Source organism: Faecalibacterium prausnitzii, from assembly GCF_003287495.1.
GTDB lineage: Bacteria > Bacillota > Clostridia > Oscillospirales > Ruminococcaceae > Faecalibacterium > Faecalibacterium prausnitzii_I.
The window spans coordinates 112,314-499,564 of record NZ_PRLE01000002.1; the positions used below are offsets into that span (position 1 = coordinate 112,314).

The following is a 387,251-nucleotide window of genomic DNA, read 5'->3' on the forward strand; positions in this document are numbered from 1 at the left end:
AACAAGCTGATATACTTTATGACAGTGATTTTTTCAAAAGCAGGGAGGATGAACGAGACGTGGAAACCGCACCGCACGGTCTGAAAAAGAGGCTGGCAGCCCTTGTGCTGTCGCTGTTGTTACTGGTGACCTGTCTGCCGGGGGCGCTGGCCGTTGACCTGAACGTTGACGCCGGGTTCTACTTCAAGCAGAGCAGGGGCGGCACCTGCACACTGGCTTCGGCCGCGATGATGCTCCGCCGCCGTGCCTATCTGGACGGCCTGACCGACTGGATCGATGTGACCGAAAACAGCGTGAAGAGCTCTGCCTGGGCAGGCGGACTCTCCCACAGCTTCAACTATAAGGCCATGCAGGTTGGCTACGCCACCCTCCCCTCCAGCAACGCCGGGAAGACACAGGTGCTCATCGAGCTGCTGGCCCAGCACCCCGAGGGAATCGTCCTCTATGATCGCCGCCAGCCCCACGCGGTCCTCCTGACCGACTACACCGACGGTGTGTTCTACTGCTCCGACCCGGCCGGCAGCGTCTCCTCCGGCCGTGTGCCCATCTCCAGCGCGAGCATTTCCATTGCAGGAGCTTCCTGCTATTGGTACATAACCTCCGACCAGAACAGCATCAATACCCAGCCGGACAGCCTCCGGCTGGAGGGCGTCCGGTATCCGGTCAATCTCCGCACGGGCAGCGGCATGAGCGTCAGCGGCACCGTGGCAAGTGCTTCGAACAGCGTGCTGACCGAGGTGGAAGTTGCCATCCTGGATGCCGCGGATCAGACCGTACAGAGCGCGGAGGCCGCTCCCAACGTCTCCAGCTGGTCGCTGAAGAATCTGGACAGCCAGATCAAATTTGGTGAGCTGCCAGAGGGTGCATACACATACATGGTGTTCCTGACCGACTCCAACGGCCAGACCATCTGCTTTATGAGCGATTTCACCGTGTCCAGCGCTGCCACCAGCACCGCTACCTATTGGACGGTGCAGGATCCCTCGGGCTCCAAACTGGGGGAGAATGTGCAGAAAGCGGTCGAGTCGGTCAGTGAGACTGCCTCGGCAGTGGAACAGTCGGCCTGGAGCTGGCTGGGTAACCTGTTTGGCGAATAAGAGAATGGACAAAGCCGCTGATGAAAACCAGCGGCTTTGTTTTTACCCACAGAGTGTAGTGCCCGGGAAATAGTGGGCCAGGATGGCGTCATAGGAGAGGCCCTGCTCCGCAAGTGCTTTGGCACCCCACTGGCTGAGGCCGACTCCGTGGCCGTAGCCGTGGGTCGTTATGTAGAATTGACCGTTTTCATAACGGATGGTAAAATCAGCGCTTCGCAGGCCCAGCGCTCTGCGGAGGAATGTCCCGGACCGTTCCACACCGCAGACAGACAGCCGCGCGACATAGCCGGAGGCCGTGCGGGTGGGGGAGCTGAACCACTGTTCCGGCGCGGCAGCATCCGGGGTGAGCCCCTGGGCTGCCAGTGCGGCCTGTACTTGCGCGGAGGAGAGGGTCAGGGTGACCTCATAATGATCCGCCTGGAAATCTGTGCTGCTGTCCACGGCGACCAGATAGGGGAGGGAGGCACCCCAGACATTCTCGCTGGCCTCGGTGCGACCGTTGGAGATGGCAAAGTAGCTCGTCCCAGCCGGGGCACCCTCATAGCAGAGCACCTGGGTCAGGACGCTGTCCACAAGGGCGGAGAGACGGACGTAGTTGGCATCGTAACGGGTGCCCCAGTAGCTGTGGAGGACGGCGTCTGTCAGGTAGCCCTGCCGCCGTGCGGGGTCGGCGGAGAGCCAGGCTCCGTTGGCGGCTGTGGCGTGGTCGCGGCAGTAGAGAACATAGCTGTGGGCCGCAACGGCCTGCGCCTTAAGGGCATCGTCCGGCCAGCTGAGAGGCATTTCCGCTGCCACCGCGCCGATGAGATAATCCCGCCGCGGCACCTGCTGGACCTCCCCGGTGCTCTGGTCCTCGATGAGGAAGATCTCGGCGTCTCCGGTGAACGCGGCGGTCTCTGGAGAGCCTGTGTCCGTGCCGGGCAGGCTCCCGCCCGGTGCGGACAGCGCAGAGGAGGCCGGGACTTCCGATGAGGCAGCAGCCTCTCCCAATACCGCCTTTGCCAGCCGGTAGCCGGCCAGCGGCAGAAGACTGCCCAGCACCAACAGCAGGGTGCAGAGCAGCAAAAACGCTTTTTTCATCCCGGAACCTCCCCCTGATACCTTTTATAAAGAGAGTGTACCTGCTCCGGGCAGCAAAAAAGCGCAGAAGCAGGCGGCGCAAGCTTGCTTTTCCGCTGCAAATGCGATATGATGAATACATTGCAAAAACTTCCGTTTCCGGGGATGAATGCCGGAAAACGGTCCGAAATCAAAGGAAGAAACCCGATGAATCTGTTGATTTTGACTTCAATAATCCTGAGCGTAATTCTTGGCGTGGGCCGCATGGTCGATCTGGCCCTGCTTACAGACGCTGAAACCGGGCTGTGTGTGGTGGGCTCCGTCTGGCTGCGGTATGCCGCGCTGGCGGTGGCCATCCTGCTGGCGGTTGCGGCGGGCCGCGCCACAAAGCCGGAGGCCAGAAAGTTGTGCAGCCCCTGTAAGCCCTCCGGTGTGATGGCCATTTTGGGGGCTGTCTGGATCGTGTTGGCAGGCGTTGCAAAGATTTTTTTAGGCAGCGCACCGCTGGCAAAAGGCATCTGGGGTGCGCTGGCGATCTGCTGCGGTGGGTGGCTGTGCACACTGGGGCGCGGCTGGCTGCAGAAAAACTGGAAGCGGCCTGCTGACAGCTTAACAGAGGTCGTTTTGGGCAGTGCCCTCTTTTACTGGTGTGTGCTGGCACGCTTTATGGAAAACAGCTCCAGCTGGCACCGGGTGGCCCCCACGGTGGTGGTCTGGCAGATGCTGGCCGCGCTGGTCTTCCTCTCGGTGCTGGGGCGGGCGCTTTCCCTGCCGGACACGGCGGACAGCCGGACGCTTTGCGCCAGCGGCCTGACGGTCTGGGCGCTCTGCCTGTGCTGGGAGTTTCCCCAGCTGCTGGATACTTTGCTGCGGGGCGGTGTACTGGCCCGGCTGCCGGACTTTTTCTTTGGACTGGGGCTGTGCTGCATCGGTGTGCTGGGGGGGATCTGCGCGGTGCGCGCTACCCGGACCGAGTCCGGACGGAAGAGTGCTCGGCACTCCGTTGGGTGAAGTGCTGAAAAGATGCCCACACAAACTAGAAAAATCGTACAAAAGTAAAAAAGTGAAAAATCAAGTTGTTAATTTTTTGGCAGGCACTTGAAAGTTGGGCCGTTTTGGTCTAAAATAAAGATACCGTGAATTATCCGATCAAAGGGTAAGAACAATTAGGAGGTACGATTAACATGGCTAATGTTAGAGTTGCTATCAATGGTTTTGGTCGTATTGGCCGTCTGGCTTTCCGTCAGATGTTCGATGCTGAGGGCTATGAGGTTGTTGCAATCAACGATCTGACCAGCCCCAAGATGCTGGCTCACCTGCTGAAGTACGATACTGCTCAGGGTTCTTTCTGCGGCAAGATCGGCGAGGGCAAGCACACCGTCGAGGCTACCGAGGACTCCATCATCGTTGACGGCAAGGAGATCAAGATCTACGCCGTTAAGGACGCAAAGGATGCTCCCTGGGGCGAGCTGGACGTCGATGTCGTTCTGGAGTGCACCGGCTTCTACACCAGCAAGGAGAAGAGCATGGCTCACATCCAGGCTGGCGCTAAGAAGGTCGTTATCTCTGCTCCCGCAGGCAACGATCTGAAGACCATCGTCTACTCCGTCAACGAGAAGACCCTGACCAAGGACGACCAGGTCATTTCCGCTGCTTCCTGCACCACCAACTGCCTGGCTCCCATGGCTGACACCCTGAACAAGACCTATCCCATCGTTTCCGGTATCATGACCACTGTTCATGCTTACACCGGCGACCAGATGATCCTGGATGGTCCTCAGCGCAAGGGCGATCTGCGCCGTGCTCGTGCTGGCGCACAGAACATCGTCCCCAACAGCACCGGTGCTGCTAAGGCGATCGGCCTGGTCATCCCCGAGCTGAACGGCAAGCTGATCGGCTCTGCTCAGCGTGTGCCTGTCCCCACCGGTTCTACCACCATCCTGGTTGCCGTTGTCAAGGGCAAGGACGTCACCAAGGAGTCCATCAACGCTGCCATGAAGGCTGCTACCTCTGAGTCCTTTGGCTACAACGAGGATCAGATCGTTTCTTCCGACGTCATCGGTATGCGTTACGGCTCTCTGTTCGACGCTACCCAGACCATGGTCGCTAAGATCGACGACGACACCTATCAGGTTCAGGTCGTGTCTTGGTACGACAACGAGAACTCCTACACCTCTCAGATGGTCCGTACCATTAAGTACTTCGCTGAGAACTGCTAATCGCGTTCTTGCGCTCAAAAGTGCTTGAACTGTAACGCTGATAAAAGCGTTGCAGGGAGATCAGTGAACATTGGCACCCCGTCTTCTGCATTTTATGCGGGAGACGGGGTGCTTTTTATCGTTCTCCCTGTCAAAATCACCACATTTCAAAGAATGTACCAGAAAAGTTTGTTAATAAATTATCCATCTCCTGTCCTTGCAATGCACATGGTTTTTGTTTATAATAGTAGCGTAGGGTCAATGACCCTGAGAGCGAGCAAAAGAAAATTCGATTCCGAAATGAAAAGAATTTGAGAGGAGTTTGTTACCATGGGTTTAGGTAAGAAGACGATCGACGATGAGAATTACTGCGGCAAGAAAGTGCTTGTCCGCTGCGATTTCAACGTTCCGATGAAAGATGGTGTCATCACCAACGAGAACCGCATCAACGCGGCTCTGCCCACCATCCAGAAGCTGATCAACGATGGCGCAAAGGTCATCCTGTGCAGCCACCTGGGCAAACCCAAGAATGGCCCCGAGGCAAAGTTCAGCCTGGCACCCGTTGCTGTGGCTCTGAGCGCAAAGCTGGGCAAGAACGTTGTGTTTGCTGACGACGACACCGTCGTGGGCGAGAACGCAAAGGCTGCTGTGGCTGCCATGAACAACGGCGATGTTGTCCTGCTGCAGAACACCCGTTTCCGCAAGGAAGAGACCAAGAACATGCCCGAGTTCAGCCAGGATCTGGCTTCTCTGGCCGATGCGTATGTGGACGACGCGTTCGGCAGCTGCCACCGTGCACACTGCTCCACCGCAGGTGTCACGGAGTATGTCAAGGATACCGCTGTCGGCTACCTGATGGAGAAAGAGATCAAGTATCTGGGCAACGCGGTCAACGATCCCGAGCGCCCCTTTACCGCGATTCTGGGCGGCGCAAAGGTTGCTGATAAGCTGAACGTCATCTCCAACCTGCTGGAGAAAGTGGACACCCTGATCATCGGCGGCGGCATGGCCTATACCTTTATCAAGGCACAGGGCTATGAGGTCGGCAAGAGCCTGTGCGATGACTCCAAGCTGGACTACTGCAAGGAGATGATGGCAAAGGCAAAGGCCAAGGGCGTCAAGCTGCTGCTGCCCGTGGATGCAGCCTGCATCAAGGACTTCCCCGATCCCATCGACGCACCCGTCGAGGTCACCATTGTTCCTGTCACCGCCATCCCGGCTGACATGGAGGGCTGCGACGTCGGCCCCGAGACCATGAAGATCTTCGCAGAGGCTGTCAAGGCTTCCAAGACCGTCGTCTGGAACGGCCCCATGGGCGTGTTCGAGAACCCGACTCTGGCTGCCGGCACTCTGGCCGTTGCCAAGGCGATGGCTGAGAGCGACGCTACCACCGTCATTGGCGGCGGCGACAGCGCGGCAGCTGTCCAGCAGATGGGCCTGGGCGACAAGATGACCCACATCTCCACCGGCGGCGGCGCTTCTCTGGAGTACCTGGAGGGCAAGGAGCTGCCCGGCATCGCTGTGATCCAGAACGCCTGATCGCAGAGAACGTAACAGCATCATGAGAGGTGCGGCGGCCGTGCGCCGCCGCGCCTTTTTATTTGGGTAAAGAAGAAAAAGTAAATATAAGGAGATAGAACCATGGATAAGGCAAAGCGTAAGGCAATCATTGCAGGCAACTGGAAGATGAACAAGACCGCCACCGAGGCTGCCAAGCTGGTGGATGAGCTGATCCCCGCCGTCAAGGACGCTAGCTGCGAGGTCGTCATCTGCACTCCGTACACCGATCTGGTCACGGCTGTGGAGAAGACCAAGGGCACCAACATCCATGTGGGCGCGGAGAACGTTCACTTTGAGAAGTCCGGCGCGTTCACCGGCGAGATCAGCGCGGACATGCTGCTGGATCTGGGCGTGGAGTACGTCATCGTGGGCCACTCTGAGCGCCGCCAGTACTTTGCAGAGACGGACCAGACCGTCAACAAGCGCGCGCTGGCTGCTCTGAACGCCGGCCTCAAGGTCATCCTCTGCGTGGGCGAGAGCCTGGAGCAGCGGGAAGAGGGCGTTACCGAGGAGCTGGTTCGGATGCAGACCAAGATCGCTCTGCTGGGTGTCACCGCCGAGCAGATGGCAAATGTCGTCATCGCTTACGAGCCTGTCTGGGCTATCGGCACCGGCAAGACCGCTACCGCGGACCAGGCGGAGGAAGTCTGCGCTCAGATCCGCAAGGTGGTGGGCGAGCTGTATGGCGAGGCGGTCGCCGAGGCTACTACCGTCCAGTACGGCGGCAGCATGAACGCCAAGAACTGCGAGGAGCTGCTGAGCAAGAAAGATGTTGACGGCGGCCTGATTGGCGGCGCGTCCCTCAAGGCTCCGGACTTTGCCGTGATCGTCAACGCAGCCACCAAGGGCTAAGTGCTGACTTTCGCAACCAAAGTTTTTCCAGCGCCCGGCCGCGCCGCGTTTCCAGCGCTGTGCCGGGCGCTTTTTCAGTAAACACAACAAGGAGATAAAACATATGTCCAAGAAACCTGTCCTGCTTTGCATTATGGATGGCTTTGGCTGGACCCCCAACGAGACCTATGGCAACGCCGTGGTCGCAGCCAAAAAGCCCTACCTCGATGCACTGATGGCAAAGTACCCCATGACCACCATTGAAGCTTCCGGCATGGCTGTTGGCCTGCCCGATGGTCAGATGGGCAACTCGGAAGTCGGCCACACCAACATGGGTGCAGGCCGCATCGTGTACCAGCAGCTCACCCTCATCACCAAATCCATCCGGGAGGGCGAGATGCTCAAGAACCCGGTCCTGGTCAAGAACATGAAAGCTGCCATTGACGCAGGCAAGGCCATCCACCTGATGGGCCTGGTGGGCACCGGTGGCGTCCACAGCCACGCAGACCACTGGTTCGGCGTGCTGGAAATGGCCAAGCACATGGGTGCCAAGGAGGTCTACCTCCACTGCATCACCGATGGCCGTGACACGGACCCCCACTCTGGCAAGGGCTTCCTGGCCGACCTGCAGGCTAAGCTGGATGAGCTGGGCATCGGCAAGATCGCCAGCGTTTCCGGCCGTTACTACGCCATGGATCGTGACAACAACTGGGACCGCGAAGAAAAGGCTTATGCCGCGTTCGTTTATGGCGAGGGCAACCACGCTGCCAACGCACAGGAGGCCATTGAGGCATCCTATGCCGCGGACAAGACGGATGAGTTCGTTCTGCCCTGCGTCACCTGCGAGGGCGGCCGTGTGCAGGATGGCGACACTGTCATTTTCATGAACTTCCGTCCCGACCGTGCCCGCCAGATGACCCGCATCTTCTGCGACGACGCGTTCACGGGCTTTGAGCGCCGCGGCGGCCGCAAGCAGGTCCACTATGTCTGCATGGCCGAGTATGACGCCACCATGCCCAACTGCGAAGTGGCATATCCTCCCGTGGAGCTCAAGAACGTTCTGGGCGAGTACCTCTCTGCTCATGGCAAGACCCAGCTCCGCATCGCTGAGACGGAGAAGTACGCCCACGTCACCTTCTTCTTCAACGGCGGCGTCGAGGCTCCCTACGAGGGCGAGGACCGCTGTGTCATCCCCAGCCCGAAAGTGGCTACCTACGACCTGAAGCCCGAGATGAGCGCTCCGGAAGTGGCTGCTGAGTGCAAGAAGCGGATCGAGAGCGGCAAGTACGATGTCATCATCCTCAACTTCGCCAACTGCGATATGGTCGGTCACACCGGCGTGTTTGACGCGGCAGTCAAGGCTGTGGAAGCCGTCGATGCTGCTGTCAAGGAAGTTGTTGAAGCTGTCCTGGCTGCCGGCGGCTGCGCGTTCCTGACCGCGGACCATGGCAATGCCGAGAAGATGATGAACCCGGACGGCACTCCGTTCACCGCCCACACCACCAATGTCGTGCCCTTTGTGGCCATCGGCTGCGGCGATGTGAAGCTGCGTGAGGGCGGCTGCCTGGCCGACATCGCACCCACCATGCTGCCCTATATCGGCCTGCCGGTCCCTGCTGAGATGACGGGCAAGAGCATCATCGTGGAGTAAGCTTCCTCTGCAAAACCATAAAAACGCAAACGCCCCGCAGGGCGGTGAGAAGTTTCACCAGCCCTGCGGGGCGTTTTGTTGTAGGAAACTGTGTTTTACTTTTCGGCCCAGATGCAGAGCCGCGCGGGAGTGGTGATCTCCCCCAGGAGCTTGACATCCATGTCCAGATTGCAGGTTACGGCCAGCGCTTTTCCGGCGTCACTTCCGGTCAGGACGGAAGCGGGCAGGTTTTTGATGGTGAGCAGTGCAGTGTCATCGTCAAAGCTGCCGCTCAGGGTGCCGTCATAGGTCACATCGCCGATGGTCAGCCCGGACAGCCGTCCGGTGATGTTGATGCGGGAAAGCTTTTTCAGAGGGAGCTCCAGCGTATAGGTGCCATTGGCCTGCCGGGTAAGAGTGGCGGCACGGTCCGTGTCGATGCCATCGTTGGCCAGCGAGGTCTGTTCGCCTTTGCTGTCTTTCCAGAACGCCACGCCGACCTCCACAGGGCCCACGGCACTGGCGCTCAGGGCCAGCAGGCAGAGCAGCAGCCACGAGACCAGCACCGCCCCGGTGCGTTTCCAAGCTGTTTTCATGTTATCAACCTTTCTTCCTGCCGCAGCGCGGCACGGGCTGTCACACACGCGGGAAATGGTGCAGAAATGGGTCAGACAGCCCTTTTATACCGCAAAAATAGCATAATCAAGCAAAAAAGTCAATCTGCTTTGGCAGTGTTTCACAAAACTGTTGCACTTTCGACATAGAAAATAAGAAATGTGGAAAACGTGGCAGCAAAAAAAGCCGCCTCCCGGCAAACGGGAGGCGGCAGAAAGGCAGGTGCTTAGACCTCGAAGTTGGGATCGTCTTTCAGCATGTGGATGTTGCTCATGAACGGGCTCTCCTCGGGGTCCGCAAACGGAGCTTCCTTGACATATTTGTTCAGCAGGATGGCAGTCTTGGCAGGGTCCGCAATGGTGCCGGCACCGCCGATGCAGCCGCCGGGGCAGCCCATGCCTTCCAGAAGATAGCCGTTGTACTTGCCGGCCTTGGCCAGCATCAGCAGCTTCTTGCACTCGGCCAGGCCCTGAGCCGACGCGATCTTGACTTCCATGTCGGGGTGCCATTCCTTGATCTTGTCGGCAACGGCCTTGGCAACGCCGCCGGACTGAGCAAAGCCGCGGCCGGCACCGGAAGCGTGGACCAGATCGATCTCGCTGGGATCAACTTCCAGTGCAGCCGGGTCGATATCCTTGGCCTCAATGATGCCGGCCAGCTCCTCAAAGGTCAGCACGAAGTCCACGTCGGAGCGGATGGTGCGGCGGGAAGCTTCCAGCTTCTTGGCGGCGCAGGGTCCGATGAAGCACATACGGGCTTCGGGGTCGGCCTGCTTCATCATGCGGGCGGTGAAGACCATGGGGGTCATGGTCATGGAGATGTTTTTGGCCAGGTCGGGGAATGCGGTCTTTGCCATCATGCTCCAGGCCGGGCAGCAGGAGGTTGCCATAAAGTTCAGCTTGCCGGGCACTTCTTCCAGGAAGTCGTGGGCCTCGTCCACCGTGCACAGGTCAGCACCAATGGCGACCTCGACCACGTCGTGGAAGCCGACGGCTTTCAGGGCAGCTTTCAGCTTGCCGGTGGAAGCCAGGCCGGGGAACTGGTTGACGAACGCGGGGGCAACCAGCGCATAGATGCGGTCACCGCGGTTGAAGCCCTGGATCAGCTGGTAGATCTGGCCCTTATCGGCAATGGCGCCAAACGGGCAGTTGACCAGGCACTGGCCGCAGGAAACACACTTGCTGTAATCAATTTCCGCGCGGCCCAGCTCGTCGGAGTGGATGGCACCCATGCCGCAGGCAGCGGCACAGGGGCGCTCGGTCTTGACGATGGCGTTGTAGGGGCAGACGCCAACGCAGCGGCCGCACTTGATGCACTTCTCCTGATCAATGATAGAACGGCCGCTCTCCCAGGTGATGGCTTTCTTGGGGCAGACCTCCATGCAAGGGTGAGCCAGGCAGCCCTGGCACAGGTCGGAGACCTTGACCAGCTTCTCGGGGCAGCGGTTGCAGGCAAACTTGATCACGTTTACCAGCGGGGGATCATAATACTTATCGGCAATGGAAGCGTCCTCCAGACCGGAAACGACGCTGTTGTGCTCGTCCATGCGGCGGGTGGGCAGGCCCATGGCCAGGCGGACGCGCTCCTCAACGATGGCGCGCTCCAGGAAGATGTCCTTGCGCAGCTTGCCTTCCTCACCGGGGATGATGGTGTAAGGGATCTTACGCATCAGGTGGTTGGCGGCTTCGCCCTTGACGTTGGCGTAGGCCATCCGTGCAACCTCGGTAAACACCTGGCGGCGAATCTGGATGACCGTCGTGTTGATTCCTCTAAAACTCATTCCAATCTCTCCTTGTTTTACATACAGCAGATCACAGACCCTTTTCGCGGATGGAGAAGTGACGCGCCGCGGCTCTCTGGTACAGAGGCTGGGCACAAAAACGACCGCCATTCTGGTACGGAAAAAACAGCCTGTCTCCGGGTGCATTGGCACGCCCGCCGCTGCAATCGGCAGGCTGCCCCGGAATATCCACTTTTATTGTAGCATAAACGAATTTGGATGAAAAGACCAAAACTCAAAATTCGTTATGATTTTCACGACTGGTAAGGTTTGCACAAAGAACCGGTAAAATTTCTTTGCAATCTGCCAAACTTCAGCCGGAGCGGAAACCGCCGCTTAGACCAGCGCGGCCCGCACCCGTTCTCCGTCGTAAGCGCCCAGTCTGACCCGGACGATCTCGCCGCTGGCATGGCCCGGAGCGGAGACTACCACCGGCACATACAGCCGGGTATAGCCGGTAAAGAGCGTTTCGGAGAGAGGGGTCTCCAGCAGCACGTCATCCTCCATGCCCTCATAGCCCGCCAGCACCTCTTTGCGGATGGCCTCGGCGGCGGCGTTCATGGTGCGGCTGCGCTCCTGTTTGTCCCGCTCATGGATCTGGCCCGGGAAATCGTAGGCCGGGGTGCCGCTGCGGCGGGAGTAGGGGAAGACATGTACTTTCAAAAATCCGATCTTTTTCAGGAACGCGCGGCTCTCCTCAAAGTCGGCCTCGGTCTCCCCGGGGAAGCCGCAGATGCAGTCGGTGGTAAAGCTGACGGGACGGTCGCCGTAGGCAGAGCGGATATTTTCCACCACTTCCGCGTACTGCTCCGCGGTGTACACCCGGCGCATCCGGCGCAGGGTGGCGGTGCAGCCGCTCTGGAGGCTCAGGTGGAACTGCGGGCAGAGCTTGTCCACCGCGGCCAGCCGGGCGATGTACTCCGACGTGAGCATGTCGGGGTCCAGGCTGCCCAGACGGATGCGCTCGATGCCCTCCACCTGGGCGCAGTGCTCCACCAGCTCCACCAGGTTCGTCCCGGTGTCCAGGCCGTAGCTGGGCAGGGAGATGGCACTGAGCACCACCTCGCGGTATCCGGCTGCGGCCAGCTGGTGCAGCTCGTTCAGGATGCTCTCCTCGGCACGGCTGCGCACCGGGCCACGGGCACGGGGAATGACGCAGTAGGCGCACTGGCGGTTGCAGCCGTCCTCCACCTTGATAAAGGCGCGGGTGTGGGTCTCAAACCGCTCCACGGGCAGCTCCTCGAACCGCTCGCCCCGGGCGTGGGGCGCAATGGCCACGATCCGCTCATGGCCATCCAGCAGCTTCATGACATTTTCAAGGATGGCTTTCCGGTCGCCGTTGCCGCAGACCAGATCGGCCTCCAGAAACCGGGCGGCCTCCTCGGGGAACGCCTGGGGGTAGCAGCCGGTCAGCACGGTGACGGCACCGGGGTTCTCCCGCTTGGCCCGGCGGAGCCACTTGCGGCTCTTCTGGTCGCCAAAGTTGGTCACGGTGCAGCTGTTGACCACAAACACATCGGCCTCTTCCCCCTCCGGGACGATGGTGAACCCGGCGGAGCGGAACATCTGTTCCAGCGCCCCGGTCTCGTTCAGATTGACTTTGCAGCCAAGGGTATAAAAACAAACTCTCATGCGAGGTATCCTTTCAACAGAAAAACAAAATAAACCATCCTATTATAGCAGATTTTTCCCGGCGGGGAAAGAGCATTTGCTGCTCTTTTTTTGCATAGAATGCAATCAGAGCAATGGAAACAGACCGCGGGGGAGGTACGAGAATGGAACGGAGAAATTTTGCGGCGCTGTGCGCGGCGGTGCTCTGCTTCTGGCTGTTTGCGCTGGCCTTTGGCACGGCACAGGGGATGGGGCTGCATCTTGTGGCCCGGCGGGAGGCAAAAACGGCCTCCGCGCAGGCCGTGTGGGTGGAACCTGCCCTCCCGGCGGCAGCGGCTCCGGCACTCTCCCTCAACTGCCGCGCCGCCATCCTGATCGAGCAGGACAGCGGCCGGGTGCTGTACGAGAAAAATGCCGAGGAGAAAATGCCCATCGCGTCGATTACAAAGGTAATGACCCTGCTGCTGACCTTTGAGGCCATCCATGACGGCAGGCTGACGCTGGATACCCTTGTGCCGGTGAGCGAACACGCCTACCACATGGGCGGCAGCCAGATCTGGCTGGAGCCGGGGGAGCAGTTTACGCTGGATGAGATGCTCCGGGCCATCTGCGTTTCCTCCGCCAATGACGCCGCCGTGGCGGTGGCCGAGCTGGTGGGCGGCAGCGAGCCCGCTTTTGTGGAGCAGATGAACGCCCGGGCGGCCCAGCTGGGGATGGAGCAGACCACGTTCCGCAACGCCTGCGGGCTGGATACGGAGGGCCACCTCTCCACCGCCCGGGATGTGGCCATCATGAGCCGGGAGATTTTGACCCACTGCCCGGAGGTGCTGCATTACTCCGGCATCTGGACGGACAGCCTCCGCAACGGGCAGACCCAGCTCGTCAACACCAACAAGCTGCTCAAGCGGTACAGCGGCATCACCGGGCTCAAGACCGGCACCACCAGCGGGGCAGGGGTCTGCATCTCGGCCAGCGCCACCCGGGATGGGCTCAAGCTCATCGCCGTTATTTTGGGGGCACCCAGCAGCGCCGACCGCTTCAACGCCGCCACGACGCTTCTGGACTACGGTTTTGGGGCCTATGAGGCCGCGCCGCTGCCCGCACTGCCCAGCCAGCCGCTGCAGCTGGCGGTCAAAGGCAGCGCCGAGGGGAGCGTCCCGCTGGATTACAGCGCCCTGCCCGAGACGATCTTATTGGAAAAAGGGGCCGGGGCCGCCCTCCGCGAGGAGCTGACCCTGCCCGAGACCCTGGAAGCCCCGGTGGAACGGGGGCAGGCCGTGGGCAAAGTAAGCGTTTATCAGGGCGAAAACCTGTTGAGTGAGTATGAAGTCCGCGCCGCCGTCGATGCCGCAAAACTGACCCTGCCGGACGCGCTGCACCTGCTGTGGGAGAGCCTGACCGGCGTGTCCTGACCAAAACGGACACAGGACCGCCCAAAAGCGGTTTGTTCACGCAACAAAAGCCTTGTCCGCCTGAACAAAAGATGTAAGAGCATACAAAACAACACTATTAAAATTGTATGAAATCCAAGGATTTTGGCCTTGACTTTGCCCGATGGGAACGGTACACTTATACCAAGAAAAACCCTCGCAGGGCAAGTGCCCCAAAAATGTCTGGAGGTTTTGATAAAATATGAGTCTCGCACTGAACACGAAACACCTTTCCTCCTTTATTAAGGAAGAAGAGTATCAGGCCATCTACCCGCAGGTGGAAGCCGCCCACAAGATGCTGGAAGCCAAGAACGGCCCCGGCAACGATTTCCTGGGCTGGATGTATCTGCCCCGTGAGTACGATAAGGACGAGTTCGTCCGCATCAAGGAAGCAGCTGCCAAGATCCGTGAGGATTCCGACGTGCTGGTCGTCGCCGGCATCGGCGGCAGCTATCTGGGTGCCCGCGCTGTGGTCGAAGCCGTCAAGGGCCAGTTCCACAATGAGCTGGACAGCGGCCTCAAGATCTACTTCTGCGGCAACAGCATCAGCCCCACGTATCTGAATGATATCATCGCGCTGTGCAAGGGCAAGCGTTTCTCCATCAATGTCATTTCCAAGTCCGGCACCACCACCGAGACCAGCCTGGCATTCCGCGTGCTGCGCAAGCTGCTGGAAGATGAGATGGGCGTGGAAGAGGCCAACAAGCGCATTTATGCGACCACTGACCGTGCCAAGGGCACCCTCAAGCAGCTGGCCGACGCGCAGGGCTGGCCCACGTTCGTGGTCCCCGATGATGTCGGCGGCCGCTACTCCGTCCTCTCCGCGGTCGGCCTGCTGCCCATCGCGGCTGCCGGGATCAGCATCGACGACCTGATGAAAGGCGCTGCCGATGCCATGGAGCGCTTCTCCGTCCTGAGCCCGGACAACGACGCTTACAAGTATGCTGCCATCCGCAACATCCTGTACCGCAAGGGCAAGAGCGTGGAGATCCTCGAGTGCTACGAGCCCAACTTCGCCCTGATGAACGAGTGGTATAAGCAGCTGTTCGGCGAGAGCGAGGGCAAGGACAACAAGGGCCTGTTCCCTGCAAGCTGCATCTTCTCCACCGACCTGCACTCCATGGGCCAGTTCATCCAGGAAGGCTCCCGCACCATGTTTGAGACCATCGTGGATGTCAAAAAGCCTGCACAGGATCTGTTCATCGACGAGCTGAAGGGCAACTTCGACGGCCTGAACTTCCTGGCCAACCAGAACATGAGCGTGGTCAACCGCAAGGCCATGGAGGGCACCATCCTGGCTCACACCGACGGCGGCGTGCCCGAGGTCGTAATCGAGGTGGATGACCTCAGCGCCTACAATGTCGGCTATATGATCTACTTCTTCTGGCGTGCATGTGCCTGCAGCGGCTACCTGCTCAGCGTCAACCCGTTCAACCAGCCGGGCGTTGAGAGCTACAAGAAGAACATGTTTGCACTGCTGGGCAAACCCGGTTACGAGAACCTGACCGCTGAGCTGGAAGCAAAGCTCAAGTAAAGGCAAAGGATTAAAAAATGATCTCCCGCCGCAAGGCGTGGAAAATACAGGAGGACAGAACTATGATTAAACTGATTGTTGGCGCTAAGGGCTCCGGTAAGACCAAGGCTATGATCGACCAGATCAATGATTCGGTCAAGACCTCCAAGGGCAACGTCGTCGTCGTGGAAAAAGGCATGAAGCTGACCTACGACATCGCTCCCGCTGCTCGTCTGATCGACCTGGACGAGTACAAGGTCTCCGGCGGCGAGATGCTGTACGGCTTTGTGGCCGGCCTGCTGGCAAGCAACTATGACATCACCGACCTGTACATCGACGGCATCCTCAAGGTGCTCAACCACGATATCAACCGTCTGGGCGTTGTGCTGGACGAGATGGCAGCCATTGCCGGCAATACCGTCAAGGTCACTGTCACCGTCAGCGCGGACGAGGCAGCTCTGCCGCACGACGTCAAGAAGTACCTGTAAGGCTTCTGGCATTCTGATTCTGAACTGATCCAATCGGGCAGGAAACCGGAGAAATAAAATTTTTTCGGTTTTCTGCCTGTTTTGGTGTTGACAAAGGTTTACTTTGGCGCTATACTAACAAAGCAGCCTTTTATGAGGTGTACTATGCAATTTGACCTGAGAAAGTTTATCGCAACCGGCGCAAGACCCTACCATGCGGAGTTTCCCTGTGATTTGTCTGCAAAGGATTTTGCCGGTGCAAGGATCAGCCAACCGGTCACGGCGTGTTTTGACGCTGAGACGGATGGAGAAGAGGTCCGGATGACACTGCGGGCAAAAGCATTGGTGCACGGCGAGTGCGCCCGCTGTCTGGACCCTGTTGAGAGGGAAGAGACAGTTGAAGCGGAGTGGACGGTAAAGGAGCGGGATCTGGACGACCCGGATTTCGATCTGCCGCTCAATGAAAAAGGTCATCTGGATGTGGATGAGTGGCTTTGCCAGGAGTTCCTGTTCCAGATCCCAACGGTGCTGCTCTGCAGCCCCGACTGCCCGGGATTGTGTCCCCGGTGCGGGAAAAAGATGGCGGAATGTACCTGCCCCCCGGCAGAAGATGAAGCCGCTCCCGCAGACGCAAGGCTAGCGATCCTCAAATCACTGCTGAACTGAGAAACCCATCAAGGAGGTGCAAAAATATGGCAGTACCTAAGAGACATCTTTCCAAGGCCCGCCGCGACAAGCGTCGCAGCAATGTTTGGAAGCTGGAGGCCCCTGCACTGGTCAAGTGCAGCAACTGTGGCTCTCTGAAGCTCCCCCACCAGGCATGTGGCAACTGCGGTTACTACAAGGGCGAGGAAGTCATCAAGAAGGGCTAATTTGCGCAGAATTGGTGGCACATTGGTGTTATGTACAGAAGGGGAGGGCGCAACGCCTTCCCCTTCTTGCTGTTTCTGGGAGGTGAGAGCATGGCAATCAAGATCGAGCGTGTGGAAGCGGGCAGCGAAGCCGAAGCACTGGGCCTTTTGCCCGGCGACGAGCTGCTGGCCGTGGATCAGAACGAGCTGAACGACACGCTGGACTATGATTTTTATACCGACAGCAAAAGCTTTCACCTGAAAGCAAGGGTGGCGGACGGCATCCGGGAGTGGGACGTCCAGCGCGCCGAGCGCGGCCCTTTTGGCTGCGATTTTTCCACCTATCTGGGCGACCAGAAGCATTCCTGCTCCAACCACTGCATGTTCTGCTTCATCGACCAGCTCCCTCCGGGAATGCGGGAGAGCCTTTATTTTAAGGATGATGATGAGCGCCTTTCGTTCCTGTTTGGCAACTACATCACCATGACCAACATGCAGGACCATGAGATCGACCGCATCATCAAGATGCACATTTCGCCCATCAACATCTCGGTCCACACCACCAACCCCCAGCTCCGGGTGCGGATGCTGGCCAATAAGCGGGGCGGAGAGGTGCTCAAGTACCTGCCCCGGCTGGTGGAGGGCGGCATCGCGGTCAACTGCCAGCTGGTGCTCTGCCGTGGCATCAACGATGGCGACGAGCTGCGCCGCACCCTGGCCGACCTGCTGGAGCTGACCCCCATGGTGCAGAGCATTGCGGCGGTGCCCTGCGGCATTACCGATTACCGCCAGAACCTCTTCAAGCAGACCCCCTACGATGCGGCCAGCAGCGCCGAGGTCATCGATATCATGGAAGAGTTTGGCGATGAGTGCAAGCGCCGCCACGGCAAGCGGATCATCTACCCCAGCGACGAGTGGTACCTGAAAGCGGGCCGCCGCATCCCGCCCACCGAGTTCTATGAGGACTTTGACCAGCTGGAAAACGGTGTGGGCATGATGCGCCTGTTTGAAGATGAATTTATGGCCGAGCTGGACAAGCCCCACCGCGTTTACGGTACCAAACAGCTGGATGTGGTCACGGGCACCATGGCGGCCCCCCTCATCCAGCGGATGATGGCCGAGCTGCACCGCCAGTACCCCATGATCGAGGTCACGGTGCACCCGATCCAGAACAAATTCTTCGGCGGCAACGTGGGTGTGGCAGGTCTTGTCACGGCCACGGATATCATCAACCAGTGTGAGGGCAAGCTGACCAGCGGGACGCTGGGCGTGCCCGCCGTGATGCTGCGGGAAGAAAAAGATACGTTCCTCGACGATGTGACCGTTGCGCAGCTCGCTCAGCGGATGGGCGTCAAGGTAGAAGTGCTGCCCACGTCCGGCGGCGAGGAGGCCAAAGCTCTGCTGCGCAGCGGCCTGCATATTTCGAGAAGAAGAAAAGGAGGAACCACATGAGCAAACCGATCGTAGCGGTGGTGGGCCGCCCCAACGTGGGCAAGTCTACCTTGTTCAACAAACTCTGCGGCCAGCGCCTGGCCATCGTGGAGGATACCCCGGGCATTACCCGCGACCGCATTTTTGCCAACTGCGAGTGGAACGGCCACGAGTTCATGCTGGTGGACACGGGCGGTATTGAGCCCAAGGCCACCGAGGGCATCCTGGCCCACATGCGGGAGCAGGCCCAGATCGCCATTGACACCGCCGACTGCATCATCATGGTGGTGGATGTCCGCAACGGCCTGACCGCGGCGGACGAGGATGTGGCCCACATGCTGCGCCGCAGCCATAAGCCGGTCATTCTGGCGGTCAACAAGTGCGACAACGTGGGCGAGGCCCCCATGGAGCTGTACGAGTTCTATAACCTGGGCTTTGACGAGGTCATGCCCATTTCGTCGGTGCACGGTCACGGCACGGGCGACCTGCTGGACGCCGTCTGCGCCCACCTGGATTTCAGTGAGACGGTCATTGAAGAGGACCGCATCCCGGTGGCCATCATCGGCCGCCCCAACGTGGGCAAATCCAGCCTGACCAACCGCATCCTGGGTGAGAACCGGATGATCGTGGCCAACGAGGCCGGCACCACCCGCGACGCCATTGATACCCCGGTGGACAACGCCTACGGCAAGTTCATCTTCACCGATACCGCAGGCCTGCGCAAGCGCAGCAATATCACCGATGGTCTGGAGCGGTACATGGTCGTCCGCGCTCTGGCCGCTGTGGAGCGGAGCCGTGTGGCCCTGATCCTGGTGGATGCCACCGTCGGCTTCACCGAGCAGGACAGCAAGGTGGCAGGCTATGCCCACGATCAGGGCAAGGCCTGCATCATCGTTGTCAACAAGTGGGACGCCGTGGAGGGCAAGGAGACCAACACCATGGAGCTCCAGCGCAAGGGTTACGCCGAGTGCTTCAGCTTTATGGGCTATGCTCCCATCATCTTTATCTCGGCACAGACGGGTTATAACGTCAATAAGCTGATGCAGCTCATCCGGGATGTGGACGCCCAGAACGGCGCCCGCGTGCCCACCGGTGTGCTGAACGAGATGCTGGCCCGGGCTACCGCCCGGATGCAGCCCCCCAGCGACAAGGGCCGCCGCCTGAAGATCTTCTACCTGACCCAGGCCTCCACCCGTCCCCCGACGTTTGTGGCTTTCGTCAACGCAAAGTACCTCTTCCACTTCAGCTATCAGCGGTACCTCATCAACCAGATCCGTGAAAGCTTTGGCCTGGACCACACGCCCATCCGGCTGGTGATCCGGGAACGCGGTGCGGGCGAAGTCCGCGCCAAGGATGTATAAACAGGGAGGGACTGTCTGATGATGACGCTTCTGATCGTTCTGGCAACGGCCGCCGAGGCCTACCTGCTGGGCAGCATTGACACGGGCATTCTGGTCAGCAAATACCTCTATCATGACGATGTCCGCAACTACGGCAGCGGTGCCGCCGGCATGACCAACATGCTGCGCACCTTTGGCAAAAAGGCAGCGGCCCTCACCGCCTTTGGCGATGTGCTCAAGGGTGCGCTGGCCGTCTGCATCGGCCGCTGGCTGTTCGGGTATCTCCCGGCAGGCGGGGCGGTCTCGCCCTACCTGGGCGTTTACCTGGCGGCCATCCTGGCTACCATTGGCCATCTGAAGCCGCTGTATTTCGGCTTCAAGGGCGGCAAGGGCGTGCTGGTGGCAGGTGGTGCCATTCTGGCCATCCAACCCATCCTCATCCCGTTCCTGTTCCTGATCTTCCTGGCCTGCCTGCTCCCCACGGGGATGGTCTCGCTGGGCAGCATCACCATGGCAGCGCTCTACCCGGTGCTGACCCTCATTTACAGCTGCTACCGGGGCCTGGCTGCGGGGGATATGGCGGTCTGCTTTGTGGGTGCCCTCATCATGAGTATTCTGGTCATCTACATGCACCGCTCCAACATCAAGCGTATCCGGGAAGGCAAAGAATACCGCTTTGGCAAAAAGCATCAGAAATAAATCTCAGTATAAAATGAAACACCCCCGCAGGCAGCGTTTGCAATGCCTGCGGGGGTGTTTTTGGGTCTTGATTCAGGGTTCAGGTGGATTCCGGCAGGAGCTCGTCCTCTTCAGCGGCATCGACAAAATCGTCCTCTTCGGTCTCGGGGACAACATCCTCGGCGTGGAGGCGCTTGCGCAGCCGCTCTTTGAACTCTGAAGCCGGGATGCCGCTCTGGTTGGGGGAAAGGTCGGGGGCCGGGTGGCCGTCGGGCAGGTGGGCACCAAAGGCCGGTACAAAGAAGAACTTGCGCACGACGAAGATCAGGGCGATGGCAGCCACGCTCAGCAGGTTTTCAAAGGCGGATTCGTGGCCGATGACCATATGGCGGGCGATGGCGTACAGCAGCACCTCCAGGCTGGAGCCGGGGCTGTGCTTAGCCAGCATCTTGATGAACTCGATGCCGATGACGATGTCGAGTGCACGCTCCAGAAAGGTGCGGATCTCTACATCGTTGCCGTCGATGAACAGGCCGGGCATCCACTGGATGAGGGGCACGATGCTGATGAGCAGGCCGATGAGCACCAGGCCGGAGAGGGAGATTTCGAGCAGGGTGGAGGACTGGATGATGAAATTGCGCAGCTCCGCGCGGCTTCGGCTTTCGACATGGGTGGTGTTGTGGAAATCGTTGGACATGGCAGGGACCTCTCTTTCGGATTTGGATTCAAGTGCAGTGGACAAAATCGGGGAAAAATGTCAACTTTATTTTCTATATTTTAGCAAAGAATGTGAACTGCGTCAATTCGTTGAGGAAAATTCCAGCGATGAAAATGTGCTATGGAACACAAAAAGCTCCCCCCGCGGGGGAGCTTGAAAGGGAGTGGAGGGAAAATTTCAATCCTGCACGGCCACATAGCCCGATTTCTCGATGCAGGCACGGCCCGCGTCGGTGGAGAGCCAGTCGTAGACTTTGCGTTCCGGCGTGTCCGCACCGGAATCCTGCCGGACCGCGGCATAGAACTCATTGCAGAGCGGGTAGCTCTGGTCGGCGATGGTCTCGTTGGAGGGGGTCACGCCGTCCACAGCCAGCAGCCGCAGGCCGGGTTTGGAGTACATCTGGTCGATGTAATAATATACCGAGAAGCCAATGGCGTTGGCGGTGTTGTTGTATTCGGCAATGCTGTCCACCAGCCCGCCCATCTCCGTGGGGGCCAGCTCGGTGGGGGCGTCCATCAGCTCCCCGCCCTGGATGAGCAGCTTCTGGAACAGGGTCTGGCTGCCGGAATCTTCCCGCCGCTGGAATGCCACGATGGGCAGGTCCGCGCCGCCGACGTCTTTCCAGTTGGTGATCTTCCCGGCATAGATGTCCCGGAGCTGCTGCTGGGAGAGGCTCTGGACGGGATTTTCTTCGTTGACGATGAACACCAGTGCATCCCGGCCAATGGCTTTCTGGTCCAGCGGGCCGCCCTCCGCGGCCATTTCCTCCTTGACGGATTCCGGGGCCTCGTAGGCGATGATGAGCTTGGTGGAATCGCCCTCATTGCCGCCGTAAAGGCTCAGGTTCCGCCAGGCCCAGGCCGTGGTGTTGGTGCTCACGCAGCTCTGGGCCGTTTCCAGATCCATGCCCGTGGTGTCCGCCATGATCTGCGCAATGAGGGGGATGCAGGCCGTGCTGCCGTCGGTCATGGGAAACTCGTCGGCTGTCAGGATGGGCTCACGGGTCACTTCACTGGAAGCATCCGGGCTGGCAGCGGGCTCCCTCTCGGGCTGAGAGGGAGTGGGCCCGGAGTTGACGGGGGCATTCGTGTTGCAGGCCGAGAGCAGGGCGGCTGAGGAAACCGCGCCCAGCCCCAGCAGAAAAGCGCGGCGGGAAAGAGCAGTTTGTTTCATGGTCAAAACCTCCTGTGTTCAGATCAGATCGCCATAGCCGTGTTCGTCCGTGCTGGAAGCAAAGATGCTGCGGCAGTAGAGCCACTGGCCGTCTGGGGTCATCCAGCCGTAATAGAAGCCCTTTCGGGCCATGAAAGCGCCTGCGGGCAGGTCATTGAGGCCGTTGCCGCCATAATAGCTGTAGCAGAGGGCCAGCCCTTTGAGGACGGCGTTCCCGTTCTCGTCCAGTACGTCATAGAGGGTTTTGCCGTTGGGGCCTGCATAGCCGTAGCGGAAATAGGCGTGGCCGTCTGTGGTGGTGAGGGGCGCAAAATAGTAATAGCCATCCGGCGTGGAGGCGGAAATAGTAAGCTGCCGTACAAGGCCCTGTGCGTCATAGAGCCGGATGGTGGGCTTGCTATGGTCTCCTGCCGGATAGAGCATCACCAGCGCGTAGTCCTCCCCCACAGCCCACACCCGGGCCGAATCCTGATTCTCGACCGAGTCCACGTTCACATCGGTGAGGATGGCGCCGGTGGTGCGGTCGTAGACCCGGAGCGTCCCGTCGGTGGCGTAGACGGCCAGGGTCTTGTCGTCGGCGTCCACGTTATAAACGGGTTTCATCTCCCCGGTGGTCAGGTCGTGGAACTGGTAGCGGTAGTCGTTGCCAGCATTCCAGCAGACCACTGCCCCGGGAGCATGGTAGAGGACGGAGCGGTCAAAGGTGGCAAGGACTTCGCTCTGTTCGGTGCTGGCCAGGTCGATGAGCTGGTACTGGCCGTCTTCCGTCCGGAAGCTGGCGGTGCCGTTGCCGCACACCCGGTCAAAGCCGTCCAGCTCTTCCCCCGTTACCGTGTTGGAAAGGGTGGAGGACTGGGAGAGGTAACCATCCATGTAGAAATCCAGTAAGATCCAGTCGCTGGGGATGCCGCTGGTATTGTTCTGGTTGGAAAGGCTGGTGGCCGTGCAGCGGTCTTCCTCCCGCAGGGGATTGCCCTCCCGGTCCTGCAGCACCATCCGCACATGCTGGTACATGTCCTCGTCGTACTCGCCGTCGGCCAGCGTCTCGGGCCGTTCATAGCAGGTAAAGGCGAACAGATCGTTGGAGACGACGCACTGGTAGGCGGTGTCCGGAGACGGGATCTCCTGCCGGGTGGTCAGGTCGATGACCCGGCAGTCCCCTGGCTGGACAGCATGATCGCAGGAAAATTCCAGTGCGTCGGTCTGGTTGAGCACCAGATAATTCCCGGAGAGGGTGACGCTGTGATCCTGTTCAAAGGTGAGCACTTCGGCTCCGGTCTTATCGTAGAGGGCGCTGCGGCGGCCGGAGGGGGAGCTGTTGTCGGACCAGGCCACCCAGTAATAGGGGATATCGCTCTCCGCAGGGTCGTACACCAGTGCGACGGTCTCATCGCCCCGGCCCTCATGGAGGACTTTGCTGCCGCAGAGGACGGTGGAGCCGTTGGAATCATACAGGATCCGCAGCTTGCCGTCGTCGAGAGCGGCGGAAGCGTCGCTGGGCTGTTCTACGGGAATCGGGTCTTTCCGGGGGGATGCCGCCGGCAGCAGGGAACAGCCGGTGAGCAGGGCAACCGCCAGCGTCAGGCAGGCGGCGGTGCGGCCAAAGCGAAACAGCGTGGTCTTCATGGGCGATTCCTCCTAAAATTTGACTTTCCCATTTGATTATAATACGAAAGACCCGGCCGTTCAATTGCATTGGAACGTCCGGGTCTGGTTACAGTTTGGTGACAACGGGGAGCTCAGGCTTCTTCCATCCGGTTCAGCTTGTGGAGGAACGGCAGCAGGAACGGCACCGAGATGAAAAAGGTGAGCATGTCGGCAATGGGCTGGCACATCTCAATGCCCGGCAGGCCCAGCAGGTGGGGCAGGGTGAGGATGAGCGGGATGAAACAGACACCCTGCCGGCAGCAGGCCAGGAACGTGGCCCGGCCGGATTTGCCGATGCTCTGGAACAGCATGTTGGCCACCACGATGACGGGCTGTAAAAACATGGCCAGACACTGGTAACGGAACGCGGGCAGGGCCACGGCCAGCACCTCCGGGTCATCGCGGAAGAGGTGGATCAGGGTCTCGCTGTTACACCAGCAGACCACATTGAGCACGCAGACAAAGCAGAACGCCGCAAAGATCGTGAAAATGGCGGCCTGCCGTACCCGGCGGTACTTTTTGGCACCATAGTTGAACGCGGCCACGGGCTGCAGGCCCTGGCCCACGCCGATGGCGACGGACAGGATGAACAGGAAGATGCGGGAGATGATGCTCATGCCCGCCACGGCGGCGTCGCCGTACTCGCGGGCGGCAATGTTCAGCAGCATACCGCCAATGCTGTTCAGGCCCTGACGGCCAAAGCTGGGGGCACCGTTGGTAAAGATGAGCAGGTAGTCGCGAGGCGTGCGGGTGATCTCCGTGACGCGGAACTGGCTGACCGTTTTGCCCCGCAGGAACATGGAGAGCAGGATGCAGAAGCTGATGCACTGGCTCAGTGCCGTGGCGAGGCCCGCGCCGCCGGTGCCCATCTTGAACACAAAGATGAAGAGCGGGTCCAGCACGATGTTGAGCACGCCGCCCGTCACAAGGCCGATCATGGCAAAGCTGGCCTTGCCCTCATACCGCAGGATGTTGTTCATCACAAGGCTGGACATCATCAGCGGGGCCGCAAACAGGATGGGCCGGGCGTAGGCACTGGCGTGGGGCAGGATGGTGTCCGTGCTGCCCAGCAGCATCATAAAGCGGGGCAGGGTGGCAAGGCCGCCCACGGCCAGCACGGCACCCACCGCCATGGCCGTGAAAAAGCTGGTGGAGGCAAATTTGGTGGCCGCGTGGGTATCCTGGTTGCCCAGGCTGCGGCTGATGATGCCGCCGGCCCCGTGGCCGAACATGAAGCCCAGCGCCTGGATAATGGCCATCAGGCTGGAAACGATGCCCACCGCGCCCGAAGCGCTGGTGGAAAGCTGGCCGACAAAAAACGTATCGGCCAGGTTGTAGATGCTGGTGATGAGCATACTCAGGATGGTGGGGGCGGCAAGGCTCAGGATCAGTCCGGGGATGGGCGTCTCGGTCATTTTATGGTACTGCTGCTGACTGAGATCGTTGGCGGGCATGGGCAAAACTCCTTTCGGTGCAAACTGCCATTCCGGCATGGAAAAGCCGCTCTTGCAATGCCAAAGAGCGGCAGAAATCGAATCTACTCCTAGTATAGCGCGGAAAAGAAAAATTGTCGAGGGCGAAAACCATAGCGGACTGGAATGGTGGGGGGAGAGAAAATTTTGAGGAAAAACGGACGGAAAGTTCTCTATTGGGATGTCAAAATTCGCAAAAAACGGACACATTTTGTTAAAACTGCTAAACAAATGGCGAATTGCTTGTGAAAAATCACGGCTGGTGGTATAATTTAACAAAGAAGAACCAAGGAATTTGGACAAAATGAATACCTTACGGAGGGAATTACAATGAAATCTGTTGCACAGACCGTCATTGAGGCGGATCGTTTTTATACCATTGCTGCCAAGACTGGCAGCGTGATTCAGGCTGTGGAGAACGCAAAGGACGGCGGTGACATCCGCCTGGGCAAGTATGACCACAAGCCCGAGCAGGAGTGGGCATTCATCCGGGTGGGGGACGGCGTTTACCGTATCCGCAACCGTGCCAACGGCAAGCTCATGGACCTGATGATGACCGGCACCGCCAACGGCACCTGGCTGCACCTGTGGGAAGATGTGGGCGGCACCTCCCAGATGTGGACCATGGAGCACACCCCGCAGGGCACCGTCCGTCTCCGCTCCTCCTGGGCCGGCGGCAAGTGCATTGATACTGTGGGCATGGGCACTGCCGATGGCGCTGTCCTGCAGATCTGGCAGGAGACCGCGGGCGAGGACCAGCTGTGGACCATTGAAGAGGTCAAGGACCGTGCAAAGCGCGCCGTGAAGAAAGCAGAGCCCGCCGTGGAGGCTGCTCCCGCTGCCGAGCCGGTGAAGACCGAGACTGCTCCTGTGGGAGAGGAAAAGGCTGCTGAGCCCGTGGCCGCTCCCGCTGCGGAGGAGAAGCCCGAGGTCAAGGAGGAGGCCAAGACCGAGGAGAAGCCCGCTGAGGCTGAGGGGAAAGCAGAGCCCGCCGCGGAGGCTCCCAAGGCAGAGGAAAAGCCTGCTGCTCCTGCGGCCAAGGCACCCGCCAAGAAGCCCGCGGCCAAGAAGACCAGCCGCGCTGCCCGCAAGGCTGCTTCCGCCAAAAAGGCTTCCGCAAAGAAGAAGTAATTTGAATCTTCCATAAAACAAAGCCCGCTGTGTGAAATTTCACAGCGGGCTTTGTCTATTCTGTGGAAAGTTTCCCGGTCTGCCAAGGGCTCCCCTGATAGGGGAGCTGTCGCCGCAGGCGACTGAGAGGTTTTACATGTGCATCATGCTGCGCTGCTCCGCAGAGCGGTACTTGAGGGCTGCGGCAATGAATGCCTTGAACAGGGGATGCGCGCGGTTGGGACGGCTCTTGAACTCGGGGTGGAACTGAGCACCCAGATGGAAGTTACGGCCGGGCAGCTCCACGGTCTCCACCAGGCGGCCGTCCGGGCTGGTGCCGGAAATGACCAGACCCTTGGCCTGCATCTCCTCCCGGAAGTCGTTGTTGAACTCATAGCGGTGACGGTGGCGCTCCCAGATCTCGCTCTCGCCGTAGCACTCAGCCATCTTGGTGCCGGGCAGGACCTTGCAGGGGTACTTGCCCAGACGCATGGTGCCGCCCTTGGGAATGTTGCCTTTCTGATCGGCCATCAGGGCAATGACATTGTGGGCACCATCGGGGGTGAACTCGCTGGAATTGGCGTCGGCATAGCCCAGCACATGGCGGGCAAACTCCATCACCATGATCTGCATACCCAGGCAAATGCCAAAGTAGGGCACGTTGTTCTCCCGGGCATACTGGGCGGCCTGGATCATGCCCTCGATGCCGCGGTCGCCAAAGCCGCCGGGCACGATGATGCCGTCCACGTCGGCAAAGGCTTCCTTGCAGGCAGCCTGGTCGGTCAGGTCCTCACTCTCCACCCAGCGGATCTCCACCTGGCTGTCGTTCTCAAAGCCGGCGTGGTAGAGGCTTTCCATCACGGAGAGGTAAGCGTCGTGCAGTTTGACGTACTTGCCCACCAGTGCGATGGTACAGGTCTTGCTGCGGGTGGCAATGCGGGAGACCACCTGCTTCCACTCGGTCAGGTCGGCAGGGGGAACATCCAGCTTGAGCTTGTCCACCACCACGTCGTCCAGGCCGTTGGTGTGGAGCATCAGCGGGCACTGGTACAGGCTGGGCATCGTCAGGTTCTCGATGACGCACTCAGGCTTGACGTTGCAGAACGTGCTGATCTTGCGGCGGATCTCGCCGCCCACGTTGCCATCGGCCCGCAGGATGATGATGTCCGGGTTGACGCCCATGCCCTGCAGCTCCTTGACGGAGTGCTGGGCCGGCTTGGATTTGTACTCATCGGAGCCGGAGATATAGGGCACCAGCACCACATGGATGTAGCAGCAGTTGTCCCGGCCCTGCTCCAGGCCTACCTGGCGGATGGCCTCCAGGAACGGCTGGCTCTCGATATCGCCGGTGGTACCGCCGATCTCGGTAATGACCACATCGGCCTCGGTGGAAGAAGCCAGATTGTAGATGTAGCTCTTGATCTCGTTGGTGATGTGGGGGATGATCTGGACAGTCTGGCCCAGGTAGGCACCCTGGCGCTCCTTGTTCAGCACGTTCCAGTACACCTTGCCGGTGGTCAGGTTGGAGTATTTGTTCAGGTTCTCGTCAATGAAGCGCTCGTAGTGGCCCAGATCCAGGTCGGTCTCGGTGCCGTCATCGGTGACGAAGACTTCGCCGTGCTGCAGGGGGCTCATGGTGCCCGGGTCCACGTTGACATAGGGGTCCAGCTTCTGGCTGGCCACTTTCAGGCCGCGGCACTTGAGCAGGCGGCCCAGCGAAGCGGCCGTAATGCCCTTGCCAAGGCCGGAGACGACGCCGCCGGTGACAAAAATAAACTTGGTCTGTTTTTCTGCCATAAAATATCCTCCTCTAATGGACGTTTGATATGGTTTACTTTCCCGGTGGAGGGGTGCGCGTTGCGTAAAGCCCGCACCCACTCAAAAACATACAACACAGAATTATACACCCGATGGGTCATAGGAATCAAGGATTTCCTGCGCGATCTCGGCCCGGTCCCGCCGGGTATCCATGGCATTCTTTTCAATGTAGCGGTGTGCCTCGGCCTCGCTCATTCCACGCTCCGCGATGAGGCAGCACTTGGCCCGGCTGACCAGACGCACCTGCTGCAGCTTTTCCTGCATCCGGGCATTCTCCTGCCGCAGCACCTGCAGCCGGTGGTTGCTGGCCGCGGCCATGTGGATGGCCTGCAGAAACAGGGTGTTGGAAAACGGTTTGCACACCAGCAGCACGCCCTGCTCGCTCATGGGGGTCAGCAGCTGCTCGGCAGCCGCCGCTTTGACGAGGAATACCACGCCTGCGTCGGTCTTTTCCACCGCGGTGGCGCACAGGTCGTGGCCAAACTCATCGGGCAGGGGCGCGTTGACGACGATCAGCTCAAAGTCCGATTCCAGCATCCGCCGTCGAGCTTCCGCCCCGCTGGGCACGATGAGGGGCCGGGTATATCCCAACTCCGTCAGGCGGGCGCACAGATACTCGTTGGAGCTTGCGCCGGCGCTGACGATCAGAGCACGTCCCATCCTGCTTGCTCCTTTCTTACACGCTTGTGCATGGTATTATATCGCGTTGAAGTAGTGGATGCGTTCGTATTCCGCCGGGTCGGCCGCGTTTTTCAGGGCAGCGCAGCGCTTGAGCGACTCTGCATAATACCGCTTGGCCAGCTCTTCCGGCAGGAACTTGTGCAGGAACTCGCTGTTCTTTGCCACTTCCACGGCCTCTTCCAGAGAGGTGGGCAGGGTCTCCAGCCCAAGGCCCACGGCCTCGGAGGGGATGAACAGGTTTTTATTGACAGGGGGGCGCAGCTCCATCCGGTTCTCAATGCCATCCAGGCCGGCGGCCAGGATCAGGCCGATGGAAAGGTAGGGGTTGCAGGCGGGGTCCGGGCTGCGCAGCTCCATGCGGCAGTTGTCGCCCCGCACCTGGGGGATGCGCACCAGCTGACTGCGGTTCTGGCGGCTCCAGCTCACATAGCGGGGAGCCTCGTCGCAGCCAAAGCGGAGGTAGCTGTTGGGCAGGGGGTTGGTAAAGGCGGTCAGCTCCCGGCTGTGGGCCAGCACGCCCGCCATAAAGCTGCCCGGGATACTGTCCGGGGCAATGTCGCCCTCAAACAGGTTGTGGCCGTCCATGGAGAGGGAAAGGTTGATGTGCAGGCCGCTGCCCGCCTGGTCCGGCAGGGGCTTGGGCAGGAAACTGGCGTGCAGGCCGTTGCTGGCGGCCACCGCCCGGACGATCTGCTTGAACATCATCACGTTATCGGCGGTCTTGAGGGGGCCTGCGTAGTGGCAGTCGATCTCGTTCTGGCCGTTGCCGTTCTCGTGGTGGCTGTGCTGGGGGGCCATGCCCATCTGCTCCATGGTCAGGCAGATGTCCCGGCGCAGGTTTTCACCGGCGTCCAGCGGGGCTACATCAAAGTAGCCGCCAAAATCAATGGGCACCCGGGTGGGGCGGCCATGGTCGTCGTTTTCAAACAGGTAAAACTCACATTCGGCACCCACGTTGCAGGTCAGGCCCAGCCGTTTGAAGCGGCGGTTTATGTCCCGCAGAAAGCCGCGGCAGTTGCCGCCAAAGGGGGCGCTGTCCGGCTTTTCCACATCGCAGAAAAACTGCATCACCCGGCCCTCGGTAGAACGCCAGGGCAGGATGCACATGGTGGACAGGTCCGGGCGGAGGACAAGGTCGCTCTCCTCCACATGCATAAAACCGGCAATGGCACTGCCGTCAAAGCAGACGCCGTCCTCCAGGGCCTTGGTCAGGTCGCTGGCCAGCACGGCAATGTTTTTCTGGTTGCCAAAGATATCACAGAACGCAAAGCGGACGAATTTGACGTTGTTGTCCTCCACAAAATCAAGCACGTCCTGCTGAGTCGTATAGCTCATAACACACCTCCGCGCTGCAGAGAACCACGCCCCGCAGCGGATCATCATGGTATTTGCTGACGAAATTGGAAAAGGCTGAAACTTCCCACAAAAACGCCTAAAGGCCTGCTTCGATCAGGAAGCAGGTCTTTAGGCTGGTGTAAGAAATAGGAAAAGGAGAATGGCAGATTATTTACAGCCTCACCGATGCAGGATTACCGAAACAATCAGACGTAATAGAGCATCTTGCTGTAGCTGGGCAGGGGCCAGTAGTCCTCGCCGCAGATGGTCTCGGCATCGTCTGCCGCGGCACGCAGGGCGTCCATGGCGGGGATGACGTCAGAGTGGAAAGCAACGGCTTTCTCGGTCTCAGTGGGCAGAGCCTTGGCTGCATCCACGGCAGCCTGCAGGGTGTCGATGGCGTCACTCATGGCGTCGGCGTCGGCGGAGAGCTTCTGCAGGGTCTTGGTCTCGCTGCGGACGCTGATGGCCTCGCTGACGGCCAGCTTGGAGGCAGCCGTGTTGGCAACCTCGCTCGTGTAGGAGTTGACAGCGGGCAGCAGCTGCTTGCGGGCCATCTCCAGCATGGTCAGGGCTTCGATGTTGATGATCTTGGAGTAGTGCTCCATCTCAACTTCGTAACGGCTTTCCATCTCCACCTTGGTCAGGACGCCAAAGTCTTCCATGAGCTGGATGTTCTTCGGCTCGATGAGGGCGGGCAGGGCAGCCGGGGTGTTCTTCTTGTTGGGCAGACCGCGCTTTTCCGCCTCGGCTTCCCACTCGGCGGTGTAACCGTTGCCGTTGAAGATGACGCGGCGGTGGTCGCGGATGGTGCGCTTGATCAGAGCGATGGCAGCGCTGGTAAAGTCCTCGGCCCCCTCCAGCTCGTCGGCGTAGCCTTTCAGCTCCTTGGCGACAGCGGTGTTCAGGATGGTGTTGCAGTCGCTCAGGTTCTCGGCAGAGCCGGGCATACGGAACTCAAACTTGTTGCCGGTGAAAGCGAACGGAGAAGTACGGTTGCGGTCCGTGGTATCCTTGCTGAACTTGGGCAGGACGTCCACGCCCAGGTCCATCTTCATCTTGACAGGGCCGGCGTAGGGAGAATCGGAAGCGATGGCGTCGATGACAGCTTCCAGTTCCTCGCCCACGAAGATGGAAATGATGGCCGGAGGTGCCTCGTTGGCACCCAGACGGTGATCGTTGCCCGGGGTAGCCACGGAGGTGCGGAGCAGGTCGGCATACTCGTCCACGGCCTTGATGACAGCAGCCAGGAAGACCAGGAACTGCAGGTTCTCCATGGGGGTGTCACCGGGATCCAGCAGGTTCTCGGCGGGGGTGCTCATGGACCAGTTGTTGTGCTTGCCGGAGCCGTTGACCCCCTCAAAGGGCTTCTCGTGCTGCAGGCAGACCAGACCATACTTGGGAGCGATCTTCTTCATCATCTCCATGGTCAGCAGGTTGTGGTCGATGGCAACATTGGTGGTGTCAAAGATGGGGGCCAGCTCATGCTGGCAGGGAGCAACCTCGTTGTGCTTGGTCTTGGCGGGAACGCCCAGCTTCCACAGCTCTTCGTCCAGCTCTTTCATGAACGCGGAGACCTCGGGGCGGATGACGCCGAAGTAATGCTCTTCCAGCTCTTGGCCTTTGGCGGAGGGAGCACCAAACAGGGTACGGCCGGTCAGGATCAGGTCCTGGCGTGCCTCGTAGTCCTCTTTTTTAATAAGGAAGTATTCCTGCTCGGGGCCGACAGTGGTGGAAACGTAATCCACGTCCTTGCCAAAGAGCTTCAGGATGCGGATGGCCTGATTGGACAGCGCGTTCATGGAGCGGAGCAGAGGGGTCTTCTTATCCAGAGCCTCGCCGGTGTAGCTGACGAACGCGGTGGGGATGCAGAGCACATCGTCCTTGACGAACGCGTAGCTGGTGGGGTCCCATGCGGTGTAGCCGCGGGCCTCACAGGTGGCACGCAGGCCGCCGGAAGGGAACGAAGAAGCATCGGGCTCGCCGCGCACCAGCTCCTTGCCGGAGAACTCCATGATGGCGGTGCCGTCGCCCACGGGGCTGACGAAACCATCGTGCTTCTCACTGGTGATGCCGGTCAGCGGCTGGAACCAGTGGGTGTAGTGGGTGGCGCCCAGCTCCATGGCCCAGCGCTTCATCACGCTGGCCACAACGTTGGCCACCTCAATGTCCAGCGGGGCACCCTTGTGCAGAGTCTTTTCCAGACTCTTATAGGTGGCGCTGGGCAGGCGTTCTTTCATAACGTGCTCGTTAAAGACCTTGCTGCCGTAGATTTCCATAACATTTGCTGCCATAAATCCTACTCCTTACTTGATCTTAATTTCCATTCAAATACCGCAAAAACTTTCTCAGGAACGAGAAAATGAGAGCAGTGTTCTGCTGAAACGAAACGGCGCTGCGAGTCAGGAGGTGACTCACAGCGCCGTTGCTGTCTATGCGATGATTATAGCCCACCGGGGGCTAAAACGCAATTGACAAAACTGACGATTTTGCCCAAACCCAAAATTGGTTTTTTGGAGCAAACGCTTTGATTTTGCGAAGTGAGACGCGATTCTATTTAATAAGTATTACTTAAATAACCTGGAACAGGAAGAATTTTAAGTAGTTGGTCTCGGGTACGCCCCAGAGGATGGGGTGGTCGGGTGCCTGCTGCCGGACTTCGATCTGGCGCAGCTGACGGTGCGCGTCTTTCGCGGCGGCGCGCAGCATCTTGATAAACAGCTCCTCGGTGGCAAAGTGGGAGCAGCTGGCCGTGGCCAGGTAGCCGCCGCGGGGCAGCAGCTTCATGGCACGGTAATTGATCTCCTTATAGCCCCGCATGGCGTTTTCCACCGTGCGGCGGGCTTTGGTGAACGCGGGCGGGTCCAGGATGATAAAATCGTAGGGGTGGCCCTCTTTTTCCAGCCGGGGCAGCAGCTCAAAGGTATCCTCACAGAGAAAATCCATGTTGGTCAGGCCATTGCGCTGGGCGTTCCGCTGGGCCATGGCAATGGCCTCCGCGCTGATGTCGGCGGCAGTGACCCGGGCCGCCCCGCCCATGGCGGCGTTCAGCGCAAAGCTGCCGGTGTGGGTAAAGCAGTCCAGCACGGTGTGCCCGGCGGCAATGCGGGCCACGGCCCGGCGGTTATATTTCTGGTCCAGGAAGAAGCCGGTCTTCTGGCCGTTTTCAAAATCGACGTGGTAATACACGCCGTTCTCGCGGATCTCTGTCTGGGTGGAGTCGGGGTGGGTCTCACCGGACAGCTCGAACCAGCCCTTGTTCTGCTCCAGCCCCTCCTTGGCGCGGAGGGCTTCGTCATTCCGCTCATAGATGCCGTCAATGGTCTGGCCGTCGGCCCGCAGGACTTCCGCCAGGATGGGGAAGAGAACGGGCTTGAGCTTTTCCATCCCCGCGCTCAGGGTCTGGGTGACGAGGATCTTGTTGAAGCGGTCTACCGTCAGGCCCGGAAACTGGTCGGCCTCACCAAAGATGACCCGGCAGGCGGAAAGATCGGCGGGCTCCAGCACGGTCTTGCGGTAGGCCCAGGCGTACTCCACCCGGCGGCGCCAGAAGCTGGCGTCAAAGGTATCGTTGGCGTTGCGGGAGATGAGCCGCACCCGGATCTTGCTGTGGTGGGAGACAAAGCCCGTGCCGAGGTAAGCACCCTTGGGGCTGACCACATCGGCCAGGGTACCGTTTTCCGGGAGCGTCTCCGGCGCGGCGGTAATATCGTTTTCGTACACCCAGGGGTGGCCGCCCACCAGCAGGCCCTCGGCGTGTTTGTTGACTTGGTAGACGGGATAAGCGCGTTCTTTCATTCGATCGACCTCTTCATAATCCTGAAAAATTGTGCTAGAATAAGCAAAAACGAAATGGGGGAAACCACAATGGAAATTGAACGGAAATGGATGGTAAACGGCTGGCCGGAGCAGCCGCTGCCCTTAAAAGAAGAATTTGCCATGCGGCAGGGCTATATCAGCGTCCGGCCCACGGTCCGCATCCGGGAGGAAGCCCTGACCGGCGGCGAGACGAAGTATATCCTCTGCTTCAAGTCCGGCAGCGGGCTGGCCCGGGAGGAGATCGAGCGGGAGATCGACAAAGAGCTCTTCACCCGGCTCGAAGAGAAGATCATCGGCAAACCGCTCATCCCCAAGCTCCGCCGCAGCTATCAGCTGCCGGACGGCATGGTGCTGGAAGTGAACCATGTGGATGAGGGCCAGCCTACCGAGTTCTGGTATGCCGAGGTGGAATACCCCACCGTGGAGGCCGCCCGTTCCTGGCGGCCGGAGGCGGTGGGCCTGGCCGCTTACCTCAACGATGACGTGACGGACCAGCCCGGCCAGAGCATGGGGGCCTACTGGGAGCAGACCCGAACATAAAAATCAGAAGCTGGGCGGCGTTACCGCAAAGATGACCCGGACCATCTCGTCGCCAGGATTGAACCAGCGGTGGAGCGTCCCGGCGGGGATCCGGACGGCATCGCCAGCATGGAGGCGGAATTTCTCACCGTTGAGCCAGATGTCCACATCACCATATTCGACATAAGAAGTCTCTTCCCCCGTGTGGTGGTGTTCTTTGTCCGCCGTAAAGGTCTGGGGCGGGATCTCCATCAGCACAAATTCGATGCTGCCCCGGGTGTCCGCTGTAAGCAGGTTGTAGGCGACCTCGCTGTTTCGGTTGCCGATGGAGCGGTATTCGCCCTTGCGGACGATGAGCTCCTGTTCCGGGTCGTTTTCTTCCTGAAACAGGACGTAGAGCGGGAAGTCCAGCGTCTCGGCCAGGGTCTTCAGGGTGTTGATGGACGGGTTGACGGAATTGTTCTCGATCTGGCTGATCATGGAAGCGGTGATGCCCGTTTTCTCGGCCAGGCCGCGGAGGCTCAGGCCCCGCTGGTTCCGATATCTCTGGATCTTTTGTCCGATATTTAAATTGACCATAACATGTTCCTTATCTTAAAATTCGAGGCGGCAGCCCGAATCAAAATAGAATGTGGGCACACTCCTCAATAATATCATTATAGCATGTTTGGCGGGCAAGACCAAGGGCAAACCCATGATAAATTAGAATCAAACAGAAAAAACCGGCAGACAGGGAGAGGTATAGCCCTGTCTGCCGGTTTTGTTTAGAAGAAAGCTCTCATTACAGAGTGCTTAGTGCAGGAAGATCAGGCTCAGGACGAAGACGACGACCAGAGCGGTGAGAGATTGCAGCACGCTGATGATGGGGATGGTCTTGTAAGCAACGGAGGTATCCATCTTGGAGGTGGTGGTAGTGACCCAGAAGAAGTCATCGTTGCCATGGAAGACCATCATGCCGCCGGCAGCGCAGGCCAGCATGGCGATGACGCGGCCCATGGGGCTGGAGAAGCCCAGCACGTCGATGAGCGGGGTGATCATGGTAGCTGCCGTGACCATGGCGATGGTAGCGGAACCAACGCAGGTACGGAAGATGAAGCCGATGAGGAACGGAGCCAGGATGCCGATGGTCAGGCCGGAGAATGCATTGGTCAGGACGGACTGCATGGCGGAAGCTTTCAGCACGCCGCCGAACGCGCCGCCCGCGCCAACGATCAGGACGATCTGGCCAGCGGTCCTCAGAGAGTCGGCCACCAGGCCGTCAAAGCTCCAGGCCAGCTTGTCTTCGGGGTGGATGTTGTGGTAGGTGTAAGCAGCGAGCAGCATACCGATCAGCAGAGCGACGGCAGGGGTGCCGATGACGTTCAGGATGGAGAGCAGGATGTTCTCGGAAGCGACCATGTCGCCCACGGTCTTGAGGAGCATGAGCAGGATGGGGACCAGGATGGGCATAAACGAAGCCAGCGCGCTGGGCAGCTTGGCGTTCTCGTCCTCTTCCTCGGTCACGTCGCTGTCATCCTCGGGGATGTAGTAGTATCTTTTGCCTGCGGTCAGGGAAGCAAAGTAGCCCACCAGCATGACAGGGATGGAGACCAATGCACCAAACAGGATGACCATGCCCAAGTCCGCGTTCAGGATGCCGGCCACAGCCAGAGGGCCCGGCGTGGGAGGCACGAACATGTGGGTGGCGTGCAGGCCCATTGCCAGCGAGATGGCCATGGTGGTCATGGAGATCTTGGTGTCCTTGGACAGGCGGCGGGCGATGGGGCTCAGCAGAACGAATGCGGAATCACAGAAGACGGGGATCGAGACGAAGTAGCCGGTGATGGCCAGGCCAAGAGCAGCGTGCTTTTTGCCCGTGATCTTGAGGATGGTCTTGGCCATGGTCTCGGCAGCGCCGGATTTCTCCAGCAGGGTACCGGTAACGGTGCCCAGTGCGATGACCAGGCCGATATCAGCGATGGTGCCGCCCATGCCGCCGGTAAAGGCGCTGAGCATGTCCTGCATGTTCATGCCGGCCACGATGGCAAAGGTGGCGGAGGTGGCGATCAGTGCGAAGAACGGGTGGATCTTCAGTTTAACGGTGAAGAGGACCAACACCAGAACGGCCAATACCAGGCCGAGGATCACAGATACAGTAGAGCCCATAAACAAACCTCCTCTTACTTGACGACCTTGACGAGGTACTCTTTCCAGACCTCATCGGGAACCAGACGGCCGCCGGTTGCCCAGCAGATCTGGGTGGCGTTCTTCATCACGTCGGCGGTCAGGCCCTGCTTTGCCAGGTAGCCCTTGCCAGCCTCGGTGCTCTCCAGATGGACAGGGCCGATGAACGCGGCGCAGCTGGAGGGCTCAATGAGGACGTCCTCGGTCTTGTGGAGCAGACGCATAAAGTCGTACAGCTTTGCATCCTCGATGGTGAAATCACCGGAGATGAGGTTGGAGTCAATGCGGGTGACAAAGCCGGAGGGGCTTGCGCAGGCCAGGCCGTCGGCCTCGGTCAGGCCGTCGATGCCAAAGTCATGCACATTGACGTTCTCGTACCGGTTGGTGGCAAAGCCCAGCAGGACAGAGGGGCAGAGGGTGGGCTCCGCAAAGAAGCAATGGACAGCGTTCTTGTACACCCGCTTCAGGCCATAAGCCACGCCGCCGGGAGCACCGCCCACACCGGTGGGAATGTAAACGATCAGCGGGTGCTGCTCGTCCACCACAACGCCCTGCTCCTCCAGCTGCTTCTTCAGGCGGGAAGCGGCCACGGCATAGCCCAGGAACAGGTTGACGGATTTCTCGTCGTCCACAAAGTAGCTCATGGGGTCAGCGTCAGAGAGCTTGCGGCCCTCGGCCACGGCCTTGGAGTAGTCGTCGGCATACTCAATGACTTCAACGCCCTTGCTGCGCAGCAGGTCTTTCTTCCACTGGCGGGCGTCGGCGGACATGTGCACCTTGACCTTGAAGCCGATGGCGGCGCTGCTGATGCCGATGGACAGGCCCAGGTTGCCGGTGGAGCCCACCTGCACGGTGTACTGGTTGAAGAATGCGCGCATCTCGTCGCTGCACAGCTTCTCGTAGTTGTCCGTCACTTTCAGCTTGCCGGCTGCAATGGCCAGATCCTCGGCGTGTTTCAGCACCTCATAGATGCCGCCGCGGGCCTTGACGGAGCCTGCCACCGCCAGATGGCTGTCCATCTTGAGGAACAGATTGCCGGAGATGGGGCTGCCCGTTGCTTCGATCAGGCCTTTCTGCATCTCGGGGATGGGCTTCAGCGGGGACTCGATGATGCCATTGGTGCACTCGGTCTCCGGGAAGCACTTGCGGATGAACGGGGCAAACCGCTCCAGACGCGCCTCTGCATCTGCAATGTCTGCGTCCGAGACGACCAGCTGGCACACAGCGTCGGTCATTTCAAAGGGCAGGAACTTGGGGTTGACCCACAGAGTCTCTTTCTGCTCCGCGATCTCCTTTAAAGTAGCGTCCTGCTCGATCAGCTTTGCTGCATACTCTTTGATTGCCATGGAAAAACTTCTCCTTTCACATTTGCACGGCGCAGCACCGGGCCGGGGCACTGTTTGAAGCCGTGCATCATACCTACCGTTAAGCGACGCTTATTCTGTGTTTAATTATACTGCATATTCGTTCAATTACAATGCACGTTGTAAACAAATGATGAACAGATATGTTGTGCAAAGTGCTAAAACAATGTGGTGTAAGTGAAAATTTTCAGGCCGAATATAACAGATGCTTCCCGAAAATACAATTCTTATCCCAGAAAAAGACAAAAATGGATGTTTAATTTTACTGAACATGGAGCGTGGCTGTACAGCAGAGCGGAACGCCCGGCAGAGAAACCCGTGGAAAACCTACCCGGAGTGTGCTACAATAAATCTGTTAAGACCAAATTGAAGGGCCTGCGGCAGCGCTGTGGGCTGCGAAAGGATGAAACGCTTACGAAAAAGCCAAAATTTACGCTGCAGCTGCAATACAACTCCCCGGTCATCCTCACGTTTTTTCTGCTCTCGCTGGGGGTGCTGTTCCTGGGGCAGTGGACCGGCGGCTGGACAACGACCCATCTGTTCTGTGTCTACCGCTCTTCTTTGAAAGATCCGCTGTTCTATGTCCGGCTGTTCGGCCATGTGCTGGGCCACGGCAGCTGGGACCATTTTTTGAACAACATGCTCCTGCTGCTGGTCATCGGCCCGCCCATGGAGGAAAAATACGGCAGCATCCCGCTGCTGAGGGGCATCCTGCTCACGGCCCTCATCTCGGGCATTCTGCAGTGCGCGCTCTTCCCCCACTCGGCCCTGCTGGGGGCGTCGGGCATCGTGTTCATGCTCATCATGCTGGCGTCCCTGTCCGGTTTCTCGGGTGGCATTCCGGTTACCATGCTGCTGGTGGCGGTGCTCTACCTGGGCCAGCAGGTGTATGATGTCATCTTTGTGCGGGACAACGTCGCCAACTTTATGCACATCGTGGGCGGCGTGTGCGGTACGGTGTTCGGCTACACCTATGCCGCGTTCCCCCGGCGGAAAAAGCCCCGCCGCAAATAAGCGCAAGCAAAAAAAGCGTCTGCTCCTGCCATCGGACCGTGATGGGTACCCGGTTTTCGGAACCGGAGAAATCTGTTATCCTGGCAGTCAGAACAAAATCGTCAAAACAGTGGGGAGGAAGCAGTATGAAACTCGAAAAAGTGGCCGTTCTGGGCGCGGGAGCCGTGGGGGCCTATGTCCTCTGGGGGATGTCTGAGAAACCGGGCATCCGTCTGGGCGTGGTGGCCGAGGGCGAGCGTGCCCGGCGGCTGCAAAACGGCATCGGCATCAACGGCAAGGTGTATCACCCGGAGGTCTGGACCCCGGAAGAGGCCCACGGGGCCGATCTGCTCATTGTGGCCCTGAAATACGGTGCCCTGCCCGGGGCGCTGGACAGCATCCGGCAGGTGGTGGGGGAACACACCATCGTCATGAGCCTGATGAACGGCGTGGACAGCGAGGAGATCATTGCGGCCGAGGTAGGAGCGGATCACCTGCTCTACTCGCTCATCAAGGTGGCCTCCCACAAGGAAGCGGACGGCTTCCGCTTTGACCCGGACACCACACTGGGCATCATTTACGGCGAGCTGGCCGCACCCTTTGAAAGTGAGCGGGTACAGGCCGTCGCGGCCCTGTTTGAGGGCACGGGCGTTCGTTTCCGCGCCACCGAGCACATCCGGGAGGAGATGTGGAGCAAATTCCGGCTCAACGTCTGCAACAACCTGCCCCAGGCCATTCTGGGAGCCGGTGTGGGCTGCTACCGCGACAGCGTCCACATGAAAGCCATCAGTGACGGTCTCCGCAAAGAGCTGATGGCCATTGCCGCCGCCAAGGGCATCGACCTCTCCATTGTGGACAAAAACTCCGGCCGGGGCAGTGCGGTGCCGCCGGACGCCCGGTACTCCACCCTGCAGGACATTGACGCGGGCCGCCATACGGAGATCGACATGTTCTCCGGGGCACTGATGCGGATGGGCAAAGAGCTGGGCATCCCTACCCCCTACAACGAGTACACCTACCACATGATCAAGGCGCTGGAGGAGAAAAACGACGGCCTGTTTGATTACTCCGGCAAAGATCAGGAACCCACCTGGGCAAAATAACCCAAAAGCTGCACATCCGCCGCTTTTCCCGCATACATCAGCGGGAAGAGGAGGAATGCGGTGTGGAAAAAATCATCTTTACAGCGGGCATTCTGCTGCTGCCTGCCGTGTGCACCACGGTAGGGGCGGCAGGTGCCTTTTTGTTTCGGCGCGCGCAGGAGCCCCGCACCCAGCGGATGACCTCCGGCATGGCGGCAGGCATCATGCTGGCGGCCAGTGTGTGGAGCCTGCTGCTGCCCGCCATTGAGCGGGCGGAGCGGGGCGTCTGGCCCGGGTGGTTCCCGCCCACGGCGGGGCTTGTTGTGGGGGCCGTGGGGCTGCTGCGGCTGGAAGCGCTGGCCGGGCGCTGGTTTGCGGCCGGGCCGGGGCACTGCGGGCACATGGTGCTGGCTGTCACCCTGCACAACCTGCCGGAGGGGATGGTAGTGGGCCTTGCCGCCGCGCTGGCGCTGGAGGGCAGCCCGGAAGCCGTAAGCGGGGCACTGGCCCTTGCCCTTGGCATCGGGTTACAGAACATCCCGGAGGGCGCGGCGGTGAGCCTGCCGCTGCTGAGATCTGGTCAGAGCCGGGGCAGGGCCTTTCTGGCCGGGGCAGCCTCCGGGCTGGTGGAGCCGCTGGGCGGGCTGCTGGCCCTTGCGGTGGCAGGCTGGGTGAGCGCGGCTCTGCCCTGGCTGATGAGCGCGGCCGCCGGGTGCATGGTCTGCGTAACGGCGCAGGAGATGATCCCGCAGGCCGTTGAACCGGATGAATCGGCGGGGGTCATCAGCATTGTGTTAGGGTTTGCTTTGATGATGGCGCTGGATGTGGCGTTGTAAACAAAAAAGCTCCTCCGCACGGAGGAGCAAAGAATTATTTGGAGAGATAGACGGTGGTGGAGGGAAATGCGAAGTCCACATTGTTTTTCTGCATCACGTCCATGACATTCAGGTTCAGGTCGTTCTGCATCTGGAGGAACGTTCCGGCCTGATTGGTGAGCAGGTAGGCGGAGACGAGGAGATTGATGCTGGAATCGCCAAAGCTGGTGAGCCGGACAAGGGCAGAGCCCTTTTCCACAGAAGGGCTGGCTTCCAGCATGGCGGTCAGGTCGGCCATCAGCTGCTCAAGCTTGGCACGGGAGGTATTGTAAGTGACGCCCAGCGTGAACTTATAAGGCCGGGTGGAGCGCATGGCGCAGTTGACGATGGTGGAGCTGCACACCTTGCTGTTGGTGATGACGCTCACGGTCTTATCCAGGGAGCGGATCTTGATGGAGCGGAAGTTGATGTCGATGACCTCGCCCTCCACATCGCCCACAAGGATCCAGTCGCCCACGGCAAAGGGTTTGTCAATGAGGATGATGATGCCGCTGAAGATGTTGCTGGCCGTCTCCTGGGCAGCCAGGGAGATGGTCAGGCCGATGAGGCCGGCACCGGCAACGATGCTGCCGATGGGGAAGCCGCTCTCCTGCGCGATGGTCGCCACGCCCAGAATGACCACCAGCACCTTATAGGTGGTGTCCAGCAGGGAGAGCAGCGTCTTGTTGGAGCGGATCTCCTCGCCGCAGGATTTCAGCAGCAGGGTGGCGACATCCGAGGCGTGGTACAGGCCTTTGCAGATGCAGAGGGTCATGGCCATCTGGTAGACGACGAGCAGGAATTTGGGCACGGGGGCAATGGCCCAGGGCAGGCTGGCCAGGGCAAAGTAAATGCCCGTGAGCCAGACCATCCGCTCGGCGGGCAGCGCAAAGCTGCGGAGCAGGATGCCGGTGGCCTCAAAGTGCCAGCTGTGGGCCAGCAGCTTCGGGAAGATCTTTTTGCGGAGCAGGGCACGGGCCACAGCGCCCAGTGCCAGCAGCACCAGAGCGCAGACGCACCGGGCCGCAAAGGCCAGCCAGCCCTCCAGCAAAAAGCCGCCAATGGCAAAGCCCAGGTTTTGGATGGTGAAGATCATACAGAAATGGTTCCTTTCGGGTGAATTGTGTCCAACACATTGGTCTCAGTATAGCATACTCCGGCAGAGAGTTCAAATTTTCTTTGCCGCAGTGCAGGGGCAGTCGTCCAGAAGCAAACGTCACACTTGTGAAAAAGAAAACAAACTTTTGCGGATAAGGGTTGACAACAGCAGGCTGCCGCGCTATACTGTGTGCCAGAAAGTTCGTTTCAGGGCGGGGTGCAATTCCCCACCGGCGGTATAGCCCGCGACCACCCCTAGGGGGTGCTGACTCGGTGAGACTCCGAGGCCGACGGTATAGTCCGGATGCAAGAAACGGCAGACAAATTGCTTGTCTACGCGCCCTGTTGCAGTGTTTTTGCAGCAGGGCGCTTTTGGTTTGTCTTCCCGGTTCCCATCGGTGCGAAAAGGGCTTTCCACAGTTTATTTTGAGTGGGGCCAGCCGCCCCGGGAGGAAAAATCATGAAAAAAGACACGACCCACAACCTGACCGTTGCCGCTATGCTCAGCGCGGTGGCATTCATCCTCATGTTCATCGAGTTTCCCATCCCGATGCTGATTCCGGCATTTATCAAGATGGACTTCTCGGACCTGCCCGCCCTGCTGGGCGCGTTTGCCCTGGGCCCGGTGTATGGTGTGATCATCAGCTTTATGAAGAACCTGCTCCACATCGTCATCAAGGGCACCTCCACGGCCTGTGTGGGTGAGCTCTCCAACTTTATCCTGGGTGCCATCTTCTCTGCCGTGGCCGGCTATCTTTACAAGCACCACAAGAGCCGCAAGACGGCCATCATCGGTGCCGTGGCAGGCGCCGTGGCCATGGGTGTGTTGAGCGTGCCCTCCAACTACTTCGTCGTTTACCCGGCCTATGTGCAGTTCTACCACATGCCGCTGGAAGCCATCCTGGGCATGTATCAGGCGATCCTGCCCTCGGCAGACAGCCTCATCAAGTGCCTCATCCTCTTCAACCTGCCGTTCACGCTGGTCAAGGGCCTGCTGGACGCTGTGCTCTGTATGTTGATCTATAAGCCGCTGTCGCCCATCCTGCATGGCCGCCGCTGATTCCACTCGATCAGAAAGAAAAATACTCCTGTGCATCCGCACAGGAGTATTTTTTATATCGCTTATGCCAGCGCGCCTCTCTCCAGCCACTTGCCCCGGGCAAGGCGGAGCAGAAACAGCACACCCCGGGTGCACAGCTCCACGCACATGGCCGTCCAGACACCGGCCAGCCCGAAGCGGGGAGCCAGCAGGAATGCCAGCGTCAGCCGGACGCCCCACATGCTGAACAGGTTGAGTACAAAGCAGGCGGTGCTGTCGCCAGCCCCCTGCATGGCACCGCTGGCCACGATGGAGGCCCCGAACATGGGCTCGGCAAACGCCTCAATGCGGAGCATTTGGGCCCCGAGTGCAATGACAGCCGCGTCGGCCGTAAAAATGCTCATCAGTGCCGGGGCAAACAGCCACATCAAGACGCCGGAAAGAGCCATGATGCCCATGCCCATCCCGGTGCAGAGCCAGGCAAACCGCTTGGACATGTCCCGGCGGTGGGCACCCACGGCCTGCCCTACCAGTGCGATGGAAGCATCCTGGATGCCGTAGCCCGCCATGTAGCACAGGCCCTCGGCGCTTACGGCCAGGCTGTTGGCCGCAATGGCCACAGTGCCCAGCTGGGACACGATGCGGACGAGAAGCACCTGAGCCGAGGAGAGGGCGGCGCGCTCTGCCGCCAGCGGCACACCCACCCGCCACAGGTTGATCAGGCAGGAGCGGGTGATCTTCCAGCTGCCGGGGTAGCGGATGGCCAGTGGGCTCTCCCGCAGCAGGAGCACCGCCAGTGCGGCCAGCCCGCCGATCATGGTGGCAAGGGCCGTGCCCAGCGCCGCGCCCGGCACACCCCAGCCAAAACCGAACATCGTGACGGTCTGGCCAAACAGCTCCATCTCCCGGGTGGGATTGATGAGGAAAAAGTTGAAGAAGATGTCCAGCACGCAGACCAGCACGCTGATGAGGCTGGGCGTCAGGGCGTCACCCGTGGCCCGCAGCATGGCGGAATACATCCCCATGGCCATGCTGAACGGCAGGGCTGCGGACCAGATGCCAAAGTAGGCCGAAGCATTGCCCTGCAAAGACGGGTCCGCACCCAGCCACCCGGGCAGGAACCGGCAGATGCCGATGCCCAGCGCCGCCATGCCGCAGCCGAGGAGGATGTTGAAGATCATGGACTGCCGCAGCACGCCCCGGGCATCCTCCTGGCGGTCGGCCCCGAGATACTGCGCGATCTGGATGGCAAAAGACGTGAACAGCCCCACCAGAATGCCGTGGAGCAGCCAGGTGCTGGAGCTGACGATGCCGATGGCCGCCGTGGCCTCGGCCCCGATGTGGCCCACCATGGCCGCGTCAATGTACTCCATCGCCGTGACCACCAGCTGCTGCAGGATGGCGGGCACACTCAGGGCAACGGCAACGCGGGCCGTGTCGCCCAGCGGGATGCTCTCGCCCTGCCGCATCCGGGCCGCGAGAATATCAAGTGAAAGTGTCATGATGTCTCCTCTGCAAATACAAAATGGAAAAGCCGATACCTATTATAATAAGAGGGAAGAGGATTGTCAATCAAGGGCGATTTTGCGGCAGGGCAATTGATTTTTACTGTTCCGCGTGATACACTCTCACCATGGGAAGAATACTATGAAAGAGGAATTGAATCTTATGATCGAAATGCTTTCTGATACCATCGGCACCCGTGCCGTGGACGCGCTGGGCTTTCTGCTGGCGTTTGCATTGACCGCCCTGATGGACTCCATGTTCCGGGAGCGGCTGCCCCATGACCATGGCCGCGCGTTCGCTGTCAACGGCGAGCTGTCCAAGGGCAAGGCCCGTGGTTCCGGCCTCATCTTTGTGCTCTGCATCGCGCTGGTGACGCTGGCTGTCATCCCGTTCCGGGTGGAGTACCTGATCTATACCGTCCTCCTCATCGCCTCCATGCTCTCGGGCTATTTTGACGATGCGGCGGATACGGCCTGGAACGAATACAAAAAGGGCCTCATTGATTTTGTCATCGCGGTGGTGGCAGGTGTCACCTACCTCAACTTCAACGGCACCGGCGTGCAGCTGCTGAACTGGGCGTTCAGCATCCCGTACCCGGTCTACCTGCTGCTCATCGTCGTGCTCATCTGGGCCAGCATCAATGTGGTCAACTGTACCGACGGTGTGGACGGCCTCTCGGCCAGCCTGGCAGTGGTGTCCATCGGCACGTTCCTGCTGGCCTATTGGGAGGAGCTGGGCGAGTATGCCACGGCAGGCGTCATCTTCATCGGTGCTCTGCTGGCCTACCTGTGGTCCAATGCCAAACCCTCCACCCTGTTGATGGGGGACGCCGGCAGCCGCGCCATGGGCTTCTTCCTGGCCATCCTGGCCCTCAAGAGCAATCACCCGTTCGCATTCCTGCTGGCGGCACTGGTCTTTATCGTGGACGGCAGTCTGGGCATCCTCAAAATCAGCTTCAAGCGGTTTTTGCACATCAGCATCCTGAAAAAAACGCTGACCCCGCTGCACGACCATGTGCGCAAGCGGATGGGCTGGAGCGATGAGCAGGTGGTGGCCCGCTGGCTGATCCTGCAGGCGGTGGCATCGGCACTTTTGCTGCTGCTGGCCCGCTGAATGAATGATTTTAAGTATGATGTTTGTCTAACTTTCCAAAATGCATAAAAGTGCACGTGGTAAATTGTTGCACTTTACTTATTGAAAGTTTGACGAAAAACAGGTATACTTCTATTAACGAAAGCAAAGGCGCTTGAGTGAAGCTTATTCACTCTGCGCCTTTTTTCTTTTCATGTTAAAAGACATCCCCCGGGCGCACTGGTCTGTGGTGCATGTGCACAGGCAAAAAGAGAATAGGGAAAGGCGGAATACTTCATGATCAAACTGGAACATGTGGATAAATACTTCGGGGACCTGCACGTTCTGAAAGACGTGAACCTGGAAGTGGCTGAGGGCGAGAAGCTGGTCATCATCGGACCCTCGGGCAGCGGCAAATCGACCACCGTCCGCTGCATGAATTTTTTGGAGGAGCCTACCAGCGGCCATGTTTATATCAACGGGGAGGAGCTTACCAACAAAAACAAGACCCGTGTCGTGCGGGAGAACATCAGCATGGTGTTCCAGCAGTTCAACCTCTACCCGCACATGACCGTGCTCAAGAACCTGACGCTGGCCCCTATGAAGCTCCACCACAAAACAAAGGCCGAGGCGGAGGAGCTTGCATATCATTATCTTGAGGTAGTCGGCCTGCGGGATAAGGCGGATGTTTATCCGCCCCAGCTCTCCGGCGGCCAGCAGCAGCGCATCGCCATTGCGCGGGCCCTCTGTGCACAGACCAAGATCATCCTGTTCGATGAGCCCACCAGTGCACTGGACCCCGAGACCATTCAGGAAGTGCTGGACGTCATGGTCCGGCTGGCACACGAGAAAAACATCACGATGGTGGTCGTCACCCACGAGATGGGCTTTGCCCGCTCGGTGGCAGACCGGGTCGTCTTTATGGCGGACGGACAGATCCTTGAAGAGGGCACGCCGGAGCACTTCTTCACCAACCCCAAGAGCGAGCGTGTCCGCCAGTTCCTGAGCAAGATCGTCCGGTAACATCTTATTTTGGTTGACACGGCCGAGTGCACAAGTTGTGGTGCGCCGCCGTTGTTGATAAAACGCAGCCGGTTTCGGGGCGGGCAGGGAAAGCCGCCCAGGCTGCAAAAAACATAGAGGAGTGTATGATTATGAAAAAGATCTCTCGTCGCAGCTTCGTCAAGGCCGCTGGCTCGGCCGCTGTCCTTTCCATGCTGGCCGCCTGCGGCGGCTCTTCCAGCAGCACCGCTGCTTCCACCGCTTCCACTGCCGCCAGCACCGCCGGTGCTTCCAGCGCGGCAGCCGCCAGCTTTGGCCCGGATACCCAGGCCATCGTGGATCGCGGCGTCCTCAAGGTCGGCGTCAAGAACGCCGTGCAGGGCTTCAGCTTCCAGGACACCCTGACGGGTGAGTACAAAGGCCTGGAGGACAGCCTGGCTGAGATGATCGCCGAGCATCTGGGTGTGGATGTTGAGTTCACCACCGTCACCGCTGCTACCCGCGGCGAGCTGCTGGACTCCGGCGACATCGACGCCGTTCTGGCAACGTTCACCATCACCGAGGAGCGCAAGAAGAGCTGGGATTTCACCACTCCCTACTACACCGATTATGTTTCCGTTCTGGTCGAGGACTCCAACGGCATCAAGGATCTGGCAGGCCTGAAAGACAAGGTCGTGGGCGTGTCCTCCGGTTCTACTTCTGCCCGTGCTCTGGTCAAGGCCATGATCGACGCGGGCGTGCTGGATGGTGCAAACTTTGACGCCGACACGTTTAACGCTGATACCTGGAAAGAGGGCATCTCGTTCCGTCAGTACGACGATTATCCCGCCATCAGCACCGCGTTGAGCGCAAACGAGATCCAGGGCTTCTGCGTGGATAAGTCCATTCTGGCCATCTACAAGACCGATGGCCGCAGCTACGTGGATGCGGAGTTCAGCCCGCAGGAGTACGGCATCGCCACCAAGAAAGACAGCGATTTCTCCACCCTGTGCGATGAGCTGGTGCAGGGCTGGCTGGCCGATGGTACGGTCGAGAGCCTGATCAAGGAGAACGGCCTGAGCTAAAAGACCACTTTTGCAATTGAGGGATAGAAAGGGAAAGGAGCGTTTGCCATGTCTGGTTTATTTTCGATGGACGCTTGGAGTACGGTTTGGAACCATAAAGAGAGCTTTCTGCTGGGTCTGGGCAATACCTTACAGACCGCTGTCTGCGCGCTGGCGCTGGCCTTTGCCATTGGCGCTCTGCTGGGCCTGATGGCCACCAGCGGCAATCAGATCTTGAAGTTTGTGGCCCGCGTGTATGTGGAGTTCATCCAGAACACCCCGCTGCTGCTCCAGCTCTGCTTTTTGTACTACGCGCTGGCCTTTGCGGGCCTGAGCCTCGGCGTCATCCGCACCGGCATCATTGCACTGGGCGTTTACACCGGTGCCTACATGGGCGAGGTGGTCCGCGCGGCCATTGAGTCGGTGCCCAAGGGCCAGTTTGAGGCCGCACAGGCACAGGGCTTCAACTATCTGCAGCGGATGGGTTACATCATCCTGCCCCAGAGCATCCCCGTGATGCTGCCTCCCATGGTCAACCAGGTGGTCAACCTCTTTAAAAACACCTCCTGCCTCTACATCGTGGGTGGTGCGGACCTCATCAGTGTGACCTACAGCTTTGTCACCGGTGCTTCCACCGGCGGCGCTTACGCTCCCGCTTACATCGTCTGCGGCCTCATCTTCTTTGTGGTCTGCTTCCCGCTGTCCACGCTGGCGACCCGTTGGGAGGCTTCCCTCAAGGCACGCAAGGGCCGCGTGAACACCGCTCTCAAGACCGCCGCCAAGGTGGAACTCAAGGAGGCTGCTTAACATGAAAACACTTGCTGCAAGCCTTTCCATCCTCACCCAGCAGGGTGTGATGCTCTACCTGCTGCGCGGCGTGGCCTTTACCTGCATCATCTCGGTGCTGGGCGTTATTCTGGGCCTCATCGTCGGCAGCCTGCTGGCACTGGCCCGCACCTACTGCAAGCATGGCCCGGCCCGCGTCCTGGGCTGGCTGAGCGCCGCTTACATCGAGCTGTTCCGCAACACGCCCTACCTGCTGTGGATCTTCGTTTGCGTGGTCTTCTGCCCCTGCCCGGCGTTCTTTGCCCGGAAAATGTTCGGCCTGACCAGCGTGGAGATGAAGCTCCTGTTCAAGGCAGCGCTGGCTCTGATCCTGTTCAACTCCTCCGTCATTGCGGAGATCGTCCGCGGCGGCCTGAACGGTGTGGCCAAGGGCCAGTTTGAGGCCGGTTACGCACAGGGCTTCAACACCGCCGAGGTGCTGCTCTACATCGTGCTGCCCCAGGCATACCGCAACATCGTGCCCACCCTGCTGAGCCAGGTCATCACCACCATCAAGGATTCGTCTTATCTGGCAAATGTGGCCACCATCGAGCTGATGGCCCGCATCCGCCAGCTGCTGAGTGCCGCGGGCACCTACAACGGTCTGGGCACCGTGAATGTTTCCGACGTCATGGTCCTGTTCGGTGCCGCCTGCGTTATCTACTTCATCATCAACTTCACGCTCAGCTGCATCGTCCGTTCGATGCAGAACAAGCGGAAAAAAGCGCTGGTCTTTGCCCCGGCAAAGAACGCCGCGTAACATCTGACATTATCTTTTTCCTATTTTCCTATTTTCTTTTCTACCTCCCGGCACAACCCTAGAGCGCAAAACGCGCCCGGCGGTTCCTCACCGCCCGGGCGCGTTTTGCGTTTTGTGCTTCGTTTTGTGCTTTATGATTGAAAATTAAAGAGATGAAACTTTTATAAAAGCGTCTTCTCCGCTGCTTCCACCACATGGCCCACCAGCACGGAGGTGGTCACGGTGCCCACACCGCCCGGCACGGGGGTGATGGCTTCCACCACGGGCTCGGCCTCGGCAAAGCGGACGTCCCCGCAGAGCTTGCCGTCATCGCCCACATGGATGCCCACATCCACAACGGTCTGGCCCTCCCGCAGGCAGTCGGCTCCGATGAAGCCGCGCTTGCCCATGGCCACCACGACCACATCAGCCTCTTTGCAGAGGGCGGGCAGGTTCTGGGTGCGGGAGTTGCAGATCGTGACCGTAGCGTTTTCGCGGTCCAGCATCATGGCGGCAGGCTTGCCCACCACAAGGCTTCGGCCCACCACCACGGCCCGCTTGCCGGAGAGGGGGATATCGTAATACTTCAGAATTTCCAGGCAGGCCTGGGCGGTGCAGGGCGGGTAGCCCAGCGCCGTGTTGGTAAACACGCCGGCCAGCGAGCCGTCCGTGATGCCGTCAATGTCCTTTTCCGGGGCCAGTGCCGCGCGGATGGTGCGGTCATCGAACTGCCTGGGCAGCGGGCGGAAGAGCAGACAGCCGTGAATGGACTTGTCCGCGTTGATTTTTTCAATGACTTCCAGCAGGGCGTCCTGAGTGGCATCGGCGGGCAGCAAAAACTGCCGGACGGCTACGCCCACCTTGCCGCAGCGGGTCATGACGCCCCGCTCATAGGAGAGGTCGTCCTCCCGCTCGCCCACCCGGACCACGGCCAGGGTAGGGGTGATGCCTTTGGCGACCAATGCCGCACAGCGGGCGGCGTTTGCCTCGTTCATGGCCGCCACCACGGGCGCGCCTTTTAAGATCGTTGCCATTTAAACTTCCCCTCTCAATTGTGTTGCCATTTTTTCGTAGAGCGTATCGGCCAGCGGGACGTACTGTGCCAGCAGTGCGTCTGCCCTGGCGTTCAGGGCCTCGGCGTGGGCGCGGTCCGCCATCAGTTTGGTATTGATGGAGACATTCAGGCCCGAAGCCTGTAAGGCAGCTTTGCAGAACAGCGCCGCACACCCGGCGTCGGAGACGGCCAGCGCGCTGCCCTTGGCGGCGTACTCCTGCGCCAGCGCAATGCCCTCACAGCAGGCTTCCATGATCTCCAGAGGCACGGCACAGGCCCCGTCCAGTGCCTGCTCCAGCACCGCGGCCTTATGGGCCTGCTGTTCCGGCGTCTCTTTGGGCAGGCCGTAGGCGGCAGCCAGCGGCAGAAACGCCTCCGCGTCGGCCTGTACCAGCGCTTCCAGCCGCCTGCGCAGGGCTTCCGCCCGGGCATTCAGGGTTCGGAGATCCGCCTCCACCGCCGCGTACTTCTTTTTGCCCACGGTCAGGCTGCCCACCATATTGCCCAGGGCCACGCCGGCCGCGCCCACAAGGGCCGCTGCACCGCCGCCGCCCGGGGCCGGGGCTTTGCTGGCAAGGCTCTCCAAAAAGCCCTCACAGCTCGATTTTGTCAGTTCCACGATAGATTCCTCCCTCAGTGATGAACGCGTCCAGCCGCTGGTCGTGTTCGTCCAGAGCGGCGTGGGGGACGCGCTGTGCTTCAAACGCAATGCCCAGCTTCACCGCACGGGTGCAGCGGGGCAGGTAGCGGTCGTAGTAGCCTTTGCCCATCCCCACCCGGCCGCAGGCGGCGTCAAAGGCGGTGCAGGGCACTAAAATCAGATCCAGTGCCTCCGGCGGCAGGATCTCTGCCCGGCTCAGGATGGGGGTGCGGATGCCGTAGGCCCCTGCCTCCCAGCCATCCTCGCCGGGCACAGCCGCGGTCAGGCTGAAATTTTCCCCGCAGACGGGATAGGCCAGCGTTTTGCCCAGGCCCCGGGCCGTCTCGGCCAGGGTGGCCAGATCGGCCTCGCCGCCAAAGGCTGCGTAAAGCAGGATGGTCCGGGCCTGCCGGAAGCAGGGGAGCGCCGCCAGCCGGGCGCAGAGAGCTGCATTGGCAGCGGCACGGGTTTCCGGTGCCAGTGCCCGGCGGGCCGCAATGCCCGCTTTGCGCTGAACCTGTTTCTCTTCCGCAAGGGTCATGCGGCTTCCTCCGTTCTTCCGGGCGGTGCCCATGCAGACGATCTGCACAAAAACCACCAAGCATTTTTATAGGAATATAATAAGCAATGCGGGCTCAAAAAGCAAGCGTTTTTGTCGAAATTGAGGTTGAGGAAAGGCTGGCGGATTTTTATGCCGTGTTTTTTGTGCGTTCTTCACGAACTTTTGTGGGCGGCTTTGTGCAGAACCCAATAAAACAGGCGCAAATCTGTGATTTGTGTCCATTTGGACACTTGCGCGGACACGGGCATTTCTGGTAAAATATTTCTGATGAAAAAGAACCGGCTGTGAGCTTTTCCTCCATGCTGTTTCCTGCACGGCAGAGAGGGGCACAAAAACGGGAAACCGGCGGGAAATGGCCGCGGAAACGCGACATCTGTCCGGGAACGCGGAAAATGACGGAAAATGCCATAAAAATTCCCACCTCGATTTTGCGATCCGGGCTTGACAAGGCACCAGTTCCGATTCATAATTGTTCCAAGGGAGAGCGCTGGAAAACCGCCCGGCGGCTGGGTGGAACGTGCCGCTCCCGGAACACCGGAAAGCGCCCGGGGAAATACGCTTGGAAAGAGAGGACGCGGTCTATGAAGCAGCTTTGGAAAAAGCTCGTGCTCTGCGTACTGACGCTGGCACTGTGCTGCAACCTGGTGCCCATGGCGTTTGCGGCGGACGCAAGCTATTACAACGTCTACTTGGAAGCACAGGGCGGTACATGTGATGTCATGCAGCTGTATGCCTACAAGTACGGCTCCAATTACCGGCTGACCAGTACGCCCACCCCCACCATGGAGGGCTATAAGTTTGATGGCTGGTACGACGATGTGGTGGGCGGCACCAAGATCACCACGCGGTACAACTTCAAGGACGATACCACCATCTACGCGCACTGGACGCCGACGGCCAAAAAGAACACAGCCACAGCCACTGCAGCCAAGACAACGACGACAGCACCGGCAGCCGCAGACACAGAGAAGAGCTGGAAGCTGAAAGACAACCTCGGCACGGTGTTGGTGGTCACAACGGTGGTCGCTGTCGTGGTTACCGTGGTCGCCGCACAGGGTTCCTGATGAATTTGCTTTTCTATTGAGTTTACTGAAGAAAGGAAAATTACTATGACGAACTATGAACTCAAAATGCCCGCCAATTACGCAGCCATTGATGCAGAGGAGATGACCTATCTGGTTGGCGGTGAAACCACCGGCTGGCAGATGTTCAAGGATATCGGCACCCTGTTCAATTACATTGCCCGTGTCTTCTCCGCCGGCAGCTCCATCATCAATAACGTGGTCACCATCGTGGACACCGTCAAGAAGATCAATAGCTTCGTCCCCGATATGGGAAGCACCAAGAAGTAAATAAAACGCGCGGTTCAACACTGTGTAATCAAAGAGCACTCCGGGTTTCCTGCCCTGGGGTGCTCTTTTGTTGTAAAAATACAAAAAGATGTTTTGCAAAAGGAATAAATCATGAAAAGCAGGAACCGTGGCAAAGAATCTTAGGAAAATTGATTGAAAACAGGAAATATTGGTGCTATACTGTTATTGATAACACTTATCTTTATAACGTTTTTTTCGTGGAAAAAGAACGAAAATGTTTTCGTGGATTGTGCCGCGCTTTGCAGAGGACGGCGATTGAGATAAATTGGGAATGGAATGAAAGACAAAGCCTTACAGAAGACTTTGCGGAGGAATTATGTCAGAGCGGAAATTGCGGCGGATGAGCCGCACGGAGCTGATCGACGTCATCGACACGCTCCGGCAGGATGAAACGCCGCAGGAAACCGAGGCTTTGCGGCGGGTGGATGCGGAACGGGAGCGCCTGACCGAGCGGCGGCGTTTATGGCGGGTGCTGCGCGGTACGGTGAGCACCCTGATCGTGGTGGCGGCCATTGCGGTGCTGCTGGCCACGCTGCTGCTGCCTGTGCTGCAGGTGTCGGGCGACAGCATGAACCCCACCTTGCAGGACCGGGACGTGATCCTGCTGGTAAAAACGGACGATTGGAAGACGGGCGACTTGTGCGGCTTTTACTGGCAGAACAAGCTGCTGCTCAAGCGCATCATCGGCGGGCCGGGCGATGTCATCTCCATCGACACCAAAGGTGTCGTGAGCGTCAATGGAGAGGTGCTCGACGAGCCCTATGTGGATGAGCTGGCGCTGGGCGAGTGCGACATCGAGTTTCCCTATCAGGTGCCGGAGAGCCGCTATTTTGTGATGGGCGACCACCGCGTTACCTCCATCGACAGCCGGAGTACGGTGATCGGCTGTGTCGAAAAAAGTCAAATCGTGGGCAAGGTCTTTTTACGCGTCTGGCCCTTGTCCGGTTTTTCGTTGATTCACTGAGGAAAGGAATCCATTATGGGAATGAAGAATCGCTTCCAGGAAGCCATTCAGAACGTCCAGCGGCAGCGTCATCTGGCCCGGCGTTCGGTGGCAATGGTTCTGGTGCTGGCGATGCTGACCGCCATGAGCGTCAGCTGGCGGCTGCATCAGGATGGCATCGCGCTTGCCGCCGATGACACGCGCTATTACTGCGGGAAAGAAGAACACAAGCATACCGACGATTGCTACATCGAGGGCACCGAGCCTATCTGCGGCTATGAAGAGGGCGAAATCGTCGAAGAAACGATGGATTTGGCTGATGACGCGGGGGACGGTGACTCCAGCGCTGCGGACTGGGACGAAACCGGGAGCGGGCCGGAAAGTGAGCCCGCCACGCAGGAAGAGCCGGAGCCGGAAGTGGTGCTGCACCACCACACCTCGGATTGCTACGAGGAAGAAGAGGTGCTGACCTGCGGCATCGAGAGCGACCACGTCCATCAGGATTATTGCTACGACCAGGAGACCGGCGAACTGCTCTGCACCGAGCATGAGCACACCGACGACTGCTATACCCTCGAAGAGGTTCTGGTCTGCGGCCAGGAAGAGGGCGAGCCGGAGAAAACGGATGACGGCGCCGCTCTGTATGACATGGACGAAAACAGCGCGGAGGAGAGCGATTCTGCCGAGGAACCGGAGGCAGTCGCCGACCCGGAACCCGAAAAAGAAGCCACCAAGCCCGAAACGGACGCCGAGATCGACACGGGCTATACCGTCCACCACCACACCGACGAGTGCTATGGCAAGGTGCTGATCTGCGGCAAGGAAGAGCACGAGCATACGGCCGACTGCCTCGTCAACCCCAACGCCAAGATCGACGCGGAGTACGACGCCAAGACCCCAGACCGCACCAGCGTGGATTGGGCCCAGGACATGGTGCTCGTGGCCCGGAGCCAGCTCGGCTATACCGAGAGCAAGGCCGACGTGGACGAGGACGGCAACGGCTACACCATGTATGCCGACCAGTATTATAAGGACAAGCCCATGGTGTATGCCGACTGGGACAGCACCTTTGTGGCCTACTGCCTGTACCACGCGGGCGTGCCGCAGGATATCATCCCCCAGTACGCCAGCATCAGCGCCCTGCGTGGCGAGCTTGCCCGCATGAACTCTGAATATTATACCGATGACCCGCAGGAGTTTGCCTCCATCCTGCCGGGTGATATCGTCATGTACAAAAATGCCGAGGGCCGCGAGACCATTGGCGTGGTGTCCGACGCGGCGGTGGACGAGGAGACCGATCTGACCACGGCCCTCACCGTCATTTCCGGCGATGTCGCCACCGGCTGCGAGTCCGACGGCGAGACCACCATCGACCAGGTGGCCGAGGTGAGTGTTGCCCTGAACGATGTCACCAGCTTTGTGTCCGTCAATGCCGCGGAGGGGTATGGTATCAGCGATTTGATGGAGGAGGACGATGCTGCGCTGGTAGCGGAGGCAAAAAATCTGACGAATTGCATTACAAACGTAACCGCAACGGAAACATCTTATAAATCAGACGGAAAAGAGGGCTATAAGAGCAACCTCAAAATGGATTTTAAAATCCCCAAAGAGGGACTTGTTGCAGATGAGTATCAATATCTGTTTGAGCTGCCGGATGGTGTGGCTCTTGACTCCAGTGTGGCGGATAAGCTTTTGGGACAAGAGCTTGAGATCGCGGGAGAGGGCAGTGTAAAAGAGGGATATTTTAAATTTGTTAAAAAGGAAGATGGAACTTATGCGATCCTCCTGAAATTTAACAAAGAATATCTCGATCATACGACGACTGTCAGCGGCTATATCAATTTCTGGAGCGAATTTGGCGTTGGATATGAAACCAAAACGGGTACGGTAGAAATTCCGTTTAATGAGGAAACGAAGCTCGAAATTCCATCAAAGGAAATTAAGCATCCGGATAATGAAACGAATATCTACGATATTGGTGTAACCAAAAAAGGCTCTTATACAGAAGATGGCAAGCTGACCTATACGGTGAATATCGTCTCGAAGAAAGGCACGCCGGGCAAAGTCAACTATGAGGATGCCATCACAAATCTGGACGGCTTGACCCTTGGAGAACCGACCATTGTAGTGAAAGAGCGTACGGTTACAGAGACCCGCGCCAGTAAAGAAGACGAGTGGGGCAATAGTGTTCCATCAGTCTGGGCGGCTACAACCGGCGATAAGCTGGATGGCACTGCAGACGGCAAGATCAGCGGTACACTCCCGAAGATGGAAACAGTGGTTTCAGACGATGGTTTGGTGCGTACCTATACAGAGTATCAAGTTACTTATACCTATGATGTAAAGAATCTGGGCGATAAGGATTATACTCTGAAAAATAAAGTATCGACGTCTTCTAGGAATGATAACGGCGTTGAAATCAAGAAAGATGCAGATAAAACTGTAGAAATCAACAATCAGTATACCCTCAAGAAGACGGCAAGCTACGAAGATGGTAAGATCAAGTGGACCATCACGTTCAATGAAAATAACCGTGACATCGCCGGTGCAGTCCTGAGCGACAGCATGACGGTAAACGGTACGAAGATTTCTGACGTGTTTGCTACGGCTGAGGACATTAAGATTGAGCCCAAAACAGGTTGGGAATATATCAAAGATGCAGGTGGCCAAATCACCGGTATCAAGTTTACTGCAGAAGACGGAAAAACAAACACCGAAAAATATAAGATCACCTATACCACGAAGCATGATCAGGCTGGTTCGGATTACAAAGTAAACAATACGGCTCATGCAGAGTTGCCCGATAAAGGAAGCGTTGATGCGAACAAGGACGTAACAGTCCCTAAGTACAACGTTGGAAAGTTTGCGGATGAGTCGAGTGTTACGGAAGAAAACAATAGCCTGACCATTCCGTGGAAAATGTCAATCGACTTTACCAATACGGCATCCATTGCCCGAGGAACTGCTTTCTGCGATAACGCTAAGATACGGAATACTCATTGGCTGACCAAAGCGCAGGCAGAGAAATTGGTAGAAAGCCTGCGATGGTCCGATACAGCATACACAAGTGGAAACCTGAGCGAGAGTGCCTCAGATACGAATGTGGATAAGGATGCTTTCCGGGTGGAGTTCTATACCAATGCCAGTTCGGTCAGTAGTGACTTAAGCGGTAAAAAGTCTGGTGAAAAACTATCTGAGCTTGCGGACGATGCCAAAATTTACGGATTCCGGATCATCGCGGCCAAGGATGTCACGCCGCCGGATGGCAAAAAGGTGCTGAAGATCAACTACAGTACAACGGCTGATATTTCGGATGTGAAAGATAAAGCTGATTACCGAAATATCTTTGAAAATATCCCGTACAGCTACAATTATAGCAAATCGACCATCACCAAAACGGACGGTGAGGGCAAAACGGGGACGACAACGGTTGTCAGCGAGGATAATTCGATCACCTGGAAGATCAAAGTCAAGACCAACTCGGTCGGCCTCCATGAAAAACTCACGGTCAAGGATGTGCTGCCCGTAGGTGTTAAGCTCAAATCCATCCAGGTCAGCTTGCCCTATAACGGAAGTATTGGCCCGCTGGAATTTAGTGCAGATAAAACGACGGTCACGAAAAATCATAATAGAGATAAACTAACAGGTACTTATGATCCGGAAACGAATGTCTTGACCATGGTGCTGGAAAACCCTGATGGAAAGCTGAAGCAAGGCTTTACCTATGAGTTTACCGTCCGGTGCGAAGTCGTCTCCGACAAAGAGGGCGGCACAATTGTTCCAGGCGAGGCGTACGAGTTTGAAAACAAAGCTTCCGGCTGGTTTGATGCCCAGAATGATGCCCCGATTGGGGAAGTTTCTCAGACGCAGAACTGGTCTCAAAAAGAAAACAAGACAGAAGTGGAGCCCCTGAGCAAGAGCGCACAATCGGCGGGTGACCAGTACGGCGGCCGAAAAATGAATTATACCGTGGCAATCAACCCGGATGGAGTGAACCTCCTGCAGGGAGAGAACAGCTCTACGCTTACCGTAACGGATATACTCTCCGTGCAAGTGCACCCGGATTATATCTGGTTGAGAGATGGAAAAACGACAACGGGTGAAAAAGTAACTGTAAATGCGTCACTGGATGAAAAGAACATCAAGCTGTGCTATGCGAGCAAAGATGCAAATGGAAATCTGGTAGCGGGAAGTGCTGTCCAGGGCTATGGGCTGGAGATCAAAACCTACACAGACCCGCAAAATAGCAGCAGAATGCTGTATAAGATCACGCTGAGTGATTTGCCAGACGGCTATGCCATGCTCCTCAGCTATACCTATGAGCTCGAAAGCAATATTGACACGGTATATCCAAACTGGTGGAGCTATGGATATTTGAACGGTGTTGTAACCAATACGGCAAGCTTGGAAGGTACTTCTTATAAGAGTGCGGAGTATCGAGACAAGCATGAGTATAGTAACGCCGGTGCCGGTGGTGGTGTGTACAGAGACCATGCCCTGACCATCAAAAAAGTGGAAAGCGGCAAATACTACAATGTATTGCCGGGTGCAGAGTTTAAGCTGCAACAATACGATGGTACGCAGTTCGTGGACGTAGAGGGTAAAACCTATACGACAAACGAGAAAGGCCAGTTTACTATAGAAAAGTCCGGAGCGGGTTACCTTACGAATACGCTATACCGTCTGGTAGAAATTACTCCGCCGAACGGTTATGCGTTGCCGGAAAATCCGGAAGAGGAAGCCGTTTACTTCTACTTTGAAGATGATTCGGATACAACGCATATTCTGCCAGAGAATATCCCGGCGTCTGCAGTGGATTTGAACAGCGAGTCCAAGCTGGTCTATGTGGAAAACGAGCCAAACCTGACCTCTGTAACCGTGGAAAAGAAGTGGAATAATTCCGATGGTACGCCGCTTGCTTCTCCGCCGGATTCAATTGATTTTCAGTTGGTAATGTATTCCAGTAAGGAGAAGCCTGTCAGCGGAAAGTCTGCTACTGTAATAGGCCAAATTGTCAACACGGCGAACAACAAGGTAAGGATGACTTTTGCGGGAGATACGCTGTATACAGAAGATACGGTCATGACGCTTAAGGTTACTTATCCACAGAGAGGTGAGATTCAGTATAATGGAGGTATCGTCCCGGTCATATACTGGAACAACCAGACGATCAGCCCTGTTAAAACAGAAGAACCTGAAAATGAATCGGGCATTACCTGGGTTTATGAATGTAAACTGAAAGCGGGCGAAAACCAGATTTATGGTAAGCTTGTGCATAATGGCGATAGCCACAACATTGAGGCAACTTATCAATCGCCGACGCAGCCAACTAATACAGAGGTAAAACGTATACCCTATACGCTCTCTTCCAGTGACAAGTGGCGTATGACGATTCCTAATCTGCCGCGTTCTGACAAAGATGAGGCAGGGAGTACGGTCTACTACAGCTACAAAGTGGAAGAAATCAACACCAGCGCGGATTATCAGGTCAGCTACAGCACCACCAACGGTGTGACCAGCGGCCTGATCACGATGGTCAACACCAAAACCCCGGAGCAGGAAGAGCCCGTCTACGAGCTCCCCTCCACCGGCTCCCCGGGCGGCACGGTTCCTTACACGGCAGGCGGCGCGGCCATTGCGCTGGCCGCGGTGCTGTGTGGATATAACTCCAGGCGCAAGCGGAAAAGGGGGGAAGAGTGACTCCTGCAGCTCTGACCCCGGCAACAAACCGAACGTAGGAAAATAAATCCCCTCTCTGGCGTCTCAGAGAGGGAACGTAAGAAAGGTAGTAAAGAAATATGAAAAGAGTAAAACGCGTGTTGGCGCTGCTTGCAGCGTTTGCGTTGGTGCTGGCCATGGCCGTCCCGGCGTTTGCGGATGGAGCAAATCAGTATACAATTTCTGTCCCGGCGGGAAGTAGTCATACATACAAGGTTTACCAGATTTTTACGGGTGATTATAGCAAGGAGGGTACAACCAACAAGCTGTCCAATGTGAAATGGGGCCAGAACAGTAAGAACCGTGACGAGGGTGTCGATGCCGGCGGTAAAGTTAGCGAGAACGTGTTAAATCGACTGGCTGCTGTTGTGAGTGGTTCGGATGCAGAAAAACTTGCGGTGATTGAAGAATACGCTGACCTAAACAGCAAGGAGGTTGCGACTGTCACTCACAGTAATTCTGCCAAGGTTGCTCCTGGTTATTATCTATTTAAAGATACAACTGCAACCGCAGAGAATGAAGTTTACATTACGGAAGTGGTTGGTGATGTTATAATCAAAGCCAAAAATTCCAATGTCCCGGGTTTTGAGAAAAAACTGAAAGATAAGAACGACACCACGGATAATGATTTCGGCGATTGGCAGGATGTTGCAGACCATGATATTGGCGATGCAATCCCGTTCAAGCTGGAGGGTACGGTTCCGGCTGACTATACAGAGTATACCAGTTACTACTTTGCATTCCACGATGAGGAAGAAGCTGGCCTGACATTCAACAGCAATTCTGTCAAGGTTTATGTTGATGATACGGAAATCAAGACTGGATTTGAGGTTAAAACTTCTAATTTTGCGCAGGGTGAAGATTGCACCTTTGAAGTCATTTTTAATGACCTGAAGCAGATTTCTGAGGTCCATGCAGGCAGTGTGATCCGTGTGGAGTATACTTCTACTCTGAATCCTAACGCTGTGATTGGTGGCAACGGCAACCTCAATAAGGCACAACTCGAGTATTCTAACAACCCCAGAGATACGAGTTCTAAAGATAAGACGGTTTGGGATAACGTTGTTGTCTTTACCTATCAGGTCGTTGTCAACAAGTATGCAAACTCTGTTGGAGAGAACAATAAGCTGAAAGGTGCAGAATTTACTCTGACCAAAAAGTTGAAAGATGGCACAACGAAGGACATTACTGTTGCGAAGTCTCAGGATGGCGTACGGTTTACTTTTAAAGGTCTGGATGACGGTGAATATACGCTGACTGAGATTGTGACCCCGGAGGGCTACAATACCATTGACCCGATTACCTTTACGGTTACCGCTACGCATGGAACTGAATGGGATGGTAAGGGCGTCCGCGGCGATCTTATCACTGCTTTCACTGGCAACGCTGCATCCGGAGAGATTACATTCACTCCGGATAAGGGTACTGGCGCACTGACGACGAATGTTATCAATAAGTCCGGCACCACCCTGCCCTCCACCGGCGGCATGGGCACCACGGTCTTCTACGTCGTTGGCGGCGGCCTGATGGCTGTGGCCGTGGTCCTGCTGGTGACCAAGAAGCGGATGGAGAACAAGCGCTAAACCAAACCCCAAAGCAAAAAATATCCTGATAACATTAGGGAGTAGCCCATGAAAAAGAACCGCAGTACCATAATTTTAATCCTGATCTTTCTCGTGGGTCTATCCGTGATGTTATATCCCACCGTCAGCGATTATGTCAACCAGCGCCACCAGTCCCGCGCGCTGGCCAGCTATGACGAGACGGTCAACGAGATGTCGGATGCGGACTATACCGCCTATTTTGAGGCGGCGGACGCCTACAACCAACGGCTGGCGGCCACGCCCAATTCGTTTTTCACGCCGGAGCAGGTCTCCGGCTATGACGAGACGCTGGACGTCTCCGGCACGGGCATTATGGGGTATATCACCATCCCCAGGATCGGCGTGGAGCTGCCCGTCTACCACGGCACCAGCGATGGTGTTTTGCAGGTGGCGGCAGGCCATCTGGAGGGCAGCAGCCTCCCCGTGGGCGGGGCGGGCACCCATGCGGTCATCTCGGCCCACCGCGGCCTGCCCAGCGCCAAGCTGTTCACCAATCTGGACGAGCTGGAAGCGGGCGACACGTTCACCATCACGGTGCTGGACCGGGTGCTGACCTATGAGGTGGACCGGATCTCCATTGTCCTCCCCACCGAGACGGATCTATTACAGCCCGTAGAGGGGCAGGACTACGTTACCCTGATGACCTGCACGCCCTACGGCATCAATACCCACCGCCTGCTGGTGCGCGGCCACCGTGTCAACACGCGGGAGGGCCAGAAACATGTCCGTGTCACGGCGGACGCGACACGGATCGACCCCATCATCACGGCGCCTGTCATTGCCCTGCCCATGCTGGCAGTGCTGCTGATCTGGCTGCTGGTGACCACACGGAAGCGTCCGAAAGCAGGCAAACATGAGAAAACGACGAGAGGTGACCCCCATGAAACAAATTCGTAAACAGCTGGCGGCGCTGTTGCTGGCTGTCGCACTGGTGGCAGCGTGCGCGGCCCCGGCTTTTGCCGCCGCCACGGCCGCCAGCATTGAGCTCACCCGGAAAGGCAGCATCACCGTGACCCTCCGGGATTCCGAGAGCGGGAGCGCTGTCTCGGGCGGCAGGCTGACTCTGTATCAGGTGGCCTCCATCAGCCGCAAAAATGGAAATTTAAGCTACGATTATACAAATGGTTTTGAAAATTGCGGCGTTTCCCTCGGCGATCTCTCGGAGAGCGACCTGGCCCGGACCCTGGACGACAAGCGCCCGGCCGACAGCAAAGGGGAGACGCTCACCGTGGACACCGATGGCAAGGCCGTCTTCTCACGGCTGCCGCTGGGCCTGTATCTCGTCGTCCAGAGCACCGCTTCCACCGGGTATGAGAAGATCAACCCGTTCCTGGTGTCGGTGCCGCTGGTGGAGGAGGACACGTACCTCTACGATGTGGACGCCCTGCCCAAGGTGGGCACGCTGACGCCCACCACCCCGCCGGACGTGCCGGAAGAACCCGACAAGCCGGAGGAACCGGACAAACCCACGGAACCCGAGAAGCCCACCGAGCCGGAAAAGCCGACCACGCCGGAAAACCCGGACAAACCGGAGACTCCGGATCTCCCCGAGGAACCGGGCAAGAACACCCCTCCGGGTGCCGACAACCCCGATGACTGGGTGCTGAACGGCCGCCCGGATAAGAACAAGGCTCCCAATCCGGGCAACCCGGACGATTGGGTGCTGAATGGCCGCCCGACCCTGCCCCAGACCGGCCAGCTGAACTGGCCCATCCCGGTGCTGACGGCGGCAGGCACCTGCCTCATTGCAGCGGGCATCCTGCTCCGCAAAAAACACTGAGCTATGCAGAAAAGACGACTTGGAACCATCCTCATCCTGCTGGGAGCGCTGCTGCTGGCCGGGGCGCTGGGCCTGCTGGGCTACAACCAGTGGGACAATGGCCGCGCCCAGAAAGCGGCGGCACAGGTGCTGGATCAGCTGGAAACGACGCTGGACGAGCAGGAGAACCATTTGCAGCTTCTGGTGCCCACCCAGGTGGACGACACCGCCCGGGAGATGACCGTTACCGCCATTGATGGTTGGGATTACATCGGGTATCTCTCCATCCCGTCCATCGGGCTGGCCCTGCCCGTGATGAGCGAGTGGAGCTATCCGGGCCTCAAAATTGCCCCGGGGCGGTACGCGGGCTCGGTCTTCACGGACGATCTGGTCATCTGCGGCCACAACTATGCCCGGCATTTCAGTCCTGTCAAGCGGCTGGCGATAGGCACCACGGTGCAGTTTGTGGATATGGACGGCCGGGAGTGGGACTACACCGTCTCCAAAGTGGAGACCCTGCAGCCCACCCAGATCGAAGAGATGGTGGGCAAGGCGGACGGCGATGACTGGGATCTGACCCTCTTCACCTGTACCACCGGCGGCAGTGCCCGCTGCGCGGTGCGCTGTACCCGGGTGGAGACGGCTTCCTGAAGATTCCAAATCGGAATAATTTATACAGATATTACAAAAAGGCACGCTCTCTTTGGGAGAACGTGCCTTTTCCGCATCTTATGTTAGGTTCCGGGGAGATCAGTAGTGCAGCTGGTCAGCGGTCAGAGCTTCCAACACGGGCAGCATGGCGGCTGCTTCCGCCTTGGCCTTGGGCAGGTCCATATCGCGGTAGTTGCCGCACTCCACCTCACTGGCACCGGGGACGGCACCCTCAAAAGCGGCCATGAAGCGGAACGAGTCCACGGTCAGGGCCAGCGCCTCGGCGGGGGTCAGGCCCCGGGTGAGCAGGTAAAAGCCGGTGCGGCAGCCCATGGGGCCGACGTAGATGACGCCGTCCTTGTAGGCGCTGTTCCGCGCGTAGGTGGCAAACAGGTGCTCCAGCGTGTGGGCCGCGCCGGTGGTCAGGTAATCGCCCTGATTGGGCTTTTTCATCCGGATGTCCCAGGTCAGCACATCGCCGTCCTGGCGGCTCAGGTACATGCCGCGGCCCAGTTTGGTGTGGTCCACGCAAAAGCTTGCGATCCGTTCCATTGCTACTTCCTCCCAATCTTTCGGGTAAAATCAGGCCTGCAGGCGCTGCACGCTGCCGTGCGCGCAGTCCACGGCCACCATCAGGCCATCACGGATGTGGCTGGTAGCACCGGCGGCACCCACGATGGTGGGCTTGAGCAGAGCCTTGCCGGCAATGGCAGCGTGGCTGTTCAGGCCCGGCTCCTCGACCACGAGGGCGGCGGCGTCACGGACGTAGCTCAGCATCTCGTTGGAGGTGGAGGGCACCACCAGGACCATGCCGGGCTTGAACTTGGCCCGCAGCTCGTCCAGGTTGTGGCAGACACAGGCCTTGCCGGTGGCGTTGGCCAGGGCAGAGCCCTCAGGGCCAATGCCCACGCCGGTAGCCAGGCAGTTGCCGATCATGTGGATCTTGATCATGTTGGTGGTGCCGGACACGCCCACGGGGACGCCGGCGGTGACAACAGCCAGCTCGCCGTCGTGCAGGTAGCCGTTCTCCTTGGCCAGGCTGGTGGACATCTCGATCAGCTCATCGGTGCTGTGGGCCAGAGCCATCATCAGCGGGGTGATGCCCCAGGAGATGGCCAGCTGACGCTGCACCTGCTCGTTCATGACGCAGGCAATGATGGGCTGTGCGGGGCGGTACTTGCTCAGCAGGCGGGCGGTGTTGCCGGACTCGGACACCGTGACGATGGCGGAAGCGTTGACGTCCTTGGCGGTCAGGCAGGCAGCGTGCGCGGTTGCATCGCTGACGCTGATCTGGCCGTTGCCGGCATCCACCAGACGGTTGTCGCGGTAGTGCACCTCGTTCTCGGTGCGCTCGGCAATGGCGGACATGGTCTTGAGGGCCTCCACGGGGTAAGCGCCTGCAGCGGTCTCACCGGAAAGCATGATGGCAGAGGTGCCGTCGTAGATGGCGTTTGCCACGTCAGAGATCTCGGCACGGGTGGGCCGGGGGTTGACCATCATGCTGTCCAGCATCTGGGTAGCCGTGACAATGGGCTTGCCAAAGGAGAACGAGCGGTCGATGACGCTCTTCTGGATGCCGGGCAGCTCGGTGAAGTCGATCTCAACGCCCAGGTCGCCACGGGCAACCATGACGGCGTCGGCGGCGGCCAGGATGCTGTCGATGTTGTTCACGCCCTCGCGGTTCTCGATCTTGGCGATGATGCGGATGTTGGAGTCGTACTCGTTCAGCAGGTTGCGGATGTCGTACACGTCCTGTGCGGTGCGCACAAAGGAAGCGGCGATGAAATCAAAGCCCTGCTGCACGCCGAAGATGATGTCGTCGCGGTCGCGCTGGCTCAGGTACGGCATGGAGAGGTGGACGCCGGGCACGTTGACGCCCTTTTTGTTTTTGATCTTGCCGCTGTTCAGCACCTCGCAGGTGATGTCGGTGTCGGTCACGTTGGTGATGCGCAGCTTGATGAGGCCGTCGTCCAGCATGATGGTGCCGCCCTCGTGCACATCCTGGGGCAGGTCCTTGTAGGTGATGGAGCAGATCTCCTTGGTGCCCTCCACCTCACGGGTGGTCAGGGTAAAGGTCTGGCCTGCTTCCAGCATCTCCACGCCGTTCTTGAACTCTTTCAGGCGGATCTCGGGGCCCTTGGTGTCCAGCAGAGCAGCCACGGGTTTGCCCAGCTCGGCACGGATGGCTTTCAGGTTGTCCAGGCGGCCCTTGTGCTCCTCATAGGAGCCGTGGGAAAAGTTGAAACGGGCCACGTTCATGCCGTTGGCGACCAGCTCGCGCAGCACGCCGTCCTTATCGGTGGACGGGCCCAGGGTGCAAATGATCTTTGTTTTTCTCATATAAAGTACCTCCAACTACGTCTCTTCAAATTTCACTCTATCACACAGCGGAAACTACATCCTCCCGCTGCTTCTGGCAGAGCCAAACTGCCAGGGAAAACGCTTGATGGTTTGTTTGTTCAAAACTCCACCGTCTTATATTATAAACACTTGGATACAATAGAGCAAGAAAAATATTTGCTAAGAAACCCTTAAGATTTTATACCAACCGCCAAAATTGGTTGAGCAGTCGGTTTTGGCCCCTTAAATTTGCTGAAACCATGTCCGAGGGCACGATACTGCAACAAAAGGCTTGCACAAACAGCCAACTGCGCCTATAATAGAGCTAAGAAAAAGTCTCACTTTTTGGGGTGCATGGTGCCCCGGGAGCAGGGACCCGAATTTTGAAAAAACGGAGGAACCACTGCAAATGGAAAAGCGTGTTTTTCTGATCGTTCTCGACAGCTTTGGCATTGGCGCGGAGCCGGACGCCCCCGCCTTTGGCGACGCGGGCACCAACACCCTGGGCGCGATTGCCAAGCACCCCAACTTCCACTGCCCCAACCTGCAAAAGCTGGGCCTGTTCAACATTGACGGCGTGACGGCAGGGGAGAAGAGCTCCGCCCCCGAGGGTGCCTTTGCCCGCCTGCAGGAGCAGAGCATGGGCAAGGACACCACCATCGGCCACTGGGAGATCGCCGGTGTGGTCAGCCCCAAGCCGCTGCCCACGTTCCCGGAGGGCTTCCCCGATGCCCTCATCCAGGAGTTTGAGGAGAAGACCGGCCACAAAGTGCTCTGCAACAAGCCCTATTCCGGCACCCAGGTGCTGAAAGATTACGGCGAACAGGCCATGAAAGAGAATGCCCTCATCGTGTACACCAGTGCCGACAGTGTGTTCCAGGTGGCCGCCAACGAGGAGCTGGTGCCGGTGCACGAGCTCTACCGTTACTGCGAGATCGCCCGTGAGATGCTGAAAGGGGAATACGGCGTGGGCCGTGTCATCGCCCGGCCGTTCCTGGGCCACACGGCCGATACGTTCTACCGCACCACCAACCGCCACGACCTGAGCCTCAAGCCGCCCCGCAAGACCATGCTCGACCTGCTGAAAGACGCCGGCAAGGACGTCATCGCGGTGGGCAAGATCTTTGATATCTTTGATGGCGAGGGCGTCACCGAGAAGATCAAGACCACGGGCAACACCAACGGCATTGCCTTTACCAAGGCCCTGCAGACCCGTGATTTCGAGGGCCTGGCGTTCGTCAACCTGGTGGACTTTGATATGCTCTACGGCCACCGCCGCGACGTGGCGGGTTACGCTGCCGCCGCCACCGAGTTTGACCACTTCCTGGCCGACTTCATCCCCGGGATGCGGGAGGGCGACCTCCTGATGGTCACCGCCGACCACGGCTGCGACCCCTCTTACACCAAGACCACCGACCACACCCGCGAGTATGTGCCCTACCTCATCTGCGGCAAGGGCGTCAAGCCCGGCGTGGATCTGGGCACCAAGCTCTGCTTTGGCACCATCGCCCACACCATCTGCGATTACCTCGGTGTGGACGCTTCCAGCCTGGACGGCCAGAGCGTGCTGCCGGAGATTTTGAAGTAAGCGGATTCGAGAAAAGCAAGACCCCCGTTCCGATGGAACGGGGGTCTTGTGATATCCGGGTTTATGCAGCGTCGCTGGCAGCGTTGGGATCCGTGGCCTCCGAAGAGCTGGAGGAGCCAAACAGAGCATCCAGCACCGTGGAAGCGGCCTGATGCAGGGAGGAGGCCGCCTGCTCCAGCTGTTCCTGACTGGGCATGGAGATGGCGGGGCTTTCGCCGCCCGTCTCGCCGCCCTGCGCAGGCTGGGCCTCGGATTCTGCCGGTGCTTCCGTGGAAGCGCTCTGCTCCCCATCGGCGGGGGTCTCCGGGGTGGTTTCCCCATCGGCGGGGGTCTCTTCCGGGACACTCTCGGCGGGTTCTTCGACGATCACGCTGTCCGGGGCCTCCTCCGGCACGGAGACCGCCGCGTTGGGGTCTGCCGTCGGGGTGTGGACGTCGGTCTTCTCCGGGGTCTGGCTGGTGCTGGTCAGCTTGTCTTCCCCGCCCAGCACAGCTGCGACAAGGGCTTTTGCCTCGTTGACGGAGTTTTCATCCGGTTTCATGACATAGAGGCTCTGGCCCTTGGCGGAGTAGCACTTGGTGCTCTTGGCACCGGTACCGGTCACGCTGTAGCTCTGGATATCCCAGCTGGACAGGTCGCTCAGCTGCATCCGGACCAGGGCCGAGATCTGCTCCTGGGACAGGCTGGTCACAAAGCAGTCCGCCATTGCATCCATCAGCTTGGAAAAGCTCATGAGCAGGGCCGGGGACTTGAGTTTTTCCACCATGGCGTCAATGACTTTCATCTGGTTGATGCCGCGCTGGATATCGCCGGTCTTAAAGGCGTGGCGCTCCCGGGCAAAGGCCAGGGCGGATTTGCCGTCCAGATGGTTCCAGCCCTCGGCAAAGGTGGTGGGGTCGTAGTAGCCGGGGCTGCCCACCGAGGTGAACGCCTGGTCGGAGTAGACATCCACGCCGCCGATCGCGTCGATGATGCTGATGAAGCCTGCAAAGTTGATGCGGATGTAGTGTTCCACATTTACACCGTAGAGGTTGCCCAGCGTCGCCATGCTGGTCTCCACGCCGTACAGGCCGGCATGGGTCAGCTTATCCTTGCTGTCGGTGCCCGCCAGGTCTACATAGTAGTCACGCGGGGTGTTGATGAGGGCCACCTGCTTGGTCTCCGGGTTGACCACCGCCAGAATGTTCACGTCGCTGCGGGCCTTTTCGGTCAGCTCACCGCGGTTGTCCACGCCGCTGAGGTAGACCACGAACGGCTCTTTGGTGATCTTATTGGCTTCCGCGCCGGTGATGAGGCCGGAGGTGACGTTATCCAGTGCGGCAAGGCCCTGCTGTGCCCAGACACAGCCCACGGCCAGCCCGGCGCAGAGGAAGAGGGAGAACACCCGGGACACAGCGCCCGGGGTCTTGTACTCCTGGCAGCGCTTGACCAGCAGCCAGAGCAGCACCAGCAGTGCCGTGATGAGGATGAGATACAGCGCGGGCAGCATCTGGGTGCGCCACAGCTGCACCAGAGCGCCGACACTTAAAATTGCCTGTAATACCAGCAAAATAACGCCTCGTTTCGGGGTCGATTCGCCCGGAATGGTCATCTTGTGCTCCCGGGGAGGCTCCGGTGCCTTGTGGGAGGGGGGATTGTTCCGGGGCGGTTTGGGCGGCGGAGACTGGGGCTGGGGCACCTCCGGCGCAAAGAACGCCGAGCTGTCCACCTCAATGGTCTTGTCGTCCTCGTGCCGCGCGCCCCGGCGGATGTGCCGGGAAGTATCGTCCGGGTGGGAGGAACGGTCATTTTCATCGAACATGAGAATACTCTCCTTTGACAGTGTGCCTGGCCATGGGTCAGGACACGGGAACAATGGTCAGCACGGCGCGGGCCGGCAGACAGGTCGCGGTCTGGTCTTCTTCCCGCAGCCAGCCGTAATGCTCACAGATGTGGTCCGGGCAGGGGGAGTCCACAAAGCGGGCGGCTCCGTCCTGCACCTGAATGTGCACGGTCAGGTAGCCGGTGTCCACATCGTAGGTGGCATCCTTGGTCAGCGGGAGATCCAGCACCGTGTTGGCGTCGCCGTAGGTCAGGGCAGCGGCTAAGGCCGCTGCACCCGTGCGGTGGGCGGCCCGCCAGGCAAACCACCCGCCTGCGATTCCAAGAACCACGACGGCAAAGATCAGATTGATGAGAAGCTGTTTGTGTTTCATGAACTGTTATCCAATGTTGTCGTTGAGCGGGATCTGCTCCAGTTCGGCCAGCCAGAGGGCAGCTGCCGCGTCGCTGGGCATCCGCCAGTCGCCGCGAGGCGAGAGGGTCACGCTGCCCACCTTGGGGCCGTCCGGCAGGCAGCTGCGCTTGAACTGCTGGACAAAGAACCGCCAGTAGAAGTTGCGCAGCCACTTGTACAGCACGCTGTCCGGGTACTCGGCACGGCCTGCAAAGGCGGCCTTTGCCAGCCGGAAAATCTTGGCCGGGCCAAAGCCGAAGCGGAGCACATGGTAGAGGTAGAAATCATGGAGCTCATAGGGGCCAACCAGATCTTCCGTCTTCTGCGCGATCTCGCCGTTGTCCTTGGCGGGGAGCAGCTCCGGGGAGACCGGCGTGTCCAGAATGTCCAGCAGCACGGTCTTGAGCGCTTCGGAGGCGGCAATGTCAGCCTCGTACTGCACCAGATGGCGCACCAGCGTTTTGGGCACGCCCGCGTTGACGCCGTACATGCTCATGTGGTCGCCGTTGTAGGTGGCCCAGCCCAGGGCCAGCTCTGAGAGGTCGCCGGTGCCCACCACGAGGCCGCCGGTACGGTTGGCAAGGTCCATCAGCTCCAGAGTGCGAACGCGGGCCTGACCGTTTTCAAAGGTCACGTCCAGCACGCTCTCATCCTGCCCGATGTCGGCAAAATGGCTGTGGACGGTATTGGCAATGTCGATCTCCTGGAACGAGACGTTCAGCTCGTCGCACAGAATCTCGGCATTGCTGCGGGTGCGGTGAGTGGTGCCGAAGCAGGGCATGGTTACGGCCCGCACGTCGGTGGTGGGGCGGCCCAGCTGCTTCATGGCACGCACGGCCACCAGCAGGGCCAGGCAGCTGTCCAACCCGCCCGAAATGCCGATGACGGCGGTCTTGGCGTGGGCATGATCCAGCCGCTTGGCAAGGCCGTCAGCCTGCATTTTCAAAATCAGCTCACAGCGCTCGGCCCGCAGCTGCTGGTTGTGGGGCACGAACGGGGTGGGGTCCACCCAGCGGGTCAGCACCGTCTCAGTGAGGGGCAGGCTGAACTCCACCGTGGTGTAGCCGTCTGCAGCGGGCTCAAAGCTGGTGTTGCGGGCCCGCTCACTCTCCATCCGCTGGCAGTCCAGCTCGGTCTCGGCGTAACCGCCCGCAAAAGGCTTCGTTTCAGAGAGGAGAGTGCCGTTCTCGGCAATGAGGTCATGGCCGGCAAACACCATGTCCTGGGTGCTCTCACCGTGGCCGGCAGAGGCGTAGAGGTAGCCGCAGAGCAGGCGGGCGGACTGGTTGGACACCAGTGCCCGGCGGTACTCGGCTTTGCCCACCGTCTCATCGCTGGCCGAAAGGTTGGCGATGACGGTGGCCCCGGCCAGCGCGTGGAACGTGGAGGGCGGCAGAGCGCTCCACAGATCCTCACAGATCTCCACGCCCAGCACAAAGCTGGGCATCTCGCGGCAGCGGAAGAGCAGGGAGGTGCCAAAGGGCACCTGCTGGCCGCAGACGGCAATCATTTCCACCTCGGTGCTGCCCGGGGTGAACTGGCGCTTTTCGTAAAATTCGCCGTAGTTGGGCAGGTAGGTCTTGGGCACCAGGCCCAGCAGCTGGCCCTTGCAGAGGACAGCGGCGCAGTTGTACAGTTTGCCCCGTACCAGCAGCGGCAGGCCCACCAGAGCCACCATGTCCAGCTCTTTGCTGGCGTCCAGAACGCTCTGCAGTCCGGTCAGCGCTCCCTGCTGGAGGGTGCGCTGCAAAAACAGGTCGCCGCAGGTGTAGCCCGTGAGGCAGAACTCAGGGAAGACCGCCAGCTTGACGCCCCGGCCCGCGGCCTCGCGCAGCTGGGCGATGATCTGCTGGGTGTTATACACGCAGTCCGCCACCCGCAGGGCGGGGGAAAGGGCTGCGGCTTTCAAAAAACCATCTTTCATCGGAGGATTTCACATCCTGTCTGTTTTGATCAAAAAACCAGGAGCAGGGCCCCGGGTTCGTGCTCATAGTATACCACAATCTGCCCCAAACGAAAAGTGACAGTTGGGAAACAGGCGGAAAAACTTGCAAAAACAAAAAGAGCCGCCGCGTTGCCGCGGCAGCCCCCAAAGCCATAAAAGTGGAAAACGAGATAGACCGTAAGCCGGGTTCTGTATTAAACGACGATCTGTCTAGACCTGCCATTGCTGACAGGTTCGTGCCGCCTTCGGGACACGCGAGCAGCGCTATCCGTCCCATATAGGCGTTGCTTCCGGTAGGGTTTACAAAGCCGCATGGTCACCCATGCGCTGGTGAGCTCTTACCTCGCCGTTTCATCCTTACCGCATTGCTGCGGCGGTTTGTTTTCTGTTGCACTTTCCCTAAGGTCACCCTCGGCTGCCGTTAGCAGTTACCGTGCTCTGTGAGGCCCGGACTTTCCTCAGAGCGGTCAAAGCCGCCCCGCCGCCGTATGTTCCACTCGTTTTCCGCTCCCTATAGTACCATAAAAAAACAAGATTTGCAAGCGATGCGGAATTTTGGTATACTATCTTTATCTTTGAGCTTGGAAAGGGGCGGGCAGGATGAAACTGTATTTCCCGGTGCCGCCGCAGGCGGATGGCGTGCTGCTGCGCAATTTTCTGCGCCGCTGTGCCGTTTCCACCGAGCTGGCCCGGGCCGTGAAATTCCACGGCAGCGGCTTTTTTGCCGATGGCCAGCCCATCCTGGCAAACCGCCGCCTCGCCGCCGGGCAGATGCTCTCGTTTGAACTGCCTGCCGACGGTGAGGGTGTGGCCCCGCAGCCGGAGATCCCGGTACAGGTCGTCCACGAGGACGCTTTTGCCCTCCTGCTGGAAAAGCCGCCCCGCCTGGCCGTGCATCCCACCCTGAACTACCCGCTGGACACGCTGGCCAACGGCTATGCGGCCTGGGCGGCGGCACAGGGGAGGAGCACGGTCTTCCGGCCCGTCAACCGCATTGATAAGGACACCAGCGGCCTGGTGCTGGCGGCGCGGAACAGCTACGCCGCCCCGCTGCTGGCCCAGGGCGTGGAAAAGCTCTACTATGCCATTGTGGAGGGGGAACTGCCTCTCGGCCCCGGCGTTATCGACGCCCCCATCGGGCGGCAGGGCGACAGCATCATCGGGCGGTGCGTGACCCCCGAGGGCAAGCCCAGCCGCACGGAGTATACCATATTAAAAGCAAAGAATGGCCTCAGCCTGGCGGCCTGTGTCCCGGTAACGGGGCGGACCCATCAGATCCGGGTCCACTTTGCCTCTCTTGGCCACCCGCTGGCCGGGGATGACCTCTACGGCGGCCACCGAGAGCGCGTCGGGCGGCAGGCGCTCCACTGTGCAAAACAGACATACACGATCCCGGCCTATACACCGATGCCGGACGGGATCGTGATCGACTGGGAAGCACCCCGACAGCGGATCACGGTGGAAAGCCCGCTCCCGGCGGATCTACAGGCCCTTTTGACGGATTGAGACGCGAGAATTTGTATATTTCGTGAAAAGTCCGTGAAAGCTCCCGCCAAATTCTGTGATAATGCTTGTTTCGGTGCGGGCGGAGTGTATAATAAAAGAAAGATAAACTGATGTACTGTGCCGTTTTGAAACTTTGCGGCGCGGTTTTACTGACTGGAAAGAAACTGGAATCCGGAAGGAGCATCCTTTTTTGCTGGACGAAAAAACAACAGAACCGCAGCAGGAGATGCCGTCGGCCCCCAAACCGACGGCCCCGCGCGGGGAGAAGCTGCGCTCGCTCTGGGCGCGGCTGCAGTGTGTGCATCTGCTGCGGAGACATCGGTTCCGCCGAAAAACGCAGCACCATATGAACAATGTTTCCCAGAAAATGCGGGCCACCCCCATGGTGCAGACCGTGGGCGAGGGCCTGTACGCTCTGGGCTTTTCGACGGAATATGCCGTCGTCCGCGCCGGGCGGCGGGTCCGCGCGGCAGCCCTGTGGGTGGCGGCCTGGTTTGCAGCGCTGGCCCATGACCTGATGGTCACGGCGTTCCCCGGTGCAGCACAGGTGCTCAAGGACCTGTTTGGCCCCATCGTCCTCTTTGTGCGGGGCTGCGGGGCGCTGCTGGTTCATGCCCACCGGATTCATCAGGAAAAAGGCCTTGGCGCGGCCCTGCAGGCCAGTGTACATTTCTTCACAAACGGCATCCGGCGCAATGTGAAGCTGCTGCCCCGCATGGCCATGTACATCCTGCCGCTCTGCGCGCTGGCTGTCTGGGTGGCCGTGTTCAACCACATGGTGTATCAGCCTTATGCGCTGGCGGTGCAGGTCAACGGCCAGACCGTGGGCTATGTGGCCAACGAGACGGTCTTTAACCTGGCCCGCGAGGACGTGCAGCAGCGGATCAATTACTCCGGTACGGAGAAAAAAGAGTGGACCATTGAGCCGACCTACACCATCTCGGTGGGACACACGGTGATGGATGAAAACGAGATGGCCAACGCCATCCTCAGCAGCGCCAGCGATGAGATCAGCACAGGCACGGCCCTGTATCTGGACGGCGAGCTGACCGCCGTCTGCGCCGACGGCAGCAGCCTGCGCGGCTACATCAGCAGCCTGCTGGAGCCCTACGAGGATCAGGAAAACTCCAACGTGACCGTCGGGTTCAACAAGTCCGTCGATCTGGAAGAGGGCATCTACTTCAACGAGAGCTTCATGGATTTTCAGGACGTCGTGAACAAGCTGTCCGGTGTCCAGCAGGCGGAGAAAATCTACAAAGTCCAGGCAGGCGATACTCTGTGGGCCATTGCCCAGAAGAACGACCTGACCTTTAAAGAGCTCTGCGCCCTGAACACGAATTTCAAGGGCGCGCCCCTGACGGAGACCTCCAATATCCAAGAGGGAGACGAGCTCATCGTCACCAAAGAGGAGGCGACTCTCGAAGTCCGGATCACCAAGGTCGAGACCCGGCAGGAGGAGATCCCCTACAGCACCGAGACCACCGAGTCCAAAGACCTGAACAAGGGCGTGACCCGGACGACCCAGGAGGGTGAGAACGGCCTGCGGAACGTGACGATGCGGAATGTCTACGACACCAACGGCGCCCTGCTGGAACAGACGATCCTTTCCACCGAGACCATCAAGGAGCCGGTGAACAAGAAAGTGGTGGTGGGCACCAAGAAAGCTTCCACCGGCGGTGCCAAGTACATTACGGGCAGCGGCAGGTTCCTCTGGCCTGTCCCCAACTATAAATACTGTTCCCGCTGGTACAGCAGCGGCCACAAGGGCGTGGATATCTGCGCGGCAGCAGGCACGCCCATCTATGCCACGGCTTCCGGCACGGTCACCAAGGCGGGTTATGAGCGCGCCGGCGCGGGCAGGGGCTACGGCTACTCGGTCATCATTAGCCACGGCAGCGGGTACACCTCGGTGTATGCACACTGCCTGTCCCTGACCGTCCACGCGGGCCAGAGCGTCAAGCAGGGCCAGCTCATCGGCTATGTGGGCAGCACGGGCCGCTCCAGCGGCAACCACTGCCACTTTGAGATCCGGCTCAATGGTTCGTATATTCCTCCCCAGAGTATCTTCCCGGGGAAAAAATAACCTCTCAGTCAATGCTTCGCATTGCCAGCCACTCCCCTTTCGGCACTTTCGTGCCACCTCCCCCGGCCGGGGGAGTCTTTCCTAATAGGGGAGCCCTTGGCATATCGGTCAATTTACAGCTGGTCGCCTGCGGCTCCAAAGCGGCCGGGCCCTGCTGCGAAACGATAACATTATAAAAAGGAGAATGCACTATGTCTACCCCGCACATCAATGCCGAGAAAGGCGATTTTGCAAAAACCGTCCTGATGCCCGGCGATCCCCTGCGCGCCAAGTTCATTGCCGACACGTTCCTGAAAGATGTCCGGCAGGTGACCGGGGTCCGTGGGATGCTGGGCTTTACGGGCACCTATGAGGGCCGCCCCATCAGCGTGATGGGCAGCGGCATGGGAATGCCCTCCATCGGCATCTATTCCTATGAGCTGTTCAAGTTCTACGATGTGGAAAACATCATCCGCATCGGCTCCGCAGGCAGCTATACCGAGAAAGCCAAGCTGTTTGATACCGTGCTGGCCACCGGTGCCGTGAGCGAGTCCAACTACGCCCGGGTCCAGAGCGGCTTTGAGGGCGACATCACCCAGCCCAGCCAGAGCCTGAACGACAAGCTCCGCGCTTCGGCTGCCAAGCAGGGCATCCCCCTCATCGAGGGCAACATCCACTCCTCGGATGTGTTCTACCGCCAGCCCTCCGACGCAAAGCCCACCTACTGGGAAAAGCTGCGGGATGAGCGCGGCTGCCTCTGCGTGGAGATGGAAAGCTTTGCCCTGTTTGCCAACGCGCAGGTGTTGGGCAAAAACGCCGCCTGCCTGCTGACCATCTCGGACAGCTTCGTCTCGCCGGAGATCACCACCGCCGAGCAGCGCCAGAAGAGTTTTACCGATATGATGAAAGTGGCTCTGGGCGCGGAGTATTGATTTCACCATAATGCATAATACAAAAAGACTGCTGTCGGCCGACAGCAGTCTTTTTGCTTCTCAGGTATCCGTGTAATGACCGTAACAGGACGCAATGATGATGTTTCCATCCTGCTCCCGGTAGACGATGCGGTGAGTGTCGTCGATACGCCGACTCCACCATCCGCTCAAATCTCCCTTCAAAGGCTCGGGCTTGCCGATGCCCTCATAGGTGTTCCGCTGAATGTCTTTTATGAGGGAGTTGATTCGCTTCAGCAGCTTTTTGTCCCGCGTCTGCCAAAGACAATAATCTTCCCACGCTTCCTCTTCCCACAGCAGCCTCATCAGTCCACCTCGATCAGTTCATGTTCGGTGAGTTTGGCTTTGCCGGTGTCAATATCATGGACGATTTGACGGAGATGGTTGATGTTGCTTTCGGAATAGAAAGGGTCGGCGGAGACTTCAAAGGGAATCCGATGCTCGCGCGACACTTTCTTTGCAAAAATCGTGAAAGCTGTCGTCATCGAAAGCCCCATCTCGGCGCAGACCTCCTCCATGCTCCGCTTGAGGTCGGGGTCCATCCGAAAATTCACGTTGACTGCATTTGCCATTCTGATGCGCCTCCTTTGTAATTCTATTATATTCATTTGTAATGACAAATGCAAGAGCTGTCATTGCATAATGCTGCGTAATGATCGCCGCTTGCACTTCTTAAAAGAATGATTTATACTTAAATACACGACACAGAAAGGAATGAGGCCGATGAACAGAGAAACGGTGAACATGGTGCGCAGTCCGATTTCTGTGGAGGGGAACATCCGGCTTGTTCCGTATTATCCGGCCTACGATACAGCACTTGCGTGGTATCAGGATGCACAGCTCTGCAAACAGGTAGATAACAGGGACTTCGTTTATGATTTGCCACTGCTGAAGCGGATGTATCATTATCTGGACACACACGGGGAACTGTTTTATATCGAGTATCGGGGTGTGCTTTGTGGTGACGTCAGCCTGCGGACGACCGGCGAGCTGGCCATCGTCATCTGCAAGGAGTACCAGAATAAACACATCGGGCGGAGGGTCATCGAAAAAATGCTGGAGCTGGCTCGGGAAAGGGGCTTGGCGGAGTGCTTCGCGCACATCTATTCCTTTAATACCCAGTCGCAGAAAATGTTTGAATCCATTGGCTTTGTCCCACAGGACGAAGAACGCTATATCTACAAATTGCAAAAAGGAGAACCGACTATGACGAAACTGACTCTCGAAGAAAAGCAGGAGCTCATCCGGATGGCCCTCAAGGCCCGGGAGAGGGCTTACGTGCCTTACAGCGACTTTATGGTGGGCGCTGCCCTGCGGGCCGAGGATGGCCGTGTCTTTACCGGCTGCAATGTGGAGAATGCCGCCTTTACCCCCACCAGCTGCGCCGAGCGCACCGCGCTGTTCAAAGCCGTGAGCGAGGGCGTGACCAAATTTACGGACATCGCCGTGGTAGGCTCCCGCCGGGGCGAGATCAACAAGCAGATCACCTCGCCCTGCGGCGTCTGCCGTCAGGCACTGTTTGAGTTTGGCGGCCCGGAGCTGAACGTCATCATGGCCAAAACGCCGGATGATTTCATGGAGCGCAGCATGGACGAGCTGCTGCCCTTTGGGTTCGGTCCCTCCAATGTGGCGGGCAATCAGGCCGTAGAGGACGAAAAAGAAGACTGAAATGCCGCGAAAGGAAAAGAAAAGTGGTACTGTTGCATGAATTTTGCAAAAATATTGTAAAGGTTTTGTAATCGGAAATCGCTTGCATCTGTCATCACTTCCCGCTATACTTGAGCCGGTAAATGTGCAAGTGTGCGCATTTCGCAAACAAAACGCAGAATTGAATTCAAAATAAAAGGAGAGTTTTCATTATGATGATTTCTCGTCGTAACTTCCTGGCAGTGGCTGGCGCAGCCGCAGCCGCAGCTGCTTTGACCGCTTGTGGTGGTTCTTCCTCCACCAGCACCGCTTCCTCCACCGCTGCCGCTTCTTCCACCGCGGCTTCTTCCGCTGCTGAGGGCGGCGACAACAAGATCGTCAAGGTCGCTCTGACCTGCGATACCGGCACGATCGATGACGAGAGCTTCAACCAGGCTTGCTGGACTGCTGTTTCCAGCTACATGGGCGATGACTGCCAGTACTACATCCCCGAGGCTGACGCTTCCGATGAGGTCCGTGAGACCAAGATCCGTCAGGCTGTCAACGACGGCGCTGATGTGATCGTCTGCGTCGGCTACCTGTACGGCGCTTCTCTGGCATGGGCTGCTGACCAGTATCCCGATGTCAAGTTCATCGCCATCGATGTGACTCAGGGCGATATCGGCACCGACGCCATCCCCGCCAACTGCTACTGCATCACCTTCAAGGAGGAGCAGGCAGGCTATCTGGCAGGCTACGCCATTGCAAAGGACGGCAAGACCAAGCTGGGCTTCCTGGGCGGCATGGCTGTTCCCGCTGTTATCCGTTACGGCTACGGCTTCGTGCAGGGCGCTGACGCTGCTGCTCAGGAGCTGGGCACCAACATCGACATCAACTACTTCTACGGCGGCCAGTTCTACGGCGATGCAAACATCACCTCCCGTATGGAGGGCTGGTACTCCAACGGCACTCAGGTCGTCTTTGCCTGCGGCGGCGGCATCTACACCTCTGCTGTGGAGGCTGCTCTGAAGAACAACGGCTACGTCATCGGCGTTGACGTTGACCAGAACTACATCGGTGCAAAGGGCGTTGCAGATGGCACCTACGCTTATAACCCGTTCATCACCTCCGCTATGAAGGGTCTGACCGAGGCTGTCAACACTGCTCTGGCTGATATCGATGCTGGCGAGTGGGGCGACATCGCAGGTTCCAATGGCAACTTCGGTCTGGAGGACGGCGATTACATCGGTCTGCCCACCGATGAGGACAGCTGGAACTTCGAGACCTTTACCACCGATGAGTACGAGGCAGTCAAGGAGAAGATCAAGAGCGGCGAGATCGTGGTCGATAACAACTCCGACGACGCTACCAAGCCCACCGTCAGCGAGTTCACCACGGTCAACTACATCCAGTAATTGCAAAACGCGGCATAGGCTGCATTTTAAGAGCAGGACGCTTCCCAAAGAGCGCCCTGCTCTTTTTGTGTATAATGTACAAAAGTAACACTTATATTGCAACATTCCGATAAAAATTCAAAAAGAAGTGTGCAAAATGAGAGAAATAAGGTATAATGGATGCTAGAATAGTATCGGTGTCGCTATGGCACGAAAGGAGAGTGAGCAGATTGGCAGAGGACTTTGTGATCGAGATGCTCCATATTACCAAGGAATTCCCTGGCATTAAGGCAAACGATGATATCACCCTGCAGCTGCGTAAAGGTGAGGTACACGCCCTGCTTGGCGAGAACGGTGCAGGCAAGAGCACGCTGATGAGCGTGTTGTTCGGCCTGTATCAGCCGGAACAGGGCAAGATCCTCAAAAATGGCAAGGAGGTCGCCATCCGGAACCCCAACGACGCGAACGCGCTGGGCATCGGCATGGTGCACCAGCACTTCAAGCTGGTGGAGTGCTTCAGCGTGCTGGACAACATCATCCTGGGCGTGGAGCCCAACAAGATGGGCTTTTTGCAGAAAGCCGAGGCCCGCAAAAAGGTCATGGCCCTGAGCGAGAAGTACGGCCTGCGGGTGGACCCGGACGCCCTCATCAGCGACATTTCCGTTGGCATGCAGCAGCGCGTGGAGATCTTGAAAATGCTCTACCGCGACAATGAGATCCTGATCTTCGACGAGCCCACGGCTGTTCTGACGCCGCAGGAGATCGACGAGCTCATGGAGATCATGCGCGGGTTCAAGAAAGAGGGCAAATCCATCCTCTTCATCACCCACAAGCTCAACGAGATCATGGCGGTGGCAGACCGCTGCACTGTCCTGCGCAAGGGCAAGTATATGGGCACGGTGGAGATCAAGGACACCACCAAGGAAGAGCTTTCCCGCATGATGGTGGGCCGTGATGTCCAGCTTCAGGTCGAGAAAAAGCCTGCCAACCCCGGCAAGGCGGTGCTGGACGTGAAGAACGTGACCATGCACAACAGCCAGAGCAAGAAAGACTCCGTTAAGAACGTTTCGTTCCAGGTGCACGGCGGCGAGATCGTCTGCCTGGCGGGCATTGAGGGCAATGGCCAGACCGAGTTCATCTACGGCCTGACCGGCCTGGAAAAACTGTCCAGCGGCACCATTACGCTGGACGGAAAGGACATCACCCGTGAATCCATCCGCCAGCGCTCCAAGGACGGCATGAGCCATATCCCCGAAGACCGCCACAAGCACGGTCTGGTGCTGGATTACAGCCTGGAGAACAATATGGTGCTCCAGCGTTACTGGCAGCCGGAGTTCCAGAAAGGCGGCTTCATCCAAAAAGAGAAAGTGCGGGAGTACTCCGATAAACTGATCGCGCAGTACGATGTCCGCAGCGGCCAGGGCAGCTCCACCATCGTGCGCAGCATGTCCGGCGGCAACCAGCAGAAAGCCATCATCGCCCGCGAGATCGACAAAGACCCCAAGCTGCTGGTGGCAGTGCAGCCCACCCGCGGCCTGGACGTCGGCGCCATTGAATACATCCACCGGCAGATCGTGGCCGAGCGCGATAAGGGCAAGGCCGTGCTGCTGGTCAGCCTGGAGCTGGACGAAGTGATGAACCTCTCCGACCGCATCCTTGTCATGTACGAGGGTGAGATCGTAGGCGAATTTGATCCCAAGACCACCACTGTCCAGGAGCTGGGCCTGTATATGGCTGGTGCCCGCAAGCAGGGGAAAGGGGAGTAAACAGGAATGAACAAGAAAAAACTTTCCCACAGCGGGCTGCAGAGCTCTGTCACGAGCGTCATGGCGGCTCTGCTGTGCATCGTCATTGGTATGGCAGTCGGCTTCCTCGTGCTGCTGGCCATCAACCCGGCCCACGCGTGGGGCGACGGCTTTGTCCGCATCATCAAGGGCGGCTTCCATGATGCCCCTTATGGCGTCGGCAAGGAGCTGGCCAACGCGGCGCCTCTGGTCATGACCGGCCTTTCCGTCGGCTTCGCCTTTAAGACGGGCCTGTTCAACATCGGTGCTTCCGGCCAGTACACGCTGGGTGCCTTTGGTGCCCTGTACTGCGCCATCATGCTCAAGCTGCCCTGGTTTGTCTGCCTGCTGGTGGCTACCATCCTGGGCGGCATCTGGGGTGCGATCCCGGGCTTCTTCAAGGCCTACTTCAACATCAACGAGGTCATCACCTCCATCATGTTCAACTGGATCGGCCTTTACCTCGTCAATGAGCTCATCTACCAGAACGGCACCGGCCCCATGTACGATGTGCGCAACACCCGTACCCTGAACCTGGGCAAGAGCGCGGAGCTGTCCAAGGCATTGATCCCGGACTTTGGCCTGAACAAGATGTTCCAGACCAACAGCACCACCATTGCCATCTTCCTGGCGGCAGCCGTGGCGGTCCTGATCTGGGTCATCCTGAACAAGACCACCTTTGGCTATGAGCTCAAGGCGGTCGGCCTGAACAAGAGCGCGGCCCGCTACGCCGGTATCAACGAGAAGAAGAACATCATCCTCTCCATGGCCATTGCAGGTGCGCTGGCCGGTTTCGGCGCAGGCCTGTATTACCTCTCCAACGTGTCCCAGTGGAACCCGCTGAACTCCACCAGCCTCCCGGCCATGGGCTTCAACGGCATTTCCGTTGCCCTGCTGGCAAGTTCCAACCCCATCGGTACCATTTTCTCTGCCCTGTTCATCTCCCACATCTCGGTCGGCGGCTCGTTCCTTTCCACCAAGTATTACCCCACCGAGATCTCGGATCTCATCAGCGGCATCATCATCTATCTGTGCGCATTCTCCATGCTGTTCCGCGGCAAGATCCACGCCCTGCTGTTCAAGAACGCGGATAAGACCAACGTGAACGCAGAGCCTGCCCCTGCAGAAAACAAAAAGGAGGGCAAGTGATATGCTGCTTCTGATCAAATATACCCTGCTGTATGGCATCGTGCTGATGCTGGTCGCTCTGGGCGGCATGTTCAGTGAGCACTCCGGCATCATCAACATCGCGCTGGAAGGCATCATGGTCATCGGCGGTGTGGCGGGTGTCCTCACCCTGACCATGCTCCCGGCGAGCCTGCCCTCCTGGCTCATCGTGGTCATCGCCGTGGTGGTGGCCGCGCTGGCAGGCGTGATCTACAGCCTGCTGCTGGCCTTTGCTTCCATCAACCTGAAAGCGGACCAGACCATCGGCGGCACGGCCCTGAACCTGCTGGCTACCGCCGTGGCCGTCGTCATTGCCAAAAACTTCAGCGACAGCGGCAGCGCCAAGCTGAACTACTCCAACAAGCCGTTCCTGTTCAGCATCGGCAAGCTGGAACTGAGCATCTTTGTGCCGCTGGGCATCATCCTGCTCATCATCAGCTATATCGTGCTGTACAAGACCCGCTTCGGCCTGCGTTTGCGTGCCTGCGGCGAGCATCCTCAGGCTGCGGATTCCGTGGGCATCAACGTGTATAAGATGCGCTATGCAGGTGTCATGATCTCCGGTGCACTGGGTGCCATCGGCGGCCTGGCCTATATCGTGCCCCCGGTGCAGACCTGGAACTTTGAGGTCGGTGTGGCGGGTGCAGGCTTCCTGGCCATGGCCGTTATGATCTTCGGCCAGTGGAAGCCGTTCAACATCTGTGGGGCTGCCATGTTCTTTGCCGTGTTCAAGAGTCTGGCAAACATTGCGGACTCCACGTTCCTGGCACAGTTCCACTGGTCCAGCAACATCTACAACATGATGCCGTTCATCGCCTCGATGATCATTCTGGCATTTACCTCCAAGAACAGCATGGCCCCCAAGGCCGAGGGTATCCCTTACGACAAGGGTTCCCGCTGAGAGGAGCGTGACCTACGATGCGTATTTATGATCTGATCGCAAAGAAGCGGGATGGCGGCACCCACACCCGGGAAGAGCTGGAAGCCATCGTCAACGGCTTTGTCAGCGGCGAGGTAGCCGATTACCAGATGGCGGCCTGGATGATGGCCGTCTACCTGCGCGGCATGACCGATGAAGAAACGGCAGAGCTGACCGATGTGATGGCCCACAGCGGCGTCATGGTCGATCTTTCGCCCATCCCCGGCATCAAGGTGGACAAGCACTCCACCGGCGGCGTGGGCGATAAGACCACCTTGGTCATTGCGCCCATCGTGGCGGCCTGCGGCGTCAAGATCGCCAAAATGAGCGGCCGTGGTCTGGGCCATACCGGCGGCACCATTGATAAGATGGAGAGCGTGCCCGGCACCCGGACAGCCCTGACCCAGGAGGAATTCTTTGCGCAGGTGAACAAGATCGGCCTCTCGGTCATCGGCCAGAGCGAGGGCATCGCCGTGGCGGATAAAAAGATGTACGCCCTGCGGGACGTGACCGCCACCGTCAGCTGCATTCCCCTCATCGCCTCCAGCATCATGTCCAAAAAGCTGGCCTCCGGCTCGGATGCCATCCTGCTGGATGTCACCACCGGCACAGGCGCGTTCATGAAGACCGTGGACCAGAGCATCGAGCTGGCCAAGCTGATGGTCTCCATTGGCACCCACCATGGCCGCCATGTGGCCGCCATGATCACCGATATGGACACCCCGCTGGGCCATAACATCGGCAACAGCCTGGAAGTGATGGAGAGCATGGACGTGCTCAAGGGCAAGGGCCCGGCCGACCTGACCGAGGTCTGCCTCCAGCTGGCCACCAATATGCTGGTGCTGGCTGATAGGGGCACCCCGGCGGAATGCCGCGCCATGGCTGAGGCTGTCATCGCGGACGGCTCCGCCTTTGAAAAGTGCAAGCAGATGTTCGCAGCCCAGGGCGGCGACACCCGCGTGCTGGACGATTACAGCCTGTTTGCAAAGCCCGCCGCCAGCTATGAGCTGCTGGCCGAGCAGGACGGCTACATCATCCAGAATGACGCCGAGAAGATCGGTTCTGCCAGCGTGCTGCTGGGCGCGGGTCGCCAGAAGAAAGGCGACCCGCTGGACTTTGCCGCCGGCATCGTCCTGCACAAAAAGCGCGGCGCTACCGTCCACAAGGGCGAGAGCCTGGCCACGTTCTATGGCGCGCCGGACAAGTTTGCCGCCGCCGCGGAAGAATACCGCAGCGGCCTGGTCTACGGCGACACCCAACCCGAGGAAGCCCCGCTGGTCTACGCCCTCGTCACCAAGGACGGCGTGGAGCGGTACGACCAGTAAGCGGTTTCGTTCAAGATGCGAGCAGGAGCCTGAGATGTTTCGGGCTCCTGCTTTTTGCGTGTTGGGTGCGGAAATTTTAAATCTGCCTAAGATTCCTCTCCAAAACCCCTGCATTCGTTGGAGAACGCCCGCATTTGGTGGAACTTTCTGCCCGGATGTGCTATACTAAGATTTGATATTCCCGGGCAAGGGCAGAGCACCCGCCTGTGAGGAAAGAAAGGATTTTGGTATGAAGATCGTTTTGGTAGGCGGCGGCAAGGTCGGTGCGGCATTGGCACGCCAGCTGAGTGAGGAAGGCCATAACGTGACGGTGGTGGACACCAATAAGGCCCGTGTGGAGCACATTGGCGAGAGCTACGACGTCATGAGCATCCTGGGCAATGGTTCTTCCATCACCACCCTGTCGGAAGCGGGCGTGGAGGACGCGGACGTCTTTATTGCGGTCACGGGCTCGGACGAGCTGAACCTGCTGTGCTGTATGTTCGCCAAAAAGGCGGGCCATTGCCACGCCATTGCCCGTGTGCGCAACCCGTCTTACAGCCATGAGCTGGACTTTATCAAAAAGCAGATCGGCATTTCGGCCATCATCAACCCGGAAATGGCAGCGGCCAAGGAAATTTCCCACCTGCTCCGCTTCCCGGGGGCCAGCAAAATCGATACCTTTGCGGGCGGCCGTGTCCGCCTCATTAAATTTGCGCTGACCGAACAGCAGGGGCTGGACGGCGTAGCCATCCATGAGATCCCCACCCGGCTCAAGAGCGACATTCTGGTCTGCGCCGTGGAGCGGGACGGCGGGGTCATCATCCCCAACGGCAACTTTGTGCTCCAGAACGGCGATCAGGTCACGTTCCTTGCCACGCAGGAAAAGGCCCACGAGTTCTTCCAGCGCATCCACCTGCCGGTGCGCCCGGTGCGCAACGCCCTCATCGTGGGCGGCGGCGCCATCGCGTACTACCTGAGCCAGGAGCTGCTGGAAAATCATGTCCGTGTCCGGATCGTGGAGCGGGACCCGGCCCGCTGCAATGAGCTGGCAGAGTCCCTGCCCGGGGCTCAGATCCTGAACGAGGATGGTTCCAATCGCGAGTTCCTCCTCTCCGAGGGGCTGGAATCCACCGAGGCGTTCGTGGCGCTGACCAACATCGACGAGGAAAACGTTTTGCTGACTCTGTTTGCCAAAAAGCATTCCCAGGGCAAGCTGGTCACCAAGATCAACCGGCTGGAGTTTGACGACATTCTGGCCGGGCTGGATCTGGGCAGCATCGTCTACCCCAAGTACATGACCTGCGATTACATCGTGCAGTATGTCCGTGCCCTGCAGAACGAGGCGGGCAACAACATCAAGACCCTCTACCGCATTCTGGACGACCGCGTGGAAGCACTGGAATTTACCGTCCATGAGGAGAGCAAGGCCACGGGCGTGCCCCTGAGCCAGCTCCACCTCAAGAAAAACCTGCTGCTCTGCTGCATTACCCGCGGCAATGAGATCCGCATCCCCCGCGGCGGCGACCAGATCCGGGTGGGCGACAATGTCATCGTTGTCACGCTGGAGCACGGCCTGCACGACCTGCGGGACATTGTGGAAGACTGACGGAGGACATGACGTATGAATTATGCGATCGTGTTCCGGCTGCTGAGCTATATTCTGTTTTGTGAGGCGGCGCTGCTGCTGCTGCCCGCCATCGCCAGCCTGTGCTATGGGGAGTGGAGCGTGCTGGGCGTCTTTGTGCTTACGGCGGCACTCTGCCTGGTGCTGGGGTTGCTGCTGCGGCGGATCAAGCCTTCCAGCAAGGTGTTCTACATGCGGGAAGGTTTTGCCACCACGGCCCTGAGCTGGGTCGTCATCAGTATCATGGGGGCCATCCCCTTTGTGCTCACGGGCTGCATCCCCAACCCGGTGGATGCCATGTTTGAGACGGTGTCTGGCTTTACCACCACGGGTGCCAGCATCCTGCCCGCCGTGGAGGGGCTGCCCAAGGGAGTTCTGTTCTGGCGCAGCTTCACCCACTGGATCGGCGGCATGGGTGTTCTGGTCTTCCTGCTCTCGCTGCTGCCCCTGACTGGCGGCTCCCATGTCAACCTGATGAAAGCCGAGAGCCCCGGCCCCCAGGTGGATAAGCTGGTGCCAAAAGTACAGTCCACGGCCAAAATTCTGTACGGAATCTATTTTGCACTGACCGTGCTGGAATTTCTCTTCCTGCTGGTGGGGCGGATGCCGGTGTTTGACGCCATGCTGACGGCGTTCGGCACGGCGGGTACCGGCGGCTTCGGATTCAAGAACGACAGTTTCGGCAGTCTTTCGCCCTATATTCAGTGGGTCGTGACCATCTTCATGATCCTGTTTGGTGTCAACTTCAACACCTATTTCCTGCTGCTGCTGCGCCGGTTCCGGCGGGCAGCCGCCAGCGAAGAAGTGCGCGGCTACTTCCTCATCATTCTGGTGGCAATCGGCATCATCACCCTGAATATCCATGGGATGTACGACAGCCTGGGTGTGGCGCTCCGCCATGCGGCGTTCCAGGTGGGCTCCATCATCACCACCACCGGCTTTTCCAGCTGTGATTTTGACCTCTGGCCCACCCTCTCCAAGGAAGTGCTGGTCATGCTGATGTTCGTGGGTGCCTGCGCGGGCAGCACGGGCGGCGGCATCAAGGTGAGCCGCATCCTCATCCTGGGCAAGACGCTGGGCAAGGAGCTCAAGCAGGCCCTTCATCCCCAGGTGGTGGCCCCGGCCCGGATGGACGGCAAGCTCATCAACCATGAGACCATCCGCGCCACCAATGTTTTCCTTGCGGCCTACATCTTTATTTTTGCCGCGTCGCTGTTCTTGATCAGTCTGGATGGCTTTGATATGGTGACCAACTTTACCGCCATTGCCGCCACCCTGAACAACATCGGCCCCGGCCTCAATCAGGTAGGCCCCATGATGAACTTTGGCGGCTTCTCCAACCCTGCCAAGCTCGTCATGATCTTTGACATGCTGGCCGGCCGCCTGGAAATCTTCCCCATGCTGGTACTCTTCCTGCCGGACACCTGGCGGAAATTCTGAAAATCTTACCGCAAACAAAAAAGGCTTCCCGTTTTATCAGCGGGGAGCCTTTTCTGATGTTGGAAATCGGTTATAGCTCTACTTTTTCCTGCGCGCGATATTGCAGCGCTTCCAGCAGGGAATCTTCGTCTAACAATTGCTTTCCTGCCAGGTCGGCCACGGTGCGGGCTACCCGGAGGATGCGGTCATGGGCGCGGGCGGAGAGGCCCAGCGTCTCATACGAGGCGCGGAGGAGCCGCTCGGCAGCGGGGGTCATCCGGCAGACGCGGCGTACTTGCCCGGCGGTGAGCCGGGCGTTGCAGTGCACGCCCTCAAAGCCGGGGGCAGCGTACCGCTTTGCCTGAACCTGTCGGGCAAACAGTACCTGCCTGCGCAGGTCGGCGCTGCTCTCAGCGGAGGCGGTGCCGTGCAGCTCGTCAAAGGCAACGGGGTCCATCTCCACGCAGAGGTCGATGCGATCCAGCAGCGGACCGGACACCCGGCTGCGGTATTGCCGCACCGCGCTCAGGGAGCAGGTGCATGGCCGGGTTGGGTGGCCGTAGTAACCGCACTTGCAGGGGTTCATAGCGGCGACCAGCTGAAAATGGCTGGGGTATGTGGCACTGCCCGCGGCCCGGCTGACGGTGATCTGACCGTCTTCCAGCGGCTGACGGAGCACTTCGAGGCTTTCGCGGGAGAACTCCGGCAGTTCATCCAGGAACAGCACGCCGCAGTTGGCCAGACTGCACTCGCCGGGGCGGAACTGTGCTCCGCCGCCGGCCAGCGAGACAGCGCTGGCCGAGTGGTGCGGGCTGCGGAACGGCCTGGCCGTGACAAGGCCCCGGCCCTTGGGCATCTGCCCGGCGATGGAATAGATTTTGGTCGTCTCCACGGCTTCCTCCCGGGTGAGCGGAGGAAGGATCCCGGGCAGGCGCTTGGCCAGCATGGATTTGCCGGTGCCCGGAGCCCCGATGAGGAGCACATTGTGTCCGCCGGCAGCCGCCAGCACCATGGCCCGGCGGGCCAGCGGCTGACCCATTACGTCCGCAAAATCCGGGGCGGCGTTCCAGGCGTCGGTGGGGTCAAAGGGAGCGCAGCGGATGGGGGAGATGGGCCGGATGCCCCGCAGGGCGTCCACCACTTCCAGCGCCGTGTGGGCAGGGTAGACCAGCATGGTGTCTCCGCAGGCCTCGGCTGCTTCGGCCGCGTTCTCCGCAGGGACATACAGGGCCTGCACCCCGCTGGCGGCAGCCGTCAGGGCCATGGGCAGCACGCCGGACACCGGGCGGAGGCTGCCATCCAGCGCCAGCTCCCCCAGAAAGGCGGCTTCTTCCGGCGGGGGCTCGATCTGCCCGGCCGAGGAGAGGACGGCCAGCAGCAGGGGCAAGTCGTACACGGGGCCGGTCTTGCGGACATCGGCCGGGGCCAGGTTGACCGTGATGCGGCGGTCCGGCCACTTGAACCCCAGGTTGCGGGCGGCGGCGTGGACACGGTCGCCGCTTTCCCGCACGGCGGAATCGGGCAGGCCGACAATGGAGAGGGCGGGCATCCCGCCCGAGACGTCGGCTTCCACTGCGACAGCAAAGCCGTTGAGACCATTGAGACCAAAGCTTCTGATAACGGAATACATGGCGCTCCTTTTGCCCGGAGGGCGGTCAAGAGAGAGAACGGTTAAGAAATGGTAAAGAATGGTATTGAACGTCAAACTTCGACAGCAAAGATTCCTAAAATAAATTATAGTAAAGGGCGTGAACGTTGTCAATGCGTCAAAAAAAAGAGGAGGTTTTTTATGAATACGCGAGAGTATTGCTGCTACACCCGCCCTTATTCGGAAATCGAAGGCTTACAGCTGGCACACACATTGCTTTACAGTGCCAGTGCACAGCCGGAGGGCATTGTACTGGAGCTGCGTGTCCAGCAGGGCGGCGGGAACTACACCAGCCGGGTGGTCTGCCCGGACGGCAGTTTTGCCCGCGTGATGCGGCTGATGCGGTACTTATGCGAGAACGGGATCGGCCCCGGGCAGTGGCTGGATGTATTGGATGACCTGCACCAGCCCTACCGCCCGCTGGCCACGGTGGAGGACGAGCCCGGGGAAGAGGATTCCCGGGAATTTGTACCATTTGCCGGTTTTAATACGGAAAACTTGTTGCATAATACAGAATTGACACAAAGCGTGTAAAAGCTTATATTATAATTAGGCTGATTAAACTACCATTTTCCCGGCAAAAAACAATAAAGGTAAGGTGTGCAACATGTATCAGGAAGAGTATAAGCGCTGGCTGGCAGCGGATCTTGAGGACGCTGACCTGAAGCCCGAGCTGGCAAAGATTGAGGGAAACGACGATGAGATCAAAGACCGCTTTGCGGTTGCACTGAAATTTGGCACCGCCGGTCTGCGCGGCGTTCTGGGCGCCGGCACCAACCGGATGAACATTTATGTGGTCCGTCAGGCCACGCAGGGCCTGGCAAACTGGGTCAAGACCCAGGGCGGCACCCAGACGGTGGCCATCAGCTATGACAGCCGCCTTAAGAGCGATATCTTTGCCAAGACCGCTGCCGGTGTTCTGGCAGCCAACGGCATCAAGGTGCGCATTTATGATGCTCTGATGCCGGTTCCGGCCCTGAGCTTTGCCACCCGTTACTACAACTGCAACGCGGGCATCATGGTCACGGCTTCCCACAACCCGGCCAAGTACAACGGCTACAAGGCCTACGGCCCGGATGGCTGCCAGATGACCGATGACGCCGCTGCCATCGTGTACGATGAGATCCAGAAGACCGATGTGCTGACCGGTGCCAAGTACATCTCGTTTGCACAGGGCGTGGAGGATGGCCTCATCCGCTTTGTGGGCGATGACTGCAAGGATGCCCTGTACGCTGCCATCGAGGCACGCCAGGTCCGCCCGGGCCTGTGCAAGACCGCCGGCCTCAAGCTGGTCTACAGCCCGCTGAACGGCTCTGGCCTCGTCCCGGTCACCCACGTGCTGAACGACATGGGCATCACCGACATCACCATCGTGCCCGAGCAGGAGTACCCCAACGGCTACTTCACCACCTGCTCCTACCCCAATCCCGAGATCTTCGAGGCCCTGAAGCTGGGCCTGAACCTGGCCACCGAGACCGGCGCCGACCTGATGCTGGCTACCGATCCCGATGCAGACCGCGTGGGCATCGCCATGAAGTGCCCGGATGGCAGCTATGAGCTGGTGTCCGGCAACGAGATGGGTGCCCTGCTGCTGGATTACATCTGCGCCGGCCGCATTGAGAAAGGCACCATGCCCAAGAACCCCGTGGCCGTCAAGTCCATCGTTTCCACCCCGCTGGCCGATGCCATCGCCGCCCACTACGGTGTCGAGATGCGCAACGTGCTGACCGGCTTCAAGTGGATCGGCGACCAGATCGCCAATCTGGAGGCTGCCGGGGAAGTCGATCGCTTCATCTTCGGCTTTGAGGAGAGCTACGGCTACCTGGCTGGCCCCTATGTCCGCGATAAGGACGCCGTCATCGGCTCCATGCTCATCTGCGAGATGGCCGCTTACTACCGCAGCATCGGTTCTTCCATCAAGCAGCGCCTGGAGGAGATCTACAAGGAGTATGGCCGCTACCTGAACAAGGTGGACAGCTTTGAGTTCCCCGGCCTGACCGGCATGGAGAAGATGGCTTCCATCATGCAGAAGCTGCGCGACAACCCGCCCACCGAGCTGGCTGGCCACAAGGTGGTCAAGGTGACCGACTACAAGAAGCCGGAGGAGACGGGCCTGCCCGCCGCCAATGTCCTGATCTACAGCCTGGAGAACGGTGCTACCGTTGTGGTGCGCCCCTCCGGTACCGAGCCCAAGATCAAGACCTACTTCACCACCCTGGGCAAGGATCTGGCCGATGCACAGGCCCAGAAAGACGCTCTGGCCGCTGCCATTGAGCCCATCCTGAAGTAAAAAATAATTTCCGGAACATTTCGCCCCCATGCAGCGTGCAAAAGCCCTGCATGGGGGCCTTTTTGATGGGTGCGGGCGGGTTGCAGTTTGTAAGGGATTACGCTATAATATTCAATGTATCGTTATCCCCCTGTGCCACGGTGCACAGGCAGTGCAAAAACAGGGCAGGTGTAAAAAATTTGGAAAAGCATGTATCGGCTGTTCTGGTGGCGGCAGGCTCCTCCACCCGGATGGGATTTGACAAGCTCAGTTTTGATCTGGGCGGGGAGACCGTGCTGGGCCGGAGCATCCGCGCGTTTGAGGAGAGCCCTCTGGTGAGCGAGATCGTTCTGGTGGCGGGCAAGAACCGCGAATACGTTGAGGCGCAGGCCGCTGCCTGCACAAAGCCCGTGCAGGTGGTGCAGGGCGGTGCCACCCGGGCCGAGAGCGCCAAAAACGGTGTGCTGGCCGCCCATGGAGAGCTGGTGGCTGTCCACGATGCAGCGCGCCCCTTTGTGAGCGAGGCGGTCATTGAGGCCGTGGTGGAAGCCGCTGCAAAATGCGGGGCCGCTGCCCCGGCGGTGCCCGTGAAAGACACCATCAAGCAGGCCACCCGGGGCGATGGCAAAAAGGTCCCGGCGAAATGTGTGGTGGAAACGACCCCGGACCGCAGTACCCTGTATGCGGTGCAGACGCCCCAGTGCTTTGACCGTGCCGCCTACCTGGCCGCGCTGGAAGAACTGGACGAGGAAAAAGCCCGCCTTGTTACGGACGATTGCAGCCTGTTTGAGCTGACGGACCGTACCGTGCAGCTGACACAGGGAGATTACGCCAATTTGAAGATCACGACGCGGGAGGATCTGCCCCGCGCGAAACAGAAAGAAGGAACTGCAATGCGTATTGGTCATGGTTATGATGTTCACCGTCTGGTGGAAGGCCGCAAACTGATCCTGGGCGGTGTGGAAGTGCCCTATGAGAAAGGCCTGCTGGGCCACTCCGATGCCGATGTGCTGGCACACGCCGTCATGGACGCCGTGCTGGGCGCTGCCGCTCTGGGCGATATCGGCCAGCATTTCCCGGACACCGCCAAGGAGTACGAGGGGGCCGACAGCCTGGCGCTGGCCCGCCGTGTGGCCGAGATCCTCAAGGAGCATGGCTACCGGATCGAGAACATTGATTCCACCATCCTCTGTCAGCGGCCCAAGCTGGCCTCCTACATCCCCGCCATGCGCCAGAAGCTGGCCGATGCCTTTGGGATGCCGGTGGATGCCGTGAGCGTTAAGGCCACCACCGAGGAGCATCTGGGCTTTACGGGCGAGGGGCTGGGCATTGCGGCCCACGCCGTTGCCCTCATTGAAAAGCTGTAAGAAAGCAGGAACAAAAACGGGAGTGTTACGTCGATGACTCTGAACTCGATCATAGCCAATTTCCAGACCTTTAAGCTGGTGGATCTGCTGGATATCCTGGTGATCGCATTCCTCATCTACCAGCTGCTGGGCATCGTCAACCGTACCCGCGCGGGTCAGCTGGCCAAGGGCGCGCTGCTGGTGCTGGTGGTTTATCTGGTGGCCAATATCCTGAATATGCGCACGGTGACCTGGCTGCTCAACTCGCTGCTGCAGGTCGGCCTGCTGACGCTGGTGGTGCTGTTCCAGCCGGAGATCCGGCGCGCTTTGGAGCGGATGGGCCAGACCGACCAGTGGGCGGGCAAACTTTTCAATATGAAAGGCCGCTACAACGACCCAAGCCTCAAAGGAGCCTGGCGCAGCGCCATCATTGCCATCTGCGATGCGGCAGAGCGTTTTTCAGAGACCAAGACAGGTGCCCTCATCGTGCTGGAGCGGCACACCAACCTCTCGGAGATCGTCCGCACCGGTACGCCGGTGAACAGTGCCGTCAACCTGGAGGTGCTGGGCACCATCTTCTACGAGGGTACCCCCCTGCATGACGGCGCGGCCATCATTGAAAACGGCCGTATCAAGGCGGCGGGCTGCGTGCTGCCCCTTTCCAACAACCTGGACCTCGGCAAGGACATGGGCACCCGCCACCGCGCCTGCCTGGGCATTGCCGAGAACTCGGATGCCATTGCCATCGTCGTCAGCGAGGAGACGGGCATCATCTCCATGGCCAAAAACGGCGTGCTGATCCGCCATTTTGACCGCCAGACCCTCTACACCCGCCTCATCGACGAGATGATCCCCAAGGAGACCACCAGCGAAAAGACCGACACCAGCAGCTGGAAATACCGCGCCAAGCAGCTGTTGAACTGGGTCAACCAGAAGGAGGATGAGCAGCAATGAGCACCGCGCCCAAAAAGCCCGACGGCACCAAGCCCGCCATCAAGCCCGCAGGCGGTATGCTCAATGACCGCCGCATCCGCCTGCTGCTGGCCATCATCGGTGCCATCATTGCCTGGATGGCGGTTACCATCGTCGTCCAGCCCGGCACCACCAAGACCATCTCCAATGTCCCGGTGGATTTCACCTATGATTCCTCTGCCTATACTTCCCGCGGCCTGAGTATCGTCAGCGCCCCGGAAAAGTTCGTCAACCTGAAGCTCTCCGGCGACGGCTACACCATCGGCAGCCTGCAGGCCTCCGATTTTGTGGTCTATCCGGACTGGTCCAGCGTGCGGGACAGCGGCGAGAAGAACCTGCGTTTGCAGGTGCGGAGCCAGAGCACCCTGCTCACCGGCGTGTCCGTCTCCATTGAGGGCGGCGACAACACCGTGGATGTGGTGTTCGACGTGGTGGAGGAAAAGACCCTGCCCATCACCGTGACCACCAATTACCTGACCATCGCGGATGGGTATATCCTGTACGGCACGGACGTCTCAAAAGAGACCGTTACCCTCTCCGGCCCCAGCACCGAGCTGAGCCAGGTGGAGACCTGCACCGCCGAAGTCGCCCACAAAGGCGACCTGACCGAGCCGGTCACCCTGACCACCGCCCTGCGTTTCTACACCCGCAGTGGCAGCGAGGTCAAGTTTGAGTACACCACCCTTGAAGAAGAGAGCGTGGACGTGACCTTGCAGGTGTACAAGGTGGCTACCCTCCCGGTGGAGGTCAGCTTCATCAACGCCCCGCGGGACTTTGATTCTTCGGTGCTGGCCTATACCCTGAGCAAGAAGACGCTTAACGTGGCCGGTCCGGAGTCCCAGATCGACCGCCTCTCGGCGCTGTCCGTGGGCACCATCGACCTCTCCACCTTTGCGCTGGACAAGGTCTACGAGATGCCCATTGAGCTGCCCACCGGCATCCACCTGCTGGATAACCTCTCCAGCATCACGGTCAGCTTTGACAGCTCCAAGCTGGAGACCAAGACCCTGAACCTGCCCTCCAGCTGCGTGCAGGTCGTCAATCTGCCCTCCAGCTACCAGCTGACGGTGGAGACCGAGCGGCTGATGAACGTGACCCTCTGCGGCCCGGCTGGTTCGCTGGAAACGCTGACGCCGGAACAGGTGGTCATTGAGATCGACGCCGATGATTTCTCGGTGGCCATTGGCCAGCAGAACATTGCCTGCCGCCTGTATGTGCCCGCCAACGGCAAAATTTTTGCGCTGGGCAGCTATATGGTGCAGTGCAAGATCGAAAGTAATTGAGGCGGCTAGCCCTCTCAGGCCGCCTATTGGCGTCCAGCTGTTCCCCTTTTTGGCTTTGCCATTTTCCCCCGACCGGGGGAAATCTTTCCCAAAGGGGGAGCCCTTGGCAAAACCGGAAACATTGCGGGGACTGCCAAGGCCTCTCACTTTGGGAGAGGTGGCATTGCGGAGCAATGACGGAGAGGGCAAGGATGCTGAAAATAAAGCGAGAAACTTGGAGTAAGAATTTACAAAACATGATATTAGTGCGAGACATCCGCCTGCCCCTCTCCGCCGGGGAGCCGCAGGCCTTTGAAAAAGCGCTGCATCTGGCACGCGTCCCCCGCGCAAAAGTGGGGCACCTGGGGGTGGCAAAACTCTCTGTGGACGCGCGCCACGGGCAGCCCAAACTGGTGTACACGGTAGCGGTCACGCTCAAGGACGAGGGTGAGGAATCTGCTTATGCAGGGGCCTCGCCCTGCGTCGCTTTGCACCAAAAGGTGGATTTTTCCGTCCAGAACGGCACCCGGCCGCTTGCCCACCGCCCGGTGGTCTGCGGCCTGGGGCCTGCGGGCCTGTTTGCAGCCCTGCTGCTGGCCCGGCAGGGCTACCGCCCCATTGTGCTGGAGCGGGGCCCGGCGCTGGACGAGCGCGTCAAGGCCGTGGAGCATTTCTCGGCCACCGGCGAGCTGGACGAAAACGCCAACATCCAGTTTGGCGAGGGCGGCGCGGGCACGTTTTCGGACGGCAAGCTGACCACCCGCATCGGGGATGAGCTCTGCGGCTTTGTCACCGAGGTGTTTTTGCAGCACGGTGCCCCGGCGGAGATCGCCTGGAAGCAGAAGCCCCATGTGGGCACCGACCTGCTGCGGGGCGTCATCACCTCCATCCGGAAAGAGATCGAGTCTCTGGGCGGCGAGGTGCATTTCAACACGGCCCTCACCGGTTTTGAGCGGAAGAATGGCGCGCTGACGGGTATTTTGACCACGGCAGGTTCGTTCCCCTGCGAGGCGCTGGTGTTTGCGGTGGGCCACTCGGCCCGGGACACGTTCGGGATGCTGCTGGACAGCGGCCTGGTGCTGGAGTGCAAGCCGTTCAGCGTCGGTTTCCGGGCGGAGCATCTCCAGAGCGAAATTGAAAAGAGCCTTTACCACGAGGCAGCCGGCCACCCGGCCCTGCCCCGGGGCGAGTATCAGCTCTCCCAGCATGTGGGGGAGCGGTGCGTCTATACGTTCTGCATGTGCCCGGGCGGCCAGGTGGTGGCCTCGGCCAGCGAGAAAGGCCGTGTGGTCACCAATGGCATGAGCTACCATGCCCGCAGCGGCAAAAACGCCAACGCGGCTGTGGTGGTCAGCGTGGGCGGAGCCGATTTTGCAAACGATCCCCGCCAGGCCATCGCGTTCCAGCGGGAGCTGGAAGCCAGAGCATACGCCGCTGGACGCCCGGCAGGGGAGTACGCGGCCCCGGCGGAGAACATCCAGAGCTTTCTCGAGGGCAGGGGTCAGCTGAAGATCAGCCGGGTCCAGCCCACCTATGACCGTGGCGTCTGCCCGGCAGACCTGGGGGCCCTGCTGCCCGGGGAGCTGGCCGATACCCTGCGGGCAGGCCTGCGCGCTTACGAGCGCAAAATCGCGGGCTACACCGCGCCCGAGGCCATCCTCACCGGCCTCGAGACCCGCACCAGCAGCCCGGTGCGGCTGAAACGGGAAGAGAATTTTGAGTGCGCCCAGCTGGCAGGTTTGTACCCCTGCGGCGAGGGTGCCGGATATGCGGGCGGCATTATGAGCGCCGCCGTGGATGGCCTGCGGGTAGCCCGGGCCATCATCAGCCGGTACAGCCCGGCAGAGGGATGAGTAAAAACATGAACGAAAACCAACGTGATACAGAACACCGCCCCGACGAGGGAAAACAGGTGCAGCAGGAGCTGGAGCGCCAGCTGCGGGAGTTTGGCGATACCATGTCCGACGCGTTCCGCCACGGCTTTGAGGGCCGGGGCATGGACATCGGCGACCGGGCCTTTGATGTAGGCAAGGCCGCTGTTCATGCGGCCAATTACGGCATCAACGCGGCGGGCCGCGCCGTGCGGGAGGGCCAGCAGGCCTGCCAGCGGCAGGCCGAAAAAGCCGCGCGGGCGGCAGGCGGCAGCGGCTCGGCCTGGGCCCGGCAGTTCTTTGCCCGGAAACCGGAGCCGACCCCTGTGGAGAACATCCGCGCCAGCGCCAAAAAGCGCCACAATGCGGGTGTGGCCCTGCTGGCGGTGGGCATTACGTTTGCGGTCATCTTTGGCATTTCGGCCATCAGCTGTTTTGGTGCTGCCGCCATGTTTGCCCCCAGCACCCTGCTGGGGGACGCCGTTGCCACCGAGGGGGATGCGATCACCCAGGTGTTCGTAGCCGGGGGCGAGGCGATTGGCAGCTTTGCCATGGGCGCGATCCGGGTCAGCGGCTGGGCATTCACAGCCATCACCGCATTGTTCGGCTGGATGACGGCAGCCGGTGCTTCCCGGATGCGTGCTGGCAAAAAGCTGAACCTTTACGCCGACATGGCCGAAGAGTTTGATTATCAAAAGGGCCTCTCACTGGAGATGCTGGCCGACCTGACCCACCAGAAAAAGCAGAAAGCCCTCAAGGCCCTGCGCGGATACATCCACAGGGGCTGGCTCTCGGCCTGGCTGGATGAAAAAGACGAGAAGCTCTACCTGACAGCGGAGGACTACCGTGCCGCCCAGGAGGCCCGCAAGGCCGCCGAACAGGCCCCGCGGCCGGAGCCCCAGCCGGAGGAGGCGGAAAACACCGTGCCTCTCAACCTGGAAGTGGCCCGGAGCTTTGCCCAGGTGCTGAAAAAAGAAAAAGCCCTCATGCAGGACGAGCGTGCCGTGGAGGAGCTGGATCACATGCAGAAGACCACCCAGGCCATCTGCGACTGGCTGGAAGCCCACCCGGAGAGCCTGCCCAAGGCCCGCCGTTTTGCAGAGTATTATATCCCCACCACCCTCAAGCTCCTGCACACTTATAACGATGTGCAGGGCCAGCAGGGGGAGAACGCCGAGGCCATCCGCCGGGATATCGCCGGCATCCTGCATACGCTCAACCAGGCCTATGATAACCTCTACGATAAGCTTTTGAGCGATGTGGCGCTGGATGTTTCCAGCGAAATTGCCGCCCTGCAGGGGATGCTGGCGAATGACGGACTGACCGGGGAGGGGATGCTATGACCTACCGGGCCTGGAACCTGAAGACGCTGGATCGCGCGGCGGTGCGGGAGCTGACCCACGCCATCGCGGAACAGAATACCGAAGAACTGGAATATCACAGCCAGAGCGAGGAGCCCTGGACGGAAGCGCAATACAATGCCACCCTGGCCGCCCAGCAGAAAGAAACCGCCCTGCTGGCGGGCATTCTGGCGGCCCGTGGCATCACCGATCCGACGGAGGCGCTGACCCTGCTGGCGGGCGAGGAAGAGCTGACCGACCCCATGCTCCTGACCGACATGGACAAAGCCTGTGCCCGCATTTTGCAGGCCATTGACAACGAAGAGACCATCGTGGTCTTTGGCGACTACGATGTGGACGGCGTGACTGCCACGGCCCTGCTCTACCAGCACCTGAAAGGGATGGGAGCCAACGTCAAATGTATGCTGCCCAGCCGGGAGGGCGATGGCTACGGCCTCTCCAAAAACGCCATCCAGTCCATCCACGACAAGGGCTGCCAGCTCATCGTCACGGTGGACAACGGCATTGCCGCCATTGAGGAAGCCGAGTTTGCAGCCTCCCTGGGGGTAGACCTCATCGTCACCGACCACCATCTGCCCCACGAGGTGCTGCCCAAGGCTGTGGCCGTGGTGGATCCCCGCCGGGCCGACGACACCAGCCCCTTTAAGGGCCTGTGCGGCGCGGGCGTGGCATTCAAGCTCTGCGCGGCGCTGGACGGCTGCCCGCCGGAGGAGATGCTGGATTACTGCGGCGACCTGGCCGCCGTGGGCACGGTGGCTGACGTGATGCCCCTGACGGGGGAGAACCGAACCCTGGTCAAAGCGGGCCTGCGACAGCTGCAGCAGACCGACCGCCCTGGCTTGATGGCTCTGCTGGAAGAAGTAGGCCTTGCGGGCAAGCCCGTCACGGCAGAGAACGTCAGCTACGCCATTGCCCCCCGCATCAATGCGGCGGGCCGGATGGACAGTGCCGTCACCGCCCTGCAGCTTGTCCTCTGTGAGGACGAGGACCGGGCCGCGGAGCTGGCCCACCGGCTGACGGAGATCAATGTTTCCCGGCAGGAGACGGAACAGGAGATCGTCAAGGCAGCGCAGGAGCTGCTGGATCGGGAGCCTGGCCTTTTGGAAGACCGGGTCATCCTGCTCTGGGGGCAGAACTGGCACCCCGGCGTCATCGGCATCGTGGCCTCCCGTCTGGTGGAAAAGACCGGGCGGCCCGTCATTGTCGTCTCCATTGATGAGAACGGTGAGGGCAAGGGCAGCGGCCGCAGTGTGCAGGGCTTCAACCTGCACGAGTGCATCGCTTCCTGCGCCGACCTGCTTCTCCGTTTTGGCGGCCATGCCATGGCGGCGGGCCTCTCGGTGCGGGCGGAGAATCTGCCTGCCCTCCGCCGCCGGATGAACGATTGGGCGGCCCGGGAGTGTCCGGTGCTGTATACCCCGCCGCTGGAGTGCGACCTCTCCATCCGGCTGGACCGGGTCACGGTGGAAAGCGTAGCCCGGCTGGATCAGCTGGCCCCCTATGGAGCCGAGAACCCCACCCCGGTGTTCCTGCTGGAAAAAGCCGTGGTGGAGGGCATCTACCCGGTCTCGGAGGGAAAGCACTGCCGCCTGCGCCTGCGGCAGGGGAATGCCAGCATTTACGCGGTCTGGTTCGGGATGCACCCGGAGCAGCTGCCCTACGCCATGGGCGATGTCGTGGATGCCGCCCTCAACCTCTCGGTGTATGAATCGGCCCGGGGCCCGCAGCTCTCCGGCCGCGTCATCGAGCTGCACCCGGCGGGGCTGGGCCATGCCGTGGCCGAGCAGACCGCGCTGGTGCAGGCCCTGCGCCGGGGCACCCCGCTGCAGGACGAACAGAAAAAGCTTATCGCTCCCGTGCGCGGTGAGATCATCACGGTGTACCGGGAGCTTCAGACCCGCCGCTGGCACGCGGAAGACCTGCAGCCTCTGTTTGCCAAGCTTGGCGAGCAGCAGACGGGAAAAACTCTGGTAGCGCTCACGGCGCTGGAACAGGTGGGCCTGATTGCCGCGGTAGAACACGGCGGGGCAAAGTTCTGGGAGCTTGTGCCCACGGCTGGGAAGAAAAACCTGGCCGATGCGCCCATCCTGAAATGTTTGGAGGGAGAGTAAAATGCCTGACGAAAAAGTAAAAACGGGGTCGGCCGGGGAGGATTCCTACTCGGCCAAGACCCACCTGCACCAGCCTGTGGTGGCACCGGAGACGGCCACCGTGGCCGCCACGGCCCTGCCGGCCAATGCGCCGGAGGGCGCTCTGCCCTCGGAAGTGCGGCCGGAGATCGTGACCTATGAAAAGCTTGTGGAGGCCATCAAGGCCAGCGGCAAGGCTTACAACATGGAGATGATCGATAAGGCCTACAACATGGCCAACGACGCCCACAAGGGCGTCTGCCGCCGCAGCGGCGAGCCCTATATCTGCCACCCGCTGGCTGTGGCCCGGCTGGTGCTGGACCTGGGCATGGACACCGAAAGTATTGCCGCTGCCCTGCTGCACGACGTGGTGGAGGATACCCCCACCACCATCGAGCAGATCAAATCCTCGTTCGGCGAGGAAGTGGCCCTGCTGGTGGACGGCGTCACCAAGCTGACGAAAATTCAGTTCTCCAACATCGAGGAGCTGCAGGCCGAGAACCTGCGCAAGATGCTGCTGGCCATGAGCCGGGATGTCCGGGTCATGATCATCAAGCTCTGCGACCGGCTGCATAATATGCGCACCGGCGACGCCTGGCCCGAGCAGAAGCGCCGGGATAAAGCCCGGGAGACCATGGAGGTGTATGCCCCCATCGCCAACCGTCTGGGCATCCTGAATGTGAAAGAGGAGCTGGAAGACCGCAGCCTCCATTACCTCGACCCTGTGGGCTATGAGGAGATCAACAAGATGCTCAGCGAGCGGGCTGGCGAGGAATTCCTGGCGGGCGTGTCCAGCGTCATCGAAAAGCGGCTGGAAGAGAGCGGCATCGAGGGTGCCACCATCAAGCGCCGGGTCAAGAGCATTTACGGCATCTACCGCAAGACCATCATGCAGAACAAGTCTTTTGACGAGATCTATGATATCTATGCGGTCCGCATCATTCTGGATACCCTGGCCGAGTGCTACAGCACCCTGGGCCTCATCCACGATATGTACCACCCGCTGCCCAACCGCTTCAAAGATTATATTTCTACCCCCAAGCCCAACGGCTACCAGAGCCTGCACACCACGGTCATCGGCCACGAGGGCGTCCCCTTTGAGGTGCAGATCCGCACCCGCAAGATGGACGAGATGGCCGAGTACGGCGTTGCAGCCCACTGGAAGTATAAAGAGGGCCTGGATGGCCACGATAAGCTGGACGAGCGTCTGGCATGGGTGAGTCAGCTGTTGGAAAACCAGCGCGTCAGCGAGGACTCCGGGAACCTGCTCCATGATTTGAAGAGCGACCTGCTCCCCGAGGAGGTCTTTGCCTTTACCCCCAAGGGCGATGTCATCAACCTGCCCACGGGCGCCACCTGCATCGACTTTGCGTACGCCATCCACTCCGCCGTCGGCAACCGGATGGTGGGCTGCAAGGTCAACAACCGGATGGTCCCCATTGACCACATCGTCTCCACCGGCGAGATCATCGAGGTCATCCTCGGCCCGGCGGACAAGGGCCCCAGCCGCGACTGGCTCAAGATCGTGCGCACCAGCGAGGCCAAGAGCAAGATCCGCAACTGGTTCAAGAAGATGCGCCGGGAGGAGAACATCCAGGAGGGCCGTGACACGCTGGCCCGGGAGCTGCGCCGGGAGATGATCTTCATCCCGGACGACGAGCTGGATGAGTTCATCGGCAGCTGCTGCCGCCGCCTGCGCCAGAACAACGCCGAAGAACTGTACGCCGCCATCGGCTACGGCGGCATCACCATCGCCAACTGCCTGCCCAAGCTGAAAGAAGAGTGGCAGAAGCGGAAGAGCGAGGAAGATAAGAACGAGCAGCTGGCCAAGGTGGACCTGAGCAAGGTCCATGCCACCGATGGCGTGGTGGTGGAAGGCTTTGATAACACCCCCATCAAGTTTGCCAAGTGCTGTTCGCCCCTGCCCGGGGACCCCATCGTGGGCTTTATCACCCGCGGCTTTGGCGTCTCCATCCACAAGCAGAGCTGTGTCAACGCCATTGCCAGCATGAAAGACCCCACCAACGCTCCCCGCTGGGTCAAGGCCTACTGGGCCGACAGCGTCAAGGACAGCTACAAAGCCGGCCTTGAAATCATTGCGCTGGACCGCAACGAGCTGCTGCGGGACGTGCTGGCGGCTCTGGCGGATATCCGGGTGCCCATCTACACCATGAACGCCCGCCAGGTGGAAAACAACTGCGCCGTGGTCAGCCTGACCATCGGCATCAACAATACCGAGCACCTCAACCGGGTGGTGGCCCGCCTTTCCAAGATCAAGGATGTGCTCAAGGTGACAAGGAGTTAACAACATGCGTGCTGTCATTCAGGCCGTCTCCTCCGCCAGTGTGCGGGTCAACGGCGGGGAGCCCCGGCCCATCGGCCCCGGCCTCGTCATCCTGCTGGGCGTCAAAGATACCGATACGCTGGACATCGTGCCCAAGCTGGCGGAAAAATGCGCGGGACTGCGCATTTTCAAGGACGAAAACGACAAGCTCAACCTCAGCGCAAAGGATCTCGGGTACTCGGCGCTGGTGGTGAGCCAGTTTACCCTCTACGGCGACACCCGCAAGGGGTTCCGTCCCAGCTTCATCAAGGCGGCAAAGCCCCCGCTGGCCGTGGATGCCTATGAGCTGTTCCTTGCCGAGATGAATCGGCAGGGCCTCAAGGAGGTCCAGCACGGCGAGTTCGGAGCCGACATGCAGGTCTCCCTCGTCAACGAGGGACCCTGCACCATCGTCATTGATACCGACGAGTGGAAGCATAAAGAGTAAGAGCGCCCTCTCAGGCGCTTTGCGCCAGCTCGGCCTCCCTTTGTCGCTTACGCGACATCTCCCTCCGGCCGGAGGGAGTCTTTCAGAGGGCGAGCCAAGATATTTGTGAAGGAGAACACGATGCAGGCATTTCATCTTCTCGGCCCCGCGCCGTTTTACACCAATAGCTTCCTGCTCATCTCGGACGCGGGCCATGCGGTCATCATTGACCCGGCCGCCGAGGTGCAGGAGTACGATAAAATTCTAAAAGAGCACAACGCGCAGCTCACCACCATCCTCTGCACCCACGGCCACTATGACCATGTGGGCAGTGCAGGCACCCTCCGCCGGGAGCATAAGGCCAAGCTCTACTGTGAGCCGGTTGACTGCCGCGGCACCCAGCTGCTTCCCCTGAAAGCAGCCGATGTGGACAGCGGCTATGAGGAGGGGGAGACCATCGCCGTGGATGAGCTCAAGTTCACGGTCTGGCACACCCCCGGCCACACGGAGGGCGGCGTGGTGCTGCTCTGCGGCGAGTACCTCTTTGCCGGGGACACGGTCTTTCAGGGCAGCATGGGCCGCACCGACCTGGAGGGCGGCGATGACCGCAAGATGGAGCAGAGCCTGCGCAAGTTTGCAAAGCTGCCCATCCCCCGCGGGACGCAGCTGCTGCCCGGCCACGGGGATTTTTCCACCATGGGGCAGGAGCTGGACAATAACTTCTATATCCGGCAGGCGCTCCGGAACGCAAAGGCGGAATAAAGCATGAAAATATATATCACAGGCCTGCCCTCCGGCTACGAGGTGGAGCATCTGGTCCGGCTGTTTTACCCCATGGCACCCCTGACCCTTACCGCCCCGGAGGACGGCGAAGACTGCGTCTGGGCCGAAAAAAAGCCGGACGGCCTCTGGGCCATGGTGCGGGAGCAGGGAAAGAGCAAAACGGCGCAGGCCCTCCTGCCCGATATCGAGACGCCGGAGTTTGCGCTTGCCAGCCTGACGTATGACCTGCTGCGGGCATGGACGGGCATCCGCCCGCCCTGGGGCAAGATGACGGGCGTCCGCCCGGTGCGCCTCATCCACGATAAGCGGGCCGCTGGCTGGAGCGAGGAGGACATCGACCAGTTTTTCCTGGGCCGGTTCGACTGCTCCCGGCAGAAATACCAGATGGCCAAGGCCATTGCCGATCTGCAGGAGCCTATTTTAAAGGCGGGCAGCGTGCCCAAGACCTACAGCCTCTATATCGGCATCCCGTTCTGCCCCTCCCGGTGCAGCTATTGCAGCTTTGTCAGCTGCAACCTGGACCGGGACCGCAAGATGGTGCAGCCCTATGTGGACTGCCTCTGTCGGGAAGTTGAGGAGATCAAAGCACAGGCTGACAAAGCGGGCCTGACCCTCTGCAGCATCTACATTGGCGGCGGCACCCCCACCAGCCTCTCGGCGGATCAGCTGCGCCAGCTGATGGGCACCGTGCGGGAGAATTTTAACCTCTCTCAGGTGATGGAGTACACCGTGGAGGCGGGCCGCCCGGACTGCACCGACGCCGAAAAGCTGGCGGTCATCAAGGAGTACGGGGCCACCCGCATCTCCATCAACCCCCAGACATTCTCGGACGAGGTGCTGGCCGGCATTGGCCGCAAGCACTCGGCACAGGACATTCTGGACTGCTACGCCGACGCCCGGAAAGCAGGCCACGAGGACATCAACATGGACCTCATCGCGGGCCTGCCGGGGGACACGGTGGAGGGCTTTGAGCATAGTCTGCGGCAGGCCATCGCGCTGGACCCGGAGAATATCACCGTCCACACCCTGACCCTCAAGCGGGCCTCCCGCATCGTGATGGAGGACCAGAAAGAGAACGACTACGCCGATGTAGCCGCCATGCTGGAAAAATGCCATCTGCTGGCCGAGGCGGGCTACCGCCCGTATTACCTCTACCGCCAGAAGAATACCTTGCAAAATCTGGAAAATGTGGGCTGGTGCAAGCCGGGCCACGAGGGATATTATAATATCTATATCATGGAGGAAGTCCAGACCATCCTCTCCGCCGGCGCGGGCGGCAGCACCAAGCTGGTGGCCGACGGCGGAAAACGGATGCAGCGCATCTTCAATTTCAAGTATCCGAATGAGTATATCCAGCGCTTTGCGGAGGTACTGGAACGGAAAAAAGGAGTGGCTGATTTTTATGATCACGATTTGGGTCCCGAAACGGTTGGTTGAAGTCGGGCTGTACAACGTTGCAGCCCGCAGCCCGGCGGAGCTTGCCTCCCTGAGCGAGCAGAGCTACCGGGAGCGGGTGCGCTATGCCGCCGAGAAAGTGCGCTTTTCCGGCACGAAGATCGTCATGCTGACCGGCCCCTCGGCCAGCGGCAAGACCACCTCGGCTCATAAGCTGGCCGAGGAGCTGGAGCGCCAGGGCACCCCGGCCAGGGTGGTCAGCCTGGACAACTTCTTCCGGGGGGCCCAGTATTACCCCCGCCTGCCGGACGGCACGCTGGACTATGAGAACCCCGACACGCTGGATCTGCCCCTCATCCGCCAGTGCCTCAAGGAGCTGAACGAGACGGGCAAGACCATGCTGCCCGTCTACGATTTTTCCAAGGAGGCACGCTCCAGTGAGACGGAAGAGATCGACCTGAAAGGCGGCGTCTGCATTGTGGAGGGCATCCACGCCCTCAACCCGGAGCTGACGAGCCTTGTTCCTGGCGACCAGATCTACCGCGTCTATGCGGGCCTGCGGGAGGAATACTGCATCGACGGCCGTCGCACCATCAACACCCAGGATATCCGCCTGTGCCGCCGCACCCTGCGCGACGCCGCCACCCGCGGCCGCAGCCCGGCCAAAACGCTGGCCATGTGGGACCGTGTGCTGGACGGCGAGACCCGGTATATCAAGGGGTTCAAGACCACGGCGGATTTCCTGCTGGATACCTCGTTCACCTATGAGCTGGGCCTGATCGCAAAGCTGCTGCAAAAGGTGCGCCAGCAGTTCACGCTGGAGGGCCATAACGCGGAGCTCTGGGACGAGACCGCCCGCCGCTTTGAGCATGTGGCCCCGGTGGCGCTGGACCTGCTGCCCGCCGACAGTATGCTGCGGGAATTCTATGCCGGCGAGATCGGCGGCAAAACCGCGCAGTGACGCGCTCTTTTGTGCAAATGCGAAAAAATTGTTGCCAAACCTGCACCAAACTGTAAAAGTTGCGGTGGATTCGTTGCAATCCCCTTTTGAGTGCGCTATAATGAAACCACCATCTGGAAGCACGGGCAGGACGCCTGTGCCGTTGGCAGAAACCCGGAAAAACTGCCGGGTACAAACAAGAGAGGTGCCTTTTATGGATTTCAATAAGCTCAAGGAAATGGGTCTGGAATACGCCGAGAAAGGCAAGAATGCCGCTATGGATCTGGCCGAGAGAGGCAAGACCCAGGCAAAAATCGTGAGCGAGCAGGCAAAGCTGGCCAAGGCACAGCGTCAGCTGGGCGCGCTGGTCTACAGCCTGGCCAAGGGCAATGAGGAAAACCAGCCCCTCGTGGACAAATACATCGAGATGATCGATTCCATTGAGCAGGAGCTGGCGTCCCTCAAGGAGGCGCTTGGCCCCGCCGCGGTGGAGATCACCCGTGATCTGGAGGAAGAGCCTGTTGCAGCGGATGCCGCTCCCACGGAAGAACCGGCAGCAGAAACGCCCGCCGCCGCGGAGGATGCCCCCAAGGCCTGCCCCCAGTGCGGTGCTCCGGTCTCGGACGATGCACTGTTCTGCAACAAGTGCGGCGCGCAGCTGTAAGTACAGCCAAAATTCCGCTGGGGCGGTGTCCTGCTGGGGTACCGCCCCTTTGTATGTGAAAAATGTGCGAGAAATTGGCCGCAAAAGCCGGAAAATGCGCTTGAACCCTTGCAAAAGGGCGAAAGCTGCGGTACAATTAAAATCCAGTTTTTGAGCACAGGAGGGATGCGCCATGCAGGACTGGCCGGATCGTGAGCACTATACGGCCGAGGATCTTGTCCAGATCATCCGCATCCTGCGGGACCCGGAAACGGGCTGTCCGTGGGACAAGGTGCAGACCCACGCCTCCATCCGGAAAAACTTCCTGGAGGAGACCTGTGAGGCGCTGGAGGCCATTGACGCCGACGATGCCGACATGCTCCGGGAGGAGCTGGGCGATGTGCTGATGCAGGTGGCGTTCCATGTGGTGCTGGAGGAAGAGCGCGGGCGGCTCAACTTTGAGCAGATCTGCCGGGAGGTGTGCGAGAAGCTGGTCTTCCGCCACCCGAACATCTTTGCTTCCTCCGCGGCCCGGAATGCTGGTATAAACAGCTGGGACGCGCTCAAAAATAAGGAAAAGGGCCGCCGGACCCTGGCCGATGAGCTGGATACCGTGCCGGCCACCCTGCCTGCGCTGATGCGTGCCCAGAAGCTGCAGAAGCGGGCGGCAGGCCATGGCGTGGGCAGCCAGACGCCCCGGCAGGCAGAGAATGTCCTGCACGCGGCGGAGGCGGCCTGGGATGCCAGAACACCGGAAAACGCCCCGCAGGCGGCTGGTGAGCTGCTGTTTGCCGCCGTGGACGCCCTGCGGCAGGAGGGCATTGACGCCGAGGAGGCGCTGACCTTTGCCGCCAAACGCTTTGCGCGGGAAGCAAAGCACCAATCAAACGGGTAACAGGCAGAGAGACTGCCTGCTCGAATAACAAAACGAAGAAGAGAAACATTTGTGGAGGTTTTCGATTATGACCAAGACGGATCTGATCGCACAGGTTGCGGCAAATACCGAGATGAGCAAGAAGAGCGCGGAGATGGCAGTCAACGCTGCTTTTGAGGCACTGGGCAAGGCAATGGCTGAGGGTGAGAAGATCTCCATCTCCGGCTTTGGCACCTTTGAGGTGCGTGAGCGCGCCGAGCGTCAGGGCATCAACCCCCGCACCCGCGAGCCCATCACCATCGCTGCTTCCAAGAGCATCGTCTTCAAGCCCGGCAAGGCTCTGAAAGACACCCTGTAAAAACTGCTTTTTGCCGCCGGAACCTCCCACCGAGGCCCGGCGGTTTTTGTTGTGGAAACCTCTCAGTCATCGCTTCGCGATGCCAGCCACTCCCCTTTCGGCACTTTCGTGCCACCTCCCCCGACCGGGGGAGTCTTTCCTGAGCAGGGGAGCCCTTGGCAGGCCGGGCAGGTCTGAGCAGGACGCATGGGCTTTCCCTGTTGTCAAAGGGCGGGCCCTGCTGTCTAGATTGGAGTCTTTATGAGATTGGACAAATATCTGAAAGTTTCGCGGCTCATCAAGCGCCGCACCGTAGCCAATGAGGTGGCTGATGCAGGCCGGATCCTCATCAACGGCAAGATCGCCAAGGCCAGCCAGGCCGTCAAGGCCGGGGACATCATTGAGGTGACGTTCGGCAACCGGCCCATCAAGGTCAAGGTGCTCTCCGATGTGGAGCCCCGCACCAAGGACGTGGCCCGGGAGATGTACGAGATCATCAGCGAATAACCCCGCCGGCCTCCTCATACTCTGTAAAAAGGGGAGGGGAGACGGATGACAAAGGCGGAAGCACAAAATAATAACGCCCTGCCCCATGACCTGATCCTGGAGGGGCGGGGGAAGCTGACCGTGACCGGCGTGCGGCGGATGCTGCGGTGTGACCCCGACAGCGCCGCCATGGAGACCACCAAGGGCACCCTCACGCTGGCCGGGGCCCAGCTCAGCGTCACCAGCCTCGATCTCGACAAAGGCGAGGTGAAGCTCACCGGGCGGGTGGATGTGCTGGAGTATACGGCTCAGCGGACGGCGGGCGGGTTTCTGCACCGCCTGTTCCGCTGATGGGCCCGGCGCTTTCCCCCGGGCAGGTGGGGCAGGAGGCTGCCGCCTGCGCCGTGCTGGGGGCCTGCCTCGGGGCAGGCCGGGCATTTTTCCCGGTGCGGGGGCGGGGGGCGCTTCTGCCGGACGTGCTGCTGATGGGCGGCCTTTTGCTGGGCACCCAGAGCTACGCGGCCTCCCTCAGCGCCGGGGGTGTGCCGCGCTGGTACATGCTGGCGGCAGCCATTGCAGGCATTGCGCTGGCAGAGCACCTGTTGGGGGTTCCGCTGCGGGCCGTGGGCCGGGTGCTGCGCAGGCCGCTGGATGGGCTGGCAAAATACGCCGCGGCCCATGCCCAGGCCCGTGCCGCCCGCAAAAAGGCGGCCAAAGAACGCCGGAACGAAAAAAGACTTGCAAAAAAACCGAAAAAGAACTTGCCAAGTGAGCGGCGCGTGTTGTATAATTCAAACGTATCAAAGTAAGAGTACAGGCGCAAAAAGCCTGCTGTATGTACGGGGGCTTACACTATGACGAATCCGGGCCGCAAGCGGCGGAAACGCAAAACCGTGCTGGGAGTGTTTTTCCGGCTGTTTTTTGTATTGCTGCTGCTCAGTATGCTGGCAGCGTATATCTCCAACCAGGTAGCCATCAGCTCCAAACGCGCGGAGCTGCAGACTCTGCAGGAGCAGATCAGCCAGCAGCAGACAAAAAATGAAGAGATGCAGCGCATCCTCAGTGGTGATTCGGACGAGGTGACCGAGTGGGTCGCGCGGGACTCTTATAATTACGCAGCTGCCAATGAGCGCATCTTTGTGGATGTGACGGGCAACTGAAGCCGCACCCCCGGTCCCCCTGCGGCAGACCGGATACTATCAGGAGAAGAACAGGAGTATTGAGCTTTGGCAATTGAGGTAGGAAACATTTTCGAGGGTCGTGTCACAGGCGTGAAGCCGTTTGGCGCGTTTGTCGCGCTGCCGGAGGGCCGCGTGGGCATGGTCCATATTTCCGAGGTGTCCAATGAGTTTGTGCAGGACATTGCAGCCGTCCTGCACGATGGCGATACGGTCAAAGTCCAGGTCATCAACGTGGCCCCGGACGGAAAGATCGCGCTTTCCATCAAGCGGCTGCTGCCCCAGGAACCCCGTGCTCCCCGCGCGCCGCGGGAGGATCGCGGGCCACGGCCTTATGGCAATGGCCCCCGGGAGGGTGGTCATGGCGGCAATCGCGGCGGCCGGTTTGGCGGCGGTCAGGGCGGTGGACGCCCGCCCCGTGAGGGGGGCCGTCCGGCCCGGGAGGCTGCTCCCCGTGTGTGGCAGCCCAAGGCACCCGCCCGCAGCGACAACCTGAGCTTTGAGGACATGATGAGCCGCTTCAAGAGCCAGAGCGAAGAGAAAATGGCGGATCTCGACCACGAGACCAACAACCGCCGCGGCGGTGGCTACGCCCCCCGTGGCCGTGGCGGACGCCGCTGATACAAGTACCACCAACGGGCCTGCCCCCAGCGGGGCGGGCCTGTTTTGCCCATGCACGGCGGCAGCCGGAACAAGCGGCCCCGTACAGAACCAGGAAAGGAAACCAAAATGCCCGCAAAATTTGAACTCATCGCTCCCTGCTTTTTCGGGTGCGAGTCCACGGCCAACTTTGAGCTGCGCCGCATCGGTGCCGAGGACATCCGTGTCAGCGACGGCCGCCTGACCTTTAAGGGCGGGGCCGATATGATCGCAGCCGCCAACCTCAACCTGCGCACGGTGGAGCGTGTGATGCTCCTGCTCAACACTTACCCCGCCACCACGTTTGACGAGCTGTTCGATGGCGTGTATTCCATCCCCTGGGAGGAGCTGCTCCCCGCCGATGCCGCATTCCCGGTGTCGGGCTCGTCCCTCAACAGCCAGCTCTCCAGCGTGCCTGCCTGCCAGAGCATCATCAAAAAGGCTGTGGTCAAGCGGCTGATGCAGTTCCATCACACCTCCGTGCTGCCCGAGACGGGCGCGGAGTACAAGATCCGCTTCATGCTCCGCAAGAACGTCTGTGAGATCATGCTGGACACCACGGGCGAGGGCCTGCACAAGCGCGGCTACCGCCGCAACGCCATGGAGGCCCCCATCCGCGAGACGCTGGCCGCTACCATCGCCGACCTGGGCCGTGTCCGCCGTGACAGCCTGGTGGAAGACCCGTTCTGCGGCAGCGGCACCCTGCTCATCGAGGCCGCCCAGAAAGCCATGAACATTGCGCCGGGCCTCAAGCGCCGCTTTGCCGCTGAGCGGTATAGCTTTGTGCCTGCCGCCGTCTGGGCAGAGCAGCGCCAGAAAGCCCTGGTCGATTCCAAGCTGGATGTCGGCTTTGAGGCCTTTGGCTATGATATCGACCCCGCCGCGGTGGCCCTGGCCAACGCCAACGCCAAGCTGGCCGGTGTGGAAAAGCGCTGCCACTTTGAAGTGGCCGATGTGGCTGACTTTGCGGCAAAGAGCGAGGCGATCGTCCTGACCAACCCGCCGTATGGTGAGCGGATGAGCACCATTGAGGGCGCTGCCAAGCTGGCAAAGACTCTGGGCCAGCAGATGGAGGCCCACCCCTGCGCGGGCGTCTACGCCATCACCGCCGATATGGATTTTGAGCACCACTATGGCAAGCGGGCAAACAAGCGCCGCAAGATGTACAACGGCATGATCCCCTGCCAGCTGTACATGTACTACAGCGCCCCCAAGTTTGAGAACCGGCCCGCCAAGCCCATGCCCAAGAGCGGTTTTGACGGCAAGCGCGTCACGGCTCCCAAGCATTTCGAGAAAAAGTGATACTTTTTTTAAACGCACCGGATGCACAACGTCCGGTGCGTTTTTTGATGAAAGATTTCACAAAGCATCCATTGAATGAAAGGTCGAAAAGGATTATACTTACACTATTGGACAAAGCACCTGTCGAAACGGAGGGCAAGCAAAAGACATGAGCCAGATGAACGGGCGGATGCGGCCTTATCTCCCGGAACTGACCATCCGGGATTATAATACCTATCAGTGGTACCTGCGGGGCGTGCGCCGCCAGCTGTATACCACTTATGGGCTTTTTTCGTGCTGCTGCCTGCGGTACAATGGCGTGCTGTTTGCCATTTTGGACGACAGCCTGGCGGGCCGCCCGGCTACCTGCAAAAAAATGCGGGTGCCCGGCACGCTGGTCTGGAAAGAGATGATGTGCCAGACCCAGGGCATCCGGCTGGCGGCTCAGGTAGAGGTGCTGCTGGGCTGGCACCGTTTGCAGGACGCCCAGTGGGGAGACCTGCCTCTCTATAAAAAAGCGCGCCGCGTCAGGGACTGGCTCTTCCTCCGCCGGGCCTATGAGAAAGCCGCCGCCGAAAACCCGGCTCTGGAGCGCATTTTTGCGCAGGAACGGGACCAGGCCAATGTGCAGATGACCCTGAACTCCGAGAACTATACCCTGGCCTCAGAGCCCAAGAGCAACCTGTATGGAGCCCTTTATTCCGTACTGGCCACGGATGATCCCAGCCAGCGCAAGAGCATGCACTATATCGGCTGCTGCATTGGCCGCGCGGCCTACCTGATGGACAAAGCCGAGAGTTTTTTGCGGGACAAGCTGCGCAAGCGGTATAACGTGTTCCTGGCCAATGGGATCACCAATCGGGAAGCCGCCGTGGAGAGTGCCCGGCGGCAGGCGCTGGCCGCCGCCAACGATCTGGTGCGGGCGTATAACCTGCTGGATATCAAGCTCAACCGCACCCTGCTGGACAACATCATGATCCTGGGCCTCCGCCACGCGGTGGATCCGTTCCAGGAAAACCAGCCTGTGAGCTGGGAACTGCCGTGAAAGGCCGCAAGAGCTGGGCCATGGCCTACTGCGGCATGGCAGCGGCCCTGAGCATCGCGTTCATGCTGCTGGGGGCGGTCATCCCGATCTTTATGTATATCGCGCCCGCCATTGCCAGCTTTCTGGTGGCGACGGTCTGCGTGGAGTGCGGCAAGACCCTGGCCTGGACAGCCTATGGGGCCGTCAGCCTGCTGAGCCTGCTGTTTGTGCCGGACAAAGAGGTGGCGCTGACATTCGTTTTTTTGCTGGGGTATTACCCGCTGGTCAAGCCGAAATTCGAGCACATCCGGCCTGCTCTGCTGCGGGGACTGTGCAAACTGCTGCTCTGCAACGGCGGCATCCTGCTCATGTACGGGCTGGTGCTGCTGCTCATCCCCGGCGGCAGCATCTCGCAGGAGATGCGCACCACGGCGCTGGCTGTCTCGCTGACCACCCTTGCCATGGGCAATGTGGCGTTTCTGCTCTATGACCGTGCCCTGCACAACATGCTGCAGGCGTACCGCATCCTGTGGCAGCCCCGGCTGCACAAGATGCTGGGAAGATAATTGGAACGCATTGAAAGAAGGAATGTGCACACACAGTTGACGCAAAGCGCCGGGCCACGCGGGTGACAGCCGCGAGGGTGACGAGGAGAGAAATCATCGAAAAATTCGGCGGATGTTTCTCCGGCTGAAGCAGGCCAGGCGGCCTGCGGGGCTATACCAGCCGCAGAGAGGGGCAAAAAACGGCAGCAATACCGTAACAGATCCCCTCAAAGGAAGCCATACAAAAACATAAACTGATACAGGAAGCTGACAGTTGTGCTGTGCGCTGGTTGCGCCGGGCTGTCGGTATGGAGGTGTTTTGTATGTGCGGCATCGTAGGTTATGTTGGAAAGCGCAGCGCACAGGATGTGCTGCTGGATGGTTTGGAGAAACTGGAGTACCGCGGGTATGATTCGGCGGGTGTGGCACTGGCCCAGGAGGGCGGCATCCGCGTTGTCAAGAGCAAGGGTAGGCTGGATGTCCTGCGCCAGAAACTGGCCGTACAGGCCCTCGCGGAGAGCTCCTGCGGCATCGGGCACACCCGGTGGGCGACCCACGGGGAACCCAGCGATGTGAACAGCCACCCGCACTCTACCCCGCGGGTGAGCATCGTCCACAATGGCATCATTGAAAATTACGGTGCTCTCAAGGAGCGGCTGGCCGCCCGGGGGTACACGTTTGAGAGTGAGACGGACACCGAGGTACTGGTCAAACTCATTGACAGCTGCTACCATGGCGAGCCGCTGCAGGCCCTGCACGAGGCGCTGGGCATGGTGCGGGGCAGCTATGCGCTGGCCGTGCTGTTCAAGGATTTCCCGGATACCATCTTCGCCGTGAAAAAAGAGAGCCCCCTCATCGTGGGCTGGGGCGAGGGCGAAAACTTTGTGGCTTCGGATATCCCGGCCCTGCTCAAGTACACCCGGGATTACAGCGTGCTGGAAGAAGGCGACCTGGCTGTCGTGACGGCCCAGGGCATCCGGTTCTACAACGCCTTTGGGGAGCCCGTGGAGCGCCAGCGCCTGACCGCGGACTGGGACCAGGAAGCGGCCGAAAAGGGCGGCTATCCCCACTTCATGCTCAAGGAGATCAATGAGCAGCCCGCGGCCATCACGGCGACGGTCAGCCCTCGCGTGGAGGATGGCATGCCCGACCTGCGCATCCCGGAGCTGACGGATGAGCGGCTCCGCAGCATTAGGACGGTGCATCTGGTGGCCTGCGGCACGGCCATGCACGCGGGCATGGTGGGCAAAGCCGCCATTGAAACGCTGGCCCGAGTCCCCGCCGAGGTGGACATTGCCAGCGAGTTCCGTTACCGGGACCCCATCCTGAACAAGGACGACCTCGTTATTATTATCAGCCAGTCGGGCGAGACCAGCGACACGCTGGCGGCCCTCAAGCTGGCCAAGAGCCGGGGCGTGCCGGTGCTGGCCATCGTCAACGTGGTGGGCAGCTCCATTGCCCGGGCGGCGGATTACATCCTCTACACCTACGCGGGGCCGGAGATCGCCGTGGCGTCCACCAAGGCCTATGTGGTCCAGATGTGTGTGCTCTACCTGTTTGCGCTCCGGCTGGCCTATGCCCGGGGCGAACTGGAAAAAGCTGAAACTAAGCGATTGACCGCCGAACTGCTCCGGGCAGGGGAGGTCATCAAGCCCCGGCTGGATGACTGCGAGCAGATCAAGTACCTCGCCAGCCGCTTTGTCAACACCCAGAGCTGCTTCTTTATCGGGCGCGGGTTTGATTATGCCCTCTCACTGGAGGGCAGCCTCAAGCTGAAAGAGATCAGCTATGTCCACTCGGATGCCTATGCGGCCGGCGAGCTCAAGCACGGCACCATCAGCCTCATCACCGATGGGGTGCCCGTCATTGCACTGGCCACTCAGAAGAAGGTGTATGAGAAGACCATCTCCAACGCCAAGGAGACCAAGAGCCGCGGGGCCCGGGTCATTCTGTTCACCACGAAAGACGCTGTAGTGCCTGAGGGCGTGGCGGATTATATCGTCCGGCTGGACGAGTACGAAGACCTGCTGATGCCGCTGCAGCTCATCGTGCCCTTGCAGCTGTTCGCCTACTATATGGCTGTCCTGCGCGGCTGTGACGTCGATAAGCCCCGTAATCTGGCCAAGAGCGTGACCGTCGAGTAAACTTCCATCAAAACAAGCACCCCGTTTCCTGGGCCTCGGAGCCGCTGGAAACGGGGTGCTTTTGTGTATCACAGGATCAGAACAGGCAAAGCAAAAGCTCCTGCACAGCCTCAGAGCCACGCAGGAGCCATTTTACGAATCAGAACAGGGGAGAATGCTTACCAGAACCAGTAGCGCTTCTTGACGACGATATAGGCCACAACAATGCCGACCATCACAAAGCCGCCCGCAATGAAGAATGTCCAGTCCATCTCAGCAAAGCGGAGGTTCTCCGTGGTGAGCAGATACTCGCCCGCCGTGTCCGCGCCCAGGGTGTTATCTTTGAACGCGTTCAGGAACTGCCACTTGGAGGCGACGGTGTTATAGAGGTAAATGCGGCTGTAGGCAGCATAATCACCGGTAAAGGTGATCTCCACCGTGCCGGGCAGTGCCTCGCCGTTGTTCAGGACGAAGTTAACGCCGTGCTCCGAGGGGGTAAAGGTGAGGGCCGTGTCCACCGGGGCAGAGGTGTTTTTGATGCTGCTGCCCACAAAGCGGAGGCTGTAGCCGTCGCCGTTGACCACCAGCGTCTTGTTGTTGGCGCGCAGGGCGTTCAGGGCATCCGAAGAGACCACAGGAGCTTCCTGCTGGGAGAGGGCCACCGTATCGGAAGCCGCATTCTCAATGGCGGCGACGACAGGATCCGTGGGAGTCTCGTCGGCCGGGGTGCCGTCACCGGAGTTGTCACTGTCGCTGGAAGCGGAGGCCGTGCGGTTGACGATGACCGTCACCGAGGAGGAGACCGTGCCATTGGAGACAATGACCGAGGTGGCACCCGTGCTTACGCCGGTGATGACGCCGCTGCCGTTGACGGTAGCGATCTTGGAGTCGTTGGATTTGAAGGTCAGGCTCTGGGAGGCCGTGGAGGGGGCTACGCTGCCCGTGATGGTCTTGCTGGAACCCGGCTTGAGCACTACATAGTTGGTGTTCAGAGAGAGAGACTGGGGAACGACCGAGCCGCTGGCGACGACCTTGATGGTAGCCGAGGCGCTCACGCTGCCGCTGGTGGCGGTAATGGTGGCGGTACCGGGGGCAATGCCGGTGATCTTGCCAAAGCTGTTCACGGTAGCCACGCCCTCGTTGGAGGAGCTGAGGCTTACGTCCGCATAGTTGGCGGCGCTGGTGGGCAGCACGGCCAGCGAGAGGGAAGTGGTGTCACCCACCGCGATGGTGTTGGACGCCAGCGTGATGTCCATTTCCGTCACCACCATGGAGGCGTCCGGCTCGGTGGTAATGGTGTACAGGCAGCTCTGGTCGCTGACCGTGGCGGCAACGTGAGCGGTGCCAAGGCCAACGGCCTGGGCCACGCCGTCCGACGTGACCGACACGATGTTGGGGTTATCGGAAACAAAGCTGACATTGGCACGCTTGGCGGCCTTTTCCGGCAGGATGTCCGGCGAAAGCTGCTGGGCGGTGCCCACCGTCATGGTGGCGGCATAGTCACCGGGGGCAATGCTCTCCACGGCCACCGTGGTCCAGGGCATGGTAATGGCCGCTGCAGCACTCAGGGGACTGGCAGCCGTGGCGGGCAGGGCCGCGCCAGCGGCCAGCAGGCCCAGCAGCACGGCACTTGCGGCCAGCTGTTTGGGGAAAGATCTCATGTTTTGTACCTCTTTGGGCGTTCAGTTTGGATGGGGAGGGGCTTAGCGGAACAGGACGCCCAAAGCTTCCATCGCGTATTCAAAGTAAGTCAGCTGGTCGTACTCGACGCGGGCGGTGACACTCATACCGTTGGAGAGGTCCACCTTATCGCCGCTGTTGCTGACAACGTAGGTGCTGTCCGGGGTAATGGTCATTTTGTAGTAGGAGCCGGAGGAGCTGGCGGTCACGTCGCTGTCAATGGAGGTGACGGTGCCCGTCAGGCTGCCGTAGGAATACTCCGAAAGGCCGGTAATGGCGATCTTGCAGGGGTCGCCCACATGGATGAGCGGACGGTCGCTGACGGTAGCGTAGGCCACCACTTCCAGGTCGCTGTTCTCGCTGGCGACGGTAGCCAGGGGCGAGCCGGCGCTCAGCACCATGCCCACCTTATAGGGGGTGTCCATGTGGATGACGCCGGAGGTGGGGGCATAGATGTAATAATCGTTCGCGCCCGTGTTCAGGGCATCCAGCTGGGACTGGATGGAGTCAATATTGCTCTGGATGGAGGTCAGGTTGGCAGAAATGCTCTGCAGGGTGGAGTAGTACAGGTTCTCAACGGTGCTCTGGTTCTGCTCCATCAGGGTCTTGATCTGCTCGTCCGAGTAACCGGCCGCCTGGTAGGGGGCCGCGTCGAACGCGTTCTGTGCCACCTGGCTCTTGTAGGTCTCGTACTGGTAGTAGTAGGGCTGGTCGTCAATGTCCGTCTCGCTGAAGTAGTTCTTGTCGTCCTGGATGGACTTGACCAGCTTCTCGTACTGGCTCTTCTGCTTTTTGTAGAGGGCCAGCTGGTTCTCGTAGCTCTCGGTCTGAATGTCCAGGTCGGTGCTCTTGATGTGGGCAATGAGGTCGCCCTCGTTGACATAGCTGCCCTCGGAGACGTTCAGCTCGGTGATGGCGCCGGAGTAGCTGGACATGATGTAGGTCTTGTTGGCAGCCTGCACCGTGCCGGTGGACTGGCTGACATAAGTGCGGTAGTTCTTGGTGCTCCACAGCAGCAGGTACACCATGAGGAAGCCCGTCAGGATGATGAGCGCGTAGCCGTAGGGCGGCAGCTTCTTGTCCATCATGATGCGGCGGTCCTGCAGCTCGTCGAGATTATAGATGTGGGTGGTGTTCGTCATATTACTTGGTCTCCATAAAAACGTCAACAACCGCGTCATCGTCGTCCTGGTTGACAAAGATGGTGTAGACATTGCCGTTGAGCTCCAGCTCGTTTTCAAAGGCAAAGATGTTCAGCTTCTGGCTGGCGAGGCCACTCTGGCTCATGGGGCCGGTGTAGTGGGCGTACAGGCAGCCGCGCACGCGGAGAACAGCGTCCTGGGTGTAGCCCGGCTCCATGCGGGGGATGAGCTGGGTGGTCTGCTGCATCATGTAGACTTCCGGCTGGGGGTTGGGGCCGCCGGGGATCTTGACGCACTGGATCATGGGGCCAATGGGCTGGGCGTTGTTGCTCTTCATAAAGTTCTGCATCTGGGTCAGAACGATCTGGAGGTTGGCAAACTCTTCCGCCTCGATCTTGCGGGCCAGCACATTGGTCAGCTTGAGGGTCTTGTTTTGTGCAATTTGAATCTCTCTCATGATATTGTCCACCTGTTCTGTTAGATTTTGCCCTCCGGCAGGGGAGGGGTGTAATAGGCAATCGTAATAAGAAAACCTCTGTTAGTCATCATCATCAGCCGGCAGCGCACAGCGTTCCTGAATGATGTTGTGAATCTGCGCACAGACACTGTCAAAGCTGCGGTCAACATCCCGGTTGGAAAAACGCAGGACTTTTAAACCATAAGCCCGTAAAATCTGGCTGCGTTCCTCATCGTAACACTTGCCTTGCTCAGTATAATGCTGTGAGCCGTCAATTTCAATTACAAGCCGTGCATCGGCACAATAAAAATCGACAATAAAGGATTCAATAATGCGCTGCTTGTAGATTTTGACCGGGTAACTGCGCAAAAACCGATACCAGAGCTTCGTTTCCTGTGGGGTCATTTCACGCCGCAATTTCCGCGCGGTTTCCAGCATTCTGAAATTTTTAACGACAGTCGTCTTTTTCATAGTGTTGATGAACGCATAGCGTTTTGCAGAAACCTTGCGGCCTGCCAAGGCCTCTCCCTTTGGGAGAGGTGTCACCGCAGGTGACGGAGAGGGCAAGGACGCAAACGGAAGAACCGGAAGCATAACGATATGCAGGCTTTTGGTGAAAGTTATCGTATCGCAGGCAAGGTGATATTTGTCCACGGGCTTGCCCTCTCAGGCGCTTATGCGCCAGCTCTCCCAAAGGGAGAGCCCTTGGCAAAGAGGGGAGGTACAGAGGTTTTCCCTTTACGATCACCTATTACTTGTTGCAGTAATAAGTGATGTTCTCTATCTGTCCACATTCTGCTCGCAGAATGTACACAAATAGAAAGTGTGCCAGAAGGCTCACGCCTCCTGGCACACCATAGCGAGGCATTATCATCTACCTCGCCCTAACGAGTAGGGCGGTGCAAATGCAATACACTTCCTATTTAGTTTATGAGACTAATTAGAAGCTGCCGTTGCCGAAGACATCATAACGGCCCTCAGCGACGTTGCTCTTGGTGGTGCTGGTGCCCAGAGTGTAGACAGCAGCCAGAGCGCCGATACCCTGCATGAACTTGTTGAAGCCATTGGTCTCCTTATCGCCGTTGGGATCCAGGGCATTCCACAGAGCCTTGTTCTTGCCGAAGATGGTGATCTTCTTATCCTTATCGTAGCCCCATGCCTCTGCAACATCATCGTCCTTGGTGCCCCAAGCGCCGCTGAACATAACGCCCAGAGTAGCGCCCAGAACCTTGGAGACATAAGAGTTGCCGATGATGGTGATCAGGTTGGTGTTGAAAGTCTTGACGTTAGCAGCACCCCAGACAGGAGCGGTAACAGAGCCGATAGCCTCCAGCAGGCCGCCACCGACAACATAGGTCATTTCGTTCTCTGCGATAGCAGAATAGTTTGCAGGCATCATCATAATGAATTACTCCCTTCAAATGATTGAATCAAATTTACACGGCCTTTTTCCGGATGCGCATCCTTTCAAAAGCCAATTTATGTAACTGAGTGCGCACTCAGTTGCAACTTAATAAGTCATGGCGTCCTCGCCATCGTCGTCTTCTTCCACAACGGCGGCAGGAGCCGGGGCGGGTGCTTCTTTCTTGCGGCGGAAGATCCCCTGCTGCAGGTTCCAGAGCTCGTAATACTTGCCCTGCTTTGCCAGCAGCTCGTCGTGGGTGCCGCGCTCCACGATCTCGCCATGATCCATGACCAGGATCAGGTCACAATCACGGACGGTGGAAAGGCGGTGGGCCACGATCAACATGGAACGATCAGCCAGCTGATTGTAGATCATATCGAAGATGGTGTTTTCAGTACCAAAATCGAGGCTGCTGGTCGCTTCATCAAAGATATAGAGGTTGGAATCTTTCAGGAACGCACGAGCCATCGCAATGCGCTGCTTCTCACCACCGGAGAGGCCGTTGCCGGCTTCTTCCAGATAAGTGTTGTACTGCAGCGGCAGCTTGCGGATAAACTCGTGGGCGTCTGCCTTTTTGGCAGCAGCCTTGACCTCGTCGATGGTCGCGTCCGGCTTGGAGATCCGAATGTTATCATAGAGGGTCTTGCTGAAAAGCTCCACGTTCTGGGGCACGTAGGCGATCGCGCGGCGGACGGACTGATTGCTGTACTCGTCCAGATTGACGCCATTGACGTCGATCTCACCGCTTTCCGGCTCATAATACTTGAGCAGGAGTTTGGTGATCGTGGATTTGCCGCTGCCGCTCTGGCCAACCAGCGCCACTTTCTTTCCTTTCGGGATCGTAAAGGACACATGATTCAGGGCAGGGGAACGGCTGCCGTACCGGAACGTGACATCTTTGAACTCGATGTCACCATCTATCTGCTCCATCTCGGTGTATTCCCGATCGTCTTTCTGCTCGGATTCATAGTCCATGATCTCCGTCAGACGCTTCATGGAAATCTGTGCTTCCTGAATCGACATCTGCATGCTGATCAGGTCGCTCACCGGAGAGGTGAAGTAGCTGGAAAGGGTGCTGAACGCCATATAGCTGCCCAGCGTCATGTTGCCATTCAACACCTGCATGATACCCACGTAAGAGGTGACCATGCCGAGAATGGTGGAGATCAAAGCAGAGAACAGAGACTGTCCGGTGCTGATCTTACTGGAACGAATGCTGATCTTCATACTCTTGATGTATTCACGCTCAAGAGTTTCCAGCTCGCGGTCCTCATTGGCATTGCACTTGACGGTCTCGATGCCGCGGAGGCTCTCGATCATCTGGCTGTTGAGGACGGCCGACTGCTGCATCGTCTCTTCATTGATCCGCTTGTAGGGCTGCTTATAAATAATGACAAGCAGCAAACTCAGCAGAAGAGTGAAGACCGAGATGGAGAAGAGGGTCGCGTTCATCCGGAACAGGACGATGCCGGTGGCTACCGCCATCACGATATCCATGACCACACTCAGCGCAATGCTGGTGAAGACGGACTTGATGGTGGACGCGTCCGAATAACGGGTGGTGATCTCACCGGTCTTTCGGGTGGCGAAGAACTTCATGGGCAGTTTGTACACATGCCCGAAGTACCCCAGCATCAGTGGGATGTCGATCTTGATGGACAGGTGGATCAGAATCCACTGGCGCACTGTACTGATCAGTGTGCTCGTGATGCTCACAATGCTGAACACCAGGATCATCGAAACAAGTAAGCTCTTTAACCCATACGGCAGGATCTCATCCATCAATATTTTATTAAACATCGAGGATGCGATGCCCAGCACCGTGAGGATGACCGAGCTGACGATGGCATAGATAAAAAGTTTTTTCTGGGGCAGCAGCAGGTTGATGTACCGCTTGAACATGCTGCCCTGTTTTTCCTTGCCGCCCTTGAACTCCGAGGTGGGGTTCATCAGGAGCAAAACACCCGTAAAGTTTTTGTAGAACTCATCCAGCGAGATCTTTTTCAGCTCGTTGGCAGGGTCGCCGATGACGACGTAATCCTTGCACTTGTACTTTTTGCTCTCGTCGGCTTTCCGCTCTTCTTCTTTGCGGACATGCTTGCGGCGGGCATCATCGTCCTTGATGGTCGTCTTTTTAAAGATGACCACAAAGTGGGCCAGGCCCTGGTCGGTGATGACCTGCGCAATGGCAGGAAGAGTAAAATCGCTTAAGAAGTTTTCGCGGTCTACGCGTACCGCCGCTGTGTCAAACCCCAGCTCGTTGGCGGCTTTCTGCAGACCCGTGAGGTTTGTGCCTTTCAGGTCAGTGCCCATCATGTCGCGCAAGCGGGTGATGGTGATCTCTTTTTTGTAGTGGAGGCACACCATGGCGAGACTGGCAGCTGCACAGTCCGTCGTGTCGTGCTGCCGGACGTAGGTATAACGCATAGATGCTTCCTATTCTTTGGAATCTATTTCAAAACAACAGTCCTATTCTACCATGATATTCCTGCTTTCGCAAGTAGGAATTTTCAATGGTGCAATAAACTGACCCTCCCTGCCAAGGCCTCTCACTTTGGGAGAGGTGTCACCGTAGGTGACGGAGAGGGCAAGGATGCTGACAAGATAACACTTGCACTGCGATACGACATCCCTTTGGAAAAGGCATCTTATCGCAATGTGCAATATCTATTCTGACGGGCTTGCCCTCTCAGGCGCTTGCGCGCCAGCTCTCCCAAAGGGAGAGCTCTTGACAATGAGATACAGTTTATTGTTTACAAGGAACCGCTGGTTTTGACACACGAACAAAGGCTTCTTTCGCTTCCCTATAAAGCAGCGCATAGCCCCCTGCTTTGCTCTGCCCTGATGCGGAAACAGAGCAAAGCAGAGGCCAAGCTGCTTATCAAAAGAAGGGAGCGCCTACCCTTTGATCAAGTCATTGCTCTAGGGATTTTTGCTCAAATCTCCTAAAGCTTGGGTGTAGTATAACACAATATGGCGCTTTCTTCAAGAGGACATTTTTTAAGAAACCATTAATTTTTGAAAAAAATGTGAAAAAGGTTCCAAAATCGTAACAGAAAATGCAAACAAAAAGGCGACAAGCCTTTCGACTTGCCGCCTTTTTGTTTAAAGCACAATCAGATCTTGCCGGTAGTGCCGAGGAACTTGACTTCCTTGACATACTTCTTGGTCTCGTTGGTGCCCAGCTGATAAACAGCAGCGCCCAGACCAACAACCTGCATAAACTTATTGAAGCCGTTCAGCTCCTTGGAGCCGCCAGCGATGCCATACTTCACGATGCCGGACAGGCTGCCGTTATCGCCGAAGAAAGAAGACATCGGGCCGTCGCCGCCCCAGTTGCCACCGAACATGACACCCAGAGTTGCGCCAACCAGCTTGGAGACATAAGAGTTACCAATGATGGTCACCAGGTTGGTGTTGAAAGTCTTGACATTAGCAGCGGTCCAGATCGGAGCGGTAACAGAACCGATAGCCTCGATCACGCCGCCGCCGACGACATAAGTCATCTCGTTCTCTGCAACAACAGAGAAGTTTGCAGGCATCATCATAATGAATTACTCCCTTCAAATGAATGAATCGTATTAAAACGGCCCCTCCGTGGATGCGCATCTCACAGCGGACCTATGTAACCGAGTGCGCACTCGGCTCCATCAAACTTAAAAATTATATCAGGCACTGCAAATGGGCAGAACCCACCATTGACCGGATATAACAGCTTTATAGTACCACACAATTCCAGCTTCCACAAGGGGAAAACGGAAAAACATGACAAAAAACCTTTAAAGCTTGGTAGTAGTGTAACACAATATGGCAGTTTCTTCAAGAGGACATTTTTTAAGAAACCATTAATTTTTGAAAAAACTGTGAAAAAAGCAACAAAACTGTTACACACGCAACGCAAAAAACAAGCGGTGAACCGTAAAGCTCACCGCTGCGATGGCGCCTCTTGCCTGACTCGAACAGGCGACACCCTGATTAACAGTCAGGTGCTCTAACCGACTGAGCTAAAGAGGCAAATTTTCAATTTGGTGCCGTCCACTGACTGCAAGTGGTATTATATCGCATGTCGGGCAGGAATGCAAGCGTTTTTTGCAGAAAACTTTACGGTCTGCCAAAGCCTCTCCCTTTGGGAGAGGTGTCACCGTAGGTGACGGAGAGGGCAAGGATGTTACCAAGAACAAACAAACGCAGCGATACGAAGACTTCTGGTTAGAGTCATCGTATCGCAGGCAAAGAGGTATTTGTCCACGGACTTGCCCTCTCAGGCGCTTACGCGCCAGCTCTCCCAAGGGGAGAGCCCTTGGCAAAACGGAAAACATCCACTCCGACACCTTTCCCGCTCTTACCGTGGTACGATATCTCAAAAGGGGGCGGGTGTATCAAAACAGTCATCTATCTGGATGTGCTCCTGCTGACCAATTTTGTGCTGGGAACGCTGTTTCTGCTGGCGGCGGGACTGGTCAGCGGCCAGCGGTGCAGCGGCGGGCGGGCTCTCTGCGGGGCGGCGGTGGCTGCGGCTTCCTCGCTGGCGCTGCTGGCCCCCACAGCGCCGTGGAGCGTCGGGCTGCTCTACAAGGGCGGCACCGGGGCGCTGGCCGTGGCCGCGGCCTATGGCTGGCCGGGGTGGCGGGCTTTTGTGCGGCTGCTGGCGTGGTTCTGGCTGCTCAACCTGATGCTCACCGGGGCGGTGCTGCTGCCCGGGGCCCGGATGGAGGTGAACAACCTCAGCGTCTATCTGCCGCTTTCGCCGGAGGTGCTGCTGGTGAGCGCCGGCTGTGTGTACGGCGGGCTGACGTTGGCCCTCCACCTGCTGGGGGACGGGAAAAAAGCCTGTTTTCCGGCAGAGCTGGAGATAGCGGGCGTGGTGCTCCCTGTCCGGGCGTTCCACGATACCGGGTTTGGGGTGCGGGAGCCGCTCTCCGGCTGCGGGGTGGTGCTGGTACGCTTTGCGGCCGTGGAAGCCCGGCTGCCGCCTGCCTTACGTACTTATTTAAAAGAAACGTTTTCCGGGAGCGGCATCCTGCCCCCGCCGGAGCTGGGGGTGCGGCTCGTCCCCTGCGATACAGTGGCGGGGCACTGCCTGCTGCCTGCCGTCCCGGCGCAGGCGCTGCGTTGGACGGCCCGGGGACGGCAGCAGACACGGCATGGCCTGTATGCCGCCTTTTGCGATACGCCGCCCCCGCCCCCGGGCTGGACGCTGCTGGTGGGGTCGGATGTGATGGAGGGATCATGATGCTTCAAAGATTGAAACTGCTGTTTGATCGGCTGTGGGCTGCCCTGGCCTGCCCGGGCGGGGTACACTATGTCTCCGGGGCGCAGAGTCTTCCGCCGCCCCTGACGCCGGAGGAGGAAAAGCAGCTCCTTGCCCGGATGATGGCAGGCGACGCTGCCGCCCGGGATGAGCTCATCACCCACAACCTGCGGCTGGTGGTCTACCTGGCCAAAAAGTACGAGAGCAGCGGGGTGCCGCAGGAGGATGTGATCTCCATTGGCACCATCGGGCTCATCAAGGCCGTGAATACGTTCACGCCCGAGCGGAACATCAAGCTGGCAACGTATGCTAGCCGCTGCATCGGGAACGAAATTTTGATGTACCTGCGCAAAAGCTCCAACCGGCGGCAGGAGGCCAGCATTGACGAGCCCCTCAACATTGACGGCGACGGCAACGAGCTGCTGCTTTCGGATGTGCTGGGCAGCGACGAGAACCAGGTGGGCCTCCGGCTGGAGCAGGACGCCGAGCGGGCCACCCTGCGGCGCTCCGTGGAGCGGCTGAACCCCCGGGAGCGGCAGATCATGGAGCTGCGCTTTGGACTCGTGGACGGTGTGGAGCGCACCCAGAAAGAGGCCGCCGACGCCATCGGCATCAGCCAGAGCTACATTTCCCGGCTGGAAAAGCGCATCATCCGAGACTTGCGCAAACAGTTAGAAGAAACCTGAAAATATTCCCATGAATGGGATACACCCTCCCCGCCCATACTTCCGGTGAAGTCCAAACGAAACCGGAGGGCGGGGGATGTACAACAAAGTCGAACTGTGCGGCGTCAATACCGCGGAACTGCCGGTGCTGTCAGAGCAGGAAAAGCGCCAGCTGCTGACCCGGGCGCGGGCAGGGGACCAGAGCGCCCGCCAGAGCATGATCGAGGGCAACCTGCGGCTGGTGCTCAGTGTGGTGCAGCGGTTTGCCCAGCGGGGCGAGAACCTGGACGACCTGTTTCAAGTGGGCTGCATCGGGCTCATCAAGGCCATCGACAACTTTGACCCGGCGCAGGAGGTGCGGTTCTCCACCTACGGGGTGCCCATGATCATCGGCGAGATCCGGCGCTTTCTGCGGGACAACAACGCCCTGCGGGTGAGCCGCAGCCTGCGGGATACGGCCTACCGGGCCATGCAGAGCCGGGAGCAGCTGGAAAAGAAACTGGGCCGGGAGCCGACCGTGGAGGAGATCGCCCGGCAGGCCGGGATGTCCCGCCGGGAAGTGGCGGCGGCTCTGGAATCGGTGGTGGAGCCCATCAGCCTCGAGGAGCCGGTCTATACCGATGGCGGGGACGCCATGTATGTTATTGACCAGGTGCGGGACCCGGACGGTGAGGACAGCTGGATCAGCGGGCTGCAGTTCCGGCAGACGGTGGCCGGGTTGACCCCGCGGGAGAAGAAGATCATGGAGCTGCGCTACCTCAAGGGCAAGACCCAGATGGAGGTGGCAAAGGAGATCGGCATCAGTCAGGCACAGGTCAGCCGGCTGGAAAAGGCCGCGCTGGGGCAGTTCCGAACCGGGGAAAAATAACAAAACCGGCGTGCAGAGCCCGGAAAGGGCGGACCGCGCGCCGGTTTACTGTGATATTTTCAGGGAGAGTGTTGATATTTACGGCGGGTAGCCGCTCCGCCCCGCAGATGGCGTTCTGCTTTGTTGCGGGCCAGCACAGCCTGCACCTGAGCGAACAACCCTGGACTGACCGCCCGCAGGCGGGTGGAGACGTCTTTGTGGACGGTGGATTTGCTGCATCCAAAGGCCTGCGCGGCGCCCCGCACCGTGGCGTGGTGCGCGACGATGTATTCGCCCAGCTGGACTGCCCGCTGTTCCGGATCTCCTTTCATGGCCAACGCCTCCCACCCTGAATTGCTTACTAGAAAATATGCGGCCCGGGGCGGCAATATGTCTGCCGGGGCTTGACATTTGCCCTGCAGCGGATATACTGGAACTGGACATAAAAACAGGGGCGCCGAAAGGCTGAGATCTGCACGTGGCAGAGTACCCTCGAACCTGATCCGGGTAATGCCGGCGTAGGTAGTTTGCGGAAAGTCCGGATTTTTCACAAACAGCCCATGCGCCTGCGGAATGCGGGCGCGTTTTTGTTTTTGTGTACTACTTATAAGAGAAGAGGAATCTCTATGTCGAAAACCTACTCCAAGACCCGTATCCTGGTGGAGTGCGCTCTGATGATCGCCATTGGTACGGTGCTGTCCAACATCAAGATCTTTACCATGCCCAACGGTGGCTCTGTTACCCTGCTGAGTATGCTGCCGTTCGTGCTGGTGTCGTTCCGTCACGGCGTCAAGTGGGGCCTGTTTACAGGCCTGGTCAATGGTTGCCTGCAGATGCTGCTGGGCTTCTGGGCACCTCCGACCCCGACGTTCATCTATTTCCTGGGCGAAGTGCTGCTGGACTATCTGGTGGCCTTTATGGCACTGGGCATGGCAGAGCTGTTTGCCCGTCCGTTCAAGAACCGGATGGTCGGTGTGGCCGTGGGTACCGCTGTGGCAGGCTTCCTGCGGTTTATGTGCAGCTTCCTGTCCGGTGTCCTTGTCTGGGGCAACCTGAGCGACGGCCTGAGTGCCTGGACTTACAGCCTGGTGTATAACGCCAGCTACATGCTGCCCGAAACGCTCATCACCGTGGTGGGCGCTGTGCTGCTGATCCGTGTTGCACCACAGATCTTTGACCGCCAGTACGCCAAGGCCTGATGGCATAGGAAACGGAATGAACCATAAAAATCTCCGCCGGAGCTGTAGATGTGCCCTGGCGGAGATTTTTTGTACAGAAAGTTTGTAAAAACCGTTGACAAGTCTGACTTTGCCTGCTATAATTACTAGCGTCGTCACGGACGACAACAAACATCTGGGGGTTTAGCTCAGCTGGGAGAGCGCTTGCATGGCATGCAAGAGGTCACCGGTTCGATCCCGGTAATCTCCACCAAAAAAAGCACTGTACTTCGTAGGAAGTATGGTGCTTTTCTTTTTTCTGATGCCGCTGCAGCCGTTGATTTTTTGATACCAAAAAAGACACCCTCGCTTTTGATAGGAATCTCATGCAGGAATGTCCATATCTCAACGCGAAGGTGTCTTATCGCAATTTTCAAAAATAGTGCCTATCGAAACGGCATATTTGCGATATGCAGTTTGCGGATGTTGCTTGTGCATTAAAAACGCAAACTGCTATAATAACGAGGGTCATCTCATCACGGCTACGATCTCTTTTATGATGTTTAGCAGCCGATGAAATTGTTCTGGGAAAAGATCACGGGTAATCTGAGAGAAATACTGCAATGCAGCAGTATTCATATCAACCATTGCGCTTTTTTGCGGGCAATCATCAGATGCCACGGAACGTAAAGGTGAACTCCACAGGCTTGGTCACATCAGGAATATACTCCGGGTGGACATTGGCACCCCAGCTGTCATCGCCGCCAACGCCCATCTGCTCGCCCATAGCACGGATGACCGTGTAATGGACCGGGGGCAGCTCGTAGGGATGCTTGGCACTCTCCATTTCATGGGGAGTGTAGGGCAGCGCAGAGAAGAACATGGGCTTTGCGGCATCTGCGGTAAACAGCAGCCCGCGACCCTTGCGGTCCACCACCTTTGCCCAGCGCACAGCGGTCTTTGCACCGCACTCCTGCGGCACAAGGTACTGCGCCATGTTGTCTGCAACCTTGTTCTGGTAAATGCCCAGCTTGGCACCATGCTGACGATCCCAGTAGGTCTCCGCAGGGCCGTTTCCGTACCACTCCACCGTGTCGTAGTCAGCGTCGATCTTGAACAGTACGCCGAACTCCGGCATTGCTGCAAGTCCTTCCACCGGGTCATAGTGCAGGGTGGTCTGGATGCGGCCATCACCGAACACACGGTACTGCAGGCTGCACTCTGCTGCGGGGCTGGTCTGGAGGTTATAGAGATAGGTCACGACCACGCTGTCGGCTTCCACCTCGCAGGTGGGGTTCTGGAGGATGGTGCCGCCATGAACAGACGGAATCTCCTTGCCGATGCCCTTGGCGGTAGCGTACAGGCTTGCCAGCTTCCACTGACCGCGAACGCCACCCATGTTGTTGCCGCAGTCGTTGTCGGTGGGAGCGCGCCAGAAGTTGGGACGGGGGATCTCCTGAATCATCTCCTTGCCAGCATAGCGGTAGGAAGTCAGACCGCCGTTCAGATCGGAGAACAAAACATCGAAATTCTCACCCCGGACACCGATGTTGTGTGTACCGTGCGTAACGGTAAACGGCGTGACCTTCTTGCTGGGAATGGAACGGACCACAGCGATCACACCCTGTCCAAAGGCGACTTCATGGCCCTTCTTTGCCCAGCTGGTGTCCTCTTTCAAACGGAAGCTGATGGTCACTGCATATTCACCGGGGAGCGCAGAAACCATAAACGGCAGCGGGAAGCTGGAACGCTCTTCGGGAGCAACATCAATATTGGCTAGTTTCTGCTGCTGATACAGCTTTCCATCACGGTGCAGCAGTGCAACGCAGTCGAAAGCACCCGTAGAGGTGAACAGGTTCTTATTCCAGACTTCAAAGCCAGAGTTGTCGATGGAAATGGCGATGTTCTGATAGCAGAACTTGACCTCCTGCATCTTGGGAGAAGGAGCACGGTCACCACCGTAGGCAATGCCGTTTCCGCTGAAATTATAGTCGGTAGGACGCTCACCGAAGTCGCCGCCGTAGGCTTGGAACCACTTGCCGTAGCGGTCTTTTTTCCAGATGGACTGGTCGATGTAATCCCAGATGAAGCCGCCCTGATAGCCGCAGTCCTTCTGGTCGGCAAGTTCCGTGTACTTGTATAAAGCACCGTTGGAGTTGCCCATAGCATGAGAATATTCGCACTCGATATAAGGCCGCTGATCGCCCTGTGCCAGATACTCTTTAATGTCCTTGACCGTGCTGTACATGTGGCTCTCGATATCGGTGGTTTCGAGGAAGCGGGGATCATTGACCACACCTTCGTAATGCACCAGACGGGTGTCATCAAAGCGGCGGACCATCTCTGCCATCTGGAGCAGGGTCTCACCACCAAACGATTCGTTGCCCAGAGACCAAATCAGAACAGCAGGATGGTTTTTGTCACGCTGGTAAGTGGAATTCATGCGGTCAAACAAGACAGCTTTCCACTCCGGCTTATCATTGGGCAAAACGCCCTCGATGCCGCGAATGCCCGCCTGATGAATGTCCCATGTGCCATGGGATTCCAGATTGTTCTCTGCGATCAGATACAGACCATACTCGTCGCACAGGTCGTACAGTGCATCCTGATTCTGGTAATGGCTGGTGCGGATGGCATTGATGTTGTTCTGCTTCATGGTGATGATATCCCGAAGCAGTTCCTCATGGGTGTGTACGCCCACAGCACGACCCGTAATGGAGCTGAACTCATGACGGTTGGCACCCTTGAACACGATGCGCTTGCCGTTGAGCAGCATCCGATTGTTCTTCAACTCGAACTTGCGGAAACCGACTTTCTGCCCGGTCACCTCTACCAGATGGCCTGCATCGTCCAGCAGCTCGATTTCCAATTCATACAGAGCCGGGTCCTCTGCACTCCACAGGTGGGGGCTCTCCACCGCATGGCTGAACAACGCAGAGCCGCCGTTCAGTGCGATTTTTTCGGAGAACACTTCCAGCTCACTGCGGCGCAGGGTCAGACGGGCTGCGCCCTTGCCCTCCACCTGCAATGCAACTTCCAGCGTGGAATGAGCGAAATCATCCCCGGCAAACAGCGTTTTGACGGATACATCTTCCAGATGCACGGCGGGGATGGCGTACAGCCACACGCTGCGGAAGATGCCGGAGAAGCGGAAGAAGTCCTGATCTTCGCACCAGCTGGAGGAAGTCCACTTGAACACCTGCACAGCAAGTTTGTTCACGCCCGGCTGGAGATAGGGAGTCAGATCGAATGCGTGTGCGGAGAAGCTGTCCTCGGTGTAACCCACATAAGACCCGTTCAGCCAAAGAGCCATGCCGCTTTCCACACCCTCGAACTCGATGTGGACGGGCTTGCCCTGCATGGATTCCGGCAGCTCGAAGTATTTTACATAGCTTGCCACCGGATTGAACCGCTGCGGGATCTCGCCCGGCTGTACTTCTTCACGGCCATCCCACGGATACTGAACATTCGCGTACTGGGGAATGTCGTAGCCCTCCATCTGGATGTGTGCCGGAACATGAATGTCATCCCAGCCGCTGCAATCGTAATCCGTCTTTTCAAAGCCGGGGATGGCACTGGTGTAGTTCTTTGCATAGGCGAATTTCCAGATACCGTCCAGCTTCAGCGCCAAAGAAGAGGAGCCTGTCCGATATTCTTCGCGGGAAGCGTAAGTACGGAAATTTGCATGAGCATTCAGCACGTTTTCCTTGAAAAAGGTGGGGTCTTTTACTTTTGCAAAATCAAATGCAGCCATAGTATTTCCTCATTTACCTTTTATAATTTTATAATATTTCTCCAGCCTCCCCGGAGGAATCGCTGGATTCCTCCGGGGAACAGCAGATGAAGGAGAAATGATAATGGCTTCTTATCAGGCTGCTGCACGCAGCTTTTCATTTGCTTCTTCGACTTTCAGACGAGACAGAATGAAGGTGATGATGGCATCCAGAGCGAAGGGAATCACAAGATACATGATCTTCAGCATCGAGATGCAGGATTCGGGCTGGACAGCCAGCGCACGATCGAAATGGCTTGCAGCCAGCAGCCAGCCGGTGAAGGCGGTACCCAGACCGCCGCCAAGTTTTACGCCCAGAGAAGTGCAGGAGTACATCGTGCCATCCACGCGCTTATGCTTCGTCAGCCAAGTATATTCCGAGCAAGCAGCAATCGCAGCGTTCATATCGCCCTGCCAAGGACCCTGACCAAGAGCAGCGATTGCGGTAAAGAGCAGCATCAGGGGAACATTACCGCTGCCCATATAACCTGCCACAGCGACCAGTGCACGGGCAATGGTTGCCAGAGTATAGCTCATGACGTTCAGCTTGTACATTCCGCTCCATTTGGCAACCAGCGTCGGGGTGAATACCAGAGCGATGATCAGAGGAATATTGACTGCCCAAGAGAACACGCCAAACAGATTCTGGTTGCCAAGGATGTAGGTTGCATAGTAGGTGCCCATGCTGATCATGGCACCGTAGATCTGCTGCAAAATGTAGGTGACGCAAATCATCATATAATATTTGTTCCCAGCAAGCAGCTTTGCAGCCTGAACCAGATTGTACTTTTCGTCCTGTTCGATTTCCTTTTTGTCGGTGGTATCCTCCAATTCGCCTTCCGGCAGTTCCTTCACGGAGAAAACGGAGAGGGTGTTGACAAGCAGACCGATGATGGCGTAGATGATTGCAACCGTGCGCCAACCGGCAGCACCACCGCCCAATGCCGTAACAGCACCCAGCGTGATGGACTGGATGAGCAGGCTGGTGGCAAAGGCGAACATGAAACGCCAAGAACCCATCTCGACCTGTTCGGCACTGTTCTTCGTAACGAGAGCAGTCAGTGCAGAGTAAGCAATGTTGTTGGCAGTGTAGAATACAGCGTTCAGCAGAGTATATGCGATCAGGAACCATGCGTACTGTGCAAACTGTCCCAGATTGGTCGGGATGGCGAAAATTGCCACCAGCGTAATGGCACAGCCAATGTAGCCGTACAGCATCCAAGGACGGGCTTTGCCCATCTTAGAATGCGTTTTGTCAATCAGAGAGCCAAAGAAAATGTCCGTCACACCGTCCAGCAGTTTGGAAACTGCAATCAGAGTGCCGACAATACCGGGGTTCAGGCCAACGGTGTTGGTCAGATAGATCATGACGAAGGAGGACAGGAATGCATACACCACGTTGCCCGCAATATCGCCTGAACCATAGCCGACTTTATTATACCACTTTAGATAACGCTTCTCAGTCATTGTGCTTTCTCCCATCTTGCTTGTTTTGTGTGGGCGCGACCAATCTGCTGCGCACTTCAGACTGGAATTCTCATTACGCAGGTTGCCCAAATCTCTTGCGTTTCGTCTGAAAATATTATAAAATCTAATGGAGCGAAAAGATATAGACAAGATGGAACAAAATATGCACAAAATCAAAGAGTTTGTAATTCTTGATAGAACATTTCCCAGATCACTGTAAAATCTCTGAAGATGAGGAGGATGCAGGGATGTATTTCAACTCAGGATATTTGAACAACTCCCGTTTGGATTTCAAAGACTACTCAAAGCCGCTGGTCGTAGGCAGCTGCGGCACTTATCGCTTGAAAAAACGCCCTAAGCTCCCTACTTTTTGGGCAAAGGGTCGCAGAGACTATCAAATTCTCTATGTGGCATCTGGGAAAGCACACTTCTGGTTCGATGGTGTTGAGGAAGTGGTGACTTCTGGACACATGGTGCTTTATCAGCCGAAAGAAATCCAGAAGTATGTCTACTATGTAGAAGATCATCCAGAGGTGTTCTGGATTCACTTTACAGGATATGATGTCAAAAACGTCCTGAACTATCACGGAATCCCCTTGGACAAGCACGTTTTTTACAGCGGCACACTGCCGGATTACAAAATGCTGTTCCGAAAGATCATCCGGGAACTGCAACAATGTGAATATGGCTATGAAGACTATATTGCTTCTCTCTTCAACATCATTCTGCTTTTAGTAAGCAGGCAACAGCAGGAAAGCGAGAAAACAACTACAAGCATCCCCGAAGAAATCGAAACCGCCGTTGCCTACTTTAACGAGAATTATAATACAAAGGTCAGTGTGGACGATTACGCAGAATCGCTGCATATCAGTACGAACTGGTTTATCCGTAATTTTAAGCAGTACATGAAAATAAGCCCTGCACAATACATCCTGTCCCTTCGGATGGTAAACGCACAAAGCTTATTGGAGAACACCGAATACAATATTGGAGAAATTGCAGAGATCGTAGGGTATGATAACCCACTCTATTTTAGCCGGGTATTCAAGAAAGAGTATGGTGTCAGTCCGGCACAGTACCGAAAGAATCTGGAAGAATCTACTGAAAAATGAGAAGAATTCCTTATAAATAAGGAGAGTAGAACCATGCCGATAAAAAATGCGATCCACAGCCAACAAGTCTACGACCCAACGGATGAATCCATCATGGCAGAAACGTAGTGGCGGTAGGAAACCCGTGCCGTGTACTGTGCTCCATCAGCGAACACGACAAAGAGTATTTTGATCGGGATCGAAAAATCAACTGGGAAACATGATAACATCAGAGAGCCAACGGCTCCAAAGGAGAAGCTATGAGTTACGCAATCGTATACAGCAGCAAAACAGGCAACACAAAATTATTGGCAGACACGCTGCACAACTGCCTGCCGCAGGAGGACTGCTGCTATTTCGGCATCCCGAACCCTGCCGCCATGGAAGCGGACACCCTTTATGTGGGCTTCTGGACGGACAAGGGAAAAGCGGATGAAAGCTCTTCGGACTTTTTGAAGCAGCTGCGGGGAAAGCAGGTGTTTTTGTTTGGCACCGCTGGTTTTGGCGGCAGCGAAGAATATTTTAACAAGATCCTGAAAGCCGTGCAGAAAGATCTGCACAGCAGCAACACGGTGATCGGCAGCTTCATGTGTCAGGGAAAGATGCCGATGTCGGTACGCCAGCGATATGAGAACATGAAAAAACAGCCGCTTCATCTGCCCAATCTGGACGCCATGATCGAGAATTTCGACAAGGCTCTTTCTCACCCGGATGCGGATGATCTGGAGCGGCTGAAACAGGCTGTGAAGTGATTTTGATTTTATGGATGCGTTCATCGGTTTGAACTTTGATACACTCCGTATCCCTATAAGAGACATCTCTAAAATAACGGTACATCGAAAATCGAATACGGCACGATAGACGGCAGCGTTCTCATTTTCGCTTTTGCAAAATCAGAACGCCGCTTTTTTGTTCCATCATTTGTGTTATCACCAGAAAAGCGGAAAGTTCCTGTTCCGCAGCATTTTCTGGCTGTGGCACACCATATGTCTATGCCAACTTCGGGTTGACCTGCGTGGATGATCCCCATATCCACATCGGGGAGCACACCATGATTGGCCCAAACTGTGTCTTTGCAACCGCAAACCACCCGGTCCTGCCAGAACTGCGGGAGAAAGCATCAACACGCTGTCATAAGCCCGAAGTTCCCCTGCGAACCAAACATTCCGATATAAAAAAGGACGCTGCCGCCTCTGGGTAAGAGGTTGCAGCGTCTTTTTGGTATCAGAGGGCGAATGATCTGTCAGACTAAACGGCTCCCAACGAATGCGATGCTTTTAGCTTGCGTCTTTCTGTTCGTCAAGAATGCGCCAGCCGTCCATCAGGTCTGAATTTTCCATAATAAAGGTGTGGGCAGTATCCTGTCCCCACGAGTTGTCGTATTTCAGCATCAGATAATCGCTCAACTCGGTTCGATTTTTGAACTTCAACAAGCGATACGGCTCCTGAAAAGCAACCTTTTCGACAAAATATACCGCATCCGATGTGGGAAGCATAACGCCGACATGACCAATCATAAGAGAATTGTCCGTTTCAGAGAATTGGTCGTGCAGGACTACGGAGACAAGACGAATCTTATCATCTTCCGCGAAAGAGAGGCCGCGTTTCTTCCATTCCTGCTGAATCGTTTTCAAATGGGTAGAAATATTGGTCGTATTGGTGGTTTTAACCGGAGCGAACAGTGCATCAAACTTTTGTCTTTCATCGCCGCAAAGGGATTCTGGGTCAGAATCCAGTGTTTCATAGTCCATAAACAGGGTGTCCTCGGCTGAGTCAAGGTCTGCCTTGCCCGTGACAGTGATAAAATCACCGAACAGCCCACAAGCAGTGATCCGACAGTTCCAGCCGGGGAAGGTATCGTATTTTTCTGTCCATGCGTCCTGCATGGAGTAGGGATCGTATTTCAGATCCAAAGGCTTGGCATTTTCAAACCCTGTGGTGAGCCATGCCGGGTCCACAGCATTGTTGAACTTTTGCACATGATCAAAGAAAGTCTGTATCCGCAGGTCGGATACGCCGGCATCCTGCAAAAGTTTGGAAAGAAGATCCTGTGTATCCGAATCTGCCAAATTGGAGTATTCGATCTGCTGAAGGACAGGCAGAGAAGTTTTTGGAGTGCAGCCCCCTGCCAGAAACACACCGCAAAAAAGTGCAGCGGTGCAGACAAGAAAAGTTCGACGTTTCAAAAATGGTCACCTCGTTGCGTTTTTCGGAAAATTTCTTTGAGTGCCGGAGTCTCCACCATAGGCGAAGATAGCAATGGTGGAGGTCTCGTAACGAATGGTATCACAGATAAACAAAAAAAATCAATGACTTCTGTCGTATTTGACCATATATAATGTTGCAGTATCCATATCCCATACGGCTAACGCCCATTGGGGGGAAAGACAATGCAGCAGTTTTCTGAACGATTTTCTTCATGTCGGACACAACAGGAGTATACCCAAGTTGGAATAAGAATTTTCCGTTTTTTTCCGAATGGAAGGTTCAAATCGCTTTCCAGATAGACGGAGGATACCAACTTACGAAGCGCGGAACGGCAATCCCATAGATTTCCCCATGCTGCAGTGGGAGTTTGAAGAAAAGCCTCGTCCACATTATAATAGGCCGTAATCGTGATGTGCGTGATGCTTTCCTTTGTATAAGATTTTTAGAGCCAGGAAGATCCATATGGCATCTTTTCCAGACCGATTTCACAGAGATAATGCTGCTCCTCAGAGATGGGTTTCTTCTTTTTCGTACATTTCCTCGCTTGTATAACGGCAGGCAGATGTTCTTCGGCGGGGCTTCTTCCAAGAAAAATCACTCGTGAAGATTGAAACGGGAGTTTTACGGTACGCAGTGCCAGCAAACAATGCAGACGTATATACATCTGCTTATTTTGCGTTGCAAAATACTTGTTGGGAACACCCAAACCCTTGAACTACATCCCGTGGATGCAGGCTGTTTTAAGCAAATAAAAAGGGAAAACTGTTTTACTTCTTGCGGAATTCTCCATATAGCCACTCTGCCAATGCCGACATAATAGCCTTATACTTGCTGGTGTCCTCAAACAGGGAAGAGAAGGTGTCCTGCGCTTCAAGATAGCTGTCCTGTGCGGCAGTGTCAAAGGCTTTGGGGAAGATGCTCTCGGTAAAGATCTGCGGGTCGGAGCTGCGCGCCAGCTTTGCCAGCTTCGGGTCGGCCAGCAGACGGTCATGCAGGGCGGTAAGTAGCACCCGGTCGGCATTGGTGAACTCACCCTTGAACTTCTCGTTGATCTTCAAAATGATCTCGTCCAGCGGCTCCTTGGGGTCGTGGCCGAGAGCGCCTTTCTGGGTGACCGGCTCGTAGACGCCTTTGGCGTGTTCCAGCTCGATGGCACCGGCAAAGGTCTTTTGCAGCTTGTAATACTCCAGCTGCAATTTGCCCTCCAGATCCAGCGGAGAGACCTCGTCCGGCGGCAGCAGCTTGAGCAGGTAAGCGCAGAATACGTTCTCCTTGTGCAGCTCTTCATCGAACATCCGCGCCACCTGTGAAACGTAGCCGTACCACTTGACAAGGCTGCGCAGCAGGCGGCGGAACTGGTACCGCTCGGCCTGCGTTTTCTGGTTGTAGCGGTCTGCCACCGGCTTCAAGACGCTGCTCATGCGGCCCACGGCGTTTTTATCCTGCTTGGTGCTGCGGAAATACTCCTTGGCAAAGGCTTCCACGTCTGCATCGGAATAGACCGCAAAGCTCCGCAGCTCCTTCTGGGTCTTGTAAATGAGGTCAGTGTTGGCCTCCTGCTCCAGAAAGGTCTCCTGATAAAACGGCTGGAAGGCCTCCCGGATGTCCTCTGCCTTGTTCACAAAATCCAGCACAAAGGTGTCGGTTTTGCCGGGACAGGTACGGTTCAGGCGGGAGAGGGTCTGCACCGCCTTGACGCCCTTTAACTTTTTGTCCACGATCATGGTGTGGAGCAGCGGTTCGTCAAAACCGGTCTGGTATTTTTCTGCTACGATGAGCACATTGAAGTTGTTGTGGAACTCCTTTTTGGTCTGGCTCTCCGCAATGTGGCTGCCGTCGGCGCGGACATTCAGGGACTGCTCCGTGTACTCCACGCCGCCGTCCGGTACGGCACCGGAAAATGCCGCTAAGATCTGCACATCGTTATAGCCCTGCTCCGCAATGTAGCGCTTGACCTCGTGGAAGTACCGCACCGCCGCCAGCCGGGAGGAGGTGACCACCATCATCTTGCCCCGTCCGCCGATCTTGTGGCTGGTGGTCTCCCGGAAGGTCTCTACAATGATCTTTGCCTTCTGGCTGATGTTGTAGGGGTGCAGCTCTTCATACTTGCGGATGAGCTTCGCCGCTCGGCTGGCGGGCAGGTCGGGGTTGTCCGGGATGGTCTTGGCGATCTTGAAGCAGGTGGAATAGGTCATGTAGTTTTGCAGCACATCCAGAATGAACCCTTCTTCAATGGCCTGCCGCATACTGTAAATGTGGAAAGGGTGGTGGCTGCCGTCCGGGTACTCGGTGCCGAACAGTTCCAGCGTGGCGGCTTTTGGGGTGGCGGTAAAGGCAAAGAAGGACAGGTTCTTGTGCCGTCCGTGGGAGGTCAACTCCTTCACCAGTGCATCCTCCGGGTCGATCTCGTCCTCCGCTTTGCCTTCCAGCTCGGCATATTCCCGCAGTGCGTCCTCGGTATCGGCAAGGGCGGCTTTCAGCTTCAAAGCAGAGGTGCCGGTCTGAGAGGAGTGCGCTTCGTCGATGATGACGGCATAGTTCTTCCCGGCGGTCTTGTTCACCTCGGTGTAGATGACCGGGAACTTTTGCAGCGTGGTGATGATGATGCGTGCGCCGTTGTTGATGGCATCCCGCAGGTCGCCGGAATTTTTGTCCTCGCCGATGGCCTCCACCGCACCCAGCGTATGGTCAAAGCCGGAGATGGTCTCCTGCAGCTGTGCGTCCAGCACGGTGCGGTCAGTCACCACGATGACACTGGCAAACACCGGCTTGTTCTCGGTGTTGAACAGGGAAGCCAGCCGGTACGCCGTCCATGCAATGGAGTTGGACTTGCCCGACCCGGCGCTGTGCTGGATGAGATAGTGCTGCCCGGCACCTTTCTGCCGCACATCTGCCACCAGCTTGCGCACCACGTCCAGCTGGTGATACCGGGGAAAGATCAGGGTCTTGCCGTCCTGCAGGCTCATAAACTTTTGCAGGATGTCCATCATGCTGTCTTTCTGGAACACTTCTTCCCAGAGGTAGGCGGTAAGGTAGCCGTTGGGGTTGGGCGGGTTGCCAGCGCCGCCGTCCCGCCCGGCACCGTTGGAACCCTGATTGAAGGGCAGAAAGCGGGTGTCCTTGCCTGCCAGCCGGGTGGCCATCCACACCTCGGTCAGGTCTACGCAAAAGTAGCCCAGAATGCGCTTATTGAACTGGAAACACACCTCCCGCGGGTCCCGGTCGTGCATCCACTGCTGCTTGGCGTTCTCCACGGTCTGCCCGGTGAACTGGTTCTTCAGCTCAAAAGCGAACACCGGGATGCCGTTTACTGCCAGCACCATGTCCACCGAGTTGTGGGTGGTGTCGGAGTAGAACCACTGCCGGTTGCAGGTAATCTCGTTTTGGGCGTAGCGCTGGGCGTCCTTCTGGTTCAGCGCGGACTCCGGCTGAAAATAGCACACCCGGAACCGCCGTCCCCGGTGCTTGAACCCATACCGCAGCACCGAGAGCAGTCCGTCCGCATCGCAGGCATTGTTAAAGGCCGTGCAGAACTTCCGCACCGGGTTTACCGGGTTCTGCTTTTCAAAAAATGCCCACTCGTTGGGCTGGGTCTTTTGCACAAAGCGGATCAGGGTATCCACAAACAGCCCCAGCTTGGGGTCGTAGCAATCCCCGTTGCGGGTGTAGCCCCCGGCAGGGGAGAGCAGCGCCGCTGCAATGTCCGATTCAAACTGCTTTTCGGTGGTGTTGAGGGGCATGGTTAGACCTCCTTTTGAATTATGAAAACATATCAGAAATTCTTTTGACGTCAGCTATGGCGGTGTTTTGTATCTGTTTGGATAAGTCAGAATCTAGGATGGAATTGGAGTAATCTTGATATATGAAATCAAGACACGGGGAAGAATGAATCTTTTGATAATATGTTTTAAAATCCACTTTATTGGCGATGGTTTCGCTGTCGTATAAATGATAAAAAAGCGATGCATATAGAGATTTTACAAATAAATTTTTGAAAAAAGGTGACTGTTCAAAATAAGGAGAGAAAAATGTTACATAATTTCGCACAACGCGACTACGAATATAAGGAACAAGGTTATATGTGACTGCAATCAGAGAAATATGTAGGGCCTGTAAAGTGTCTTGAAGAAGAGCGAAAACAGCTTTTTGGGCTAAGGGCGTATTGCTTCCGTCTAACGGACTGCCGTAATGATTGAAGTAATTAGTGACTTTTGTTTCGAATGAGTCAGATGGATTGTCGTTATCAGAAAACACGATGAAACGTTTCGCTTCATCGTGTATCATGGCATCAAGCTCAGAAAAATTTTTGACAGAAAAAAGTTGGTCAGCTGTAATACTGTCTTTGAAAAAGGATAAGAGGGCCTTTTCACCTGATTCTTTTGGAATAGGCTGTTCTAGACCAAAACATGTAATAGGAAGTAAAATGAACTCCGAGGAAAAATTCTCTAGAATGTTTAAATCATCATAGTAAGAAGAAAGAATTTCTTTTTTCAATAGATTGTAAACTGAATCTGAAATAGAATTCTTTATTGTTTCAGAGAATTTGGCTAGAGGATCATCAACAATATGAATACTTCCTAAAGTTGAAAAGGGATAGTGCTCGTTATAATCTATATCTAAATATGTGCCTCCGGCTAAGAAGTAAGCATTAGAGCCGGTAGGAATATATTGAAGAAATAATTTTACATAGTTTCGTTTTCTGTACCAGAAAAGACCTATTTCATCCATTACATACTGAAAATCATTGGAATGAACAATATCTTTTAATCCTTGCAAAAGTTCTTTGTATTCTAATTGAACTTCATGCATTTTGTCAGATAGATATTCGTTACTCAAACTTTTTCACCTCACTTAGTAACTGAGTGGGAATAGAAAGCTCATTATTAAGTAACATCAGTATTTTATTCATGGTACGAACGCAGTCCTTCCAAACAGAGGGAAGTTTTTGCTCATTATCGCTATCTAGAACGAGATGAAACTGATGTGCTGGATTATCACACTTTAGCAATGAACTTTCCCGGATAGCACCCCATAGTCCATGTTCAAAGGAAGAATCATAGTCATAGAATAGACCGTATAGTTCCTCTTCTCCAACGTCTTTAGCTTTTAGACGGATGTTTTGTTTGTCAAAGTAAGATGTATCCATATCAATGAATTCTTCATCACAGTATTCATTGACAAGGCACTGCAATAACACATAATTGACGTGACCATCTTTAAAGGAGCAAGGATTAGAGCGTTCACGCTCCATGACAAGTTTATACAGCCCAATGCCGTAATATTGGTATTCGTCCCAAATAGTTGGCTTTTCTTTTTCATGCTTTAGAAGATACTTCATTATAATGTAATCTTCGATGATGTTTCTAATAATACTCCGGCCAGAGATTTCGTTATATAATTGATGCTCAATGAGTTCAGAGATGCGTTTATATGCATAAGTGGCAATTCCACACAAGACTATATTTCGAGTGTTTAAAGGCTCTAAGGTGGATGTGATTTGGTCTAGGTATTCAAAAATTTCATGAAGATAATTTAAATATACTTCTGGGTTTTTTGCTAAGGGGCTAGAGATATAATAGGGTCAACCAAGAAAAATCACGATAACTAAAGGGTTTTAACGGCTCGACTCGTTCAACAAAAGTATTTATTTGCTGACAGGCTGCGGAGATGCTAAAATCCAGAAGTTATAGGTGGGAGGTTTTGGCGCAGCTCTGTTTTGACCCACAAAATGAGCAGCAAGTAAAAAATCAAGGAGAACGAATCGAGCCTACGGTGGATTGCCATTGAGTGATCCGCCGTGGGCTTGTTTGCTGTTAAAAGAAAATTGAAAAAAACATTCTAAAGTTAGATGAGTAGATAAAGGGGTACTGGGAGGAAGCAAACCTATGGCGGAGAAAAAGAAAATACTGTACATAGTCGAAGCTATGGGCGGAGGCGTATTTACTTACATTGTAGATTTAGCAAATGAACTGGTAAATAAATATGATATGTACATTGCGTATGCAGTAAGAAAGCAGACACCGAAAAATTATAAGGACTATTTTGACAAAAGAATTCATCTGATTGAAGTAAAGAATTTTGGAAGAGCAATCAATCCAACAAAGGATATTGCTGCGTTCTTTGAGGTAAAGAAAATTGCGGCAGAGGTAAAACCAGATGTGATTCATCTACACAGCAGCAAAGCAGGGGCGATTGGTCGAGTTGCATTTGATGGAAAAATTCCGATGTTCTATACGCCGCATGGATATAGCTTTTTAATGGAGAATTGTAATCCTACAAAACGCAGAGTTTTTAAGTTGATTGAGTCAGTTTGTGCCAAAAGAAACTGTACTACAATTAGCTGCAGTGTAGGTGAGCATCAGGAAACCTTAAAGCTTACCAAGAATGCTGCTTATGTGAATAATGGCATCAATATGAAAGAACTTCAAGAGATTGTTAACCAGACAGAAAAAGTAGCGCATCCGTTTACCGTTTTTACCCTCGGAAGAATTTGCTACCAGAAAAATCCAACATTATTCAACACGATTGCAGAATTGTTGCCGGATGTCAGATTTGTCTGGATTGGAGATGGTGAGCTGCGGGAGGAACTGAAAAATAAAAATATCGAAATTTCAGGATGGGTGGATAGGACAACTGCGATTAAGTATGCAGTCAATGCAGATGTATTTCTTCTCCCAAGCAGATGGGAGGGACTTCCAATTTCGTTGTTGGAGTCTATGTATATGAGAAAAGTCTGTGTTGTCAGCAACGTAATTGGCAACAGAGATGTGATTCATAATGGCGAAAATGGTTTTGTATGCTCGAAAATCGAAGATTATATAAGTGCAATTAAGGGCGCACAGAATGAGCAGGGGTATTTGAAAGAGCGAGCATATCAAGATATTGTTGGAGTGTATAATACGAAAGTTATGGCAAAGCAGTATAGTAGTATCTATCAAAATGCAATGCTTAATAAATAATGGGGGAAAACGTGTGAATAGATATTTGATTGTGCCTGGATGCTCCGATTTGAATCGAGGAGATCAAGCATTGGTATGGGAAACAAAGAGGATTGCAGAGGAATGTGGTTTTACAGGGAAATTTTATCTTACATCTGAACAGAATGAACCTGTAATTCAAAGCGAGACCAAAGGACTTGAAATAGTATATCCTATACTGGAGCATCCATCTAGAAAATTCAAAAGCAAAGAGAATATTAAGTATACAAGAACATTGAAGATTAAATGGGGGCTTGTTGCACTTTTTGATTTGCTGAATAGTTTTCTGATTCTAGCCAATCCAACAAGAAAAATAGTAAAAAAGTTTTCAAGTGAAGAAAAAACAAGGGCAATTGAAATCATGGAACAGACGGATGCTGTTTTTATGAAAGGTGGTGGACTGTTACAAACATACGGAGGATTGGCATCGACATATAGTATGTATTTTTGGGTGTATCCATTGCTGCTTGCTCACAAACTCGGAAAACCTGTCTATATTATGCCAAATTCTTTTGGACCATTTGAAGGGCCGTTTGTAAAGGAAATAGCAAAATTAGCATTAAGAAAGTGCAAGGTAGTTACAACGAGAGAAACCTTCTCGCAAAAAATGCTTGAAGATCAATTGGGAATATCGGTAGAAAATCATGCTGATTTGGCATTTGAACTACCTAAATCAAATATTGATAGAAATGCGCTCTACAGGAAATTTGATTTGCCAGATGATAGAAAAATTGTCGCATTAACAATGCGTCCATATCGTTTTCCACATTCGCCCAACCCGGAAAAGGCTTACTTGAATTTTAAACACGAAATGGCAGAATTCATAGATTGGATATATGAAAATGGCTACATGCCTGTTATTGTGGAACATACACTTGCAGTAAATGCACATGAAAATGATGGTGCATGTATTCGAGATGTTGTGGCGATGCTCGACAAAAATAGGTATCGAATTATTTCGGATTCAACATATAACTGCGAAGATCTAAAATGTATCTATAGCTTTTTTCAGTATATTGTAGGAACGCGATTTCACTCAATGATTTTTTCGTTTGGTTCTAATGTTCCAGGCATTGCAATTTCGTATACGGGAAATAAATCAACGGGAATTATGCATGATATGGAACTGGATGATTATGTCATGGATATTAACGATGTAACGGCAGAAAGCCTGAAAAGAAAGTTTACAATGCTAGTAAAAAATGAAAAAGATGTAAGGCAAAAAATACTCAATTATAGAAAATTTGCAGTAGAGTCACGTGTTGAGCTAAAAGAAAAAATGAAGAGTGAGAAAGGAATTTTATGAAATTGGTGTTTGCACACGACCACAAATTGCGGTTGATTGATGGAAAGTATTATACGGTGGGGGGACTTAGAGATTCTATAACAGATCGTTATATGGAATACTTTGATTCTTTGACGATTTTTTGTAGAGCAATTGAAAAGCAACCATATGATACGCAACTTTTTGAATTGAAAAATCCCAAAATTAAAGTGAAACCAGTATCAAACGGCTCTTTAATATTGTCTCAAAGTGCTTTGAGAATGATGGAAGAGGAAATAAAAAATGCAGATGCTTTGATAGTGAAATTACATAGTAAAATTGCAGAATATGCAATAAAGTATGCTAGAAAATATAAAATTCCATATCTTGTAGAAGTTGTAGGCTGTCCGTGGGATGCATATTGGAATCATAGCATAAAGGGAAAAATCGTTGCACCAATGATGACTCTTTCTACAAAAAAAGAAGTGAAAAGGGCACCATATGCTGTTTATGTAACGAAAGAATTTTTGGAAAAAAGGTATCCTTGTGATGGAAAATGGATAGATTGTTCGGATGTTGAACTGCAAAGCGTGGATGAGACAGTTCTTTCAAGAAGATTGGAAAAAATTCAAAGAATGGGGGAACAATTGACCCTTGGAACATTGGCACAAGTTGATGTTAGATATAAGGGGCAAGAATATGTAATACATGCAATTGCAGAACTGAAAAAAAGGGGGAAAATTGTTAAATATAAATTGGCTGGAAGCGGCAGTAATCAATACCTTCATGATATAGCGAAGAAATATGGAGTAGATAACCAAGTGGAATTTTGCGGCGTTTTGTCGCACGATCAAGTTTTTGGCTGGCTAGATGACATAGACTTTTATATACAGCCTAGCAAACAGGAAGGACTTCCGCGCTCGATGGTAGAGGCAATAAGTAGGGCTTGTCCCTCAGCTGGTTCAACGGCTGGTGGAATGCGCGAACTGGTTAGCAGTGATTACATTTTCCATAAAGCAAATGTCAATGAGATAGTGAATCTTATTGATGGCCTGACAAAAGAGAAATTAACTCAAGAAGCGTGTAGAAATTTTAAGACAGCTCAAAATTATAAAAAAGAAGTATTAGATGCTAAACGTAGAACTTTCTATAAAAATTTTGCGGAAAGATGTTGGCAGCATAAGCAGGGAGAGGTTTAAGGATGGCTACGGTTACAGTACTAATGTCAACATATAATGGTGAAAAGTATTTAGAAGAACAGATTGATAGCATAGTAAAGCAAGAAGGAGTAAATGTTAAGATACTCGTTCGAGATGATGGGTCAACAGATGGAACACAAAAAATGCTTGACCAATTTCAAGAAAAAGGAATTCTTCATTGGTATACAGGACATAATTTAAGAAGTGCAAAAAGTTTTTTAGACTTAGTATCATGCGCACCGATGTCAGACTATTACGCGTTTTGTGATCAAGATGATGTGTGGAACTCAGACAAACTTTATCGTGCAATAAGTAAACTTGAATGTCTAAAGGATGACTCCAAACCTAGATTATATTGCAGTAACTACCAGTTGGTCGATGCTAAGCTGGAAAACCTGCCAGATAATGGTCATATAAGCACCGTAACATTTAATGCAGCACTTGTTTCAAGCTGTTGTACAGGATGTACAGTAGTGTTTGATAGAAAACTGCTGGAGATTTTAAAAATTGGTTCACCTAAAGTGGTGGTAATGCATGATGACTGGGTTCATAAAGTATGTTTGGCTGTTGGTGGAACAGTGATATATGATGATTATAAAAGTCTTAAATATCGGCAACATGGAGCTAATGTGGATGGTGGAGTGCATAACGTAAGAAGCAAATTCCAAAATATTTTTAACAGGATTCGTAGTAAAGATAGAGTACGAAGTCGGCAAATTGGGGAAATTCTAAGGATATATAGAAGTGTGATGCCACATAATTATGTGATTCTTGCGGATAAAATTGCGACATATGCTGACAAAAATATATTTTGCCGTATTCAGTTAGCATATGACCATGAAATTCGAACACCTTACAAAAGGCTGAATAAAGGGTACAGAGCTGCAATAATTTTAAGATATTATTAAGCCTTGTATGACATAGGAGAATATATAAGTGAAAATTAAAGTAAGAAAAAAAGAGATGGAAGTTATTCCTCTTTTGTTCTTTGCGATATTTTACACACTAACAAGAGCTTGGTGCGCAACCAAATTGGGAGCAATATCTTATATAGCATTTATAGGGATAATATGCACTTTTATAGTTGGATATATAATTACATATAAAAAGCAGAGCGTTAAAATATGTAAAAATTCCTTTTGGATATGTTATGTATTATATTTGGCCTATATTCTGCTCAATATGTTAGCGGAAGCCGATGCAAGTTCATATGCGATATTTGAATATGTGTTTTATATGATGTTTTTATTTGCGATGTGCTATGTTATGGATAATATTGCATTTGAAACAGTCTTGTCAGTGTATGAAATTATTGGTGTAATTATTGCAATAGAAGCAATTTGGGAGTTTTTTTCAGGAAATATTTTATTTCGGTTAAATTCGGAAATCCAAGTGATTCGAAGAGCCTATGGTTTGATCGGATCGCCACTTACGCTTGGTATGACGCTTGCCTGTATTGCGTTGATTTCGATGTACAGAGGAATGATTTCCGATAAGAAGCATTACTTAATTGGATTACTTTCAATTATAGGGTTATTCTGTACACAGTCACGGGGACCATTAGTAGGATTTACTGTTGGTTTTGCAATCATGGTTTTCATACATAATTATTCTATGAATAGAAATGCAAGATTGCCATTTTTGGAGGGAGGCTTAAAAGCTGTTGCTGCTTTATGCGCTTTGTACATTTTAATCAAATGGTTGAGTAGCTACAATGGAATTGCTAATACGATTTATCAACGTATTCAAACAATACTGGTTTGGAATTCCACTGAGAGTGCGAACTACCAACGAATGTCAAAATGGCAGGAAGCATTTGATTTATTTAAGATGAATCCAATATTTGGAATTGGTGTTAGTTCAACAGGATCAAGAGCCACGACTGGTATTGTTCTAGAAAGTGGAGTGCTAAAAAAACTTGTCGAGACAGGTATAATGGGGTTTGCGTTATATTACTATATGATGATTGGTGAGTCCTTAAAAAATATAAGACGGGCTGCGAAACATCATACTAAATATTGCGCATTAGCTGCAGGCGTGATGAGTTCAATTTTTGTTGAAAATTTTATCATGCAGATTGTAGAATCGGCGGGAGTATTTATGATTTTTATGTGGTTCTTTACATATTTGATTGTTGTTAATCGGGGGGGGGATGGAATAGAATAATACAGAAAATTATTAGTACTATAGATAAAAAACTCGCCTTCATTGGATGCAGTGGTTTGTATTCCATATCAAGATCAATGGAGGTGAGTCACTTATGTCGTTGCTAGTATTTTTTGTTTTGACAATTGTTTTATTGTATATTACCTTTGAAGTAAGCAATAAAGATATATTATCACCAGGGGTATTGTTACTACTAGGATATTTGGTCGCTACGATATTTGGAATATATAACATTGAAAGATGGAAAACGAATATTTCTGATTTTATGCTAATTGTAGTTTCATTGGGCATTGTGTTCTTTGTTATCGGAGATGCGCTTGGTAGAAAAATTAGAATTCGTCCATCAAGAACAAAGAATAATATTTCTTCGATGCAGTTGAAGAATCTTGAAGGAAAACAGGGCCTAATAAAATTAGCATTTGTCAGTTTGTTTTGCCTGCTATTTACATACTTAGTATGGAAAGAGATGGTTCGAATAGCATATGCCGATTTTAAGTCGTGGGGAAATATAGTTTATAACTATAAAATAAATAAGGCAAACTATGCTATGTCTGGACTGGGAAAATGGGCCGGAAAATTGACAAAAGCAAGTGCTTATGTTTATTTGCTTGTCTTTGCAAATAATATAACTCAAAGCGAAAAGCTTAAGCTAAAAAGCATGAAAAAGAATATAATATATTTGATTCCGGGAGTTTTTTATTGTGTACAGCAATGGATTTTGGGTGCAAGAATTGGTGTTATTGGATTCATGGTTTCTATAGCATTTTCGATAGGAATCTGCCGATGGATAAAATATAGAAAAGTTTATAAAATCAATATAAACACATTGATTAAGGGCTTTGTTGGCGCAATGGTGATTTGCGTGTGTTTCTTTAAAATCAAGGAACTTGTGGGACGACAGCAAGAAAGTCTAGGAGTGTTAGATTATGTGGCAACCTATCTGGGGGGATCGTTTGATTTGTTTAGCCAATATATGAGAGAGACTAGAGGAGCATTTAAAGGATATGAAAGTTTTTCGGGCGTTGTGGACAATTTGCAGTCGTATTTTGGGGTATTGAAAAATGTGACAATAGTTACATCGCATGAATTTAGAAATGCGGCTACAGGAGTTACAATTGGAAACACTTATACGGGCTTTAGAAATTATTACAATGACTATGGAATTTTTGGAGTTTGTATTTTGTCGAATATGCTAGCAGTGATTTTTTCGAGTACATATACTAGGATAAAGAGATTAAATAGAGTGAAACAAGGAGATTTGGTTCTCATTGTTTTTTATTCGACACAGATTTTCTGTATGCCATTTCACTTCTTTACAGATTACTTTTTTCCTAGAATATCGTTGAATATGGTAATTGACTTCATGCTCATTGTAATTCTTACATGTTTTGTGTTTAACAAAAAAGATTTAATATTAAAGGCAGAGGAAATAGAAAAAATATGAAAATACTTGTATTACATGCACACACAGCAAATCGTGGAGATGAGGCTGCAGTAAAAGCAATGGTGGATGAAATTCTTGAAGCAAAACCGAATGCCAATATAACGATTTGTATCAATGGAAATACTTTTTATCCCAATATGCCTGAGCAAGTCAAACAGATAGGACGTATGCCTAAGTTGCATTCAAAAATGGCATTGCTGGAGTTCTATTTGTTTTATCTGACGGGTACAAAATTTGCTATATCGAAAGAATGCAAAGAATTTAGGACGGAATTACTTGAAGCTGATTTGGTATTGCATGCACCGGGAGGCCCTTCAATTGGCGATATTTATTCGAAGGTTGAAAAGCTATACTTATATCGGCTCAATCTTGCGAGACAGCTGAAAATTCCTTATATGTTCTATGCGCCTTCTATGGGGCCGTTTAATAGTGGAAAAAACGATGATCTTAGAAAAAAAGTAATCTCAGGCGCGGATAAAGTTGTTGTACGAGATCCGATTTCAAAGCAGTATCTTAACCAATACCTTCCAAACGTTCAAGTGGAGCAACATTTGGATTCTGCGCTGCAGCATGATGTTGAAATTCAGAAGTATGATGATATTTATAACAGTTATGCAGCACTAAAGGAATTTATTCGGATTCATCCTAAGTGCCTTGGAATTACTGTTACGGATTTGGCATGGCATCCTACACATGGAAAAACAAAGTTACAGACTCTGATTCCTGAGGTTTTTCAGAAATTTGTAGATGAAAAGATAGCAGAGGGTTATGGAATTGTCTACATTCCGCAACTGTATGGCGCAAATGATGATACAACATTGATGAATCAATTTATGCGGCAGAAACACACGTTTATGGTAGAAGCAAATAAGCCTGAATACGATGCATACTTTCAACAATATGTTATTGGAAAGTTGTACGCAGTTGTTGGAATGCGCTATCACAGTAATATTTTTTCTGCAAAAATGGGAACGCCCTTTGTGTCTGTCTCCTATGAGCAAAAAATGAAAGGATTTATGGAAAAGATTGGGCTGGACGAATACTGCATTCCAATTGACGAATTGACGTTAGAATGTTTGGAAGATACTTTCAATAAGATGTGCAATAATTATCCGGCATATAAAGAAAAACTAAAAGAAAAACATCTTCAGATGAAAAAGGATTCTCATAGAACAACAGAAGATGCACTTGCTATACTGGAGAAAAAACATGTTAAGAAAAATAAAAAACAATCTAAAAATTGCATTGAACCGAGCAGGAATGTTCCTTGAATTTTATCAGGACTATAAAAACTATAAAAGGTGGAATTATAATAATCCTGCAGTAAAGACGCGCGCAGCACAAGAATCAAAGATGCTTCGACAGACCCACATGATTGAAAAGGGAATGTCACTATCTGCTCCGCGAAAGGGGTTCGGCCAGCAGAAAATTAAAGAACTCTTTGAAATGATGGATCAGTATTTGAAATTGGGTTATCCTTCTGATGGTATGCCTTTTCAAGATGCAATCATAGTACTGAATGCTTATGTTCAGATGCAAAGAAAGCTTGGCTATGAAAATGCTGATATGATAGAAAAGCTGAAAAGCTATGATAAATATCGAATTGACGGTCTTACAGCAGGTATAAAACATGATACGAGAGAAAATTTGTTAAGTAATGCTGACAAGCCGTTCCCGGAGTTCTTTTACAGTCGGCATTCAATGCGTCAATTTGATGGTAGAACTATCAATGTTGAGGATATAAAAAAGGCTATTAAAATTGCCCAGAAAGCACCGACAGCGTGTAATCGTCAGGCCAGTAAGGTTTATATGTATACAGACAAGGAGACAAATGTAGCTTTGGGGGAACTGATTGCCGGAAACACAGGGTTCCAGCAAGAAGTTCAAAATTATTTGGTTGTTACTGCGGATGTTTCGGCATTTTATGATACCTTTGAACGAAATCAAGTGTATGTGGAAGCGGGCCTGTTTTCGATGGCACTTGTTGAAGCATTGCATTATTATGGGATTGGAAGTTGTATTCTTCAAAATGGAGAATATCATAAAAAGAATAGAAAATTTAAGGATATTTGTAAAAATATCCCCGAAAATGAGCGAATTATCTTGTTTGTTGCAATCGGATATTATAAGGACGAGTTCTCCTATGCAGTATCTTTGCGGAAGAATGTTGAAGATGTATTCGTTGTAAAATAATAAAGGAATATTTATCGAGATGGTAGATAGAAATAAAGAACTAGCTGTAAATACAGTTATACTTGGAATTGGCCAATTGATTCCTAAATTTTTAGCGATACTTTTACTTCCACTATTGACATCATATCTTACAACAGATGAATACGGAAATTACGATCTGATTTTAAGTATTGCAAGTTTACTGATTCCTATTGTGACAATGCAAATACAGCAGGCCGTATTTAGATATTTACTTGCATCAAAAAGTGTAGAAGATAAAACTTTCTATGTGACGAGTTCACTTGTATATATCGGTGCTTCATCTATTGTATGCTATCCAGTTGTTTATTTAATCTTGAGATTATTAAAGATTGATTCGTTTTCAGCATTACTAATCTGCATCCTGTTTTTAAGTGAGGCCCTTTATTCGTTATTGGGACAAATTGTACGTGGGTTAGGGTATAATGCTAGATATTCTGTAAGTGTTGTTGTTTATTCTGCGGTGAATCTTGTGGCAACAGCGGTGATGTTAATGGGATTTCACTTGGGGTTGCAGGGTGTCATTATCTCTCTAACAATAGGCTATTTAGGCGCAGATACATATATGGTGATTGCGTCGGGAATGATTAGCTACTTTGAGTTAGACAAATTTTCATCGGTGTCTTTGAAGGAACTATTGAATTTTTCAATGCCGATTATTCCGAGTTCAATTGCATTGTGGGTGGTAAATTTATCGGATCGACTAATTATTATCCACTTCATGGGTGCAGCAGCAAATGGAATATATGCAGTTGCAAATAAGATACCCTCGTTGTACAGTACGGCATATGGTATTTTTAATTTAGCATGGACAGAAACGGCAGCTAAGGTTTCTGATGATGGAGACCCGGCAGAATATTATACAAAGCTCTTTTCTGGATTATTTAAATTTTTGATTGGAGTTATGCTAGCCTTGATAGCAGTAACACCGATTATCTTTAGAGTGCTTGTCAAGGGAGACTATGGCACAGCTTTTTTTCAAGTTCCGATATTGTATTTTGGAATATTCTTTAATAGCATTGTTAATTTCTATAGTGGTATTTATATTGCGCTTAAGAGAACAAAACAAGTGGGATACTCATCGGTTGCAGGAGCGATAATTAACGCAGCAATCAATGTGCTATTGATTGGGGAAATTGGACTCTATGCAGCATCAATTTCAACTGCAGTATCTTTTTTGGTGATTGCTATTTATAGAGCTGTTGACCTTAATAAAGTGATAGAGATAAAATATAATATGAAAGAAATCGCAATTGGGATGGGGATGTTTTTGGTATCCACAATTTGCTTGAACAGCAATCAAATGTGGATGATAATTTTGTGCTGGTGCTTTGCAGGAATCTATAATATTACTCAAAATATGCAAATTGCAAAAAGAATTATGGGAAAATTCTTAAAAAAGTGATTGTCATGTAAGGGAGGTTACATTATATGATTGGGAAACATGCGTATCTGATAATGGCGCATAATCAGCCAGAACATTTAAGGAAACTCTTGGACGTGCTTGACAACGAAAGAAATGATATTTTTATTCATCTAGATAAAAAATCCAGTATTGATCCCCAATCGCTCTCGGATATTTGCCAGAAAAGTAAAATGTACTTCACGAATCGACTAAATGTTTATTGGGGGGGGTACACAGATTGAGGCTGAATTGATTTTACTGGAAGCAGCTGTTTCCAAAGGACAATATCAGTATTATCATTTGTTGACAGGAGTAGATTTTCCATTAAAAAAGCAATCAGAAATTTTACGTTTTTTCGATGAGCATTATGGGGAAAATTTTATCAGCATCAATGAGGTAAAAAACACTAAATATTTAGCGAGAGTGAAGTATTACTATCCTTTGCAAGACCATAAGCAAAATCTGTTGATTAAAATTTGCAGAAAAGTGCTGATAATATGTCAACGCATGTTTAGTGTGGATAGAACAAAGAGGTATTCGCAAATAAAAAAGTGGGCAATTGGGTCAGCATACTTTGACATAACCGATGATGTTGCTAGATATTTGGTTGGAAAAAAGAACGAGATAAAAAGTGTGTTTGGAAGCACATTTTGTGCAGATGAAATGTTTTTGCAAACATTAGTTTTAAATTCGGAAATGTATAGAAATTTAAAGCTTTATAAATCTAGTAAGAATAATCCATATATTCAAAATACTTATATGGATGTCCTTCGCGCGATAGATTGGACAAGAGGAAAACCGTATGTGTGGAAAAAAGGGGATTATGGTATTTTAATTGGTTCTAATTGTCTCTTTGCAAGAAAATTTGATTTTACAAATAACCCGGAAATTGTAGAGATGCTATATGAGAAAATCAAGGAATGATACATAATTGGAACTTTTCTTTGCAGATATTAGGTGTGAAGAAATAGAGTATTGCTTTAAGATTTCTACAGTGATATACTTAATATATATAAAGAGGAAAAGAGGTCTGTATATTATGCCCCGTCTTAAAGGTAGCAAGAATAAGCTCAAAACTGTGACCGCCGATTTTGCAACACAGATTGCAGAAAAGCAGTCCGCAAAGGAAGCACTCACAGCGGAAATCGCGTCCATCACCGCCAACATTGACACTTTAAAGGCTGACCTGAAAGAGAAGAAGACTGCTCTGAAGAAGGCCGAAAAAGAAGTAGCAACGCTGGAAGCAAAAAAGGCAAAGGCAGACGCCAAAGCTGCGGAAGAAACAAAAAAAGCAGAAGCAGAGTCCGTTCTGAAAAAACTGCTTGCCGAAGGCATGAGTGCCGATGAAATTCTCGCAAAACTGAAATAACACGAAAAACCCGTGATGGACAGGCATAACGCACTGTTCATCACGGGTTTTAGGGTTATAAGAGTATACAGTTACCCAACGGCAACATCAAACTGAAAATGTGCCGGAAGGTTGAACTGCTTGATAAACGCATGGTGCTGGGCGTGATAGTGCCGTAGATCATATCCTAGATGATGCAGTTCCAGCAGCTTCACCAGCACCAGATTGAGGTGGATTCCCTTGGCGGCAGCAATCTGGGCAGCATCCAGTCCGTGCCGCGTCATTTGATAGACTTCATTACTGTCCAGCATCAGATGGGATGTGAAAGCGTTATGCTCATAAAGAAGGATGTGCTTGTCCTTAATGGTCAAAAACTTGTTCAGAGTATGCAAGTCCATAAGCAGCTGATGCTCCAGATAATGTCCGAGTGCATAGCCGCACACCATCTGCTTCGTCTGTTTGTCCAGCTGGCGATTGATAAGGATCAATGGCTTATCAAAATAGAGCGAAAGTAAACCCAGCATATCTTTAATGCGAGATGTTTCACTGATGTCCAGGCTGCAACTGCGCGCAATCTGTTTGATGTTGCGAGTTCCGACATTTTGGACAAGTTCATTAGCAGCTTGGTGAATAAATGCAGAATCCATAATGTAATCTCCTTTCGGGGATGGCATAGTGAATAGAACAGTGATTTACAGGTTCATGATTCGTTCCTTTTCTCGTTTTTGTTCTCGATACTTAAAATAGGCTTTGTGCATTTCATACATAATGCCGTCCATATCCTGCGGGGTCAACTCTCCGCTGGCAAATAGTTCAGTAAGCTCAAATGCGAGATGCTGGGCTTCTATTTTGCCCTTTTTTCCGTAGGCTTCGGCGGCACGTTCGATAAATAAAGACTGATCCGGCTGTAAATAGGTCAAAGGTACATGGAATATATCAGCCATCTTTTCGAGCATTTCAACACTGCGAGGATAGCGGCCATCACGCTCCCATCCGATGATCGTTCGTTTGTTGATACCCAGGCATTGCGCCAATTCGTCTTGTGTTAAAGAATGTTTCTTTCGTAGATCGCGAACTTTCTCCCCAAATTTCATGTTTGCAACCTTTCTATGGAGTAGTTATCGTGCTGTAACAATGTGCAATGGAATTTGTAAATATTCAATCAGTAAGATGCAATAAATTTTCACATTTTCCTCTTGACACGGCGATATGACTTGCTTATAATATATGCTATATTCTATCATCTTTTGGATTATTATACCGTAAAAATCGTAAATATGCAAGATGAAAAAGGTGAAAAAAGAGCGGAAGTTCAAAAGGTGAAGTTGAATAGAAGATAAGAAGAAACTTAAACCAACACAAAGGAGGCCGTGAGAAGATGAGCAACGGAGAACATGAAATCCGCACCCCAAAGGGGCTGCGGATCGGGAATCGCAGTGTCGTTGATGGAAAGAATATGCTTCAGATCAAGCGTGGTGGCTGTGAAGATTATATTTCTGCTGAATCTCTGGTGGAGTGTATTCACGGCCTTCCCGTGAAGAGTATCGAATTTTTTACAGTAGAGAACCATCGGAAAGAAGCCTGAAGCAGAGTGCTTCATCGGACACTGAAAGCGCAGAGGTGGAATCTTAGGCGGCACTTGGTTAGCCGACCAGCTCCATCAGACGTTCTTTTGGGTCTACAATATAATATCTGTTTGTTTAGAGCGATACCGTAGCAATATGTGATATAGGCCGGAACAGAATGAGCGAATGCAGCGCAGTAGTGCGCCTGTGAGTAACTCATCCTGTTCCGGTTTTTTTAATTTTTTTTTCAAAAACACCTTGCGAAATGCCCTTCCAGCAATTCTATATATGAGAGACTAAACATCACACCTTAAAAGTGAATCATGAAATAGCGATGCAGTAGGAGAAGTCTTAGACTTCCCGTTCAAAAAAAACGGGTAAGTCTGGGACAACTTTTGCTGCATTTTTTGTTTCAGACCGCCCGCAGCCAAAAGGCAGAAAGGTGGACATTATGATGACATTCAAGGATCTGAAAAAGCTTGTTGAACTCCCTTCGTACAAGGAACAGCGTGTTCCAACCGTGAAGGCACTTGAGGTATCTGGTGTGCCAGTGGTTACCGAAAAGGTCTTGGAAAATCATGGCAGCATCAATGTCTACCAGAACGGTTATGTGATCTACCGGGCGCACAAGAGGGTGACAGTTTTTTCTCTCCGCGACTGTGTACATTATAAATATGATGCAGCAGAAGGGGCGGGACATCACATTGAGGAAGCAGAGTTTGACGACTACGAGTGGCACATCCGGCTTGTTCTGGAAGGCGAGGATCGGATTTTTATGAACTATGAGATCATCCAAGGAAAGTGGATGCCATCCCGTGAGGACAGGGAGTATAAAGAAGAAATCCTGGAGGGAGTCGATGAAGCAGTCAGCACACTGGAAAGAATGATAAGTGAAGAAAGAGTGGAAGAATTGCTCTCTACTTTGACTGATTTGCAGAGAAAGGTCGTTCACATCCACCTGTTCCATGGTCTGTCTTTCACAGAGGCGGCAAAACACCTTGGCATGACTCGCCAGAATCTTACCGGAATTTATAACGCAGCAATTTACAAGATACAGAAAAAGCATTTCCGGGCATTGTGCAGCTGCTAACAGATACATAATTAAAAGATGAGCCGTCCAATCAGAAAACACGCTGAATTGGGCGGCTCAAAAATTTTTTGAACTTTTTTCAAAACACCTTGCGAAATAGCCCTTTTCCGATTCTAGGAGTGAGAGGACACAAAAATTCTCCACCCCAATCGGAAGGTTCACAAAATGTTCAAAAAGTTTTTTGAAAACACCTTGCGAAATGACCTTTCTCCGATTCTAAGGATGAGAGGACAATACAAAACCTCTCACCGGAACCTTGAAAATTGAATAAGCCATCCCAGAGAGATACTTCTGATACTGAATGTGCATCCTGCGTGTCTTGTCAGAGAAAACGCCGCTGAAATATGGGGCAGGAACGGGCTGGGGCAGAATGGCAAAGCTCAAATAACAGCAGATACAATGCGGCGGAGTGTCGCAAGATGCTCCGTCGTAGGAATGTACTGTTATTTATAATAGTGCAAATCCAGCAGGAGGGGAGGTGATGAATCTACATGAAGTACCCGTATTTCAGAGGTCTGGAAGCAGACCGATACAGTTTCTACCGTGTGCCGAAAGCACTCATCAAGGTAGACCTGTTTGAAAAGATGTCTGGCGATGCAAAGCTGCTTTATGCAGTCTTGCTGGATCGGATGAATCTCTCGCTTAAAAATGGCTGGCAGGACGAGAATGGAAATGCCTACATCATCTGTACGATAGATGAAATCATGGATTCGATTCGATGTGCCAGACAAAAAGCGGTCAAACTGCTGGACGAGCTGGAACACGAATATCAGCTTATTGAGCGGCGCAGGCAGGGCTTGGGAAAGCCGAACCTGCTCTATGTGAAAGACCTTTATGCGGGGCTTTCGCAATCGAACTACTGGAAGTATGAAAATCATACTTCCGGTGGTATGAAAAACGAACTTCCGGGAGTTCCAAAATCAAACGGAAGTAATACTGAGAAGATAAATAAGACAGATAATAGTGAAACTGATCTTATCTATCCGGCTGAATTACAGGAAGAAGAACAGTATCGCCGCTATTTCAAGGAAGCTCTGGAACTGGAAATTCTGGAACAGGGCTATCCGGCAGATAAAGCGGTTCTGTATGAAATTCTGGAACTGCTGGTGGAAACCGTCACCAGCAGAAAGAAATTCCTGCGCATCTGTGGCGAGGATAAGCCGAAGGAGGTGGTGAAAAGCCGCCTCATGAAGCTGGATTCTTCCCATATCCAGTACATATTGGAGTGCTTAAAAGAAAACAGCACTCAGATTCGGAACATCAAGCAATACCTGCTGGCAACGCTCTATAATGCGCCTGTGACCGTGGATAGCTATTATTCCGCACAGGTTCGGCATGAATTTGGGTGGGGCGGCAGGGTAGATAAAAATTAAGGAGGACAACCCCATGAACATCGTATTCATGAGTATGGACACGCTGCCCTCTACGCTGTGGGCGCGTGATCTGTACGACCAGATGCACATTCGCAGTGATTTCCGCAAGTGGTTTCCGCGTATGTGCCAGTATGGTTTCATCGAGGGTCGCGACTACGAGTATATGCCTCGTGTCCGGCTGCAGGATGAGGGCGGGCGCACGGTCCAGCGGTATGTAAAAGACTACCGTATCACGCGGGACATGGCAAAGAAGCTCTGCAAGCTGCACCACACGGCGGTCGGTGCGGCGTACCATCCGCAACCGTTTGACTGGGATGCGCTGCTTGGCCTGCTGCATAAGAAGCCGCCGCGCCGGAGCGGCTACGAAGCGCAGTTGAGCGATTCAGATTCGCTGGTTACGACTACGCAGATCGCCAAAGAGTACGGCTGTGGAGCCAAGGTATTCAATCGGCTGCTGCATCTGCACGGCATCCAGTACCGGGCCAACGGCCAGTGGGTGCTGTATTCGGAACACCACGGCAAGGGTTATACGTCCAGCCTGGCGTTTCGGCTCCAGCGCAGCGATGGCTCCGAAGTGGAAAAGCTGCACACTGCATGGACGCAGAAAGGCCGGAAGTTCCTTTATCACACTTTGAAGCGGCGTGGAGTGCTGCCGCTGGCTGAACAGGGAGGTTAAGCCTATGAATTTTACCGACAATCCGTTTGAACGCATGATGCGCCAGCGTCCGGGAACGGACAGCGGCCATCCCTGCAAGCACTGCCGGCACAAATGGGAGTGCGGCTATCTGCTGCACCAGTGCCGTAAGAAGTTCCGCTCGGTGCTGGGCGATACCGCGCCGCCTGCGGCCGGGGCAGTCCGCCCCTGATGCAGCGGTGATAGATGGGAGGTGAGCAACCATGCAGGAAGAAGTCAACGAGAAAACCATTTCGCTGTGCATCAAAGGAGGAAAAATCACCGCACAGATTTTGAAAGCGGCTTTGATAAAGCTGCTGGCAGAGATGGACAAGAAAAAGCAGCGGGGGAAAGGAGAAAAAAGCCAATGTAAGAAAACGGGTCGGCAGAGCATCAAGAGCCTGCAGAAGAGCGGCGCGCAGATCACGAACATCGTTGTCACAGACAATAATATCAAGTCCTTCGACCGGGTAGCCCGGAAATATGGCATTGATTATAGTCTGAAAAAGGTGGAACAGGAGGGAAAAAGCGAATATCTGGTCTTTTTCAAGGCCAAGGACGTGGATGTTATGACCGCCGCCTTTAAGGAGTACACCAGCGAAACGCTGAAAAAACAGAAGCGTGAATCGGTACGCAAGAAGCTGGAAAAGGTGAAAGAGGAACTTTCCAATCACCGTCAGCTCAAGAAAGAAAAGAAGAGGGAGCAGGAACCGATACGATGAAAAATCAGAAAACACCTGCCCGCCTGCCGCGCAAAGCACCGTCCAACCAGACGGGTGGGACGGCATGGGGCAAAAAAATGGCTGCGGAAATCAGCCGGATGGCGCAGGCAGCAGATATGAAAAGGCTGATCCTGTTGAATTTTCCGTACATCATCGCCTTTTACATGGTGGAGAAAGCCGCATGGCTCTACCGCCATTGCAATGGCGATTCCGTGGTGGACAGGCTGATGGTTCTTTTTATGAACTTTGGCCTGGCCTACAAAAGTGTCTTGCCCAGCTTTCACCCATTCGACCTGATGGTGGGGCTGGTCGGCGCAGCTGCACTGAAAGCAGTGATCTACTTCAAAGGGAAGAACGCGAAGAAGTATCGGCAAGGCGAGGAATATGGCTCTGCCCGGTGGGGCAACCAGAAGGACATCGAACCTTTTATTGACCCGGTATTCGAGAACAACGTCATCCTCACACAGACCGAACGGCTGATGATGAGTGGTAGACCAAAGCATCCGAAGTACGCCCGCAATAAGAACGTCATTGTGATCGGCGGCAGTGGAAGCGGTAAGACCCGATTCTACGTCAAGCCGAATTTGATGCAGATGCCCCAAAAGGTAAGCTATGTCATAACTGACCCCAAGGGTACGATCATTATCGAGTGTGGAAAGATGCTCTCGGATGCCGGGTATAAAATCAAAGTCCTGAACACCATCAACTTCAAAAAATCCATGCGGTACAATCCGTTCCATTACATCCGCAGTGAGAAGGATATTCTGAAACTGGTCAATACCATCATCGCCAATACAAAGGGCGATGGAGAAAAATCCGGCGAAGATTTCTGGATCAAAGCCGAACGCCTGCTCTACTGCGCACTGATCGGCTACATCTGGTATGAAGCCCCGGAGGAGGAGCAGAACTTTTCCACGCTGCTGGAGTTCATCAACGCCAGCGAAGCCCGCGAGGATGACGAAGAGTTTAAGAATCCTGTGGATGAACTGTTTGAGGAATTGGAACAGAAGAAACCGGAGCACTTTGCAGTCCGTCAGTATAAGAAGTATAAGCTGGCGGCCGGTGTTGTATGCTCTAAAAGACTTCTTAATCAAGCGGTTGGGAAGTCTCTTAGAACACACAACCTAAAACCGAAGAAAGGAGCGCAAGTTATGAGAAAAAATGAGAAAATCACAGCTCTGTACGAACGACTGAGCCGTGATGACTTTGGCAAAGATGATGACCAACAGCGTGAGAGCAATTCCATATCCAATCAAAAGGCAATGTTGGAGGAGTTCGCCGCACGGCAGGGCTTTACAAACATTGTCCATTTCACGGACGATGGCATTAGTGGTACTTGCTTTGACCGTCCCGGATTTTTAGCAATGATGAAAGAAGTGGAAGCCGGGAATGTGGAGTATTTGTGCATCAAGGACATGAGCCGCATGGGTCGTGACTATCTGAAAGTCGGTCAGATTATGGAAATCCTGCGTCAGCGTGGCGTTCGCCTTATCGCCATCAATGACGGCGTGGACAGTGCCAGAGGGGACGATGATTTTACCCCTTTCCGCAACATTATGAACGAATACTACGCCAGAGACACCAGCCGTAAAATCCGTTCCACTTTCCAGTCCAAAGGCAAGTCCGGCAAGCACCTCACAGGCACGGTCATTTACGGCTATCTTTGGAACGAAGCCAGAGACCAATGGTTGGTTGACCCCGAAGCCGCCGAGGTGGTCAAGCGCATCTTTGCCATGACGATTGACGGCTACGGTCCGTATCAGATCGCCAGCAAGCTGAAAGAAGAAAAAGTCCTCATTCCGTCCGCTTACCTTGCCCGGCACGGCGAGGGCGTGAACAAAAATAAGACCTTCAAAGATGTGTACGGCTGGGGTTCTTCCACCATCTGCAACATTCTTGAAAAGCGTGAATATCTGGGACACACCATCAACTTCAAGACCCGAAAGCACTTCAAGGACAAGAAAAGTCATTATGTCCCGGAGGACGAATGGACAATTTTCGAGAATACCCATGAAGCTATCATTGACCAGCAGACCTTTGACCTTGTGCAGAAAATCCGTGGGAATGTCAGACGCTACCCGGACGGCTGGGGCGAAGCAGCTCCCCTCACAGGCTTGCTTTATTGTGCCGATTGCGGCGGCAAGATGTATGTCCACCGTACCAACAACGGCAAGCGTATTTCTCAATATACCTGTTCCCAATACAGCAAAGTCCCAGTTGGAAAGCTCTGCACGACACAGCACCGTATCAATGAAGATGTGGTACTGTCCCTTGTTTCCGAAATGCTCAAAGCTATTGCCGAGTATGCGAAGCATGACAGAGCCGAGTTTGTCCGAGTGGTGCAGGAAGCGCAGTCCAGCCAGCAGACGGCAGAGGTCAAGAAACAGCGGACACGCCTTGCCACCGCAAAGCAGAGAGTTTCCGAGCTGGAAGTCCTGCTCTGCAAAATCTATGAGGACAACATTTTAGGAAAGCTGTCTGACAGCAGATATGCCACTCTGGACGCTCAATATGAAAAGGAGCAGACCGAGCTTACCGCTGAAATCTCTGTTCTGGAAAAGGCTATCAAGAGCTACGAGAAGCACGAAAAGGACGCTGACCGTTTTATCGCTCTGATTGACAAGTATGAGAACTTCGACAAGCTGACGATTGCCATGCTCAATGAGTTTATTGAGAAAATCCTTGTGCATGAGCGTGACCGCAAGGGCAGTATTCAGACCACACAGGAGGTCGAGATTTACTTCAATTTCGTGGGTCGTTTCGTTCCCCCTGCGTTTGGCGAAGTGGAGCTTACCCCGGAGGAATTAGAGGAAATCCGCAAGCGTGAGGAACGCAAGGACAGGCTCCACCAGAACTACTTGAAGCGGAAAGCCAATGGTAAACAGAAAGAGTATGAGGAGCGCACGAAAGCCAAGAAAAAAGCGGAGATTGAAGCCAGAAAACAGGCAATCCGCACCGAGGATATTGCCAGAGGGGTATTTATCCCGGTGAGCAGTTTGCCGCAGCTGGGACCGAGAAAGGGAGCGTGATTTTATGAAAGAGTTGAAACCGAGAATCCATGAGAACGGTATGGACTATGTGTTGGTGGGCGACTACTATGTGCCGGACTTGAAGCTGCCGGAGGAACGCCGACCTATTGGGCATTGGGGACGCTTGCACCAGTCCTATCTGAAATTGCACCGTCCCATGCTTTACAACGAGCTAATTTTGTCCGGCAGGCTCCACACCGTCGTTGCCGATCTGAACGAGCAGGCGGCAGACAGGCTGGACTTGATTATCCGGCAGATGATGAAAGCCGAGGGCGTGACCGAAGCCATGAAAGCGGAAAATCAGATGTTATGGGTGCAGTCAATGAACTCCATCCGCTGCCGGGCAGAGGAAATCATCAAGACGGAACTAATCTACTGTTGAGAGAGGTAAAGCTATGATTTTGGAAGCCATGTATAATGGGGAGTTTTATCCCTGCGAGACAGTTGTACCTACATCACCGGAATACCGAAAGGCAGTCATAGCCTGTGAAAAGCTCATGGAGCAGTTGTCCCAGCGGCTCAGCAAAGAGGACTATGAGCTGGTGCAGGAACTCCGGGCGCAGACAGCAATCGCCCAATGTGAAGAAAGTGAAAGTCACTTCAAGTATGGCTTTTCCGCTGGGCTGATGTTCAGCAGGAAGCCCATGAACAAGTGCAGCAGAAGAAAGAAAAATAGATGAAGAAAGCCGCCTGAGCAGAAAGAAACTGTTCGGGCGGTTTCAGCATTCGCCAGTAGATTTATTCACACTCTTGTGATAAAATTTACTACAATAAAGAGCGTGATAGCACTAATTTTATGGGGGGATGCTTAATGAATAGAATTTTGAAAAAATTTTTACAGCGGGGTGTCGATTTAAGTCCTGTGGGAGTTGAACTCCGTGAGGATAATACAAATTATTTTTGTACCCCAAAAGGGGCATCGGTTTTTGGATGGGCAGGGATAGATGGTATCCACTTCTGTTTCATTCGTGGATTTGGAGAGATGGTTTTCTCTGTCAGCCCCATGAATACTTCTCCTGATTATGTTCATCCAGTAGCTGAAAATTTTACCGACTTTCTGCGGCTTATACTGGCTTGTGGTGATGTGGCGGCAGTGGAACAAGCGTGGATGTGGAACGAAGCACAGTTTGAAGCCTTTCTCAATGAAAACCCTACAACCCAGGAACAACAGCAAACTTTATCGGAAATTTCAGAGAAGATGAATTTGTTGCCTATGGAACAACCGTGGACATATATCAAAAACCTGCAATCTTCCTTTGATTACAGTCAGATTAAATACACAGAAGATTATTACGATAATGATATGACTTCAGAGGCAGAATTGGTTGCCCCTGAATGGAAGGTCTACTTTGATGGAGATTTCTGGGGACATCGAGGTAAAGACCGTGCCGGAAAAGAGATCAAGCTGGATAAACAATTCGATTGGGCTGGATATCATTGGGTAATTCCGGCAGCTTATTCATGTAGCAAAGGACTTGTCGTTGATTTTTGTATGCGAGTTGATTCAGAAAGCATCCGTGACTTCATGAAAAAATGGAATCTGGACTGGGAAAATGACTCATGTGAAAATTTTACCCGTGAGCAACAGATGCAGATGGAATGGGAAAACCCACTTTGTTTTAACTTCAAACCTTGCTTGAAGTTAAACGAGAAAATATTACAGACAACCCATGGCTGCGCTGTGAGCTTTAATCCTTGTCTGCCAGATGGCGTTATCAATGAGTTGGAAGCAAAATGGGCAATCGACCATTATGGGCTGGATAGTACTTATGGCTGGGTCATATGCAGAGACGTATTTCCTTGGGGAACCAAGCATCACCCTGAAATCAATAAACTTTTTCTTACAATGGAGCAGCAACCAGGACAAGTTCCAGGCTCACATTTCAAAGTTCACGCACCCGGAGATTCATTTATGTTTTCCCATCCTGTTAGCGGAATAACCCATACACTGACCGTGCAGGAAATAGAACAGCAGACAGTTCCTCAAAATAGTTTTGGTTCTGATCGCTGGATTTATCCGACACATTATATTGCCATGAGTTATACACTTACCCCTGAACCGATGGAGAACATTTCGGTTTTTGACTGTGATGAAGGCGATAGACCGATAGAAGTTACACCAGACGATCATTCGTTCCGTCCAGTTGGCAGTAGTTCCTGTTTTGTTGTTGGTGTTATTGGTGGTGCAGATGGTCCGACAGCAGTTATATATGGAACAAATTCACAAGAAAAACTTCATGCTGCTTGTTCTGCTCTGCACTTTGAACCGGTTGGTGATGATGTCGAGTGGCGTATCGTGTTCAATGTTACGCAGTTTGACAAAGAAACATTCCCAATTATCTAAAAATACCCTTAGAACTCTAAGGGCGCACTTCTATACTCTCTATCGAGAGTAGTGCGTCCTGCGGAGCTTCATTCCCGGTCAGCAGAAGAAAACTGCTTGACCGAGAATGTTGCGTCACTTCGTTCCGTCAAGGTGGCTACACCCCCTTGCGCCGCTAAAGCGGCTATCCCTTGTGGACTTGCCGTCCGCAAACAGCATAAAATGCTGTTCGCCGCCAGCAAGTTTGAAAAACTGAATACCGAAAAACTGACCGTTGACTGGTCGCACTATGCGAAAAGTTGACGGTCTTTTTTTATCCCCAAAATCAAAAAAGGAGGTCAATCCCAATGACAAAACCGAAAACCCTCGACCAGCTCCGAGCTGAAAAGGAACGAGCTGAGACGCAGCTTGCGCAGGAACAGCACAAGCTGGAGCGTCTGGAGAACCGAAAGAAGTATCTGGAGAAAGGCGAACGCACCAAGCGCACCCACCGCCTTTGCAATCTGGGCGGCACGGTTGAGAGCCTTGCCCCGGAGGTCAAAGATCTCACACGCACCGAAATGACAGGGCTGATGGAACAAATCTTTTCTTTGTCCGAAGTCCAGCGAGCCGTCCGTCACATGACGATTACCCACATCAGCCAAGCAAACAGAGAAAAGGAGTTGAAAGCCGATGGCACTATTTCATCTGAGCGTCACGCAGACTAAGCGAAGCGCAGGACAGTCCGCTATCGCTTCTGCTGCCTACCGAGCCGGGGAGCGATTGTATAGCGAGTATTACGGCGAATACAGCGACTACACCCGCAAGGGCGGCGTGATCTGCTCTGACATTCTCTTGCCGTCCCATGCACCGCCAGAATACGCAGACCGCCAAACCCTATGGAACGCCGTGGAAAAAGCCGAGCGTGGAAAGAACGCCCAGCTTGCATACAGCTTTGACATTGCCTTGCAGAATGAATTTTCCCTTGAGGAAAACATCGCTCTTGCAAGGCAATTTTTATTGGAGAACTTTGTGAGCCGGGGCATGGTGGTTGACTTCGCCGTACACCAGCCAGACCGGGAGGACGGCGGCATACCCAATCCACATTTTCATGTGCTTTGCCCTATCCGCCCCATCGAGCAGAACGGCAAATGGGGGCTAAAGCAACGCCGGGTGTATGAGCTGGACGAGGACGGCAACCGTATCCGGGACCAGAACGGCGAGTTTGTTTTCAACGCCGTTCCCACTACCGACTGGGGCAGTCCCGAAACGCTGGAATACTGGCGGCAGACATGGGCGGAGCTATGTAACGCCAAGTTTGCGGAAAAGGGGCTTGACGTTCGTATCGACCACCGAAGCTATGAGCGTCAGGGCGTGGAGCTTCTTCCCACCGTCCACGAGGGCGCAACCGTCCGGGCAATGGAGAAGAAAGGCATACGCACCGAGAAGGGCGAGTTCAACCGCTGGATCAAGGCAACCAATGCCGTTATCCGGGACATCAAGAAGAAAATCGCTCTCCTGTTCGATTGGATTGCCGAAGCAAAAGCAGAGCTTGCCAAGCCGCAGGCACCCGACCTTGTTTCTCTGCTGAACGCCTATTACACCCAGCGCAGAGCCGGGGCGTATTCGCAGAAAGGCAAGGTCAGCAATCTAAAGGAGATGAACGAGACTTTCAATTATCTCCGGGCAAACGGCATTTATTCCCTTGAAGATTTGGAACACCGTGTCAGCGAACACAGTGCTACCACAGAGAGCTTGAAGAAAACGCTGGACGAACAGACCGCCCGAATGAAAGCAATTAAGCAGCTCTATGACAGCTCCGCTGCTTTCCAGAGCTTGAAGCCTGTCTATGACGGCTTGCAGAAAATCAAGTTTGAGAAGCCCAGAGCCAAGTACAAGGCAGAGCATGAAACGGAACTGAAACAGTTCTACGCCGCCAGACGCAAGCTGACCGGAGAGTTCCCGGACGGCAAGGTGGATATGAAAAAGCTGACCGAAGAGTATGACGAGCTGGAACAGGCGCACAACACCACCTATGGCGAGTTTAAGACCGTCAGAGACGATTTACACCGTCTTTGGAAGGTCAAGTCATGCGTAGATACTGCCGCCCGATTTAACGAGCGTACAGAGGAACAAAAGCTCCAAAATCGACCCAAAACACGACACAAAAAGGAGGATATGACACGATGAAAAAATACGACTGGAAGAACGAGTACAACCCCATCCGCAGAACGGCAAAACGCCTTTTGAGCGGAGAAGCTTTGACCGATGGCAGACCGCTTTCCGACCTGATCGAGCTGGACGAACACACCCGGAAATGCCTTGCCTTTGAAGCCACCCTCACCGACCGCCAGATTGATATGTTGCAGGAGCTGGGCTATCTGCCTGTTATCATGAGACAGTACGGCGAGGAATGTGCGAACTGCCCCTACACGCTGGACGAGCGTGAGCATGGCATTTGCAGACGATGCGCTGTTTTCAAGAAGTAAGGAGGACGCCCATGCAGTACACCCAAGCACAGATCGACAGGGCAAACGCCGTCAGTCTGGAAGATTTTCTCCGCACACAGGGAGAGACGCTTATCAAAAGCGGACGGGAATACCGCTGGAAAGAACATGACAGCCTGACCGTCCGGGGAAACAAGTGGTTTCGCCACAGCCAGAGCAAGGGCGGCTATCCCATTGATTTTGTCATGGAGTTTTACGGCAAGTCCTTTCCCGAAGCTGTCCAGCTCTTAACCGGCGAAAGCGGTGAGGGACAGAGCAAAGCCAGCACAGCACCGCCCACAGCGTTTCACTTGCCCTTGCACAACAGGACAGCCGACAGAGCAATCCAATATCTCACAGAAAGCCGAGGTCTCAACAAAACGCTTGTTGAGGCTTTTCTTCTTTCCGGGGATATTTACGAGGACGTAAAACGGCACAATGTTGTGTTTGTCGGCAGAGACCGAAGCGGTACGCCGAGATACGCCCATGTGCGAGGAACGGCAGACCCATTCAGGCAGGACATTGCCGGGTCTGACAAGTCCTATCCATTCCGCTATGAGGGGAACGGCAATCAGCTCTTTGTCTTTGAAGCGCCGATTGACCTGTTATCGTTCATCTGCCTTTATCCGCAAGACTGGCAGACAAGGAGCTATATTGCCCTGGGCGGCGTTTCAGGCAAAGCCCTTGACCGTTTTCTTTCTGAACGCAAGGACACCCAAAAAGTATTCCTCTGCCTTGACAGTGACACCGCAGGAAGTGAAGCCTGCTCCCGACTGGCACAGTCCATTCCCGGCGAGATCGCCGTCATTCGCCTTGTTCCGGCAAGGAAAGATTGGAACGATGTTCTCCGTCAGCAAGGGGACATTCCCAGCCGCAAATTCATAGCCGAGACAATCACGCTGCGAGAGCTGCCCACTGCCCAGCCTGTTCCCATGCTCCGCATGGCAGATGTGGAGCTTACGAGCGTGGAATGGCTATGGTTTCCGTATATCCCCTTTGGAAAGCTGACGATCATACAGGGCAACCCCGGCGAGGGCAAGACCTACTTTGCCATGCGTCTTGCGGCGGCTTGCACCAACCGAAAGCCCTTACCCGGTATGGAGACACTTGAGCCTTTCAATATCATCTATCAGACCGCTGAGGACGGTCTGGGCGATACCGTTAAGCCCCGGCTGATGGAAGCTGACGCAGACCTTGAACGAGTGCTTGTTATTGACGATAGAGACACGCCGCTGACCCTTGCTGATGAGCGCATCGCAAGAGCAATCCGAGAGAACAACGCAAGGCTGGTTATCATTGACCCGATGCAGGCGTTTCTGGGCGCAGATGTGGACATGAACCGGGCAAATGAAGTCCGTCCCATCTTCCGTAGTCTGGGAGACATTGCACAGGCTACCGGATGCGCTATCGTGCTGATCGGACATCTGAACAAAGCCGCAGGAACGCAAAGCACCTATCGGGGATTAGGGTCTATCGACATTACGGCGGCAGTCCGCAGTCTGCTCTTTATCGGCAAGCTGAAGGACAGCCCCACAACGAGGGTGCTTATCCATGAGAAAAGCTCCCTTGCGCCGCCCGGACAGTCCCTTGCCTTTTCTCTGGGAGACGAGAAAGGCTTTGAATGGATAGGAGCTTATGACATTACCGCTGACGAGCTTCTTGCCGGGACAGACACCGCCAAGACCGAGAGCAAGACCGCACAAGCGCAAATGCACATTCTGGAACTGCTGGCAGATGGAAAGCGTATGCCAAGTGCAGAGCTGGAAAAGACGGTCAATGAGCGTGGGATTTCCTCACGCACCATGAGAACGGCAAAGAGCCGTATCGGGGACAGGCTTGTGACCGAGAAAGACGGCACAGCATGGGTCTGCTATCTCCGAGACTGACAACAGGAACACGGCAAGCGTGGCAAAGACGGCAAGGTTTTTATAGATACCTTAATGTTGCCGCCTTGCCTTGTTCCCTCATACCGACATCGCCCGATGATGAACAGTCACCGGGCATTTTTCATTTACAGGAGGATTTTGAATGAACAATACCGCAACCAACACCGCCCCTTGCCCGACTGTCAGAAAGCAGATCGGAAAGACAACCTATATCGTCCGTGTGCATTTCAGCCAGACCGCAAAAGAGACGATGGAGGACAAAATCAAGCGTCTGCTCCGTGAGGAAGTCCGCAAAATGTGACTTCTTTGTGAATTTGATGAAAAAGTCCTTGACTTTTCGTCTCTGGCAAAACGGCAAAATCCATCCTCATTTCCTGCGGTGCCAGACTAGCCCCATTTGATATTGCGGAGCTGCGTGACCTTATGGCCTATGATGAAATGGAACTGGATTTTCTGGGGGATCGCCGCACGGCCTTGTTCGTTATCATTTCCGACACGGACGATACCTTCAATTTCGTGGTGTCCATCATGTACACCCAGCTTTTCAATCTGCTTTGTGACCGTGCAGATGATCAATGCGGAGGTCAGCTAAAGTATCATGTGCGGCTGCTACTTGATGAGTTTGCGAACATCGGTCTGATCCCGAAGTTTGATAAGCTGATCGCCATCATCCGCAGCCGCGAGATTTCGGCATCCATCATCCTGCAGTCTCAGAGCCAACTTAAAACCATCTACAAGGATGCCGCAGAAACCATCATCGGCAACTGCGATACCATGCTGTTCCTCGGCGGCAAGGAAAGTTCGACGCTCAAAGAAATTTCCGAAACGCTGGGAAAAGAAACAATCGACCTATATAACACATCCGACACACGCGGTCAAAGCCCATCCTTTGGTACAACCTACCAAAAGACCGGAAAGGAGCTTATGAGCCGGGACGAACTTTCTGTCATGGATGGCAGCAAGTGTATCCTGCAGCTGCGCGGTGTCCGGCCATTCCTCAGCGACAAATTCGACATTACCAAGCATAAGCGGTACAAAGAACTGTCGGACTTTGATAAGAAGAACGCTTTCGATGTGGAACGCTACCTGAAGCACGAACTAAGGCTGCGGATGGATGAAGAATTTGATTGCTACGAGGTGGATGTGTCCGAAGAAAGCACAGCATAGGAAGGAGGTCATTATCCGAAGTAAATTCGCCCGTCCGCCTGTCCGGGCAGGCCCCGTGGCAGGAAATTCACCCGACTGATCTCTACATTTTGCGATTCCAAAAGGCTGATTTTTGTGAAAATGAAAGGAGAAGCCAGAATTGCAGGAAGCAGGCAGCACCGAAGATGTGCCAGCCTGTTTTTCTTTTGGAATCGTACTTTTTATCAATGCTGCAATCTGGCGAAAAACGACTATGGAATTCTTCAATCAGGCTATTACCGTTCTGCAGACTCTCGTTGTTGCCATCGGCGCGGGCCTTGGTGTTTGGGGCGTTGTGAACCTCATGGAAGGGTACGGAAACGACAACCGTGCGATGCGTTCCTGACTGAAAAGGTCAGGCACAAGTTGAAGGACTAAAGAAGTCCAGAATCTTGGAGAACTGATATTTCGATGGATGAAATGAGGGAGTAACGCCCCGAAGCGTCCACACTGATACTCCGACTGGCATAGGCGCGCAACCGCCGATTGTCAGAAGCTCGGTGAAGTCGGCAGAAAGATGTCGTAGTTCTGGCCGCAAGGTCAGAGCCGAAAGCTGTCCAGAGGTGGACGGTGCATCGGATATGCCGGGTGTCAGCCGCCCATGGTTAGTATGTATGGAAATACTGACGAACTTCTGAATGTACAAGTCTAAACGTTGATACCATCGAAATGGTGGTACTCCTTATATGGAGGTATTCGTGGATGAGTAAGAATGGTTGTTATGAAAGTCCATGTGCCGTTACAGGCGGCACGATTCGGAAAGAATTGAATACAGGCTTAGAGGAAGAACCTAAAGGTGGCCCATGATAGAAATATCGGAACGCAGGAAGCTGAAAACATTTAGCCTGTTGCAAGGCTGTGAGATGGTGGATGGGAATACCTTCGTGAGAGGGCAATAACCATTCTTTGTTTCAGTGAAAGTAGTGGCGTAGTACCTGTGAAACCGTGAAAAAGTAAGCGGTGGAGGGAAGGCCACAAGTCGAATTCAGTGAAAGTAACATCAAGATACAACAAACACAGCTTCGAGTAAGACTAAGAAAATCCAACCCGAAAGGAGAGGATGCCTGTGTTGACTTCGGAGCGGCGAGAAAAGAAGCAAGGAAAAATCCGAAACTCGGAATACTACGGCATGGAATTCATCTTTGATACGTTGTATGCAGAAAGCAGGAATGGCAAAACATTCAATCACCTCATGGAAATCATTGAGAGTGAAGAAAACATTAAACTGGCATACCGAACTATCAAAAGGAACCATGGAAGTAAAACGCCGGGTGTAGATAAAAAGACAATACGAAATCTCGCAAAACTAAGCGAGGATGAGTATGTCCGCCTTGTAAAGAAGAAATTCAGTAATTACCATCCTCGCCCAGTAAGGCGTGAGGAAATACCAAAGGGTAATGGAAAAACCAGACCACTGGGGATTCCGGCGATCTCAGACCGTATCGTGCAGCAATGTATATTACAAGTCATGGAGCCAATCTGCGAAGCGAAGTTCAGTGAAAATTCTAACGGATTCCGCCCAAATCGTTCCGCAGAAACAGCCATTGCACAGTGTTGCAGGTTGATACAGGTACAACACCTGTACCATGTAGTAGACCTTGATATTAAAGGCTTCTTCGACAATATCAATCACACAAAGCTGATACGGCAAATATGGTCACTTGGTATTCGGGATAAGAAACTGCTGTGCATTATAAAACAGATGCTAAAAGCCCCTGTTATCCTGCCGAATGGTGAAAAGATTTACCCCACCAAAGGTACGCCGCAGGGCGGAATCCTTTCACCACTACTTGCTAATATCGTGCTGAACGAACTGGACTGGTGGATTGCATCCCAGTGGGAAAATATGCCGACCAGAACGGAATTCACGATACGGCATAATCGTGCAGGTGCAGAAATAAAAAGCCACGTCTATCGGGCATTGCGGCGCAGTAATCTGAAAGAAATGCACTCGGTTCGGTATGCGGACGATTTCAAGATTTTTTGCTCATCCCATGCGGATGCAGTAAAGGCATATCATGCAACAGCCAAATGGTTGAAAGACCGGTTGGGGCTGGATGTTAGCCCGGAAAAGTCGAGAATTGTCAATCTGAAACGGCAGTATTCAGAATTCCTTGGTTTTAAGCTGAAAGTGCAAAAGCGCAGCAATAAGTACGTTGTAAAATCGCATTTGTGCGACAAAGCGTACAAGAAGGTTCAAAAGAAGCTCACGGAAGAAGTGAAAAAGCTGGAACACTCGGCAGATGATAAGGCTCAGTTCATGCAACTGATGACCTATAATGCTGTGGTGGCAGGAATACACCAGTATTACTGCATTGCAACGGCTGTTTCTGAGGACTTTGGAAAGCTGGCTTATGGGGTCAAAAAGCAGATGCACAATCGTCTGCGGAATGACCTGACACGCAAAGGTGAACTGAAAAAGGGCTATATCAAAGAAAAGTACGGAAAAAGCAGTCAACTGCGATTTCTGCATGGACGGCCAGTAGTTCCTATTGGATATGTTCAGAGCAGAAATGCCCAGCACAAAAGGAAATCGGTCAACAAGTATACGCCAGAAGGTCGGGAACTGATTCACAAGAATCTGAACATCGACACTAAGACGATGCTTTGGCTGATGCGAAACCCTGTGCAGGGTAGGTCGATAGAATACGCAGATAATCGCATATCTCTGTATGCAGCGCAGCATGGAAAATGTGCAGTGACAGGTTCAATCATGGAAGCCCATGAAATCCACTGTCACCACAGGAAACCTATTGCGAAAGGCGGCACAGATGAATACGGAAACCTCGTTCTTATATCGGCTCCAGTCCACAAACTTATCCATGCTTCTGACATGGCTACCATAAAGTTTTACCTGAATCTTCTCAATCTCGATAGTACGCAAATTTTAAAGCTGAATAAGTTTCGTGAGATGGCAGAAATGCCTTTGATTGATTAAAAATCTTTTCTTGTTCAAGCTACGAAGTGTGTAAGTTGTATTGCAAGCCCTGTGCAACTGAATTCGATGGAACGCCGTGTGCGGTGAAAGCTGCACGCACGGTGTGGAGCCGGGGAAAAGTTGGAGATTATATCAAAGACTTACCTATGGCTATCTGGCGCAAAGTCGCAGGGCATGAAGCAGCTCATGTCCGGCGGCGGTGTCATCCTCATCGGCACCCAGCTGATCCCGCTGCTCTCCGGTCTGTTCGGCTGATCAACAAGCGATAGGAGGAAAACCCGCCATTGTTCGATAATATTTTCGCAGCAATCGAAAAATGGATGAGGGAACTTCTTTCCGGCATGGTGGAGTCCAACCTGAGTACGATGTTCACGGCGGTCAACCAACAGACCAGTGAGATCGCTGCTCAGGTCGGGCAGACACCGCAAGGGTGGAACAGCAGTATTTTCAGCATGATCCGTAACATTTCGGATTCGGTGGTGATTCCCATTGCAGGAATCATCATTACGCTGATCCTCTGCTACGAACTGATATCGATGCTGACGGAACGAAACAATTTGCACGATGTGGACACATGGATGTTCTTCAAGTATTTCGTGAAGATGTGGATCGCGGTCTATCTCGTCAGTCATACGTTCGATATTGCAATGGCGGTATTTGACATTGGACAGTCGGTGGTAAATTCTTCCTCCGGCATTATCCGTGGCAATACCGCCATTGATATTAGTTCCCTTTCCATGCAGATGCAGGCGGCAATGGCAACGATGGCGATTGGCGAACTGGTGACGCTGGCATTGGAAACCCTTGTTGTAAGCTGGTGTCTGAAAATTCTGTCGGTGGTTATCACGGTAATTATGTACGGCAGAATGATAGAAATATACCTCTACACTTCGCTTGCTCCGATTCCATTTGCAACTATGAGTAACCGTGAATGGGGTCATGTGGGTACGAACTACTTCCGAGGTCTGTTCGCGCTGGCATTCCAGGCGTTCCTGATGATGGTCTGCGTGGCAATCTATGCAGCCCTCATCGGCAGCATCCGGGTATCTTCGGATATTCACTCGGCTTTGTTCGGCACGATGGCCTACACGGTGATTCTTTGCTTCTCGCTGCTCAAAACGGGAAGTCTGTCCAAACAGATCTTTGGCAGTCACTAAATCCGGGAAAATCCAATGAAAGGAAAAGACAGCAGACAACGCCGTTTCCCGGCGGCGGTCTGGCTGTTCTGGTGATAAATGGCCTATGTGACGATTCCCAAAGACCTTTCCAAAGTGAAGAACAAGGTCTTTCTGAACCTGACAAAGCGCCAGCTTGTGTGCATGGGTTTCGCAGCAGGCATCGGCGTTCCGTTTTATTTTCTCATGCGCGATACGCTGGGGACCAGCAATGCAGCGGCAGGCATGGTGCTTCTGATGCTGCCGGAATTTTTCTTTGCACTGTACGAGAAAAACGGGATGCACCTTGAAACCATCCTGACGAACTTCATCAGCGTCCGATTCAAACGCCCTGCGGTACGCCGTTATGAGGTCGAAAACCTGTATGAGCGGGAACTGGAAACCGCAGCACCGATCCAGAAGAAAGGAGGCATCTTTGGTAAAAAGTGAACCGAAGAAGAAACCGCAGCCGGGCGGCTTCTTCCAGAAGTTCTTTCATAAACCCGAAAAGAACCAGAAGGAACAGCGGCTCACCGTGCAGCGTTCCATTCCATATCTGGAAATGGGGCGCGACGGTATCTGCAGGGTGGAGGAACATCTGTATTCCAAAACCGTCCGATTCTACGACATCAACTACCAGTTGGCGCAGAATGAGGACAAAAACACCATCTTTGAAAGCTGGTGCGACTTCCTCAACTATTTCGATGCCAGTATCCGCTTCCAGTTGTCGTTCATAAACCATAAAAGTGACATGAGCGAGTACAACAAGGTCATTCAAATCGAGCCGCAGCACGACGCGTTTGACGATGTGCGTATGGAATATGCACAGATGCTGAAACAGCAGCTTGCCAAGGGCAATAACGGTCTGGTTCGGACGAAGTACATCACGTTCAGCATCGAAGCAAAGAGCGTCCGGGAAGCAAAGCCCCGGCTGGAGCGTATCGAAACCGATATTCTCAATAATTTCAAGGTGCTGGGCGTGAAAGCCTATCCGCTGAACGGTGTGGAACGGCTTCAGATTATGTACGAAACCTTTCATCAGGAGGAACAGCAGAAGTTCGATTTCAGTTATGACCGCATCCTGCAGAGCGGCATGACGACCAAGGACTTCATTGCTCCGACCAACTTCCTGTTCAAGAGTGGCAAGGACTTTATGATGGGCGACACCTACGGTGCAGCATCCTATCTGAACATCCTTGCCCCGGAACTGACGGATAAGGTGCTGGCCGAGTTTCTGGACATGGACAAAAATCTGGTGGTCAGTATCCATGTGCAGTCGGTAGACCAGTTGAAAGCCATCAAACTGATCAAGGGTAAAATCACCGACCTTGATCGTATGAAGATTGAGGAGCAGAAGAAAGCTGTGAGGTCTGGTTATGATATGGAAATTATTCCGAGCGACCTTGCAACTTATGGCGGCGAGGCCAAGAAGATTCTGGATGATCTGCAAAGCCGCAATGAGCGTATGTTCCTTGTTACGGTGCTGTTCCTCAATACGGCTAAGACCAAGCAGGATCTGGATAGTGCTGTGTTTCAGACTGCTGGTATCGCTCAGAAGTTCAACTGCACACTGAATCGTCTGGATTATTTGCAGGAGCAGGGCCTTATGAGCAGCCTGCCGCTGGCAAATAATCTCGTTCCCATCAAGCGCGCACTGACGACCACTTCCACTGCGATTTTTGTTCCGTTTACGACGCAGGAGCTTTTCATGGAGGGCGATTCTCTCTATTACGGTCTGAATGCGGTATCCAACAACATGATTATGGCAGACCGTAAGCAGCTTAAAAATCCCAATGGTTTGATCCTCGGTACACCGGGCAGCGGTAAGTCGTTTAGTGCAAAGCGTGAAATCACGAACGTGTTCTTCACCACAACGGACGATATTATCGTTGCAGACCCGGAGGGAGAGTATTATCCGCTGGTAGAAGCGTTGGGTGGTCAGGTTATCCATATCTCGTCCACCAGTAAGGATTATATCAATCCGATGGACATTAACCTGAACTACGCGGACGATGATAACCCGCTGGGCATGAAATCGGACTTTATTCTTTCCCTGTGCGAACTTATCATGGGCGCACGGGATGGCATGGAGCCGGAAGAAAAGTCGGTCATTGACCGCTGCCTGCCGCTGGTCTACCAGAAATATCTGAATGACCCGAAGTCCGAAAATATGCCCACGCTCGGTGATTTGTACGACTGTCTGCGGGAGCAGAAAGAACGGCAGGCGCAGCGTATTGCAACGGCACTGGAAATCTACGTCAATGGTTCGCTGCGAGTGTTCAACCACCAGACGAATGTGGAACTGGATAACCGCATTATCTGTTTCGACATCAAAGAATTGGGCAAACAGCTCAAAAAGCTGGGTATGCTTATCGTTCAGGATCAGGTCTGGAACCGTGTCACCATCAACCGCAACGCAAAGAAAAATACGCGATACTATGTCGATGAATTCCATTTGCTCTTAAAGGAAGAGCAGACCGCAGCATACAGCGTCGAAATCTGGAAGCGGTTCCGAAAATGGGGCGGTGTACCGACAGGAATTACACAGAACATCAAGGATTTGTTGGCTAGCCGGGAAATCGAGAATATCTTCGAGAACAGTGATTTTATCTATATGCTGAACCAGGCATCCGGCGACCGACAAATCCTTGCGAAGCAGCTGAATATTTCACCGTTCCAGCTGTCGTATGTAACGAACAGCAACGAGGGCGAGGGGTTGCTGTTCTACGGCAACACGATTATCCCGTTCAAGGATAAGTTCGATACTTCGCTGAAACTGTACAGCCTGATGACCACGAAGCCCAATGAGATGGGAAAATACAAGGAGAAGAAAGAAGCATGAACACACCGAACATTTTTGACCGACTGAGCCGCAAGATTCATCATCACTCTGACATGGAGCCGCACGAAAGCGATTCCGGCCCGCCTTTTGATGAGGTGGAGCCGCTCAACTTCCACGATGAAGAATCGGTGGTACATACGGTGCTGGAAGATTTCTATGCGGTTGGCACACTGGCCGATGAACTGACTGACAGCTTTCACATGGAAGCCTACGGTTATCTTGACCGTGAGGAAGTGAACGCCCGCCTGATCGCCTTTGCCCGGAAGCTGGAACAGGTGCTTGACAAGTGGGAAACTCACGCAGCCCTGATCGCATGACGGTTCCAGCCGGAAGGAGGTGATTTTCATAGCAGACAAAAAGTTTCGGGGCAGAGATAAAATCGTCCAGAAAATGACCAAGGATGGTCTGGTGGATGAAAACCTCCGCACCGGGGAACAGAAGTCCGCGACCGCAGCAGAAAAGCCGGAGCAGGAAGATTCGGCAAAAGAAACTGCGGAAAAGGAAACAGATGAAGAACCTATCGTGGAAGAAGAACGGTGCATGGATGCCGGGGACGGGGAGGAGGATGCACCCCGGCATCACAGCACCGCCAAGCAGAGCGCGGACTATTACAAAGCCCATCAGGAGGAGGGCAAGCCGAAGGATGCGCCTGCGGAATCGGATGCAGAACCGCAGACCAAGAAAGGACGACTTTCCTTTGAGGATGAAAAAGGCGGCATTGTCCGTGGCGTAGGAATGGGCGTTAAGAAGGTGGCCAAGAAAGGAGTGGATACCGCCACCGGGTTTGCCCATCAGAAAGTACATCAGGTGGAAAAGGACAATTCCGGTGTGGAAGCTGCCCATAAGTCGGAAGAAGCCGCCGAACGCCTGCACCATTTTGTCAAAGGCAGGAAAAAGCCCAAAGATAAATCTGCCAGAGCGGAGAAAAGAGGTGGGGAGGATCAGAAATCCAGCCGCCTGAAATTTTCCGAGAGCGAGGGCGGCACTGCAGAAAATGCAGCAGAACCGTCGCTGAAAAAGAAACAGCCCCAGTCACCACCGACTGCCGCAGGAGGTGAAACAAAAACAGTCGGCGCGAAGTTTTACCAGAAAAAGCAGTATAAGGATGCCTATGCAGCCGCCAAGCGCGGTCAGAAAGCCGGAACTGCCGCCAGCAAGCAGGCGGCAGCGGCAACCAATACCATTACGGAGAAAGCAAAAGCGGCGGTGCAGGAGATCGTCGCGCAGAATAAAACCCTGTGGGTCAGTATTGGTGTGGGCATCCTGTTGGTGATGGTCATGCTGGGAGCCTTTTCAAGCTGCGGTGCGGCGATTCAGGGGACCGGCAGTACCTTTGTAGGAACGACCTACCCCAGCAAGGATGCCGATATGAAAGGTGCAGAAGAAGATTATCTGAAACTGGAAAAGGAACTGGATAAGCAGATTCGGCAGATGGAATCCACACATCCGGGCTATGATGAATACCGCTATCAGCTGGATGAGATCGGGCATGACCCGTATCAGCTGATTTCTCACCTGACGGCGGTTTATGAGCAGTTCACCAGAGGACAGGTCAAGCCTGTTATCAAGGAACTGTTCAAGCAGCAGTATCTCCTGGAAGTGTGGGAAACCATTGAGATTCGCACTCGTATGGAAACCAGAGTAGGGGTTCGGCCAACGATTGATGCTTTTGGGAATGTCAGCATGGAAACCTATACCTATCAGGAAGAAGTGGAATATGAGTACAAAATCCTCAATGTCCTGCTGAAAAATAAGGGCTTCGATACCATCGCGCGGAAGAACATGAACCAGAAGCAGACCGGGCGGTACGATGCCTATAACCTGACCTACGGAAACCGCCCCGAACTGTTCGGCGCAGGATCACCGACTTACAGCGGCGGCACAACGGGCAGTATTGGCACAGGCGGTGGTACTGGTGGTTCTGGCGGTGGTTTCAAATATGATATTCCATCGGAAGCTCTGTCGGATGAAAAGTTTGCAAGGATGATTGAGGAAGCTGAAAAATATCTCGGTATGCCGTATGTGTGGGGCGGAAGTTCCCCAAGCACCAGTTTTGACTGCTCTGGCTTCGTCTGCTGGGTCATCAATAACTGCGGCAATGGGTGGAGCGTTGGGCGTACAACGGCCAACGGTCTGCGCGGGAAGTGCAGCTATGTTTCTCCTGCGGATGCACAGCCCGGCGACCTGATCTTCTTTGAGAAAACCTATAACACCGTTGGCGCGTCGCACGTTGGAATCTATGTCGGCAATGGCATGATGATCCACTGCGGCGACCCCATTTCCTATACCAGTATCAATTCGACCTACTGGCAAAGCCACTTTTTAGGCTTTGGCCGCATCAACTGAAAGGAGAGCCGATGGGCAAAAAATTACAGAAATATCTGGATGAAGCCGAAAAGACGGAACAGCAGATCGCGGAACTGGAAGAACGGCTGAGAACCATCCGGGCAGCACAGAAAAAGGAAGAGGACAGCGAGATCATTCGTGCCATCCGCAGCACCAAGATGGGCGGGCGCGAACTGCTGGCTCTGCTGGACAACATTCAGGCGGGCAATGTGACGTTCCTGACCGCTGTAAACAAGGCTTCGGAAGAAGCAGAAACGGAGGAAGCGATTGAAAAAGATGCTTAAACGGCTGGGTGTTGTTATTCCCAGCACAATTCTGACCCTGATGATGGCGGTGGGCTTTTCGACCCCGGCCTTTGCCTATGTGGATACCACTGAGGTGGCAGAGGAACCTGTGCAGGTAATCGAGGAAGCAGAGCCGACCGAGGAAGAAAAGATCCCATTCACCATCGCGGGCAACGGTGAGGTGGAGGACAACATGGTGGATGACCCCAGTAAGGAGTTCTTCACGGTCAAGACCAAGGGCGGCAACACATTCTTTCTGGTGATCGACCGGGCGCGAAACAGTGAGAACGTCTATATGCTCTCGATGATCGACGAGTACGATTTGCAGGAGTTTCTGGACGATGAAGATCGGAACGGCAAACAGGAAGAAGAAACACCTGCGGTAGTCCTGCCCGAAACCAAACCCGAAACCACCCCGGACGTAGAAATCGAAGAACCGAAAGAGGAATCAAGCGGCGGCATGAATAAGATTCTGCTGCTGGTATTCGTGGCTGCGCTGGGCGGTGCAGGTGTTTTCTTCTATTTCTACATTTATAAGCCGAAGCCGAAAGAAGAAACGCCGCAGAGTGAAAATCTGGAAACCGACCAGAGCCTTGCGACTGTGAACGAGGATAATCAGTCCAGCAACGAAAATGGCACATAAGAAAACCGTAACATAAGGATGCAGGGGTAGTCGAAAGGCTATCCCTGCTTTTTTCAAAAAGGAGAAAGCGTTGAAATATCTGGTGATTGCAGAAAAGCCGAATGTATCCAGAGCCATAGCCAAGGTGATCGGTGCATATCGGCAGGAGGACGGGTATCTGGAGGGTGGGGATTGCGTGGTAAGCTGGTGTCTGGGGCATCTGGCAGAGTATGCAGCCCCGGAACATTACGATGAACGCTATGAGAACTGGCGTTTTGAGGATTTGCCGATTCTCCCTGTTGAGTGGAAACTGCTGGTACACAATACCAAGAAGCCGCAGTTCAATGTTCTGCGCAAACTGCTCCGCAGCAAGAAATTTGATTATGTGGTGAACGCCTGCGACGCAGGGCGCGAGGGTGAAGCAATTTTCCGTCGTGTGTATGCCCTTGCCGGAAGTAAACTCCCCATCAAGCGGCTGTGGATCAGCAGCATGGAGGATGCCGCCATCCAGCAGGGCTTTGAAAACCTGAAAGATGGTGCGGCCTATGATAACCTGTTTGCAGCGTCCGAGTGCAGAGCAAAAGCAGACTGGCTGATCGGCATGAACGGAACCCGCGCTTTTACGAAAAAGTACGGCAGAAAGCAGACCATTGGTCGTGTGCAGACCCCGACGCTGGCGATGCTGACCGAACGGCAGGCCAAAATCCAGAACTTTGTAAAAGAACCCTATTATAAAGTGGAACTGTCCGGCGCGGGTGTTGTGGCGGCATCGGAACAGATGGCGCAGGAGCAGGATGCCGATACCATGCAGGCTGCTTGCGATGGACAGTGCGCCGTGGTTGGCAGCATCGAGCGCAAGAGGGCAGAAAAGAAGCCCCCGAAGCTGTATGACCTGACAACTTTGCAGAGAGAAGCAAACCGCTATTACGGCCTGACCGCCAGCCAGACCTTGCAGGCGGCGCAAGAATTGTACGAAGAAAAGCTGGTGACATACCCCAGAACGGACAGCCAGTTTGTGACCGAGGATATGCGCAAGACGGTGGAATCTCTGGTGCTGGCCTTAGATGGCGCGGCGGCAGACGTAAGCTGCGTTATCAACAACAGCAAGGTCACAGACCATCATGCGCTCCTGCCGACAATGCAGGGCGCAAAGTGTAATAAGGCAAAGCTGTCCGAAACCAAACAGAAGATTCTTTCGCTTATTATCTGGAAGCTGGTGCAGGCTGTGCAGCCGCCGTTCATCTACGAAGATGTTCTGGTGACGGTATGCTGCCAGGGCAGGAACTTCACGGCAAAATATAAGGACATTTTGCAGCCCGGATACACGGCAAAGCCCGTTCCGTTTGTGGAGCCGGAAAAGGACAAGGATGTACCACTTCCCAAAAAGATGGAGCAGGGAATGGTTCTTCCTGTGGTACGGGCAGAGAAAAAGCAGGGCTTTACTTCGCCGCCGAAAATCTACACCGAAGATACTCTGCTGTCGGCCATGGAAACGGCAGGCAACAAAGAATTCGATAAGGACACCGAGAAGAAAGGTCTGGGAACACCGGCAACCCGTGCTGCGATTCTGGAAAAGCTGGTATCCTCCGGCTATGTACAGCGTAAAGGCAAACAGATGATTCCCACGGAGGACGGTGTAGCCGCAATTCGCAATATCCCGGACTACCTGAAATCCGCCAGCATGACAGCTGAATGGGAAAATGACCTGCTGCGGATGGAACGCGGCGAGATCAAGCCCCATGATTTTATGCAGGGCATCCACGGACTGCTCGATAAGATGCTGGCTGACCTGCGGCAGATTCCTACCGTCGCGGCAACTCCCAATTATAATAAGGTAAGCGTGGGAAACTGTCCGGTCTGCGGAAACCCTGTGCATGAAAGCAAACTCAGCTTTTGTTGTGCAGACCGTAGCTGCAAATTTGCACTCTGGAAAGAAAGCAGATACTTGTCCAACATGAGAAAGACGCTGGACAGGAGGATGGCAGTAGACCTTTTGAAGAAAGGTCGCACCCATGTAAAAGACTTTTATTCCGTGAAAAAAGATAAGACATTCGCTGCTGACCTTGTGATGCGCGTCGAAGATGGCCGCGCACAGTACAGTTTGGAATTTCCCAAAACACCGATGAAAAAGAAAACGTAAAGGAGGTTTGACCCTTGCCACAGATTAACGATATTCGAGAATTGGCGCAGCAGAACGCCCGGTATGTCAGTAACTCGCCACAGGACTGGATGAGTTATCTGGATGTGGCGGCGCGGCTGTACCGCTATTCGTTCACCGATGCGCTCCTGATCCACGCACAGCGGCCCGATGCGACCGCCTGTGCAGAACTGGAACTCTGGAATCAGAAAATGAGCCGATGGGTCAACCGTGGTGCAAAAGGCATCGCGCTTCTGGATGATACCGGACCGCGTACCAGACTGCGGTATGTGTTCGATATTGCTGACACCCATCTGGTGCGCGGCGGAAAAACACCGCTCTTATGGAATCTGGACAGCCACGAGCATGAGCAGGCTATCTTAGACCATCTGGCAGATACCTACGGTTTATCCCAGACGGACAGCATGAACGCTGCTCTGCTGGAACTGGCACAGCAGCTGACCGCCGACAATCTGGATGAAGCGATGGACGGTCTGGCCTATGAGGTGAAAGACACTTTTCTGGAAGAACTGGACGAAGATAACATCCGTGTCCGCTTCCGGGAACTGATGACCAACAGTATCTTCTATACGCTTTCCCGGCGTTGCGGGCAGGAGCCTATGGATGTGCTGGACGATGATGACTTTATCCGCATCGTGGATTTCAACAAGCTGCAGGTGCTGTCGTTCCTTGGCAACGCGGTTTCCGAACAGTGCGAAGCGGTTCTTTTTGACATTGGCCGTGAGATGCGGAAAATTTACAAAAAAGAAATCACGCAGCAGCTTGAAAAAACTGTTGACAGCTTGTATAATACCAATACAGACTTTAGTGTATTAAAGCGTGAAACTGAAGAAGCCACGACCAAAGGAGGACAAGAAAATGGAGTTGACGTATTACCGCAAGGGAGATTATCTGTTCCCGAATCTGGCCGTGCAGGACGAGCCGCAGACCATCGGGAAGTACGGGATGCTGCGCAGGACGTATCTGAAAGAGAACCGCAAGAACTGGTATCAGAGTATGCTGATGAGCGGCAGGCTGAACCAGCATCTGGCGCAGATCGAGGAAGAAGCGGAAAGCAGGGTGGAAACGCTGCTGGACAGCCTGAACGAGAAGTTCCCGGCACCGAGCAAGGAGCAGGACCCGCTGGCATGGGCGGCGCACCAGAACAACCTGACAGCGATGGCCGAGGAGATCGTCTTGAAGGAATTGGTGTACAATTAACTGAATCGACAACGGAACAGGATTTGAGCGAAGCAGAGGAAGAAATTGCCTCTGCTTTTTCTTTTCCTGATCTGCCGACCGTGGAACAGCAGATCCGCGCCATTGAAGCACCGATCCAGGCGCGGTATGCGGATGAAATTGCACTTGATTCCGAGGTGGTTGATGAAGTTCTGCGCACGGGCAGCAACCGCAGTAAAGGTCAGCTTCGTCTGATCTACAATTTCATGGTTGAGAAAACCCCGGAAGAGTACACGGAGTTCGTGAAAAACGAATATGGTACGGGCGGCAAAGGCTTTGAAATTGACGGTTCAAAGTATGCAGTCTGGTTCGATGATCTGGGGCTTCGCATTGCAGCAGGTGACACGGCCAAGGGCGGCACGCTTGTCAATGCGTTTTTGTCGTGGGAGGATGTGAGCAACCGTATCTATGAACTGCTCCGGCAGGGTGAGTATGCGCCGCAGGCGGTTCTGGATGCTGCACGGCAGAATGCTTTGCAGGAACACGCGCAGACATTGGCTTATATGGAGCGCGACTTGGCCGATGGCGTTGCCGAAGCAGTGTTTCAGGATACAGAAATCTTCAGGGGCGGTTTCCCGGAACTGACGGACAGACTGGCGGGCCTGCTGGACGATGCAGCTTTTCTGACCGATCTCAATGAAAGATTGTCCGCGCTGGGAGAAGCCTATGCCGAAGATAAAGACCTGATGCGGATGCACTTTTATAAGCCGGATAAGGTTGCGGCGCTGTTCCAGCAGTTTGCAAAGCCTTATCAGAACTACTCGGCGCGGGATGGCTTTCACTGGAATGAGTACAAACGATTCATCACGGAAGATGAAATCAATGGATATTTTACACGGGGCAGCAATTACTCGGACAGTCGGCTGGCAATCTATTCATTCTTTCTGAACCACGAGGACAAAAAAGAGCGGGCAGACTTCCTGAAAGACCATTACGGAATCGGCGGCAGCAGCCATGCGCTCTGCGGGGCAGACGATTCCCACGAAGATCACGATGGCAGGGGCATTGCTTTGGAGCGTGGCCCATACGGGAACCCGTATGCCAGCGTTCATTTGAACTGGAATCAGGCTGCAGGCCGAATAGAGCGGCTCATCCACGACAGTGAATATCTGAAACCTGCGGACTACTCCCGGATGCCTGTCTATGAGCGCGAGCGGATGGCAATGCGGGTGATGGGATTCTATCACCATCTGCCGAACGAGGTAGAACGTCCTTATCCGCAAGACCTTTACCATGAAGAAGGCCGAAAAGCTCTTGTTGAAAAGCTGACAGACTCCGAACAGTCGGCAAAACTTCTGGAGCAGATGGACAATGCACTGCTGTCTGTGCCGCTGGATTCGGAAGAATATGAGCGCAAGGCAGAATTCCTCTCTATCCTGCACCAGTATGTCGAGGGAACGTACACGATTTTCCCGGAAAAGAAAAGGGCTGTTGAGATTGCGGTTCCTGAACAGGGGCAGATGTCTATGTTCGACTTTATGGAGCAGGAGCCGCAATCGAAAGAGCAGTCAACCGCCGCAGCGGTTGAGGAACCTCGAAAGGCAAAAGTCGTTGCACGGTATCAGTCAACGGTGATGATGCAGGCGGGATATATCGAGGATATTGCAATTCTGCAATATTCCGATGGCAAATTCTATAACCATTACAACTATGACGAAGAAACGGGAACAGGTACAGCAGAAACAGGGCCGTTTAACAGTCTGAATGATGCAAAGGCGGTTATTTGTCAAACGAGAGAAGATGCAAAAGCAGTAGAATCGTTTGAAAATCAGCCTAAGCAAATGTACAGCAGAGAAAACGGCAGTTTTCTGTATTTGGACAATAACCATCTGTACCGCATTGAGCGTTCCAATGCGCATGACGTTTATCTGAAAGATATGGAAAATTCGGCGGTGGCTGGCCGGGTCATTCCGTTACCGTCATATAGCGAAACGCTGGCGAAGAATCCGCTGAACGATTTCCTGAAACTGGATGCAGACCATACCCAGAAAGACAGCCGCAGCATCTATAAAGAATGTCTGTACACGCTGCTGGAAAAGGTAGAGCGCAGCGAAATCTATCCGCTGCTGCGTGATCGCGATACCACCGAGGAAGAAGCGGAAAATCTGATCCGTGAGAAAATCGAGGATTTGTTTGCTTCCGGCGAGGTGGAAAATGCTGCTTACTCCGAGGCTATCGACACATGGGCGCACTTCGGAGAGTGGATTCAGGAAGATATTTTCCAGCGCACCTATCAGGACGTTATTACGGACAGGCGGGATGCCGTTGCACTGTATCAGGATAGCAAGGACGCACCGCAATGGGTGCGCGGCATGATGGTTCCGTATGCAGCGGAAGAGAAGGCCGTTGAGCCGACCTTGCAGCCCCTGCCGCTGGATGCCGCCAACGAGTATAACGCGCTGAAAGAACGTCACCCGGATGCTCTGGTCGGCTACGAGCAGTACGGAAACTTTGAGTTCTACGGCGGAGATGCAAAGCGCGTTTCCGAACTGCTTGGAACAAAAATTCTGGAAAAGGAAACCGCGTTCGACAAAGTTGAGGTATCTGGTTTTCCGCGTGAACAGTGGGCTTCACAGGCAATGAGGCTCTGGAAGCAAGGGGAGAACGTCTATCTGTCCGGCCAGCAGGAAGATGGAACCCATGCCCAAACGAAATACTTCCGCAGAGAGGAATATCTGCCTGTTAATACCATCATCGAACTGGACGATAGAGAGTTCCGCGTGGATTCTGTCAACTTTGAGCAGGGAACGGTCAGCTTGCAGGACATGACCCTTGCGAAAGAAGCTCGGTATCCGATCTTCCGAACGGAACCGCTGGATTACATTCGGCACCTGTATGAGCAGGCAGATGTGCCGATGGAAGAAGCAGTGGAAATCACGGTCTTTACGGCTCTGCACAACGCTGGCGTTGCATACGAGGATTTTTCCCCGGAGCAGATGGATGTGATCTATTCGGTGGCAGAATCAGGCGGCGAACTGGAAGAACTGCTCAACCCTGACTTTCCGCCGGAACAGATGCAGCTGATCGCAGATGTGCAGAACCGAACGGATGCCATCAGCCGTGCAGCGGCAGAGGAAGCCCTTGAACCACTGACCCAGCAGCCTATGACCACGGCAGAGGTCAACCATGCAAGGCGGCAGCACAATCTTCCGCTGGACAGTGGAGCAGAAACGGAACTGCCTGCGCAGTCCAAACAGGAGTCTATGAACTTCCGTATTACGGACGATGATCTCGGTGCAGGAGGGCCGAAAGCAAAGTATAAAGCCAATGTGGAGGCCATTCGGGTGCTGCAAACGCTGGATGCAGAGCAACGGCAGGCTACCGCAGAAGAGCAGGAGATGCTTTCCCGGTATGTGGGCTGGGGCGGCATTCCGCAGGCGTTCGACGAAAACAATGCGGACTGGACAAAGGAACACGCTGAATTGGAATCGCTGCTCACGGCAGATGAGTATAAGGAAGCCCGTGCCAGTACGCTGAATGCGTTTTACACTTCTCCTACGGTCATCAAGGCGATGTACGAAGCCCTGGGCAATATGGGATTGTCCAAAGGCAACGTGCTGGAACCGTCCTGTGGTGTCGGCAATTTCATGGGTCTGGTGCCGGAGAGCATGGAGAAGATTCGGATGTACGGCGTGGAGCTGGACGGCATTTCGGGCCGCATTGCACAGCAGTTGTACCAGAAAAACAAGATTGCGGTGCAGGGCTTTGAAACCATGCAGTTCCCGGACAGCTTTTTCGACTGTGTTGTGGGCAATGTGCCGTTTGGCAATTATAAGGTGCCGGATAAGCGGTATGATCGCCACAATTTCCTCATCCACGATTATTTTATCGCCAAGAGCCTTGACCTTGTGCGTCCGGGCGGTGTGGTGGCGGTGGTAACGTCCAGCGGTACGATGGATAAGAAGGATTCTTCTGTCCGTGAGTACCTTGCCAACCGCGCCGATCTGGTCGGCGCAATTCGTCTGCCGAACAACGCGTTCCAGCGTAATGCCAACACGAGCGTAGTTGCGGACATTCTGTTCCTGCAGAAGCGTGACCGTGCGGCAGTGGAGAGGGCTGACTGGGTGGATCTCTCTGAAACACCGGAAGGCTACTCCATCAACCAATATTTCGCGCAGCATCCTGAGATGGTGCTGGGGGAGATCACCACCGAAAGCACTCAGTATGGCAAGCAGGAAACTACGGTCAAACCCATCGAAGGCGCAGACCTTGCCAAGCAGTTAAAAGAGGCGGTCGGCAACATCCATGCCACCATCACGGAGCCGGAAATCTCCGACGATGAACTAGATGTGCAGGAAGAACCCATTCCGGCAGACCTAAGTGTGAAGAATTTCAGCTTCACGAATGTGGACGGACAGATTTACTACCGTGAAAACTCCTTTATGAACAAGGTGGAACTGCCTGCCGTAACTGCAGAGCGAGTGCTGGGCATGATCGCTCTGCGGGAAACCACCCGGAAGCTGTTGGACTGCCAGCTGCATGATGGTTCGGATGCGGAAGTACAGCTTTTGCAGAATGAACTGAAACAGCAGTACACCGCATTTAAGGCGCAGTATGGTCTTATCAACAGCACTGCCAACAAGCGAGCGTTCCGACAGGACAGCAGCTATTGTCTGCTGGCATCGCTGGAAATCCTAGATGAAGAGAAGAATCTCAAACGGCTTGCCGATATTTTTACAAAGCGCACCATCCGTAAGCCGGAGCCTGTTACCTCAGTGGATACGCCAAGCGAAGCCCTGGCACTTTCCATTGGAGAAAAAGCAAAGGTGGATGTGCCGTTTATGGTGCAGCTCTGCGGTAAACCGGAACAGGAGATCACGGATGAACTGGCAGGTGCGATTTTCCGAAACCCTGTGACACAGCAGTGGGAAACCTCGGATGAATACCTGTCAGGCAATGTTCGTGAAAAACTGGCCACAGCAGAAACCTTTGCGGCAAACCATGCAGAATATCAGATCAATGTGGACTACCTGAAACGGGTACAGCCCAAGGATTTGGATGCTTCAGAAATTGAAGTACGGCTGGGTGCGAACTGGGTGAAGCCGGAGTACATCACGCAGTTTATGAAGGAAGTGTTCAAAACACCGAACTACTATGCTGGTATTGACATTAAAGCAACCTATTCCGAAATTTCAGGTGCATGGAACATTTCGGGCAAGTCGCTGGATCGCGGCAATCCGCTTGTTACCAATACCTACGGAACCCTGCGCGTCAATGCTTATAAGCTGTTGGAAGATGCCCTGAACCTCCGGGATACCAAGATCTACGATACGATTCACGATGCGGATGGCGACCACCGTGTACTGAATAAGCAGGAAACCATGCTTGCACAGCAGGCACAGGAATCCATTCGGGAAGCGTTCAAGCAGTGGATTTTCAAGGATTTAGACCGCCGCGAGGATTTGTGTGCGACCTATAACCGGATTTTCAATGCGATTCGTCCTCGTGAGTACGATGGCAGTCATATTCGTTTTGAGGGCATGACCCCGGAAATCTCCCTGATGCCGCACCAGAAAAATGCCGTAGCGCATATTCTCTACGGCAACAATACGCTGTTAGCGCATTGCGTGGGCGCAGGAAAGACCTTCCAGATGATCGCTGCCGGCATGGAAAGCCGCAGGCTGGGCCTATCGCAGAAAAACCTCTATGTGGTGCCGAACCACCTCACAGAGCAGTGGGGCGCAGACTTCCTGCGGCTCTATCCCAATGCCAATGTGCTGGTGGCAACGAAAAAGGACTTTGAACCCAGCAATCGAAAGCAGTTCTGCTCCCGTATCGCAACCGGCGATTACGATGCCATCGTGATCGGTCATTCGCAGTTTGAGCGAGTGCCGCTTTCCCCGGAACGACAGAAAGCCATTGTGGAGCGTCAGATCGACGATATTACACTGGCTTTGGCAGATGCCCGGAGTGAGGATAGCCGCAGTTTTACGGTCAAGCAGATGGAAAAAACAAAGAAAACACTGGAAGCAAAGCTGCAAAAGCTGAACGACCAGACAAGAAAGGATGATGTGGTTACATTTGAGGAACTGGGTGTTGACCGTCTGTTTGTGGACGAGTCACATTTCTATAAAAATATGTTCCTCTACACAAAAATGCGAAATATCGCAGGTATTGCCCAGACCGATGCGCAGAAGTCCAGTGATATGTTTGCAAAGTGTCAGTATCTGGACGAACTGACAGGCGGCAAGGGAGTGACCTTTGCAACGGGAACCCCGGTCAGCAACTCGATGGTGGAGCTGTACACCATTATGCGTTATCTCCAGTATGACACCCTGCAGAAGATGGGACTGAGCCACTTCGATGATTGGGCGGCATCCTTTGGCGAAACTGTCACGGCAATCGAGCTTTCCCCGGAAGGAACCGGCTACCGTGCGAAAACACGTTTTGCCCGGTTCTTCAATCTGCCGGAGCTGATTTCTCTGTTCAAGGAATCGGCAGATGTACAGACGGCGGATATGCTGAACCTGCCCGTGCCGAAAGCGGAGTACATTAACGAAGTGCTGAAACCCAGCGAGATACAGGAAGAAATGGTAAGTTCCTTTGCAGACCGTGCCGAAGCTGTACGCAACGGTAATGTGAATCCCAGATTCGATAATATGCTCAAGATCACCAACGATGGCAGAAAACTGGCACTCGACCAGCGGCTTATGAATGATATGCTGCCGGATGAGCCGGAGAGTAAGGTGAATCGCTGTGTGGACAATGCGTTCAAGGTCTGGGAAGAATCTGCGCCGGACAAGGGAACACAGTTGATTTTCTGCGATTTATCGACACCAAAGGCAGATGGTACATTCAATGTTTATGATGATGTGCGGGAAAAGCTGGTGGCGAAAGGTGTTCCTCGTGAAGAAGTGGCGTTCATTCACGAGTATAACACGGAAACCAAAAAGGCTGACCTGTTTGCAAAGGTGCGCGCTGGTCAGGTGCGTATTCTGATGGGGTCTACGCCGAAACTTGGCGCAGGAACCAATATTCAGGATCGGCTGATTGCCCTGCATCATCTGGATTGTCCGTGGAAGCCCTCTGACCTGGAACAGCAGGAGGGGCGTATTCTCCGGCAGGGAAATCGGAATAAGCAGGTAAAAATCTATCGTTACATCACTGAAAATACGTTTGATTCGTATATGTGGCAGATTCTGGAAAATAAGCAGAAGTTCATCTCGCAGATCATGACTTCCAAATCGCCTGTCCGTGCCTGCGATGATGTGGACGATACCGCGCTGTCCTATGCCGAAATCAAGGCACTGGCAACGGGCAATCCCTACATCAAGGAAAAGATGGATCTGGATATTCAGGTCAGTAAGCTGAAGCTGCTGAAAGCCAACCACACCAGCCAGATTTATAGTTTGGAATCGGATATTGCGCGCCGCTATCCGCGAGAAATCGCTGCGGCAAAGGGTCAGATCGAAGCCCTGAAAAACGATATGGAAGCGGCAAAACCGCTTCTGGCGCAGGATAAAGACCACTTCGCTATGGAGATCAGCGGTAAGGTGTACAGCGAACGCAAGGAAGCGGGTGCGGTCATCATTGAGGCTTGCAAGGCTCTGAAAGCAGCAGGCACCGAGGGCAGAATCGGCAGCTACGGTGCGTTTGAACTGCATTCCCGGTTTGACAACTTCGATAAGGTGTTCCGCCTGTCCATCAAGGGCGCATGGAACTATTCGATGGAAGTCGGCAAAGACCCGCTGGGTAATATCCTGCGCGTTACCAATGCACTGGCAGGTATCGAAAGAGCATTGCCGCAGGTGGAACGCAGACTGGAGACCTTGGAACAGCAGTTGGCGCAGGCAAAGGAAGAAGCCAAACGTCCTTTCGCGCAGGAAGCAGAATTGGCCGAAAAATCTGCGCGCCTTGCGGAGCTGAACTCTCTGCTCAACATGGACGAAAAGGGCGGTGAGGATGCGCTGGGAGTGGATGAGGATGCAGCCGAAACCGAGGTTGCAGATAAGCCACGTCAGCCTGTGAACTATGCGGGCCGCGTTGCAGAGCGCACTGCGGACAATGTGCGGAAACCCTCTGTGCTGGCACAGCTTCATGCAAAGCAGGCAGGGCGCAGCGCAGAACCGCAGAAATCCCAGAAGCGAAAAAGTCACGAAATGGAACTATAAATAGGATAACCCCGTTAGATCTCTGCAAGGAATCTAACGGGATATTTTTGAAAAAGGAGGGCATTTGCTGACATTAACACCGATCAATCTGAAAACGGCAAACGCGTTTGTGCAGCAGTATCACCGCCACCATAAACCGACGCGAGGACATAAGTTCTCCATTGGCGTATCGGACAATGGCGCATTGGTGGGGGTTGCTATCTGCGGCAGACCCGTGGCACGGCGGCTGGACGATGGCTATACGCTGGAAGTCAACCGTCTATGTACGAATGGAACGCCGAATGCTTGCAGTATTTTGTATGCGGCGGCATACCGTGCAGCACGGGCCATGGGCTACAACAAAGTTGTTACCTACATTCTGGACACGGAGAATGGCAGCTCCCTGAAAGCTGCCGGCTACACCTGTGAGGGCAGAGCCGGAGGCTTGGAATGGAACGGCGCGAAGGCACCGAAACAGGCTGACCAATATCCGCGCCAGATGAAAACACGATGGGTCAAGAAAAAGGAGGGCTTGCATGGCAGTTGACCGCAAACAGCAGATGAAAGAAATCACGGAACGGCTGGAGCAGGGCGTAAAGGACATTTTTACATCGGAAATGTACACGACGTACCTGCGCACGATGGCAAAATTCCATAATTACAGCTTCAACAATACGCTGCTGATCGCTATGCAGCGGCCTGATGCCACACTGGTGGCAGGGTTTAACGCATGGAAGAATAAGTTCAACCGCTACGTCAAAAAAGGCGAAAAGGGCATCCAGATCATTGCTCCGGCTCCCATCAAGGAAGTGGAAGAACGTGAGAAAATCGACAAGGATACGGGTCTGGCTGTGCTAAACGAAAACGGTGAACCAGAAATGGAACGTGTGGAGTATGTGGTTCCGCGTTTCCGCGTGACGACAGTCTTCGATGTTTCACAGACGGATGGGGAACCGATTCCGTCGCTGGAAGTGAACGAACTGACGGCCAGTGTCAAAGACTATGCGCTGCTTACGGCGGCAATCGAGCAGGTATCACCGGTGCCGATGCGGTTCGATGAAATCGAAGGGGAAGCTAAAGGATATTACAGTGATGCTGACAAAGAAATCTGCATTCAGGTCGGCATGGGCAAGAGCCAGACCATAAAGACGATGATCCACGAGGTTGCTCATGCGATGCTGCATAACAGCGATTTCATGAAGCAGAACGGCGAGGAAAAAGATCGGCTCACAAAAGAAACCGAAGCCGAAAGCATTGCATTTACGGTTTGCTCGGCTCTGGGCATTGATACATCCGACTATTCTTTCCCGTATGTGGCAAGCTGGGCCAGCGGCAAGGAGATGAAAGAATTGAAAGATTCGATGGATACGATTCGATTGACCGCTGCCGACTTTCTGGAAAAGCTGGAAACGGCGATGGCAGAAAGGAGTGCAGAGCGCATGACCGCGATGCAGTATGCGGAAAAGCTGATTGCCAATAGGGAGCAGGAAAAAACGATTTTCGATGATGAACAGCGAAACCTTATCGTGAATTTTGCTTTCAAGCTGGATGACCGGGCAGCAACGGAAGAACTGGTAAACGGTCTGGCGGCTGCACTGGCCGAGGATGACAAAGAAGAAGTCAACCGTCTGATGTACGATGCGCAGGAGAAAATCGAAAATCTCCCGGATGGGATGATTGGCCTTTCGGAAATGCACGACTACGGTTATCTGAACGATGATGTGCTGCCGCTGACGAAAGAGGGCGCACGGGAGTGGCATCGGCTGGGTGAGAGGATTTATCCGCTGTTCCGGGATGGGACGGCAGGTGATTATGTAAGCCAAGAGGGAATCGAGCAGCACGATGGCATTTTCGGCATTAAGGCAGACGCATGGGATGCGATCCTGCTGGAGCAGCGGGAAGATTATGCAGAGGACGAGTATGCACGCCCGGATTTTCCGCTGACAGTGATAAACCGTGAACAGGCTTTACGACTGTATGACGAGGGGAAGCAGATTTATCTTGTCCGCATCAGTCCGTGGCCGATTCTTGTCACGGCACGAGAGGAAATCGAGCGCGGAAGTGATACCTTCCAGATTGCAATAGCAGATTTGGAGCAGGAGCGGAACATGACAGAACAGGAAAATGTGCTGCTGTATGGCAGCGAAAAGCAGTTCGGTATTTATCAGATTACAGAGCGTGACCCGGAACATAACTATCGTTTCATGGGGCTGGACTATGTGCAGAAGAAAGGCATGACGGTTTCCCGTGCAGATTATGACCTGATCTATGCCGCACCGCTTACGGACAAGGATACGCTGGATGGCATTTATGAACGGTTCAATATCCAGCGGCCGGCAGACTTTACAGGGCATTCGCTGTCGGTCAGTGATGTGGTGGTACTCAATGATGGCAGTACGGTCAAAGCCTACTATGTGGACAGTATCGGTTTTGCGGAACTGCCGGATTTTTTCAAGGAAAGGAATATGGATTTGCAGAAAGAGAACCTTTTGAACGAAAAATTGCAGGAAATCGAAATCTTTGATAAGCCTGGTCTTTTTAGCAATGGCCGACTGCGGGATGAAGATGTGCCGGAGGGCTTATATCGCTATGATCTGCGCGGCTCGGACTACGACCCAGGCCAGCCCATTACAGTGGAGAAAACTGTGGTGGTGAACCATGCGGCATCTGTTCTGATGGTCGAAGAACTTGACCTTGGCGCAGAGGGGCGGTTGGAACTGGGCGAGGAAGGACTGAACTTCACAGGCGCAGAGTTGACTGTGCGAGAGTTCATGGAGGAACAGCAGCAGAAAAGAAATGGACTGATCCACGGTGATTCCGACCACATCGCAGTCGAAGGGCATATCGGCACATGGTACGCCATTGATGAAACAGAAGTCGGCGGCGAAAAGTTCTTCCTGCTGGAGCATGAGGAACACGGCGATATGGCGGCCTGTGTTGCAGTCAATGAGCAGGGCAAGCTGGTGGCAGAGGATTTGTGGAACGGCTTCGATGAGGATTTTCAGGAGGCCGTGCAGAAATACTTCTCTGAAAAATGGAATATGCCGAAAAAAGAAGATGTGGTATCGGAGATCATTGAAAAGGCTGCGCCTGTGCCGGACAACAGCGCACAGGACTATTCGGATGTGCCTGTCTACTATGAGCCGTTCAGCTATGCCAAAGAAAATGACGAGGTGGATTTATACCGTACATCCTATCGGCTGAACAGCGAGTGCAAGCAGGCAATCCATGAAGCGATTGCGGACAATTATGATGGAATGTACCTTGGCGATGGTGTAGTCGATCAGGTGGTGCGGCAGTACGGCATGGAACGTGTGGGCTACATCCTGGCAAACACCTTGCACCACAAAAGTTATGATGGCCGCTTTTCTCACAGCAACAAGGAATGGGCAGAGCAGGTCAGCACCCCGGAGCATAACGTAGAGCGTATGACGTTCCGCACGGATTGGGTGGTTGACAGTCATCCGGCTGTTTTGGATGGCTTTGTGACGATGTACCGGGATGAACTGGAAGCGCAGAAAAAGCTGGAACAGGAACAGCCTTTCATAAAGCAGTTCTATGTGGTCGAAAATTTGCAGGCCGCGCCTTTGAAAATTGAGCGGTTCGGCAATCTGGACGATGCAATGTCGCAGTATCAGGCGCTTCCGAACCATTGCATGAAAGCCTTGGGTGTGGAGAAAAATCCTGATCCGCTGCCGGGGTCGCTGGATATTTTGCAATGCAAGAACGGCATTGACACCATCGTAGAGGACTACAAAACGGTTCCGGGCTGGGATAACCCGTATATCCAGAATCATGTTTTCCAGCCGTTACAGGGGGCCTTAGCCGTGCAGGATGTGGAACTGGCCTACGAATTGCCGGATGCCTATTTCCATATCCAGACTTGTGAGGATGGTTTCGACTATACCTTATATAATAAGGACTTCACGGAACGGGATGGCGGCATTCTCGAAACGGATGGAGATAAGCCTGTGCGGGAGGCTATGACGGAACTGCTTGCAGAGTTTGGCTGCGATGCGGCAGAGGGTAAAGTCATGGACGCGGCAGAACTGCGGGAACAGGCCAATACGGTGGCTGAACAGCAGGCAGAAGTTTTGAAAGAAAAACTCGCCGCAGAAAGACCTGCGCCTGAAGAAACGCTCAGCTTTTATGTTGCGGAGTGTTTGGAGTTTACGTTTGCGGGAGAGTTCCACGACCATCTGACGATGGAAGAAGCTTTGGAAGCCTATGACAAGATTCCGTCCGAACGGATGAACGCCGACAAGTGCATTGGATTCTGCATCGAGGAAGATGGCGGCTTTGTTGGAATGTATGAGTTGGTCGTGAACGATAAAGTACAGCGCGAGAACATCAATTCCATCAACTATTTCAGGGATGATAAGCTGGTGCAGCAGGCGATCTCCGATATGGAAAAACTGATGGCGGCACGGCAGCAGAGTAAAGAACAGGAACACAGCAACACGAAAAAGTCTGTTCTGGATGCCCTGCGCAGTCTGAAAGCTAAAAAGCAGGAGCAGCCTGCACAGGAACAGGATAAGCCGAAGAAAGCGAAAAAGAAAGGGATGGAGTTATGAGTAATGTGCGTTTTGATGAACTGGAATTGATGCTGATGGCGATATTTGAACAGCCGACACTCAAAGATACGATTCAGGTGTTGACGGAGGTCCAGCCGCTTGTGGCAGAGGAGGCGGAGATGGCTGCGCTGGTTCAGCAGACCATCCCGAAGATGCAGCAGTTGAATGAGCAGCAGTTCAAGGGGCTGGAACTGGAATGGCATAGGCCGGAGGAGCCGGAAAAGGAGAAAACGTAAAATGATAAACCAGTATAGAGTTTTCCAAATCAAAGAGGTGCATCATCAGCATTGGGCAAAATCCTATGCACAGCAGGTAGAGGACGGCTTTTTGATTCATCATCAGAATTACCAGAGTGCATATAAAGGAAAGCCTGCCCCCAGCGATACGCCGATGACAGCCCGGAAGCGGCTGGAAGAAAAGCGACCAAACACATTTGTTGGACGGTCGTTTGGTGTTGGCGATGTGATCGTATGGGATGAAGAAAAGGGTCGGAAGTTTTTCTACGTCGATAAAGAAGAACTGGTAGAGTTCGGTGGCTTTATGGATGCTGATGCAGCCGGAAACACTGTCGTCTACATGGTTCCCAATTATCAGATTGATGGAAAGACTGGAACGTGGCTTCCGTATGACAGCGAAGTTGTAGAGGGTGTTTGCTTTTTTATGATGCGCAATGAGCAGCGCAAAGATGCTGTTTCTCCAGTCGTGGTAGACAGTAAAGGCGTATTTGTGACGGATGCTCCGAACGGCTTTGAAAATGTTCGCTCCATACTTACAGAGTATGTTCATCGTGCTGAAAAGAAGCAGCAGGATATGACCGAGCATGAAAAATGCTTGACGAACGGAACGTATGAACGTGCGCGGGAATCCGGCACAGAGCAGAATTACGACATGATAGATGGTTGCGTGAATAATGTGCCGAAAAAGCCACGGCGCATTGGTGGCAGATGGTCGGTGCTGGATCGGCTGCATATCAAGCAGGCACAGCGGAAACAGAAAGACCAGACCCAGCAACAACAGCAGCAGGAGAGAAGCCGTAAAAACTAAAAATCCGTTATGACGCAGAGTGGTGGTTCCTATAACAAGGAGCCGCCACTCTTTTTTGTGTGGAAAACAAAGATGTCTTGATATTTTTGAAAATCACGAGTATAATAATAACAGAACAGAAAATAAAAAACACGAAACTGTGAATGGAGGGCAGTATGGAAACATTATATGAGTATCTTCTGAAAAATTACAAACCGAATGAGCCAATTTTCCTTGCTGATCTTCAAATCGAAGGCATGAGCCGCGCCAACCTTCGACAGCAGATAAAAAAACTTACCGATGCTGGAAAGGTAAAGCGGTTTGATAGTGGGGTTTACTTCTTGCCGAAAAAAACGATTTTCAAATCAGGGTCACAGCTTCCACCAGAAAAAGTGTTGGAATGTAAATATCTGAGAGATAAGGATAAGCGATGCGGCTATGTGAGTGGTTTGATGTTCTTTAACCAGATGGGGCTAACGACACAGGTTCCTATGCTGTATGAAGTTGTATCGAATAAAGCAACGAACGAATACAGGGAAACATCTCTGGCAAAGTCGCGGGTGATTGTTCGTAAGCCGAAAGTGCCAGTGACAGAATCCAATTATAAGGTGCTGCAATTCCTTGATTTGCTGAAAGATGTAGATGTGTATTCGGAAGTTACGGGAAAGCCTTTGCAGGAGCGATTATATCAATATATGAGCGATGCAAGTTTGAGCCTTTCAGAAATGGAACCGTATTTTTCTTATTACCCGGATAAGCTGTACAAAAATCTGGTAGAAACAAGGGTGATTTATAATGGCATACTTGCACAGTGATAGAGAACAATTCCGGGATGCGATTGACTTGGCCTATGAGCAGACTGGTGTTATGGTACAGGCAATCGAAAAAGATTATTATGTTACGATGTTACTGCGGCTTTTGGCTCAGAAGATGCCGTATATCGTTTTTAAGGGTGGCACATCATTGAGCAAGTGCCATAAAGTGATTCGCCGCTTTTCTGAAGATATTGATATTACGATTGATACGCTGCTATCACAAGGACAGAAGAAAAAGATAAAGCAGGCAATCGTGGATTCGGCACAAGAACTTGGAATGACGATTGAAAATCTGGACGAAACCAGAAGCCGCCGTGACTATAATCGCTATGTGATCGCATACGATTCAGTCATTCCGATGGCAAGCGATGCGCTGAAAGCGGCGGTTTTGTTGGAGACATCTTATACGGCAGTATCCTTTCCAACTGTTTTACTGCCTGTCCATAGCTACATTGGCGACATGATGGAGCAGGAAGCCCCAGATGCGATTGAAGAATATAATCTAAATCCGTTTGAAATGAAAGTGCAGGGAATTGACCGAACACTGGCGGACAAGGTTTTTGCAATTTGCGATTATTACTTGCAAGGAAAAGTTGCAAAACATTCTCGCCACCTCTATGATATTTATAAGCTGCTGCCGCTTGTGCCGCAGGATGAGAATTTTAGAGAACTTGTAAAAGAGGTACGAGCAGTTCGCGCACAATCGGTCATTTGCCCCTCTGCATTGCCGGAAGCCGATGTTCCAGAATTACTTGAAAAAATCATAAGAGAAAAAGCATATAAACAGGACTATGATAGCCTGACAACGCAGCTATTGGAAGAAAACGTGCCGTATGATACGGTGATAGCCGCATTGAAGAAGGTTGCAGAAAGCAGCCTTTTTGAAAACAACTGAAAAATTGAGATGCCAGCCACAGGACTTTCAGAGTGAAGTCTTGTGGCTGGCTTTTTCATGCCATCGCTTAGAGTGATGGTTCGTGACTGCGCTTGGGCTGGGTACGGCTGTGCTGCTGCGTGTGTTCCGTTTCAAGAATCATATCAACATTCCTGCAAGCGGTTTGCAGTTCGTGGTAGTAATCTTTGAAATAGGTATAGCTTTCATATTGTGCGGTTCGAGCAGAAAGCAACTTTTCCTTTTCTGCTCGTAAATCTTTCATCGTGGGAATTGTGCCATCCGTGGAATTGCGTTTCAAGAATTGAACGGCTTCTTCGTATCTGGCAATTTCATCCTGATGTGCAGAACGGTACATCTTCTTGTTGCCCGCCTGCAAAAATTCTTTGTATGTAGCCTTTGTGGAAAGATACTGCCCCAGATAGTGAATCTTCTCGTTCAGCCGCTTTAAGTCGGCATCGGTAGATTTGGCGGTGTTGCGGGCATCGGACATTTTGACGGACAGCTCATCGCGCGCTTTTTTCAAATCTTCATAGCTATCATAACCATGCTGCTGTACATAGACGATGGTATTTGCCATCTGCTGCAAATTGGAAATTTTGACTTTTTGAGCATAGGCGCGACTTTGCTGGGCTTTTACGCAGTCCTGCAAATTCACTACCAGACGAAGATTGGACTTGATATAGAGAACGGCAATGGGGTCAGCAACACCCCATTGTTGTTTTTCTTTTGCAGCGGTGATCGCGTTACTTTCAAAAAGCGTCAGAAGATGTTCACGGTCAAAACTGGTTCCCAGCGTTCTGGCAGAGATGTATTTTTCTCTGTCCGGGAGAAGGTAACTAAATCGACCACGGTGGTCTTTTACCAAAATGCTGGATTCGGTTTGGAGCAGGCGGCAGAATTCTTCAAAAGATTTTGCTTTCTTCGCCGCAGCAGTAATGGCATCGCGCAGCTTATCTTTTTCTGTTTGAAATTTGGTCTTCATGGGAGTGAGACCCTCTGCAACAAGTTCAGCGTTCAACTTGTCCAGATTGATCTGCCCGCGCTGTTTAGCATAATACTCCTGCTGCGTGATTTTGTTGACGGACGGGGAAAGCAAATCCACCTGATTGAGATTTTCCCTCATGCAGATATTCATAAGAGATTGCTGTAAATGCTTTAGGTAATCTTTCGTCAGATGGTGTTTGTAGCCCGCCTTACAGTCGATGGGACGTTCCATAAAGGGCTGCTGCGGAACATCCAGCTTTCGCAGACTGTTGATTACGATATGCACATGGATATTGCCGCTGCCGTTGTGACCGTCCATGTGGGTGCAGACCAACGCCTGATGCCCCGGAAAGTTGGCTTTTACATATTCCATGCCGATGGCCTGCGCCTGTTCACCTGTCAGTCCACACTCGTCTTTGTCGGCAGGATCGAAGCTGATGAGGTAGTGGTGCGTCTTGATTTCGTCGTAATTCTGATTCTTGTGGTACTGCGCATTAAGCATTTCGCACTCCACATCAAAAAGTTCTGGCTCACAGTTTATGCCCTCCAGAAGAATATCTCGGCGGAGTACCCAGTTCCCGTTTGCATCCAGCAGGGGTTTCTTCAGAACTTCGTCATGCTCATATTTCAAATAGTCGAGTGCCGCGCCATAGTCTGCACTTTTACCCGCGACGTGTTTTAAGATTGCCACGATAATCACCTGCCAGTCCTGCAATTTCTTTCCGCATAGCGCGGAGGTCGGTCATGCAACGATTGATTTCTTCCAACATGGCACGAGATTGGATGCCGCCGCTGTTGAAAAAAGCTGCAATTTGGTTCAGGTTATTTCCGATATGGGAAAGTTGTCTTGCAAAATCTCGCAGTTCTGCAATGTCGGCAACGATGTTGTAATGAACGTGAAGTTTTTCGGTTATGGCCTGTTTCCTCACATAAACGGCAACGGGATAGCCAGCCTGTTCAGCAGAACACGAAACCAGTGCGTACTCCACATCGGTAAAACGAACCATTACATTATTAGTCCGTCTGATACTTTCGTCCTTTTTGGGTCGAGCCATAGTGTGATCCTCCTGCATTTTATAGTTGCGAAGCAATTCCCGATAAGCCGCAGGCGTTCGGCTGCGAACACATTCATGTGGAGCCAGATAGCCAAAATCTGAGATTTTGTGCGTACCGTGGGAATGGGGAACGGAATCCCCATCAAGATTGCCGGGAATGAAAAATCACGAAAGTGAGTTTTGAGTTACCATAGGCGAATCTTGCTCTACTTACGGTGAAGCCGTTGCCTTACGCATTTTTCGGGTTCTTCTATCTTTAGAATCGGGCAGAGCGTGTTTCGCAAGGTGTTTTTGAAAAAAGACAAAAAATTTTTTGAAATACCTTGCGAAATGGCCTTTCTCCAATTCTATAAGTGAAAGAGGCTGACAGACCACCCCAAAAACAGAAAGGAATGAGTGAATGACCGAAACAACTGCACGAACCTATCACACCATGGAAAGCCTGCGCCAGATGGCACAGACCGATCTCCGTAATGTGAACCGCAAGGAACTGGTGGACATCAACGATGTGGAAATCAAGAAAGACCTGTCGCAGCGAGAACGGATGGTTGATTTTGTTTCACAAATCAAGAACCCCTACTGCTATCTTGACCGGGGAATGGTCGTAAAGATCAGTTTTGCCGGAGAGAACCGATTGGAGGACACGCTGAAAAAATGCGCAAGGACACATCGGAAATAAAAAAAGAAGAAAGTAGAAGAAAATTTGCACTTTAGCGCATTAAAGCGTTGACATGAACCACGAAATATGAGATAATGGCTTTGGGTCAAAACAGAATATGCTGATAAAGCCGATAATTTCTTGGTTTATTGTCTGAACGACAAATAGATTAGGAGGTTATCGGCTTTTTATGTTTTTTCAGGGAAATGAAAAATACAACTGTGCCACATATCTTCGATTGTCGCGTTCGGATGGCGACCAGCAGGAGAGCAACAGCATAAAAAATCAAAGAGCGTTGCTGAACGATTACATGGGTAAGCACCCGGAATTGCACAAGTTCGACGAGTATGTGGACGATGGTTACAGCGGCACAAATTTTGAACGCCCGGATTTTAAGCGGATGATGCAGGACATTGAGAAAAGGAACGTCAACTGCATCATCGTCAAGGATTTATCTCGCTTCGGCAGAAACTACATTGAAACGGGCCGTTATCTGGAAAGAATCTTTCCGTTCATGGGTGTGCGCTTTATCGCCATCAACGATCATTATGACAGTGCAGAGGAAAACGATGATAAGGGCCGTATTCTGATTCCGTTCAACAATCTTATCAATGACACCTACTGCCGGGATATTTCGCTGCGCGTCCGCAGTCACCTGGATGTGAAACGAAAAGAAGGCCAGTTCATTGGCAGTTTCGCAGGGTATGGGTATCGCAAAGACCCCAAAGACAAAAATCATCTGATTATAGATGAATACGCTGCAGGCATCGTGCAGGAAATATTCAAACAGAAATTGAACGGAATGAGTTCACAGCGCATTGCCAGCCACTTGAACGAACTGGGTGTCCTGCCGCCGAACGAGTATAAGAGGGCCAATGGATTCAACTATACCTGTGGTTTTCAAGCTGGGCTGAATCAGAAGTGGACAGTGGTTTCCGTTAATCGTATTCTGAAAAATGAATCCTATACGGGAACATTGATTCAGGGTAAACGCAGGAAAATCAATTACAAAGTAAAAAAGAGCCATGATGTTGGAAGTGAAAACTGGATTCGGGTGGAAGATGCGCATGATGCCATTATCAGTAAAGGCGAGTTCCAGCAAGTACAACAGTTGTTGGAACTGGACACTCGTACCGCACCATCGCAGACAACAGTTTATCCATTATCAGGTTTTCTGCGCTGTGCAGACTGCGGGCAGAATATGATTCGCCGCACGGTGACGAAAAACGGAAAGAAGTATCAATACTATCACTGCTCTACCTATAAGAATGGCGGCGGCTGTACACCGCACATGATAAACAGTGAGAAGCTGACGGAAAGTGTTCTGGCTGCGATTCGGCATCAGGTGACACTACTTGTAGAAGCGGAAAAGGTACTCTCCCATGCAGAGTTGGCAAGCGGAGAACAGATTGGAATAAAGATTCTGGACAGTCAGATCACTGCGCTGGAAGCTGAATTGGAACGGTACAGTAATTTGAAAATCCGTTTGTATCAGGACTTATGCGATGATGTTGTCAGCCGGGAAGAGTACGGAGAAATGAACACTCGTTTTGCGCAGAAGATAAAAGAGGCGCAGGATAAGATTCAGGAAATCCGCGAAAAGAAGCAGGAAGCGTTAAAGCACGATACGCTGCTTCCCACTTGGCTGGAAGAATTTAAGCAGTACGAACATATCAAAACGCTCGAACGCAGGGTCGTGGTGGAACTGATCGACCACATAGATGTTCATAGTAAAACAGAGATTGAAATTCATTTTTGCTTCGAGGATGAACTGCACAGTACCACAGAAAAATTTATGGAATATCAAGCACATCATGGAAATGAGGTGGCAGAGAAATGAAATGGGTCAGCTATACAAGGTCGATTTCCAGCAGGATCGGAGAAGAAAATCCGTCCAATACGATTGCGGAACAGAATGAGCGAATTGCACAGTATCTAAAAAAGCGTGGGTGCAGCGTATCCGAAAAGTATAGTGACCGCAAGAGAACAGCAGAAGCCGCAGAAGGATTTGACAGATTGGTGCAGGATGGGATGGCCCGGAAATTTGATGCGGTTGCTGTGGATTCTATCTTCCGCTGTGGAAGAACCCTTCCGTTTGCCATTGAAGCATTGCAGAGGACATTCTATCCGCTTGGTATCCAATTTGCAGTTGTGGAAGATGACTTTTGCAGTGCAGACAAAACTGCCGAAGAAGTTGCAGAGTATTTCAATGGAAAGGCCATTGATAAGATTCGTTCGGAATTTATTACCAATCGCCAGAATCACTTTGAAGAAGGTACACTGACCCATCGGCAGATTAAATATGGATATGCACTGTCTGAGGATTCCAGAGGTTTTGTTCTGGATTCGGAAAGTTCGTATGTTGTAAAGCTGATTTTTCAGATGTATCTGGAAGATATGAAAATCCAGGAAATCGCAAGAGCATTGGATGCACAGGGCGTTCCATCACCGCAAGTCCAGATGGCACAGAAGAAAAGGCTGGGTGTAAAAACCGAATGGCCAGTTTCGACAATTCGCGCTATTTTGCAGAATCCTCTTTATATAGGAAAATGCACTTTGAAGCTGGCAAAGGCCAAGCGGGAAATAGAAGTTCCTCCGATTGTTTCAGAAAGTGAGTTTCAAGAAGTTCAGGAAAAAATAAAGTGCACCAAAATTCCTTCACGGAAAAAGCCCCGTAAAAAACCAAACCTGCTTTTCAAAAAAATCTATGATAAGAAAAGCGGGAAAAGGCTGTTGTGCAGAACATCGGAGGATGAAAGCCAGCAAGTCTATTCGTTTGACAAGGGGTATAGATGCTTCTCTGGAAAAGCCCCTTTCATCGAAAGCGAGAAAATCTTTAGAGAGATTCTTTCAGCTTTGGAAAAAGAAAAAATGCGAGCTGCGCATATTGACAGGGTACTGGACTTGAATCCTGAGAAAGTCAAGCAGTGCATGGATGCTGGACTGTTGCAGTACAGAAAAAAAGCAAATGAGATCGTTGCGCACTTAATGGCCAAGGACGATGAACGAGCAGCGGTTTATCGGGAATACGAGCAGGGATCAATTTCGCTAGAACAGGTAGAGGAGTATGAACATCAGTATCAGGTGGCAGTCCAGAAGCAGGAAGCGGCCTTTAAAAAGGTAATGCTGGCTGTTAATGATATAGAAAAAGCATTTGGCCATGGGAATCCCTGGTTGATGAAATTCCGTGCTATTTCAATTCCAAATAAGCTGGAACGTGTACATATTAAAAAGTGGGTTGACAGCGTGTGGGTCAAAGAATTTGAACAGGTTGAAGTGATTCTCAAAGAAAGCCAGTGGAAGCGATTTTTCCCGGAAGAATGGCTGAACAGCAGAGAGGAAGATTGTAATGGCAAGAAAGAGTAGAAAAAATATGATGCCGCAGGCCGCTGTGCAGGAGGCCGTACAGCAAAACGAAAAAGAACTTCTGCGCACGGCGGCGTATGCGCGGCTGTCGGTTGAGAACGGCGGGCATGAAACAGAAGATTCCCTGCGCACACAGATTTTGCAAATTCATAATTATATCAGGGAAAACCCGGAACTGACGCTGACCGATACCTATGCAGACAACGGTTTTACAGGAACACGTTTTGACCGACCAGAATTTGAGCGTATGATGCAGGATGTGCGGACAGGCAAAATTCAGTGCATCGTAGTGAAGGACTTATCTCGATTTGGTCGTGACTATATCGAAACGGGAAGCTATCTGGAAACTATTTTCCCGATGCTCCATGTTCGCTTTATCGCCATCAACGATGATTTTGACAACATCCGGCAGTCGGATGTGGATAGTCTTGCGGTTCCCATCAAGAACATGGTAAACAGCTTGTACGCTAAGGACATTTCAAAGAAAATCAGCCTTAGTTACCAGATGCGCCGCGAAAAAGGAATCCCTACATCGTGGTGTACACCGTATGGCTATCAGTTGAACCAGCAAGGAAATAAGTTTGAAGCGACTGAGGATGCAAAGTGGGTCAAACTAATCTATCAATGGTATCTTGCAGGGGTGAGCACAAACGAAATTGCCCGCAGGTTGGAATTTTTAGAAGTTGCAAGGCCGAATGAACGGCTGAATCGCAAATTACATGAGGGAGATGACCCTACCTATAATAAATGGCACCCCAGTACGGTTCTTCGTATTTTAAACAGCAGTGCCTATATTGGAGAATTGGTATCTGGGAAAACGCAAACTGCATCATACAAAGGGATTGGCCTCCATCCAGTGGAAAAGAAGGAATGGCATATTGTTGAAAACGCTCATGAAGCAATCATTCTGAAATCGGATTTTGAAAAAGTGCAGGCACGGCGAGAGCAGAATAAGGAAAAACGGGAAAGGGCGATGGCTCGTTCCAAGGAAACCAGAGAAAAGTGTTATAACCATCTCTCAGGAATGGTTTACTGTGGCTGCTGCAGACGCAACATGACGTTTGAACGGCGAGTGCATGGCACGGTGAAAGAAACGCACTATGGAGTGTTTATTTGCAAAAGAAAGAAGAACACGACTCCCTGTGCCTATCATGCGGTGCCGGAGAAAATGCTGATGATGGTGGCGATGGATCAGATTCATCATCTGGTGTCTACCATGTGTGAAGAAGAAAAGATGGTAAAAGACATGATGCGCGGCAGCAATCTGGATTCTGCCCGTTCCATCAAGATGAAAGAAAATTCAATCCTGTTTCGGATTCAGGAAGCCGAAGAACGGCGGTTGCGCTTATATGAGGACTATAAGGCTGAAATTCTGGACGAAGATGAATACAGTCAGCTAAAGGAACATTACATAGCAGAAAAGCAGCGGTTGGAACATGAACTGCAAAAGCAGCGTCAGCGCGCATTGGAACTGGAAAAGAGAATCAAAATCTGCGATGCGCAGATGGAGCGGATGCGCGGGATTCTGAATCAAAATGAATTTGATGAAGAGCTGGTGCATGAACTTATCAAGAAAATCTATGTAGGAATGGACAATTCTGTGGAGGTCGAATTTAAGTGCAGTGACCCCTATCAGGAAGTGCTTGCAATCATGTCGGAGGTTCAGAATGAATGATAAAATTGCAATCTATCTCCGCTTATCATTGGCAGACGGAGATTTGAAAAAGGGCAGCAAGGATGAAAGTAACAGCATTGAGAACCAACGGATGCTGCTCCACGATTACATTGGGAAGCAGGAAGATTTATTTGGCGAGATTGTAGAATATGTAGATGATGGCTACACGGGAACAAATTTTAATCGTCCGGCTTTTCAGAAAATGGTTGTGGATTTGAAGCAGGGCGATATAAAAGTCATCATGGTAAAGGATTTATCCCGCCTTGGTCGTGACTATATCGGTGTTGGCGATTACATTGAGCAGATTTTTCCATTGATGGGAGTTCGGTTTATTGCTGTGAATAATTCCTTTGACAGCATGAAACTGAACAACGGAACGCCGGGAATCGAAGTGGCAGTCAGCAATCTGGTGAATAATATGTATAGCCGGGATATTGCGAAAAAGATTCGGGCTGCTCTGGAAACGAACTGGAAGAATGGGAAAGCCACCTGCACGAATGTCCCTTTTGGATATGTGTGGAACAAGAAAGGTGGGCAGCGGTGGGAGATTGACCCTGAGGCCGCACCCTGCGTGAAAAAAGTATTTGAATTAGCATTGTCCGGTCGCAATACAACGCAGATCGCCTATGGCATGAACGAATTAAATCTTCCTACGCCGGGATTGTATGCGAAACGAAAGAATCTGCTGATGGGCAGCAATCCTATTATTGCCCCGGATAGTGAAATGTTATGGAACGCAGCAATCGTGTGGAGAATCCTTAGACGGTATGAATACACTGGTGCGCTGGTTATGGGGAGAAGAAAGAAAATTGATGTGAATACTACCTCTGTTCGGACGCTCCCAGAGGATAAGTGGATCATCGCAGAAAACGCTCATGCGGCCATCGTGACAAAAGATGAATACTACCAGGCACAGAAAGCAATCCGTAACGTGACTCCAATTCAGTATAAGGTGGGTGATGATTTTGCGTTAAAAGGAAAAATCTGCTGCGGAAACTGTAATCGACAGCTTCGCCACGAAAGGCAATATGGGGAAATGGTTTTCTATTGCGGCTATAAACGGTCAGCCGGAAAGTTCTCTAAATGCTACGGCGGCTATTACAGAGAATATTCGGTGAACGCAAAAGTGGCTCGTGCGATAAAAACTGTGTTCTATGCGTTGGATGTGGTAAATCAGGGGATGCAGGAAAAGCAGTCTATCACAGTGCGCTGTATGGACATTGAGGACTTGGAAAAGCAAGCGGAAGCCATTCGGGTAGAGCAAATCAAACTATATGAATCGTATGCGGACGGTGTGCTGCGGCGAGATGCTTACATAGAAAAGAAAAAGGCTCTTTCGGAAAAACTGGCTGCATTGCAGGATAGCATACGGACAGAAAAGGAAGAACAGGAGTGTGCCGATGAACTGGATAAAGAAATCCGTGCTCTGACAAAACAGGCCAGCGAGAAAACGTACATCGGTGGGCTGACAAAAGAATGTGTGGAAGCCTTTGTGAGCATGGTCTATCTGTATGACGACCAAACGATGAAAATAGAGTTCAACTGTGAGGATGTGATTCGGAGAGCGTTGGAAAAGTATGGCGCATAATTGGATAGAAGAAGTGGCATAAGAAAAAGAATACCCGTCTGGGTGAGAGGATTCGGAAAATCTTCTCGACCAGGCGGGTATTTCATTCCGCAGGAATGGGAAAAATCAGGGAATGATGTAGGAATTAAATGTTGCCGTAACTTCGATACCTTCGGGATGATACCCTTCTGCGACAGCGGCAATATCGGATAGATTTCCAATTTCAATAGGATTGCTTAAAAGGTCTAAGATTGTGGGGTCATCGGTGTCGATAACGATTCGTAATTCGTTCTGATATTCAAAATCCTGTTTAGATTTGACAAAAAGTTCTTTGGGAGGAGTACAGTTTAAGTCTACCCAGCTATCATCCGTACTATAAGGCGTAAAGTCAAAATATTGAACAGGGCTGACAAGGATACATTCATCGGGAACACCTATCGAATTTAATTTTGCCTTTAATCTGCGAACAAACTCGGCCCAATCCTTTATTACAGCGATTGCGGGCTGCTTCTTGGGAGGCAATGCTGCTATTTCAGCAGGGGAAGCATTATCCGCAAAATCTCGAAAATATTTAGCATCAATATAGGTTGAAATTCTGTTTCTTCCTTCATTTTGAGGTGGGGGAAAGGCATCCGTTTTTAGCCCATAAAAACAGATGCAGGGAAGTTGCATATCTCTTCTGTTTTTAATTAAAATTCGATTTGGTAATTCATAAGTACAGGTGTTGGAATATTTTGCAATAAGCTTTTCATATTGAGAAGGATAGAACTTGCTAGAGTAAGCAAGAGTTCCTTCATAAATATCGCCACGTCCCTGCTTTCCATACTGCTCCCATGATTTAGGAGTACTGAACTTGATTTGTCCAAGGTTGACTAGGTCTTTAGCAAATTCAAGTGTTGTACATCTTAGAACAAGAATAAGATCATTAGGATTTTTCCAAGAGGAATTACACATATAAACACATCCTTAATTCAGTAATTTAAGCTTTCTACCCATGCGGACAAATCTGTTTTGCTGGAGTAGGAATTGAAAACCTTACCGTGCAGGAGCTTGGCACCGGGGCAGCTTGGCGCAAGTTTTTCATTGGTTTTACCCATACTGCTGCCGCCGGAGGTGGCAAAGGGAATGATTGTTTTACCTTTTAGATTATAACTTTCCAGAAATGTATTGATGATCGTCGGAGCAATATACCACCAGATAGGGAATCCGACAAAGATGGTGTCGTATTCGTCCATGTTATTGCGCTTGACGGCGATGGCAGGGCGAGAGGTAGGATCGCTCATTTCGATGGTGCTGCGGGATTTCTTGTCCATCCAGTTCAGATCGGCTTTTGTGTAAGGGACTTCGGGACGGATTTCAAAAATGTCTGCACCGATGGCATTTGCTAAATCTTCGGCAACTTTTGCGGTAATGCCGCTGGCAGAAAAATAGGCAACAAGCTTTTTGCTCATAACAATGCACTCCCTCAATATTTGATTTGATAATAGTATAGCACGGTAAGGGAGGGGTATCAAGAAGTGAAATGAAAGCAAAATTGTTTGGAAAATATTGGTGTTTCAATAGCTGGATTTGGATAATCATAACTTTTATATTGTATCTTAACTTAAAATGAGTTATAATACAGAAAAAGAGTTGTGAATGGAGGCGATAGAGTGGAATACCTTAAGCGAGTTTTAGGAATTGAAGTGCTATATGAAAATAAAGCTTTAGAGCATTTGCCAAACTTCATCAGTACAAGGTATGATTCACAGAAAGTATCTCTGAGTGGTCAAAAAGCTGTTTTTTTGTATCCTAAAACCGAATTGGAGCAGGTGGAAACATTAAAAAAGCATCTGGAACGTGTGAAAAAGGTTGCGGATTGTCCGGTGATTTTAGTATTGGAACAGATCACTGCACGGCAGAAAGAGTATTTGCTTCGAGAGAAAATAGCATTTATTGTGGATGGAAAGCAAATTTATCTGCCCTTTATGGCAGCATATTTGCAGGAACGCTGTGATGCAGAAAAGAGTGACAGAGAAGAAATCTTGCCATCGGCGCAGATGCTGTTGCTTTACTATATTTATGAGGGAGCAAAGGAGCTGTCTACAAGTCAAGCTGCAAAAGATTTGGATTTGACACCAACGTCTATTTCCAGAGCTTCTAAACAACTTGAAGGAATGGGATTTCTGCGATCAAGAAAAAATGGAGTGCAGAAGATACTGCTTTCGGAAAACTCTGCCAAAGAGTTATTTTACAAAGCAGAGAAAGTTCTGCTCAATCCTGTGAAAAGGACGGTCTATGTTCCATGCGAGGAAGTAAAGAGTGAATTGTTGGAGAGCGGATATTTCGCATTGGCGGAGTATTCGATGCTCAATGCGCCTAGTGTTCGGTGCTATGCTTCAGAAAAAATATCTCAGTGGAATGACTGTATGACCAAGGATTTACAGGACTCAAATTCACAGGTGGCTGTTGAAATGTGGAGATATGACCCACGAAAATTATCGAAGGGAAAAATGGTCGATGGACTTTCTCTGGCATTATCGCTCAGGGAAGATGCAGATGAACGGGTAGAAGAAGCAGTAGAAGAAATGTTAAATAATCTGTGGAGGAAGATAGATGGTAACAGGGATTGAAAGCTTTAAGGAATGGTTCAAGGGTAACGAAAGCCAGTATGCAATTATCGGTGGAACTGCGTGTGATATCTTGATGACAGAAGAAGGCTTAGACTTCCGTGCAACAAAAGACATTGACCTTGTTCTAATTATTGAAGCTGTGGATGCGGCTTTTGGAAGAAAATTCTGGGACTATGTAAAACAGGCTGGATACGAACATCGTAATAAAAGCTCTGGTGTGCCGCAGTTTTATCGGTTCAGTCACCCGACTTCAAACCGTTATCCAGCAATGATCGAACTGTTCACTAGAAAACTGGATGCAATTCAACTTCCAGATGATGCAGTATTGACACCGCTACCAATGGATGAGGATATATCGAGCTTGTCTGCAATCCTTTTGGATGATGATTACTATGAGTTCTTGAAGCAGGGGAAAGTGACTGTTGATGGAGTAACGGTTTTGGACGCTGCATATTTGATTCCGTTCAAGGCGAAAGCATGGATGGATTTGACGGATCGCAAAGCAGCCGGAGAACACGTTGATAGTAAAAACATTAAGAAACATAAAAATGATGTTTTTCGTTTGACTGAACTGCTTGATCCTACGGTTGAGATTGTCACTCCTAGTGGCGTGTATGAGGATATGCAGAAGTTTGTTGATCGAATGGAAAATGAAACGGTTGATGTTAAACAGTTGGGGCTTGTGGGACGAACGAAAGAACAGATTCTTCAGGAATTAGTAGAATTATATGCGCTACAATAATTGATGGGTTATGGAATGAACCACTAGCTTGTAAGGAAGTGATATAACATGGAAAAGAAATACCAGATTTTTATTTCGTCAACGTATAAAGATTTGATAGAAGCCCGTAGCAAAGTAAGGGATGCCATCCTATCGATGATGCATTTCCCAGTTGGTATGGAGATGTTTAACGCTGCTGACGAAGAACAGTGGGAAATCATACAAGAGACGATTGATAGTTCGGATTATTATGTTTTGATTTTGGGACAGCGATATGGCTCTGTAATAGAATCTGGATCGGATGCTGGAATTAGCTATACGGAAAAGGAATTTCGCTATGCGAGAGAGAAGAAAATTCCTGTTCTGGTATTCATAATTGATGATGATGTGGCAATTAAGCCGGAATTTATAGAAAAAGATCCAGAAAGTATAAAAAAGCTGGCTGATTTCAAGACAGAAGCTAAAAAAGGACGAACGGTACAGTGGTGGACTAATATTGACGAACTTGCTAGAGAGGTTTCAGAATCTTTACATCAGCAAATGGATCGAAAAAAGCGTCCAGGGTGGATAAGAGGAGATGCCTTTGATATTGAAGCAAGTCATGCAGAAATTCTCAGTTTGAATAAAAAGATAAGAGAACTTGAGCAGGAAAATGCTGAGTTGAAATCACAGATTGTAAAGCGGGTTCCTGAGTTGATGGCCGCAGTTGTGCTGGATCAACAGGATGATGAAGAAGTGGACGGAAAAGGTCTTAAAACACATGGAAAATTGCTTATTGATAGCTCAGATAATGCAATCAAGATCCAGTTATATCATAATGATGGAGAATGCTACAAAAACAAGTATGAACCGCTTGATTTAGGTTGCGTTGAATCACATTTAAAAAAGTATGTAAAAGAAAAGGACTTGCAGGCTTACAATGCAGCACTACCGTCTGAAGAAGAAATAAATGATTATGCACACAAGATGAGCGTATATAAGACAATAACAAACGGTGGTGTTGCGCTCAAGCTAAGAGTGCTTAATAAGGGAACAGCGAAAGCAACCGACATTAGAATCTCAATCGTATTTCCAAAAGATATTTTTGTATATGACATTGATGATATCGAAAAAATGAAGGAGCCGAAAGCACCAAAACTTCCAACGAATCCTATTGAAAAGGCAGAGGAACGTTTTATGAGCGACTTAAATCCAGTATATGGCTTGTTGAAAAATAGTATGGACGGAATGCAGCCATTCTACTCAGCTCGAAGCTTGCCGATTATAGACCCGGCAATTTTTAACAACTCCAATTCTTCTGTGTTTGAATCAATATCTATACGAGATAACTCAATATTTGCTGAATGCAATCAGTTGCCACATAAAGATGATACCGAGTTTGATGGGATATATATTGTTCCGGCTAGAAAAGGAAAATTCAAAGTAAGCGTTTCAATGATGTGTTCGGAATATATTGAACCGAAAGTTCATGATATTGAATTTGAAATTGTCTAATAATTAAAATAAGTACGAATAAGCCGCATAGGGCTTCCCAATGGTTTTAACCCAATGGGAAACTTTATACGGCTTATTTTTTTTTGCTTTTTTTGAAAAAATTGTTGTCCCTATCTTGACATCAGGGGGCCTCATAGTTTATAGTATACAGCTCACAATCGCTCATTTCACTCACCATCTTCCAAAAAAGAGTTAAATTACTTTTGTCGGTTTCACTATCTGATATATTCCCTCTAGCAATTTCCATGCTACGAATTAAAGGGCGAATAGAACGCATTTGTTCATCACTATGTTCAAGAGAGGGATATTTGCAGATTTCGTCAAGAATGTCTTTAGGAGCGTGAGTTCTTCCCTGCATTAACTCAAAGTAAAGAACAACAAAACGGATATCTGTTGCGAACTCTGTTTGGTGATAATATGCATCTTTTAATACGGATTCGATTGAAGCAATCTGCTCCTTATAAGCTAAGCTGGTTTGAAAGATCTTGTTAAAGATAGGATAATTTCGATATGTGTAAATAAGGGTAAGTGGTGACAATGATTCTTGTCCTGAAACATGCTCAACAAATTCCCAAAAGAGTTGCTGGTTAACATCTTCTAATGTGAAAATATTCGAAATCGTGGGGAAATTGATATTTGGAAGTGCGTCGTGAAGTTTTTTTAAAATCCAATAGCATTTTTGGAGTCCCTTTGAGCGACCGTGTTTCTTTAGAATTAAGCCGATCCAAAGGTACTCTGGAAGTCTTTCGCTGCCCCACGAACTAAGCTGGAGTTTGTCACCGAAAGCGTCGTTAAACGGTGTTGTGAATTTTCCTCTTTTGAATTTGTGCTGCTCAAGCGTACTATGTGCGAACATCATGTTTTACACCTCCCTCTTTCCCGTTACAACCTCATAAATCAAACTTTTCTTATAGCTTTCCAGCTCTTTTATCAGCTGCTCTTTCTTTGCAATCAGCTTGTCAATCTCGGCACACTTGGAACGGATATAGGTTGCAATCTCTTGTTGCTCTTCAAGATCGGGGAGTGGAACCCAAATGTTTTGTAGTTTTTCTTGACTGAGTTTAGGCTGTGCGGAGCCGGTAATATAAGGGTTGATATCTAACTCTTCAAGAGCATAGAACAAATAATAGAAATCCACTTGTTCGGTTGGTTTGAGAATGTGTGCATGATTGTTGATCCATGCTTTACCATTGACTTCGTACATTAACGGCAAATTACGCATTCGTAGATTTGCACCATCTTCACCGATCAACATGACATGATCGTCAATCGTGTAATCATCAATTTTATCGATGGCACCGGATGCTCCATAATAATCATAGAGAACGGAACCAGATTGACTGCGCTTATCAGCAGAAATAGGCTTTCGGTATTGGTCTAGGATAGAACAGATGTATTTTAGTTTAATGAGGGAAAATCTATGATTGATTTCCCCAATCCACTCAACTCCGCTATCCTTCATCTCCCGCTCACCACGCACACCTTTGGTAACACAGCCCTCCTTATGGAACAGCTCTGCCAGCCCGGCGGAGATATCCTGTTCCAGTGCGGTGATGCGTGCCACGATATCTTCCACGGCTTCCGGTGCCTGATACTCGTAGAAATAGCGGGTCATGGGGATCTCGTAGCCCACCTTGGTCTTGCTGTGGTCGATCCATGCGTCGGGGGCGTAGGGCAGAACTTCCCGGGCAAAGTAGGCGTCAATATCCTGCACCAGCGGTACGTTTTCGGTGTCCCGCAGACTGGTGTCCGGCACAGGCTTGCCACGCTTCAGGATAACGTTGCCCGCCTCGTCCCGCTGGGGGCGCTCCACCACGATCTTGTTGTAGCCGAACTCCACGCTCTCGAACACCTTACTCTCGCAGTAGATGCCGTTTTTGTCGCCGTACACCTTGCCGTTGGCAAACTCGCCGTAGGCGGTGACGATCAGCTCCCGGCAGGCATCGGTGATGTCGTTGCGCTTGGTGCCGATGCTCTTGCGGCGTGGCTCGAAGCAGTGGCTGGCGTCAATAAGCTGCACCTTGCCCGCACGGTGGGCGGGCTTATCCTTGCTGAGCACCCAGATGTAGGTGGAGATGCCGGTGTTCATGAACATATCGGTGGAAAGCTGGATGATGCAGTCCAGCCAGTCGTTTTCCAGAATATACTGCCGGATGTTGCTGGGTCCGCTGCCGGCATCGCCGCTGAACAGGGGAGAGCCGTTCTGGATAATGGCCATTTTGCCTTTGTTTGCCAGCTTGGCAAGACCGTTCAGCACAAAAAGCTGCTGCCCATCGCTGATCTTGGGCAGACCGGGGGCAAAACGCCCCATCTCGCCCCGGGCGGCTTCGGCTTCCACCGCCTTCTGCTCCCGCTTCCAGTCAATGCCGAAGGGAGGGTTGGAGATGATGTACTGGAAGGTGAATCCGGGGAACTGATCCTCCGACAAAGTATCACCGAACCGCATATTGTTGGGGTCTCCGCCGCGGATCATCATGTCCGCCTTGGCGATGGCAAAGGTGGAGGGGTTGAACTCCTGCCCAAAGCAGGTCACCTCAATGTCGCTGTTCAGCTCGTGGATGCGCTCTTCCATGCAGCTGAGCATCTGGCTGGTGCCCATGGCCATATCGTAAACGGTCATGCTGCTGGTATCGAGGTCGGCTTCAGACAGCAGCAGGTCGGTCATCAGGTAGATGATATCCCGACTGGTGAAGTGAGCTCCGGCTTCCTCGCCAAAGCTCTCGGAGAACCGTCGCACCAAGTCCTCGAAGATGTAGCCGCAATCCACGGCGCTGATCTTGTCCGGGCCAAGATAGCCCTTCTCGGAGCCGAACTCCTTGATAACGAGGTAGAGGGTGTTGCTCTCCACCATCCGCTTGATGATGTTGTCAAAGTCGAACTTTGCCAGCACATCCTGTGCGTTGGCAGAAAAGCCGGACAGGTAATCCCGGAAGTTGGACTCAATGTTGTCCGGGTCTGCCAGTAGGGTCTCGAAGGTGAAGCGGCTGATGTTATAGAACTGGTAGCCGGAGGCTTTCTGCAAAAAGCCGTCGATGACCTGCAGCTTTTTCACCTTTTCGTAGGTATCCAGCACTGCCTGATGGGTGGGCAGCAGGCAGTCGTGGAACCGCTTCACCACGGTCATGGGCAGAATGACCAGACCATACTCGTGGGGCTTGAACGGCCCCCGCAGCATATCGGCTACGTTCCAGATCATGGCGGCTTTTTCGGCAATATTGGCACCTACGGCGGTGATCTTATCGTTTGGCATACGTTGCTCCTTGTTTTTGTGATAGGTGGACATCCTGATTTTATAACAATGGGTGTCCTATAAATCGGATGGCAGGACGTTTTTCCTGAAAAATGATTCTTGCATCTATTGTACCACGGATTTTGAGGAATGACTATATTTTGCCAAAAAGAAATGCCCGCCTGAAAACCAGACGGGCATACTGTAAATCAAACCATTTGAAAATGCTTCAATGCTTCCACAATTGCATCTTCTTTCTCCTTCGGACACTGAGGCTGCTTTGTATTTTCGGACTTTGCCTTGTGGTGGTTCTCCCGTACCTCCAGACCGCATTTCTGCTTGACCTGCGAGATATACAGGGAAGAAACCTTCAGCCCAGTCTGTTCCAACACACGGGCCTTGATTTCAGGATAGGTCGCACCCTTTTGCAATCCTGAAGTGTCCATGCCCTCCAAGGAAAACTCTACACGGACTTTTTTGAAGTCGATCTCACCCTTGGAAAGTGCGATGACACATTCGCAATGCTTCGTCCTCGGGAACAAATCCACAGGCTGCACCTTTTCCGTGCGGTACCCCTGTGTCTCCAGCCACTTGGCGTCCCGGGCGGCGGTGGCCGGGTTGCAGCTGACATAGACCACCCGCTGGGGATTCATCTTGACAACAGCAGAAAGGGTGGCTTCATCGCAGCCTTTGCGGGGCGGGTCGAGGACGATGACGTCCGGGCGCAGGCCCTCAGCCGCGAGGCGGGTGGCGGCAGCGCCGGCGTCGGCGCAGAAAAAGCGGCTCTTGGTGGCGATGGCGTCGCCCATCCGAGCGGCATTTGCCTTAGCGCTTTCAATCGCTTCTGGTACGATCTCCACACCCACCAGCTCCCGGCAGTGGTCTACCATCGAAAGGCCGATGGTGCCCATGCCGCAGTAGAGGTCCAGCAGCAGGTCGTCCGGGGTGAGCTGGGCATATTGGGCCGCGATGCCGTAGAGTTGCTCAGCGGCCAGTGTGTTGACCTGATAGAACGACAGGGGGCCCAGCCGGACGGGGACGCCGCAGAGGGTGTCTTCGAGGTAGCCAGGGCCATACAGGGGGTGGGTCTCGCTGCCCAGAATGACATTGGTATTTTTTGCGTTGACATTCAGTAAGATGGTGGCAATGGCCGAAAACTGCTCCCGCAGATGGGCCACCAGCTCCTCACTGTGGGGGAGCTTTGCCCGGGTGCAGACGAGGCAGACCATGATTTGGCCGCTGTGTGCCCCCCGCCGCAGGAAGATGTGGCGGACAAGGCCCTTGCTGCTTTCCTCGTCGTAGGGCTGGATGCCATGGGCGGCGAAGAATGCGCAGAGCGCGTTGCCGATCTCATTGAGCACGCCGGGCTGCAGCTTACAGTCCGGGCAGGGGACGATGCGATGGGTGCGGCCAGCATAAAAACCAATGCAGGGCTGGCCGTTTTTGTCCCGCCCGACCGGGAATTGCACTTTATTGCGGTAGCGGTCCACCTCGGGGGAGGGGACTGTGGGCAGCACAGGGACATCCAGCCCGCCAATGCGGCGGAACGCGTCTGTTACGTTCTCGTGTTTGGCCTGCAGCTCTGCCTTATAGCTGAGATGACGCAGGCTGCAGCCGCCGCAGGGACCGGCGGCCGGGCAGTCTACCTCCACGCGGTCGGGCGAGGGGGTGAGCAGTTGGTCCAGAATGCCAAACGCGTAGCGGCCGCAGTCTTTGACGATCTTGATCCGCGCTTCATCGCCGGGGGCAGTGTTGGGTACAAAAACGGCCTCGCCGTCTGCGGAGTGGGCCACGCCGCTGCCGTCGCTGGAAAGGCGCTCAATGCGGAGGGTCAGGAGTTGATTTTTCTGTAAAGGCATGTTGGAACGGTCTCCTTATGGTTTTTCCTGCGGCGCGGCGGCAGGATCGGTCTGGGTGGCCATGTATTTGCTGGGCGGCACGCCCTTGGCGCGCTTGAACACCCGCGAAAAATAGAACTGATCAAAGAAGCCTACCGAGATGGCCACCTCTGCAATGGACAGGTTGCCTGCCCGCAGCAGCTTGCAGGCCTCGTTGATGCGGTATTCGGTCAGGTAATCAATGGGGCTCTGGCCCACGTTGAGCATGAACACCCGGTACAGATGGCTGCGGGAAACTCCCACGCTCTTGGCCACATCGTCGATGGAAATGTCGTGGGAGTAGTTGAACTGGATGTACTTGATGGCGTTGAGCACATACTGGCTGGAGGAAGAAGTGCTGTGGGGCTTGGACTCGCTGGTCTCCCGCATGAGGGCGGAGATGAACAGGTAGAGATAGCCCACCATGGCAGCCTCGTCCTGAGGCTGCAGCCCGCGGGAGGAGTAGATGTTGGTCAGGGCTGCCCGCATCCCCTCCGGGTCCTGCGTGTGGTGGACAGGTGCTTCATCGGTAAAGGGGAGCTGAGCGGCCAGCTTATGGGCGCAGGCACCGTTGAAGCCGACCCAGCTGTACTCCCAGGGCTGTTGCTCATCCGCCGTATACCGGATGAGCTGGCTGGGCTTGGCAAAGAACAGATCGCCCGGCGCGACCGCAAAGGTCTTGCCGCCCACCTCAAATACGCCCCGGCCGGAGACGACCAGGTGGATGAGGTAATGGTCGCGGATGCCGGGCCCCCAGGTCTGGCCGGGGGCGCAGCGCTCCAAACCACAGTTGAAGATGGAAAGTTCAATATTATTGGTGTCGCTCTGCTTGAACGACTGTTTATAAACGTCTGCCATTGTGGCTCCCTCCCGCCTGTCAGATTTCTGGTGCCAGTATACCACAATTGCCCTTGCAAATTCAACAAAAGTACATCTTATTCTTTGGGCTGGACACCAAAAAAATGCTTTTTTCGGCAATCGAATTGAAAATCGGGCGTCGATGCATTAAAATAGTTGTATCAAACCAGCATGGAGGAATTTTGCGGGGAGGTTCTGCGATGGCAACGAGTGCACAGGTCCGGGACGAAATTCTGGCGGGTAAATGGGACGAGACACTGGGGGCGCTGTACGGCGGCGGCGCGGCAGAGCTGAGGCGGCAGCGGGCACGCTATGCGGCGGCACTGGAACAGTTTGAGCTCTACTTTGGGCCGGGGCGGCAGGTGCGGCTGTACTCGGCCCCGGGCCGGACCGAGCTGGGCGGCAACCACACCGACCACCAGCACGGTTATGGGCTGGCGGCGGCGGTGACACTGGATCTGATCGCGGTGGCGTCCCCCAGCGATGACGGGTTCATCCGGGTCAAATCCCGGGGGTTCAACAAGCTGGACGTCATTGACCTGAGCGAGCCGGAGCCCCAACAGGGGGAGAGCACCCATTCCGCCAGCCTGATCCGGGGCATTGCGGAGGGATTCCGGGCGCTGGGGAAAGAGACCGGCGGCTTTGATGCCTACACCGCCAGCGATGTTCTGCGGGGGTCCGGCCTTTCCAGCTCGGCGGCGTTTGAGATGGGAATGGCTGTCGTCCTCAACGGGGAGTATGGCTGCGGCCTCTCGGGGCCGGAGATGGCAAAGATCTGTCAGTATGCGGAGAATACTTATTTCGGCAAGCCCTGCGGCCTGCTGGACCAGCTGACCAGTGCCGTGGGCGGCGTCATCTTTGCAAATTTTGCTGACCCCTGTGCCCCTGAAATTGAAAAAATCCACGCAGCGGGCTTGCTGCCGGAGGGGGTTACTCTTTGCGTGACCGATACTCAGGCCAGTCACAGCGAGCTGACCGGGGAATTCGCGGCCATTCGCCGGGAAATGGAGGCTGTGGCGGCCTGTCTGGGCCAGAATGTGCTGGGGCAGGTGCTGGAAACGGCATTCTGGCAGGCGCTGCCCCGGCTGCGCACTCAATGCGGGGATCGAGCTGTCCTGCGGGCCATTCATTATTATCAGGAAAACGCCCGGGCACTGGCCCAGAAGAATGCCCTGCAACGAGGAGACTTTGCGGAGTTTCTGCATCTCATCCGGGCAAATGGCCATTCCTCGTTTGAGTACTGTCAGAACGTCTACTGCGCCTCCGACCCGCGGCATCAGGGGCTGAGCATCGCGCTGGCGCTGAGCCAGAGCATCCTTGAAGCGGGCGGCGGAGCCTGGCGGATGCAGGGCGGCGGTTTTGCGGGGACGATCCAGGCCTTTGTGCCCGCCCCGCTGCTGGAAGCTTACTGCGCGGCCATCGAGGGCGTGTTTGGCCCGGGCAGCTGTTACCGCCTGAAACTGCGGGAGCAGGGAGCCGTTCAAATAGGGAGCGAGATGTAAATGCGATTTCAGGATGGAGTGGGAGAGACTACCTGCCTGAGCCAGAAAGAAGAATGCAACGGGATGTACACCCTGCATTGCGATTCTCCGCTGGGCGGCATCCTGCTGGCGGCGGATGAAGCGGGCCTGACCGGCCTCTGGTTTGAGGGAGAAAAATATTTCGCCAATATCCTTGGCCCGGAACAGCAGGAGCGGGAGACGCCTGCCTTACAAAGGACAAAGCGCTGGCTGGATGTTTATTTCAGCGGCCGGGAGCCGGATTTTACCCCGCCGCTCCACCCCGTTGGGTCGCCGTTCCGGCGGGCCGTGTGGGAGCTGCTGCTCCAGATCCCTTACGGGCAGACCACGACCTACGGCGCGCTGGCACAGCAGCTGGCTGCAAAACAGGGCAAGACCCGGATGTCGGCACAGGCAGTCGGCGGGGCGGTAGGCCACAATGAAATTTCCATCATCATCCCCTGCCACCGGGTGGTGGGCACCAGCGGCAGCCTGACAGGATATGCCGGGGGCATTGAGAAAAAAGTGCGCCTGCTGCAGCTGGAGCATGTGGACATGAGCCGCTTTTTTGTGCCGACAAAAGGCACGGCAATCTAAAAGTTGTATGAGGAAATCCATCGATCATGAGAAGGTTTTTGCAATGCAATACACCAAACTGGGAAACTCCGACCTCAATGTCTCTAAGGTCTGCATCGGCTGCAAGATGAGCCAGATCGCGCTGGATGTGACTCTGACGCCGGAAGAGGTGGAGTATCTGGAAGAGCTCTATGTGCCGCACCCGCTCACCAGTGTGGTTCGCCCGTCGGTAGAGGCAAAGAAATAAAATAAGCGATAAAACAGCATAAAATGAAGGAAACGCCGGGGCCTCTGCGTGAACAGAAGCTCCGGCGTTTATAGTTATTTGGGTTGATTCAGAAATCAGAGATAAGCTTCAAAGAAATGCTGAGCCGCCTGCACCCGCTCCTTCTCGCCGCCCTCATGGGCAAAGCCGGGAAGGATGGTCAACTCGGTGTGCACCCCGTGGTCTTGCAGGTTCTTTTGCAGGCTCTTCATGCGGGCCACGCGGTTGTCGCCGTAAGGCGAATCGCCGATGAACTTGGTGTCGTTTTCGCCGACGATGACCAGAACGGGGACTTTCTGGACCGCTGCAAGGTCAACGTCATGCCCGAAGTAGTTCTTGAAATCCCGGGTGCCCCAGAAATAATCCTCGTCCGGGTTCAGGAAGGTGGGACGGCCCGGTGCACCGATGGCGCAGGCACGCAGTTTTTCGGGATGTGCGAAGAGAAAGCGGTTGACGAACTGGCCGCCGCCCGAGTGGCCGAACAGGAAGAACTTGTCTGTCTCCACACCGGGATAACGCTTGGCCATGTCGTCGATCATGTCCAGCAGGATCTGGTCATAGCGGACGCCGTCGCAGGAAAGAAGCTTATAGCTGTTGAAATCATCCCGCTGGATGAGGCCGCCGGGAAAGAGGGGAGCCAGAACCGCCACATGGTCTCGATCGGCCAGCTCTTTGGCGTGGCGGACGTAATCTTCCACCGCGCAGCCGGTGCCGTGGATGATGACCAGCAGCTTATAGTGCGGGTCTTTTTCATCATAATAACAGTCCGGCAGATGGACCCAGTAGGGAAAGCGCTGGTCGGTGGGACAGTGCCAGAGCATATTCAGGTAGGCGTTGCCAAACAGATTTTTCTGCTGTTCCAACGTCAGGTTGGAAGCAAGGGGATTTTCTTTTGCCATAATAGTTGTACCTCACAATTCGATTTACAGGAATTTGCCGAAGAAGAAGCTTGCCACCACCAGCATGATGGCGCCGCCGATACGGGAAGAGATCTGTGCATAGGACATCAGCTCCATGCGGTGTGCGGCGCCAAGGCACTGGACGTCGCCGGAACCGCCGCCATTGGCCATGCACAGGCCGGCGGTCAGCATACCCTCGACGGGATAGAAGCCAAACAGCTTGCCCATCAGGAAAGTGCCGATCATGGCGCCGATGACAGTGGCTGCAATGATGAGAATGTAGGCAGGGTTGGTGAAGACCTTGGCGTAGTCCGACAGGTTGGTGCCGATGCCGACGGTGATCATCAGGGGGAAGGACATATACTTAACGAAGAACTGCTGCATCCCCTTGGCACCAGCCTTGACATTCTCCGGCAGGATGTTGGAGATGTTGAGGATAGCAATCAGGATGACCATGAAGGCGAAGGTGTGGATGGAGAAGCCAAGGTCCAGATGGTTGTTGATGATGGAAATATGCTTGGAATAGAGGTTGGCAACGTTATAGCAGACAACGCCGAGGGCCAGACCCGTGGCGTAATCGGCCACAGTGGGCTTGTATTCTTCGGCAGTGGAAGCCTTTGCATTTTCCATGCCCTTCATGAGCTGCCCGTTGCCGGTGAGAGAGGGATGAGCATTGCCCAGCTTATTGAGCAGTGCACTCATGATGACGGCCACGAGGTTTCCGATGCTGATGATGGCGAAGGCAGACGCATACCAGGTGGAAGCATCGCCGCCGGTGGCAGCCGCCCACATCTTGCTCATGGGCTGGATGCCTGCGCCGTTGCCGCCGCCCATGACGGGGATGGCATAGCCGGTGATGGCCTCGATGGCGCCCACGCCGGTCACAGCGCCCACAACACCGGCCAACGCCAGCGCGCCGACGATACCGGCAAGGATGGTGGGAATATAACCCACAAAGGATTTGAGAAGCATTTTACGGTCCACCGAGAGCACAGAGCCGGTAATCAGGATCAGAATGTACAGGTCCAGAAAACCAGTAGTGCCGTTGAAGGTGTTCAGGGCTTCCTTGGAGCCCTCACCGATGAGATTGAAGGTATTGAAGGCACCGGCCACAAGGCAGGCGAAGAGCATGCCGCCGCCGAACCAGGTCTTCCAGACGGGGATGTGATCGCCCACCCAGCCCAGCAGGGTGCCGACGACCATAGCGAAGGCCAGTGCACCGACCATGTTGGTCAGCATCCAGTCGTTGGCCGCCATCACCATCATCAGAGCCGCCAGAATCAGGAACATCCAAAGGGGAAAACCAAGGATCTTGGTTTCTTTTAACGTTTTCACTTTGCGTCCTCCATTTCATTTCTTTCAGGTTGTCCGATTTATTTGCTAGCAAATCTAACAATTGCATTATACGACGTGGAGAATGAATTATGCAATACTTCCTCGATTCCGCGTTTTCGCCGGGCCGATAACCATTTGGAATCGCGCGAAAAAGCGAGAACGCTTTCAAACGAAACGAACCGGGCCGGAAAGACGTCGGCTCGGTTCGGGCAATGCGGGATGGTTATGGAGTGGATTCCAAATGGTGATTGGCTTCCAGCCGCTGGTTCACCATAAAACGCCAGACGGCTTCTGCATCGGGGGAGAGGGTGCGGCCCTTTTTCCGGGCAATGATGATGTAGCGGTATAAAGCGTCACCTTTCGGGATGCCATAAAGCGGCGGTTGGCTGTTGCCATGAGAGTGCTGGATGACCGTGGTGTGCGGGAACAATGCGATGCCGCAACCGCTCTGCACGACCGAGTAGCGGGTATCGACGTATTCCACCCGGAGAGGGTCCAGTGGAGTGACACGATATTTTTTGAAGAAAGCATTCTCCGCGTAATACAGCCCCTGCCCGGGGGTGGCAAGAATGTACCGCAGCGAGGGGTCGCGGAAGCGCCGGGACTCGATCTCCACGGGGTGCTCCAAAGAATTGCCGGAGAGGTCCAGCCCAGCCAGAAGGGGAGAGCTTTGCGGGATAACGAAGACCAGAGGGTCCTCTTCCAAAGGCATATATTCAAGTTTGCTGGAGAGGATGGGGTCGGTGTAAATGGCAAGGTCTACCTGCTCTTCTTCCAGCAGTTCCTCGCATTTACGGGCGCTCGTGTCCAGATATTCCAGGCAGATGTTGGGGTAAGCGGCCATAAAGGCGGCGGTGTGGATGCCGGCGTATCCGCCGCCCCGGTGGGTGGTGGCAATGCGGACCGGGACCGCCGGGGTATGGCGGCTGAGAGCGATGTCGTTTTGAAAGTCCTGCTCCAGCTCCTGATACCGCCGGGCAAAATCCAGAAAAAGCTCCCCCTGCGGCGTGGTGGTGATGGGCGTGTGGGCGCGGTCAAACAGCTGGAAGCCCAGCTCTTTTTCCAGCTTGCTCAACTGCTTGGTGAGGGCAGGCTGGGAGATGAACAGGTGCTTTGCCGCCAACGTGATGTTTTTGCATTTGTCTACTTCCAGCACATATCGGAAAACGTTGGTGTCCACAACAAAGCCTCCTCCGAAAGAAATTGCGTTACTTTTTCAGCGTGGTCTCAGTCAGGTCCAGCACCGGGCCAAAGGGGTCAAACACCAGTCCCTGGATGCCGTCCGCGATGAGCAGCCGCTTCTGCTGGCTGAACAGCGGTACCACGGCACAGTCACTCAGCAGCTGGCGCTCACAGTCGGCCAGCAGGGAACACCGGGCGCTGCCCGTGGCGGTGCTGCTGGCGGCAAGCTGGGTGGCGTAAAGGGAGTTGGCGTAGCCCGTCAGCCCGCCGCCCTGGGCGGTGAACTGGGCCAGCACGTTGTATACGCTGCCGCTCTCGGCGCTGATGGGGGCCAGCGCAATGGTGTAATTGCCCTCGGCAAGCCGCTTTTCAAATTCCTCCGGCTCCACTTCTTCCAGCGAGAAGAAGAGGGAAAACTGTTTCTGCCACTCGCCGTTGATCTCCTCGGCTGCCTGAGTCAGGCCGCTGCCGGCGGGCAGCAGGAGGGTGACATTGTTGAAATCAGAGTTGGACATTCCCTGCCGGGCCTCGCGGTAGAGGCGGACGGCATCGACCGGGGCAGGGGTGGGGTCGCCTGCGGCGTCGCGGTAATCGATGCCGTCCACGGTCAGCCCGTCCGGGATGAGCCCCGTGGCCGGTGCGAACAGCCCGGAGTCCGGGGTACTGGCGGCGGTGCGGGCCACCTCGGCCAGCGCCTGCCGCAACGGGGTAGAGCCAAACACGGAATTGCAGTTGAAGAGCAGGCTCCAGGTAGTATCCGAGTAGGAGAGGCTCTGCAGGCTGGTGGCCTCGCCGGTTTCGTCCAGAGCCGCGGAGCATTTTTCATTGGCAATGAGCTGGGCTGCCGACTGGCCGGAGGCACCGGTATTCTGTACCAGCCGCAGGCTGTCGATGCGGTTCCCGCTGGGTTCCCGGCGGAGGAACAGGCCGCTGGCGGTCCAGTTATAAAGGTAAAAGCTGCCGCTGGAAAGGGTGGAGGCGGCGCTCAGGCCATAAGTACCCCGGGTGCTGTTGAAAAAGTCCTCGTCGCAGGGCATGGCGCCGGGCAGGGTGAGCTTGGAGAGAAAATTCTCGTCCGGCTCGCTCAGGCAGAACACAAGGGTGGCATCACCACGCGCCTGAACGCCGAGGGCTGTCTCGGGCAGCTGGCCTGCCAGCACGGCGGCGCTGTTCTCAATGGCGGAAAATTCCACCGCATAGGGAGAAGCAGTATCGGCCCGGAACATCCGCCGGAACGCGAACACGAAATCCTCGGCTGTGATGGCGTAATCGGTGGCTGCGCCCTTGGTGGCGGTATAGGTCAGGCCGCTCTTTAACGTAAAGGTGTAGGTGCGGCGGTCCGAGGAGACTTCCCAGTGTTCCGCAAGGGCGGGGACGAGCTTGCCGCTGGCGTCCTTACGGACAAGGCCGCTGTAAAGGTTCTCGCAGGCGATGACGTCCGAAGCCGTGGAGGCTACCTGCGGGTCGAGGTTTGACGGGATGGTATCCACGAACCAGGTAAAACTGGCCGAGCCCGAGCCGCACCCGGCCAGACTGAGCACAAGCACGGCAGCGAGGAGGGCACAGAGCACCCGGCGCGGGCCGTGGGAAAGATTTTGTTTGGTAGATCGTTTCAAAGGGAAAGTTCCTTTCAGGGCTCTAGGCCCCCGTTTTGCGTGTGCCGGGCGCTGCAGGGCACGGGCCGGAATAACCCGTTGATGCAGCGTCGAAAAAAGGCGCACTGTAAGTGTAGCAGAAAGCAGGGGAAAAGACAATTGCCTTTTTGTGAATTTCTCAGGGGATTTTGTTGCTCCGTTTGGCGGTTTTCCGTTGCCAAGCAGACCGAAAAGGTGTAAAATGATTAACGGCCTAGCCCTCTCAGGCCGCCTTTTCGGCGTCCAGCTCCCCCAAAGGGGGAGCCCTTGGCAAAGAGGTGCTCTTTGCATGGACTGCCAAGGCCTCTCACTTTGGGAGAGGTGGCATCGCGTAAGCGATGACGGAGAGGGCGAGCCGCGTAAAAAATCACGCAGTAGTTTACGATATCTATATAATTTGGGAGGAACCTGATTTATGCAGAAAGAACAGCAGCAGCTTGCCGCACTGATCAAGGGCAAAAAGGTTGCATTCATTGGTGCCGGCGTCAGCCATAAGGCACTCATCAAGGAGTTTGTGGAGCTGGGCGCTCATGTGACCCTCTGCGACCAGAAGAAGTCCGTGGACGATTTTGGCGATTACGCTGCCACCATCCGGGAGCTGGGCATTGACCTGAGCCTGGGCGAAAACTACCTCGAAGGCTTCAAAGGCCAGGACATCATCATGCGTACCCCCGGCTTTGTGGGCTATTTTGAAAAGCCTCTGCAGGACGCTATGGCGGCGGGTACCATGGTCACCAGCGAGGTGGAGCTTTTCTTTGATTTCTGCCCCTGTGAGATCGTGGGCGTGACCGGCTCCGACGGCAAGACCACCACCACCACCCTTATCTCCAAGTTCTATGAAGCCGCTGGCCGCAAGGTGCACCTGGGTGGCAACATCGGTGCCGCTCTGCTGCCCATGCTGCCCGAGGTGGCTCCGGAGGATGTGGCGGTTGTGGAGCTGTCCAGCTTCCAGCTGATCAGTATGCACAAGAGCCCGAAGATCGCGGTGGTCACCAACGTTACCCCCAACCATCTGGACCACCACAAGGATATGCAGGAGTACATCGACGCCAAGCGGAACATCCTCATCCATCAGGTGCCGCCCTGCCGCGAGGTGCTGGGCTATGAGAACGAGATCACCCGTGGGATGCAGGCCGACTGCAAGGGCAAGCAGGTCTGGTTCACCCGCCTGCACGAGACCGACAATGGCGCTTTCCTGCGGGATGACGGAATGCTCTGCATGGCCGAGGACGGCGTTGTGACACCGTTCCTGGCCCAGAAAGACGTCAAGCTGCGGGGCCTGCACAACATCGAGAATCTGCTGGCAGCTGCCGCTGCCGTCTGGGGCGAGGTGCCGGTAGAAGCCATCCAGAAAGTGGGCAGCACCTTTACGGGTGTGGAGCACCGCATTGAGCCGGTCCGTGTGCTGGACGGCGTTACTTATTATAATGACTCCATCGGCACCAGCCCCACCCGTACCATCGCGGGCCTGCGCAGCTTCAACCAGAAGCTCATCCTCATCGCGGGCGGCTATGACAAGCACATCCCCTATGAGCCTCTGGCACCGGAGGTCATCCGGCACGTCAAGACTCTGATCCTCATGGGCGCTACCGGCCCCCGCATTGAAAAAGTGGTGCGGGAGCATCCGGATTTTGCCGCCAGCGGCCTCGTCATCGAGCACGCGGATAACATGCAGCATGCTGTGGAGCTGGCCCGAGCCGCCGCTCACCCTGGCGATGAGATCATTCTCTCGCCCGCCAGCGCCTCCTTTGACCTCTACCCCAACTTTGAGGTGCGCGGCCGCGAGTTCAAGAAGATCGTCAACGAGCTCAAGTGATCGCACAGGTAAACACGCCCCGCCAGCGTCAGCGCTTTTTGAACGCCTGCCGGGGGAAGCTCTGCTGCGGGGCCACCCTGCCGCTGGCGCTGCAGCTGCTGGGCAAAGCCCAGCCGGGCCGTTTTTTTGCCGGGCCGACGCTGGCGCTGGACATCGGTGGCCGCACGGCTTGGGCGGCAGGCCACGCCAACCCCGAGGAGCTGGCCAGTTTTCTGAATTTCTGCGGCTGCAGGGCCGTCATTCTGGATGAGGCCGAGTGCCCGCCCCCTGTGGGCTGGCAAAAGACGTGTGACCACACCATCTTCGGCCTTGCGGCGGGGGAACAGCTGCCCCTGCCAGCCCAGACCGAGGCGCAGAAAGCCCTCTGGGACAGCCTGACCTTTGTGGAAGATCCGGCTTCCGGCCCGGTGGCGGAAAATCTGTTCCCGGACCGGCCTGCCCGGCGGGATGATTTTTACTCGGAGCTCTGCACCAAGCGCAGCCGGGGCAAGGCACTGGTCTGGACCTTGGAGCAGGGCGGGAACATCGTCTGCACGGTGGGAGCCTACGCCCTTTGCAACGGGCAGGCCTACATGGCCTGCGGCCAGACCGCCGAAGCTCTCCGGGGCCAGCGGGTCGGCGGGCGGCTCATCGTCCAGATGGCCAACGCCCTCTCCGCGCAGGGGGATCAGCCCGTTTTCCTCTGCAGCCCCGAGCGGGTGCATTTTTACACACAACTCGGCTTCCACCCGCTTGGCACCCTTGCGCGTTACGAAAGCCCGATTGGAAAGGATTAAAATTTTTAAACATGTCAATGCTGAACCATTTCTTTGATTATAAACCCGAGGTGCTCGCCCTGGACGAAAAGGCCATGGAGCTCTGCCAGCCCTATTTCCACCACATGGAGGAGATCCGGGATTTCAACCAGCTCAAGATGCTCAAGGCTTTTGGGGATACCCAGATGTCTTCTACCGATATGCTTGGCACCACGGGCTATGGCCTGTGGGATTCCGGCCGCGCCAAACTCGAGCAGATTTTTGCCCAGGTGATGGGCGCGGAAGACGCCCTTGTGCGCAGCCAGTTCCAGAGCGGCACCCATACTCTGGCCGTGGCCCTGTTTGGTCTGCTGCGGGCAGGGGATACCCTGCTGGCCGCCACCGGCCGTCCCTACGATACGCTGGAGGGCGTCATTGGTCTGGATGGCAAGGGCAAGGGCACCGGCACCCTGATGGACTACGGCGTAAAGTACGACGAAGCTCCCCTCAAGCCCGATTTTACCCCGGATTATGAGCTGATTGCCCAGAAAGCCCCGGGGGCTAAGGTCTGCCACATCCAGCGCAGCCGTGGCTACCTGCAACGCAACGCTTTTGACCTCGAGACCATCCGCAAGATCGCCGAGACGGCCCGCAGGGCAAACCCGGACATCATCATCTTTGTGGACAACTGCTACGGCGAGTTCACCCAGACGCAGGAGCCCTGCCAGGTGGGCGCGGACCTCGTGGTGGGCAGTCTCATCAAGAACCCCGGCGGCGGCATTGCCCCCACGGGCGGCTACATCGCAGGCCGGAAAGATCTGGTGGAGCTGTGCGCCTACCGTCTGAACGCCCCCGGCCTGGGCAAGGATCTGGGCTGCACGCTGGAAACGCCCCGTGATATGTACCTGGGCTTCTACTATGCCCCCGGCGTGGTCTGCGAGGCCATCAAGACCGCCATCTATGCGCAGTGCCTGCTGGAGCTGCTGGGCAAGAACCCCATCCCGCGCTACTGCGACGACCACAACGACATCGTGACCTGCTTTGATGCCGGCACGGCGGATGCCCTTGTGGGCTTCTGCCGCGGTGTGCAGGCCGCCAGCCCGGTGGACAGCTACGCGGCCCCGGAACCCTGCCCGGAACCGGGTTACACCGATGAGGTGATCATGGCCAGCGGCAGCTTTACTCAGGGCAGCACCATTGAGCTCTCCTGCGACGGTCCCCTCCGCGCTCCCTACACCTGCTACCTGCAGGGCGGCCTGAACTTTGCCGCCAGCCGTGCCGGTGTGCTGCTGGCCGTGCAGAACGCTTACTTTAAAAACTAAAAAAACTAAGACAACCTCTCCGCCACAGCTGACGCGGACGCGCCGGAGAGGGCAAGGACGTTATTCCAAAATTGGCAGCTTCAGCGTAAAGCGGCTGCCCTTGCCCACCTCGCTTTGCAGGGTGATCTCCCCGTGGTGGAGATGAGCCAGCTCCTGCGCGATGGTCAGCCCAAGGCCGGTGGAATCGTGCTTGGTGTTGGCCGTGGTGTGAAAATAGCGGTCGAACACGGCTGTCTGATCTTCCGGCGCAATGCCGCACCCGGTGTCCTGCACCGTCACCCGGGCGGTTCCGCCCTCCCGCGCGCAGGTCACTGTGACCACACCGCCCGCAGGAGTATAGTGGATGGCGTTGGTAACGAGGTTCTGCACCACCTGCTGTAAGCGCACGTTATCGCCCCAGACGGGCAGGAAGCAGTCCGTCTCCGCCCGGAGGGTGACCCCTTTCTGGGCGGCTTCGCTCTGGCAGGCGGCGCAGACGGCGGCGGTGGCTTCGTTCAGGGCCACCCGGTCCTCATTGAGCAGCACCTGCTTCTGCTCGAGCTTGGCCGCCAGAAAGAGGTCTTCCGTCAGACTGCGGACAAAAGCCACCCGCTGCAGCAGGGCCGGCAGCAGGGCCGGCAGGGCGTCGGGAGCCTCGGCCAGGGTATCCAGCCCGTTGCTCACGGCAAACAGCGGGCTGCGCAGGTCGTGAAAGATGTTCAGCATCATGCTCTTGCGGGCTTCGGTCTCCTCGGTCAGGGCCCGGGTCCGCTCGATGACCCTGGTATCCAGCTCCTGGGCCAGCTGCTCGGTACGGTCAAACTGCAAAGCAAAGCGGCGGCAGACGTAAGTCATGCAGCCCAGCGCAAACGGGATATCGAACACCCGGGCGCACCGCAGCAGATAGAACGGGTAGCACTCTACATAAAAGGGGAGAATGGGCAGCAGGACCCACACCCGGAACCCTGTTGTGATGGCGCAGGGAAAGAGCAGCAGCCCGGCGGCTTCGTACCCGCGCAGGTAGGCTGAAAGCAGCAGGTAGAGGCAGAGGCACATGCCGGCCGTCAGCGTGCCGAACCGCAGGATGGGCAAGCGGACTTGCCCCAGCAGCAGAAAGACTGCCGAGGCGGGCACCACCCATTTGGCGGGCAGAGGCAGGGCCAGCAGCGCTGCGGAGAGCAGGGCCGACGCCAGGATCGTGATGGCAAAAAACAGCCGCATGAACCGCTGGAGCAGCCCCTGAAACCCGGCAGGAAAAAAGGCTACCAGGGTGCCCCAGAAAAAGAGAACTGCCAGATAGAGGAGAAAATAGCGCAGCTCCGGCTGCTTTTTGTAGTGGTAAAGGGCCAGGATGGCAGCGGCCAGCGTGGCAAAGACGATGAGCGCCACCAGCTGCAGATGGCTGCGGACCAGGTCGCCCAGGGGGCTTTGCATCTCTGTCCGTGAGATGCCCCCGGAAAGAACGAGAAAATGCTGATTGAGCAGGACGCCCGCCAGTGCGATGCCCAGTGCCAGCAGCACCGCCGCCGCGGCACAGAGCTGTTTTTTCCATTTCATGTTGGATTCCTCCCCCAGAAACCAGTTGAGAATTTGAACCGGATACGGTATACTGTTAATAGTATAACAAAGAATAGCCAAAAAGGGGAGAGCAAATAGGGATGATCCGCGTTTTAATGGTGGAAGATGACCCGGTGATCCGTGACACCACCCGGTATTTTCTGCAGAGCCAGCAGAATTTTGAGGTGGTGTGCGCTGAGACGGGCGGCGATGCACTGAGCCACGCCCGGGAAAAATTTGATGTCATCCTCATGGACATCCTGCTGCCGGATACCAACGGCGTGGACCTGTGCCAGCGGCTGCGCAGCTGGCACCACTGCCCCATCATCTTTACCTCCTGCCTGGACGATACCGACACGGTGGTGCGGGCGCTGGAGATGGGCGGTGACGATTTCCTCACAAAGCCCTATCATAATAAAGTGCTGCTGGCCCGCATCATGGCCAACATCCGCCGGGTGCAGATGGACGCGGCCGAGCCCAATGTCAATGGCTATCACTGCGCGGCTTTTACGCTGGACGCCAACCGCCACAGTGTGGAGCACGACGGCCAGAGCATCCACCTGGCCGATATGGAGTACCGCATCCTCTCGCTGTTTGTCCGGTACCCCAACACGTTCTTTACCGCCAACGAGCTCTACCAGAAGATCTGGGGCAAGGATAGCCTGGGGGATGTGCGCACCGTGCAGGTGCACATCCACAACCTGCGCGGCAAGATCGAGCCGGACCCCGCCAAGCCCGTTTACCTGAAAAATGTCTGGGGCAAAGGCTATATCTTCCAGCCGGAGGGCCGTGGTGCGGACTGAAAATTTAAGATTGCTTAGGGAATGAGCGCCCGCTTCTTAAGGAAACTTAAGCAGCGGGCGCTTTGTTTTGAAAAAGATAAGCAAAAAAATAACAAAACAGCCCTGCCCGTGTAAAATCGACGGGAAATCGGGCTGGGAAGCGGCAAAGAAGCTTAAAAATTCTTAAAGGACAGGGCTGGGGATTTGTGTTAAATTATTGTCGAACGAAGTCGCCCTTTCCCGTCAAAGGGCAGATAAGATGGTAAAATCACGAAGCAAGGAAAGGATCAAACCTCCATGAACAAGATTTCCCGCAAAGGCTTTCTGAAAATCGCAGCCGCTGCTGCCATGTCTGGCGTGACCGCCGGTGCCCTGGCTGCCTGCAACGCTGCCAAGGATTCCGCTGCCGCTTCCAGCGCGGTTTCTGCCCCTGCCGGCAGCTACATCCCCGGTACCTATGAGGGCACCGCGGAGGGCATCTCTTCCACCGTCAAGGTCACCATGACGTTCTCGGACAGTGCGGTCACCGATGTGGTGGTGGATACCTCCGGTGAGACCGCTTCCTACGGCGCTGCCGCTGCCGACCAGCTCAAGGAGCAGCTGCTCTCTTCCGCCAACGGCGAGATCGACGGTGTTTCCGGCTCCACCATCACCTCCGACGCCGTGATGAAAGCGGCCAAGAGCTGCTTTGCACAGGCCAAGGGCGAAGCGACCATCAGCTCTGTCCAGCTGCCCACCGGCGATGAGACCGACTGGCTGGGCAAGGAGCCTGACATCGACGAGGCTGCCATCACCGAGACCATCGACACCGACATCGTCATTGTCGGTGCTGGCAACGGCGGCATGTTTGCCGCTGCTTATGCGGCTGCCAACGGCCTGAACTTCCGCGTCATTGAGCAGAACAGCGCCGTGCAGGACACCCGCCACTGGTATGGTGCCATTGATTCTGCCGCTGCCAAAGAGGCGGGTGTCCCCGCTACCGATAAGGCAAAGCTGCTGAGCGAGATCTCCCGCTACGCATCCGGCAAGTGCGACCAGCGCGTCGTCAAGACCTGGATCAACGAGTCTGCCGCCATGCACGACTTCATGCGCGGCATTCTGGAGGATCAGTTCGGCTGGACCTGCGAGTTCACTTCCGGTGCGGAGGCAGCCTGGCCCGCGGAGAACGCGGAGCACAACACCGATTACCTGTATCCCGTGCAGGAGCACAACTACCGCCAGAGCGAGAGTGAGTCCGGCCTGCAGCGCAACGAAGCGCTCCAGCAGTACATTGAAGAGCTGGGCTACAGCATCGACTTCAAGACCAGCCTGGCCAAGCTGGAGAAAGACGCCGATGGCCGCGTCACCGGCATCATCGCCCAGAGCACCGAGGATGACCACTTCATCCGCTACAACGCCAACGACGGCGTTCTGCTGGCCTGCGGCGGCTTCCCCGGCAACCCCTACATGATGGAGCAGCTGGACCCGCTGGGCACCTCTGTCACCACGGCCTGCTCTTACTCTCCCTCTGATAAGGGCTATGGCATCCGTGCCGCTGTCTGGGCTGGTGCAAACCTGGATAAGGAAGCTGCTCCCATGCTGTTTGACCGCGGCATTGTGGCTCCTGGTGTGGACGCTGGCTATGTGGAGAGCGAGAACTCTTTTGGCGGCAAGGCTTTCCCCGGCGAGATCAAGCAGTATAACCCCGGCACCCAGCCGTTCCTGAAAGTGAACCGCAACGGGGAACGCTTTGCCAACGAGAGCAGCCCCTACAATGATATCGTCTATGCTGCCGCTCACCAGCCGGGCCGTGTTTACGCTCAGATCTGCGACGCCAATATTCTGGAAGACGTAAAGCGCTTCCACACCATCGGCTGCTCCGCGCAGACCCGTAATGCAGGCGCGGAGTATCTTCAGAAACAGATGGACAATGCAGAGGAGAAAGGCTGCTTCTTCAAGGCCGATACCATTGAGGAACTGGCGGATAAGCTTGGCTTCACCGGTGAGGCCAAGGACACGTTCCTGGCAACCGTGGACCGCTACAACGAGCTGTATGACCAGCAGAACGATGAGGACTTCGGCAAGCCCGCTTACCGCCTGAGCGCGATCCGCAAGGCCCCGTTCTATGGCTGCTGGCTGGGTGCCTCTCTGCTGTGCACCGAGCAGGGCATTGCCATCAACGAAAAAGGCCAGGCTCTGGATAACGACAACAAGCCCATGCCCGGCCTGTATGTCACCGGCGATATGTCCGGCAGTTTCTTTGCCAACAACTATCCCTGCCTGATGGCCGGTGTGGCCATGGGCCGCACCCTGACCTTTGCCATGAAAGCCATCAAACAGATGGCTGGCCTGGAAAAGTAAGGGCTGAACCAGACAAAATCCAAAGCGCGGGGCAGGCCGTTCCCACCGTGAGCTCCGTAATAGAAAAAACAGCGCCGCAGAGTTTTGGTACGCTCTGCGGCGCTGTTTTTATACCCTCTATACACAAACAGATCAAACGGCCAAAGCCGGAGCTTTTCAGCACACGGCACAGTGGACGGAAATGGGCTCCAGAATTTCCGGGTGCATCCCGTCGCGGTAGTCCAGGTCGCCCTGGTCCAGGCCGCGCAGCAGCACCTCGGCAGTAGCAATGTTGGTGGCAATGGGCACACTGTGCATATCGCACAGGCGGAGCAGGTTCTGCTCGCTGGAATTGCCGGTGTCCGCCTTGAGCGGGTCGCGGAAGAAGAGCACCAGATCCACTTCATCGCAGGCGACCCGGGAAGAAATCTGCTGGATGCCGCCCAGCTTGCCGGAGAGATAACAGTGCACGGGCAGGCCGGTGGCCTGGGCCAGCATCCGCCCGGTGGTACCGGTGGCGATGACTGTGTTGCGGGAAAGGATCCCGCTGTATGCGGTACAGAATTGAAGTGCAAGTTCCTTGCGGGAATCGTGTGCAAGAATGGCAATCGTCATAGCGCTCTCTCCTTCATTCTCAGTATAGTGTTGTGGGTGGCGAATGATGCAGGGTGGCTTTTTTACAAATACACTTTTTTTCCATTCGGCATAAACCTACTAGAATCATTCTCAAACTTTCCACTATTGTTTTACCGCAGAAAACAGGGCTTTGTCAAGCGCTTTGTTGTGATTTTAGCAAGAAAACAAGCAAAAGTATGACTTAATAATTGTTAAGAATGGGGAACATTTGGATACAAGTGAAAAATCCTTTCAAAACTCTTGACAAGCACTTTGCAAAATGTGTTTGCGCTGAAAAAACAGTCCATATGGATAAAACAAAAATACAGGCCTGTGCGGCTTGGACACGGGCCTGTACGAAATAGCGTGAAATGGAACAAATGAAACAGGATGAATTTCACCGGGAATTACCGGGAACGTGAAAATTTTTTACTTCCGCCTGAATGTAAAACTTGTGCAAAATCAGCGGATCTGGCCGTTGCCGTGGATGATGTACTTGTAGCTGCACAGCTCGGCCAGCCCCATGGGGCCCCGGGCGTGGAGCTTCTGGGTGGAAATGCCCATCTCACAGCCAAGGCCAAACTCGCCGCCATCCGTAAAGCGGGTAGAGCAGTTGACATAGACCGCGGCGCTGTCCACCGCGGCGGTAAACTGAGCGGCATGGGCATTGTCCTGGGTCAGAATGGCCTCGCTGTGGCCGGTGGAGTGGGCGGCGATATGTGCAATGGCTTCCTCTACGCTGTCCACGATTTTAACGGCCAGAATGTAATCAAGGAACTCGGTGTCAAAATCCTGCGGCCCGGCGGGCACACCGATGCCGGGCAGGAGGGCGGCGGCACGCTCGTCCAGCCGGAGCTCCACGGGGTGGAGCCCTCTGGCCGCGCGGTCCGGGCCCAGCCGCTGGGCAAGTTTGGGCAGGAACTCTGCCGCAATGCCGCTGTGCACCAGGCAGACTTCCTCCGCGTTGCAGACGCTGGGGCGGCTGGCTTTGGCGTTCTCAATGATCTCCAGTGCCTTGGGCTGGTCGGCACTGTCATCCACAAAGATGTGGCAGATGCCGGTGCCGGTCTGGATGCAGGGGACCTTGGCGTTTTCCACGCAGGCCCGGATGAGCCCGGCCCCGCCCCGGGGAATGAGCAGGTCTACATAGCCCACGGCTGTCATCAGGGCGTTGGCGGAGGCGTGGGTGGTGTCCTCAATGAGAGAGACGGCGGCTTCGGGCAGGCCGTTCTCCCGCAGGCCCCGGCGCAGTGCAGTGACGATGGCGCTGGCGCTCCGCCAGGCCTCCTTGCCGCAGCGCAGGATGCAGGCGTTGCCGCTCTTGATGGCAAGGGCGGCGGCGTCACTGGTCACGTTGGGGCGGCTCTCGTAGATGATGGCAATGACGCCCATGGGCACGGCGGTCTTTTCGATCACCAGCCCGTTGGGGCGCTCCACCCGGTTCAGGACCGCGCCCACCGGGTCGGGCAGGGCGGCCACCTCTAAAATGCCCTTTGCCATGGCACCGATCCGCTCCGGCGTCAAAGCCAGGCGGTCCAGCATCACATCGCTGATGTGCCCTTTGGCGGCAGCCATGTCCTCCGCGTTGGCGGCCAGAATGGCTTCCACGCTGTCCGGGGCGCAGAGGGCGTCTGCCATCCGCTCCAGGACGCTTTGCCGGGTGCGGCAGCTGGCCAGCGCCACGGCCTGCTTGGCCGCGCGGGCAGCTTCGAGAATTTCCTGTGTCGTCATGGGTCAGCCCTCCTGTCTGTGTGCGGCAAAGCGGGTGCCTGCCGGTTTGCCCTCGGCAATGTCATAGAGCAGCTCCGGGTGCGCACCGTTGGCAATGACCATGTCGGCCCCGCTGGCGGTCACCATCCGGGCGGCGCGGAGCTTGGTGGACATGCCGCCGGTGCCCAGTGCCGAGCCGGCCCCGTCGGCCAGCGCCATCACGTCCGGGGTAATCTCTTCCACCAGCGGGATGAGCGCTGCTTCCGGGTGGGTGTGGGGGTTGGCGGTGTACAGGCCGTCGATGTCGCTCAGCAGCACCAGCAAATCGGCCTTGGCGCAGCAGCAGACGATGGCGGCCAGCGTATCGTTATCCCCAATGGAGGTGATCTCATCGGTGGCCACGGTGTCGTTCTCATTGATGATGGGCAGGGCATCCAGTTCCAGCAGGCGGGAGAGGGTGTTCTGGAAATTCTGCCGCCGCTCGGTGTGCTCAATGTCCACGCCCGTGAGCAGGATCTGGGCCACGGTGTGGCTGTAGGCCGTAAACAGGCGGTCGTAGGTGTACATCAGCTCACACTGGCCCACGGCCGCACAGGCCTGCTTGGTGGACATATCGGTGGGGCGTGCCGGGAGCGAGAGCTTGCCCACGCCCATCCCGATGGCACCGGAGGAGACGAGGATGACCTCGTGCCCGGCGTTTTTCAAGTCGCTCAGCACCTTGACCAGCTCTTCCACATGGCGGATGTTCAGCCGCCCGGTGGAGTGAGCCAGGGTGGAGGTGCCTACTTTGATCACGATGCGCATAACGCGTTAACCCTTTCCCATCTCTTTGGTCTTATCGTAAGCGGCCAGCACGGCGTCGATGACAGCGCCCCGCAGGCCCTTTTCTTCCAGTACCCGGACGCCCTGGATGGTGCTGCCGCCGGGGCTGCACACGGCGTCCTTGAGGGCACCGGGGTGCTGGCCGCTTTCCAGCACCATCTTGGCACTGCCCAACACCATCTGGGCGGCGTACTCCTGCGCCTTGGCCCGAGGCAGGCCGCAGGCCACGCCGCCGTCGGCCAGTGCCTCAAGAAACTGGTACACCCAGGCCGGGCCGCAGCCGGACACGCAGCTGGCCGCGTCGATGAGGGATTCCGGCACGGCATCCAGCCGGCCGGCCGGGGCCATCAGCTTCAAAAACTCGGCCTCTTCCTCAGCGGTCACGTTGGAGGAGCAGTACTGGATCATGCCGGCACCCACCATGGCGGGGGTGTTGGGCATGATGCGGATGACGGGGTAATCTTCGCCTGCCATCTCCTGGATGCGGGTAATGGAAAGGCCTGCCGCCATGCTGCAGAGGATGAAGCGGCCGGGCCGCTCGTTCAGGCTGAACTTGAGCGGGGCCAGCAGGGATTCCATCATCTGAGGCTTGACACCCAGGAAGATCAGGTCGCACCGGGCCGCCACCTCCGCGTTGGTGGTGGTATTGCAGCCCAGCTCCCCGGCCAGTTTTTCGGCTTTGGAGGCCGTCCGGTTGGCCAGATAGACGTTCTGCGGGTCGGCGGCCTTGCACACCGCCCGGGCGATGGCACCGCCCATGTTGCCGCAGCCTAAAAATCCAATGGTTTTGATCATCGCAAAAACCTCTTTCCCAATACAAAGCGCGCTTCGCTTTCTCCGTGGCGAACCTGTTTCGCCATGTGATTCCATTGTAAGCGGGGAGGGGGGAGAAATCAAGAGGAGGGCGGAATTTTTTGCCGGGTGTTATGGAAGAAAGAAAAAATGTGCCATTTACGCTTGTCAAGAGGAAAACCGACGAAAGTCTGGAAAAGATTCTTTGCAGCTTGCTGAAAACACAGAATATTCATGGAAAAGACGGAAAATCTACTTGCAAACCGTTCCTGCTTTGCGGTATGCTTATCCTATGGAAGCGGTTGCTTCCCAGTGAAACAGGCCGTGCCCGCGCGGAGCACAGCCGGGAAAGGATGGGTCTTGTGGCACAGACGACAAAACGGGCGCTGGAAGCTTCGCTCAAAAAGCTGCTGGTTCAAAAGCCGCTCAATAAAATCACGATCAACGATATCACCGAGGACTGCGGTGTCAACCGGATGACGTTTTACTACCATTTTAAGGATATCTATGATCTGGTGGACTGGATCATGGTGGAGGATGCCCGGCAGGCGATGGAGGGCCGGAAAGACATCGACGACTGGGATAAAGCGTTCCTGGACGTTCTGCTCAAAATTCAGGAGAATAAGCTGCTGGTTCTCAATGTTTACCGTTCCATCAGCCAGGAGCAGGTGGAACAGTACCTCTATAAAATAGTGGACCCGCTGCTCCACGAATTTGTGGATAAGGAAACGCAGGACATCTCCATTCAGGATGAGGACAAACAGTTCGTCATTGATTTCTTCAAGTATGCGCTGGTGGGCATGGTGCTGGAATGGATCCGCAAGGATATGAAGACCGACCCCGTACTGTTGACCCAGCGGCTCAACAAGCTGCTGCACGGCGGCATCCGCCGCACGCTGCTCAAGTTTCAGGCCGGCGGCGGTACGGGTGCCCTGCCAAAAGATTAACAAAGTTCCATCAAAACAGGCGCCGTGATGGGTTTTCCATCACGGCGCTTTGTCTGTTTATGGCCTGCCAACGCGGAGAATGCTACACTTTGGGCAAAGAGAAATTCCCAGGCGCCCCACACCGCCCGGGAGAGAACACGTAGGAGGAAACAGGTTATGAGCAACACGACATTTGATTCCCTGACCCATAAGATGGAGCGCGCCGCAGCGGGAAAGCTGATCGATGTAGCGCTTTCCCATGTCAATCAAGACCGCCAGAAAGCCATGGTTCAGATGGTCGATTTTGCAAAGCAGTTCTATGGCGACAGCTTCAGCGAGGAGACCTATGACCATGCCCGCCTGGTGCTGGGCAACCCGGACAGCAAGTGGTCCAAGCTCATCAACTGCGTGCTGGACCAGACCAACCCCAACGTGGCCCGCACCACGACTCTCAACCTGGGGTACGAGGCGTTTTTCCGGGGCACCAAGACCATCCGGGAGAACCGCGTCAAGTACCAGTGCAACATCCCCTGGCTGATCCTGTTTGACCCCACCTCGGCCTGCAACATGCACTGCGTGGGCTGCTGGGCCGGGGAGTACGGCCACAAGAACAACCTCAGCTTTGCAGATATGGATAAGATCATCACCCAGGGCAAGGAGCTGGGCGTCTACCTCTATATGCTGACGGGCGGCGAGCCGCTGGTCCGCAAGGCGGATATCCTCAAGCTGGCCGAGAAGCACAACGATGTGCAGTTTGCCATCTACACCAACTCCACCCTCATTGATGAGCCGTTCTGCAAAGAGGTGGTCCGTCTGGGCAACATTGCGTTCATGCTGTCCATTGAGGGCACTCCCTCCACCAACGACGCCCGCCGCGGCGAAGGCCACTATGACGCTGTCATGCACGCCATGGACCTGCTCAAGGAGTACGGCATTCTGTTTGGCACTTCCATCTGCTACACCAGTGCCAACCTCGAGGCCGTGACCAGTGACCACTTTATGCGGATGCTCTGCGAGAAAGGCGCCCACTTCGGGTTCTATTTCCACTATATGCCGGTGGGCAACGATGCCGCCCCGGAGCTGATGCCCAGCCCTGCCCAGCGCAAATATATGATCGACCGCATCCGCTACCTGCGCTCTGAGAAGAGCGATATCCCGTTCTACCCCATGGACTTCCAGAACGACGGCGAGTTTGTGGGCGGCTGCATCGCCGGCGGACGCAACTACTTCCATATCAACTCGGCGGGCGACGCGGAGCCCTGTGTCTTTATCCACTACTCCAACGCCAACATCCACGACAGCAGCATTCTGGAGATCTTGCACAGCCCGCTGTTTATGGCGTACCACAACGGCCAGCCGTTCAACAAGAACCACCTGCGCCCCTGCCCGATGCTGGAAAACCCCGAGCTGCTGCGCCAGATGGTGCACGAGACGGGGGCCCACAACACGGATATGCAGTCGCCGGAGACGGTGGACCACCTGTGTGATAAGTGCAAGGCTTACGCGGAGAGCTGGCAGCCCATGGCGGATGAGATCTGGTCCCACACCGAAATCAAAGAGAGCCGCTACGAGAACTATAAGGATTGGAAACCCGTTGTCTGACCCGCTCAGTCAGACCCTGTCAGGTTTGCCAGCTCCCCCAAAGGGGAAAGACTTGCCTCTCCCTTTGGGAGACGGAGAGGGTTTTACTCCTTGAATGAATGATGCCAAAGGCCCTGCCTCTTTGATGGAGGCGGGGCCTTTGTGCATACCGGGGGAAATTCGATTTTGGAATGGCTCTGCCGGTGGAAACACGGCCTGCACTATGCTATACTAAAAGCCAAGGCCCGGCGGTTCTGGCCGGGAACAAGAGAATTTTTGAGGAGAAACAGACGATGAAACTGACCATGTTGGGCACAGGCAATGCACTGGTAACGGAGTGCTACAATACCTGTTTTGTTCTGAGCGATGGCAATGACCACTTTATGGTGGATGGCGGCGGCGGAATGACCGTGCTGCATCAGCTCAAGTACGCCGGGCTGGACTGGCGGCAGATGCGCACCATCTTTGTCACCCACAAGCACATCGACCACTTGCTGGGCATCATCTGGATGATGCGGATGATCTGCCAGCACATGCGGGAAGGTACCTACGAGGGCGAGGCGACCATCTACGCCCACGATGAGGTCATTGCCCTGCTGCGGGACCTGGCGGGCAAGCTGCTGCAGAAAAAGGAGCTGCCGTTCCTGGACAGCCGCCTGCACCTCATTGCGGTGGCCGACGGGGAAGAGAAGACCATCCTGGGCCGGAAGACCACGTTTTTTGATATCGGCTCCACCAAGGCCAAGCAGTATGGTTTCTGCATGGAGCTGGGCGGCGGCGAAAAGCTGACCTGCTGCGGTGACGAGCCCTACAACGAGTGCGAGAAGCAGTACGCCGAGCACAGCACCTGGCTGCTGCATGAGGCGTTCTGCCTCCACGGGCAGGCGGATCTCTTCCACCCCTATGAGAAACACCACTCCACCGTGAAAGACGCGGCAGAGCTGGCCGAGAGCCTGGGCGTGAAGAACCTGCTGCTCTACCACACGGAGGATAAGAACATCGCCCGCCGCAAGGAGCTGTACACCGCCGAGGGCAGGCAGTATTTCCACGGCAATCTGTTTGTGCCGGAAGACCTGGAGGTCATCGAGCTGTAATAAAACGCAAAAAGGAGCTGCCGCGTGAGGGATAAAACCCTTGCGCGGCAGCTCTTTTGTACGGTCCGGGAAATTATTCTTCGTTCTGGGCGGGGGCCTCCGGCGCGGCGGGGATGTCCTCCTCCGGGTCGCCAAAGGCCTCGTGGTAGGTGCCCAGCATCTCCAGCTCATCGTTGCGGCACAGGCCGTGGATGACCAGCTTTTTGACCACGTCGTAGATGACGGCAAAGAGCGGCACACCAATGATCATGCCCACAAAGCCCCACAGGCCGCCGAACAGCAGAATGGCGAACAGCACCCAGAAGCTGGACAGACCCGTGGAGTTGCCCAGGATCTTGGGTCCGATGATGTTGCCGTCGAGCTGCTGCAAGATCAGGATGAAGAGCACGAACCAGAGGGCCTTGATGGGGTTCTGGATCAGGATGAGCAGGGTGGCGGGCACAGCACCGATGAACGGCCCGAAGAACGGGATGACGTTGGTGACACCGATGATGACCGACACCAGCAGCGCGCTGGGGAACTTGACGATGGCACAGACGATGTAGCACAGCACGCCGATGATGGCGGAGTCCATGATCTTGCCATTGATAAAGCCGCCGAACATCTTATCGGCATAGAGCACCTCGCTGAGCACCGCGTCGGCCCAGCGGGGCTTCAGGATGCTGTAGAGGATGAGCTTGGCCTGCTGGGCAAACTTTTTGCGGCTGGCCAGCAGGTAGATGGCCACGATGATGCCGATGATGAGGTTCTTGAAGACGGTGACCACATTCAGCACGCCGATGCCCACGCCGCTGACGATGTTCTGCATGGAGGGCATCAGGGTGTTTTTGATCCAGCTGTCCAGATCCACCGAGATGGCGTTGTAGGCCTTATTGACGTAGTCCATAATGACCTCGTTGTCGGCCACGAACTCCAGATTGTTGACCCAGCGGATGAAGTTGCTCAGGTTGGCGCGGGCCGTGTAGTACAAGGTGGTAACGCTGGTGACCAGCTGGGGAATGATCATCATAAACAGGGCATAGATCACCAGCAGACCGAACAGAAGGGTGGCCGCGACGGACAGCGCACTGACCAGCCCTTTCATCTTTTCCGGGAAGAGGCGGTGGAGGAAGTTTTCCACCGTGTTGCACACCGGCTTGAGCAGGTAGGCGATGACCGCACCGTAGATGAACGGCATCAGGATGCTGGTCAGTTTGGAGACAGCGTCGCCAAAACCCTCAAAGCGGTAGATGAAAAAGAAGAAAATGATGCTCAGGCTGATGGCCCCGAACCCTGCGAGCATCCCGTAGAGGTAGGGCTTGATGTGTGGTTTTTTGTCCATCATGGCAGACTCCATTCCCGCCGCAGACAGCAGGAATCCCTGCGGCGATGCTTAGCGCTTGTTGCTCCTGCGCCAGATATGCATTTTATCGGCCTCGGCGATCAGCTGCTCACGGAAATCCGGGTGCGCCACGCTGATGAGGGCTTCGGCTTTCTCCCAGCTGGTCAGGCCCTTGAGGTTGACACAGCCGTACTCGGTGCACAGATAGTGGAGGTTGGCACGGGTATCCGTGATGATGCTGCCGTTCTCCAGCGTGGGGCGGATGCGGCTCTCCAGCTTGCCGGTCTTCTTATTCATAAAGGTAGAGGACAGGCAGATGAAGCTCTTGCCGCCCTTGGAAAGGTAAGCACCCAGCACGAAGTCCAGCTGGCCGCCGGCACCCGAGATGTGTTTGATACCGGCGCTCTCCGCATTCACCTGGCCAAACAGGTCGATATCCACCGCGTTGTTGATGGAGATGAAGTTGTCCAGAGCCGAGATGCTGCGGATATCGTTGGTGTAATCCACGGGAGCGGACATGCACTCGGGGTTGTTATCGAGGTAGTCGTACATCTTTTTGGTGCCGGCACCGAACGCGTAGACCTGACGGCCCTTGTCCAGCTGCTTGTGGGCACCCGTGATCTTGCCGGCCTTGGCGATATCGACGAACGCGTCAACATACATCTCGGTGTGGACGCCCAGGTCTTTCAGGTCGCTCTGTGCGATCAGGCTGCCAATGGCGTTGGGCATACCGCCGATGCCCAGCTGCAGGCAGGCACCGTTGGGGATGAGGGGTACCACCAGGTTTGCCACCTTGAGGTCCACCTCGGAGGCGGGGCCGGCGGCAGCCATCTGGCCGATGGGCGGGTTGCTGCCCTCCACGATGCCGCTTACCTTGGAAATATGCACGCAGTTCTCCATGCCGCCCAGGCACCGGGGCATGTTGGTGTTGACTTCCACGATGATCTTCTTGGCTTTCTCACACACGGCACCCAGATGGCTTGCACTGGGGCCAAAGTTGAAATAGCCGTGCTCGTCCATAGGAGTCACCTGGAAAATGGCAACATCCAGCGGGTCCGGGCTCTCGCGGTAGTAGCGGGGCAGCTCCGAGTAGCGGATGGGGGAGTAGAACGAGAAGCCCTGTGCAATGGCCTTGCGCTCAATGCCGCCCATGTGCCAGCTGTTCCAGGTCATGTGGGCAGCCGGGTCATCGATCTGGAAGATCTCGGGCACCCACATCAGGATACCGCCGCGGAAGTTGACGTTCTCCAACTCGGGCAGGCGCTTGGCCAGCGCCGCGTCCACAGCCACAGGCGTGTTGACCGCCCAGCCGTAATCGACCCAGTCACCGCTCTTGACCTGAGCGGCAGCCTGCTCGGCAGTCATCTTTTTCTGCGCGTACAGTTCCATAAAATCCATTATAAACCATCCTCTCCGATAATAACATAAAGAAATTGTAAATTCTTACAATTCCCTGCGGAACGATATAACCTTACAGTTCCCTGCGGAACGATATAAAATGTACAGAGTATTTACCAAATGGATGCAATCTGTACACATGACTTTCACAGGTGAGTGATATCCTGATGCCATGCAACTTAGTTATAACATTAACAAATTGCAGAATCAATACCCTGTTGCGAAAAAATCGGAGCTGATGGCAAATTAACTAAAAATCTTAGCATTTTGTGACGATAGTTTGGTACGGCAAAAACAAATTTTTCGGAAAATGGTCTTGATAAAATTTTGACAATATGGTTTACTAGTATCGTAGCAAGTGTGCGCGCGGATGTGCACCGTTAATTGTTTAAAAATTAACGATATGACGAGGCGCTGCTTGCCCCGGAGACTGGAAAGTGCTATCATGGCAGAACCAAAACGCGCTTTTCACCCAAGCGCACAAGGAGGACACCATGGTAACGGCAATTTATCCCGGCTCATTCGACCCTGTCACCCGGGGTCATCTCGATATCATCAAGCGCGCGGCAAAGATCAACGACAAACTGATCGTGGCTGTGCTCATCAACAGCGCGAAAGACCCTCTGTTCACCATTGAGGAGCGGGTAGAGCTGCTGAAAGAGTGCTGCAAGGACATCCCGAATGTCACCGTGGAGAGCTTCGACGGCCTGACTGTGGATTTTGCCAAAAAGAAGCACGCTTCGGTGATGGTGCGGGGCCTGCGGGCCGTGACGGATTTTGAAAACGAGATCCAGCTGGCCCAGACGAACCACGCGCTGATGCCTGGCATTGAAACAATGTTCCTTGCCACCAGCATCAAATGGAGCTACCTCTCCTCGACCATCGTCAAGGAGGCCGCCCACTACGGCAGCAACATCTCCAAGTTCGTTACTCCCAACGTGGAGGCGGCGGTCGAACGGAAGATGAACGCCCTGCGGGAAGCCGGAAAGCTCTGAATCCCATGCAAAAGCGCCCACGGGCGTTTTGAATAACAAAGGCTCTAAAATCACCCAACATAAATTCAGGAGGCTTTTAACATGAAGAAAATTGTTATTGCATCTGCATGCCGTACCGCCATTGGCAAGTTCGGCGGCACCCTGGCAAACGTCCCCGCTGCGGAGCTGGGCTCCATCGTTATCAAGGAGGCTCTGAACCGCGCTAACGTGGCTCCCGAGCAGGTCGATCATGTTTACATGGGCTGCGTCATCCAGGCTGGCCTGGGCCAGAATGTTGCCCGTCAGGCTGCCCTGAAAGCCGGTCTGCCCATCGAGACCCCCGCCGTCACCGTCAACGTGGTCTGCGGCTCTGGCCTGAACTGCGTCAACATGGCTGCTCAGATGATCGAGGCTGGCGATGCTGACATCGTGGTCGCCGGTGGTATGGAGAACATGGACATGGCTCCGTTCGCAATGATGAAGGGCCGCTACGGCTACCGCATGGGCGCTCCCATGGGCAAGAGCGAGCTGGTGGACACCATGGTCAATGATGCTCTGTGGGATGCATGTGGCTTCAACAAGCACATGGGCATGACCGCTGAGAATGTCTGCACCAACGAGACCTACCAGAAGAAGTACGGCTACAGCCCCATCACCCGTCAGCAGCTGGATGAGTTCTCCTACAACAGCCAGGTCAAGGCTGACAAGGCCATTAAGGACGGCGCGTTCAAGGATGAGATCGTTCCTGTTGTCATCAAGGGCAAGAAGGGCGACACCGTGTTCGATACCGATGAAGGCCCCCGTCTGACCCCTGTTGAGAAGCTGGGCACCCTGAAGCCTGCTTTCACTAAGGACGGCATCGTGACCGCCGGCAACTCTTCCGCTATCAACGACGGTGCTGCTGCTCTGGTCGTGATGAGCGAGGAGAAGGCCAAGGAGCTGGGCGTGAAGCCTCTGGCTACCTGGGTCGCAGGCGCTCTGGCTGGCGTTGAGCCCGAAGTCATGGGTCTGGGCCCCATCGCTGCTACCAAGAAAGTCATGGCAAAGACCGGCCTGACCGTTGCTGATATGGATCTGATCGAGGCTAACGAGGCATTCGCAGCACAGTCCATCGCTGTCGGTGAGGCTCTGGGCTTTGATCAGGAGAAGCTGAACGTCAACGGCGGCGCAATTGCTCTGGGCCACCCGGTCGGCGCTTCCGGCGCTCGTATCCTGGTCACCCTGCTGTACGCGATGAAGCATCGCGGCGCTAAGAAGGGCCTGGCTACCCTGTGCATCGGCGGCGGCATGGGCTGCGCTACCATCGTTGAGATGGACTAAGTTCTCCACGGGAAACAAAGAAGTTAGAATAACAGTCCCGGGCAGGGGAGTGGCCCCTGCCCGGGGACTGCTTTGAAAAATGAATGGAGGTTTTCACAATGGCATTTGTAAAAACCGAGGTGCAGGGCGCGGTTGAGATCATCACCATCGATCGTCCCAAGGCACTGAACGCACTGAACCCCGAAGTTCTGGCTGACCTGAAAGCAGCTTTTGAGGCTGTGGATCAGAACACCATCCGCTGCATCGTCCTGACGGGCGAGGGCGACAAGAGCTTTGTGGCCGGCGCGGATATCGGCTCCATGAGCACCATGACCAAGGCAGAGGGCGAGGCTTTTGGTAAGCTGGGCAACGATGTCTTCCTCATGATCGAGAGCTTCCCCGTCCCCGTCATTGCAGCGGTCAACGGCTTTGCACTGGGCGGCGGCAACGAGCTGGCAATGAGCTGTGACATCCGCATCTGCTCCGACAACGCTGTCTTCGGCCAGCCGGAAGTCGGTCTGGGCATCACCCCGGGCTTCGGCGGCACCCAGCGGCTGGCTCGTCTGGTCGGCATGGGCATGGCAAAGCAGCTGGTCTACTCGGCCCTGAACATCAAGGCTGACGAGGCTCTGCGCATTGGCCTGGTCAACGCCGTGTATCCGCAGGCTGAGCTGATGGAGAATGTCCTGAAGCTGGCTGGCAAGATCGCCAAGAACGCTCCCATTGCAGTGCGCAACTGCAAGAAAGCCATCAATGACGGCATCAGCCTCCCCATTGAAAAGGCTGTGGAAGTGGAAGAAAAGCTGTTTGGCGACTGCTTCGAGACCCACGATCAGGTCGAGGGTATGGCATGCTTCCTCTCTCGTGAGAAGCCGAAGCCCAAGGCAGTGTTCACCAACAACTAAAACATTCCGGTTTCAAGCTTTCCCCGGGAGAGGGGAGAGCATAAGAAAAGATTACTTAACATCAAATATTTAAAGGAGAGATATCCTATGAAGATCGGTGTTATTGGCGCTGGCACTATGGGCCAGGGCATCGCAAAGGCATTTGCACAGGTTGAGGGCAACACCGTTGCTCTGTGTGACATCAAGCAGGAGTGGGCCGAGAATGGTCTGGCAAAGATCAAAAAGGGCTACGAGAAGCTGATCGCTAAGGGCAAGATGACCCAGGAGAAAGTGGACGCCATCGTTGGCGCTATCACCCCGGGCCTGAAAGAGGACCTGTGCGCGGACTGCGACCTGATCGTTGAGGCTGCCTTTGAGGACATGAAAGTCAAGCAGACCACCTTTGGCGAGCTGGATAAGATCTGCAAGCCCGAGTGCATCTTTGCTTCCAACACTTCCTCCCTGTCCATCACTGAGATCGGCAAGGGCCTGAGCCGCCCCATGATCGGTATGCACTTCTTCAACCCCGCAGACCGCATGAAGCTGATCGAGGTCATCGCAGGCTGCAACACTCCCGCTGAGACCGTTGAGAAGATCAAGGAGATCTCCGTTGCCATTGGCAAGAACCCCGTGCAGGTCAACGAGGCTGCCGGCTTCGTCGTCAACCGCATCCTGATCCCCATGATCAATGAGGCTGCATTCATCAAGATGGAGGGCGTCTCCAACATTGCTGGCATCGACACCGCTATGAAGCTGGGTGCAAACCACCCCATGGGACCCCTGGAGCTGGGCGACTTCATCGGCCTGGACATCTGCCTGGCCATCATGGACGTTCTGTACAAGGAGACCGGCGACAGCAAGTATCGTGCTTGCCCGCTGATCCGTAAGATGGTCCGCGGCGGCAACCTGGGCTGCAAGACCGGCAAGGGCTTCTACGTTTACAACGCAGACCGCACCAAGACCCCTGTTGATGAGCTGTAATTTCTGAAAAACGTTTCTCCCGGCCGCGGGAAAGCGGTCGGGAGGAATTTGTTTGCACTGAGCGGACAAGCACTGCTCAGGAACTGAAAAAATACCCGTTAGGAGGATATAGCGATGGATTTTACTCTGTCCAAGCAGCAGCAGATGGTACAGAAGATGTACCGCGAGTTTGCTGAAAACGAAGTCAAGCCCCTGGCTAAGAAAGTTGACGCCGAAGAGTACTTCCCCAAAGAGACCGTCGAGAAGATGGGCAAGCTGGGTATGATGGGCATTTATTTCCCCACTTCCGTGGGTGGCGCAGGCGGCGATGTCCTGTCCTACGTCATGGCAGTTGAGGAGCTGAGCAAGGTCTGCGGCACCACCGGTGTCATCGTCTCTGCTCATACCAGCCTGTGCGCTGCTCCTATTTATGAGAATGGCACCCCTGAGCAGAAAGCAAAGTACCTGCCCAAGCTGTGCAGTGGCGAGTGGCTGGGCGCTTTCGGCCTGACCGAGCCGGGCGCTGGCACCGATGCACAGGGCCAGCAGACCATTGCTAAGGAAGATGGCGATTACTGGGTGCTGAACGGCTCCAAGATCTTCATCACCAACGCTGGCTTTGCTGATGTGTTCATCGTCATCGCCGTTACCGATAACGTGCTGGATAAGCGCGGTCGTCCCACGAAGCTCTGCTCTGCCTTCATCGTGGAGCGTACCGACCCGGGCTTCTCCGTCGGCAAGGCTGAGGACAAGATGGGCATTCGCGGTTCTTCTACCTGCGAGCTGATCTTTGAGGACTGCCGCATCCCGAAAGACCGTATGCTGGGCGTGCGCGGCAAGGGCTTCCAGCTGGCTATGGCTACCCTGGACGGCGGCCGTATCGGCATCGCTTCCCAGGCTCTGGGCATTGCCGAGGGCGCTCTGGAAGAGACCGTTGCATACGTCAAAGAGCGTAAGCAGTTCGGCCGCAGCATTTCCGCTTTCCAGAACACCCAGTTCGAGCTGGCTGAGATGAAAGCCCGCGTGGAAGCTGCCAAGTACCTGGTCTATGCAGCTGCTCTGAAGAAGCAGCAGGCTATGGACGGTGCAAAGGTCCGCTATAGTGTTGAGGCCGCTCAGGCCAAGCTGATCGCAGCCCGCACCGCCAGCGACGTGACCCGCCGCTGCCTGCAGCTGTTCGGCGGCTACGGCTACACTCGTGACTATCCCATCGAGCGCATGATGCGCGATGCCAAGATCACTGAGATCTATGAGGGCACCAGCGAAGTGCAGATGATGGTCATTTCCGGCGCTCTGCTGAAGTAAGGGAGGCAAGATTTACAATGAAAGCAATTGTTTGTGTAAAGCAGGTTCCTGATACCTCCGGTAAGGTGGCCGTCAAGGCGGACGGTACGCTGGACCGTGCCTCCATGGCAACCATCACCAACCCCGATGACCTGAACGCTCTGGAGGCTGCCCTGAAGCTCAAGGACGCCACCGGCTGCGAGGTCGTTGTTGTCACCATGGGTCCCCCGCCGGCAGAGGGTATGCTGCGTGAGCTGCTGGCCCGCGGCGCTGACAAGGCGGTTCTGGTTTCCGGCCGTGAGTTCGGCGGTTCTGATACCTTTGCAACCAGCCAGATCCTGGCTGCTGCTGTCAATAAGATCGGCGTTGGCCCCGAGGACGTTGTCTTCTGCGGCCGTCAGGCAATCGATGGCGATACCGCTCAGGTTGGCCCGCAGATCGCAGAGAAGCTGCACCTGCCTCAGGTGACCTACGTTGCCGACATCCAGAAAGACGGCAACACCCTGACCGTGAAGCGTATGCTGGAAGACGGCTACATGATGGTCAAGGTTCAGACTCCCTGCCTGCTGACCTGCATCAAGGAGCTGAACGAGCCCCGCTACATGAGCGTCAATGGCATCTTCACCTGCTACGACAAGCCGATGGAAGTGTTCGATTACAACGCTCTGAAGGACGATCCGCTGATCGAGGTCGATACCATCGGTCTGAAGGGTTCTCCGACGAACGTCTTTAAGTCCTTCACTCCTCCGCAGAAGGGCGCAGGTACCATGCTGAAGGGCGACGATGTCGCTGCTCAGCTGGCTGGTATCCTGGCCAAGAAGCACCTGATCTGATGAAAGGAGCATAGGATTACAATGGCTGATTTTAACGAGTACAAGGGCGTATGGGTCTTCTGTGAGCAGCGCCAGGGCAAACTGATGCCCACCGATTTCGAGCTGGTCAGCGAGGCCCGTAAGCTGGCTGACGAGCTGAACTGCGAGGTCACCGGCCTGCTGCTGGGCGACAACGTGGAAGGCATTGCCAAGGAGCTGGGCGGCTATGGTGCCGATAAGGTCATGGTCTGCGAGAGCCCGCTGCTGAAAGACTACACCACCGACGCTTACACCAAGGTCCTCTGCGACATGGTCAACGAGTACAAGCCCGAGGCCCTGCTGATCGGCGCGACCAATATTGGCCGCGATCTGGGCCCCCGCTGCGCAGCCCGTCTGCACACCGGCCTGACCGCTGATGCCACCCACCTGGATGTGGATACCGCAAAGTATGTCGAGTTTCTGAAAGAGAGCTCTACCATCGACCTCTCCAAGCAGAAGTTCGATTATGAGGATCGCAACCTGAAGATGACCCGTCCCGCATTCGGCGGCCATCTGATGGCTACCATCATCTGCCCCCGCTTCCGTCCCCAGATGTCCACTGTCCGTCCCGGCGTTATGAAGAAGGCTCCGTTCGATCAGGCTAAGGCTGATGCCTGCCAGATTGTGAAGCCCGCATTCAGCCTGACCGCTGACGACATCAAGACCGAAGTGCTGAGCGTTGAGAAGGCCGCTGAGAAGCTGGTCGATCTGATCGGCGCGGACGTGATCGTCTCTGTGGGCCGCGGCATCAGCAAGGATGTCAACAAGGGCATCGAGCTGGCTGAGCAGCTGGCGGCAGCCCTGGGCGGCGGCGTGGTCGGCGCTTCCCGTGCCGTGACCGATGCAGGCTGGATGACTGCTGACCATCAGGTCGGTCAGACCGGCAAGACCGTGCACCCCAAGATCTATGTGGCTCTGGGTATTTCCGGTGCCATCCAGCACACCGCAGGTATGCAGGATTCTGAGTGCATCATCGCTGTCAACAAGAATGAGGGCGCACCCATCTTTGGTGTGGCCGATTACGGCATCGTGGGCGATCTGTTCAAGGTCGTGCCCGAGCTGGTCAAGCAGATCGAGGCAGCCAAGGCTGCTCAGTGATCTGAGAAGTTTTGAACATTGAGAGAGGGCGGTACCGGAGAGCCGCCCTCTCTTTTTTGTTTGCAAAAGGCAGGGGGAGACGGATCACGACAGGATGTGAAAAAAATTTGCAATTTCTGACGGTTTACGGTTGACAGGGGTGACAGGCCGTGCTATACTACAGCTGTGGAAAGCAGAGTGCTGAAAAGCAGAATACTTTCCCCTGAGGATAAGTTTCCGGAAGGCTCCTGAAAAGGAGACTGCGAATTGAATATTTAGCAAAATGACCGAAAGGTTATGACGCAAAGCTATAGGGCCTGTAAAATGGCAGCCAGTTGCACATTACTTGTATGAGTGTTGTTTTGCTATCTGTTGCAATTCAATGCTCTTTTTCTTTTGCCTGAAAAGAAACGCAGTCTTCGGAGTTCGTTGAAGAGATTGTAAATTTTCATAAACCGGCAAAGCAGTCGAAAGGCTGTGACGCAAAGCTATAGGGCCTGTAAAATGGCAGCCAGTTGCACCTTGAAAGAGTATTGTATCCGCTCTTGGTGCGTTTACAATGCTCTTTTTTTGCAACATCGTCAACGAGGAGTCTTGAATATGCGTAAGAACAATGTTCTGAAAATGATGCTCTGCATTGTTATGCTGTGCGTCGTATCCGCTTTTGCAGCATCTGCTTCCGCTGCTTCCAGCAGCGAGAGCGAGCAGTTCCTGCAGCTGATCAACATGGAGCGTGCAAAGGCTGGCGTTTCTGCCGTGACCATCGGCAGCCAGAACCTGAACGACGCCGCTCAGGCTCGTGCACAGGAGCTCACCTCCCGTTATTCTTATGTCCGTCCCAATGGCCAGCGCGAGTTCACCATCCTCAGCGAGTATGGCGTGACCGATGCTTCCGTGGGCGAAGCTTACTGGGCAGGCACCGAGACTCCGGAAGAGACCGTTGCAGCCTGGATGAGCAATGATTACTTCCGCGCCTGCCTGCTGGATGGCAATGTCAAGAACATTGGCGTCGGCCACTATCATGGCGGTGAGTACGGCGATTACTGGGTGGTCATCTGCACCTACCCCGTGAACGCTGACGAGTTCTCTCAGCAGGTTATGACACTGGTCAACAAAGAGCGCACCAGCCGCGGCCTGAACGCCCTGGTTCTGGGCGGTGCAAACCTGAACGCCGCTACCGAGCTCCGCGCTCGTGAGCTGGCAGAGGTCAACTCCCACACCCGTCCCGATGGTACCAGCTGCTTCACCGTGCTGAACACCTTTAACGTGAAAGATCAGGCCGTTGGCGAAGTTGCTGCCTGGGGCAGCCGCAGCCCGGAAGAGGTCGTCAATTCCTGGATGAATTCCGATGGCCACCGTGCCATCCTCCTCGATCCAGAAGCCCGCAAGATGTGCGTTTCTTGCTACTATGACACCAACAGCGATTACGGTACCAACTGGGCAATGCTGGTCACCGAGTGATCCACAATCAAATACATAAGCCATTACCGTGGCCCGACAGATGCGCAGGAACATTTGTCGGGCTTTTTTTGTATTCTTTTTTATGTTATACTTATTTTGATAAGAAACCTCTCAAACCGCGCTTTGGCGCGGTCAGCCGTCCTCCCTCTGTCGCTGACGCGGCATCTCCCTCCGGCCGGAGGGAGTCTGTCCTGCCAGGGGAGCCGGAGAGAGGATAGGGAGGAAGACTGTGGAGGATTATCGCACCATACGGGGCACGGCCATTGGCGAGTACGAAGAAAAAAAGAGCCGCTTTATTGCGCAGCTCTCCTTTGCGGACAGCGAGGAGGCCGCTGTGGCATTTCTGGAAAAAGTGCGGGCGGAAAACCGCACCGCCCGCCACAACGTCTATGCCTACCGCCTGAGGGAGGGTAACCGGGAGCGCTACTCCGACGACGGCGAACCGGCGAAGACGGCGGGCACCCCGGCACTGGAAGTGCTGCAGCACAGCGGCCTGACCGACCTCATCGTGGTGGTGACCCGGTACTTTGGCGGGGTGCTGCTGGGCACGGGCGGCCTGGTACGGGCTTACACCACGGCTACGGCCCGGGCACTGGAAAATGCGGAGGTCGTCACGGTGCGCAGCGTCATTGAATTGAGCGTGACTGTGGATTACTCCCTCTATGAGCGGGCAAGCCTCCTGATCCAGGGGGCAGGGGCCAAGCTGGCCGAACCGGAATTCACGGATCGGGTGGCTCTGCGCTGGCAGATGCCGGAGGGCACCGAGGGCCCGCTGCTGGAGCAGCTGCGGGAACTGACCCGGGGCGGGGCAAATGTGAGCGTTTCCAAGCCGTTTTACGCCCCGTTCTGAACGGCTTGGATGGCAGAAAGAGAAAATTTGGATGACAGGCAGAGGGCCTGCCATCCAAAATAAACTTTTATTTTTAGAATAGACAGGCATCTTCCCCCTTCGACAGCACAAATGCGGTACAATACTGTCAAGGCGCGGCGTTTGGGATCCGCTGCGTGCTGAGAAAGGGGAGAGCAGGACAACAGAACAGAAAGCGAGGGACTGTGGATGAATGTGCGGGAACGTACCGAAGAGATCGAGCGGCTGACCCTTGCCCCCTGGGCGACGTTCAGCGATGCGAGCCGGGGAAAGCAGCGGCAGGAAGAGCCGGACGACATCCGGCCCGTGTTCCAGCGGGACAGGGACCGCGTCATCCACTGCAAGGCGTTCCGCCGCCTCAAACAGAAGACACAGGTCTTCCTCTCGCCGGAGGGCGACCTTTACCGCACTCGCCTGACCCATACGCTGGAAGTGACCCAGGTGGCCCGGACCATTGCCCGGGCGCTGCGGCTCAACGAGGACCTGACCGAGGCCATCGGCCTGGCACACGACCTGGGCCACACGCCGTTTGGCCACGCGGGCGAAGCTGCCCTGAACAAGCTCTGCCCCGATGGCTTCAAGCACTATATGCAGAGCCTGCGGGTGGTGGACAAGCTGGAAAAAGAGGGCCTGGGCTTGAACCTGACCTGGGAGGTGCGGAACGGCATTGTGACCCACACCAAGGGTACCTGGGCGGCCACGCCGGAGGGGCGCATCGTCCGGATGGCGGATCAGATCGCGTTCGTCAACCACGATATCGAGGACGCCGTCCGGGCCGGTGTGCTGGACCCGGACATCCTGCCCAAGGAGTGCACGGCGGTGCTGGGCAATACCAAATCCGAACGCATCACCACCATGATCCGCAGCATCCTTGCCCACAGCGACGGAGACGTTGGCGTGGGAGCCGAGGAGCACGAAGCGTTTCTGGCCCTGAAAGATTTCATGTACGCCAACGTGTATGTGGACCGCACCGCCAAGCGGGAAGAGCAGAAAGTGGAAAAAGTGCTCACGGAGCTTTACGAATATTACCTGACCCACATTGATCAGATGTCCAACTTCTATTTGCAGCTGGCCTATCAGGAGGGGCGGGAGCGTGCGGTGACGGACTACATCAGCGGCATGAGCGATGAGTTTGCCATCCGGACGTTCGAAGATGTTTTTGTGCCCCGCAAATGGCACGTTCTTTAAAAAGGAGCAGCAAAAGAGACCATGATCCCACACGAATACATTGAAGAGCTGACCCGCCGGACGGACATCACCGAGCTCATTGGCAGCTATGTCCAGCTCAAGCGCAAGGGGCGGCTGTACGGCGGGCTCTGCCCGTTCCACAGCGAAAAATCTCCCTCGTTCTATGTTTACCCGGACACCCAGAGTTTTTATTGCTTTGGCTGCGGCGCGGGCGGCGATGCCATTACTTTTACCAAGAAGATCAACAGCATTGATTACCCGGAGGCGGTCAAGCTGCTGGCGGCCCGGGCCGGAATGCCGGAGCCCGAAGAGGACGATAAGACCGGGCGGATGCGCAGCCGGATCCTCTCCATGAACAAGGAGGCCGCGCGGTTCTTCCATGCCTGCCTCAATTCTACCGTGGAGGAGGCCCGGCAGGCCCGGGCTTACTGGCGGCGGCGCGGGCTGGACGATAAGACCATTGTCCGGTTCGGGCTGGGGTATGCCCCCAACGACGGGCAGGCTCTCTACCAGTTTTTGCGGGATAAGGGCTACAACCAGCAGGAGCTGGACGCCAGCGGTCTGTTCAAGCGCAGCCAGTCCGGCCGCATTTACTGCCTGTTCTGGAAGCGGGTGATGACCCCTATTTTTGACCTGCGGGGCAACATCATCGCCTTCGGCGGGCGCGTGCTGGACGACTCCAAGCCCAAGTATGTCAACAGCCCGGAAACGCTGGTGTATCACAAGTCGGATACGGTGTTCGCACTGCAGATCGCCAAGAAGAGTGCCTCCCGCCGCTTTGTCCTCTGCGAGGGCTATATGGATGTCATCAGTATGCAGCAGGCGGGCATTGACACGGCGGTCTGCGCCTGCGGCACGGCCCTGACGCCGGATCAGGTCAAGCTCATCAGCCAGTATGCAGAGGAAGTCATCCTCAGCTACGACTCGGACGAGGCGGGCCAGAAAGCCACCCTCCGCTCGCTGGAGCTGTTCCGGAACAGTCCGGTCAAGGTGGGCGTTTTGCAGATCCCCGGGGCAAAGGACCCGGACGAGTACATCAAGAAATATGGGGCAGAGCGGTTCAAGGCTCTGCTGGACGGCGTGGGCAACGCGCTGGATTTCCGCCTCAAGCGGCTGCGGGACAAATACGACCTGAGCCAGGACGGCCAGCGGCTGGAATACATCAAAGAAGCCGTGGACATGCTGGCCGAGCGCTCCAACCCCACGGAACAGGAAGTTTACGTCGGGCGGCTGGCCGAGGAGACCAATGTTTCCAAGACGGCCATTCTGACCCAGCTGGAAACGGCGGTCAAACGGGCAGGCTACAAGCGCCGGCAGGAGCGGAGCCGTGCCCGGCTCAAAGAGGGCGAGATGAACCAGATCAACGTGCCCTACAGCATGGGCGGGGCCGAGGCGCTGGGTGTGGCCAGTGCGCAGCAGCGGCTGCTGGCCGCCATCCTGCGGGAGCCCGGCTATCTGGACATGGTGCGCAGACAGCTCCCGGCGGAAAAGTTCCTGCTGCCCCAGCAGCGGGAGCTGTATCAGGCCATGATCCAGTGCCGGGAACAGGGGATCGAGCTGAGTCTGGCCACCCTGCGTGCCTACGTCAGCGAAGAAGCGCTGAATGAATTGAGCGCCCTTGCGGCAAAATACAGCGATGTGAATTGTACGCCGGACGATATCCGGCTCTACCTGGACCGCATTGCCCGGGGCACCCCGGTAGCAAAAAAGGCGGCCGAAATGTCCAACGATCAATTAGAGCAGTATCTCCAGTCGATGCGGGAGAAAAAACAGGGGAATCTTCCCCCGGAAGAATAACAGGGCATGGCCCTCCTCCACCCGGCTGGAGCCGGAAGGAGAAGGAATCATGCAGAAAATGTCACAAACAGAGGAACTGGCCCGGCTGCTGGCGGCCCGTGCCCGGCGGCATACTCTGACGCCGGAGGAGATCGGCCGGGCGATGGACGAACAGGAGTACGATGCGGCTGGGCTGGATGCGCTCCATGCGGCGCTGGAAGCCCGGGGCGTGACCGTGAAAGAGGAAGACCCCGACCTGCCCCCGCTGGATGAGGCACAGATCGGGCGGCTGGAACACGAGCTCTCGGCGGAGGGCGTGGCGCTGGATGATCCGGTAAAGACCTATTTAAAGGAGATCGGGCGGGTGCCGCTCCTTTCCGCCGACGAAGAAGCAGAGCTGGCCCGGGCGGCGCAGGCCGGGGACGAGGAAGCCCGCCGACGCCTGAGTGAGGCAAATCTGCGGCTGGTGGTCTCGGTGGCCAAGCGGTACGCCGGGCGGGGCCTGCCGTTCCTGGATCTGATCCAGGAGGGAAACCTGGGCCTGATGAAAGCGGCGGAAAAGTTTGAACCGGATCGGGGCTTCAAGTTTTCCACTTACGCGACGTGGTGGATCCGACAGTCCATCACCCGGGCCATTGCCGATCAGGGACGGACCATCCGGATCCCGGTGCATCTGGTGGAGAGCATCAACCGGGTGAAGAAGACCGCAGGGGAGCTGCTCCGCAAAAACGGGCGGGAGCCTACGGCGGAGGAGATCGCGGCCCAGCTGGAGATGGAGCCCGCCCGGGTGCGGGAATTATTACAGCTGGCCCAGGAACCCGTGAGCCTGGAAACGCCGGTGGGCGAGGAAGAGGACGCCCATCTGGAGGATTTTATCCAGGACGAGGAGGCGGGCGTCCCGGTGGACGAGGCCGGGCGGCAGCTGCTGCGGCGGGAGCTGATGAATGTGCTCAAGAGCCTGACGCCCCGGGAAGAGCGGGTCATTGCCCTGCGGTTCGGGTTGGAAGATGGCCGGGCCCGGACACTGGAAGAGCTGGGCAAGGAGTTCCATGTCACCCGGGAACGAGTGCGCCAGATCGAGGCCAAGGCCCTGCGCAAGCTCCGCCACCCCAGCCGGGCCAAACGGCTGCGGGATTATCTGGAGGAGTGAGCCCTGTGCAAGAGCCAACCTGTACAAAATGCACAACCCTGTTTTTGGCAGGAACATGAAAAACGAAAAAATCAAGGCCTAAATCAACCAAAAGCTACACGCCCCCGGGTGTCCTGCAAAACAGGGCTCCCGGGAAATTTTTTGCACCAAAATGCGAAAAATGGCTTGACAGCAAGGCTTTTAGGGAGTATACTAAACCAGTATCACATAATGGCCTAGTGCGCCAAAAAGGGAGTTTGCGTGGAGCGAGCTTGGAGGACCGAACCGAAAAGTTTGTGAAAAACGCCGAACTTCTCCGCGGGGCGTGGGTCGGATTATGTGTGTCTGCTCAAAATTCGACCTGCGTTATTGCAAATCCGTAGAGTATAAAAGTAAGGAGTGGTTGATTTTATGATGAAAGTCAAGCCCGTAAAGCTCGGCAAAACCGAGCGCATGAGCTTCTCCCACATCGACGAAGTCATCAGTATGCCGAACCTGATCGAGGTCCAGAAGAACTCTTATCAGTGGTTCCTGGACGAGGGCCTGAAAGAGGTCTTCCACGATATCGGCACCATTGAGGACTACACTGGTAACCTGGCGCTGAGCTTCGTGGACTTCCGTCTGGATAAGGAGCCCAAGTACAGCATCAAGGAGTGCAAGGAGCGCGATGTGACCTACGCTGCCCCCCTGCGCGTTACCGCCCGTCTGCTGAACAAGGAGACCGGCGAAGTCAAGGACCAGGAAATTTTCATGGGTGATTTCCCGCTGATGACCGATGCGGGCACCTTTGTGATCAACGGCGCTGAGCGTGCCATCGTCAGCCAGCTGGTTCGTTCTCCCGGCGTATTCTACGGAGATGCCAAGGATAAAGTTGGTAACGACCTGTACAGCGCTACCATGAACCCCAACCGCGGTGCCTGGCTGGAGTACGAGACCGACGCTTCCAACGTGTTCTATGTCCGTATTGATAAGAACCGCAAGCTGCCTGTCACCGTGCTGTGCCGTGCACTGGGCCTGTCCACCAATGAGGACATCCTGAACTTCTTCGGTGACGACGAGCGCATTCTGGCTACCCTGGAAAAGGACACCACCAAGAACCAGGAAGAGGGCCTGCTGGAAGTTTACCGCAAGCTGCGCCCCGGCGAGCCTCCCACGGTGGAGTCTGCTACCAGCCAGATCAACATGCTGTTCTTCGACCCGCGCCGTTACGATCTGTCCCGTTTCGGCCGTTATAAGATGAACAAGAAGCTCTCTCTGGCACGCCGCATCATGGGTTATGTTGCCGCTGAGAACATCGTGGCTCCCCTGACCGGTGAGCTGATCGTGGAGGCTGGCACCAAGATCAGCCGCGAGCTGGCTGAGAAAGCCGATGCCGCCGGTGTGAATGTTGTCATCCTGTCCATGGACGATTCCCTCAAGGAGGGCAAGAAGAACGTCAAGGTCATCACCAACGGCTGTGTGGACGCACAGGGCTTCTTCTCCTTTGACGTCAAGGAGTGCGGCATCAACGAGCGCTGCTCCTTTGACGAGATCAAGAAGATCCTGGACACCACTTCCGATGTGGAAGAGCAGAAAGAGATGCTGCGCCGCAACCACGACCAGCTGATCGGCCGTACGGTCACCGTGACCGACATTCTGGCTTCCATCAACTACCTGAACGGCCTGGGCCACGGCATCGGCACCACCGATGATATCGACCACCTGGGCAACCGCCGCATCCGCAGCGTCGGTGAGCTGCTGCAGAACCAGTTCCGCATCGGCTTCTCCCGCATGGAGCGCGTCATCCGTGAGCGCATGACCCTGCAGAGCCAGGATCAGAGCGTCATCACCCCGCAGGCCCTCATCAACATCCGCCCTGTGGTGGCAGCCATCAAGGAGTTCTTCGGTTCTTCTCCGCTGTCTCAGTTCATGGACCAGAACAACCCTCTGGCTGAGCTGACCCACAAGCGCCGTCTGTCCGCTCTGGGCCCCGGCGGTCTGAGCCGTGACCGCGCTGGTTTCGAGGTCCGCGACGTCCACTACAGCCACTATGGCCGTATGTGCCCCATTGAGACCCCTGAAGGCCCCAACATCGGTCTGATCTCCTATCTGGCATCCTACGCCAAGATCAACGAGTACGGCTTCGTGGAGGCTCCTTACCGCAAGGTGAAGAAGACCTACGACGAGAACGGCAAGCTGATCGATCAGGTCGTCACCGACGAGGTCGAGTATATGACCGCTGATGTCGAGGACGAGTACGTTGTGGCACAGGCCAACGAGCCGCTGGACGAGGGCAAGCACTTCATCCGTCCCCGCGTTTCTGCCCGCCGCCGCGACGACATTCTGGAAATCGACGCCGCACAGGTCGATTATATGGACGTTTCGCCCCGTATGATGGTCTCTGTTGCGACCGCCTGCATCCCGTTCCTGGAGAACGATGACTGTAACCGTGCACTGATGGGCTCCAACATGCAGCGTCAGGCAGTGCCTCTGATGGTCACCCAGCAGCCCATTGTGGCAACGGGTATGGAGTATAAGGCAGCTACCGACTCCGGCACCGCTGTTCTGGCAAAGAACGACGGCGTTGTGGAGAAGATGGATGCCGACCATGTGGTGGTCCGCAACGAGCAGGGCACCCTGGACAACTACCCGCTGGTCAAGTTCGCACGCTCCAACGCGGGCACCTGCATCAACCAGCGCCCCATCGTGGAAGTGGGCGAGACCGTCAAGGCTGGCCAGGTGCTGGCCGATGGCCCGGCGATGCGCAACGGTGAGATCTCTCTGGGCAAGAACGCTCTGATCGGCTTCATGACCTGGGAGGGCTACAACTACGAGGACGCCGTCCTGCTGAACGAGAAGATCGTCCGCGAGGATGTGTATACCTCCATTCATATTGAAGAGTACGAGACGGAGTCTCGTGACACCAAGCTCGGACCTGAGGAGATCACCCGTGATATCCCCAACGTTTCCGAGGACGCTCTGAAAGACCTGGACGAGCGCGGCATCATCCGCATCGGCGCTGAGGTCAAGAGCGGTGATATTCTGGTTGGTAAGGTCACCCCCAAGGGCGAGACCGAGCTGACCGCTGAGGAGCGCCTGCTCCGCGCCATCTTTGGCGAAAAGGCCCGCGAGGTGCGTGACACCTCCCTGCGTGTGCCTCACGGCGAGTACGGCATCATCGTGGATGTCAAGGTCTTCACTCCGGAGAACAGCGATGAGCTGCAGCCCGGCGTCCGCGAGGTCGTCCGCTGCTACATCGCTCAGAAGCGCAAGATCAGCGTCGGCGATAAGATGGCAGGCCGTCACGGCAACAAGGGTGTCGTTTCCCGCATCCTGCCGCAGGAGGATATGCCTTATCTGCCCGACGGCACCCCGCTGGACATCGTGCTGAACCCCCTGGGCGTTCCTTCCCGTATGAACATCGGTCAGGTGCTGGAAGTCAACCTGGGCTACGCGGCAAAGGCCTGTGGCATCAAGGTCATGACCCCCGTCTTCGACTCCGCCCGCGAGGCTGATATCGGCGATACCTTTGATACCGCCCGCGAGCTGTGGCACGGCGAGAATGCTCCTGCATATCCCACCAAGCTCCCCAAGATCATGGGCGAGAAGGGCCACATCATCGACTTCTCCAAGATCGAGCTGGACCGCGATGGCAAGACCACTGTTTACGACGGCCGCACCGGCGAGAAGTTCGACAACCGCGTTACCGTCGGTTATATGTACTACCTCAAGCTGCATCACCTGGTCGATGATAAGATCCATGCACGTTCCACCGGCCCCTACTCTCTGGTCACCCAGCAGCCTCTGGGCGGCAAGGCCCAGTTCGGCGGCCAGCGCTTCGGCGAGATGGAGGTCTGGGCACTGGAAGCTTACGGTGCCGCTTACACCCTGCAGGAGATCCTGACCGTGAAGTCGGACGATGTTGAGGGCCGTGTGAAGACCTATGAGGCCATCGTCAAGGGCGAGCCCATCCCGCAGCCGGGCATCCCCGAGTCGTTCCGTGTTATGCTCAAGGAGCTGCAGTCCCTGGGTCTGGACGTTGTGGTCCAGGACAAGGACGGCAACGAGATCGACATGCGCCAGAACTTCGACGACGAAGAGACTGGCTTTGATATGCGCGATGTTGCCGGCAGCGAGACCGTTACCAACGAGAACGAGCTGCTGAATGACTACACCATCAAGGACGCCGACGCGGGTTTCGATGATCCCTCTGTGCTGGACGACAACAACTCCGGCGACGCGGCTCCCGCTTCCGACGAAGTGGACTTTGAGTAAATCCTGAACAAAGCTGTTTTTTGCCTGGCGCGGCGCGCGTGCTGCGTGCCGCGCGGGCAGGGAACAGAGGATTGCAAAGCCGCCTGTTATCATCGAGACAACTAGAGATTAAGAAAGGGTTCGTTTCATGGAAAACAACGTTTTCGATTCCATTAAAATCGGCCTTGCCTCTCCTGAGCAGATCCGCAAGTGGAGCTACGGTGAGGTGAAGAAGCCGGAGACCATCAACTACCGCACCCTGAAGCCGGAGCGCGACGGCCTGTACTGCGAGCGCATCTTTGGACCTACCAAGGACTGGGAGTGCCACTGCGGCAAGTATAAGCGCATCCGCTACAAGGGCAAGATCTGCGACCGCTGCGGCGTCGAGGTCACCAAAGCAAAGGTCCGCCGTGAGCGTATGGGCCACATTGAGCTGGCCGCTCCTGTCAGCCACATCTGGTACTTCAAGGGCATCCCCAGCCGCATCGGCCTGATGCTGGACATCAGCCCCCGCCTGCTGGAGAAAGTGCTGTACTTTGCAAGCTATATCGTTACCAACCCCGGTCTGACCCCGCTGGAAAAGAAGCAGCTGCTGACCGAGAAAGAATACCGTGAGATGCGTGAGCGCTATGGCGACGAGTTTGAGGCCGCCATGGGTGCTGAGGCGATCCAGGATCTGCTGAAAGAGATCGACCTGGATCAGCTGAGCGCTGAGCTGACCGCTGAGGTGGAGAAGTCCTCCGGCCAGAAGCGTGTCCGCATCCTGAAACGTCTGGAGGTCGTGGAGGCTTTCCGCATTTCCGGCAACCGCCCCGAGTGGATGGTCATGGATGTGCTGCCTGTTCTGCCCCCTGACCTGCGCCCCATGGTCCAGCTGGACGGCGGCCGTTTTGCCACCTCCGACCTGAACGACCTGTACCGCCGCGTCATCAACCGCAACAACCGTCTGCGCCGCCTGCTGGAGCTGGGTGCTCCCGACATCATCGTGCGCAACGAGAAGCGGATGCTGCAGGAGGCTGTGGACAGCCTGATCGACAACGGCCGCCGTGGCCGTCCGGTCACCGGCCCCAACAACCGTGCCCTGAAGAGCCTGTCTGATCTGCTCAAGGGCAAGCAGGGCCGTTTCCGCCAGAACCTGCTGGGCAAGCGTGTTGACTACTCCGGCCGTTCTGTTATCGTCGTCGGCCCTGAGCTGAAGATGGATCAGTGCGGTCTGCCCAAGGAGATGGCTCTGGAGCTGTTCAAGCCCTTTGTCATGAAAGACCTGGTGGAAAAGGGTGTTGCCAACAACATCAAGTCCGCCCGTAAGATGGTCGAGCGTGCAAAGCCTGAGGTCTGGGACAGCCTGGAGACCGTCATCAAGGGTCATCCCGTTCTGCTGAACCGTGCACCTACGCTGCACCGTCTGGGCATTCAGGCCTTTAACCCGGTGCTGGTGGAGGGCCGTGCAATCAAGCTGCACCCCCTGGCATGTACCGCGTTCAACGCCGACTTCGACGGCGACCAGATGGCAGTTCACCTGCCCCTGGGCGAGGATGCTTGCCGCGAGGCCAAGATGCTGATGCTGGCTTCCGGCAACCTGCTGAAGCCCTCTGACGGCGCTCCTGTTACCGTTCCTACGCAGGATATGATCCTGGGCAGCTACTACCTGACCACCGTTCGTGAGAACGATGAGGGCGCGGGCAAGATCTTCCGCGACGAGAACGAGGCTCTGATGGCTTACGCCGAGCACGTTGTCACCCTGCACGCACCCATCAAGGTGCGCCGCACCATGACCATTGACGGCGTGGAGCGCACCGGTCTGGTGGATGCCACCGTCGGCCGCATCATCTTCAACAACCCTGTGCCCCAGAACCTCGGTTATATCGACCGTACCGATCCGGAGCACTGGCTGGAGTATGAGGTCAGCTTCCGCGTGACCAAGAAGACCCTGCCCGACATCATTTCCCGCTGCATGACCCGGAACGGCACCCACAAGTGCGCTAAGATGCTGGACGCCATCAAGGCTCAGGGCTACAAGTACTCCACCCTGTCCGCCATCTCCGTTGCTGTCTGCGACGCTGTCATCCCGCCCCAGAAAGACGAGCTGATCGCCGAGGCTGACAAGCAGGTCTCTCAGGTGAGCAAGCTGTTCAACCGCGGCCTGATCTCCGAGAACGAGCGCTACACCCAGACCATCAACATCTGGCAGGCAACCACCGATAAGGTCTCCAAGGCTCTGGCGGCAAACCTGCCCAAGGACAACGAGATCTTCATGATGGCGGACTCTGGTGCTCGTGGTTCTATGAACCAGATCAAGCAGCTGGCCGGCATGCGCGGCCTGCTGGCAAACACCGCCGGTAAGACCATTGAGATGCCCATTCGTGCCAACTACCGTGAGGGTCTGAATATTCTGGAATATTTCGTCTCTGCCCGTGGTGCTCGTAAGGGCCTGGCGGATACCGCTCTGCGTACCGCTGACTCCGGCTACCTGACCCGCCGCATGGTCGATGTCTCTCAGGAAGTGATCGTCCGCGAGATCGACTGCGGCACCACCGATGGCCTGTGGGTCTCTGAGATCCACGAGGGCAAGGAGAAAATCGAGAGCTTCCGTGAGCGTATCATCGGCCGTTACGCCGTGGGCGATGTCATCAACCCCGTTACCGGTGAGGTCATCGTGCCCGAGGGCAAGATGATCGACCTGTACGACGCCAATGACATCGAGGCAGCCGGCATCACCAAGCTGAAGATCCGCAGCCTGCTGACCTGCCGCGCCAAGATCGGCGTCTGCGCACACTGCTACGGCAGCGATATGGCAAACGGTGAGCCCGTCCAGCTGGGCGAGTCCATCGGCGTCATCGCCGCAGAGTCCATCGGCGAGCCCGGTACTCAGCTGACCATGCGTACGTTCCATACCGGTGGTATTGCATCGGCTGAAGATATTACCCAGGGTCTTCCCCGTGTTGAGGAGCTGTTCGAGAGCCGCCGTCCCAAGAGCATGGCCATCATGAGCGAGATCTCCGGTGTGGTCTCTCAGGACGACACCAAGAAGAACGTGGTCATCAAGGTCACTGGCAAGGATGAGAACGGCGCGGAGGTCGTGAAGAGCTACTCCATCCCGTTCACCCAGCACGCACGCGTGATGCCGGGCGACCGTGTGGAAAAGGGCGACATCATCACCCGCGAGGGCGTCCTCTATCCGCAGGACATTCTGGCCATCAAGGGCCTGAGCGATGTCCAGAACTACCTCATCAGCGAGGTCCAGAAAGTTTACCGTCTGCAGGGCGTTGAGATCAACGATAAGCATATCGAGGTCATCGTCCGTCAGATGTGCCGCAAGGTCCGCGTGACCGACTCCGGCTCTTCTGATCTGATCGGCGGCGCTCTGGCAAACCGCCTGGAGGTCGAGAACATCAACGCCGAGCTGCAGAAGCGGATCGACGCTGGCGAAGAGGGTGTCAAGCTGGTGGAGTACCAGCAGGTGCTGCTGGGCATCACCAAGGCTGCCCTGGCCAACGAGTCGTTCCTGTCTGCCGCGTCGTTCCAGGAGACCACCCGCGTGCTGACCGAAGCTGCCATCAAGGGCAAGATCGATCCGCTGGCTGGCCTGAAAGAGAACGTCATCATCGGCAAACTGATCCCCGCGGGTACCGGTCTCCCGGAGGTGCGTGAGGATCTGAAGCGCCGCGAGGAAGAGCGCGACGCCGCTATGGCCGAGGAGCTGGCTGCTGCAAACCAGCAGTAAGCGCTGCGTTCCCCTGAAACCGAATCCATAAACGCGAAGCCGCTTCCACTGAGAAATTCGTGGAGGCGGCTTTTTTGATCGGAAACAAACCGCTCAGGCCGCGCTTTGGCGCGGTCAGCTCCCCTGTTAGGGGAGCCGAATGGATGAAAAGAAAATTCGGCGAATAAAACAAAAAAATCTTGGAAAAACTGTTGACATTCCGAATCAAAGCGAGTATTATATAACTGTTGCGCGTCCCTACGGGGATAGTGTGACAAAAAAGTCGGGACAAGCCCGATGTGCATTATTAAGAAAGGAGAAACAAAATGCCTACTTTTAACCAGCTTGTACGCAAAGGCCGTCAGGTCCTGGAGACCAAGAGCACTGCTCCTGCACTGCTGAAGAGCTACAATTCTCAGAAGAAACAGTATTCTGATCTGAATAGCCCCCAGAAGCGTGGTGTCTGCACCGCTGTCCGTACCATGACCCCGAAGAAGCCTAACTCTGCTCTGCGTAAGGTTGCCCGTGTTCGCCTCACGAATGGTATTGAGGTCACCTCTTACATTCCCGGTATCGGCCATAACCTGCAGGAGCACTCCGTCGTGCTGATCCGTGGCGGCCGTGTTAAGGACCTGCCCGGTGTGCGTTACCACATCATCCGTGGTACCCTGGATACCCAGGGTGTGGCAGGCCGTAACCAGGCCCGCTCCAAGTACGGCGCGAAGCGTCCTAAGGCCGGTGCTGCGAAGAAGTAATTAAGGAACGAACCGCCATAAACGGCTTTCCATTATATAAATAACAAGTCTGCAATGCAGATGGGCAACAGTTTATGTAAGGTCAGCTCTTTGTGACACAACGGGAGTTTTATTACTTTCGAGTACCGATGATATCATTCTGTGAAGGAGGGAAGAAAGATGCCTAGAAGAGGTAACATTGCTAAGCGCGATGTCTTAGCTGATCCTATTTACAATTCCAAGATGGTCACTCGTCTGGTCAACAGCGTGATGCTGGATGGCAAGAAGGGCGTCGCTCAGAAGATCGTTTATGAAGCTTTCTCCATGATTCAGGAGAAGACCGGCAACGATCCTCTGGAGACTTTCGAGAAGGCGATGGAGAACATCATGCCCAGCCTCGAGTGCAAGACCCGCCGCGTTGGTGGCGCGAACTACCAGGTTCCTCTGGAAGTGAGCCCCGCCCGCCGCGAGACCCTGGGCCTGCGCTGGCTGACTGCTTACAGCCGCAGCCGTGGTGAGAAGACCATGGCACAGCGTCTGGCTGCTGAGATCATGGATGCTGCCAACAACACTGGTAACGCCGTGAAGAAGCGCGAGGATACCCACAAGATGGCCGAGGCCAACAAGGCTTTCGCTCATTTCCGTTATTGATCTGTTCTGTAGGAGGTTAATTTCATGGCTACTCCCAGAGAAGTTTCTCTTCAGATGACGAGAAATATCGGCATTATGGCCCATATTGATGCTGGTAAGACGACGACTACCGAGCGTATTCTGTACTACACCGGCATCAACCACAAGATCGGCGAAGTTCACGACGGCGGCGCTACCATGGACTGGATGGTCCAGGAGCAGGAGCGTGGTATTACCATCACCTCCGCAGCCACCACTTGCTACTGGAGCCATTCTGAGACCCAGAAGGACCCCGTTGCATTTAAGAAGAACCGTCACCGCATCAACATCATCGACACCCCGGGCCACGTGGACTTCACTGTTGAGGTCCAGCGCTCCCTGCGCGTTCTGGACGGTTCTGTGACCGTTCTGGCCGCTAAGGGTGGTGTCGAGCCGCAGTCTGAGACCGTTTGGCGTCAGGCTGACGAATACAAGGTTCCCCGTATGGTGTACGTCAACAAGATGGATACCATGGGTGCCGACTTCTTCCGCTGCATCAAGATGCTGCATGATCGTCTGCACGCCAACGGCGTTGCAATTCAGCTGCCTATCGGCCAGGAGGATACTTTCCGTGGTATCGTTGACCTGGTTGACATGAACGCTGAGGTCTACTACGACGACATGGGCAACGACATGCGCTGTGAGCCCATTCCCGAGGATATGGTCGAGCAGGCTGAGGAGTATCGCAACATCCTGATCGAGGCTGTTGCTGAGAACGACGAAGAGCTGATGGAGAAGTATCTCGAGGGCGAGGAGATCACCAAGGCTGAGCTGAAGGCCGCTATCCGCAAGGAGACCATCGCCAACACTCTGGTCCCCGTTACCTGCGGTTCTTCCTACAAGAACCGTGGTGTCCAGAAGCTGCTGGACGCCATCGTGGATTATATGCCCGCACCTACTGATGTCGAGGACATCAAGGGTGTGAATCCTGAGACCGAAGAGCAGGAGACCCGTCCGTCTTCCGACGACGCTCCGTTTGCCGCTCTGGCCTTTAAGATCGCTACCGACCCGTTCGTTGGTAAGCTGGCATACTTCCGTGTTTACTCCGGCAAGGTTGAGGCAGGTACTACTGTCTACAACTCCGTGAAGGACACCAAGGAGCGTATGGGCCGCATCCTGCAGATGCACTCCAACCACCGCAAGGATATCGACTGCTGCTACGCAGGTGATATCGCTGCCGTTGTCGGTCTGAAGAACACCACCACTGGTGATACTCTGTGTGATGAGAATCATCCCATCATTCTGGAGTCCATGAAGTTCCCCGAGCCCGTTATCCGCGTTGCCATTGAGCCTAAGACCAAGGCCGGCAACGAGAAAATGGGCATTGCGCTGGCAAAGCTGGCCGAAGAGGACCCCACCTTTAAGACCTACACCGATGAAGAGACCGGCCAGACCATCATTGCTGGTATGGGCGAGCTGCACCTGGAGATCATTGTTGACCGTCTGCTGCGTGAGTTCAAGGTTGAAGCAAACGTGGGTGCACCCCAGGTTGCTTACCGTGAGACCATCCGCAAAGAGGCCAACCAGGAGACCAAGTACGCACGTCAGTCCGGTGGTAAGGGCCAGTACGGTCACGTCAAGATCAAGATCGAGCCCAACGAGCCCGGTAAGGGTTACGAGTTCGTCAATGCCATCGTTGGCGGCGCGATCCCGAAGGAATACATCCCGGCTATCGACAACGGTATCCAGGGTGCTATGAAGTCCGGCGTTCTGGCAGGCTATCCTGTCGTTGACGTCAAGGTCACCCTGTGGGATGGTTCTTATCATGAGGTCGACTCCTCTGAGATGGCGTTCTCCATTGCGGGTTCTATGGCATTCAAGGATGCTATGCGCAAGGCGGATCCCATCATCACCGAGCCTATCATGAAAGTTGCTGTCATCGTTCCCGACGAGTATCTGGGCGATGTGATCGGCGACCTGAATGCTCGCCGTGGTCAGATCCAGGGCATGGAGGCAATGGCTGGCACCCAGCGTGTCAACGCGTTCGTTCCTCTGGCTCAGATGTTCGGCTATGCCACCGACCTGCGTTCCAAGACTCAGGGCCGTGGCCAGTATGTCATGGAGCCGTCTCACTACGAGCCGGTGCCCAAGAACATTGCCGACCAGATCATTGCTGGCCGCACCAAGGGCTGATCGTTGAAAAACGGATAATGATTTTGCCGGGGTAGTGTAACTCCGGCAAAATTTCCTGTAAAAGCACTTGATTTTACAGGGCAAATTTAGTAGAATAGTTTTGCAATGCAATTCTGTATGTGCAGGACTGTTGTAACCAATATCAAAACCTAATTAAGGGAGGATATTCCAATGGCTGAAAAGGCAAAGTTCGACCGTTCTAAGCCGCATGTTAACATCGGCACCATCGGTCACGTTGACCACGGCAAGACCACTCTGACCGCCGCTATCACCAAGTATCTGGCACTGAAGGGCGACGCAGACTTCATGGATTATGCCAACATCGATAAGGCTCCCGAGGAGCGCGCTCGTGGTATCACGATCAACTCCGCTCACGTTGAGTATCAGACCGACGCTCGTCACTACGCTCACGTTGACTGCCCGGGCCATGCTGACTACGTTAAGAACATGATCACCGGTGCTGCTCAGATGGACGGCGCTATCCTGGTCGTTGCTGCTACCGATGGTCCCATGCCCCAGACCCGTGAGCACATCCTGCTGGCTCGTCAGGTCGGCGTGCCTTATATCGTCGTGTTCATGAACAAGTGCGATATGGTCGACGACGAGGAGCTGCTGGATCTGGTCGAGATGGAGATCCGTGAGCTGCTGAGCGAGTATGACTTCCCCGGCGACGATACCCCGATCATCCGTGGTTCCGCTCTGAAGGCTCTGGAGTCCACCTCCAAGGATCCTGATGCACCCGAGTATGCTTGCATCAAAGAGCTGATGGACGCTGTTGACTCCTACATCCCCAACCCGGATCGTGAGGAGGACAAGCCCTTCCTGATGCCCATCGAGGATGTCATGACCATTTCTGGCCGTGGTACCGTTGCTACCGGTCGTGTTGAGCGTGGTGTTGCCAAGGTTGGCGATGCTATGGAGATCGTCGGCATCAAGCCCGATCGTCTGACCACCACCATCACCGGCCTGGAGATGTTCCGTAAGTCTCTGGACTTCGCTGAGGCTGGCGATAACATCGGCGCTCTGCTGCGTGGTGTTGATCGTACCCAGATCGAGCGTGGCCAGGTTCTGGCTAAGCCCGGCACTGTGCACCCCCACAAGGTCTTTGAGGCTCAGGTCTACGTCCTGACCAAGGACGAGGGCGGCCGTCACACCCCGTTCTTCTCCAACTATCGTCCTCAGTTCTACTTCCGTACCACCGACGTGACCGGCATCATCACCCTGCCGGAAGGCACCGAGATGTGCATGCCTGGCGATAACGTCATGATGCACGTTGAGCTGCTGACCCCCGTTGCTATGGAAGAGGGCCTGCGTTTCGCTATCCGTGAGGGTGGCCGTACCGTTGGTTCTGGCGTCGTCGGAAAGATCATTGAGTGATTTTGACCCTGTGCGCCTGTTCTAAGGCAAAAGGTTAAACTTACAAAGAGTCTTCCCATTCCGGAGAGTGGGAAGGCTCTTTTTGCGTCCCCGGGGGATTTACTGCAAAAATAAAGAGTGCTGCACGGCTTTCAAACGAGCTGTCAGCACTCTTTTTTACTTTATGGGAGATGGATTCAGTCCACAACAGGAATATCCAGCCCGAATTCCAGAGGGCGGAAGCGGGGACAGACATTGTCCGAGGTGCAGATGACCGAGGCAGCCAGACGGCTGCCGATCTCACAGGACTGGGCCGGATTTTTGCCGTAGGTCAGGCCAATGACCGTGCCGGCAAAGAACGAATCGCCTGCGCCGGTGGTGTCAATGACGTCTACCTTTTTGGCGGGGATAATACCACTCTCACCGTTGTGGCTGGCGTAGACAGCGCCCTGACCACCCATGGTGACCACCATGCAGGGGATATTGGCACTGTGGACATTGGCGGCCAGAACTTCCCGCATCTGAGTGGGGCTCAGGTGGTCGTAATCGTCCGAGAAGAGGAGCCCGGCTTCCTGCTGGTTGCAGACGAAGCAGTCGATCTGCTGCAGGAAATCCCGGCGCTCCATGGCAATGCTCATGTTGGAGACTGCCGCAAAAACTTTTTTATTGTACTTTTTGGCAAAGCGGAGCACCTGCTTGACGGTATCTTTTTCGAGATCCAGCTCCAGCGCAATGCTGTCACAGTCCTTGAAGATCTCATCGCCCTTTTCTTCCAGCAGGCGGGTGAGGGGGCTGGTGTCCGGCCGCTTGGAGATGGCGGCGCAGACGTCGCCGTCGTTGTCAAAGACAGCCAGCCAGGTGCCCATACCATCCGGTACCGTCCGGATGTACTTCGTGTTGACCTTGTGGGCCTTCAGCTTGTTGATGACATCCTGGCCGATGCCGGTGTCGTCTACCAGACTGACGAACGTGGGCCGCAGCTCCACATTGGCAATGTCTTCCGCCACGTTGCGGCTCACACCGCCGTGCACTTGCTCTACCCGGCCGGCATTTCGTCCGCCCGGGATATAGGTGGAGAGGGGATAGCCCTTGATGTCCACAAACACCGCGCCAATTACAACGATTCCCATAGTGTTTTCCTTTCCTGTTCCGATTCAGATTATCTTTATTGTATCGGGTTTGCAGGGCGGGGTCAAGAGCAAAGGGCAGCAAAAAGCACGCGGAGCCCAAAGGCCCCGCGTGCGGTGGGAATCAGAATTTAGCTGTCCATATGCTGCTCCACAAAGTTATCTACCATTTTATCCAGCTGGCAGATCGCGTGCTCGGCACCTTTGGCCAGTTTGCGGGCGGTGCGCTTGACCTGCCGCTGGTTCTGGGTGGCGGCCATGGTGCCCACGGCGCCCAGTGCGGCTCCGGCAGCCATGCCCACCAGCAGGGAGCCGGTGGGGCTGGAATGAGATGTGTTTTTCATGGGGACTCTCCTCTCTGTTCACAAATTTTTCAGGCGATGTTCCTAGTATTTCCGCCAAAGAATCCACTATGCGCTTTTTTTGCGCAGGAAAATGTGGTATACTGTATCATACGCTGATAAAATCGGCTTGGTGTGTGCACCGTGCCGGGCAGCGCATTCTGCGAAGGAGGCTTCTTTTTTGCTGAAATTGACGGAACCGAAGAAAGTTCTCTGCATCCACGACCTTTCGGGGGTGGGGCGGTGCAGCCTGGCAGTCATCCTGCCGGTGCTGTCGGTCATGGGCGTGCAGCCTGTGGCGCTGCCCACCGTGGTGCTCTCGACCCATACGGGCGGGTTTGGCACCCCGGCCCGGCTGGACGGCTGTGATTACGGCATGGCCGCGCTGGAGCATTACCGGGAGCTGGGACTGGAATTTGACTGTATTTATACCGGATACCTCGGCGGCGAGGCGCAGACGGCGATTGCGGAAAAAGCCTTTGACCTGTGGCCTGCGGCCAAGAAAGTGGTGGACCCGGTGATGGGGGATAACGGCAAGGCCTACTCCACCGTGACCCCGGAATTCATCGACCGGATGCGGACCCTCTGCCAGCGGGCAGACCTGATTCTGCCCAACGTGACAGAAGCCGGGCTGCTGCTCCGGAAAGAAACGCTCCCGGAGAATTTCGACGAGGCTGGGGCCCAGGCTTTGGCCGACGAGCTGACCACGCTGGCCCCGGATGCCATCGTTACCGGGGTGGCCATGGGAAAGTACATCGGCTGCGCGGGTGCGGGCCGGGACCGTTTTGTCATCAAAAAGCTGCACATTGAGCGGAGCTTCCCCGGCACGGGAGATCTGTACGGGGCAGTGCTCATCGGCTCGCTCATTCAGGGCAATGTCATGAGCGCGGCGGCGGACAACGCGGCGGAGTTCGTCTCCCTGGCCATCCAGAAGACGCCCGCCGACCAGGATACCCGCTTCGGCGTCTGGTTTGAGCCGTTGCTGCCCCGCCTGTGCCCGCTGCGGGAGTTTTAAGGAGGCAAGCCAATGGAACATAAACCGACGCTGAATATCGTTCTGGTAGAGCCCCGCATCCCCCAGAACACCGGCAATGTGGCCCGCACCTGTGCCTGCACGGCCTGCCGGCTGCATCTGGTGGGGCCTATGGGCTTTGCCATTGATGACAAAAAGCTCAAGCACGCCGGGCTGGATTACTGGCACTACCTCGACATCCATTACTATGATGGATTGGAGGATTTTTTTGCCAAGAACGAGGGCCCGTTTTACTACTTTACCACCAAAGCGCCTCAGCGCTACACCGATGTGGCCTACCCGGACGGGGCGTATCTCGTCTTCGGGCGGGAGGACGCGGGCCTGCCGGAGGCTTTGCTGGCGGCCAATCAGGAGCACTGCGTCCGGATGCCCATGCGGGACACCTGCCGCAGCCTGAACCTTTCCAACAGTGTGGCGGTGGGCGTGTATGAAGCCCTGCGTCAGTGGGATTTCCCGGAGCTGCTGGACCATGGCCACCTGCGCGACTATGAATGGAAATGAGGAAACTATGAGCAAAATTGCAATTTTGACCGATTCCTCCTGCGATATCCCGCAGGAGCTGGCCGAGAAGTACGGCATTGACATTATGGGCTTCCACATTCTGCTGGACGATGTGGACTATGTGGAGCGGGAGAGCTGTACCAACATTGAATTTTATGACAAGATGCGCGCTGCCAAGGGCATCCCCTCCACGGCGGCCATCACCCCCATCCAGTTCTGTGAGCAGTATTGCAAGTATGTGGACGAGGGCTACACGGATGTCATCCATGTGCCCATCAACAAGTCTGGCTCCTCCACCTACAACAACGCTGTGATGGCACAGGGAATGCTGCGGGAAGAGCGCCCGGAGCACCACCTGAAGATCCACCTCATCGACCCCCACACCTACTCCATGGTGTTTGGCTGGTATCTGTGTGAGATGGCCCGCAAGCTGCGCAACGGCGCGGAGATCCCCATGGTCATCCACGAGTTTGAGGACAGGATGAACCGGATGGAGATCATCCTGGGACCCTACAGCCTCAAGCAGATGAAGAAGAGCGGACGCATTTCCGCCGCCGCCGCTGTCATGGGCGAGCTTATGGGCATCCGGCCCATCATCACCCTCATCGACGGCAAGACCAAGGTGGAAGGAAAAGTGCGCGGCGACGACAAAGTGGTGCCTGCGATGATCGAGCTGTGCAAGAAGCGTGCTGGGGATGTGGAAGACTTTGATTATATGATCGGTCACACCAACATCCCGCAGGCGGCAGAGCTGGAAAAGGCCTGCAAGAAAGCCTTTGGCAAAGACCCGCTTATCACCTTTACGCTGGGCGGCGTCGTTTCTGCCAACACCGGCCCCGATACCCTGGCGCTGGTGTATGTGGGCCACGCAAGAGACTAAAAATACGCCCTCTCCGTCTCGCAAATGCTCGACAGCTCCCCCAAAGAGGGAGCCAGGTCTTGCCTCTCCCTTTGGGAGAGGTGCGGAGCAAAGCGAAGCGGAGAGGGCTTTTTGTTGCATTCTCATCATTTTTATGCTATAATTCTCTCTGCTGTGCCTGGGGCACAGCTCCAAAGAGCAACTTAGGATTTTAGGCTCCCCGGTGTGTCTCGAACCACGCCGGGCCAAACCCGCAGGAACTGGCGGTCCCTGCGCGGTCAAAATTCATTCCGCCGGAGTAGTATATGAAAAATAATGTTTCCGTCCGCAAACTGGCCCGCTGCGCGGTGGTGGCAGCCCTGTACGTTGTGCTCTGCATGGCGCTGCAGCCGCTCTCTTACGGTGCCGTGCAGGTGCGTGTGGCCGAGGCTCTCTGCCTGCTGCCCGTGTTTGGCGCGGAGTATATTGCAGGTGTGGTGCTGGGCTGCTTCCTGGCAAACCTGCTGGGCTCCACCATCGTGGATGTCATCCTTGGCACGCTGGCAACGCTGCTGGCCTGCGTGGTGACCTACAAGCTGCGCAATGTCCGCATCGGCGGGCTGGCAATCCCGGCCTCGCTGCCTCCGGTGGCGTTCAATGCCGTCATCATCGGCATTGAGATCGCGGTGCTCTTCCCGGAGCCGGGCTCCTCGGCTCCGCTCTGGCTGGCCTGCGTGTCCAACGGCATCTCGGTGGGCATCGGCGAGCTCATCAGCTGTACCGTGCTGGGTGTGCTGCTGGTGAAGATCATTGAATCCAACACCGCCCTGAAAAAGATTTTTGAGTAAGCCCTCACAAAAGGAGGAAGCCATGCAGCCAAACGGAATCATCTTCTGGGACTGGAACGGGACCCTGCTGGACGATGTGGATTTCACCCACGGGTGCCTGAACTGGATGCTGGAAACGCACGGCTACCCCCAGCGGTATGACCTTGCCGAATACCGGGAGATCTTTGGTTTCCCCATTGAGGAATATTACCTCCGCGCCGGGTTTGATTTTGCCCGGCACCCCTACCCGGAGCTGGCTGCCCGGTTTATGGAGCACTATAACGCCGGAGTCGAGCGGCATTGCCCTGCCATGGCAAACGCCGCCGCCACGCTGGCAGAGCTCCAGCGCCGGGGCTGGCAGCAGGCTGTGCTTTCCGCCTCCCGCCGCGATTACCTGATCGAGCAGGTACGCGCGCGGGGTCTTGAGGACTATTTTACCGAGTTGCTCGGTCTTCAGGACATTTACGGCGTGAGTAAGGTGCAGGTGGGCAAAGACTGGCTCCGGAACAGCGGGGTGGACCCTGCCGCCTGCGTGATGGTGGGGGATACCACCCACGATGCCGAGGTGGCGGCTGCCATGGGGACAAAATGCGTCCTCTGCACCAGCGGGCATCAGTCCCGCGCCCGGCTGGAGGCCGTGTGCGCCCATGTCATCGACGACATAAGCCAGCTGCCCGGGGTGCTGGAAACCCTTTAAAAAACAGAAGACAAAAACCGACAGCGTCCGCGCTTTGCAAAGAGTACGGGCGCTGTTTTGTTTTGGAAAAGATGCGGCAAAGAGACGCCGATGGGAATGATTTTACAGAAAGTTCATTCAAAACACCGGAAAAACAGGGGAGTTGGATTTGACGGCTCTGCGGGTTTGGTGTATCATATATCTGTATGTTAGTTTTCCGCGCGGGCAGGCTTCTGCCCGGATTTTTGATAGACGAGGTGTGATCAATGTCCCTTGCTGAAAAACTCTTTGGCAGCTTCTCGGACCGAGAGCTGAAAAAGATCAACCCCCTGACCAAGCAGGTGCTGGCACTGGAGCCCAAGTATCAGGCCATGTCCGATCCTGAGCTGCAGGCCCAGACCCCGGCCTTGAAAGAAAAACTGGCTGCTGGCTCCACGCTGGATGAGATCCTGCCGGATGCTTTTGCCGTCTGCCGTGAGGCTGCTTGGCGTGTGCTGGGCATGAAGCATTTCCCCGTGCAGGTCACGGGAGGCATCGCCCTGCACCGGGGCGACATCGCTGAGATGCAGACCGGTGAAGGCAAAACGCTGGTGGCAACCCTGCCCGCCTACCTGAACGCTCTGACCGGCGAGGGTGTGCATATCGTTACCGTCAACGATTACCTGGCCAAGCGCGACAGCGAGTGGATGGGCAAGCTCTACCGCTGGCTGGGCCTGACCGTGGGCCTCATCGTGCAGGGGCTGGACGGCGATGCCCGCCGCCGTGCTTACAATGCCGATATCACCTACGGCACCAACAACGAGTTTGGTTTTGACTACCTGCGCGACAACATGGTGACCTACAAGGACAACATGGTGCAGCGCGGCCATGTGTATGCCATCGTCGATGAGGTGGACTCCATCCTCATTGATGAGGCCCGCACGCCGCTGATCATTTCCGGCCGGGGCGAGGACTCCTCCAGCCTGTACACCCAGGTGGACCGCTTTGTCCGCACCCTGCGCAAGAGCGTGGTGGTGGAGCTGGAAGACAAGGTGGAGACCGATGAGCAGGCCGATGGCGATTACGTCGTGGACGAAAAGCACAAGACCTGCACCCTGACGGCCAAGGGCATCAAAAAGGCCGAGGAGTATTTCAAGATCGAGAACCTGGCCGCCGCCGAGAACATGACCCTGGCCCACCACATCGACCAGGCCATCAAGGCTTACGGCGTCATGCAGCGGGATATCGACTATGTGGTCAAGGACGGCGAGGTCATCATCGTCGATGAGTTCACGGGCCGTCTGATGATCGGCCGCCGGTACAACGAGGGCCTGCACCAGGCCATTGAGGCCAAGGAGGGCGTCAAGATCGCCGCCGAGAGCAAGACGCTGGCCACCATCACGTTCCAGAATTACTTCCGCATGTACAAGAAGCTGGCCGGTATGACCGGTACGGCCAAGACCGAGGCCACCGAGTTCACCGAGATTTACGGCCTGAACATCGTCACCGTGCCCACCAACCGCCCCAACATCCGCAAGGATTACCCGGACGCCGTGTACAAGACCGTCAACGGCAAGTACAAGGCGGTCATTGAGCAGGTGATGGAGTGCCATAAGAATGGCCAGCCGGTGCTGGTGGGTACCGTCAGCGTGGAGAAGAGCGAGACGCTGGCCAAGATGCTCCAGCGCTACACCCGGGATTTCAACGTCCTGAACGCCAAGAACCACGAGCGTGAAGCGGAGATCGTGGCGCAGGCCGGCAAAAAGGGTGCCATCACCATCGCCACCAACATGGCAGGCCGTGGTACCGATATCATGCTGGGCGGCAACGCCGAGTTCATGGCCAAGGCCCAGATGCGCAAGGAGCACTTCTGTGAGAATCTGCTCAACCCCGAAAAGCCTGAGGACGCCGACCCCAGCGCCGTGGAGCTGCTGCTGACCGAATCCGACGGCCACGGGGAAACCACCGACGAGAATATTCTGGCAGCCCGCAAGCGGTTTGAGGAGCTGTACGCGCAGTACAAGCCCGCCATTGAGGCCGAGGCCGACGAGGTGCGCAAGGCAGGCGGCCTGTTCATCATCGGCACCGAGCGGCACGAGAGCCGCCGCATCGATAACCAGCTGCGCGGCCGTGCCGGCCGTCAGGGCGACCCCGGTGCTTCCCGGTTCTACCTGAGCCTGGAAGATGACCTGATGCGCCTGTTTGGCGGCGACCGTGTGGCGGGCTTGATGGATACCCTCAAGATCGACGAGGACACCCCCATCGAGAACCGAATGATCACCAACACCCTCGAAAGTGCCCAGAAGAAGCTGGAGGGCCGCAACTTTGAGATCCGAAAGAACGTGCTGAAGTACGACGACGTCATGAATCAGCAACGCGAGATCATCTACGGCCAGCGCCACAAAGTGCTGGACGGCGAAGACATCTCCGCCGAGATGCACAAGATGCTGCGGGAGAACATCGACTCTTCCTGCGCCCAGTTCCTGGCGGGCGATGTCAAGGATGAGTGGGACTTTGGTGCTCTCCGCCGTCACTATCAGGGCTGGCTGACCACCGATGCCGACTTCCATTACACGGTGGAGGATTATGACAGCCTGAGCCGCGAGGGCATCGCCGATCTGCTGTATGACCGCGGCATGGATGTCCTCAACGATAAAGAGCAGCGCTACGGTGCCCCCCTCATGCGGGAGCTGGAGCGTATCTGCCTGCTCAAGTGTGTAGACCGCCAGTGGATGGACCATATTGATAATATGGATCAGCTGCGGCAGGGCATTGCGCTGCGCGGCTACGGCCAGAAAGACCCCGTGGTCGAGTACCGCATCGAGGGCTTTGATATGTTTGACCAGATGGTGGATTCCATCCGGGAGTCCAGCATCAAGATGCTGCTGACCATCGAGGTGCGGAAAGCCGGTGCCGCTCCCAAGCGGGAGCAGGTGGCCAAGCCTACCGGAGAGGGCTTTGTGCCCGGCAACGGTGCTCCCGGTGCCAAGGGTGCCCCCAAGGGCCAGCCGGTGCGGGTCATCAAGATCGGCCGGAACGACCCCTGCCCCTGCGGCAGCGGCCTCAAATGGAAAAAGTGCACCTGCGCACAGTACCATCCGGACGGAGCGGGTAACACGCAGGAGTAACATAAGATCATCCGCCCTCTCAGCTGCCTGAGAGGGCGTTTTGCAAAGGAGCGATGTTTGGATGATGAAGCCGAATGAATTGCTGGAGGAAGCCAAGACCCTGCAGCCTCAGCTGCAGAAATGGCGGCGGACGATCCACCGCAACCCGGAGGTGGGCTTTGACCTGCCCAAGACCAAGGCGCTGGTCAAGCAGGCCCTGACCGAGATGGGTTATGCGCCGCAGGACTGCGGCAGGGCGGGTGTCCTCGCGCTGGCCGGGGGAAAGCGCCCGGGCAAGACCATCCTGCTCCGGGGCGATATGGACGCCCTGCCCATCTTTGAGGAGTCCGGAGAGGTGTTTGCCTCCGAGGTGCCGGGCAAGATGCACGGCTGCGGCCACGATATGCACACGGCCATGATGCTGGGTGCGGCAAAGCTGCTGAAAGAGCACGAGGAGGAGATCGAAGGCACCGTCAAGCTGGAATTCCAGCCGGCCGAAGAGATTTTCCAGGGCTCCCCGGATATGATCTCCAACGGCCTGCTGGAAAACCCGAAAGTGGACGCGGCGGTCATGTTCCATGTGCTGGCCGGGATGCCTCTGCCTCTGGGCGAGGTGCTGGTGCCGGGCGGCGGCATCACCATGGCAAGCTGTGAGCAATACCACATTGTGGTGCACGGCAAAGGCGGCCATGGTTCCATGCCGGAAAACTGCATCGACCCCATTACGGCCGCGGCCCATATCCACATTGCATTGCAGGAGATCAACGCCCGGGAACTCTCCCAGAATGATTTTGGCGTGCTGACCACCGGGCGGTTTGCGGCGGGAGCTGCTTCCAATGTCATCCCGGACACCGCCGAGATGTGGGGCACCATCCGCACCACCGACCCCGACAACAAGACCGGGGCGTTCATCCGGCAGCGGATGACGGAGATTTCCGAGGGCGTGGCAAAGACGTTCCGCTGCACAGCGGAGGTGGAGTTCTCGGACTACTGCCCCTGCATGATGGTGGACAAGGCCCTGGCACAGGATGCCATGACCTATATGACCGACCTGCTGGGGAAGGGTGCCATGGATATGGCCCCGCTCACGGGTGGAAAACCTGGCGGCGGCAGTGAGGACTTTGCATTCGTGAGCCATGAGGTGCCCACGGTGAGCATGTTTTTGGCCTGCGGCAGCCCGGAGCGGGGCTACCGCTACGGCCAGCACCACCCCAAAGTCCGGTTTGATGACAGCGTCCTCTGGGAGGGCAGCGCGGCGTACAGCTACTTTGCGCTGCGCTGGCTGGAGGGACACCGGTAAGCCGAAAAACAGGAAGTGTGAAAAGGAGGAGCAGCCGTGCTGAAGATCGCGGTGGTGGAAGACCAGACCGAGGTGCGGGAGAGCCTGTGCCAGTTCATCCGGCAGTACGCCGGGGAGCAGGGCCTGCAGGCGGAAGTGGAACCCTTTGCGGACGGGGCCATCATTGCTGAGGGGTACCAGCCCGGGTATGACATCATTTTTCTGGATGTGGAAATGCCCCGGCTGGGCGGCTTCGGGGCGGCGGAGCGCATCCGTGCGGTGGACCCGGATGTGGTGCTGGTGTTCGTGACCAACATGGCCCAGTACGCCATCAAGGGGTACGAGGTGGACGCGCTGGATTATGTGCTCAAGCCGGTCAGCTATGGGGCGTTCTGCACCAAGCTCTCCCGGGCCATCCAGCGGGTGCAGCGCCGCAAGGGTGGGCAGGTGGCCCTGCAGCTTTCGGGCGGCGGGATGCAGTTGCTGGACACCGGCGATATCCTGTATCTGGAGACCCGCAACCGGATGCTCTACTACCACACCGCCACCCAGGAGTACGCGGTGCGGGGGAGCCTGGCCGGGGCTGAAAAGCAGTTGGCTGCCTACCACTTTGCCCGGTGCAACCAGTGCTATCTGGTCAACTTGCAGTACGTCCGGGGCGTGGAAAATGATTTTGTGCAGGTGGGGGACGCCCGCCTGGAGATCAGCCGTCGCCAGAAAGCCGCCTTTATGACGGCGGTGGCCTCCTATCTGGGAGGTGTGCTGTGATCGTTGTCGGCAGGCATGTGTTTTTTCGGGCGGTGCTGCGGTGGGGCGCGGCGCTGGCGTTCTGCTACCCGCTCAAGCACCGGGAACGGTTCTGGCTCCGGGCCGTGGAGCTGCTGCTGTCCCTGATGGCCCTGACCTGGCTGCTGGACCCCATGGCCCAGAGCAACTCGCTGGTGCAGCTGCAGGTCTCCCTGCTGGGAATGTACATCGGCTTTTTTATCCTGCTGGGTGCCATGATCTATGCCTGTGTGGAGATCGACAAAAAGAGTGCCCTCTACTGCGCGGTGTGGAGCCTGCTGACGGCCCAGACGGCTTACGAGGGCTGGAACCTCTTTGAGCTGCTCTGCGCGGTGAAAAGCCATCCGCTGAATATAAACAGTGTCCCGGTCAAGCTGCTGCAGGTGCTGACGGGTGTGGTGTTCTATGGAGTCATCTGCGGGACACTGGCCCGGAAGATCCCGGACAAAGGCGTGTACCACATCGGGCCCCGGCAGCTGGCCAGCGCGTTTTTTATGGGGATTATGTTCATGCTGCAGGCGGCGCTTTTAAGCAGTGCCCAGGCGCTGGACTGGCCCATGAGTGTTGTGGGCACCACCCTCATCGGGCAGCTTTACTTTTTGACGCTGCTCTATCTGCAGACGGAACTGTTCAAAAAATCCGACCTCCAAAAGGAGATGGAAACACTGAATCTGCTCTACGAGCGGCAGCGCCAGCAGTATCAGGTGGCGCGGCAGAACGTGAACATCATCAACAAGCGCTGCCACGAGCTGCGGGTGCAGATCGCGGCCCTGCGCAAGCTGGCCCCGGACGCGGTGCCGCGGGAGACGCTGGAGGAGGCGGAGAACGCCGCCCGCCTCTACGACGCCGGGGCGAACTCCGGCAACGAGGTGCTGGACGTGGTGCTCACCGAGAAGACCCTGCTCTGCCAGTCCCGGCGGGTGCAGCTCAATGCAGTGGCCAACGGCAGCTGCCTGCAGGGCTTTGAGCCCGGCGACCTGTACGCCCTGTTTGCCAACGCGCTGGACTACGCCATAGAGGGAGCCGTGCGGACGCCCGACCCGGCCCGGCGGAACATCGACCTGCTGGTCTGCGTGCGGCAGAGCTTTATCGTCATCAACGTCATCAGCCCGGCTCGGGAGCCGGAGGCTGCCGCGACCCGTACCGAGGCCTACGAGCTGAAAGTGCTCCGCCGCATCGTGCAGAAATACAGCGGCACCCTGACCACGGAAACGCAGAACGGCTTTTTTGCCATCAAGATCATTTTCCCGCTGAAGCAGGGAGAGTAAAACAAAATAATGAAAACACAGCGATATGCGGACTCTGACAAAGAGAATGCGTATCGCTGTATTTTTATTGTTTGGAAGCGTCCTTGCCCTCTCAGGCGCTTGCGCGCCAGCTCTCCCAAAGGGAGAGCCTCTGGCGATTCGCAACGTTTGTTGGATACAACTGATTGTGAAAGTTGCACAATGATTTTGCTTTGGATTTGGAAGCGAAAAACCGAATATCCTCTCAAAACGACCACTTTTCGCAACCATCTTGCAAAAAATATTTGCTTTGATAAAATACTGACGAACGAAAACGAACGGAATGAATCCCGTGAAAATACGACCAAGTTTAAGGAGACGGCTTATGCGCAAAATTGTCCGACTGATGAAAAACTGGCAGTTCATCGGCCCGGAGGGGAACACCACTGCCGTGGACCTGCCCCACACCTGGAACGCCATCGACGGCCAGGACGGCGGCAACGATTACTGGCGGGGCACCTGCGTCTACCGCACCCGTTTTGCGGCTCCGGCCTTTGAGGAGGTCAGCCAGCAGGTGTGGCTCCAGTTCGAGGGCGTGAACGCCAGCGCAAAAGTCGTCTTGAACGACACCGAGGTCTGTGTGCACGACGGCGGCTATTCCACGTTCCGCGCCAACATCACCACCCTGCTGCGAGAGGAGAACATCCTGACCGTGGAGGTGGACAACAGTGTCAACGACCACGTTTACCCCCAGAAAGCCGACTTCACGTTCTACGGCGGCATCTACCGTGACGTGAGCCTGCTGGTGGTCCATAAAGATCACATTGCACTGGGCCATTACGGCGACACCGGCGTGAAAGTGACGCCCACTCTGTGCAAGGATCACACCGCCGACATCCGGGTGGAGACCCGCCTCGAGGGCGAGGGCACCGTCCGCGTCACCCTGAATGACGCCGAGGGCAACACCGTGGCCGCCGCCGAGGGCAAAGACGTCACCATGACGCTGGCACACCCCCACCTGTGGGACGGCGTGAAAGACCCCTACCTCTACACCTGCGTGGTGGAGCTCGAGCAGGGCGGGGAAGTGGTGGACACCGTTTCCACCCGCATGGGCGTCCGGAGCTTCCGGGTAGACCCCAAGAAAGGCTTCTTCCTCAATGGCCGCTCTTACCCGCTCCACGGCGTCTCCCGCCATCAGGACCGCAAGGGTCTGGGCAATGCCATCAGCCGGGAGATGCACGATGAGGATATGACTCTCATCCGGGAGCTGGGTGCCAACACCATCCGGCTGGCCCATTACCAGCACGACCAGTACTTCTACGACCTGTGCGATGAGTACGGCATGGTGGTCTGGGCTGAGATCCCCTATATCTCCGAGCACCTGCCCAATGGCCGCCAGAACACCATCGACCAGATGGAAGAGCTGATCTACCAGAACTACAACCATCCCTGCATCGTCTGTTGGGGCGTCTCCAATGAGATCACCATTTCCACCAAGGATAAGGCCGACATGCTGGACAACCACCACATGCTCAACGACCTGTGCCACAAGATGGACCCCACCCGCCTGACCACGCTGGCCTGCTACGCCATGTGCGGCCCGTTCAACCCGGTGGCCCACATCACCGATCTGGTGAGCTGGAACCTCTACCTGGGCTGGTATGTGCCGGGGCTGTTCCTCAACGACCTATGGCTCAACTTCTTCCATCTGGTGTATCCCAACCGGGCGCTGGGCTTCTCGGAGTACGGCGCGGAGGGAATGCCCAACCTCCACAGTGAGCACCCCCGCCGGGGCGACCACACCGAGGAGTATCAGGCAAAATACCACGAGTACATGCTCCGCTGCTTCGACCGTCACCCCTGGATGTGGTCCACCCACGTCTGGAACATGTTCGATTTTGCAGCCGACGCCCGTGACCAGGGCGGCGAGCCGGGCATGAACCATAAAGGTCTGGTCACGTTTGACCGGAAGACCAAGAAAGACAGCTTCTACCTCTATAAGGCATGGTGGAGCGATGAGGCGTTCGTCCACATCTGCTCCAAGCGGTTTACGGACCGCACCGCCAGCGAGATCGAAGTCAAGGTCTACTCCAACCAGAAGACCGTTGCCCTGTTTGCGGACGGCCAGAAGATCGCGGAGCAGACCGGCGAGCATGTTTTCACGTTCAAAGTGCCGCTGAACGGCGAGGTCAAGCTGCAGGCTGTGGCAGGGGAGTGCATCGACACGGCATCGTTCCGTAAGGTGGATACCCCCAACCCCGGCTACAAGCTGATCAAGACCAAGTCCAAGAGCGCCAACTGGGTGTAAGCCCGGGCGGATTCCCCAAGGCAAGCGCCGCCTTTCCCACAAAGCCGGCTATTGTATAAATAAAAAGGAGGAGAACCCATGAAGAACAAGAAATCCAAGGTGGGTTTATGGTCTGCTCTGACTGCCATCACCGCGGTCCTGACGATCGCGGCCATCGTTGGCAATATCATTGCAAACCAGTACGCCACCACCATCAACGTTGCTCTGAATGCATCGACCTATCAGATCATTCACGACAGCAGCAACACCGAGGATACCGAGTATTTCAAAAAAGGCTTTGCTTCCGATGAGGAGCGTGAGGCTTATGAGGCTGAGCTGTGCGCTCAGGTCGAGGCCGAGGGCGCAGCCCTGCTGAAGAACCAGAACGCTGCCCTGCCTCTGGCACAGGGCGCCAAGGTCAGCCTGTTCGGCCACGGTTCCGTGGACCTGATGTACGGCGGTACCGGTTCCGGCTCTGTCGATACCAGCAAGGCTCCCAACTTCAAGCAGGCTCTGGAGTCCCAGGGCATCTCCGTCAACGAGACCCTGTGGAACCTGTACAGCTCTGACTCCATGATGAGCAAGTACAGCCGCATGACCCCTGCTTCCATCTCCGATACCCTGGAGGCGAACACCCAGTATGCGGTCAACGAGGCTCCCTGGAGCGCTCTGTCCAGCGCTGAGAGCAGCTTTGCCGAGTACGGCGATGCCGCCATCGTGGTCCTCTCCCGTTCCGGCGGCGAGGGTGCTGACCTGCCCAGCGGTGAGAATGGCACCAACGACAGCTGGATCTCCGGCCAGGAGGGCGACGGCAACTATCTGGCTCTCTCCGCGGAGGAGCTGGAGCTGCTGCAGAACCTCAAGGCTCTGAAAGACAACGGCACCTTTAAGTCCATCATCGTCCTGCTCAACAGTTCCAACGCCATCGAGCTGGACTTCCTCAACCCCGAGATCTGCGGTGAGGATTACGGCATCGACGCTGCCATGTGGATCGGCGACGTGGGCCAGACCGGCATCAACGGTGTGGCACAGCTGCTGTCCGGCGCGGTGACCCCCTCCGGCTCTCTGGTTGATACCTACCTGTACGACAACATGGCAAACCCCGCCATGTACAACTTCTACACCCAGGCTTACCCCAACGCGGCAGAGTACAACCTGCTGACCGAAGGTGCCGACGTGCAGGGCATGTACAGCGTCTACCAGGAGGGCATCTACCTGGGCTACCGTTACTTTGAGACCCGTTACGAGGATGTGGTCATGGGCACTGCGAACGCGGGCGACTATGACTGGGCCAAGACGGTTGCTTATCCGTTCGGCTACGGCGACAGCTACACCGATTTCACCTACAGCAACTTCAATGTCACCGAGTCTGACGATGCCTTTGACATCAGCCTGACCGTGACCAACTCCGGCAAGACCTATTCCGGCAAGGAGACCGTGCAGGTCTACTTCCAGTCTCCCTACACCGATTACGACAAGGCCAACGGCATTGAAAAGGCTGCAGTCGAGCTGGCTGGCTTCGCAAAGACCGATGTTCTGGCTCCCGGCGCTTCTGAGACCGTGAACATCACCGTCAAGAAGAGCGAGCTGCGCACCTACGATGCCAACAAGGCCAAGACCTACATCGTGGACGCTGGCGACTACTACTTCACCGTGGGCACCGACTCCCACAACGCCCTGAACAACATCCTGGCTGCCAAGGGCTACACCGTGGAAAACACCAACGGCCGCATGACCGCCGATGGCGATGCTTCTCTGGTTTACACCTGGAACAACCCTGCTCTGGATACCACCACTTACGCTGTCAGCGCCAACGGCACTGCCATCACCAACCTGTTTGATGAGTCCGACCCCAACAAGAGCAGCGACGCTCCCGGCTCCGTGACCTGGATGAGCCGCTCTGACTGGACCGGCACCATCCCCACCGCTCCCGCACAGCTCACTGCCAACGAGACTCTGGCTGCGGACCTGGCATTCACCCAGTACGACGGCAGCCTGGCCGACAGCGTCGAGATGCCCACTCTGGGTGCCAAGAACGGTCTGACCCTGGCTTCCATGATCGGCAAGGACTTTGATGATCCCGAGTGGAATACCCTGCTGGATCAGCTGACCTATGACGAGATGGTCAACACCATCACCCTGGGCTTCCACAACACGGCCGCTGCCGCCTCCATCGGCAAGACGGCTACCAAGGACGAGAACGGTCCCCAGGGCCTGACTGCTGCCCTGACCGGCGGTGCGTCCGCTATGTGCTACACCTCTGAGGATGTCATGGCTGCTACTTTCAATGTAGACCTCATCAACGATGTGGGCCGCTGCATTGGCGAGGACTGCCTGGCCATGGGTTACTCCGGCCTGTACGGCCCCGGCATCAACATGCACCGCACCGCTTACTCCGGCCGTAACTTCGAGTATTACGCGGAGGATCCGTTCATTGCTGGCACCATCTGCGCTGCCGAGGTGCAGGGCATCCAGTCCAAGGGCGTGTACGTCTACCTGAAGCACGTTGCCCTGAACGACTCCGAGACCAGCCGCCGCGGCGTGAACACCTGGCTGAACGAGCAGACCGCCCGTGAGATCTATCTGGAAGTGGCCGATAAGGCCATTACCGATGGCGGCGCGTGGGATGTCATGACCGGCTTCAACCGCTGGGGCGCTACCTGGTGCGGCGCAAACCAGAACCTGCTGACCGGCTTCCTGCGTGAGGAGCTGGGGATGCGCGGCATGTGCATCACCGACTTCTCTGGTTCCAGCCAGTACATGGATCTGGTGGACGGCCTGATCGCCGGTTCCGATATCTGGGACAGCCCCATGCCCAAGATCCACACCACCAAGGCTGCGAACTATGAGAACGACGCTTACATCGTGACCCAGATGCGCAACGCAATGCATCACATCCTGTACACCGTCGTCAACTCCAACGCCATGAACGGCTGGGCATCCACCGATACCCTGAAGACCGTTACCCCCTGGTGGCAGACAGCGATCTATGCACTGATCGCTGTGCTGGCTGTGCTGACCGTGCTCTGCGCATGGCAGCTCAGCAAGGCCCTCAAAGCCAAGAAGAGCGCTGTGAACACCGCTCCCGCGGCGGACCAGCAGTAAGCTCCAAGTAGATTCTTTTCATCTTCTTTTCATTTCCCCAAGGATCCCCCGCAAGAAACCCAAGGCAGCCTGTCCCCCCAACAAAAGGCGGGCAGGCTGCCGCTTTTTTAGAAAAAAGGAGACACCGCAAATGGGTGAACAAACCGCAAAGGCGCCGGGCCTGAACCGCGCCAAAACCTACCAGCTGGTGCTGTTTCCGCTGAACAACGGCGCGACCAACGTGTACTATGTGCTGGTGCTTTCCTACATCGCTACTTTCGGCAGCAAGGTGCTGGCCCTCTCCATGCTCTTTGCCTCGGTCATGGTCACGGGGATGCGCCTGTTCGACGCCATCACCGACCCCATCATCGGCGCGCTGATGGACCGCACCAACGGCAAATTCGGCAAGTTCCGGCCGTTCATGGTCATTGGCAACCTCATCATGGCGGCCAGCATCCTGGCGCTGTACTGCCTGACCCCCCTCATCCCGGCCAGCGCCATGGCTCTGCGCTACGTGGCGTTTGTGGCTCTGTACGCGGTCTGGGTCATCGGCTATACGTTCCAGACCAGCTGCACCCGCTCTGGCCAGACCGTGTTGACCAACGACCCCAAGCAGCGCCCCCTGTTTACCATCTTCAACACGGTGGGCAGCCTGCTGGGCATGGGTGCCATGCAGTTCTTTGCCCCCATCCTGGCCAAGAACTATGAGGGCGGCTACGCTTCCGCCGGGTTCTTCCGTACCCTGGCTCCTGTGGGCATCGTCATCTCCATTCTGCTCACCCTGCTGGCCGTTATCGGCATCTGGGAGAAAGATCAGCCCAAGTACTTCGGCATCGGCGGCGAGAAGACCGAGAAAGTCAAAGTCTCCGAGTATATCCAGATCATCAAGAACAATAACCCCATGCAGCGGCTGATGGTGGCCGGTGCTGGCTGCAAGCTGGCACTTTCCATCGCCACCAACACCACCGTGCTCTGTATGCTGTACGGCTGCATGATGGGCAATTACGACGGCCTCTACCTGCCCATGATGGTGCTGGGCTATGTGTTCAGCGTGCCCTTCTTCCTGCTCACCGTCCGCACCAGCCAGAAGCAGGGCCAGAAAGCCAGCCTGATGAAGTATGTCTCCGTGGCGTTCCTCTGCTACATCGGCGTGCTGGTGTTGCTGCTGCTCTGGGGCAAGAGCGATGCGTTCACCCTGTCCATCATGGGCGAGAACGGCCTGTCCATCAATCTGTACACCATCCTGTTCATCGCGTTCTTCGGCATCGGCTATGGCGCTTACTACGCAACGGCTGATATGCCCATCCCCATGGTGGCCGACTGCTCCGACTACGAGACCTACCGCTCCGGCAACTACATCCCGGGCATCATGGGCACCCTGTTCAGCCTGGTGGACAAGCTGGTCTCCAGCCTGTCCGCTACCGTTGTGGGTGTTGCAGTCAGCTTCATCGGCCTCGAAAGCCTGCCCACCCAGTACGACCCCTACACCCCCGGCATGAACCGGGTGGTCATCGTGCTGTTCTGCATCATCCCCATGGTGGCATGGGCTGCCACCCTCATTGCCATGAAAGGCTACAGCCTGACCGGCGAGAAGATGAAAGAGATCCAGGCTGTCAACGCCTGCCGCCGCGACGCCGTGGCCAACGGTATGAAGCTGGAGGACGCCATGACCAAGTGGCAGACCCTCGACCAGCTGCCAGCCGAGTACCGCGGCTGAGGGCTGACCCCTTGATCCCATAAAACCAGAAAGGCACCGCGCTCTGTTTCCCGGAAACGGGGAGGGGCGCGGTGCTTTTTGGTTCAGCTTGCACTTTGCCCGCAAAAACACTATACTAAAGAAAATGCGAAACGGACAAAACAGCGGGGAGGGGAGAAGATGGCAGAGCAACGGGTGCGGGGACTTTCGCTGCGGCGGAAAGTGACCGGCTGGCTGGGGGCGATTCTGGCCGTGACGCTGGTGTCCATCGGGATGGCTACCGCTGTGGGGCGGTGGACCAGCACCGCCTTTGACGCGATGCTGGCCGATAACAGCGCCTGTTACACCGTGCAGGATGCGCTGGCGGCGGAGACCAAGGCGTTCTCCCGGATGGTGCGGGAGCCCTCGCAGGAGAACACGGAGGAGTATCAGACGGCCTGCGAGATCACCGAAGCCAGCCTGGCGGAGCTGCCCTTTGATTATGAAAAGATCGGCGAGGAGCGCTACGCCCGCACATGGAACCTGCTGCAGGGCTATGCGGGCTACCAGAAGTACCGGGACGCCTTTTTGCAGATGGCCCCGGCGACGGAGACCTATGTGGACCAGATGTACCGGGTGATGGAATTGCAGGATTACCTCTCCGAGTACGCCCTCCGGCTGACGCAGGCCACATTGGAGCAGGAGAACGCCGCTTACAGTGCACAGGCCGACCAGCTGGAGCAGCTGCCCTGGGTGTATCTGGGGCTGTTCCTTATGGCGCTGGCATTGATGCTGGTGCTGCTGGATCTGCTGTCCCGGGCCGTGGTGCGGCCCCTGCTGGCGCTGGCGCGGGCTTCCCGCAGCATCGCGGACAACGATTTTTCCGGGCAGGATCTGCCGGTCCACAGCCAGGATGAGGTGGGGCGGCTGACCGGGACGTTCAACCAGATGAAGCACGCCATGCAGGAGCATCTGGCTACCCTGAACGCCCTCCACCGGGAGGAAGTGCGGAATCTGGCCCTGGAAAAAGACCTGGATCACACCCGAATGGAGATGCTCAAGAGCCAGGTGAACCCGCATTTCCTCTTCAATACCCTGAACATGATCTCCTGCATGGCCCGGCTGGAAGACGCCGAGACCACCGACAAGATGATCGTCAGCCTGGGCAACCTGTTCCGGCACAACCTGCGCACCAAGCAGCAGGAGGTGACGCTGGAAGAGGAGCTGGACGGGCTGGAAGATTACATCTACCTCCAGCAGATGCGGTTTGATGGACGCATTACCGTGGAAAAGCAGATCTTGGTAGACCCGGCGCGGGTGCGGCTGCCGTCGTTTACATTGCAGCCCGTCATTGAGAACGCGTTCTCCCACGGGCTGAAAGCCTGCGAGGAGGGCGGGCGCATCCTGCTGCGGGTCTGGCGGCAGGGGAGAATGCTGTACGTTACCGTGGCCGACAACGGCAAAGGAATGACGGAAGAGGAACTTGCCGCTCTGAGCGAAAAAATGCGGCAGAGCGAACAGACCGGAAAGAGCATCGGACTGGGAAATATCTTCCGGCGGGTGTCCATGCTCTACCCGGATACCGGAAAAATGCAGGTGTTCAGCCGGGCGGGACATGGCACCGTCATCCGGTTTGAGATCCCTCAGGGAGAAGAGGAGGAACGGGCATGAAGTGCAAGCTGCTGGTGGCGGAGGATGAGCTGATCGAGCGGAAAGTCCTTTGCAAGACGCTGCAAAAGTATCTGGGCGACCTGATTGTCCTGTACGAGGCCCGCAACGGGCGGGAGGCGCTGGAGCTGTTTGCCCGGGAGGCCCCGCAGGTGGTCATCCTGGACATTGAGATGCCCGGCTACACCGGGCTGGAAGTGGCCCGCAAGATCCGGGAGACGGACAAGAACTGCGGCATCCTCTTCCTGACCGGATATGATAAATTTGCCTACGCCAAGCAGGCCATTGCGGTGCGGGCGCTGGACTACCTGCTCAAGCCCTATAAGGAGCAGGAGCTGGTGTTTGCGGTAGAGGACGCCATCCGGCAGGTGTCGGCCCGGAGCACGCCGCTGCCGCCACGGGCACAGCCTACGGCCCCGGCTGCCCCGCTCCACACCGAGGAAGAGGACGAGGATGTCCGCACCTCCATCATCCGGGCGGAGATGCTCTCGTTTATTGAAGCCCACTACCGGGAGGATATCTCGATGCAGGACGCGGCAACAGCCCTGCGCTACTCGGATGCCTATTTCTGCAAGAGGTTCAAGCAGTGCTTCAAGGTCAACTTTTCGGCCTACCTCAACGAGTACCGGGTGGGGAAAGCACGGCAGCTGGTGCTGGACCCCCGCCTCAGCCTGAAAGACGTGAGCACCGCCTGCGGCTATGCCGATGCCAACTATTTTACCCGGGTGTTCAAGCGGATCACCGGCAAGACCCCCTCGGAATACCGGCTAGAAAATTTAAACAACTAAAGTGTGGCAAAGAACCGGAAGTACGTCTGATTTGGACGTGCTTCCGGTTCTTTTTTGCCAGTTTCTTTCTCCTCGAAGACGAAAAAATTGTACTTGGATACAAGAATGACAAAATAGTCCTGCGGTTCACAAAAAATTCCCGTTTCGCGGCAAAGAACCCTTTGTTACAATAAATTTACAAACCGTGAATCGAAAAAGGGAGGACACAACGCATGAAGAGAAGAAGATTCCTGTCGCTGATGGGCACGGCCGCATTGGCAAGCGGCCTGCTGCTGACCGGATGCGGCGGGGGAGAGGCTGCGGATGACCGCCGGATCATCCGCATTGGCCATGTGCAGTCGGCCAACCACCCCGACCACCTGGGCCTGACCGCGTTTGCGGATTTTATCAATGAGAAACTGGGGGACAAGTACCGCGTGGAGGTTTACCCCAGCGAGCTGCTGGGCAGCCAGACCGAAATGGTACAGCTGACCCAGACGGGCGCCATCGACTTTGTGGTGGCCTCCAACGCCATCATGGAGACGTTCAGCTCCCAGTACCAGATCTTCAACCTGCCGTATCTGTTCTCCAGCGAGGAGGCTTACCACGCCGCCATGGAGGACAATGAGGTCACCGACCCGATCTTCCTGACCACCCAGAAAGCTGGTCTGGAGACCGTTACCTGGCTGGACGCGGGCACCCGCAACTTCTACACCGTCAAGACCCCCGTCAACCAGCCCTCTGACCTGAAAGGCCTCAAAATTCGCGTCCAGCAGTCTCCCACCAATGTGGAGATGATGCGTTTGCTGGGCGGTACCGCCACCCCCATGGGCTTTGGTGATGTGTACACCGCCCTGCAGGCCGGCATTCTGGACGGCGCGGAGAACAACGAGCTGGCCCTGACCGACAACGGCCACGGCGATATCTGCAAGTATTACTCCTACGACATGCACCAGATGGTCCCCGACCTGCTGGTGGCGAACTACGAGTTCCTCTCCAACCTCTCGCCCGACGAGCGGGCCATCTTTGAGGAGGGCTTCCAGCTCATCAATCAGGTGGAGCGGGATGCCTGGGCCGCTGCCGTGGAAGAGGCGAAGAACAAGGCTGAGAACGAGCAGCACGTCAACTTCCTCTACCCGGATACGGCTCCGTTCCAGGAGGCCATGGCACCCCTGCACACCTCGGTGCTGGCTGCCAACCCCGAGCTGCAGTCGATCTATGACCGCATTCAGGAATACAACGCCGAATACGCGTCCGCAAACTAAGGAGAGGCCAATATGGAAAAATTTCGTACCGCGCTGAACAAGGCGCTTGAGCTTCTGGCTGGCCTGAGCATGGCGGTCATGGTCATCCTGACCACCTATCAGGTCATTGCCCGTTATATCTTCAACTCTCCCTCCACCTGGTCGGAGGAGCTGGTCGGCTATCTGTTTGGCTGGAGCACCCTGTTTGGTGCCACCATCGTTTCCGGTGAGCGCGGCCACATGAATATCCCCATTCTGGTGGACCGGATGAACCCCGGGATGCGCAAGGCGTTCCACATCCTGTGGGAGGTCGTGGCGTTCCTCTTCTCCGCCACCATCCTCGTCTTCGGCGGCTTCCAGGTCTCCAAACTGGCCATGGGCCAGCAGACCTCCTCGCTGGGCGTGGCAGTCGGCGTATTCTACTGGGTCATGCCCATCTGCGGCGTGGTTATCCTGCTGTATTCCATCCTGAACATCATCGGCATTGCCAACGGCACCATCTCGCTGGAGGTCGCCGATGAGGCTTCCGAGGCCATCGCCAAGGTCGAGGCCGAGAAAGCCGCTGCAAACGAAAAGAAGGAGGGCTAAACCGTGGCAATTCAAGCATTGTTGGTCATTCTGGCAGTCCTGCTGGTGCTGCTGTTCCTGGGCGTGCCCATCTCGTACGCCATCGCCGTTTCTTCTCTGACGGCCATCCTCTCGTCCATTGACCTGAACGTTGCCGTGCTGACGGCTGCCCAGCGCACGTTCGTGGGCATGAGCAAGTTCAGCCTGACCGCTATTCCGTTCTTCATCCTGGCGGGCAACATCATGAACCAGGGCGGCATCGCAAAGCGCCTGGTGGATTTCGTCATGTCCATCCTGGGCAAGCTGCCCGGCGCGCTGCTCATCACCAACATCGGCACCAACGCCCTGTTCGGTGCCATCTCCGGTTCCGCTTCCGCCGCCGCTGCTGCCGTTGGCTCCATGATCCGCGACGGTGCCGAGGAGCAGGGCTATGACCCGGCTGTCACCGCTGCTACCAATGCGGCCTCCTCCTGCTCCGGCCTGCTGATCCCTCCCTCTAACGCCCTGATCACTTACTCGCTGGCTTCCGGCGGTACCTCCGTGGCTGCCCTGTTCATGGCCGGTTATGTCCCCGGCATCATCTGGGCTCTGGCCTGCGCCGTGGTCGGTGTCATCCTGGCCAAGAAGCTGGGCTATAAGGGGACCCCCGGCAAGTTCGATTGGAAGAACCTCGGCGTCTGCACCCTGCGCGCTCTGCCCTCCCTCTCCCTGATCATCGTGGTCATCGGCGGCATCGTGGGCGGCGTCTTCTCCGCCACCGAGGGCTCTGCCATCGCCGTGGTCTATGCTCTCATCCTGGCATTCTGCTACCGCTCCATCAACCTCAAGAGCCTGTGGAAGATCATTGTGGACTCTGCCAAGATGTCCGGCATGGTTGTCTTCCTGGTTGGCGTGTCCAACATTCTGGGCTGGGTCATGGCGTTCCTGCAGATCCCCGATGCCGTGGCGGCTCTGCTGCTGGGCCTGACCAACAACAAGTACATCATCCTCCTGATCATGAACGTCATCCTGCTGGTGTCCGGCACTTTCATGGATGTTACCCCGGCGATCCTGATCTTCACCCCGCTGTTCCTGCCCATCTGCCAGAGCTTTGGCATGAGCACCATCCACTTTGGTATGATCCTCGTGTACAACCTCTGCATCGGCAACATCACGCCCCCTGTCGGCAACGCGCTGTTCGTCGGCATCAAGGTGGGCCGTACCAGCCTGGAAAAGATCCTGCCTTACATGCTCATGTACTATGTCGCCATCATTGGCGGCCTGCTGCTGGTCACTTACATCCCGGCAGTGTCCATGGCCCTGCCCCAGCTGACGGGCCTGGTGTAATGAGCGCATAACGGAACCATCTACTTTCTTCTCCTGAAAAGGCGGCACTTCTGCAATCGAGTGCTGCCTTTTCCTTTTGTGTGCCGGAAAAAATTTTTGCCTGCCGGCCCGGGAAGCTGCAATTTTTCAGTATGATGAACCGTATTTAAGAAAAAGAAACCAATTTTCAGTTGAAAGAAATGCGGTCCATTGCGAATAAGGAGGCTGCCGATATGAAACTAGCTGCTGATTACCGTGCTCTTGCCCGGGATGCCCTGCGTGGAAGATGGAAAACAGCGGTGCTGGCCGGGTTGCTCGCCAGTGCGCTGGGTGCCAATATTGTAAACGCAACCGAGAACATTACATCCAACGCGAACCGTGCCAACCAGAATTCCAACATCACGCCCGGCGGTTCCCTTGAGTTGTTTTCACAGGCCAACGGCGGCAGGCTGCTGGCAGTGCTGGTGGTCTGCATCGTGGTCTGGACCCTCTTCACCCTCGTGGTGGGCGGTGCCGTGCGGCTGGGATATGCCCGGTTCAACTTGAATCTGGCGGACGGAAAAGCGGCCGCTGTTTCGGACCTGTTTTCCCAGAAAGGCCGCCTGTGGGATGGCTTCTGCCTGAAATTTTTGCAGGGGCTGTATGTGGCACTGTGGTCATTGCTGCTGGTGATCCCCGGCATTGTAAAATCCTACAGCTATGCAATGGCTCCGTACATCATGGCGGAACACCCTGCCCTGACGGCCAACGAGGCCATTACGGAATCGCGGCGGATCATGGACGGCAACAAATGGCGTCTGTTCTGCCTGGATTTCAGCTTCATCGGCTGGGAACTGCTCTGTGTCCTCCCGATGCTGGCCGGGTTTTCGTGGGTCGTGGCAGCTTTCTCCGATGCAGCGGCCATGGGGGTCGCCCTGGTGACGCTGCTGGCAGTTCCGCTGAGCGCGGGCTTTTTTGTAGTGCGCCCCTATGAGGAAGCCGCATGGGCGGTTTTCTACCGGGATATCACAGCGGCCGAGGCAGAAACCGAATGACCCGAACCGGAAAGCAAAAGGAGTACGAAAGACGGAATGAGAAACACTGCGATCTATCATCTCCCGGGGCTGTTTGAGTTTTACGAGCTGTACCGCCGGTTCCTGCCGCTGTTCCGGACACACCGGGAGTATTTCTACGATTGGTGCGAGATCGGTTCCCTCTACGGTGCCCCGGAAAACTGCCTCTGGGGTGGGGGACGCTTTTCCTGTGGGGAGTGTGATCCCCAGGCGATGATGGCCCTGCTGCGGGAATACGGCATCTCGGCCCGGCTGACATTCAGCAACTCGCTGCTGCGGGAGGAGCATCTGGCGGACGAGCGCTGCAACGCGCTTTGCAGGCTGCTGGCAGAAAGCGGCGGCCCGCGGAACGGCGTCATCGTCCATTCCGACCTGCTGGCGGGCTACCTGAAAGAGCACTACCCGCAGCTTTATCTCGTCTCTTCCACCACCAAAGTCCTCACGGAGTTTGAAGCGTTCCGGCAGGAGACGGCCCGGGAGGATTTTGCCTATGTGGTGCCGGATTTCCGGCTCAATAAGGCCTTTGCCCAGCTGGAAACGCTTGCCCGGGCGGAAAAAGACAAGGTGGAATTCCTCTGCAACGAATGCTGCTGGACGGGCTGCAGGGACCGCAGGCGCTGTTATGAGGTGGTCAGCCGCCAGAACCTTGGGGAAGACTGCCCGGATCACCGCTGTGCCGCGCCCGACGCGGCGCAGGGGTACCGCTTTTCCAAAGCCATGCGGAGCCCGGCGTTCATCGGGGTGGAGGAGATCAAGGAAACCTATCTGCCCATGGGCTTTTCCAATTTCAAGATCGAGGGGCGGGGCCTGGGCAGCGCGCTGGTGCTGGAATTTTTGCTCTACTATCTGGTCAAGCCGGAGCACCAGCTGGAAGTCCGGGAAGAAATTTATCTCGACAACATGCTGGACTTGTTTTGACCGCCTGCGTGCAGGGTTGAAGACTGGAGCCGGTTTGCGTATAATGGATAGGAAACCGGGGACAGCTGTCCCCCAGATGAGAACATCAGGAGGGAAATCAAGATGGAATTTACACAGGTCGTGGAAAACCGCTATTCCTGCAAAAACTTCAGTGGCCGTAAGGTGGAGGCGGAAAAGCTGCAGGTCATTCTGGAAGCAGGCCGGGTGGCCCCCACTGCGAAAAATTTACAGGAGCAGCGGGTCTATGTCGTCCAGTCCGAAGAGGGGCTGAAAAAGATCGACGCTGTAACGCCCTGCCGTTATGGCGCTCCCACCTGCCTGGTGGTGGCCTTTGATAAAAACCATGTGTTTACTTACCCCGGCGAGAAGCGGGATTCCGGCGTGGAGGATGCTTCTATTGTAGCCACGCACATGATGCTGGCCGCCGCCAACGCAGGAGTGGACAGCTGCTGGCTGAACTTCTTTGACCCGGACAAGGCAGCCAAAGAGCTGGGCCTGCCGGAAAATGAGGAAGTGCTGATGATCCTGGACCTGGGCTATGCAGCCGAGGGCGTTGGCCCACTGCCCAACCACGCCTCCCGCAAGCCTCTGGAGGAAACGGTGGTCTACTGCTGAGGAAGACTGCCCGGAACAAACCGACCGGTCTGATTTGAAATTCAGCATTTTGTATCTGGAATCACGGCCTTTATCGTGCTATGATAGAGGCCGTGATTTTTATTTTAAGATGAGGTGGAAAGAACCCATGAACTCAAAATCTCTGCCGCTGTTCCGCGGCGAACTGGCACTGTGCATTGCCGTGCTGATGAACAGCTTTGGCGTGGTGCTGATGCTCTATTCCGGGGCGGGCATTTCGGCTATTTCCAGTGTGCCCTTTGCCTTTTCCGAGGTGTGGCCCGTGCTCACGCTGGGCACCTGGACCTACCTGTTCCAGGGGTGCCTGGTGCTCAGCCTGATGCTGCTGCGCAAAAAGTTTGTGCCCAGCTACCTGTTCAGCTTTGTGGTGGGCTTTGTATTCGGCAAGCTGCTGGATGTGCATGAGGCATGGATCAACGTCCTGCCCTACAACATTCCCATGCGGGTGGTGTATTTTGTGGTGAGCTACTGCCTGATCAGCCTGGGCATTGCGCTCTCCAACCGCTGCAAGCTGCCTATCGTCCCCACGGACCTGTTTCCCCGGGAGCTGGCCGATATTACGGGCATTCCGTACCCCAAAATCAAAATTGGCTTCGATGTCATCTGTCTGGCAGTGACGGCAGGCCTGACGCTGGGTTTCCTCCACCATCTGGAGGGCCTTGGCATCGGCACCATTGCGGCGGCGTTTACCATGGGCAAGGCCATTGGCTTTGCGGGGGATGTGCTGGATAAGCACTTCCGCTTTGGAACGTACAAGACGCTGAAAAAAGAAAGCTGCTGATCCAGCCCAACGCCAGCCTGACGAAGATCGGTCTGGCGGCCCCCGTCTCCACGGCGGTGGGCGTGGTGCTGAACATCGGCTTCTTCCTCTATCTCAACAAGAAGCTCCAGAATAAACCGGAACAGTAAAATAAAAAGCAAAAAGTCAGGCTCTCCATTTTACCGGAGAGCCTGACTTTTTCTGTTACACAGGGGAATGCGGGATATCTTGAGGAGAAAAGAATCTTCTGGATAAAATCAGGTCTTGGAAGTATCGATAGCCACCGAGATGGCGATGTAAGTCTGGCCGTCAACCGTCCGGACTACCACACCGACATCGCTCCATTTGTCCATATAGTGGCTGTTGATGCTGGTGTCGGTTTTGATAAGTTTTGCGAGGTCCGTATTTTTGTAATCACACTTGGCAATGAATGTGTAACCGAATTTGCCATTTTTTAAATCAGTATGGGATTTGAATGTAAAAGAAGAACTGAGCTGGCCCCATTTTCCACTGATGGCAGCACCCAGGTCCTGATTGGCTATTTTGCGGAGCTCGCTGCTGTTTTGCAATTTGGCGGAATTGACGGGACGGTTCTGATTGATGGCGGCCATCACGGCAGTTTCCGCCTGTGCATCTGCGGAGGTAGAGCCACCGCCGCCGCAGGCTGTCAGCAGGGACAAGGCGAGAACGCCCACTAGAAGAAGAGCGGCCAGTTTTTTCAGGTGTTTCATTGTAAATGCCTCCTGTTGTTTTCAGAATTTTTGTTGTCATTTTTGGGGTGCAGGAATGATCATCGGCACGTCCAGATCAGGTGCCGTTCTGGCTTTATTGTATCGGACCGCATGGGATTCTGTCAATTGCGAAATTGTATGAAAATCAAAAAGAAATTTCGTTAAAATCAATGAAGATACGATCATTCTATGAACAATTTGTGAAGAATAGACCGGGCTTCGCAAAGGATCTTTGCTTGGAATAAACGAGACCTCCGGCAATCTCGCCGGAGGTCTTTTCATCGCATCATAAAAATTTACAGCGCGGTCTGTGCGGTCTTGACAAGGTATTCCATGGCCTGCACGGGGTACTGCCCGGCGGCGGTCTCGCCCGTCAGCATCAGGCTTGCGGCCCCGTCCAGTACGGCATTGTAGATGTCGCTGACCTCGGCGCGGGTGGGGACCGCCCGGGTCTGCATACTGTCCAGCATCTGGGTCACGACCATGAAAGGCACGCCCGCGGCCCGGCAGAGGGAGGCCAGCTGCTTCTGGCAGCGGGGCAGCTCCCACAGGGGCATGGCGTTGCCCAGATCGCCCCGGGCGATAACGACCTGATCCACCAGCGGCAGAAACTCCGGCAAAGTACGGACACCGGCAAGGTTCTCAATTTTGGCAAAGATCTGGATCTGCCCGGCGTGGGCATCTTCCAGCGCGGCCCGCAGGGTGCGGATGTCTTCAGCGCTTCGCACAAAGGGGAGCATGACACCTGTGACACCGCAGTCGGCGGCGACGCGCAGGTTCTGCAGGTCTTCATCGGTCAGGGTAGGGGAGGAGACCTCCACGCCCGGCACCGCGATGCTCTTCCGGCTCTGGAGCAGACCGCCCCGCAGTACGGTGCAGTGGAGAGCAGTGTCCACAGCGTTCACCCGCAAAAGCAGCTTGCCGTCGTCCAGCAGCAGCTTCTGCCCCGGGGTTATGGCGTCCAAAAGGCAGGCCGGGCAGGGAATGCCGCCCGTACCCAGAAACACCTGCTGCCCCTCGGAGAGCGTCAGCGGGGACGCCAGCCGCCCGATGCGCAGCTCCGGGCCCTGTAAGTCGATCAGGAGGGTGCGGATGCCTGCTTTCTGGATGAGCTCCAGCCAGTCGGCGTGCTCGGCCAGTGAGCCGTGAGAAAGGTTCATCCGGAGGCCGGTCATTCCGGCGCGGACCATCTGCTGTAACGTGGAAAGCTCCGCACAGGCCGGGCCGATGGTTCCATAAAAATCCATAATAATGCTCTTCTTTCTGTGTTATTTTGCGGGGTTGTGCCCCGTGAGCAGGGCATTCAGCTTGCGGCTGAGATCGGCCAGGCACCAGGCAATGGCCATGCCGCCTGCAATGCCGAATGCGGCTAAAAAGGTCTGCTCGCCATAGTGCTCCGCGGCCAGCAGATTGCTGGAGACCACTGCGTTCATGCAGTAATACAGGGTGCTTCCGGGGATGAGGGGGACTGCCGCCGTGATGAAAAACGGGGTAGAGGGGGCGTTGTACCACCGGGCCATAAACTCGGCGTAGAGGGCCGCGCAGACACCGCCCACAAGGTTGGCCAGGAACGTGCCGTGTACCGCGGGCGCGGCCAGCAGATAGGCCAGCCAGGCCAGCAGCCCGCCCACGCCTGCCGCAGGCAGATAGCGGCGGTTGAGGTGGAACAGCAGCCCGAACCCGATGGAGCCCAATGCCCCGCTGAGGAGCTGGATGATCGTCTGCATCATGCGGCACCTCCCATCAGCCAGATGGCTGCCATCATGCCAAGTGCCAGCATGGCCGCCAGCAGAACGGCCTCCACCAGCCGGAGCGAGCCTGAGATGATATCACCCAGCAGGATATCCCGGATGGCGTTGGTAAACGGAATGCCGGGCACCAGCAGCATGATGACGCCGATGAGTACCATGTCCGCATGGAGCAGCGGGCAGACCCGGCAGCACAGCAGAGAAGCCATGCCGCTGAGGAACGACGCAATGAACTGGAACGCTACACCGTTCAGGCAGAACGGGGCAAGCCACCGCTCCATCCAGCAGATGAACACTGCAACCCCGCCCGCCAGCACGCCGTCCCACAGGCTCCCGCCAAAAAAGACCGCAAAGCTGGCCGCCGCCAGCACGCTTCCCGCCAGATGGAGCCGGGGCTCCCCGGGCTGTGCCAGAATGGTACTGAGCTGCTGCTGGAACTCCTCCACCGGAGGCTTTTCGGCGCAGATGCGGCGGCTCAGGGCATTGAGCTGTTCCAGCTCCAGCAAGTCGTTGCCGGTGCTTTTGCGCAGGCGGCGGGTCTGGGTCTGGGGCGGCAGGCCCGGCATGGTCAGCGTGACCACGATGCTGGATGTGATGACAAAGATATTGACCTCCTCAGCCCCGTATGCCGCCGCAATGCGGTTGAGGGTGTCCTCCACCCGAAACACCTCGGCCCCGCTGTTCTGCAGCGCTTCCCCCATTTTGATGAGGACGCAGAGAAACTGACTGACCTCTGCTTCGCTCATAAGAACCACCCCTCTCTGTGGGCAGGGGAGCGCCCCGCCCGGTACCTCTCTATCATAGCACAGAATGGCCCAAAAGGGAAATCCTGCGGCAAAAAGTGCACAGCAGAACAAACCTTGCAAAAAACTTTGCAAAAACAGTTGACAATCCCATCCTCACCTGATATAATTACTAGCGTCGTCACGGACGACAACAAACATCTGGGGGTTTAGCTCAGCTGGGAGAGCGCTTGCATGGCATGCAAGAGGTCACCGGTTCGATCCCGGTAATCTCCATACCGAGGCACTTCACGAGAAATCGCGAAGTGCTTTTTATTTTGTCAGCAAGCAAGTGTATCACGATTCTCCAAATACTGTGCAAGATCAAAGTGGAAGTTCGCAGGAATGTTCAGGATGCAGCACTTATAATAGGAACATTCGCCGGAAAGTATCTGGAGCCAATCAAACACAATATGCACAAAATCACTGAGATTCATCAAAATCAGTTTCCCGAAACCTAATTGCAAGCATTATAATTTCAGAGAGCCAATGGCTCCAAAGGAGAAGCTATGAGTTACGCAATCGTATACAGCAGCAAAACAGGCAACACAAAATTACTGGCAGACGCTCTGCACAGTTACCTGCCGCAGGCAGATTGCTGTTATTTTGGCAGCCCGAACCCTGCCGCCATGGAGGCGGACACCCTTTATGTGGGTTTCTGGACGGATAAGGGAAAAGCGGATGAAAGCTCTTCGGACTTTTTGAAGCAGCTGCGGGGAAAGCAGGTGTTTTTGTTTGGTACTGCTGGTTTTGGCGGCAGCGAAGAATATTTTAACAAAATCCTGAAAGCCGTGCAAAAAGAGCTGCACAGCAGCAATACGGTAATCGGCAGCTTCATGTGTCAGGGAAAGATGCCGATGTCAGTACGCCAGCGATATGAGAACATGAAAAAACAGCCGCTTCATCTGCCCAATCTGGACGCCATGATCGAGAATTTCGACAAGGCTCTTTCTCACCCGGATGCGGATGATCTGGAGCGGCTGAAACAGGCTGTAAAATAAGCCCCAACAGTCCTCTCTTGATGCACCCATATAGAATCAATCAAAAAATGCATTGACGGAAGACGAGAGATGCGATATACTCTCCTTGCAGTTATACATAACTAACCAGCTGACAAGGAGTTGATTCAATGACAGATGCATTTTATGGGATTCTGATCCCGTTTCTGGGCACTTCGCTGGGGGCGGCCAGCGTGTTCTTCCTCAAAAAATCGCTGGGAGACTACATCCAGCGGGCGCTTACCGGATTTGCAGCGGGCGTGATGGTGGCGGCATCCATCTGGAGCCTGCTGATCCCTGCGATGGACCAGTCAGAAGCCCTCGGCAAGCTGGCGTTTTTCCCGGCGGTGGTGGGTTTCTGGATGGGGATCCTGTTTTTGCTGCTGCTGGATCATATCATCCCACACCTGCACCGGAACAGCCAACAGGCTGAGGGCCCCCACAGCCAGCTGCAGCGCACCACCATGATGGTGCTGGCCGTTACGCTGCACAACATCCCGGAGGGCATGGCAGTGGGGGTGGTTTACGCAGGGTACTTATCCGGGACAGCACAGATCACGGCGGCCGGTGCGCTGGCTCTTTCGCTGGGCATTGCCATCCAGAACTTCCCGGAGGGAGCCATCATCTCGATGCCCCTGCGGGCAGAGGGCATGAGCAAAGGCCGGGCGTTCTGGGGCGGTGTGCTGTCCGGCGTCGTGGAGCCCATCGGTGCAGTGCTGACCATTCTGGCGGCGAGCGTCATCGTGCCGGCTCTGCCGTATCTGCTCAGTTTTGCCGCAGGTGCCATGCTGTATGTGGTGGTGGAAGAGCTCATCCCGGAAATGTCGCAGGGCGAGCACTCTGATATCGGCACTGTGCTCTTTGCGGTCGGGTTCAGCCTGATGATGGTTCTGGATGTGGCGCTGGGCTGAAAGGCAATGAACCCGATCGTTAAGAGTGCCACGCTTTGCGCAGCTGCTCCAGTGCATGGGTCTCAAGCCTGGAAACGTAACTTCTGCTGATCTGCAGCAGCTGTGCAGTTTCCAGCTGGGTGAGCGGCGGCTGGCCGGCCATGCCGTAGCGCAGCAAAATCAGCTTCCGCTCCCGGGCAGGCAGCCCCTCAATGAGCTGGCGCAGGCGGGCAGCTTCTTCCTGACGCTCACAATTTTCTTCCATGCAGAAACTGTCCTGCAAAACGTCGGAAAAGGTGAGGGCGGTGTCCTCTTTTCCGGCTTCCAGCGTTTCCTGCAAAGAAACCGTCGTTCCGCCCCGCCGCAGCCGCCGGAAATGCATCCGGAGTTCATTCGCTATCCTCTCCCAACGGATACATAGGTTGCTCAACAGGGGGCAAATCCGCTTCTCCATCCTCCGCAAAGAGGTAAACATAGGCGTTTTTGCCGTCCCAGACCACCTTTTTGACGATGGTGCGCAGCAGGCGGCGTTTTTCCTCCAGCGTGGCAGAATCCACTGCGCTGGCAAACGATTCGATCATTTCCTGATGGAAGGCAAACTCCTGATGCAGCATCCGGCTCTGTTCGGTGAGGGCTTTCAGCTCGGCAAGGCGCAGCTGCTGTGTCTCGCTCTCCTGATGGAGTGCGTCAATCTGCTCCATGACGTACTTCGCGGACGTGTCGCTGGCGACAGACAGGGACTCCACTAGACGCTTGATGCGCTCTTCCGTCTCGGTGTGTTTTTCCCGGAGCAGTGCCAGCTCTGCGTCGTAGCCCTCCTTGCTGCCGCTGATGACCCTCTTGGTCTGCGCCAGCAGCCGGGTAAGGGTCTCCTTGTCGGCGGAGAGCTTGCGGATCTCCTCGATGATCTTGGCGTCCAGCGTGTTGCCGTTGCAGTTTTTCATAGAGCAGACGGTGCCGTGGCTGCGCTCCTTGGTGGAGCACATGTAGGTGTAGATTAGTTCGCCGTCCGCATTCTTGCGGTTAGTCAGCTTCGGGCGCATATAATCGCCGCATTCGCCGCAGCGCAGAAGCCCGGACAGCAGCGCCACGTTGCTGCGCGGCCTGCGGTAGCTCTTGGATTTGTTAACATCCAGCATGGCCTGCACCCGCACCCAATCGCTGCCCGCGATGATGCCGGGGTGCTTGCCCACCGCCACGATCCATTCCTCCATGGGGCGGATCTGGTTCGCCTTGCCGGGGCGCTGGAGGGTGCGGTTGTATGCCATGACACCGTGCTCGCCGTCGAATTCTGCACGCTCGGCAAACAGGTCAACATTATTTTCTTTCAGATACTGATACGCTGTCTCGTCGGCGATCATATAGACCGGGTTCGTGAGAATGCCCCGGATGGCAAAGCGGGTGAACTGCTTGCCGCGCTTCGTGACGCAGCGGTGCTCCAACAGGTACTGGTCGGTCTTGCTGAGAGAGCCGGTTTCCATGAACACGGAGAAGATCGTCTTGACCAGCTGGATTTCCTCCGGGATGGGTTTGAGCTTGCAGGCTTTTTTCACCTTGCCGTCCACCGTCACGCTGGACAGGCTTTCTGAGGCATAGCCCGTGGGCGTTGTGCCGCCCAGCCAGCGTCCGGTCTTGGACAGCTCGTGCATGTTGTCCCGGATGCGCTCGGCGATGGTCTCCCGCTCCAGCTGGGAGAACACGGACGCAATGTACATCATGGCGCGGCCCATGGGCGAGGATGTGTCGAACTGCTCACGGATGGAGATGAAGTCGATGTGCCGGTCGCCCAAATCCTCGATGAGCTTCGCAAAGTCACCGATGTTGCGGCTGATGCGGTCAAGGCGGTAGACCACGATGGCGGCAAATTCAATCTTCTGCGAGTCCTTCATCATTTTCTTGAACTGCGGGCGCTCCAGATTGCCGCCGGAAAAGCCCTCGTCCTCGTAGACCAGCACGTTTTCCGACGCATCCTCGCCAAAGTGCATGGCGATGTACTGGCGGCACAGCTCGATCTGGTTCTCGATGCTCTCGCCCTTGCCGGTGAATTTGGACTTGCGGGAGTAGATAACGTATTGCTTCGGCGTATCTTTCGTTTTCATGGCGGCACCTCGCGTGATGTTGTATCGTTAGGTTGACAGGTATATTATATCGGATTGGAATCCATTTGAAAAGGTACCCAAGGGAAGAATCCGAAAATTTCTGCGGATAGGCAGAGGTTTTCGCGTGCTGATTGTGCCAGTTCGGAGGGCATCACTCATGTGCATCGAGAAAATGATTGATGGAATGAGCGATGGGTGCTATACTATGGATAACAACCAACACTGCGAGGTGCGTATGAAAAAGAAACAACCTCCGTTTCAAATCACAAATAAAATCATTGATGATGTTGCAGAAATTTCAGAGCTGACCGGAAGGCTTTCCGCCCACGATCATCTTTCAAGCAACCCCAATCTGCGCCGCACCAATCGGATCCGAACCATTCACGGCTCCCTTGCCATCGAGCAAAACACCCTGAGTCTGGAACATGCTTGCCGTTCTGAACGGCAAGCATGTTCTGGCTCCGCCCAAGGACATTGCCGAGGTCAAAAACGCCTATGAGATTTACGAGCGGCTGGACGAGCTTGACCCCTACTCCGTAGACGGCCTGCTGACTGCTCACGGTATCATGACTCGCGGACTTGTGGAGGAATCCGGCATGTTCCGCACAAGGCCCGTTGGTGTCGTAGATCATGAGGGACATGTCCTGCATTTCGGCAAGCTGCCCCAGTATGTGTCTGATTTGGTCATGGAGCTGTTGGATTGGGCAAAGCACAGCGACTTGCATATGTTGATCCGAAGCTGCATGTTCCATTATGAACTGGAACTGATCCATCCCTTTGCAGACGGCAATGGCCGTGTTGGACGGCTCTGGCACACGTTGCTGCTCTCCAAATGGAATCCTGTGTTTGCATGGCTGCCGGTCGAGTCCATCATCCACGACCATCAGCAGGAATACTACGATGCCATCAATGCCAGCAACGATGCAGGCGAGTCCACCGCGTTCATCGAGTTCATGCTCTCTGCCATCAAAGCATCGCTCATCGACGCCATCCATACGAGTGATACAATGAGCGATGGAAAGATGGACAAGAAAACTCTGCGCTGGCAGAAGATTGAGCAGTTCTTGCAGACGCATGAGTATATCATGAACGCCGATGTGCGGGAGCTGTGTGGGGTGTCGGCAGCGACGGCCAATAGAATTTTGGCGGGGTCGGTGAAAGACGGTAAACTGTCAAAACGCCAAGAGGAAAATCATTGGGCTTACAAAATAAATTTGTGACTTTGCCACTAAAGTATAAAGATGAGGAAACAACAAAGACACGCATTAGCGTAATTTCAAACGAAAGAAATATTGTGAAAAACCAAGTCAAAGCCACGAATGTCAATGGCGTTCATACTCAGAAGTGTTCTGCAGAAACGCGCAGACGCACATTTTTGTGCGATCAAGGAGTTTTAGAGGCACTGCCCCTAACAAGAGGAGCCAGATTTTCGTGAAGGACTCCGTAGCGTAGGCAAAACGGAGTTATTAGCACTGGTAACAGAATCATTCACCAACATATTTCTTCAAGCGCTTATATAATTGCTGCACAGGAACAAGTTCTTCTGATGGGCCAATATTGGCTAGTTTATCAAGCACACCACTGTGCTGAAATTTTGTTATCAATGCGAAATATGGACATCTATGAATCTCCATCAGCAAGGAAATCAACTCTGCATCTAGATACTTTCCAAACAGACTGATAAGCAACTCAATTTCATCCCGCGCGTCCTCAACGTGCTTATTAACGATCCAATACGTAGGCACTGAAATCAGTTTTGAGTTAGCGTCGATAAACTTATAACCCAAATCTCCCTTCGGGTCAATTCCATCAAGCAGTTTTTTCAATTCATCTTCCGAAATTTCATCAAATCCCAATTCTCTCCCTGTTTTCTGCCGATACATTCTTTCGTAGGGGTCACCAATCAATGTCAGGATTTTACTGACGGAAAATGATACGGTCGGTTTCACACGTTCATGTTCTCGACACTCAGGTAGATAGATTTGAAAATAACAGAAGATGCAGTTTGCTATGATAGCTAAGCCAAGTGTATCGAGCAGGGTAAATAACGCTCCTGCAAAAGGAAACCATTCTGGTAGGTCAGCAGTAAAAACATAAACGAGAGCGATTATTACAGATAGAACCGTCAATATGAATAATGCTTTGTATCGACGAATAAATCCCTCTATTATCTTAAAGCGAAGCATTAATATTCTCCTCTCATGGACGCAATCAGTAAAATAGAATATTTTCCAAAGCGCGATTTGACAAAAGATCAAATCGCGCTATTCCTATGACCCGGATTATAAATCCCAAACGGTGAGAGAAAACGGAAAATATGATGGTGGTTATCGTATACTGTTTCGTTTAGGGCCATAATGGGGGTATAACTCATATTTACTGCCAATTTCGTTTCAGAACCTCACTTTTCAGATACATCGTACTCTTTTCCGATGTTTTGATCGGGTGGAGCTTTCCGCGTTTTGTCAGGTCGATGATATTCTGCCGGGAGCAGCCCAAGATCTCCGCCGCTTCCGCTGCGTTGATGACTCTGTGTGCAGCATAGTTCCGGAAGTCTTCCATTGTCAGCGGAACACTTTTGCCAATTCGATAGAGCATCGTATCCGAAACGGTCATGTTCACATCCCACGTAACGCCGTATCCGCCCGTCTGCATCTGCACATGCTGAAAATAGTCCGGCTTCTTGAGAAGGATCTGAAACGCCTTCGTCTTTTCAAAGTGCTTCTGCAAATCGCACTTCTTCACCGCGCCATCCCGGAAAAACACCAGCAGGCAATGATCCTCCAGCGGCAGCACATCTTCAATTCTCTTGGAGAAGCGCTTCGTAATTTCTTCCGGAAGCTCCTTCTCATCAATGGGAACGAGGTAGTAATCGTCCTGGGCGCATCGCCCCATCGCCAACATCAGAAGCGCATACTCGTCATATTCTTGCAGATGATTGTCACGCAAAATCTCGCCAATGTTCTGGCGGTCGGTTGGAACGATCCGCTGCTGAACCCAGATTTTGCTCCAATAGGAATTGACTGTGGTTTCTCCGCGCTTCACAAAGGAGTCCAGCAGCAGCGGTGTCTCCCATGCGGCTGCGTTCTCCGGCAGCTCAATGTAGAACCGCTTTTCCTGCTCGTAGTACAGGAGGTACGCCAGATCCTTCTGCTCCTGTGCTGATTCATCTCGAATGGCAAAAATCTTCATACGCGCACCACCTTTTCCAAATCATTTCCCATATCTTGTCCTGAAGCGTCTGCGAGAGCACGCCGTCCAGCCCTTCCATCAGTATCCGCCTGTCGCTATCGTGCAGCGGCGTCAGCTTTGGCATTTTATCCTTCGGAATGATACGCAGGTTATCCCATGTGGACTTTGAGCCGATAAAGTTGTTGCAGGGCTTGTCGGCCATCACATCGAACGCAGCCGCCGCAGCATCATCCGGGCAGCTGCAAAGCAGAGAGAGGCCGTGGTCAAACAGGGGAGCCAGACGAATCGTCTTCTTTCGGCTGTTGCGCAGCACCTCAATATTGGCACCGTGGCGATCCCGGTTCAGGATCAGATAGTCTACGATCAGCATCTGATAAACATAGTCTTCCCATCCCATACGGATGCAGAAATCCAAAGCGGACTCATCCGGCAACGCTTCCAACTCTTTGTAGGCATCCAAAGCGGTCTTGGACTCACTCTTTGCCTTGAAATCCTCCGAAGCGCAGAGATAAACTTCGTGGGTTCTGCCATCCACCGAAACATCTGCATGGATCAGCTGATAGGACAGATGAGGAATCCCCAACATCGTCAGCAGCCGGTCAACGATCAGCTCGTTCACGCACTCATGCCCGATGACTCCACGCGCCTTATCGAAGTTCGAGAGCTTGTAATAGGTCTTCTTTCCGCCGAGTTCGGAGTATGCTTTCAGAAAAGAACCGGCAGTTCCGGAAGAATTGCGATAGACTGACCACGACAAATACGTCAGGTCCTGCTTTTCTTTCATCAGCTGCATGTATACCTCACCTCAAGATTATTATATCTTTTCGCTTGTCATACGTCAAGTTTATTTTGGTGTATAACTTGTCGTATGACAAGTTTATCCGATTTTATGCCACATAAAACCGCCGCCCCGATTTGAAGTCAGGGCGGCGGTTTTGTCAAGCAAGGTTTCGCAGATATTCTTCCACATTCTGATACTGAATGCCGTCTATCTCTTGGCTTTCCCCGCGATAGAGGACGAACTTTCCGGTGATCGGGCCATAGCGGTGCTCGGTCTGGGCGCATTTTTGCTCGTCGATCAGATGGCGGCACTGCTGTGGGACAGCTTCCTCGCTGTGCTTGATCTCGAAAATCCGGCAGGAGCCTGCCTCCGGGTCAAATACCACCATGTCAAATTCGCCCACGGGGAATTGCAGGACAAACACCTGCTTCTTGGGGTTTGCCAGCTTGGTTTCCAGCAGGACGATGTCCTCCAGCATCCGCCCCTTGATCTCGGTCAGGATGCGCTGCTGCACAGCGGTGCGCTCTGTCAGAGACAGCGCGCTGAACGTTTCATCCAGCAGCAAACTGCGGATCAGCGCATCCGCCTGCGCATAGCGGAGTCCCGGCTGTGCGATCACCGTGCGGCTGGACTTCGTGCTGACATCCGGCAGGTGCAACACGTCGACCTCCCGCGTTAAGTCCAGCAAGTCCAGATACTCCTTGATCTCCGCCGCGTGAACATCGTCCAGTTTTACGGTTTGTTCCGCCTTGTTGCGGATCTCCAGCAGCTTCCGCAGACTGTCGGTCACGGCAGCCAAATCCACGCGGTCGAGAATATCTGTAGGATTTGTGCGGTCACGGCGCAGGTTGCTGGCGGAAATGCCAAGGTCATGGGACTTCCAATCCTGCGCCAGCACCTCCAGCGTGAAGCGGTGGTTGATGTCCTCCACCACCCGGTTGATGGCGCTGGTCAACTCGCCCTTCTCGTATAAATCCCGCAGATGGCGGAAGTGCCCCTCGTACTGATAGCAGCGCAAGGAGTGCTGGATATTGCGGGCAATGGCGGTGTCCACATATTCGTCGGTGCTTTCCTTGCTGGCAAACGTGGAGGTCTCGTTGTAGTGAACGCCGCCGAGACTCATGGTGCCGCCGTAGCGGATATACTCGTCGATGCCATGGATGCCGAGGACAGATTCAAACTCGCGGTAAGGGATGAAGGTGGTATGCAGCAGGATGCAACGGTCATAGAGCTGTTCATCCTCGGTAAAGAGAAAGCCCAGCGAGTCCGTGCCGGAGAGCACGATCTTCATACCGCAGGCCGCAAACACATCAGAAAACAGCGCCGCGCCCTCGATGAAATCCTCCATCAGCGTCACCTCGTCGAGGAACACATAGCGAAAGCCCTGCGCTTCCAGCGCCTTGAGGTCACGGTTCACGTCTGCCAGCGTGTCTTTTGCGGTGATCTGAATGAACGCTGCCTTAGCAAGCTGCGTGTCGCTCATCTCCGCGAAAATCTGGCGGATCATGGTGGTTTTCCCCGTCCGGCGCAGGCCGTAGAGAATGAACACCTTGTCCTGCGGCTCACCGTATACAATGTCGTGCAGCTGCCGGAAGCACTCGCGCCTGCGATAGTCGCGAACAGATGCCGCAAAGGAACGCAGCGCCTCGCCGGTGCGGACATTGGTGGTAAACGCAGAAAGGTTCGCAGGTTTTGCCTTGGGCAGCTGCTTTTTCAGCACCTTCAGCTCCTGCTCCAGCGCCTTCCGCCGCTCGATCTGGGTGCGGAAATTCTCCAGTTCGTCCGCAGGAATAAACTTCTCCCGCCGCTTTTTGTTCTCCGTCCAACGGTGGTAGAAATAGTCCTTGCCTCTGACGGTTTTCTTCGTAACAGAGCCAGCGGGCAAAGCAGAAATCTGCTGTTCCAGCTCCGCCGCCCGCGCTTGCATTTCGGATAACTCCATAGCGCACCTCCTGTGAGATACTATTCTATGCAGAATTATACCCAACTATACCCTCAAAGTCAATGGTATAGTGGGGTATAATTATTTTCTCCGAGCTGCTTAGCTACTAATATTCAAAGCACTTTCCTCAGCGTCTTCCTTGGTATTATACTTTCCCAAGTGAAATACGAATGGTGCCTTTGGCATAACCATCATCAAGCCTATATCAGTGAAAACGAACGACAACATGCATGCTCAACCGTGTGCCCCTCAAAGGGAAGAAGGGCAAGCATACCCACGTCTTTATTGACGAGTTCCATGTGGTATTTGTGAATGAGTTCGCGGCGCAGTTCGTCAACTCTGCACGACGGCAGTTCCGTAAGCGCAGCGCACAACTCTGACGATAGCTTCCGCGTGAATCAGCACCCAGTTGGCATTATGAAATTCTCGGCTACGGTGTGCTGAATCCGTAAGCCGGGTTCAGAGATACGAGTTCGGTCCCCCCTAATTTTTGGTCGCGTTTAAATGTCAACTAAAACCGACAACTTCTGAAAAATATCGCGGAAATACCCCGATATCCTTGAATTATTCGAGACCTTGTGATAAAATATTCATTGATACCTGTAAAAATGGGTGTATTGCGCCCTGATTGGGATAAATGAGAAAGGACGATCGGCTATGCGCGTGAGCTATGACAGACTTTGGAAACTGATGAAGAACAATAAAATGACAAAACGCGATCTTGCTCAAGCTGCCAGATTCAGTCAATACATGATGGGGCAATTTACCAAAAACGAGTATGTTTCCCTAAAAGAGATTGCGACTCTTTGTGGTATCTTCCATTGTGATATTGGGGATGTTGTTGAGATAATCGAGGACTAGCTGTATGAATAGTCAGCCTAAATGGGATATATACGAATCCGTAGTACTTTTAAACGGTTACCTCTTAGCTTGTAAAAAGAGTGAACCAAGAGCCTATATTATCAGGCGTGTTTCGGCGGACTTACGAGCCATGGCCATACATCGAGGGCGGAAGATTGATGAGATTTTTCGAAATGAAAACGGTATATCTTATCAAATGCAAAGCATGGATTCTGCCTATAAAGGCCGAAAAATTTATGTTCCTGCAACTAAGCTGTTTCAAGAAACGGTAAGCTTGTATAGAAATCAAAACAGCAGATTTCAGGAATTGCTCAAGGAAGCAAGATATATGATTGAACATGACATTGCACACCCCGCCCTGAATGATACAGATGTATTTGTCGTAGATTTTAACGACTGCCCGGACATGTCGTTTGCGCGTGTAAACAGTCTCACATATAGAGGGCAGGCAATACTGATCCGTCCTAAATGGCGTGACCTTTATATAGCGCTTCTGAAAAAACTCTATGCTGATTATTCAAATGAAATTGATAGTGTAGTTGGAAAAGTGTATGGAAGAGCGTCAGCTCCGTTTGTTGGAAACTGTCATTCTATTTCTTTAATGCGTTCTCCGGGTGAATTCGCTCCTGACAGATATGTAGAACTAAACATATCCGCAACTACAGTCATTGTAAATATAAAAACTATGCTAGATATCTGCGGTACAAGTTACGAGGATGTCAACATCACTTACACCAAGAGCAATAAGGACCAAATGGAAGCACTTTTAAATGTTCAAAATATTCGGACAGTTTTTTCAGCCGAGTTGCTTTCAATTGCGGGGACGATTATTTCTGATATCTTTCCGAATGGCCTTCGCAAGTCATCGCAAATTGCGAGAAAGAAATTTGCAGCTGCTTATAAAAATACTACAGGCAGAGACTTCCAAGACAATATAGATCTTGATGCACTTGCTCTTCAGGTTGGATTGGAGTATGAAGACAAGATATATGTTCCTTCTAAGGAAACGAAGGAATTTCTCAAGAAGTTAATCGATAATATTCGGGAACAAGAATATCGTTTAGTGTATTACGAAGAACTGTACAACGCTTTTTCAGAACAGCTTTCTGCGGATAAGATTTTCTCGGCAGAGATGTTAAAAACGGTACTTGAGGCTGTTGCGCCTGAAATGGTTTTCTATAAGGCATATGCGTGCTTTTCAAAGAACGACTCTTTGGTTGATGACATAATACGTGCTTACGGGAATGATATATATATCGACTACCAGGAGATAAAAAGTCGCCTGCCGTATGTTGACCTTTATCAGATTCGTTTGACCTGTTCCAGAAGCCCTGAGTTCGTCTCTATGGGCGACGAAGTATATGCTCTTTCTGGGAAAATATATTTGTCGAAAAACGATGTTGAAGCCGCAAGGAGAAGTATAGAAGAAGATATAACCGAAAATAACTTTTCCAAGCTTGGAAGCATTGATGTTTATGAAAGTGAATGCATGAATCCCGGCATCAATGCTTCTGCATTGCAGACGCTCCTGTTTGATAGGTATCTATCGGAAGATTACGACAGGAAGCGCTCAATCATCACAAGAAAAGGCGCAGAAGTCCGAGTGTACGATGTGATGAAGAAGTTTTGCCTTGAACACGAGCAGATATCCGTTAATGAGATAGAAGCATATGAACGGGATATCAGTGGTCGCTTCACATACGGATTAAGCGCCGCTTTTGACGGCATGATCAGAGTTGACAAAGAAACATTTGTGCATAACGATATGGTGTCTTTTGATGTCGAAGCAATCGACTACGCAATCTCGATGTATGTTCAAAATAGCGTGGTTCCTTTGGCTGACATTAAAAGTTTTACTTCCTTTCCCTATGTTGAGGACTTCCCATGGAACTCTTTTCTACTAGACAGTTTTTGCAGTCATTACAGCAAAGAATTTCGTTCAATGGGCGGTCCTGCAAAGCAGGATATTATCGGCGCAATATACCCGATTCATATGACTTTTGACAACTACACATCTCTTCTGGCAAAAGCCGCCGCAGGTAGCGGATTGGAGCTGACGGAGAAAACGATTGGAGACTTCTTTTCTGCCCATAAATACTGGTTGAGAAGGAGTAAGCTCAATGAGGTTTTAGCGACAGCTCAGGAAATGAGACTCAAGGAGGAACAATCCCTTGTACGAATATAAATACGATGCCGAAACTGGCGGCATAATACTTACAGATACTACTTCACTTGTATCAAAAGAGCCGAGACCAGTCTATGCTCAGGAGCTTGATTATCTGGGCGTTGATGATTATCTGATATACGAGAAGCAGCAGGATGTCCCTTATATGTGGGCTGAGGCCGCGCGGTATATCTACAAGGGAGAAGTCATTTTCAATACAAAGGGCGGCTCGCTTTACGAAAAGCCTACGCTGGAATTCGCAATGAAAGAAGAAAACGGTGAGAAGGTTCGTGTAATTCCAAACGGTACAGTTCTTGAGAAAATCGACATCTCCGCTATGGTAGAAGCGAACAGAGACTCGCTTGCAATTATAGAACAGATAACAGTCAAAAAAATCTATGATGTGTATAAGCGTCGGCAGAAATCACTTGATTGTTTCCATGTTGCCTTTTCCGGCGGCAAAGACAGCATAGTACTTCTTGAGCTTGTGAAAAAAGCATTGCCGAGAAGCAGCTATATGGTTGTATTCGGTGATACAAAGATGGAATTTCCGGATACATATGAACTGGTTGATATTGTCGAGAAGCAATGCAAAGAGGAGGGTATAAACTTCTACCGTGCGGCATCGCATTTCGAACCGGAAGAAAGTTGGCGTCTGTTCGGACCTCCCTCCAGGGTTCTTCGCTGGTGCTGTACTGTTCACAAGGCCGCACCTCAGACGCTGAAAATCCGTGAGGTTTTGGGAAAGAACGACTATGTGGGAATGGACTTTGTCGGAGTAAGAGCGCATGAAAGTGCCACTCGTGCCACTTATGACGAGGAAAATTTCGGGAAGAAGCAAAAAGGACAGTATTCCCATAACCCGATATTGGAATGGACATCTGCGGAAATTTGGCTGTACATCTTTTCGCATAACCTTCCGATTAATAACACCTACAAAAAAGGAAACTCCAGAGCAGGCTGCCTGTTTTGCCCGATGGGTGGCGGTAAATCAGATAGCTTTAGATATCTTTGCTATAAGAATGAAATAGATAAATATACTGATATTATTAGAGATACCATTGCTGATAAAAATATAAACACATATATAACAAATGGAGGCTGGATCGAACGTAAAAACGGAAGAGATATTATTGGCAATGAAACGAAGTACACTGAAGAGATAATTGGAGACAATCTTGTTATCACAATTAAGAATCCATCAACTGATTGGCATGAATGGATAAAGACGCTTGGCGAAGTTAGCTTTGAATATGATGTCGAGCAGATAAGTAACGGATTTAGAATTACCGTCCCAAAGCAATACGATAAAAGTAGCGAATGCAAGCTCTTCAAACAGGTGTTTCACAAAGCAGCATACTGTGTAAAGTGTGGGGTTTGCGAAGCAAATTGTAGAAACGGGTGTATTTCCTTTAAAGATGGATTGGTGATTACCAATTGCTTGCACTGTAAGCAATGTCATAATATAGATGATGGCTGTTTAGCTTATCACTCTATGCAGTTACCAAAAAACGGAGGGAGAGTAATGAAGAGTATAAACACGTTTGCAGACCATGCCCCCAAAATTGAGTGGATCCAAAATTTCTTTGAAAAAGGAAATGAGTTTTTTACAGATAATACACTTGGTCCTATGCAAATTAGCATGTTTAAACGGTTTTTATCAGATGCAAAACTGGCTGAGAAAAACAAAACAACCCAGTTTTACGATGTTGTAACGCGATTAGGGTGGGAGTCGGAGGAAGCGTGGGGATTGATACTTGTCCAACTGGCTTATCAAAATCCGCAAATAAAGTGGTATATTGATAATATGCCGATTAACGAGACATTTCCGCGTCAGTACCTTGAGGATAAACTTGTTGAAGCTGAAATCAGTCCGAAGGATGCAAAATCTATTCTCAAGGCATTTAAGAGACTGACTGAAATTCCATTAGGATATGTCATCAACTTTGGAATAACGGAGAATTCTGGGCGTCAAATATCCTCTTTGCGACGCTGCAAGAGCACCTTATCGAGTAAGCTCGTTCTTCTCTATGCTCTGTATAGATATGCTGAGGCTTGCGAGGGATACTATCAGTTTAACCTGAGCACGCTGATGGATGTAGCCATAGATTCCGTCGGTATCAGCCCGGTTAAGATATTCGGCTTTGAGCGAGATGAGCTGGAAGCAATGCTCAGAGGCCTTTCCGCAAAATACAATGACTTCATTGATGCAGACTTTACACACGATTTGGAGAAGATAGCACTGAGAGACTATCACACATCCGCAGATGTGCTCGATCTGTTTTAAGAGGTGAAGGAGAATGAAATATAGCGAATATTTTGAAATAGACAAAAACTACTATCCGGAAATTAACCCGGACTCCGTGAAAAATCCGGGCAATGAGTGGCAATATACCTATCCTCATGAAACCTTTGTCGAGCTGCTTTCTTCTGTCGAGCTTATGCTCAGCAGGGAAAACACTGAGCTCAGAAAAGGTATTTGGATTGAGGGCTCATACGGCACCGGTAAGTCCAGAGTTGTGTGGGCACTGAAGAATTTATTGGAATGCTCCGAAAAGGAGTTTCGTGACTACTTTGAAAAAAATCACGATGAATTCAAAAAAGCCCCGGACTTAGAGGACAAACTTTTCGCACAAAGGTCGGGGAAAATTGTCACTGTGTTCCGCTACAACAGCGGTGAAATTACCACAATTAAGAAGTTTATCACTGCCGTATTTGACAGCGTTTCCGATGCGCTTGATAAGGCAGGCATTGCATATAACGGCAACAAGACACTGCGTGGTAAAGTTGTCCAGTGGCTTTCAGATGATGCTAACAAAGCATATTTCAACGCTATTATTTCGATGCCGCAGTATCGCTCTCTGGGCAGCTTAAGCGGCAAAAACGCTGATGACATTATAGCACAGTTAAACAATCCTTCTGCCAGTTCGGATGCGCTCCTCACTGATATTCTGCGTATAGGTGAAGAGAAAGGTATTAAACCGTTCAATATTGAAATGCGGGATTTGAAGGACTGGCTCACAGACATTATTGAGAGCAACCAGTTAAAAGCAATCGTTTTTCTGTGGGACGAGTTTTCTTCCTTTTTCAAGAATAACCCGACTGCTTTGGATGTATTCCAGTCTTTAGCAGAGCTTGCAAACGACAAGCCATTTTATATGGTTATTGTAACGCATATGGCGGGCTCTTTCTTCTCGGATTCGGACAAGAGGACAAAAGATGCTTTCAACATTGTCTATGACCGTTTTGTACATAAAACAATTGAAATGCCTGATAACATTGCGTTCAGGCTTATTAAACACGCAATGAAAATAAAAGATGTCGCAAAAGATGAATACGAAGATTTCGCCGACGAGCTAACAAGCTACATGCCTTTCTCCAGAAAGGCGGTATGCGAAGCTGTAAAGGTAGACGACGATGTGATGAAGGGCATCTTCCCCATTCATCCCATGGCCGCTCTTTTGCTGAAGCATTTTGCAAAGAACTTTGCTTCTAACCAGAGAAGCATGTTTAACTTTATTAAGAATAGCCAGTCTAATGATTTGCACGCATTTCAGTGGTTCATTGAGAACCATTCGCCTGAGGATAACGAAATTCTTACAATTGATTACCTTTGGGATTTCTTCTACGAAAAAGGCGGAGATGAAAACTCCGATACGCAGGGCAAGAGCAACCTAGATATTGCTATTGCAACAATCCTTGATACATACCCCAGCAACGCCGCCAAGCTGAACCGTGAAGAACAGCGTGTTCTTAAAACTGTCCTTATGATGCAGGCAATCAGCAAAAAGATGAATAACGGCGTGGAACTGTTGCGTCCGACAGTGCAGAACCTTGGACTTGCTTTTGAAGGCGACGATTCCATGGAGAACAACCGTGCTATCAATATTGCGAGAAATCAGCTCGTTCAGAAGAAAATTCTTTATATCGACACTAATGGCTCTGTTGAAGAATTTGCCGCTTCTGCCATTGCCGGAGATCAGGTGCAGATTGATGCAATTAAGGATCGTTTGCGTAAAGAAACCAAAACTGCAAAGCTCATCGATGACGGCGATTTGATGTCAGCGTTTACCTTTAATTCCGCTTTGCGTGCAAGATACAATTTCCAATATGCAACGGTAGATAATTTCAAAGTTACAGTCAACAGGATAAATAATATGCCGAAATCCTACAAGTTCAATGCGGTAATTTGCATCGCCAGAACCGAGGAAGAGCAAACAACCCTTCGTCTAAAGATAGCCGAAGCGGTACGGGATTCTGCTTATGCGGATATCATTTTCATTGATGCCACATCCAATATTATGGGTGCAGATCGTTTTGAACAGTGGATTAGTGTTGCCGCTCAAACGGAGTACTGGAGGCCGAAAGACCCCCGTCTTGCCGACAATAAACAAACAGATGTTAAACGTACTCTTGCAGACTGGAAGAATGATATTACGGGAGGAAAATTCACAGTTTACTTTGGGACTGACTTTAAAGAAAATGCTTCCAGTATGACTCTTCTCAAAGAAAAACTTGCAGCAGTCGTACTAAAAGTTTACCCTCTATCTTTTGACAATTGCAATGTTTCTGATCAGTTCTTTACAGATGCAAAGTATGCTGATGCTGCCAAAAAAGGCATTGCTATGGCAAAGACCGTCGACTTCACAAGACCCGGCATTTTCCAAGAGAAGTATGTAAAGGCTATGCTCGGAGATGCGCTTGGATTGAGCATTTTGAGGAAGTCAAGCCGCATCTGAGCATTTCCAAGCTCAAACTGAAGGTAAAAACCCTTATAGATGGAGTTTTTGAGAAGGATGTTCGTATTGCTATCAGTGACATCTTTGATTATTTGATGAAGGAAGGCTTTATGCCTTGCTCAATGTATGCATACCTTGCGGGGTTCCTTCTGAGTGATTATTCCGATGAGCCCTACAGATATGGTGTCGGTTCTGCGGGTGATGACGGTGGCAAAATGACTGCCGGAGAACTCGGGAATGACATCGGAGAGTATGTTAAGAATAAGGTTTCTCCGATTAAAAACTACAAAGAGAAGTATATTGAAATAATGACGCCCGACCAGAAGGCCTTTGTTGATTTTGCAGCCAAGGCGTTCGGCATTGCGGAAAATCTTTCCGTAGAACAGGCCGCGTCAAAAGTCAGAATCAAGCTGAGAGATATCGGCTATCCCATCTGGTGCTTCAAGGCTATTGACACAAACAGCTTGGAAGAATTTATTGACAAACTTGCGGAAATATCGAATTCGCAAAACGGCGGGAATGTCCCTACTCTTGCCGGTCAAATGGGTAAAATGCTTCTTGCAGTACCTTCTTCCATTGACAATTTAGCTCAGCTCTTAACATCCGAAAATGGATATAAAGCAATGGGAGAATTTCTTCATGATTTTGAAGAAGGCCAGCTATTAACCTGTGCAGAGGCCATAGGGATCCCCGATGTTATGGCTGATGTTAAAAAGCAAATAGGTTCTGGCGAAGCAACATGGCTTTGGAATATGGATACCGGATTAGAGGAATTGCGGAAGTTACTCGTCGACTACAAGATTATTCTCCAAAGCACTCAGTTGGGAATAAAGTCGGCATCCTTCTTTTCTTGCATGCAGGCATGGAAGGAATATACGCGTTATATTAAGTCTCCGGCGAGTGTGATCACCGCCAAATGTCCTGAGCTCATGTATTTCATTGGCTGTCTGAAAGACATTGCCGAAAATGGAGAGATTTCTCATGAAAAACACGAGAAATTCCTTGCAGAACTCACTGAAAAAGCTTCTATCATTTCCGCATTGAAGGAAGAAAAAATTGCAATTTTTAAAGAGACTTATTCTCTGTACTTAGTCGGCTTCAACGATGCAGAAGTTAGAAAAGTATACAATACGTTGCCTGCCTCTTCGTTTACCGACGACAAGTCTACATTTGAAAAGAATGTTTCCGCAATTTCAGATGAAATTCGAAGCGAACAGGAACGATTCAGATTGCTTGAGCTTTGGGAAGAAAAAACAGGCACCAAGAACGCCTATGAATGGAGTGAAAAGAACCGTACACCTATAAAGGCCATGGTTTCGGTAGATGAGCAAGTAAATGCATTTAAACTGTTTGATGCCATAAATTACCCCAACACAGAAGCTTCTAAGGTGTCCGACGCATTGAGTTATCTGAAGAGTAATCCAGGATTCATAGCTTCACTTACGGATAAATCCAAAATCGATACAGCATTTATTCGCGTAATCGTAAAGAAGTACTATGCAATACTGACTGATTTGGACGCAGTAAGAGACCATTTGGAAAAGGTTATACCGAAGGCACCTTATTCATGGTATGGTGATCCCGCTGTATCTACCGAAATCGAAAAGCTTGCTAATTCCAAATACAGAACCGGTGGTAACTCTGTTGTCATGCAACGGATTGATAAAATGGATGCTGAAGAGGCAAAAAAATACTTGCGTAAACTTGTCCAGGAGGATGTTGAAGTAGGTATATCAATTATCAGCAAGGAAGGTATTTGATATGAAATCAATTGCCGTTAATGAGGCCATAGAGAATATCAGCGAATACTTAGGCAGTGATAACATATATCCGTATTTTGTCTCTGTAAGCGGGAGCAATGAGTATCGGCTTCTTCTGCATCGTTTCGCATCATTAAAGAAGGTCAAGGTCAGTGAATTTTGCAGTGCAGACGCATATCCGGATCTCGACGGTTTTCTTGACGCGGTTAAGGAAGAACATAATGAAAAGCTGATTCTCGGTGTCGGAGAATATATTACCTGCGGAGGCAATATTGACATTCTATACAGTTTGAAAAATCTCCCCTCACCTAAGACCGTTGTATTATGCAGAGGAATAAAACAGGAACTTTCAAAACTCAACAATGCAGATCGTAAATTCAACGCGAGACGTTTCTGCTGCGTGGATTCCGAGCTTGACTTTTCTGTAATTTCAGTCGAATTTCCTATCGGACTACAATTGTGCGAAGGGTATAAGAATCTTATTTCTGTGCTCGAGGACGGTGCTAACGGCAATGTATATGTAAAAACCAGCTTAAATGTTGATCCGACAAGGAAGATTTCCTCTGCTTACGATGCAATACGTGAACAAGATCTTCATTTTGAACTTCCGGAAAATTGCTTGGATGACGAGCATTGGAGTGAGTTTTTGGAGAATCCAGACATTTCCGGTTCTTATGAGCTCACAAGTTGGAGGGAATATCTCAAGCTCAAATTGAACCCATCAGAAGCTAATGATTACCTGCGGGCAGTTGTGGCAACTTCTGTGAATTATTCAGCATACAAGAAGAATCTGTTCGATTTGATTCTCTCATATTCTCCGAAGAGCAAGGAATACGGCGTATTTTATCCTCAGAGAAAAGAACTGCTAAAGGCTGCACAAGACATGGGAATCAATTCGTATCTTGCAAAGTCAAAGCAACGCGAGTCGCAGAGAATATATTACCTTACAGATAACACAGAAGAGGAACAGTACGAGATAATAAAGGAAATCGTTTCGCTGGGCGCTGTTCCCAAAGAAATAGTCACTATTTTCCCTGAGTTGAATGATTACTTATGTAAGTATGCCTTCGGTTGCAAAAATGGCGAACTTTTGACTGAATATTTTCAGGAATACAAGACCAACAAACTGTTAAATAGGATTCCGAATACGTTTCTTGAAACGGTAAAGGAATATTCCTTAGACGGCAACAGAAAGTACAACGTGTTGCCAACACGTGGCTCACTTGTTGAACAGTACAATGACGGTAAAAACGGCATGATTTGGATTGATGCTTTGGGTGTTGAATTTCTAGGCTACATTCAGCGCATCTGCGCTAAAATCGGATTGAAGATGGATGTTCAGATTGGCCGTGCCGTTCTCCCCACTTTGACAAGTAAAAACAAGTCTTTCTATGATGAATGGAAAGGGCCAAAGCAGCAGACAAAGCGTTTGGATGACATCAAACACAAAGGTGAAGATCGTTTTAATTACGAAAGCGACGGTGATGGTAAGCTACCGCTTCACATAGTGGCTGAGTTAAAAGTCATAAAAGACGTACTTTATAGAGCCAAGAGCTTGCTACTGCAAGAAGAAGTCAGAAAAGTTATCATTGCTTCAGATCATGGTGCAAGCCGCTTAGCTGTAATTAACGAACACCAAAGTAAACATACGATGTCGGATACAACCGGACAACATTCTGGCAGATGTTGTCCACTAAGCGAAACAGATGAAAGACCGGATTCTGCAACTTCAGAAAACGGATTCTGGGTACTGGCAAATTATGATCGCTTTGGTGGAGGCAGAAAGGCAAGTGTTGAAGTTCATGGTGGGGCTACACTTGAAGAAGTCATTGTGCCTGTCATAGAGCTTACATTGCTTGATTCTTCGATTACGATGGAAAACTTGACCCCAACAGTCTGGTCTAGCTATAACGAAAAACCTGTTCTAGAGTTATTCTGTGCAGCAAATGTTAACAAGATGAGACTGCGTGTTGGGGATGTGACTTATGAAGCGGAAAAGGTCAGCAACGTTAAATATCGTTTCGTTCTTGATAAGCATAAGATATCCGGACCATATACGGCCGAAGTGTTAGATTCCGATTCCATAATCGGAAAGATAAGCTTTGATATCCAGAAACGTAGTGGCGAAAAGAATAGCAAAGTTGAAGATGATTTCTTTATTTAAAGGGGAATAGCTATGGACGAAACCACAAGGAAATTAAGAAATTACTTCGATGAGATGGTTGTCTATAAAGACCTTAAAAACAGCAATTTTTTCTCTGCTCTCAGTCTGCCATCCTTCACAAGAGACTGGCTTCTCAGAAAATTTGCTGATGAAGAGGGGCATTTTGACAATGAACAACTCGCGGAGTTTGTAAAAAAATATATACCCAAGAAGAGTGATTGGACAGCAATCAAAAGTCGTATCGTAAAGGACAATGAACATGTAAGAATGCTGGCCAAGATTTCAGTTGAGGTTGATGTTCGTACCGGTCAGGTCTCTTTTACGCTTCCAGACTTTGGACTTTCTACAAAAGAAACCATAATTGAGGATGATGTATGGTTTGATTATAAAGAAGAGCTGATAAGTGGGCACGAAGTTTGGGGCATGATTGAACTGGGATATCGGCTACCTGATGATTCTGTAATACCGCATATTCCCGGAAAAATCAGACTTATTAGCTTTAGAAATTTTTGCCCATATGAAATCAATACCGAGTACTACAAAACTGTCCGTTCTAAATTTGATATTAAAGAGTGGATTGATATTTTGCTCGGTGCAGTCGATTACAATGCGGCAGGATATAACAGCTCCGAAGAAAAGCTTACAATGCTGACACGCCTTCTTCCTTTTGTTGAGAAGAGACTTAACTTGATTGAACTTGCACCTAAAGGTACTGGAAAATCGTATCTTTTTGGCAGGGTAAGTCGTTATGGTTGGCTTTCAAGTGGCGGTGTAATGTCTCGCGCCAAGATGTTCTATGACATTTCTAAACGCACTGAGGGCCTTGTTTCTGGAAATGACTTCATAACGCTCGATGAAGTTCAAACGATTTCGTTTACCGACGTGGATGAAATGCGTGCAGCTCTTAAGGGGTACTTGGAATCCGGTGTATTCACAGTTGGTAATTATGAGGGCACAGCATCATCCGGCGTCATTCTATGTGGCAACATTTCAAAGGAAACCATGGATAATGACGGAACTACGGATATGTTCTGCGAACTCCCGGCAGTATTCCATGAATCAGCACTTATAGAAAGATTTCACGGATTCATCAAAGGCTGGAATATTCCGAGGATGAACGATGATTTGAAGATATCCGGGTGGGCGCTTAACTCCGAATATTTCTGCTCGATTCTTCACGAATTAAGGGATGATACAACCTACAGATCTATCGTCGACGCCTTAGTTGTTGTCCCCGCCGGAGCAGATACAAGAGATACGGAAGCTGTAAAGAGAATTGCTACGGCATATTTGAAGCTTCTATTCCCTAATGTCAAAAAGCCGGAAGACATTGATAGCCGCGATTTCAACAGGTATTGCCTTCGCAGAGCTTGTAATATGCGAGCAACGATAAAAATGCAGCTTGGAATAATGGACAGCGAATATCGCGGAAAAGATATTCCTGCCTTCAAAGTAGCGGAGATAAACTAATGGCAAAATCACACTCTTGTAAAATATGTTTCAAAGAAAATCTGACCAAGGATGAAATCGGAGCCACGAGAAAACTAATCGATAAAGATGCAAAAGAGTTCTTTTGTATTGACTGCCTCGCAGACTACTTAGGCTGCACAGTGGACGAACTATTGGAAAAAATTGAAGAGTTTAAAGAAGAAGGCTGCACCCTCTTCAAGTGAGGAAATACCTATGAAGCAATTTATCTATGCCGATAATGCGGCCACAACAAGACTGAACAAAGAAGCTTTCAACGCGATGATCCCGTGGCTGACCGATGAGTATGGTAATGCTTCACAGCCATATGCATTTGCGCGAAAACCAAAAAAAGCACTTGCTGAATCACGAAAAATGATTGCCAAGTGCATCAACGCTCTCCCGGAGGAGATTTACTTCACCTCTGGGGGAACGGAAAGTGACAATTGGGCTATAAAAGGATCTGCATCTTCGGACCCAGATAAACTTGCAACTATTACTTCGGCAATAGAACATCATGCTCTCTTAAATGCTTGCGCATCAATAGAACGGCAGGGTTATCCTGTAACTTACTTATCCCCTGATTCGGAAGGAATGATGGATCCGGAACAGCTAAGCGCCGCAATTACCGATAGAACAAGGCTTGTTTCTATCATGTTCTCAAACAATGAGATAGGAACGATCGAGCCGATTGCAGAATTGGCTCGGATCGCCCATTCCCATGGTGCAATTTTTCATACTGATGCGGTTCAAGCAATTGCGCATACTCCCATAGATGTGAAGGCAATGGGTATTGATATGCTCTCAGCATCAGCACACAAATTTAATGGTCCTAAAGGTATTGGATTTCTTTATGTCCGAAAAGGCGTTGAATTGAGGCCTCTTAACGATGGCGGTGCTCAAGAATTCGGAATGCGTGCCGGTACTGAAAATGTTGCTTCTATCGTGGGTATGGCAAAAGCACTTGAAATCAGCTGCTCCGCTTTGAATGAAAATGCTGAGCATATACTAAAACTTGAAAATGCCCTGCTTGAACGCTTAAAGGAATCAGGGCTCGATTTTGTGAGAAACGGTGCCCGGAATCACATTCCTGGGAATATCAGCGTGTCATTCAAAGATGCAGACGGAGAAGCAATTCTTCATCGTTTGGACCTGATGGGAATATGTGTATCGACTGGTTCTGCATGCGATAGTGTTAGTACGCAAATTTCCCATGTCTTAAAGGCAATCAAACTGAAAGATAATTATGCTAGGGGAACGATTCGGATTTCATTTGGCAAAGAAAACACTTTTGAAGAAGCGAATATAATTGCAGAATCTTTGATTAGAATTCTGAAAAAATGAAAGGAAAAATATGGATATAGACGCAAAGCTCAGACCTTTATTTCTTCTTCAAATTCTAAAAGAGCGTACAGATGAAGACAACTATCTGACCACCACTCAGCTTTGTGATATCTTAAAGCGGGAGTATGGTCTTGATACCCATCGCACAACGCTAAAAAGTGACATCGAAGTTCTGCAGCGGGCTGGTTACTCTATCGATGAACGCCGGTCTACACAGAACCAGTATCGCTTTATTGAGAGGGAGTTTGAAGTCGCAGAGCTGAAAACGATAATTGATGCTGTTGCATCATCGAAGTTTATTGCAGAAGGAAAAAGCAATGAACTTATCAAAAAACTCACATCCCTTGCTGGCAGCCACAAAGCGAGAGAGCTGAAGAGAAATGTGATCGTAGATGGGCGAGGCAAGATTGAGAACAAGCAAATACTATACATTATTGACGCAATAAATGATGCAATTAACCAGCGAAAAAAGATTTCCTTCCAAAAGATTGAGTATAACATTAAGAAAGAACGAGTCCTACACCATGGTGGAGAGCGATATACATTTAGTCCATACTCACTTGTATGGGATGGAGATAACTATTATGTTGTAGGCTATTCTGACAAGTACCAGACTATTGGCAGTCATAGAGTAGATCGAATTGCAGCATGCCCATGCATCTTGGACGAATCAGCAGTTCCGCAACCGGTTGGCTTTGATGTGAGTAAATATATTAAAACGACATTCAGAATGTACAATGCTCCTCGTGCTGAAGTTGAGTTGCTTTGCGATAACAGCGTAATGGATGCAATTATAGACCGATTCGGTCCAGATGTTCAAACCTATGCCGGGGATCTTCAAAACTTCCGCGTGATCGAGGAAATTGCTGTGGGAAAAGTCTTTTTCAACTGGATATTTGGTTTTGAAGGGAAAGTACGAATCAAGGGTCCTGAAAGCGTTAAAAAGCAATACAGGGAAATGGTGATGTCGGCAATGAACTTGGTATGATGAATGGTTAAAAGTATAAATAGGTAAGGAGTTTTCTGCACGGTTTGACATATCTTTCCGGTCAGGAATAGGGCTTGGGATTATCCCAAAACCGCCGCGTGTCCGGACAGCGGCTGTGCTTGCTATTCTCTCAAATCTCAGTTTTCTTCGTTCTCACACCGCTCTTTCTCTCCGCCGAAATCTGTGCTATACTGTGAGAAAATCGGTGGAAGGAGGGCTTTCTTATGGCACTCAAACGGGTATTTGCCGGGTTTTATACGCGGTACGACGGAAAGCCTATTTTCGTTGTCCGGGTGCTGAAGGACATCGACACAGGCGAGTCCATCGTGGTCTGCAAGGACGCCAGCTTTGCCAAAGAAGACAACGAGCATTACTACCTCATCCGGTACACCTCCTTCTGCGAGCAGGTCGAAGTCGATAGTGTGCTGCGGGATAAATACGTCCGTCAAACCCGGCACGAGATCGACGAAGGCACCGTCCGCGAAGTGTATGAAGACGGCTTTCCGGAGCCCAAAAGCAAGCCCTTCACTTATGTTGATGACGAGTACGCGGAGCGCGCCATCCGTTGCAGCAGAACCTACTATGAATACGCTAAGGACATCTGCGAAAACTACCGGATGGATCTGCGGCGATACAAACTCATCCGGGAACGGAAGCAGTACATCGGCGTATCCAACCGCGAGGCATATCAGGCCATGTGCGAGGATCTTGCGTTTGCCCAGTAGTTGCTCAAAACGGTGCTCAATGACTACGCCGATCTCTTCCGGAAACGTTTCTCCGAGGGGCTGTCCATCCGCAAAGCAGCAGATGCCATGCAGCAGAATCGCGGCGTGATCGAGCGGCGGCAGGCCGCACTCTATCGGGCGTTTGCACAGCTTTTGCAGCAGCGGGACGAGGCAGACGGTGTCTGTCGGCTGATGCAAAAAACTGAATACGATCAAAGAGATATAGAGGATTTGCTCGAATAATTGATGCAAATTCAAGCGCTTGTCGTAGTGGCAGGCGCTTCTTTTTTTGCCCTTGTTATGACAGAACCGTGACATGCCGCATCATTTTGTCCGTTGGAAAGTAGAAAGGGCAATTTGAAGCAATGCACAGAGATTGTTTCGCCGTCTCCGAAACTTCTTCGAGAAATCTGGGACAAAACCGGTCTCTGATTCTCTTAGCTAAGTAGAGGGGGAATCAGGAGCAAGAAAAGTTTTTTGAAAGGGGGTGCCAAGTTTTTGAGGAAAAATGTCCGTTAAAAGGTAGAGAGGAAAACGTCCGTGAGACAAAATCGTGACACTCTGATTTATTTTGTCCGTTGGTTATATAGAAGGGGAAAATAATTTTCTCTCGACCCCTGTTTTTCTCTTGAAAATTGTCCGTTGTAAAGTGAAAGGCAAACAGCTTCGCTTCCAAGCCGCCCTTCAAACAAAGTTTTTCAAAATTGAAAGGAGAAACATTATGATCACTTACCACAACCGTACCCACATGACCGCTGTCCCCACAGAACTGCTGCAAGACACGCACCTTTCTGTTGAGGCAAAAGGCTTCGCCGCAATCCTCTACGCCATTGGCGATGAAGGCGTTGAGTTGTCGGAGCTGGCCTGTCAGCTGAACATGCCGGAGGAAAGGATTTCCGTTGTTTTAACAGAACTTTCCGACACGGATTACCTGCAAATCCGGAAGGAAGGCGATGATGAGTTCTGTCTGGAACTGAGGGGGAAGTAATACATGCCGGATCGCACGCGACCCATCCGCAAGGAAATCTGCCTCAACGAGCAGGAGCTGAATCTCATCCAGCACAAAATGCGCCAGTTGGGGACGCACAACTTCGGGGCGTATGCCCGGAAGATGCTGATCGATGGCTACATCATCAAGGTCGATTACACCGAGCAGAAAAAGTTAGCTGCCGCCGTCAGCCGTGCCGCCTCAAATATCAACCAGATCTGCCGTCGCATCAACAGCACCGGGCGCTGCTATGAAGACGATGTTGCCGAGCTGAAAGCACGGCAGGCCGAAATCTGGGAGCTGTTGAAGATACGGCAAAAGGACGAGCTTTGACCACAACGGGATTTTCCATGTGTGGGTTTTCCGTCACCGGTTTTCCGGACGGTGGACAAGCTGACGCTCCGGAGCGTACCGCAACCGGATTTCAGGACGACGGTTTTCGTGCCCTCCATCGGGGCTGAAATTCATCTTCTAACTAATAAGAAATAAATCAAGATACAAGAGAATCAATCTATCAATCAATCAACACAAAAATGGATGGATTGATGGATGGGATAGGAGGTCAGATGAAAACTTTTTGCAAGCTCACGACGCAGAGCCCGGCGGCGTCCTATGTGCCGCTTCCAAGGTTCCTTCTCCAAGATGAAGCCCTGCGGGGCATCAGCAACGACGCGAAGGTACTCTATGCGCTGCTGCTGGACAGAGCCAGCATCTCCCGACAGAACGGCTACGTCGAGCCGGACGGCACGATTCGGCTGTACTTCACCTTGGAACAGGCGCAGACGAAGCTCCACCGCAGCCGCCAGAGCGCCACGCGGATCTTCCGGGAACTGGAGTACAGCGACTTGATTATCTGAAAAAAGCAGGGGCTGGGCAAACCCGCCCTCATCACGCTGAACTACCCAGCGGACGCAAAACTCATCGCAAAAGAGGGTGAAGATGTACAAGCTTGACCCCATCGAGCGGCTGCCGGATGGCACGCTCTTTCGTCTGACGCCGGGGCAGATCCGCAGCGTGCGCGGTCTTACAAAACGCTGCTGCAACTTCTTGGATGGCGACTGCCTGCTGTTGGACGGCGTCTGTCCGCAACACATCTCTCGAAGCCTACTTTGCCGGTGGTTTCGCCGCGCCGTGCTGCCCCAGCAGCCGAAGCTGGAACAGGCCATCCTCAGCCCCAAGAAGCTCCGCCGCTGCGAAGTCTGCGGCACGGGTATCCTCGCCCGCTCCGGCAGGGCAAAATACTGCCCCGCCTGCGCCAAGGAGGTTCACCGCCGGCAGAAGGCGAAATCCGCCCGCAAACGCCGCTCGGGCGTAGACAATTCAGGGTCGAAAAGCCCTTGAATTGCAAGCATTCCCGCACCACCAAAGCCTCGCGGCAATACGATTTTCCTCGCAGCCGCGAAATCGAGTTCTATTTGTCTACATAGCAGCCGGAACACACGCATAGATTGAAGCAGAAAACGCTCTGGAAAGGAGGGCAGCCATGGAAGTATTTCTGATCTTCCCGAAATCAAAGCAGGCGCAGCAGGAGCTTGGGCAGGAGCTGGCGAAGTTCCAGTCCGAGCAGGCGCTGAAATCCATCCAAAAGCTGCCCTGTTCCACGGAGCAGAAGCTGGAACTGGTGGACGCCGCCGTGAAACACCTGAAAGCGGAGCAATAATACATAGCAAACGAGCAGACCGGCCTCAATAGCCGGTCTGCTCGTTTACTGCTATGGTTATGTCTGTTTGAAATACTTCTCCTATGTGGATTTGAAAATCTGCACGCTTCCCTGTTCCCATCGCTTGAACTTTTGCAGCGGGACGCCAAGCTGCGCTGCATATGCCTTCTGCGTCAAGCCGAGCCGCTGGCGTATGGCCTTGATCTGCGCTCCCTGACCCCGCAGCAGAAACAGGTTATAGTCATCCAGCAAATCCTCCAGCGGCACTTCAAACAACTCCGCCAGCTTCTCCATATGCTCCTTCGGATAAAAGTCCCGCCCTGCCTCTTCGTAATGGATGTAGGTACTGCGGTCAATACCCGCATAGTCTGCCGCGTCACGCTGACGAAGTCCTTTTTGATAGCGATACCACCGCAGCTTGTCCGCAATTTCCGTGATCTCGGATGCGTCCGAAAACCGCAGATTGAACTTCTCGGCATCCAAAACCTTATGTGGAAGGACGACCGGGAACTTGAGAATTTGAAGCGGCGCAACTTTTAACGTACCTGCAACATTCGCAGCCAATACATAGCTGCGGACTTTCAAGCGGCAGAACATAGACCATTTTGCCCCAAAAGGTTCATGGTTTTCCACCTCAATCGCCGATTGTTCTGCTGCGATAGTATAGCATTTTCAATGCAGCGGCTGGCGTAAGTAGAAAACCTTGCCCGGCGGGTGGAGTCAAAGGTGTCCACGGCTTTCATCAGGCCAATGGTACCGATGGAGATGAGATCCTCCTGATCGCAAGGCTGGGCGTAATATTTTTTGGTGATGTGAGCCACCAGGCGCAGATTGTGCCGGATGAGTTTTTCCCGGGCGGTAGAGTCACCTGCCCGCAGGGCGGCAAATGTTTCGATTTCTTCTTTAGCGGTCAATGGCCGTGGGAAGCTTCCGGCCTCCAGGTGAAGGGCCAGAAGCAGAAATTTTGAGGCAAAAAATTGCAGCAGCGGGAAAATCATAGCAACACCCCCTTGTTGCTACTGTATGAGGTGGACAGGTGGATTTGAACAGGAAAAACATGTTTTCCACTGAAAAATAATTGCCGGAATGACATGACGGCGTTCAACCGCAACTTCGGCGGCTCGTCCGGCGGCGGTGGTGGCGGCGAAAACCACAACAACAATGGCGGTGGCGGCGGGGACGGCAGCGGGTGCGGCTGCCTGATCGCTATTGCAGTGGTCGTGGTGCTGATCCTGATCGTCTTGGGTGGCTGAATCAATCCCTGCAGGTGAAACACAGGTTTTCCCTGTGGGGATTTTTTGAATCCGCTTGTAGAAAGAAACGGTCTATGGTAGAATGAAACCAAAGAAAAACAGGAGGGCTTACACATGGTTTTACTGGTTGTGGATACACAGAAAGGTATCGTGGATGAACGCCTGTATGCGTTTGAAAAGTTTGTCAGCAACATCAGGGAATTGATCCGGACTGCCCGCGAACAGGGAATCGAGGTCGTCTATGTCCAGCATGACGATGGGCCCGGCACCGGTTTCTCCATCGGGGACGATGAATTTGAGGTCTATTCCGAATTTGCACCGCTGCTGACTGAAAAACGGTTCGTCAAGACCGTATGCAATGCGTTCAAAAAAGAAAGCGGTCTGCTGGAATATCTGACGGAAAAGGGCGAAAAAGATGTGATGGTCTGCGGCATCATGACGGACTTCTGCATCAATGCAACGGTGGAGGCAGGCTTTGAGCATGGCCTGCACATGATCGTTCCTGCCTATGCAAATTCCACGCAGGACAACGAGTACATGACGGGGGAGCAGAGCTACCACTATTACAATGAATTCCTCTGGCCGGACCGCTATGCCGATTGTGTGCCCATGGACAAGGCGCTGGAGCTGCTCAAAAAGTGAGGAGTTTACAATGATTTCCGAAAAAGTCGAAAATCAGATTCAAGTGGTGCAGGGTGACATTACTAAACTGGACTGTGACGGCATCGTGAATGCGGCCAATCGGAGTCTGCTGGGTGGCGGCGGTGTGGATGGTGCCATCCACCGGGCAGCAGGGCCGGAACTGCTGGCGGAGTGCCGCACGCTGCACGGCTGCCGCACCGGAGAAGCAAAAATCACTAAGGGCTACCGGTTGAGAGCAAAGTATATCATTCATACAGTGGGGCCGATTTATTCCGGCACAGCAGAGGATGCCGCGCAGCTGGCGGACTGCTACCGCAATTCGCTGGACCTTGCCAAAGAGTATGAACTCCATAGCATTGCGTTCCCGGCAATTTCGACCGGCGTGTATGGCTACCCGCTGGAAGATGCCACGGAGATTGCAGTCAAAACAGTGGCACAGTGGCTGGAAGATCACGCGGATTACGCCATGCAGGTGATTTTCTGCTGCTTCGATGCCCGGACGGAGCGGGTGTATCAGGCAAGGCTGTAACCGGAAGAGGTGTGAGAGATGGGCTTTTTCAAAAAGCTGTTTACAGGGATCGGTTTTGCGGCAGGATTTCTGTTCTTCGGATGCTTGTCAGTGATTGTGTATGCGTCCCGTGGACGGCATAAACCCTGCCATCGGCGCAGCAGCTTTTGGAACACACTGGAGCGCTACCTGATTTTTTCGTGGATCTGTGATGGTGTGCGCAGCAGCCGGAAACGAGCGGAAAAGTCCTATTATCAGCGCACCGGCAGCGATTTCTGGCAGACGCAGACACGGGTTCGACCGGAAAGTGTTAAAAATGCTGTTCCTGCGGTGAAAACACCAAGGCCGGAGGCAAAAAGCACGAGCACAGGTGTAACGCGGTCGGTAAAACCAAAGAGAACGGAGCGTCCTTCTGCGGCACAGAAAGCATCGGCAGCACAAAACAGTGCCCCAAACGCGTCGGTGCCGACTGTACTAGGGCAAAACGTTTCGGAGGCTGACGCAGAAAAGCACAGCGAATGGTCAAAGCCTAAGCCAGAGCCCAAGCAGGAGCATGCTGCGCAACAGTCAGAAGCCAAAGAAGTACATCAAAAGTCCGCACAGCAATTGGAAGCAGAACGGCAGCAGAAACTGGAAACTCTGCGCACTGCGATGCAGAAACAAATTTGCACCATCCATGCAGATGTAGAACTCCCGGCCAACGGTCAGAATGACAGTGAAGCGGTGGAGCAGAAACTGCATATCCTGCTGTATAAATCCACACTGCCTGAGAATGACCTGAATCAAGCGCTGGATGAGCTTCGGACGGAGCGCAGACGGCAAAAGGCAGAGTATCAGGGGGCACCGTTTGCGGATGTGTTTCTGGTGAACCTGATTTTATCCGATGAGGACAGTGAACGGGCCTGCATCGTGGATGTGGGGGATACGGGCATGAGCTATGTCATTCCATGGAGCAGCATCCCGAAAGACCTGCAGGAATCGCTGCACCGCTACGTATCGGAAGCGGAAGGAAAACTCTGCGGCTACTGCAAGGAAGAACTCTGCAACAGTGAAAGCGGCAGGATGGTCGTGGAACTGTATCTTGGTAAACAGGATGGGCATGGCTCCCGAATTCTGTACTGAAAATGGAGTAAAGATTGAAATACAGAGAAATCGCAGACGGCATTTTTGTTGACCGTCCCAACCGCTTTATTGCCCATGTGGAAGTGAATGGAGCAGTGGAAACCGTCCATGTCAAGAACACCGGGCGGTGCAGGGAACTGTTGCTGCCCGGCACGGCGGTTCGGCTGGAAGTGTCGGATAACCCGAAACGCAAAACAAAATACGACCTTGTGGCGGTACACAAGCAGGGCCTCGGCTGGGTCAATATGGACAGTCAGGCACCCAATAAGGTGGTAGGGGAGTGGCTTGCAAAACAGGGCTACGACGATATCAGGCCGGAATTCACCTATGGGAAGTCCCGCATTGACTTTTACATGGAAAAGGGTGAGCAAAAGTATCTGTTGGAGGTCAAGGGATGCACGCTGGAAGTGGATGGCATTGGCTACTTCCCGGATGCACCTACCGAGCGCGGCGTGAAGCACCTGCACGAGCTGGCACAGGCACAACAGAAGCGATATCAATGCGCAGTGGCTTTCGTGATTCAGATGGAAGGCATCACCGAGGTGCGGCCAAATGTCAGCACACAGCCGGAGTTTGGTACGGCACTGGCCGAAGCAAAGGCCGTAGGTGTGCAAGTGCTGTTTTTGCTCTGCCATGTAGGGAGGGATAGTCTGGAAATCGTGGAGCAGAGGGAAGGGTGAAGACGGCAGAAAAACGCTTTGCGTGATTCAGTCACAGAAATCATAAATAGGAAATGTTATCATATAGACACAAGAAACACACCGATAACATTCCAATGGAGGATTTCGATATGAAGGCAAAGTTTTACATCTGCAATCACTGTGGCAACCTCGTCACTACCATCCATAACGCAGGCGTTCCGCTGGTCTGCTGCGGGGAGAAGATGAAAGAGCTGGTTCCCAATACGGTGGAAGCCAGCGGCGAGAAGCATCTGCCGGTGGCAGAGCTTTCCGGCAGTCGTCTCACGGTCACAGTGGGCGCGGTGGAGCACCCCATGGCGGATGTTCACTATATTCAGTGGATTTTTGTGGAGACTGAGAACGGCGGGCAGATCCGCTATCTGAATCCGGGGCAGGCTCCCAACGTGGGGTTTGAACTGGGAAGTGAAAAGCCGGTGGCTGTTTACGCATACTGCAACCTGCATGGGCTCTGGATGACGAAACTCTGATACAATCAATGCAAACGGGGAGTGATTTGATGTCACTCCCTGTTTTTTGATGAGAACTTTATGCGGTTCTTTTGGTTCGGAACTGTGTATAAATGGGATGGATAAAATGAGCAGGCACACTCTATGCGTTTGTTAAACGCTGACAGCGTTTAATTTTTTGTGTGGAATCGTGAAAATGAGACCTGTGAAAAACGTAGAAAATTTGATATGGTTGCGCTGCAAACTAAGACATATTGATGTTTTTGAAACGAGTTTATAGTGAAATATGTGTAATTCGAGTGCAGATATTCATTCTTGTGAGTTTGTTGTGTGAATTTGTCACGTTCCGCCGCAAAAAAGGACTTGACGGAAAAAATACTCTGTGGTAATTTATGAGCAAATTCGCTTTTGTGCAATAAAGTCTAATTTGAATCCGCATGCATTATCCTGGTATAACAACCATCTGAGGGAAAGACTGACGTTTCTTGCACAGGAATTAGAAAAGATTACGGCGGACCTCCCGGTATGGGGATAGGAAAAAGCAAAATCCTCTTTTTCAATGCCCAAAAGCGTGGTAGAATAGGGAAAGGATTCAGTATCTGAAAGACGGAGCGCGCAACAATGAAGATTCTGGTCAGCGCCTGCCTGCTGGGCGAAAACTGCAAATACAGCGGCGGAAACAATTACAATCAGGCGGTCTGTGATTTTGCGCGGGGGCATCAGGTGGTTCCGGTCTGCCCGGAGGTGCTGGGCGGCCTGCCCACACCGCGGTGCCCGGCGGAAATCGTGCAGGGCGTTGTCACGAACAAAGAGGGCATCAATGTGGACCGGGAGTTCCGGGCAGGTGCAGCCAAAGCCCTTGCCATCGCAAAAGAAAATGGGGTGGAGCTTGCCATCCTGCAATCCCGCAGTCCCAGCTGCGGCGTGAAGGAAATCTACGACGGAACGTTTTCCGGGACAAAGATTCCCGGACAGGGCGTTTTTGCCAAGATGCTGATGGACGAAGGTGTCCGTGTTCTGGATGCCGGGGAATTGCCTAAAATTATCTTGAAAAATGAGGACGGAAAATGTCAATCAAACTGATTTGCAGCGATATTGACGGTACACTGCTGCAATACGGAAAAAAGGAACTGGAAAGCGAGATCTTTGAGCAGATACGGGAGCTGCATCGGCGCGGCATTCTGTTTTGCCCGGCATCCGGTCGGCAGTATACCAGCCTGCGCAAGCTCTTTGCACCGGTGGCAGACTGTTGTGTGTTTCTCTGCGAAAACGGCGGTGTGATTTATAAGGACGAACAGTGCATCGCCAAGAATCCGATGCCGCGTGCATTGGCCGAAGAAATCGCCAACGACCTGTGGACCCGCAGCGACGGGCAGGGCGAAGTGATGCTCTCCGGTCAGAATACCGCCTACCTGATGGAGCGGGGTCTGGGAATGCGCAAGCGTATTCAGTTCATCGGGAACAATTATCAAATCATTCATGACCCTTCCGAGGTGCCGGAGGAGATCACAAAAGTATCGGTGTATCTGCACGAAGGCGTAGAATCTTACACGGAACGGTTTGTCCCACGATGGAAAGAGGCGAACTGCGCTGTGGCAGGGCCGTACTGGATCGACACCACCTTTGCCAACAAGGGCATCGGTGTGCGCAGCATCTGCAAGACTCTGGACATCGCCCTTGCCGATGTGATGGCTTTTGGCGACAATTATAACGATGTGTCGATGCTGGACATTGTGGGTGTGCCCTACATTATGGATGGTGCCGCCGCACCGCTGCGGGAAAAGTACCCGAACCATACACCCCGCCCAGAGGATGTGCTGCGGGAGTTCTTGAAGCAGAACTGAATTTTGCACGCATGTGTGCAAAATTCAAAATGATACGATATAAGGAAATATTTTGGTATGACAAAAGTGCTTTTTATCTGCCACGGCAATATCTTTGAAAATGCAAAATAATAACGATGGTGAATTGAAATTTTGTGTTTTGCGTGGCTTACTACACCACGATTACACCATTTTGTAAGAGCCTTGAATGACAATAAAACCGTTGATAGTCTTGCAGATTGCAGGCTGTCAGCGGTTTTTATTTATTGTAGTTCCTGATCTAAGTCATCAAAAAGCGTGCAGGAGAAAAATTGGCCAAGTGTGATCTCAAGACCGTCACATAACTTCTTAATAGTAGCAATGGAAATCCGCTGGCGAGCAGGGTCAAGCATACTGTAGACTGTGGACGGCGTGACCCCGGAAAGATTGGCCAGTTCGTTGGGCCGAATTCCTCGTTGATCGCAAAGCTGTTCGAAACGTTTAACAACAGCATCCTTTACCGTCATGCAGCATCACCTCTAATAAAATTGTATAGAGATGTGCGCACCCACGTATACGCACTTGCGTATAAAGCTGAAATGTTCTATCCTTTTGACAGTACGCAATCGCGTAATGAATCTGGAAGTGAGCGTTTCAAAAATAAAAAAGGTATCTTCCATAGTAATAATGGAAGAATACTGCCAAGATACAGTGATATCCCGCTGATTTTTGATTGGCCTGACTGCGGATGGACGCTCTATCTTCTGGAAAAGATGCGTTGAATCTCCCGCCGTTTTCGTGATAAATCAGAATGCACATACCGCTGCAGGGTGATATTGGCATTTGCGTGACCTAATAGCTCACTGAGAGTCTTGATGTCACATCCCGACTGCAGACAGGTAGTGGCAAAAGTATGACGGAGAACATGAGGGCGTACCTGATGTACTGCCGCCTGTTTCAGATAGGTTTTGATACTCTTCCGATAACAGCGCGGCTCTACAGGTTTAATCGTGTTGCCTGATAAGAACCACGCATCCGATGGGTAACTTTTTTGAAGAATCTTGAGTGCCTGGACCATGTGCTTTGAGAGTGGAATCTCCCGTCGGGATGTACGAGTTTTGGGTGTCTGGATCACAATTTTGGTATGTCCGTCACCACAGGGAATTCGGCTTACCGCCCGTTTGATTTGCACTGTTCCGGTTTTCAGATCAAAATCGTCCCACTTCAGTCCACAGACCTCTCCAATTCGCAAACCGGATTCTATGCCAAGTAGCAAGCCGAGCTTTCGGGGCGTCGGATTGGATAAAACATAGGTGCGAAGCCGATTTTGCTCTACTACAGAGAGCGGTGTCATTGAATGGCTCTTCTCTTGCGGCAGACGGACAGATAACTCCATCGGTCGAATCAGCCTTAGATGCACAGCGTACTTACAAATACGACGTACCATAGATAGGCATTCTCTGGCAGAGGAGAAGCCAAGTTCCTTGTGCTGTCCATCAGGTGGCGCGATTATTTTCTGCAGGGCCTGTTCCAAAATATTTTCTTCCAGTCTTGAGATTGGCACTGTGCCCAAGATGGGGAGAACGTATTTGTACAGTGTGTACTGATAATGGGCACAAGTGGATTCTTTCAGCCCACATTTGACAGACTGCAGCCAAGCCTCGGCAAGCTCTGTGAAAGTCAAGTGGGCATCTATGAGTTGAAATCCCCCATACTCTGACTTCTTATGAATGAGCCGCTGTTTGACCTCCGCGTATGTTGTGCCATAGATATAGCCCCAGCAAATTCTTCTGTCTGGCGTGCGTGCCTTGATGTACCGTCCTTCCCACCGACCATCCTTCCGTTTGTGGATGTTTTCGCCACGCCTTGCCATTGCAAACCCTCCTGTACTCGACTCCCAACTGACCACTTATTCGATAAGATATTTCTTTCACAAATGATTTTGGGATAAAATAGCCAATTTTAAGAGAAAGTATTAGTTTAAACGATGTTTTTTTGTCAGACTTACAGCTTTACTTTGCCTGTATCTATTGCAACTTCTATACTCTCATGATAAAATATAAGGCGATTTAATACAATTACGTCGAAATGCAGGTATCCTCCATTATTACTATGGAAGATACCCCGGAGTTGCGGCTGGGGGTGAGATGCGTGCTGTTGCAGCTGTTTGAACATAATGAGAATGCCTACCGTTCAGCAGTGCAGATGATGGAGGAGTGCGGCAAAGCGGCCATTGTGCATCCTACTGGAACAGGCAAGAGCTATATTGCGTTCAAGCTCATCGAGGAGCATCCTGCTGATACCATTTTCTGGCTGTCACCCAGCGAGTATATCTTTAAGACTCAGATTGAAAATCTGAAGCGGCAAGCCCCGGACATTTCGCTGGCAAATGTGCACTTCTACACCTATGCCAAGCTGATGTGCTGCGCAACCGAAGAACTAGAAGCTATTGCAGGGCTGAATCCGACCTATATCATCCTGGATGAATTTCACCGTGTGGGTGCCGAGTGCTGGGGTGCAAGCACACTGGAACTGCTGAAGCTCTGCCCTGACGCGAAAATACTGGGTCTGAGTGCTACCAATATCCGCTACCTTGATAACAACCGTGATATGGCAGAGGAACTGTTTGACGGCCACATTGCATCGGAAATGACCCTGGGCGAAGCTATTGTCCGGGGGATTTTGCCTGCCCCGAAATATGTAACGACCGTTTATCAGTATCAGAAAGAGCTGACAAGATATCAGAACAGAATTGATAATCTGCGCTCTGCCGGAATTCAGGATGTGAACCAAAAGTACCTGGATGCACTTCGCCGAGCATTGGAAAAAGCAGATGGACTTGACAAAGTTTTTGCTCATCATATCACAAACAGGAGCGGAAAGTACATCGTGTTCTGCGCCAATAAGGAGCACATGGATGAGATGGTGTCCCATGTGCCGGAGTGGTTCACCGGGGTCAATCCGGATGTGGCAGTGTACGAAGCTTATTCAGACGATCCCGGCACAGATCAGGCGTTCGCAGATTTCAAGGTAGACCCAAGCAAACGTTTAAAGCTGCTGTTCTGCATTGATATGCTCAACGAGGGCGTCCATGTGGAGGGCATTTCGGGCGTGATCCTGTTCCGACCTACGATTTCGCCCATCATCTATAAGCAGCAGATCGGCCGAGCATTAACAGCGGGAGACAGCAAGACACCACTGATTCTGGATGTGGTGAACAATTTTGAGGGTCTGAGCAGCATCTCGGGAATTCAGTCAGAACTCAACGAAGCGGTTCATCGACTGTTTGCCAATGGCGAGGGCAGCAAGATTGTGACCGAACATTTTGAGGTCATCGAGCAGGTGCAGGACTGCCGGGTGCTGTTTGAGCGGCTGCAGGCCAGCTTGTCATCCACTTGGGATCACTATTTTTCCGAGGCCAGCATTTACTACGCTGAGCATGGAAATCTGCGGGTACCTGTGGAGTACAGTACTCTGGCGGGTTTGAACCTTGGCTCCTGGGTGCAGCTGCAGCGGCTGATCCGGAATGGAAAACGTAGTGGCAATCTGACCGAAGCGCAAATCCAGCGATTGGACAGCCTCGGAATGATTTGGGATGACCGTGCAGAATTTGCGTGGAAACGTGGATTAGAACACGCTAAGGCGTATTTTGAAGAGCACGGGAATTTGTTGGTACCCGCAAAGTACAAAGCGAAAGATGATTTTGCGCTGGGGCATTGGATCATGACAAAGCGGAAAGATTGTTCCAATGGCCGGATGACCGAAGAAGAAATTCGCCAGCTGGATGCTCTTGGAATGGCGTGGAATGCAGTCAGTGCCAAGTGGGAGCGCGGTTATGCAGAAGCAGCGGTCTACTATGAGCAATATGCTGATCTGGAAGTTCCGACGAAATATATTACCGAGAGTGGCTTGAAGCTGGGCGCGTGGATCTCCTATCAGAAAGATGCTTACCAGAAAGGGTTGCTGAGTACAGAACAGATCCGCCGGTTGGAGCAGATCGGCATGAACTGGGGCGAACGGAATTACCGCCGTTGGATGGAGCAATATCATGCGGCAGAACGCTATTACCATGAGCACGGCAATTTGGATGTTCCGACTGGCTATGTAACAGAGGAGGGTCTCCAACTAGGTAGATGGATGGCGACTCTGCGCCATGTCCGGCGGGAAAATAGCGATGTCCGCACAAAACTGACTCCGGAACGCATTGCAATGCTGGATACCATCGGGATGCAGTGGGTAAAGCCGATTGCAAAAGCGAAAACGGTTCGATTGTCCCGGGAAGAGCAGTGGGAGGCTCGCTTGGAATGCGTGAAAGCATATCAAAAAAAGTATGGCGATTTGAACATTCCAGCGAAGTATAAAACGAATGAGGGCTTCTGGCTGGGCAGATGGTGGTATCTGCAGAAAAAACTGCTGCGGGAGGAACCGGGAAAGCTGAAGCCGGAACAGGTTGAGAAATTGAAAGAAGTGCTGGAAGGGGAGCGGAAGAAAGCTTTGCCGGAGAGTGCATGAGAGAAAAAAGAGGAATAACGCGGCTGTCATAGTAGGGACAAGGGTACGGCAGAGAATGAAAGGCTCCGCAACCCGAAGTTCATATTTTCTTACCCGAAGAATGAACGACTGATCTTTCTGAGCGGCAGAAATGCCGCACAGGAAGAAATCTCGACCATGAGGGCGGGGTGACAGTCAGCGGACAGGTGTATGAGCCTATCCGCTCTTTGTGTTGGCTGGAATAAAAATTAGCAAGTTGGAACATCAGGTTGATGTGTGAATAGATGAAAATTTCCTTTTCAATGAGTGTCTTTGAAAAGGACAGGAGGAGTAAAAACGATGAGAAATTATAAAATCGCTGTTGCGGGTACAGGCTACGTTGGTTTGTCAATTGCTACATTGCTTTCGCAGCACCATCAGGTGACGGCTGTGGATATTATCCCGGAGAAGGTGGACTTGATCAATGACCGCAAGTCTCCGATTCAGGATGACTATATCGAAAAATATCTGGCTGAGAAAGACCTGAACCTGACCGCAACACTGGATGCAAAGGCTGCATACTCCGATGCGGACTTTGTTGTAATCGCCGCACCTACCAACTACGATAGCCACACTCAACATTTTGACACATCTGCGGTTGAGGCTGTGATTAAGCTGGTCATGGAGTATAACCCTGAAGCGATTATGGTCATCAAGTCCACTATCCCTGTGGGCTACACCGCAAGTGTAAGAGAAAAGTTCAACAGCAAGAACATCATCTTCAGCCCGGAGTTCCTGCGCGAGTCTAAGGCTCTGTATGACAATCTGTATCCGAGCCGTATCATTGTTGGCACTGATCTGAACGATGAGCGTCTGGTCGAGGCAGCTCACGAGTTTGCTGGTCTGCTTCAGGAAGGTGCAATTAAAGAAAACATCGACACTCTGTTCATGGGCTTCACCGAGGCAGAAGCAGTTAAACTGTTCGCCAATACATATCTGGCTCTGCGTGTTGCTTACTTCAATGAATTGGACACTTATGCAGAGAGCAAGGGGTTGAACACCCAGCAGATTATCAACGGTGTCTGCCTTGATCCTCGTATTGGCAGCCACTACAACAACCCGTCCTTCGGTTACGGAGGCTACTGCCTGCCCAAGGACACGAAACAGCTGCTGGCTAACTATGCAGATGTGCCAGAGAACCTGATCGAGGCTATTGTCGAGAGTAACAGAACTCGTAAAGACTTCATCGCTGACCGTGTCCTAAAGCTGGCTGGTTATTATGGTTATGACGAGGATAACGAGTACGACAAGGAACAGGAAAAATCTGTGACCATCGGTGTGTACCGCCTGACCATGAAGAGCAACAGCGATAACTTCCGCCAGAGTTCTATTCAGGGCGTTATGAAGCGCATCAAGGCCAAGGGCGCAACGGTAATCATTTACGAGCCGACTTTGAAAGACGGAGAGACTTTCTTTGGATCAGTAGTGGTTAATGATCTGGCTAAGTTCAAGGAAATGAGCCACGCCATCATCGCAAACCGCTATGACAAGTGTCTGGATGATGTGAAAGAAAAAGTTTATACGAGAGATATTTTCCAGCGTGACTAAAAAGATGCACAGAAGATGAGGAGATTATTATGGATATTAAAAAAAAATACGAGCGATGGCTGGTGAATGCAACTGCGGATGCTGATGTCGCCGCTGAACTGAAAACGCTGGATGATACAAAAATTGAGGATGCTTTTTATCGTGATCTTGCCTTTGGAACTGGCGGACTGCGCGGTGTGCTCGGCGCAGGCACGAACCGTATGAACATCTATACTGTGGCAAAGGCTTCTCAGGGTCTGGCCGATTATCTGAAAAAGAACTTTGCAGAGCCGTCTGTGACCATCGGTTATGACAGCCGCATCAAGAGCGATGTATTTGCAAAAGTCGCCGCAGGCGTGTTTGCAGCGAATGGCGTTAAGGTCAATATTTGGCCTGTCCTGATGCCGGTTCCGACCGTGTCCTTTGCGACCCGTTATCTGCACACCTCTGCCGGTGTCATGGTGACGGCTTCTCACAACCCCAGCAAGTATAACGGCTACAAGGTCTATGGTGCTGACGGCTGCCAGATTACCACTGAGGCCGCTGCAGAAATCCTTGCCGAGATCGAGAAGCTGGACATTTTTGCCGACGTCAAGAACAGCGACTTTGAAACAGGAATGGCAAGCGGCAACATCCAGTACATTCCGGACGAGGTCTATACGGCTTTCGTGGAGCAGGTCAAGAGCCAGTCTGTTCTCTTTGGCGAAGAAGTCAACAAGAACGTGGCCATCGTGTATAGTCCGCTGAACGGCACCGGCTTGAAACCTGTGACCCGTACCTTAAAAGAAATGGGTTACACCAATATCACTGTTGTCAAGGAGCAGGAGCAGCCGGATGGCAACTTCCCGACCTGCCCATATCCCAACCCGGAAATCAAGGAAGCTATGGCACTGGGCATGGAGTATGCCCAAAAGTGTAATGCTGACTTGCTGCTGGCGACTGATCCCGACTGTGACCGTGTGGGCATCGCCGTCAAGAACAAGGCAGGGGAGTACGAGCTGCTGACCGGTAATCAGACTGGCATGCTACTGCTGGACTACATTTGCAGTCAGCGTGTGAAGCACGGCAAGATGCCCGCAGACCCAGTCATGGTCAAGACCATTGTCACGATGGATATGGGTGAACAGATTGCGACTCATTATGGTCTGCGCACCATCAACGTGCTGACCGGCTTCAAGTTCATCGGTGAGCAGATCGGCAAACTGGAACAGTACGGCAAGGCGGACAGCTATGTGTTCGGTTTTGAAGAAAGCTATGGCTATCTGACCGGCTCCTACGTCCGCGATAAGGACGGTGTAGACGGTGCCTACATGATCTGTGAGATGTTCAGCTACTATGCTACTCAGGGCATCAGCCTGTTAGATAAGCTGGACGAACTGTACAAGACCTACGGCTACTGCTTGAACACGCTGCACAGCTATGAATTCGATGGTAGTGCCGGTTTTGCCAAGATGCAGAACATCATGCAGGCATTCCGCGGCGATATCAAGGAGTTTGGCGGAAAGAAGGTCGTCAAGCTGCTGGATTATGCACCAGGGCTGGACGGTCTGCCCAAGTCCGATGTGCTCAAATTTTTGCTGGAAGATAACTGTTCCATCGTGGTGCGTCCCTCCGGTACGGAGCCGAAACTCAAAACTTATATTTCAGTCAGTGCAGAAAACAAGGAAGCTGCTGAAGCTGTGGAAATAGAAATTCGTAAGAGTGCCGAAGAGTACTTGCATTAATGAATAGAGGAGAAAAAATTATGAATATTATTTTACTTTCCGGTGGTTCTGGTAAGCGTCTTTGGCCCCTTTCCAACGATGTACGTAGCAAGCAGTTTATCAAACTGTTCAAGAATAATGACGAGTATGAATCTATGGTTCAGCGTGTTTACCGTCAGATTACTACGGTAGATGCTGATGCAAAGATCACCATTGCGACTAGCAAATCACAGGCAAGTGCCATTAAAAACCAGTTGGGTGAAAAGGCTTCTATTTGTGTAGAGCCTTGCCGCCGTGATACGTTCCCTGCCATCGCACTGGCCGCGGCCTATCTCCACGATGAGCTGGGCGTTGATGAGAATGAAGCTGTTGTTGTCTGCCCGGTTGACCCTTATGTAGATAATACCTATTACGAAGCCGTTAAGACCCTACAAGAACTGGCGGAGCAGGGCGGTGCAAATTTGACTCTGATGGGTATTGAGCCGACCTATCCTAGTGAGAAGTACGGTTACATTATTCCTGAAAGCGGCGAAAACGTTAGCAAGGTTAAGGAATTCAAGGAAAAGCCGGATGTGGAAAACGCTAAGAAATATCTGGCTCAGAGTGCGCTGTGGAATGCAGGTATCTTTGCGTTCAAGCTGGGCTATTTGTTGGACAAAGCACACAGCATGATCGACTTTGAAGATTATCGTGATCTGTTCAATAAATATGATACCCTGACTAAGATTAGCTTTGACTATGCTGTGGTCGAGAAAGAGTCCAGCATTCAGGTTCTCCGTTACAGCGGTGACTGGAAGGATGTCGGTACTTGGAACATGATGGCAGAGGTCATGGCGGATAAGACCAAGGGTAAGGCCATTCTGGATGAAACTTGTGAGAATACTAATGTGGTGAATGAGCTGAATATCCCGATTCTCTGCATGGGTTGCAAGGATATGATTGTTGCCGCCAGTGGTGATGGTATCTTAATCGCTGATAAAGAACGCAGCGGTTATATGAAGCCTTATGTGGAAAAAATCGAAACAGAGGCAATGTATGCTGAGAAGTCTTGGGGTACTTATACAGTTATCGATGTTCAGCCTGGTTCTATGACAGTCAAGGTTTCCATGAGAGCTGGCGAGCATATGACTTACCATATGCATAACTACCGCGAGGAAGTATGGACTGTAGTTTCTGGTAAAGGTAAGGCAATCGTTGACGGCATGGAGCAGGTGCTCCGCACTGGCGATGTGATCACCATTGCGGCAGGTTGCAAGCATACAGTGGAGGCTATTACGGCACTGGATATGATTGAAGTACAGCTTGGAGAGGAAATCAGCGTCGCAGATAAGATTAAATTTCCGATGGAATAAAAAACAGTGGGAGACAGAGTAATGGAAATCATGAAATTGATTCCGACGGGTAAAGATTATTTGTGGGGTGGTACTCGACTTCGGGAAGAATATGGTAAAAAAATTGATTTAACACCATTAGCAGAAACTTGGGAGTGTTCGGTTCATCCGGACGGCCCAAGTTATGTGATAAATGGTACATATAAAGGAAAAACACTGGCTGAAGTGCTGAAAGAACATCCGGAATACATCGGTACAAAAGTTGAAAATGGTGAATTGCCTGTTCTTGTGAAATTCATCGATGCCAAGAAAGATCTCTCAGTACAAGTTCATCCTAACGATGAATATGCGAGAGAACATGAAGGCGACAACGGCAAGACCGAGATGTGGTATGTCATTGATGCTGACGAAGGAGCCAGCCTGATTTACGGCTTTCGGCATGAGGTGACAGAAAAGATCCTTCGGAAAGCAGTTGAGACCGGAACACTGGACAAGCACCTGCAAAAAGTTCTGGTTCATAAGGGAGATACCTACTTTGTTCCAGCAGGGACGGTACATGGTATCGGAAAGGGTATCTTGGTTGCTGAAATTCAGGAAAGCTCGAACGTGACCTACCGTGTTTATGACTATGACCGTGTGGATAAGAACGGCAAAAAACGTGAGTTGCATTTTGATAAAGCTGTGCAGGTCATGAACATGAAGGTTGCACCGGATGTGAGCCAGAAACCAAGAATGGTGAAGTACTATTCTGGCTGTTCTCGTGAATTGCTCTGCCGCTGTAAATATTTTGAAACAGAAAGAATACAAGTAACGAAAGGTTTTGCATTTTCTGTTATGGATGCATCTTTTCAGGTGTTAATGTGCCTGGATGGATATGGTGAAGTGCAGACGATGGATGCGGAACAGAAGCCGATGCGATTCAGCAAGGGTGAAACACTGTTTTTACCAGCTGGGTTGGGCAGGTGTCTTGTTGTTGGCGATGCAGAGCTGATTAAGGTCCGGTGCTAACAGGCTTGTAGTGAGGATGGATAAATGTCAAGAATGAAGTTTATGAATACAGAGGTTGATAACTTGACAATGCAGGAAACGCTGCAGGCTATTGATCGGCTGATTCAAGAGGATAGAAGTGCATATGTGGTAACACCGAATGTGGATCACATTGTACAGCTTGAAACAAGTAAAGAATTACAGGCGGTTTATGAGAATGCGTCATTGATTCTGACGGATGGTAAACCACTGTTGTGGATCGCTAAATGGTATGGAACACCGATTAAAGAGAAAATTTCAGGCTCGGATTTGTTCCCACTTTTGTGTGATATGGCTGCAAAAAAAGGATATAAAATGTTCTTTTTAGGTGCGGCAGAGGGCGTAGCAGCAAAAGCGGCGGAAAATCTTATGAATAGATTTAAGGGTCTACAGGTCGTTGGTACATACTCTCCTCCATTCGGTTTTGAAAAAAATCAGGATGAGATGAATAAAATTAAATCCATGATAAAAGAGGCTAGTCCGCACATTTTGATCGTAGGATTAGGTTGCCCGAAACAGGAAAAGTTTATGTACCATCATTGTAAAGAACTTGGAGTGCCGATTTCCTTTGGCCTTGGTGCCAGCTTCGATTTTGAGGCAGGAAATATTAAAAGAGCTCCTCGATGGATGTCCAATCATGGCTTGGAGTGGCTATTTAGGATTACGCAAGATCCCAAGCGGATGGCAAAACGTTACTTGGTGGATGATCGAAAAATTCTCGGACTAGCGATTAAGTATAGAAAATAGGTGGATAAATGAATTTAGTAACGATAATTACCCCCATTTATAATGGCGAAAAGTACTTGATCCGCTATTTTGAGCAGGTAAATGCGATTAGGTACAAAAATTTACAGATAATCGTTGTTAACGACGGAAGTAAAGATAAAACATCAGAAATAGTACAAAAATATGCAGAGGAAGATAGCCGAATAGAATTCATTGATAAAAAGGTGAATGAGGGTGTCAGCAGCGCAAGAAATGATGCCTTAAAAAGAGCAAAAGGGACGTTTTGTTTCTTTTTTGATTGTGATGATACTTTTGATGCACAAATCGTTGAAAAATGTGTAGCAAAAGTAAAATCTGATACAGACACCGTTTGCTATAATTATGCATCAGTGCGTAGAAATGGAAGCATAGCTGAACATGAGTTTTCCTATTTAAAGCATCAATATAATAAAAAAGAGATTCTGGAACAGATACTGCCAAGATCCTTTGGAACATCGATAACAGACTTAAAGGGATATCTTTCAGGAAAGCGTGGAATGCGCCAAGGAAAGGAACTAAACGGTCCATGGCGCATGATGTATTCGCTCGAGATAATCCGAAAAGAAAATATCTACTTCCGAAAAGATCTGCGTGTTGGTGAAGATACGATTTTCACTAACAAATATCTGGCAGTAGCGGATGTGATTTACACTATAGATGAGCCATTGTATTATCTTCACAACAATGACGGATCAGCGATAGAAACATATAATCTTGATGTCAATCGAATGATTTCGGGCAAATTGCAGCTTATTAAGGCGAAAGATGAGTTAAGTGATGAACTGCAACAGAAGGGTATGGATACATATGAGCTGTGGGGGGGAGAATATATACTTTCCTCCGTTCAAATTGGCTATGCTTTAGCGAAGGATAAAAAATTATCATTCGCTGAAAAATGTGAGGCCTTAAAAAGTTACCATTTGGATTCCTTGGTAAAAAATCAGTGGAATCGCCTTAGAGTAAAAGATATTATGGAAACAAAAAGCATTAAGGCAATTCCGGTTTTGCTATTAAAAATAAACTGGATAACCCTTACAGAGTTAATGCTTATCTTGTTTTGCAAAATGGGATTTAAAATCCGTTAAGAAAGGGCAGAGATGAAAGTATTAATAGATTTGACTTCTCTTGCAGATAACTTTTCTGGAATTGAGCGATTCGCGCTTAGTATTACGAAAGAACTGATTACAGATCAAAGCAGAAGTGATATTGAATTTATACTCGTTTTCAAAAATGAGGTGCATAAAGAATTTGCTGCGGAGCAGCATAATGTAAAAAAAATTATTGTGAGGGGAAAGAACAAACTGGTTTTTAATCAGTTGCAGTTACCATTAAAACTTGCAGCTATAAAAGCCAATTATTACTTTTTCCCGGCGTTTCCGGCACCATTTTTCTTCTTTAACCGGAATGCAATAAGTGCAATTCATGATGTGGGATGCTGGGATTGTCCAAGCAAGAATAGAAAATACATGACGCTCTATTTTAAGATCATGTATAGAAAAGCTGCGTTTGGGCATAAGAATGTCGTTACGGTGTCACAGTTCTCTAAAAATCGGATTTCAAAGATTTTGAAAAAAGAGCCTGACGAGATTGCAGTTATTTATGACGGTTTGTCGGACTGTTTTGCTGATTTCTGCTACGATAAAGAACAAGACATGAAAGCAAAAGGAGCTTATGGACTTCCTGAAAAGTATATTCTTTGCCTTTCAACATTAGAGCCGAGAAAGAATATGAGACTTTTGGTAGAGGCATTTAGTGAGTTGACTAAAGAAAAGAAAATTGATACCAATCTAGTTCTAGCCGGAAGAAAAGGTTGGCTAATGGATGATTTGCTTTCCAACTTGGATAAAGAAATTGTTGACCGGATTCATTTCACGGGCTTTGTGGATGATAACTTATTGCCATATGTGTATAGGAATGCACAGGTCTTCGTATTCCCATCGGTATATGAGGGATTCGGAGTGCCTCCAATTGAAGCAATGTCTATGGGGATTCCGGTGATCTCCTCAGATGCAGCTTCATTACCAGAGGTTTTGGGTAATGCGGCTTATTATTTTGAAAATCGTAATCTAAAAGATTTGAAGAAACAGATTGTAACCGTCATGAATCTTCCAAAGGAAAAGATGGAGCTGACGAAAAAGGCTGGGGTAGAACAAGCACAACTATTTAATTGGAAAAATGAAGCATTGAAGTTAAGAGACACGTTGTTTAGGTGATGTGGGAGTGATTAAATGCGAATTGGCATAGATGCAAGACCTTTGATTTCAGAGTCCCCTTCTGGAATTGGTATCTATCTGCTGGAGATACTACGAAATCTTGAAAGAAATGAAAATACTACATATATTCTCTATACGAACGAGCCAATCAGAAATCAAGATCCTGTGCTGACTGGATTCGAAAAACGTGTAGTTCATGGAAAAATTGGAACGTTCACCATATGCTTTGGTTTAGATAAAGCATTAAAAGCGGACAAAATAGATGAATTTTGGGGGACAGAGCATATGCTGCCCCTTTTTGCACATGGTGTAAAAAAGGTCTTAACCGTGCATGATTTGGCACTGTTGATTAATCCCAAATGGGGGAGCAGGAAAAATGCCATTATGCAAAATATTTTCTGCCGTCTTTCTTGTAAGCGGGCAGACAAGATAATTGCAGTTTCAGAAGCTACGAAAAAAGATGTTGTTTCATTATTATCAATTGACGCAAATAAAATTACGGCAATTCTAAATGGGGGGGTACAGCGAGTATATAACTCCCTCTGATGCGGAATGTGAAAAAATTAAGAAGAGATTTGAAATAGGAGCCGAACCATTCTTTGCGTATACAGGTAATATTGAGCCAAGAAAAAACATTGTTACGATTCTAAAGGCATTTGAAATAGCTTGTGATAAGTTGAATCGAAAAGTATCAATTGTTTTAGCTGGGAAATTGGGTTGGAGAACACAGCCTATTATAGAGGCGATAGAACAAAATAAATACAAAGATCGAATTTACCTACCAGGCTATATTTCAGAAAATGAAAAGAAATATCTAATGCACAATGCGTGTGCTTTTGTATTCCCATCTAACTATGAGGGATTTGGGATTCCGATAGTAGAAGCAATGTCTTGTGGCGGTGTAGTTATAACTGCAGATAATTCTTCGCTAAAAGAAGTTGGCGGAAGCACTGCCTTTTATGTGCAAAAAACAGATGAGGTGGTTCAATTGGCGGATAGAATGGTACAGTGCTTTAATCTGTCGGACGCCGAAAGAAAGAAGTTGGCGGCGGATGGGCAAAGCTGGGTAGCACAATTTAGTTGGGAGAAGTGTGCCCAAGAGACACAGGCGGTGTTAGAGCAAGGTTAAAAACAAATCTCTCCTTAATTACATGTTTAAGGAGAAATTATCGATGAAGAGAATTGTTTTTAACGGATGCTGGGTAGGAACAAATGTTGTTGGAGTTAGTAGATATGCTTATAACATAATAAAAGAGTTGGATAAATTGCTTGAGGGCGCTAAGGATAAGTATTATGTGGAGTTACTCGTTCCAGCTGATGCTGTTGAGTGTGATTTAGGCTTTAACAATATCACGATAGTGAAGAAAGGCCAATGTACTGGAAAAGTAAATAAAATCTTTTGGGAACAAGTGGTTTTTCCGCATTATGTAAAAGAAACTAAAGGGGTTGGCGTTGATTTAACGCTGAGCATTCCGGTGCATGGGATAAAATATATTGCTATCCATGATTGCATATATGAAAGTTTTCCGGAAAACTATAAAGGGCACGAACTTCATCGAGCACTATATATGTGGAAAGTAAAGAAGGTTACACGGCAAGAGAAGGTTCAAATAATAACGGTCAGTAATGAGTCTAAGAAGGAAATTGTTAAATATTATAATGTTGCACCTAACAGAATAACTGTAATTGGTAACGGTTGGGAGCACATGAAGGATATTACCTCAGATGAGCGAGTGTTTGAAAAATGTAAAATTGATGATAAGAAACCGTATTTCTTTGCACTGGGTTCAAAATATAAACATAAAAACCTGACATGGATTTTGAATGCTGCGAAAAAGAATCCTGAATACAATTTTGTTTTGACGGGGAATGATTCTTTTTCAAATGAGTCTGAGGAATTGAATCGGAAAAAAGTAGATAATGTTATATTTACCGGCTTTGTGTCTGACGGAGAAATGAAAGCATTAATGCTTAATTGTGAGGCCCTGATACAGCCGTCGTTTTATGAAGGGTTTGGAATTCCGCCGATAGAAGCTTTAAGCATGGGTAAAAAAGTAATTGTAGCAAAGGCAAGCTGTTTGCCAGAGATATATGAGGATTCAGCGATTTATATTGACCCTAATAATAGCGATGTAGATTTGAACCTGCTTATGAAAGAGCCGGTCGGAGATGCCAAGTACATTTTGGAAAAGCATTCATGGAAGAAATCAGCAAAGGAAATGCTCAAATTGATTGGCAGTTGAGTAAGGGAGGAATTCGCTTTGAGAGTATTGATTATAAATTCTTTCTATGCACCAGATATTCGTGGTGGAGCAGAATACAGTGTGAAAAAACTTGCAGAAGGGCTGCAGAGCAAAGGACATACAGTTCGTGTTCTATGCCTTGGAGATTTTAACACCGAAGAAATAATTGACGGCATCGAGGTTGTTCGTTTCAAGCCATCTTGTGCACATAAGGAAAAGAATATTCATGATGTGCCGCGGTGGCGAAGACTTTTAGGACATCTTTTGGAAATATGGAATACTGGAAACTCGAAGCGTTTGTCCCAAGAAATTGATCGGTTTGCGCCAGATGTAATTAATACGAACAATTTATATGGCATTACGCCCGTTGTGTGGAAAATTGCTAAACAGAAAAAAATTCGCTTGGTTCATACGATCCGTGATTACTACCTAATGTGCCCTCTTGTTGCGATGTCGTGCAAAAAGACAAATGGTGAAAAATGTGTACATCCGGGATATGGGTGCCAGCTGCATAGAAATTTGAACCGAGTGCATTCGAAATACGTTGATTGTGTAACGGCTCCCTCAGCATTGACGCTAAATGTATTGGTAAACGACGGCTTTTTCAAAAATAGTAAAAAAAAGGTTATCGCAAACGCAACAGATTTTGATATTGATGCGGTAAAAAAAATCTTATCGGTTCGGGTGGCCGAGGTTGACAAACGGCAAAGTGTTTCATTTGTATATCTTGGAACATTAAGCGAACAAAAAGGCATCCGCTGGATGATAGATTCGTTTGAGTCTATAGAAAATAAAACGTGTAAGCTGTATATCGCAGGAAAAGGTGATTTGCAGGACTATGTTATAGAAGAGACCCAAAAAGACAATCGAATTGAATTTGTTGGTTTCTTGAATGAACAGCAGGTTTCACAGCTTCTTCAAAGTGCGGATGTTTTGCTTTGCCCTTCATTGTGGGAAGAACCTTTTGGGCGCGTTGTGCTTGATGCCTATAAAAATGCAATGCCTGTGATTTGTAGCAATATGGGAGCATTACCAGAATTAGTCGAGGATGGAAAAACGGGTTTTGTTGTTGAAGCAAGGAATCTTGAACAATTCAAGGATCGAATGACGTATTACATCAATGATAAGAAGAGAATTGTCCAGCAGGCGGAGAATGGTGTTAATCAGTTTGAAAAATATACGATAGAACATCAGATAATTGAATTTGAAACGGTGTATAAGGACTAAAGAGAGGAGGATTAGATGTCATTTACAATAAAGAAGCCAACTATGAAGTTGCCAATATATTGGATTTTTATCCTTTTCTTATTACCGCCATTTCTTCTAAATAGATCGGATTTGTTCATTATATGTGATTTATGGCACCTAGCGCAGCTAGTAATGGTATGTATAATGGCATTTTACTATTTTGTGAATTATAGAGCCAGAAACACTATAGTAAATGCAGTTTTATGCTATTATATCGTGGCAATAATATCAAGTTATTTAAATGGGTATTCTATTAACACAATAAAATGGGATATTGCGAGTGATCTTGGTATTGTGTTGGTAATATATTTGCTATTCAATAAAAACAAAGAAAAAGCGCTGTATTATTTATCAAAAATTTTATGGTTGTATTTGCTTATTAATACATTGGTTATGCTCATATGGCCGAACGGTATTGCATCTGGACGTATCGGCCAGATAGTTTGGTTTTTAGGCGGAAAGAATAATATATTGCCATGGATTTTGATTGGCGGAGGATGCATAATACTCGATTCATATGAACGAAACAAGAAAGTAACCTTTATTACATATTTGAAATTAGCAATATGTAGTGTACAGGCTTTTTTATGTGATTCTTCCACAGCAGTGGTGGTTATGATTATTCTTTGGGGAATTTATGTGATTAATATTATAGTGCATAATCAAAAACTATTAAATTTCTTTATTGGTGGAAAACGCCTGTTTTTACTTGTTGCCCTTGGATTTGTTTTTGTTGTTTTTTTTACAACTAGGTCAAATGTTTTGCAAAAGTTCTCAGAATGGTTTGGAAAAGATGTAACCTTTAATGGCAGAACTGGCATATGGATAGTAGCATTAAATTATATAAAAGATAATCCTTTGTTTGGCGCTGGTCCGGTTCTTGTTTTTGACATGGGATGGAGTGTGTATATGACACATGCCCATTGTTTGTATCTTAATATATGTGCTCATAATGGAATCATTGGATTGAGTTGCTTAATATATATATTATGGAATGTATTAAAGAATGCAAAAAAAATACCACTTGTTGTTATATTTAGTCTGTTTTTATATTTAATAGGTTCCATTGTTGAGGTGTATTCATTGAGTACGTTGCTTTTGTTCTGCATGGTTCTTAATTGTCTTGAACAGAAAAATAGTAGAACGTAGAAATAATACAAAATTGAACATCGTTAAGGATTCCGGTGTAACTTTGATATAAAATATATTTTACATAAGAATTTTGAAAGGAAAAATAATGATACCTAAAACGATACATTACATTTGGTTGGGTGAAAATGAGCCAAATGAGCACGTAAAAAAATGTATGCAATCATGGTGCATTCTTCAAGATAGTGGTTGGAATATTAAGAAATGGGATGACCACAGTCTCCAACAGTTAAACATGCCTAAAGTTGTACTTGCTGCACTTGAGAAGAAAAAATATGCATTTGCGGCCGATTGGTTGAGGTTGTACGCCTTATACTTAGAGGGTGGAGTGTATCTTGACACGGATGTCGAAGTGCTTAAAAATTTGATGACCTGTTGACAGATGATACAGCCATGTTTTTAGGTTATATTTTTGACGCATCTTTGGGGACCGCGGTTATTGGCGCTGAACCAGGGAATCAGGTGATTGGTGCATTACTAAAGCAGTATGAAACGGCAGAATATCAATATAATCCTGAGACAAGAGATTTTAAAATAAAGTTTGAATTTATGCCGGAAATGTATATGGTCAACAATAACGATATGTTTACGGCATATTTTCTGAAAAATGTTAAAGGATTTGCATTGACTGGGAAAAAATGCCGATGCGGTGACGATGAAAAAATTCATATTTATCCTAAAGAGTATTTTGAAGGCTATTCAATGTGCCTTAAGAATAATTACTCAATACATCATTGCTTTGGAAGTTGGCGTTATTTTGAAAACGAGAATGAAAAACATGAGGAAAGTACACTTCGAAACTATTTAAAAAATATCTATTTTCTAAGGTGGGTGAAAGATAAATACATAAGGATGAAAAAGAAAAATCTTCCATTCCAAAATTATTTAACTAGAAGATAGTGGAATAAACATCAAAAAAGGAGCGCTTAATTATTATGAAAGCGATGCTAGATATTCTATCAAAAAAGATAGAAAACCGACTTCGTAGATATAGAGATTATTGCATAGAAGGAGAAAAATCATTACAAATAGAACAAGAGTTGATAAAAAAAGAGCCACAGTATAGGTTAAATACTGCACAGCGAGATCAAAAGATCATAGTATCATTAACTAGTTTTCCTGCGAGATTTGAAAAACTTCATCTCGTTATCAGAAGCCTGCTTGTTCAAACAATGCCGCCGGATGCAATTATATTATATCTGGATGATGATGTTGTTGTTGAGGAACTACCGGATTCCTTAAGAAAATTAGAAAAATACGGTCTACAAATAGAATGGCGTCCGGGGCGGATAAAGCCACATAAAAAGTATTATTACGCTATAAAAGAACATCCCGATGATATTGTTGTAACGGTGGATGATGATGTGATGTATCCAGCAGAGTTGATCGAAAGTTTATATAAAGCACATCAGAGATTCCCGGGTTGCGTCGTAGCGACACGAGCGCATAGAATATTATTTAGTAACCATAAGACGATTAGAAGCTATAATAATTGGCATTGGGCGGATGAACATCGTAATAAGCCATCGCTAGCACTTATGGCTACCGGAGTTGGTGGTGTTTTGTATCCACCATATTGCATGAGCGAAGAACTTTTGAATCAAGAATTGTTTTTGAAGTTGTCTCCCAATGCAGATGATTTGTGGCTGAAAGTTATGCAAATAAAAAAAGGAACAAAGGTTGTTTTGTGTGATAGTAAAGTGTCGCATATGAGAGCAGATATTCAAGGCACACAAGAACAATCTTTGAATTCAAGTAACGTGCATAAATGCGTTAATGATGAATATATGGAAAGAATGATTCAGTATTTTCATTTGACAGCAAATGATTTCGGTTGCTAAGACAAAAGGATAATCAACGGGGAAAAGGTTTAATGGATAATTCAAGAACAAAAAAATCAATAAGGAACACAATAGTGGCACTTGTTGAGCAGGGAATATATACTGTAATGTCTTTCTTGTGCAGAACAGTATTTATATACTCGCTAGGGAAAACTTATTTAGGATTTAGCGGCCTTTTCAGTGATATCTTAACGCTTCTATCGCTGGCAGAACTTGGTGTTGGTACGGCGATTCTGTATTCCATGTACAAACCAACAGCTAAAGGAGATCATAAACAAGTAGCGGCTTTGCTTAATCTCTACAAGAAAGTTTATAACACAATTGGCGTTATTATCACGATTGTTGGCTTTGCACTGACGCCGTTCTTGAAATATCTAATCTCGGATATTCCTGACATGCCGGAAATACCGGTGATTTATATTCTTTACTTATTAAATACAACGGCGAGCTACTTCTTTATTTATAAAAAGAGTATTCTGATTACAGATCAAAAAAGCTATGTTGCTTCGTTGACTTATATTTGTACGACTACATTACAGAATCTGCTTCAAATTGTGTTTTTGCTGACAACCCACAATTTTATCATTTATCTTTTGATTCAAATTGCGTGTACGCTCGCGAATAATATTATTATTTCCGTTTACGTTGATCGACACTATTCGTACTTAAAGCAGTATAAAGATGAACAGCTGTGTAAAAAGGACAAGCAAGTAATCTACAATAATGTTAAAGCGATGTTTGTCAGCAAGCTTAGTTCTGCAGTTGTTACGTCAACGGATAATCTTCTGATTTCAAAGTTTGTTAGTACGATTGTCCTGGGTTTGTATTCAAACTATACTCTGTTTACGACAATGTTTCGAACAATTCTTTCAAAGATTTTTGAGGCATTGACCGGAAGCGTTGGAAATCTTGTGGCACTTGAATCCAGCGATAGGGTATACAAGACTTTCAGAAAAATATGGTTTGTTAATTTCTGGCTGGTGTCTTTTTCCTGTGCGGCACTCTTTGCTCTTGTGAATCCATTTATAACTCTCTGGGTTGGAGAATCGTACTTGCTGGAAGAGAGAGTTGTGTTCATAGTTTGCTTGAACCTGTACATGCGACTCATCAGAAATACATTTTTGACATTTAATGATACATACGGAATGTTTAAACAGCTGAAACCGAAGTGCATTGCGGAAGCTATTATTAATCTGACGGTATCGCTACTTTTTGTTGGACCGATGAAGATGGGCATATATGGAGTCTTGCTTGGTACATTTGTAAGTAATATTACAACGAATTTTTGGTACGAGCCATATTTGCTCTTTAAGAAGTTTGGGGTTAGTCTGAGAAAGTATTTCCTGCTGTTCGGAGAATATATTCTATTGACAGCAATAAGTGCAGGCACGATGTTTTGGGTATGTAACTATGTGATTACTTTGAGTGGTTGGATTGGTTTTATTCTTAAAGTCGCAGTTACATGCATCTGCATTAACTTGTTCTATATTGTAGTGTTTGCAAGGACGGATGAGTTTAAGTATTTTTTGAAAATTGTCAAGGCCAAAATTAAAAGGTAAAGACAAATGGAAAAAGGTAACAGATCGCAATCAGTTGATATCGCAAAAGGAATTTTAATTATATTAGTGGTGATTGCGCATGCACAAGTTGACATGGTTCATGATATTATCTTTATGTTCCATATGCCACTTTTCTTTGTGATTTCTGGCTTTCTTATGAAACGAGAAACGCTGGTAAAGGTTGGGTATGTACGCGGAAAGATTAAGCATCTGATGATTCCATATATGACATATTTAGTGCTTGATATGCTGCTTGTACGAAAGACACTCTCTGTACACGATTGGATGTATGCTATTTGGGGTGGTCGAGCAGTAACAGGTGTTTACTGGTACATAACCTGTTTTATCTTCACTATTTTTATGCTCACTATTCTTTTGAGAAAATTTTCCAACAGAATAGTGAAAGGTTTAATTTTAGTGGGGGGGGGTATAGCGATTCTCGAATCGCACCTTCTGGATAGGGTTCATTTTCTGAAGTTTCCTGGTATTCCGTGGAATCTGGATGTTGCTTTGATGGCACTTGTCTATGTTGGAATTGGGTTCTTTTATAAGGATAAAATTAAAGAACTACTGGAATGTGATTCAAGGAGATTCGATTTATTGTCGGGGTTGATAGCGGTAGCTTTATCTCTATTCTGCTGGTTCATTTATAGAAACGAAAATCAACTTTATTATTTTGATATGAAACCAGTGTACTACAAAGAATTTATATCGGCATTATTGATTCCGTGTGCATTTGGAATGGTGCTCGCAAGGTTGGTTTATTGGATGCAAAAAAATAAATGGCTAGATAGCTTGAATCGTTTTTTTGTACTTTGTGGGCAAGCAACTATTCCAATCATGTTTATGCACATCCCACTGAATCACTGGGAAACTGAATTGGCCTATGGTCGTTGGATTTTTGTATTGATTGGAGCAGGTTTACCAATAGTATCAACCATTTTGTTTCACAGTAATAGAGTTATGAGGAAACTCTTTGGATTACCGAATTTGTGAAAAATTTCCTTGTGAACTAAAATGTTGCTGAACGATGCGGAAAAAGGTTGAGAGGAATAAAATAATGAAAGTAGCTTTTTTTATTGATGATATTACAAAAGATGGAGGGACTGAGAGATGCACAGCAGTTTTATCTAATTTGCTTGCTGGCAGGGGATTTGACGTTTCTATTCTATCAATAAATGCAAGTAAAAATAGAAGCAAATATGAGATAGATTCTAATGTGAATGTCAAAACGTTTAATTTGCAAAAAATTGAAAATGCTGTAAGTAGACGTATGAAAACATTCAAATACTTGGGACATGAAATTATAGGGGGGGGTACGACGTAATTGTTGTAGTAGATACCTATAAGTCTTTATGCTTTGTTCCGTTTGTGCCTTTGTTGAAGATGACAAAAACAAAACTGATTTCGTGGGAGCATTTCAACTATAATTTTGGCGATAAACATTCCCCACGATGGTGGGGAAGAAAAGTTGCGGCAAAAATAAGCGACGCTGTTGTAGTTCTATCGAAAGCTGATTATGATGTATGGAAAGCTGCTGTAAAACACAAAGAACGTCTGAAACAGATTTATAATTTTCCTTGTTTTGACTTGGAAAAGCCTCGATTTGATGTTGAGTGCAAAACTGTTTTAGCAGTTGGTAGACTTGAAGAACAAAAGGGATTCGATTATTTGCTTGATATATGGAAGCTTATAGAAAATGATAAAGATTTTAATGAATGGAAGCTTCAGGTAGTGGGAAGCGGCTCTCTTAAACAGCAATTACGCGATAAAGAAAATAATTTGGGACTGAAAAGAGTAAAATGGTTGCCTTTCACAGAGCATATTGAGGAGTGTTACAAAAACGCATCTATCTATGTGATGAGTAGTCGATTTGAAGGATTTGCGCTCGTTTTGCTCGAAGCAAAAGCCTTTGGTCTTCCTATAGTTAGTTTTGATATTAAAAATGGACCAAATGAAATTGTGCAGAATGGCGTGAATGGTTATATAGTACCACCTTTTGATATAAGTATGTTTGCTGAAAGTCTGAAAGTACTTATGAAAAACGATAAGCTGAGAGCACATTTTACAGAAGATTCTCAGAGAAATATGTACCAGTTTTCAAAAGATAAAATTGTTGCAAATTGGATTCAGTTGTTAGAAGAACTTACAGAGTAGGAAGAGACATACAAAAATGAACACAACATTACTTATCATGGCGGCCGGAATCGGCAGCCGATTTGGAACAGGAATCAAGCAGTTGGAGCCGGTGGATGAGGCTGGACATATCATCATGGATTATTCAATCCACGATGCAATCGAAGCGGGATTCAATCATGTAGTATTTATCATCCGTAAGGATATCGAGAAGGAGTTTAAAGAGGTTATTGGTGATCGCATTGCCTCCATTTGCTCTTCTCATGACGTAACTGTAGACTATGTTTTTCAGGACATCAACGATATTCCGGGAGAACTTCCAGAAGGCCGTACAAAGCCGTGGGGAACCGGTCAGGCCGTGCTTGCAGCGAAGGACGTAATTAAAACTCCGTTCATCGTCATTAACGCAGACGATTACTATGGCAAGGAAGGATTTAAGGCAGTCCATGAGTATCTGGTGAACGGAGGAAAGTCTTGCATGGCTGGCTTCGTGCTGAAGAACACCCTGTCTGATAATGGCGGTGTGACCCGTGGCATCTGCAAGATGGACGAGGATAACAACTTGACTGAGGTTGTGGAGACCAAGAACATCGTGAAGACTGCAGATGATGGAGCAGAGGCCGACGGTGTGGCTGTTGATGTGAATTCTCTTGTCTCCATGAACATGTGGGGCTTGACTCCTGATTTTCTGGATGTGCTGGAAGATGGTTTCAAGGAGTTTTTCGAGAAAGAAGTACAGAGAAATCCTCAGAAAGCTGAGTATCTGATTCCAATCTTCATCGGTGAGCTGCTGGAGCAGGGAAAGATGTCTGTAAAGGTCCTGAAGACCAACGACACCTGGTATGGTATGACCTACCATGAGGATGTCGCAGCAGTAAAGGGCAGTTTCAAGGAGATGCTGGAAAACGGCGTGTATAAGGCTGATTTATTTGCAGATTTGTGATATACTGGGAGCGGAAGCTCCCTGTGCTGCTCTGATAATCACACACCTCTTCGTGGTGAGCAGCAGGCAACGATCTACGAATCAGGGATTCGATGATCGGCGAAGATGTGAAAAGATTGGATATGTGTAAATAATGAATATACGGAGAAAGTTCTGGAATATAAAAATGAAAATATTTTCACTACTAAATAAAGATGCAAAAATTCTTTATGATACGATGAAGGAACTTCAAATTCCAGAGGATCAGTTGTATTTGCATGACGATGAAAGTTGCCCGTGCGGATCAGGAAAAGCATACAAGGATTGCTGTAAAGGGAAAAGTGATGAGGGCCCGGTAAATTCAAAGAAACCTGTTGAAGTTCTATTGATGGAAGAAATGAGAAATGGATTTAAACGGGATAAGGTATGCTTACATCCGGATCAGTCGCATTGTAAGGGTGAAATTAAAGAAGCACATGCATTACAAAATCATAAAATTATTTCATTGCTTGCAAGCGCGGATAATCATGTGATAATGCAAGATTCTACTAAGCAACCTATAGTGATGAAAGAGGATCCTGCAAATCCAATACTGATTGTTCCGTTTACAAGAGTAAGTGGTAATAAAGCAACTACGCAAAGTTGCTTTTGCGATGTGCATGATACAGAAGCATTTAAGGTAATTGAAGCTGGCTCACCAGACTTTGACGCAACTAATGATGAAATGAAGTTTGTGTATGCATATAAGGCTTTTGTTTTTGAATATGCAAAACAGAGACACTTGATGTGGCTGTATAGAAGAATGTTTTCAAAACGGCCGTGTGTATTCTCTTTGTCAGAGCAAGTAAAAGAATACCGAATTCAATGCTTACGAATGGAAGAATTTGAAGCTGTTAAGAAAAAGTTTGATGCAGAAATTTTGGCAGGAACACATAACGGTGTAAGTACGGTTGTGGTTACAATTCCGTATAAGTTGGGATTTGCAAATTATGCATATATAGCACCAGATTATGATATAGATGGTAATAGAATAAAAAGTATTGATAATAAAGGGAAAATGTATAGATTGGCAATAACGGTATTGCCAGAAGCAAATCAGTCATATATTTTAATGAGTTGCTTAGATAGCGAAGAAGAATTTTATCATTCGTTTTTCCAATCAATAAAAACAGCTAACTTGGAAAAAATACTTTTCTATTTTAATTTGATGCTTCCGCTTTTTTCTGAGAATGTTATATTAAGTGAAACTCTGTGGAATGCGTTAGATGAGAAAGGCCAATTTGGATTAACACATATGGCAAATTTGACTGGTGATGATCAGCTTAAACTTAGTCAGGCGCTAGGAATGGCACTTAGGAACGCAGCCCATAAAAAGAATTTTGATTATTCTAAACGAATGGGATTTGACCTTTTTCAGCAGGTGTAAATGAAGAATATTCCCCTCACCCCAACACCATGCTATACTTAAACCACTAAAAAAGGAAAGAGGTTATCACCTATGCCCAGAACAAAAGGCAGCAAAAACCGTCCCAAAACTGCCCATACCGACTACGCATCTCAGATCGCGGAGAAGCAGGAATCTATCACTTCCCTGACTGCTGAGATTTCATCCATCACCGCAAATATTGACACTTTGAAGGCTGATCTGAAAGAAAAGAAGTCTGCTTTGAAGAAGACCGAAAAAGAAGTGGCATCCCTGGAAGCGAAGAAGGCAAAGGCAGATGCTAAGGCTGCTGAAGAAGCTAAGAAGACCGAGGCAGAGGCTGTGCTGAAGAAGTTGCTGGCAAGTGGCATGAGTGCGGACGAGATTCTGGAAAAGCTGAAATAACAAGAAAACCAATAACAAAAATAAATGCCGTGTGGACAAACTGAACTCCAGGAGTTCACACGGTATTTTTTGAAGGTTGATATATAGTTTATAACGGAAATAAAAGAAGGACAAAATTAAAAGAAATGGAGTGTGAGAAAAATGAATTTATCTAAAATACACCACATCGCAATCATCGTATCTGACTACGAAGCTGCAAAGGATTTCTATGTGAACAAGCTGGGATTCTCTGTTATCAGAGAGAACTACCGTCCAGAGCGTAAGGACTGGAAGCTAGATCTTCGTGTCAATGGGCACACAGAGCTGGAGATTTTTGCAGAAGAAAACCCGCCAAAGCGTGTGAACCGACCGGAGGCCTGTGGGCTGCGACATCTTGCTTTCTGTGTAGAGAGTGTGGAGCAGACGGTGAGAGAACTGGCAGAAGTTGGGATTAAATGTGAGCCGATTCGTGTTGACGATTATACCGGAAAGAAGATGACCTTCTTCCACGACCCGGATGGACTGCCGCTGGAACTGCACGAATAATTATGGGAGAGAAAAGAGCATATAAAGCCAGAAAGCCCGGCGGCGGCCGGAAAAAGTTAAAGCCGGAATACGATGCCGGGAAGAATCTGAAAGATCAGATGGATGCTGCTGTGGCACTTTATAATTCTGAGATGTCCTTGCAGGCCATCGCCGATGCTCTGAACCTAAATCCCATCAAGGTACGGAAGCTGCTCATCACGGCAGGTGTGTATGAATCAGAAGTGGCGGAAAAAGTAAAAAACACTTTTGAAGAATACCGAGAAACACAGGACTACAAAACCTCCATACTCTCAACTGCAAACACCCTGAAACTTTCCAAAGCCTCCGTCACCTCGTATCTGCCTTATGAAAAAGGCGTGTACTTCCAAAGTACAGAAAAGGAGAAAATCAGTGTTGGAGCAGAACGGCAGCGGAGATTTAGAGCAATGAGGCGATGGAGGGTTGATCCGACAGAAGAAAACTTCTGGGGTGTGGTTCTGGCCTATACTGGAGTAAAATTTAAGACCTACTCCGGGTTGCCATTCTCTTACGAAATTAAAAAGGGCAGGAACGGCGAGTACACAAAAGAACTGTGGATCGATCGCAGAGAGAATAGTAAAAGCCTGGCGTGGAGTTCCGTGCGGCTAGCTCTGGGCCATATTAAAAAGGTAGGAGAAGTAGTTGAACGACCGAAAGCACTGGGCGATATCCGGGGTGTGACCTATATATACGGAATGTTCTATCGGTTTGGACTGATCGACGTGCCGGATGAAGCAAAAGAAAAGATGAAGAAAGCGTTCAGCAAATCGTCCTGACACGGATGCCGCAGAGGGTGCGGAAAAGAAGAATCACCCAATGATTGAGTCACTGCGTGAACTCCTGGAGATTATACAAAAAACACCTGCGGAATGAACCACAGGCGGCTGAAATCACATTATAGCTTATTCAAAAAGTCTTCCAGAACACGGTTCCACTTTTCGGGGTACTCATAGAACATCAGGTGACCACCCATGACGTAGGTGCCGTAACCGGGAAGCTGTGCTTCGACAAAGGGCTTTGCAATGTCCTGCCAGTGTTCTGCAATGAACATCAGGCTGGGCAGAGTTGCACCGACATCTTTTGCGATTTCAAGATAGTTGGAGAACACGGCGTCGCAGAACAGCTGACGGCAGATCCAGTATGGTGTGCGGCCGGAAATATCCAGCAGATACTCCAGCTCATCAGGCTCCATCTTATGCTGGATCATGACGCCAGTCGCGTACTCGCTAAAGAACTCACGGCATCCCTGAGAAGAGGTCAGCACCTGTGTGGCAACCTGAGACAACTCTTCAATCGTGCCCTCAGTCCACCACTTCGGGTCAGGGGAGAGCGGGAGCGGAGACATATCGATAGTCACAACGCCGCGCAGCTTGTCTTTGCCGAACTGCTGCACGTAGCTCCATGTGTCAAGGTTGCCCGTGCTCCAGCCAATCAGGACAATATCTTTGAGACCCAATGCATCAATCAGACCTGCTACATCGCGGCCGTGAGTCAGGTAGTCGTTGCCATCCACGGTTTTGGCAGAATAGCCTTGGCCGCGAGGATCGATAGCAATGACACGATATTCAGAGGAGAAATACTCCAGTTGGTTCTTGAAAATCTCACCAGAGAAGGTCAGGCCGGGAATGAAGACCAACGGTTTACCTTCGCCTTTTTCCAAGATATGTAACTCTACACCGGGGGCTACAGTGACATACTTGCTTTCAATACGATCTTTTGCCATGAGAAAACCTCCCAACAAAACCTATAAATCGAATTGGCTTGTCCGAATTATACATCTGGAAGAAGAGAAAAGCAATAGGCTGATAGAAACTGCACTGCTGTAATCTACAAAAATTTTCAGTGCATGAACATCAGTAACAGTTACACAATGTTAAAATAGCAATATGTCCACGATGAGCAGGCGCAACACCTGTCTGCCGCAGTATTTTTACTTTATAAGACATCTCTATGGATGACGGTAAGGTTCGATTTTGAACTTTGCCGTTTTTCTTTTTGTCCAAATTTGTAAAATTTTCAAAACTGTATTCCAAAACGGCTCTACGGATTCCTATTAGTGTAGGGGGCTTCAAAATCTTTTGTAGAACAGCTTTCCGCTAGTTCTATAAGTGGAAAATAAACAAAATCCATGTTCTAAAATTAGGTAGTTCAACAAAATTTGAAAAATTGGTTGCCAAAAATCCATTTTAGATTGTTATAGGTAGAGGGGAACGTTGGAAAAATGAATTTTCTTTGAACTTTCAAAAGACCCGGTTTAAAAACACCCCTTAAAGTTTGTATAGGGTGTAAGGGCTATATTCCAAAACAGACCTATTTGCTGTTGGATTCACTTCTGAAAATCCCTGATTCCTTACAAAGCTACATCGCACCTTGAAAATCGCATGAGCCACCCCAGTAGGATACCTCTGATACTGAATGTGCATTCTGCGCGTCTTATCGGAAAATACGCCGGAGAGAATCGGGCAGGAACGGGCTGGGACAGAGTGGACGGTAGTTAAGAGCAAGATTTGCCTTTGTATACGAAATCGCTCCTACGGGAGATTTCTCCACGCGGCATCTTGATGGGGATTGTGCTCCCCATACCCTCACATCGTGCAAAATCACATGATTTTGCCTGTTGGTGACCTGCAGAAGCAGGCCACAGCCGGAGTGCAGATGCACTGCCGGGAAAATCAAACTCTTGATTTTGGAAAGGAGACCCCATGCCACAAACGAAGAAAAAAGTGAAATCTATCGTAAAGACAAAAGTAATCTCCGCACGAGTAACAGAAACAGTACATGAACTTTTACACCAGCAGGCAGAAGATGCCGGAATGACCCTCTCTGAATTTGCAGCACAGATGCTGATGAAAGGCCGCGTGAATATCTCGTATGTGTTCTATGTCCACCCGGACGAGATCGAAGCCATCACACGGGAGTTTGCCGCCATCGGGAACAACCTGAACCAGATCGCGGCGTTCTTCAACAGTGGGGGTCTTCCATCACATGTCATGTGTGAAAACATCAACCATGCAATTTCCTGCATTTTTGAAATGCGGGAGCAGGTCGCAGAAATGGCAGGAAAGAACTATTGCAATCTTAAAGCATATCGCAAGTAAGAGTTCCAACTATGGTGCTGCACTGGAGTATCTCATTTTCAAGCATGATGAACTTCGGAAAACTCCGATCCTTGACCAGAACGGAAATCGCATCATGCGAGATGAGTTTTATCTGGACGGCCTGAACTGTGAACCCTATTCCTTTGATGCGGCCTGCCAGCAACTGAACCGCGAATATCAGAAGAACAAAAACAAGGGTGAAATTAAATCGCACCATTACATCATCAGCTTTGATCCACGGGACAGCACAGAAAATTGCTTGACGGGGAAACGGGCGCAGGCCATCGGCCTGAAATATGCAAAAGCAAATTTTCCGGGGCATCAGGCATTGGTCTGTACGCACATGGACAGTCACAATGGCAGCGGCAACATTCATGTGCATATCGTAATCAACAGTCTGCGAAAACTGGATGTGCCTCAGCAACCCTTTATGGAACGGCCCATTGATAGCAAGGCTGGCTACAAGCACCATGTGACGAACGAGTACCTGAAGCATCTGCAGAAATTCCTTATGGATTTATGCCAACGTGAATTTCTGCATCAGGTCGATTTGCTGTCACCATCCAGAACGGGTGTGACCGAAGCGGAGTATTGGGCACAGCGGCGGCTGGATGAGAAAAAACAGAAAATCGAAACGGAAGGATTTACGCCCAATCCGACAAAGTTTCAAACACAGAAGCAGCTTATCCGGGATGCCGTTGCCGCTGCTCGTGAGAAAGCAATCTCGTATGAAGATTTTCAAGACATCCTGCAGGATGAATATGACATTTTCGTCAAAACACAACGTGGGCGTTACAGCTATCTGCCACCGGAACGGAACAAGTTTATATCGGAGCGTTCTTTGGGGGATAGCTGCAAAAGAGAATGTCTGGAAGGATTCTTTGTTCAGAACGCCGAGAAGAATCTGCGGTACAGGGAAGAACCCATACTGATCTTTACGACCAGAACCAGGCTACGGCTTGTTGTGGACCTGCAGGAGAATGTTAGGGCACAGGAAAATCTGGCCTATGCGCTAAAGGTCAAAATTAGCAATTTGCAGAAAATGGCTGAAACGCTGGTATGGGTACAGGAGAATAACATCAACGACCTGACAGAATTGAACGATCTGTGTAAGACAGCACAGGCCAATGCGCAGGCAGCGTATGAAATCCGACCTTGCATGGAAACGCGAGTGGGAGGCCAAAGTCCGCGAAAAGGCAAGGCAGGAGCAGGCTCGACAGGAACAGCGAGAGCGTCAACCGAAACGCAAGAAGCGCAGCTATGATATGAGCCTGTAATCAGCAGGGTCTTCCACCCCGCACCCCGGAACCCTGCCGGATGCGTAAGCCCGTGCAGGACTTTCCCATTCGGCAGGAACTTTTGAAAACGATTAGGAGGAAGTTTGAGTAAAGAGTACATCAAGGCACAAACCCCACTGCCCGCTTATTTCCCTTATCCGAAATTTCTGCTGCAGATGAGCCTTTCCCATACGGCACGATTGACGTATGTTTTGCTGCTGGACCGCATGACCCTTTCGCAGAAGAACGGCTGGGTGGATGTGCAGGGCCGGGCATATGTGCTCTATCCGTTGGCAGGGCTGGCGGAAGATCTTCAGAGCAGCATTTCCAGTGTCACCCGTGCTCTGCGGGAACTGGAAGCCGCACGGCTGATCGAACGACGGTCAAATGGCTTTTCCAAGCCAAACCAGGTGTTCCTAAGCTTCCCATCTACTGCGCAGAAATGCACAGTAGAGATGGTCAAAAATGAGCGGTCTGATTGCCCAAAAGTGAGCAATCATCGACAGCCGCTACCACAGCCGGAAACCGCTGATCGTTACCACGAACCTGACCCTGATGGAGTTGAAGAACCCACAGGATACCGCACACGCCCGCATCTATGACCGCCTGCTGGAACTGTGTACGCCGATTGCCTGCACAGGCCCCAGTATGAGAACGTGCGCTGGACAGGAAAAACTGCAGCTGTTGAAAACAATGCAGGTTTGAAGCGGTTTGGTAAAAGAAATAATATGCTACTTATAAAAAATAAGGAGAACTGCCTATGAAAGAAGTCCCGATTTGAGAGAAAAGCAATTTAACACTGGAAGAAGCTGCAGCTTACTCCGGGGTGGGAATCAATAAGCTGCGCTCATTGTCAGACCATGAACGCTGTCAATTTGTTTTATGGATCGGTTCAAAACGGCTCATCAAACGCCGCAGGTTGGACGAATATCTCGATAAAGCCTACTCCATCTAAAATCAGACGTGCCAAGTGAGCCTTGATGTGGTATACTGGAACTTGCCGGGGCGAAGCCCCGTCATCTTGCATTTGCAAGACCGTTCGGTCGCTTAAAGTCCCCACTGGGGACTTCATTGCGGCGCTGCGCTTGCAAACGCGAAGTGTCAATCAAGGCTCTTTCCATTCAGGAAAGGAGTTTGACGATGTCAAGAAGAAAAGACAATAAAGGGCGTGTTCTTCGAACAGGAGAGAGCCAGCGAAAAGACCTGATCTATCAATATCGCTACACGGATGCTTTGGGAAACCGAAAGTGCATCTATGCGTCGGATCTCAAAACCTTGCGTGAAAAAGAGGATGAACTGCAGAGAAGCCTTGAAGACGGCCTTGACTATGCAGGCGGCGAAATTACGGTATACGAACTTCTGCAGCGCTATCTTTCGCTGAAGTGCGGTGTCCGCTATAACACGAAGGTCGGGTACGGCTTTGTGATGAACATCGTACAAAAAGAACCATTCGGGGCAAGAAAGATCCGGGATATCAAGGTGTCGGATGCTCAGCGTTGGATGATCAAGCTGCAAAAGGAAGGAAAGGGGTACAGCACCCTGACCAGTATCCGGGGTGTTGTAAAGCCGGCTTTCCAGATGGCCTATAACGAGGAAGTTGTACGGCGCAACCCGTTTGATTTCAAGCTGACGGATGTGGTGGTCAACGATTCACAGAAGCGCATCTCACTGACCGAGAAACAGCAGAAGGTTTGGATGAACTTCATCCGAGAGGACAAGAGCTACGCCAAGTACTACGATGAATTTGTAGTGCTGCTGGGAACCGGAATGCGTGTCAGCGAATTCTGCGGTCTGACCCTGCAGGATCTGGATTTTCAAAACCGCAAGATCCGTGTGGACCATCAACTGATCCGGGAGAGCGGCGGCAAATACTACGTTGAGAAAACCAAGACAGAGTGTGGCCGCCGGTTTATCCCGATGACGGAGGACGTGTTCCAGAGCTTGCAGAACCTGCTTGCAAATCGCAAACGGCTGAAGAATGAGGTCATCATTGATGGCTACAGTGGGTTTCTACTGCTGGATAAAAACGATCACCCGAAGGTGGCATTGCACATCGAGAACGAGATGCGGTGGGCGATGAAAAAGTATCGCAAGCTGTACCCGGATGCTCCGCTGCCGCACATCACGCCTCATGTGTTCCGACATACCTTCTGCACCAACATGGCAAATGCGGGGATGGATATCAAGGCACTGCAGTATGTGATGGGGCACTCCGATGCAAGCATCACGCTGAATGTCTACACCCATGCAAGCTATGACCACGCTGCGGAACAGATGACGAAACTGGTCGATTTTCCGGGGTCGTCTGACCGGCAGGAGCGAAAGATGTCAGGTTGATATAGCACGGTTTGGTACACCATTACTACACCATTTTGCTGAAAAGTTATGGAGAACAGTGTAGAGACGCGTGAAAAGCACACAGAGCCGATGCCGAGAAATCATGCGATGTATCGCGTTATAAAGACTTGTGGAGGGATGTGTAAGGAATGACAAAGATAATTTTTTTGTGCCACGGCAACATTTGCCGCAGCCCAATGGCCGAATTTGTAATGAAAGACCTTGTGGCCAAAGCTGGGCTTTCTGACCAGTTTGAAATCGCATCCGCCGCCACAAGCACCGAGGAGATCGGCAACCCGGTCTATCCGCCCGCCCGGCGGAAGCTGGCCGAGCACGGCATCTCCTGCGAGGGTAAATTCGCCCGACAGATGACCCGGAGGGATTACGAAACCTACAATTACCTGATCGCCATGGATCATAACAACCTGCGCAATATGACACGCTTTGTGGGCGGCGACCCGGAGCATAAAGTGTCTCTGCTGATGGATCATACCAGCCGCCCCGGCGATGTGGCCGACCCATGGTATACCGGGGACTTTGAAGCTACCTGGCAGGATGTGCTGGAGGGCTGCACCGCTCTACTGGAAGAACTGCGCTGACAGGAGAATTTTATGACAGAGCGTTATTGTGAGGGCGAACGGTTTGCTGACCTGTCGTTCACCGAGGAGACTTTTGAGGACTGCGACTTTACCGACTGCGTGTTTGTGGATTGCTCCTTTACCAAATGCGAACTGGATCATACCACGCTGAATGAGTGCAAATTCATGCGGTGTGAGATCGCAGGTCTGCGCAGCACCCATTCTTCGGTGCAGTCGCTGGATTTTGAGGACTGCCGCCTGAATGAAATTGAGTGGGCACCGCTGATGTCCAACGGTGCCTTCCCGGACCCTATCCACACGCTGAAAGAGTGCAGTCTGAAATATAACACCTTCACCGAAATGAACTTTAACCGCTTCGACTTTTCGGATGGCAACGAAATTGTCGGCTCCATGTTTGCCAAATGCGAGATGCAGCTGGCGAATTTCAAGGGCGTGGAACTTCACGAAACGGAATTCTACCAGTGTGACCTGCGCAAGGCGGATTTCCGGGATGCTACAGGCTATAAGGTGGACATTCTGGGCAGCCGCCTGAAGGATGCGAAATTTTCCCTGCCGGAAGCGGTGAATCTGCTGGCAGATTTGAAGATCAAGCTGTCGTAAGAAGGAGAAAAAATGCGTCAACTCATCATTGCACGAAAAGATCTGCAGATGTCGCCTGGCAAGCTGGCGGCGCAGTGCTGCCACGCTTCGCTGGCGTTCCTCACCGACCCCATCGGTATGGGACAGGGCGTGGAACCCATCGAGAAAGACGGAGAAATTACCGGCTATCGGGCAGAAATCATGTTGGAGAAAACAACCTATGAAGAATGGTTCGATGGCTCTTTTACCAAAACTATCTGCGGGGCAAAGAACCGCAATCAACTGCTGAAAGCAAAGACCATTGCCGAGGAATTGGGCCTTGTGGAAAACAAAGACTTCTTCCTTATCCGGGATGCCTGCCACACCGAGCTGGAACCGGAAGAATTTGATGAAAACGGAGAAGGCATGACGCTGACCTGCATTGGGTTCCGTCCGCTGCCGGATGAAATTGCACACCAGATCAGCCATAAGTTCCATTTGTATTGAGTGCTGGTTCGCGGAATAATAAAAATAGTCCCGGCCATTCTCCTGTGACATACAGGAAAATGGTCGGGATATTTTGCTTTTTATTGAAGATTCATCCACGCCGCCAGTGCATCCGCTGTCTGCTGTTGCTGTTCCTCGGCGGAGATAACAGGCGCGCCGTCGCCCTTCTGGGCACCGTAGCTGCCGAATCCGGCATGACAGCCGCCGTCAATGACCGTTTCGGTAGTGTCCTGCGGAAGATTTATGCGGTCGGTTTCGTACTTTTCGCGGTTCAGTACGCCGTCCTCGCTGCCGTAAGTGGAATAAACTCGCAGGCCGCTGTCGGTCAGGTCGGCGGTGGAGTAGGCCGCCAGCAGCACCAGACCGTCCAGTTCATCGGTGTGCTTGGCCGCATAGCTTGCCGCCATGGCCCCGCCCAGCGAGTGTCCGCCGATGTACCAGTCTGTGACTTCGGAAAAGCGTTCCGGGATGCTGTCCGCCGCGTTCCTATCCAGTACAGCCAGATTGCAGGGCATCTTTACCAGTATGCACAGGATTCCGTTCTCCGCAAGGTCGTGCAGGAGGGGAGCATAGGCGGTGTTTTCCACCTTGCCGCCCGGATAGAAGATCAGCCCGGCAGTGGGGGATTCCGGCACAAAGACCCAGTTGCCATCCTGTTCGGTGACGGTCACAAAGCGGTCCGACACCAGCGCGTCCTCGGCGGCGGGGTCGGCGTGGTAGTAATCGTTGACGTAAACGCCGAATGCAATGCAGACGGCCAGCAAAATGGCCAGCAGCCAGAGAAAACTCTGCGGGGAAACGATTTTTTCTTCTGGTTCTTCATAGAACTCCTTTATTTTATAAGCATTTTCCGCAATCGCTGCAGCCGTTGCAGATCAACTTGCTGCCGCAGGTCTCGCAGTTTGCGCGGAAATGGGGCACATAGAGATCTTCCTGCGGGATGGGGTAGCCCCAGTCGTCCACGAGGTCAAAATGAATGGGCCTGCCCTGAAAATTCATGCCGGATTTATAAGCCATCCGGCTTTGCAGCTGCTTGCTGGGTAGGTGGTAGCGTTTACCGTCTTTGATGAACACAGTGCCAGTCTCGATAAAGCAGAAGGTCACGTTGGCATCCACGCATTCCTGCCGGAGCGATTTGACCCAATCAAAATTGCAGGGGCGGGCACCATCGTAGTTTTCGCCGCCGCAGATGACCTGCTCGATCTGCCCGGCGGAAAGGTACTGCCGGATGCTTACCGGCCCGATGAAGGGCGCGCACATGATGCCCTTGTGCTTGAAGGGCAGGTCAAACAGAATGGGAATGCGCTCATCGGCGCGGCGCTGATTCTCACAGGTGACATTGAAAAAGATGTTATCCCAACCGCTGCCCCAGTCCGGCGGCAGGCACTTCCGTACCCGCTGCGGCCGTTTGGTGAGCAGAAAAAACACCACATCGCTGCGCTGGCGCATGATGTCCCACGCCTCAGCCCGCCACGGGTCGGCTTCTTCCAAGAAGAAATCCGAGGTCATGCAGACCCGGATCTGCTCACCACTCTGGATTTTGTAGTGTCCGGTGCGGTCTTTCTGGAGCGGGTAGGAAAAGCCGCTTTTCGTTTTGTAGATCTCGGCTCCGTTCTGGTCCCGCATCCGGTCGAGAAAATACATGTAGCAGTTCTGGCAGCCCTCGCTGCACTTGACGCAGCCGTGCCATGGATTCCAGATGTCGTGCAAGAAGCTCACCTTCTTTCGGTTCCTATTATTATAATAGCTGCGCGGACAGGAAACAAGAGCACCCCTTGCGCCGCTCCGCCGGATGTGATAGGATGAAGAAAACCATGTGAGGGAGGAACCACCATGCCGTTTCTGATGATCCGCAATGACATCACCAAAGTGGCGGCGGATGCCATTGTCAACCCGGCCAACCGGAACCTTTTGCAGGGCAGCGGCACCCTTGCCTGCATCACCGGCGGCATTGCCGAAGCTTTTTACGGGATGCCGCAGGAACTGCAGGACGAGACTTTGAAACGTCTGCCGGAGGATATCCGGGAAGGATATGAGCTGTTTCGGTGGAACATCGGCCAGAGATAAGACATTCGGAGAACCAAGGAGCAGATACAACACACTCGTGATGTGAAGTATCTGCTCCTTGGTTTTTAATAAGACTCGATGAAGGGCGTCTTGCATCGGCCTGAAAAATCCGATATACTGAACCCAGAGAGTATATCGAATTTTTTGGGAAAAGGAGAGAACGGTATGGAACATCTTTATGAAAAGGCACGGGAAAGTGCGGAATATATCAAGACGCACACGAAAAAGCGCCCGAAGATCGCGGTGGTGCTGGGCTCCGGCCTTGGCAAGCTGACCGCGGACTTTACGGACACGGAAGAACTGTCCTACAAGGATATCCCCAACTTCCCGGTATCCACGGTGGCAGGACACAAAGGCGCATTGTTGGCTGGCAAGCTGGGGGACACGGAAGTCTACGCCATGGAAGGCCGCTTCCATTTCTATGAGGGCTACTCCATGAAGGAAGTCTGCTACCCGTTCTATGTGTTCAAGCTGTTGGACGTGGAAAAGGTGGTGTTGACCAACGCCTGCGGCGGCATCAACCGGGAGTTTGCGCCGGGCACCCTGATGCTCATTACCGACTTCATCAACATGATGGGCACGAACCCCCTCATTGGCCCCAACGATGAGCGCTTCGGCCCCCGCTTCCCGGACATGACCGAACCTTACAGTCTGGAACTGCGGAACCTTGCCAAGCAGACTGCCGATGAACTGGGCATTGCCTACAAGGAGGGCGTTTACATGGGCTTTATGGGCCCTTGCTATGAAACGGCGGCTGAAATTCGCGCCTTTGCGGGGATGGGAGCCGATGCCGTGGGCATGAGCACCGTGCCGGAAACCATGGTCTGCAACTACATGGGCATGAAGGTACTGGCCGTCAGCTGCATCACCAACATGGCCACCGGCATCCAGACGGTCAAGCATAGCCACGCCCGCGTGTTGGAGATCGCAAATCAGGCAGGCGATACCCTGTGCCGATGGCTGGGTGCGGTGATTCAGAGAATGGAGTAAAAAAGATCAATGTCCGCACCGAGGAGGTCTACGAAACGGCCCATGAGGTGCTGCGGGCGGAAGGACTGTTTCTGGGCACATCGGCAGCAGCGGCTTTGCACGCAGCGGTGCAGGTGGGCCGCAGACCGGAGAATCAGGGAAAGAACATCGTGGTCATCGTCCCGGACAACGGCATGAAATATCTGTCTACGCCGATGTACCGACAGAAATGATAAAAACACGATGATACGACAGAATTTTGAAAAGATTGCATAGAATTTTATGAAAGTATTATTCTTTCATGAATTTTAGCACTCTAGTATTGACATTGCTAATAAACGGTGCTATAACAGGGCCGTGCTCAGGAGGAAGGGCAAAAGGAGAGCCGCTAGGCTCCCCGGAAAGCCCTTCTGAATGGACGCTTCAGATTTTTTGCCCCGACCCGAACGCCGGGATTGGAGGAATGATTTATGCTTATGCCGACTGTTTTCCATGAAAACCTGTTCGATGATTTCTTCGATCCGTTCTGGAATGACGCTGCACTGGAACGTATGATGAACCGTAAGGCTCGTGATACCTTTGGTAAGCGCGGTGCAAACATGATGAAGACCGATGTCAAACAGACGGACAACGGCTACGAAGTAGCGGTTGACCTGCCGGGCTGCAAGAAGGAAGACGTTCAGATGGATCTGAACGACGGCTACCTGACCATTCAGGCAGTGCGCAGCCACAGCAACGACGAAAAGGATCAGAAGGGCCGCTATCTGCGGCGCGAATCTTTCTCCGGCACCTGCGCGCGCAGTTTCTACGTGGGCGATGTGAAGAAGGAAGACATCCACGCAAAGTTCGAGGATGGCGTCCTGCACGTCGAACTGCCTGCTCCTCAGCAGACGAAGGCTTTGCCTGAGAACCCGAACCTGATCGAGATCGAGTAAAACGCCGGTCGTGTGCGCCAAAGCACAACGCACATAAGATGCCCCCGGAGAGCCGCAACAAGCCCTCCGGGGGCATTTTTGTTTCGCTATCTTTTCCGTAAGGGAAAAACATGGTATACTGAGAACAGCAACTCAGAATTTATGGAGGTACTTCACTATGGAATACAAACGCTTTGGCGGTAAGCTCCTTGTCCGCATCGACAAAGATGAGGAGATCGGTGAAACAAATTTGATTTTAGGGAGACAAAGATGAGTGATGTAAAAGGAAAGACCGGCGCAGTCCTGAGGGAGACGGCAGTCCTGACCGGGGCGGTGGCGATCATTGCGGCGGCCGTTTTCTTTTTTCTGGTGCCGAGCCATACATCCGTCAGCAGCATTTCCGGCCTTGGCATCGTGCTGTCCAATTTTGTGCCGCTGCCCTTGTCGGTCATTACGATGATCCTGAACGTCGTGCTTCTCATCATCGGGTTCTTTACCTGCGGCAGAGAATTTGGCGCAAAGACCGTATACACCAGTGTGCTGCTGCCGGTGTTTCTGGGGCTGTTTGAAAAGCTGTTCCCGGAGTTCGGCTCGATGACCGGCAGTCAGGAGCTGGACGTGCTGTGCTATATTCTGGTGGTCAGCGTCGGGCTGAGTATTTTGTTCAACCGCAATGCATCCTCCGGCGGGCTGGATATCGTGGCAAAGATCATGAACAAGTACCTGCACATGGAATTGGGAAAAGCCATGTCTCTGTCGGGAATGTGTGTGGCGCTTTCCGCGGCCCTGGTTTACGATAAAAAGACCGTGGTGCTGAGTATCCTCGGTACTTACTTCAACGGCATCGTGCTGGACCATTTCATCTTTGATAACAGCATCAAACGCCGCGTCTGCATCATCACCGAAAAAGAGGAGGCGCTGCGTCAGTTCATCCTCCATGACCTGCACAGCGGTGCGACCATGTACGAGGCCATCGGTGCATACAATCTGGAAAAGCACAACGAGATCATTACCATCGTGGACAAGAACGAATATCAGAAGCTGATGAACTTTATCAACCGGGAAGACCCCACGGCTTTTGTTACCATTTACAATGTGTCCAGCATGCAGTATCAGCCCAAGATCTGATCGGCGGAGAGCTGCCGCAAAGGGCGGGCCTTTTGCGGCTTGCTCTTTGCCATAGCTGCGTGGTATACTCAAGTCCGGAAAGATCAAAGCGCATGGAGGGAATAAGCATGCTGACCTATACCTATGTTTCAAAGGGGACGTTTGCCCTGATGGAAAAACCAAAGCCGGTGCTGCAGCACGAGCGGGACGCCATTGTAGAGGTGACCCTTGCCAGTATCTGCTCCAGCGATCTGCACATCAAGCACGGCAGCGTGCCCCGGGCGGTGCCCGGCATCACGGTCGGCCACGAGATGGTGGGCATCGTAGAAGAAGTGGGCAGTGGGGTGACCAATGTGAAACCCGGCGACCGGGTGACGGTGAACGTGGAGACTTTCTGCGGAGAGTGCTTTTTCTGCAAAAAAGGCTTTGTGAACAACTGCACCGATCAAAACGGCGGCCGGGCGCTGGGCTGCCGCATCGACGGTGGGCAGGCCGAGTATGTCCGGGTGCCCTTTGCGGATCAGGGACTGAACAAGATCCCGGACGGCGTCACCGATCGGCAGGCGCTGCTGGTGGGCGATGTGCTGGCCACCGGCTTCTGGGCGGCACGCATTTCGGAGATCACCCCCGAGGATACCGTGCTAATCCTCGGTGCAGGGCCGACCGGCATCTGCACGTTGCTGTGCGTCATGCTGCACAGTCCCAAGCGCATCATCGTCTGTGAAAAGGACGCAAGCCGCCTGCAGTTCATCCGTCGGCACTACCCGCAGGTGCTCACGGTGCAGCCGGAGGACTGCGCCGCCTTTGTGCGCGCCCACAGCGACCACGGCGGGGCAGATGTGGTGCTGGAAGTGGCAGGGGCGGACACTACCTTCCGGCTGGCGTGGGAGTGCGCAAGACCCAACGCCATTGTGACGGTGGTGGCGCTGTACGATAAGGCACAGACCCTGCCGCTGCCGGAAATGTACGGCAAAAACCTCACCTTTAAGACCGGCGGCGTGGACGGCTGCGATTGTGAAGAAACGCTGCGTCTCATCGCAGAAGGCAAGATCGATACCGAACCGCTCATCACCCACACCTACCCCCTGCGCCGGATCGCAGAGGGCTACGAGCTGTTTGAAAAGAAACGGGACGGCGTGATCAAGGTGGCAGTGGAGTGCTGACGGTCTGCGCCAAGGCACAACGCACATAAGGTGGCCCCGGAGAGCTGTAACAAGCCCTCCGGGGCCATTTTTGTTCCTGGCATCTTTTCCGCAGCGGCAAGGCGTGGTAGAATAAGGGCAGAACCAATCCACAGGTGAGAAAATCGAACTTCAGAGAGAGGAGATGTTTCTATGCAGTCTGATGAGCTGAAACGCCGGATCTCGGCAGGCAGAGGAGATGCTTTGGCCGATCTGGTTTTGAAAAATGCCAGAATCGTCAATGTGTTTACCGATGAGATCGACACCGCTGATATTGCCATCAGCGGAAATTTGATCGTGGGCGTGGGTATGTATCATGGCCGGAAAGAAGTTGATCTGCACGGCAAATATGTCTGCCCGGGCCTGATCGATGGGCATATCCACATCGAAAGCTCCATGCTCTGTGGTCCGGCTTTCGAGCAGGCAGTGCTGCCCCACGGTACCACTGCGGTGGTCACAGACCCACACGAGATCTCGAACGTTGCGGGGCTGGAAGGCTTGGATTTTATGCTGGAAACAACAAAAAATCTGACCCTTTCGGTTTATTTCATGCTGCCCTCCTGTGTTCCGGCCACGGATCTGGATGAATCCGGTGCGGTGCTAAACGCAGAACAGCTCCGGCCTTACTACGGCGATCCCCGTGTGCTGGGGCTTGCAGAGCTGATGAATGCCTACGGGACGGTGCGCTGTGACCCGAAGATCCTGCAGAAGATCCGCGACTGTACCGAAGCGGGAAAGATCGTGGATGGCCATGCGCCGCTTTTGAGCGCTAAGGACCTGAATGCTTATATTGCGGCAGGCGTTCAGTCTGATCACGAGTGCTCCAACATCGAGGAAGCCATGGAAAAATTCCGGCTCGGACAATACATCATGATCCGGGAAGGAACGGCTGCCAAAAATATGGAGGCCCTGATGCCGCTGTTCCGGGAGCCCTATTGCAGCCGCTGTATGCTGGTGACGGATGATAAGCACCCCGGTGACCTGCTGGACAGCGGCCACATCGATTCCAACATCCGTAAAGCGATCCGGCTGGGCGCAGACCCAGCAGTGGCCGTCAAAATGGCAACGCTGGTCCCGGCACAGTATTTTGGGTTCAAGCAGCGCGGTGCCGTAGCACCGGGGTACCGGGCAGATCTGGTTGTGGTTCCGGATCTGGAATCCTTTACGGTCGAACAGGTTTACAAGAATGGCACGCTGGTGGCCGAGCACGGAAAAACGCTGAAACCCGCACCGCTTGAAATCGACCACGCGCGCTTTGCACGCGTCATGAACTCCTTTGATCTGGATGAGATCACACTGCAGGACCTGGAACTTCGGGAAAGCGGGGAGCAGGAGCGTGTCATCTGCCTGAACCGGGGCGAGCTGCTTACGGAGGAAAAAATCATCCCGTTCCAACGGCATCCGGGCAAAGCTCCCGGTGTGGACCCGGAACACAACATCGTAAAACTGGCCGTTTTTGAGCGGCATCATCACTCCGGCCATGTGGGCATTGGCTTTTTAGGAAACTTCAGCCTGAAATGCGGAGCCGTTGCATCGAGCATCGCACATGATTCCCATAACCTGATTGTGGCAGGGGACAATGATACCGATATGATGTTGGCCGGCAACACTGTGCGGAAAAACAAAGGCGGACTTGCGTTTGTGGCAGATGGACAGGTCGTGGCAGAACTTGCGCTTCCGGTGGCCGGATTGATGAGCACTGAAAGCGCAGAGAGCGTTGCGGCGAAAATGCAGGCGCTGAACGATGCCCTCAAGGCACATGGTGTAGTGGAAGATATCGGCATCTTTATGACCCTCGCCTTCGTCAGCCTTCCGGTCATTCCAAAACTCAGACTGAATACATACGGCATCATCGATGTAGCGCAGCAGAAAGTCGTTCCGGCTGTTTTTAATAGGCGATAACAAAAATACTGCCGGAGATCGACCTGAATGGTCCGTCTCCGGCAACAGAACAGTTCGTTCCTACTCTTAGAAGCGAGCCGCATCAAGAGAAAAATTGACGGAAATTCTTATTTGATAAATCGGAATTTGCACAATTCTTGAACTCAACACAAACTGCCATCAGTGTTGTTCCGTTGCCCGTTTTTTGCTGGTAGAATAAAACCATCAAATGAAGGAGGCAACAAGCCATGAATACAGATAAAATGGATAAAAGCTATGATAGGCTGTTCCGTCATGTGTTTACGCCGATTCTCGACCGCTACGGTGTATTACCGCAGGATCGACCTTATATCATGGCCTTTCACGCAGTTTTACTTGCACCCCCCCGGAGAGTGGTATAATTTTCTTACAAGCACAAGCCCATGTTTTACCGGATTTGAAACTTTGTAAGGAGGTACCACTTATGATCTCTTATCGCAAACTCGCCATGCGTGTTCTGGGGCACAGCCCGGTTTCTGCGGTCAAAACAGCCCGCCGCTCCACCGCAAAGCGCGCCGCCGCCCTCACCCTCACCGCCGCCCTTGTGGTCGGGATGACGCTCCCCGCCTTTGCCCAAGACTGGTTCATTGAAAATGGTGACATCACGATTTCGGCTGGTGAAAACGGCAACAATGTCACACAGGGAAGTACGACAAAAGAGAATGATACGGACACAGTTATTAAAAGCAAAGGCTCTTCTACCGCGTCTTCGAATACAGTAACGATCGATGCAGGTGAAGGCAAAACGGTGAATGTCACGCTGGATAACGTCAATATCGATACCAGCGAAACAGGCGAAGCCGCTGTAAGCGTTACCGGCAGCGGCAATACGAACATTGAGCTGAACGGTAATAATACTCTGACGAGCGGCGGCTGGCACGCAGGTCTGGAACATAATAAGGAGACCGATTCTGAGGGCAACGAAACCAGCGGCACACTGACCATCACTGACACGGATAAGAATGGTTCGCTGGCTGCCACCGGTGGTAATTACGGAGGTGCTGGAATCGGCGGCGGAAATATCGAAGATGCCGGTAAGCTCGAAATCACCGGCGGTACCATTACTGCTACAGGCGGACTCGATGGTGCTGGTATCGGCGGTGGCGGTTCCGGCGGCGATGCCGATATTACGATTTCCGGCGGAACTATTACTGCCATTGGCGGTACTGACCCGTGGCAGCGGCCGTATGCGATTGGCGGTGCTGGTATCGGCAGTGGTGGTGCAAATGGCAATTCCACTGTTACTATTACTGGCGACGCAGTTATCAAAGAAGCAATTGGCGGCAACGGATGCTCTGGTATAGGCGGCGGTTATGCTGGTGAATGCGACGTAACCATTTCCGGTGATGCTGTCATTAAGCATGCCGAAGGTGGTGTTCAATCCGCAGGTATTGGTGGTGGTGGTTGGGATACTATCGGCACTGTAACCATCAAAGATAATGCACAAATCAATAATTCTACCGGCAGTGCTGGTGCTGCCGGTATCGGCAGCGGTGTTCACGGCGATGTGACCGTCACAATCGAAGGTAATTCGACCATCGACAACGCCACCGGTGGCTCAGATGGCGCTGGCATTGGCGGCGGCTATGCCTCCCTCGGTGATGTTACCATTGAGGGTAATGTCACTATTAAGAACGCTCAGGGTGGCGCTGGTGCTGCCGGTATCGGTGGCGGTTCGGACGCCGAAACTAAAGACGATGGCACCGGAAACCGTATCGTCATCCGCAGCAACGAGGATGGTTCTCCCACCATCAATGCAACCGGTGGCGTTCCCGAAGTTGATGACGACGGTAACGTAATCAGTGCTGGTGGTGCCGCTATCGGCAGTGGTGCTTCGCTCCCGGACAAAAACGGCGATGTTGCTCCTGAAGCAGACGCTGATATTACCATTGAAGGCAAGGTGACAATCAACGCCACTGGCGGCGGCGATGTGGCCATTGGCGATTCGATCAACGGCGAAACGCAGTTCTCCGGTTTGCAGGTGGGCACGACCATCACCCGCCGCAATGCGAAGGGCGACGATGTTTCCCAGCCCGGTGATGTTGTACGCGAGCAAGCGCCCACCGAAACGGAAGCGGCAGAAGCACCTTCCACCGGCTCGGTGGAAGTGGAACGCCCGGTCACGGTGGAGGGGCTGTATGTCACCAACGTTCTGGGCAAGCAGATCACCCACACCTGCACCCAGAACGGCACGACCCTGACCATCCGCGCCAACGGCATCGTGGCCTCGGCCCACCTGACGCTGGGCATGGTCCGCACCCTGAAGGCTCAGGGCGTGAAGACCCTTGTGTTCACCACCCTGCTCTCCCGCTCCACCACGGTCTCGGTGGACGCCCTGCTGGCGGCTGAACCCGACGCCCCCGATGAAACGGCCGTCGTCTGGACCCACACTGGCCCCCGCGCGGCATTGACCATTGGCGGCGCAGACCACAGCGCCCTGCTCAAGTAACCGAACGGAGCACACAACTTATAAAAACGCAGCCGGGAGGCTTCCGCTTTTGGAACGCCTCCCGGCTGTTTCGTTATGCCGTTTTGGTTTTGAGGTAGTACCCGATGCCGATGGCGTCCGCCAGCGCCCAGCCGATCGGGACGCTGAGCCAGATGCCCGTGACCCCCAGCGGCGTAGCCGAGAGCAGATAGGCCAGCGCCACGCGGGTGCCCAGCGAAGCAATGGTCAGGATGACCGACATCATGGGCTTGTTGACCGCCCGGTAGTAGCCGTAGAGCAGGAACAGGATGCCGATGCCGATATAGCACGCGCCTTCGATGCGCAGGTAGTGGACGCCCGCCGCGATGATCTCGCTCTGGCCGGGGTCAACGAAGATGCCCACGCCCGACACATATTGGGAAAAGACCGTGGCTCCCGCCGCCCCGGCGACGCCCCACCCCAGCACGATGACGCACGGACTCGCCGCCGCCATCTGCAATGCGCTGGTCTACTCCGCCGCCGAAATGCTGGACCCCACAGCACGGGGCTGGAAGTAAAAAATTTAGCAGTTTTTAGGTAATTTTGCCAATTTTCCGTTTTTTACGCAGAAAACACCCCCTTTTATATTCGGGGATTGATGGCAATTATCTCAGAATGGCTCAAGAACGACTGCGCCGATTCCATTACATATATTACAGGTGTGATTCAGCAGTGTGTAAAAATGCCACAAAGCGAAACATCGAACGCTGTTTGACAACTTCGCGTTTGTGGAGCGAAGCAGAACAATGAAAGTCCCAGTGGGGCTTTTAAGCGACAGAACGGTCTTGCGTAGCAAGATGGAGGAGCTTTTCCCTGGCAAGTTCGCGTTTATCAAGGTGAACATTTAAGTATTAAAAACGGGAGTGGAACAAATGATGACCATTGCACAGATCATGGAAAAGATGATCGCCTTTTCCGAAGGGAATATCCATGACATCACGCACCTGAGCTGCGTGTGGACCTATGCCAAAACCATTGGTGAGCTGGAGGGGCTGGACGCAGACACGCAGTTTATTCTGGAGGTGGCGGCCATCACCCACGATATCGCCTGCCCGCTCTGCCGCAAAAAGTACGGCAACACCAATGGTAAATATCAGGAGCAGGAGAGTGCCCCGCTGGTGCGGGAGTTCTTGGCGGATACCGGCATGACAGCGGCACAGATCGACCGTGTGGCCTATCTGGTAGGGCACCACCATAGCCCGGCGCAGATCGACGGCATTGACTATCAAATTCTGATTGAGGCAGATTATATCGTCAATGCGTCCGAAAGTGGGTACGACCGGCAGGCAATCCGAACCTTTATGGAACATACGATGAAGACGGTAGCAGGTATCCGGCTGACGAAAACAGTGTTTGGAGTGTAAAAATGATTCAGAAGCATTGCTTTGAATGCGGCACGGCATTGATCGAAAAAGAACTGGAAGAAGAGGGCATTGTGCCTTACTGCCCGAAATGCCAGCAATACCGGTTCCCGATGTACAATGTGGCAGTCAGCATGATTGTTGTGGATGAGGAAACCGGGTGTTCTATCATGTCGGTGGGACTTCTGATGGTCGGCCATTATAATGAATCCAAAAGGAGAACGTTATGAAAACGATTCGTGTTGTGGCCGCTGTGATCTGCGACTCCATGCAGGAAAAGCGCAAAATCTACGCCACTGCCCGTGGTTATGGCGACTATAAAGGCCAGTGGGAGTTTCCGGGCGGCAAAATCGAGCCGGGCGAAACCCCGCAGCAGGCTCTGAAGCGGGAAATCGAAGAAGAACTGGACACGGAAATTGCTGTGGGGGATTTAATTGGGACAATCGAGTACGATTATCCGGCGTTTCATCTTTCCATGGACTGCTTCTGGTGTGAAGTGGTTTCCGGCGATCTTGTTCTGAAAGAAGCGGAAGCTGCACGATGGCTGACAAAAGATGACATTGATTCCGTTCCGTGGCTTCCGGCGGATCAGACCATTTTGGATGTGATCAGAAGTTCAATGCAGCCAGTGAAACCACTCCATACCAGCGAATATGACAACGAACCTCTGCAGAGATGCTGAGGATTCCCAGAATGAAAGATGAACTGCGCCGTCCCATGACGCTGCTGGTGAAAGCCGCAATTCCGAAAAAATCGTAAAACAGAGGCCTCCGAATCTTTTCCTAATAAGAAAGAGATTCGGAGGCCTTTATTGGTTGATTTAGCTAACAGTCGTGTCGAAAGACATCCCGTCTGAGGGCAAAGCGAAAGTTTTGCTTTTCAGGCGGGATTTTTTTGCTTTTTGAGACTGTTGTATACAATATATGGACTAAGAGGGTGGGTGACTTGGACTACGAGTCCATAAACTTTTGCTCGAAAGTACGATACACTATTGTCACGGCAGCGGCCCACATCCGAAAGGGAGCGGGAGCCGCAGCCGGGCGGACCTTGAAAATTGAATATGCAGCTTCAGGTACTTCCAGATGATGATACTTCCGTAATTCGCGGCCCGGTCATAAAGAAGACGGGGTGGCCGAGAGGCCAATGGAGTGGTGCAAATCCAACGCCTGATTGTTTCCCTTTCTCAGGGGTGCCGGGGGCAAATTAAGAGAAACCATTCACGAGGCATTGATGCTGCAGAAGAAGCGGTGCCCGGTGCACAGGAAGAGATCCTGACCGGGCATATCAAGGCGACGGATGAACAAATCGTAGCGCTTGCTTCAATTCCAAAGGAAGAACGCCCGGCAATTCTTGAGGAACTCAAGAAGAAAAAGAGTGACCGTGATGATACGGTCCTCGAACGTCTGAAGCCGAGCAAGCCACCACCGAAGCCAAAGTCTGTACCGCAGAAGAAAAAGCCAACGGCAACGGAAAACAACACGGCGTTGCAGGCAGAACAGCCGGAAACGTCGGTACAGGAACCGATCACCGAGTCCCAGCCAGAAGCAGAAATTTTGAGGCAAAAAATTGCAGCAACGGGAAAATCATAGCAACACCCCCTTGTTGCTACTGTATGAGGTGGACAGGTGGATTTGAACAGGAAAAACATGTTTTCCACTGAAAAATAATTGCCGGAATGACATGACGGCGTTCAACCGCAACTTCGGCGGCTCGTCCGGCGG

General features: G+C 53.7%; 336 protein-coding genes, 3 tRNA genes, 1 other RNA gene, 8 pseudogenes and 5 riboswitches. Of the genes and pseudogenes, 261 read left to right on the forward strand and 87 right to left on the reverse strand.

All coding sequences use genetic code 11. The annotated features are described in order from the left end of the window. The first annotated feature begins 59 nt into the window (after window positions 1-59). Entirely contained in the window at window positions 60-1,097 is a 1,038-nt protein-coding gene (locus tag C4N22_RS04075; RefSeq protein ID WP_112148079.1) for a hypothetical protein, read from the forward strand. Window positions 1,098-1,139: 42 nt separating this feature from the next. Here C4N22_RS04075 and C4N22_RS04080 read toward each other — a convergent pair whose 3' ends face one another. Further along, complete coding sequence (locus C4N22_RS04080) at window positions 1,140-2,177, reverse strand: SpoIID/LytB domain-containing protein (RefSeq protein ID WP_112148080.1); 1,038 nt, start codon at window positions 2,175-2,177, stop codon at window positions 1,140-1,142. 186 nt (window positions 2,178-2,363) lie between these two features. Between C4N22_RS04080 and C4N22_RS04085 the strand changes: the two genes are divergently transcribed. From C4N22_RS04085 to gpmI, 5 genes are all read left to right on the forward strand, one after another. Beyond that, complete coding sequence (locus C4N22_RS04085) at window positions 2,364-3,167, forward strand: hypothetical protein (RefSeq protein ID WP_112148081.1); 804 nt, start codon at window positions 2,364-2,366, stop codon at window positions 3,165-3,167. Between the two features lie 173 nt (window positions 3,168-3,340). After that, window positions 3,341-4,375, forward strand: coding sequence for a type I glyceraldehyde-3-phosphate dehydrogenase (gap, locus tag C4N22_RS04090; protein ID WP_112115125.1), 1,035 nt, complete (start codon window positions 3,341-3,343; stop codon window positions 4,373-4,375). Between the two features lie 309 nt (window positions 4,376-4,684). Beyond that, a complete protein-coding gene (locus C4N22_RS04095; RefSeq protein WP_112148082.1) occupies window positions 4,685-5,893 on the forward strand; it encodes a phosphoglycerate kinase in 1,209 nt (402 codons plus the stop codon). 102 nt (window positions 5,894-5,995) lie between these two features. After that, the gene (gene tpiA, locus C4N22_RS04100; RefSeq protein WP_022256064.1) at window positions 5,996-6,766 is read left to right on the forward strand and encodes a triose-phosphate isomerase; all 771 of its coding nucleotides are present in this window, start codon (window positions 5,996-5,998) and stop codon (window positions 6,764-6,766) included. 103 nt (window positions 6,767-6,869) lie between these two features. Then, complete coding sequence (gene gpmI / locus C4N22_RS04105) at window positions 6,870-8,396, forward strand: 2,3-bisphosphoglycerate-independent phosphoglycerate mutase (RefSeq protein WP_112148083.1); 1,527 nt, start codon at window positions 6,870-6,872, stop codon at window positions 8,394-8,396. A 95-nt stretch (window positions 8,397-8,491) separates the two neighbouring features. Here the strand turns inward: gpmI and C4N22_RS04110 are convergent, their stop codons facing one another. From C4N22_RS04110 to mtaB, 3 genes are all read right to left on the reverse strand, one after another. Next, entirely contained in the window at window positions 8,492-8,971 is a 480-nt protein-coding gene (locus tag C4N22_RS04110) for a hypothetical protein (protein ID WP_022256062.1), read from the reverse strand. A gap of 245 nt (window positions 8,972-9,216) precedes the next feature. After that, entirely contained in the window at window positions 9,217-10,770 is a 1,554-nt protein-coding gene (locus C4N22_RS04115) for a 4Fe-4S dicluster domain-containing protein (RefSeq protein ID WP_112148084.1), read from the reverse strand. A 336-nt stretch (window positions 10,771-11,106) separates the two neighbouring features. Then, a complete protein-coding gene (mtaB, locus tag C4N22_RS04120; RefSeq protein ID WP_112148085.1) occupies window positions 11,107-12,402 on the reverse strand; it encodes a tRNA (N(6)-L-threonylcarbamoyladenosine(37)-C(2))-methylthiotransferase MtaB in 1,296 nt (431 codons plus the stop codon). Window positions 12,403-12,545: 143 nt separating this feature from the next. Between mtaB and C4N22_RS04125 the strand changes: the two genes are divergently transcribed. The 8 genes from C4N22_RS04125 (at window position 12,546) to plsY (ending at window position 20,112) form a co-directional block, all read left to right on the forward strand. After that, window positions 12,546-13,793: a D-alanyl-D-alanine carboxypeptidase family protein gene (locus C4N22_RS04125; protein ID WP_112148086.1), complete on the forward strand. Its 1,248-nt coding sequence runs from the start codon at window positions 12,546-12,548 to the stop codon at window positions 13,791-13,793. Window positions 13,794-14,013: 220 nt separating this feature from the next. Continuing rightward, window positions 14,014-15,345 (forward strand): glucose-6-phosphate isomerase, encoded by a 1,332-nt coding sequence (locus tag C4N22_RS04130; protein ID WP_112148087.1) that lies wholly within the window; start codon window positions 14,014-14,016, stop codon window positions 15,343-15,345. 62 nt (window positions 15,346-15,407) lie between these two features. Further along, a complete protein-coding gene (locus C4N22_RS04135; protein ID WP_112148088.1) occupies window positions 15,408-15,812 on the forward strand; it encodes a hypothetical protein in 405 nt (134 codons plus the stop codon). Window positions 15,813-15,956: 144 nt separating this feature from the next. After that, the gene (locus C4N22_RS04140; protein WP_022256056.1) at window positions 15,957-16,457 is read left to right on the forward strand and encodes a YceD family protein; all 501 of its coding nucleotides are present in this window, start codon (window positions 15,957-15,959) and stop codon (window positions 16,455-16,457) included. A gap of 26 nt (window positions 16,458-16,483) precedes the next feature. Continuing rightward, a complete protein-coding gene (gene rpmF / locus C4N22_RS04145; RefSeq protein ID WP_015563707.1) occupies window positions 16,484-16,663 on the forward strand; it encodes a 50S ribosomal protein L32 in 180 nt (59 codons plus the stop codon). Window positions 16,664-16,753: 90 nt separating this feature from the next. Beyond that, on the forward strand, window positions 16,754-18,094 hold the full coding sequence (locus C4N22_RS04150; RefSeq protein ID WP_022256055.1) for a DUF512 domain-containing protein: 1,341 nt from the start codon (window positions 16,754-16,756) through the stop codon (window positions 18,092-18,094). Next, window positions 18,091-19,434: a ribosome biogenesis GTPase Der gene (gene der / locus C4N22_RS04155; RefSeq protein ID WP_022256054.1), complete on the forward strand. Its 1,344-nt coding sequence runs from the start codon at window positions 18,091-18,093 to the stop codon at window positions 19,432-19,434. Before C4N22_RS04150 ends, der begins: the two co-directional genes overlap by 4 nt. 18 nt (window positions 19,435-19,452) lie before the next feature. Next, window positions 19,453-20,112: a glycerol-3-phosphate 1-O-acyltransferase PlsY gene (gene plsY / locus C4N22_RS04160; protein WP_112148089.1), complete on the forward strand. Its 660-nt coding sequence runs from the start codon at window positions 19,453-19,455 to the stop codon at window positions 20,110-20,112. A 79-nt stretch (window positions 20,113-20,191) separates the two neighbouring features. Here the strand turns inward: plsY and C4N22_RS04165 are convergent, their stop codons facing one another. From C4N22_RS04165 to C4N22_RS04180, 4 genes are all read right to left on the reverse strand, one after another. Then, window positions 20,192-20,788, reverse strand: coding sequence for a transporter (locus C4N22_RS04165; protein ID WP_112148090.1), 597 nt, complete (start codon window positions 20,786-20,788; stop codon window positions 20,192-20,194). Window positions 20,789-20,986: 198 nt separating this feature from the next. Continuing rightward, window positions 20,987-21,982: a PstS family phosphate ABC transporter substrate-binding protein gene (locus tag C4N22_RS04170; protein ID WP_112148091.1), complete on the reverse strand. Its 996-nt coding sequence runs from the start codon at window positions 21,980-21,982 to the stop codon at window positions 20,987-20,989. An 18-nt stretch (window positions 21,983-22,000) separates the two neighbouring features. Next, window positions 22,001-23,608 carry a DUF5046 domain-containing protein gene (locus tag C4N22_RS04175; protein ID WP_112148092.1) on the reverse strand — a complete coding sequence of 536 codons (1,608 nt, stop codon included), beginning with the start codon at window positions 23,606-23,608 and terminating at the stop codon, window positions 22,001-22,003. Window positions 23,609-23,721: 113 nt separating this feature from the next. Further along, on the reverse strand, window positions 23,722-25,083 hold the full coding sequence (locus tag C4N22_RS04180; protein ID WP_112148093.1) for an MATE family efflux transporter: 1,362 nt from the start codon (window positions 25,081-25,083) through the stop codon (window positions 23,722-23,724). A gap of 348 nt (window positions 25,084-25,431) precedes the next feature. Here C4N22_RS04180 and C4N22_RS04185 point away from each other — a divergent pair, with 348 nt between their 5' ends. Continuing rightward, window positions 25,432-26,232, forward strand: a complete 801-nt coding sequence (locus tag C4N22_RS04185) for an RICIN domain-containing protein (RefSeq protein WP_112148094.1) — start codon at window positions 25,432-25,434, stop codon at window positions 26,230-26,232. Window positions 26,233-26,364: 132 nt separating this feature from the next. Here the strand turns inward: C4N22_RS04185 and C4N22_RS04190 are convergent, their stop codons facing one another. The 5 genes from C4N22_RS04190 to C4N22_RS04210 all read right to left on the reverse strand — a co-directional run bounded on the left by C4N22_RS04190 (window position 26,365) and on the right by C4N22_RS04210 (window position 33,843). After that, a complete protein-coding gene (locus C4N22_RS04190) occupies window positions 26,365-28,008 on the reverse strand; it encodes a CTP synthase (RefSeq protein WP_112148095.1) in 1,644 nt (547 codons plus the stop codon). A gap of 102 nt (window positions 28,009-28,110) precedes the next feature. Beyond that, the gene (locus C4N22_RS04195) at window positions 28,111-28,689 is read right to left on the reverse strand and encodes an ANTAR domain-containing response regulator (RefSeq protein ID WP_022256046.1); all 579 of its coding nucleotides are present in this window, start codon (window positions 28,687-28,689) and stop codon (window positions 28,111-28,113) included. A 36-nt stretch (window positions 28,690-28,725) separates the two neighbouring features. Then, a complete protein-coding gene (locus C4N22_RS04200) occupies window positions 28,726-30,045 on the reverse strand; it encodes a glutamine synthetase family protein (protein WP_112115155.1) in 1,320 nt (439 codons plus the stop codon). A gap of 206 nt (window positions 30,046-30,251) precedes the next feature. Continuing rightward, the gene (locus tag C4N22_RS04205) at window positions 30,252-32,339 is read right to left on the reverse strand and encodes a glutamine synthetase III (protein WP_112148096.1); all 2,088 of its coding nucleotides are present in this window, start codon (window positions 32,337-32,339) and stop codon (window positions 30,252-30,254) included. A 277-nt stretch (window positions 32,340-32,616) separates the two neighbouring features. Then, on the reverse strand, window positions 32,617-33,843 hold the full coding sequence (locus tag C4N22_RS04210) for a class I SAM-dependent rRNA methyltransferase (protein ID WP_112148097.1): 1,227 nt from the start codon (window positions 33,841-33,843) through the stop codon (window positions 32,617-32,619). A gap of 69 nt (window positions 33,844-33,912) precedes the next feature. Here C4N22_RS04210 and C4N22_RS04215 point away from each other — a divergent pair, with 69 nt between their 5' ends. Then, window positions 33,913-34,404: a CYTH domain-containing protein gene (locus C4N22_RS04215; protein ID WP_022256367.1), complete on the forward strand. Its 492-nt coding sequence runs from the start codon at window positions 33,913-33,915 to the stop codon at window positions 34,402-34,404. Between the two features lie 3 nt (window positions 34,405-34,407). Here the strand turns inward: C4N22_RS04215 and C4N22_RS04220 are convergent, their stop codons facing one another. The 3 genes from C4N22_RS04220 to C4N22_RS04230 all read right to left on the reverse strand — a co-directional run bounded on the left by C4N22_RS04220 (window position 34,408) and on the right by C4N22_RS04230 (window position 37,892). After that, window positions 34,408-34,962, reverse strand: coding sequence for a cupin domain-containing protein (locus tag C4N22_RS04220; protein WP_112148098.1), 555 nt, complete (start codon window positions 34,960-34,962; stop codon window positions 34,408-34,410). Between the two features lie 213 nt (window positions 34,963-35,175). Beyond that, complete coding sequence (locus tag C4N22_RS04225; protein ID WP_112148099.1) at window positions 35,176-36,528, reverse strand: GntP family permease; 1,353 nt, start codon at window positions 36,526-36,528, stop codon at window positions 35,176-35,178. A 14-nt stretch (window positions 36,529-36,542) separates the two neighbouring features. Then, a complete protein-coding gene (locus C4N22_RS04230; RefSeq protein ID WP_112148100.1) occupies window positions 36,543-37,892 on the reverse strand; it encodes a D-serine ammonia-lyase in 1,350 nt (449 codons plus the stop codon). Window positions 37,893-38,345: 453 nt separating this feature from the next. Between C4N22_RS04230 and C4N22_RS04235 the strand changes: the two genes are divergently transcribed. From C4N22_RS04235 to C4N22_RS04245, 3 genes are all read left to right on the forward strand, one after another. Further along, window positions 38,346-38,924, forward strand: a complete 579-nt coding sequence (locus tag C4N22_RS04235) for a rhomboid family intramembrane serine protease (RefSeq protein ID WP_112115162.1) — start codon at window positions 38,346-38,348, stop codon at window positions 38,922-38,924. A gap of 125 nt (window positions 38,925-39,049) precedes the next feature. Beyond that, window positions 39,050-40,006: a ketopantoate reductase family protein gene (locus tag C4N22_RS04240; protein WP_112148101.1), complete on the forward strand. Its 957-nt coding sequence runs from the start codon at window positions 39,050-39,052 to the stop codon at window positions 40,004-40,006. A 62-nt stretch (window positions 40,007-40,068) separates the two neighbouring features. Continuing rightward, window positions 40,069-40,821, forward strand: a complete 753-nt coding sequence (locus C4N22_RS04245; RefSeq protein ID WP_112148102.1) for a ZIP family metal transporter — start codon at window positions 40,069-40,071, stop codon at window positions 40,819-40,821. 34 nt (window positions 40,822-40,855) lie between these two features. Here the strand turns inward: C4N22_RS04245 and C4N22_RS04250 are convergent, their stop codons facing one another. Continuing rightward, on the reverse strand, window positions 40,856-41,935 hold the full coding sequence (locus C4N22_RS04250; RefSeq protein ID WP_112148103.1) for a mechanosensitive ion channel family protein: 1,080 nt from the start codon (window positions 41,933-41,935) through the stop codon (window positions 40,856-40,858). Between the two features lie 201 nt (window positions 41,936-42,136). Then, a riboswitch (FMN riboswitch) is annotated at window positions 42,137-42,257 on the forward strand. A gap of 140 nt (window positions 42,258-42,397) precedes the next feature. Here C4N22_RS04250 and C4N22_RS04255 point away from each other — a divergent pair. Continuing rightward, window positions 42,398-42,997, forward strand: coding sequence for an ECF transporter S component (locus tag C4N22_RS04255; RefSeq protein ID WP_022256359.1), 600 nt, complete (start codon window positions 42,398-42,400; stop codon window positions 42,995-42,997). 62 nt (window positions 42,998-43,059) lie between these two features. Here C4N22_RS04255 and C4N22_RS04260 read toward each other — a convergent pair whose 3' ends face one another. Beyond that, the gene (locus C4N22_RS04260; protein ID WP_112148104.1) at window positions 43,060-44,478 is read right to left on the reverse strand and encodes an MATE family efflux transporter; all 1,419 of its coding nucleotides are present in this window, start codon (window positions 44,476-44,478) and stop codon (window positions 43,060-43,062) included. Window positions 44,479-44,623: 145 nt separating this feature from the next. On the opposite strand from C4N22_RS04260, the gene C4N22_RS04265 reads away from it, so the two are divergent. The 5 genes from C4N22_RS04265 (at window position 44,624) to C4N22_RS04285 (ending at window position 49,183) form a co-directional block, all read left to right on the forward strand. After that, window positions 44,624-45,595, forward strand: coding sequence for a phospho-N-acetylmuramoyl-pentapeptide-transferase (locus C4N22_RS04265; RefSeq protein ID WP_242980940.1), 972 nt, complete (start codon window positions 44,624-44,626; stop codon window positions 45,593-45,595). Window positions 45,596-45,850: 255 nt separating this feature from the next. Next, complete coding sequence (locus C4N22_RS04270; protein ID WP_112148106.1) at window positions 45,851-46,576, forward strand: amino acid ABC transporter ATP-binding protein; 726 nt, start codon at window positions 45,851-45,853, stop codon at window positions 46,574-46,576. Between the two features lie 131 nt (window positions 46,577-46,707). Continuing rightward, window positions 46,708-47,619 (forward strand): substrate-binding domain-containing protein, encoded by a 912-nt coding sequence (locus C4N22_RS04275; protein ID WP_112148107.1) that lies wholly within the window; start codon window positions 46,708-46,710, stop codon window positions 47,617-47,619. Between the two features lie 48 nt (window positions 47,620-47,667). Next, entirely contained in the window at window positions 47,668-48,405 is a 738-nt protein-coding gene (locus C4N22_RS04280; protein ID WP_112148108.1) for an amino acid ABC transporter permease, read from the forward strand. 1 nt (window position 48,406) lies between these two features. Beyond that, complete coding sequence (locus tag C4N22_RS04285; protein ID WP_112148109.1) at window positions 48,407-49,183, forward strand: amino acid ABC transporter permease; 777 nt, start codon at window positions 48,407-48,409, stop codon at window positions 49,181-49,183. 161 nt (window positions 49,184-49,344) lie between these two features. Here C4N22_RS04285 and C4N22_RS04290 read toward each other — a convergent pair whose 3' ends face one another. The 4 genes from C4N22_RS04290 to C4N22_RS12840 form a co-directional block, all read right to left on the reverse strand. Further along, complete coding sequence (locus C4N22_RS04290; protein WP_112148110.1) at window positions 49,345-50,196, reverse strand: bifunctional 5,10-methylenetetrahydrofolate dehydrogenase/5,10-methenyltetrahydrofolate cyclohydrolase; 852 nt, start codon at window positions 50,194-50,196, stop codon at window positions 49,345-49,347. Continuing rightward, the gene (locus C4N22_RS04295) at window positions 50,197-50,835 is read right to left on the reverse strand and encodes a cyclodeaminase/cyclohydrolase family protein (RefSeq protein ID WP_112148111.1); all 639 of its coding nucleotides are present in this window, start codon (window positions 50,833-50,835) and stop codon (window positions 50,197-50,199) included. It abuts the gene before it with no gap. Then, window positions 50,810-51,445: a 5-formyltetrahydrofolate cyclo-ligase gene (locus C4N22_RS04300; RefSeq protein WP_242980941.1), complete on the reverse strand. Its 636-nt coding sequence runs from the start codon at window positions 51,443-51,445 to the stop codon at window positions 50,810-50,812. The genes C4N22_RS04295 and C4N22_RS04300 overlap by 26 nt, the downstream gene beginning before the upstream one ends. A gap of 100 nt (window positions 51,446-51,545) precedes the next feature. Next, a complete protein-coding gene (locus C4N22_RS12840; protein WP_181567162.1) occupies window positions 51,546-51,827 on the reverse strand; it encodes a hypothetical protein in 282 nt (93 codons plus the stop codon). A 172-nt stretch (window positions 51,828-51,999) separates the two neighbouring features. Between C4N22_RS12840 and C4N22_RS12845 the strand changes: the two genes are divergently transcribed. The 8 genes from C4N22_RS12845 (at window position 52,000) to C4N22_RS04340 (ending at window position 63,466) form a co-directional block, all read left to right on the forward strand. Continuing rightward, window positions 52,000-52,482: an InlB B-repeat-containing protein gene (locus C4N22_RS12845; RefSeq protein ID WP_022256349.1), complete on the forward strand. Its 483-nt coding sequence runs from the start codon at window positions 52,000-52,002 to the stop codon at window positions 52,480-52,482. 45 nt (window positions 52,483-52,527) lie between these two features. Next, window positions 52,528-52,770, forward strand: coding sequence for a hypothetical protein (locus C4N22_RS04310; protein WP_022256348.1), 243 nt, complete (start codon window positions 52,528-52,530; stop codon window positions 52,768-52,770). A gap of 337 nt (window positions 52,771-53,107) precedes the next feature. Further along, a complete protein-coding gene (gene lepB, locus C4N22_RS04315) occupies window positions 53,108-53,755 on the forward strand; it encodes a signal peptidase I (protein ID WP_242980942.1) in 648 nt (215 codons plus the stop codon). 15 nt (window positions 53,756-53,770) lie between these two features. Further along, on the forward strand, window positions 53,771-59,434 hold the full coding sequence (locus C4N22_RS04320; protein ID WP_112148115.1) for a SpaA isopeptide-forming pilin-related protein: 5,664 nt from the start codon (window positions 53,771-53,773) through the stop codon (window positions 59,432-59,434). Between the two features lie 98 nt (window positions 59,435-59,532). Beyond that, entirely contained in the window at window positions 59,533-61,035 is a 1,503-nt protein-coding gene (locus C4N22_RS04325) for an isopeptide-forming domain-containing fimbrial protein (protein WP_112148116.1), read from the forward strand. A 48-nt stretch (window positions 61,036-61,083) separates the two neighbouring features. Beyond that, entirely contained in the window at window positions 61,084-61,953 is an 870-nt protein-coding gene (locus C4N22_RS04330) for a class C sortase (RefSeq protein WP_112148117.1), read from the forward strand. Continuing rightward, window positions 61,937-62,836 carry an LPXTG cell wall anchor domain-containing protein gene (locus C4N22_RS13135; RefSeq protein ID WP_112148118.1) on the forward strand — a complete coding sequence of 300 codons (900 nt, stop codon included), beginning with the start codon at window positions 61,937-61,939 and terminating at the stop codon, window positions 62,834-62,836. Before C4N22_RS04330 ends, C4N22_RS13135 begins: the two co-directional genes overlap by 17 nt. Before the next feature lie 3 nt (window positions 62,837-62,839). Continuing rightward, a complete protein-coding gene (locus C4N22_RS04340) occupies window positions 62,840-63,466 on the forward strand; it encodes a sortase (RefSeq protein WP_112115179.1) in 627 nt (208 codons plus the stop codon). A 99-nt stretch (window positions 63,467-63,565) separates the two neighbouring features. Here the strand turns inward: C4N22_RS04340 and C4N22_RS04345 are convergent, their stop codons facing one another. Together C4N22_RS04345 and pyk (C4N22_RS04350) are read right to left on the reverse strand one after the other, a co-directional pair. Further along, window positions 63,566-64,018: an S-ribosylhomocysteine lyase gene (locus C4N22_RS04345; protein ID WP_112148119.1), complete on the reverse strand. Its 453-nt coding sequence runs from the start codon at window positions 64,016-64,018 to the stop codon at window positions 63,566-63,568. A 30-nt stretch (window positions 64,019-64,048) separates the two neighbouring features. Next, entirely contained in the window at window positions 64,049-65,806 is a 1,758-nt protein-coding gene (pyk, locus tag C4N22_RS04350; protein WP_112148120.1) for a pyruvate kinase, read from the reverse strand. A 409-nt stretch (window positions 65,807-66,215) separates the two neighbouring features. Between pyk (C4N22_RS04350) and C4N22_RS04355 the strand changes: the two genes are divergently transcribed. Next, complete coding sequence (locus C4N22_RS04355; protein WP_112148121.1) at window positions 66,216-67,394, forward strand: phosphopentomutase; 1,179 nt, start codon at window positions 66,216-66,218, stop codon at window positions 67,392-67,394. 61 nt (window positions 67,395-67,455) lie between these two features. Here the strand turns inward: C4N22_RS04355 and C4N22_RS04360 are convergent, their stop codons facing one another. The 4 genes from C4N22_RS04360 to rnpB form a co-directional block, all read right to left on the reverse strand. Next, window positions 67,456-69,195: an LCP family protein gene (locus C4N22_RS04360; protein WP_112148122.1), complete on the reverse strand. Its 1,740-nt coding sequence runs from the start codon at window positions 69,193-69,195 to the stop codon at window positions 67,456-67,458. A gap of 37 nt (window positions 69,196-69,232) precedes the next feature. Then, the gene (locus C4N22_RS04365) at window positions 69,233-69,589 is read right to left on the reverse strand and encodes a NusG domain II-containing protein (protein ID WP_112115183.1); all 357 of its coding nucleotides are present in this window, start codon (window positions 69,587-69,589) and stop codon (window positions 69,233-69,235) included. 6 nt (window positions 69,590-69,595) lie between these two features. Further along, the gene (locus C4N22_RS04370; protein ID WP_112148123.1) at window positions 69,596-71,533 is read right to left on the reverse strand and encodes an NAD(+) synthase; all 1,938 of its coding nucleotides are present in this window, start codon (window positions 71,531-71,533) and stop codon (window positions 69,596-69,598) included. A 183-nt stretch (window positions 71,534-71,716) separates the two neighbouring features. Further along, window positions 71,717-72,054, reverse strand: an RNA gene (gene rnpB, locus C4N22_RS04375) — RNase P RNA component class A. A 100-nt stretch (window positions 72,055-72,154) separates the two neighbouring features. On the opposite strand from rnpB, the gene C4N22_RS04380 reads away from it, so the two are divergent. From C4N22_RS04380 to deoD, 3 genes are all read left to right on the forward strand, one after another. Further along, on the forward strand, window positions 72,155-73,060 hold the full coding sequence (locus C4N22_RS04380) for an RluA family pseudouridine synthase (RefSeq protein ID WP_022256496.1): 906 nt from the start codon (window positions 72,155-72,157) through the stop codon (window positions 73,058-73,060). A gap of 190 nt (window positions 73,061-73,250) precedes the next feature. After that, complete coding sequence (locus C4N22_RS04385; protein WP_242980943.1) at window positions 73,251-75,143, forward strand: M23 family metallopeptidase; 1,893 nt, start codon at window positions 73,251-73,253, stop codon at window positions 75,141-75,143. 191 nt (window positions 75,144-75,334) lie between these two features. Then, window positions 75,335-76,054 carry a purine-nucleoside phosphorylase gene (gene deoD, locus C4N22_RS04390; protein ID WP_112148124.1) on the forward strand — a complete coding sequence of 240 codons (720 nt, stop codon included), beginning with the start codon at window positions 75,335-75,337 and terminating at the stop codon, window positions 76,052-76,054. Between the two features lie 60 nt (window positions 76,055-76,114). On the opposite strand, the gene C4N22_RS04395 is transcribed toward deoD, so the two are convergent. After that, the gene (locus C4N22_RS04395) at window positions 76,115-76,378 is read right to left on the reverse strand and encodes a Txe/YoeB family addiction module toxin (RefSeq protein ID WP_112148125.1); all 264 of its coding nucleotides are present in this window, start codon (window positions 76,376-76,378) and stop codon (window positions 76,115-76,117) included. Then, window positions 76,378-76,644: a type II toxin-antitoxin system RelB/DinJ family antitoxin gene (locus C4N22_RS04400; protein ID WP_022257594.1), complete on the reverse strand. Its 267-nt coding sequence runs from the start codon at window positions 76,642-76,644 to the stop codon at window positions 76,378-76,380. The genes C4N22_RS04395 and C4N22_RS04400 overlap by 1 nt, the downstream gene beginning before the upstream one ends. A gap of 172 nt (window positions 76,645-76,816) precedes the next feature. Here C4N22_RS04400 and C4N22_RS04405 point away from each other — a divergent pair. The 9 genes and pseudogenes from C4N22_RS04405 to C4N22_RS04445 form a co-directional block, all read left to right on the forward strand. Continuing rightward, window positions 76,817-77,236: pseudogene (locus tag C4N22_RS04405) on the forward strand (GNAT family N-acetyltransferase); the annotation flags it as partial. A 42-nt stretch (window positions 77,237-77,278) separates the two neighbouring features. Continuing rightward, the gene (locus C4N22_RS04410) at window positions 77,279-77,740 is read left to right on the forward strand and encodes a cytidine deaminase (protein WP_112148320.1); all 462 of its coding nucleotides are present in this window, start codon (window positions 77,279-77,281) and stop codon (window positions 77,738-77,740) included. Window positions 77,741-77,931: 191 nt separating this feature from the next. Then, window positions 77,932-79,113 carry a BMP family lipoprotein gene (locus tag C4N22_RS04415; RefSeq protein WP_112148126.1) on the forward strand — a complete coding sequence of 394 codons (1,182 nt, stop codon included), beginning with the start codon at window positions 77,932-77,934 and terminating at the stop codon, window positions 79,111-79,113. A 233-nt stretch (window positions 79,114-79,346) separates the two neighbouring features. Beyond that, on the forward strand, window positions 79,347-80,858 hold the full coding sequence (locus C4N22_RS04420) for an ABC transporter ATP-binding protein (RefSeq protein WP_112148321.1): 1,512 nt from the start codon (window positions 79,347-79,349) through the stop codon (window positions 80,856-80,858). 6 nt (window positions 80,859-80,864) lie between these two features. Continuing rightward, entirely contained in the window at window positions 80,865-82,025 is a 1,161-nt protein-coding gene (locus tag C4N22_RS04425) for an ABC transporter permease (protein ID WP_022256072.1), read from the forward strand. 1 nt (window position 82,026) lies between these two features. Beyond that, a complete protein-coding gene (locus C4N22_RS04430; RefSeq protein ID WP_022256073.1) occupies window positions 82,027-82,944 on the forward strand; it encodes an ABC transporter permease in 918 nt (305 codons plus the stop codon). Window positions 82,945-82,961: 17 nt separating this feature from the next. Continuing rightward, a complete protein-coding gene (locus tag C4N22_RS04435) occupies window positions 82,962-84,287 on the forward strand; it encodes a thymidine phosphorylase (protein WP_112148127.1) in 1,326 nt (441 codons plus the stop codon). Between the two features lie 229 nt (window positions 84,288-84,516). Next, the gene (gene trkA, locus C4N22_RS04440) at window positions 84,517-85,875 is read left to right on the forward strand and encodes a Trk system potassium transporter TrkA (protein WP_112148128.1); all 1,359 of its coding nucleotides are present in this window, start codon (window positions 84,517-84,519) and stop codon (window positions 85,873-85,875) included. Between the two features lie 15 nt (window positions 85,876-85,890). After that, entirely contained in the window at window positions 85,891-87,333 is a 1,443-nt protein-coding gene (locus C4N22_RS04445; protein ID WP_112148129.1) for a TrkH family potassium uptake protein, read from the forward strand. Window positions 87,334-87,403: 70 nt separating this feature from the next. Here the strand turns inward: C4N22_RS04445 and C4N22_RS04450 are convergent, their stop codons facing one another. Further along, window positions 87,404-88,942: a YifB family Mg chelatase-like AAA ATPase gene (locus tag C4N22_RS04450; protein WP_112115188.1), complete on the reverse strand. Its 1,539-nt coding sequence runs from the start codon at window positions 88,940-88,942 to the stop codon at window positions 87,404-87,406. A 159-nt stretch (window positions 88,943-89,101) separates the two neighbouring features. Between C4N22_RS04450 and C4N22_RS04455 the strand changes: the two genes are divergently transcribed. From C4N22_RS04455 to glmS, 25 genes are all read left to right on the forward strand, one after another. Continuing rightward, a complete protein-coding gene (locus C4N22_RS04455) occupies window positions 89,102-89,494 on the forward strand; it encodes a hypothetical protein (protein WP_181567163.1) in 393 nt (130 codons plus the stop codon). A gap of 73 nt (window positions 89,495-89,567) precedes the next feature. Continuing rightward, window positions 89,568-91,250, forward strand: coding sequence for a phospho-sugar mutase (locus tag C4N22_RS04460; RefSeq protein WP_022256079.1), 1,683 nt, complete (start codon window positions 89,568-89,570; stop codon window positions 91,248-91,250). A 179-nt stretch (window positions 91,251-91,429) separates the two neighbouring features. Next, window positions 91,430-92,596, forward strand: a complete 1,167-nt coding sequence (gene ispF, locus C4N22_RS04465) for a 2-C-methyl-D-erythritol 2,4-cyclodiphosphate synthase (protein ID WP_112148130.1) — start codon at window positions 91,430-91,432, stop codon at window positions 92,594-92,596. A 33-nt stretch (window positions 92,597-92,629) separates the two neighbouring features. Then, on the forward strand, window positions 92,630-93,529 hold the full coding sequence (gene cdaA, locus C4N22_RS04470) for a diadenylate cyclase CdaA (RefSeq protein ID WP_022256081.1): 900 nt from the start codon (window positions 92,630-92,632) through the stop codon (window positions 93,527-93,529). After that, complete coding sequence (locus C4N22_RS04475) at window positions 93,526-94,830, forward strand: CdaR family protein (protein ID WP_112148131.1); 1,305 nt, start codon at window positions 93,526-93,528, stop codon at window positions 94,828-94,830. Before cdaA ends, C4N22_RS04475 begins: the two co-directional genes overlap by 4 nt. 236 nt (window positions 94,831-95,066) lie before the next feature. Then, window positions 95,067-96,662, forward strand: coding sequence for an NAD(P)/FAD-dependent oxidoreductase (locus C4N22_RS04480; protein ID WP_112148132.1), 1,596 nt, complete (start codon window positions 95,067-95,069; stop codon window positions 96,660-96,662). Window positions 96,663-96,670: 8 nt separating this feature from the next. Beyond that, window positions 96,671-98,023 carry a 5-bromo-4-chloroindolyl phosphate hydrolysis family protein gene (locus C4N22_RS04485; RefSeq protein ID WP_242980944.1) on the forward strand — a complete coding sequence of 451 codons (1,353 nt, stop codon included), beginning with the start codon at window positions 96,671-96,673 and terminating at the stop codon, window positions 98,021-98,023. Further along, window positions 98,020-100,152: a single-stranded-DNA-specific exonuclease RecJ gene (gene recJ, locus C4N22_RS04490; RefSeq protein WP_112115194.1), complete on the forward strand. Its 2,133-nt coding sequence runs from the start codon at window positions 98,020-98,022 to the stop codon at window positions 100,150-100,152. The genes C4N22_RS04485 and recJ overlap by 4 nt, the downstream gene beginning before the upstream one ends. A gap of 1 nt (window position 100,153) precedes the next feature. Then, window positions 100,154-102,475: a RelA/SpoT family protein gene (locus C4N22_RS04495; RefSeq protein ID WP_112148134.1), complete on the forward strand. Its 2,322-nt coding sequence runs from the start codon at window positions 100,154-100,156 to the stop codon at window positions 102,473-102,475. Between the two features lie 4 nt (window positions 102,476-102,479). After that, complete coding sequence (gene dtd / locus C4N22_RS04500) at window positions 102,480-102,941, forward strand: D-aminoacyl-tRNA deacylase (protein WP_112148135.1); 462 nt, start codon at window positions 102,480-102,482, stop codon at window positions 102,939-102,941. A 120-nt stretch (window positions 102,942-103,061) separates the two neighbouring features. Continuing rightward, on the forward strand, window positions 103,062-103,682 hold the full coding sequence (locus C4N22_RS04505) for an MBL fold metallo-hydrolase (protein ID WP_112148136.1): 621 nt from the start codon (window positions 103,062-103,064) through the stop codon (window positions 103,680-103,682). Between the two features lie 3 nt (window positions 103,683-103,685). Then, window positions 103,686-105,140 (forward strand): coproporphyrinogen dehydrogenase HemZ, encoded by a 1,455-nt coding sequence (gene hemZ, locus C4N22_RS04510; RefSeq protein ID WP_112148137.1) that lies wholly within the window; start codon window positions 103,686-103,688, stop codon window positions 105,138-105,140. Continuing rightward, entirely contained in the window at window positions 105,106-106,059 is a 954-nt protein-coding gene (locus tag C4N22_RS04515) for a uridine kinase family protein (protein ID WP_112148138.1), read from the forward strand. The genes hemZ and C4N22_RS04515 overlap by 35 nt, the downstream gene beginning before the upstream one ends. Window positions 106,060-106,252: 193 nt before the next feature. Further along, complete coding sequence (locus C4N22_RS04520; RefSeq protein ID WP_112148139.1) at window positions 106,253-106,702, forward strand: zinc ribbon domain-containing protein; 450 nt, start codon at window positions 106,253-106,255, stop codon at window positions 106,700-106,702. A gap of 172 nt (window positions 106,703-106,874) precedes the next feature. After that, the gene (locus C4N22_RS04525; RefSeq protein WP_112148140.1) at window positions 106,875-107,576 is read left to right on the forward strand and encodes a MazG family protein; all 702 of its coding nucleotides are present in this window, start codon (window positions 106,875-106,877) and stop codon (window positions 107,574-107,576) included. 67 nt (window positions 107,577-107,643) lie between these two features. After that, a complete protein-coding gene (locus C4N22_RS04530) occupies window positions 107,644-107,913 on the forward strand; it encodes an HU family DNA-binding protein (RefSeq protein ID WP_015564272.1) in 270 nt (89 codons plus the stop codon). A gap of 240 nt (window positions 107,914-108,153) precedes the next feature. Beyond that, window positions 108,154-108,399 carry an RNA-binding S4 domain-containing protein gene (locus C4N22_RS04535; RefSeq protein ID WP_112148141.1) on the forward strand — a complete coding sequence of 82 codons (246 nt, stop codon included), beginning with the start codon at window positions 108,154-108,156 and terminating at the stop codon, window positions 108,397-108,399. Window positions 108,400-108,444: 45 nt separating this feature from the next. After that, window positions 108,445-108,729 (forward strand): YabP/YqfC family sporulation protein, encoded by a 285-nt coding sequence (locus tag C4N22_RS04540; RefSeq protein ID WP_112148142.1) that lies wholly within the window; start codon window positions 108,445-108,447, stop codon window positions 108,727-108,729. Then, window positions 108,729-109,187 (forward strand): hypothetical protein, encoded by a 459-nt coding sequence (locus C4N22_RS04545; protein WP_022256187.1) that lies wholly within the window; start codon window positions 108,729-108,731, stop codon window positions 109,185-109,187. The genes C4N22_RS04540 and C4N22_RS04545 overlap by 1 nt, the downstream gene beginning before the upstream one ends. A 45-nt stretch (window positions 109,188-109,232) precedes the next feature. Continuing rightward, entirely contained in the window at window positions 109,233-109,538 is a 306-nt protein-coding gene (locus C4N22_RS04550; RefSeq protein ID WP_022256188.1) for a septum formation initiator family protein, read from the forward strand. 66 nt (window positions 109,539-109,604) lie between these two features. Continuing rightward, on the forward strand, window positions 109,605-110,177 hold the full coding sequence (locus tag C4N22_RS04555) for a S1 RNA-binding domain-containing protein (protein WP_022256189.1): 573 nt from the start codon (window positions 109,605-109,607) through the stop codon (window positions 110,175-110,177). A 108-nt stretch (window positions 110,178-110,285) separates the two neighbouring features. Then, window positions 110,286-111,497 (forward strand): THUMP domain-containing class I SAM-dependent RNA methyltransferase, encoded by a 1,212-nt coding sequence (locus C4N22_RS04560; RefSeq protein WP_112148143.1) that lies wholly within the window; start codon window positions 110,286-110,288, stop codon window positions 111,495-111,497. Window positions 111,498-111,645: 148 nt separating this feature from the next. After that, entirely contained in the window at window positions 111,646-112,521 is an 876-nt protein-coding gene (locus tag C4N22_RS04565) for a DUF5685 family protein (protein ID WP_242980945.1), read from the forward strand. Next, window positions 112,518-113,066, forward strand: a complete 549-nt coding sequence (locus tag C4N22_RS04570; RefSeq protein ID WP_022256192.1) for a hypothetical protein — start codon at window positions 112,518-112,520, stop codon at window positions 113,064-113,066. The genes C4N22_RS04565 and C4N22_RS04570 overlap by 4 nt, the downstream gene beginning before the upstream one ends. A 302-nt stretch (window positions 113,067-113,368) precedes the next feature. Continuing rightward, entirely contained in the window at window positions 113,369-115,189 is a 1,821-nt protein-coding gene (gene glmS / locus C4N22_RS04575; protein WP_181567164.1) for a glutamine--fructose-6-phosphate transaminase (isomerizing), read from the forward strand. Window positions 115,190-115,347: 158 nt separating this feature from the next. Here glmS and C4N22_RS04580 read toward each other — a convergent pair whose 3' ends face one another. The 8 genes from C4N22_RS04580 to C4N22_RS04615 all read right to left on the reverse strand — a co-directional run bounded on the left by C4N22_RS04580 (window position 115,348) and on the right by C4N22_RS04615 (window position 123,866). After that, window positions 115,348-116,829 carry an Ig-like domain-containing protein gene (locus C4N22_RS04580; protein ID WP_112148144.1) on the reverse strand — a complete coding sequence of 494 codons (1,482 nt, stop codon included), beginning with the start codon at window positions 116,827-116,829 and terminating at the stop codon, window positions 115,348-115,350. A gap of 42 nt (window positions 116,830-116,871) precedes the next feature. Continuing rightward, window positions 116,872-117,990, reverse strand: a complete 1,119-nt coding sequence (locus tag C4N22_RS04585; protein WP_112148145.1) for an HlyD family secretion protein — start codon at window positions 117,988-117,990, stop codon at window positions 116,872-116,874. 1 nt (window position 117,991) lies between these two features. Next, entirely contained in the window at window positions 117,992-118,447 is a 456-nt protein-coding gene (locus C4N22_RS04590) for a hypothetical protein (protein WP_022256196.1), read from the reverse strand. A gap of 81 nt (window positions 118,448-118,528) precedes the next feature. Next, complete coding sequence (locus tag C4N22_RS04595; RefSeq protein ID WP_242980946.1) at window positions 118,529-119,101, reverse strand: endonuclease domain-containing protein; 573 nt, start codon at window positions 119,099-119,101, stop codon at window positions 118,529-118,531. Between the two features lie 286 nt (window positions 119,102-119,387). Then, entirely contained in the window at window positions 119,388-119,849 is a 462-nt protein-coding gene (locus C4N22_RS04600; RefSeq protein WP_022256198.1) for a hypothetical protein, read from the reverse strand. A 108-nt stretch (window positions 119,850-119,957) separates the two neighbouring features. After that, entirely contained in the window at window positions 119,958-122,279 is a 2,322-nt protein-coding gene (locus C4N22_RS04605) for a peptidase domain-containing ABC transporter (RefSeq protein ID WP_022256199.1), read from the reverse strand. 689 nt (window positions 122,280-122,968) lie between these two features. Beyond that, on the reverse strand, window positions 122,969-123,400 hold the full coding sequence (locus C4N22_RS04610; protein WP_112115207.1) for a hypothetical protein: 432 nt from the start codon (window positions 123,398-123,400) through the stop codon (window positions 122,969-122,971). A 389-nt stretch (window positions 123,401-123,789) separates the two neighbouring features. After that, a tRNA-Asn gene (locus tag C4N22_RS04615) sits at window positions 123,790-123,866 on the reverse strand. A 286-nt stretch (window positions 123,867-124,152) separates the two neighbouring features. Here C4N22_RS04615 and C4N22_RS04620 point away from each other — a divergent pair. The 3 genes from C4N22_RS04620 (at window position 124,153) to sigG (ending at window position 126,636) form a co-directional block, all read left to right on the forward strand. Further along, window positions 124,153-125,085 (forward strand): sigma-E processing peptidase SpoIIGA, encoded by a 933-nt coding sequence (locus C4N22_RS04620; RefSeq protein WP_242980947.1) that lies wholly within the window; start codon window positions 124,153-124,155, stop codon window positions 125,083-125,085. Further along, the gene (locus tag C4N22_RS04625; protein ID WP_112148146.1) at window positions 125,085-125,789 is read left to right on the forward strand and encodes a sigma-70 family RNA polymerase sigma factor; all 705 of its coding nucleotides are present in this window, start codon (window positions 125,085-125,087) and stop codon (window positions 125,787-125,789) included. Before C4N22_RS04620 ends, C4N22_RS04625 begins: the two co-directional genes overlap by 1 nt. A gap of 76 nt (window positions 125,790-125,865) precedes the next feature. Then, window positions 125,866-126,636 (forward strand): RNA polymerase sporulation sigma factor SigG, encoded by a 771-nt coding sequence (gene sigG / locus C4N22_RS04630; protein WP_022256452.1) that lies wholly within the window; start codon window positions 125,866-125,868, stop codon window positions 126,634-126,636. 59 nt (window positions 126,637-126,695) lie between these two features. Here the strand turns inward: sigG and C4N22_RS04635 are convergent, their stop codons facing one another. Then, window positions 126,696-126,947: a sporulation transcriptional regulator SpoIIID gene (locus C4N22_RS04635; protein ID WP_022256451.1), complete on the reverse strand. Its 252-nt coding sequence runs from the start codon at window positions 126,945-126,947 to the stop codon at window positions 126,696-126,698. A 108-nt stretch (window positions 126,948-127,055) separates the two neighbouring features. Further along, a riboswitch (TPP riboswitch) is annotated at window positions 127,056-127,157 on the forward strand. A gap of 84 nt (window positions 127,158-127,241) precedes the next feature. Between C4N22_RS04635 and thiT the strand changes: the two genes are divergently transcribed. Both thiT and C4N22_RS04645 read left to right on the forward strand, forming a co-directional pair. Further along, window positions 127,242-127,814, forward strand: coding sequence for an energy-coupled thiamine transporter ThiT (thiT, locus tag C4N22_RS04640; protein WP_022256219.1), 573 nt, complete (start codon window positions 127,242-127,244; stop codon window positions 127,812-127,814). Between the two features lie 156 nt (window positions 127,815-127,970). After that, window positions 127,971-128,046 (forward strand) — tRNA-Ala (locus tag C4N22_RS04645). A 396-nt stretch (window positions 128,047-128,442) separates the two neighbouring features. Here C4N22_RS04645 and C4N22_RS04650 read toward each other — a convergent pair. Both C4N22_RS04650 and C4N22_RS04655 read right to left on the reverse strand, forming a co-directional pair. Then, a complete protein-coding gene (locus tag C4N22_RS04650) occupies window positions 128,443-131,526 on the reverse strand; it encodes a glycoside hydrolase family 2 TIM barrel-domain containing protein (RefSeq protein ID WP_112148147.1) in 3,084 nt (1,027 codons plus the stop codon). A gap of 114 nt (window positions 131,527-131,640) precedes the next feature. Next, entirely contained in the window at window positions 131,641-133,011 is a 1,371-nt protein-coding gene (locus C4N22_RS04655) for an MFS transporter (RefSeq protein ID WP_112148148.1), read from the reverse strand. A gap of 248 nt (window positions 133,012-133,259) precedes the next feature. Here C4N22_RS04655 and C4N22_RS04660 point away from each other — a divergent pair, with 248 nt between their 5' ends. Beyond that, on the forward strand, window positions 133,260-134,123 hold the full coding sequence (locus C4N22_RS04660) for a helix-turn-helix domain-containing protein (protein ID WP_112148149.1): 864 nt from the start codon (window positions 133,260-133,262) through the stop codon (window positions 134,121-134,123). A 239-nt stretch (window positions 134,124-134,362) separates the two neighbouring features. Then, window positions 134,363-134,854, forward strand: coding sequence for a flavodoxin family protein BilS (gene bilS, locus C4N22_RS04670; protein ID WP_112148150.1), 492 nt, complete (start codon window positions 134,363-134,365; stop codon window positions 134,852-134,854). A 525-nt stretch (window positions 134,855-135,379) separates the two neighbouring features. On the opposite strand, the gene C4N22_RS04680 is transcribed toward bilS (C4N22_RS04670), so the two are convergent. From C4N22_RS04680 to C4N22_RS04695, 4 genes are all read right to left on the reverse strand, one after another. Then, window positions 135,380-136,288, reverse strand: a complete 909-nt coding sequence (locus tag C4N22_RS04680) for a DUF4300 family protein (protein ID WP_242980948.1) — start codon at window positions 136,286-136,288, stop codon at window positions 135,380-135,382. 789 nt (window positions 136,289-137,077) lie between these two features. Further along, the gene (locus tag C4N22_RS04685) at window positions 137,078-140,050 is read right to left on the reverse strand and encodes a type I restriction endonuclease subunit R (protein ID WP_112148151.1); all 2,973 of its coding nucleotides are present in this window, start codon (window positions 140,048-140,050) and stop codon (window positions 137,078-137,080) included. Between the two features lie 19 nt (window positions 140,051-140,069). Next, window positions 140,070-141,146 (reverse strand): hypothetical protein, encoded by a 1,077-nt coding sequence (locus C4N22_RS04690; protein ID WP_112148152.1) that lies wholly within the window; start codon window positions 141,144-141,146, stop codon window positions 140,070-140,072. After that, on the reverse strand, window positions 141,139-141,765 hold the full coding sequence (locus tag C4N22_RS04695) for a DUF5677 domain-containing protein (protein ID WP_112148153.1): 627 nt from the start codon (window positions 141,763-141,765) through the stop codon (window positions 141,139-141,141). Before C4N22_RS04695 ends, C4N22_RS04690 begins: the two co-directional genes overlap by 8 nt. Before the next feature lie 430 nt (window positions 141,766-142,195). Here C4N22_RS04695 and C4N22_RS04700 point away from each other — a divergent pair, with 430 nt between their 5' ends. From C4N22_RS04700 to C4N22_RS04755, 11 genes are all read left to right on the forward strand, one after another. Beyond that, window positions 142,196-143,269 (forward strand): glycosyltransferase, encoded by a 1,074-nt coding sequence (locus C4N22_RS04700; protein WP_112148154.1) that lies wholly within the window; start codon window positions 142,196-142,198, stop codon window positions 143,267-143,269. Window positions 143,270-143,282: 13 nt separating this feature from the next. After that, entirely contained in the window at window positions 143,283-144,593 is a 1,311-nt protein-coding gene (locus C4N22_RS04705) for a polysaccharide pyruvyl transferase family protein (protein WP_181567165.1), read from the forward strand. Next, a complete protein-coding gene (locus C4N22_RS04710; RefSeq protein ID WP_112148156.1) occupies window positions 144,590-145,750 on the forward strand; it encodes a glycosyltransferase family 4 protein in 1,161 nt (386 codons plus the stop codon). The genes C4N22_RS04705 and C4N22_RS04710 overlap by 4 nt, the downstream gene beginning before the upstream one ends. 2 nt (window positions 145,751-145,752) lie before the next feature. Further along, window positions 145,753-146,658, forward strand: coding sequence for a glycosyltransferase family 2 protein (locus C4N22_RS04715; RefSeq protein ID WP_112148157.1), 906 nt, complete (start codon window positions 145,753-145,755; stop codon window positions 146,656-146,658). A gap of 28 nt (window positions 146,659-146,686) precedes the next feature. Next, window positions 146,687-147,916: an O-antigen ligase family protein gene (locus C4N22_RS04720; protein ID WP_112148158.1), complete on the forward strand. Its 1,230-nt coding sequence runs from the start codon at window positions 146,687-146,689 to the stop codon at window positions 147,914-147,916. Window positions 147,917-148,010: 94 nt separating this feature from the next. Beyond that, on the forward strand, window positions 148,011-149,360 hold the full coding sequence (locus C4N22_RS04725) for an O-antigen polymerase (protein ID WP_181567166.1): 1,350 nt from the start codon (window positions 148,011-148,013) through the stop codon (window positions 149,358-149,360). Continuing rightward, a complete protein-coding gene (locus C4N22_RS04730) occupies window positions 149,357-150,631 on the forward strand; it encodes a polysaccharide pyruvyl transferase family protein (RefSeq protein WP_112148160.1) in 1,275 nt (424 codons plus the stop codon). The genes C4N22_RS04725 and C4N22_RS04730 overlap by 4 nt, the downstream gene beginning before the upstream one ends. Further along, the gene (locus tag C4N22_RS04735; RefSeq protein ID WP_181567167.1) at window positions 150,570-151,553 is read left to right on the forward strand and encodes a nitroreductase family protein; all 984 of its coding nucleotides are present in this window, start codon (window positions 150,570-150,572) and stop codon (window positions 151,551-151,553) included. The genes C4N22_RS04730 and C4N22_RS04735 overlap by 62 nt, the downstream gene beginning before the upstream one ends. Before the next feature lie 19 nt (window positions 151,554-151,572). Next, window positions 151,573-152,976, forward strand: coding sequence for a lipopolysaccharide biosynthesis protein (locus tag C4N22_RS04740; RefSeq protein WP_112148162.1), 1,404 nt, complete (start codon window positions 151,573-151,575; stop codon window positions 152,974-152,976). 213 nt (window positions 152,977-153,189) lie between these two features. Next, on the forward strand, window positions 153,190-153,900 hold the full coding sequence (locus C4N22_RS04750; RefSeq protein WP_112148164.1) for a beta-1,6-N-acetylglucosaminyltransferase: 711 nt from the start codon (window positions 153,190-153,192) through the stop codon (window positions 153,898-153,900). 115 nt (window positions 153,901-154,015) lie between these two features. Then, entirely contained in the window at window positions 154,016-154,345 is a 330-nt protein-coding gene (locus C4N22_RS04755) for a hypothetical protein (protein WP_112148165.1), read from the forward strand. A 71-nt stretch (window positions 154,346-154,416) separates the two neighbouring features. On the opposite strand, the gene C4N22_RS04760 is transcribed toward C4N22_RS04755, so the two are convergent. After that, window positions 154,417-154,971 carry a hypothetical protein gene (locus C4N22_RS04760; protein WP_112148166.1) on the reverse strand — a complete coding sequence of 185 codons (555 nt, stop codon included), beginning with the start codon at window positions 154,969-154,971 and terminating at the stop codon, window positions 154,417-154,419. Window positions 154,972-155,016: 45 nt separating this feature from the next. Next, the gene (locus C4N22_RS04765) at window positions 155,017-155,418 is read right to left on the reverse strand and encodes a helix-turn-helix transcriptional regulator (RefSeq protein ID WP_112148167.1); all 402 of its coding nucleotides are present in this window, start codon (window positions 155,416-155,418) and stop codon (window positions 155,017-155,019) included. A 284-nt stretch (window positions 155,419-155,702) separates the two neighbouring features. On the opposite strand from C4N22_RS04765, the gene C4N22_RS04770 reads away from it, so the two are divergent. The 35 genes and pseudogenes from C4N22_RS04770 (at window position 155,703) to C4N22_RS04945 (ending at window position 199,594) form a co-directional block, all read left to right on the forward strand. Next, window positions 155,703-155,909 (forward strand): hypothetical protein, encoded by a 207-nt coding sequence (locus C4N22_RS04770; RefSeq protein WP_112148168.1) that lies wholly within the window; start codon window positions 155,703-155,705, stop codon window positions 155,907-155,909. Window positions 155,910-156,340: 431 nt separating this feature from the next. Further along, entirely contained in the window at window positions 156,341-156,979 is a 639-nt protein-coding gene (locus tag C4N22_RS04775; RefSeq protein WP_146746505.1) for a sigma-70 family RNA polymerase sigma factor, read from the forward strand. 491 nt (window positions 156,980-157,470) lie between these two features. Next, on the forward strand, window positions 157,471-158,352 hold the full coding sequence (locus tag C4N22_RS04780) for a DUF6017 domain-containing protein (RefSeq protein WP_112148170.1): 882 nt from the start codon (window positions 157,471-157,473) through the stop codon (window positions 158,350-158,352). A 28-nt stretch (window positions 158,353-158,380) separates the two neighbouring features. Then, on the forward strand, window positions 158,381-159,028 hold the full coding sequence (locus tag C4N22_RS04785; protein ID WP_181567168.1) for a phage antirepressor KilAC domain-containing protein: 648 nt from the start codon (window positions 158,381-158,383) through the stop codon (window positions 159,026-159,028). A gap of 4 nt (window positions 159,029-159,032) precedes the next feature. Beyond that, window positions 159,033-159,218, forward strand: coding sequence for a hypothetical protein (locus C4N22_RS04790; protein WP_055185257.1), 186 nt, complete (start codon window positions 159,033-159,035; stop codon window positions 159,216-159,218). Between the two features lie 31 nt (window positions 159,219-159,249). Next, window positions 159,250-159,747 carry a PcfB family protein gene (locus C4N22_RS04795; RefSeq protein ID WP_112148172.1) on the forward strand — a complete coding sequence of 166 codons (498 nt, stop codon included), beginning with the start codon at window positions 159,250-159,252 and terminating at the stop codon, window positions 159,745-159,747. A gap of 98 nt (window positions 159,748-159,845) precedes the next feature. Continuing rightward, window positions 159,846-162,776, forward strand: coding sequence for a DUF4368 domain-containing protein (locus C4N22_RS04800; RefSeq protein WP_112148327.1), 2,931 nt, complete (start codon window positions 159,846-159,848; stop codon window positions 162,774-162,776). Between the two features lie 4 nt (window positions 162,777-162,780). Further along, entirely contained in the window at window positions 162,781-163,158 is a 378-nt protein-coding gene (locus tag C4N22_RS04805; protein ID WP_005944774.1) for a TnpV protein, read from the forward strand. Between the two features lie 13 nt (window positions 163,159-163,171). Further along, a complete protein-coding gene (locus tag C4N22_RS04810) occupies window positions 163,172-163,456 on the forward strand; it encodes a DUF6809 family protein (protein WP_005944778.1) in 285 nt (94 codons plus the stop codon). A gap of 131 nt (window positions 163,457-163,587) precedes the next feature. After that, window positions 163,588-165,120 carry a hypothetical protein gene (locus tag C4N22_RS04815; RefSeq protein WP_015573038.1) on the forward strand — a complete coding sequence of 511 codons (1,533 nt, stop codon included), beginning with the start codon at window positions 163,588-163,590 and terminating at the stop codon, window positions 165,118-165,120. A 96-nt stretch (window positions 165,121-165,216) separates the two neighbouring features. After that, window positions 165,217-165,402 carry a hypothetical protein gene (locus C4N22_RS04820; RefSeq protein WP_005944784.1) on the forward strand — a complete coding sequence of 62 codons (186 nt, stop codon included), beginning with the start codon at window positions 165,217-165,219 and terminating at the stop codon, window positions 165,400-165,402. 44 nt (window positions 165,403-165,446) lie between these two features. After that, on the forward strand, window positions 165,447-165,806 hold the full coding sequence (locus C4N22_RS04825) for a DUF3847 domain-containing protein (RefSeq protein WP_112148173.1): 360 nt from the start codon (window positions 165,447-165,449) through the stop codon (window positions 165,804-165,806). Next, a complete protein-coding gene (gene mobQ / locus C4N22_RS04830) occupies window positions 165,772-167,268 on the forward strand; it encodes a MobQ family relaxase (RefSeq protein WP_112148174.1) in 1,497 nt (498 codons plus the stop codon). Before C4N22_RS04825 ends, mobQ begins: the two co-directional genes overlap by 35 nt. Further along, window positions 167,265-167,567 (forward strand): hypothetical protein, encoded by a 303-nt coding sequence (locus C4N22_RS04835; protein ID WP_024729653.1) that lies wholly within the window; start codon window positions 167,265-167,267, stop codon window positions 167,565-167,567. The genes mobQ and C4N22_RS04835 overlap by 4 nt, the downstream gene beginning before the upstream one ends. 11 nt (window positions 167,568-167,578) lie before the next feature. Further along, window positions 167,579-169,450, forward strand: coding sequence for an AAA family ATPase (locus tag C4N22_RS04840; RefSeq protein ID WP_112148175.1), 1,872 nt, complete (start codon window positions 167,579-167,581; stop codon window positions 169,448-169,450). Window positions 169,451-169,592: 142 nt separating this feature from the next. After that, window positions 169,593-169,751 (forward strand): transposon-encoded TnpW family protein, encoded by a 159-nt coding sequence (locus C4N22_RS04845; protein ID WP_009243220.1) that lies wholly within the window; start codon window positions 169,593-169,595, stop codon window positions 169,749-169,751. 41 nt (window positions 169,752-169,792) lie between these two features. Then, a pseudogene (locus C4N22_RS04850) lies at window positions 169,793-170,617 on the forward strand (VirD4-like conjugal transfer protein, CD1115 family); the annotation flags it as partial. Window positions 170,618-170,849: 232 nt separating this feature from the next. Continuing rightward, window positions 170,850-170,978: pseudogene (locus C4N22_RS04855) on the forward strand (Maff2 family mobile element protein); the annotation flags it as partial. 717 nt (window positions 170,979-171,695) lie between these two features. Beyond that, on the forward strand, window positions 171,696-173,573 hold the full coding sequence (gene ltrA, locus C4N22_RS04860) for a group II intron reverse transcriptase/maturase (RefSeq protein ID WP_112148177.1): 1,878 nt from the start codon (window positions 171,696-171,698) through the stop codon (window positions 173,571-173,573). A gap of 156 nt (window positions 173,574-173,729) precedes the next feature. Continuing rightward, window positions 173,730-173,828, forward strand: a pseudogene (locus tag C4N22_RS04865) (Maff2 family mobile element protein); the annotation flags it as partial. A gap of 65 nt (window positions 173,829-173,893) precedes the next feature. After that, complete coding sequence (locus C4N22_RS04870) at window positions 173,894-174,730, forward strand: VirB6/TrbL-like conjugal transfer protein, CD1112 family (RefSeq protein WP_330577007.1); 837 nt, start codon at window positions 173,894-173,896, stop codon at window positions 174,728-174,730. Window positions 174,731-174,808: 78 nt separating this feature from the next. Next, window positions 174,809-175,177, forward strand: a complete 369-nt coding sequence (locus tag C4N22_RS04875) for a PrgI family protein (protein WP_112148178.1) — start codon at window positions 174,809-174,811, stop codon at window positions 175,175-175,177. Further along, entirely contained in the window at window positions 175,095-177,569 is a 2,475-nt protein-coding gene (locus C4N22_RS04880) for a VirB4-like conjugal transfer ATPase, CD1110 family (protein ID WP_242980949.1), read from the forward strand. The genes C4N22_RS04875 and C4N22_RS04880 overlap by 83 nt, the downstream gene beginning before the upstream one ends. After that, the gene (locus C4N22_RS04885; RefSeq protein ID WP_112148180.1) at window positions 177,566-177,886 is read left to right on the forward strand and encodes a hypothetical protein; all 321 of its coding nucleotides are present in this window, start codon (window positions 177,566-177,568) and stop codon (window positions 177,884-177,886) included. The genes C4N22_RS04880 and C4N22_RS04885 overlap by 4 nt, the downstream gene beginning before the upstream one ends. 19 nt (window positions 177,887-177,905) lie before the next feature. Next, the gene (locus C4N22_RS04890; RefSeq protein WP_146746506.1) at window positions 177,906-179,915 is read left to right on the forward strand and encodes a C40 family peptidase; all 2,010 of its coding nucleotides are present in this window, start codon (window positions 177,906-177,908) and stop codon (window positions 179,913-179,915) included. 11 nt (window positions 179,916-179,926) lie between these two features. Continuing rightward, window positions 179,927-180,199: a DUF4315 family protein gene (locus C4N22_RS04895; RefSeq protein ID WP_112148182.1), complete on the forward strand. Its 273-nt coding sequence runs from the start codon at window positions 179,927-179,929 to the stop codon at window positions 180,197-180,199. Continuing rightward, window positions 180,192-180,842, forward strand: a complete 651-nt coding sequence (locus tag C4N22_RS04900) for a DUF4366 domain-containing protein (RefSeq protein ID WP_112148183.1) — start codon at window positions 180,192-180,194, stop codon at window positions 180,840-180,842. Before C4N22_RS04895 ends, C4N22_RS04900 begins: the two co-directional genes overlap by 8 nt. 70 nt (window positions 180,843-180,912) lie before the next feature. Further along, a complete protein-coding gene (gene topB, locus C4N22_RS04905; protein ID WP_112148184.1) occupies window positions 180,913-182,961 on the forward strand; it encodes a type IA DNA topoisomerase in 2,049 nt (682 codons plus the stop codon). Between the two features lie 14 nt (window positions 182,962-182,975). Continuing rightward, complete coding sequence (locus C4N22_RS13220; RefSeq protein ID WP_431602977.1) at window positions 182,976-192,308, forward strand: Eco57I restriction-modification methylase domain-containing protein; 9,333 nt, start codon at window positions 182,976-182,978, stop codon at window positions 192,306-192,308. 64 nt (window positions 192,309-192,372) lie between these two features. Then, window positions 192,373-192,834 carry an XF1762 family protein gene (locus tag C4N22_RS04920; RefSeq protein WP_112148186.1) on the forward strand — a complete coding sequence of 154 codons (462 nt, stop codon included), beginning with the start codon at window positions 192,373-192,375 and terminating at the stop codon, window positions 192,832-192,834. Beyond that, a complete protein-coding gene (locus C4N22_RS04925; protein ID WP_112148187.1) occupies window positions 192,824-196,861 on the forward strand; it encodes a DUF3849 domain-containing protein in 4,038 nt (1,345 codons plus the stop codon). The genes C4N22_RS04920 and C4N22_RS04925 overlap by 11 nt, the downstream gene beginning before the upstream one ends. Further along, the gene (locus C4N22_RS04930) at window positions 196,858-197,097 is read left to right on the forward strand and encodes a transposon-transfer assisting family protein (protein ID WP_112148188.1); all 240 of its coding nucleotides are present in this window, start codon (window positions 196,858-196,860) and stop codon (window positions 197,095-197,097) included. Before C4N22_RS04925 ends, C4N22_RS04930 begins: the two co-directional genes overlap by 4 nt. Window position 197,098: 1 nt before the next feature. Then, window positions 197,099-197,905 (forward strand): YodL domain-containing protein, encoded by an 807-nt coding sequence (locus C4N22_RS04935; RefSeq protein ID WP_181567169.1) that lies wholly within the window; start codon window positions 197,099-197,101, stop codon window positions 197,903-197,905. A gap of 155 nt (window positions 197,906-198,060) precedes the next feature. Then, window positions 198,061-198,699, forward strand: a complete 639-nt coding sequence (locus C4N22_RS04940) for a DUF6088 family protein (RefSeq protein ID WP_207657321.1) — start codon at window positions 198,061-198,063, stop codon at window positions 198,697-198,699. Then, complete coding sequence (locus C4N22_RS04945) at window positions 198,680-199,594, forward strand: nucleotidyl transferase AbiEii/AbiGii toxin family protein (protein WP_112148191.1); 915 nt, start codon at window positions 198,680-198,682, stop codon at window positions 199,592-199,594. Before C4N22_RS04940 ends, C4N22_RS04945 begins: the two co-directional genes overlap by 20 nt. Before the next feature lie 67 nt (window positions 199,595-199,661). Here the strand turns inward: C4N22_RS04945 and C4N22_RS04950 are convergent, their stop codons facing one another. Continuing rightward, window positions 199,662-201,269, reverse strand: coding sequence for a relaxase/mobilization nuclease domain-containing protein (locus C4N22_RS04950; RefSeq protein ID WP_112148192.1), 1,608 nt, complete (start codon window positions 201,267-201,269; stop codon window positions 199,662-199,664). Then, window positions 201,241-201,633 (reverse strand): plasmid mobilization protein, encoded by a 393-nt coding sequence (locus tag C4N22_RS04955; protein ID WP_181567170.1) that lies wholly within the window; start codon window positions 201,631-201,633, stop codon window positions 201,241-201,243. Before C4N22_RS04955 ends, C4N22_RS04950 begins: the two co-directional genes overlap by 29 nt. 400 nt (window positions 201,634-202,033) lie before the next feature. Here C4N22_RS04955 and C4N22_RS04960 point away from each other — a divergent pair, with 400 nt between their 5' ends. From C4N22_RS04960 to C4N22_RS04980, 5 genes are all read left to right on the forward strand, one after another. Next, complete coding sequence (locus C4N22_RS04960) at window positions 202,034-202,312, forward strand: DUF6870 family protein (protein WP_242959248.1); 279 nt, start codon at window positions 202,034-202,036, stop codon at window positions 202,310-202,312. A gap of 169 nt (window positions 202,313-202,481) precedes the next feature. Then, window positions 202,482-204,131: a recombinase family protein gene (locus tag C4N22_RS04965; protein ID WP_112148194.1), complete on the forward strand. Its 1,650-nt coding sequence runs from the start codon at window positions 202,482-202,484 to the stop codon at window positions 204,129-204,131. Further along, window positions 204,128-205,657, forward strand: a complete 1,530-nt coding sequence (locus C4N22_RS04970; RefSeq protein ID WP_112148195.1) for a recombinase family protein — start codon at window positions 204,128-204,130, stop codon at window positions 205,655-205,657. Before C4N22_RS04965 ends, C4N22_RS04970 begins: the two co-directional genes overlap by 4 nt. Continuing rightward, complete coding sequence (locus C4N22_RS04975; RefSeq protein WP_112148196.1) at window positions 205,641-207,332, forward strand: recombinase family protein; 1,692 nt, start codon at window positions 205,641-205,643, stop codon at window positions 207,330-207,332. Before C4N22_RS04970 ends, C4N22_RS04975 begins: the two co-directional genes overlap by 17 nt. Further along, window positions 207,325-208,920 (forward strand): recombinase family protein, encoded by a 1,596-nt coding sequence (locus tag C4N22_RS04980; protein ID WP_112148197.1) that lies wholly within the window; start codon window positions 207,325-207,327, stop codon window positions 208,918-208,920. The genes C4N22_RS04975 and C4N22_RS04980 overlap by 8 nt, the downstream gene beginning before the upstream one ends. A 105-nt stretch (window positions 208,921-209,025) precedes the next feature. On the opposite strand, the gene C4N22_RS04985 is transcribed toward C4N22_RS04980, so the two are convergent. Beyond that, on the reverse strand, window positions 209,026-209,853 hold the full coding sequence (locus C4N22_RS04985; RefSeq protein ID WP_146746509.1) for a hypothetical protein: 828 nt from the start codon (window positions 209,851-209,853) through the stop codon (window positions 209,026-209,028). 17 nt (window positions 209,854-209,870) lie between these two features. Further along, window positions 209,871-210,350 (reverse strand): flavodoxin, encoded by a 480-nt coding sequence (locus C4N22_RS04990; RefSeq protein WP_112148199.1) that lies wholly within the window; start codon window positions 210,348-210,350, stop codon window positions 209,871-209,873. Between the two features lie 201 nt (window positions 210,351-210,551). Between C4N22_RS04990 and C4N22_RS04995 the strand changes: the two genes are divergently transcribed. Genes C4N22_RS04995 through C4N22_RS05005 form a run of 3 tightly spaced genes read left to right on the forward strand, consistent with a single transcriptional unit; the run spans window position 210,552 to window position 213,726 of the window. Continuing rightward, window positions 210,552-211,511, forward strand: a complete 960-nt coding sequence (locus tag C4N22_RS04995) for a MarR family transcriptional regulator (protein ID WP_112148200.1) — start codon at window positions 210,552-210,554, stop codon at window positions 211,509-211,511. Next, complete coding sequence (locus C4N22_RS05000) at window positions 211,495-212,253, forward strand: hypothetical protein (RefSeq protein WP_112148201.1); 759 nt, start codon at window positions 211,495-211,497, stop codon at window positions 212,251-212,253. Before C4N22_RS04995 ends, C4N22_RS05000 begins: the two co-directional genes overlap by 17 nt. Before the next feature lie 48 nt (window positions 212,254-212,301). Then, window positions 212,302-213,726 carry a DUF4062 domain-containing protein gene (locus C4N22_RS05005; RefSeq protein WP_112148202.1) on the forward strand — a complete coding sequence of 475 codons (1,425 nt, stop codon included), beginning with the start codon at window positions 212,302-212,304 and terminating at the stop codon, window positions 213,724-213,726. Between the two features lie 121 nt (window positions 213,727-213,847). On the opposite strand, the gene C4N22_RS05010 is transcribed toward C4N22_RS05005, so the two are convergent. The 4 genes from C4N22_RS05010 to C4N22_RS05025 all read right to left on the reverse strand — a co-directional run bounded on the left by C4N22_RS05010 (window position 213,848) and on the right by C4N22_RS05025 (window position 219,690). Further along, window positions 213,848-214,585, reverse strand: a complete 738-nt coding sequence (locus C4N22_RS05010; protein ID WP_112148203.1) for a hypothetical protein — start codon at window positions 214,583-214,585, stop codon at window positions 213,848-213,850. A 3-nt stretch (window positions 214,586-214,588) separates the two neighbouring features. Continuing rightward, window positions 214,589-216,976 (reverse strand): N-6 DNA methylase, encoded by a 2,388-nt coding sequence (locus C4N22_RS05015; RefSeq protein WP_112148204.1) that lies wholly within the window; start codon window positions 216,974-216,976, stop codon window positions 214,589-214,591. Between the two features lie 188 nt (window positions 216,977-217,164). Next, window positions 217,165-218,814, reverse strand: coding sequence for a 23S rRNA (uracil(1939)-C(5))-methyltransferase RlmD (gene rlmD, locus C4N22_RS05020; protein ID WP_112148205.1), 1,650 nt, complete (start codon window positions 218,812-218,814; stop codon window positions 217,165-217,167). A 15-nt stretch (window positions 218,815-218,829) separates the two neighbouring features. Next, window positions 218,830-219,690: an AraC family transcriptional regulator gene (locus C4N22_RS05025; protein WP_112148206.1), complete on the reverse strand. Its 861-nt coding sequence runs from the start codon at window positions 219,688-219,690 to the stop codon at window positions 218,830-218,832. A 200-nt stretch (window positions 219,691-219,890) separates the two neighbouring features. Between C4N22_RS05025 and C4N22_RS05030 the strand changes: the two genes are divergently transcribed. The 3 genes from C4N22_RS05030 (at window position 219,891) to C4N22_RS12850 (ending at window position 222,012) form a co-directional block, all read left to right on the forward strand. Then, window positions 219,891-221,192 carry a galactokinase gene (locus tag C4N22_RS05030; RefSeq protein WP_112148207.1) on the forward strand — a complete coding sequence of 434 codons (1,302 nt, stop codon included), beginning with the start codon at window positions 219,891-219,893 and terminating at the stop codon, window positions 221,190-221,192. A gap of 63 nt (window positions 221,193-221,255) precedes the next feature. After that, window positions 221,256-221,786, forward strand: coding sequence for a methylated-DNA--[protein]-cysteine S-methyltransferase (locus tag C4N22_RS05035; RefSeq protein ID WP_112148330.1), 531 nt, complete (start codon window positions 221,256-221,258; stop codon window positions 221,784-221,786). 43 nt (window positions 221,787-221,829) lie between these two features. Then, a complete protein-coding gene (locus C4N22_RS12850; RefSeq protein WP_022256968.1) occupies window positions 221,830-222,012 on the forward strand; it encodes a hypothetical protein in 183 nt (60 codons plus the stop codon). A 95-nt stretch (window positions 222,013-222,107) separates the two neighbouring features. Here the strand turns inward: C4N22_RS12850 and C4N22_RS05045 are convergent, their stop codons facing one another. The 4 genes from C4N22_RS05045 to C4N22_RS05060 all read right to left on the reverse strand — a co-directional run bounded on the left by C4N22_RS05045 (window position 222,108) and on the right by C4N22_RS05060 (window position 227,062). Beyond that, the gene (locus tag C4N22_RS05045) at window positions 222,108-222,929 is read right to left on the reverse strand and encodes an alpha/beta hydrolase family protein (RefSeq protein WP_112115253.1); all 822 of its coding nucleotides are present in this window, start codon (window positions 222,927-222,929) and stop codon (window positions 222,108-222,110) included. Between the two features lie 24 nt (window positions 222,930-222,953). Further along, window positions 222,954-224,264, reverse strand: a complete 1,311-nt coding sequence (locus tag C4N22_RS05050) for a 2-hydroxycarboxylate transporter family protein (protein WP_112115254.1) — start codon at window positions 224,262-224,264, stop codon at window positions 222,954-222,956. Between the two features lie 223 nt (window positions 224,265-224,487). Beyond that, on the reverse strand, window positions 224,488-225,444 hold the full coding sequence (locus C4N22_RS05055) for a LysR family transcriptional regulator (protein ID WP_112148208.1): 957 nt from the start codon (window positions 225,442-225,444) through the stop codon (window positions 224,488-224,490). Window positions 225,445-225,472: 28 nt separating this feature from the next. Next, complete coding sequence (locus tag C4N22_RS05060; RefSeq protein WP_242980950.1) at window positions 225,473-227,062, reverse strand: peptide ABC transporter substrate-binding protein; 1,590 nt, start codon at window positions 227,060-227,062, stop codon at window positions 225,473-225,475. Between the two features lie 433 nt (window positions 227,063-227,495). Here C4N22_RS05060 and murD point away from each other — a divergent pair, with 433 nt between their 5' ends. Genes murD through C4N22_RS05075 form a run of 3 tightly spaced genes read left to right on the forward strand, consistent with a single transcriptional unit; the run spans window position 227,496 to window position 230,952 of the window. Beyond that, window positions 227,496-228,896: a UDP-N-acetylmuramoyl-L-alanine--D-glutamate ligase gene (gene murD / locus C4N22_RS05065; RefSeq protein ID WP_112115257.1), complete on the forward strand. Its 1,401-nt coding sequence runs from the start codon at window positions 227,496-227,498 to the stop codon at window positions 228,894-228,896. Then, window positions 228,893-229,672, forward strand: coding sequence for a GNAT family N-acetyltransferase (locus C4N22_RS05070; protein WP_022256974.1), 780 nt, complete (start codon window positions 228,893-228,895; stop codon window positions 229,670-229,672). The genes murD and C4N22_RS05070 overlap by 4 nt, the downstream gene beginning before the upstream one ends. A 17-nt stretch (window positions 229,673-229,689) precedes the next feature. Then, window positions 229,690-230,952, forward strand: a complete 1,263-nt coding sequence (locus C4N22_RS05075; protein WP_112148210.1) for an aminotransferase class I/II-fold pyridoxal phosphate-dependent enzyme — start codon at window positions 229,690-229,692, stop codon at window positions 230,950-230,952. A gap of 60 nt (window positions 230,953-231,012) precedes the next feature. Here the strand turns inward: C4N22_RS05075 and C4N22_RS05080 are convergent, their stop codons facing one another. After that, window positions 231,013-232,488, reverse strand: coding sequence for a sensor histidine kinase (locus tag C4N22_RS05080; protein WP_112148211.1), 1,476 nt, complete (start codon window positions 232,486-232,488; stop codon window positions 231,013-231,015). Window positions 232,489-232,589: 101 nt separating this feature from the next. On the opposite strand from C4N22_RS05080, the gene C4N22_RS05085 reads away from it, so the two are divergent. Continuing rightward, complete coding sequence (locus C4N22_RS05085; protein WP_022256977.1) at window positions 232,590-233,291, forward strand: response regulator transcription factor; 702 nt, start codon at window positions 232,590-232,592, stop codon at window positions 233,289-233,291. A gap of 276 nt (window positions 233,292-233,567) precedes the next feature. Next, complete coding sequence (locus C4N22_RS05090; protein WP_112148212.1) at window positions 233,568-235,610, forward strand: FAD-binding protein; 2,043 nt, start codon at window positions 233,568-233,570, stop codon at window positions 235,608-235,610. A 156-nt stretch (window positions 235,611-235,766) separates the two neighbouring features. Here the strand turns inward: C4N22_RS05090 and C4N22_RS05095 are convergent, their stop codons facing one another. From C4N22_RS05095 to proC, 4 genes are all read right to left on the reverse strand, one after another. Next, a complete protein-coding gene (locus C4N22_RS05095; RefSeq protein WP_112115263.1) occupies window positions 235,767-236,204 on the reverse strand; it encodes a methylglyoxal synthase in 438 nt (145 codons plus the stop codon). Between the two features lie 462 nt (window positions 236,205-236,666). Beyond that, window positions 236,667-237,935 carry a glutamate-5-semialdehyde dehydrogenase gene (locus tag C4N22_RS05100; RefSeq protein WP_112148213.1) on the reverse strand — a complete coding sequence of 423 codons (1,269 nt, stop codon included), beginning with the start codon at window positions 237,933-237,935 and terminating at the stop codon, window positions 236,667-236,669. Window positions 237,936-237,938: 3 nt separating this feature from the next. Continuing rightward, entirely contained in the window at window positions 237,939-238,718 is a 780-nt protein-coding gene (proB, locus tag C4N22_RS05105) for a glutamate 5-kinase (protein WP_022256981.1), read from the reverse strand. A 6-nt stretch (window positions 238,719-238,724) separates the two neighbouring features. Then, window positions 238,725-239,531 carry a pyrroline-5-carboxylate reductase gene (gene proC / locus C4N22_RS05110; RefSeq protein ID WP_022256982.1) on the reverse strand — a complete coding sequence of 269 codons (807 nt, stop codon included), beginning with the start codon at window positions 239,529-239,531 and terminating at the stop codon, window positions 238,725-238,727. Between the two features lie 359 nt (window positions 239,532-239,890). Here proC and C4N22_RS05115 point away from each other — a divergent pair, with 359 nt between their 5' ends. The 3 genes from C4N22_RS05115 to C4N22_RS05125 all read left to right on the forward strand — a co-directional run bounded on the left by C4N22_RS05115 (window position 239,891) and on the right by C4N22_RS05125 (window position 243,129). Then, a complete protein-coding gene (locus tag C4N22_RS05115; protein WP_112148331.1) occupies window positions 239,891-240,475 on the forward strand; it encodes a TetR/AcrR family transcriptional regulator in 585 nt (194 codons plus the stop codon). 156 nt (window positions 240,476-240,631) lie between these two features. After that, window positions 240,632-242,056 carry a radical SAM protein gene (locus C4N22_RS05120; protein WP_112148214.1) on the forward strand — a complete coding sequence of 475 codons (1,425 nt, stop codon included), beginning with the start codon at window positions 240,632-240,634 and terminating at the stop codon, window positions 242,054-242,056. A 272-nt stretch (window positions 242,057-242,328) separates the two neighbouring features. Then, on the forward strand, window positions 242,329-243,129 hold the full coding sequence (locus C4N22_RS05125; protein ID WP_112148215.1) for an MBL fold metallo-hydrolase: 801 nt from the start codon (window positions 242,329-242,331) through the stop codon (window positions 243,127-243,129). Between the two features lie 73 nt (window positions 243,130-243,202). Here the strand turns inward: C4N22_RS05125 and C4N22_RS05130 are convergent, their stop codons facing one another. After that, window positions 243,203-244,453 carry an AI-2E family transporter gene (locus C4N22_RS05130; protein ID WP_112148216.1) on the reverse strand — a complete coding sequence of 417 codons (1,251 nt, stop codon included), beginning with the start codon at window positions 244,451-244,453 and terminating at the stop codon, window positions 243,203-243,205. Window positions 244,454-244,501: 48 nt separating this feature from the next. Next, a complete protein-coding gene (locus C4N22_RS05135; protein WP_112115269.1) occupies window positions 244,502-245,848 on the reverse strand; it encodes a butyryl-CoA:acetate CoA-transferase in 1,347 nt (448 codons plus the stop codon). A 494-nt stretch (window positions 245,849-246,342) separates the two neighbouring features. Here C4N22_RS05135 and coaD point away from each other — a divergent pair, with 494 nt between their 5' ends. The 19 genes from coaD to tuf all read left to right on the forward strand — a co-directional run bounded on the left by coaD (window position 246,343) and on the right by tuf (window position 272,448). After that, window positions 246,343-246,843, forward strand: a complete 501-nt coding sequence (coaD, locus tag C4N22_RS05140) for a pantetheine-phosphate adenylyltransferase (RefSeq protein WP_022257778.1) — start codon at window positions 246,343-246,345, stop codon at window positions 246,841-246,843. A gap of 81 nt (window positions 246,844-246,924) precedes the next feature. Further along, window positions 246,925-248,142: an acetyl-CoA C-acetyltransferase gene (locus C4N22_RS05145; RefSeq protein ID WP_112148217.1), complete on the forward strand. Its 1,218-nt coding sequence runs from the start codon at window positions 246,925-246,927 to the stop codon at window positions 248,140-248,142. A gap of 98 nt (window positions 248,143-248,240) precedes the next feature. Continuing rightward, window positions 248,241-249,026: an enoyl-CoA hydratase-related protein gene (locus tag C4N22_RS05150; RefSeq protein ID WP_022257780.1), complete on the forward strand. Its 786-nt coding sequence runs from the start codon at window positions 248,241-248,243 to the stop codon at window positions 249,024-249,026. 87 nt (window positions 249,027-249,113) lie between these two features. Next, window positions 249,114-249,986 carry a 3-hydroxyacyl-CoA dehydrogenase family protein gene (locus C4N22_RS05155; protein WP_022257781.1) on the forward strand — a complete coding sequence of 291 codons (873 nt, stop codon included), beginning with the start codon at window positions 249,114-249,116 and terminating at the stop codon, window positions 249,984-249,986. A gap of 114 nt (window positions 249,987-250,100) precedes the next feature. Next, complete coding sequence (locus tag C4N22_RS05160) at window positions 250,101-251,270, forward strand: acyl-CoA dehydrogenase (RefSeq protein WP_022257782.1); 1,170 nt, start codon at window positions 250,101-250,103, stop codon at window positions 251,268-251,270. Window positions 251,271-251,287: 17 nt separating this feature from the next. After that, window positions 251,288-252,082: an acryloyl-CoA reductase electron transfer subunit gamma gene (gene acrB, locus C4N22_RS05165; protein WP_022257783.1), complete on the forward strand. Its 795-nt coding sequence runs from the start codon at window positions 251,288-251,290 to the stop codon at window positions 252,080-252,082. 21 nt (window positions 252,083-252,103) lie between these two features. Further along, window positions 252,104-253,198, forward strand: a complete 1,095-nt coding sequence (acrA, locus tag C4N22_RS05170; RefSeq protein WP_022257784.1) for an acryloyl-CoA reductase electron transfer subunit beta — start codon at window positions 252,104-252,106, stop codon at window positions 253,196-253,198. A gap of 246 nt (window positions 253,199-253,444) precedes the next feature. Then, a riboswitch (cyclic di-GMP riboswitch) is annotated at window positions 253,445-253,520 on the forward strand. A gap of 104 nt (window positions 253,521-253,624) precedes the next feature. Continuing rightward, a riboswitch (cyclic di-GMP riboswitch) is annotated at window positions 253,625-253,700 on the forward strand. Between the two features lie 77 nt (window positions 253,701-253,777). Continuing rightward, window positions 253,778-254,638: a CAP domain-containing protein gene (locus C4N22_RS05175; RefSeq protein ID WP_112115273.1), complete on the forward strand. Its 861-nt coding sequence runs from the start codon at window positions 253,778-253,780 to the stop codon at window positions 254,636-254,638. Window positions 254,639-254,867: 229 nt separating this feature from the next. Next, window positions 254,868-255,488, forward strand: coding sequence for an IMPACT family protein (locus C4N22_RS05180; protein ID WP_022257786.1), 621 nt, complete (start codon window positions 254,868-254,870; stop codon window positions 255,486-255,488). Between the two features lie 207 nt (window positions 255,489-255,695). Continuing rightward, window positions 255,696-256,694, forward strand: coding sequence for a deoxyguanosinetriphosphate triphosphohydrolase (locus C4N22_RS05185; protein WP_112148218.1), 999 nt, complete (start codon window positions 255,696-255,698; stop codon window positions 256,692-256,694). A 21-nt stretch (window positions 256,695-256,715) separates the two neighbouring features. After that, window positions 256,716-258,491, forward strand: coding sequence for a DNA primase (gene dnaG / locus C4N22_RS05190; RefSeq protein WP_112148219.1), 1,776 nt, complete (start codon window positions 256,716-256,718; stop codon window positions 258,489-258,491). 49 nt (window positions 258,492-258,540) lie between these two features. Next, window positions 258,541-259,620 (forward strand): RNA polymerase sigma factor RpoD, encoded by a 1,080-nt coding sequence (gene rpoD, locus C4N22_RS05195; RefSeq protein ID WP_022257789.1) that lies wholly within the window; start codon window positions 258,541-258,543, stop codon window positions 259,618-259,620. 390 nt (window positions 259,621-260,010) lie between these two features. Next, entirely contained in the window at window positions 260,011-263,853 is a 3,843-nt protein-coding gene (locus C4N22_RS05200; protein ID WP_112148220.1) for a DNA-directed RNA polymerase subunit beta, read from the forward strand. A 127-nt stretch (window positions 263,854-263,980) separates the two neighbouring features. Beyond that, the gene (rpoC, locus tag C4N22_RS05205) at window positions 263,981-267,556 is read left to right on the forward strand and encodes a DNA-directed RNA polymerase subunit beta' (RefSeq protein WP_112148221.1); all 3,576 of its coding nucleotides are present in this window, start codon (window positions 263,981-263,983) and stop codon (window positions 267,554-267,556) included. A gap of 139 nt (window positions 267,557-267,695) precedes the next feature. Continuing rightward, window positions 267,696-267,875 (forward strand): hypothetical protein, encoded by a 180-nt coding sequence (locus C4N22_RS12725; protein WP_146746510.1) that lies wholly within the window; start codon window positions 267,696-267,698, stop codon window positions 267,873-267,875. Further along, window positions 267,862-268,290: a 30S ribosomal protein S12 gene (gene rpsL, locus C4N22_RS05210; RefSeq protein WP_112115279.1), complete on the forward strand. Its 429-nt coding sequence runs from the start codon at window positions 267,862-267,864 to the stop codon at window positions 268,288-268,290. Before C4N22_RS12725 ends, rpsL begins: the two co-directional genes overlap by 14 nt. 159 nt (window positions 268,291-268,449) lie before the next feature. Continuing rightward, window positions 268,450-268,920, forward strand: a complete 471-nt coding sequence (gene rpsG / locus C4N22_RS05215; RefSeq protein WP_005930552.1) for a 30S ribosomal protein S7 — start codon at window positions 268,450-268,452, stop codon at window positions 268,918-268,920. Window positions 268,921-268,944: 24 nt separating this feature from the next. Then, window positions 268,945-271,071: an elongation factor G gene (gene fusA, locus C4N22_RS05220; RefSeq protein WP_112148222.1), complete on the forward strand. Its 2,127-nt coding sequence runs from the start codon at window positions 268,945-268,947 to the stop codon at window positions 271,069-271,071. Window positions 271,072-271,242: 171 nt separating this feature from the next. Next, on the forward strand, window positions 271,243-272,448 hold the full coding sequence (tuf, locus tag C4N22_RS05225) for an elongation factor Tu (protein ID WP_112148223.1): 1,206 nt from the start codon (window positions 271,243-271,245) through the stop codon (window positions 272,446-272,448). Between the two features lie 176 nt (window positions 272,449-272,624). Here the strand turns inward: tuf and C4N22_RS05230 are convergent, their stop codons facing one another. Beyond that, the gene (locus C4N22_RS05230) at window positions 272,625-273,557 is read right to left on the reverse strand and encodes a carbohydrate kinase family protein (RefSeq protein WP_112148224.1); all 933 of its coding nucleotides are present in this window, start codon (window positions 273,555-273,557) and stop codon (window positions 272,625-272,627) included. A gap of 128 nt (window positions 273,558-273,685) precedes the next feature. Further along, a complete protein-coding gene (locus C4N22_RS05235) occupies window positions 273,686-273,898 on the reverse strand; it encodes a hypothetical protein (RefSeq protein ID WP_022256703.1) in 213 nt (70 codons plus the stop codon). A 178-nt stretch (window positions 273,899-274,076) separates the two neighbouring features. Here C4N22_RS05235 and C4N22_RS05240 point away from each other — a divergent pair, with 178 nt between their 5' ends. The 21 genes from C4N22_RS05240 to C4N22_RS05340 all read left to right on the forward strand — a co-directional run bounded on the left by C4N22_RS05240 (window position 274,077) and on the right by C4N22_RS05340 (window position 300,128). Next, window positions 274,077-274,910, forward strand: coding sequence for a pyridoxamine kinase (locus C4N22_RS05240; RefSeq protein WP_242980951.1), 834 nt, complete (start codon window positions 274,077-274,079; stop codon window positions 274,908-274,910). Between the two features lie 12 nt (window positions 274,911-274,922). Next, window positions 274,923-275,429 (forward strand): tRNA (cytidine(34)-2'-O)-methyltransferase, encoded by a 507-nt coding sequence (locus tag C4N22_RS05245; RefSeq protein WP_112115284.1) that lies wholly within the window; start codon window positions 274,923-274,925, stop codon window positions 275,427-275,429. A 7-nt stretch (window positions 275,430-275,436) separates the two neighbouring features. Then, window positions 275,437-276,309 carry a DegV family protein gene (locus C4N22_RS05250; protein WP_112148226.1) on the forward strand — a complete coding sequence of 291 codons (873 nt, stop codon included), beginning with the start codon at window positions 275,437-275,439 and terminating at the stop codon, window positions 276,307-276,309. A 175-nt stretch (window positions 276,310-276,484) separates the two neighbouring features. Further along, window positions 276,485-276,587: riboswitch (PreQ1-III riboswitch) on the forward strand. Window positions 276,588-276,593: 6 nt separating this feature from the next. Beyond that, window positions 276,594-277,115: a QueT transporter family protein gene (locus C4N22_RS05255; protein ID WP_022256707.1), complete on the forward strand. Its 522-nt coding sequence runs from the start codon at window positions 276,594-276,596 to the stop codon at window positions 277,113-277,115. Between the two features lie 22 nt (window positions 277,116-277,137). Next, window positions 277,138-277,791, forward strand: a complete 654-nt coding sequence (locus C4N22_RS05260; protein WP_112115286.1) for an HAD family hydrolase — start codon at window positions 277,138-277,140, stop codon at window positions 277,789-277,791. Between the two features lie 245 nt (window positions 277,792-278,036). Continuing rightward, window positions 278,037-280,877 carry a preprotein translocase subunit SecA gene (gene secA / locus C4N22_RS05265; protein ID WP_112148227.1) on the forward strand — a complete coding sequence of 947 codons (2,841 nt, stop codon included), beginning with the start codon at window positions 278,037-278,039 and terminating at the stop codon, window positions 280,875-280,877. Window positions 280,878-280,938: 61 nt separating this feature from the next. Continuing rightward, window positions 280,939-282,156, forward strand: a complete 1,218-nt coding sequence (locus tag C4N22_RS05270) for a M20 metallopeptidase family protein (protein WP_112148228.1) — start codon at window positions 280,939-280,941, stop codon at window positions 282,154-282,156. A 36-nt stretch (window positions 282,157-282,192) separates the two neighbouring features. Beyond that, window positions 282,193-282,903 (forward strand): LytR/AlgR family response regulator transcription factor, encoded by a 711-nt coding sequence (locus C4N22_RS05275; protein WP_112148229.1) that lies wholly within the window; start codon window positions 282,193-282,195, stop codon window positions 282,901-282,903. Further along, window positions 282,900-284,189: a GHKL domain-containing protein gene (locus tag C4N22_RS05280; RefSeq protein ID WP_112148230.1), complete on the forward strand. Its 1,290-nt coding sequence runs from the start codon at window positions 282,900-282,902 to the stop codon at window positions 284,187-284,189. Before C4N22_RS05275 ends, C4N22_RS05280 begins: the two co-directional genes overlap by 4 nt. A 343-nt stretch (window positions 284,190-284,532) precedes the next feature. Beyond that, entirely contained in the window at window positions 284,533-286,455 is a 1,923-nt protein-coding gene (locus C4N22_RS05285) for a glycoside hydrolase family 2 protein (RefSeq protein ID WP_112148231.1), read from the forward strand. 78 nt (window positions 286,456-286,533) lie between these two features. After that, on the forward strand, window positions 286,534-289,539 hold the full coding sequence (locus C4N22_RS05290; protein ID WP_112148232.1) for a glycoside hydrolase family 3 protein: 3,006 nt from the start codon (window positions 286,534-286,536) through the stop codon (window positions 289,537-289,539). Between the two features lie 130 nt (window positions 289,540-289,669). Beyond that, the gene (locus tag C4N22_RS05295; RefSeq protein ID WP_022256715.1) at window positions 289,670-291,235 is read left to right on the forward strand and encodes an MFS transporter; all 1,566 of its coding nucleotides are present in this window, start codon (window positions 289,670-289,672) and stop codon (window positions 291,233-291,235) included. 159 nt (window positions 291,236-291,394) lie between these two features. Further along, window positions 291,395-292,864, forward strand: coding sequence for a sensor histidine kinase (locus C4N22_RS05300; protein ID WP_112148233.1), 1,470 nt, complete (start codon window positions 291,395-291,397; stop codon window positions 292,862-292,864). Further along, window positions 292,861-293,649: a response regulator transcription factor gene (locus C4N22_RS05305; RefSeq protein ID WP_022256717.1), complete on the forward strand. Its 789-nt coding sequence runs from the start codon at window positions 292,861-292,863 to the stop codon at window positions 293,647-293,649. The genes C4N22_RS05300 and C4N22_RS05305 overlap by 4 nt, the downstream gene beginning before the upstream one ends. Window positions 293,650-293,861: 212 nt before the next feature. Beyond that, a complete protein-coding gene (locus tag C4N22_RS05310) occupies window positions 293,862-294,893 on the forward strand; it encodes a TRAP transporter substrate-binding protein (RefSeq protein WP_022256718.1) in 1,032 nt (343 codons plus the stop codon). Between the two features lie 12 nt (window positions 294,894-294,905). Further along, window positions 294,906-295,460, forward strand: a complete 555-nt coding sequence (locus C4N22_RS05315) for a TRAP transporter small permease (RefSeq protein ID WP_022256719.1) — start codon at window positions 294,906-294,908, stop codon at window positions 295,458-295,460. 3 nt (window positions 295,461-295,463) lie between these two features. Beyond that, window positions 295,464-296,765, forward strand: coding sequence for a TRAP transporter large permease (locus tag C4N22_RS05320; protein ID WP_022256720.1), 1,302 nt, complete (start codon window positions 295,464-295,466; stop codon window positions 296,763-296,765). Between the two features lie 212 nt (window positions 296,766-296,977). Continuing rightward, the gene (locus tag C4N22_RS05325) at window positions 296,978-297,778 is read left to right on the forward strand and encodes a DUF975 family protein (RefSeq protein WP_112148234.1); all 801 of its coding nucleotides are present in this window, start codon (window positions 296,978-296,980) and stop codon (window positions 297,776-297,778) included. 36 nt (window positions 297,779-297,814) lie between these two features. Then, window positions 297,815-298,714 (forward strand): hypothetical protein, encoded by a 900-nt coding sequence (locus C4N22_RS05330; protein WP_112148235.1) that lies wholly within the window; start codon window positions 297,815-297,817, stop codon window positions 298,712-298,714. Window positions 298,715-298,816: 102 nt separating this feature from the next. Beyond that, entirely contained in the window at window positions 298,817-299,329 is a 513-nt protein-coding gene (locus tag C4N22_RS05335; RefSeq protein ID WP_022256723.1) for a nitroreductase family protein, read from the forward strand. 127 nt (window positions 299,330-299,456) lie between these two features. Further along, window positions 299,457-300,128: a DUF6198 family protein gene (locus C4N22_RS05340; protein ID WP_242980952.1), complete on the forward strand. Its 672-nt coding sequence runs from the start codon at window positions 299,457-299,459 to the stop codon at window positions 300,126-300,128. A 236-nt stretch (window positions 300,129-300,364) separates the two neighbouring features. Here the strand turns inward: C4N22_RS05340 and C4N22_RS05345 are convergent, their stop codons facing one another. The 4 genes from C4N22_RS05345 to C4N22_RS05360 form a co-directional block, all read right to left on the reverse strand. Continuing rightward, on the reverse strand, window positions 300,365-300,838 hold the full coding sequence (locus tag C4N22_RS05345) for a hypothetical protein (protein ID WP_112148236.1): 474 nt from the start codon (window positions 300,836-300,838) through the stop codon (window positions 300,365-300,367). A gap of 296 nt (window positions 300,839-301,134) precedes the next feature. Then, a complete protein-coding gene (gene pyk, locus C4N22_RS05350) occupies window positions 301,135-302,085 on the reverse strand; it encodes a pyruvate kinase (protein ID WP_112148237.1) in 951 nt (316 codons plus the stop codon). 21 nt (window positions 302,086-302,106) lie between these two features. Continuing rightward, window positions 302,107-302,568, reverse strand: a complete 462-nt coding sequence (locus tag C4N22_RS05355; RefSeq protein WP_112148238.1) for a threonine/serine exporter family protein — start codon at window positions 302,566-302,568, stop codon at window positions 302,107-302,109. Further along, on the reverse strand, window positions 302,565-303,332 hold the full coding sequence (locus tag C4N22_RS05360; RefSeq protein WP_112148239.1) for a threonine/serine exporter family protein: 768 nt from the start codon (window positions 303,330-303,332) through the stop codon (window positions 302,565-302,567). The genes C4N22_RS05355 and C4N22_RS05360 overlap by 4 nt, the downstream gene beginning before the upstream one ends. A 200-nt stretch (window positions 303,333-303,532) precedes the next feature. Here C4N22_RS05360 and C4N22_RS05365 point away from each other — a divergent pair. From C4N22_RS05365 to C4N22_RS05380, 3 genes are all read left to right on the forward strand, one after another. Beyond that, window positions 303,533-303,605 (forward strand) — tRNA-Ala (locus tag C4N22_RS05365). A 272-nt stretch (window positions 303,606-303,877) separates the two neighbouring features. Then, entirely contained in the window at window positions 303,878-304,369 is a 492-nt protein-coding gene (gene bilS, locus C4N22_RS05375) for a flavodoxin family protein BilS (protein WP_112148241.1), read from the forward strand. Between the two features lie 128 nt (window positions 304,370-304,497). Beyond that, complete coding sequence (locus C4N22_RS05380; RefSeq protein ID WP_022256201.1) at window positions 304,498-305,277, forward strand: ZIP family metal transporter; 780 nt, start codon at window positions 304,498-304,500, stop codon at window positions 305,275-305,277. 19 nt (window positions 305,278-305,296) lie between these two features. Here C4N22_RS05380 and C4N22_RS05385 read toward each other — a convergent pair whose 3' ends face one another. Both C4N22_RS05385 and C4N22_RS05390 read right to left on the reverse strand, forming a co-directional pair. Then, complete coding sequence (locus tag C4N22_RS05385) at window positions 305,297-305,731, reverse strand: sigma-70 family RNA polymerase sigma factor (RefSeq protein ID WP_112148242.1); 435 nt, start codon at window positions 305,729-305,731, stop codon at window positions 305,297-305,299. Then, window positions 305,646-307,355, reverse strand: coding sequence for a recombinase family protein (locus C4N22_RS05390; RefSeq protein ID WP_112148243.1), 1,710 nt, complete (start codon window positions 307,353-307,355; stop codon window positions 305,646-305,648). The genes C4N22_RS05385 and C4N22_RS05390 overlap by 86 nt, the downstream gene beginning before the upstream one ends. Before the next feature lie 157 nt (window positions 307,356-307,512). Here C4N22_RS05390 and C4N22_RS13055 point away from each other — a divergent pair, with 157 nt between their 5' ends. Beyond that, window positions 307,513-307,854, forward strand: coding sequence for a hypothetical protein (locus C4N22_RS13055; RefSeq protein ID WP_242980953.1), 342 nt, complete (start codon window positions 307,513-307,515; stop codon window positions 307,852-307,854). Next, window positions 307,781-308,575 (forward strand): Fic family protein, encoded by a 795-nt coding sequence (locus C4N22_RS05395; RefSeq protein WP_242980954.1) that lies wholly within the window; start codon window positions 307,781-307,783, stop codon window positions 308,573-308,575. Before C4N22_RS13055 ends, C4N22_RS05395 begins: the two co-directional genes overlap by 74 nt. Before the next feature lie 264 nt (window positions 308,576-308,839). On the opposite strand, the gene C4N22_RS05400 is transcribed toward C4N22_RS05395, so the two are convergent. The 4 genes from C4N22_RS05400 to C4N22_RS05415 form a co-directional block, all read right to left on the reverse strand. Then, window positions 308,840-309,541, reverse strand: a complete 702-nt coding sequence (locus C4N22_RS05400) for a hypothetical protein (protein ID WP_112148244.1) — start codon at window positions 309,539-309,541, stop codon at window positions 308,840-308,842. A gap of 190 nt (window positions 309,542-309,731) precedes the next feature. Further along, the gene (locus C4N22_RS05405) at window positions 309,732-310,547 is read right to left on the reverse strand and encodes a helix-turn-helix domain-containing protein (RefSeq protein WP_112148245.1); all 816 of its coding nucleotides are present in this window, start codon (window positions 310,545-310,547) and stop codon (window positions 309,732-309,734) included. After that, complete coding sequence (locus tag C4N22_RS05410) at window positions 310,522-311,340, reverse strand: hypothetical protein (RefSeq protein WP_112148246.1); 819 nt, start codon at window positions 311,338-311,340, stop codon at window positions 310,522-310,524. The genes C4N22_RS05405 and C4N22_RS05410 overlap by 26 nt, the downstream gene beginning before the upstream one ends. Before the next feature lie 145 nt (window positions 311,341-311,485). Beyond that, window positions 311,486-313,270, reverse strand: a complete 1,785-nt coding sequence (locus tag C4N22_RS05415; protein WP_112148247.1) for an AAA family ATPase — start codon at window positions 313,268-313,270, stop codon at window positions 311,486-311,488. 657 nt (window positions 313,271-313,927) lie between these two features. On the opposite strand from C4N22_RS05415, the gene C4N22_RS13225 reads away from it, so the two are divergent. From C4N22_RS13225 to C4N22_RS12860, 17 genes are all read left to right on the forward strand, one after another. Then, on the forward strand, window positions 313,928-314,131 hold the full coding sequence (locus tag C4N22_RS13225; protein ID WP_112148248.1) for a helix-turn-helix domain-containing protein: 204 nt from the start codon (window positions 313,928-313,930) through the stop codon (window positions 314,129-314,131). Window positions 314,132-314,135: 4 nt separating this feature from the next. Next, window positions 314,136-316,316, forward strand: a complete 2,181-nt coding sequence (locus tag C4N22_RS05425; protein WP_112148249.1) for a hypothetical protein — start codon at window positions 314,136-314,138, stop codon at window positions 316,314-316,316. Then, a complete protein-coding gene (locus tag C4N22_RS05430) occupies window positions 316,303-318,582 on the forward strand; it encodes a phosphoadenosine phosphosulfate reductase family protein (protein WP_112148250.1) in 2,280 nt (759 codons plus the stop codon). Before C4N22_RS05425 ends, C4N22_RS05430 begins: the two co-directional genes overlap by 14 nt. A gap of 13 nt (window positions 318,583-318,595) precedes the next feature. Further along, entirely contained in the window at window positions 318,596-321,034 is a 2,439-nt protein-coding gene (locus tag C4N22_RS05435) for a hypothetical protein (protein ID WP_112148251.1), read from the forward strand. Window positions 321,035-321,144: 110 nt separating this feature from the next. Beyond that, a complete protein-coding gene (locus C4N22_RS05440; RefSeq protein ID WP_112148252.1) occupies window positions 321,145-322,794 on the forward strand; it encodes a hypothetical protein in 1,650 nt (549 codons plus the stop codon). Between the two features lies 1 nt (window position 322,795). Continuing rightward, the gene (gene pglZ, locus C4N22_RS05445; protein WP_112148253.1) at window positions 322,796-324,958 is read left to right on the forward strand and encodes a BREX-4 system phosphatase PglZ; all 2,163 of its coding nucleotides are present in this window, start codon (window positions 322,796-322,798) and stop codon (window positions 324,956-324,958) included. Between the two features lie 12 nt (window positions 324,959-324,970). Then, complete coding sequence (gene brxL, locus C4N22_RS05450; protein WP_112148254.1) at window positions 324,971-326,428, forward strand: BREX system Lon protease-like protein BrxL; 1,458 nt, start codon at window positions 324,971-324,973, stop codon at window positions 326,426-326,428. Next, window positions 326,428-326,631, forward strand: a complete 204-nt coding sequence (locus tag C4N22_RS05455) for a hypothetical protein (RefSeq protein ID WP_112148255.1) — start codon at window positions 326,428-326,430, stop codon at window positions 326,629-326,631. The genes brxL and C4N22_RS05455 overlap by 1 nt, the downstream gene beginning before the upstream one ends. A gap of 10 nt (window positions 326,632-326,641) precedes the next feature. Further along, entirely contained in the window at window positions 326,642-327,769 is a 1,128-nt protein-coding gene (locus C4N22_RS05460; protein WP_112148256.1) for a cysteine desulfurase family protein, read from the forward strand. A gap of 10 nt (window positions 327,770-327,779) precedes the next feature. Further along, window positions 327,780-328,757: a helix-turn-helix transcriptional regulator gene (locus C4N22_RS05465; protein ID WP_347476096.1), complete on the forward strand. Its 978-nt coding sequence runs from the start codon at window positions 327,780-327,782 to the stop codon at window positions 328,755-328,757. A gap of 224 nt (window positions 328,758-328,981) precedes the next feature. Next, window positions 328,982-329,482, forward strand: coding sequence for a hypothetical protein (locus tag C4N22_RS05470; RefSeq protein ID WP_112148257.1), 501 nt, complete (start codon window positions 328,982-328,984; stop codon window positions 329,480-329,482). An 87-nt stretch (window positions 329,483-329,569) separates the two neighbouring features. Next, window positions 329,570-329,725 carry a hypothetical protein gene (locus C4N22_RS12855; RefSeq protein ID WP_181567172.1) on the forward strand — a complete coding sequence of 52 codons (156 nt, stop codon included), beginning with the start codon at window positions 329,570-329,572 and terminating at the stop codon, window positions 329,723-329,725. Window positions 329,726-330,203: 478 nt separating this feature from the next. Then, complete coding sequence (locus C4N22_RS05480; RefSeq protein ID WP_112148259.1) at window positions 330,204-330,470, forward strand: hypothetical protein; 267 nt, start codon at window positions 330,204-330,206, stop codon at window positions 330,468-330,470. Window positions 330,471-330,473: 3 nt separating this feature from the next. Further along, window positions 330,474-330,803 carry a plasmid mobilization protein gene (locus tag C4N22_RS05485; protein ID WP_112148260.1) on the forward strand — a complete coding sequence of 110 codons (330 nt, stop codon included), beginning with the start codon at window positions 330,474-330,476 and terminating at the stop codon, window positions 330,801-330,803. Window positions 330,804-331,015: 212 nt separating this feature from the next. After that, complete coding sequence (locus C4N22_RS05490) at window positions 331,016-331,327, forward strand: replication initiator protein A (protein ID WP_242980955.1); 312 nt, start codon at window positions 331,016-331,018, stop codon at window positions 331,325-331,327. An 82-nt stretch (window positions 331,328-331,409) separates the two neighbouring features. Next, entirely contained in the window at window positions 331,410-331,811 is a 402-nt protein-coding gene (locus C4N22_RS05495; protein WP_112148262.1) for a cysteine-rich VLP protein, read from the forward strand. A 142-nt stretch (window positions 331,812-331,953) separates the two neighbouring features. After that, the gene (locus C4N22_RS12860) at window positions 331,954-332,130 is read left to right on the forward strand and encodes a hypothetical protein (RefSeq protein WP_181567173.1); all 177 of its coding nucleotides are present in this window, start codon (window positions 331,954-331,956) and stop codon (window positions 332,128-332,130) included. 81 nt (window positions 332,131-332,211) lie between these two features. Here C4N22_RS12860 and C4N22_RS05500 read toward each other — a convergent pair whose 3' ends face one another. Together C4N22_RS05500 and C4N22_RS05505 are read right to left on the reverse strand one after the other, a co-directional pair. Further along, a complete protein-coding gene (locus C4N22_RS05500; protein WP_112148263.1) occupies window positions 332,212-332,727 on the reverse strand; it encodes a helix-turn-helix domain-containing protein in 516 nt (171 codons plus the stop codon). After that, window positions 332,712-333,044, reverse strand: a complete 333-nt coding sequence (locus C4N22_RS05505) for a sigma-70 family RNA polymerase sigma factor (protein WP_242980956.1) — start codon at window positions 333,042-333,044, stop codon at window positions 332,712-332,714. The genes C4N22_RS05500 and C4N22_RS05505 overlap by 16 nt, the downstream gene beginning before the upstream one ends. 177 nt (window positions 333,045-333,221) lie before the next feature. Here C4N22_RS05505 and C4N22_RS05510 point away from each other — a divergent pair, with 177 nt between their 5' ends. The 8 genes from C4N22_RS05510 to C4N22_RS05545 all read left to right on the forward strand — a co-directional run bounded on the left by C4N22_RS05510 (window position 333,222) and on the right by C4N22_RS05545 (window position 338,646). Then, a complete protein-coding gene (locus C4N22_RS05510) occupies window positions 333,222-333,383 on the forward strand; it encodes an HFLK protein (protein ID WP_112148265.1) in 162 nt (53 codons plus the stop codon). 114 nt (window positions 333,384-333,497) lie between these two features. Continuing rightward, window positions 333,498-334,025, forward strand: a complete 528-nt coding sequence (locus tag C4N22_RS05515; protein WP_112148266.1) for an isochorismatase family protein — start codon at window positions 333,498-333,500, stop codon at window positions 334,023-334,025. Between the two features lie 10 nt (window positions 334,026-334,035). After that, entirely contained in the window at window positions 334,036-334,554 is a 519-nt protein-coding gene (locus C4N22_RS05520; protein ID WP_112148267.1) for an O-acetyl-ADP-ribose deacetylase, read from the forward strand. A gap of 18 nt (window positions 334,555-334,572) precedes the next feature. Next, window positions 334,573-335,655 carry a hypothetical protein gene (locus C4N22_RS05525; RefSeq protein ID WP_112148268.1) on the forward strand — a complete coding sequence of 361 codons (1,083 nt, stop codon included), beginning with the start codon at window positions 334,573-334,575 and terminating at the stop codon, window positions 335,653-335,655. Between the two features lie 14 nt (window positions 335,656-335,669). After that, window positions 335,670-336,335 (forward strand): DNA/RNA nuclease SfsA, encoded by a 666-nt coding sequence (gene sfsA, locus C4N22_RS05530; protein ID WP_112148269.1) that lies wholly within the window; start codon window positions 335,670-335,672, stop codon window positions 336,333-336,335. Window positions 336,336-336,445: 110 nt separating this feature from the next. Beyond that, a complete protein-coding gene (locus C4N22_RS05535) occupies window positions 336,446-336,823 on the forward strand; it encodes a desulfoferrodoxin family protein (RefSeq protein ID WP_112148270.1) in 378 nt (125 codons plus the stop codon). A gap of 600 nt (window positions 336,824-337,423) precedes the next feature. Then, on the forward strand, window positions 337,424-337,885 hold the full coding sequence (locus C4N22_RS05540) for a DUF523 domain-containing protein (RefSeq protein ID WP_005932409.1): 462 nt from the start codon (window positions 337,424-337,426) through the stop codon (window positions 337,883-337,885). Continuing rightward, window positions 337,870-338,646: an HAD hydrolase family protein gene (locus C4N22_RS05545; protein WP_112148271.1), complete on the forward strand. Its 777-nt coding sequence runs from the start codon at window positions 337,870-337,872 to the stop codon at window positions 338,644-338,646. Before C4N22_RS05540 ends, C4N22_RS05545 begins: the two co-directional genes overlap by 16 nt. Window positions 338,647-338,888: 242 nt before the next feature. Here the strand turns inward: C4N22_RS05545 and C4N22_RS05550 are convergent, their stop codons facing one another. After that, window positions 338,889-339,131 carry a helix-turn-helix domain-containing protein gene (locus tag C4N22_RS05550; protein WP_112148272.1) on the reverse strand — a complete coding sequence of 81 codons (243 nt, stop codon included), beginning with the start codon at window positions 339,129-339,131 and terminating at the stop codon, window positions 338,889-338,891. 230 nt (window positions 339,132-339,361) lie between these two features. Further along, a complete protein-coding gene (locus C4N22_RS05555; protein WP_022256815.1) occupies window positions 339,362-340,477 on the reverse strand; it encodes a tyrosine-type recombinase/integrase in 1,116 nt (371 codons plus the stop codon). A 278-nt stretch (window positions 340,478-340,755) separates the two neighbouring features. Here C4N22_RS05555 and C4N22_RS05560 point away from each other — a divergent pair, with 278 nt between their 5' ends. The 25 genes from C4N22_RS05560 (at window position 340,756) to C4N22_RS13060 (ending at window position 365,944) form a co-directional block, all read left to right on the forward strand. Beyond that, entirely contained in the window at window positions 340,756-343,116 is a 2,361-nt protein-coding gene (locus tag C4N22_RS05560) for a Helicase associated domain protein (protein ID WP_242980957.1), read from the forward strand. A 318-nt stretch (window positions 343,117-343,434) separates the two neighbouring features. Then, window positions 343,435-344,682, forward strand: coding sequence for a nucleotide sugar dehydrogenase (locus tag C4N22_RS05565; RefSeq protein WP_112148273.1), 1,248 nt, complete (start codon window positions 343,435-343,437; stop codon window positions 344,680-344,682). A gap of 29 nt (window positions 344,683-344,711) precedes the next feature. Then, entirely contained in the window at window positions 344,712-346,385 is a 1,674-nt protein-coding gene (locus C4N22_RS05570) for a phospho-sugar mutase (protein ID WP_112148274.1), read from the forward strand. A gap of 20 nt (window positions 346,386-346,405) precedes the next feature. After that, a complete protein-coding gene (locus C4N22_RS05575; RefSeq protein WP_112148275.1) occupies window positions 346,406-347,716 on the forward strand; it encodes a sugar phosphate nucleotidyltransferase in 1,311 nt (436 codons plus the stop codon). Window positions 347,717-347,737: 21 nt separating this feature from the next. Continuing rightward, complete coding sequence (locus tag C4N22_RS05580) at window positions 347,738-348,703, forward strand: type I phosphomannose isomerase catalytic subunit (RefSeq protein ID WP_112148276.1); 966 nt, start codon at window positions 347,738-347,740, stop codon at window positions 348,701-348,703. A 24-nt stretch (window positions 348,704-348,727) separates the two neighbouring features. Then, window positions 348,728-349,468 (forward strand): WecB/TagA/CpsF family glycosyltransferase, encoded by a 741-nt coding sequence (locus C4N22_RS05585; protein ID WP_112148277.1) that lies wholly within the window; start codon window positions 348,728-348,730, stop codon window positions 349,466-349,468. Window positions 349,469-349,476: 8 nt separating this feature from the next. Then, window positions 349,477-350,571: a glycosyltransferase gene (locus C4N22_RS05590; protein ID WP_112148278.1), complete on the forward strand. Its 1,095-nt coding sequence runs from the start codon at window positions 349,477-349,479 to the stop codon at window positions 350,569-350,571. A gap of 12 nt (window positions 350,572-350,583) precedes the next feature. After that, window positions 350,584-351,699 (forward strand): glycosyltransferase family 4 protein, encoded by a 1,116-nt coding sequence (locus C4N22_RS05595; protein WP_112148279.1) that lies wholly within the window; start codon window positions 350,584-350,586, stop codon window positions 351,697-351,699. 15 nt (window positions 351,700-351,714) lie between these two features. Further along, complete coding sequence (locus tag C4N22_RS05600) at window positions 351,715-352,245, forward strand: glycosyltransferase (RefSeq protein ID WP_112148280.1); 531 nt, start codon at window positions 351,715-351,717, stop codon at window positions 352,243-352,245. Next, on the forward strand, window positions 352,211-352,828 hold the full coding sequence (locus tag C4N22_RS05605; protein ID WP_112148281.1) for a glycosyltransferase family 4 protein: 618 nt from the start codon (window positions 352,211-352,213) through the stop codon (window positions 352,826-352,828). Before C4N22_RS05600 ends, C4N22_RS05605 begins: the two co-directional genes overlap by 35 nt. A 43-nt stretch (window positions 352,829-352,871) precedes the next feature. Next, window positions 352,872-353,942: a glycosyltransferase family 4 protein gene (locus C4N22_RS05610; RefSeq protein WP_181567174.1), complete on the forward strand. Its 1,071-nt coding sequence runs from the start codon at window positions 352,872-352,874 to the stop codon at window positions 353,940-353,942. Window positions 353,943-353,960: 18 nt separating this feature from the next. Next, window positions 353,961-355,169, forward strand: coding sequence for a glycosyltransferase family 4 protein (locus C4N22_RS05615; RefSeq protein ID WP_112148283.1), 1,209 nt, complete (start codon window positions 353,961-353,963; stop codon window positions 355,167-355,169). Window positions 355,170-355,184: 15 nt separating this feature from the next. After that, on the forward strand, window positions 355,185-356,339 hold the full coding sequence (locus C4N22_RS05620; protein WP_112148284.1) for an O-antigen ligase family protein: 1,155 nt from the start codon (window positions 355,185-355,187) through the stop codon (window positions 356,337-356,339). Window positions 356,340-356,427: 88 nt separating this feature from the next. Continuing rightward, on the forward strand, window positions 356,428-356,718 hold the full coding sequence (locus C4N22_RS13230; protein WP_112148285.1) for a glycosyltransferase family 32 protein: 291 nt from the start codon (window positions 356,428-356,430) through the stop codon (window positions 356,716-356,718). Continuing rightward, window positions 356,715-357,239 (forward strand): hypothetical protein, encoded by a 525-nt coding sequence (locus C4N22_RS05630; RefSeq protein WP_146746511.1) that lies wholly within the window; start codon window positions 356,715-356,717, stop codon window positions 357,237-357,239. Before C4N22_RS13230 ends, C4N22_RS05630 begins: the two co-directional genes overlap by 4 nt. 35 nt (window positions 357,240-357,274) lie before the next feature. Then, window positions 357,275-358,180 (forward strand): glycosyltransferase, encoded by a 906-nt coding sequence (locus tag C4N22_RS05635; protein WP_112148287.1) that lies wholly within the window; start codon window positions 357,275-357,277, stop codon window positions 358,178-358,180. A gap of 74 nt (window positions 358,181-358,254) precedes the next feature. Further along, window positions 358,255-359,739, forward strand: coding sequence for a lipopolysaccharide biosynthesis protein (locus C4N22_RS05640; RefSeq protein WP_207657322.1), 1,485 nt, complete (start codon window positions 358,255-358,257; stop codon window positions 359,737-359,739). Between the two features lie 6 nt (window positions 359,740-359,745). Beyond that, window positions 359,746-360,735, forward strand: coding sequence for an acyltransferase family protein (locus C4N22_RS05645; protein WP_112148289.1), 990 nt, complete (start codon window positions 359,746-359,748; stop codon window positions 360,733-360,735). Between the two features lie 64 nt (window positions 360,736-360,799). Beyond that, window positions 360,800-361,066 carry a glycosyltransferase family 4 protein gene (locus C4N22_RS12730; protein ID WP_146746512.1) on the forward strand — a complete coding sequence of 89 codons (267 nt, stop codon included), beginning with the start codon at window positions 360,800-360,802 and terminating at the stop codon, window positions 361,064-361,066. A gap of 59 nt (window positions 361,067-361,125) precedes the next feature. Further along, the gene (locus C4N22_RS05650) at window positions 361,126-361,896 is read left to right on the forward strand and encodes a glycosyltransferase family 4 protein (RefSeq protein ID WP_112148290.1); all 771 of its coding nucleotides are present in this window, start codon (window positions 361,126-361,128) and stop codon (window positions 361,894-361,896) included. A 16-nt stretch (window positions 361,897-361,912) separates the two neighbouring features. Next, window positions 361,913-362,818, forward strand: coding sequence for a sugar phosphate nucleotidyltransferase (locus C4N22_RS05655; protein ID WP_112148291.1), 906 nt, complete (start codon window positions 361,913-361,915; stop codon window positions 362,816-362,818). A 166-nt stretch (window positions 362,819-362,984) separates the two neighbouring features. Continuing rightward, window positions 362,985-364,223, forward strand: a complete 1,239-nt coding sequence (locus C4N22_RS05660; RefSeq protein WP_181567175.1) for an SEC-C domain-containing protein — start codon at window positions 362,985-362,987, stop codon at window positions 364,221-364,223. A gap of 72 nt (window positions 364,224-364,295) precedes the next feature. Continuing rightward, the gene (locus tag C4N22_RS05665) at window positions 364,296-364,625 is read left to right on the forward strand and encodes a hypothetical protein (protein WP_112148293.1); all 330 of its coding nucleotides are present in this window, start codon (window positions 364,296-364,298) and stop codon (window positions 364,623-364,625) included. A gap of 141 nt (window positions 364,626-364,766) precedes the next feature. After that, entirely contained in the window at window positions 364,767-365,150 is a 384-nt protein-coding gene (gene gloA2 / locus C4N22_RS05670) for an SMU1112c/YaeR family gloxylase I-like metalloprotein (RefSeq protein ID WP_112148294.1), read from the forward strand. A 2-nt stretch (window positions 365,151-365,152) separates the two neighbouring features. Further along, window positions 365,153-365,944 (forward strand): hypothetical protein, encoded by a 792-nt coding sequence (locus C4N22_RS13060; protein ID WP_242980958.1) that lies wholly within the window; start codon window positions 365,153-365,155, stop codon window positions 365,942-365,944. A 119-nt stretch (window positions 365,945-366,063) separates the two neighbouring features. Here the strand turns inward: C4N22_RS13060 and C4N22_RS05680 are convergent, their stop codons facing one another. Beyond that, entirely contained in the window at window positions 366,064-366,891 is an 828-nt protein-coding gene (locus C4N22_RS05680; RefSeq protein WP_112148295.1) for an alpha/beta fold hydrolase, read from the reverse strand. 979 nt (window positions 366,892-367,870) lie between these two features. Between C4N22_RS05680 and C4N22_RS05685 the strand changes: the two genes are divergently transcribed. The 9 genes and pseudogenes from C4N22_RS05685 to C4N22_RS05720 all read left to right on the forward strand — a co-directional run bounded on the left by C4N22_RS05685 (window position 367,871) and on the right by C4N22_RS05720 (window position 373,544). Continuing rightward, window positions 367,871-368,266, forward strand: coding sequence for a plasmid mobilization protein (locus tag C4N22_RS05685; RefSeq protein WP_112148296.1), 396 nt, complete (start codon window positions 367,871-367,873; stop codon window positions 368,264-368,266). A 94-nt stretch (window positions 368,267-368,360) separates the two neighbouring features. After that, the gene (locus tag C4N22_RS05690; RefSeq protein WP_181567176.1) at window positions 368,361-369,530 is read left to right on the forward strand and encodes a relaxase/mobilization nuclease domain-containing protein; all 1,170 of its coding nucleotides are present in this window, start codon (window positions 368,361-368,363) and stop codon (window positions 369,528-369,530) included. Window positions 369,531-369,647: 117 nt separating this feature from the next. Continuing rightward, a pseudogene (locus C4N22_RS13140) lies at window positions 369,648-369,887 on the forward strand (replication initiator protein A); the annotation flags it as partial. A 151-nt stretch (window positions 369,888-370,038) separates the two neighbouring features. After that, window positions 370,039-370,248, forward strand: a pseudogene (locus C4N22_RS13070) (ATP-binding protein); the annotation flags it as partial. Window positions 370,249-370,339: 91 nt separating this feature from the next. After that, window positions 370,340-370,498: pseudogene (locus C4N22_RS05700) on the forward strand (excisionase); the annotation flags it as partial. A gap of 185 nt (window positions 370,499-370,683) precedes the next feature. Further along, the gene (locus tag C4N22_RS05705; RefSeq protein ID WP_112148298.1) at window positions 370,684-371,880 is read left to right on the forward strand and encodes a site-specific integrase; all 1,197 of its coding nucleotides are present in this window, start codon (window positions 370,684-370,686) and stop codon (window positions 371,878-371,880) included. Window positions 371,881-372,029: 149 nt separating this feature from the next. Next, the gene (locus C4N22_RS05710; RefSeq protein ID WP_112148299.1) at window positions 372,030-372,479 is read left to right on the forward strand and encodes a low molecular weight protein-tyrosine-phosphatase; all 450 of its coding nucleotides are present in this window, start codon (window positions 372,030-372,032) and stop codon (window positions 372,477-372,479) included. Between the two features lie 12 nt (window positions 372,480-372,491). Continuing rightward, window positions 372,492-373,079 (forward strand): pentapeptide repeat-containing protein, encoded by a 588-nt coding sequence (locus C4N22_RS05715; protein WP_112148300.1) that lies wholly within the window; start codon window positions 372,492-372,494, stop codon window positions 373,077-373,079. 12 nt (window positions 373,080-373,091) lie between these two features. Continuing rightward, on the forward strand, window positions 373,092-373,544 hold the full coding sequence (locus tag C4N22_RS05720) for an aminoacyl-tRNA hydrolase (protein WP_112148301.1): 453 nt from the start codon (window positions 373,092-373,094) through the stop codon (window positions 373,542-373,544). A gap of 80 nt (window positions 373,545-373,624) precedes the next feature. Here the strand turns inward: C4N22_RS05720 and C4N22_RS05725 are convergent, their stop codons facing one another. Continuing rightward, window positions 373,625-374,308, reverse strand: coding sequence for an alpha/beta hydrolase (locus C4N22_RS05725; RefSeq protein ID WP_242980959.1), 684 nt, complete (start codon window positions 374,306-374,308; stop codon window positions 373,625-373,627). Between the two features lie 73 nt (window positions 374,309-374,381). Then, complete coding sequence (locus C4N22_RS05730; protein ID WP_347476099.1) at window positions 374,382-375,263, reverse strand: DUF5131 family protein; 882 nt, start codon at window positions 375,261-375,263, stop codon at window positions 374,382-374,384. A gap of 114 nt (window positions 375,264-375,377) precedes the next feature. On the opposite strand from C4N22_RS05730, the gene C4N22_RS13235 reads away from it, so the two are divergent. The 10 genes and pseudogenes from C4N22_RS13235 (at window position 375,378) to C4N22_RS12740 (ending at window position 384,151) form a co-directional block, all read left to right on the forward strand. Beyond that, a complete protein-coding gene (locus tag C4N22_RS13235) occupies window positions 375,378-375,611 on the forward strand; it encodes a hypothetical protein (protein WP_112148304.1) in 234 nt (77 codons plus the stop codon). A 165-nt stretch (window positions 375,612-375,776) separates the two neighbouring features. Further along, entirely contained in the window at window positions 375,777-376,601 is an 825-nt protein-coding gene (locus C4N22_RS05740; protein WP_112148305.1) for a purine-nucleoside phosphorylase, read from the forward strand. Then, window positions 376,562-376,813 carry a hypothetical protein gene (locus C4N22_RS05745; RefSeq protein ID WP_242980960.1) on the forward strand — a complete coding sequence of 84 codons (252 nt, stop codon included), beginning with the start codon at window positions 376,562-376,564 and terminating at the stop codon, window positions 376,811-376,813. Before C4N22_RS05740 ends, C4N22_RS05745 begins: the two co-directional genes overlap by 40 nt. Window positions 376,814-377,050: 237 nt before the next feature. Next, entirely contained in the window at window positions 377,051-377,515 is a 465-nt protein-coding gene (locus C4N22_RS05750; protein WP_112148306.1) for an Hsp20/alpha crystallin family protein, read from the forward strand. A 249-nt stretch (window positions 377,516-377,764) separates the two neighbouring features. After that, complete coding sequence (locus C4N22_RS05755; RefSeq protein WP_112148307.1) at window positions 377,765-378,622, forward strand: YitT family protein; 858 nt, start codon at window positions 377,765-377,767, stop codon at window positions 378,620-378,622. A 107-nt stretch (window positions 378,623-378,729) separates the two neighbouring features. Further along, window positions 378,730-379,764, forward strand: coding sequence for an alcohol dehydrogenase (locus C4N22_RS05760; protein WP_112148308.1), 1,035 nt, complete (start codon window positions 378,730-378,732; stop codon window positions 379,762-379,764). Window positions 379,765-379,935: 171 nt separating this feature from the next. After that, window positions 379,936-381,684, forward strand: a complete 1,749-nt coding sequence (gene ade, locus C4N22_RS05765) for an adenine deaminase (protein ID WP_112148309.1) — start codon at window positions 379,936-379,938, stop codon at window positions 381,682-381,684. 227 nt (window positions 381,685-381,911) lie between these two features. After that, the gene (locus tag C4N22_RS05770) at window positions 381,912-382,064 is read left to right on the forward strand and encodes a hypothetical protein (RefSeq protein WP_242980961.1); all 153 of its coding nucleotides are present in this window, start codon (window positions 381,912-381,914) and stop codon (window positions 382,062-382,064) included. A gap of 191 nt (window positions 382,065-382,255) precedes the next feature. Further along, window positions 382,256-382,786, forward strand: a pseudogene (locus tag C4N22_RS13240) (hypothetical protein); the annotation flags it as partial. 423 nt (window positions 382,787-383,209) lie between these two features. Then, entirely contained in the window at window positions 383,210-384,151 is a 942-nt protein-coding gene (locus C4N22_RS12740; protein ID WP_146746514.1) for a hypothetical protein, read from the forward strand. Window positions 384,152-384,224: 73 nt separating this feature from the next. Here the strand turns inward: C4N22_RS12740 and C4N22_RS05780 are convergent, their stop codons facing one another. Further along, window positions 384,225-384,623 (reverse strand): MATE family efflux transporter, encoded by a 399-nt coding sequence (locus tag C4N22_RS05780; RefSeq protein WP_278320611.1) that lies wholly within the window; start codon window positions 384,621-384,623, stop codon window positions 384,225-384,227. Between the two features lie 418 nt (window positions 384,624-385,041). Here C4N22_RS05780 and C4N22_RS05795 point away from each other — a divergent pair, with 418 nt between their 5' ends. The 4 genes from C4N22_RS05795 to C4N22_RS05810 all read left to right on the forward strand — a co-directional run bounded on the left by C4N22_RS05795 (window position 385,042) and on the right by C4N22_RS05810 (window position 387,119). Then, window positions 385,042-385,533, forward strand: a complete 492-nt coding sequence (locus C4N22_RS05795; RefSeq protein ID WP_112148311.1) for an HD domain-containing protein — start codon at window positions 385,042-385,044, stop codon at window positions 385,531-385,533. A 2-nt stretch (window positions 385,534-385,535) separates the two neighbouring features. Beyond that, window positions 385,536-385,760, forward strand: coding sequence for a hypothetical protein (locus tag C4N22_RS05800; protein WP_242980962.1), 225 nt, complete (start codon window positions 385,536-385,538; stop codon window positions 385,758-385,760). Beyond that, a complete protein-coding gene (locus tag C4N22_RS05805; protein ID WP_112148312.1) occupies window positions 385,757-386,212 on the forward strand; it encodes a (deoxy)nucleoside triphosphate pyrophosphohydrolase in 456 nt (151 codons plus the stop codon). The genes C4N22_RS05800 and C4N22_RS05805 overlap by 4 nt, the downstream gene beginning before the upstream one ends. Before the next feature lie 466 nt (window positions 386,213-386,678). Next, window positions 386,679-387,119, forward strand: a complete 441-nt coding sequence (locus tag C4N22_RS05810; RefSeq protein ID WP_112148313.1) for a hypothetical protein — start codon at window positions 386,679-386,681, stop codon at window positions 387,117-387,119. The last annotated feature ends 132 nt before the right edge of the window (window positions 387,120-387,251 follow it).

Coding starts and splice junctions, on each gene's coding strand:
- C4N22_RS04080 (WP_112148080.1), bottom strand. CDS start 2,177: ATGAAAAAAGCGTTTTTGCTGCTCTGCACCCTGCTGTTGGTGCTGGGC.
- C4N22_RS04085 (WP_112148081.1), top strand. CDS start 2,364: ATGAATCTGTTGATTTTGACTTCAATAATCCTGAGCGTAATTCTTGGC.
- gap (WP_112115125.1), top strand. CDS start 3,341: ATGGCTAATGTTAGAGTTGCTATCAATGGTTTTGGTCGTATTGGCCGT.
- C4N22_RS04095 (WP_112148082.1), top strand. CDS start 4,685: ATGGGTTTAGGTAAGAAGACGATCGACGATGAGAATTACTGCGGCAAG.
- tpiA (WP_022256064.1), top strand. CDS start 5,996: ATGGATAAGGCAAAGCGTAAGGCAATCATTGCAGGCAACTGGAAGATG.
- gpmI (WP_112148083.1), top strand. CDS start 6,870: ATGTCCAAGAAACCTGTCCTGCTTTGCATTATGGATGGCTTTGGCTGG.
- C4N22_RS04110 (WP_022256062.1), bottom strand. CDS start 8,971: ATGAAAACAGCTTGGAAACGCACCGGGGCGGTGCTGGTCTCGTGGCTG.
- C4N22_RS04115 (WP_112148084.1), bottom strand. CDS start 10,770: ATGAGTTTTAGAGGAATCAACACGACGGTCATCCAGATTCGCCGCCAG.
- mtaB (WP_112148085.1), bottom strand. CDS start 12,402: ATGAGAGTTTGTTTTTATACCCTTGGCTGCAAAGTCAATCTGAACGAG.
- C4N22_RS04125 (WP_112148086.1), top strand. CDS start 12,546: ATGGAACGGAGAAATTTTGCGGCGCTGTGCGCGGCGGTGCTCTGCTTC.
- C4N22_RS04130 (WP_112148087.1), top strand. CDS start 14,014: ATGAGTCTCGCACTGAACACGAAACACCTTTCCTCCTTTATTAAGGAA.
- C4N22_RS04135 (WP_112148088.1), top strand. CDS start 15,408: ATGATTAAACTGATTGTTGGCGCTAAGGGCTCCGGTAAGACCAAGGCT.
- C4N22_RS04140 (WP_022256056.1), top strand. CDS start 15,957: ATGCAATTTGACCTGAGAAAGTTTATCGCAACCGGCGCAAGACCCTAC.
- rpmF (WP_015563707.1), top strand. CDS start 16,484: ATGGCAGTACCTAAGAGACATCTTTCCAAGGCCCGCCGCGACAAGCGT.
- C4N22_RS04150 (WP_022256055.1), top strand. CDS start 16,754: ATGGCAATCAAGATCGAGCGTGTGGAAGCGGGCAGCGAAGCCGAAGCA.
- der (WP_022256054.1), top strand. CDS start 18,091: ATGAGCAAACCGATCGTAGCGGTGGTGGGCCGCCCCAACGTGGGCAAG.
- plsY (WP_112148089.1), top strand. CDS start 19,453: ATGATGACGCTTCTGATCGTTCTGGCAACGGCCGCCGAGGCCTACCTG.
- C4N22_RS04165 (WP_112148090.1), bottom strand. CDS start 20,788: ATGTCCAACGATTTCCACAACACCACCCATGTCGAAAGCCGAAGCCGC.
- C4N22_RS04170 (WP_112148091.1), bottom strand. CDS start 21,982: ATGAAACAAACTGCTCTTTCCCGCCGCGCTTTTCTGCTGGGGCTGGGC.
- C4N22_RS04175 (WP_112148092.1), bottom strand. CDS start 23,608: ATGAAGACCACGCTGTTTCGCTTTGGCCGCACCGCCGCCTGCCTGACG.
- C4N22_RS04180 (WP_112148093.1), bottom strand. CDS start 25,083: ATGCCCGCCAACGATCTCAGTCAGCAGCAGTACCATAAAATGACCGAG.
- C4N22_RS04185 (WP_112148094.1), top strand. CDS start 25,432: ATGAAATCTGTTGCACAGACCGTCATTGAGGCGGATCGTTTTTATACC.
- C4N22_RS04190 (WP_112148095.1), bottom strand. CDS start 28,008: ATGGCAGAAAAACAGACCAAGTTTATTTTTGTCACCGGCGGCGTCGTC.
- C4N22_RS04195 (WP_022256046.1), bottom strand. CDS start 28,689: ATGGGACGTGCTCTGATCGTCAGCGCCGGCGCAAGCTCCAACGAGTAT.
- C4N22_RS04200 (WP_112115155.1), bottom strand. CDS start 30,045: ATGAGCTATACGACTCAGCAGGACGTGCTTGATTTTGTGGAGGACAAC.
- C4N22_RS04205 (WP_112148096.1), bottom strand. CDS start 32,339: ATGGCAGCAAATGTTATGGAAATCTACGGCAGCAAGGTCTTTAACGAG.
- C4N22_RS04210 (WP_112148097.1), bottom strand. CDS start 33,843: ATGAAAGAACGCGCTTATCCCGTCTACCAAGTCAACAAACACGCCGAG.
- C4N22_RS04215 (WP_022256367.1), top strand. CDS start 33,913: ATGGAAATTGAACGGAAATGGATGGTAAACGGCTGGCCGGAGCAGCCG.
- C4N22_RS04220 (WP_112148098.1), bottom strand. CDS start 34,962: ATGGTCAATTTAAATATCGGACAAAAGATCCAGAGATATCGGAACCAG.
- C4N22_RS04225 (WP_112148099.1), bottom strand. CDS start 36,528: ATGGGCTCTACTGTATCTGTGATCCTCGGCCTGGTATTGGCCGTTCTG.
- C4N22_RS04230 (WP_112148100.1), bottom strand. CDS start 37,892: ATGGCAATCAAAGAGTATGCAGCAAAGCTGATCGAGCAGGACGCTACT.
- C4N22_RS04240 (WP_112148101.1), top strand. CDS start 39,050: ATGAAACTCGAAAAAGTGGCCGTTCTGGGCGCGGGAGCCGTGGGGGCC.
- C4N22_RS04250 (WP_112148103.1), bottom strand. CDS start 41,935: ATGATCTTCACCATCCAAAACCTGGGCTTTGCCATTGGCGGCTTTTTG.
- C4N22_RS04255 (WP_022256359.1), top strand. CDS start 42,398: ATGAAAAAAGACACGACCCACAACCTGACCGTTGCCGCTATGCTCAGC.
- C4N22_RS04260 (WP_112148104.1), bottom strand. CDS start 44,478: ATGACACTTTCACTTGATATTCTCGCGGCCCGGATGCGGCAGGGCGAG.
- C4N22_RS04265 (WP_242980940.1), top strand. CDS start 44,624: ATGAAAGAGGAATTGAATCTTATGATCGAAATGCTTTCTGATACCATC.
- C4N22_RS04270 (WP_112148106.1), top strand. CDS start 45,851: ATGATCAAACTGGAACATGTGGATAAATACTTCGGGGACCTGCACGTT.
- C4N22_RS04275 (WP_112148107.1), top strand. CDS start 46,708: ATGAAAAAGATCTCTCGTCGCAGCTTCGTCAAGGCCGCTGGCTCGGCC.
- C4N22_RS04280 (WP_112148108.1), top strand. CDS start 47,668: ATGTCTGGTTTATTTTCGATGGACGCTTGGAGTACGGTTTGGAACCAT.
- C4N22_RS04285 (WP_112148109.1), top strand. CDS start 48,407: ATGAAAACACTTGCTGCAAGCCTTTCCATCCTCACCCAGCAGGGTGTG.
- C4N22_RS04290 (WP_112148110.1), bottom strand. CDS start 50,196: ATGGCAACGATCTTAAAAGGCGCGCCCGTGGTGGCGGCCATGAACGAG.
- C4N22_RS12840 (WP_181567162.1), bottom strand. CDS start 51,827: ATGGCATTTTCCGTCATTTTCCGCGTTCCCGGACAGATGTCGCGTTTC.
- C4N22_RS12845 (WP_022256349.1), top strand. CDS start 52,000: ATGAAGCAGCTTTGGAAAAAGCTCGTGCTCTGCGTACTGACGCTGGCA.
- C4N22_RS04310 (WP_022256348.1), top strand. CDS start 52,528: ATGACGAACTATGAACTCAAAATGCCCGCCAATTACGCAGCCATTGAT.
- lepB (WP_242980942.1), top strand. CDS start 53,108: ATGTCAGAGCGGAAATTGCGGCGGATGAGCCGCACGGAGCTGATCGAC.
- C4N22_RS04320 (WP_112148115.1), top strand. CDS start 53,771: ATGGGAATGAAGAATCGCTTCCAGGAAGCCATTCAGAACGTCCAGCGG.
- C4N22_RS04325 (WP_112148116.1), top strand. CDS start 59,533: ATGAAAAGAGTAAAACGCGTGTTGGCGCTGCTTGCAGCGTTTGCGTTG.
- C4N22_RS04330 (WP_112148117.1), top strand. CDS start 61,084: ATGAAAAAGAACCGCAGTACCATAATTTTAATCCTGATCTTTCTCGTG.
- C4N22_RS13135 (WP_112148118.1), top strand. CDS start 61,937: ATGAAACAAATTCGTAAACAGCTGGCGGCGCTGTTGCTGGCTGTCGCA.
- C4N22_RS04340 (WP_112115179.1), top strand. CDS start 62,840: ATGCAGAAAAGACGACTTGGAACCATCCTCATCCTGCTGGGAGCGCTG.
- C4N22_RS04345 (WP_112148119.1), bottom strand. CDS start 64,018: ATGGAACGGATCGCAAGCTTTTGCGTGGACCACACCAAACTGGGCCGC.
- pyk (WP_112148120.1), bottom strand. CDS start 65,806: ATGAGAAAAACAAAGATCATTTGCACCCTGGGCCCGTCCACCGATAAG.
- C4N22_RS04355 (WP_112148121.1), top strand. CDS start 66,216: ATGGAAAAGCGTGTTTTTCTGATCGTTCTCGACAGCTTTGGCATTGGC.
- C4N22_RS04360 (WP_112148122.1), bottom strand. CDS start 69,195: ATGTTCGATGAAAATGACCGTTCCTCCCACCCGGACGATACTTCCCGG.
- C4N22_RS04365 (WP_112115183.1), bottom strand. CDS start 69,589: ATGAAACACAAACAGCTTCTCATCAATCTGATCTTTGCCGTCGTGGTT.
- C4N22_RS04370 (WP_112148123.1), bottom strand. CDS start 71,533: ATGAAAGATGGTTTTTTGAAAGCCGCAGCCCTTTCCCCCGCCCTGCGG.
- C4N22_RS04380 (WP_022256496.1), top strand. CDS start 72,155: ATGAAACTGTATTTCCCGGTGCCGCCGCAGGCGGATGGCGTGCTGCTG.
- deoD (WP_112148124.1), top strand. CDS start 75,335: ATGTCTACCCCGCACATCAATGCCGAGAAAGGCGATTTTGCAAAAACC.
- C4N22_RS04395 (WP_112148125.1), bottom strand. CDS start 76,378: ATGAGGCTGCTGTGGGAAGAGGAAGCGTGGGAAGATTATTGTCTTTGG.
- C4N22_RS04400 (WP_022257594.1), bottom strand. CDS start 76,644: ATGGCAAATGCAGTCAACGTGAATTTTCGGATGGACCCCGACCTCAAG.
- C4N22_RS04410 (WP_112148320.1), top strand. CDS start 77,279: ATGACGAAACTGACTCTCGAAGAAAAGCAGGAGCTCATCCGGATGGCC.
- C4N22_RS04415 (WP_112148126.1), top strand. CDS start 77,932: ATGATGATTTCTCGTCGTAACTTCCTGGCAGTGGCTGGCGCAGCCGCA.
- C4N22_RS04420 (WP_112148321.1), top strand. CDS start 79,347: ATGCTCCATATTACCAAGGAATTCCCTGGCATTAAGGCAAACGATGAT.
- C4N22_RS04425 (WP_022256072.1), top strand. CDS start 80,865: ATGAACAAGAAAAAACTTTCCCACAGCGGGCTGCAGAGCTCTGTCACG.
- C4N22_RS04430 (WP_022256073.1), top strand. CDS start 82,027: ATGCTGCTTCTGATCAAATATACCCTGCTGTATGGCATCGTGCTGATG.
- C4N22_RS04435 (WP_112148127.1), top strand. CDS start 82,962: ATGCGTATTTATGATCTGATCGCAAAGAAGCGGGATGGCGGCACCCAC.
- trkA (WP_112148128.1), top strand. CDS start 84,517: ATGAAGATCGTTTTGGTAGGCGGCGGCAAGGTCGGTGCGGCATTGGCA.
- C4N22_RS04445 (WP_112148129.1), top strand. CDS start 85,891: ATGAATTATGCGATCGTGTTCCGGCTGCTGAGCTATATTCTGTTTTGT.
- C4N22_RS04450 (WP_112115188.1), bottom strand. CDS start 88,942: ATGTATTCCGTTATCAGAAGCTTTGGTCTCAATGGTCTCAACGGCTTT.
- C4N22_RS04455 (WP_181567163.1), top strand. CDS start 89,102: ATGAATACGCGAGAGTATTGCTGCTACACCCGCCCTTATTCGGAAATC.
- C4N22_RS04460 (WP_022256079.1), top strand. CDS start 89,568: ATGTATCAGGAAGAGTATAAGCGCTGGCTGGCAGCGGATCTTGAGGAC.
- cdaA (WP_022256081.1), top strand. CDS start 92,630: ATGACTCTGAACTCGATCATAGCCAATTTCCAGACCTTTAAGCTGGTG.
- C4N22_RS04475 (WP_112148131.1), top strand. CDS start 93,526: ATGAGCACCGCGCCCAAAAAGCCCGACGGCACCAAGCCCGCCATCAAG.
- C4N22_RS04480 (WP_112148132.1), top strand. CDS start 95,067: ATGATATTAGTGCGAGACATCCGCCTGCCCCTCTCCGCCGGGGAGCCG.
- C4N22_RS04485 (WP_242980944.1), top strand. CDS start 96,671: ATGAACGAAAACCAACGTGATACAGAACACCGCCCCGACGAGGGAAAA.
- recJ (WP_112115194.1), top strand. CDS start 98,020: ATGACCTACCGGGCCTGGAACCTGAAGACGCTGGATCGCGCGGCGGTG.
- C4N22_RS04495 (WP_112148134.1), top strand. CDS start 100,154: ATGCCTGACGAAAAAGTAAAAACGGGGTCGGCCGGGGAGGATTCCTAC.
- dtd (WP_112148135.1), top strand. CDS start 102,480: ATGCGTGCTGTCATTCAGGCCGTCTCCTCCGCCAGTGTGCGGGTCAAC.
- C4N22_RS04505 (WP_112148136.1), top strand. CDS start 103,062: ATGCAGGCATTTCATCTTCTCGGCCCCGCGCCGTTTTACACCAATAGC.
- hemZ (WP_112148137.1), top strand. CDS start 103,686: ATGAAAATATATATCACAGGCCTGCCCTCCGGCTACGAGGTGGAGCAT.
- C4N22_RS04515 (WP_112148138.1), top strand. CDS start 105,106: ATGATCACGATTTGGGTCCCGAAACGGTTGGTTGAAGTCGGGCTGTAC.
- C4N22_RS04520 (WP_112148139.1), top strand. CDS start 106,253: ATGGATTTCAATAAGCTCAAGGAAATGGGTCTGGAATACGCCGAGAAA.
- C4N22_RS04525 (WP_112148140.1), top strand. CDS start 106,875: ATGCAGGACTGGCCGGATCGTGAGCACTATACGGCCGAGGATCTTGTC.
- C4N22_RS04530 (WP_015564272.1), top strand. CDS start 107,644: ATGACCAAGACGGATCTGATCGCACAGGTTGCGGCAAATACCGAGATG.
- C4N22_RS04535 (WP_112148141.1), top strand. CDS start 108,154: ATGAGATTGGACAAATATCTGAAAGTTTCGCGGCTCATCAAGCGCCGC.
- C4N22_RS04540 (WP_112148142.1), top strand. CDS start 108,445: ATGACAAAGGCGGAAGCACAAAATAATAACGCCCTGCCCCATGACCTG.
- C4N22_RS04545 (WP_022256187.1), top strand. CDS start 108,729: ATGGGCCCGGCGCTTTCCCCCGGGCAGGTGGGGCAGGAGGCTGCCGCC.
- C4N22_RS04550 (WP_022256188.1), top strand. CDS start 109,233: ATGACGAATCCGGGCCGCAAGCGGCGGAAACGCAAAACCGTGCTGGGA.
- C4N22_RS04560 (WP_112148143.1), top strand. CDS start 110,286: ATGCCCGCAAAATTTGAACTCATCGCTCCCTGCTTTTTCGGGTGCGAG.
- C4N22_RS04565 (WP_242980945.1), top strand. CDS start 111,646: ATGAGCCAGATGAACGGGCGGATGCGGCCTTATCTCCCGGAACTGACC.
- glmS (WP_181567164.1), top strand. CDS start 113,369: ATGTGCGGCATCGTAGGTTATGTTGGAAAGCGCAGCGCACAGGATGTG.
- C4N22_RS04580 (WP_112148144.1), bottom strand. CDS start 116,829: ATGAGATCTTTCCCCAAACAGCTGGCCGCAAGTGCCGTGCTGCTGGGC.
- C4N22_RS04585 (WP_112148145.1), bottom strand. CDS start 117,990: ATGACGAACACCACCCACATCTATAATCTCGACGAGCTGCAGGACCGC.
- C4N22_RS04590 (WP_022256196.1), bottom strand. CDS start 118,447: ATGAGAGAGATTCAAATTGCACAAAACAAGACCCTCAAGCTGACCAAT.
- C4N22_RS04600 (WP_022256198.1), bottom strand. CDS start 119,849: ATGATGATGCCTGCAAACTATTCTGCTATCGCAGAGAACGAAATGACC.
- C4N22_RS04605 (WP_022256199.1), bottom strand. CDS start 122,279: ATGCGTTATACCTACGTCCGGCAGCACGACACGACGGACTGTGCAGCT.
- C4N22_RS04610 (WP_112115207.1), bottom strand. CDS start 123,400: ATGATGATGCCTGCAAACTTCTCTGTTGTTGCAGAGAACGAGATGACT.
- C4N22_RS04625 (WP_112148146.1), top strand. CDS start 125,085: ATGCTTCAAAGATTGAAACTGCTGTTTGATCGGCTGTGGGCTGCCCTG.
- sigG (WP_022256452.1), top strand. CDS start 125,866: ATGTACAACAAAGTCGAACTGTGCGGCGTCAATACCGCGGAACTGCCG.
- C4N22_RS04635 (WP_022256451.1), bottom strand. CDS start 126,947: ATGAAAGGAGATCCGGAACAGCGGGCAGTCCAGCTGGGCGAATACATC.
- thiT (WP_022256219.1), top strand. CDS start 127,242: ATGTCGAAAACCTACTCCAAGACCCGTATCCTGGTGGAGTGCGCTCTG.
- C4N22_RS04650 (WP_112148147.1), bottom strand. CDS start 131,526: ATGGCTGCATTTGATTTTGCAAAAGTAAAAGACCCCACCTTTTTCAAG.
- C4N22_RS04655 (WP_112148148.1), bottom strand. CDS start 133,011: ATGACTGAGAAGCGTTATCTAAAGTGGTATAATAAAGTCGGCTATGGT.
- C4N22_RS04660 (WP_112148149.1), top strand. CDS start 133,260: ATGTATTTCAACTCAGGATATTTGAACAACTCCCGTTTGGATTTCAAA.
- bilS (WP_112148150.1), top strand. CDS start 134,363: ATGAGTTACGCAATCGTATACAGCAGCAAAACAGGCAACACAAAATTA.
- C4N22_RS04685 (WP_112148151.1), bottom strand. CDS start 140,050: ATGCCCCTCAACACCACCGAAAAGCAGTTTGAATCGGACATTGCAGCG.
- C4N22_RS04700 (WP_112148154.1), top strand. CDS start 142,196: ATGGCGGAGAAAAAGAAAATACTGTACATAGTCGAAGCTATGGGCGGA.
- C4N22_RS04710 (WP_112148156.1), top strand. CDS start 144,590: ATGAAATTGGTGTTTGCACACGACCACAAATTGCGGTTGATTGATGGA.
- C4N22_RS04715 (WP_112148157.1), top strand. CDS start 145,753: ATGGCTACGGTTACAGTACTAATGTCAACATATAATGGTGAAAAGTAT.
- C4N22_RS04725 (WP_181567166.1), top strand. CDS start 148,011: ATGTCGTTGCTAGTATTTTTTGTTTTGACAATTGTTTTATTGTATATT.
- C4N22_RS04730 (WP_112148160.1), top strand. CDS start 149,357: ATGAAAATACTTGTATTACATGCACACACAGCAAATCGTGGAGATGAG.
- C4N22_RS04735 (WP_181567167.1), top strand. CDS start 150,570: ATGTTAAGAAAAATAAAAAACAATCTAAAAATTGCATTGAACCGAGCA.
- C4N22_RS04740 (WP_112148162.1), top strand. CDS start 151,573: ATGGTAGATAGAAATAAAGAACTAGCTGTAAATACAGTTATACTTGGA.
- C4N22_RS04750 (WP_112148164.1), top strand. CDS start 153,190: ATGTTTATTGGGGGGGGTACACAGATTGAGGCTGAATTGATTTTACTG.
- C4N22_RS04755 (WP_112148165.1), top strand. CDS start 154,016: ATGCCCCGTCTTAAAGGTAGCAAGAATAAGCTCAAAACTGTGACCGCC.
- C4N22_RS04760 (WP_112148166.1), bottom strand. CDS start 154,971: ATGGATTCTGCATTTATTCACCAAGCTGCTAATGAACTTGTCCAAAAT.
- C4N22_RS04765 (WP_112148167.1), bottom strand. CDS start 155,418: ATGAAATTTGGGGAGAAAGTTCGCGATCTACGAAAGAAACATTCTTTA.
- C4N22_RS04770 (WP_112148168.1), top strand. CDS start 155,703: ATGAGCAACGGAGAACATGAAATCCGCACCCCAAAGGGGCTGCGGATC.
- C4N22_RS04775 (WP_146746505.1), top strand. CDS start 156,341: ATGATGACATTCAAGGATCTGAAAAAGCTTGTTGAACTCCCTTCGTAC.
- C4N22_RS04780 (WP_112148170.1), top strand. CDS start 157,471: ATGAAGTACCCGTATTTCAGAGGTCTGGAAGCAGACCGATACAGTTTC.
- C4N22_RS04785 (WP_181567168.1), top strand. CDS start 158,381: ATGAGTATGGACACGCTGCCCTCTACGCTGTGGGCGCGTGATCTGTAC.
- C4N22_RS04790 (WP_055185257.1), top strand. CDS start 159,033: ATGAATTTTACCGACAATCCGTTTGAACGCATGATGCGCCAGCGTCCG.
- C4N22_RS04795 (WP_112148172.1), top strand. CDS start 159,250: ATGCAGGAAGAAGTCAACGAGAAAACCATTTCGCTGTGCATCAAAGGA.
- C4N22_RS04800 (WP_112148327.1), top strand. CDS start 159,846: ATGGCGCAGGCAGCAGATATGAAAAGGCTGATCCTGTTGAATTTTCCG.
- C4N22_RS04805 (WP_005944774.1), top strand. CDS start 162,781: ATGAAAGAGTTGAAACCGAGAATCCATGAGAACGGTATGGACTATGTG.
- C4N22_RS04810 (WP_005944778.1), top strand. CDS start 163,172: ATGATTTTGGAAGCCATGTATAATGGGGAGTTTTATCCCTGCGAGACA.
- C4N22_RS04815 (WP_015573038.1), top strand. CDS start 163,588: ATGAATAGAATTTTGAAAAAATTTTTACAGCGGGGTGTCGATTTAAGT.
- C4N22_RS04825 (WP_112148173.1), top strand. CDS start 165,447: ATGACAAAACCGAAAACCCTCGACCAGCTCCGAGCTGAAAAGGAACGA.
- mobQ (WP_112148174.1), top strand. CDS start 165,772: ATGGCACTATTTCATCTGAGCGTCACGCAGACTAAGCGAAGCGCAGGA.
- C4N22_RS04835 (WP_024729653.1), top strand. CDS start 167,265: ATGAAAAAATACGACTGGAAGAACGAGTACAACCCCATCCGCAGAACG.
- C4N22_RS04840 (WP_112148175.1), top strand. CDS start 167,579: ATGCAGTACACCCAAGCACAGATCGACAGGGCAAACGCCGTCAGTCTG.
- C4N22_RS04845 (WP_009243220.1), top strand. CDS start 169,593: ATGAACAATACCGCAACCAACACCGCCCCTTGCCCGACTGTCAGAAAG.
- ltrA (WP_112148177.1), top strand. CDS start 171,696: ATGCCTGTGTTGACTTCGGAGCGGCGAGAAAAGAAGCAAGGAAAAATC.
- C4N22_RS04870 (WP_330577007.1), top strand. CDS start 173,894: ATGAGGGAACTTCTTTCCGGCATGGTGGAGTCCAACCTGAGTACGATG.
- C4N22_RS04875 (WP_112148178.1), top strand. CDS start 174,809: ATGGCCTATGTGACGATTCCCAAAGACCTTTCCAAAGTGAAGAACAAG.
- C4N22_RS04880 (WP_242980949.1), top strand. CDS start 175,095: ATGAGGTCGAAAACCTGTATGAGCGGGAACTGGAAACCGCAGCACCGA.
- C4N22_RS04885 (WP_112148180.1), top strand. CDS start 177,566: ATGAACACACCGAACATTTTTGACCGACTGAGCCGCAAGATTCATCAT.
- C4N22_RS04895 (WP_112148182.1), top strand. CDS start 179,927: ATGGGCAAAAAATTACAGAAATATCTGGATGAAGCCGAAAAGACGGAA.
- C4N22_RS04900 (WP_112148183.1), top strand. CDS start 180,192: ATGCTTAAACGGCTGGGTGTTGTTATTCCCAGCACAATTCTGACCCTG.
- C4N22_RS04925 (WP_112148187.1), top strand. CDS start 192,824: ATGGCAGTTGACCGCAAACAGCAGATGAAAGAAATCACGGAACGGCTG.
- C4N22_RS04930 (WP_112148188.1), top strand. CDS start 196,858: ATGAGTAATGTGCGTTTTGATGAACTGGAATTGATGCTGATGGCGATA.
- C4N22_RS04935 (WP_181567169.1), top strand. CDS start 197,099: ATGATAAACCAGTATAGAGTTTTCCAAATCAAAGAGGTGCATCATCAG.
- C4N22_RS04940 (WP_207657321.1), top strand. CDS start 198,061: ATGGAAACATTATATGAGTATCTTCTGAAAAATTACAAACCGAATGAG.
- C4N22_RS04945 (WP_112148191.1), top strand. CDS start 198,680: ATGGCATACTTGCACAGTGATAGAGAACAATTCCGGGATGCGATTGAC.
- C4N22_RS04955 (WP_181567170.1), bottom strand. CDS start 201,633: ATGGCTCGACCCAAAAAGGACGAAAGTATCAGACGGACTAATAATGTA.
- C4N22_RS04960 (WP_242959248.1), top strand. CDS start 202,034: ATGACCGAAACAACTGCACGAACCTATCACACCATGGAAAGCCTGCGC.
- C4N22_RS04965 (WP_112148194.1), top strand. CDS start 202,482: ATGTTTTTTCAGGGAAATGAAAAATACAACTGTGCCACATATCTTCGA.
- C4N22_RS04970 (WP_112148195.1), top strand. CDS start 204,128: ATGAAATGGGTCAGCTATACAAGGTCGATTTCCAGCAGGATCGGAGAA.
- C4N22_RS04975 (WP_112148196.1), top strand. CDS start 205,641: ATGGCAAGAAAGAGTAGAAAAAATATGATGCCGCAGGCCGCTGTGCAG.
- C4N22_RS04980 (WP_112148197.1), top strand. CDS start 207,325: ATGAATGATAAAATTGCAATCTATCTCCGCTTATCATTGGCAGACGGA.
- C4N22_RS04985 (WP_146746509.1), bottom strand. CDS start 209,853: ATGTGTAATTCCTCTTGGAAAAATCCTAATGATCTTATTCTTGTTCTA.
- C4N22_RS04990 (WP_112148199.1), bottom strand. CDS start 210,350: ATGAGCAAAAAGCTTGTTGCCTATTTTTCTGCCAGCGGCATTACCGCA.
- C4N22_RS05000 (WP_112148201.1), top strand. CDS start 211,495: ATGGTAACAGGGATTGAAAGCTTTAAGGAATGGTTCAAGGGTAACGAA.
- C4N22_RS05005 (WP_112148202.1), top strand. CDS start 212,302: ATGGAAAAGAAATACCAGATTTTTATTTCGTCAACGTATAAAGATTTG.
- C4N22_RS05010 (WP_112148203.1), bottom strand. CDS start 214,585: ATGATGTTCGCACATAGTACGCTTGAGCAGCACAAATTCAAAAGAGGA.
- C4N22_RS05015 (WP_112148204.1), bottom strand. CDS start 216,976: ATGCCAAACGATAAGATCACCGCCGTAGGTGCCAATATTGCCGAAAAA.
- rlmD (WP_112148205.1), bottom strand. CDS start 218,814: ATGCCTTTACAGAAAAATCAACTCCTGACCCTCCGCATTGAGCGCCTT.
- C4N22_RS05025 (WP_112148206.1), bottom strand. CDS start 219,690: ATGGCAGACGTTTATAAACAGTCGTTCAAGCAGAGCGACACCAATAAT.
- C4N22_RS05030 (WP_112148207.1), top strand. CDS start 219,891: ATGGCAACGAGTGCACAGGTCCGGGACGAAATTCTGGCGGGTAAATGG.
- C4N22_RS05035 (WP_112148330.1), top strand. CDS start 221,256: ATGTACACCCTGCATTGCGATTCTCCGCTGGGCGGCATCCTGCTGGCG.
- C4N22_RS12850 (WP_022256968.1), top strand. CDS start 221,830: ATGCAATACACCAAACTGGGAAACTCCGACCTCAATGTCTCTAAGGTC.
- C4N22_RS05045 (WP_112115253.1), bottom strand. CDS start 222,929: ATGGCAAAAGAAAATCCCCTTGCTTCCAACCTGACGTTGGAACAGCAG.
- murD (WP_112115257.1), top strand. CDS start 227,496: ATGCAGAAAGAACAGCAGCAGCTTGCCGCACTGATCAAGGGCAAAAAG.
- C4N22_RS05075 (WP_112148210.1), top strand. CDS start 229,690: ATGCTGAACCATTTCTTTGATTATAAACCCGAGGTGCTCGCCCTGGAC.
- C4N22_RS05080 (WP_112148211.1), bottom strand. CDS start 232,488: ATGAAATGGAAAAAACAGCTCTGTGCCGCGGCGGCGGTGCTGCTGGCA.
- C4N22_RS05085 (WP_022256977.1), top strand. CDS start 232,590: ATGATCCGCGTTTTAATGGTGGAAGATGACCCGGTGATCCGTGACACC.
- C4N22_RS05090 (WP_112148212.1), top strand. CDS start 233,568: ATGAACAAGATTTCCCGCAAAGGCTTTCTGAAAATCGCAGCCGCTGCT.
- C4N22_RS05095 (WP_112115263.1), bottom strand. CDS start 236,204: ATGACGATTGCCATTCTTGCACACGATTCCCGCAAGGAACTTGCACTT.
- C4N22_RS05100 (WP_112148213.1), bottom strand. CDS start 237,935: ATGACGACACAGGAAATTCTCGAAGCTGCCCGCGCGGCCAAGCAGGCC.
- proB (WP_022256981.1), bottom strand. CDS start 238,718: ATGCGCATCGTGATCAAAGTAGGCACCTCCACCCTGGCTCACTCCACC.
- proC (WP_022256982.1), bottom strand. CDS start 239,531: ATGATCAAAACCATTGGATTTTTAGGCTGCGGCAACATGGGCGGTGCC.
- C4N22_RS05120 (WP_112148214.1), top strand. CDS start 240,632: ATGAGCAACACGACATTTGATTCCCTGACCCATAAGATGGAGCGCGCC.
- C4N22_RS05125 (WP_112148215.1), top strand. CDS start 242,329: ATGAAACTGACCATGTTGGGCACAGGCAATGCACTGGTAACGGAGTGC.
- C4N22_RS05130 (WP_112148216.1), bottom strand. CDS start 244,453: ATGATGGACAAAAAACCACACATCAAGCCCTACCTCTACGGGATGCTC.
- C4N22_RS05135 (WP_112115269.1), bottom strand. CDS start 245,848: ATGGATTTTATGGAACTGTACGCGCAGAAAAAGATGACTGCCGAGCAG.
- coaD (WP_022257778.1), top strand. CDS start 246,343: ATGGTAACGGCAATTTATCCCGGCTCATTCGACCCTGTCACCCGGGGT.
- C4N22_RS05145 (WP_112148217.1), top strand. CDS start 246,925: ATGAAGAAAATTGTTATTGCATCTGCATGCCGTACCGCCATTGGCAAG.
- C4N22_RS05150 (WP_022257780.1), top strand. CDS start 248,241: ATGGCATTTGTAAAAACCGAGGTGCAGGGCGCGGTTGAGATCATCACC.
- C4N22_RS05155 (WP_022257781.1), top strand. CDS start 249,114: ATGAAGATCGGTGTTATTGGCGCTGGCACTATGGGCCAGGGCATCGCA.
- C4N22_RS05160 (WP_022257782.1), top strand. CDS start 250,101: ATGGATTTTACTCTGTCCAAGCAGCAGCAGATGGTACAGAAGATGTAC.
- acrB (WP_022257783.1), top strand. CDS start 251,288: ATGAAAGCAATTGTTTGTGTAAAGCAGGTTCCTGATACCTCCGGTAAG.
- acrA (WP_022257784.1), top strand. CDS start 252,104: ATGGCTGATTTTAACGAGTACAAGGGCGTATGGGTCTTCTGTGAGCAG.
- C4N22_RS05175 (WP_112115273.1), top strand. CDS start 253,778: ATGCGTAAGAACAATGTTCTGAAAATGATGCTCTGCATTGTTATGCTG.
- C4N22_RS05185 (WP_112148218.1), top strand. CDS start 255,696: ATGAATGTGCGGGAACGTACCGAAGAGATCGAGCGGCTGACCCTTGCC.
- dnaG (WP_112148219.1), top strand. CDS start 256,716: ATGATCCCACACGAATACATTGAAGAGCTGACCCGCCGGACGGACATC.
- rpoD (WP_022257789.1), top strand. CDS start 258,541: ATGCAGAAAATGTCACAAACAGAGGAACTGGCCCGGCTGCTGGCGGCC.
- C4N22_RS05200 (WP_112148220.1), top strand. CDS start 260,011: ATGATGAAAGTCAAGCCCGTAAAGCTCGGCAAAACCGAGCGCATGAGC.
- rpoC (WP_112148221.1), top strand. CDS start 263,981: ATGGAAAACAACGTTTTCGATTCCATTAAAATCGGCCTTGCCTCTCCT.
- C4N22_RS12725 (WP_146746510.1), top strand. CDS start 267,696: ATGGATGAAAAGAAAATTCGGCGAATAAAACAAAAAAATCTTGGAAAA.
- rpsL (WP_112115279.1), top strand. CDS start 267,862: ATGCCTACTTTTAACCAGCTTGTACGCAAAGGCCGTCAGGTCCTGGAG.
- rpsG (WP_005930552.1), top strand. CDS start 268,450: ATGCCTAGAAGAGGTAACATTGCTAAGCGCGATGTCTTAGCTGATCCT.
- fusA (WP_112148222.1), top strand. CDS start 268,945: ATGGCTACTCCCAGAGAAGTTTCTCTTCAGATGACGAGAAATATCGGC.
- tuf (WP_112148223.1), top strand. CDS start 271,243: ATGGCTGAAAAGGCAAAGTTCGACCGTTCTAAGCCGCATGTTAACATC.
- C4N22_RS05230 (WP_112148224.1), bottom strand. CDS start 273,557: ATGGGAATCGTTGTAATTGGCGCGGTGTTTGTGGACATCAAGGGCTAT.
- C4N22_RS05235 (WP_022256703.1), bottom strand. CDS start 273,898: ATGAAAAACACATCTCATTCCAGCCCCACCGGCTCCCTGCTGGTGGGC.
- C4N22_RS05245 (WP_112115284.1), top strand. CDS start 274,923: ATGGAACATAAACCGACGCTGAATATCGTTCTGGTAGAGCCCCGCATC.
- C4N22_RS05250 (WP_112148226.1), top strand. CDS start 275,437: ATGAGCAAAATTGCAATTTTGACCGATTCCTCCTGCGATATCCCGCAG.
- C4N22_RS05255 (WP_022256707.1), top strand. CDS start 276,594: ATGAAAAATAATGTTTCCGTCCGCAAACTGGCCCGCTGCGCGGTGGTG.
- C4N22_RS05260 (WP_112115286.1), top strand. CDS start 277,138: ATGCAGCCAAACGGAATCATCTTCTGGGACTGGAACGGGACCCTGCTG.
- secA (WP_112148227.1), top strand. CDS start 278,037: ATGTCCCTTGCTGAAAAACTCTTTGGCAGCTTCTCGGACCGAGAGCTG.
- C4N22_RS05270 (WP_112148228.1), top strand. CDS start 280,939: ATGATGAAGCCGAATGAATTGCTGGAGGAAGCCAAGACCCTGCAGCCT.
- C4N22_RS05285 (WP_112148231.1), top strand. CDS start 284,533: ATGCGCAAAATTGTCCGACTGATGAAAAACTGGCAGTTCATCGGCCCG.
- C4N22_RS05290 (WP_112148232.1), top strand. CDS start 286,534: ATGAAGAACAAGAAATCCAAGGTGGGTTTATGGTCTGCTCTGACTGCC.
- C4N22_RS05295 (WP_022256715.1), top strand. CDS start 289,670: ATGGGTGAACAAACCGCAAAGGCGCCGGGCCTGAACCGCGCCAAAACC.
- C4N22_RS05300 (WP_112148233.1), top strand. CDS start 291,395: ATGGCAGAGCAACGGGTGCGGGGACTTTCGCTGCGGCGGAAAGTGACC.
- C4N22_RS05305 (WP_022256717.1), top strand. CDS start 292,861: ATGAAGTGCAAGCTGCTGGTGGCGGAGGATGAGCTGATCGAGCGGAAA.
- C4N22_RS05310 (WP_022256718.1), top strand. CDS start 293,862: ATGAAGAGAAGAAGATTCCTGTCGCTGATGGGCACGGCCGCATTGGCA.
- C4N22_RS05315 (WP_022256719.1), top strand. CDS start 294,906: ATGGAAAAATTTCGTACCGCGCTGAACAAGGCGCTTGAGCTTCTGGCT.
- C4N22_RS05325 (WP_112148234.1), top strand. CDS start 296,978: ATGAAACTAGCTGCTGATTACCGTGCTCTTGCCCGGGATGCCCTGCGT.
- C4N22_RS05330 (WP_112148235.1), top strand. CDS start 297,815: ATGAGAAACACTGCGATCTATCATCTCCCGGGGCTGTTTGAGTTTTAC.
- C4N22_RS05335 (WP_022256723.1), top strand. CDS start 298,817: ATGGAATTTACACAGGTCGTGGAAAACCGCTATTCCTGCAAAAACTTC.
- C4N22_RS05340 (WP_242980952.1), top strand. CDS start 299,457: ATGAACTCAAAATCTCTGCCGCTGTTCCGCGGCGAACTGGCACTGTGC.
- C4N22_RS05345 (WP_112148236.1), bottom strand. CDS start 300,838: ATGAAACACCTGAAAAAACTGGCCGCTCTTCTTCTAGTGGGCGTTCTC.
- pyk (WP_112148237.1), bottom strand. CDS start 302,085: ATGGATTTTTATGGAACCATCGGCCCGGCCTGTGCGGAGCTTTCCACG.
- C4N22_RS05355 (WP_112148238.1), bottom strand. CDS start 302,568: ATGATGCAGACGATCATCCAGCTCCTCAGCGGGGCATTGGGCTCCATC.
- C4N22_RS05360 (WP_112148239.1), bottom strand. CDS start 303,332: ATGAGCGAAGCAGAGGTCAGTCAGTTTCTCTGCGTCCTCATCAAAATG.
- bilS (WP_112148241.1), top strand. CDS start 303,878: ATGAGTTACGCAATCGTATACAGCAGCAAAACAGGCAACACAAAATTA.
- C4N22_RS05380 (WP_022256201.1), top strand. CDS start 304,498: ATGACAGATGCATTTTATGGGATTCTGATCCCGTTTCTGGGCACTTCG.
- C4N22_RS05385 (WP_112148242.1), bottom strand. CDS start 305,731: ATGTTTACCTCTTTGCGGAGGATGGAGAAGCGGATTTGCCCCCTGTTG.
- C4N22_RS05390 (WP_112148243.1), bottom strand. CDS start 307,355: ATGAAAACGAAAGATACGCCGAAGCAATACGTTATCTACTCCCGCAAG.
- C4N22_RS13055 (WP_242980953.1), top strand. CDS start 307,513: ATGTGCATCGAGAAAATGATTGATGGAATGAGCGATGGGTGCTATACT.
- C4N22_RS05395 (WP_242980954.1), top strand. CDS start 307,781: ATGCTTGCCGTTCTGAACGGCAAGCATGTTCTGGCTCCGCCCAAGGAC.
- C4N22_RS05400 (WP_112148244.1), bottom strand. CDS start 309,541: ATGCTTCGCTTTAAGATAATAGAGGGATTTATTCGTCGATACAAAGCA.
- C4N22_RS05405 (WP_112148245.1), bottom strand. CDS start 310,547: ATGAAGATTTTTGCCATTCGAGATGAATCAGCACAGGAGCAGAAGGAT.
- C4N22_RS05410 (WP_112148246.1), bottom strand. CDS start 311,340: ATGCAGCTGATGAAAGAAAAGCAGGACCTGACGTATTTGTCGTGGTCA.
- C4N22_RS05415 (WP_112148247.1), bottom strand. CDS start 313,270: ATGGAGTTATCCGAAATGCAAGCGCGGGCGGCGGAGCTGGAACAGCAG.
- C4N22_RS13225 (WP_112148248.1), top strand. CDS start 313,928: ATGCGCGTGAGCTATGACAGACTTTGGAAACTGATGAAGAACAATAAA.
- C4N22_RS05425 (WP_112148249.1), top strand. CDS start 314,136: ATGAATAGTCAGCCTAAATGGGATATATACGAATCCGTAGTACTTTTA.
- C4N22_RS05435 (WP_112148251.1), top strand. CDS start 318,596: ATGAAATATAGCGAATATTTTGAAATAGACAAAAACTACTATCCGGAA.
- C4N22_RS05440 (WP_112148252.1), top strand. CDS start 321,145: ATGCCTTGCTCAATGTATGCATACCTTGCGGGGTTCCTTCTGAGTGAT.
- pglZ (WP_112148253.1), top strand. CDS start 322,796: ATGAAATCAATTGCCGTTAATGAGGCCATAGAGAATATCAGCGAATAC.
- brxL (WP_112148254.1), top strand. CDS start 324,971: ATGGACGAAACCACAAGGAAATTAAGAAATTACTTCGATGAGATGGTT.
- C4N22_RS05455 (WP_112148255.1), top strand. CDS start 326,428: ATGGCAAAATCACACTCTTGTAAAATATGTTTCAAAGAAAATCTGACC.
- C4N22_RS05460 (WP_112148256.1), top strand. CDS start 326,642: ATGAAGCAATTTATCTATGCCGATAATGCGGCCACAACAAGACTGAAC.
- C4N22_RS05465 (WP_347476096.1), top strand. CDS start 327,780: ATGGATATAGACGCAAAGCTCAGACCTTTATTTCTTCTTCAAATTCTA.
- C4N22_RS05470 (WP_112148257.1), top strand. CDS start 328,982: ATGGCACTCAAACGGGTATTTGCCGGGTTTTATACGCGGTACGACGGA.
- C4N22_RS12855 (WP_181567172.1), top strand. CDS start 329,570: ATGCAGCAGAATCGCGGCGTGATCGAGCGGCGGCAGGCCGCACTCTAT.
- C4N22_RS05480 (WP_112148259.1), top strand. CDS start 330,204: ATGATCACTTACCACAACCGTACCCACATGACCGCTGTCCCCACAGAA.
- C4N22_RS05485 (WP_112148260.1), top strand. CDS start 330,474: ATGCCGGATCGCACGCGACCCATCCGCAAGGAAATCTGCCTCAACGAG.
- C4N22_RS05490 (WP_242980955.1), top strand. CDS start 331,016: ATGGATGGGATAGGAGGTCAGATGAAAACTTTTTGCAAGCTCACGACG.
- C4N22_RS05495 (WP_112148262.1), top strand. CDS start 331,410: ATGTACAAGCTTGACCCCATCGAGCGGCTGCCGGATGGCACGCTCTTT.
- C4N22_RS12860 (WP_181567173.1), top strand. CDS start 331,954: ATGGAAGTATTTCTGATCTTCCCGAAATCAAAGCAGGCGCAGCAGGAG.
- C4N22_RS05500 (WP_112148263.1), bottom strand. CDS start 332,727: ATGTTCTGCCGCTTGAAAGTCCGCAGCTATGTATTGGCTGCGAATGTT.
- C4N22_RS05510 (WP_112148265.1), top strand. CDS start 333,222: ATGACGGCGTTCAACCGCAACTTCGGCGGCTCGTCCGGCGGCGGTGGT.
- C4N22_RS05515 (WP_112148266.1), top strand. CDS start 333,498: ATGGTTTTACTGGTTGTGGATACACAGAAAGGTATCGTGGATGAACGC.
- C4N22_RS05520 (WP_112148267.1), top strand. CDS start 334,036: ATGATTTCCGAAAAAGTCGAAAATCAGATTCAAGTGGTGCAGGGTGAC.
- C4N22_RS05525 (WP_112148268.1), top strand. CDS start 334,573: ATGGGCTTTTTCAAAAAGCTGTTTACAGGGATCGGTTTTGCGGCAGGA.
- C4N22_RS05535 (WP_112148270.1), top strand. CDS start 336,446: ATGAAGGCAAAGTTTTACATCTGCAATCACTGTGGCAACCTCGTCACT.
- C4N22_RS05540 (WP_005932409.1), top strand. CDS start 337,424: ATGAAGATTCTGGTCAGCGCCTGCCTGCTGGGCGAAAACTGCAAATAC.
- C4N22_RS05545 (WP_112148271.1), top strand. CDS start 337,870: ATGTCAATCAAACTGATTTGCAGCGATATTGACGGTACACTGCTGCAA.
- C4N22_RS05550 (WP_112148272.1), bottom strand. CDS start 339,131: ATGACGGTAAAGGATGCTGTTGTTAAACGTTTCGAACAGCTTTGCGAT.
- C4N22_RS05555 (WP_022256815.1), bottom strand. CDS start 340,477: ATGGCAAGGCGTGGCGAAAACATCCACAAACGGAAGGATGGTCGGTGG.
- C4N22_RS05565 (WP_112148273.1), top strand. CDS start 343,435: ATGAGAAATTATAAAATCGCTGTTGCGGGTACAGGCTACGTTGGTTTG.
- C4N22_RS05570 (WP_112148274.1), top strand. CDS start 344,712: ATGGATATTAAAAAAAAATACGAGCGATGGCTGGTGAATGCAACTGCG.
- C4N22_RS05575 (WP_112148275.1), top strand. CDS start 346,406: ATGAATATTATTTTACTTTCCGGTGGTTCTGGTAAGCGTCTTTGGCCC.
- C4N22_RS05580 (WP_112148276.1), top strand. CDS start 347,738: ATGGAAATCATGAAATTGATTCCGACGGGTAAAGATTATTTGTGGGGT.
- C4N22_RS05585 (WP_112148277.1), top strand. CDS start 348,728: ATGTCAAGAATGAAGTTTATGAATACAGAGGTTGATAACTTGACAATG.
- C4N22_RS05590 (WP_112148278.1), top strand. CDS start 349,477: ATGAATTTAGTAACGATAATTACCCCCATTTATAATGGCGAAAAGTAC.
- C4N22_RS05595 (WP_112148279.1), top strand. CDS start 350,584: ATGAAAGTATTAATAGATTTGACTTCTCTTGCAGATAACTTTTCTGGA.
- C4N22_RS05600 (WP_112148280.1), top strand. CDS start 351,715: ATGCGAATTGGCATAGATGCAAGACCTTTGATTTCAGAGTCCCCTTCT.
- C4N22_RS05605 (WP_112148281.1), top strand. CDS start 352,211: ATGGGGGGGTACAGCGAGTATATAACTCCCTCTGATGCGGAATGTGAA.
- C4N22_RS05610 (WP_181567174.1), top strand. CDS start 352,872: ATGAAGAGAATTGTTTTTAACGGATGCTGGGTAGGAACAAATGTTGTT.
- C4N22_RS05620 (WP_112148284.1), top strand. CDS start 355,185: ATGTCATTTACAATAAAGAAGCCAACTATGAAGTTGCCAATATATTGG.
- C4N22_RS13230 (WP_112148285.1), top strand. CDS start 356,428: ATGATACCTAAAACGATACATTACATTTGGTTGGGTGAAAATGAGCCA.
- C4N22_RS05635 (WP_112148287.1), top strand. CDS start 357,275: ATGAAAGCGATGCTAGATATTCTATCAAAAAAGATAGAAAACCGACTT.
- C4N22_RS05645 (WP_112148289.1), top strand. CDS start 359,746: ATGGAAAAAGGTAACAGATCGCAATCAGTTGATATCGCAAAAGGAATT.
- C4N22_RS12730 (WP_146746512.1), top strand. CDS start 360,800: ATGAAAGTAGCTTTTTTTATTGATGATATTACAAAAGATGGAGGGACT.
- C4N22_RS05650 (WP_112148290.1), top strand. CDS start 361,126: ATGACAAAAACAAAACTGATTTCGTGGGAGCATTTCAACTATAATTTT.
- C4N22_RS05655 (WP_112148291.1), top strand. CDS start 361,913: ATGAACACAACATTACTTATCATGGCGGCCGGAATCGGCAGCCGATTT.
- C4N22_RS05660 (WP_181567175.1), top strand. CDS start 362,985: ATGAAAATATTTTCACTACTAAATAAAGATGCAAAAATTCTTTATGAT.
- C4N22_RS05665 (WP_112148293.1), top strand. CDS start 364,296: ATGCCCAGAACAAAAGGCAGCAAAAACCGTCCCAAAACTGCCCATACC.
- gloA2 (WP_112148294.1), top strand. CDS start 364,767: ATGAATTTATCTAAAATACACCACATCGCAATCATCGTATCTGACTAC.
- C4N22_RS13060 (WP_242980958.1), top strand. CDS start 365,153: ATGGGAGAGAAAAGAGCATATAAAGCCAGAAAGCCCGGCGGCGGCCGG.
- C4N22_RS05680 (WP_112148295.1), bottom strand. CDS start 366,891: ATGGCAAAAGATCGTATTGAAAGCAAGTATGTCACTGTAGCCCCCGGT.
- C4N22_RS05685 (WP_112148296.1), top strand. CDS start 367,871: ATGCCACAAACGAAGAAAAAAGTGAAATCTATCGTAAAGACAAAAGTA.
- C4N22_RS05690 (WP_181567176.1), top strand. CDS start 368,361: ATGCGAGATGAGTTTTATCTGGACGGCCTGAACTGTGAACCCTATTCC.
- C4N22_RS05705 (WP_112148298.1), top strand. CDS start 370,684: ATGTCAAGAAGAAAAGACAATAAAGGGCGTGTTCTTCGAACAGGAGAG.
- C4N22_RS05710 (WP_112148299.1), top strand. CDS start 372,030: ATGACAAAGATAATTTTTTTGTGCCACGGCAACATTTGCCGCAGCCCA.
- C4N22_RS05715 (WP_112148300.1), top strand. CDS start 372,492: ATGACAGAGCGTTATTGTGAGGGCGAACGGTTTGCTGACCTGTCGTTC.
- C4N22_RS05720 (WP_112148301.1), top strand. CDS start 373,092: ATGCGTCAACTCATCATTGCACGAAAAGATCTGCAGATGTCGCCTGGC.
- C4N22_RS13235 (WP_112148304.1), top strand. CDS start 375,378: ATGCCGTTTCTGATGATCCGCAATGACATCACCAAAGTGGCGGCGGAT.
- C4N22_RS05740 (WP_112148305.1), top strand. CDS start 375,777: ATGGAACATCTTTATGAAAAGGCACGGGAAAGTGCGGAATATATCAAG.
- C4N22_RS05750 (WP_112148306.1), top strand. CDS start 377,051: ATGCTTATGCCGACTGTTTTCCATGAAAACCTGTTCGATGATTTCTTC.
- C4N22_RS05755 (WP_112148307.1), top strand. CDS start 377,765: ATGAGTGATGTAAAAGGAAAGACCGGCGCAGTCCTGAGGGAGACGGCA.
- C4N22_RS05760 (WP_112148308.1), top strand. CDS start 378,730: ATGCTGACCTATACCTATGTTTCAAAGGGGACGTTTGCCCTGATGGAA.
- ade (WP_112148309.1), top strand. CDS start 379,936: ATGCAGTCTGATGAGCTGAAACGCCGGATCTCGGCAGGCAGAGGAGAT.
- C4N22_RS05770 (WP_242980961.1), top strand. CDS start 381,912: ATGAATACAGATAAAATGGATAAAAGCTATGATAGGCTGTTCCGTCAT.
- C4N22_RS05780 (WP_278320611.1), bottom strand. CDS start 384,623: ATGGCGGCGGCGAGTCCGTGCGTCATCGTGCTGGGGTGGGGCGTCGCC.
- C4N22_RS05795 (WP_112148311.1), top strand. CDS start 385,042: ATGATGACCATTGCACAGATCATGGAAAAGATGATCGCCTTTTCCGAA.
- C4N22_RS05800 (WP_242980962.1), top strand. CDS start 385,536: ATGATTCAGAAGCATTGCTTTGAATGCGGCACGGCATTGATCGAAAAA.
- C4N22_RS05805 (WP_112148312.1), top strand. CDS start 385,757: ATGAAAACGATTCGTGTTGTGGCCGCTGTGATCTGCGACTCCATGCAG.